This window comes from Phyllobacterium zundukense (assembly GCF_025452195.1).
GTDB lineage: Bacteria > Pseudomonadota > Alphaproteobacteria > Rhizobiales > Rhizobiaceae > Phyllobacterium > Phyllobacterium zundukense_A.
The window spans coordinates 115,142-571,755 of the sequence record NZ_CP104971.1; the positions used below are offsets into that span (position 1 = coordinate 115,142).

Sequence of the window (456,614 nt, forward strand, 5' to 3'; positions counted from 1 at the left end):
TCCGGGTCAACTGTAAGCACTGAACATACAATGGTTGGAACCAGATTCTCGATCCTGCGACACAGCAAATCGGCAATGTCGCGCAGTGGATCACCAGAGGTCACAGCTTCCAGAATTTCATTCTGGATATGGAGCAGGAGATCACTGACGCCAGGCTTCATACAGATTTCCACATTGAAGGGATTTTCGCACCGGTCGTGCAATACTACTTGTCATCCGTAAAGATAACATGAGCAGACGATTGTTGTTCACTTAACTTCAGTCCTCCATCAAGTGTGGTCTGCAATGGAGAAGCGCCCGCGGACAAGCATTGTTCGAAAGGCATGGTCACTTTATATTTGCGGCAAATGGGTATGTATCTGGTGACGACTCATGATCTTTCACGTTCCAGCACGGGGAATTTACTCGGTACCCTGACGTCCCGATTGGCCACGGATTCCGAAACGCTCATGGTTTCAATCGCAACAACAGCAGGCATCTGCGTGCGGAGCGGCTCTCGCGTTCGGGTGCTACTTTAACGACGACACGTATCGAATTCGTCGAAATCACCCGGTGCCAGTTTCGTCCTCAAGAAGGTTCCCTGGTTCGACCGTTTGTCAGCCCGAAGCCATGGAAGTCTAGATCAGGCCGTCCGGCTGCGGCGTTCGGTCGTCATCTTGGATCCGCGTGAACTTCGTTCCATCCAGCGCCGTCACCTCGGAACCTGACGTCCTCTGGCTTCGGCGCCTTCTATTTCCTCGTATCGGCGGTATGCTAAGCGTCAGCCACATGCCCACGAGCCCCAATCTGACCCCTGGATTGTACGCAGCGCCCACACCCCAGCAAACGGCTCATCTAACTATTTGATCTCAACGCAAGGACCGCAACGCTGCCCGAAGCTCTGCCGCGATCTGCCAGGGAACCGACGTGCGGCTGACCAAATAGACTGACAGCCGCGAGTTCGTCTAAGAGCGGGGGAACTGGTTCCGCCGCCTGGCACGGTTGGGAATTAGACATCCGCAGCGGCGCCTTCCTGGTCGATCCGGAAAGTACGGGCAAGAACTTTCCGGTTCCGGTTGCGGTTGAGGATGAGAAGATTTTTGTGCATCTTTGAGGCTGTCGTTTACCTGGTCCCCACATAGCAAGGACACTGCATGCCGCTTCGCTCGAAACTTCTTCTCATTGTCCTCGACGGCCTGCCATGGCGCAACTGGCGCAAATATATGGGCAACCTCGAAGGCTGGGTGCAGTCGGGCGAGGCGCGCGTTTGGAAGATGCGCTCCGTCCTGCCGTCGACGTCCGCCTCCTGTTACGCCTCGATCCACACTGGCGTGTCGCCGCAGGTCCACTATGTCGTTTCCAACGAAACGCTGTTTCGGGTAGAACAGCCCGACATATTTTCCGAGGTTGTGAAAGCGGGGGGCAAGACAGGGGCGGTCACGCATTCGTTCTGGTCGATGTTCTTCAACCGCGTGCCCTTTGATCTCGTCCGCGACATCGAGTATGACGAACCTGGCGGACCGATCACCCATGGTCGTTTTCACACGATGACCGGTTACAATCACCAGAACCAGATGACGCCCAGCGATACGGATTTGTTTGCCACGCTGACCATGCTGGCAGAGCGTCGCGGCATCGACTACGGCATTCTCCACACCTGCACGCTGGACTCGATGGGACACCGCTTCGGTCATGATTGTGGCGAGATGGACCATGCGCTGTTTGCGATGGACGCAATGCTGGCCACTTTTCTGCCGCGCTGGCGCAAAGCAGGCTATGAGGTTATGGTGACGGCCGATCACGGCCAGACGGACCGCGGTCATCATGGCGGCCGCAGCGACGATATGCAGGATTTCGCGCTTTATTATTTCGGCGCCGGCGAAGGACCTGAAGACGATGTCCTGCTAGACCAATTGCAACTTGCGCCAACCGTCCTCGAACGGCTGGGCGTACCGGTGCCGGCAACGATGAAAGCCGAATCTTTTCTGAGATAGGTTACTCTGCAGTACTGGTCGCTCCGGGAGCGCAAACAGGCGTTTTCCCGGACAATGGCGGAACTCGACCGGCGGCTGAAGATTTTTATCAATCTGCCGCTTGCCTCGCTGGATCGGCTCAGTATCCAGAGCCATGTCGATGAAATCGGCCAGTCAAAGGGCGAAAATTAATCCTGGGGAAGGACTATAGATTATGGAGAAGTTGATTTCCCGCGGCGAGACTGAAATATGGCTGTTGCAACACCGTTCGAACAACCGCCTTTGCCGCGAAGGACGAGCATGCCTTTTCCATCCGTGACGATCCGATCCGACCACGCCGGCCAACGTCGCACCATTGCATCGGTCCCGGAAGCGGCCGAGGGCTGCTGATGAGCTGGCCAACCCATGACGGGGCGAAACTGAAAATCGCGCGGCAGAAATGCCTGGATGCCCTGGGTGGTTGCGGTCGTGGGCGGCCGCGCTCGTTCAACCGAGAAGCAGCCTTGGCGCAGGCAACGCGTCTGTTCTGGATGAAGGGGTTCGAGGCGACTTCAATCGCCGACCTTACTGAGGTGATGGGCATCGGTGCGCCCAGCCTATACGCAGCATTCGGCTCGAAGGAGGCGCTCTATGTCGAGGCGTTGCATTACTATGTAGCGAGTTACGAACGCTTCTCTTGGGCTCGTTTCGAGGCTGCGGCGACAGTGCGCGAAGCGGTCGAGATCCTATTTGATGGATTCAGCCGCCGCACTGACCGGATCTTTTGATGGTATGCCCCAAGGCTGCATGGTGACACTCTCGTCAGTCGGCAGCGAAGGTCATTCGGAACTCTGTGAACTTGTGCGCTCAGAGCGTGCCGCCCCGCTCGAGCGCCTGAAGGCACGCTTGGCCCGAGCCGTGGTGGAGGGTGAGCTTCATGCCTCAGTCGATGTCCATGCACTGGCCCGTTTTGTCCAAACCGTTCAGAGCGGGATGTCGATCTTGGCACGCGATGGAACGAGCCGCGCCGAACTGGAGGCCGTGGCTCAGACCGCGATGCTGGGTTGGGATGCTCGTACCGGCGGTCGCGCTAACGCTCGCCCCTGATGCCGGTCTGTCAAAATTCAGTCGATGCCTTCGACATTACGCAATTTCGGAACCACAAAGTCGGCAGAGGCTCGCACAACAGGGCGCATGAATCTCGTCGATGGATAGGTCAAGTATGCGTCCGTCGGCCTGACCTCGTATTCCGGCAATATGCGCACCAGACGTCCATCGGCCAGCTCTTTCGAGACGAGGATTACCTGGACAGGACCTGCACCGTGCCCTGACTTCAGGCTGTTTATTATCACCTGCGCGTTGTTGGTTCTGAGCGATGGGCGAATGGCAATCTCGGTCATGGCCCCCTCTTTGCATAGTGTGAGCGTATCTCGCGGCGACAGGATTGTCGTGTTGGTGACCATGTCCACCTGCGACAAGCGATCAAAACTGTCGATCGGCCCGACACGTTTCAGAAAGTCCGGCGACGCGACGAGAATGCGCCGGATCGATCCGAACCGGCGGATGATCAGCTCCTGCTGTTCCGGCTTGTCGTATTGAACGGCGAGATCGAAATTCTCATAGATCAAATCGACTTGGCGGTTGTCGAGCACGAGATCGACCGTGACCGCCGATGCTCGTTCTGGAACTCCATCACCATGCCATGAAGATGTTGTGCACCAATGCAGGATGGGGCATGGATGCGAAGAGCACCTTCGATCTCACCCATGTCGTGGCGGACACCTTCCATCGCTGCCTCGATCGAAGCAAGCGCATTACGGCTCACCTCGTAAAGCCTCATTCCATGCGCGGTCGGCCGGACTGCGCGCGTCGTGCGCTCCAGCAACCGCGCGTTGACGTGGCGTTCGAGGTTGCGGAGATGCTTCGTCACCGCCGGCTGCGAAATACCGAGATCGCGTGCTGCACCTGTCACCGACCCCTTTTCAACGGTCCTGACGAAGGCTCGAAGGGCGAGATTGACGTCCATTTATATCCTCTGGTTATAGTATCTATCACACCATAACGGGTAGACGCGACCCGCGCCACAGGCTTTATGCCTCCCACATGTATCTGTCGTGGGACTGAAGTAAAAATGTCGATAAGCAGGCGCTCGTTTGTTGTTGGATTGCCAATGGTACTGGGAGGCTGCGCGACGCAACAGCCTCAGGAAATGACGCCGAAGTCACCTGCCAACGATCCGTACTATCTGACGATGTATGCGGCCATCGACACTGAGCCATTTCCAGTTCCTCCTGTCGACCTGAAGAAGGTGAAGCCACGTTTCTACCGGCAACAGGTCGCCTACCCGACGAACGAGAAGCCCGGCACGATCGTCGTCGATCCGAACGAAAGGTTTTGCTACCTCGTCCTGGAGAACGGCAAGGCGATACGGTACGGCGTTGGCGTCGGCAAGATCGAGGCCTTCAACTTCCAGGGCGAAGCTACGATCGCACGTAAGGCTAAATGGCCAGGTTGGCGACCCACGCCTGACATGATCGCTCGCGATCCGGAACGATATGGACCGCTGAAGGAGGGCCTTCCGGGCGGTACGGCAAACCCTCTCGGACCACGCGCGCTCTATCTCTACCGGGATAACCAGGACACCTACTACCGTCTTCACGGCACGGTCGAGCCGTGGACCATCGGAACCAAGGTGTCGTCCGGCTGTATCCGCCTCCTGAATCAGGACATCATGGACCTCTACAACCGAGTTCCCGTCGGTACGAAAGCGGTGGTCTTGCCGTCAATGGCCGTTGCGACCAGTTGAACCCGCGGATCGTACTCGACGCTGCTAAAGATATGCTCAGGATCAATTGGAGAATGAACAATGCAATGGGAATATCTAGTGATCGAAAGAACCTTGGATTCCGGCGATCTTGGGAAGCTGGGGGCTGAAGGACAGAGCTCGTCGCGGTCGTCTCTCCAGCGCACTTCGTGCTGCATTACTTCTTCAAGCGAGAGGCGCGCGTCTGACGGATAGTGCGCCGCACCAAGAGATTACGCGACGGACATTGATTCGTCGGCACCCTTTCCAGCAACCCACAACAGGAGAATTCCATATGGCCCAGCGTGACGCCGTTTTCCCCGCCGGTCGGCATGACCTCTACACCTCACAGACCTATTCCGCGGCGATCAGATCAGGTGATCTCCTGTTCGTGTCCGGTCAGGTCGGCAGTCGCAGCGACGGCTCGCCCGAGCCGGACTTCGAGGCTCAGGTCCGTCTGGCATTCGCTAATCTCGAGGCCACCCTGCAAGCGGGTGGATGCGGGCTTGACGACATCGTCGACGTGACGACCTTTCATACCGATCCCGAAAATCAGTTCGGCACAATCATGACCGTTAAAAGCGAAGTCTTCCCGGCAGCGCCTTATCCGAATTGGACCGCGATTGGCGTCAACTGGCTCGCGGGGTTCGACTTCGAGATCAAGGTGATCGCCCGTATTCCCGGCTGATGTCATCAGGTTAGAGTTTGAAACAGTCAGCCGATACCGTTGGTAGCTTGGGCACGCAATTTCTGCTCGAAAGGATTTCCGCAAGGCCAGCGGCGCAGTCGGCGCATGCTGCATACGGATCTTGTCGTGCGGAGGTCGTGTAGCTCGAAAAGGTACTTCGTTAGGGTGTGATGAAAAGTCCGGCTGAGCCATTTCAGATTATGATCTCAATTCTGGCCCAGGGTGCCTACGTCACTGTGCGGCCGCCCGAGGTAGGCCAGGGGGCGAGCTTCTTCGCGAAGTCTGCGCAAGCTGTCCTCTCTTGAATCTATGCTGCCGATTCCTCTGCAATGCGATGTCCGCTTTTGGTCAATCGGCGTGATTTTAGGAATGACTGACATGCGGGCGCAAAGCAGCCATCGCATCGACGCGCGTGCTTAAATTCCTGAACCGTCAAGGTGCTTGGTGTCCTCGCCTTCCCAAGGTGGGGGCATAGAAGTACGATCCAGATTGGCAGAGGGCATCGGCATCCAGCATTTTAATTCCGGCTCGGCATATTCGACGATACGGCCGGGTGACGAATCAGAGGCGCGCCAACCTTCGGCGCCGAACTGGTCGCCATTAGACCAATAAGCGAGATCAACTTCGGCCGGCCCCTGTTCGGATGGGCGGATTGTTACAAGGATTCTGACTGCCATCTTTCGGCGCTCGCCATTTGGCGCCAGCGGTTTGGGTCGTCCATCGTTTTCCTTTTGAATTGCTATGGCTTGCAAGTGTCGCCTCACCATTGAATGCCGTCAACTCAAACTTTTTCACAGCCATCCTGCGAATTCGCCACATACTGCAGCTTCACATCCATACAACTTTTGCCGCTGGTGGTTGGTCTGCTCGCTTGCATCTGCGCTACAATCGAAATCGGTGAAAATTGACCAGGTGTGCCAACACTCGGCGTCGCTTCATATTCCACAGCACAATTCCTGGACGTTCAGAAGCCGCCAGTGTTGTAGCCTGAAGGTTAGCGGGCACTACATTTTCGGCGGCTCGTTTAGGTTTAGCGCCGGCGGCGCGGGTACCGAGGGATCGGATGGACGCTTGCCGAAGGGTGGTGAACTCAAATCGTTACCAGCTCCGCCACCAAGGCCTCTTCCCAATCCGCCACCCAGACCATCGCCTGGGTCGAAACCTGGTATTTCGATCTTCATTGTTGCCGGATCGACCACGGGACCCGAGCCTTTGTAGTGCATTACCATTTGCGGAAATGCGATCGTCAATCCTATCATTATCACCTGGATGCAGACGAAGGGTACAGCGCCCCAATAAATTTGGCCGGTGGTGACGGGCTGAATTTTCTTTCCAGTTATTTTGTCGAGATAAGGCACCTTTGCTGCGACGGACCGCAGATAGAACAGGGCGAAACCGAACGGCGGGTGCATGAAGCTCGTTTGCATGTTGATGCCAAGCAGAATGCCGAACCAGATCAAATCGATCCCAAGTTTGTCGGCAGCAGGCGCGAGCAGAGGCACGATTATAAAGGCGAGCTCGAAGAAATCGAGGAAGAAGGCCAGGAAAAATACCAGCACATTGACGACGACAAGAAACCCGACCTCACCACCGGGTAGCCCGATAAGCAGATGCTCAACCCACACGTGACCGTTTACGCCATAAAAGGTCAACGAGAAGACGCGCGCTCCTAGCAGGATAAACATCACAAATGACGACAGCCGTGTTGTGGAGGCTAACGCTTGACTTATGACGCTCAAGCTGAGCCGCCCTTTTGAGGCGGCCATGATCAAAGCACCCACCGCACCCATTGCACCACCTTCGGTCGGTGTTGCAATGCCGAGGAAAATTGTCCCGAGAACGAGAAAGATCAAGGCAAGGGGCGGTATCATGACGATGATGACTTGCTGGGCCAAGCGGGACATCAGGTTAAGTCCGAAAGACCGGTCAGCAAGAGCAAACCCATAGATGAGGACAGTTGCAAGCGTTGCGCCCCAAATATCGGCGTTTGATCCGGCGAAAGTCGCAAGCAGAAGACTGGCTCCATAGGCACCAGCACCGGCGATGACGAGTGTGACGATGAGTGAGGCAATGCCAGAGCCCAAAGTGCGGGCTTCGATAGGAAGGGCGGGCATGGAATCCCGCTTCCAGAACGTCATTAGGAAGATATAGCCAACATAGAGGCCGGTCAGAACAAGACCGGGAATAAGTGCACCGTGATACATATCTCCGACCGAACGGCCCAGCTGGTCGGCGAGAACGATCAGAACCAGAGACGGCGGGATGATCTGGGCCAAAGTTCCAGAGGCCGCAATAACCCCGGATGCAACGCGGCGGTCATACCCGTAACGCAACATGATAGGTAGCGATATCAGGCCCATTGCGATCACGGACGCAGCGACCACGCCAGTGGTCGCCGCAAGAAGCGCCCCAACGAAAACAACGGCATAGGCCAAGCCACCCCGGACCGGTCCAAACAGTTGGCCAATCGTATCGAGCAGGTCTTCTGCCATGCCGGAGCGCTCGAGGACTATACCCATGAAAGTGAAGAAAGGAATGGCAAGAAGAGTTTCATTGGACATTGTGCCCCAGAAGCGTTCGGGCAACGCATAAAGCAAGGGCCAGGAGAGCGTGATGCTCCCGTTAGAATACGGTGCCAGTTGGACGCCCGCGAAAAAGAACAGCAAGCCGTTGGCCGCAAGGGCAAAGGCCACCGGGTAACCGATCAACATGAAGATGATCAGGGAAGCGAACATAATTGGCGCCATGTTTTGCGCAATAAACTCAATCATTGCGCGCCTCCGCAAAAGCCACTTCCTGTTCCGCAATTTCCTCAAGGGACATCGGGGGGTTAGGGTCCGGTATATCTCCGCGGATCACGGCAACTTTCTTAATAATCTCTGAAATCCCTTGTATGCCGAGGAGGAGAAAGCCAATCAGTAGGACGAGTTTGGCCGGCCACAGGATCAAGCCACCTGCGCTGGAAGAAACCTCGCCACTATCATAGGAAAGCCTGACGTAAGGGATGAAGTAGGAAATCATCAGAATGACGAATGGCATGAGAAATGCCACATGTCCGAACAGATCGATCCAGTGCTGAACGCGACGGGAAAAAGCTCCATAGACAATGTCAATACGAATATGTTCGTTCTGGTGTAGCGTATATGCGGCTGCGAGCATAAAGGCGCCCCCGAAAAGGTACCACTGCAGTTCCAGCCAGGAATTCGAGGACATATTGAACGTCTTGCGAATGACCGCATTGCCGGCGCTGACGATGACCGCCAAAAAAATAAGCCAAGCTACATAACGTCCGATGAATTCGTTGATACGATCAATTGTTCTCGATAGCGCGAGTAAAGCCGACACAGATTCCCTCCCCATGGATTATGCGGCTGAACACAAAGACCGCCGCTTCTCCGTCCCGCGGTATGGTGGTCGGTCTCTTTCAGCCTCGACTTAATAGATATATCGGCTTGTCACGTTATCGGCGATTGGTCAAATGAAGCTCTCTGCCAGGATTTCAGTCGAGCTGCCGATCGTGGCACGGCCTTTCGTAGTCGTCACTTTCCGAAACAGATGCCGCCGACCGAAGTCGAAATCCAGCGTCATGTGGGAAGAGGCGGTCGCGTGGCAGGACCCAGCTGTTTCGGCGACAATTGGTTGCCGAAGATGGTGACGCTTATCGATCTCCCACTTGCCCAAGCAGCAAGATCGAGCTTAGCGTGGACGGAGGTCGTCAGTTCAACGTTCCAGCAGCGACCTGGATTGGCGATTACCAGACTCGATTAAGTAAGCGGTGACTATATTACGCAGCCATGCGAACACACCGCGCTCTGGCCTGCCAACTGCCTTGCGAATGTAGTGGGCTGCGATCGCCGCACTGACGGTCGCGCCGAAATGACAGTAGCACGTGATCTTGTGCAATTGTCTGTCGGACAGTTCGAAAAATCGCTTCGCTTCACCGTAACTGTCGTCTTTCAATCCACCTGCTCGGAAGACTGAATCCTCGAAGGCCACTGAGATCGGCGAACCCTCGCTGCGCATGGCCGTACGCTCTCTGGCTGGCTGATACTCGGTCTCGGGCAGTGTCGCGAGGCGCCGTTCGGGTTTCTGTTCGAGGAGCTGTGCCCAGCGTTCAAGGCGTCCGTTGCGCGACATGGCTTGGTGCGGATAGTCTTGATCGACCTCGGCGACGCTCTGCAGTTGCTCGAGTACATGGTGCTTCATTTTCGCCTCCTCTAACGATAGTTGGTCCGCCCATTCCCGATTTATATCCTTGGCAAATGTGGCTCCCACGAATTTGGAAGTCCAATCACGATAATGCCGTCCACTCGCCGGAAGAAGAATTCGCCGTCAAGCAGCGAAGGCACTGCTCCCATCTAGGCGCCGCCCGTTGTTCTCGATAGCGCGAGTAAAGCCGACACAGATTCCCTTCCCATGGATTGTGCGGCTGAACACAAAGACCGCCGCTTCTCAGTCCCGCGTCATGTTGGTCGGTCTCTTTCAGCCTCGCCTCAATAGGTATATCGGCTTGTCACGGTTATCGGCGATTGGTCAAATGAAGCTCTCTGCTAGGTTTTCAATCGACTGCCGTTATGTCTTTCACTTCGCCATGCCGTGCAGTCGGCAAATATGAATAGCAAAGGTTGGACGTTTGGTATGTGGTGGGTGCCAGTCGCGCGGTAGAGATCAACGCTTTCTCGCGCCGTGAGGTTGACAATCCCTTTCATGGTTACGATCCTTGCCTCCTTAATAAGGGATAAGGGGAACACAATGAAATTCTTCAAAAACTTTCGATTTGTAGCCGCAATGCTCATTGTTGGCGCGGCAGTTGGATCAGGCCTCGCCATCGCGCAGACACCGGCGTTTTTCCGTATCGGAACTGGAGGGACTGCTGGAACCTACTATCCCATCGGAGGTCTAATCGCGAATGCCATTTCCGGCAGCGGTGACAAAGGAGTTTCTGGCCTTGTGGCAACGGCAGTCTCGTCGAACGGTTCCGTCGCCAATATCAACGCGATTCAGGGCGGCGCACTGGAGTCGGGGTTCTCTCAATCCGACGTTGCCTATTGGGCGCATAGCGGTACAGGGCTCTATGAAGGCAAAGGTAAGGTCGAAGATTTGCGGCTGATCGCAACACTTTATCCCGAAACGATCCATCTGGTTGCCCGTAAGGGCGCAGAAATAAAATCTGTGGCGGACCTCAAAGGCAAGCGAGTTTCGCTCGATGAACCTGGCTCTGGCACAATCGTCGATGCGCGCATCGTGCTAGGTGCCTATGGCCTTACCGAAAAGGATATCAAAGCCGAGTACCTCAAACCGGGACCCGCAGGGGACCGCTTGCGCGATGGCGCGCTCGATGCTTATTTCTTCGTCGGCGGCTATCCGACAGGGGCAATTTCGGAACTTGCGACCTCAAGCGGCATTTCGCTTGTGCCGCTAACTGGACCCGAAGCCGATAAACTCCTTGCCGACAACAGCTTTTTTGCCAAGGATACCGTTCCTGCAGGGACGTACAAGGATGTCGGCGAAACGCCGACGATATCAGTAGCCGCGCAATGGGTAACGAGCGCCAAGCAGCCAGACGATCTTGTCTACAATATTACGAAGGTCATGTGGAACGATGCCACGCGTGCGGCCCTGGATGCGGGGCATGCCAAAGGCAAGCTTATCACCCTTAAGAATGCCACGACTGGCCTCGGCATCCCCCTGCATCCGGGGGCCGAACGCTTCTACAAAGAAGCCGGAGTGTTAAAATAGGCAAATAGGCAAAATTTCCGGACGGTACAGGGCGCGCCATCTTAGGCGCGCCTGCGCTTTCAGAGCCATCGCACCAAGCAACGGAGCCAGCATGAACCCTGAATCTGTAAAGAATGCGCCTTCGTCGCCGATGGAGCTTGACGAGGCGAAGGCGAGGGAACTCGAGGAACGGTTCGATTCGGAAATCCGGTTCAGGCCCCTTTCACAGGTAGCGGGCAGGCTGGTCGGTGCCCTGCTGATCGCCCTGTCGATCTTTCACTATTACACGGCTGGTTTCGGGCTGCTGCCCGAGATGGTTCATCGTGGCATTCATCTATCATTTGTGCTCGGTCTGGTATTCCTCGTATTCCCATTTTCACGCAAGGGCTATGATCAACCAGCCATTTCGAGCCTGCTGAGACCCTTGGGGATTTCGATCATTGACTGGCTTCTCGCCACTATCGCCGTGGTTGCCGTCCTTCACGTCCCTCTCATTCCTTTAGACGATCTTGCCTTCCGCGTCGGCAATCCAACGCAAACCGACGTGATCCTTGGCGGATTGCTTATCCTCATTCTTCTCGAAGCGACACGCCGTTCCGTTGGGTGGCCGCTGCCCATAATCGCGGTTCTTTTTATGACCTATGCGATTTTTGGTCCGTCCATGCCAGGCATTCTCGTTCACCCCGGCGCCACCGTTCCGCAGCTTGTCAATCACTTGTATCTTACGACCCAAGGCATCTACGGCATCGCCCTTGGCGTCGTCGCGACCTATGTCTTCCATTTTGTGCTTTTCGGCGTCTTCGCCACGCGCATAGGCCTCGGACAACTTTTCCTCGACTGCGCTGCCTGGATAGCCGGGCGCTATGCAGGCGGGCCCGCCAAAGTCTCGATCTTCGGCTCTGCGCTTTTTGGTATGATTTCCGGCTCGTCCGTTGCCAACACGGTGACGGTCGGCTCGCTGACCATTCCGGCAATGATCCGACTGGGCTATCAACGCCATTTTGCGGCTGCGGTCGAATCCGCCTCATCCACCGGTGGCCAGATCACCCCGCCGATCATGGGGGCCGCGGCATTTCTGATGATCGAATTTCTCAACCTACCCTACACGACAATCATCCTTGCGGCGATCGTCCCGGCATTCATGCACTTTTTCGGGGTGCTCGTGCAGGTCCATTTCGAGGCCAAGCGCACGGGGCTTCGCGGTTTAAGGCCAGAGGAGATGCCGGACCTCAAGGAGGCATTCAAACGCGACTGGCCCACCGTCATTCCGCTGATCGTGTTGGTCGGTATTCTGCTTGCTGGCTATACTCCTTATCTTGCCGCCTTTTGGGGCATCACCCTTTGTGCGCTTGTAGGGTTGCTCAACCCGCGCAAACGAATGTCCATATTGGAAGTTTTCGAAGGTCTGCGCGACGGCGCAAAGTACGCGCTTGCGGTCGGCGCAGCCGCAGCGACTGTCGGCATCGTCGTCGGCGTCGTGACCCTGACCGGCGTCGGGTTCAAGATTTCTTTCATTGTAACATCGACCGCCGCGGAGATGGCGACATGGGTCGGCGCGATCTTGCCGGTCGCACTGTTTGCCCCACAAACCTTGACACTGCTTTTCACGCTGATCATGACCGGTGTGGTCTGCATACTCATGGGATGTGGCATTCCGACGACTGCGAACTACATTATCATGGCGACGATCGCCGCGCCGGCGCTCGGTGTTCTCGGCGTAGAGCCGATTGTCGCGCACTTCTTTGTCTTCTACTACGGGGTTCTTGCTGACATTACCCCGCCGGTGGCGCTGGCCGCCTACGCTGCAGCGGGCATGGCAGGTGCAGATCCGTTTCGAACGGGAAATACGGCATTCCGGCTTGGGCTTGGCAAGGTTCTTGTGCCTTTTGTTTTTGTTTTTTCGCCTTCATTGCTTCTTGTAACAGCAAACTTCACATGGTTCGCGTTCTTCGTTGCCTTCATCGGCTGCACCGTCGGGATTGGCTGCCTTGGTGCCGCTTTGTCAGGTTTCATGCTGGTCAGGACAAGGATTTGGGAACAGGCATTGCTCATCATTGCAGCGATCCTTCTTGTTGTACCAGAAATCTATTCATCACTCATTGGCGGTCTGCTCATTATGCCTGTGCTGATTCGTCAATTCACTCGTTTGAAGAACTCTGCATCGGCTCAATGAAGATTGTTGTGATGCCGGCTTATCGGATTAAACCCACGATGGAAAATCTCGAAGAGAGTCGTGTAAAAAGGCGAGGATGAAGTGGATCAGAGCATGTTTGGCCCCCACGCGACGACGTTTTCCGGCCACAATACAAATTTTGGGCGAGGCCGTAATCAATGCAGCGTGCATTGGGCAATCTTGCCAAAGGCGAGGGGTTTGTCCTACTGATCGCGCATGGGCTCTCTTTTCCACTGGTGGATCTATGTGCTGGTCATCATCGGCGTATCGGCAGTGTTTGGTCTTTTCGGTCCGCCCTGTCGCCCGAGGGATGACGAGGAGTGAACGTAACCCCGCGTCAGTATACGCGATCTACAGGTTGTAGCATGCCTGCAGTAGAGTTTGTTGTCCGACCAGGAATGCTCCTGGGTGTGGCTTTACCAGTCGAACCTGCTGGTGATGGCAGAAGAAACCGACCAGTCGAGCACCCGCGGCGTGCAAGTCAAATTGTCGTTTGAATCCCCAGTTCGACCACGCGCCCGGTTGGCAGACGGAAATAGTCTGTCGCACTGCTGGCATTTTGGGCGAGCGCTACAAAAATGCGATCTTGCCAGAATGGCATTCCCCCTTTTGCGGCCGGTATCAGCGTGCGTCGCGACAAAAAGAACGACGTCGACATAATGTCGAATTTCCAGCCAAGCTTCTTTGCAAGGACAAGGGCGCGCGGAACGTTTGGCGTCTCCATATAGCCGAACGTGATGATCACCCGGCTGAAATGCGGCGTGAAACTTTCATAAAATATCTTGTCGTTGTCTGCGACGAATGGCGAAGAGGATGTAACCACGCTCAATATCACGTTTTTCTCGTGCAACACCTTGTAGTGCTTGAGGCTGTGGAGGAGGGCGGTTGGTGCCCCCTCGACGTCGCTTGTGAGGAAGACTGCCGTTCCTGGAACCGTCAGCGGCTGCTTTTTCGTCAGGCTTTCGATCACAGTTCTCAAAGGAATTTCATCCGCCCGTGTTTTCGATATGAGTAATCGGCGTCCCGCCATCCAGGTTTGCATCAAGAAAGCGGCGCTGAGTGCGATCACAACAGGCACCCAACCGCCGTGGGCAAATTTCGCAACGTTGGCCACGAAAAAGCCGACGTCGATGATCGCAAGCGGAATGATGACAAGCAGAGCGAACAGCAGAGACCACTGCCAGATCCTACGCATCACCACGAACAGCAGGGCGGCGGTGATGAGCATCTCTCCGGTAACCGCGATACCGTATGCTGCAGAGAGCGCACTGGAGCTTCTGAAACTGATGATGAGGACGACGACGCAGATCAAAAGCAGCGTGTTGATCTGCGGCATATAGATCTGACCAGACTGCGTTTCAGACGTATGACGCACATGAAAGCGCGGCAGCAGATTGAGATGCATGGCCTGGCGGATGAGGGAGTAGGCCCCCGATATCACGGCCTGGCTGGCAATAACGGTGGCGGCCGTTGCGAGAATGACCATGGGTAATTGTGTCCAATCAGCCTGCATTTCAAAGAAGGGGTGCTCGGAAACAGGATTTGTCAGCACGTATGCTCCTTGCCCGAAATAATTCAACAGCAGACAGGGGAAAACTATAGCGAACCAGGCGACGACGATCGGTTTGCGGCCGAAGTGTCCAAGATCGACATAGAGCGCTTCGGCACCAGTGACGGCCAGAAAAACAGCGCCCAGAACAGGAATCGCTATTTCCGCGTGCACGACAAGAAATCTGACGCCGTAGTAAGGATTAACCGCCGCCAGAACGGACGGCTGCTCGACGATATGAACCAGTCCTGAAACACCGAGGGCCAGGAACCAAAGCGCCGTTATCGGGCCAAATATGGATGCAACGCGCTCGGTTCCAAATCTCTGCACGAGAAAAAGCGCAAGGATGATGGCGACTGTGATGGTGACGACCCATTCAGCCAAAGTGGGTGCTACAACTTCAAGACCTTCAACGGCCGAGAGGACGGAAATCGCGGGTGTTATAATTGCGTCGCCAATAAACAGCGACGCTCCTATGACGCCAAGCACAAGTATCCACACAGGTCTGCCTCTGAAACTCTCCCGGGCCAGCGCCGTCAGTGACAGTGTTCCACCTTCGCCCTTGTTGTCAGCCTTAAGCACGAAGCTCACATATTTTATCGTCACCACCATGGTGAGCGCCCATACAATCAACGAGAGCAAACCCAAGACCTCGAGGCGGGCGAATGAAACAGATGGGGAACCGGCAGCGTGCAGGGCCTCGCGAAAGGCGTAGAGCGGGCTGGTGCCAATATCGCCATACACAACGCCCAAAGCTCCGAGCACCAGAAGCGGAAGGCCCTGCGAACCATCGGCGGAACTTGGAATTTGCGGGTCGTTGGCGCGCAGCTGGGTCGAACTCAATGACACGTCCTCGTTTGATTGGGCAGTAAGTTCATTAGCCATCATGGTGTAGGTGACGAGGCCGCGAATGAAAAGCCACAAAGGACTTGTCACGCTCAAACGGCAGACCGTTTTTCCGCGTTATCGTCGTTTGCACCGAATCCTATGAAAGAATTGCTATCGGCCAATCGTGTATCCCTTTTTCACAGTCGCGAAGCTCGTGAAGGTCAACAACAGCCATTCAGCCTGATAGATATCCGTTACTGGGCGGAAAGCCCTGACTGGTGCGCGGTAGTCCTCGGGGCGGTTCGTGAAGGGTGATTGGCAGGATCGCGACTGGCAGTGGCGGGGATGCGTGATTTCATGTCAATATTGATGCGGTTGGTCGCCACAGTGTCGTGAACTCGGTGGCACAGGCTACGGAACATCGCCTACGGCCCTATTTCGTCGCCCATTTCGGCACATGTTTCGAAAATCGTCTGCGTGTATTCCTCGGGACTGCTGGCGCTGAGCTTCAGCACATCATCGACGGCTTGTTGTTGGTTGCTCCAGCCGATAATCCAGTTTCCTCCGAAGTTTCCGTCCGCGACATAAGCTCTTCGCGCACGCTCCTTGTACGCGTCGATCCGTCCCTGGTCGATCTGGCAGATATCGGCTGCGATCCGCGCCATACCGCCCGACAACTGCGCACCTGTCACGGCCATCGTCTTCATTTGTTCCGCTGGTTGCGTATAGGCCGAGATCGGATCGGCGCAAAACACTCCGAGAGCGAGAAACTTGGCGATTTTCACGCGCATTTCCTCCTTGCAATCGAACGCCGCAGTATAATACGAATTGCTTGCGATGGCATCTACTAACGCGCCATGTCTGATTTGTGCGAGACGGATTATAGGTGTGATCTGATGTGCGAACGTGATGACAAGGGCAGTCCATGCCGGCGTCAGGGCAAAGCGGCATTACAACGCGATGTCGTCCGTGGATCCCACGGACTCTGCCGCCGATCATTGCGACCATCAGCTAAATCTTGTTTGCGGACATAAGAGTTGAGGCCCGGCGGTATGGATCCGTGATGACAATCGCATAACACCGAGCCTCTGTCCTCTGGGGGAGAGGTAAACTGTAGCGTGATCCCCCCGATGCAGACTGTCAAATCAAAAACATTTGGCGCGACAACCCTTTTGCATACCAGGGCTTTGGGTCTACTGGGAGAAGAGCGTAGCCAAAACTATCCCCAGTCTTGCCAGTTTCCCTCTCAGGAATTCCGACATTAAACGCGCTCTCGCCAACAGCTAAGAGCGGTCGTCGGTGCAACTCGTCTTTGGAAGACCGCTAGCATTTTGCATTTCAGGATTCTATCAAGACCCATGGATATAAAACCCGCCCGTCGAATCCGGCTGTCATCGTCTTTTCGTTCGTTCATTGAGAGTGAGGCTGCCGGCGGCATCATTCTGATGGCCGTTGCTGCTCTGGCGCTGATTGTTGCCAACTCTTCGTTGAGGGAAGGTTATTTCGCTCTTCTCAAAACCGATCTCGGCAGCCTGAGCATTCTTCACTGGGTCAACGATGCGTTGATGGCCGTATTCTTTCTTCTGGTCGGCCTTGAGATCAAGCGGGAGATGGTCAATGGTCAGTTGTCGAACTGGTCGCGCCGCGCATTGCCGGGATTTGCGGCGCTTGGCGGCATGGTCGTACCAGCTTTGATCTTCCTTGCCCTCAATGAAGGGGAAACCCTGCGCGGCTGGGCGATCCCGTCGGCCACGGATATTGCCTTTTCGCTCGGCGTCCTGTCGCTGCTCGGATCGCGCGTTCCGCTGTCACTGAAGATTTTTTTGACGGCGCTCGCCATCATTGATGATCTGGGCGCGGTCATCATTATCGCCTTTTTCTACTCAGACGGCCTGAACATTCCCGCTGTTGCCGGTGCCGCTGCTGTCTTCGCCATTCTTATCGCGATGAACCTTTTGGGTGTGGTGCGGCTTTGGGCCTTTCTCATTCTCGGTTTGATCCTGTGGATACTGGTGTTCAAGTCCGGAATCCACGCGACCATCGCCGGTGTGCTGCTTGCCCTTGCTATTCCGATGCGTGGCGACAAGGGGCGATCGGATGCACCGCTGCTTACGCTTGAACACGCCATTCAGCCCTGGGTCGTTTTTCTCATCGTCCCGATCTTCGGTTTTGCCAATGCCGGCGTGTCGTTCGGCAACGTGTCATTGTCTAATCTCGCCGACCCGGTTCCGCTCGGTGTGGCGGCCGGCCTTTTCATAGGCAAGCAGATCGGTGTGTTCTCCTTTGCATGGCTTGCAATCAAGCTGCGCCTGGCCGAACGTCCGGCCGGAGCAACCTGGCTACAGTTATACGGTGTGGCGATCCTTTGCGGCATCGGCTTCACCATGAGCCTTTTCATCGGCTTGCTTGCCTATGCCAATTCACCCATGCTGCAGGACGAAACCAAGCTTGGCGTGCTGCTGGGTTCGCTGCTGTCGGCCGTGTTTGGCGCAATCTTGCTGCGCTTGTCGCCGTCACCGGCAAGGGCGTGACACGCGGCACTTGCCGATCAGAGCGTCAGCAGGAGAATAAGCCAGTCGAGCCCGAGCTGGAAATTGAAATTTAGGACATAAATTCAAATTTGGCGCATAATTATGAAGTTATGGCATCTCGCGATTAATTGTCGCGACGATGGTCCTGTCCGAGGAGTTCTTGTCGTAGAAGTTAAGTTTCTGTCGGCTCTCGTTTGCTGTTTCAGGGGAAAGTCCCACGGAAGCTTTGCTTCCAACGTTGCTGCAAAAGAACACCATGATAAATTTCTCATTAGCCGTGCATTCGCATGTGCGACAGGGAGCGATGCTAGGTTGGACCGTCCGGCGCAGCTGCAGCCGCGAAGATGCAAGCGCGTGTCAGCCTCACCAGGAAACAGTAGGAGGGAATGTGGCAGACAGCACAATAAATGGCAGCTTTGAATGCCCTGCCTGTAGAGGCGTAGTTGGGGCCTAATCGGATGCCGACGACGCCATGGCCGTTTGCCGCGATTGCGGACACGTGTTCGGCACATGGGCGAGCGCTCAAGCAATGGCCCAGGCCTCGATCAAGAAGCAACTTCTGGCTATAGTGAAAGCGAATATCAGCAAATCGATCAAAGCAGCAAATCGCAAGATGAGGCGCTAAATCCGTCACGCCCTTGCCGACCCTGTGGTGCTATTTGTTCAACGGAGCGAGGAAGCTGCCGAGGGTCCAGTCACGGCCGAGCATTAATACAGCCATTACAACAAATTGTTTGAAGTCGATTAAACCGTCAGGTTCCACATGCTTTTCCCCTATGGGTGGAGATATGCCAACGGCGACTGAGAGCTAACATGGAAGGGTGGCATCAACATTTCATAACATAGCGATTTCTGTGGGGCAAAAGCTATAATCTAATCAATACTGTTTAAGCCTGCTTATCAATCCAGCCGCCTCCGGCAGTTGCAACAGCGTGCCGGATTATTCTATGGCTCTCTATAATCGGTGCACATGCTTCGGATTTCGCAGCGCAGGAACGCATTCGCAACTACGCTATCCCAAGCTTCCGCCCACAGGCATGTTGCGGTCGGCAAACTTAAAATGGTCACTCGTATCGCCTCCGCCAGAAAACTCCTGACGATCCTCGATGCCATCTTGCGATGCGAGATACCATGACCGCTCGACAAACGAATACAGTCGTTCGCTTTGGCCCGCTTCACTTTGTGAAACACCGCTATCTGGATTTGGTTGCTGCCCCTTGAACAATGATCTGTTCAAGCGTGTGACGATGACCTTGGGGCTATATGGAAAGGCCGAATATTCCGCGTTCACTGGCCATTTACCGGAAACTAGGCTGGAAATTCGACATCATGACCACCTCTTTCTTCCTTTCGCGCCGTTCGCTCAAAGCCGCAGCACAGTCAGGCATGCCGTTTTGGCAGGACAAATTGTTCATCGCCTTGGCTAATAGCGCGAGCGATGCAACAGAATATTTCCAGATTCCGACTGGGCGCGTTGTGGAAATCGGAACACAGGTCAACGTCTGATGGCGCTTTCCAAATGATTATTCAGTTTGATCGATGCTGATGAATGGGCAGCAGGGGCCTGCTTGCCACATTGCGTCCAATTGATGAAATCGGCCGATGGACACTTCACGGCGAGCGGGGTTTTCGCTCAGCTTGATTCCACCGAGATCAAGGCACGCGCGAAGCCTTTTTCCGCCATCTCGATCGTCCCGTCGGGCAGTTTGAGAACCCTGTCGATGGCGAGGCCATAAAGGCGCAGCCGTTCCTCCAGTGCTTCTGCCGCCGCATCGACATTGCCGGCTTTTGCCTGTTGCAGGGCATCGTTCATCACTGCGCCGAGGCTCAAACGGAACTGCAGCAGCATCTCAGCGAAGGCGAGGGGATCCGGTGCATCGAAAACGCCCTGCGCGTTGCCTTGTCTTAGAATCTCCGCGAGCGCGGGGGTGACGACGGCCGTTACCGCTTGGTCCATGCGGTGGAAAAGGACAATGTTTTCAGGACGAAAGATAACCTCGAACGTATTGCGAATATGCGGGGCATACTCGATCTTCAACCGTCGCGATCCGGCAAAGAGGCCGTTGAGGCGGCTGATCGGATCAAGTGTGGGATCATCCAGAACGGGTTGGAGATCGGTCATGCTGTCGCGCGCCATCCGCACCGCGAGCGCCTCCAGCAATGCCGCCTTCGAATCGAAATAATGATAGAAAGCGCCCTTGGAGAGGCCGGCCTCGCGGATGATGTCGTTGACGGTCGTGTTATCGTAGCCGCGACTGAAGAACAAACGTTGCGCGCAATCCAAAAGTTCAGCGAACCTGATCTTCGGCGCTTTGATGGTTCGAACCACGAATAGGCTCCTCAATAAACTTGATTGAAATCTTTATCTTCCCAAGCGGACGACGGAAACGGTCTTTCGCTCTAGCTCGCATTTCTATGATAGACCGACGGTCGGTCGATTGCTATAGTCAGTTGTAAACACCATCCGCGCCGGAGATTCAATCATGCGATTATCGCGTTTATCGATTGCCATTGCTGTTGCTTTGGCGATTGCCGCTCCTGGCATCTGGTACATGCAGCGGCCACAGACCGTCACGACAGTCATGCCGAAGCGCGGAAATGTAGCAGAAATTGTCTATGCCAATGGGGTGGTCGAGCCGCGCACCTGGGCTAAGGTGACGGCGCTTGTGCGCGAACGTATTGTCGAGCAATGCGAGTGTGAGGGCCAAGCCGTGGAGCAGGGCGCTATATTGGCCCGTCTCGACACCAGTGAGGCGCAGGCGGCGCTTGTAGAGCTCGATGCACGTCTGCGCCTCGCCCGCGACGATCATCAGCGCCTGGCCGTACTGGTCGAACGCAACGCCACCAGTCAACAGTCTGTCGACCGGGCCAGCAGCGAGGTGGCGCAGCTTGAAGCGCTGGTCGCCGGACAGAAGGCAAAGCTGGAAAGCTACATTTTGAGAGCTCCGGCCACCGGAACAGTGTTGCGGCACGATGGAGAGGTTGGTGAGATCACCGAACCTGGAACCATATTGTTCTGGGTCGGCCAGCCATCGCCGCTTATTGTCGTTGCCGACGTCAACGAGGAAGACATTCCGCGCGTAAAGGTTGGCCAGCGCGCGCTCTTGCGTTCCGACGCGTTTGCGAACCGCAACCTGGAGGCGACCGTCGATAGCATAACGCCGAAGGGCGATCCGGTGACCAAGACCTACCGGGTCCGTTTCAAGCTGCCCGACGACACGCCGCTGATGATCGGCATGTCGACGGACGTCAATATTGTCATTCGCGTTGCTGAAAATGCGCTGACTGTCCCGTCACTCGCGCTTCGGGGCAATGCGATTTATACCGTTGATGGTGGCAAGGCCTTCCGGCACGAACTCGTCACCGGGATTCGTGGCATGAAGGACGTCGAAGTCCAATCAGGCCTGACTGCCGATGCACGCGTCATCTCGCCATTTCCGGAAGATATTGCCGATGGTGCCCGCGTGACGTCTGCAAAGGAGTGAGAGACGTGCGGCTTATTCTCGATCTCGCTGTTACGCACATTGCCGGCCGCGGCCGGCAAACTCTGGTCGCAATCATTGGCGTTGCCGTGGGTGTTGGCTTTTCCGTTGCCATGGCTGCGCTGATGCAGGGCGGTCAGGACGATTTTGTCGAGCTGCTGATCAACACTATGCCGCATGTCCAGATCACCGATGAGCATCGGACACCGCCGCGTCAGCCGGCGGAAGAGGTTTTCGATACCGCTGCCATTTCCGGGCTCCGTCCCCGGGATGATCGCCGAGGCATCATCAATCCGACGGCCGCCCTGACGTGGCTCAACGGTTGGGTTCCCGGGCGGCTGGCACAAAGCCTCAAGACACAAGGTGTCATTCGTTATTCAAGCCGTGATGTCGGCGCTTCGATCATCGGGATCGATCCCGAAATCGAGCAGGGTGTATCCCCGATCGTCGATGATTTCAAGGCGGGCAGCTTCGCCGGCCTCAGGGCCGGCGGCAACAATATCATCATCGGTGACACGATGGCGGGGCGTCTCGGGGCAGGGCTTGGCGATACGATCACGGCGGTGTCATCGACCGGGCAGTCGCGCAACTTCAAGATCGTCGGGCTCTTCCATACCGGCACCACTGCACGCGACGAAGGCGAAGCCTATGTTCTTCTCAAGAACGCACAGATCCTGAGCGAGCGGGCAAATGCCATCAATGAAATTTGGATCAAGCTTGATGATCCGAACACGGCTCCTTCGGTTGCACACCGAGCGGAAGCCGAACTCGGATACAAGGCCGTCGCCTGGCAGGAAGCAAACGAGGCGATCCTCGAGGCGCTCGTTGTGCGCAATATCATTATGTACACTGTGGTCGCCGCCATCATGCTGGTTGCCGGCTTTGGCATTTTCAACATCATCTCCACGATAACCCATGAAAAGGCACGTGACATCGCCATTCTGAAGTCGCTGGGGTTTCGGGAACATGACATGCGGCGGCTGTTCCTGATCGAGGGTGTGGCTATAGGCGCTGCCGGTTCTGCCATTGGATGGCTCTTGGGGTTCTTGCTCGTCTACGCGCTGGCGCAGGTGCGCTTCGAACTCGCCGCCACCGGTCAGGAGATGACCAGGCTGCCGATTGCCTGGAGTATTCTCCACTATCTTCTAACTGCGGGCTTCGCCCTCGCTTCCGCCGCAGTTGCGGGTTATCTGCCGGCGCGCCGCGCCGCCAAGCTCAATCCTGTCGACATTATCCGGGGGGCGACATGACAGTGCTGATTGAAGCGGAAAACCTCACGCGGATCCTGCCGGAGACCGTGCCGGTGACCCTGGTCAAGGATGTATCCCTGTCCGTCATGGAGAAGGAATTCGTTGCAGTCACGGGTCAGTCCGGCTCGGGCAAATCTTCGCTGCTCTATTTGCTTGGCCTTCTCGACCATCCAACGAGCGGTACCTTGAAAATTGGTGGAAATGATACCGGACCGATGAATGAGACAGAGCGGGCCGGCACGCGCCTTGCCACGCTTGGATTTGTCTTCCAGTTTCACTTTCTCCTGCCTGAGTTTACGGTCCGCGAGAATGTCGAAATACCAATGCGCAAGCTGGGGAGACTATCGCGACCGCAGATGCGAGAGCGTGCCACGGAACTGCTTGAATCCCTGGGGCTGGAAGGCCATCTCGACAAGCTGCCGGAGCAGCTGTCCGGCGGGCAGCGGCAGCGCGTTGCCGTGGCGCGATCCCTTGCCAATGATCCGCCGATTGTTCTGGCCGACGAACCGACCGGCAATCTTGACACGAAAAATTCTGATCAGGTCTTTCAAATCCTTGAAGCGCTTGTACGCGAGCGCGGCAAGACCGTCATCGCCGTGACCCATGACGTCGACATGGCCGCACGCATGGACCGGCAAATCCATTTGGTGGATGGAAAGATCGCGAAGCCCTGAAACGGCGCAGGTCCGATCAACATCGTTCAAACATGTCGCAGACCGCTATAGGTTGCGAATGCTTCGTCAAAACCATCCGGGCAAGTTCGCTCTCCGCAATACGTAAATCATCGAACCCAATACACACATCATGATCGCGGCGCCTGCCATTTCTGGCAGGGCGAGCCACTGATGATGCAGTCTCGTCGTCAGGTTTTCGCAAAAAATTCACTTAACGTCACCACAGTTGGTAAACATCGCCGAAATCATTTGTCATCTCGTTCCATTTTTTTCAGCAACAGTACGAGCACGCCAGTCAAAATCAGCGCCACTGCCACCACCAGAAGAAGTAAAGTGTGATCGTTCATTTTGCTTAATCTCCCTTCCAGAGGAGCGCGCGGCGCGTTCCTCATGAATGCCCCGCTATTCGAATCTGCACGAGACTTGTCCGAGATATCCGAAATCCGCGATCATGTGCTGACCGGGCAAAACCTGAACGATCGGCGTGCACGAACCGGACGTCACAATATCTCCTGTACTGAGCTGGTTGCCGTGCCGGGAAAGCTCTTGCGCCAACCAGACAACTGCTTCGAGCGGATGTCCCATGATTGAGCTTCCGGTAGCGCTCGCCACAACGTTCCCATCCAATCGAGCGGATACCTCGACCGCGTCCAATTCATTTAGATTGGCGTTTTGGTCAAGCGTTCCGCAAATGGTTGCAACATGCAGGCCAAAGTCCGCAACGGCAGCAAAGTGATTGAGGCCGCCGTGGTGAGACCGCCTGCCGAGGATGCCGATGGCAGACTGACAGCCAAGAATGCATTCAGCCGCTGTGGCTCGCGTAATTGGTTCATGATGAGCCGGATAGGGGCGAGCGATAATAAAGGCGAATTCACATTGTGCTCCGAGGACGCCTTGCGCCAGAGATAGTCGGTGACCGTCTCCAAAATGGGCATTACTTGCAATTGGTGCAAAGATCGGTTGGGCAAGTGCGAGGCTGACCTGGGAGCTTTCGCTTGTACCAGCCAAAGCGAAACCATCCAGATCGCTGGAATAAGTTTCGATTGCTATAGACTGAATTTCGAAAGCTTCGGTCAAAGAAAGAATCTGTGTCAATGGCAGTTCGGAAACCCTGCCTCTGGCACGGTTATCTGCCAAAAGACTCCCCAGATCCGCGATTAGTTCCGGTTGCATATGAGACCTCACCTTTGATCGCGAGCAGAGCAAAGTTACCGGCTAAGTCAAATAAATATTCATTTATAGGCGCGGGCTCATATACATATAACTTTTTGATATCTTTCCTTTTTATACGAGGCCGAATACCTGATGTCGCAGGCAATGGCCCGGGTTCGCAAATTCAGAATCTTTATAGGAATCCTATATCTTTCCTATTTGGGCCGTCTCGAATTTTTATGCCGTTTTGAGTCATACTTCGCGCGATCTTGGAAGCTGGTCAGCGTGAGCGATCACGGTATCTCATTAGTTTCACTTGCGTTCGCGTCTGCATGGTCAATTGCGCACTATGCAGGGATTAAAAAAGGAGTTTTCTCCATGGACATTGTTGTTCTCGGGATAGGCATTTTATTCTTCGTCCTGGCGCTGGCCTACACCAAAGCCTGCGACAATCTTTGACCGGAAGGAGTGCCAGATGACTATCGATTACCTTCTCGGCGGCGCTGTGACCCTGTTCCTCCTCGCCTATCTCACCTATGCCCTCGTGCGCCCGGAGCGCTTCTGATCGCATCTGACGCCAGGCGCGGAAAGCTATACCCATGACTCTCAACGGTTGGATACAGATCCTCGTATATTGCGGGATCATCATTTTGCTCGTGAAGCCTGTTGGCGGCTACATGACGCGTGTCTTTAACGGCGATCGCACGTTGCTTTCGCCTTTGCTCGTTCCTGTCGAGCGATGTCTCTATCGCATCTCCGGAACGAATGAGCGCGAGGAGCAGCATTGGACCACCTATACGGCCGCGCTGTTGTTCTTCAATCTCGCCGGGTTTCTCCTGCTCTATTTTCTGCAGCGCTTCCAGGGGGCGCTCCCCTACAATCCCGCGGGAATGACGGCGGTCGGCCCCGAACTGGCGTTCAACACCGCCGCCAGCTTCATGACCAACACCAACTGGCAGAACTATGGCGGTGAAAGCACGATGTCCTATCTCGTGCAGATGGCTGGCCTGACGGTGCAGAACTTTCTTTCGGCGGCGACGGGTATTGCCATCGGGATCGCGCTCATCCGTGGTTTTGCCCGAGCGTCGGGCCGCTGGATCGGCAACTTCTGGGTCGATATGACCAGATGTACCCTCTATATCCTGCTGCCACTCTGCATTGTTCTCACACTTGTCTATGTCTATCTTGGCGTTCCACAAACGCTTGGTGCCTATGTCGATGCCACGACGCTGGAAGGAGCCAAACAGACGATTGCTGTCGGCCCGGTTGCCTCGCAGCTCGCCATCAAGATGCTCGGCACCAATGGTGGCGGCTTCTTCAACGCCAATTCGGCGCATCCGTTCGAAAATCCCGACGCTATCTCCAACCTCATCCAGATGGTTACGATCTTCGTCCTCGGTGCCGGACTGACCAATGTCTTTGGTCGGATGGTCGGAAATGAGCGTCAGGGTTGGGCCATCTTTGCCACCATGGGCATTTTTTTTCTTGCTGGCGTTATCGTTTGTTATTGGGCTGAAGCAGCCGGCAATCCGCTGATCCATGCTCTCGGAATCGACGGCGGCAATATGGAAGGCAAGGAGACGCGCTTCGGTATCGCCCTGTCGGCATTGTTCGCCGTGATCACGACGGCCGCGTCCTGCGGTGCCGTTAATTCAATGCATGACAGTTTCACGGCACTCGGCGGCATGATCCCGCTGATCAACATGATGCTGGGCGAAGTGATTGTCGGCGGCGTTGGTGCAGGCTTCTACGGCATTCTTCTTTTTGTTGTCATTACGGTCTTTGTGGCAGGCCTGATGGTTGGCCGCACACCCGAATATCTCGGCAAGAAGATCGAGGCCAAGGAAGTCAAGATGGCCATGCTGGCGGTACTGTGTCTGCCTTTGGCCATGCTCGGCTTTACTGCCGTCAGTTCAGTTCTCCCTTCCGCGACGGCCTCGATTGCCAATGCCGGCCCTCACGGCTTCTCCGAAATACTCTACGCCTACACCTCGGCTGCGGCCAACAACGGTTCGGCGTTCGGCGGCCTCTCCGGCAATACGCCCTGGTACAACATCACAATCGGCATTGCGGTTCTGTTGGGCCGGTTCTTTGTCATCATCCCAGCCCTGGCGATCGCCGGTTCTCTTGTAGCAAAGAAGACCGTTCCGGAATCCGCAGGCACGTTCCCAACGCATGGCCCTCTGTTTGTTGGTCTGCTCGTCGGTGTCATCCTGATCGTCGGCGGTCTCACCTTCTTCCCGGCGCTGGCCGTCGGACCGATTGTCGAGCATCTCGCGATGACGCTCGGTCAGACATTCTAAGGAATATGCGATGCGTAACGGATACCTGCAATTCGACATTCACTCCCGCGCCGGCAAGCTGGCACAGGGAGCAGAAAAACGCATGCGCGCGTCCGACATCATCCTCGGCATGACGGTAATCATGTTGCTTGTGTGGCTCGCCGCGTACGCGTTCCTCCATCTGTTTGCAGCGGCCTGAACGATCGCCGTGCAAGCATAAGCCTTTCAAAACTGGAGTCTCACATGAGCCATTCCAAATCCGCGAGTCTGATGGACCCATCGATATTGTTCCCCGCGATCGGGGGCGCTTTCAAAAAGCTCAATCCGCGCAGCCTCGCCAGAAATCCGGTGATGTTCGTTGTCGCAGTGGTCTCCACGCTGACCACAGTGCTTTTCTTGAAAGACATCGTGATCGGCGGACACAGCCTTGGTTTCACCTTCCAGATCATCCTGTGGCTGTGGTTTACGGTGCTCTTTGCAAATTTTGCCGAAGCCGTGGCCGAGGGACGTGGCAAGGCACAGGCGGATTCGCTGCGCAAGGCCCGGACCGAGACACAGGCAAAGCTGCTTACCAGTGAGAAAGACACCAGATTCAAGCTTGTGCCAGGCACCAGCTTGAAGGTTGGCGACCTCGTCCTCGTGGAAGCCGGTGACATCATCCCGTCTGATGGTGAAGTTGTGGAAGGTGTCGCTTCGGTTAATGAATCGGCGATCACCGGTGAATCTGCTCCGGTCATTCGGGAATCCGGTGGTGACCGCTCTGCCGTTACCGGTGGCACGCAAGTTCTGTCCGACTGGCTGCGTGTCCGCATCACGGCGGCGGCGGGTTCGACCTTTATCGACCGGATGATTGCGCTTGTCGAAGGTGCGCAGCGTCAAAAGACACCAAACGAGATTGCCCTCAACATTCTCTTGGCAGGCATGACGCTGATCTTCGTCCTTGCCACGGCAACCATTCCGAGCTTTGCCAGCTATGCGGGGGGCGCTATTCCCGTGGTGGTGCTTGTCGCGCTGTTCGTGACATTGATCCCGACGACGATCGGCGCGCTTTTGTCGGCCATCGGCATCGCCGGCATGGACCGGCTTATCCAGTTCAATGTACTTGCCATGTCAGGACGCGCCGTGGAAGCAGCCGGTGACGTTGATACGCTGCTCCTCGACAAGACCGGCACGATCACCTTTGGCAACCGTCAGGCTACGGAGCTCCTTCCGGTCAAAGGCGTGAGCGAACAGGAACTGGCCGATGCCGCCCAGCTTGCCTCACTTGCCGACGAGACGCCGGAAGGCCGTTCAATCGTCGTCTTGGCAAAAGAGAAATACGGCATCCGCGCCCGCGACATGCAAACCCTGCATGCCCACTTCGTGCCGTTCACTGCACAAAGCCGCATGAGCGGTGTCGACATCGATGGCTCATCGATCCGCAAGGGCGCGGTCGATGCGGTTCTCGCCTATGTCAAACAGCCGACGCTTGCGGCCGTTGCAACGGGTGGAACAGCCGTTGCGGGCGCGCCGCGCGCGAGCGGCGAGACCGTGCGCGATCTGCAGGCTATTGCCGACCAGATCGCCAAAGCAGGCGGTACACCGCTTGCGGTCGTGCGTGACGGCAAGCTACTTGGGGTGGTTCACCTCAAGGACATCGTCAAGGGCGGTATTCGTGAGCGTTTTGCCGAGCTGCGCCGCATGGGTATCCGCACGGTGATGATCACCGGCGACAATCCGCTGACGGCGGCAGCCATCGCGGCGGAAGCCGGCGTCGATGATTTCCTCGCGCAGGCGACACCCGAGAACAAGCTGACCCTCATTCGCGACGAACAGGCGAAAGGCAAGCTTGTTGCCATGTGCGGTGACGGTACCAACGACGCGCCAGCGCTGGCGCAGGCGGATGTCGGCGTAGCGATGAACACCGGTACGGTGGCTGCACGCGAAGCCGGCAACATGGTCGATCTGGACAGTGATCCGACCAAGCTGATCGAGATCGTCGAGATCGGCAAGCAGTTGCTGATGACTCGCGGTGCGTTGACGACGTTCTCCATCGCCAATGACATCGCCAAATACTTTGCCATTATCCCGGCAATGTTCCTGGCGTTCTACCCGCAGCTCGGCGCGCTGAACATCATGGGACTGCAGACGCCGCAGAGCGCCATCCTGTCGGCGATCATCTTCAACGCGCTGATCATTATCGCGCTGATCCCGCTGTCGCTGAAGGGCGTCAAATACCGAGCCGTCGGTGCCGGCGCGCTTCTGAGCCGCAATCTCCTCATCTACGGCCTCGGCGGCATCATTGTCCCCTTCGCCGGTATCAAGGCCATCGATGTGGTCATCACCAGTCTTGGCCTCGCTTAAAGGATCATTCCCATGCTGAAACAACTCAAACCTGCGATCATCATGACCATCGCCTTTACGGCTATCACGGGCCTGATCTATCCTTTGGGCATGACCGGGATCGCGCAAGTGCTGTTCCCGCGCCAGGCCAATGGCAGCCTTATCGAGAAGAACGGCACCGTCATCGGTTCGGAGCTGATCGGTCAGGCCTTCTCAAGCGACAAATACTTCCACGGCCGTCCGTCAGCGGCGGGCGACGGTTACAATGCTGCCAGCTCCGGTGGCACCAATCTCGGGCCGACAAATGCCAAATTGATTGAGCGTATTAAGAATGACGAGGCAGCATTGAAGGCGACCCATCCGAACGCTCCGGTACCCATGGATCTGGTCACCACGTCGGGCAGCGGTCTCGATCCGCATATCTCACCGGAAGGGGCCTATTTCCAGGTGCCAGGGGTCGCCAAGGCGCGCGGTCTTGATGAAAAACATGTCCGCGAACTCGTCGATCAGAATGTCAAGGGCCGTAAACTGGGCTTCATCGGTGAACCCGTCGTCAACGTCCTGGCACTGAACCAGGCACTTGATGGCCTGAAGGCACAGTAGTTGAATGGGTGCCGGGGATCTGCAGCTGGAGTTCCCCGGCCCCTGGAGGTGGCTTTACCAATGCCTGATGACAGCCGCGATACCGAAAGAAGGCCATCGCCCGATGCGCTCCTCGAAAATGCGGAGCGCGAGACCCGCGGGCGGTTGAAGGTTTTTCTTGGAGCTGCGCCCGGTGTCGGTAAGACCTACGAAATGCTTATGGCGGGCCGCGCGGCACTCGCTGACGGCAAGGATGTGGTGATCGGTGTCGTCGAGACCCATGGCCGCAAAGAAACACAGGCCCTGGTCGACGGATTTGAAGTCATCGCCCGCAGACAGGCCACTTACAAGGATCATCACCTCCAGGAGATGGACCTCGATGCAATCCTCGCGCGCCGGCCAGAGCTCGTTCTGGTTGACGAACTTGCACATACGAATGCCCCAGGCACGCGCCATCCGAAGCGATACATGGATGTGCAGGAGATACTGGCACACGACATCGATGTCTATTCGACGATGAACATCCAGCACGTCGAAAGCCTGAATGATGTCGTGGCACAGATCACCAAGGTGCGGGTTCGGGAAACGGTGCCGGATTCTGTCATCGATCAGGCGGACGAGGTCGAGATCATCGATCTGACGCCGGCCGATCTGATCAAGCGCCTGCAGGAAGGCAAGGTCTACGTTCCGGCCAACGCCAAGCGCGCCATCGAAAACTATTTTTCGCCGGGCAATCTGACTGCTCTGCGCGAGCTTGCCCTGCGCCGCACGGCGCAGCGCGTGGACGATCAGCTTCTGACCCATATGCAAGCCAACGCCATATCCGGCCCTTGGGCAGCAGGTGACCGCGTACTGGTCTGCATCGATGAGCAGCCGGGAGCAGCTTCGCTTGTCCGCTATGCAAGGCGACTGGCTGATAGACTGCGCGCGCCCTGGACGGCCGCATATATTGAAACACATCGCTCGACCCGGCTGTCGGAAGCGGACAGGGACCAAATAGCGTCGACCTTGCGGCTTGCGACCCAGTTGGGAGGCGAGGCCATAACCTTGCCGGGACGGGATGTAGCCGAGGAAATTGCGCGTCGTGCGCGGGAGAATAACGTTACTCATATCGTCACCGGCAAACCGCACAAGCCACACTGGCGCGAACTGATCGAAGGTTCAGTAGCGCATGATCTGATCCGCCGCGCCGGAGACATCAGCGTCCATGTCATTTCGGGAAGCGAACGCGACGCTGTTTCACCGCAACGCGGCGTTGTGAACGCCCCAATACAGACTTTCCAGATCAAGCCCTATTTGCTCAGCACCGCATACGTCGTCAGTGCACTGGCGTTCGGCTTGCTGCTGTCACGGGTGCTCGATGTGCGCAACATCGCCCTCGTTTTTCTCATGGCCGTGCTTGCTTCCGCTGTTTCAGTCGGTCTCTGGCCCGCCTTGTTTGCTTCTGTTTTAAGCGCCACTGTGTTCAATTTTTTCTTCCTGGACCCGTTGTATACCTTCGTCATCAGCGATCCGGAAAGCGTGGTCGCCCTCGGGTTCTTTTTCGGTGTCGCGGTGATTGCCAGCAATCTGACTGCACGGGTGCAGCGTCAGGCCGCGGCGGCACGTCAGCGCGCAAGAACGACCGAAGATCTTTATCTCTTCAGCAAGAAGCTGGCTGGAACCGGCACGCTCGACGATGTGTTGTGGGCGACGGCGTTCCAGATCGCATCCATGTTGAAGGTGCGTGTGGTCTTGCTCCTGCCGGATCATGGCACGATCGAGGTGAAGGCCGGCTATCCGCCAGACGATACGCTGGACGATGCAGATATCGCCGCTGCGCGCTGGGCCTGGGAGAACAACCGTGCTGCAGGGCGGGGAGCCGATACGCTGCCGGGTGCAAAGCGGCTCTATCTGCCGTTGCGAACGGGACGCATGGCCGTCGGCGTCATCGGCCTGGACAGCGACAGGCAAGGCCCGCTGTTGACGCCGGAACAGCAACGCCTCCTGGATGCACTGGCTGATCAGGCAGCGGTCGCCATTGAACGGACACAGCTTGCCGCAGACGTCGACCGGGCCAAGCTAGCGGCGGAAGCTGACCGGCTTCGCTCGGCGCTCCTGACCTCGATCTCCCACGATCTGAAGACGCCGCTTGCCGCGATTTTGGGGGCCGCGGGCACCTTGAAGGAGTTTGCGCCCGCGCTTCCCGATGCGGCGAGGGCTGAACTGCTCTCGACGGTAATTGATGAGTCCGAAAGGCTCAATCGGTTTATCGCCAATCTGCTCGATATGACCAGGATAGAGTCCGGTGCGATGGAACCCAACTTCGGCTTGCACTATACCGGCGACATCGTGGGAACGGCATTGAGCCGGGCCAAGAAAATTATTGGCCTGCGCAAGACGGAGGTCGCCATTCCAACCGACTTGCCGATGCTCAGAGTGGATCCGGTTCTGTTCGAACAAGTGCTGTTCAATCTGCTGGACAACGCCTCGAAATATGCACCGGAAGGGTCTTTGGTGCGAATTCAGGCCTGGGCGGATGACGGCTGGGTGAGCCTTCAGGTCATGGACGAGGGGCCGGGCGTGCCCGCCGAGGATCTGGAACGGGTATTTGATACGTTTTATCGCGTAAGCAAGGGCGATCAGGTCACCGCCGGTACGGGGCTTGGCCTGTCGATATCACGCGGCTTCATCGAAGCCATGGGCGGCACCATCACGGCACAGCGTCGGGCGGATCGTTCGGGAGCAATTTTCACGATCAGAATGCCCATACCGAAAGAAACGCCTGAACTGGAAGAACATCCATGACGAACTCGAGTGTCAAAATACTGGTGGTCGATGACGAGACCCCAATCCGCAAATTGCTGCGGGTTGGCCTCAGCACGCAAGGCTATGCCATCTTTGAGGCCGAGAGTGCCCGTTCAGCGATCGAACAGGTGCGGAGCGTACAACCCGACCTCATTCTGCTCGATCTCGGACTTCCCGACATGTCAGGCCACGACCTGCTGCGCCGGTGGCGCGATGAAGGATCGGAGCTTCCGGTTGTCATCCTCTCCAGCCGGACGGATGAAAAGGGTATCGTCGAGGCGCTCGAGCTTGGTGCAGACGACTATGTAACAAAGCCTTTCGGCATGAATGAACTTGTCGCCCGGATTCGGGTTGCCTTGCGTCACCGGCTGCAGCAACAGGGCGAGAGGCCGATCTTCGAGACGGGTGGTCTTTCGGTCGATCTGGTCAAGCGCATCGTCAAGATCGACGGGAAGGAAGTCAAACTGTCGCCGAAGGAGTATGAAATCCTGCGCGTTCTTGTACAGCACGCGGGCAAGGCCCTGACGCACCGGTTTCTGCTGGACCGGGTGTGGGGCGATACGACAGACGTGCAATATTTGCGTGTTTATGTGCGCCAGCTGCGGCAGAAAATTGAGCGTTTACCCGATCAGCCGCAATACATTACAACTGAGACGGGCGTCGGCTACCGTCTGCGTGAAATGGAATGATCGTGATGCGCAATGCACACGGCCACTCACAGATGCTGCAGTTTAAGTTTGAATGAGCAATAGAATGAACTTGGCCGAATACATTGATCTTCAGAATGTGATTATCGATCCAGATGTCTCCACCAAAGCGCGAGCATTGCAGCTTGCGGCCGCCACCGCGGGCAAATTCCTGGCAGTTCCGGCCGACGCGATCTTTGATGCGCTCTATAAGAGGGAGAAACTCGGTTCAACGGGGATGGGCGAAGGCGTTGCGATCCCGCATACGCGTATTCCGGGGATAACCAAGACCACAGGCCTCCTTCTCCGATTGAAAACGCCTATCGACTTTGAATCCATAGACAATCTTCCGGTTGATATCATTTTTGTGCTGCTCACCTCGGAACAGGAGCAGAGCCAGAATCTGAATATCCTTGCATGTGTAGCCAGACGACTCCGGTCTCCAAAGGTTCTGGAACGAATGCGGGCGGCTGACGGAGCGCAGGCGCTATATGACTGTTTTATCGCCGACACATGAGGACGTACCGGCCAACACCATACTGACTTACCCATCACACTAGAATCTGGATCCGAAATGATCGTGCCGTTATCTTGTCTACGTCTCACTTGGCTCCTGTGATCGTCGGAGGCAACTAATGATCCGCGGCGAACTAGTTCGAACGTCTTCCCACAATTGAGGGAGGTCTGAATTGCCAGGCAAGGGGCAGGATGACTAAAGTTGAGACGACGTGTTTGAATGTTTTGGACAAGAGACCGGTGATCGGGGGGAAAGAACGTGAAGGCTCCACTACAACAAAAAACAATTGGCGAAACCACGCAAAAATTCGGGCTTCCTGAACTGATTGGTGCGGCCGTCTTGGCGCTTATTCTTGCGTCAATCTTTTATGCGCTGATCAAGTCCAAATGCACTTGCTTCTCTGAAGCACAATCGGAGTTCTTTGACGTTAGGACCGGTCGCAGCTACAATTTACTCGAGGTCAAAGATATGCGCGATCTTAACTTATTATTGGCAGTAATTGCGATCGTTTTGGTTTTGTTCCAGACGGTACCGACCAATCGGCCGCCTGTTTCAAATAGACATTGGATAGGGCTGAAGGATGCGGATTTGGCAGTATTTGTCTTCACAGCGGCGCTAGCCGCAATAGTGGCAGCAATGGCTGTGTCGCTATAATACTTTACGCCAGTTGCGGTTGCGGTTGCGCGCCTTTCTCGGGTCCGACGCATTGGTCGTCTGGAAGGCAGGCCGAGCCGCGTGCTCAAACCGTTGAAATACTTGTGCTCCCCGCCGCCTCAGAGACCAAGTTCTTGACTTCAAACAAAATTTTGCTTTGAGCGCCTCCCAATTTTCTACCTGTCCTGCGCAAGAATATTTGCAAACTTTGCGAATATGTATGAAAATGCTTCGTTGAGGCCAATGAAAACAGAAAATTCGCCTCAAGGAATCGCGATACTATGGACGCTGTACGGCCTGCTGAGCCTAAGCAGTCGAATTCCGACCGGATGATGAACCGCGCCGGGCACAATCTAACCGGTCGCCACCTTTGGTCTCGCCTGGAATTCACGACCGGTCGAATTTGGCACGCTCGTCCCCAATGCAATAAACAATGTCGCTACATCACCTCGCGTCGTGGCGCGTTGCCACTCGATACAAACTTCGCCAAGGCCTGCGGTTCGTGCCTCGTGGTCGATACCTGCCGCTTGATCCGTTCCATCTCGAGCCGCCGGGTGGCAAAATCGCGGTTATTCACGGCAGTGCTGCGAGAAACTGGTCTTGGCATATCAGTGTCAACCGTGACGAAGATCAGGAGTTCGCTGCTGCCCCGCTGCCCGGCATCTGTCAACGAACCCTGTTCGCCAGCCGGCCGTACCATTTCATTCTGGCCATTGAATACCGACTCAATAGCCAAGCTTTGAGAGAGGGAAAAAACCATGTCAAACGAAGCCAAGAAGCATGAAGGAGGGGTCTCCTATCACATACCGGGCTCGGACTACTTCGAAAAACGCGAACTGAGTCGCCACGCCGGTGTCTTCTCATTGTGGGCCCTCGGCGTCGGCGCCGTTATCTCCGGTGACTTTTCAGGATGGAACCTCGGGTTCGCCGTCGGTGGCTGGGGCGGCATGTTCGTCGCGACCCTCCTGATCACTATCATGTATTTAGGCCTTACCTATTCCATTGCTGAAATGAGCCCGGCCCTGCCGCATACCGGCGGCGCCTATTCCTTCGCCCGTACGGCTTTCGGTCCCTGGGGCGGGTTCGTCACCGGCCTCGCCGAAAACATCGAATATGTGCTGACACCAGCCGTGGTTGTGTTCTTCATCGGCACTTACCTCACATCGATCTTCGGCACACCCACCGCGTTTCAACCGCTGTGGTGGATCGTCGGCTATCTGGTCTTCGTCGGGCTGAATGTCCGCGGTGTTGCACTGTCGTTCCAGGTCACCGTGTTCGTGACGCTGCTGGCTCTCGCTATCCTTGTCTTCTTCTTCATCAGTGCGGCACCCTTCATGGAGTTCAGCAAATACGCGATGAATATCGGCGTCGGCCCGGATGGTACTGCTGTCGAACTTCCCGACGGTGGCGGACCGTTCCTGCCTTTCGGCACGTATGGTGTCCTCGCAGCGATGCCATTTGCCGTTTGGCTGTTCCTGGCGATCGAGCAACTGCCGCTCGCTGCGGAAGAATCCGTCGATCCCAAGCGTGACATGCCGAAGGGCATCATGCTCGGCATGTTCACGTTGATCGCAACGGGCTTCCTGATCCTGATCACCAATCCGGCCATTCCGGAGGGTGCGTTCAAGCTCGGGTCGTCCGGCGAGCCGATTCTTGATGGCTTCCGCGCCATTTACGGATCGGGTGCCGCCAAGCTGCTCGCGCTCGCCGCCGTTGCCGGTCTGGTCGCCAGCTTCCACGCGATCATTTTCGCTTTCGGGCGGCAAATCTACTCGCTGTCGCGCGCCGGTTATTTTCCGCATTTCCTGTCGGTCACGCATGGCGACCACAAGACGCCGAACGTCGCGCTGATCGCAGGTTCGTTGCTCGGCCTGGGGGTGATGCTGGTGGTGTGGCTCACGCAGGGCGGCCAGGCGGCCGGTTCATTCATCGGCGGCGTGCTGCTCAACATGGCCGTGTTCGGGGCGATGATTTCCTATCTGTTTCAAGCGCTGTCTTTCATTCGCCTGCGGCGACGCTTCCCGGATATCGAGCGGCCTTACCGCAGTCCGCTCGGCGTTCCGGGAGCTGCAGCGACCGTCGTGATCGCTTTGATCACGATCTACTTCCAGCTGACCGACCCGGTCTACCAGACCGGCGTAATTGGCGTGGCGATCTGGTACGCCCTCGGCATTATTTATTTCGGCGCCTATGGACGCAGAACGCTCGTCTATTCGCCGGAGGAGGAGTTCGCCGTCAAGCAGCGCGAAGGGGCAGGTTCGATCTAAACTTCTCGCTGCAAGTGAAGTTACTGTCCGGCGCTTCGACGGCTGGACAGACTACAGTTCGCTCGCTGGCCGCGATAAGTGCCATGAGGGACTGCAGGTAGAACTGAGCGCCGTGAAGCAACGAGGTGAACGATCCGGAAAAAAGATCACCAATGGACGTGATCATCGCCGTCAATTCCTCCTGAAGAACACATCGACGAAGGCCCAAGCGAATAGGCATGAAGCGATAATGACAACAGCGTTTTCCCAACTCATGTCAAGCTCCCGTGCGGGTGCCCGCGTTCGACTACAACTTGTCGGCCAGGTTAGTTCCGACGCTCAAAACAATTCCCACTGCCACAACGAACATTCCGATCCGGAATGTTCTTGTATCCCGCCTTACAAGCTCTGCACGTGCCTTGAGGGCGTAGGGGCAATCGTCGCGAGTGGCAATTTCGATTATTCGCCTTTTGGAAGCTCGCGTAACGTGGCTTCCATCTCCATTGAGTTACCGTTCATCTTTCCTCCAAAAAGGGAGGACAAAGGCTCGGGAATGGCTTAGCCGTCCTCCCCAAGAGGCTGAGGGAAGGAGCACGGGGAAGTGGAGAGCCTTCGCATTCAGCCACGGGAATATAATACACCAAGGCGGGCGGTCTGACCAATTGTTCTCGGATTTGTTTGGTTTACCAGGTTCGTCGAGGAGTTTGGGATGAGACCGGTAATTTCTCCGGGTTATGCAGGTCGGAGTAGTGGCGGTTTGGGCTTGAACAGCGACGGCACTTGAGGCTCCGGGTCCCGAAATCTTGCACGGGGCCGATCGCCGACTTCGCAGCTATTGCGATCATCGGTCTATGGATTTGCGCATCGCTCCCTGAGGTCTTTGGGAGCTTACGGGGAATAGAAAATCGCATAACCGCGAACTGACTCGGCTTATTGCTTTTCGAGGCTTATTGATCAGATTGCCCGCACTGATGCGCTCGAGTCCGCGATCTTAGAAATCTACACGTCGGACGAGCCTGCTTACGCGCAAGAGCGTAGGGGAACCATGGTGCGCATGCAACGTTAATATATATGGCGGCTCCGCCTTTGGCCGCCGTTATTCGGCTAATGACCCTACGCAGCGGCGGCGTGTACGCTTTGGAAGGGTTCTTCGCGCGCGCTTATTAGCGGAGGAAACTATGTCGTACAAAGATATCATCGTCTATCTGGACGCTAGTGACCTAAACGAGCCCAGGGTCGAGACTGCGATCAAAATAGCCGCGCAACACAAGGCGAAGTTGACCGGCGTTGACATCAGCACAGCCGCAGCTTTCGAAGGCGAAAGGCGCGAACAGGTACAAGCTATCCAGCGCATGTTTGAGAACATGGTTCGGAGAGCGGGACTGGAGGCGGAGTACCGTCTTGCGGGTCCTTCAGCCAAGACTGCTCAGGAACTCTTCTCGCATTGCGCCGATCTCATCGTCGCGAGCCAGCCCGGTCCGGACAGCGCTCATCTTGCGTCCGCGGCAGTCCCCAAAAACGTGCTGCTCGCGTCGGGCGTCCCGATGCTCATCCTGCCGGCCGCTTGGGAAGCCAGGCAGCCTATCGGGCGAAGCATCCTCCTGGCGTGGAATTTCAGCCGGGAATCGACACGCGCTCTCCATGACTCAATGCCGATACTCATCAAGGCCGAGAATATCGCGCTGTTCGTCTTCGACGCCAGCTTCCATCCACACCGTTCCGACGTGCTGGACGTTGTGGCTCACCTCGAACGACATGGGGTCAAAGTGAAGGTCGATGGTTGGCGGGGCACCGGAGAGGTCGACGTGATCAGCGCGATGTTCGCATGCCTGGATCGCGAGGAAGCCGACTTGATCGTCGCCGGAGCCTACGGGCATTCGCCTCTATTGGAATCCCTGTTTGGAGGTGTCTCCGAACAGCTACTCAACAACGTCTCGATGCCGGTCGTGATGTCCCATTGATCCAGCAACGTCGATCTGAATTGTGAATAAGCACCCAAGGATGACCCTATCGGAAAATTCTCTATACTATTGAAATTGCAATGGTTATTAACGATGCAGCAGGGCACATCGGCGCGGATCGTGCCCCTCTGATTCTTCAAAAAACGAATCGAAATCAACTCATTATACAATTGTTGGGTAGGGTCATCCTTGGGTGCTTATTTACAAATAGATGGAGATCTTGATGATAGGGGCATCTCGCCCCCACTGGCTCGGCGGCTTAATTGAAAGGGGGCGTAGAGGCCTGACACACGACCCCTATTGGGGCATCATTGTCTTAATACAGCGTCCGAATGACCGGATCGCTTCATCTGATCTTTGGCGCTGGCCAGAATCTGAAACGGATTTGACGTCGAGTTCTAAAGGAAGTCGGATGTCCTTGTCTCCCCCATCGCGGTTAAATGCGATGGTGATTTTACCCCTTCTTATTCCATTCATGAGGATCCCGAACGATGGATGAAATTGAAACAGCGATACCAGGGCACCGGGTGTGTCAGAAGGCACAGTCGCAATGAGACTGGATAAATTTGTTTGAAAGTCCTGACCGACGAGATAAGCCCGGGATGGCGCAGACGGTTTGAGCACGAAAGACGACTTTGATGAGTCTATGTCAAAGATGACGACCTTGAGGTCGATGCCGAAGTTGTTATTTGCTTTCCTTACGCCAACATTGCCAGAGACCCCGATGTAGGCTCCTTGGCGATAGATCAAATCCTGAGCAACAGCAGTAAACATAAAATGACAACCGGACAGGCTACCGCTGCTCATCTCCGTTTCGGCATCAACACTCATAGTGCCAACCATGGCTGAAAGCGATTGCATTGCACGCTCGGAATTTTGGGCATTCGAACCAGTGATCGATAGCCAGAGCAGAATTGGTCCTGCGGCAGCCGCGCGTTTCAAGTTCGACGACAACATGTTTTCCCGATGCCCATGTTAGGCAGCCCGCCGACGTCGTCGGCGCAAATCACCATCAACCTGGTCCATATTTATTTTGCCTATGGAACCGCCGCAAATTTACGACGATTTGAAGCATCGTGCAAAAAGAGCATTGTAGGTTACAAAGCTCGCGCGCATGTCCCATTCCTCGGGGTTATTACTGCTAGTTAGACGGCTTGAATGATGCTGCTGGCAGAACGCTGCCTAGTTACTGAAAGGGCATTGCAGGGCCCCAATCAAAATGCGCGTTTATCGGCATTTGCTCCAAGGGCGAGGGGTCCTTTGCGCGCCGCCAGGTCTGGATCGAGTATCCGGCTATGTCTTCGACACCGGGCTTTTCCGTGGCTACAGTGATACGCACGATAGCGAACGATTCTTTCTGATTGAGCGCCGATAGTTTCACTACTTCCTCCTCGAGCCCAATAGGGTACCTGGGACCGATTATTACTAGCCCTGAAGATTCCAGTGTCCGGCCGACATCGGGTGTAGGAGTAAACGTGAGCTTACGCGCAATGCCTTCGAAGAGGGCAAGTTTAGTCCTAATGAGGCAAACAGCCATTTCGATTGAAGGATTATGACCATGGCAATCAGCTCTGGTCCCCGGCGGCGTCCCGTTTTTTCCTTTCATGGAAGAATTTCGCACCGCTACAACGCGGGCAAGGGCGCGGTGCAGTGTCATCGGCATTGTCGGTCATGACCATTCCCGTGCCTTCGCACGACGGACAAGCCGTCACGCTCTTTCTTGCCAGCCGCCGCTCGCTTACCCAAAGCTCCAGTTCGTACAGCTGCTTGGCGCTTAGATCGGTCATTGCAAACTAAACACCCCCCGATCTCTAACCAGTCAAACAATACTCGGATGCCAACGGCTTGGCAAAGTGCGCTTTTTGGGGCAGGCTTTGCCTATGCGTCATTCGCGCTCGAGGGCGGCAGCGGTCGGACCGGGAACATCGTTGCCGCGAACAACCTGGTTGTTCACGTGCTCCCGCAGCCCCATTGGTGTGCCAACGAGGCAAAAACGTCAAGGCTGCCAACGGAATGGCGGATCAGGGTCGGTGACAAACGGCAGGGCACGCCGGAAGTGCTCATGCGGGCACCATGCCAAGCTTGCAGCACATTGTGAGTCTGGAAACGACCAGCTATTGTCGGCTTCGCGTCACGCAGACGACCACAGCATCGATCTGGTTGCACGCCCTATCCATTTTCGAAAGGGACCGTGGCCAAAATGCGCGTTGTCTGTTAACTGTGGCCAAGTCCTGAGATTGCCCCTCACGCAAAGCCTGGTTAAGTTCAATGTTCGTTCGATCTTGGCGTTGTTCAGCGGGAAATTAACGCTATGTCCTCATGCAGACGTTTGACGCATCGGCCACCAAGCACCGCGCTCGGCGCCGCCAAAGCGAACATTCAAACAGTAATTCCTTGCCCTCAGGCGCGCCGCCAGTAACCCTTGAAGCTCAGGAAGGCGCCCAGAGTACCGGTTATCAGCGCCGCCACGATGGTAGAGGCGCGGCCGCTATAAATGGTCGAACCTACCGCAATTGCGATCTGTGGCAAGACGATGCGGATGATTCCACCGATTGTCATGAGCCAGCCCAGCACTGTGATGATCACGCGCCAGTCCGTCTGCCATCTATTGTGCAGGTTGACGATTGCAAGGCCAGCAATCAGCGACAGTAAACCGGACAGATAGAACAGGATGCCAAGGTGCAGCGCCTCAGCGATCATGCTCTCATACATGCCAAGATTGATCAGCATGCCAAGCGCGACCGCGACGAATGTCGGCCCTAGGAGTCTGGCGAGAAATAATGATCGATCCAAGAGCCACCTCCGCCCCCGCGCCGACCAATCATTATATAGGTTTAGGAGCCAGCGCGTCAAATGTAGTGAGCGGCGAACCCTAGAGACCAACAAACGGGTTAGCGAGCGAAGTCGGCCAACGTCGGCACTTGGGGTGCCGGCGATGGAGATCACGACTTCATCCAGATGCCAAATATCGTTGGGCGAAGAAGGGAAGCGACAGGCTGCGAACCTGGAGGATGATGACGATCAACATCGCTGCAATCATGGCCGGGAATATCTTGACGAGTGCGACATTGGCCTTGAGGGATTCCTCGATGTTGCCGCCCATTTCGATGCGGTACCCGACGGGAAGCGATGCGATCAGTGGCTGAAGCGCCTTCATGACCTGCTGGGAGACCTCCGGAGGTTGTGTCGCCTCGTTGATGTCAGAGCGTATCGTGATCACAGGGGTGCGGTCGCGGCGTTTCAGGATCGGCTCCTCAAACCGGATCTCGGAATGGCCGATCTGATCGAGGGGGACCTGTCGGCCATCCCTGCTCATTAGCGAGAAATCGCCCAGCCTTGAAGGATCAAGCCGGTTGTCACCTGCGCTACGTGCGACAACGGGGACGTTGCGGATGTTGTCGCGCACCTGGGTGACAGGGATGCCGCTAAGCAGCAACTGCATCTGCTGAGCTGCCTCAGAGGGTGAGAGACCGATCAGATTGAGCCGATCCTGGTCGGGGACAAACCGCAGCACCGGTGTGCGGTTACCCCAATCCCGGTTGGCCTGTCGGACATCTGGAACACTTTTCATGATAGCAAGAGCCTGCTCGGAGATTTTGTAAAGTTCATCCGGATCCGGTCCCATGACCCGAAACTCGACCGGAAACGGCGTGTAGGGCCCAAAGACAAGCTGCGTTACGCGCACGGATGCCTCAGGAACAAGCCCGCCCGAAACGGCGGCTCGTAGGCGAGTTGTCATTAATGTTTCAAGAAACGGAGATACTGAAAAAGTCAGAATAGTTTTTAAGCAAAGTCAGATGTTCCAAACTCTTTGAAGCGAAAGCGCTGAACCTTCGTCCACCTTTAATTGATCATGTGTGAGGTACAAATGATGAAACGTTCCGTGCTGCTTATGCGCCAAAAAATATCGTGCGTTTCAGGTATTTTTGTTTCCGCGATCATGATCTTCATCGTTCTGATGTGCCCTGCTGCCAGAGCTGAACCAATTCGCGGCGCAGGCTCGACATTTGCAGCGCCTATCATTGCGAAATGGGCTGAAAACTACAGGGTATCGCGCACGGATGGCGGCGACTTCACCTCGCCGGACTGGACGGTGGACTATGAGGTGGTGGGATCGCTTGCAGGCGTCATGCGCCTTGGCCAGCCGGAGATGGATTTCGCGGCAACGGACGTTCCTTTATCGCATACGGAACTTGTCAAACATGGGCGCCAGCAATTTCCGATTGTTTTGGGCAGCGTTGCCATCGCAATTAATCTGCAAGGCATTGGCCAGTTGAATTTATCGGGTCCGCTCCTCGCAGATATCTACCTCGGCAAAATACAATCATGGTCTGACCCGGCGATAAAGCAGTTAAACCCGGAATTGAACCTCCCGGACGTCAAGATCACTCCCATTCATCGTAAAGATGGATCCGGCACCACCTACATGTTTACCGACTATCTTTCGTCCACCAATGATGAGTGGAAAACAAAATATGGGGCGGACACCCTGATAACTTGGCCGTGGGGGACCAGCGTCGAAGGAACGCAAGACCTTATCCTTGCCGTGAAAGCCACAAAAGGCGCAATTGCCTATGCGGAATACGGGCAGGTCGAACGGGCCAATCTAACGGTTGCCTCTATTCAGAACAAATCAGGCAAATTTGTTTTGCCCGGTCCAGAGGGTGTCAGGGCCGCTCAAGCGGCGGTCGACTGGACGAAAGTGGAAGATTTTGCCCTATCGCTAACTAACCAACCCGGCGACGATACATACCCCATCTGTGGAGCCACTTATGCCGTCGTGCCAATGGCAGGTCAGTCGTCTGGCCGCTATCGCCGGGTTCATGACTATTTTCGCTTGGCATTCGAGACCGGTGGCAAGGATGCCGAAGCACTTCGTTATGTTCCGATTACGGAGCCTCTGTTGAGCCAGATCAAGCAATATTGGCTGAGAACCCCTTAGAGGCAGGCTCAATTCAACGTGCAGGACTCAAAGCAAGGCCTGCAATGGAATGCAGTAATTATGTATCGCGCCTTGGCGCTGTGCGGATAAGGCACAATGAACATAGATATTTTCAAGGATATTCTCGTACCGGTCATCGGCGGACTCGGGATATTCATGCTTGGTCTGGAATTCATGTCGAACGGCATCCAGGCGCTTTCCGTCAACAAGATGCGCGCTTTTCTCACCAAAGCTGCCGGAACTCCGATAAAGGGCGTCGTTGCAGGCACGCTGATCACCGGCGTCATCCAGTCGTCGACAGCAATGACCGTCATGGTCGTGGGCCTTGTAAATCAACTTAACGTTCCGAAGACAGGATTTGGGATTATGCCTTTGGATCAGGCGGCATGAAGGCGTGCGATCTGGCGCCATGTTTCCAAGGCCGTTGCTTGCAGCTCGCGATGATGGGCGGACGGGATGTCATGGCGGGGAATGTGAAAGAGGTTTGCGATCGGATCGTGGATGGAAACAAAGCGTTGAAGCTGCCTCGCTGACTTGAAGCGTTTCATGATCTTCTCACGCCGTCGGATAGGCTGATGGGAGTTTTCCGCCCGATTGTTCAAGCCTTTGTGCGAGCGATGCTCGACGCCGGGCATGATATCGCGTTTTGCGGCGCCATAGGACCGGAGCTTGTCGGTGATCATCACACGCGGCGAACGGCCTTGTCCTCTCAGGAGCTTCCTCATCAAACGCTTGGCAGCCTTTCCATTGCGGCGGCTCTGGACCAGGACGTCAAGGACAAAACCATACTGATCGACGGCACGCCATAACCAGTGTTTCTTGCCGGCGATGGTGATGACAACCTCGTCGAGGTGCCATTTGTCACCAAGCTTGCCGGCTGACCGCTTGCGGATATCATTGGCGAAATGCCGACCGAACTTCTCGACCCAAAGCCTCACGGTCTGGTGAGAGACAATGATACCACGGGCTGCCAGCATATCCTCGACCATGCGCAGACTGAGCGGAAACCGGAAATAGAGCCAAACGGCGTGGGCAATCACGTCCGCGGGAAATCGGTGGCGACGATAAAGTGGATCACGGGCAAGTCTGGTCATACGGCCAGATCCCACATTTTTATCGATGCTCGGTTAACGTTACGATGCCGGCCGACGAGCGCCACATAGGCGAAGGCCGCCATCAGTGGCACGATCAGCAGGAGTTTTGTGGCGCTCACAACAGCATGTCCACCCGCAGGTTCGTCAAAGTCCAGAACTACAGGTCTTGGGTGGAGACAACAATGGATCATTGCTCGGTGCCAGCCAACTTTATTCGTTACGTCATTGCCGAAAGTTCGCAAAGCGGACACCACGACCCAACGATCTTGTTGCAGACTTGGGTCGTTCCGGCGCCGCCATTCATCGATGGTTCAGGATCGACAGCTTAATTTAGTAGCCAGCAAAGGAGAGAGGCCATGCGGATCAAGATGGTTCTGTTAGCTGTCGCGGCTGCCTTGGTCACCGGCACGGCTCATGCGGGAAGCCAATCGTCGAATACAAGCTCGAATAACTCATCCAACAACGGCGTGGTACGCGAGCGTGTTGTCAAAACGTATTGCGAAGACGGCTATTGCGAGCGCTACGTTAAGCGTCGGGTATATATTGAGGATTGGAGCCGTGATCGCCAACGCGAACGCAAGCGGAGCCGCCACCGGGACCGCTACGACGATGACGATGACGACGATTGATGACATTGCTCAACTGTGTCGGGGATACAACAGACCTGGGTGCTGATCGATCCAGCCCGTCAGGGGAGGGCGGCAACCATCCCATCTCGACTGGAACCTTTCCCCTATCCAGGCGTTCATTCGAAATCGCTCAATCCGATATACTCTAAGAATAATTGTAGAATTCTAGGACCAATCGAAAATCCGCTATTAATCGGCTCGGTCATATGGCGATTAACAAGGATTGAATTTCTGCCTCGCGACGATCGAAGTCGGCAATCGCATGCCCGGGCCATAGCCCTTGCCGCCCCTGACGAACGTGACGCCCATTTCTTCGAGCGCACCCTGCACTTGCTCCATGGTGCTCCTGGCGACTGGATGTCCGTTTTCTATTTGACGGACGGCTCGGGTACTGACGCCGGCCCGTTCCGACAATTCGTCTTGTCTGAGATCGAGTGCAACCCTGGCTGCGCGGATAAGTTGATATGGTGCGAACATGCCAATATCCTCTCACAGGTTCCCGATTGCGGAAAGAAATAAGACGTTTAGTCACCGAACAATGAACAGAAATCGACGTCGACAAAGACGCACTCGGCGCTAGCAAAATATCGGCGAAATTATTCGTGGCATCGGGTAATGTGCGCTGAGGGTCGTTCCAGGGAGGAAGCATGCCCGCAAATAAGCTCCGTTACAAACGGACTGGCCTCATTGCGAGGCGGTCGATAATTTTGGGTGGTCTCAGCGGAATTGCCGCCTTGGTTTCTCCCGCGGTGCTACGCGCCCAAACGGATACGTTCCGTTTCGGCTTGACCCCGGTTTTCCTCTCGAATGACCTGGAACTTCTGCGAAGCCTCCAGCTGTATCTCTCGGCGAAACTCAAGGCCCCGGTCGAGTTGGTCGCGCGGAGGACCTACCAAGAGATTACCGCACTCTTGGTCTCCAGCCAGATCCATTCCGCCTGGATATGCGGCTATCCGTTTGTTCAGTTCCGTTCCGCGCTCGATCTTGTCGCGACACCGATTTGGCGAGGCAAACCGTTGTACCAATCGTACATCATTGCAGGGCACGATCGGAAGGTGGACGACTGGCAACAATTGCGCGGCGACATCCATGCCTACTCCGATCCGGATTCGAACTCAGGGTACTTGGTCACGCAAGCGCTGTTGACGGAAAATGGATTGGGAAAAGGCAACTTCTTTTCACGTTATTTCTTCACTTACGGCCACAGGAACGTCATTCGCGCAGTTGCGCGCGGTCTCGCACAATCGGGCAGCGTTGACGGTTACGTGTGGGAGGTCATGCGCCAGCTTGAACCGGAATTGGTCGACCAAACCAAGATTGTGCGTCGTTCCGAATGGCTGGGCTTTCCTCCCATCGCGTCGCCGAAGCTGCTGGCTTCAGACGCCCGAATTGCAAAGCTGAGGGCTGCCTTGATCGACATGAAGACCGATGAACAGGGCAGGATGATCTTAAGTATGCTGAAGTTGGATGGGTTTGCCGTTGAGGACGAAGCGCTGTTCGATAAAATCGCTGCGAAGATGGCGATCGTGAGAGCCGCAACGTGATGACGTGGCTCCATCGGGTGAAATCGAGCCGGGTCGCCCTGAGAGTGCCGCTGCTGGTCGCCCTGTTGATGATCATTATAAGTGCTGTGATCTCCGACCAGGTGCTGAGGCGATTGTCGGAAATGCAGGAAAGAAACCTTCAAGGGCTGGTCGAGAGCTACCTCGACGGGGTGAGCGCCTCGATCCTGCCATCAATCATGCGCGGCGACGTCTGGGAAGTCTTCGACGTTCTCGACAGATCCGCTTCCAGTTACGCCTCGCTCGATTTGAAGGAAACCATAGTCACGGGATCCGACGGTAGCGTCATCGCATCCAACCACCCCGGGAACCGCCCGTCGTTTTCGCAATTGCCGCAGGAGTTCTTGGACCAGTTCCGCTCCCGCATGGTCGAGGTGAACCAAAAAACGATGGAAGGGTTCGTGCGGCGCGACCTGCTTTATCAGGGACAGAACGTCGGGACGATCTTCACAATTCTTGACGTATCCCATTTGATGGGCGAGCGGCGGAATGTCCTCGTCACGCTGCTCATCACCAACGGTATTCTGGCGTGCCTTTTCGCAGCGGGCGGCTTCTGGCTCGTGAGCTATATGATCCGGCCCATGCGGACGCTCGAGAACCACATGCGAAACTCCTCCGGAGGCATGATCAGTTTGATCGACAGCAGCGAGATTCCCAAAGGCGATCCTGAAGTGTCGCGGCTGTTCCATCGTTTCAATGAACTGGTCAAGTCAGAGCACGAGCAGCGCGAGTTCGCACGCCGGCTGGCGGAAGAGGAAAAGCTGGCGAGCCTCGGCAGGCTGTCCTCCTCGATGGCGCATGAGATCAATAACCCGCTGGGTGGACTGTTCAATGCGATCGACACGCTGAAGACCCATGGCTCGAAACCGGGCGTGAGGGAAACTTCGCTTGTGCTGATAGAGCGAGGTCTAATCGGGATCCGGGACGTGGTGAAGGCGATGCTGGCCACCTACAAATACGAACGGTCCCAGACCAAACTCAGCCGCGACGACCTCAACGACATCCAAATATTGGCTTTGCCGGAGCTACGGCGCAAACAACAGGAGTTGGTTTGGGAGGTCGACTTTGACGGGACTTTTTCTGTGCCGGCAGGTCCCATCCGACAGGCTGCGCTCAACCTCATGCTGAATGCGATTGCAGCAACGCCGGAAAAGGGCTGCGTGTCTTTTGGGGCTACGTCAAACTCGGAATTCCTGAAGATCGAGGTGACGGACGAGGGGCCCGGTATCAGCGATGCTCTTGCGCCGATGTTGACCAACCTCGATCTTCGGAATCAAATGAATCCGGGCCATGGATTAGGTCTTTGGGTCATTCGGCAGATATTAATCGAACTCGGAGGATCGGCCACTATCGAACGCCTTTCGGCTGGGACCAAAGTTTGCCTTATTTTCCACCAACAGGGAACCTTTGCGCATGCAAATGCTGCCTGATTTAGCCCGAATTGGGCTTGTCGAAGACGATCCGATCATGGGCGAGTCCATTGTCCAGCGACTGGAGCTTGAAGGCTGGTGTGTAACTTGGTGGAAGTCGGGCAATGAAGCCATTGCCGCCATCGAGACACAGCCTCTGACATTGGATCTGGTCATCTGTGACATCCAGTTACCCGATGTTTCCGGAGAAGCCGTATTCCAGAGCTTGTCCAAACTATCCGGCACTCCGCCTTTCATGTTTATCACGGGTTATGGCGAGATTGATCAGGCAGTGCGGCTCATGCGCTACGGCGCTGTCGATTTCATGACTAAGCCATTCGCGATGGACGATTTTCTCAGACGCATCAGTAGCGGATGCCGTCCACATCATTCGTCGGCGGCGGACCCAACCGCGCTCGGCATCAGCTCAGCCATGCAAGCTGTAGCCAGTATTTTAAGCCGCTACGCCAACAACGATCTTCCTGTGCTCATCACTGGTGAAACAGGTGTCGGCAAGGAGGTGGCCGCGAGATTTCTCCACGATGTCTCTCACCGAGCAAACGAACCGTTCGTCGCGGTCAACTGCGCTGCCATTCCCGCCGAACTGATGGAAAGCGAACTCTTCGGTCACGAGAAAGGTGCCTTTACCGGAGCGACCCAGCGACACCTGGGTTACGCTGAGCGCGCAGGCAAGGGGACATTGTTCCTCGACGAAATTGGCGACATGTCGGCGGGGCTGCAGGCCAAGCTGCTGCGTTTGATCGAACAGAGGACCTTCACGCGTGTCGGCGGCGAGGCGACGGTGCACTTTAACGCCCGAATTGTGTCTGCGACCCACCGAATCTTGAACGTCAAATCACCGAGCAACCATTTCCGCGACGATCTCTATTTCAGGATTTCCGTCCTTCCGGTGGAGATCTCGCCCATTGCGGGAACGCGTGGACGACATCATCGGATTGATGGATCATTTCCTTGATGAGGCAACCCAACGAACCGATACCGACATCCGCGGCTTCAGCTCCTTGGCCGAAGACGCAGCCATCTCTCACCCGTGGCCTGGAAACGTGCGTGAACTCCGCAATAGGGTCGAGCGCGCTGCTGCTTTGGCCCGCGGTGAATGGATCATGCCGGCCGATCTATTCCCGGAGGGCGGTGACGTAAAGGCATCATCGGGCTTCACTCCCTTGTCTGACGTCCGTGATGCGGCGGAAAAGCGGCAGATCGAGCGGGCGCTCGACCAAACGGGCGGTCAGATTTCGAAAGCCGCAAGCCTGTTGGCCATTTCGAGAACCACATTGTGGGAAAAGATGGCCCGCTTTGGAATGGTTCCGAAGGAGCGCTAGCAAACGATCAAACTCATTGTCAAAAGCGGCGGGGATTGGCATTGCACCAGCACCTGACTCTTTGGCCGAACTGTCTGGGCGTCAAACGTGGCGTAGGTCAGCCGCGACGGGCCTCCGACCGTGTAAACGGTTCGTTACGGCAGCAGCAGCCATATTGCTGCGAAGGCATATCCGATCGCTAACGAACCGAGCACGGCAAGCGTTGCGAAAAGAGCGACAGTTGGCGCCCGGAGGACCGGCAATACCGCCAGAATTCCCCAAATGCTGACCGCACTGCCAGAAACAAGGAACGCCATCGCCGCACCCGGCGACATGCCGAGGTCGAGCAATCCCCTGACCAACGGCAGCGCGGCATAACCGTCTAGATACATCGGCGCGCCGACCATGACCGCGAGTGGAATCGCATAAAGGGAATCCTCACCGACATAAGTCGCCAGAAGATGCGGCGGCAGAAGATCACGCAGGAGGAACTCTGCCGCAAACGCAAAGGTCAGACACAATACGACAAGCTTGGTCATGGAAAAAAGATCGGCACGGAAGGCCCGCATACGAACCCGGTTCTGCCAGATGCTGAATGAGAATTCTGTTGGTGTGCCGGTGCCACATTGCCCCGGATTCCGTCTTCGCAACGCGCGAAGCGGATTTCGAACCATGCTGGTCCCGGTCAGGAGCGCCGTTCCCGCACCAGCAAAAATTCCGAGCGCGAACGCCGCTACGGTCTTACCGATAGCGAAAGCAGGGCCAAGCACTGCCCATGTCACAGCAAACATTGCCGGATCAGTGACGGGGGACGAAAGCCAGAATGCCATAATGGGAGCGAGCGGTACGCCGGAGGCAAGCAATCCGGTCATCAACGGAAGCACGGTCACGCCGCAAACTGGCGTCACGGCACCAACCGCCGACGCGATCACGATTGTCGAGACCGGACGGCCCCTGAACCATTGCGCGGTAACAGTTCCGGCTCCGCTTGCCGCGACCCATGCCGACAGGATAAGCCCGATGGCTATCGTCGGGGCCACATCGATTAAGCTCTCTATAACAAAACGCAAGGTTTCCTGCGCCTTTTGCGGCCACGCCATCGAGACGGTCGCGAAGAGGACGGCAACCGCCGTCCAGATGACTGGCCTTCGAAGTCTAGGAAGCGCAACGAACATCGGCATAATCCTTTAACGGCATCATACTGGGTGCACTTCCATGAATGAAACGAATAGTGTAAATATGAGGTATGAGTTTACACGATATCCTACCCCAACTCGACAGTGATCTGCTGCGCAGTTTCCTTGCCGTTGCCAAGGCTGGAAGCGTCAGCCGGGGTGCGAGCCGCCTACTTCGAACGCAATCCGCGGTTAGCCTTCAGGTACAGAAATTGGAGGGTATAGTCGGACAGCAGCTGTTCGAACGCCATGGGCGCGGTGTTTCACTGACCGCGCGCGGCGAGCAGCTGCTGCCTACCGCCCGCCAGGTCGTTGAAACGCTCGATCAGGCGGTAATTGCCATGCGCGAAGCTCAGACAAGGGGAGAAATCCGTCTTGGCATTCCGGAGGAATATGGTGACACCCTCCTGCCCTCAATCCTGTCCGGGTTTTCGGAAGTGCAACCGGGGGCACGTATCCTGTTGCGATGCGGCTCAAGTGTGGAGTTCCCGGCCGCGCTCGCCGCCGGCGAACTAGACCTCGCCCTCCATACGCCAGAGAATGTCATGGCGCAGGACGTTGTTGTCCATCGCGAAGCGGCCGTTTGGGCTGGCTCCGCCTTTCATGACGTCGAGAAACGCAGGCCGCTACCTGTGGCCCTGTTCGACAAGGCGTGCTGGTGGCGGGAACGCTGTCTCAATCTCCTTCAAAAAACCGGGCTGAACTATGAGATCATCTGCACTAGCGAGAGTGTGGCCGGTGTTCGCGCTGCCATATCGGCCGGGATCGCCGTCGGAGTCCTGCCGCAATGCTCTTTAACCGATCGCCTTAGGCGCTTGTCGGGTGCTGAACTGCCGCACCTCGGTGAAACCGCCCTGGTGCTAAGCCGATCGTCTGGCGCGGTGGCGAAGCTTGCGGATAGCTTGATCGCGATAATAACAACAACGCTTCGTGCAGCTTCAAAAACCTAATACACCAACCGCGCCAATACTTTGCCAGCGTTTTCTACAGAACGGCGAATGGTTCGGAAAACCGAACCCCAAATCTCGTTATGTTCGACTTTCCGGACACGCTCGGCTTTCGAGATCGGGGACTGGCCGTGTTTCTGCTGATTTCCGTTACAATTGTAATGTTGGCACGGGTCTTGCTCCTTAATTGTCAGTTCAACGGTTTGGGAGGTACAGATGTCTCGTTGCAGCAAACTGGTCGACATGGGTCGACGTCAATTTCTCAGAGGCAGCACATTCGCGGTGGCGGGTGCGGCTGTCGCGGTTTCAATGCCCGGCGAAGCCACTGCCGCCGCTCCGGCCAACAGTGGGTCAGCTAGGGTCGAATATCCGTCAAACAAGCTAGGGAACGTGAAAGACCTGAAGGTCAACGAGCCGTTGGACGTCACTTACCCTGACGCTGACGCGCCTGGCGTTCTTTTGAAACTCGGTAAGAAGGTTCCAGGGGGCATGGGCCCGGACGGGGATATCGTAGGGTATTCCGTCACATGCCCGCATAAAGGATTTCCCCTCAATTACTCGCCCGACAAGCGCACTTTCAACTGCCCCGGACATTATTCGGTCTTTGATCCGGAGGTGGGGGGACAGCAAATCTGGGGCCAGGCCACTTCCAACTTACCGCAGTATTCGCTTCGCATCGACGACAAGGGCGACATCTACGCCGAAGGTCTTGACGAGCTATTGTATGGCCGTTTGAGCAACGTTCTTTAGGGAGGATATAATCATGGCATTCAAGAGCCAAATTGACCGTTTGCCGATTATTCCGGCCGATGCAAAGAAGCACAACGTGACCTGCCACTACTGCATCGTAGGATGCGGTTATCACGCCTATTCGTGGCCGGTAAACAAACAGGGGGGTACCGATCCGGCAAATAATGTGTTCGGCGTTGACCTCGCAAAACAGCAAGCCGCCGAAACCGATGCATGGTATGCGCCCGCGATGTACAACATCGTCCAGCAGAACGGCGAAGACGTACACATCGTCATCAAGCCAGACCACGAGTGCGAAGTGAACTCCGGACTTGGGTCTGTGCGCGGTGCGCGGATGGGCGAAACCCGGTTCAGCCGCGCTAGAGGAACCCAACAGCAGCGGCTAACCACACCGATGGTATGGCGTTATGGCCAGATGCAGCCGACCACATGGGAAGATCTCGCTCGATCTCGTCGCGCGGGTCACCGCCGCGGTCATCAAGAAACAGGGAGAGGACGGCCTTTTCGTCTCGGTCTTCGATCATGGCGGCTCGGCCGGCGGTTATGAAAACACTTGGGGTACGGGCAAACTCTATTTCGAATCCATGAAGATCAAGAATATCCGGATTCACAACCGCCCCGCCTACAATTCCGAGGTTCATGCGACGCGCGATATGGGGGTCGGTGAGCTTAACAATTGTTACGAGGACGCCGAACTGGCCGACACGCTCGTCTCGGTCGGCAACAATCCGCTGGAAACACAGACCAACTATTTTCTGAATCACTGGATCCCCAATCTGCGCGGGACCTCGATGGATAAAAAGAAGGCCCAGTTGCCCGACGAGCCCCACGACAGTGCCCGGATCATTTTCGTCGACCCGCGGCGCACGGTCTCCGTAAACGCAGCCGAAGCGGAAGCCGGTTCGGACAAGGTCATGCACCTGGCGATCAACTCCGGAACGGACATGGTCCTGTTCAATGCATGGCTGACTTATATTGCCGAGCAGGGCTGGACGGACAAGGACTTCATCGCCAAATCGACGAGCGGCTTCGACGATGCCGTAACGAAGAACAAGACGACGCTCGAAGAAGCGGCCTCCATAACGGGTCTGACGGTCGACCAGATCAAACAGTCCGCGTCCTGGATCGCCGAACCCAAGGAAGGTGGTAAGCGTAAGCGCACTATGTTCGCCTACGAGAAGGGTCTGATCTGGGGCAATGACAACTACCGCACCAACGCCTCTCTCGTGAATGTTGCGTTGGCGACCGGCAATGTCGGCCGTGAAGGCGGCGGTTGCGTGCGTATGGGTGGCCATCAGGAGGGCTATGTCCGTCCGTCAGATGCGCATGTCGGGAAGCCCGCCGCCTACGTCGACAAGCTGCTGATCGAAGGCAAGGGCGGCGTCCATCACATTTGGGCTTGCGATCACTACAAGACAACGCTCAACGCCCATGAGTTCAACCGCGTTTACAAAAAACGCACCGATCTCGTGAAGGATGCCATGAACAGTGTTCCTTACGGCGGCAAAGAGGCTCTGGTGAACGCGATCGTCGCGGCTATCGATGCAGGCGGCCTGTTCTCGGTCGACGTCGACATCATTCCCACGAAGATCGGCGCTGCAAGTCATGTATGGCTCCCTGCCGCTGAATCGGGGGAGATGAACCTGACGTCGATGAACGGCGAACGGCGCATGCGTCTCGTCGAGCGGTACATGGACCCTCCCGGCGTTGCCAAACCCGACTGCATGATCGCTGCCGGAATCGCCCAAAACTTGGAGAGGGTCCTTCGCGAGATGGGGGATGCCAAGTACGCCGACCAGTTCAAGGGCTACGACTGGAAGACGGAAGAAGATGCGTTCATGGACGGCTACAATAAGAACGCCAAGGGCGGTGAGTTCGTCACCTACGACCGTCTTCGCGCCATGGGCAACAACGGCTTCCAGGAACCGGCGACGGCGTTCGAAGGGGACAAGATCGTCGGTACGAAACGTCTGTACACCGACGGGAAGTTTGGGACGAAGGACGGCAAGGCAACTTTCCTCGAAACCAAGTGGAGAGGCCTGCAGGCTCCGGGAAAGGAAGAGCAGAAAAAGAACAACAAGTACCTCATCAATAACGGACGAGCGAACTTGATCTGGCAGAGTGCGTTTCTCGACCAGGAAAACGACTTCGTGATGGATCGATGGCCGTATCCGTTCATCGAAATGAGTCCCGACGACATGAAGGAGCTCAGCCTCGGCAACGGTGACCTCGTCGAAATCTACAACGAGAGCGGCTCGACCCAGGCCATCGTCTATCCGACACCGACGGCCCGGAAGGGAGAGACGTTCATGTTGTTCGGCTTCCCGACAGGGGCGGTAGGCAATGTGATCAATGGTGGAACGAACGAGTTGATCCTTCCCAACTACAAGCAGACCTGGGCAAACATCCGGAAGATTTCGGACGCGCCCGAAAATGTGAAGCATATGACATACAAGTCGAAGGAGTATTCGGCGACTTGATCAGGAGATATGTCCGCGCGCCCGCCAACTAGCAGGGCGCGCGGACGCTACCACGTCCATTTTATTCAACCGGAGCTCCTTTATGGTAAATGCACGGTTGGCCTTGGCCATCGTTTCCCTCCTTACGATCAACAGCACCTCTCACGCACAAGACATCACGGCCGGGGCCACGGTCTTTAAGAAATGCACGGCATGCCATTCCGTCGAGGAAGGGCAGAACAAAGTTGGCCATTCGTTGCACAAGGTGATTGGCAGGACTGCCGGAACCCTTGCGGGCTACCAATATTCGCAGGCCATGAAGGCAGCCGGTGCTGGCGGATTGGTCTGGGACGAGGCGACAATCGAAGACTATCTTGTTGCACCCAAAGACAAGGTCAAAGGCACAAAGATGGCGTTTGCCGGATTGAAAAATCTAAAGGACATCAAGGACTTGTACGCCTATCTTCAAAGCGTTTCCCAGTAGGAGCAAAATGGATCACACGCCAGAAGCGCTCAAGGTCAGATGGCAGGTAGACGACGGTTGTCAGGCTGGCTCCTTCGAGAAGCCTGTCAGCATCGAAACGGCGGTCACCATCGCGGTGGCTATGTCGCAGCCGCTTCACCGCTTTGAGGTCGTTCCGCTCCTCCAGGCCCGATCGCGTGTCTGCTCGAGCGACATTCGCGCACCGATTTCGATTCCCCCGTTCGACAATTCGGCGATGGATGGTTTCGCAATCCATTCCTCGATGATCGCCACCGGGACGGGGCCTTGGATGTTCGACATCGCTGGCACCGTTGCCGCGGGTGATCGAGCTCCCGACGACGTCGACATATCTCTCGCTTTGCGCATCTTCACGGGCGCATCCATGCCGAAGGGATTTGACACCGTCATAAGGCAGGAAGACTGCGACGTCGCCGGCGACAGGCTGACGGTACTTTCCCGACCCCGTGGAAGCGCAAACGTGCGGCATTCAGGCGAGGACGTCGCTTCAGGCAAGCTCGTTTTGCGCAAGCGAGAGTTCATAACACCGAACAAGATTGCACTGCTGGCGGCGCTCGGGATTTGCGAGGTTGAAGTCTATGCGCCCGTCCGCGTTGGTTTCTTCACGACGGGCAGTGAGCTCGTCGAGCCGGGGCAACATCTATTCAATGCGCAGATATTCAACTCGAACAAGTATTTTTTGGCGGCGTCCCTGGCTGAACCGTGGGTGGAACTGATTGATTTTGGACAGGTCCGGGACGACAGGAAATTGATCAGCGCCATGATCGCCGCTGCAGTGGCTCGATGTGACGTTTTGCTTACGACCGGAGGCGCGTCTGCCGGAAGGGAGGACCATCTTTCAGCCGCTTTTCGGGAGAACGGCGGGCAGTTTGAGGTTACGAAGGTGGCTATGCGGCCGGGAAAGCCGCTCAAGATGGGCCGACTTGGAAACGTCATCTTTGGGGCACTTCCCGGAAACCCGTATGCCGCTGCCATTACGTTCAGCCAAATCGTCATGCCGGCGATTAAGCGCACGGCGGGCTTGTCTACTGTGCGTTCCGACCCGCAGGTCGGCGTCGCAGCGTTCACATATCGCAAGACCTCAGGACGTTCGGAATTCATCCCGGTAAGCATTGCAGGGTCAGATTCTTTGGGGAGACCCAGCCTCCAAATGCTCGATAAAGGGTCCGCCGGGCGACTTTTCCCGCTTTCCGTCGCGGACGGGGTCGCGCATCTTCCGGAGGATGTAATTGAAATCGTTGAAGGTTTGCCGATGCCCTTTTTTCCGTTGAGCTGATTTCGCCCGGCAGTAATCCATTTTATTTAATGATTTCAATTTGATGCGGTCGTCAAGGCCCCGCACGGCATCTGTGATCAAACCGTAATATAAGTGTCACACGACTGTTATAAAAGCTCTGTAGATAGCGGTTACTTTAACAGTTTCCACAGGGAGTATTACCATGAAAAAGCTTCTATCTACCGTAGCAGTGACGGCAATTGCCGTTGCCGCATCCCTCGGCGCGGCTTCAGCCCGCGACCAGATCCGCATCGTCGGATCATCCACCGTTTACCCGTTCACAACGGCAGTTGCTGAAAACTTCGGCAAGACCTCGGGTATGAAAACCCCGGTCGTCGAATCGACGGGCACCGGCGGCGGCATGAAGCTGTTCTGCGAAGGCGTCGGCGAGAAGTTCCCGGACGCAACGAATGCTTCGCGCCGCATGAAAAAAGGCGAGTGGGCCGATTGCAACAAGAACGGTGTCAAGGACATCGTCGAGATCCTGATCGGCTTCGATGGCTTGACTTTTGCTCAGGCAAAGTCCGGCATACCGATGAAGATTTCGCGTAAAAACTTCTTCCTCGCGCTTGCCAAGGAAGTGCCGGGTGCCGATGGCAAGCTGGTTCCAAACCCATACAAGAACTGGTCCGAAATCGACCCTTCACTGCCGAATGAGAAGATCGAAGTCCTCGGCCCGCCTCCAACATCCGGTACACGCGATTCCATGCATGAACTTTTCATGGAGCCAGGTGCCGCCGAGATTCCAGCGCTGAAGGAACTGAAGGGTAAAGACGCCAAGGCGTTTGAAGCTGTCTGGAAGAGCGTTCGCGAAGACGGTGCATACGTCGAGGCTGGTGAAAACGACAACGTGATCGTTCAGAAGCTGGAAGCCAATCCAAAGGCATTCGGCGTGTTCGGCTACTCCTTCCTTGAAGAAAACGCATCGAAGCTTGAAGGGGTGCCGGTCGATGGCGTCGTACCGTCATTTGAGACCATTGCCGATGGCACATACAAGCCTTCGCGTGAAATGTTCGTTTATGTGAAGAAGGCGCATGTCGGCGTCGTTCCGGGTCTGGACAAGTTCGCAGCCGAGTACGTCTCAGACACCGCTACGGGCGAAGACGGCTATCTGTCCGAGAAGGGCCTGGTTCCCCTTCCGGCCGAACGTCATGCGGAAGTCTCCAAGGCTGTTGTTGCGCTTGAGCCAATGAAGGGTGACGAGCTGAAATAAGCTCCATCCGTGGGTTTGGGGCGATCGGAGATTTCATTTCCGGCCGCCCCTTCTTCGCACGAGGCAAAAGCTTCTGACCGGGATTGGTGGGCCGATGACCACAGCATATTTTCTGATTCTTGCTCTTCTGACTGTCTCTTGGTTCCTCGTGGGACGACAAAGGGCGTCATCCCTCGCCGGGGCTGATCCAGCTTCTCTCCACTCCCTCCCTTCGTATCATGGGATGTTTCTGGCGGCTCTGATCTTCCTGCCCATGATCCTCATTTTCATTGTAGGAGCGCCTCTGGCTGAAAGGTACATTGAGGCCAGGGCCTTTTCGGGCCTGGATCCTTCGACAATCTCCGATGAACTCGGCCGCAGCGCTGTCCTGCGGGATATCCACTCGGTCATTGCAGGTACCTACGCAGGCACCGCATCTCCGGAACTGACCACAGCCGCCTCCGCCTATTCAAGCGCTGCAAGCACCACCAGTTGGCTCTTGCTGATAGCTGGAATAGCTGCTGCCCTCGTTGCCGCCATGTTCGGCTTCCGCCTGATCGGGCCGGAATTCCGTGCGCGAAACAGCGTCGAGCGCCTGGTGAAGTACATCCTTCTTGCCTGCTCGGCGATTGCCGTTTTGACGACGCTCGGCATCGTGTTCTCGGTTGTGTTTGAGACCATCCAGTTCTTCAGCAAAGTAAATCCGATCGATTTTCTGTTTGGTCTTCAGTGGTCGCCACAAACGGCGATCCGCGCTGATCAGGTGGGATCCTCGGGCGCATTTGGCATCGTTCCTCTCGTGACCGGGACGCTGTTGATTACCGTTATCGCCATTGCTGTTGCCGGACCGCTCGGGCTGTTCGCCGCAATTTATATGGCTGAGTATGCGAGCCCCAGAACGCGCAGCATCGTTAAGCCAATTCTCGAAATTCTCGCCGGCATACCCACCGTGGTTCTCGGCTTCTTCGCTGCGCTGACTGTAGCCCCGTTCATTCGAGGCTCCGGCGAGTCAATAGGTTTGTCCGTGTCGTCCGAGTCGGCGCTCGCCGCCGGCGTGGTCATGGGCATGATGATCATTCCATTCGTCTCGTCTCTTTCAGACGACGTCATCAATGCAGTCCCGCAAAGCTTGCGCGACGGTTCCTTTGCAATGGGGGCCACCAAGTCCGAGACCATCAAGAAGGTCGTCCTGCCGGCCGCTCTGCCGGGCATCGTTTCCGCCTTCATGCTCGCCATCTCGCGAGCGGTCGGGGAGACCATGATCGTCGTCATGGCTGCGGGACTGGCTGCGAACCTCACGTTCAACCCGCTTGAAGCCGTCACCACCTTCACCGTCCAGATCAAGACCATCCTCGTGGGTGACCAGGAATTCGACAGCGCCAAGACGCTTTCTGCCTTTGCCCTCGGCTTCGTCCTCTTCTTCTTCACACTCGTGCTCAATTTCATCGCGCTTCAGATCGTCAAGAGATATCGGGAACAATATGACTGACATCGCCTCAACCAATGACATCCCCGTCACCGACACACCGCGCGATGCGTTGGTCAAGAAGCGTTACCGCGCAGAGCGTCGCTTCAAATTCTATGGCATCGCGGCGATCATTCTCACCGCAATATTCCTTTCCATTGTCCTTCTCGATGTCTTGTTCAAGGGAATTCCTGCGTTCTCCGAATACCGTCTTGATTTGAAAGTAGTCGCCGATCAGGCGCTTCTGGATCCTCAGAAGACCGGCGATCGGACCACCTTGTTGGCCGGCAACTACGACAAGATAATTCGCGATGCATTGGCAGCCAAGTTTCCGGACGTAACCACTCGTGCCGACCGCAGGGCCCTCAACGGACTGTTGAGCTCAGGTGCTGCGGATGATTTCAGGCGCATGGTTTCAAACAACCCATCGCTGGTAGGCCAGGAACTCACAGTTCCCGTTTTGCTTTCGGACGATGCAGACCAATTCTTGAAGGGCTATCAGACGGACGAGATTGTTCTGAAAGGGACAGGCACACTCACCGAGACACTGAATGGTGACGCCTACTCGCTTCGTTCGTCCGGGGATGACTTCGCGAAGGCATTCCAGGAGATACAAGCCTTCTTGTTCCAGCGTCTCGATCGACTGCACACTGAAATTGCCCGCCTCGAGAATTCGTTGCAGGGGATGGAGGGCGACGCCGCGGCATCGCTGCGCGGTCAGGTCGATATTTATAAGGCTGAAGCCGAGACACTTAACGCCCGCATCAGCGACGCCAATACGGCGATCGAGTTGGACGACAAACTGCCGAGCCTTCTGGTCAATGTGAACGGTGGGACCATCAAGGCCACACAGATCAGTCCCGCAGGTATCGATGGAACAAGACTGATCACGCCAAAGAGCGCCGAACCTGCGAACGCTGGCTCGTGGTCGATCTTGACTCTGGTCACCCCTGAATCCAATCGCCGTGTTCAGGATCAGGCAGCGACGTGGCTCGAACAGCTGAAGGCCTCAGGAACAGTTGAGCGAGCCTTCGCTACACGTTTCTTTACCTCTGGAGATTCCCGCGAACCGGAATTGGCGGGTATTCGCGGAGCTCTCGTCGGGACCCTCTGGACGCTGGCCGTAACGCTGATTTTATGTCTGCCGCTTGGGGTTGGCGCAGCCATCTACCTTGAAGAATTTGCTCCGAAGAACCGTCTGACAGAGGTCATCGAAATCAACATCAACAATCTTGCCGCTGTGCCGTCTATCGTGTTCGGCCTGCTTGGCTTGGCGATGTTCCTCAACTTCTTCGACCTTCCGCGGTCAGCACCATTGGTGGGTGGTCTCGTGCTTGCCCTTTTGGTAATGCCGACGATCATCATCGCGTCACGAGCGGCGTTGCGGTCGGTGCCGCCATCGATCAAGGAGGCAGCGCTTGGTGTCGGCGCTTCGCACCAGCAAGCGATCTTCCATCACGTGCTTCCCTTGGCCATGCCGGGTATCATGACCGGCACCATCATCGGCATGGCGCACGCACTGGGCGAGACAGCACCCTTGCTGATGATCGGCATGGTTGCCTTCATCGTCGATATTCCTGGAGGAATCACGGATGCATCGACGGTTCTACCGGTGCAGATCTATCTTTGGTCCGATCTTCCCGAGGTTGCCTTCCAGGCCAAAACAGCGGCCGCCATTCTGGTGTTGCTGGTGTTCCTTTTTGTCATGAATGCTGCGGCGATTATGCTGCGTCGACGCTTCGAACGTCGCTGGTAAATGAGGTATAAGGAATATGAATATGCTCTCTGAAGTCGATGTGGAAAAGAAATTGCACGGCGCTCCTGATCAAACCAAGGCAAAAATGAAGGGCGACAACGTCTCGGTCTTCTACGGTGCGAAGCAGGCGCTGTTCGGGGTCAGCCTCGATGTGCCCGAGAAGATGGTAACTGCGTTGATCGGTCCGTCCGGTTGCGGCAAGTCCACCTTCCTGCGTTGCCTCAACCGGATGAACGACACCATTTCCATATGCCGTGTCACCGGCAACATCACGCTCGACAACCGTGACATCTACGATCCCAAGATCGACGTCGTCCAACTGCGCGCGCGTATCGGGATGGTGTTCCAGAAGCCCAATCCCTTCCCGAAGTCGATTTTCGAGAACGTGGCTTATGGCCCGCGTATTCATGGTTTGGTGAAGGACAAACACCATCTGGATGAGATCGTGGAAAAAAGCCTCCAGAGAGCAGGGCTCTTCTCCGAGGTGAAAGACCGTTTGCATGAGTCCGGTACGGGTCTTTCCGGCGGCCAGCAGCAACGGCTGTGCATTGCGCGCGCCATTGCCGTCAGCCCGGAAGTCATCCTGATGGATGAGCCGTGCTCGGCGCTCGATCCCATTGCCACCGCCAAGGTGGAGGAGCTGATCGACGAATTGCGCGAGAACTATACGATCGTCATCGTGACGCACTCGATGCAGCAGGCGGCACGCGTATCGCAGCGCACAGCCATGTTCCATCTTGGCAACATTGTTGAAGTAGGTGATACGGAAATGATGTTCACCAGCCCGACGGAAAAGCGCACGCAAGACTACATCACCGGACGCTTCGGTTGATCGTAGGGAACGAGGAACAGAACATGCCCGACCAGACAGCACAGCACACCGTCCGTTCCTACGACGATGAATTGAAATTCCTGACGCATAAGATTGCCGAGATGGGCGGACACGCGGAACGTATGGTCGAGCAGGCCGTCGCTGCGATGGTCAATTCGGATAATGCCTTGGCACAGCGGGTGATCTCGGACGACTTGATCCTCGATGCCGGTCAACGCGAGATCGACGAAAAGGCGATAACCATCATCGGCAAGCGCCAGCCCATGGCGATCGACCTGCGTGAAGTCATCGGCACGATCCGCATATCATCGGATCTGGAACGCATCGGCGACCTCGGCAAGAACATTGCCAAGCGGGTGGTTGCGGTCACCGACACAAGGCAGACGCTTTCGGTCTATCGCGGATTGCAGACGATTGCCGAACTGGCCTTGACGCAGCTCAAGGACGTTCTCGACGCCTACGCCACACGTTCGGTCGCGCAGGTCAATATCGTCCGCGAGCGCGACGATGAGATCGATGCACTCTATACGTCATTGTTCCGCGAACTCCTGACCTACATGATGGAAGATCCGCGCAATATCTCGGCCTGCACGCATTTACTTTTCTGTGCAAAGAATATCGAACGTATCGGCGACCATGCGACGAACATAGCAGAGACAGTTTATTATATTGTGACGGGAACGCAGCTTCCGGCAGAACGCCCGAAGGAAGACCAATCCCATACGATCGTGGTGGATGAACCTCTCGCATCCTAGTTTTCAAAGGTAGAAAATGGCTATAGCTCCCAAAATCACCGTTGTGGAAGACGAGGAAGCCCTAAGCGTCCTCCTCAGGTACAATCTTGAAGCTGAAGGCTATGCAGTCGAGACTATCGCACGCGGCGACGAAGCAGAGATAGCTTTGCGGGAGAAGGTGCCGGATCTGTTGATCCTGGACTGGATGCTGCCAGGCCTTTCCGGTATCGAATTGTGCCGGCGGCTTAGAGCCAGACGCGAAACCGAAATCCTGCCGATCATCATGCTGACGGCACGCGGCGAGGAAAGCGAACGGGTGCGTGGCCTTGCGACCGGCGCGGACGATTACATGGTCAAGCCGTTCTCTACGCCGGAGCTGCTTGCACGCATCAAATCCATGCTGCGCCGGGTCAATCCGAGCCTTCTGGCTCATGTGCTGAGCTTTGGCGACCTCAAGCTCGACCGCGAACAACACCGCGTCTACCGCAAGGAACGCGAACTTAAACTTGGTCCGACGGAATTCCGCCTCCTGGAATTCCTGATGCAGTCTCCCGGTCGTGTCTTTTCGCGCGGTCAACTGCTCGACAATGTCTGGGGCGCCGACATCTATGTGGATGACCGCACCGTCGACGTACATGTCGGGCGCTTGCGCAAGGCCATCAATATTGGCCGCTCCATTGATCCCATCCGTACAGTGCGCGGCGCAGGATACTCATTCGGCTAGGACCAATCCAAAGACCGCGTCCGCCAGGCCGTCGCGCAATACAGCAGACGGGCTATGCAGTCGTCACCGAACGAACCGATCGTTTTTGCGAAGCACGCTGCCGGGGGAGGGACGATCGAATAGCTCGGTCGGAGGGCTATGATGGTTCGCGTACCAAAACTCGCTGCATAGGGCGGCCGATCAACGCAAAGGATACCAGCCCAACAAAGCCGAGAGCGGCAAAGATCACCAATGTGGCGACCGTGCCAACGTGTTGCATCATGAATGCAAAGGCAAACGGAGCGGCAGCAGACGACACCAACCGCGCCGAGGTGACCTTACCCATGCGCCTTCCGTAACCGTTGCTGCCAAACAGGGCAAGGGGCAACGTGCCTTGCACGATGCTTGAAAGTCCAACGCCCAAGCCGAACAGGATCGCAAATCCCACCGCCCCGACCATCCATGTGCCGTTCCAAAGCAACACGGCGATCGACACCGGAACCAACAAGCTCGAAATCAGTGCCAGGCCAAGCGGTTGGATCCGGTTCCCGGTCAACATGCTGAGCAGTCGGCTTGTGACCTGAGCGGGCCCGAAGAGAGTTCCGACAAGAACGCTCACGCTTCCAAGTCCAAGAGCGCCAAGCATCGGCAGCATGTGGATCAGGATGGCAGCGTCGATGAAACTGATCAGTGCAATACCGGACACCATCAAGACGAAGGCCGATCGAGTTCGCCCGGCAGGAACACTTCCAACGACGAAATGGCTTGCAGCGGTTGCTTGTTCTGCCGAGGAACTCGAATTTCCAGACATTCGTGACAGCCAAAAATGTACCGGCAAGCAGACAAACAGATGGGCAGTGGCGAAGACAAAGTAGACTTCCTGCCAGGTCATGTTTTGATGGAGCGCCGACGTCAGCGGCCAGAAAATGGTTGAAGCGAACCCCGCGATCAGCGTCAGGTGGGTTATGCTTCGCTGTGCCGTCTTTGGATTGATCTGTACAAGCAGGGCGAAAGCAGCGTTATAGAGGACGAACGTCGATGCCAGTTCGACGGCCATCAGCCCTATCCCAAACGTGAATGGGGTAGGAGCGAGCGCACATGCTGCGAGAGTTACGGCGGCGGCGATTGAGCCGAGGGCCATCACCCTACCGGCTCCATACCTGTCGATCCAGCCTCCTGCGATCGGAGCAGCCAGCCCTCCAGCAAGGAGCGAGATCGAGAATGCTGCGAATACCCATTCTGACGACCACCCCACATCTTTTGCCATGGAGTCGGCAAGAGCGCTGAAGCTATAGTACAGCGTGCCATAGCCGATTATTTGGGTCAGGCCGAGCGCGGCGACGGCGAGGCGACTGTCGGTGGCAGAGATTGTTGATGTCGTCACTTGTTCTACGCCTCGCAGGTTTCGGCGCAGGTATCGACCGTTGGATCGCAGCGTCCCTGACAGCAGTCCTTCATAAGGAACTCGATCAAGCCGGAGAGGGCGGGATAGACGGCGCTGTAAATGATCGAACGTGCTTCACGACGGGACTGGATCAATCCGGCGCGTTCGAGATGGCTGAGGTGGAAGGAAATCTTCGACGACGAGGCTCCCATCGCTTCGCCGACTGCACCGGCTGGCATGCCGTCAGGTCCGGCCATGACAAGCAGACGGACGATGCGGAGCCGGGTTTCCTGGGAGAGCGACGCAAATGCATCGAGGGCTTGCAATTCGTTCATAATTACCTCAATATCTCAAAAGATGTTGAAATGAGGATAGACCACCATGGACGCCATGACCAGCCCATCTGTTGCTAATTTTTACGACGACGGTTCTCTTGGAGTTGTGCTTGCCGAACTGGAGCCGCACGCTGACAAATCCCTTGTCATCGAATACGGCGGGCGCTCCATCCAATCCGGCTACCACGTCACGGAAGTCAAGGCAGGGTCCTTTGTCACGCTCGACTGCGGCGGCAATCCCGACCAATGGCACGAAACGATTCTCCAGGTTGAAGACATTCCCTCGCAGGACGGTCGTGATTTCATGAAGGTTGAAAAATTTCGCAAGATTCTCGCCCAAGTAGCAACCAAGATCGAGCTTGAAGCTGAGGCCCGGTTAACCTTTGAGGTCGGCGTGCCGGGTACCCCGATGCAGGTGTTCGACGTACACGCGCTCGAGATCGACGGGGAACGTGCTCTCTTGCGCCTTGCTCCACGTCCTGCCATCTGCAAGCCGAGGCATCGGGCAGCGCAGGTTGCCAACGCGGTCTCCTATTGTGCCTCACCGGCAAAACCTGGATGTTGTGCTTGAGGAACATGCTGTCCACCAAGGACGGTCCGACAAGATCGTTAGGCATGCTGCCAAACCTTGTAGGCTGAGATGACCAAAATTACCGCAAGCGCAGGAAGTAGGAGAGCCTCCGGAACGACGCCGAGCAATTGACCGCCAATAAACGTTCCGACAATGGATCCTGCGGCCATGATAAGGACGAACGTTTTGTTTTTGCCTAAGACGGTGAAACTCTGGTCTCGACTGTACCGGGTGAATCCCACAAGCATGGTCGGCAAGCTCACGGCGAGGGATAGGCTTCCAGCCAGTTTTATGTCCGCGCCAAATAGCAGTACCAAAGTTGGGATGAGAAGCTCGCCACCTGCTACCCCCAATAGTGCCGCTACTATGCCGATGATGAAGCCACCTATGATCCCTGCGACAAGGAGGTACCCATCAGTCAACGCTGGACCATCTGAGACTGCACCATGACCAAGCACCAACACGGCCGCAATTGCGACGAGCATTAAGGCAATTACACGGTAGCCCGCGCCGAACCAGGCTCCGAGCAGGCTTCCCGCGAGGAGATTGAAGACAATCGGCCATTGTGCGGCGACATCTGTTATAGGGACGGACGTGGCCCGGAACGGCAGCGCCGTCGCAACGACGACCAAGCTCATCGCCTTGTTGAGGATCACCGCTTCCAGAGCGCTAAACCGAAACATTCCGATCAGTAGCGGCAAGCGGAACTCCGCTCCACCAAGGCCGATAAGGCCCCCAAGCGCACCAATCAAGGCCCCTCCACCCGAGGCAGCACTCTTACTCTGTTCCATTTTCGCACCCTCGATTGGATCTCGAAATCTGCTCCAGCCAAAATGTTGCAAACTTTCAGGAGGGCACTACTCCGGGTCACCCAAGGCAGGTTACTGACGTGCAGGGGGTCAGCGCTGAAATAATGCGCACATCTGGGTCGAAGACAAGAGGTGAATTCTTCGAGGACTGAGAGAATTTAGTTGGTGCCGCACTCCTACGGATCCCTCAGCGGTTCGGGCTCTCCGTTCCGCCTGAACATGCGGCATCCGTCGCCCACTGCAGCTTCGTAAAGCGAATCACCGGGTTTGATGTTTGCCCACGTCGAGTAGACTTTGCCCACGGTGATATAGATCTCGCGACGTGCATCGGCGTGGGCAAACCGATCTACATAACGATCCGCCAAAGCCATGCAGTTGCGGAAATACGAGGGAGTGCCCATGACGCGGTTTTCAGACAGATGCGGATCCAGTACGCCGAGGATAAGTTCGGCGCAAACCTCGATCAGTGCTCCGGCGTAGGGGAGTTCCGGTATGAAGATTTCATGCTTGGCCGTAGCAAATCCCCGGGCATGGTTATTCGCCGGAATACATTTGACGAAGGGCCTGGGAACGCCGGCGTCGTCGAATATTCGGTGCGCGAGATCCTTGGCTCTCGTAAACGACATTTGGTTGTGAACAAGGCCGCGTCGGCTGCGCCATACCTCTTCGAGGCGCGCAGCGGGATCTTCCATCTCCTGCGGAGTTGCCACCAGCGATGCTGACTCCCGGAGTGTCTGCTCGTTGCAACCTTCATCTGAAGTGAAACCTCTTCCCATATATCGAGATTTACCGATGGAAATGCTTGGTGTCAATGCCCACGCAGTCAGCGGCAGTTGTTGATGCGCCAATCAGACAACGGATGCTGCGACTGTTCACAGTGATCAACCGGAATTGTCCGGTGTAGTTTCAAGACCGCCGAGCCTTATTCCTACAAATTGATCGGATCGAAGAGAGAACCGTTGACAGAATTCCGAAACATCGATAAATCCCGATATATGGACAAAAACGAGACAATAGAAGCCTTTTCGGCACTTGCGCAACCGACGCGAATGGACGCGTTCAAACTCATCGTCATGCACGAACCCGACGGTATCGCCGCAGGTGAGGTGTCCCGGATACTCGACGTTCCGCAGAACACGATGTCAACCCATCTCGCGATCATGACAAGGGCCGGGCTGATCTCTTCTGAGCGACAAAGCCGTTCCATCATCTATCGCGCCAATTTCGAAAACCTGCGCGAGGCGATCAATTTCCTCCTGAAGGATTGCTGCGCTGGCCATCCCGACATCTGTGCACCTCTCATTGCCGACATCGTCCCTTGCTGTCCTCCCAAGGAGAATTTCAATGTCTGACCGCGTCTACAACGTCCTCTTTCTTTGCACCGGGAATTCAGCCCGGTCTATTCTGGCTGAATCCATCCTCAATGCCGAAGGTAAGGGTCGCTTCCAGGCATTTTCCGCAGGAAGTCAGCCGAAAGGTGAGGTTAATCCTCTCGCGCTTAAAGTCCTTGCGGCGCTGGGATACCCCACGGAAGGATTCCGCTCCAAGAGCTGGGACGAGTTTGCGGTTGAAGGCGCACCCCAGATGGATTTCATCTTTACCGTCTGTGACAGCGCGGCAGGAGAAGCGTGCCCGATTTGGCCTGGCCATCCCATGACGGCTCATTGGGGTATCGAAGACCCCGCAGCCGTCGAGGGCGCGGACATCGAAAAGGAAAGGGCGTTCTCGCTGGCCGCCCGCTACATGAAGAACAGGATCATGGCATTCCTCAACCTTCGCCATGATGCCGTGGACCAACTGTGGTTGACCACAAAGCTCCAGGCGATCGGCCGACGTGAGGGACTGGAACCCGAGGAAATCGACAATGTCGATAGCGGACTTGAATCGGCTTTGCGGTCTGCCGATCTTCCAACGGAGGATCTCGGTCAGTCGAGCGGCAAGTTCTTCCGTTTTTCAGACCGCGAAGGCAAACCCGTCGGATACGGCGGCGTCGAGTTCTACGGAAAGGATGCGCTCCTGCGCTCGATCGCAGTGCCGGCCGAGGCGCAAAAGCACGGACACGGCAGCGCCATCACACGGCTGTTGCTCCGCTATGCCGACATTCAGGGTGCGGAGGCAGGATATCTTCTGACGACCGACGCTGCCCCGTTCTTCGGCAAGCTGGGCTTTCGCCCGGTCGAGCGGACGGCCGTACCGGATGCGATCCTGTCTACACCACAAGCATCGGGCCTTTGCCCGTCGACGGCGTCAATCTTGACGCGTTCGGTTTCCATCTAAGGAAAAACCATGTCCGTTTTGGAACATTATCTCGGGCTCGGCGGAGCCAGCGTCGTCGGTATCGCACTCGGCTCCGCCGAAATTAGCTGCAATCTACCGAAGGTGGGTCAATGGCCGTGACACCGGATCTGGCCCGTCGCCTCGCGGCAGAAGCGCTCGGCACGGCGATGCTCGTGGCCACCGTCGTCGGTTCCGGGATCATGGCCGACCGACTGACCAACGATGTGGCGCTTGCCCTGCTCGGGAATACCATCCCCACTGGCGCGATCCTGGTGGTACTGATCACCATTCTGGGACCAATTTCAGGCGCACACTTCAATCCGGCAGTGACGATGGTCTTCGCACTTCGCAGGGAGATCGAGGCGAATGCAGCGCTCTTCTACATCGTGGCGCAGATCGCGGGCGGCATAGCCGGATCGCTCATAGCCCACGCGATGTTCGAGCTTCCAATCATCGAACTTTCGGCGACAGTTCGCACCGGGACGGGACAGTGGATTGCGGAAGCGGTAGCGGCCTTCGGTCTCGTCTTTACTATCCTGGCCGGCCTTCGCTTTCGGCCGGATGCAATTCCCTGGCTGGTCGGGCTCTACATTACCGCCGCCTACTGGTTCACCGCCTCGACATCGTTTGCCAATCCAGCCGTCGCGATCGCGCGAGCGTTGTCGAACACCTTCGCAGGCATCCGTCCCGCCGACTTACCCGGCTTTATCATCGCCGAGGTCCTCGGCGCATTGCTGGCAATGGCGCTGGCCAGTTGGATGCTGTCGGAACAGAATCCCGCGCCCCAAGCACTTAGCAAACTGAAAGGTGCTGAATGACCATGAACGTTACCATCTACCACAATCCGTCGTGCGGCACGTCACGCAACACGCTGGCGCTGATCCGCAATGCCGGCATCGAGCCGACAATCATCGAATACCTGAAAACGCCCCCGAGCCGTCAGGAGCTGAAGGACCTGATCCAGAAAGCCGGGCTGACAGTTCGCGAAGCCATTCGCGAAAAAGGCACGCCTTACGCCGAACTCGGCCTGGATAACCCGTCATTGACCGACGAAGAGTTGCTGGACGCCATGGAGACACATCCAATCCTCATCAACCGTCCCTTTGTCGTCACCGAAAAAGGCGTCCGTTTAAGCCGGCCTTCGGAGCTGGTTCTCGATATTCTGCCTGCACCGCAACAAGGAGCGTTCGCCAAGGAAGACGGTGAGCTCGTCATCGACGCCAAAGGAAAGCGTGTTGTCTGATCTGCCCAATGCAATCCCCGATGCGCTGGAGGTGCCGGAACATTCGAAGCTTTCCGGACCACGTTCCACGCATCGTCCGCGTATCCTTCTGCTCTACGGCTCGTTGCGGAAAGTCTCCTATAGCCGGCTGCTGACCCTAGAGGCGGCGCGGCTGCTGGAGCATTTCGGGGCGGAGGCTCGCATCTACGATCCATCCGGGTTGCCGCTTCCGGACGACGCACCGATTGACCATTCCAAGGTGCAGGAACTGCGCGAGCTTTCTCTGTGGTCAGAGGGCCAAGTCTGGACCAGTCCCGAACGCCATGGGGCGATGACTGGCGTCATGAAGTCCCAAATCGATTGGATACCGCTCGCGATGGGTTCGATCCGGCCCACACAGGGGCGTACGCTTGCCGTCATGCAGGTGTCTGGCGGTTCGCAATCCTTCAACGCGGTGAACCAGATGCGGGTGCTCGGGCGCTGGATGCGTATGATCACCATCCCGAACCAGTCCTCGGTGGCGAAAGCCTATCAGGAATTCGACGAGCACGGACGTATGAGACCTTCGGCTTATTACGACCGGGTCGTTGACGTGATGGAGGAGTTGGTCAAGTTCACCTTGCTGACGCGGGATGTCTCCGGTTATCTCACCGACAGGTACAGTGAACGCAAAGAGAGTGCAGCGGAACTGGAGAAACGCGTCAATCTCAAAAGTGCCGTTTAAGCAAGAAGTTCAACGTCTTAGACGCGATCATTTGAAACTGTTTAACCGCCTGTGACGCTCATGTGGCGGGAGACGGCAGGGCGATTGTGACGGCGGTCGATGATGAAATCATGACCCTTCGGCTTGCGGCCAATTGCTTCGTCAATGGCATTATTCAGAAGTTCGTTCCCTTCTGACGCGCGCAATGGTTCACGCAGGTCAGCCGCGTCTTCCTGACCGAGGCACATATAAAGCGTACCGGTGCAAGTCAGACGTACCCGGTTGCAACTCTCGCAGAAGTTATGCGTCATCGGTGTGATGAAGCCGACACGCCCGCCGGTTTCCTCGATCTCGACATAGCGGGCAGGACCGCCGGTCTTGTAAGCGATGTCGATCAAGGTGAACTCTTCGCTGAGTTTGGCCCGCAGCAGCGACAGCGGCAGGTACTGGTCTGTACGATCGAGATCAATCTCACCCATTGGCATGGTTTCGATCAGCGTCAGATCCATACCGCGTCTATGAGCCCAGCGAATCATCTCTGGAATCTCCTGATCGTTGAAGCCCTTAAGGGCGACTGCGTTCAGCTTGACCTTGATGCCGGCATCTTGCGCAGCATCGATGCCTTCCATAACCCGGTTGAAGTCACCCCAGCGGGTAATGGCGCGGAATTTATCAGGATCAAGCGTATCGAGCGATACGTTGATACGCTTGACGCCATGACCGGCCAATTCAGGCGCAAAGCGTGCGAGCTGCGAGCCATTCGTGGTGAGTGTCAACTCTTCGAGCGCACCGGACTGCAGATGACGCGAAAGCTCGCCGATCAAATGTATGATATTCTTGCGGACCAGCGGCTCGCCGCCGGTAAGACGCAGTTTTTTCACGCCCTTCTCGATGAATGCAGTGCAAAGCCGATCCAACTCCTCAAGCGTGAGCAGATCCTTCTTCGGCAGGAATGTCATATGTTCCGACATGCAATAGGTGCAGCGGAAGTCGCAACGATCCGTCACCGATACGCGCAAATAGCTGATCGTTCGCCCGTAAGGGTCGATCATGGGGGCCTGATGGATCAAGCCGCCAACCAGTATCGTGGGGACCAAGATTTTCCTCCGTGGCAATGAGAATGCGCCACACAGATTGACGCGTCAATGGCTGTGCCAGCAGTGTTTTGGCGAGAATTTAATGAGAAGCGCGTCCTTAAATCAGCCTGCATGGCGCTGGAGAATGTCAGCCGTTTGGACCACCAATAAACCGGTACCGCACGAACTTCGAGACGTAGTCGATGATGCTCACGGTGACGATGATGAGCACGACAATGTATGCGACCTCGTCATAGCGGAGAACATTCCACCGTGAAATCAACTCAAAACCGATACCTCCGGCACCGACCAGCCCAAGGATGGCAGCAGAACGGGTGTTCGACTCGAAGAAGTAGAGCGCCTGGGAAATGAGCACTGGAAGGACTTGAGGCAGCATTCCCCACCGCTGAACCAGGAGCGGCCCCGCGCCCGTTGACCGCACGCCTTCGATTGGCTGTCGTTCGGCGTTTTCCAAGGCTTCGGAGAAAAGCTTTGCGAGTGTTCCGGTGTCGCTGATGAAGATCGCCAGAATCCCGGCCATCGGCCCAAGCCCCACGGCGGAAATGAAGATGAGTGCCCAAATGACTTGGTCGACGCCGCGCGCGACGTCGAACAGACGCTTGCCGGCAAACCGCACCAGAAAGACGGGCATAACGTTGCGTGCGGTCATGAAGGCGAGGGGAACCGCGACAAGCGTTGCCAGCGTCGTGCCCAACAACGCCATGGCAACCGTTTCCAATATCGAAGACAGGATTGCCGTGTGATCCCACTCCGCAAACTTGGACCAGTCGAAAAAATGGGAAATAAGTGCGCCGGCCCGCGGATCGGGTTGGGCAAGCCGGAGCGGGGTCAGGTCAAAATGCACGTGCAACCAGATGATGATGCCGACGAACAGTGCCCAAGCGCAGTAAATTCCCACTCGTTCGGGCATCGTTTTGGCGAAGGCGCGAGGATATTGCTGCCGCATCGAGTTGACGTCTTCGCTTGTCATGGCTTGGAGTCGGATCGTGGGATTTGAGACCATGGAATGCGACCCTAGTGCTGCATTTGCGTGGTGATGAAACGGTGCCGGATTTGTCCTGAGATCACATCGATGAGCATCACGAGGGCAACGACAAGGATGATGACTGCACTAACGTCCTCGTACTGGTTGAAATTGATGACCTTCTTTATCTCCGCCCCGATACCACCTGCGCCAACGACGCCGATGATGGCCGAGGATCGTATATTGATCTCGAAACGGAGCAGCGCATAACTGATGAAACCGGGAAGAACCTGTGGCACGACGGCGTAGCGGAGCATTTTGGGCCAATCAGCGCCAACAGCTCGCATGCCCTCGACGGGACGCATGCTGATGTTCTCGTTGAGTTCGGAAAAGAGCTTACCGAGTGCCCCTGCCGTATGAAGCCCCATGGCGAGGATGCCGGCGATGGGCCCGATGCCGTAGCAAAAGACAAAGAACAGCGCGAATACGAGATCGGGTATCGAGCGCAGCACCTCCATGAGACGACGCGCGATCCATACAATGAAGGGATTGTCGACCAGATTGCGGGATGCAAAAAAGCTGAACGCGAAGGCAATGGTGAAGCCCATCAGGGTCGCCAGAACCGCCATCAGCAGCGTTTCCACAATCAGTGAAACGAACGTTTTTATGTTAAAAAACCAGTAGGCGAGGGACTGTTTGGTATCGGCGTCTCCGAAGAAGTGGGACAACGATACGATCGGAATGCGTTCTGAAGATCCGCTGGCCGCTGCAGTCGTGAACAGCTTCGTTATGTATAAACCCAATGCAGGAAATCCAGCAACCAGGTCCGGGAGGCTGAAGTCTGTCAACCAGACTGAGCAGACAAAAAGAAACGCGAAAATGGCGATGTAGACGGTGGTGATCCGTCGCTTGGCCCGCCGATGTTCTTCAATCCTCGCCATCAACAACGGGAGGGGATCTGCTTCTCTGCCTGCTCCGGTGTGCGGCAATGTCATAGCCATGAAAATTTCCTTGGGAATTGGCTCTGCCCGGGCGGCGCGTGGCCGCCCAGGCAGAGCCCGTGCTTAGGACTTGCGTCCGCCGGTTGCTTCGGCTTCACGGAGTTTGATAATGTCTGAGAACAGGTCCATGCTGCCACGGACGTAACCTTTGCCAGTGCCACGTTCGACTTGCTTGTAGATGTCGGGATGTTCAGTCGGCAACGCCATCATGATTTCCAGAAGCTTCGCCTTCAGATCGTCGGGAAGGTTCGTGCGGATTGCGGTCGGACCGTTGGGGATCTTGCCCGACTGCCAAATAATATTGATGTCGGACATCTTGAGCAGGCCCTTATCGACCATGCTTCGTAGATTTCCTCGCGTATAACCTTCTGATTTCTCGCCTTGGCCGGAGACCCAAGTGACGGCACCATCATATTGCTTCTGCAAGACCGCTATCACGCCCTGTTCGTGGCCGCCGGAGAAACCCGTCCGCGAGAAATAGGTCTGAGGATCGATTCCCTCGGCCTTGAGCGAGGCGTTGGGAATGAGATATCCCGAAGCCGAGTTGGGATCGGCGAAGGCAAGAGATTTGCCCTTCATCTTCTCGACGCTGTCTATGCCGGAACCGGCTCCCGTCACCATGACGGAGTAATAATAGGTTGAGCCGTCCGCCTCTTGGGGTACGACAAGAGGTTCGATGCATTTGCAATCGAGCCATGCGCCGGCGAAAGCCGAAGGTCCAAGGCCGGCCATTTCCACCTGATTGGCACCCATTGCCTGCATGATGCCACCGTAGTCGGTTGCCGGATAAAGCTTGACAGGAATGCCCAGCTCGGCTTCCAGCAGCGATCTGAATTTCTCGTTCCGGGTCATCAGATCCTGAGCGTTTTCACCGCCGATGAGACCGACGCGGAATTCTTTGACCGTGTCCTTGTAGTCTGCCCAGGCAGCGCCACCCGATGCCACCGCGCCCAAAATTATGGCTGCAGTCGTTAGAAATAGTTTCCTGATCATTGGTTCTCTCCTGTTGTGTTCTGATGGAATTCTCTGTTCTGGGCCGTGAGACTCCAGACGTTTTCAAACGGTCGCTGGATAGGTGCTTTTTTGCGGAACACGAATGATATCGGGGGCGGTCGGATCGTCCGTCTCCACGCCCTCGGAACCGTATATCCGCTGGACCATCACGTCGGTGAGTTCGTCGGGACAGCCGTCGAACACAACCTTGCCCTTGGCCATTCCGACGATCCGGTCGCAATAGTTCTTTGCTGTCGCGAGGGTGTGCAGATTGCAAAACACCGTGATCCCGTCCTGACGATTGATTTGGCGCAGCGCATCCATGACGACCTTTGCGTTATGCGGGTCGAGGGAGGCGATCGGTTCGTCGGCCAGCATGATTTCAGGCTCTTGCATCAGAGCGCGAGCAATCGCGACGCGTTGTTGTTGGCCGCCCGAAAGAGTGGCGGCTTTCTGCGAGGCGGCTTTCGTCATTCCCAAACGGTCAAGGGCGCGGATAGCCAGAGCTCGCTCTGGAGGACTGAAGGCCTTGAAAATCGCGCGGCCCAGAGAAACGTCATTCAGTCGGCCGGTCAGAACATTGGTGATGACATCCAGGCGGTCGATGAGATTGAACTGTTGGAAGATCATGGCACAGCGCCCGCGCCAGGCCCGCAGTTCCGCACCCTTCAATCCGGTGACATCCTGGCCTTCGAAAACAATGCGTCCACTCGTTGGATCAACCATGCGGTTAATCATCCGCAACAAGGTGGATTTGCCTGCCCCGGATCGCCCGATCACGCCAACCATCTGACCTGGAGGGACCTCTAAGGACACGGTCCCTATCGAGACGTCTTGGCTGAATTTCCGGATGACGTCCTCAAGTATAAGCACCGCTCGTCCCATATATCGAGAATTACAGATGCTTAAGTAAGATGGGGATGTGACAGGGGGATGACGGAGATGTTGCGCGGACCGTGAAACTGCGGGCTATGGCACGCTTGATGATCAAACGTACTCCCGAAGTGATCGGCAAGCCGCTGCGCGACCGCGCTCTATTCGCTGCGCTCACGGAGCCCGAAGAAGTCTCCGCCCATCCGGGTTTCGATCACTCTTGCAGGGCCGGGTTTGGTCTTGAGCATCGCCGTCATAACCACTGTCCTCTCGATCCTGAGTATCATATGGCGCGGCTGCGCCGCCCTTTGCTTACATCAGAAGAGGGGCCGAGAAGGCCAGCCTTCTACTCCCCCACAAGCACATTCCCGGCGGCCGTGGCTCGCTCGCTGTGCTCTCTGCGCCCGCACCACCCGCGCGAGAATCTGCTTGTCCCCCTCTACTTCCGGTCTGGCTTGCGACGCCGCAGGAGCAGGAGCAGGGCTCCTGCCCGATCGGGCAAGAGCAGACCGCTTCGCGGAAAACATGGAGAGATTGTTATGACCGTCTACACCCACACAGCGCGCTTTGACACAGGCCGCGCCCTGACAGAAGATGAGATGCGCAGGGCCGCGCCGTCGATCTTTGCAAAGGCTGCGCATGTAAGCCGTTCCGAACGTTTCCAGCCCATCCCGACAATCGAAGTCCTGCGGGGCCTGATGGCCGAGGGTTTTATGCCGGTCGGGGCAAAACAGTCCGGCACCCGCGATGCTGGCAAGGCCGATTTCACCAAGCACCTTATCCGCCTGCGCCGTGTTGATGATGGCAAGGTTTACAATGTTGGCGATACCGTCTGCGAAATCCTCCTGAAGAACGCCAATGACGGCACCTCAGCCTATGACCTGATGGCGGGTCTGTTCCGCATCCGCTGTCTGAATTCATTGGTGGCGCAGACCGGCACGATTGACAGCGTCAAGGTCCGTGTCGCTTTGCTCTTAAAGGCGAGATGAGGAATTCAACAAAATCAAAGGCGTTCCTTTGTCTCTGAATCTGATATTTTGCCTCTAAATTCGAGATTTTTGCCCCTAATTGAGACAGGGTTCACAGGGGCGTGCAGCTGGCTGCTATGGATAGGGAAGGGGACCAGGCCGGGGGGCGATTGGCCCAGAAGCGTCAGCTGCTCAAAGCGGCGTTGTTTGCCACTGGTATCGGTGACTTCGCCAGAGTCGCCTTGCTCCGGACTTATCAAAAGGACGACCGCTTGCTTGTAACCGTCGACCGGATCGGTCGCCAGATTGAGAACCGACGCCATGCCTCGACATCAAATACCATCGAACGAACCTGGTTGTCATCTCGCATTCAAGGGCAAAGAATGGAGTTTGTCGACGCCAAACGCGACAAATCTCGGAATTAAAGGCAAAGCGACAGCCGGGATATGATCTGCGGCCACGCTCTGGTGGAGGCTATGATTACGGAATGCTGCCGCCGCGTCTATTCGAGCAGCTACGCCGCGGAATTCTCCAATTGCAACACAGCCGCAAGGGTCAAATCATATCGCGCGACGACTAAAACGCATGGATTAGCAAAGTCTTTTGACAATTGCTCTTTTAAAATCAATAGTTTAGTTCCATAACGTGCAGTATGCCGCAATCGGGCCCGTCGAAAAGTGGGCCCCCGCTATACCTACTTGGTTCCCTGGAGATGGTGGGTTTCGGTGGCGCCTGTAGCCGTCAGACAGCACTCAATTGATCAGCTGACGATTTGCCAGATCTTTTGTCTTGTACCAGTTCGTATTTGATCTTCTGACCGTCATTTAGGCTTCGCATGCCGGCGCGTTCAACGGCCGAGATGTGGACGAATACATCGCCACTTCCATCATCCGGTTGAATGAAACCAAAACCTTTGGTTGCGTTGAACCATTTTACTGTACCTGTGGCCATTGTCTGCCCTCCCCCGGTTTGAAAATCGTATGGTTATCTGTCAGAGCGTTCGATATCAAGTGATGAGGTAACCAGCTTCAACCAGATTTCATGGGCTGTTGCGAATGTATACCGGGTCTTCGTCTTCGCCAGGATCAGCCGTATTTCCAGTCGCCATCAAGATAGATGTCCACGCCGTCTCAGCTTGAGCAATCCCGAAATCTTCCAGCAGCCACTCGATGAAGGTCTGAGTGCCCATCATATTAATGTCAGCGCGGACAGCTCGAATGGCATCCCGGGCATCTCTGTCGTCAACAAGCACCACGATTGCTTCACCACTTTGAAGAGCTGCTTTGATGGTCTGCACGCCTTGCAGAAGACTTGCTTCGCCTCTGTCTTTCCAGGTTGGGCGAAGTCTCTCTGGGCTGCCAGCGAGTTCCCAAAGTTCCATTTCTTGGCGATATCGTTCGCCCTCTGCGGTCGCAAGAACGGTCAGGCGATTGCGATTAGATTCTATCCAGCTCGCAATATAATTTCTTGTCGCGCGTCTCTGATCGCGGCCTTCGCCAGGCTCACGCGTGGCCTCTTCTAAAACCAGATCGGTAATCCATACATCGCAGCCTGGCTCAAAAAACCAGTCGAGAGCCTCGATAGCTCCAAGAAGCGACAGCGGTGTGTTGTCCATGATCAGGAATTTTGGGGACCTAGTATCTTCAGGATCCGGCTTATCGATCATTTCGCTCTCAACTTAGGAAAGCGTGCCCGCACAGCCGCCAACTCCTGATTTACGGCCTCCTTGGTTTTCCCAGACAAAGCGTCTTCAGCCATCTTTCGGGCGACCGCTTTAAAATCAGACACGTCATAGCCAAGGGGGTCTGCTAAATGACGAACGGTCACAGCGCGTTTAATATTTAAATCGTTGGGAACCTTTTCGCCCGCCGCTTCTTTGAGGCGACGAAATTCCTCGACGGATAGTAGGATATTCCGGGGTTTTCCGTGGGATGTGATAACGACAGCGTCTCTCGCCGCTGCCCGTTGGACATCGCCAATTTGCTTTTGAAGCTCTATCGAGGAGAATGTGAGCATAATCGCCTCCTTTTAAAAATATATATTATATGTATTTTTACGAGCTTGTAAACGACCAGTTGTCACCCGGTCTTGAAGCCTCTACCGATACCTTTTGGATGCAGCACGATCGCCCGTTTCAGTACGAAAACACACGCTTGATCGCTCCGTGAATTCGAGATCGTCAGTTGCGATCAATTTCTTGCGGTGCAGATGACAAAGCACCATCCTCATTGCGCGATCGGATGCGCGTAGATTTTCCGCCAATTCGGCGATAGCGACGGAATTGCCCGAGTTGGCGGACGGTATGTTTCGCAGGACTTGCAGTTCCTGTGGTGTTGCTGTTTTTGTCATCGTGGATCTGTCTTTGGTCAAACGGTTTCTGGCCCCTAAGATCAGGGAACTTCAAGGTTTTCTGTAGCCTTATGAGTGAGAAGTGCCTGGAAAAGCAAGCACATGAGTCGCGAGTCAGCGAAAAGTCTGAAAACGAAACAGCTGGTTCTTGTTGTAGATTGTTTTTGCCGTTCAAGCAGTGAGCCGGAGGCATGGAGAATCTACTCATTAGCTTCTGTCGCTTTGCTCTTAAAGGCGAGATGAGGAATTCAACAAAATCAAAGGCGTTCCTTTGTCTCTAAATCTGATATTTTGCCTTTAAATTCGAGATTTTGCCCCTAAACTTGAGACAGGGTTCACAGGGACGTGCGGCTGGCTGCTATGGATGGGGAAGGGGACCACGCCGGGGCGATTGGTCCAGAAGTGTCCGCTGCTCAAAGCGGCGTTGTTTGCCACTGGTATAGATGACTTCGCCAGAGTCGCCTTGCTCCGGACTTATCAAAAGGACGACCGCTTGCTTGAACCGTCGACCGGATCGGTCGCCAGATCGAGAACTGACGTCACGCCTCGACATCAAATACCATCGAACGAACCTGGTCGTCATCTCGCATTTAAGAGCAAAGAATGGCGTTTTGTCGACGCCAAACGCGACAAATCTCGGAATTAAAGGCAAAGCGACAACAGGAAAACGGTAACCATGGACCGGTTTGATGAGGAGACAGCCTATCCGTGGTCTAGCCGCGGCTCGGAAGCCTTACAAGGCTTCTAGGTTCGTGGATATGGATCCTAAAGACCTGCCAGCGCCACCCAGACGTGTTTCCGCAAGGCGAGGTTCTAACTGCCAATAGACAGCGATTTCACCTGCCAGGTTCCCTCGAGTGGATGAAATTCGATCGTGCCGGACCAAGGCGTCCTGATCATTGCGCCAAAGCCATTCTGGCTATCCACAACAGCTTTGATGCGATACAAACAATCACCTATCGGCTGTGTTCGGGATTCCAGAACAGGATAAGTAGCGCTCGATGGCGAGGCAAGACGCTTTGTCACCTCACTCTGTGCCATCACGAATGCCATACCAGAGTTATCCTTGGCGCAAGCTGTCTTTCTCGCTTGGGCAGCCTGGGCTACAACTCTGGCTGCATCTGACCGAGCAATCTCGGAGAGCTGTTCGGGTGTCTTATTCATGCGGTCGATCAAGCCTATGGCAATCACTGTGATGACACCAACGTAGCCAACACCGCAAATAGTTCGCACAACTGACCAACTCTTCTTCTTATCGTCCGGCCACGAATGCTTCTTTTTGCGCACCGTGTCGCCAGGCTGAGTCTCGCTGATAGCCGGGAATGGTCTCGAAAATGCGTCGGTTCTGGTTCTTTTGCCGAATGAAGTTTCTGGTCCTGCCATAGTAATTCTCCACCTTCGGGGATGACTATAGCTGGTGTGCCTAAATCTTCAGATAAACTAGCCAATACAAATTTAGCGATATAGCCAAGAGTCTAAGGCAAGGCTAAAACGGCACATGTAGCAAAAAAATTCGTTGCTTTGGCAGGGACCCGAAGTGCGAGGATCGCCGCCGTGCTATCATCTATCGATCTCGCCATCAATGATCTCTTGTGATCTCGTAAACGACATGCCGGGACAAGGGATGAGAGGTTGGCAGATTAGGGTGATCGAATTCCCCGATGCGTTTCATACCCAGCCGTTCCATGAGGCCCCATGAGGCTTTGTTAGCAGGCGTTGTGAAGCTGACCACGCGCGATAAACCGACCGAGCCGAATGCGAAATCCAGTGCGCGTTCCGCTGCCTCCAGAGCTAGTCCTTTACCCTGCCACGGAGTGGAAAGCCGCCATCCAATCTCAACCGCTGGCGTGAAAAACGCGTCCCATGTTATATGGGCAAGGCCGCATAAACCGATCAACTTCCCGCTTTCCCGTTCCTCTAGCGCCCAGAACCCCCAACCGTGCTCGGCGAATTGGGTGTCAATTTTGTCAAGCATCCGATCCGAACCTTGGCGGTCCAACGGAACCAGGTGGCGCTGCACATCGGGTTCGCAGTTGATCGCATAGAAAGATTCGCGATCTTTCTGATGCCACTGACGCAAGCGGAGACGTGGTGTTATGAGTTCCATGCCTAATATTGGAAAAGTATGCAGTCATGGTCAAGCGCAGGCATTGACGACCGCGACGAAGCAACAACTCCGGCTGAAGCCGCCCGACAGCTTGGGCTTGGGCGCTCCACCGTCTATCGGGAAATGCGCCGGCTGGGCATCAGCCGCCCAACTTGAGCGTCCTGCAAATCCAGCAAGACGTCGTTGGCAACTCAGTACAGACTGAAACAGGTAAGATGCGGTTTTCGGAGGAATTGATGCACTACACACTTCATGCTGCGCCAGGCTCTTGCTCTTTTGCACCTCACATCGTCATGGAGGAGATTGGAAGGCCCTATTCGCTGGCGTTGATGTCGCCAGGCCATCCCGAAGCCAAGACCGATGAATTTCACCGCTTAAACCCGAAAGGGCGAATCCCTGTTCTCATTGCTGAAAATTTCACTCTCACTGAAGCGCCGGCAATCTTATTTCACCTGGGCCTGACGAATCCAGACGCGCGGCTCCTGGGAGCGGATGCAGAAAACATCATCCGTTCCATCGAATGGTTTAACTGGCTATCGAGTGCGGTTCACGCGGTCGCCGTCCGAATGATCTGGCGCGCCGACTTTTTCTTACCGGATCAATCGATGTACGAGCCTTTGGTTCATAAAGGAAAGGAGCACTTGGCTTCCGCGTTTGCACTTATAGAATCCAAGTTGACGGAGCGAGATTGGGCCGTAGGAGAGTCATATTCAATCGTTGATCCGTATTTGCTCGTATTCTACAGGTGGGGAAATCGTATGGCCGTTGACATGCGAAATACCTATCCCGCTTGGACCTCTCATGCACGTCGGTTGGAGGAGCGGGGGGCTGTGCAACGAGCCTTAACGCAAGAGGGAATATCCCTCTGGGAGTAGCTGTCGCGTTGCCGAATCCAAAAATTCGCAAGACTATCGATCCTACACGGTCGTGCTTGAATGTCTGGTAGCGTTGTTTAGCGGGAAACCAACGCTACGGCCTCTACTTCACCAAGCTGACGGGCATCACCGAGGGCAACATAGATGCGAGGGCGTAGCGCTGCAGGATGGCCTCGCCGCATTGGACAGCTTCTCGGATGGTGCGCGGTTTTGGTCTTGGGGCAAGGACGAACTAAACATGATCGCTATCAGTTGCTATGTAGCAGGACTACAGCCGCCAATTCCCGCCCAGCGGTTTGACAACGCTGTCAAGCTTCTTGTCGCAGCGGGGATCCCAATAGAAGATTTAGCGAAGACGCCTAGCAACAAGCTGGCCGACTACTACGGTGTCGAACATCCTCCATTGCAGGGGCATGATGCTCTCGATGACGCGCTATCAATATCGTACACGTTGCGACATCTAATGAAGGCGGGGAAACTTCGGCCCGAAGTTTTCGATCTACCGCAAATGGCGCCAATTGCGGACATTGCACGCTAGCCCGTGACCTGTCCCGCCACGAGAACAGCCTGATCCCAGATGATCGTGCCGCCGACAGCGCGATGTTCATCCTCGATCCGTTGTGCGAGAGTATCGGGTTGAATCTCTTCCGCCGAGGCAACACGATGTTCGATTAAGCGTGGCAGCATGATGCGCATGAGGGTCGGGAGGAAGGAAGGTTCACCGGGTTGGATCAGAACGCCTTCGTTGCTTGCCTGAGCGATCGAAAGCCCCTGTGAGCGCATCTGTTCAACGAGGCGCAGACCAAGTGTCACATCGCCGCCCTCGGCCGCAACCGTGTCCCACATCCAGTCGTAAAGACGTTGATGCAGAGGAAGGGCTGCAAGACCGAAGGGAAGACTGGCGCGCGCGTGTTCCTGAAAGGCCAGTATCGCCCCAGGCTTCGCAAGTCCTACCAGCCGAGCGAGCGTGGCGGAAGCGTCTGGGAGATACATCAGAACACGGCGTCCGACGATCACATCGAAGCGACCGAGATCGCGCAGATCAGCCGCCAGATCGCCCACGTGATAAGTGATCGGCGCCGCATCCGGTTCACAGCCTACGGCACGTGCCAGTGCCAGCGCCGCTTCGCTACTGTCAACTGCAACAACTTCGCCCTGCGGCCCGGCCAGCCTCGCGACGAACCGGCTAAGGTCACCGTTCCCACAGCCGATATCGAGAACGCGCGATCCCGTTCGGATGCCAACGCTCTCAAAAAATCGAGGGCTTGCTGAATTGGCCGGATTGGCCGGCGCTCGACCGACTGATTGTAACATTGTTACATCGTAAGGGAGGAGTGCTCTTCCGACAAGAGGTACAGGCAGCCAATCCGCACGATCGTCTCATGGCCCACCAAGGGCCATCGTACCGTGCGCAAGGCTTCTGAGTTAACGATTAGCTTAGTCTGCTTGGGGCGGCACAGTAGACTAAATACGGCGGCTTTTGAACGTCACCTCTGTCAAATCTATCACGTGCTCTCCGCGCGCGGTCACTAAGTGGGGTTTGATCCCTGACCCGCCGGCTTCGCTCGGGCCGCCGATTGCGCGTGCGTTTCTCGATACAGCCTTGGGGACACGCCGAAGCGGCGTTCGAAGGCCTTTGCGAACCTAGAACTGGGAAGTCCGACGCGCAACGCGGTCAGCTTGATCGCCAGACCCTGCGAGAGCAGCAAGCGTGCGGCGTCCAGCCGAATGGACTCGATCAGGCGCGCCGGTGTCTCGTCCATCACCTCGGTGAATTTTCTGAAGAAGCTACGTTCGCTGAGACCCGTCCTCGCCGCTAGGGTGGGTACGTCCAGCTTCTGCTCCAGGTTCAGGTGCACCCAGTCCATCATGTCGCCAAAAGGATGCTCTGCGGTTCGCTGGGCTCGCAGCAGTGGACTGAATTGTGATTGGTTGCCCGGTCGGCGGACATACAGCACGAGCCGCTTCGCCACGTCATTGGCGATAGCTTTGCATGTGTCGTTGGCAACCATGGCAAGCGCCATGTCGATCCCTGTCGATACGCCGGCAGAGGTCCATACGTTGCCGTCCTCGACGAAGATCGCGTTCTCGTCGACCTCGACCTTTGGATATGCTGCAGCCAGTGGTCGACATGCACTCCAATGCGACGCGACGCGGCGACCGTCGATCAACTGAAGCTCGGCAAGCACGAAGGTTCCTGCGCAAATGGAACCGTATCGGTTCGATTTCTCGGCCCAGCGCGGTGCTCGTTCGCGGACGATAGGGTCTTTGAGGACTTCTCGCAGTGGCTCTTCTTCTGCCCCCGCAACAAGGAAGGTGTGCAGCTTTCGGGGAGGAACCTTTGAAAGCGGTTTCGTATCCACACTGACGCCGCTGCTGCTGCGAACCGCGCCTCCTGTCGACGACACTACCGAAATCTCGTAAGCAGGATCCTTTTGCCTCTGCACAAGCACGAAATTTGCCGTGCCGAACACAGACGCAGGTCCGCTGGCGTCCAATAGCTCGAATCCCGGATAAACCAGTATGGCAACCTCAATCAGCATTGGCAGAAAATCGCACGATTTTGGCATTTACGCCATAGCGATTACTCCATAGTATAGCTGAGACGGTGCGACCTCGTGAGTCCGGCGCAGAACGGACGAAAAGCAGAGGTGCCCTTTCACGCCTTCCTAGCCGCTGACAGTGACCTCGGGAGCGGCATTTGTTTACAGGTGCATCGGAACGACCTCGGCGTTACGGAGAGCTTGATGAGCAAGAGCCAAATCGATGAACCTGAAATCCCGCAGACTGTCGATCGCGCTGAGTTTCACGCAGAGCTCGGTACGCTCCGGGTCCGGGAGAAAGCCCACACACAGGAAAGCGATGCCATCGCGGCTGCCGATGGTCGAGGTAAATTGCGCCACGCCGCTTGTCGGCGAGCATGGGGCTGTGACGCTGCTAAACGCGTTCGAGGGACTGGCCGGAAGGGTGGGGAGAAGGCAAGTATCGCATGCGCGCCGATGGGCGTCCCATCTCACAATGGCCTCGCCTGAACGCCGGGAGTCCGACGATTTGAGCACGCGCGGCGGGTGTTCCTGCACCAGGAACAGCAGCGAAATGGTCACCCCGAACCGCACCTGAAATGCATCCAACTTCGGAGGCCTAAGAAGCATGACCACATCATCTGATAACAACCAAATGAGCGAGCTGCTCGGAATGCAGACGCCGCCGATTGTGTCGGCTGAGGAGTGGAAGGCTGCGTCCGAGCAGCTGCTCGTGAAAGAGAAGGCCCACAGCAAAGCCCGCGACGCTCTGGCCGCGGAACGCCGGCGGATGCCTTGGTTGGCCGTGGATAAAGCATATGCCTTCGTGGGTCCCAACGGCAATTTGAGCCTACTCGACCTGTTCCAGGGCCGCCGGCAACTGATCCTGTACCGTGCCTTCTTCGAGCCCGGCGTAGGCCGCTGGCCGGAACAAGCCTGCATCGGCTGCTCCTTGATCGCCGATCAGGTTGCGCATCCCGCCCATCTGAACGCCCGTGACACAAGTCTCGCGTTCGTCTCGCGCGCACCGCAGCCGGACATTGAGCGGCTGAAAGCGCGGATGGGTTGGGAGCACATCCCCTGGTACACGCTGGCCGACGATTTCGACGCCGACTTCGGCGTGGACGAATGGCACGCCACGCTCGCATTTATTCGCGACGGCAACCGCGTGTTCCTAAACTACTCCACCAACGGTGGCCGTGGCGACGAGCAAATGGGGAACACCTGGAACTACCTCGACCTCACTGCGCTCGGTCGCCAAGAGTCGTGGGAGGACTCACCCAAGGGCTATCGTCAGACCCCGCCATACGATTGGTGGGTCTGGCATGACACCGGGGAGACGGAGCCTGATCGAGACTAAGAGGGTCAAGGTGTCGAATGCCGGAGTGGAGACGTTCCGGAACCGCGTCGACGCTTAGGTGGAGGAGAAAGCATGAGCGAGGTTCATATCGGCGGATACGCCTCGGGCGCGATCAGTCGCGAAAGCGGTGACGCTGCCCCTATGGGCGCCGCCGACTGGCTGAGCCTGGCGGCAGCACCCGTCTTCGCGATCATGGCGCTGCTGACGGCGACGCAGCACGGCAGCACGGCCGACATCCTGTGCTCGGCCGGGCATGGTTCGTCACCGCCGAGCGGCATGACTCTGATGTACGCGCTGATGAGCGTCTTTCATGCCGCGCCATGGGTCAGGCGGGTCTGCAGGCGCTGGAGCTAGAGGAGGAAACGATGCAAAACGCAGTCGCGGATGAACTTGCGGTTCCCAATGTCGTCGACCGGGCCATTTTTCAGGCCGAACTGGACGCATTGCGGGTTCGGGAGAAGGCCCACACACACGAAGGCGACGCGATTGCCGCTGCCCGCCGACGACTTCCTATGGTGGCGGTGGATAGCGCCACGCCGCTCATCGGCGAACGCGGGGCGGTGACGCTGCTGGACGCGTTCGAGGGCCGCCGCCTGCTGATCGCTTATTATTTCATGTGGTACCCCGGCAAGCCGGCACCGGAGCAGTGCGAGGGTTGCACCTTCTTCACGACGCAGGTCCGCGAGCTGGCCCATATCCATTCTCGCGACGTCGCCTACGCCACGTTCTGCCAGGGCCCCTACGAAGAGAGCGTCAGGTATCGCGACTTCATGGGTTGGGAGATGCCCTGGTACTCGGCAGAGGACTCGCTCGACACTCTTCTAGTCGGACGGCGGGCGGGCAGGATGCACATCGTCTGCTACCTGCGACAAGGATCTGACGTCTTCGAGACGTACTGGACGACGATGCGCGGCGTCGAGGCGATGGACAACAGTTACCGGCTGCTCGACCTGACCGTTTACGGCCGACAGGAGGAATGGGAGGACTCGCCCACCGGCTGGCCCCAAGGGTGGGGAGAAGGAAAGCAGCGTGTGCGTACCGATGGACGCCCCATCTCGCATTGGTCTCGCTTGCGGGCGGGCCATTCCGATGATCTCGGCAGCAACCGTGTCTAGTTCGCAGCGGGCTCGCACAGCTATATCTGATCGCGGGCGCTTGGATTGCTGCCATTCGCTTCACGGTACGCCTCGCTCCGAGGCCATTCAATAAGGAGGCTCACGATGAGAAGTACTCAAGCGATTGTCCTAACGATGGGATTGTTATTCTCGGTCGCAGCGAGCGCGCAGAACAAACAGCCCGCCGGCAACACGCATAGGGTCGATTCTCTGCCGCGAGATTTGGAAGTTCAGCTGGCGCTCAGCGCGCTCCCGCCGCACCTCAGAGATGGCGCCACAGTGTACGTTCTAACCCCCGATAAAGGCTTTGAGGTCGCGCGTAAGGGTACGAATGGATTCCACACTCTGGTTGCACGAACCGGCGACGACACCTTCAGGGGTAAGTGGCCATTCAGCAAGTATCGAGACGATATTCTCTACCCGGTCTCGTTCGATCAAGCCGGTGCCGAGGCCAATATGAAGGTCTTTCTCGATGCCGCGGAGATGCAGGCCAAGGGAACGCCACCTCAGGAACTCAAGAGGCTCATCCAGGAAAGATTTAAGACCAATTATTACAAGGCACCTGCGCGGCCGGGGATTTCATACATGCTGGCACCGATTCAGAGGACGTACGCGGATCCGGACAATAGCGGAGACGTCGAGACCATCAACTTTCCGCACGTGATGACTTACGCCTCGAATGTTTCTGCCGAAGACGTTGGCGCGGCAACTGTAACGCCAGAAGAAGGGCAACATCTCATGCAGCATGGGCGTTGGCGCGAGACGCCGTATCCTCAGCTTCACACCCCAGGCCCTCACGGCTACATGATCCATGCTCGAGGCAAAGCTGAGACCGAAACGATAACGAAGGAATATCAACCGATGCTTGCGAGGCTTTGCAAACTCAAGGAAGAATGGTGTCTGCCCTTGAAGTGACTAGGGTTCACCGCTGCGCGGCTGGGTGAAAGTCAATGGCATGTCCAATGAGTCGAATGCGGACGGCAGGATTGGGTGGAAAGCCGACACTAGGCAACCTTTCTCGAATGGACCCCATCCGTGTCGTTCACCTTTCCCAATGAGGCACGACGAATACTAGGAGAGCGCGATGAAAGTACTAGCCATTGTCTATCCGGGCATGACTCTGTTGGATTTAGTGGGTCCAATTCAAGCGTGGAGTTTCTTGCCAGGCTACGAAGTGCAATATGTTTGGCATCGCCCCGGTACGGTGCTTACGGACTGCGGCCTTGGCGTACAGGCCACGCATGGTTTTGAGGAGGCTTGGACGGAACCAGACGTCCTCTTTATTGGCGGCGGCGCGAAACCCACGATGGATCTTATGAGCGATTCTGCCGCAATCACTTTCTTGGCTGATCGCGGGGCGCGCGCGCGCTGGGTGTGCAGTGTTTGCACTGGTTCGCTGCTATTAGGGGCCGCCGGACTGTTGCGAGGCTACCGCGCCGCAGGGCATTGGGGAGCGCGAGAAATTCTAAGCCAATTTGGCGCGGAGCCTAGCAGCGAACGGGTTTGCATTGACCGCAATCGGCTCACTGGTGGCGGCGTGACGGCGGGAGTTGACTTCGGTATCGCACTGGCGGGACGTTGGGCCGGAGACGAGGTAGCCCGAGTGATCGAACTACTTATGGAGTATGCACCGCAGCCCCCGTACGGATCGGGTCGTCCTGAACTGGCAGATCCGCAGACTCTTGCGGCGGCGCGGGCGAAACTGCAGCAGGCCATGACCGGGGCAGGCGCATAGGCGAGCGCGACCACAGTCGGTTCCTCGATGCTGGTGGTGGACCATCAGTGAGCGCGCCGCTGCCTTCTATGAAGGAAACGGTTTCGTGCGCCTTCCGGATTCGCTTCGGTTGGTGTTGCCGATGCACGCGATCCAGCGATTGGTGGAACCATGATCGACGCAGCACCTGCATCGCCTGACGTGGCGGTCGCAAGTGCAGTCGCCAAGGTGGCGCTCTATCTGCGCGTCTCGACGGGACGCCAAGCGGATAGCGATCTGTCTATTCCCGATCAGCGGCGACAGAGCACCGCCTATTGCGTCGCCAAGGGCTGGGACGTGGCGGCTGAGTTCGTTGAGCCGGGCAACACCGCGACCGACGACCGCCGGCCGGCGTTCCAAGCGATGATCGACGCGGCGCTAGTGAAACCGCCAACCTTCACCACCCGACACGATTCGAACCTGTGACCTCTGCCTTCGGAGCAGCCGTTCGGCTCAGTCGATGATAAAGTGGTGCGGGTGCAAGAACTGGATGTTCGCCGGATCAAACAAGGGCGGCGACCGCGCCGCCAGCATTCTGTCGCTTATCGAAACAGCCAAGCTCATCTCGTCACTGCTCCCATTTGAAGGTTGCTAACGGGCGCTTTCCATGGCGAGCAAAATCACTGCATTTTCCGAGAGGGCTTCATAGGAATGCGAGCGATCACCCGGATAGCGATAGTAGTCGCCGGGACCAATGTCTGCAGTACCTGCTGCCGGTCCAAGGCGAACCGATCCGCTTATGACAATTATGTGCTCAACGGTCCCTCTGGGATGCGGCTCGGCGTTGCGTATCGATCCGCGCCGAAGGGTAAGACGATAGAGATCGCGTCGGCAGGCCGGAGGGCATTTACTTAAAAGCACCGTAGAGAAATCCGAACTGTCAGAGTTGAGTTTCACCCCCTCGTCCGCCCGGATCAATTGGCTATGCGAAGACGCGCTTTCAAACAGAAAGCTGAACGGAATTTCGAGTGCCGAGGCAATCGCCCATAAGGTCTCAATGCTCGGATTCCCCTTGCCTGCCTCAAGCTGTGACAGGGTTGATTTCGCCAAATTGGCCTTGGCCGCGAGAGCGGAAAGGCTGATGCCCGATTGTTCCCGCTCCCGGCGGATGGCGTTTGCTATGAGGTCTGTCGGATTCATGGCTACCGTTCGATATAATGCTATGTCGTTCGACTTGACGAACGAATACTGAGTGTTCATTATATCGAACGGTATTCGACAATCAAGCCATCGCGGTTTTAGACGGGCATGAAAAGCGTTGATCATGGCAACACCCTCACGGCCGATGTCGGCAAGCGATTGGGGTCAGCTCCTACTCCTGGGCTTTCTTTGGGGCGGTTCCTTCTTCTTTGCTCGCATTGCCGTGGCGGAGATTCTGCCGTTGGCTCTTGTCCTCTACCGCGTATCGATCGCCGCGATGGTCCTTCATCTCTGGTTGAGGTTACGCGGCATTTCCTTCGCGCCTGTTCTCGCTAAGCCCGGCTCCTTCTTGTGGCTCGCCCTGCTCAATAATGTCATTCCCTTTTCCCTGATCTTCACCGGACAAACGGAGATCGGCGCTGGCCTTGCATCCGTGTTCTACGCAACAACGCCCCTTTGGACGATCCTCGTTGCAAACCTGCTGACGGTCGACGAAAAGCTTTCGGCCACCAAGCTCGCCGGCGTGGGACTCGGAATCGCCGGGGCGGCTGTCATGATCGGCCCCGGCCTCCTGTCCAATCTCGGCGGCCCCGTATGGGCAAAGTTCGCCATCATCGGGGCGGCGATCTCCTATGCCTTTGCCGTTGTCTACGCGAAGCGGTTCAAAGGCGTTAGTCCAACAGTCATCGCAACCGGACAGCTTACCGTCGCAACGATCCTTATGGTGCCGATCGTCTTTCTTCTCCACGGTCCCACGGAAATTATCACGTCGAGCGTTCCGATATGGATGGCAGTGCTTGCTCTCGCTGTCTTCACCACGGCCTTCGCTTTCATTCTGTATTTTAATCTTATTGCCTCGGCGGGAGCAACGAACGCCTCCCTGGTGACACTGCTGGTGCCCGTCAGTGCGATCATACTCAGTGCAGTGTTTCTCGGCGAACGATTGGAGCCGTTCGAGTTCGCCGGGATGGCATTGATCATGGCCAGCCTGATCGTCATAGACGGTCGGATTTTCCGCCGCTGGCTTGTCAATAGATAGAACTTGTCGCTGATTATCAGCGTTGTTGTCACTGTCCCTAAGAGGATCCTTAAACCTACAGCAAAGTGTCAGTTGGCAAGCCACTTGGCAATGGCCGCTGCAGCGGCTTCCGCTGAAAGCTGGCTTACGTCGAGATGAAGCAGGCAGTCACCGCCACGGTCGATCAAAGGCCGACCGTCGGGATTACTGTTGACCAACGTCACATCGCGGGGCTTCCGCATCGCATCTCGGCCGGCGCTATGAATTCGCCGCGCATTCTCATCGGGTGAACAACTCAAAGTCACGACAGCCAGCGTGGACGGGCGGCTGCGCGCCAGAGAGATTACCTCGTCCCAGTTTTCCTCTCCCCCAAGGCGAACCCTTCGAATACCAATTGGTGAGAATGACAGGGGTCGTCGCAGGCAAGGCCCAGCACACGTTGATGGGCAAGGTCTCTGCAAGCACGGACCGTGTCGTAGAAGCTGGGCGACCTAAATTCCGTCAAGGCAAACGCAATATTGTAGATCGAATGATTATCGAGGCTTACCGCCTATTTGATCAGCCAAGGCACGGCCGATCGTGAGTTTGCCAACTCCGGGATAGCTATTGATGTGAACAAGCATGATTTCCTCTAGAAAAAGAAGGCAAATCATCAATATCATGGACGTCCTCTTCGGCGAAAGATAATCATCCGTAGCTACCTCAGCACACAGAAGCTTTTCATCCAATTATGCCGTTCGAAAGTGCAGATAGTCGGTGCATCTCAAGCAAGCTTTGGCCGAGGTGTGGCTGCCCTGACAAGTCAACACAACCGCCAAGGTCACGGGTTTTCACCCTCGCCATCATGAAGGTCGTATGGGATCGAACGTTGTAGTCTTCTTACTCTCGCTCAATATTCTACCCCTCTATGCCACGACACAGTCCGCAGAAAGAATTTGAGGAAAGGTTTGTCCGAGCGGCAAAAACGTTATAGTCGGTGCATCCCCATCGTCTCCAAGCAAAAGTCCATGAAACTTACCAAGTCCTTCACTGTCGAAACCAAACGAAATGGGCGCCGCACCGTCAAAACGGTGAATGTCCCGATCTGGGAACCACACGTTCTCCAAAGTGCGACGAAGGCGGTCCAGAAAGATTCCGAATCTGCGGTAGAGGATACGGAGACCGTGGAAGCGGAGAACGATCCCAAAACGTAGCTGCATCAAAGGCCGGTGTCGTACTGCATTTAATCAGGGTCTTCCTCAATTTGTGTGGTGCTTGGCTTGATCGATCGCCTGAAATACATTTCTCGCTACGCGTGCCGGACGCGTCAGGTAGTTGATATTGTTCACCTTCCTGGTTACAGCATCGACAGCCTGCCCGCAGCGCGCGTGATGAAGCGCCTTGGCACTCCAATCAGCAACGACACCGGTTTGCAGCAGTCTAAGCGCAATATCTCCGCTCTAGGCACCCAGGAACTCCATTCGTAGGTGACTGGAGCTGGCACAAAACCGCAACTATGGGGCCATCCCAGTAGATTTGGAACGCCAGGGGCCGTCGATATCCCGTCAGATCGCCCGGGTTCAGGGCAGCCAGCCAGTTAGTAGGACAAATCACCACACAAATTGAGGAAGACCCCTTAAAGGCGAGATGAGGAATTCAACAAAATCAAAGGCGTTCCTTTGTCTCTAAATCTGATATTTTGCCTTTAAATTCGAGATTTTGCCCCTAAACTTGAGACAGGGTTCACAGGGACGTGCGGCTGGCTGCTATGGATGGGGAAGGGGACCACGCCGGGGCGATTGGTCCAGAAGCGTCCGCGGCTCAAAGCGGCGTTGTTTGCCAGGGTATCGATGACTTCGCCAGAGTCGCCTTGCTCCGGACTTATCAAAAGGACGACCGCTTGCTTGAACCATCGACCGGATCGGTCGCCAGATCGAGAACTGACGTCACGTCTCGACATCAAATACCATCGAACGAACCTGGTCGTCATCTCGCATTTAAGAGCAAAGAATGTTTGTCGACGCCAAACGCGACAAATCTCGGAATTAAAGGCAAAGCGACAGTAGTACTAGCAGCGAAAGATGGGGCACTAACCGCTACCAAAGACGAAAAGGCGATAGCAGAAGCAAGAATGATATTCTTCATGTTTATTCCTCTGACAGTGACACCTTTAGAACCTGCCTCGCTGGGGTACGTTCCTACATTACGGAAATTTTAGAATTAGTAGTCAACGCAGGTTGGCGCGCAGTTCGAGAGAAGCAGCAGGCGCGGCAGATCAGGACCGCGCTTGCTCTTACCTCAGTTAGCTTTTGCAGTCCTTATCGGAAGCGTCCGCTCCAGCCGACGCCGCGGTCTTGTCTCCCTTCTGCTGTGCTTGAGCGTCCTGCTGTGATGTTGCCTGGTTCTTGTCAGTAGCCATGGGCATCGTATCTCCAGACTTCTGAACGGTCTTACCCGCCGTACTGGAAGTCGTTGTCGTACCGACACTGGCCCCTGTCGTTTGAGTGGTGCTGTTCGCGCCATCTTGCAGTGGTGCCTTGGTGCCGTCTTTAGCGACGCCCTTTTGAGCGTCGTTCGTCGCTGCGCCGGTGACCTCGGGACAGGCCGCCATCGCCGCCGTTGACGCCATAGCGGAAATAGCCAGGGCGGCAATAATTGAAGCAATAGGTTTCATTTCATTCTCCTCCATAGGTGCCATAGGGCTAGAACCGCTTCGTGAGGGGAAGGTTCCTGCTGCACGCGCATCGTCGCTATCAAGGATGTTAGTAGGAAACCTGGATGGAACGTTCTCGTCCAAGAGCTCGTGCATCACGTCCTGCGCGACAACGGCGTCGAGATCAACGGGAACGTCTTTTACCCGTATGACAAGACCGAGGAGGAAGCGATCACCGTGCGTCTGCATGAGATGGAACAAGGGCGAGCTTGAACCTGAGTGACGGATGCCATCCTTGACACGCACTCAGACCAATACGCTCGCCGAACCATTGGGCAGGGAACACTCGCCGAGTGCATGGGAAGAGCTTCACGGCTTCCCACCATGCAAAGCTATTCTCAAAATCTGGAACTGATTGCTGTTTAAACTGTTGCTTTGAAAAGGAGCAATGTAGTGACAGACAAATCAAAAAAGCCTGATCCCAAGAACGACGCCAAAGGACAGTTTGCCAAGACCCAACATGGCGGCGAGAATGACGGTGTTTCCAGTGCCAATCCGCGAGTTCTATCAGGTAAAGAAGATGGTGATGCCACCTTCAAATCGGATGCGAAGGAAAACATGCGCGATCGCCAGGCGCCAAACAAGTAGCTTCAGATTGGGCAGCGCGCCGGGAAGCGATGTAAAGCGGGATACTGCCACCAATCGTCGGGATGTCGATTCATTTTCTTCGCGGGAACCATCTAGCATGTTGGCTGTTCAACCTTTTAGTGAAAAGGAAGAACACTATGGAAAAGCATGATTCACAGACTCCGGTGCGAGAGACAGCTACGGAGACGCGGCAGGGTCCATTGGGCAAGCCAGTTTTAATGGTTCTCTTAGGCGGATTGGTTCTCGCCGTAATTGCGTGGGGCGCGGCTGAACTCTTTGGCGAGAGCACTGACAATAACGCTACCATATCCGGGCAAGAGACCCCCGCTGCTGGTCAGAATAAACCCTCGGATCAGGCGACACCACCGTCCGGAGACCAGCCCACGACCAATGCCCCTGCTACAAGTCCGACGCCGCAGAGCGGAACCGGCGGAGACACACAAGCGAAGCCGCCGAGCAATACGTCACAGTAAATTGTGCGGGAGCATCACGGAACAGGGCGACTATAGTCGCTGCTTTGTTCCTGCGCTCTTTCCATCGGAGCTTTTAGAACGTTCCTCAAAACGCTCCGGACCCTTTGCCAGGTCTGAACCTTTCTGCGCTTCCACCTTCTTTTCGTCTTTCGCAGCACTCTTTCTCAAGCCCCGCGCGGCTTGCCTACCTTTTCTGTAGGAGCTTGCTCAATACCCATTGCATTTCCTCCGCGGTATGATGCCGCGAGCTTAACGGTTAAGTTCTCAGTTCGTTCCGCCGTGCTTTCATTCGTCAAAATTCAATTCGGAGAAGTGGTCATCCCGGAGTAGCGGAGCCAATTTGCCTCACGCTTTGCGCGCTCCTGCCGCCCTTTCCCGAATACCCTCTGGGAAGGCGAATGCCACACAGACCGCATAACGCAGAGCAGCGAGCTCTAGAAACGCCGTGAACTTCCTCGCAAGTGACGAAGATCTTATATGGTTTCAATTGCCTTCACTGCCAGACTGATCCAGTGGCTGAGTTTGTCCGGGTTGGTTCTGCGTAGGTTCGTCCCGCGATAAAAAGGCCAGTGCTGCCACCAGTGCGAAAATCGCGACTAGCGTGGAGAGCATAACGGATTGCTGTGTCATCGAGCACCTCCGGGTGTTTGAGATAAGAACCGGCATTACGGCGGATTGTTCCGCATAGGGCAGAGGCTATTTATCGAGTCCATGCTCGACACAATAGGCGATGAATTCGTCGCGCGTCATCGTGCGATGGCCGTCGATTTCGACTTTAATGATGTTGTGCTCGTGGATCGCGGCATATGCCTTTTGGATGCCGTCAAACAGCAGGACGTTGGTAATCAATATTTCGTCTGGAACGAAGAGACGGACTTGCGATATGGGTTCGATCATTTTGGCCTCACTGTCAGTTTGAAGCCCAATTCTAACACCGAACCACAAATATCAAATCAATGGCGACCTTGGGGTGCTGTTTTCCTTATGGGCCGTTCCAATGCGCTGCACCCACTTCATCGGCTTCAAGGGTGAGGAATATCACTCAGCGGTAAAGGCGTTCGGTCCACCGCATTTCATCCATCGCGGATGGGACTTGAGAGCGCAGCGCGAAATTGCCGATGGTGATCTAATCATCTTCGCCACTGGCCCGCACGACCAAGAGCCGCGCCGCAAGAGCTTCAACGATATCAACGAATAGGTGCGCAATGCGTTGGACCAAAGGCGAGCCGGAACCGGCGATGACAGATCCCATCCTTGTCACCCACAAGGAACACGGTCTGATGCTGGCGACCTGGCAGAAGCACCGCGGCAGCTATATCGGCGTGACAGCGACCGGTGACACGCATGGCCCGTTCTTCCATGCCCTCATCGAGCTGGGATCGGCGACTAAGTGGGCGAAGATTGTCTGACGGGCAAAAAACAGCCGGACTTGCGCCCGGCCGAATTGGGGGGAGCTAAGCGCGCCTCAATGGGAGGAGGAGAGTGCGCCTAGCTCTTTCGATGTATGCTTGTAAAACACGTTTTGCAATATCTAGTGACCTTATAATTAGTCTCCTCCTTCGGGAGTGAGCCGTAGGCGCTCTTTTCGAGAGAATTCTGCAGCTTCGGCTTCGGTCCTGAATTGTTTCACGACTGGGCGGCGATCTTCATCGAGGATTAGGACCCAACTGCGGACATCTGTGTTAATGTTGGGTTTTCGCTGAGTGCTCATTTCGTCTCATCTTCACTTCGTTCCACTATCGTTCCTCCCAGAGTTACGAGGCCAACCAGTCAATAACCTCCGAAATTAGATGGCAAGGGTTCAGTCTTGTTCATGTCTCGCCCATTACCACCCGAAACCATCACCGCTGTTGATGCCAGGATAACTTTTGCTCCCGCTCCTGAATTGGTTGAGTGGGCAATGGCTACGTTCATTGAGGATGATGGCAAGTTGCACAACCCGGATCACTTCCATCTTCAATCGGCTTTCATCGGCATGCTCTGGACCAATGTTAGCAACAGCCGTAAAGGCCGTCGCATCGTTGGACAGTGTGAAGAGGGTCAGCCATCCGGCATGATGGGCAAGTGGGGCAAGGCTCGGGCAGAAGAGCAGATCATCGGCTGGTTCGGCCACGTGCCGGACTTCATTCTGACCTTTGAGGCTGAGCACGCCATGTCGTGTAGCGATGCTGAATTCTGCGCATTGGTGGAACATGAGCTCTATCACGCTGCACAAGAGCGCGATCCTTTCGGTGCTCCAAAGTTCCGTAAGTCGACAGGTCTGCCAGCATTCAGTCTAAGGGGACATGACATCGAAGAGTTCATCGGTGTTGTCCGTCGCTATGGGGCAGATGCTTCACATGTTCGCGCACTCGTTGATGCTGCCAACGCAGGGCCAGAGATCGCGAATGTCCGTATCGCTCATGCATGCGGGACATGTCAGCTGCGCGCGGCCTAGAGTGCGTTCCAGCCGACGATATCGATAAAGGTCGCAATACCTTGGAAGGCCGCTGCCGCAGATGCTGCCATGGCGCCGCGTGCGCTCCAGATGGACGACGAAGACGGCCGATGAGATCCTCGCCGACGTTAACAGCGTTCTCAGTGTTATCTTTACCGCCTCGAACGGGATTGAGCAGGCGAACACAGTCCTCCTTGATCAGGATCGCTATGCCCTGATCGCGACGAAGCGCCTCGATGCAACGATGACGACGACCGTGCTCGAACATATTCAGCGTGCGAACATCTACACGCAACGCACTGGATTGCCTTTGACAATCCACGCGGTGTTCGGACTGGAAACTGCCGGGGGAGGAACGCATCGCTTGGCTGCCTATCGCCGCTCGCCAGACGTTGTGAAAATCCACATTCCGATGCCACTGCGCTGGCTCCAGGCTGAGCAGCGGCTGCTGAAATTCGAAGTTCCAGGCATTTTCTGCCTCGGCAGCGTCGAAATTCGTCGCCCGGGTGCCGTCAGATATCTTGACGGGATATGAGAAGAAACAATCATGTCCAAGATCACGATCACGAACAACCGTCCTGGAGGCTTCGGCATTCCGGGAGGCCCGGTCATCGCTGGCAACGGTGGCAGCCTCGAAGTCGAGCAGAAGGATTGGGATGGCGTCAAAGACAGCCCGGTCGTTAAGGCTTCGCTTAATGCCAATCATCTGACTGTTTCAGGTGCCAAGGCAGAGAAGAAGCAGGAACCAACCGGCGGAGGCGACGAACCCAAGACTGTGCTCGAAGTTCTTGCCATGCAAACGCGCAACCGATGTGCCATTCATGGCCTTCAAGTCTGCTGCCACGAAGCTGCTGGGCGATAACACCCCCGCCAAGAAGGACGAGATCATCGCGGCCTTGGAAGAGCTCGCGACTCAGCCTTGATAATCTGCCCGGCGGGAAACTGCCGGGCATTCCCCATTTGACCGGAGATGACCATGGCCGCTTACGGTACCCAAGAAGCGTTTGAGCACTATGCTACGGACCATGGCTATGTCATTCCCGAAGGAACGACCGATGCGCAGATCGCAGCCGCCATGTTGCGCGGCTCACTCGTTATCGATCGATACGAACCAAAGTTTTCAGGCACCCGGAGGGGTGGATATGATCAGTCGCGTGAATGGCCGCGCACCGGAGTTGTGACCTACTACGGTCAGGCGATCCCATCTGAGGCCATTCCTCAACCGATTATCGATGCATCCTGCGAAGCTTCGTTCCTCGAACTGAGCACGCCAGGCAGTCTTTCACCCGTCGTCACCGGTAACTCTGTTACCAAGCGAGAGAAGGTAGGCGAGCTTGAAGTTGAGTATGCGGTATCAAGCGGCAGTTCATCTGCTGATGTGGTGGCAGCCGCCACTCCGGTCGTAACGATTATCGAGGGCCTGCTTTGGCGGTTCATGCGCATGTGCGTTCCCGGCATTCTGGCGGTCTAGCCAATGTTTGACTTACGGAACATCATCGCTCCCGACAATTCCACCTTCACCTTCGAGTGTCGCGATGTGTTTGGTTTGCGACCTGTTGAACTTCAGGCGGACCCCAATTCCACCCGTATCACCATCTGGAATGAAAATTGCGCCGCCTTTCTCGAGTGCAGACTGAAGCGAGGCGATATCCTCGGGCTCTGCGTTTTCAAGCCTCCGCTCAAACATTTCGATGATTTCGCGGCTCACACCAGAAGCAACAGAAAGCCGATCTATGCTGTACCCTACCAGTGCCCGCGCCGCACGACATTGAGAACTAGTGATCATCGTTGGTCTCCATTTGAAGGTAGATTCGTTCAATGAGTGTGCAGGGTCAATCGTTCAATTATTTTCGAGTCCAAGAAGCTGCGCTGCGCCTGCTCGACAAGTTCGGCTCCGCCGGCGAGATATGGCGCGACGAGGCCGGCAGCGGTCCTGTCTATGATCCAGGTGAACCGACGATCCAGAAGACGCCTTGCACGTTGGCAGTCCTCAAGTTCGACAACGCGGATATCGACGGCACGCTGATCAAGGCCAGCGACAAGAAAGTCTATATTGCTGCCAAAGGCTTGGCGATCGTTCCTGTCACCACTGATAAACTGATGATCGGCGGTCTGTCGCATACAATTGTTCGTGTCATGCCGCTCAATCCGGCCGGAACCAATGTCTATTTCGAAGTGCAGGCCCGAAACTAAAGTTCTGTTCATGCCCTGTTAACAGTCAAAGGCGCACCACTCAGCGCATTGTTAACAGGAGCTACTATGAAAAGAATCGTCTCGCTATTTATCGCAGGAATCATGGCCGTCTTCATGGGCCTGACATCGCTGGGTACGGCATCCGCATCGCCGGTTGCCATACAGGTTCCTGCCGCTTCGAACGTTGTGCAGGTACAGCACAATGATCAACGCCGCTACGAACATCGGAACGAAAAGAAGCGTTGGGAGCGGCATGATCGTCGCCACGATCGGTATGAGAACCGTCGTGATCGTCGTGGCTACTGGAACGGCCACCGTGGCTATCGCGAACATCGCCGGGGCTACCGGCGTCACAACGACGGATATTGGTACCCATTGGCGATCTTCCGCCTCTAAAACCAGTCCTCTGGTTAAATATTCGCTTTACAGCGAGGTCTCCATCAACACCAGCCTGTCCAATTTCGCCGACAGCTATAGTCTGAATGGCACAGCGGGGCGCAAAAGACCTGTGCTGAAAAGGTGAGGCCCGCCGCAGGGGGTGTCCAGGGCGGGCGATTGCGACGAGCCTCTGTCAGGAGCGTCTACGTCCCCGACAAGCGTTGAACCGGCCCCGGGCTCAATTGTTCCGGCACTGTGCGTTACTGCACGAAGTTCCACGCAGAAGGGCGAGGCTCGGGTCTCAGGTGCACAGCAACCCGTCCGAGCCTCTATCGGAGCAACGTCCCCCTTCGCTCCGATGGAGTGAAACTGTTCGTGGAGTGTGGAAGTTCCCGTAAAGAAAGGCTTGGCCTCATTGCGTCCTTGTGGAACTCATCCTTTCGAAATTCACAAACAAGAATTGATAAGGCGCGAAATCGGCGGACTAGGCGCTTCGCCGGGGCTTGGCTGCCGACCCTCAGGTTAGCGTCTCTAGGATTTGGATTCAGCATCAAGACGAGCTTTGCGAAGGCGCTCCGTCTTCTCTTTTACTCGCTTCCGCTCTTCTTCCGCAGCTCTTTTAGCAATGTCGGTGGCGTTGTCGAGCTTAACTTCAGATGATGACCGCTTGAAATTTGGCGTTTCACCTAACCGGAGAGGCCTTTTTGCACTGCCTACTTTGGGCATGATTTGATCTCCGTAAGTGAGGACCAGCGCTCCGCTCAGTGTTCCCGCGGCGGCCGCTCTATGCCCTCTTGCATCATTTTGCAACCACCGGCAGCGCAGATAGTTCCCCGCAGTAATCGCGTTGGCCAGGTTGCCACGACCTGCGCCGCGGCTTGCTGTTATGTGCCCACGCGCATCCTTCCAGGTTGGCTGGTCATGATGCGTACTTCTTTGAAGTTTTTTCGTCCATCAGCGCGAAACGGGTTCTTTCGGATTCGGTTCCTCGTGGTGAGGTAACCCATTTTTATTAGCCTCCTTTTTCAAGGCTGCCCTCTGTCGGCGCGTTTTGTTGTAAATGCTATGCCAAGTAGCGAGTCGTTCGCGGTTAGCGTCGCGCCAAGCTTTTATATATGCGCTGTAACGCTCCTTGTTCGCCTGTCGCCACTTACGAGATTTCTCTGCTGCCTTGGCCTTCTGTTCGGGACTCAGCGGATTGGCGGCGCGCCATTTGCGCATCCTTGCGGCGGCCTTGGCATTGCGCTCACCTGCACTGGTATCATCGCCCGTTGTCATGTGTTTTCTTCAACTCGGTGCATCCCCGGAATTTAGCGACTAGATGGAGCCGAGGCGAGTCAAAAAAGGCAAGTCGCGCTAACGACTGCCTTTTGATACCGACGATCGGTACGTGCCGTGTATCGATTATGATACCATGCTGTCACGGTAGCTAGCGATGTTGGTCGCCGCCATTTCTTGCTCCGCGGCCTTGGCGGCAATGAGCATTTCATCGCGTAGGCCCTGATCGAAAAGCTTCATAACGGTGCGGGCAAGGCGGTTGGCATTCTCATGCGACTTGGGGCAGCGGTGAAGCACTTCGGATGCCTGTCCAAGCGCCCGCTGCATAATGCGCCAATCTTCCGTTGAATAACAGGGATTAACTAAATAGAGCATGATGTCCTCCCAGAAGTTGGGCGGGAGCTCAATGATCTCTCAAGCGTCAGTTGCCATGAAGTGCCTGACGACCCAAGTATTGTCTTCCGCAGGACCAAAAGAGTCAATTGAGCGCGAATAAAGTAATAAAACCCACTGGTTGTGGCCGGCGGTGGAACCATTTGACTGCGGAGTGGTTCAGCCGCTTAGGGACGAAGCAATGAATGACGACGAAAAGACACCGGAGGATGCCAAACGGCTCCGCCAGCAGATCAAAAATGGTGCTTACCGCGACGCGCTTCGGACGAGATACAAGCCTGTGCCCAATGACAAGCAGTTTGAAGAGTTGCTTCGGAGGTTAGATGATGCTGAGCGCAAGAAGTAGCTTGTGTTAAGCGGAAGCCTTCGAAGTCGAGCGTTTCAACTGATCCGCCTTCTTTGCGGCTGCTTCGCATTTAGTTCGAAATTCTTCGACCTCTTTTTCGGTGAGCCTCTCGATGCCGACGAATTCATTCAATCCAACGCCAGACAGGATCAGTTCATCTAATTTGGCTTGGATGGCCGCGCCGTCACGGTTCTGGGTGTTTTGGATAAGAAAGACCATCAGAAACGTAATAATCGTAGTGGACGTATTGATAATCAGTTGCCATGTCTCAGAGAAGCCAAAGAAAGGGCCACTAATCGCCCAGATCACGACCACGCTCACACAAGCTAGGAAACTTATAGGTTTGCCGGTTGCGGTTGCGACCGCCGTTGCCCCTTTATTGAACCACTTTTCCATTCAGACCCTCCATACCCATGGCTATCCAGCTGACATGGCTTAACGGTCCGCTAGAGTCGTTGGTTCCAGAGATAAGGCCTTAGGCACGCATGACGGAGTTCCTGTCTACGGTTTGCCAATGTCACCGGAATCTCTCGCCTTTGCCTTCTGCTCGGGACTCTGCGGATTGGCAGCCCGCCACTTACGCATTCTTGCAGCCGCCTTGGCATTACTGTCAGCCCCAATCGTGAGCGATCGATGAGCGATTGGCGGCACGCCAAATGGTGGGGTGAATGCGTCTACTACTGAAGCGGAGAGTCGTTGACTGCAATCCCAATGCAGCAGAGGGCAAGTGCGCAAAGCACCGCCATGCCGACCCCGCAATCTTCACGGATATCGTAAAAACCTAATATTGTCGTTCGGGAGACCGATAATGCGGCGAGGTAAAGGAGCACGCTTACAAGAACCAACAAGACAAGCGGAGAAAGCAATATTAGCACTGCGCAGACGTGAAGATTCCGTAAAAAGCCCATCTTTCCCTCCGGTCCTTAAAAAGGAGGCTCGGTGGAATACATTTGCAATAGTGTGTTTTCAACACGCAGTGTCATGCTGTAACGGGGTCTTGGCGCAATTTTACAATAGTTTCAGGAAGATACAATCAATCTGAGATCAATAAATGGAGTTATGACCAATGGTCCGTGAAGTAACAGACCTTGGGATGGGGGATTTTAGCGAGCGTCTGGTGCCGAGGTTTAGGACTCAGTACAATACTCTCCCTTCAACTATGTGCCCTTGGTCAAGTCACATAATGAGTATCACGTCTCCTAAATAGTCATACGAAAACTCTACATTAAACGAAAACTAAATCTCTATCTTAAAGTGGCATTTCACGCTCCAACTAAACCCAAAGTTGTGGCAGTAACAAAGTTGAATTTAATGAAGCAACAGATGATATCACAGGCTGAGCTGGAGCCATCGTTGTTGACACCTCCTCTATTCGCCGCACTGGATCATCGATGGGCACCCAGCCGGTGGATTGAAGTTTGGCCGAACTCGCAACAAGGTCCTGGTACAGCCTTTGCTTGCGACCGGTTTGAGCGGTCAATTTCGCGGCGAGATCCAAAAGCGTTTCCGGGACGAAAAACAACCGAGGACGGCGTCCCATCCCGCGGCGCATGGCCGCCACCAATTCGCCTATGGTCAGAGGTACGTTGTCCGAAACGATGAACACCTCGCCGTCGGTCTTCGGCTCTTGCAGACTGTGGATGATTGCCGCGCAAAGAGCGCCACGGTCAAGAAGCGATCGTTTGCCCGGCAGCCCGTTCAGGGGCAAGGGTATAGGCCACGCCGCAAGCCGCGTAAGTTTGGCAAGGTTGCCGGTCGCAGCCGGGCCGTAAACCAGAACCGGCCGCATGATCGTATAATTCCGGCAAGGCAGAGCAGCGGCGATCTCGGTCTCTGCAGCGAGTTTTGTCCGACCATAGTCATCGGTTGGCTGCGGCACATCGCTTTCCCGCATGACGCCGTCGAATACGCTGCCGCACTGCGCCCGGATCGATGATGTGAAGACGAATTTGCCGGTAATCTTTTTATGCGCAGCCTTGGCCAATTTAGCCGTCAGGAGGCAATTGGCCGCATAATACTCTTCGGCCGATACTGCTCGCTTGGCATGGTGAATCGCTGCCAGATGCACGACATGGTCGACATTCTCAAGTAAGTCTTCGAAGACAGTTGACGGCTCCTCCGGAAAAGGCAGGCGAACGCACGGCGAACCGTCACCGACGGGTTCTCGCGCCGTGCAAATTACCCGGTTGCCTGCCGTCTCAAGTTGTTTGACCAGTTCACTGCCGATAAACCCCGATGCTCCCGTAACGAGAACAACGTTTTGGCGTTTCCGGCTCCAGACGTCGCCGAACTCTTTACCCACCGAATTGTCCAACACGGGAAACCTCTTATCCTGAACCGTTCCTCAATTTTGTAGTTGCAATCATGGTAGCCCGGTGGGGCAAAAAACATAGGGACGATAGTCCCTTGAGGCAGCAGGTTTCGATCAACTTTTAGAAATAGATCTGCGACGATTGCGCGGAGCGATAGGGACCTTCTAGGTATCCTTGGCGGGGGCGGCGGCGTAGCTCTAGCAATAGTGCCGCGAGCCTCTGTTGCTAGGTGTGTTTCAAACATATTTTTTGTTCATCAATTTCATAATAGCAGTGGCTGTTCTTCCTCAGCCTTCGGTTGTGGCAGAACAATCAGTTCATCATCGGGCAGGGGTCTTTGCAACTGCAGCGCTTCCTCGGCCGGCGCATTCATCCAGATGTCGATTTCTTCGGACGTCCGCAAGATGACCGGCATCGCCTGTTCATGAACCGGTTTGACGACTGCATTGGGGAAGGTAGTCAGAAACGCGAAGACGTCGGCTTGAATGGGACCTTCCTTTTTCTTCCTGATGCCGTACCAGGATGTCCAAATCCCTGCGAAGCAGAACAGCGAGGGCAAACCAGTAAAGCGGTTTCTTCTTTGGGATCTGGGTGTGGTCCGTATTCCGAAAAGATTGTCGCAGGAACAACGCATCGGTTTGCAGGGCCAAGCCAACTGTCGCTTTGCCCTTAAAGGTGAGATGAGCAACTCAACACAATCAATGGCAATGCTTTGCCATTAAACATGATATTTTGCCTTTAAAATCGAGATTCTTGCCTGTAAAAGTGAGACAGCGTTCACAAGCATTCGATGGGTTGGGGATGGTGAGGGAAGAGGACCAAGCGGGTGCAACTGGCGCTGAAGCCACGCGTAGGGCCGCAATTCTTCGTCTACTCGTTCAAGCATACCTCACTGGCTCAGGCAGTCTGGAAAGCGGCATTCGCGACGTGGTTTGGGAACTCGGCGTCAGCAGGGCGACGGTCTGGCGTTGGATTCGGCGCCCTTGCCGAGGACGGCGGGCGGACCAGTGCGTTGGTACCGCAGAAGCGCGGTCGCCGTGCAGGCATAACGGTCATATCCAGCGAGGTCGAGGCCGTCATCGATGAGCACCTTCACCGCTATTACTTGCGGCGGGAACGTCCGAGCTTGTCGCGGGTAGTGACGGAGATCCGCATTGCCTGTGGTGAACGTGGTTTGCAAACGCCGACACGGCGGACCGTTCAGAGACGGCTTGATGCGATGGATGAGCGCGAGATCATGAAGGCGAGAGAGGGCGCAAGGGCGGCGCGCCAGAGGTTTGGGGCTGTGCCGGGCAGGAACCGGGCCGACCTTCCCCTTGATGTCGTGCAGATCGACCACACACCTGCGGACATCATCCTTGTCGACAGTTTCGAGCGTAAGCCCATCGGCCGACCCTGGGTGACACTTGCGATCGACATCGCCACACGCATGGTGACCGGTTACTACGTGAGCTTCGAGGCGCCCTCTCGCCTGTCGGTGGCGCTCTGTTTGACGCGGGTGGTCGCACCGAAGGCAGAACTGCTGGCCCAGCTGGACAGCAATGTCCCTTGGCCCGCACAGGGCAAACCGCGCAGTATCCATGTCGACAACGGTCGCGATTTTCGATCCCGGGCGTTCCAGGCGGCTTGCGCTGAATGGGGGATCGATCTTGTGTACAGGCCGCCGGGGAGCCCGCATTTCGGGGGGCATATCGAGCGGCTGATCGGCACCATGATGGGGGCGGTGCATTTGTTGCCGGGAACAACCCAATCCTCCGTCGCCGCCAAAGGCAGCTATAAGGCCGAAGCCATGGCCACGATGACCTTAAGCGAGTTCGACAGCTGGTTCGCCTTGGAAATCTGCCGCTATAACAACACCATTCACTCGAGCCTTGCCTGCACGCCCGTTGCCAAGTGGGAGACACTGTCCGGGGAGATGTCCGGTGACATTCCCTTCGACATGGATGCGTTTCGGGTGAGCTTCTTACCAAGCGAGCAGCGACAGGTTCGCCGTGACGGCATCCATCTGTTCGACATTCGCTATTGGTCGGATGCCCTGGCAGGGCGCGTCGGTCGCAAGAATGGGAAGGTGGCCGTCCGGTACGATCCCCGTGACCTCTCTGCGATCTGGGTCGAGTTGGAAGGCGGACGTTGTGTTGAAGCGCGATACCGCAACCTCGAAATCCCACATGTGTCGCTGTGGGAGTATCGCGAGGCCATGCAGAAGGGTCGTGCCTTGGGCAAGAAAGGGTCCAGTGAGGTGGTGCTTGCCGAATTGATCAATCAGCAACGCCAGATCGCAGATGAAAGCCGGGTACTGACCAAGGCCGAACGTCGAACCCGCGAAAGACGAAACACGTTGAAGGGCTCAGTCCAGGCCGATCCACCAGCCAAGGGGCTGCGCCCTGTAGACACTGCTGATACATCGCGGCCGCTGTTCAAGGTGGAGAGATGGTAACGTGAGGGCAGAGGGAACTGGGGAAGACGGTCGCATCGCCCTCATTCAGTCGGACATCTGGATGGGCTTTCCCCGCGCAGAGCAGGTTCTGGACAGGTTGCAGAGCCTGATCGAAGCGCCACGGCAAACCCGGATGCCTGGCCTTCTAGTTCATGGTGCCTCCGGCATCGGCAAGACGATGATCGCCCGCAACCTGTCTCGCAGGTACGCGCCGGAATATGACCCAGTGGCAGGCATAACTCACACACCGCTCCTATTGTTGCAAGCGCCTCCTGCCCCTGATGAACGACGGTTCTATCTGCACGTCCTTGGGGCCGTCGGGGCGCCGGCGACGTCGCTAGGTATACGCGCACAAAGTGTCGCCTCCCTCGAGGTCCGTGTCATTGCCCTCCTGCGCGATCTCGGCTTGCGGATGATCATGATCGATGAAGTCCACAACCTGTTGGCCGGGACCCATCGCGAGCAGCGACGCTTCCTCAATGTCTTGCGGTATCTCAGCAACGAACTCGAGGCGTCTCTGGTCTGCTTCGGGGTCAGCGAAGCCGTTGATGCCATTCGCGGCGATATCCAGCTTGCCCGACGACTCGACGAGCATCACCTGCCGAACTGGCGCGACGACGCCGAATTCTCGGATATGATCCAGACCCTCATCGCAGCCATGCCGTTGGAAAAGAAGTCCAATCTGAAGGTAAAATCGCTAAAGCAGATGCTGGCGCTGACCGGTGGGATCACATCGCGCATCTTCGCCTTGGTCAAGGATCTTTCCATCGATGCCATCCGCTCGGGCGAGGAATGCATCACCGATGGCGCGATCGCCAGATGGTCTCCCGTCTGGTCGCGCCATGGGCCCGTGCAACGGCGTCTGGAGCAGGCGGGCCCCTGAACTGCGCCCGCTGCCAAAGACTGTCATGCCTATCCAAGATGAGTTGCTTTCTGGCTTGCTCACATGGCTTGCGATTGCCAATTACTGCGATTTCGTCGATCTTCTGGCGCACGTCGGCGTGGATTATCGATATTCGGTTTCCCTCGATTTCGAGCTCGAAGCAGGCGCAGCCGAAAAGATCGCCATGGCCGCGCGCGTTACTCCCGAACTTATCCAGTCGCTGACCTTTCCCGCATTGAATGATACCGAAGCTGCGTTGACCGCGCTTTTTCCATTCCAAGCCTGTCCGAACTGTACGCTGCGCAGCCTCGCACTCAAGCATTGGCGACGAGCTTGGGCATTCGACTGTCAAATCTGTGGGGTGATGCTCACATCGACACTGCCCAAGTTGGGTAAGGGCGTCTTGCCTCAAAAATTGCTTCAGCACGCACGGACTGGGTCGGTTCTGCTTGAGCAAGCGGTAATGCAGAACAGCATCCGCCAAATTCGACGGGCAATGCGGGGCGTTACCTTTGCGATGGCGCTAAAGAACGTCAGCGGAGATCCAGCTTCGGCACTGCAGAGCTTCAATCCGGACATCCGCCTCTTCTGTCTCGCCGCGATTGCAGTGGTCCAGAAGCGTCCACTGCTCAAAGCGGCGTTGTTTGCCACTGGTATCGATGACTCCGCCAGGGTCGCGTTGCTCCGGACTTATCAAAAGGAGGACCGCTTGCACGTAACCGTCAACCGGATCGGTCGCCAGATTGAGAACCGACGTCACGCCTCGACATCAATTACCATCGAATGAACCTGATCGTCATCTCGCATTTAAGGGCAAAGAATGGCGTTTATAGACGCCAAACGCGGCAAATCTCGGAATTAAAGACAAAGTGACAGCGACCTTCTCAGATGGAGGTTCCACGAACTTGGAAGGATCCAAAAGCAGCTTGTATTCGCGCGCAGCGAGCTCGTGTCGCATGATTCCCTCCCCTCGGAACCTGCAAGAAACACAAAGAATGACTTGAAAAATGCTTGTCTAGAATTCGATGAACTTGACCAAGAGAACACAACCGCTGGTCGAGTACAATAAATCACAAAGGATTAGGTTGCTTCAAACACGGGCCCCGAGCCAGAGTTCGAACGCATCAACCTTTCGCATGTGAAATTAGACCAAACGCACTTATTTGCTTTTCGTATCAGTGGCGCGTTGTTCAACGTCAGCGCAAGCGGTTTCGGCACGCGAGCGCAAAATGTGACCACGGACCGGTCTCGGTGATGCGAAAGTCCCCGACAATCGCACTTACCTTACGTCTGCAGGGTCGCCGATGGATTTCGGTGTCTCGAAGCGTATAAGCCGGCCGAGATCATCGGATACGTCACGCCAGCGTTTGACATCGAAGTCGATTACAACAAGGCCCGCGGTCGGGTATTTTTGGTGCAGTCGGGACAGATCGGATTGACTTCCCTTGCCAATCAGCCTGAGAGCAAGGTCCTGAAGTCCGGGATTATGTCCGACGAGCAACAGCGCCTTAACATCGGGTGCTGTTTCCTTGATGATATCAAGGATGGCCTTCGCCGAAGCATTGTAAATACGCGGTTCTTTTCGCCGGGAAATGTTGTGCTTAAAGGCGGAGCGTGCGCGTTTCCAGGTTTCTTTGGCGCGCCGAGCCGTTGAAACTATGGCGAGGTCGGGCATAAGTCCCTTCTCTGCCATGTATGTGCCCATCAAAGGGCTCGTTCGTCGACCGCGTTTTGCGAGCGGCCGCTGATGGTCGTCAGTGCCCTCGGGCCGATCCGATTTGGCATGACGAAGAAGCATCAGCCGGCGCATCAACAGGTTCCTCTTGCTCGTATATCTTGGTGCCGCAGAGGATAGCGCCGAAGTACAATCCGCTCAAGCGCCGGAACGAAACGATTGTTGGCGAGATTGACGGGCCGTCAATATAAGGTTTGGCCCCAAGTCGCCATGCATGAAGCTTTCGGTAAAGAGATCCCGCTTCGCGGCGGTACCGGACGTGTCATTACGACTTACCCAATGAGGATCAGAAGCGTAATATCCGACTATATCGGGGGCGATGTGAAGGGATTCTACAATGGCGGCGTCGGATCGCAGCACGGAGAAACAGGCGCACACGGACAATGGTTCGCCTCAGTCTGCCCCCGTTGAAACCGAAACGAAGTTGCGTACCAATCCTGGTGCTCTCGATCAGGTTCGAACCTCGCCCACCATTTTGCAGTCAGCACGCAACAAGGGAACAATCCGCCGCCTGGAAGCGACCTATTACGATACGACGGATCATCGGCTGTTTGATGCCGGCCTGTCGTTGCGGGTTCGGCGCAGTGGAAAACGGTTTACCCAAACAATCAAACGTTTGTCGGTCAATGATCCGCTGACACGTGACGAATGGGAGGCGCCCGTCGCGACACTTGCTCCTGATCTCGCCGTGATGCAGACCGCCGAAATTGACGGGATTTTCAACCAGATCGCTGTCGATGAACTCGTGCCGATCTTTGTCACCAACGTGCGCCGGCAGGCCATTGCTCTCGATGTGCCGGATGGGCAGATCGAAGTCGCTTTCGACGACGGGGTGATTGAGGCCGAAACCAAGCAGGAGCGGCTGTCCGAGATCGAACTCGAACTGAAACAGGGCAGGGCCGCTGCACTCTATCAATTCGGCCTCGGCTTGTTGGACGTCTCGCCGCTGTGCCTTGAAACCCAGAGCAAATCTGCCCGCGGCTATGCGCTGGCACTGACGATCGGCCCAACAGCGGTGAAGGCTGGATCCTCAAATCTTAGCGGTGAAGACAGCGTCGATGACGGGATTGCCAAGCTGTTGTCCGACTGTCAGCAGCAGATACTGGCAAACCTTTGCCCAGCCGAAACCGGCCGTGAACCAGAAGGTGTGCACCAGCTGCGCGTGGCCTTGCGGCGACTGCGCGCGGCCTTGTACTTGTTGCGGCGCGAATTTAGTGCGCCCTCGTTGCAGTCGCTTGACGCCGAAGCACAGCGGTTCGCGCGAACATTGGGACCGGCGCGCAATTGGGACGTCTTTATCCGTTCAACGGTCGCCGATCTCGAGAAGGCCAATCTCCCGGATATTGAATTCTCTGCCTTGCGCGAAGCGAGCGCTCCTTTCCGGGAAAAAAGTTATCATGCGGTGCGCGACAGTATTGCCGACCCGCAAACCAACCGCTTTTTGCTGTCGCTTGGGCTCGCCATTGAGCAGAGAAGCTGGCGCAACGATGTCGCCAGCGAGCACCTTGGCATATTGGCCGGGCCATTGCCGGAGTTTGCGGCACGCGTCCTTGACCGCCTCGAACGCAAGGCAATCAAGCGCGGGCGGCATTTTCGTCATCTTCGCCCCGAAGCACGCCACAAGCTGCGGCTCACCTTGAAGAAATTGCGGTACGCCACAGCGTTCTTCCTGCCGCTTTATTCCGGCCAGGCGTCGTCCAAGAAATATCTTAAGCAATTGTCGCGGCTACAGGAAGTATTGGGCGAAGCCAACGACATCATCACCACGCGAACACTATTGTCGGATGTCCGGGAACGTGTGGGTAGTTCCGATGTCCATCGCGCCATCGGCGCGGTAACCGGTTGGCAGAAACATCTCGAGCTTGCCGGAGCCGGCCGGCTGCACGACAGATGGCGCAAATTCAAGCGTACTGCGCCGTTCTGGCTTTGCTGAGGCTTGCCCGGTATGCAATTTCCGATTCGGCATCGCGCAGCGGCCGCGGTTCGCCATAGCGTTGTAAAGTCTCAGCCGGTGCCAATGGTCGTTTCGCCAAACTGAAGCTTGCGCTGCGTGCTTCAAGTCATCGGTGGACTTGGCGTCATAGCGCGGTCGAGGCTCGAGGTTGATATAAAATGAATGCATCGAAACACGTAGGTACATGTCGGTGCGGTCAGGTCGGGATCCGCAGTTCCCGGCGCCGAAATTTTCCGTCTATGAACATCGGAAGCACAGTTGGACAGCCGTGTTAGGCAACGACGTAGAACACTCGTCAACACCGAGCGCCACGCGCGCGCCTGGATCAAGCTTGCGCAAGCCGGCTGAATGACGCCCGAACATGAACAAGGCTGGAGGATGGAACGCCAGCGGGCTCTGTAGCCTTGCGGCTCGGCTCTTGAAACTGCCGATGCGGGCAAGTGTCTCGCACGCATGCCGTTGATCCATCGCATCTTATGGAGAGCCTGCTCCGCTGCGGCGGAGAAGATGCGGAACGGGGCAGGGCCGCGCCAATCAATCCAAAAACTTAACCGCAGTTGTTCGGTAACGTCCGTTACTCGGGGGATGTAGAGCCCATGGACTGGATTCGACGGGCTTGATCACGAGGATATATCAGGACAAACTATATCTTCGCCATAGTCCTGAATTCGAGAAGGATGCAGAGGAACGCGGCCCAGCATAGTTACCACGTTGGTGAATATCCTGTTCTGGGGAACCTTTGCATTCGACAAACTGAAGACCGGATCGCATGATGACTCCTCTGAGCAGAATGGACGCACAGATTCTGAGATTGGCCGCGCGACCGACGGCCTATATTCCATTTTCGCAGTTCGATCACGACCTCGAACCCATATGGAGGTGGTTGCCATGCGGAAACGGCCTCCTGCGCTATCGAATGAAATGGCTCTTGCGCAAAAAATTGCTATCGATCGACCGCACGTCGAAACGTTACGGCGTCAGGACAAGATCTTTTCATACCACGGCGAAGGGGCTTGACCATCTTGCCAAAGCTCTGGGCTCGCGCCATTCGGTCGGAACGCTGGCCCGGCATCGCCACTAGGCTGTCGCCTCGAGTAGATTATCAGCCTGACCAGCGAAAAGACAACGCGACATTTTCCCAACCACCCCGCAGATTGAGGAAGGCCCGAATTAAATGTCTCGCGATACCGGGCTCAGGCTTGTCTAGAGTTTTCGTTACGAAACAAGGATTTCTGCAATAGCAGTGCTGCACCGAAGCACACCGTACCAGTAGAGCCATTGAGTGCTGGCCTGGATTGGGGCTCTATTTGCAAAACTGGAGGCTCGGACTCAACAAATGCGCAATTTGCAGCCTCTCTGGTGTACATTTGTATTTTCCAATCGCCGGTATCTTCCTGGGACACTGAACGAATGGTGAGTGCGGATTCACCCGCCGCGTTTAAACTGGATGCAAAATCATTCGAAATACAAATCCCCACACCAAAAATTTTGTGCCCGGGAGTCTGCGATTCAAAAACAGCAGTACGTACAATCGATGCTATTTCCGCTTTAAGTCCGTTCTCGCAACGCACTGGTCGAATAGTATGACTAATCTGATTCATTTTAAGGTCAATTAACCCGCACGAGATAAATTTCGCGTCCACATGAACTCCCATGAAATATAATCCGGCGGGGTTGATGAAGAAGGTCGTGACTGGGCGCCCACGGACTTTGCCAGTATGAATGAACCGGCCCACAGCCAGTTCGGCGTCGACCAATCTGCGAACGAGCAAACTGATGGTGACCGGTTGCAAAGACAATTGATCGGCCAATTGGTTACGCGTGAGCCCATCGCTATTTTTTAGTGCTTCCAGACATTCGAGCAAGCGATTACGATGTAAGATACGAACTGTTCTCAATAATCTTCTCGTTTCAAAAGATTGAATCAGGACGGGACGACGTGGCAAAGGTGCTTATCCCACCACCTTGGCGTATCTTGCGGCAGCCCCCTTCGGTGACATCATTTCGTTACTAGAGATGTATATTCAGCCGTAGTCTCCAATTGCTGCAGAGGTGTGACAATTGCACTTGCTAATACGGTTGAGACACGATGTCGGTGGCGGGCCAACGCAGGATTCGTTGTCTCTTGTGGAACGGTCTTGTCTAAGGGTTTAGGGTCGATCGAAACCATGCCCAGCTCAACGTCGCAGACAGTCAGGCACGAATAGTCTGTCGCAAACTTCCGGCTACGAGTTGCGTGGCATTAGGCTTCGAGGGTTGTCGGAGGTTTACGAGTCCTAGTCACATTACTTAGCTCAGCGACAAGAAGGCGCGTCCGATGTCGGTCCAGATAAGAGGGGACGCGTCGCCCCCTCTTTCTCGGGTAGTGAACAGACCTCATTTATCGCCTTACGACGCGATGCCGCTGTCGCTATCGGGCCAGGCGTCATCCGGAACATCGGAGAGGTCGCCGTTCGGTACACCGTCGATCTCGTATTTCGTCAGATAGCCGCCGAGCAGTTCGCCGAAATTGTCGGCCCTTGTCTGCTGTTTGCCCTCTTCGATCAGGCCCGGCAGCAGCATGGCTATAGCACCGACACCGGCGGCGGCCAGTCCAAGGACACCCGCCGCTCCGGCGATCGGAAGCGTTCTCAAGATGCTAGGAGCGAATGCGCCCAAGCCACCTTCCACAGCAGAGGCGAGGCCAGAAAGTGCTCCCAAGGAGCCTGCGGTGATGCTGATGCCGCCGCCAACCGTATCGCCCTTGCGGATCGACTGGACGCCGTCGAATATACCATAGGCCCCAGCAACGATACCGGCGAGACCGCCAATGCCCTTGGCCGCATTTTCCGCACGGGTCCAGTTGTCCGTTAGACTCTTAAAACTCTCGTCGGACATCTTGCCGATTTTCTTACCGATGGCGGTGTCGGGATGTTTGTCTGCCACATCATTCAGATATTGTTTCCAGGCCTTGATGCCCCCTTCAGTCAGCAGTGTCGCCGTCTGGATCGACCCGGTCGTTATGTCGACTTTCTGCCTCTCTGTCGGATTTCCGCCACTCTGAATACCCTTGGAGATCGTGACGCCGGCCATGAAGAGACCGCTGACGCCATGCAGAACGCCCTTGTCGGCGGCTGCCTTGGCCGACGGATCCAGCCAGGTTGGGCCAAGCTCGGCGAGCGATTTCGTTCCCTGACGCAACACGTCCCAGCTCCCCCTGAAACCAGCCAGTATCTGGTCAGGTTTTGCGACCGTCCCGTCCTCATTGACCAATAGCTCGGGATTGTCCTTGTTGATCTGCTCGAGGTAGGACTTTACCTTCTCCTCGTCCAGCTGATCACCACCATTTACGCCGAACGCCTGCTTCAGGTTGTCGAAAGAGGCATCCTTGAATGCATTTTCCTGCGCAATATTGGAGAAGTTTTCGTTCAGCTTGTCGTCGAACTTTCCAGTAAATTCAGGATCGAGCGCGGCATTGTAAAGTGCAACCTCGGTGCTGAATGCACTGGCAGCCTCCTCGAACGTATTGTCCTTCAGCAGTTCGTTCAGGCGATTACCGGACACAAGCGATTTCTCGTAGAAATCCTGGAAATCGACCTTGTGTTTGGAGCTGTTGACGGCGCCTTGAATCTCGCCCGGCTTCTCGATCCCCAACGTTTCCTGGAACATCTTTGCTGATCCGTAGAACTCGGCGAGAGCGCCCTGCTGGTCGGTTTTGCCGTCCTTCGTCTTCGTTTCCCACAGGCTGTCGAGAGCCTTGCCGGACTTGATCTCGTCGTCATAGGTTTTCTGCAGGGCGTCCTTCAAACCCTTGTTCCTGTCCAGGAGCTCGGTCATTTGCTTGGAGCTGTTTTCGTTCAGGTATTTCACCACCTCGGGATCCTTCTCAAGGATGCTAATGTGCTCGTTGAGATCCTTGAGCACTTCCTGCGGATCCGGATGGGTGCGGGCGCGGTTGGCGATGCTGACTTTGGAGTAGTCATCCTTCCACATGCCCGACTCGGCACCCTTGATGATCAGTTGCTGCGCGGACAGCAGTTCCTGAAGCGCCGCGGCTTTTTCTTCCGTCGAGTATTTGTCGGGGTGCTCGAATAGGTCCTTGGTCAATTTGCTGGTGTCGGTGCCGTCCACGACACTTGCGTTGGTGACGCCAGACAGGAACGTGATGGCCGAACTGGCATCCTTTGGAGCCTGCTTTTCAATCCAGCCTTTCAGGTCGTTCTTGCTGAGATTGCCGTCAGGCTTGAGCTTCAGCGGATCTTGCGCCGTTTCGAGCTTGGTGAATGCGCCGGGCTGCGACCAGAAATTGAGCGCTTCCTTGAAGTCGTCGCTGATCTGCGGGTTCTCTTCCTTGTACCTTTTCAGATCGTCGGCCGTCAGGTTGTCTTCTGCACCGGTCTTGCCTTTGATCCCATCATAGTTTTCGCCGATGATCGCGGCGTATTTCGCCATCGTCTTCGACGTTTCGTCAGCGCCCGGATTTGCCTTCACAAAATCCTTATAACTGCCGATGTCCTCGGGCTTCTTCACGTCTTTTATGACGTCAAAACCATACTTGCCGAAATCCTGGAGACGACCCGCCTCTGTGCCATGCCGTGCTTCGCCGCTCTTGGTGAAGCCATCAATACTGCTATTGGATACGTCATCTCCCGACAGCGCGTTTCCCTTCTCGTCATACATCGTGATGCGATCGAGGATCTGGCTCGCTCTGTATGCGGCGTCGGCGTCCTTTTCAAAATCGCCAACCCGTTCCTTCAGCATGTCCTTGACGCCGCTCTGGTTGCCCAGATTCTTAAGCAGCGGAGAGTCGTCAATGATGTCCCGTGCCGAGCGATCGTCGTCTTCCGGCTGTTCCCATTTTATGCCCACCTTCTCGGCCTGTTCGCGGGCTTCCTTGTTATCGCCGGCAGATGCCGTATTCTCGAGCTTGCCCTTGAGCTTGGAGAAGCCATATTTGCCGAAATCCTGCAGGCGACCGGCCTCCGTGCCGTTTTTCGCCTCGCCGCCTTTGGTGAAGCCGTCGACGCGGCCGTTGCCGACATCTCCGCCGACGATCTTGTTCCCGTCTCCGTCTAAACGCTCGATATGTTCGACGACCTGCGCCGCCCGGAACGCGGCATCGGAGTCCTTTTCAAAATCGCCGACCCTTTCCTCCAGCATGTCTTTGACATGGCTCTGGTTGCCGAGGTTCTTGAGCAGAAGACTGTCGTCGATGATGTCCTGCGCCGAACGATCGTCACCTTCCGGTCGTTCCCACCCTATGCCCAGTTCCTCGGCTTGGTCGCGGGCTTCCTGATCGTCGCCGGCAGACGATACGTCATTGAGTTCACCCTTGAGGTTGGAGAAGCCATATTTACCGAAGTCTTGCAGGCGGCCCGCTTCGGTGCCATGCCTTGCATCGCCACCCTTGGTGAAGCCGTCGACGCGGCCGTTATCGATGTCGTCGCCGACGACCCTTTCTCCGTTCTCGTCAAACTTCTCGACATGTTCGAGAACCTGCGCCGCCCTGAACGCCGCATCGGCATCCGTTTCTATATCACCGCCGACCCGGTCCTCCAGCATGAACCTGACGCCGCTCTGGTTGCCGAGATCACGCAACAGAGGCGTATCGTTGATGATGTCCTGCGCCGAGCGATTGTCACCTTTCGGTCGCTCCCAGAATATACCCGCCTCCTTGGCTGTTTTCTGGGCCTGCTCCCATGCATTGACGGTCTCAGGATCTGCTGTGGCTGAGTTAGAACGGTTGGTCGGTGCGCTGACTTTCGACATGTGACACGCCTTTCATGTCTCTGTGACGTTTCAGTCCTGCGTTAAGCTTAAACGCGCGTCTGTGAACTGCATGTGACATGGCGTCCACAGGCGATGTCAGGTTAAGTTTACAAAGGCGAGGAGGATTGTCGCACTGTTGGTTCAGGCGAGCGTTTCCGCTGCAGGATTCCACTCTGCCATGATGTTCAGACGGTGGAAACCATCCGAATTTTCCGCAAAACGAGCACAGCAAGCTGTTCTTGGGCCAGATACTGCGCTGAGCACGGCCGCAACTTCAATCCTTGGGACTCGGCCATCACGATCAGATAAAATATGGGTAGCCGATCACCACGATAAGTATGACAAGACACAAGCCGCCCGCAAGATAGTGCCTTGTGGCTCTATTGCTTGCCTTGACGTTAGCTGCCTGCCCAGTTTGCGCATCCTTATCGCGTTTGTTTGCAACCGAAGCCTCGAAAGAAGCGCGCGAGGCATCCTGATCGCCGGGTGCATTTTTTTGTTCGACCGATTTGGAACTTGCCCGCAGCTCAACCGAGGTCGGTCTTTGTTTGTTGGCTTGAATTTCGTCCTTGCGCTGGCGGGATGCCCCCTCCGTCGCCCGTTCGAACTTTCGCATGGCATTCTCATCGTTCCAATTGTTCTCGAGCGCCTGCTGCGATCCCACATTGTTGATGGGCTGGAACAAAGTACTGTCCTTTCTGATGAGGTTAGCGTGCCTTGAACGTCTGATGCAAAGTCTTGGGATGATGATCCCGTCGGGCGCAATTGGCAATTGCATTTCTTTCGGTCGCCGTTGGCGAGATAGTGGTTCCGAAGGTCGCCAGTGTCATAAAACTGTTAGGCCTATATTCCATGTTTCTTCCTGCCGTTGCCGGTGAACTCTATAGGGCGGCTCACGCTACAGGCAGGAGAACGCGATGTCCTTTCGTATCGATATAGACGGCAAAAGCCGCTATGATGCCAATGGCAACAAGATACCGCTCACTTCGCAGCAGCAACAGCAGCTTTTCGTCGAGCAGATCAGACAGGCGGTGCGTGAGCGCGCCGAAGCTGGCGGACCGAAATCCTTCGATGCGGACAATGAAAAGCTTGTGGTCGTCCAGCCCAACGATAATCTTTGGAAAATCGCCGACGAAAACAATGTCAGGTTCAGTGACGTGATGGAGGCGAATAAAGGCCTTTACGACAATCATGGCGATCTGATCAAAACCGATGATGTCCTCATCCTACCCCATATTGCACCCGAGCTCGCGGCGAACAGCACGCAGAACAACAAGGGTGTGCCGGGTGGCGAGGCAGCCTTCAAAAACGAGATATATGAGCGCGGCAATAATCTGCAATATGTCGACGATCCGTCAAAAACTGACTTTGCCACCGAAACCCAGAAGATACAGCGCGATGTAGGTGCCTATCTGGATAGTCTTCCCAAGGAAGGGCGTCAGGCTGCCGTATCGCGCCTCGTGGGAAACAAGGATGATTGGCAGGATGCCAGCCCGGCCCTCAGTGCAATCGAAACCGCCGCCAGGGAACGGCAGCTCCAGCCGGATCCGCAGGAAACCTTTGCCAGCGAGATCTACGCAATCGGCAACAAGCTCCAATATTCGGATGACAGAAACATTGATTATGATGGCGGCACCGCCAAGATTGCCACCGACGTCAAACAATACCTTGAGGGCCTTCCAGAGAGGGAGCAGCCAACATCCCTGCAGGCGCTTTATGATCATGAATGGACCGATGCGGCGCCATCACGGACGGCCATTGAAAATACGGCAAAAGACTTCGGTATCCCGCTTCGTGCCACGACGCATCGCGGTCCTGATATCGAATCTCAAGCCCGTCAGATCATCGATAATGCCAATGCCACCGGAAAACCGGGCGAGGCATATGACAAACTGAACAGTTCATACCGGGATGCGCCCCCAGAGCTTCAGGCGGCAATCCGCGAGAATGCCGATGCCAGAGATCTTATAGGCAAGGCGGCCGACTGGGCGACAGGGAGTCTCAAGGATTACGATCCGGAAAAGGCCGTCAGCGATCAGGGCGACAGCGCGGACTCGATGCGCAAGCTCGAGGCTTTGACCAAGGACGCGGATCCTCAACTGGCCTCGCAATTGATGCTGGATGCGCTGCCAACGATAGAGGCGGCAAATGCACGCCGTCAGGAGAAGATCGGCGGCGACCTGATTGGCCGTGAAGGGCAGCAGAACCTCACCTTAATTCTTGGCCGTATCGGCGAAACTTCATCGGGCAAAACGGTCATCGACCGCTTTATAAAGATGGATACGGGAAATTCTGAATCGATGCGCATGGCGATAATTTCAGGAGCCAGTCTTGATTTTCCGTTGAAGCGGGCAGCGGATATTGCGCCTTCGGACGCCTATCTTAAGAGCACGATCCTCCCGAGCGTCGGTGAATTCGCGACGGGCTCGGTCAATGGCAGCGTTGATAAGTACTCGGCCCATATGCAGGAACTGCAGTGGTTGATTACAAACCATGGCCCCACCATGACGCCGGAGCAGCTTGAAAAGGCGATATCAGATTATGAGATCGAAAAGGGTCAGGGCTGGAAAGACGAAAAGCTGAAGCTGGAAAATGAAGTTGCCGATAAGGGCGACCAGCTTCTCAAGCAGGTCAGCCAGCTTGCAAATCTGCCTCCGGAACTTGCCTCGCAGCAGGGCGCAGCAGATGAGACGATCAAGACCATCCTTTCGGATGACCGCTCGGTCATGGCCATGCAGATAGCTCTCAAGAACGACCCGGCCCTTCTCGACAAGCCTGCCGTTGTTTCGCTGCTGACCCATCAGGCACGCCTGACAGATCGCGGCCGCAAGCTGGCGGAAGAAGGCATGACACAGATCGTGCGCCGGAACGTGCTGCCTTCGTTCGGCAACCTCAATCCCAATGATCCGGCAAGTATCGAGCGGGCCAAGGCGGGGATCCATTCACTTCAGGATGGAAGGGCAGCCAAGCTGCTTGGCATACCGGATGACGAGTTCAACAAGGCACTGAAAGCGGTTGAAGAGGCTTTACCGGCTGCGGGCGATACCGAAGCCCAGATGGCGCAGAAGTTGAGAGACCTCGATGCCAAGCTTACCGATACCAATGATGGAATGAAGTCGTTCAAAAGCAACACCGTCCCAGGACAGATGTTGCGGCTGATAGGTCTGGCGGCCGTGGGGGTTGGGCTCGCTTCGACACTGAGCCGAACCGGCCAGGATCCTTTGATGAAGTACAAGGTTTTCATCGATGCCGCCGGAGTGGGGCAGCGCGGTATCGAACTGCTCAACGGATTCAAGCAAATCGACCCCGACTCTTTCGCCGTCAAACATTTCGGCAGCAGCAGCACGACAGCCGCCAAATGGCTGGGTTCAGTTGGTGCCAGCTTTGATCTTGTCCTCGCCACGCGCTCCTATATGGGCGGCGATTGGCAAATGGGCACGCTGCAGGCAGCTGCTGGAGCAGGCGGTATCGTGGCCGCGTTCGGCACAGGGTCCATGGCAGGCCCGGTCGGCCTCGTCATCGTCGGAGCAGCCGTCATCGGGCAAATGCTTCTCACCAATACACGGCAATCGAATCTCTATATGACCGATACGTCCATGCGCTTCCTGCAACATTCCAAACTCTCGCCGGAAGCTTCGAAAGCATTGGTCGATCAAAGCGGGGAAGGGTTCAGTCCGGTCCCCCTGTTGTTAAAGTATGCGGAGATGAAGGGCTACAAGCTCGATCAGGAAGCCGATCTTCAGAAGTTTGTTAGCTGGCTCAACGCCATACCGCAAGACAAGCTTGCCACGCTGCGGGATAACCTTCACCACACGCTCGATGCCCAGAACGGCGATGTATCGAAAATTACCACCACAGCCGGAGATGACACACGCTATACAGACCCGCAGCAACTCAACCACCGCACGCAGAGTGTTTCGGGTAAAGCAGCGATTACTCTGCCCAGCGTGGCCGACAAGATCAAAAGCGGCGACGCAAGTCCGCAGTCGGCTGCACAGATCGACGTTGCGCTACACCAGCTCGGCATAGCTGTGGCCTGACAAAAGACAGATCAGGGTGTTTTGTCCGGGTTGCCGATGACGAGCGTGCGCAGGATATCGGACGTGCCGCGAAGGTCTTTCAATTCCGACATCATAGAGGGCACGAGATAGGCTATGTAGAGAACTATCAGCACCGCAAACAGCATGTTTTTGATCGCCAGCGACAGGTCGAAAATATGCAGCTGCGGCGACATGCGCGACAGATATGCCAGCATCAGATCTGTCAGCAGCAATGCAAGCACAACGGGTGCGATCAGCAACACACCAATCTGCATGATCCGGTCGAGAACGCCGAGCAGGGCCGGAACGGCATTGACATTCACCACTGGCATGAACTTGGCGGCCGGCCATATTTCGTAGCTTCTATAAAATCCATCGACGAGCAGCAGGAAGCCGCCCGACATGAAGAACAGCGCAAGCAGGGCAAAGACGAACAAGGTTCCGGCGATGCTGGTCTCACTGACCTGCAACGGGTCGATCAGCTGAGCCGAGGTGGAACCACGTTGCAGGTCGACCAAATCCCCGGCAACTTCGGCGCCCCAAAACGGAATGCCGAATGCTATGCCGATAATCGTGCCGACAACCAGTTCCTTGATGAGCAGCCCGGTAATGACCAAGCTGCTCATCTGGCCCTCTGCCAGCAGCGAATTCAGGACGCCGGGTATGGCGGGAATGCAGATGGCGACCGCGACACCGGACCGTATCAGCCCGGTCAAACCGAGGCGGATGAAAGCGGGTGTCACGATGATCATGCCAAGCGCGCGCGCTACCGCTATGGCCGTGGCCATAAGGAGCGGATAGGCGAGGGCAAGCAGGGATGAGGTGGTCGAGACAGCATCCATGGCCCGCTATCGCGTCATTGCGGGAAAAGTATCGAGGACATGGCTTGCCAGATTTGCAACCTGAAAAGCCAGTGTTGGTCCGAGAACGATGAGCGCGAGCATGACGGCCACAAGCTTTACCGCCTGCGGCAGCGTCTGATCCTGGATCTGCGTCAATGCCTGGATCAACCCAACGCCGATGCCGATCACAATGGCTATGCCCAAAATTGGTGCGGACGCCAACAGGACGGTCAGCAAAGCGCTTTGCATTTGAGCAAGGAAAGCTGTCTGACCCACTGCTACGTGCCCCCATAACTTAGGATAAGGCCGTGCATCAGCCGCGACCAGCCATCAACGGCAACGAACAGGAAGATTTTCAAGGGTATCGAAATGAGCGTCGGAGAGACCATCATCATGCCCATCGCCATCAGAACATTGGAGACGATCAGATCGATCACAAGAAAGGGCAGATAGAGGAGAAAGCCGATTTCGAACGCGCGCGTCAGTTCGGAACTGACGAATGCCGGAATGAGGACAAGCAGACTGTCTGGCTTCAGATCGGCGCGGGCTTCGGGTGACCAGACATTTTCGGTCGCCCGCATGAAGAACTGCCGTTCGTTTTCGTTGGTGAACTTTGAGAGGTGGGCCTGTAGCGGCGGCCGCAATGCTTCGGCAGCGGATTTCATGCTGTCCATGGACTGCAAATCGACTTGTTGTGCCTCAAGGATGCGGTACATTTCGCCCACCAGCGGCGTCGTCACATAAACCGTCAATATGAGCGCGATACCATAAAGAACCAGATTTGGCGGGGACTGCTGGATACCCAAAGCATTCCGGATCAGAAACAGCACGATCGAAATCTTGAGAAATCCCGTCATCGTCACAACCGCAAGCGGAATGAGCCCGATGACCGAGACGATAACGATGATTGGAATAAGGTTGGTTTGATACTCACCCATTCTTAGACAGCCGAAGCACCCTTACGCCAAGTCCTGCGCCAATCTTGACCAATTCTCCATTACCGACCAAACGTCCGTTTGCCAGGATGTTCACAGCGCTTGTCGTGCTTGCCGCAACAGGCAGGACGCTACCCTCGCCGAGCTTGCGGATTTCGCTGAGGGGCAGTTCGCAGCGGCCGATCTCAAACACCAGATCGACCGGCAGATCTTCAATTTGTTCGAACCCGGCCGCGCCGGAGGCGTTGGAGGTGGATTCAGACATCGTCGAATGCTCCCAATTCTTGGCAAGGGGTTTCCACCCGCTGGTAAGTCTGTGCTCTTGTCTATCGGCCCTGATGAACGCGAAGAAGCGCCGGGACAGAATGGCGAAAGGATTAGCTTCGGATGACTCCCTGCGCAGGATCACGTCACCGGATCGCAGCTCCTGCAATTCCGAAACCGTCACCACCTGTGTTCCGGCGCAAAGCTGGATGGGAAAAGCAAGAACGGCGACCAGCTCGGCCCCGTGGCCGGGCCTGGCTTGTCTCAGGGCCTGTCCGAGCGCGCGTGCCGCTTCACGGCCGAGATGCAACTCTGCGTTTCGTGGAAAGTCATCGAAATCTATCACCCATGGCAGAACGACGTCGGAGTCTGCGAGCTCTTTCTGTTCGCCAAAGCGGATGGGGTGCCCGAGGATTGCTTCGAGTTGGGCCAATTGTTCGCTCAGCATATGCTCCACCAGAATGCTTCGCTGACGCGGCGCAAAGTTTGCGATCATTTTGGTGATGCCCAGCCCTTGCAGCAGGCGTTCCAAAGTCCCGGCGGACAGAACCAGTTTGCAGGCCCACGGCCCGATCGCGACGGGAATGGCAACAGGATTGACAAGGGGTAAAACGCGGCTGGCGAGCCGCACACCCGCTTCAACCCCGGCGCCGATCAGCCGAACCGGCGCTGCGTCCCGCGGAAACATATTCAAGATCTCAATATGAGCCGGGTCGACCCAAGGGAGCCACTCCAGATTGTCTTTCAACCCGGTTTGCCACTGCTCTTGCGGAAATGTCTGCGCCTCTGCCAGCCTCTTCATGCTCAAAGCCCCCTTTGAAGGGGCGGAGCGGGCCGCTGCTGGTCCTCATCCTCCAATTCCGCCAGCAAGTCCGTGCGCTTGTCCTTTTGCGCCCCTTGTTTTTCTAGAAGGATTCCCAGTTTGTCGTGCTGCCGAAGTTTGGCGAGATGCTCGGCCGCTTTGTCGCGCGCCTTTTCTGCCTCCTGCGCCAATTGCGCCTTTGCCTGTTCTTCCATCTGCTGCAGTCGGGATGCCTGATAGTTCAGTGCAGAAAGGGCGTGCTGACAGTCGTCGAGTGCATGACGCCCGACGGGCCCGCTGGACATCTGTTCATAGATGGCGGTTTCGCGGCTGAGCCGGTTCTCATCATTCTGGATGATATGGTTTGCGGCCGCATCAACGGCCATGGCGGCGGCTTTTTCCGCATGTTGCTGCCGGATCGACGCCTCCTCGGCAGTCCGCATGCGGACTTTCCGCAGCTCCATCAGCTTGTGCAGGCTCTTCTCCTGGCTCATGCGAGAAGTCCTTGTAACTGCAGTTCGGTCTCGGCAAAGCCGAAATGCTCATCACTATTTTGCCGGAGGAACTGTTCGATCCGCTCATGCCTATCCAGCGCTTCATCCGACCGCGGATCGGCGCCGCGCTTATATTCCCCGACACGCAGCAGCAATTCGATATCCTCGTAACGTGCCATGAGATCGCGAACCTTTGCGGCATTGGTACGGTGGGATCTGCTTGCCACCGCGTCCATCAGGCGGCTGCGGCTGCGCAAGACATCGATCGCGGGAAAATGGTTGCGCTGTGCCAGGTCGCTGCTCAGGACAATGTGCCCGTCGAGAATAGCCTTGGTTTCTTCCGCAACAGGATCGAGTGTTCCGTCACCTTCGGTGAGCACGGTGTAAAGTCCGGTGATCGAACCGCCCAAACCCGGTCCCGCCCGTTCAAGCAGGCGCGGCAGTGCCGCAAACAGGGAAGGCGGGAACCCCCGCCGCGTCGGCGGCTCGCCCGCCGCAAGACCGATCTCGCGCTGGGCGCGGGCAAAGCGGGTGACGCTGTCCATCAGGAGCAGGACATGCTGCCCCTGATCGCGGAAATATTCGGCGATGGCGGTTGCACCATAGGCCGCTTTCACGCGCTCGATGGCAGGACGGTCGGAGGTTGCCACCACGACAACGGATCGCCGGCGGCCCTCCTCGCCGAGCTGGATGTCGATGAATTCCCGCACTTCGCGGCCACGTTCGCCGATCAGTGCGATGACGATGACGTCCGCCTGAGTGCCGCGCACAATGCTCGAAAGCAGCGAGGATTTCCCCACCCCAGCCTCACCGAAAATGCCGATGCGCTGACCCCGGGCAACGGTCAGGAGACCATCGATGGCCTTTACCCCGAGCTGCAGCGGATATTGGATTAGATCGCGTTGCAGCGGTTGCAGCGGAACATTATGCGTGGGGTAATAGCTGCTCGTCTGCAGGGGTGTCGGCAGACCCGTGCGGTTCATCACCTCGCCCAGCGGATTGAGCACGCATCCCAGCAATTGCGGGCCGACGGGAATCTGCAGCGTGTGGCCGGTCGGGATAACCTCCGCGCGCGTGGACATGCCGTCGAGATCGCCGATCGGCGTCAGCACGGCCTCTTCGTCGTGAAACCCCACAACTTCAGCAGGCACGATACGCCCCGATACGGGATCGCGCAGATGGCAGTATTCGCCAATTCGCACCATCGATACGGTGGCGTGCACGATAATGCCTGTGATCTTGCGGATACGGCCGCGAACCGGACGGGTCTCGGCTTTCGATGCGGTATCCTGCAGCCGCCCCATGAGCTGGCTGAGGTCAGGCGGGTTGAATTCTCGCTTCATTCAACCGCTCCATCATGGCGCCGGGTTGCCAATAGCGCTTCCCTTATTGCCGCGAGCTGTGTTTCGAGACCGGCATCGACAACGGCGATCGCATTGGAAAGCACACATTTGGTTCCGCTCAGGCGAGGGTCGGGAACAACTGTGATATTGAGCGATGGATTGGCGTATTCGGATTTGATGCGCCGCGATACGTCTTCTGCAATATCTGGCGCAACAGCAATGGTGATATCGCGCTCGCGTTGAAACCCCTGCAACGCATGCTGCGCCAGTTTCGCCACTAGTTCCGCATCGTCGAATTTGCCGAAAATCCGGGTGATGATGGACAGGCTGAGATCGACCAGTTGCTGGTCGAGGGCGGCGACATACTCATTGACGCGGGCTGTGGTTGTGGTCAACAGGGCAGCGGCTTCGAGCGCTCCTTGCTCGAAACCGGCTTCAAAGCCTTCCTTTTTGCTCGCTTCGCGAATCCCGTGGATCTGGTCCATTTGCGCTTGGGCCTCTGCCTTGGTGGCGGCCATGAAGGCAAAGCCATCGGCCCAGTGCTGGACGTCCCGTTCGCGGATAATCTTCGATCCTGGCATTGTCGGAAGCTCGGTCATTGCGCCTCGCCGGGTGCGGGCTGCAGAGTAAGGCTCAATGCCAGCCTGCGCATGATCGATGCACCAAGCACACGCTCCCTTGGCTCCGGAAACGGCACAAAAAACTTGTCATTGGCATGCTTTAGCCGCGCCCAGGCGCCGGCCCCGGACGGCAGTGCGTGATGCCAGCTGGTCAGGCAGCGATAGCCGTCTCCGTCAACTGCCGCTTGAAGTGTGTCGAGATTGTCCGGACCGGGAAGATTGCTGGAAAGATCGCGGTTGGCAAGCGCCGTCTGGAAGGCGCCATCTCCGATCCGGCGCTTTATCTCCGCCACTTCGCTGGCCCGGATTTCCGAAGCAAGGACATGCGCCCAGAAAACAGCACCGGCAAGAGGAACGAGAGCTGAGATTTGTTCAGCCGGTGCTGCCACCAAGCTGAGATCTGCCTGATCCAGATCGGCAGGATCGGGAAGATTGGGCAGTCCAAAATGATCCATCAGCAATATTGCCAATTGCCGCTGCACCCGGTCCGATGATTGCAGCTGGACGGCGACGTCAAGTGAGATTGCGTCATCGTAACAGGCAATAAGGCGCTCGGGATGCACCAGCCGGGCTGGCATTGCCATGGCGCCCGACCAGTCCTGCGCAACAGGTGAAGGACCTGACTTCGCCTGCATGCTGCTCGTATCCGGGGTCTCGCTCACTTGGCCGGTCCAACGGGTACGAGCGGATAGACCCGCCTGCGTTTCCTCTGCAAGAAGAGGTAGCCAAGGGCACCGCCGAGGCCGAGCACTGCGACAAGGAGCGTCCCGAAGAGCCATTTTGCCTTTGCTGCGCTGGCGGGATGCATCCATATGCCGAGGAATGATGTCAGCTCGATATTTGCAATGGCCGGGTTCGTGCCTGTCGCAACGACCGGGATCACGGAAACCTTCTCATAGGTCAAGCCTGCGATACCATTGGCAACGAGGGTCTTGATCTGCGGGATCAGCGTGTTGATGTCAAGGTTGGGCTCATGCCTGATAAAGACCGAGGCGGATGCCGGAACAGCATTGCGCTGCAGCGGATCATTGTCGGGCAGGACGACATGGACGCGAGCAGACACGACGCCATCGATCTCGGAAACGGTCCGGGACAGCTCTTCGCTCAGAGCATAGATCATCTGGGCCCGCTCCTGCACGGGAGAGGCGACAAGCCCCTCCTGTTTGAAGACGCTTCCCATGGTCGCAAATTGTGCTTTTGGCAAACCGGCCTCGTTCAGGACCGTTACAGCCTGGGCAAACTGGTCTTCATCGACGGTAACCGAGAGTTTGCCGTTCTTCTGGACAATCCGGCTGGCGGGGATGCCTCTTTGCAGCAGAGCGGCAACCATGGCATTGGCTTCCCGCTCCTCGAGATTGGTATAAAGGTCCTCTTTACAGGCTGCAAGAACGAGACAGAGTGCCGCCACGGCCAGGCATCGCGGCAGCAATCGTTGCATGGGACCCCCCTCCATGTGGCGATTACTGTCCCTTGACAAGCGTATTCACAGCGCCGGAAATCTGTGTCGTTCCACGGACCACCATCTGTGTCTCGATCGAATGATCGAACATCGTGCCGAGCGACTCGACCACCCGGGTGATCTGTTTGTCCTCGACCTCTGCAGGCGTTTGTTTACCCGGCGAAGCGTTGGTAAAGGAGGGTTGTGAGGTTGCCTTTGCCGCTTCATTGGTCCGGTTGGTAAAATTGCCGGTCCGCTCGACAAAACCCTTCAAATCATCGATCAGCGTACGCCCGAGATCGGCCGGGCTGGCACCGTGCGGCAATGCCTGGATATTGCCGGACATGTGTTCGAAAAGATTTTGCGAGGCAATCGATTGCGTTGCTGTCGCATTTGCCGGCGTTGAGGTGGCCACTGCTGCCGAAACTACTGTCATGACAAACTCTCCGTCTGGTCTGGGCTCTTCGAAGAACCGGCGTTACTCGTCTTCAGACATTGCTTCGTTTAACATCTCGTTGGCGATCTTCATCATCTCCTGCGCGATCAGCGAACTGCCGCCGCTGAGCACAGCCTGATCGAGGGCCGCGTCAAACTGTTGCTGCGCTTCGGAAGGCGATGGCACTGCGTTGGCGGGCTGCTGCATAACATTCTGGATTGTAACCATGTCATTAATCTCCTGGCTGTGTTCCGGCGCGCGTCGGCAATCGTTTCCCGTTGCCGGTCTTGCCGGTATTTCGTTCACTGGCCGTGCTATCGGATTGTGCGATTTCTTCGACGACTTCGTTATTCTGGCCCCCGCGAAAAACCCGCACACGCGGATCGTCCGCCGTGGCCTGGGGCGGCGGTTGCACAGTTGAGACAACCTGCTGGACCATAGCGATGAAGGCGGGAGGGCCGGACACGCGCAAGGCGGGGGCGTTCGGGGTGGACTTGATGGAAAACCGGTCATCCATCAGATCAAGCCGCGCAACCTCATCAACGACAACTTCTCCGTTCGCACGGCCAAGGTCGATAATCTGCGTCGCAAATTCTTCGCTGGAGTTGATATGCAGAATGGTGCCGTCATAGTACCAGATCAACCCATTGGCTTCCGCCAATCTTGTCAGGAAAGCACCGGCCGTGTCGGCTCGCACTTCGCCTCTGACCTGCCCGCGGATCTTGTCGGAGAGCGTAACAGGAATATTCAAATTGCGGCCGAACTCCCTAAGGGCATCGCGGACATCCTGATTGATCAGCACATAGGAATAGGGTTTGCCCGACCAGTCGGGGGCACGCGCAAAGGACGCAAAAGGGGCGCCCAAAAAGCATGCAGCGGTGGCTACCGAAAAAACGAGCGCTCGCGAATGTCCAACGGTCATCGGAAAAGTCATGCGAAGCACCTTTGAAAGAAGTGTTGTGCTTATCTCTATAACAGCAACGAAACATATGCAACGCAACTAAATATGAAATGGATAACGACCATACTGACATTTTTTGTCAGTATGAACATCATTTATTTTGAATAGTTCAAATTTTGAAATACTTTTGACCTTGTGTCGCGCAATATTGTACTGATACGATTCCAGCATCAACTATAGTTACAGTTCGTAATATGAACTGAACCTTGGAAAATTGCCTTCTCTATTTTTTCATACTATCAGGAATTGCCAGGCAGTTCGCGAAGTCCAAGGACGAGGTTGGCGCCCAAGACAGTGCAAAAATTTCATTCGATAGATGAGTGTTACTCTGAAGGAGAAATAGCATGGCTGGTGTTCCAGGTGTTGGCGGCGGGTCGCAAAGCTCGGACAGTTCGATCAATAAGATGACCGAAGCTTTTGACAAGGCGATTGAGAAGTCGGCTAAGATTACTGAAATCACGACCGAAAAGAAGGTTGCGCTCGATGCTGCCAAGCAGCGTCCGAACAACTGATTGTCAAGTTTCCGCAGATGGCGTTCGCGCCATCTGCACCTAAATTTTATTGCGAGCCGGGCGCCTTTTGCCAAGTTTGAGCCCGGTATGAAGATGCATGACAATATGTCGAATATTTTGCAAACGAGGCAACTGCTATGGGCTCCGTCGTAAGGTTTCAGGAACTAAAGACAGCGTTATTGCTTCGGGTTACTGCCGGTGTTCATGACGGTGTTCGACTTCCGCTGGAAGGTTCGGCTTATCGTGTCGGCTCGGCGGCAGATTGTGATCTGACCCTCAGCGATGGGGATGTCACTGCACATCATATGACACTTCAGTTCCAGGGCTCGGATGTGTTGATCGAGGCCATTGGCGGCGATGTCCTTATCGACGGGCATACGCTTGTGCCGGTCGGCCATGGGCTGCGCGCCTCGGTGCCTTTCGAGTTCCAGATTGGCGGGGCCAGCATCGAATTGTCTACGCCGGTTCCTGAAGGCGATGGTCCGTTCAAAATGCCGCGCGCCAGCTGGATTGCAATCGGCGGCGGAGCGCTGACCCTTTTGACCATGGCGGCCGTGCAGGCTGGGGTTGGCGATTTTCTCGATTCAAACAATCCGTCCCTTGTCACGCATTCCGCGAAGCACAGCATTGACGAAGGCATGCCGGCTTTGGCCGCCGCAGCTGCGCCGGTCGTAGCAACGTTGAAAAGCAAGCTCACCGAGATTGGATTGGCGGCTCTCAAGGTCGAGGCTGACGGAACCCGGCTTACCGTATCGGGAAATCTCGGTGCCGAGGACCAAAAAGCCTGGGCCAATGTCCAGAACTGGTTTGATCGCACCTATGGCGGAACATATGTGCTGACGAGTCTCGTGGGCACTATGGCACCAAAAGTATATCCAAAGTTCAATCTGCAGGCTGTCTGGTTCGGGGATGCACCCTATGCGATCAGCTCCGATGGGACACGGCTGTATAAGGGTGCCGCATTGGAAGATGGTTGGATTATCAAGGACATTCGTGACGGACGCCTCATCGCTGGCCGCCAGGATGAAGAGTTTGTTCTGACGTTCTAGTTGGAACATGCATCACCCCAGGAATTGTCTTCGATTTTTGGAAAGGCTTATGCGCTGAAACAAGAGTTACTGCGTCTTGTCCGAGGGATGCACAGCGCAGTAATGGGGGATGGGAATGGCACTTGACGTTCGTCGGCAAGATGATCGGATCCGGGCGCAGACCGGATCTGTTTCGGCACGTCCCGATGCTACAAAGGTCGAGCAGGCTCAATCGAAGGCTTTTGATGCTTCTCTGGCACGCTCTGAACAGGCGGCCAGACGCGCAAAGGAACCTTTCATCGGCCAGATAGGGCGGCTGAGAAAACCCAAGCTTGCCAATCCGGGTCTATTCGACCTGTCCCGTTCGCAGGAAATTCTCAATTATCTCATCAGTGATCTGCTGCCCCAACTGGACATTGATGAAGAAATTGCGGCGATCACGGCCTCGATGCTGACGGAAGAAATCGACAGCAGACGCGAATTGCAGGATCGGCTGAGCCAGGCCCAAAGTCAGGCAATGGGCCAGTGACTCAGCGGCGCCGGGACAGTGTCGAATTTCTGCATGGGCTTGGCTATCTCTACTGTCGTGCGGGTCAGCCCGAGCGCGGTCTGGTGTTTCTGTTGCTCGCCGCCAAGATCGCGCCGCACGAGACGGCGGTTCTTCGCTCGCTGGCTGCGGTTTTTGTTGAAACCGAATCGGCCAACCGCGCCCTGACAGCCATCGACAGGATCGAGGATATCGAAGGAACGAGTTCGTCCAACCTCGCTTTGCTCAAGAGCCGGGCGCAGTGGTTGCGAGGTGAGCATGACCAGGCACGAAAGACCTTCCGCGACTATATAGAAGGGAGGGCGCCCGCATGATGGTGCTCGCCTCATTGAACCGGTTTGCCCGGGCCGCATCGAAGCGCTCCGACATTGTCATCGCAGCCTTCATGCTGCTTGCCATCGTGATGATGTTCATCCCCTTGCCGACATTTCTTGTCGACATGCTGATCGGGATGAACATTGCATTCAGCCTGTTGATCTTCGTTGTCGCGTTCTACATTTCGCAACCGGTGCAATTTTCGGCGCTGCCGTCGATCATCCTGCTTGGAACGCTCTTCCGGCTGTCGCTTTCCATCACAACGACTCGGCTTATTCTCCTGCAGGCAGATGCGGGGCAGATCGTTTCGGCCTTTGGCGATTTTGTCGTCGGCGGGGAAGTGGTCGTCGGCCTGGTGGTCTTCCTGATCATTACCATCGCGCAGTTTGTCGTCATTACCAAAGGCGCCGAGCGCGTGGCCGAAGTCGGCGCACGATTTGCACTGGATGCTATGCCCGGCAAGCAGATGAGTATCGATAGCGAAGCGCGCAGCGGCGACATCGACCAGGCCGAGGCGAAACGCCGGCGGCAAAATCTGGAGCGCGAGAGCCAGTTCTACGGGGCCATGGATGGCGCCATGAAATTCGTCAAAGGCGATGCCGTGGCCGGGCTGATCATCATCGCCATCAACCTGATCGGCGGCCTTGCAATAGGATCGCTGCAGCATGGCATGCCATTTGGCGAGGCGGCACACACCTATTCGCTGCTGACTGTCGGCGATGGCCTGATCTCGCAGATACCGGCGCTTATGATGGCGGTTGCGGCCGGCACCGTTGTCACGCGGGTGACATCGGATCGGAACGAAGATCTCGGAACGGAGATTGTCGGTCAGCTCGGCGCCAATCATCGGGCTTTGGCTTTGGCTGCCGTCATCCTGTTTGGTTTTGGTCTCGTTCCCGGCTTTCCGACATTCGTGTTCTGGACACTGGCGGCGCTGGCAGGCGGTCTCGCCTATGTCGTGCACAAGAGGGTGGCGACGTCGCAGAGCGAACACCCGGATGATGATGCCGATGGCGTTATGCAGATAGGAAACATCACCAAGCCGCAACAGACGCTGGCGAATGGTCAGGCTGGATATTTGCCGGGGTCGCAGCGGCTGGTTTTGTGCCTCGGACCGCACCTTGCCGAAACGGTTGCTCTGGCTTCCCTGCAGGAAAGTATCGAGCAGGTCCGCAGCAATGTTTTTACCGATATCGGTGTTCGCGTACCGCAAATCGGCGTTCGGCCGGATGCGGTCCTTGAACCCGACCAATTCCGCATTGATCTTGAAGATGTGCCGGTCACCGATGGCGTCATCTTCATCGACCAGCTTCTGGTGACGGACGAAAAGGTTCATCTCGATCTCATGTCGATTCCCTATCAGGTCCGCCCTGTCCTGATCGGGCGCCATGATTCCGTATGGGTCGCCAACAGTCATAAACAGACATTGGAAAAGGCCGGAATAACCTTTCACGAGCCGGTTGCCGTGTTGATGGAAGTTCTTTTGCGTGTCGTACGCCGCTATGCATCCGACTTCATCGATGTGCAGGAGATAAGGTTTCTTCTGTCGCAGGTCGAAGATGATTACGGCGATCTCGTCAAAGAGGCCATCAGCTTATCGTCCTTGCAGAAGATCTCCGAGGTTTTGCGCCGGCTGGTTGAAGAGGATATTCCGATCACCAATCTACGCGTCATCCTTCAAGCCATCGTCGAGTGGGGAGCGCAGATACAAAATCCCTATGTGCTGGCCGAATATGCCCGCATCGGACTGGCAAGGCAGATCTGCCACCGGCATTCGGAAATGAACCGGATTGTTTCCGCCTATCTGCTGACGCGCGAGACCGAGGATGCGGTGCGCGCCAGCGTCCAGCAGGGAACGGGAAGCCCCTCGATCAATATTCCGGAAGTAATTTCAAGGCCGATCATCGAGCAGTTGAAGAGCAAGTTCAACGGCACTGATGCGGACATTGTCAGAACGGTTCTGACGACAATGGATATCCGCCGGCCCATCAGGAACCTCCTGATCAGAAACGATATCAATCTGCCGGTCCTGTCTTATCAAGAGATTTCTCCAGAGTTCAGCGTGCAGTCCCTCGGCTATATCTCGCTTCCGGCGTCGAACCAGATACGGCAGATCGGTGTTGGGGCAAATGAGTAGGCGTTCGATCGATTTCAGCAACCGGCAACATCAAAATGTGGCGGACAATTACCCTATGCTCATGCTTGGTTTCCTCCCATGGGGGGACATACTAAAAATACAAAACAAGACAGGATTGATAGCGGCGCTCCTGGTCGCTTTCATCGCTTGCTTGACGCCGGTTTCCGCTCAGGTAAAAGTCGATGCAACGGCCGGACAGGTGCTGAAACTCACCATGGGGCAAGGGCAAATCCTGCGCTTTGACCAGCCTGTCGAATCGGTTTTTCTGGCCGATACCTCCATTGCCGATGTACGTGTGGTATCGCCCGGAGCCGTCTACATATACGCCACCAAGATCGGCAATACCAATCTGATTGCGCTCAGTCCCGATCAGGGCATGCGCGGTACGGTGCAAATTCGCGTCGTGGGCAATCCCAGGGAAGCGCAGCAATCGGCCAAGGTTTTGCAGCCGACATCGACGGTTGATATCACTCTGTTCGGCGAGCAATTCGTCGGCAAGGGCCAGACCAAGAATGTCGGCGAAGCCCTCGATACCGACAATGTGCTCCAAAGCTATTCGAAACCCGACAAGCCTGCACTGAACAACACCACCATATCCGGCCCGAACCAGGTCAATATCCGGGTACGCTTCGCGGAAGTCGCGCGCAATGAATTGTCGCGCTACGGCGTTGATTGGAGCGCTGTCGTCAATAGCGGGTCCTTCTCCTTTGGGCTTGTGCGGACAGGCAACACAAGCGGTGAGGGCGGCGCAACCGGTATCGGCATCAGCAGCAAGCATGTGAATGTCGGCGTTCTCCTGGATGCCTTGCAGGCCAATGGGGTCCTGACAATTCTGGCCGAGCCGAATATCACTGCGGTGACCGGCCAAACGGCGAGCTTTCTCGCCGGCGGCGAGATTCCCGTTCCCGTGCCGGTCGGTAACGAACAAATCGGCATCGAATACAAGCAGTTCGGCGTGTCGCTGCAGTTCACGCCAACGCTTTTGCCCAATGATCGCATTGCCCTGCAGGTAAGGCCGGAGGTCAGCAGCGTTTCGCAGGACAGTGTTGTTTCGATCGGCGGGCTGGTCGTCCCCTCGCTGCGCATCAGACGCGCAGATACAACGGTCGAGGTTGGCAGCGGGCAGACATTCGCCATTGCCGGTCTTTTCCAAAGGCAGGAAACACAATCGATCAACAAGACGCCGGTCGTTGGCGACGTGCCAATTCTTGGCGAGCTTTTCAAATCCAAGCGCTTTCAGCGCAACGAGACCGAGCTGGTCATCCTGATCACGCCTTATCTGGTGACGCCGACATCGTCGCGCAATCTGAAAACGCCTTTGGACAGTCCTTCCGGCACGCTTTCGTCCCCGCGCAAGAAGAGCAAGCAGATCGTCAACAAGGGGTATGGTTTCTATGTTGAATAACCGCCCTTGCATTTCCGCTCGCTCGCTGCTGCGCCTGGGGGTTCTGGCTGGTTCCCTCGCCATTCTTGGCGGTTGCATGGGCAGCAAGCCACAGCCCTATTCGCCCAATTACGCCTATGTCAGCCTGAAGGGTGCCCCGAGGCCTGGCGTCGTCAGGAAAGGGTACGACAGGGAAGAGGCCGCCATGCTCGTCCCCGATGCGTGCATCACCCCAGATACGGCCGCCGACCCGTTCTATTTGCCTTCCGGCTGTTCGAACAATCTCAATCTGCAGCATATGGCCGGCCGAAAACAGGATTTGATGCACGGGCGGGAAATGGGTCCGGCAATGGCAGCACCGGTTGCCCGGGCAGCACAGAATTACATCGACGGAACGGTACCGGAAGAGCGCCGGCAACGTCGCAGCGTGGATGAGTCGACGCTGTCGACACAATGAGGACCATTGGCATGATCAAAAGGTATTCGCGTGGATTGTCTGTCGTGCCACTTATGGTTGCCGTGGCGATGCTTTCCGGTTGTGTCTCTGCCACGAACGAGCAGAGTGCCGCCGTCGAGAGGCCTGCGAGCGAGCAATCCAAGCTCATGAAGATTGCCAAGGACATCGATGCGAAAGGCGAAAGCGGCACGGCGCTGGCGCTTTATGAACGTGCAGCCGAAATGTCGGCTAACGATTCCACCGTCCATGTCAAACTCGGCGATGCCCGGCTAAAGGACGGCGATCCGGATGGGGCGGAACAGGCCTATCGCGCCGCATTGCAGATCAATCCGCAGGACGCCAAAGCGCTGCTCGGTCTGGGAACGGTGCAGTTGCAGCGCGGCGATGCCAATGCGGCAGCCAGAACACTCGCGCCCGCTGCGCAGGCCGTGAATTCCGTCTCCGCCTATAACAAACTCGGTACCGCTCTGGTTCTGAGCGGCGACGGTGCTGCAGCCGAAGGCGCCTTCGCCAAAGCGCTCGCTCTGCAACCAGCCAACCTGGATACCAAGACCAATATCGCGCTCGCGCAGGCATTGTCCAACAAGCTTCCGGATGCTTCGACCAGCATGAACAGCGTCGTGACATCGCCGCTCGCCGAGAAGCGCCACTTCGTCAATTACATGATCATTTTGAGCCTGTCGGGAGATGCTGCAGGCGCGCGCGCCATCGACGTGCCGGACATGCCGGCAAATCAGAAGAACCAGATTCTGGTGAAAGCCGCAAAGCTACGTTCGATTCAAGATCCAGCGAAGCGGGCGCAGGCAATCGGCTTGCTCGCGTCCGCATAATCAAGGGTAGAAGAGGTGAGCCAGACCAGCGAAGAAAAAACCCTTCCCGCGTCAGACAAGAAGATCGAAGATGCGCGCAAGAAAGGCCAGGTGCTCCACAGCCCGGATATGGTGTCGGGCGTGATCATCCTGTCCTGCACGATTTTCCTGGTCTATATTGCTCCCACCCTGCGTGCAAAGATCGGCGCACTACTCGAAGAAGCCTCACATATCTACGATCGGCCTTTCGACGAGGTCTGGCACCGGTTGAGCACGATTGCGGTTCAGGCCTTGCTGACCGCTACCTTGCCAATTCTGATCATCACCATGTTTGCGATCCTGATTACCAATGTGGCGGTTACCCGCGGTTTTGTTTTCTCGGTCAAGCCGATCGAGCCGGACGTTGACCGGATCAATCCCGCCAGCGGTTTGAAACGTATATTCTCGCTGAAAAGCGTCGTTGAATTCGCCAAGGCGCTTTTCAAGATCATCGCTGTGACGACGGCCTTCGTCCTGGTGTTTCAGGCGGGACTGAAAGCCTTGTTTGAGTCGCCTTCCTGCGGCGGCCTGTGCCTGCAGGCAACGTTTTTTGCCATGTTGAGGCCACTGGCGGCAATTGCCGTCGGAGCGTTTCTGGTCATCGGCTTCTGCGACATCTTTCTTCAGCGATGGCTGTTCTTGCGCGAAATGCGCATGACCAAAACCGAAAGCAAGCGTGAACAGAAGGATATGGAAGGCGATCCGCAGATCCGCCAGGAGCGCCAGCGCCAGCGCCGCAACGTCGCGAACGGAAAGACCGGTCTGAAAAATGCCGTGCTCCTTATTGGCGACCCGGGAACCATCCTTGTTGGCATCCGGTATATCCGCGGCGAGACCCCCGTACCCGTCGTGGTTTGCCGGGCGTCGGGACCGGATGCGATCGAGATGAGCCGGCAGGCAGGCGCCATGGGCATCCCTTTATCGGTCGACGGAGACCTTGCACGGCAAATCGCCAATACGGCCAGCATAGGTAACCCGGTTCCGGAACGCGCCTTCCAACCAGTTGCCAATGCCCTTGTTGCAGCGGGGTTGATCTAGATCGTGTTCTCCAATCGTTTCGCCGGGCCGAAGCTCAAAATGCCCAAAGGTCAAATGGAGGTTTCGTTTCCATGGTCGTGCTGAAATCAGGCATCGGATCGTTTGCCATTATGCTTGTATGTCTTGGTTACGCATCGGCGGGCGACCATGCGCAATCCAGAGAGCCGTCCCCGCCTGTGCTCGACAAGAAGAACCACAAAATCGAGCATGGCTATCTCGAATTTCTGATGGGACCGGAAAGCTATCCCCCGCGCCATGCGCGTCAGGACAGTGTGGCCATCGATACGCTCCAGCCATCCATGCCGCGCGGGGTCGTTGCCTACGACACCCACGAAAAGCCGGGAACGATTGTCATCGAGACGGAAAACCGGGCGCTTTATCTGGTGCAGCCGGATGGGCGTGCGCTGCGCTATTCGGTCGGTGTCGGACGGGAAGGCTATGGCTGGCGCGGTACGGAGCGCGTTTCCAGCAAGCGCGAATGGCCGGACTGGCGTCCACCGTCGGACATGCTTTCCCGGCGCCCGGACCTGCCGCACCGGATGGCTGGCGGACCGGACAATCCTCTTGGGGCTCGCGCCCTTTATCTGGGTGATACGCTCTATCGCATTCACGGCTCGAACGAGCCGGAAAGCGTTGGCCAATCATCATCATCGGGATGTTTTCGCCTGACGAACGAAGACGTCGTTGATCTTTATCGCCGTGTAAAAATCGGAACAAAAGTCGTGGTTTTGTAAGGAGAAACACAATGGCATTGGTTCTTAAATACGATGAAAAAGGCTTCAGCCTGAAGAGCGCCGATGGTTTGGCGACATATAATGTCAACCCGGCACAAACCAAGTCCTGGCAAGTGGCGCTTGAACAGCAAGCCAAGCAGCTCGGCTTCACAGATGCGAAACAGATGCTGTCAATAACAACCGTTACCGTCCCGACGGCGGGGGATTCCCAATACAAGATCGCCGAGCAGTTCGGTTTGGATATGCCTACGGCCTACGAAATGGTCAGAGACAATGTACAGTTTACCAATCCGGACTTAATTCATGCGTATCACGAAGGTGATCTGAGGGCTGATTTTGTCGTTGTTCCCAAGACGCCAGCTGAGCCGATCCCCGGGTCCGATGCACCGGCCGGCACCCCCGAAGGGATGAAAGAAAAAAGTGACGCGACGGTTCTCGGATCGGATGCACCAGCGGGTGCAACAGATGCGATGAAAAAGCAAAGTGCCATTGAAACAATAAAGAATTCCAAGTCTCCAGACGAGCGCAAGGCTGCAATCGCAGCTTATCTCGACGAACACAATGGTAGCATCGAAGACAGGACAAAGGCGGCAATAGCCCTTCTCGATCCCAATCAAAACTATGGCGACGACGTTAATGTCCGGTCAAACAAACGGAGGGAAATTCTCGATGAGCTGATCCCGCCCTATACCGACCCTGGAAAGACCAAAGCCATTTTCGACAGTCTTCTAGAGCACACCTGGACGTCGACGACAGGCGTCACAGACAAAAGCATGGACCAGCTGATCGGCCAGCATGCGAAAGACAAGTATGGGATCGAGTGCGATCCAGTGAAATGGAACGACTAGCAATCTGCAGCAGACGCAACGCGTGGTGAACACTTTATTTGGGAGATTGTCCTATGTCTTTTGGGTTCAATAATATTTTTCAACGCATGCGCAGTTCGACTGCCGACGTCGCTAACAAGTTTGACGGGGCTCTGGACCAGAGCGTGAAAACAAAGCCGGCTGCTCCAAAACCGCCGGCCGTTGCGGCACCGCATGGCTGGAACGAAAATCCGGCCGGAATTTCTCAGTACCGGACCGAACCGGGCGTATGGCCCTTCCGTATCTATGACAAGGCGGGTATCGATCCGACGGACAACAAGGCCTTGCATGACCAGCTGGTGGCAACGCCTGAACTCGATCCGAAGGCCTTCGGCAACCGGCCAGCAGCGCCGGCGGACGCAGACAAAACATTGCAGAATTGCGACCAGATCAATGTTCTCAGTCCCGAACGGCTTGCCTCTTTGGAATCGCAACGCAGCGCCTTGAAGATTGCCAGCGACAATTCAAAGACCCAGACCGAGAGAGACACGGCAAAGGATGACCTTGTCGTGGCGATAGCGCAGGAAATTGATCTGGCGACTGTCGGGCAGGGTGCACCAAAACTGGGTAATGACAAGAACAATGACAAGAAAGTTGATGTCAGTGAGGCAAGCGATCTGACAAAGCCGATCCTGGAGCGCGCACCCAATGATCCCGTCTTCGTCGAGGCGTTCAACCAGGCGCGCGAACTGAAAGAGAGCAAGTGGAAAGCCGAAGGCCGTACGGATGACCAGCTCGGCATTATTGCCACGGCAGGCGACGCCAGGGACTATGACAAGGTCACCAGCGAAACGAAGAAACAGCTGGTCGACCTGGCACTTGCCGCCGGGCCGTCAGAATCGGAGCAGATAACGGCACTCTCGAACCGCGCCAATATTTACATGAACTTCAGCGCGGGCGAACCGGGCGAATATGCAAAAGCACTCCAGACCGGCGCAGAACAGGCAATCAAGGAAATCCGCGTTGACCGGAAGGTTGACGAACTGACGAGCGCATTCGGTAAGGGCGATCTAGCGGGGGCCCAGGCCTTCATGGCCAAGCTTCGCGAAAAGACGGGCACGGAAAATACGCTTCCCGGTAGCGGTTCCTTGCTCGCATCCGACCCCAAGGTTATCAAAATGATCGATCAGTCGATCGATGCGATTTCCGGGGCCGGCCTTCGCGACGGCGACATGAAGGAAAAAATGCAGGCTGTCATAGACTTGAGTGTGGCCAGCCAGAACATCCTCTACAATGACGGCGACAAGCCCGGCAAAGGCAAGCAAGTCCTTGACCATATTGCCGAACATATCGTCAAAAAGATGCGATCAGACCTGCCGGGAGACCAGGGCAATATCTTCAACCAGCAAATGTTCTTCAAGGTCGTCAGCCGGGAAGACGTGAAGGGTGGCGGCACATCGCTGCTCGCCGCAATATCGGCCCATACTGCTGTCGAAACCGACAAGCGAAAAGGCGAGATCGATACGGATAGCGACAGCTATCAGGCGCTGAACTCCAATGCGCAATGGGCGACGCGCCGCAGCATTGAGAACTTCGGCGCCGCGGCCAAAACCCTCAATGATGACATAGGCACCAAGTATAACGAACTCTACCACGGTCTTGAGGGATGGAACGGCAATGTGAAGGCCGATACCGGCATCCCGGCGGCGGGCCAGCTCGCCCGCGACATGGAGGCGATCGATAGTATGTCGCCGGAGAACAAGGAGAAATCCGCAAAGCTGGTAGAGGCCGGCAATACCAAGCAAAAGCAGTGGGAATTGCAGGAAAGTATCGAGCTTGGCGTGAAGATCTACAGCAATGACAACAAGAAAGTGGATGGCCAGGACAATGACGCGCCAATCCCGATGTTGTTCGGCACCGGCATCATGATGACCAAATCCAAATCGGTTAAGGAGGCAATGGCAGATCTGCCCGAGCGTCCGAAACAGACGGACGATCCTTATCAGAATGCCGAGACAAGTGACCCGAAAACACCAGGGACAATCTGGGTCCAAAGAGCAACGCGGGCGCTTGCCACCCAGGCGGTAACCGAGTCGCTGAAAGGCGGCGTCAAGAATATCAATGTCGCCCTTGGCGAAAACCGCTACCAGTCGATTCTTGCCGACGGCAGTCTTGCGACAAATGCCGAGCGCAAGGCCATGAAGGATGCCAAGACACTCAGTCCTACGGCAGATGCCTATGTTCGCAATGCCAAGGCAGCCCTTGGCGAAGCCCGGTTCAACGATCTTGTCGACGGCAAGGCAACAGCGACCGATGCCGAGAAAAGACAGATCGCCACTCTGGGACGGTTGAACTTCGGATTGAATGCGGCCACGCGCCTGTCATCGGGTGGCAGTGCAGTTCTGTTCGGCCGCAACATCGACGCTCTCGACGGTTCACCTGCGGATCTCGTCTATTATGTCCCGCACACGCTCATGATGCTTACCGCGGCGCAGACATCGTTGTTGCCGAAATCGGGACAGATTTTCCTGGACAAGGGTTCCACTGCCAATACGCCGGCAAAAGTGAAGATCGATGAAGTGAAGGCGCGGATCGATGCGAGCACAACATTGACCGATGTGGAAAAGAAGAGGTGGACAGGCAAGCTCAATATGCTCGATGGCGTCCGCGGCGGTGGTGTGGATACGCTCTACGTCGCTGCTGATTTGACCAATGCGGTTTTGAACGGTTTTGGTTGGGCTGGAACCAAACAGGATGGCGTCAAGTCGTTTGGTTACGGTACCGCGACGATCAGCGATGCGATGTTCGCCACGGTTGCGGCGAGGGGCACCGACGCGGCGCTCCTGCAGCAAAGCCAAAGCGGGCTGTCGAGACTTCTGACACGGCTTGGTCCCCTGAAGGTTTCGGGCGTTGCCGCCGTGTTGCAGGTGGCGGGCGCCGGCATCGTTGGCGGTCGCGGTGCATATAATGCCGCCCACACTTATGACAAGGCGGATGCGGACGCCATTCAGGTTCTGTACGGCGTCAAGGACCGGAAGACAGCGGAAATGCTTGCAGAACACAACGACCTTCTGGATGAAGGTCTTATGGGGATCCTGCAAACCGTGTTCCCCGGCGACGAACACCTCATGGGCGGTGATCCTGCGACACGCAGCGCCAACAATGTTCTGACAGAGACATACGCAGATCTGGACTATAACCGTGCCCGCCTCGGCCAGCTGTTCAACAGCTGGTCGCCGGATCAGGCTAAGGAAGTGTCCGAGACTATACGAAACATGACGGCTAAAGACGGAAAACTCGCTGACAGTCAGGATGATCTCAAATATCTTCAACTGCCCTTCAATCCTGACAAGGCCGATCTGTCGAAATATCCCAACATCAAATATAACAGCGCCGAGAAGCGCTTCGAGGACCAGACGACGCAGATGTACTGGGAAGCCGGTAAGTGGTGGGTGCCGCAGAAAAAGGTTGAGCCCGGCATGCTGCCAAGTCAGGATCCGCTCTGGTACGATCCTGCCGAAGGCTCGCTCATGCACACAAATGCATTTGCCAAAGAGGTCACGCCGGACAGCAAGGAAGGCTTGAAGGCCTGGCTGAAAAACAAGGGCTATATCGATTGAGGTTACGACCAAAGCGAACCGGCGTTGCGCCGGTTCGCTTTTCGCATCTGTTGTTCAGATGGAGGCCCTGCGAGGGCGTTGGTGCATGAATGGTTTTTAACGGTTCGGCGATAAGCAGATTGGATCGTTTTCACTTTGATTATGTTGTCATGCCCCACAAACACAATGCTGCTCGCCGTCATCACATCGCGAAGATGAAATTACGGGTAACGAATTGGCCGGAATATGAAGCAGGCCTGCGTCGCCGTGGCAGCCTGACACTGTGGGTTACGCCGGAGGCATTGGCAGGATGGCGCGCCCCTCTTCGAAAGACATGAGGTGGCCAGCCCCGGTATTCCGATCTTGCCATCGAGACGACATTGATGCTTGGCTGTGCCTTCGGAATGCGCCTGCGCCAGACCGAGGGGCTGATGAACTCGGTGCTTGGCCTCATGGGACTGGAAGTGCCTGTTCCCGATCACACGACGCTGAGCCGCCGGGCGCAGAAGTGGCTGCCATCAAAAAGACGACAGCGAGCCTTTCCAGATGGCCCGCTGCATGTGCTGGTCGACAGCACGGGATTGAAAATCTATGGCGCCGGGCAGTGGCTGGAGGAGAAACATGGCGCCAGATCACGCCGCCACTGGCGCAAACTGCATCTGGCAGTGGATGCCGACAGCGGGCAGATCATTGCCCATAGGCTGACGGACCAGGACACGGACGATTACTCTCAAGTGTCGCCGTTGCTCGATCAGATTGATGGCGAGATCGCTCGGTTCACTGCGGACGGCGTCAATCAGCACTGAACTTTTTGCATGCCTAAACACAGGTTGGCCAACGACCGCCGCTAGATAAACGAACCGACTGCGCCTATCAGGCGACATCTTCACCGCTTGCAATGCGCCTGACTTCGCCGGCGGCTGCGTCCAGAACCGCTCGCGATAAATTCTCTTCCTTAAGGAGGCGCGATAGCGTGACGGCACCGACCATCAGGGACAGTATCGCCATTGCCTTGCCGCTGGGACTGGAGCTCGAGCTCTTGGCGTCGTCCATCAGCTCATCCAGGACCTCAAAGTGAGCTCGGATCCCATCCTCAAATGGCCGCCTCACCTCTTCACTTTGCCGCGCAGCGTCCGATCCCAACGCCGCCAAAGGGCAACCGTCGGCCCTTTCTCTAAGATGTCCCGGTGAGAGGTAGAACTCCATGACTGCTTCGAGAGGATTGGAGCTTGTCGCGGCCGCTATCGACCATCTGCGTGTGGCGCTTTCCATCGCGCGCCTGGATGCTTGGGCAGCAAGGTCGTCCTTGGACGAGAACTGCTTGTAGAACCCGCCTTGCGTAAGGCCGGCACCCTTCATCAGATCCTTCAGGCCGATCCCATCAAAGCCGTGCTCTCGAAAGAGACGGCTTGCAACGTTGATCACCGTCTCGCGATTTTCCTCGGCCTGTGCGCGGCTCACTCTCATTTTGACCTCCTATTAGATTTCATTTGACATCTATATCGTAAATAGAGTTAGATCGCAATCTAATTTGTGCAGATCGCTCGTCAAGCAGAGAATGTAAAATGAAACGCAAATACGTCCTGACTTTTGTGGGTTTTTTGGGAGTGGCGGCGGCCGCTGCCTTTTTCCTGTCCGGAACCACTGAACGGAAAGCCGAAGCCGCGGATCCGAGGACAGTTGCACCACTGGTAAGCGTGGCAGAGGCGGGGAAGACTGCAACGGCAGAGCGGTCATTTACCGGCACGGTCGCGTCGCGGGTGCAGAGCAACCTCGGTTTCCGGGTGCCCGGCAAGATCGTCCAGCGGATGGTCGATGTGGGTCAGCAGGTGAGACAAGGCCAGGCCCTGATGCGCATCGATGAAACAGATCTTCAACTCGCGCTTACGGCAAAACGCAATACGGTCATCGCAGCGCGTGCCGTCTTCATCCAGGTGGAAGCAGATGAGAAACGCTATGCGGCGCTGGTAAAAAGTGGATTGGCTGCCACCCCGCAGCGTTATGAACAGGCGAAAGCGGCGCTCGACACAGCCACCGCACAACTGGCCGCGGCCGAAGCTGACGCCAAGGTCGCAGAAAATGCAGCCACCTATAGCGTTCTTCTTGCTGATTCGGATGGAACTGTCATCGAGACGCTTGGAGACCCCGGACAGGTCGTGGCGGCGGGCCAGACGGTCGTTCAACTCGCGCAAGCTGGCCCGCGGGAAGCTCTTGTCTGGCTGCCTGAGACTTTGCGGCCCGATATCGGATCCGAAGCCAAGACCAATGTCTATGGTGGTGGCGGTCTCAGCGGAAAGGCCCGCTTGCGACAGATCTCTGATGCCGCCGATCCGCAAACCCGTACCTACGAGGCGCGCTATGTTCTCGATGGCGCCGCCGCCTCTGCCCCGCTCGGTTCGACGGTGACGATTAAAATCCTGGACGCGCACAGGCAGTCGGAGGTCGCTGTTCCGGTAGGTGCCATCCTGGACGACGGTAGCCGGACAGGTGTTTGGGTTGTCAACGGTGCCACTTCCACCGTGAAGTTCACGCCAGTCGAAATTAAACGGATCGGTGAGGAGACGGCATTTGTCACCGGAATCGGAATCGGTGAGCAGGTTGTCGCACTGGGCGCACATCTGCTGGAAAATGGCGCAGCTGTCAGAATTGCCTCGCAGCAAGAGGTGACAAAATAATGAGCTTCAATCTCTCAGCCCTCGCCGTTCGCGAACGCGCCGTTACCTTATTCTTTATCGTTCTGTTGGCGGCTGCAGGCGTCTACGCCTTCGTCAAGCTGGGACGCGCCGAGGATCCCTCCTTCACCATCAAGACCCTGACGGTCACTTCAGTCTGGCCAGGCGCCACTGCGCGTGAAATGCAGGATCTTGTCGCTGAGCCACTTGAGAAGCGCATCCAGGAACTCACCTGGTATGATCGTGTCGAAACGATAACGCGGCCCGGCTACGCCTTCCTCACCGTAACTTTGAAGGATAGCATGCCGCCGGCCGCCGTCGAAGAGGAGTTCTATCAGGCTCGCAAGAAGCTTAGCGACGAAGCCCGAAATCTCCCTCCAGGCGTCATTGGTCCCTTCGTCAACGATGAATACTCCGATGTGAGCTTCGGTCTTTATGCACTGAAGGCAAAGGGGATGCCAATGCGCGATCTGGTGCGACAAGCGGAGGTCATCCGTCAGGATCTCCTGCATGTTCCGGGTGTCAAGAAAATCAACATTCTGGGAGAGCGCCCCGAACAGATCTTCGTCGAGTTTTCCTATGCCAAGCTCGCGACACTTGGAATATCGGCAACCGATATCGCCGCAGCTTTGCAGAGACAGAATACAGTCACGCCCGCCGGCTCCATCGATACGCGTGGGCCACAGATCTTCATCCGTTTCGACGGGGCTTATAACAGTGTGCAGGCGATCGCCGATACGCCGATCGTTGCGGCTGGACGCACTCTAAAACTTTCCGACTTGGCGGATATTCGGCGCGGGTATGAAGATCCGGCAACCTACATCATCCGCCATGAGGGCGAGCCCACAATCATGCTGGGTGCCGTGATGCAACAGGGCTGGAATGGTCTTGATCTCGGCAAGGCGCTGGAAGCGCGATCCGCCGCGATCGCGCAGACACTGCCGCTGGGCATGACGTTCACCAAAGTCAGCGATCAGGCCGTTAACATCGACGAGGCGGTCGGCGAATTCATGCTCAAGTTCGCAATGGCGCTTGGCGTCGTGCTGTTCGTGAGCCTGGTTGCCCTCGGCTGGCGCGTCGGCATCGTTGTCGCGCTTGCTGTACCGCTGACGCTCGCCGTCGTCTTCCTCATCATGCTGGAAACCGGCCGGTTCTTCGACCGTATCACGCTCGGCGCGTTGATCCTTGCGCTGGGCCTCCTCGTGGACGATGCCATCATTGCCATTGAGGTGATGGTAGTGAAGATGGAGGAGGGCATGGACCGCATGAAAGCCGCCGCTTATGCCTGGAGCCATACGGCGGCGCCGATGCTGTCCGGCACCCTCGTCACAATCATTGGTCTGATGCCAGTGGGCTTTGCAAGATCGACTGCAGGTGAATATGCCGGCAACATTTTCTGGGTCGTGGGCTTCGCGCTGATCGTTTCGTGGTTTGTTGCAGTGATCTTTACCCCGTACCTCGGCGTCAAGTTGCTGCCTGACATCAAGCCGGTCAAAGGTGGACATCAAGCCATCTACGATACGCCGAACTACCGTCGCCTGCGCTCCCTCATCGAGTTCGCGGTTCGCCATAAATTCATGGTATGTGCCGTGGTCGGCATCACGATGGCTGTCTCGGTCATGGGGATGGGAGGTGTAAAACAGCAGTTCTTCCCGACATCGGATCGGCCTGAAGTGCTGGTCGAAGTTCGCATGCCCGAAGGCACAAGTATCGAGACCACAACCGCCGCAGTGGAGAAAGTCGAGGGCTGGCTGCAAACTCAGCCGGAAGCAAAAATCGTCACCAGCTATGTAGGGCAGGGTGCGCCCCGCTTCTTCTTTGCCATGGCACCTGAATTGCCCGACCCTGCCTTCGCCAAGGTCGTCGTGCTCACCCCCGATGCTCACGCACGCGAGGCTTTGAAGCATCGTCTGCGAGCCGCCGTTTCGGACGGGCTTGTTCCTGAGGCATCCGTGCGCGTAACGCAGCTTGTCTTTGGGCCCTACACGCCGTTTCCGGTCGAGTTTCGGGTCATGGGACCGGATCCGGATGAACTTTACAAAATCTCCGAGCAGGCTCTTGCTATCATGAAAAGTGTTCCAGATGTCCGACAGGCCAACCGGGATTGGGGTAACCGAACTCCGGTGCTGCGGTTTGTCCCCGACCAGGATCGGCTAAATCTGATCGGTCTCTCGCCCTCTGAGGCAGCTCAGCAGATGCAGTTGCTGCTTAGCGGCATCCCTGTCACCCAGGTGCGCGACAACATCCGCAACGTCCCCGTTGTCGCACGTAGCGCAGGTGACAACCGGCTTGATCCTTCAAGGCTGGGCGATTTTTCGCTCATGAGCAGGGATGGCCGACAGGTCCCCCTTGATCAGATCGGCCATTCCGAGATCCAATTTGAGGAGCCGATCCTGAAACGCCGCGACCGCACCCCTGTGATCACGATACGCTCTGACATCAACGAGGCGACACAACCCCCGGAGGTCTCACAGCAGGTCATGAAGGCCCTTCAGCCACTGATCGCATCGCTTCCCGTCGGGTACCGCATCGAGATGGGTGGCAATATCGAGGAATCCCTCAAGGCCAATGTCGCACTCGTCAAGATATTCCCGGCCATGATTGCAGCGATGTTGATCGTCATCATCCTCCAGGTTCGCAGCCTGTCAACGATGACGATGGTCATGTTGACTGCGCCACTCGGACTTGCCGGGGTGGTCCCGACGTTGCTTCTCTTCAATCAGCCTTTCGGCTTCAACGCCATTCTCGGATTGATAGGATTGGCAGGTATCCTCATGCGCAACACGTTGATCTTGACAGAACAAATCAAGGAAAATCAAGCTGCCGGTCTCGATGACTATCACGCCGTTATTGAAGCCACGGTGCAACGGACACGGCCTGTTATTCTGACCGCGCTTGCTGCCATCCTTGCCTTCATACCTTTGACCCATTCGGTGTTCTGGGGATCGATGGCCTATACGTTGATTGGCGGAACGGCTGCAGGCACAGTAATGATTCTCCTCTTCCTTCCAGCTCTGTACGCGGTGTGGTTCCGGATCAAGCCAACGAAAGATGACCACCACGGAGAGGCGATCGAAGAACTGGCACCACAGAGGGCAATGGCCGCGGAGTAGGGTACTTTGCGCGCAAAAGATCTTTGAGTGGCTTTCTCATGCCTACCGGTATGTGTAAGGGAAGCGGAGCTTCGACAAAATAGGAGGCGTCTAGGAAAATGCCAGTTGGTCAGAACCTTCATGCTGGAGACCTCATGAGCCGCTCGATTCCTACAGAGACTGACGTCGACCTCTCGCGGAAGCGCATTGGCACCAGATGAGATGGGATAAGCATATGGTCAACGCATGGTAGACGAGCGCAAGACTGCCGATGGCATAAAGCCGGCCACCCATCATAAAGACTGGCGGCGGTACGTCTCACATGGTCATCGCGACTTACCGAACGGAGAGCAATTTGACGACTTGCTGAAATGACTGGACGATGCCGAGATTGCACAGGCGGCCGTAACCAGCGCGTCCACCATCTTTGGTGAAAGGTCGCGCGACCGCGGCCAGAGAGCGGAGATCGGCATGTCCTCTGCGGGCGCTGAGATTGCGAGAGCTTCAAGCTTCCGTTCTTACGTGTGCGGCCGCCAGCCATGTAGAAAGGGAGGCAATGCCCAAGCCATTCAAGGCCGCAGGGCTTCCTCTTGGGTGATCGTATGGCGCGGCTGAATGTCCAAGGATGTCGACACACCATCGCTGGCCTCGATCAACCATGGCAAGGGGCGTCCGTCCTTGGAAAAGGCAAGGCAGTCATGTTCCTTCTGTTCTTCAACCGAAGCCGGACGCCCGCGACGATCCAGATAATCCGAAGAGGCGCAGATGAGTGAGTGTTGCGTGCCATGCGTCGTCCGACAAGGCTTGCCTGATTGCCGGGATCGCTCAGACGGACAACAAGATCGATTCCTTCTTCCATCAGATCGACGCCGCGATCCGCAAAGGAAATATCGAGTTGCAGATTTGGGTTCTTGACTGCCACATCCATCAGCACCGGCATGACACACAGGCGACCGAACGAAATCGGCAGATTGATCCGCAGTAAGCCAGACACCTCGCGCTTTCGAGAGGCGAGCATCGCCTCCGCTGTCATGAGCTCGTCCAGCACTTTGAAGCAGCTTCCGTAATAGTCTTAGCCTTCCGCTGTCAGACTGAGGCTGCGTGTCGTGCGATTGAGCAGCCGGACACCAAGACGCTCTTCCAGCCGTGCGACCATTTCCCGGGGGCCGATTTGGAAAGACCCATGCGGCTGGCGGCAGCAGCGAAGCTGCCTGTCTCCTCGGAATGTACAAAAGCTGAAATGCCCTGGAGGTGGGAGTGCGGGTCCTGGCTCATGAGATGGCGACCAAATGGAGGAAGTGTTCGTCATTCATATCGCAATACAATCCGAATGATTGTCAATAATATCCGGTTCATCTGAAAGGATGCACAATGAACAAGACAATGAAGGTTTGGCAACTGCTATCGTTCGGACGGAAGAACCTTGCCTTGGCGGAGCGTCCAGTACCAACACCTGGATGACAAGAGGTGCTGACCCACCATCTCGATCAACCTGGTCAATTGAAGATGGAAAAGTGGGTCAATTGGTGGCGCAACTCAACACTTCGCTCCCGAAAAAGGCGGCTCGCTACATTGATCGCGGTTTTCCGCGGCCTGCGACTTACGCGCATCGTCATCTCCTTTTTGATTGCATTCGTAATCTATACCCTATATAGAGGGCGAACGAAATCTAAAAAAGGAGATATGAGATGATCCGCAAAACCCTGAGCGCATCGCTCCTGGCCGTGCTTTTTCTTGCGACCCCGGCTTTTGCCGAAGAAGCAACTATCGGACGCCCGATCGAAGGCGGCAGCCTGCACGAGGGACACCTCGACATGGCGGTCTACTACGTCCCGGTCGACGGCGAACTGCTGGAGGTCACCGCCACCTTCGCGCCGAAGACCGGGGGCGATCCGCTGCGGGTTGTCATGGGCCTCGCCGACGGCGACTCCGTGGCATTTTCCATGCCAGGACATCAGGACTCGCTTTACGCGTTCTCAAGGTCCGGCAAGGAGGTGACGGTCTCGACCGAGACTAACACGCATCTGCGGGCCGACGTGACAATGCGTTGAGCCGACGTGCAGACCGCAGCCTGCCTGCTGCCGGCCGCGGGCTCTTGCGTCCGCGTGGCTCGCCACACGATGCCCTCGATCACGCCATCAAATAAGTCTAAAGGAGAGGTCAAATGATATACAGTTATTTTGTCGAGAAATCGATCCGGCAGAGCTTCGACCACGTCAACAACCATCGCTGGGATGCGGCGGTGAAAGCACTCGCGCCGCATGTCCATCACCGCGTTTCTGGCGCCCACGCGCTTGGTGGTGAGCGCCACGATAAAGTAGCCGTGCGCCACTGGTTTGAGCGCCTCGGCCGTGTCCTGCCCACTCTCCATCTCACGGTCAACCACATCTGGGTGAACGGCTGGCCTTGGCATACCACCGTGTTTGCCCAGTGGGACGGCACCGCAACGCTGCTCAACGGCGACGCGTCGTACGTCAACCGTGGTCTCCACGTGTTCATCCTGCGGTGGGGTAGAGTCTATGCGCTTGAGGAATTTTACGATTCACAAGCAGCGGCCGGCGGTCTTGCCGCCCAAGCGGCAGCTGGCCTCGAAGAAGCTGTCGCCGAACAGATTGTAAGCTAGCAGAAGCGCAGCCCACCGCGTTGCGTGACTGCGGGTGCGCTATGCTCCTGTGTGTTGGGGAGGAGGACAGGTACCGCAGCCCCCGTTTGCGCAGGCGCAAAGGGCCTTTCACGAATGGAACGCCTCGCTGACGGTACTTTTTTGATAATGAATCGCTCTGGTGGGTGTGGCAATGTGTTGAAAATGCCGAACTATTTTGATTTCGTTCAGATGAGCGTTTAACGGCATGATTAGCGCGCCGACTTCGGAAATTATCAACTGAAGGTTTGTATATCGTCACACGATCAGCGATTGTAGAATTCCAGGAACCAATCGGATTGGCAGAAAATCCACACTTATCGGCATTTTCAAAGGAAGGTTTACTGGCAGGTCCTGAATTTGAGCAGGTGCTTAATCCCGAGTTCCAACTTACGACAGAACAGGCGTTCGCAAGAGGATCCCTTACGTAGGGCAAAGTGTGACCCTTGCGGCCTTTCAAGTAACTATCCTCCCTCCCGCTCTTAGCCGCCTTTGCAAATCCTCGGTGTCGTGATGATCTGGCAACGGTATCAATTCGACCATTCCTACACCCCGGTCCAATGTTTCACGCAGATGCTAAGGGCGCCGGAGCTGGCTGCCGTGCCGGAGAAAGGCCGTTGTCCTAGGTCTCGATGGCGATTTCTCGAATCGCATCGAGAAAGTCTAATGGAGCCGATCCCAGCTCAAAACAGATCGACGCATGGCCATCAGGCAGGTCGATCACGAGTTGGAGGAAGTTGCCATAGCCGACAAGGACGAAATTGGCGCCCCCGCAGTCTAGATTCCCGCGCTGGCGTGCAAGGGCCAGCAGGGTGGGATTGACAAAGAGCTCCTCGTACCGATCCGACTCGGCCGCCGAAGCATCCGCTACTTCCGACCGCTGCCGTGCTGCCAGTGCACCCTTTCTGTAGAGCGCGACATAGCGGATCGCTGCGGACACGCTGAAAATCCGGTCAATCAACAAAGCCTCTTGAGTACCATGCATCATTTGTCACTCCAAAGGAGACGAGGTTACCTCTTACCGCCCGCCACCGACGGGCGGAAACCGCTGCTGGCTTCGATGGCGGCGCTGTTATTGGTGCTCGGCGGCATGCTCGAGATCATCGGTCCTGTTTGCATCCTGCTTGGGTTTTATCCTCCAGGCCGCCCTGCTGTTCATATTCTGTCGTGGGCACCGTGTGACTGATGTCGAGAGCGGTTTGGAGGTTGAGTGCGAGCAGGAGGGTTACCGCAATCCCGCCGGCGATAGCGAACACCGCCGTTCTGATCCCTTCGGCTGTGGCAACGCGCAGTCCCTCGCCGACGAGTCCTTCGGTGCCAGAGTTAGCCAGTAGGACCAGGATGGCGAGACCGACCACCGCACCGATTCCGGAACCGGTGGAGACCACGCCCGAGGCGACTCCGTGCTCGCGGTCTGCCACCCCTGTGGCAGCGGCGATGAACATGGCCGTGAACACAACACCGTCGCCGATGCTGACGGCGACGAGGCCGGGCATGAGGGAGGCATACGAGCCGTCTGGCGACATCGCCAGTCCCAAGGTGGCTGCGCCTGCCGCGCCAATGGCGAGGGCGACGATGAGCGTGCGCCGCAGACCCAGACGCGTAACCACCTTCCCGGCGAACGTCGAGCCCGCGACGACCACGGTGGTGGGAAGCAGGAATCCGACGCCGGTCTCCAGTCGTAGCCCAAGACCTCCTGGAAGTAGAGGGACAGAAAGTAAAGCAGGGAGCCGAACGTCGCCATGAACATGAAAGCGATCATCACGGCCCTGATTAGGACGCGGTTGGCCAGCAGGTGGGGTGGCACCAGCGGATCACGGCTGCGGAGCTCGATGACGGCGAAGGCGCCCAGCAGCACAAGCCCCGCGACTGCGGCCGCGAGGATCCATGGTGAGGTCCAACCAACGTCCGGGCCCCGCACGAGGGCGAAGACGAGCAAGGTGATTCCACCGGTGGCGGTCAGCGCACCCGGCAGATCGAACCTGCGGTCCTTATCCCGGGCCTGGTCGGCCTCGATCAGCACGAATGCCCCGATGAGCGCCGCACCCGCGAGCGGAACATTGACGAAGAACACCGCTTCCCAGCCGAGGAAGCGGGTGAGCACGCCACCGAGCAAGACACCGATTACGAGCCCGGCCGCGCCGCAACCGCCCCAGATGCCAAGGGCGCGGTTGCGGTCCCGTCCCTCAGCGAACGTTGTGTTGATCAGCGCGAGGGTGCCGGGGAAGACCAAGGCGCCACCGAGGCCCGTCAGTCCAGACGTCACCTCCGCCTGCCATCTCAACAGGTTCCGTATAAGGGCTTCTGCGCGCACAACGCATTTGCCGAAAGTCCCATCCACTGCATTGAGAAAATGTGGCTTCAACGGAAAAGGCGAGGCCCAGCGCAGTCTGAGGGGGTGCCGTACGCCGGGCCCCTATCGAAGAGGTTATGCTCCCGACGCACAATGAAACCAATTGAAGGGAGTATTTGTTCCGACCATGTCCGTTCGGGAAGATGCGATGTTTAACCGTTTTCTATGATAACGGCAGGCCAGCCCTGGGGTTTCGGTCAAGTCAGCTCACGCGTTGATTGAGCTCAGGTGGGTCCATGTTTTGGTGGGTCTGATATGCGACGCATTCTAAAAGTGCACGTGAAACAGACGGCATCTTCAGGTGCCTCATTGGGGTAGCAGGAAGTATTGATAGCACCGAAACGCCACCGAAACACCTGCAGCCCAAGAGCTGGCCGTGCACGAGGTGAACACACCAACCGCGCCACTGCCGAGGGACTGATGCCGATGATCTGCCGCCGCTTGGTCTGACCCTCTGACCATCGCCGTCAACGATGGTTGCCGAACAAGCAACGGAGGAAGGTGCCCATGACTTATTCGAGCAGCCGCCGGTGGGGCGGGGCGAGATTCAATCGACGAAGTCGAGCGATTGGCCGGCATCCGCGACAATTTGTGATCGGCCGTCCTCAGGAACCTTATCGGTCGACAACGGGTTGTCCTTGCAATGGATTTACCTGCCCATCGAACGGATTTCGCTCGATTTGAAAATTCAGACGTCACGGAGGAGATAACAAGAATGCAAGATACAACCCTGGGTGAACTAGCTGACAAGGTTGACCGGTTTGAAAAGAACCTAAAGCGCCGGATGGCCAGCGTCAGGGCTCGCACTCTGCTGGCGCCGGACCAAACAAGGCGATCCGAAAGGTTTGATGAAAAACTGAAGCAAATTCAGGGGAAACTAAAGGCAAAATGTGTGGCGTCGCAAATTGTTGATAAGGAACTCCGCGAACTCGAAATTCAAAATGCTATGCTGCTGCTGACCAGCAGTTTTGATCATTGGGCACGTCGACTGAATTCCGGGATGATCAAAAAGCAATGACTGTGCCTGTTCATCTGAATGCTAAGATTGCAGCAGTTTTCGGTTTCGGATTGGACACCTGGGGCAATCACCGGTCGAATCTCACTACCGTCGTTAGGCGGGACAGGAAGGTAAAAACGCCGACCATACCGCTTTCAGCTGCATCATCTCCGATCGGCAGTTTTATCGTGCCTGAGCCTCAATTAGCATGTGAACTTCTCGCGCCGCAGCAATGAAGGCAGCGCGTGCGTCATCAGCAGTCGCCTTACCTTCCATCGCCTCGATGCAAGCTCGCCGCGCGGCGAAATACGCTTTACCGCGGTCCTTCGGCCAAACCTGAAACAACAGCACCGCAGCTTCCATGACCGAGGTGACATTTCGGCGCTGTCCGGCCTGGGCTATGACGACCCGCTCAAATTGAATATTTTTCATGGACCAGAACCCGCGGATCGCCGCGTTCGTTCCCAGGATGGGTGGCGGAATCACTGACTTTCGTTTGCGCGCTAACTACCGGGCTAAACGCAAACCGTGGTTGGGAGACGCGGGTTTCCACCTTCCGGTCCAGCGAGGAATTCCGTTTGACAGGTTCTAGCGAGTGGAGGAGGGTTGCTTGTCGGGCACCAAGGTCCCGGCGTGGGGACTCGGCATATTCCAGGTCCACAGTGCAGGGGCCCACTTTCGCTTTGTTGCGCAAGCTCACAATTTCCCCGGGTTTGCACCCCGTAACGCGCTCTGAACGCGCTGTGGCTGCATGAGATGCGGTAATTTTCGACGGGAGTCGGAAGGCAGCCAGCGTTGGCACAATCAGGTTTACCCACGCATGTCATAGTTCATTCGGTATAGCTTGAATGGTTAATCGATATTAGGTTCAAGTCTAAGCAGAATTGTTATGTATTAAAATCATAGAATTGTTGGTATGTAAGTTACAAGCAATAAAGCCATCAATGGCTAAGTGAAAACACAAAACATTTTCCGAGTATGGTGAGTTGCGCAACGAAGCAAACTCGTGAGGAAATGTGTCATGTGTAAAATAACAAGCACAATGAATTGGGGAAGGCGCAATGGTTTATTCGCCATATTGGCGGTTTCTACCTTGGGCTTGGTTTCAACGGCCATCCAAATCGAGCCAGCACACGCTCAAACCAAACGTGCATTGTTTGCCAGTGCGGCGCAATGCCGGCAGCTGACTGAAGATAACACGGCACTATGCTGCTATGCGTTGAACAGAAGGTTCGTGCTCACGCGGAAACAGCTTCAAATGTGCCCACCGCGAACAACGGCCGCGATCAGTGCGGCGTCCAATATCGATCACGAAGGCGGCAGTGATCGCCCTGGTCGCAGCAGTGGCCGTTCCAGCAACGGAAATGCGGGTAGCAGCACCGCTGGTAGCAACGCCGGGGGCACCCCCAGCGGCTCTGGTAACACAGGCGGCAACCCGGGCGGTGACCCTGGTGGCGGCGGTGGCACTGGCGGTGGTACTGGGGGCACCCCCGGCGGCGGTGGTGACACTGGCGGCAACCCGGGCGGCGGTGGTAACCCTGGCGGTGGCGATCCAGGCAATTACGGACCCGGTGATGGAGGTCATAAAGGTGGCGGGCACCATGGCGACAATCACGGCAAGGGCGATCACGCCAGAGGTAATCATGGCAAGGGCAACCACAACGGAGGCGGCCATGGAAACAACGGTCACGGCAATGACCCTGACGGAAATGACAGTTCCAATCCCGGTAGCAGCAACAATGGGGATGGCAGCGATGCCGACGGGGCCAATAACGGAAGCGGCAATCATGGAGGCAAAGGACACGGCCGCGACAAATAAGCGGATCGCCTGATCGTTGCACTCAAGCCCAACAATCGACGCAACAGGCTTTCGCTGTAACGGCGGAGTCTGTTGCGTTTGCACAGTGCCCGGTGTTGCTCATCGGTAAATTGAACGCTATCGTCATCGACGCCAACGGCAGGATCGAAGCTGCCGTGATCGGCGTTGGCGGTTTCCTCGGCATAGGTGGAAAGGACGTTTGCAATTGGGTTTAACAAGCTGAACCTCGCCAAGAAGGACAATGGTGAAAACTGGCTGGTCATCAATGCCACGATGGCAAGTGCGGGCCGAACCCGCTGCGGAGAATTGAATCGATGATGGCGTTCGCTATCATTTTCTAACCAAACCGTGCGTGAGAGCGCCCGGGTCGCCGCAACCCCAGATCCTCGACGGGCAAAGCCTAACGTTTGAGTAGGCTCAGCAGCTTCCATCCAATTTCTCCAACGCTGAACACAGACGGCGCATTTTGTTCCATTGAACCTGACCGCTCGCCGTATTTTCACAGCCAACGTGGAACAGAGAGCTAGTCTCTGCGTTTGTGCTTGGCTGCACGCATTGTGCCGCCTTTCAGGAGCAATCAATTTTGAAAACCTTATTCACGACGACTTTTCTCATAACATTGATGACAACAGGGGCATTCGCACAAGACGGAAGGACGTCTCAAGACGTTTTTGGTCATCCATCGGTGGCGGCACGAGATCACGATCGCTATCTCGTCGCTTCCAAAGGGCTCGTCCTCACATCGGGCCTAGTCGGACAAACAGTTTATAATGGTCCGGCAGACGACGCTGCCATGATCGGCGAAGTGACCGATATTGTCCTCAGCCCAGACGGAAATGCGGTGGCGGCGCTTATTGGCGTCGGCGGCTTCCTTGGCGTCGGCCAGAAGGATATTGCCGTAAGTCTCGATCAATTGGCATGGGTAACACGCGAGGACAACAAGCGCTGGCTGGTTGTTGCGAGCAGCAAAGAGGAACTCAGCGGCGCTCCCACGTTCGATCGCAAAAGTTTGCTGACAGAAGGGGCGTCCAATCCCGCCAAGGGACAGGCTACGGGAGTCGCAACGAATACGAAACCGGAGGGCGCGGTTAACAAATCAGCTTCGGACATCAGAAGAGCGCTCAAGGCTGTTCCGACTGCGTCGATAAGCTCCGAAAAGTTGATAGGTTCAGCGGTCTATGGCCCCGATGACAAGCAGCTTGGCAGCGTGGCAGATACATTGATGGCAGGTGACGGGCAGGTCGACGCTTTTGTCGTGGACGTTGGTGGCTTTCTTGGACTAGGCAAAAAGCCGATCGCAATCTCGATTGAAAACCTCGATCTGCTCGCCGATGACAATGGAAAAATTTCCGTTTTTACGCCGTTTACCAAGGACGAGCTTGAGAAGCACCCGGCCTATTCGGCAGAGGCATATAAGGCCGACAGCGAGAAGATTCTGCTTCGCGGTGCGGCCGAATAGAGTCAGATGCCGACTGCCTGTGTTTAGGCCTTTCGTAAACATCCTTGCCGCGGTCATGGTCCTTTTCGAGGTCTTTGCCTCATGATGATGTTCGGGGCGGGGATATCAGAGGTTCCGCTAGGCGGGCTTGCAAACTGGCAGGATTTATGCGGTCGTTCCATCTACCCAGATGCAATGAAGCAGGATTGAGAGTTTTCGGCTACCGCGACTTTGGCTTTTTTATTCCGAGTGCGTCTGGCCGGGCGCAGTCACCACGCCCTTTCCCAGTTGACGACTTTCTTGACGCCTCGGTGGTCGTGCGGAATTCATCCGCTGGGCCGCCTTCATATCGTAAAGCCAACTCGCGTTGGCGTTTCGGCGATAGCAACGCAGTGTCGGACAATTCGCGGTGCGGCCGAAGCAACGACCGCATCGAGAATGCAGGCGATACGTTTGCAACCAACCAACCTCCCTCGTCCAAGTTCTCCAAGACAGACAGCCGAGCCCATCGAACCCGGCTGTGTGTGGGTCAACAAGAATTATGGCATTTGCTGGCGGTAATTGCGCAGGCGCTCGCGTTCACGTGCAACTTCTTCGTCGGTGAGCGCAGGGCTCGCTTCATCAAAGCGGCTCCAGCCGTCGTCCCGATAGACGGCGCGTCGGGCATCGATATCAACGGGCGAGCTGTCGCGGATGATTGATTGGGCCGTGACAGCTTGATCAACCTCCACTCTGACCGACACCAACGTGCTTCCGCGTCGTATGCCTTCCGCGTAGACGTGAGCCTCGTCCTCATCGACACCTGCATCAGTAAGCGAACCGATGATTCCGCCTGCGGCACCGCCCGCCACCGCCCCCGCCGCAGCGCCGGCGGCGGTTGCTGCGAGCCAGCCTGCCGCAACCACCGGCCCGACGCCCGGGATCGCGAGCATGCCGAGTCCCGCCAAAAGACCGCCCGCTCCGCCAACGACAGCTCCTACCCCAGCGCCGGCAGCTGCCCCTTCCCCAGCGTGTGTTTCTTTTACCGCACCGCGCCCGACGATGGTGATGTCGGATGAATCTATGCCCGCATCTTCAAGTTCACTCACCACCGCCCGGGCGTCGTCATAGTTGTCATAAAGTGCTGTTACCGTTTGCATTTTGGATCTCCCTTGTTTGAGCTTATTTGGCGGGTTCGCTAATGTTGCCCTGGTAGTCGAGTTGCACTGCAACGGCCTTGCCGTCTTTCTTGGCCGAGGCATTCCAAATACCGTCAGCCCCTTTTGTCAGCGCGGTAACTTCGGAATAGCCCTTACTTTCGATGCGGTCCTTTGCCTGCCCTTCCGTGAAGCTGTTTGCGCCCGGAACAGGTGCAGCGGGGTTGGTCGTATCCGGGCGTCGCCACCGCCGGCGTTCCGGCGTCGGTCCCCGGCTTCGGCGTCTCCTGCGCTTGAGCCACAGACAGAAGTGCGAGTGATCCAAGGGCGAGTGCAATGCGTTCCATGGGAACCTCCATGGTTCGTAGCCATCGAGCAACGTTTGCTGCGGAATTAACAGATGGCTTGGCATAAGGTTCCGCCGGGCGTTTGGCGAACGCCTTATTTGCCCCGGTCTGCTGCATACCGGATGAGCGGGACCTATCCTGAATTCGCAGGCTTCCTCTTCCTGTCGGCTTGAAAATTCCGCCGTGGGTGCCGTCCTCTTTCTCTCAGGGCGTTGGGGCCACACCATGGTGACGCCTGCAGGTGAACCATCCCGTCGCCACTCCGTCTCCGACGGTACAGGTCAGGAACAATTTAACCCGCCAAAGGTTGATGTCACACATTCAAAGGAGGCGAAAATGAAACACGTTGCACTCGAACAGTTGCAAACAGTCGCCGACGTCGAATGGGAGCAACAGCCCCAACCGATGTCCCGCAATCAACGCATTGAACGTTGGGCCGAACTTCTCGAACTCAACCCTAGTCGGCGTCTCGCGACGCTGCACCAGACAGAAAATCGACTGGCCAAGGAACGCGACGCCATGCGCATCGACGGATCGCCGATCTCGGCAGCTTTCGGAGATCCGGTGCTGCGTGCGGCCGGGTTGCAAGGAGATAGTTACGGCGAGGCGAAACGGTTCTTTGAACTGACCGACTATCAACTGCACCGGGCACTTTGCTATTGTCATTTCGGTGCGACGGTCAGTGCCGCAACGGCTGCTCACTACATTCGTAAGGCGGCCGGCAGCGGACGTCGCAGTCTAGTCGCGCGGTTGTGGGAGAGACTGGCAGAGTAGCATAGGGCCGTAGCGCTGCAGACTCTCGTTGCAGCTCTTAAATCTGATCGTGCCCCAGGTTCATAAGACTTAGCAGGATGCGGTCGGCGCTGCGGCTGGCGAAAGGCATGAAGAACCCGAGACTAAGAACTTTCGTATCCTGCGCTGCAAGAGCCTCAAGGGATCGGATCAGCGGCACTGTGGAGTGCGAACAACGGCATCAAGGCCATATTCGAAGCCTTAAACGTTGCCTATTGCGAGAAGGAAACCCGCAGCTTCGCGCGCGTTAATCTGGTTTCATTTGTTTTCACGTTCGGCAGCATGTTTTTTGGAATTATCCTGACCACTGCGCTGGGTATTATCCTACACGTGTTGACGCTGCGTGGCCTGGACGGTTGGAATGCGGTGCTGATTAGCTTGGCCCGCTGGCCCTTAATTGCCTTGGCGGTCGCGCCCTTTTTCCTACACGGGGCGGTGCCCGATCAAAATTACTGCATCGAAAAGACCCCTACCGCGTTGTCCTCTCTAGGGCTGGCAATTCTGCCATCCCCCTTGGTTTGCCCGATCGGAAGATATGGGGCGGGAATGACGCGGAGAAAATCAAATATGCAGATTCCAAAAGGCGCAACAATTGCGGTAGCTGACGGCGAGAAATTCAATCTTTTCCAGAATGTCAGTGATGATGCAGATCCAAAGCTGACGGCTCTTCCTGACGCTGATGTTGATACTGAAAGCAACAACGCCAGCGGTGGCCGGAAAAGCAGTTCTGCAAATCCCGACCAAGGCCAAGCTGACGAAGATAATTTCGCAGGCGGAATAGCAGACATTCTTAATCAACGCGTGCTGAAGGGGAAAATCACGGGTCTGGTGGTAATTGCCGCCCCCAAAGCTCTGGGAGAATTGCGCAAGCACTATCATAAAGAACTCGAAGCGGTTTTGATCGGCGAAATTTCCAAAGATCTGACGGGACATTCCATTCAGGACATTGAAAAATCTATCGCTTCCGCTTGACGGTGCGGACACTGCCGGAGCGGAAGCTCCGGCAACATTCTTTCTGTCTCCAAAGCCGGTTATGCCCTGACATCCAATGCAGCCAAGTGGATTTCGACAACGCCGCCGATCCATTATAGCAGGTAATGGCCTTGTTCCAAAATTACGCTAATTCGCCCCTGCGCTGTCGACAGCGCGCCATACTTGATGGCGTTGGTGACAAGTTCATGCAGGCAAAGAGCCATAGTGGTTCCCGCGTCGCGGGTGAGCATGAGATCAGGACCTTCGACATGAAGTCTGTCCGTCGCTTTGGCGTTATAAGGCTTCAGTGTGAGTTCGACTATCCCTCTCAGCGCAACGCTATCACCCCCTTGCTCGAAGACGGCAGAGTGGACGTTGGCCAGTGCTCCTAGACGACCTTCGAAATCGGCGGCAAGAGCGTCGATTGAATCCGCATCGCGACGGGTCATGCGAAAAATCGATGTCACGCTTGCCAGAATATTCTTGACGCGGTGGTTCAACTCAAAACGAAGCTCCCTCTCCCGCTCAATGGAATCTCGGACTTCCTGCTGGCGCAACCGAACAAGGAGGGCCGATTGGATACCGCTCACAAGCTCCAATGACGCAACTGGCCTCTGGAAAAATATATGTCTGGCTTCTCTAATCGGGCATTTGGGTCAAGCTCTTTTCTAATTTTCCGGCAGCCTGGTCGTTCACGCGGGTCACGCTTCTCTTCGCAGTCGATTGGCTCCCTTGCGTTCGGAGCCGCTGCATGCATGCATGGGATCAGGGTCTGGAGAGCCTCGCTTTGGGACGCGCTCGAAGCGCAGCAGACATTAACGGCTTCATCCATCCCGTCGTCCGCGTGGGACGATCCGGCCAGGATCGAGTTCGAAGGCTCTGTCAAATCATGCAGATGCCTCCGATCCGAACCGGAACTCTGTGCCGTCGATCCACATCCGATGAAGCACCACGGCAATCTTGCGGGCGACAGCGACGATGGCTCGCCGCCGTCCCTTGGTCTTCATCAACCGCACGCCCCAGGCCTTCAGGCTGCTCCAGGCAATCGACCGCATCAGCATCGCGTTGGCGGCTGCATAGAGCGTCGCCCGCACGTCGGCGTCGCCGGCATGGGAGATTCGGCCGGGATTGTCCTTCTCGCCGGACTGGAAGCGTCGCGGCGTCAGCCCGAAGTGAGCGCCGACAGTGCGCGAGCTTTTAAAGCGGATGGGATCGTCAACTGCGGCCTTGAAGCTCAAGGCCGTCACGTATCCGACACCTGGAACACTCATGAACCGCGTAGTGACGGAGTCTTGGTGCGCCGCCCGTCGGACACGTCGATCGAGTTCAAGTAAGGTTTCCAGGAGCATCTGCCTGGCCTGCAACATCGGTAGGAGCGCATGGCTTAGTGCAGGATCGCTTTCGATCGTGTCTCGGATGGCCGCATCGAAAGCACCACCCCGCAAACGCATCGGCAGCTTGACGCCGAAGACCTTCAGAAGCCCGCGGATTTCGTTTTCAAGGTCGATGCATTTGCGCTGCATGACCTTGCGGCTGGTGAGCAGCGCACGGATGTAATGGCTTTCGACGCTCTTCACATGCACCCGACTATACCAACCCGATCGCAGCAGTTGGGCGATGCCGCGAGCGTCGTTTTTGTCGGTCTTGTTGCGCATGGCCGAAAGAGCGGCATTGACCTGCCGAGCCTCCATACACACGACGTCGAACCCCGCTTCTTTCAGTCCGTAGGTCAGATGTTGAGTGAGCGTGCCAGCTTCCAGCCCAACCTGATGGATCGGTTCGCCAAACTCGCGCAGGCAGCGAACCAGGTCCGACACGTCGGATGGGACGGATCGCTCGAGCCGAACCTTCCCATCCTGGTCAATAATGCAGATCGCCACTGAGCGCAGCGACACGTCCAAAGAGCATAAAACATCGTCATCTCCCTTCATCTCGGTCAAGCCGAGATAGTAGTGGGAGCTCGCCCCTGCTGGGACCGCCCGATTACACATGCTTTCGGCCATCGCCCGTCGAGTTCGGCACGGATACGAGACTGCTGGGCCGATCGATCTAAAAGGACGAAGATTGGCAAGTCAGACCAGTTGGGCTGTGTGGCCAAATGGCTTGCTATGGCTTCGATTGTCGGAGGGTTCAGGGATTCGTGAGTGACAATTATCACGCCGGGGGATTCGGACAGCATCTGGTCGAGCCCGTGCTTGTTAGGTTCTTAATCGAGGAACGGTATGAGTGACGATAAAAAGCCAAAGCGACAGAATGTCGTGCACTGGCAACCTAGGCGGCCCGAATACCAGGATGCGCTGTGTTCAGGCCACCTACCTCCACCCAACGACGAGACTTTCGAGGAGTTGCTGCGGCGCTTGGATGAGGCCGAGGAAAAGCAGCAAAAATAGGCCTTGCCCGGCTATCCTAGAAGTCGTCTGCGGTTAGCGCCCTCAGCGGCGACTTGTCATTCACCCAACAGTGATAGTTCCGGTCAACCCTGCCGACGCGAATGATCAATCGATTCTCCGGACAGGGGCTGCGCGACGTACACGCGCTCGTCAACGAGAGCCGTCAGTCGGTGCAGCGCATCGAACGGCAATTACCGATCTTGAAAAGAACCCGCAGCGCGTGATTTTCGGTGGAGGTGGCAACGTTCCCGAGTACGACGGACGCACACGCCGTTGACTTTGGCCAATTCGCATCGCATGAGAGTCAACGGGTTGTCACGCTTCGCGGGGACGGGGGCATTGGTGAGTTCAAGAACGACTATTGCCGCTCTGCTGATGGCTTTGTCCGTTTCAGCCTGCGCCAGTTCCAAAAAGCTTGATACGTTCGATCTTTCCGGTGCTTCGCCATCTGTGTCTTCACCAAAGAAGCAGGGGCGTCAGATTCTGATTGCGGCGCCCTCCGCGCTCAAGGCGCTCGACGGCGAAAATGTCGTTGTCCGCTCCGGTCCGAATTCGATTGCCTTTCTTAAGGGCGCGCAGTGGGCCGATCGTCTGCCGAACATCGTACAATCGCGCTTCGTGCAGGCTTTCGAGAGCACCGGGCGTCTTGGCGGCGTCGGCCGTCCTGGTGAAGGCCTCGCCATCGACTATCAGGTGATCAGTGATATCCGTTCCTTCAATATCAACGTTTCCGGCGGTAATGCCGCTGTCGTCGAAATCGCCGTCAAGATACTGAACGACAAGAATGGAACCGTACGTTCGTCGCGCATCTTCCGCTCAACATCTCCGGTGGGCGGGCCAGCAAACGGGCAGGGCAATGCCTCCTATATCGCCGCGCTTGACAGGGCTTTTGATAGCGTTACGAGCGATATTGTCAAATGGACGCTTTCGGTGATTTGAGCGGGTCGCGATGCGACGCCAGAACGCTTCAGGATCGCGCTTTTAAGCCGCGAAGGATATCAGAGGATGCGTCTAGCGGCATCTCCTCTGGCTCGTAGCCCATGCCACCACCTTGATCTGCGGGTTGGCAATTGTACCTCTCAAAGCGCTTCCTTACGTAGTCTGCTGCTTCCTGCTATCGATGTGGCGCTGCCGCCGCTGCCTTTGAGAAATTCCCCTGACCCGAAGAAACAAGACCAGTTCCAGGTTCCCTTGCTCGGCCCATGCTCGACGGCGATTCACGAATGCTGTGAAATCATGGTGCCCGATCTCGCCGCCAATCTCGGTAGGTTTCCATCTGACTTGGTTCATCTAAAAGTGTTCCAAGTTTCATCGTTTGTCCCGTGCACTATATGCCCGTTAAAAAGTTGGAACAGTTTGATGTGGATAACTTTCCGCTCGGCCTGTCCAGCGGCGGATCCCTTCCTAGCGTGTGGGTTAGGAACCACGCGCTGATGCCATCATTCCCATATTTGATCGCTCAAAGTAGGAACGGCTAGTCAACGGAAATCACATCCCCTGTCCGACGGTCAACGCTAACCCTGATGTCATTGCCCCTTCGATCTGTACCTTCAACGACGTATCGCGATCTTGTTCTTCTGACGTCGTCTACATTTCTGAGGCCCTCGGATCGGGCGATCCGAACAGCCTGTCGCTCATCGATTTCCATAACTCGGCGGTCTGGTCTCTCGCGCTCAGGCTCCCGCAGCCGCAATCCATTGGGACCGAGCTCAATGGATTGCGCAAAAGTTTGCGGCGCAACGGTGGGCGTCACCAAGGTGGCCGCTCCAATGATGACCAATATCTTGAACATGATGTTCTCCCGGTAATTGTCCCGCCTGAAGATCTAAACGTCCAATTCGTAGTAGCGTTCCGTTTTCGAGCACGCTCCTTTAGAAGACCGCTGCGCACCTTACCCAGGAGATGGTCCCATTCGGCTATCGCGGATGAATCGGCGTATTTGCGGAAAAGCCGCGCACGACGAACTAGCGGGCGGTCCGGAGCGAGAATCCGCCTTTGTTCCAGAAACGGGGCGGATCGGCCAGTCAGTAACCCTTCCTTTGAAATGCCGATCAGGGCCGTCGCGCGGTTTTATGCACAAAGCTGCGGCCACTACAGACGAGATCACATGGCCGGTATCAGGATCGCGGACAGGTTCTGAAACATGCACATCTGGAGGCGGATCGTCGGGTTGGATGTTCGGCTTCACGCCACACCTTCAACAGGCGCTCCAGATTGGAACGACTGCCCGTGTAGCCGCGGTTCTTGATATCGTGAAATAGATGGCGCCCAATGCGGTTTCCATTCTTCCAGCATTCAGCCAGAAAAGTTTCAAAATACAACGGCGATGTCGGATTCAATGCTGCCCGGTTTCTGTCTCGAGGTGCGTTAGAAGTGAGCCAATTCGCGATGCTGCGGCGCTCGTATCCGGTCCGCCTTGCAATCTCGCTGTAGGTGAGGCCCTGCTGGCGCAAAGCTTGAAGCGTGGCAAATATTTCCTGACGGGATTGTCTGTGCTGCAAGCGGGCTCGGCGATGTTGTGCCGTAGCGCTGGCGATCGCATCTTCGGAGAGAATGGGTCTAACATGGGCGTGGCCATAAACGCTCATCTGTTCCTTGATCGCCGCCCGGAGATTTTGGACCAGATGAAAACGGTCAGCCACCTGGCGGGCCTGCGGTGCGCCCTCCCGGGCTGCCTGGGCATACAGGCCACAGCGATCTCGGCTAACAACTTCGATCGTCGGACGTTCTTGCAACCATGCTTTTGCGCTCTCAACGCTGCGGTCGTCCAGAACATCGACGACCGATTGACGCTCAAGATCGACCATGATCGTGCCGTACCGCGAGGAATGCCGCCAGCTCCAATCATCAATGCCTACAACCCGAATATTGTCTTTTTGCAGGGACGCCGGACTATTGCGCTTCAATTGCCGCAAGATCGTGTCGTCACTGACCAGCATGCCGAGCCGATGCAACAAGTATTCACCCGGCCGACCGCCGATCTTGTGGCCAATCAAGCGTACAATCTCGGCCATCCGTTCAGTTCGTCGCGTGTAGGGTGAAGCAATCTCGGGCAGATCTTGTGCCAGCTCCAGTCACCTACGAATGGAGTTCCTGGGTGCCTAGAGCGAGATATTGCGCTTAGGCTGCTGCAAAACGGTGTCGTAGCTTTGCTACTCCATAGGAGCGGAGCTTGTCGGTGATCATTCACTTGGCACGAGCCTCTGCTTTCTCAGGAGCCTTGTTAGCAATCGCTTTGCTGCCTTGGTGTTGCGGCAGCTTTGCTGCCTTGGTGTTGCGGCGGTTCTGGACGATTTCATCGAGCACATATCCGTCCTGGTCGACGGCCCGCCACAACCAGTGTTTTCTGCCAGCGATACTGATGACGACTTCATCCAGGTGCCAGATATCAACGCGGCTTGGCTGCTTGCGGAGCAGACGCCGGGCATACTTCGGACCGAACTTCCATGCCCAACGGCGGATGGTCTCATAGGAAACCACAATGCCACGCTCAAGCAACCTTTCTTCGACCAGCCGCAAACTCAGTGGAAACCGGAAATAAAGCCAAACCGCGTGCGCGATGGTCTGGGGTGGAAAACGATGGCGCTTGTAGCGGATAACAGGCATGTTCATGTCGTCACATCTATGTCCAAACTCGCTCACCGACAGTTAATGTGACAAGCCCGCTTGCGGTGCTGCCCGCAAAAAGCCGGGATGTTGTTTCTTAGCTTTTGGGCTCGCACCCGCATGCAATCTTGCTATCCCCCGAAAGGTGCCCGTAACGATGCGTCTGTTGCTGATCGAAGATGACGTGATCCTTGGATCGTCGTTAAAGAAAGCGCTTGAGAAACATGCCTATGGAGTGGATTGGATCCAGGACGGCGAATCCGGGCTCGCTGCGCTGGAGGATTTGAACTTCAGCGTTGTGGTACTCGACGTCAACTTGCCGAAACTCACGGGAATCGAAGTGCTGAGAGCAGTGCGGCAAAAGAAGAATATGGTTCCGATCTTGCTGCTGACCGCGCGGGATACTCCGCTACAGAAGGTTGAGGGCCTTGACAGCGGCGCTGACGATTATCTCGTCAAGCCTTTTGATCTCGATGAGCTGTTAGCACGGCTTAGAGCACTGATAAGGAGGCGGGACGGACGTTCCGATGTGGTCCTGAGGTGCGGAGATGTTGAAGTCGACCCCGCCGCCATGGTGGTGCGTAGCACATCGGGACAAGTCGCGATGACGGCCAAGGAGTTTCAGATGCTGAAGCTCCTCATGGAACGCGCCGGCAAGTACGTTACAAAAAGCGACATTGAATACGCGCTTTACAGTGCGGAAAGTGCTGTGGAGAGCAATACGACGGAAGTGGTCATCTACAATCTCCGAAAGAAACTTGGCAGCGACTTCATCAAGTCTATCCGCGGCGTCGGATACATGGTCGAGCAATGATCAGATCAACGCTGACGCGCAAACTGTTTTTCAGAATTGCTCCAACAATTCTGATCACCATAGCCGTCATCGGCGCGTTTGCCTTCCGCAGCGCCACGCGCGAAATCAACAACATCTACGACGCACAGTTGATCAACGACGCGAATGTCCTTTGGACGCTGCTGGAACGCGAGGTCCAAAAACCGGGCATCCATAAATTCAAGCAGGTCAACGATATCGATCTGGCGATGGGCAACCAGCTGGCAATTAACGAAGATGCGGACGACTATGCGGACGCACACATGTTTCGTGCCTGGAAAGACGGGGAGATCCGCGTGTTCTCCAGTACCGCGTTCCCCAAGACCATTCCGGAGCAGCCGGCCGGCTTTACGGATTTGACGTATAAGGGTGAAGCCTGGCGGGTCTACTCGCTGCCAATTCCGCAAACGACAATCGTTGTGGAGATTGGAGAAAAACAGGCTTTGCGCAGGACACTTGTTTCGAACATTCTGCTGAACCTGTCTTTTCCATTGTTGGTGCTCTTTCCGCTCATCGCAGTTTTGATCTGGTTCGGTATCAAGAACGGCCTCAGCACAATTCATGGATTGGTCCGCCAGATTCGCAGCCGTTCGCCTGACGATCTTTCGGTGATTCCCCTCGATACATTGCCGAGAGACCTTTCCCCGCTCGGCAGATCGATCAATCAGCTTCTTGACAAGCTTGACCGCTCTCTGACGGCCGAAAGGCGCTTTGCCGACCATGCAGCCCATCAGCTGCGAACCCCTCAAGCATCTTTGAAGTTATTGCTGCAAATGCTGGCGAACGCGGAAAGCGAGCAAGAGCGCAAAATCATCGTCGGCGACCTCGTCGCCAGCAATGAAAAAGCAATGCACCTGATCGAGCAACTGCTCCGTGCCGCGCGCGTGAGCCACCAGCCAATGCAGTTGAAAAGCGTATCTCTGTACAACGCCGTGGCTTCTGTGATCGCTGAGTTCGGCAGTATCATCCATCAGAAGAAACTCGATGTCTCCCTGCACGGCGATGAAAGCGCGCAGGTCAATGCCGATGAATCGCTTCTTCGGCTGATGGTCGCCAATCTCGTCGACAACGCGATCAAGTACACCCCGAGCGACGGTGCCATCGAAGTATCGATCACGGCCAGGCAGGATTGCTGGCTATTGTCGATCAGCGATAGTGGGCCTGGAATCGCGGCGCAACATCGCGAAGCTGTGTTTCAACGCTTCTACCGGGTCGATACGCCGCATGCTGAGGGGGCGGGGCTGGGCTTGGCGATCGTTGCCGATATTATTGACCGTTTCTCCGCCACCATCGCATTGAATGCTGCGGGATCAGGCAGAGGATTGAGCGTCGACGTGCTGATGCCGAGAGCATAGCGCGCGTCTTCAGGCGATTTCAGTTTCGTTTCATTTTGGCATAATTCTGCACTCAGGCACGGCTGATAGAACCCCCGCACGATTGTGCAAGGAGTTTTTAAATGCACGTGTACTGCGATTTCGATGGAACGATTTCGGTCGAGGATGCGACGGATTTTGTTCTTTCAAACTTGGCTAATCCCGCATGGGAAGCCATCGAACAACAATGGCAAGAGGGCGAGATCGGTTCGGCAGAATGCATGCGCCGCCAGATCGGCTTGATCCACGCCAAGCAACATGAACTCGATGATGTGCTTGAAGATGTCGTTATCGACCCGACCTTTGCTGCATTCGCAAATTTCTGCAGCTGCCGCGCCGTGCCGCTCACCATCGTCAGCGATGGCGTCGATTACTTCATCAAGCAAATTCTCGTGCGCAACAACCTCAGCCATATTCCCGTCGTCGCCAACAAGTTGACGATCGTCAATCCGGACGGGAAACCATCTTACCATCTGACCTCTCCGCACGCCGATCAAGATTGTTTGTCAGCCGCCGGGGTTTGCAAGTGCAGATCGCTGACGCCGCGTGATTTGCGGGTCTATGTCGGCGACGGCCGTTCGGACTTCTGCGTTTCCCATCAACCGGAACTGGTCTTCGCCAAGGGGAAACTGGCTGATTACTGTTTTGCCGAGGACATCCCTTTCATTGCGTATGAGACCTTTGCCGATCTCACCCATAGCCTCAAGAGCGCGATACCGAGCCTGAAGGGCGACGCCTTGATATCTCCCCGCCACGTCGCCGCATAATCACAAGCGAGAACCTTTAATGAACACAAAATTTGTCATCAAGCAGCCTGAGCTCGTATCTCCGCTGCCGAACTCGGAACTCGAATTGCGCCTGCTTGAGGAGACCTATTGTTCTCACGGCGATACTGTCCACTACGCCCAGCAGCCGAGCTTTTTCGAAACTTGCGAAGGCTCCTACCTTTACGACAGCAAGGGTACGCCGTTCCTCGATCTGCAGATGTGGTATTCGGCGGTCAATTTTGGCTACCGCAACCCGCGCCTGAACGCCGCCGCACATCGGCAGCTGGACACCCTGCCTCAGGTGGCGTCGCAATATCTGCACCGGGAAAAGGTCGAACTCGCGGCCATGATTGCCCAAGACGCAGAACGGAAATTCGGCTCGAAAGGACGTGTTCATTTCAATGTCGGCGGCTCGCAGGCCATCGAGGATTCGCTGAAGCTTGTGCGCAACTATTCGGGCGGAAAGAGCCTGATGTTCGCCTTCGAGGGTGGCTATCACGGGCGCACGCTTGGTGCCTCGGCGATCACGTCGAGCTATCGCTATCGCCGGCGCTACGGGCACTTCGGCGAGCGCGCACAGTTCATCGAGTTTCCCTATCATTTTCGCGGTCCGAAAGGCATGAGCAAAGAGGAATACGGCCACCAGTGCGTGCAGAAATTCGCGCGGCTGTTCGAGAGTGAATACAACGGCGTGTGGGATCCCAAAGCGGGCAAGGCGGAGTTTGCCGCGTTCTACGTGGAGCCCATTCAGGGAACCGGGGGCTATGTCATCCCTCCCATGAACTTCTTCAAGGAGTTGAAGCAGGTCCTTGACCAGCATGGGATCCTGCTCGTGGTCGATGAAATCCAGATGGGCGTCTACCGGACAGGCAAGATGTGGTCGATCGAACATTTCGGTGTCAGCCCGGACATCCTCGTCTTCGGCAAGGCAATCACCAACGGTCTCAATCCACTTTCGGGCGTCTGGGCGAAAGAGGAAATCATCCACCCGGGCATTTTCCCTCCAGGTTCAACGCATTCCACCTTCGCCAGCAATCCGATGGGAACCGCCGTGGCACTGGAAACCATGAAAATGCTTGAGGAGGAGGATTTCGGTGCCGCGATCGTCGAGAAAGGCGCTTACTTTCTCGACGGGCTAAAAGAACTGCAAAAACGCCACCGGATCATCGGCGATGTGGATGGGCTGGGTTTGGCCTTGCGCGTCGAAATATGCACCGAAGATGGTTTTACGCCGGACAAGGCGGCGATGGACTGGCTCTGCGGTGAGGGGATGAAGGGTGATCTCAGTGTCGGCACGAACATGTACGGGCTCGTCCTGGATGTTGGCGGTTACCACAAGAATGTCATCACCCTCGCGCCCAACCTTTTGATCAGCCGCGACGAGATAGATCTTGCCCTGATGCTGCTGGATCAGCTTTTTACCCGGGCTTCGAAGCGATAGGCCGATGCAACTCCTGCTCCTCCACCTTGACGATGCGCTCGAGTTGCAGCCCGATTTCATCCGCGCCTGCCTGAATACAGGCGCTGGTGAGATACAGGCCGAGAATGAAGGACAGGCCATCAGGCTTTGGGGCAAGAACCCCGATCTGTCTGCCGTCCGGACCAAGCTTGCGCGCAGGATGCTGCGCGGGAGAAAGGATGCACATTTGTGTTTCATGGGCTCAGGTGATTTTCATCACGTCACCGCGCTGTTGCTCGACGTCGCCCTCGAAAAGGACGGAAAGCCGGCCACGGTGATCCATTTCGACAACCATCCCGATTGGGTTCATTTCAAAGGTGGCATCCATTGCGGCTCATGGGTCAATAGGGCGCTGGAACACTCCCAGGTTCGCAAGGTCATCACTGTCGGCGTCTGCAGCGACGATCTGAAGAAGCCTGAGTGGAAGGGAGCAAATCTTTCGCTGCTGAAGAAAGGCAAGCTTGAGCTCTATCCCTACGACCATCCACCGAGCCGGGTCAAAAAGGAATATGGGTCTGGGTCGAGCTACCGGCAGGATTCCGGCTCGCTCTGCTGGAACACGATTGCCGCTATCGGTGAGCAGAATTTCATTGATCGTCTCTTGTCGCGGATAGAAACGGAAGCAGTCTATCTGACGATCGACAAGGACGTGTTGTCCCGGGACGATGCTGTCACGAATTGGGATCAGGGTAGCATGAGGCTGCCCTATCTCCTGACGCTGATAAGCGAAATCGGCTGTCGCCACCGCATCGTCGGCGCAGACGTCACCGGCGACTATTCGATCCCGGCCTATGCGGGCGGGTTATGGACGATGTTTTTGAAACACGCCGAGATTCTGCTGGATCAGCCCCGGCGGCCTCGGGATCCGCACCTCGCAACCAACATTAACACCGCAGCCAATCACGCCCTTCTCGAAGTTATTGCGCAGGCCATGCCATGAGCGGCACCCTGACCCTGCCAATGCTGGCGCTGATCAGTTTTTGCATTCTTGCGGAAATGGCGCGTGAGGTCTGCTTCAAACAGGCCGCGCACGCTTCGACGCTTCGTCAGGCATTGGTGAAACCCGCCACCTGGGTGGGCATCGTCTTTTGGGCGGTGGAACTGTTCGCGTGGATGATGGTGCTCGAACACGTGCCGCTATCCATCGCCTTTCCAATGATGGCGCTGAGCTATGTTGTCATCGTTGTCGCCGGAGCCTGCTTTTTCAAGGAACACGTCAATCTGCGTCACGCGGCTGGAGTTCTTCTCATCACGGCCGGCGTGACGTGCGTTGGAGCAACAGGACTATGAAACTCTTCACTCACACCAAATGGGATGCCGCGCCCGTGATCGCGGCAATCGCTCACCTATTCTTCAATATTTACCTCATCGCCGGATTTCACAGCCGCCCGCTATGGCTGTCCGTTGTTCTGGGTTGCGTTTACGCCGTCTCGATCTCGTGGAATATCAACAGCATCTCCCACAATTTCATTCACACCCCCTATTTTGCCGCGCGCCCGCTGAACTATGTCTTCAGCCTGCTGGAATCCATCACCATCGGCTTTTCGCAGGCCTACTATCACTGGATCCATATGCGCCACCATTCGGGCAACAGCGACAAGCCGAATGAAAAGGGTGAAACAATCGATTGGTTGTCTATTTACAGACACGGCAAAAACGGCGAACCGGAAAACGTCTGGAGCTACACGTTCCTCAGCTTTTTTCGCGACGATATCGGCGATATTCATAAAGGCGTTGCCCGCACCCGGCCGTTCGACGCGAAATGGGGCCGCTTCGAGCTCTACGCGTTCTTTGGCGCGGTCGGTCTCGCGCTGATCTATGACTGGCGCGCTGTCCTGTTTTTCGTGCCGTTCTATTATTTCGGCAATTGCCTGTCATCGCTCAACGGCTATTACGAGCACCTTCACGGCGATCCGGAGGAACCGATAGCCTGGGGCGTCAGCAGCCACAATCGTTTCTACAATTGGCTGTGGTTCGGCAACGGCTATCACGCCGAGCATCATTATCGTCCGCGCACACATTGGACGAAACTCCGCTCCTTCCACGAACAGATCGCGGACCAGCAGGAAGAAGCCGGTGTTCACGTCATCAGCACCTGTCACGCGCTCGGGTTCATGGCGAAGGAAAACCGCGAGTTGGAAATCTCGAATGCAGATCGCTGACCCGTTTGGATATTTCATGGAGGGCACCAACGGCAAAGGCGTCCTTCTTGTGCACGGTCTGACCGGCGCACCCGCGGAAATGCGGCTTGTGGCGCGGCAACTGAACCGCCGGGGCTATACGGTCTATGTACCGCTTCTCGCCGGTCATGGTGGCGATGTGCGAAAGCTGCGAGGCACGCGCTGGCAGGATTGGCTGGAGAGTGTCGAGCAGGCAGTGGAGCAGTTGACCGCCTATACCAGTGAGATGTTCGCTGCCGGCATCTGCGTCGGCGGCAAGCTGGCGCTTCTGGCTGCGCACGAGCAGCCCGGAATGCTCAAGGCTGTGGCGATTTACTCTCCGTGCTTTCTCTATGATGGCTGGAACGTGCCGTTCTATTACCCGTTGCTGTCGCGCAACATCACCTGGTTGGCGCATGTCCCTTTTCTGGATCGCCTGAATTTCAGTGAAACTTCGGCGCTTGGCGTCAAGGACCAGCGTATGCGCCGGATGATGGAGAGCATGTCGCGAGAGGGCATCCTCGAGAAATTCCCCGGCAAGGGGCTGGTAGAGATGTACCGCCTGGGGAGGGCACTCAAACACGAGCTGCCGCATATGCTGACGCCCACGTTGATCCTGCATTCAAGGGAGGACGACCTCAGCAGTCCCGTCCATGCTCGTTATATCAGCGACCATATCGGGGCGCCAAACGAGTTGCGCTGGATCGATGACAGCTACCACATGATCCATCTCGACCGGCAGCACAGGCAGGTCGCAGATCTCACCGCCGATTATTTTGGAGTGGGCCATGCTTCAGACCATCTCTGAATCAACGCTTACCAGGATACGGTTACCGGCGAAAGACAATCCGCTCATACAAACGCGCGTTGTGAATTCGATCCGGGAAGTCGGTAAGCAAGCGTGGAACGCCTGTTTCGAAGATGAGGTCGAAGATTTCGATTGCCTTCTCGCGATCGAAGAGGCCGGGATCGAAGGTTTCGCCTGGCGCTACGTAACGGTAGTTGAAAACGGGACCGTAATCGCCGCCCTGCCGGCATTCATTACCGGTTACCAGCTTGAGACGACGTTGGAAGAAGGACCTGTGCGCCGTTTCATTCGTCGGATGCGAGGCTTCTTTCCTGGTTTCCTCACGTTGAAACTCGCGTGTCTCGGCTCCCCGTGCACGGAAACGGGCAAGCCCGGCTTTTGTGCCAACGTCCCTTCAGAACGCCAGCCTGAGTTGCTGGCGCGACTTATTGCCGGGCTCGAGAAGCACGCGGACAATAACGGTTGTTCCCTGCGGGGCGTAAAGGATATTCCTGAGCCTTGTGCGTCGGCGTTCGCGCCGGTATTTACGCAATCAGGATTTGCTTCCATTCCCGGGCTTCCGACAGCTTGTCTCGATATCGATTTCGACTCGATCGAAAGCTATCTGGGCTGCTTGTCCTCAGGAACCCGCAAGGACATGCGCCGGAAACTGAAATCTTTTGATCGCATCAGGATCGAGACACGAACCGACCTTGCAGACCTCATGCCGCGCGTCATGGCTCTTTATAATGAGACACGAAGCCGGAGCGAATGGCAGTTCGAAGCTCTTACCGCTGGATATTTTGCCGGCATTCTCGACCGTATGTCCGGGAAGTCATTCTGCACCTTGTATTTTGCAAATGAGAAGCTGCTGGCAGCCAATATTCTCGTCCACAACGAAACGACAGTCATCGACAAGTTCTTCTGCATGGACGGAGAGGAGGGCCGCGCCTACGATCTTTATTATCTAAGCTGGTTCGCCAATCTGCGTTATTGCATCGACCACCGCGTCGCCCGCTATCAGAGCGGCCAGGCTTATTATGAAAACAAACTACGGCTCGGCAGCAGGCTCACTGCAAACACAATGTATTTCAAGCATCGGAACAAGGGCGTCCAATGGCTGCTAAGGCTTGTATCGCCCCTGTTTGGCGTGGATGAGCCTCCTGGAGGCGCTTCATGAACGGCCTGCGTCTTTCCTGGTTCGCCATTCCGGTGCTGAACACGTTGTTTCAGATTTTCATCAAGCTTGCTGCCGATGCGGGGGGTGATCATGCCAGTGGCTGGCTTTCCGGATCACTCGCATCGCCCTGGTTGCTTGCGGCCGTTGCAGTCGAAATCGTCTGCTTCCTGATCTGGATGCAGGTCCTGTCTGAGCTCGATCTGAGCAAGGCGTTTCCCCTTTCTGCTTTAAGTTACGTGCTGGTTCTCCTGTCGAGCTGGCTTTATTTCCGGGAGCAGATCACCACGCTCCAGTTGCTTGGAAGCGCGCTCATACTTGGCGGAGTTTGGCTGATCGGGACGGCTTCCGGACATGGCAGCCCTCAACAAAGCACGCAGGAGATCAAGTTTCCGCCAGTTACGACAATGCGAGCCAGACGATGAAATGACCAGACACTTCCAATTTCCAGATGATGGTTCCCACAAACGCCCCAAGACGCTTGCCGATCGTGCGCTGCATGCCGCGCTCCTTCGCATCGTTGGCAAAGGTCGCCTGACTGTCACGACCGCGAAGGGCAAAAGATTGTCTTTCGGAGATGGCAGCGGACCCGCGGTATCGGTGAGGTTTACCGACAGTCGGGCACAGTTGGCTTTTCTGGCCGACGCAGATATGCGGCTTGGCGAGCTTTTCATGGAGGGCCGCTTTGTCGTCGAGGAGGGCTCTATCTATGACTTCATCGCGCTGCTGTTGCGAGAAGCCCAGAACAGCAGCCATCCTTGGCCAGCGCGCTTCATAGACTCTCTGCGCGCCAGATTCCGCAAGCTGAAATGGCCTAATTTGCCCGGCCGATCGAAGCGAAACGTTGCACACCATTACGATCTCGACGGACGGCTCTACGAGTTGTTCCTCGATACGGATCGTCAATATTCCTGCGCTTATTTCGAACATCCCGATCAGTCGCTCGAAGAAGCACAATTGGCGAAGAAGCGACACTTGGCGGCCAAACTCCTGCTCGAACCGCATCAGCGCGTTCTGGATATCGGCTGCGGTTGGGGCGGTCTTGCGCGGCATATCGGTGCAAGGCTGACAAAGGGTGAAGTACTGGGCATAACCCTGTCCGAAGAACAGCTGGCATATGCACGGTCATCACTTGGCCAGGGAGACAGCCGCGTCTCATTCGAGCTGCAGGATTACCGCCACCTGAAAGGCCGATTCGACAGAATCGTATCGGTCGGCATGTTCGAACATGTTGGCGCCGCGTCGTACGGTACGTTTTTCAAAACATGCGCAAGATTGCTTGATGACGATGGCGTCATGGTTCTCCACACGATCGGCTGCTCGTCTACTCCGGGCTTCACCACACCGTGGCTGAACAGGTACATTTTCCCGGGCGGTTACATTCCTTCATTGTCCGAAATTGTTCCCCACATCGAGAAGGCGGGAATGATGGCAACCGACGTGGAGGTGCTGAGGCTCCATTATGCCTCAACGCTCGAAATTTGGCGCGAGCGTTTTATGGCGAAGCGGGAGGCGGCGAAAGCGCTTTATGACGAACGATTCTGCCGGATGTGGGAGTTTTATCTGGCGGCGGCGGAGGCAGCGTTCCGATACGAGGACCTGGTTGTGTTCCAGATTCAGATGGCCAAGCGCAACGGAGCTGTTCCCCTCACCAGGAACTACATTCGCGATGACGAACTGCACGCAACGAGAAATCTCGGGCCCCTCTTCCCGGCACCGTAACGCAGAATCAAAATCCGATGTGGAAGGACCGGCTCAGCACAATGCCGATTGTATTCTGGTTCGGCGATCCAATCTCGGTCACGATCGGGCTGTCGGCAGCATCCCCGACCAGCCTGTCAAATTTGTTATAGACCAGCACGCTCGTTTTGGCATTGATCTGATAGGTAGCGCCAACGACGAAGCCGACTGATTTGAAGCCGGCATCCGGTGAGAATGCGCTCAGCCTGCCGTTGTCGAATGCTTCGGCAGCACTTACGCCGAAACTGTTTTCCATATATGTCGAATCGGCGAACGAGGCCCGGGGACCTGCCGAGAACACGAGATTCTCGCCAAAAGGCTGGAACCAATCAACCGCAAAGTCCGCGACAAAACCGTCATCGCTCTGAACGCCCTGGCGGGCTTCGGCTCGTACCCTCAGCCGGTTGTCGATCAGCCAGTATTGGGCAAAAGCGCCGACATCGACACTCCAGTTGATATCGTGCACGCCAGGTACGTCAGACTTCGAACGGTTGCCTCTGATATTGGCAGCAGGTCCGAGCTCAAGCCCGCCGAGCTCGATTAGGGAAAAATCGATACTATCGTCTGGAGCGCTCAAACCCGCTGGTTCGTTGGCCCGGCGGATATCGAAATTGGGTACAAAGGTAAAGTCATCGTCTCCCGAGCCCTCAAACGTCGGCCCGTATTCGGTTCCGGCGCCCAAGGTCACAATCCAGCCCGGACTGTTTTCGCCGGATGGGGCCGCTGGCTTGTCCGCAGCGATGGACGCCGTGGCGGACGAGATGGTCACCATCACGGCGACCAATTGCATCGCTCGGCATCTCACGCTCACTCGATCAACGAACAGTGCCATCTAGTCCCACCCATCACGCTGCAGTCTGCTAATTTGGATCGCCAAGATAATAGTCTCTTCTACAGGAATCATGAAAGCCCGGCCAGCGTTCTAATACCTCAAAGATACGGTCCATGGTATAGAAGATCAGGGATTTAAATATTGACGATTATGTCAAGTTTAATAACTCGTGTCTGTTCACGCGTTGCAGATGGATTCATGACGGGCTTTCCAAATTCGACTCTGGCACTGAGCGGCAACACAACGGCTCACGATATTACGTCTGATCGGAATGGGAATATCTATCGGGTCTTCGTCTATCGCCCAGACGGCGAAGCGCTGAGCAAGGTTGGCCGGTGCGTTATATGACCGATGTCAAGGTTCCGTCGCAAATTTCCCATATGACTGAAGTGAACAGAGCGGTAACGGATTGTTATGTTGGACGATTACGGTCGGGCTAATCGTATTTTAGCGTCGCAGGGGGCTGCGATGCCTTTGGTGACATCAGCGTCCGCAATCGCAACAATTCAAATATCTATCTGCTGTCCTGTGCCCGCGCCGCGTAATATCATTTTGCAGCCAGACCCCGCAGTTCACAGCATCTAGCGGAATGGAACCTGGTCGCGTCAATACTGATGGTAGGATCGCGAAATATTGAATATTTAGGCTTCAAGAAGATGCTATAATATGAACTCCTTTTAATGGAGGCACTTATGCTGAACTTTGGTAAAGGTCCTCATCACAACCACATGCCGCACTTGGATCAGGCGGAGTTCATCCTACTAGTCTTTTTGGTTGCTTCAGTTGCTCTTGCGATGGGCTCCGACTGGCTTTCCGGCGCGCTAATGAGCTGATTTAAAACTTCGCCGGACTGGCCATCTCTTCCACCAAAGCATCGACCGCCCGCTGAACCTTCGGCCTGAGCCGGAAGACTTGCCTGAACTGGCTCCGGCGCCACGATTATCCAATTTCCAGAAAGGCTCCTACATCGGCGGCCCGTTCCACAGCGATGCCGGATGGCGGCGGATACGGGACGACGATCCTGGAGCCTCGGCCGATGTCGTCGCCCGTTTTGCGGTTGAGAGATGATTCCGTTGCGTTTGCGCCGCGTTCGGCCAATGACGGCCTGACGCAGAAAAAGGACCGCTGCAGGGGGGAGGAGAGCAGCGGTCCTGATTGTAAATACGCCGCGGGAGGAGGTGCAGCGCATTTGATGTTGGGGCTTCCGGGAGGAGAGAACCCGACATTCCCTAAGATAGCACCGCTTAAATTCGTGGCAACAACGACCCTGCATATTTGGTGTGCAAATTGTCGCATTGCGCAATAGCTGTGGGTCAATCGCTCCATTCCACCTTTTTTCGCACCTGCGGCCCATTTCAGAAAACAAGGGCTTGGGGCTCTGCCCCTTGGCACGCTCCGCGCTCCGCTGTTCCGCACGAGCTCGGGGCAAGAGCAGACCACTTCGCGGGAAGGAGAGGATACCCCATGGAACGATCATCATCGTCCCCTCAACGAACTGAGCGTATCGGTATTGAACGGGCGCCAATGGCATGGACCCCGCCCTCGCGGTGACGTGGTATCCTGAACGTCAATTGTAATGACAGAGATGAAGGAGGTGTCATAAAGTTGTTCGGATTGGCGCTGGTGCACGGATCTGGACTTGAACGGATGGCGATCTTTGAAACGGCTGATTATGCCGTGGCTGTCCTACGGCGGACGGATTTCGGGCGTGCGCAGTCAAGCATGCGGTTGAGAACGGCGCAGCCGATAGCGACTTCGGTCTGCTGACCAGACAGCGATCGGGCTCGCAGACGCCGGCCAATGATGGACTTGTATCGCCCTATGGCGGTCTCGATCAACGAGCGTTTGCCGTAGCCGTTGGAGACCTGCCATTTCATCCGGCCGGCTCTGCTGATTGCGGCGATATGCTGGTCCCTTTGGCCGGGAGGTCTATCGTCGATTGCTTCAACTGCGTTGGTACGCGGCGGAATGACGATGGCAGCAGCCGCGCTATGATCGATGACTGCGTCGTAGATTGGCTTTCCATCATAGGCACCGTCGGCAGTAAACTGTCCGATCGGATCGCCAATCTGGTCGAGTAGTGGCTCGACTTGAGAGACATCGCCAGTGCCCTGATCCGTCAGGGTATGTGCAATGATCTCGCCGCTATCGGCATCCAGTGCCATATGCAGCTTTCGCCAACCACGGCGGGATCTGACGCCATGCTTCTCCTCCAGCCACCGCCCCGCGCCGTAAACCTGCAGGCCAGTACTGTCCACCAGAACATGCAACGGTCCGTCCGTTGAAATCTGACGATCTGGCCGTTTTCTGGGCGATTGCCATGTTCGTGCCCGACGGCTCAGGGTGGTATGATCGGGGACAGCGAGCCCCAGCCCCATCAATTGCAGCACAGATGCCAACAAACCCTCTGCATGTCGCAGCCGTAGGCCAAACACGAAGCCCAGCGTCAAGGCGGTCTCAATTGCCAGATCGGAATAGCGGTGCTGGCCGCCCCGGGTCTTGCGTCGTGGCGCTTGCCACCCGGACAGAGCATCTGGTGTCAGCCACAAAGTCAAGCTGCCGCGTCGACGGAGTCCCGCTTCATACTCCGGCCAATTCGTCACCCCGAAGGTCATCTTCTCAATATGATGACGGCGGGCGCTATGGTGTTTGAAAGGCATGACTACACGACTAAGGCTATTGCGGTTGCCTCTGCCTAACTCAAACCGCTGAACGATCCGTGCACCAACGCCTTCGGTTTGCGCTTAACGCCCTGCTTCTCGGTATCCAGCACCAGCGGCTCGACACATCCAGACGGCGTCGGCGGCAGAGGACGCTGCTCGACAGGCTTTCCGAACTCCTTCCGGATCCAATGTCCGGACGACGGAGTTGGGATATCGGCGTGGCGCAGCAACGTGCTGAGTATTCCTGTGGTAGTCCCGAGCTCGGCAACCAAGTGCGACATCGGCTTCGACCAGACGCGGTCATAGAGCTCTTGGCGGGTGAAGCGGTGTTCCATGGCAATTCAACAAAGCAGTGATTGTGGGTTGTCGACGAAAGGATGTGAGCAATATCAGATAGAATGTAATAAGAACATGCATTGGCCTTACGCAGGACCGTTCTGTGCCTCGAAAACCGCATAAGTTACGTCATTCCTGATTGCGGGCAGCCGCAGGGTTTGAACCAGATTTGTTTGGCGTGATAAACACTCTGCGGTTAGGGTCGATCGGATGGAAGTTACGCCAACGGCAGGGATGTATCATCAGTGAGTGACGCACGTTGGGACGGGGATATTTCGGTATTTCGGAGCTGGAGGAACAGCTTCTGGATTCCAGCATCCGTCGTTCTCCCAAAATTGTGGCCAATTTGCTCGCAGATGAATTTATCGAATTTGGCAGTTCTGGTGCCGTTTATAACAAACGAACGGTGATTGACGCTCTTGCAAAAGAACATCTCGACGAAAATCAGCCCTTGCGTTCGGCCCATGATTTTTGGGTGCAGAAGCTGTCTGATAGTGTCGTACATGTCACTTATCGTACGGTCAGGAAATTCCCCGAGACGGGTTCTGAACACAGCTCCTTACGCAGTTCCATCTGGAAATTTATCGACGGGCGCTGGCAAATGCTGTTTCATCAAGGTACGCCGACTCAAAGCACGAGGTAGATTGAAGTCAGGAAACGCATGGCCGACATCTCTATCAACGCAGCCAAAATTCAATACTCGACACCACACGTGGAAACGATAAAGGCGCTCCTTCAAGACCGCTACGACCTGTCAGCACCACTCGACGTTACTTTTTTGCGCCGAGGCTTCAACGACTCTTTCGAAGTCCGTTCAGGCAAGGAAAAATTGGCTGTCCTGCGATTGTCCGGCTCGCGGGCACGGGGGCAGGAACACGTGGAGACGGAGACCCGTTTGCTCGCCTTTTTGGAAGGAGCGGGTGTCCCGGTAGCAGCCAATACAGACGCGGGACGGAAGGTTGTTTTCCCGGCTTGAATTACTACAGGGCGAGCGATCCGCTGTTTTGTTTCGGTATGCCGAAGGCGAAGAGCCAGGTTATTACTCGGCAGCAGACGCGAAGGCACAAGGCGTGACGATGGCGCGTATCCATGATGCCGCTGACGGTTTTCCCCGATGGAATTCCGGAGCGAACCGCCTTGACCTTGATCATCTGCTCCACTGTCCTCTTGCCACGTATTGGCTTTAGGACTTCTCGACATTGACGCTGCCAAATCTCTCACCGATCTGGCGTCAAGGCTCTCATCTTCTGTGACTGCCATTGACGCCCTGACATGGGTAAGCTGCCATGGCGATTGTCATGGGGGCAATGCCAGGATTGCAAAGGATGGCCCGTTGAAAGGCCAGGCGATATTCTTCGATTTCGATGATGGCGGCCCCGGATATCTCGCCTATGATCTCGCCGTCTTTCTGTGGTCTTTAACTCTTCACGGGAGTGGCTTTGCACTTTGGCACGCCTTCATCGAAGGGTATCGGAGCGTGCGGTCGATAAACCCGATAGATTTTGAGGCGACACACCTGTTTGTGCCGATAAGGCATTTCTGGCTCATGGGAAATTATGCCAACAAGACGAGTGAATGGGGTTCCGAACTTGTTACAACCAGGCAGTTGGAATACATGCTGAAATGGGAGCGGGAAAAACTGGTGCCCAGCTTTCTCTAAATTTCCAGGCTGAACACGTTGAATTCCTACAGTTGATGAGGCGCTGATGCGAATGTCCGTTTGCCCACTCGGGTGTTTGACCCACGCGCCGCAACGAAGCTATCGTTAAGTCCATGTATGTTTTAAAGCACGGCATCAAGAAAAATCCAGAAAAACGATGGATGCTGCCAGATCGCATCTTCTTCGGTTACGGCGCATGTCACATCCTTGCGGGTGCCTTCCTTGAGCGCCCCCCTCTTCAAGGATTTTATGGGGAGCGGATTATTCCAGACGAAGGTTTCTGGGGGAACCACATCTACGTGACGGATGGCGTCATCGCTTTCGATCATCACGGCTACTCTGCTCGTGAACGTCTTTTGGGACATCACAGGAAAGGATGGTCGAAGCAGAGCGCGGGTTGGGACTGCACAATCGAGAAAGTTGACTTTGATCTGCTCGATACAGCCGAGTTAAACCAGCGAAAGATGTTGGGTCCGGATCAATATTTGCAGGACCCCATCTCTCGCGCTCACCGGTTTATCAAGCGCATAGACCATGCCGAAGATGCGAAGAGGGCTCTCAGAACTACCTTGATCCAAGCCCCAATTTGCGTATCAATCTAACAGAATTTAACAGTTGCCGGAGACTTTTAGAGGTTCATCTCGCCGCGGATGCGTGCGCATGTTTCGGATTTCTGAAGCGCGTATTCGTCGGGGCTGTTGACCTTAAGCTTAGAAATACCGTCGACGGCATTTTGCTGGTTATTCCAGCCGAGGATCCAGTCTCCTTCAAAGTTTTCGTCCGCGGCAAAGGCATGTCGCGCCCGCTCCTTGTAGGCATCAATTTGTTTCGGGTCGAGTTGGCAAATATCGGCAGCGATGCGCGCCGTACCGCCTGCCATCTGCGCCCCCAGTACCGCCGTCTGCCTTGACTGATCGGATTGTGCGTGAGCTGAGATCGTCGAGATGCAAAGCATGCCAAGAGTGAGAAGCCTGGCGAATGTCATACGTGCCGTTCCCTTCAAGTCATCGTGACATAGCGCATGTCGGAGGCCGTGTCGATTTAGGCGGCGCTATCGTTGCGATTACCCAAGGCGAACAGCGTTTTTCGGTCGCTCGGTCAGAATGGTGCGCCGTAGCATGCATGATTGTCCCTATTGAGTATCGCCTGTTCTGGACAACACTCGCACGATGAGCCTAACATACTTGATCGTCAGTACATACGAAGCCGTGTGCCTGGGCAAAAAGACGATGTCACCTGCTGGTAGGAAGGCATTGTAGACCTTCGGGCACCAATCAAAGTTGGCCAAAATCCCCTATTATCGGCATTTTCAAAGGAAGGGTTTCCCGCGCAGTTCCTGATTGAACAGGACTTGCAAATGCCCGTATAGCTTCGAGGATCGCAGCAATGAGCTACAGAGGCCGCTGCCGCCTTACACATACGTGTTCACTGTTAAGGCACTCGACGCCAGCGGCAAAAACGCTTGCGACCGCTAAGGCGAAGAAGAAGTTTCCCGAATAATCCGGACCCTTAACTGGTGTTCAGGCAAAAAAGAGCCGGACTGAAAAGCCCGGCTTTAATTGTGAAGGTTGAAAACCTCCAGAGGGGAACAGCCGAAGCAGAAAAATTGGAGGAGAACCGCTCCGGCTGTTTTTTGAACTAGGCTCGACGCGGGCCAAACTCAATGCGAGTTATTGCATAGCAGCTATGCAGCGTGATGAATTGGCGGGCATATTCGAAGCATTCAGCCCGGAAGTATGAGATACACGGCTGCAAGTAGCACAACCATAATCACTGCAAACGCTGCGATTTGAAGGAACCAGGCCCTATTATTGCTCAAATCTTACTTTCACTCACTCGACGGCAACGACGTATTAGTCGATGTTCCTAATAAACGGCAGACCCTCACCACCCTGGACATCACGCTTGGCTTCGCTCAGAAGAGCCTCTCTCTCGCGACGAGACATTGCTTGAATCTGTTCCAAATGTCTGAGATACGAAAGCGGCCACAACTCGGGCAGTCAAACTCATGATAGCCTCCCGTTTGGGGCAGCGCCTCAGCCGGCTCATCTGAGATTGGGCAAGTATTGGTCTTCTCCATTAATCCTCCACGTTAATTGGAAGACTATACGGAAGACTCCCATGCCAAGGCCATCTAATTGCATTTATTTTGACAACGTGTGCCCCGCCGCAGCACCGAGCGCGATGCCGACAGCGATACCAATCCACACGCTGTCGAACAACATATTTCCGAGCATTGCGCCAATTCCAATACCTAGTCCAATTCCCATCGCCATAGCCGAGTTTGGCTCGGCGCTGTGACAATAATTGGGCGGTATGCAAAGCGTACTGAGGTGGCGCATCGGTCAGCGCGACCCATAGATAAAGGATAGGTAGATGGTTCGACTCCATCCCCCAGTTGCTCATGACCCACCATCGCAGTGAAGAGGCAGCCAAGTACCGGAGATGGTACAGCACTGCGCTGGAAGCGCATAGCGCCGACATCAAAGCCGCAATTGGCGCAGGCGGATAGTAGGCTGACCAAGGATTGCGAACCTCCCGTTACAATACCCAAGGGCGGAAACGTTGAGAAACTATGGATCCAAGACCGCATTGCGCTGGTTGAGTGCGGCTTGGGCAAGAAGGCGCTAGTAGGATTTTATAAGGACCGCGATGCACGGCTGACGGGAATCAAGAAATGACCGGGATTGAATTGATGACCGTGATCGCTTCTTTCTCATGCTGATGGGGACCATTGCCGGCGTATGGCGCCGCGTGGAAAACAAAGTGGATAAGGCCAAGAAGGAAGCTATGGATATCGCAGATTCAGCAGTGATTAAGGCTGACTTGTTGTCAGCGCAACTTCAGGACCATCGCCTTCACGTTGCACAGGAATACATATCTCGGTCTGGCCAGCGTGAAATGATGGATGGCGTTATGGAGGCTATTGCCGCAGTCGTGCGATTCCGTCGATGGTCTCTCGGGACGCGTCGCGCATCCTGGAGAACCAAGCTAAAGCTAGTGCGAGGACGCGGGCGTAAAAGGGAATTACAAGCGTGTACGCGCTGTAACTTCTTCTCGGATTCGGCTTATGATCCGTCAATGGTTCCAGCGATTGGCACCGATTGCCTTTCGGCCTCCGCCACAACCATTTCAAATATTTCTTTTGGCAGAACGCCACTGAAGCGAGGTGCGTAAACGTTCGTCACAGCCAGCGGATCTATCCTGCGAACGCCCTTCGGTAGCGCCTTCATGTCTTCGCGAATCTGCCACTCGAGCTCTTCAATCTCTGTCATGCTCTTCTCCCGTGGTGGGATGCTGATCGACGCGTGCCTGCATCCATGGCAAGGGCCAAAAAAGTGGCTCGGCGGGTGCCGATATCCTAGAGGGATAAATCCCGCCGAGCCCTGTTGCCGCTTCTAGTCGAACAACATCGGTGAGTGTAGACGGACTTCCAACTCAGTCAAATCGCATCAGAAAAAAGAGGCTCGACGCAGAAAATTACGTGGTTACGTACCTCGACGCCGAGCCCGTGCCACCGGGGTATGTGGCATTCGCAGCAGACAGGACCTCACCTTCTTCAACCGGCCAATCTGTCAGGATTTGTTCTGCGGCCTGAAGGGCCGATGTGACCACTTGCATCCTGCCGGGGTGGCTGATCATGATCCGGTTCACCTGCCGGGTGTGCAAGAAGCTGGAGACAGTTACCTCTCAGCTTGTTTGCGATCACGTCGAACAGCACCAGGGTGACGAGGTAACGTTCTGGTCTGGCCCATTCCAAACACTGTGCAGGCCTTGCCATGATAGCCTAAAGCAGAGACCGGAGAAGCGCTTGGTTCTGATTTTACTTCTTCTTCAACCCACTTGCCGCCTTGTTAGCCGCATCTCTATCACTGCCATACCTTTCAATGATCTTGAGGGCCTGTCCCTTCGTTAGGCCATGCTTGGTCTTGAAGTAATACAGTTCATAGGGCTGGTTTGCCGCAACCCTGTTTCGGTCTCGTTCGCCTCGTGTGATCTTATCGTCAGCCAATTATACCTCCCATGATGGCATGAGGAGCAAGTGAACACTGGAAATTATCCGATGGCAAGGACGCGGGGTGAGTGAAAGTTTCCATCCCCTTGGCCCGCTAAACCCGCCGGGGAAGGGCTAATCAAGGCCCGATGGGGGGACGTCTCTATATGTAGGTGACGCCGCCTTATTCATTGTGAAATCGTAGACAAAAATACCATTGAAAGCGCCATGACAAACAAAAGGGCGATCAACCTTATAATGGCAATTGTCCGGACCCTTTTCCTCTGACGAGCTCTACGCCCATTCCGGTCATACCTCAAGCCAACCAAAGCCTGTAGTGACTAAACAGCTTCGCCTGCGTCTGTCAGTGGTCATTCGGCAACCGTCCACCAATAATGAAATCCATTCTTACTGTCGTTTCATGCAGGTTCATCCCACAGGATGTCCCCAAGTCGTTTGAACTCCGTGCTTAAACCAGAGCATCGTCGGAAGACTGCCGTGTTTATGGAAATGAGGCTCGACGGTGCCGATACCTAGGGGAGGTATTTCCGTCGAGCCTCCGTCCGGTGGGCACCAGACTTGGGCATTTAAATCCAAATCTGGGAAAATGGGCAAGGACTTTGCGTCCGGTCGAACCGAATTCTTGCTGATATTTGTAAACGCGCGCGTCCTTCGGGATGGGAACCGTTTTTTGCGTTTAAACCCTGCTCCGAGCTCGGGCACACTAACGTAGAAAAGCAAATTCAGCCAATCGTTTGCTTGGCCCAAAAATCAATCGAGTCCGGATAGTGCCGATTTCTCGAACTGTCAGTCATCGCCATTTTGGGACCGCCGCGGTATCGGCCGGGCAGTGGTGTGCTCGTCTCGTAATCCAGATAATATGCATGTTGCCCCACGTCATCCTGGCCAACGCTTTCTTGCCCTCGGCTACGGAGACTGACCTGCCTTTTGTGTTGCGGGTGGATTGCCCGAAGCCGCGGTCAATACCATCTGTGTCGCGTCTTTTCGGTCAGGGCTCGTCCAACCAGCACGCCGAAGAGGAATCCGAGGACGCCGACGACGCCAAGAACCGACGTTGTCGTCCCGGGGTTGTCGCGCGCCACCTCGGAAACGGTGTGCGACCGCGCGCGCAGGCCTCGTGTCGGCCTTGACACCATCGTCACCGCTTGGTCGGAGAGGTCAGAGGATTTCTGGCGCGGGTGGCCGACAGCCTTGGCCCCCTGATTTCGGATGGGTTTTTCACTTTTTCTGATCGTTTTCCGGGGAGATGCGATTGGATTTTCCGGCTTTTTTCGAAGGTCCTCGGTAGCTGCAAGTTCAGGCTTGGAAGGAGGAATTTCGACCATTGGATTTGTCCTTGATGCATGACTGTTAAGCAACGATCCGGAGGCAGGTTGGTTCCGAAGGAAGCCGCAAGCGTCGGGGATCGTTGGCGAGCGCGGCACCGCGCCTTACCGAATACTGCCGGTCGATTCCATCACTGCCACGACTTCGTCATCCCGGTGCCGACGTCAACTCGGCTGAAGCGTAAAGTGACGGACATTTCGCCAGCAGCATGGTCTCTCACAGCGAGGGCGCTTCTTTGTTCGACTTCTTGGAACGGTTCTTTGTAAAGCCCGTTAAACACCTATGACAGCGTTGGTTGTGTTAACCAGACGGGATGGCACGGCGGACAGGAGAGTTTTTCTGGTTTCCGATCCTGGCCAACGAAATGGCAGGCGAGCGCATACCCCATCCGACCGACGCTGTCACACCAATTCGAGAGGAACTGCCATGCCTAAGAAGATAGATGCCCAAGACGCCAGACAGGGCAGACAAGGATTTGCGGTTCTCTATGTTTTGTCCGCAAACTTTGCTATTTAACGGCAAATCGGACATTGTCCGCATTGAACCAGAAAACGGACAAGTCGCACCTCATGACTGCGATCGGCTATGCACGGGTCTCGACGGGAGAACAGGACACGGCGCTGCAGCTCGATGCCTTACGGAAGGCAGGCTGCGAGAAACTGTTCGAGGACAAAGCGTCAGGTGTGAAGACAGATCGCCCCGGTTTGACCGATGCTATCCGTTATGTGCGTGACGGCGATACGCTGACAGTCTGGAAGCTCGACCGTCTCGGCCGATCGATGAAGCACCTGATCGAGATCGTCACTGAGCTGGAAGCAAAAGGGGTCGGCTTCCGCTCCCTCACCGAGAACATCGACACCACGACATCGGGCGGTCGGCTGGTGTTCCACCTGTTCGGGGCGCTGGCGCAATTCGAACGTGATCTGATCCGGGAAAGGACCAGAGCAGGGCTTCAGGCCGCGGAGGAGCGTAGCCGGCACGGTGGCCGCCAGGCGGTCGTAACCCCCGAAAAGCTGGCAAAGGCTCGTCACCATCTCGCCGCCGGGCTCAATGTTCGCGAAGCTGCCGCACGGGTCAAAATTGGGAAAACTGCACTCTACCAAGCTCTCAAAGTTGAAAAATAGCGCTGTCGTCGAAGCTAAAAGCTGGTTTGCCGGATGGCGAAATTGATAGGTTGCCAATGACGATCCGAACAAATCGCAGAGAGATCCTCAAGTACATGGGAGCAACGATAATGGTCAGTACGACCCCAGCCATAGCGGACGGAAAGCATACCGATTGGCAGATTGCCGCTTCGGGTGAGACAGAATTCAAATCCGATCCCGTAACGCGTTTCGATGATCTGGCGAAAAGTGGAAAGTTATCGGGTGTGCACGGAGTTGTCGCCTTGCGCGGCGGTCGTATCGTCTTTGAACGCTATATCGACGGCAACGACATGAAGTGGGGGCAGCCGCTAGAAAATGTGAAGTTCGGGCCAGAAACTCTTCACGACATCAGATCCGTTACTAAAAGCATCGTCGGTCTGCTCTACGGTATAGCGCTTGCTAAGGGGCGAGTGCCGGCGCTTGACATGCCGATCGTCGCGCAGTTTCCCGAATATGCTGATCTTGGCCGTGATCCTGAACGCGAGCGTATCACCATTCGCCATGCGCTGACCATGACGCTGGCCATGGAATGGAACGAAGATGCCCCCTATACCGATCCTGCCAATAGCGAAATTGCCATGGAGCAAGCGCCGGATCGCTATCGCTTCATCCTGGATCGGCCGATCCTTGCCAAACCGGGAAGAGGCTGGATTTACAGCGGCGGAGCGGTTGCGCTGATTGGCAAGATCATTGAGCGAGGCACCGGGCAGAGTTTACCGGACTTCGCGAAAGAAGTGCTGTTTGATCCCCTCGGCATCGACGCCATGGAATGGATCCGAGGCCAGGATGGTGAGCCATCGGCTGCATCGGGGCTACGGCTGTCGCCTCGCTCACTGGCCCGCATCGGGCAGGTGATCTTGCAGGGCGGTGAATGGCAAGGCCGCAGTGTCATTCCAAAATCCTGGCTCGATGAAAGTTTCCAGCCAGCCGCCATCGTCGATATCGGCTGGCCGGGAATGCATTACGGTTATCTCTGGTATCTGGGCGAGGAGGCCGTAACAGACAAAACAGGAACCCATGGCGAGCGTTTCATCGCTGCGTTCGGCAATGGAGGGCAGCGGCTGTTCGTCTTCCCCGGCTTTGACTTTGTCCTTGCCATCACCACCGGCAATTACAATTCCCCGGATCAGTGGAGGGCACCCGCCGCGCTGTTGTACAACGTGTTCCTGCCAAGCCTCACTAAGACGTGAAAGCGGGCGTCTTTCCGTTCCTCTGACGGCTAAACACCATTAACATTTGGGATTGGAGTCGTCTTGCTGCTTCAGGCTGAATGCCGTCGGGCGCTTCCAGTTCTTTATTCGTTCTCAAATGTCGGACAGATCGATCACTTTCGTGTCGTGACGCCTTCATGGGAATTCTCATGAAATCAAACGTCGTTCCGCCGCCGATGCAGCGATTGTATACTTTCAGGCAACAATCAGAACCGACAAAAATCAGCTATTATCGGCATTTTCAAACGAACGATTGTCCACACGTTATGTCTTTGTACCGGCACCCATTTGAAGGCGGCGTTGCTGGTGACAAGCAGCCGCGTGCATTCGATGCAAAACCATCGCTTTTCAGCAGATCTTCTGAAGCAGCTCCATGAGCATCATGCGTTCCGCGGCAGTCAATGGGTTCAATGTTTCCTGCGACACATCAAGAGCGGCGGAGAGATTGCGATCGATTGTTTCTTTCCCTGCCTCGGTAAGGGTCAATACCAGCCGGCGGGCATCTGACGGATCCGGCGCGGTATTAACCAGTCCGCGTTTGACGAGCCGATCGACCACACCCTTGATTGTCGCCATGTCCATCGCCGTCTCACGGCCGAGCTTACCTTGCGAACAGGGCTGCAGATCCTTCAGTTTCACCAAGGCAGCCCATTGCGTGGTCGTGAGCTTTTCCGCAATCAGCTCAGAGAAGATCGCAACGTGACGCTGGTTGGCCTGTCGGAGGTAAAAACCTATCTGCTCGCCGAGCGCGTATTGCGTTGCCTTGCCCCTGCTATCGGCAGGTCCTCTGCTGTTCCCAAAAGGCGGTGCGATTTGCTCTTCCAGCGGGCTGTTCATCATTTCTCTCGTTTGTTGGCGTCGCGCTCGTGGATTGAAATTGAAAAACGCGTAACGATTAATCTCCAGGCATCCAGGCGTCCACAATGGCCTGCGTTGTGCCAACTTCCAATTGTTCGCTGAGACGTGGAGCAAGGTGCGTCATGACTGCCTGGTGGGCCACTTCATCGGCGCTGCCGATGGCATCCGAGGCCATGATGACGCGCAATCCAAGATCTATCGCGTCGAGAACACTTGCATACACGCAGACAACTGTCTCAACGCCACTGAATACAACCGTATCAATTTTATTTTCCTCGAGTCGATCCAAAAGTCCGGACGAGCCAAATACCGAATAGGTATCCTTTTCCACCACATCGTTCTCGTGCGCAAGAGCGCTGAGCGGCTCCATGAGATCGAGCATACCGGGCGCGAGGACCTCACCAGTCATCGTCGACCAACGGTTGTAGTAGTCTCTCCAACACCCCCGAGCGTCCTCGGCGCGTGGCGGTACGGTGAATTTCGCAAAAAGTGTTCTATGGCGGAAGACTTCGCAGAGCTTGATCACGTTCGGGAGAATGGTTTTGGTCGCCGGCGTATGCCAAGCGGTATCTTCCGCAAACAGCCGTTGCATGTCGATGACGACGTGCAAGGTGTTAGTAGAAAGGCGAGGCAAGGACATCGTGTCAGTTCGCCACTGCAACCGTGTGCTCGCGTGACCAGTTGAGCGTAACAGCGTCACCCTCGCGAAGCACGTGTCCGTCTCGGTTCTGCGAGAAAAGCTTGAGCGGCAAGCCATCAGCGGTTTCCAGGATGTAGGAAAGGACGGGTCCGGCGTAGATGACTGTATTGATGCGCGCGGTAATTCGATTGTCCGTGGTTTCCCCTGTCGAGACGGACATTTTCTCCGGGCGAACCGCAAGCGTCACGTCGACACCGTTGCCGGGCAGCCTTTCGGAAGCATGGATCACGGTGCCATCGGCAAGCCTCACTGCTCCATCTTCCACTTTGCCGGTCAGAAAGTTCAGAATCCCCGAGGAACTCGGCAGCAAAACGTGTCAGTGGCTTTTCGTAGACAGTTTCCGGTTCGCCGATCTGAACAATCCGACCTCTGTCGAGAATGGCGACCTTGTCGGAAAGCGTCAGCGCCTCTTCCTGATCATGCGTGACGAAAATCGTCGTCAGACCGCTTTCGCGCTGTATGCGCAACAGTTCCACCTGCATCTCCTGACGTAGGCGCCGGTCAAGCGCAGAAAGCGGCTCGTCGAGCAACAGCACGCTCGGCTTGATGACGATCGCGCGGGCGAGTGCGACGCGCTGCTGCTGACCACCCGAGAGCTGCTTCGGCGTACGGTCGCCAAAGCCGGGAAGGCGCACCATCTCCAATGCCCGCTCGACTTCCTTTCGGGCCGCTTCGCCTTTGATGCCGCGGCGTTCGAGACCAAAGGCGACATTCTGGGCAATCGTCATATGGGGAAAAAGTGCGTAGGACTGGAACATCATGCCGATATTGCGGCCCCACACTGGCACATGCGTCACATCATTGTTGCCGATCAACACGGCGCCCTGATCAGGATTTATGAAGCCGGCGATGATGCGCAGCAGAGTGGTCTTCCCGGAGCCGGACGGACCAAGAAGGCTCGTGAAGGAGCCTTCGGTGAATTCGGTTGAAATGTCGGTCAGGACAGATACCGCGCCATAGGTTTTTGCGACGGATTTGACTTTAACGTTTGTCACTGGTGTCTCCGGGTTTGGCGAAGCGCGCAAAGATCAGGATGGCGGCCATCGAACCCAGCAAAAGCAGGGTCGAGATCGCATTGATTTCAGGAGTGAAACCTTTGCGGATTGCGGAGTAAATTTGAACCGGCAGTGTCGTATAGCCGGGCGTTGCGAGAAAATATGAAATGACGAACTGATCAAGGGACACAGCAAAGGCGAACAGTGCTGCACCGAGTATGCTGGGGTAAAGGAGTGGTAGCGTTACCGAGAAGAATGCATGGATCGGCGTGGATCCGAGGCTCATTGCGGCTTCCTCGAGGTCTGCGCGGATGGTGCGAAATCCCGTGCCGACGACAAGCACCACATAGGGAATGGCCAGCGCGACATGCCCGATCAAAAGCGCGTGCATGCCGCGGCCGATGCCACTCCAATAGAAGAAGATCAGCATTGCCGTCCCGGTGATGAGCCAAGGTATGGCGATCGGGGGCAGGAGCAGGACCTGCAGCAGGCTCTTGCCTCGGAAGGTGCGACGTGACAGAGCGACTGAAGCCATTGTTCCCAAGGTTGTGGCGACCACCGAAGTAATGACGGCAATGATAATGCTGTTCATGCCAGCGGTGAGCAGTTGCCGGTTGCCGAGAAGCGCCTCGTACCAACGGGTCGAGAAGGTGAATGGTAGCTCGTAGAGTGGGGACGCATTGAAGCCCATCGCCATCATCACGAGGATGGGCGTGTATAGGAACATCAGCACGGCAATGAGGTAGAAGTGGCCAATCTGTTTCATGGTCTCTCCTATGCCGTGGTGCCGCGGCGCAGCACGCTGGAGAAAGTGGCAAATATGGCAAGCACAACGGCAAGCAGCGTAAACGAAAGGGACGCGCCAAGTGGCCAGTTGAATGCCTGGGTAAATTGGTCCTCGATTACGGTACCCATCGTAACGCCGACGCGGCCTCCGAGGATGCGAGGCTCCATGAATGACCCGATAACCGGAATGAAGATCAGCACTGCCCCGGAAATCAAACCAGGGGCAGCCATCGGCACGAGGATGCGGAACAGGATCGTCCACCAGCGGGCACCAAGGCTTGCCGCCGCCTCTATGATCGCGTCATCTATGGTGACAAGGGCGATGTAGCAGGTCAAAATCATGTATGGCAAGTAGCCGTGAACCAGGCCCATGACGATGGCGTAGCGGGTGTAGAGGAAGCCGATCGATCCGGCATCGGGCGCTATCATGTGGAGCACGCTGTCGAGAAAACCGTTCTCGCGAAGCACCATCGTCCACGAGAAGACGCGGACGAGACCGTTTGTCCAAAATGGCAGCAGGATGAGGATGAGCAGCGCCTCGCGCGCCTTGCCGAACGTCGAGCGCGCGAGTGCGACGGCGGCAAGAAAACCGAGCACGGCGCAAAGCAGCGTTGTCCAGAAACCGATCATCAGCGACGTCAAACCGATTCTCAGCAGGTACGGCTGATCAATAAAGGCCCGATATTGTTTCAGTGTGAAAACGATTGGGGCATTGCCCATCGGCGTTGCCGACATGAAGCTGAACACGAGCATGGTGAGCAGCGGCAGGAAAACGGCAAGCGTCAGCCAGCCATAGGTCGGCATCAACAGCGCTGTTGTTGCGACCCATGATGGGAGTTGGCGCCGGCTGCGCGGACCTTCCAATCCGCGCACTGACGCTACAGTCAGCTCATTATTCTGCATAGAAGGCTTTCACTTCCTGCCAGAGGTTGTTGAAGGCTTCGCGACGGTCGTCCGGAAGCGCCGACATAATATTTGTGGGCGTCAGATATTCCGGCTTGTGGATCTGGCGGCTGAGGTCGTCTTCCGGAAGGCCCTTGAGAGCGGCGGCATTTGACGATGCCGGGGCGCCTGCCTTGGTTGCCCACTCAACGTAAAAGGCCGGATCGATCAACCAGTTCGCGAAGGCCAACGCACCTTCTGCGTTAGGGGCTGATGCTGGAATGCCGAGTCCGTCGACCCAGCCGATGCCACCTTCCTTCGGAATAACGAACTCGACCGGTAGTTTCGAATTGCGCTTGGACCGCACCGAACCGCCCGACCAGAATACCGACAGGTCAAATTCCTTGGCGGCGAAAGACTTGTTCCACTGGTCTTCGGTGGACCACAGTAGCTTCACATTTGGTTTGATCGACTTCAAAGCCTTGGTGACTGCCTCAAGGTCCTTCGGGTTATTCATGTCCTGGCCAGTCATCAGCGCCCCGAGCGCCACGTTGATGACCGCATCATCATCCATGGCCACGCGGCCTTTGAAAGCTGGATCAGCAAGCGCGGCGTAGCTATCAGGCTTCGGAAGCCCCTCTCGAACGGCCAGTGAAGTCATGCCCCAGACCCAGGGAACAGCGTAACCCTTGCCATCTTTGCTAAAATTCGGGTTGTTGCGCAGATTTTCGTCCACGGTCGCGGCATTCGGCACCTTGGAGAAATCGATGGGCTGCAACAGGTCCTCGGCAACCGCCTGAGCGCAACGGGCGGCGTTGAGCACAACGAGGTCATACGTGCCGGGATTGGTTCGAAGCTTGGTCAGCATCTCCGATTCCGAGCTGTAATAGTCATGAACGACTTCAATACCGGTCTTTTCGGAAAAGGCCTTCACGGACCAGGCTTCGTCAGTGCCATAACCTTGCCAGTTCAGTACCGTGATCGTACCGGCGGCAAAAGCTCTCAGCGGGAGGACTGAAAAGCTCGCACCGGCAAGTAGTGCGGCAGACATCAGTTTGAGCGTATTGCGTCTTGTTATATCGGTCATTTTTATTACCCCTCATTTTACGTGTTGGCGGTTATCGACGTTTATGATCGCAGCCAACAGGGCTCCCGATAAGCGTCGCACATAGTCTGATTTTTACAACAAAAAGCTTGTCGTATCATTTGCATACAAACTAATAGCAGTTCCAGTTGCGATAACGATTGCCGAAGAGCGCCCCGCGAAGAGAACCAGCTTGTCCTATAGTCGAAACAAGCCCACTATCATTGCCATCTGGGCTAATGACGGTGCATTTAATCGTCTGGAAAACTCAAATGCCTTGCATTGGCTCCTGTTCAATCCCTCTGGTTTTCAGCATTTTTCTTTATTTTTTTATTTGTATGCAAATTATTAATACGGATTTTTATTCTGTCAAGTTTTTCCTTGCGCAGACACCGTGCCGATACTCGATAAATAAACATCAAGTTGGCTTGGTTGATTGCCTTGCGGAATCTCGAAACGTATTCCTTCCGCACACGCGCTCCAGATAATCGCTTCGCCATTGAGCCGCGCGGTCACAATATCAGTGGCGTTGACGCCTGCGAGCGTGATGGAACCCTTCACGTCCAGCGGATCGATCAAACAACTGAACTGCCCATTCTGGATGACGATCTTTGAAAGCGTGCCGCGAATATCGGTTGAAATCCGCAATCTTCCGTTCACGGAAGCTTTCAGAACCGCATCTTCGATAGTCACATGCAAACGACCAGCGGCGGAAAGCATGGGTCCGACCGACACGTCGCCGCCTACATTGGTCAGGGTCCATCCTCCCCACGGATCAAAATCGACGATCTCGCTCACAGCCATCAGCGGCAAGAGCGCCGCCCAGATGTAGAACGGATCGGTGTCGCCCTGGTCCATGGCTTCGCCGGTGACAGCGCTATAGTTCTCGGCGGCGATCCGCTCCTCACGCCACGACTTCATGAAAAGGTCGTAGCTCTGGTCCGCAAGACGGCTCGCCTCGGTGGTAAAGCCATAGCGCCTGAGGCCAAGCCAGACCATGTAGTTGACGTTCGGCCAGATGCGGCCGCGCCAGTAGACATTTTCCGCGAAGGCCGGATCGTTGCGTGTTGCGTTTGGTAGCACGAAGGCCCCTGCAAAGCTGTTTTCATCCTTCAGGTGTTCGAGAAGCCGCACCGCCTGCTCGTGCGTGGCCGCGCCGCACAAGAGCGGATAAAAACTCGTCGGCGACAACGAGCGGACGAAGCCGCCCTTGCGCTGGCGGTTGGCGAATATGCCGCGGTGTTCATCCCACAATTCCTCGGAAATCAGATTGCGGCTGCGGTTAGCGATCGCGTCGAACTCGCGGGCGTCCTCGTGACGTCCCAGTACCCCGGCCATCTTCGCCAGCATTTCCGCATCGAGCGCGGCGGCACAATTGAGCCCGAGATCGAAGGTGGACAACGTCCGCGTCTCGGGATCGTAAACCGCCTCGTCATGGGTTGCGGAATTGTCCATTCCTGTTTCGTTGCGCGCGCCGAAGGCGGTGCCCTTGTAGAGGCCTTCGCCGACATCCGACGTTCCGCAGGAGAGAAAGCCCGCGCCATCAGGATCGCGATTGTCGCGCCACCAGCGCTGGTTACGGGCGAGCGTTTCGTAGGAGGCCTCGACGATGGAGCGTTCGCCTGTGCGCTGGTAGAGCTGCCAGACGATCAGCGCTCCATATGGTGGCTGGCTACGGTCGACCCATGCGTCGTTGGAGGTGACTATGCAGGCGATATTGCCCTGAGGCGTGGCTCCGGCCAGCGCTGTCATCATGTTCTCGCGTGCAAGGTCGGCGTCGAAGACGCCTCCCAGAAGCGCAGCGAAGGTCTGGTCGTTGTACCAGACGGCGAATTTGCCAAGGTTCCAGATGCGCGTGACGGCTGTGTAGGGCCGTGCATTTGTTTCGTCCCACACCGTATTCCAGGCGACGACATCACGGATCGCGTCAAGCGCGCCCCCATATGTGCCTACGTGCGAACCGAGTATTTCGGCCGAAACATCTTTGATCAATGAGGCGCGCGCCTTTTCAATAGCAAGTGCCGCGCTGTCAGCAACAGCCGCCGCATAGGCGCCCTGGCGCATCATCTCGAGATTGAAGCGGAGCGCGATGACCGGTGCGTGATCGCTGCGGCTGGCGAGATGGAAATAGCCGTTGTTCTCGAAATCCGTGCGCAGTGCTTCAATGGTCTCGTGCCCGGTCACCTGAACGGGGGCTTCGGCGCTTGCCACGGCGACGAAACGGGTGCCGATCTGGACGAGGGCGATCCCCTTTTCCACATCGTAGCGGACGGTTTCACCACTCTCGGCCGAAATCGCGATGGTCACCCAGAAACGCAGGCCCCATTCCCCCGACACTTTGCCTTCCCAGCTTCCGCGGATAGCGAAGGGATCGGACTTTACGGTCGAGAAGGCGACGGTCGTACCGCTATGGTCGGTTTCGAGTCCGATGCGCGAGCCGTCGATTGCATGGTGGCCGAGGCGCACTTTGTTGCGCCGAGGCTCGATGGCTGATGTTGTTCTGCTGCGGGTTGAATAGAGGATCGGCGTGATGCGCACACCGAGTGGCAGGAACACCATCTCGGCCGGTCGGTCGGACCATGTGTTCCAGGCGCGTTTCAGGGAGAGGGTGGTGTGTTGCAGCATGGTGGTGTCAGCTCTCTCGCGTGAGTGGGACAAGGCGCGCGCGGCGCAGCCGTCAGACCGCTTGTCCAGCGTGCCGCCCAGATAGGGCGTGTGGTCATAATATAGGTTCGCCGCCGTGTTGGAGACGGCGCTCCCAAGTTCGTACGTGCCTTTCGTAAGGTCGTCGAGCACAAACGATAGGGCCGCCATGCGCGCCGTCCGGCCTCGCGCCCATCGATGCGGACGGTTACGGCCGTATGCGCTTCCGGAATTGTCAGGATCCAGTTGTCCTCGGCAGCAATCCTCGTATCTAGGCGATAAATACCCGTTCCGGAAAAGGCGGCAAAGCCCTGTTCTTCCCAGCCCTTGAGGACGGAAATAGGCGTGCGGGTAGCATCTGCATCCGGCGCGAATGTCCACCAGTAGGCGGACAGGCAGAGACATATGGGTCCGGTCAAAAAAAAGGGCCCTTCCTTCCGCATTCGCCGTGATCTTGAATTGATCCACGCTATCGTTCCTACTCAATGTGCGGCCGAGGTCACGCGCTGCGTCGCGCTGCCGATATCGCCCCATGCGGGCTTGTCCGGCGCGAAGCGCGCGCGCAGATAGGCCGCTAGATCCTCGATCTGCCTTTCGTCCAGCACGTCGCGAAAGGCAGGCATGGACATCACTTCCGGGCCTTCTCGCCCAGTCGTATCCGCCAGGATCGCGGGGGCCGCAACCCCGTTCAGTATCGCCTGCAGGATGTTATCGGGCGTGTCGCTGTGCAAGTTGGTATTGAACGACAGCGATGACAGGATCGACGAGCCGGTGTGGCAGGAGGCACATGCGCCGCTGAAGATACGTGCTCCCCTGGGAGAGATCATCGCGGCCTTCGCCGAAGCCGCCTCGCTTGCCGCGAGGGCGGACTGTGCTTGCATCGTCGTCTCAGCGCTGCGATCGGCCGTGTCGTTCAAGCTTGCGAGATAGGACGCCATGGCGCGGATATCAGTGTCGGGGAGCGGCGCCAGCGCGGAGACGACATCGGCCATGGGCCCGGCGGCGCTGCCGTGGTCGCGTGAATGGCCAGTGCGCAGATAGTCGTAGAAAGCAGTCTTGGTCCAATCGACTGGCCCCTTGCTAAGAGCGGTCAACGCGGGTGCATCCCAACCGTCGGCGAAGCCGCCGGACAAATGCGCCCTGCCGGCCTTCTCCGCCCCGAGCACGTTGCGCTCCGTATGGCACGCCGAGCAATGGCCGAGCGTCTCGACCAGATAGGCGCCGCGGTTCCATTCCGCGTCGCGCGTTTGGTCGTATTTGAATGGCTCCGCCTTTAGGAACATAGCGTTCCAGGGCGCCATCATGGCGCGGACATTGTAGGGGAATTTAAGCTTCGTCTCCGGCGCTTTTTCAGCCACCGGCGCCTGCGTCATCAGATAGGCATAAAGCGCTTGCAGGTCGGCTTCCTCGGCGCCAGCAAAGGACGTATAGGGGTGGGCCGGATAGAGATGATGTCCGTCGCGGCTAATACCCTCGCGCATGGAGCGCTGGAAAGCGGTGTAGGACCAGTTGCCTATGCCAGTGTCAGGGTCCGGTGTGATGTTGGTGGCATAGACCGCGCCGAACGGCGTATCGAACTTGCGGCCGCCTGCGAAAGCCTGGCCATCGTTGCTGCTGTGGCAGACATTGCAGGCGCCTATGGCAGCAGCCATACGGCCGCGCTCAATCGTGGCGGTGCTATATACGTTGGTATTCGGGCGTTCGATCGGGCTGATGGCGGGACGCCACGGCGACGCCATGGTGACGAGCCCCGAAAGGGCGGCAATCGCTCCGGCGGCCGAAAGGCAGATGTTCCGCCATTTTCTCCTCCGAGGTGAGGGGGCTGCTTTTTCAGGAGTGGTGCCGTTCAGGGCAGCGAGAACGATATCTGGCGTCAGCGGCAGCTCGCGGAAGCGGATGCCGGTGGCATCGTATACGGCGTTGGCTATGGCGGCAGCGCTGGGCACCGACGCGGACTCGCCGACACCGAGCGGTGGCTCGTCCGGGCGCGGGATCATCAGGACGTCGATTTCGGGTACTTCCGGGAAAGTGATGAGCGGATAGCCGCCCCATTCCTTCGAAGCGACGGCGGTGGACGAGAAATCCACACGCTCTTTGAGTACACGGCTAGTTGATTGGATGATGTTGCCGTGGATTTGGTGGCGGACCCCGTCGGGGTTGATCATCAGGCCGGAATCCTGGCCACAGGTCACTTTCGTGACGGCGATCTCGCCGGTCTTCCTGTTGACCGCAACATCGGCCACCCAGGCTGCCCAAGCGGCCGCCGTACCCGGGAACTTACCATGCACGTAGACGGCATAGGCGAAGCCGCGCCCGTAGAGCAGATCGCCTTCACCGCCAAGCGTGCCGAATTTGGTCCGGGGTACCCATTTGGTACGCTCGGCAACGGCGCGAACAAGGTCAACCGCCCGCGGATCATGCAAATAGCGCAAGCGGTACTCGATAGGATCAACCGCGGCAGCCGAGGCCAGCTCGTCTATATAGCATTCATGCGCAAAGGTGTTGGGCATGGCTGAGACGCCGCGAAACCATGAGGCGCGAGCTATCGGCGGCATATCGTGCACTGTCACCCGTAGATTGCCATAGGCATAGGGCGGGACGGCGGTGCGGTCACCCATGTGAACAACATCGGCGACAGGTGGAATCTTGCCGGTCAGGATGAGGGGCAGTGTAGGGGCGAGATTGGAGGGATAGCGCGTCTCGAAGTCATAGGCGGCCGGGCCGCCCTCAAGGTCAAGACCGCCGCGCACGTCCATAACTTGCGCTGCGCCCTTCGGTTCCCATGCATGTTCCTGCTCGCGCGTCAACTGTACGCGTACCGGCTTGCCGGTTGCGCGCGACAGCAGAGCGGCATCGGCCGTCACGTCGTCCGCACAGTTGCGCCCGTAGCATCCAGCTGCTTCTAGCCGCTCTACAACGATTGCTTCCTCCGGCATGTCGAGGAGGATCGCAAGATCGTGGCGCATGGGGAAAGGATTTTGCGTGCCCGACCAGACAGTCAGGCCCGCGTCGTTATAATGCGCGACTGCGCAGGAGGGGCCAATAGATGCATGCATCTGGTACGGCCAAATGTAAGTGCGTTCCATTGGATTGGCGCTGTTGGCCAACGCCAGATCGACATTGCCACGGTCCGCCAGCTTGCGCGGCGTTGAGGGATTGGCCCGCAGCGCCTTCTCCGGCGAATTGAGGTCGGGTAACTCGGGCGGCGTTCGCCAGACGACTTTGAGGCGCCGTGCTGCTTCGGCGGCGTTTTCCTCACGCGTTGAAACGACACCAACGAAATCGCCGATAGTCACGACTGCCACTAGGCCGGGAATGTCGGCGATTGAGCTCTCATCTATCGATATGAGGCTCTTGCCGACATGGTCGCCATGGTCGAAGCCGGCGTAGGGCGGGCGGACGACTCTCCCGTGCAGCATGCCGGGCACGCGCACGTCATGCACATAGGTCCACTTGCCCGTCGCCTTTGCCGGGATATCGACGCGCGCCGGGGACGAACCAACGAGACGGTAGGCCGAGACCGGCTTCAGCGGCGCCTGCGGGTCGATAGTCAGGTGCGTCTGCCTGCCGGCCACGAGGTCCCCGAAGGTGAAGCTCCGGTTATCGCCCGTACTAACGCGGATGATGCCGCCGTCGATAACGAAGCTGTCTGCTGACAGCCCGAGGCGTGCGGCCGCCTGTGCCAGGAGATAGTGACGCGCCGTCGCGGCCGCCTGACGCAGCGGGAGTGCCGTCACCTGGATGGTCTCGCTGGCGATGGTGGCACCCTGGTTCGGCGTCGCGGAGGTGGTGCCAAGCACCATCTCCACCTGTTCGAAGGGCGTGTCGAGTTCCTCCGCGACGATCTGGGCGAGGGCGGTCCTGATACCGGTGCCGAGATCGACATGACCGTTGAAGGCTATGACCTTTCCGTCACGGAGGATGGCAATGTAGATTTCTGCTGCCGCGGATGACGGCGCCTGCGATAGCACCGTCAAGATTTCCGGGGCCGCAAGATACGCGGATTTCGGGGTTTCGCGCGCATCGCTCATTGCGGCGCCTCCGACAGTTCGCTTGATGAAGGTTCGCTGCCGGATTCGGCCCTTTGAAAATCCGCCGCTTTCACGCCGGCGCCACACCCGGCATTCGCGGACCGGGAGAGGGCGACGGCCTTGCGGGCGGCTGCAAGGATCTCGACATGCGTACCGCAACGGCAGAGGTGATGGCGCAGGGCGTCACGGATATCATCGTCGTGCGGTTCCGGATTGCGGCCTATTAGCGCCACCACCGCAATGATCATACCGTTCAGGCAGTAACCGCATTGTGCCGCCGCTTCTTCGATGAAGGCGCGCTGGACCGGGTGCAGTTGCTCCTCGCTGCCGAGACCCTCGAGTGTGGTGGCGCTCCGTCTGCCGACTGCACCGAGGGCAATGGTGCAGGAACGGACCGCGCGGCCGTCAATCAATATAGCGCAGGCGCCACATTCACCAAGGCCGCAGCCAAACTTCGGGCCGTTAAGCTTGAGATCGTTGCGCAGGATATAGAGCAGCGGAGTTTTCGCATCGGCTTCTACGATGTGCGTGCCGCCGTTGACGTTGAGACTGAAAGATGCGGTCATGGCCAAGTCTATCACCTGCCACGCTGAAAGAAATAACAGCCGATATAGCGCCATGCATGCGAACGGCGACAATCTGCGCTCGTCCCATTTCGCATTATGGTTTTCTCGCCTTGTCCGCTTGTCATGCGGTGTTCCCTTCGGCGTTTTCGTATAACAAGCGTATACACTTTATATTGGACGTGGGCAAGAGCAATAAGATGGGCACAAATTTGGCGAAATCTGCAACGTTTGATGGAATTTTAGGCGTATTTTCCCGCATTAGTCTATTTTTTAGCCTTGCATTTTATAGTGTACACGCTTAATAATATCACCACTCGGATGCTGGATTGAAACATTTCCTCACCTCGCCGCGAAGGACTGCCCATGACGAACGACAGACAGACGATTGCAATCATCGGCGCAGGTCTCGGAGGGGCGGCAGCCGGCGCTCTGCTGCAGCGCGCGGGTTTCGATGTCCATGTTTACGAACAGGCCCCCAGTTTCTCCCGGCTGGGTGCGGGCATTCACATGGGCCCCAACGTTCTCAAGATTTTTGAGCGTATCGGTATCGACAAAAAGCTGCTCGAGATCAGCAGCAAGCCGACGCATTGGTTCAGCCGCGACGGCATCACCGGAGAATACCTCTCGCGCATCCCGCTCGATGGCTACGGGACGCCATACTGCACCGTCCATCGCGGTGATCTCCACGGGCTGCAGATAACGGCGCTCAACGAGGGAACACTGCATTTCGACATGAAGCTGAAAGAGATCGAGGATAGCGGGTCCGACGTTTATCTTGAGTTCGAGGGCGGCACTTCGACCCGCGCTGACATTGTCATCGGTGCCGACGGTATCAATTCAAGGGTTCGCGAGACGCTGCTCGGCTTCGAGAAGCCGAACTATAGTGGCTGGGTCGGCCATCGCGCATTGATATCAGCCGACAAGCTGAAAAAGCACGATCTCGAATTCGAGGATTGTGTGAAGTGGTGGGGGCCGGACCGCCACATGATGGTCTATTACACCACCAGCAATCGCGACGAATATTACTACGTGACCGGCGTGCCGCATCCGGCATGGGAATTCGACACTGCCTTCGTGGAAAGCAGCCGTGAGGAGATGGCGGAAGCATTCTCTGGCTATCATCCGGTGATAGGTGCGCTCATTGAGAGCACCGACGAAGTCACGAAATGGCCGCTGTTCAATCGCAACCCCTTGCCGTTGTGGAGCAAGGGCCGGCTCGTCCTCCTTGGTGACGCCTGCCATCCCATGAAACCGCACATGGCACAGGGCGCAGCCATGGCCATCGAAGATGCGGCCATGCTCACCCGTTGCCTGCAGGAAAACGGCGTGAGCGACTTCAAAACCTCCTTCGCGCTCTATGAGGCGAACCGCCGCGATCGCGCGACACGTGTCCAGAGTGTCTCGAATGCCAACACCTTTCTGCTCACGCAGGAAGATCCCTCCTGGGTATATGGCTATGATATCTACGCGCAGCCGTTGAAGAGCGAGAGCGCCGCATGACCGGGAAACTTCTCTACGGCGCGAACCTATTTGCAAACGATATCCGCCAGCATTACTTGCGCTATGGCGGAAAGGGCCACCCCGTCATCCTGATCCCGGGCATCACCAGCCCTGCGGTCACGTGGGGCTTTGTCGCAGAGCGCCTCGCTGAACGCTACGACGTCTACGTGACTGACGTGCGCGGCCGGGGCCTCTCCTCGACTGGTCCAGACCTCGACTACGGTCTTAATTCTATGGCCGAAGACGTTATCGCCTTCGCGCAAGCTCTAAATCTTGATAGTCCCGCACTTCTGGGTCATTCGATGGGCGCACGCATTGCCATTCGCGCCTCCGCCTCCGGAAGGGCCTCGTTTTCTCGTATAGCGCTCATTGACCCCCCTGTCTCCGGACCCGGCCGCAGGCCATATCCGAGCAAGCTGCCATGGTACGTTGATTCTATCCGGCTTTCGGTGAAAGGCATCGATGCTGAAGGAATGAGGACCTTCTGCCCGACCTGGACTGATGAGCAATTGAAGCTGCGCGCGGAGTGGCTGCACACTTGCTATGAACCAGCCATTGTCACGGCTTTCGAGGATTTCCACAAGGACGACATTTTCGCTGATCTGCCCAAGCTCGCCCGGCCCGCGATGCTGATGGTCGCCGGCCGCGGCGGTGTTATCGAACCGGTAGACGAGGATGAAGTCCGCTCGCTCTGCCCAACGATAGAGATCGTGCGGGTCCCCAATGCGGGACATATGATTCCATGGGACGATTTCGAGGGCTTCTTTGGGGCTCTCGGAGACTTCTTATCCCGTTAACAGAGATAGCGGACCTCTGATCCGCGGTCTCTGTTTTATGCTGCCCTTACAGATGGAGGGGCCAACCAGTTTCAAGCAGTAGAGGATTGCGCTCGTGCAAAAGAACTATCGTATCGGTCAGATTGTTCCCAGTTCGAACACCACCATGGAAACGGAGATACCGGCGATGCTTATGGCACGCCAGTCGATACGACCGGAGCGCTTCACCTTCCATTCCAGCCGCATGCGCATGAAAACTGTGAAAAAGGAAGAGCTCGCGGCGATGGATTCGGAATCCGACCGCTGCGCCATTGAGCTTTCCGACGCCCGCGTCGACGTACTCGGCTATGCTTGCCTGGTTGCAATTATGGCGATGGGCCTTGGCTACCACCGTGAATCGGAAAAGCGCCTGACTGGACGCACGACCGAAAATGGCGTCAACATTCCCGTCGTGACCAGTGCCGGCGCCCTCATTGAGGGCCTGAAGGTGATGAAGGCGAAGCGGGTGGCTATCGTTGCGCCATACATGAAGCCGCTTACGGAACTCGTGGTCAACTACATCCGCGAAGAAGGTTTCGAAGTAAAGGACTGGCGCGCCCTCGAAATTCCGGACAATCTAGAAGTCGGCCGCCACGATCCGGAGAATCTCCCAGCCATCGTAAAGACGCTCGACCTTACGGACGTGGACGTCATCGTGCTTTCGGCCTGCGTTCAGATGCCGTCGCTGCCCGTGATTGCCAAGGTTGAGGCGATGACAGGCAAGTCGGTGGTCACGGCCGCCGTCGCCACCACCTATTGCATGCTGAAATCGCTTGGGCTGGAAGCCGTTGTCCCCGGTGCGGGCGCGCTTCTTTCCGGCGCCTATTAAGGATCGCACGATATGGAGAGCGTCGAAGCCAATTATCAGGGTGTCTGGGGTAACCGCATTGGCTTTGGACAGCGGCCAGTCCTTCTCGTCATCGATTTTCTGAAAGCATATACAATCGAGGGTGCGCCGCTCTATGCGCCCGGCGTCGTCAAGGCGGTGGCAGAGACGCCGTCGCTGCTCGCGGCAGCCCGAATGGCGGGCATTCCTGTCATCCACACCCGCATTCTCTACCTTGCGGAAAACTGCGCCGATGGCGGCATGTGGGTGAAGAAATCGCCCGTGATGAAATCGATGGTGATTGGCAATGAGCTCGCGGAATTCTGCGAAGAAGTTGCGCCTGCCGATGGCGAACTCGTTATAGTGAAACAGTATGCCAGCGCCTTCTTCGGCACCAGCCTTGCCTCGCTCCTAAACACGCAAGGGATCGATACCGTCGTCATGGCCGGATGTTCGACCAGCGGCTGTATCCGGGCAAGCGCCGTCGATGCCGTCCAGAACGGCTTCCGCACTATCGTGGTACGCGATTGCGTCGGGGACAGGCATCCCGCTCCGCACAATGCCAATCTCTTCGATATCGACAGCAAGTATGGCGACGTGGTCTCGAAGGAGGAAGCGATCGCCGCGATTGCGTCGGCACAACAGCGTGGAACAACAACAGTCGCATAGGTGGACATGACCAAGGTGGCATTTCCGTAGACTTTTAGAGGAGATAACGAAATGGATCGCAATGTCTTGACTGAAATGTGCCTTGAGCAGTTGAAGCTCAGCGGCGTTCACGAGGGTGAGAAGGTTATCGTCCTGTCGCAGGGCGACGAGCGTCTCGACTACGCCGACGCGTTCCTTGCCGCCGGCCAGCGGCTTGGCGCCCGTATGTACCACATGCGTCTTCCGGCACCGCTGCCTACCACCGGTGCATGGGCTGTCGGCGAAACCGGCCTCGCCGCAAATCCAAACGCCGTCAACGCGCTAAAACAGGCCGACATGGTCGTCGATCTAATTTTCCTTCTGTTCAGCGAGGAGCAGATGGCAATCCAGGCTGCCGGCACCCGTATCCTCACGGCGGTGGAACCGGCTCCGCTGCTGGCGCGGCTCATGCCGACCAGGCAATTGCGCGAGCGCGTCGAGATTGGCGCTGAATTTCTGAAAAAAGCCAAAACCATGCGCATAACCAGCAAACATGGCACCGACGTTGTCTACAAGCTCGGCGTCTACCCGACGATGAGCGAATATGGCTACACCGATGAGCCCGGCCGCTGGGACCACTGGCCTGCTGCGTTTGTCTTTTCGGGCGGCGCGGATGACGGTGTCGACGGTCAGATCGTGCTGGCACCAGGCGATGTGCTCTTGCCGTTCAATATGTATGTGCGCGAACCGGTGATCTACACCATCGAGAAGGGCTTCATCCGGGACATTAGGGGCGGCCTCGAGGCCGAGCTTATCAAATCCTACATGGCGACCTTCAACGATCCACGCGGCTTCGGCATGTCGCATGTGGGCTGGGGACTAGACCACCGCGCCAACTGGCACGGCCTGACCGATTTTGGCGGCGGCATGGGCATGGAACTGCGCTCGTTCTACGGCAACGTCATGTTTTCGACCGGCCCGAACAACGAGCTCGGCGGCCCGAACGACACGGCTTGCCATCTCGATATTCCAATGCGCAACTGCAGCCTTTTCCTCGATGACGAGCCGATGGTTCTCGACGGCAACATCGCTGTCAAGGAAATGCAGCACACATTCAAGTGATGGCTCCTTACAGTTAGCACCGCCGGGCAGCCGGCGGTGCCTTGCGCATTGACGTATCAACTTAGTAAAACGTTGGGATGGCGAATCCTGTTTGGTGGAGCATTCGGGGGTGGACCGTTCGGCAGGTCCGGCACTAAAATTGAGCGGATTTGTCGCGACAGGGGTTTATTGCTGATATGTCCAAGAACGACCTGGTTGAGGGCGATTACCGGTTTACAGAACAGGTGGGGCACTTGCTTCGTAAGGCGTACCAGCGCCACCTATCTATTTTTCAGGACAACGCAAGCGACCCTAATTTGACCGCCGTGCAATTCGTCACTCTCTGTACACTGCACGATAGAGGACCGAGCTCCCAAGCTGAGCTTGTAAAGGCCACCGCCGTCGATCAGGCGACAATTCGAGGCATTGTCGACCGATTGAGGTTACGGGGCCTCATTGAAGTTTCCAAGGATGCCTCAGACGGTCGCAAGATCATTATGTCCTTGCTGCCTGAGGGTGAGGCGGTGCTAAAGCAGATGTATCCGAGAGCGCATCTGATTACAGCGAAAACCATGGATCGACTCAATTCGGCGGAACAAGTTGCACTCCTGTTTCTCCTGCGCAAAATCGCGGCGGATGATCTCTCGAACGATGAACCTCTGTGATGGCTCGCACGCGACCGACGGCCTCTGCTACCAGTGGATCAAGCCGCGCACCAGGCGCCTGAACCGCGATAGTTAATTACGGTCATGTGCCTACTGCAGGGACTACCAAGGCCGTATTGGACTCATTAAGCATAGAGAACCGGTGCCGATCGTCCGGATCAAGGTCGACCGAATATTACCGGCCCAAATTCGTACCGTTCGGTCTCAAAAATGAGAAACCGTCATCGGCCTGCGTTCATGAACAGGGCAACCGGCTAAGGCTTGTTTATGGCTATTCAGCACGGTTTTGATGCTAATTTGAGCAGCGTTAACGGTTATTGTAGTGGCTCGCATTCTGCTCGGATCGTAGCTGCGAGCACACACATTGCGTTTCGTCTATTGGAAAATTTGCGACCGATTGCAGCGCGATTCTCGATGCGATCGGAGCAAGTGACACCTGCACACCTTCGCCGAGTACGTTAACCTGCGGTGGGCTGAAATAGCTCGAGTAAGCCGCCGTTACAAAGGCGCAATTCACGAAGCAGGCACCAATCTCGCGCGCAAGGGTCGCCTCCGGTGCTAGGCTATGATTGATGAAATCCCCGCCCATTGTGCGATACGCTGTCACTTCGGCTGGGGTGGTCAAACGCGGACCCCAAGCGTGCGCCGCCACGAGACCGGCACTCGTGCCGTAAACCCTGTTCTCGATGGGCCAGAGACGCCGCGCAGTCCTTTCGACGATAGCGGCACAGGCGGGGCATACAAGTTGCTTGCCGCTGCAATCGTAGCGTACCCTGCCGGGCAAGAGCGAATATTGTGTCTGGGTCAGTTCGAGAATGTCGCTGGCGATAACAAAATCGCGCTCCAGGATAGCACGGCTGAGCGAACCGACCGTGGAACTGGCCACCACCTTTTTGACACCGGCCTCGCGAAGCACCCAGAAGACGCGCCGCTGTGCGCTATGGTCGATCTCGTCCAACGGCCAGCCATGCGAGAATACACAAAGTGCCCGTCGCAGTTTGCCGTCAACAGTGATCGATGCATCGAATTCCAGCAATTTCCATTCGCTGGTTTTGCCCCATGGTGTTTGGAATTCCATGTCACCTTGGATTACGCTGATACCCGGCTCCTGAATGTCTTCAGGAAAGCGCAGGCCCCAGTTCGCGCTGCCGCAGATGAGGGCGTAATCGACGCTCGGAACTTTTTGCTCGCTCATATTTTAAACTCCCGGATTAAAAAGCAGCGATGTCAAAGAGAATCATCGCCGGTTGACTGTGGCCTTAAAGGGAGATCGCTTCTGATCGTGAGGACCAGCAGCGCTGGATAAAGATAGGCACCAAAGAGAATCAAAAGCGCGGGCAGGAATACAGGCCAGCACCGTGAGGAGTCCAAGCTTTTGGCTCTTTATTTCCACCATCTCTGTCCACATAATTTATTTGTATACAAATAAATTATGTGGAGGAAAGTTTGAAGTCAACCGAAAAGTGAGCCGTTGCACCCCGTATTAACTCGATGCATCAGCATTTGTATACAAATAAATAATGTGACCTTTGCGGTACATTGGATATATGCGGTTGTCTGGGACGCGAACATCTTGCAAGCTTGTGCTCACGTTCACGCTGTGTGGATTAGAGCAAGACAGCCTTGTACGCGGAGAATCTTTATGAATCCTTGAGTGAAACTAGTACGCCCCACTGTGAGACCAGTAATTTCTTTGGAGTTATGCGGCTTGGGGCAAACGCGGTTTGGGCTTGAACAACGAGGGCACCTGAGGTTCCGGCTGGGATCGACGAACGGCGCTTGACGGGTGGCGATCTCAGGGATCAGGGCCCCGCACCCGGGCCGGTTCCGAAAACCATGGCCGCTGAATCCGGCGGCCAGGATCAAACCTGGAACGCTGCGACTTCGCCGATAGGCTCGGGAGCGGCGCAATTTACGCCTCTCCCGAAGACAGCGGGACGATATCCGCGGAGTGAAAAAATGCGCTTCATTAATTGTGGGGGCTTCGATGCTCAAGGGGCGCTGGGCGTGGCCGCTACGGCCTATGTTCGCGTTCTGTGCTTTTAAAGTTGCATAACGTCTCGTGTGGAACGATGGGTGGCACCCCCTTTTTGAGCGGCTGCGCTTCGATATCTGCTGCGCAGGTCACCGTGCAATAAATTGTCCGGTGATTGCCTTCTCCAGTCTTCAAGTTCCTCTCAGCCCCGCGGGCAGAGTTGTTTCAAGAGGACGACATTTTGTTTAGATCGCCCGCGCGCGTATCAAATCGCGCCTCGCGGCCGGTGCCCGATAAACGCCTTTCTTTAAGCGTCAGTTAAGAAGGCACAAGGAGGATCGCCATGCGGACGCTACTGGCAGCCGTGGTTCTGGTGTCGGGGTCTGCCGCATCCCACGCCCAGGACGACGTATGGAAGGCATCCAGCAACACGGCGACTGCTGTTACCGGAGATATCACTCTTGGAACCGATCGGATCGTTTTTGCCAATGGAGAGAGCATCAGGCTCGTTCCCGTCGAAGGCCGGCTTGGCGTGTTCAAGGTCGACCCTCCGGCCAATCCTGTGCTTATGAACGGCAATCGCCTGTGCGGCGAGAAGGATGGGACGTATGTCGTTCTTGCCCAAGGAAGCGTTGTCTCCCTCTTCATGAAGGTATTCGAGGGGCCTGACGTGCCTCAGGAAGCTATGGCCGATCCGCATCCGCAGAAGGGAACCTGCGCGACATACAATTTCTCCCGCTAAGGTTGCTCAACCAGCGTCAGCCCGTTTCGGGGTGGAACATTTTGGGGCAGTGTTGCAAACTCACATGGGATCACAAGGTCAAGTTGCTTTGGGTTAGCGTGCCATCCTGCTGAACATGTTGGCGAGGGCCCATCGACTGAACTCAGTGATAATGACGAAGAATGGGTCGACACGGACCAGAAATAGTAGATTTGGGAAAATGTGCTTTTGGCAAGGCGTGAACAGCGGATGCCGACCATCCGACTTTCCTGCCATTTAGGGTTCGTCGGTCCCAAGCTCGTGCTTCCTACAAACTCGAACATTACAGAAATCCTTAGAAGGTTAATCCCCAATTGCGTGGAGCAATGCCAGCACTCCGTCATACTCCTGATATCATACTTGAACATAAGATCGGCTGCCCTAAATGGGAGATTGAATTGACCTGAACAGTGGGCGTATTTTGCCAATATGAGCCATCCATTCCCGCCAGTAACGATCGAATCCCGCCGCTTGGGCAAGCCCGAGAACATTTGCTCGGTCACAGAAGCCGCCGAATTTTTGTTGATGAAGTGGCCTGTGCACCAAGGCCCAAAACTAAAAGCAGCCCGTCAGCGTTGCTTTGACGCTCTGGACGGAAACGCATCGGCTGCCGATGCGCGCTCTGCATTCATTGAAGCCGCCAAGGAAGCCGATATTTTCGTCGACTATATCAATCAGGGCAAATAGCCCCGCTGGTTTTCACATTTGTGTTTTCAGTGCAATTGGTGTTCACGGACCCGCCGAGATTTGAGAAATCCGAAACTTTAGATGGGAACTGGCTGAATGAATGCTCCGGACGCTGGCATTGAGATAAACACCAATTGGTTGAACTGACAGCCGGATTGGTGGCTGCTTACGTCAGCAAGAATGCAGTGCCATTGGCGGATACAGCTTAATCGACGATGTGCATGCGGCATTCGCCGGCGTTGCCCAAGCCGTTGAAGAAACTGCGGTTGGCGCGCCGAGACCAGAGCCAGCAGTAAATCCGAAGAAGTCAGTTACCCCGATTACATCATCTGCCTGGAAGAGGGGAAAAAGTTCAAATCGTTGAAACGCCATCTGATGAAATCGTTTGGGCGTTCGCCTGAGCAATACGGGGGGTTAAAAAAACTGTTCCAAATCATATCAACTGGAAAGGATCATGAATCGGGCAAGCGTATGATTTGGAACAAATCTTGTCGCCCCAAGATAGGTCTGAATGCCGGTGCGAGCGATCCGAGCATCGGCAACAAAGCTTGCCGTCATCACGCGCGTTCCCGCGACGGTGACAGCGTCTGTGAATTGCATGGGAACGTCCCTATTTATAGGTTCAGTGAGACGGATCGGAGGACAGCCATGGAAGCCAGAACCGCCACGCGACAAGACCTCAGTCATGTCTTCGCGCATCTCGCCGCCAGAATTAGCCAAGAATTTTCAGCAGCCGGAGAGACTGAAGGAGGCGCCAAAGAGCATCTTTTGATGGACCTAAGAGAAGGTCGAGGACACGCTTTGCGAGAAGGAGACCAAATCCTGGCCGTTATCACGTGGCATGAAGATGATGGAAATGCGTACACTTCTTTCGCAGCTAATGAAGCGTTTTTCGCAGCGAAAACCGTTCGCTTCTGCAAACGACATATTCAGCAAATCCAACAACTTTGCGGCAACATTCCTGTCCGGTCGGTGATCTGGAGTAATCATCCCGAGGTCGATCGCCGGTTTGCTGCGATTGGGTTCAACAAGGACGAAACGAACGAGAAAAGCACCACCTATGAATTGCCTCCTCGTGAAGATAAGTCAACCTAGATTTTCGGAGGCGTTGCCGAGACTAGGAGCTCCGCTTCGCCCGGCTCTTGTTCGGATAGCTTTCCGTATTCGTCGATGAAACCATCCAGCCCGCGCAAGCTGCCATCCCTGGTGAAGGTGTTCATCCGCGCATCTGACAACGCCTCCCGCGTGATGATCGTCCTGTCCGGATGTGCAACCGATGAGTGCGCGGGCAGCATCCGATTGGTCTTGAAGTGGTCGGCTTTCTCGTTTTCGGACATCTGCTCGAGCGGTCCCATTCAGCTAGCGTGCTTGCCCCAGAACTCTGTGAACCACCAGGCGACCCACGGCCTTGTGTCTTCTACTTTGCTCATTTCGGATTCTCCGCAATTTGATCCTGTGAGGATCACCGACGTCGGTCGATGACCTGCGCAAGGGATAGCCCCGCCGGGCTCAAAAATCCGGTTCTTACCCCCCGCAATCGAAACTGTCCATCTGCGATCCCCTCATTTCATCTGCGCCGTCCGTCAGATCCACGGCAGGAATCAGAGTGCAGTTTCGTCCGCCATGGAGGAAACGGTTTGATGACACTCGGTCCTTCGAACAATATCTTACGGCAAAGTCGTTGCGGCTGAATCAATCAGTAACCGGTCATTTCGAGGTATCCTCGCCCTGTATGGGAGCCTTTGAAGCTTATTGGACCTTCCCAATAGGGCGTACGCGTCGCCATCCAAGCCTCGCGGTTGAGCGCGGTCGCGGTAATATTGAGATTGCGAGATGGCAATTCGATGCGCCATGCAACCGGGATATCGCGGCCGGCCACACGCGCGGTGTCGAGCGGCGTCAACTTCAGTGTCCCTGGAGGTAACGGCGTCGGCTTTCCTTCTGCGGAAATCCATGTTGTGGATGTAAATCCGCTACCGCCATCCCGCAGGCGAAAGCCCATCAGCTTTTCACCGCTGTCGAGATGCAAAGAGAACCAGTCCCATCCGGTCTGGTCTGCTGCCAACGGCTGTGACGACCATTCCCGGTCTAGCCACGCTTGCCCTGTGACGGCAACCTCGCCTTCCGGCAGATCAAGCTTGCCCTCGACGGAGTAAAAAGGCTGCGAGTAATAATAGCTTGCCTGCCCTTTTGCGGATTTCACGGAGTAGCCGTTCTGGCCCTGCAGAACGAGAGGACCGGTTGCGTGAAGCCTTAGATTGTAGCGAAACTTCGCACCAGCAGCCTTGAGGTCGATATCGGACAGCCCGTCTTGTTGGCTGCCGCCAACCAAGCTTTGCATCTGCCAATCGTCGATCCAGGCCGCAAAGGGGGAGGCGGTCACGCCGGCCTGGCCGACTCCACCACGGGCAAGGCGCTCGGCGACATATTGCTGCGATTGCGTCGTCAACGCCGCGTGGCCCATCCAGACCTGCGGGCTCGACCAGCCGGTCTTCTCGCCCGGTGCAAGTGCTGAGCGAAAGAGCGTCCATTGTACGCCATACTCCGTGCCGTCGGCGGATTTCAGGTTTGCCGTCAGATACCACCACTCGATCCGATAATTCGGATGCGACCCATGATCGACCGAAAAGTTCAACGCGATCCCGGGCTGAGGAACCGCAAATCCCTCCGCGGTCGTACCAAGGCCGGCAAAGCCCTGGGCACTAGCCGTGCCGCCGAAAGCGTTGCAGAGCATAATCACGGCAGAGAATGTCGACAGCAAAGATCTAGCGTTCATTGGCGAAGACCTTCAGAAGATCGGTGGGCGTGACCCGCGCGAGACGCTTCAGGGGGAACAGCGCCGACAGCAGCGCGGCGGCAAGCTCGATCGCCCCAAGCCGCAGCCAGTCGGCCGGGAACAGATGCATCGGCAGCCGCCATCCGAATGCCTCGACATTGACGATCGCGAGCAGTACCCAAGCAAGCCCGATGCCGACCGGTAGCGCAGCAAGCAGGGTAATGACGACGAGCACCATGGCTCGTGCCAATTCAAGAAGAACCAATTGCCGCCGCGTCAATCCCATCGCCCAAGCTGGTGCCAATTGCGGCAGCCGCATCCCCGACAGGGTCATCAGGCTTGCAAACATCGCCAGGCCCGCAACCGCAAGGGTCAGTACATTCAGCGCCGCCGTCACAGCAAACGTCTGTTCGAAAATTTGAATCGACCGGCGTTTGAGACTCGCTTGATCAACCACGTTCTGCTCAGGAAGATCGAACTGCTTGCGCAGTTCGCTGCCCACTCCGGCGACGTTTGCTTGGGCCAAGCGCAGACCGTAGCGAAGCCGGGAGACGTCCGGATAGTGCGATGTCAAGGCAACTATGCCGACGATGACCTGTCCCGTCGGATTGCCATAGTCCGAATAAACTCCCGCGATCACCGTCGTCCAGCCGCCGGGCAGGATGAGAGGATCGCCGATGTTCAGATGATGGCGGCGCGACAGCTGCTCATTGACCAAAGCAGCCTTGCCGCTGGCCACACGATCCCAAACGTCGGACGTCGCCTGCAACAGGGGCCAGTTGTCGCGATAGGTCGCATCATCCGCTACGCCGAAGATCTGCACTGGCTGTCCTTGGAAGTCGCCTTCGACATTCCAGACCGGGAGGATGGCGTCTACCCGAGGTGTGAGCCATTCGCGAAGGGCGGTAGCCTCAGTCTCGGTTCGTGCCGTGACGTAGAGTTCGGCAGCCAGTCGCTGATCGAGCCAGCCGGTAAACGTCAAGCGGAAGCTTGACACCATCGTTCCCACGCCGACATTTGCGGACAATGCCAGCAAGAGTGCCATCAGCGCCATCGAAAGGCCGGGCAATTGCTGGCGTGTGTCCGCCCAGAACCACGCCGTCACGGGTCTCGCCGACCAGCGCTGCATGACGAGCAGGAACAGCGCGAGGAGGACCGGCAATATTAGCGCCGCTCCCAGAAGCAGGCCGCCGAGGATGGAAAATCCGGCGATCAGCCCCGTACCCCAACGAGCGAGCGCAAGCGTCAAAGCAAAAAGCGCAATCGCGGCTATCGCCTGGATGCGAAACGCACCTTCCGACGCCCGCGCCCATGCACGCGGTTGTGCCGGTGCCAGCAGAGGCATGCGCCAAATGCGCCAGAGACTTTGCGCGGCCGACAAAAGTGTTCCGAAAACCGCAATGCCCAGTCCCGTCGCCCACCATGTCGGGCGCAACGTCAGCGCGCCCGGAATACTGGCGCCATAGAGACCTTGCAGGGTTGCGGCGACTCCCGGCAGAAGAAGCGATGCGATGAGATAGCCAAGCGCCACCCCGGCACCGCCTGCCACCAGCGCCAGCATGATCAGTTCGGTCAGCAAAAGTCCCGTCAGCGATCGCGCCGACAAACCGAGCGAACGCAGCGTCCGGAAGGTTGAGCGGCGCTGTTCGAAGGCTAGCCCGATTGCGGAATAGACCATGAACAACCCGACCGCGAAGGCCAGAAACCCGAACGCGGTCAGGTTCAAGTGGAAGCTGTCGGTCATTCTCGCCAAATCGCCCCGGGGGTCCGGTTTCTTCAGCGTCAGTTGCGGCGCAGTCGTCGCAAGCGTGGCACGATCGACGGTCTGATCCGGCGAGACGACCAGGCGGCTGATCTGGCCGGGCTTGCCGAGCAGGGACTGGGCTATCCCGATATCGGTGATTGCCATGCCCGGCAGCAGGTCTTTTGCGATCCGCAATGGCGGCGTTTGCTGGCCTGCCAGCTGTTCTACCGTGGCTGGCGAAACGTAGAGCAGCCCCGGTGGGGTGATGAACGGCAGAAGACTATCGCCTCCTGCCAGATCCACTTGCTGCGCTTCGCGCGGCAAGCTCACAGGATCGATGCCGAGGACGTGCAGCCGCGCGGCGCCGAGACGCAGCTGACCCTCCAGGACTGGAGACACCAGCCAGCCTGCCCGGCTGAGATCGACAAAGACCTGCTGCGGGATTGTTTCCCCGTCCGCCGATACCAATTGTTCGAGGCGATCCTGTCCCAGCATCGACGCCGCACGATCGTAGCTGGCACGCGCCTCAGCATTGATCGCCTGAACACCCGACCAGAGGGCGGTCGCCAGTGAGAGACCCATGAGCAGCATCGCCAGTTGCATCGGCTGCCGGCTCCAATGGGAAAGCAAGGCGGACATGCTCGCATAAAACATCAGGCGATCCGCCCGGCCTGAAGGTGCACCCGTGCATCGAGCCGTTCGGCAAGCCGCGTCGAATGCGTCACCATTAATAGAGCTGCCCCGGTCTGCACCACCAGTTCCAGCATCAGCGCCAGCACCGCATCACCGGTTGCCTCGTCCAGATTGCCCGTCGGCTCGTCGGCGAGCACCAGCTTTGGACGCGCAGCCAGCGTCCGCCCGATCGCCACCCTTTGCTGCTGGCCGACGGAGAGCTGTTCGGGGTAGCGCTTCAACAGGGCTTCAAGCCCAAGCTTCTCGACCAATTCCGATTGCCAAGTCGAATTGTAGCGTCCAGCAAGGCGCGCGTGGAAGGAAAGATTGGCTGCTACATCAAGCGAAGGGATGAGGTTGAACTGTTGAAACACCAGTCCGACCACACCGCGCCGCAATGCGGCGCGGCCGACGTCGTTCAGCTGCGAGATATCCTGACCGGCGATTTCGATGCGGCCGGAGTCCGGATGATCCAGCCCTGCCGCCAAGTGCAAAAGTGTGCTTTTGCCGCTGCCTGACTCTCCGGTCAAAGCAAGGCTTCGGCCGACATCCAGCCCGAGGTCAACCTCGCGCAGGACCTCCAACGGCCCTTCTGCTGTTCGATAGGATTTACTCACTTTTTGAAGCGCGACGAGCATTGGCTCCTTCGTGGTCAGGCCACCACGCAGATTTCTTAACGACTGATCTAATCGTCCCTAGAACGAATAAAAGGCGATACCGGAAATTCGGCGCAAATGACGATCGCTCTCACTGCGGTGGCACTGGTGTCGGCGTCCCGCCAAACCAACCAGCCGCATAGGCAATCACGATCAATACCACGATCACGGCTACGCCGTACCAGAGGCGCCTGTCCTTGAGATCCATCGTTACCTCCTGTTATCCTGCTAAGTGTTGGCCAATGGCGAATTCTTTGAGTCTTTGGCCGACATGTCCCAGATCGGCGACCCATTTGCCCACTGGTCGGCACAGAGTAGGCTGGATCAGGGTCTTTGAGAAGCGCGCGGACATTGCCGGGCGGAAGCGACACGCATGACCGAGCCGCTTCCGCCTCAGGCGGGCGTGTTCTTCCCACAATAGGACTGCAATTCGAAAAATTCGCTGGAAGCCGCTCTCCTGGGGCAGATTTCCTGTGGCTTCTGACTTAGCATTTCAATTTGAAGCGGTAAGGCAGAGATGGGTGCTGAATTTCTGCTTTCGCATTTCAGTTATAGGCCTTGATGCGCTAACGGCATCCGGAGCTTGCTGATGAGACCGATTCTCCCAGCGGACGATTTCCAGCATCGTTGCGAAACGGAAGACCAAGCGCTGATATCGGTAAAGGCCCCTCCCGGACTCGCTGTTTATGGTGCGTTGGTTTCGACCACGACTACGACTACCCATCAGTCTGGCTTTCAACATTTGCATCATTTGATGCGGGACAAGGCGACTTAGGTGCGGCCTTTAGGTTTTCTTGTTCCTTGAAATTCCGGACGATTGTAGTATGTTAACAAAATTCGTTTTTGTTAAACACAGGAAGTGCCCTCATGACTGCTAAGCTCGCCTTCCGCACCCGCCAAGGACGGACAAGTGGAACTACCAAACGCGTGCGTCGTGCGAGCAAAGAGCAGCTGCAGCGCATTGAAGTGCTGAAACGGCAGCGGGAACGCATCCAAGCTGTCATTGCGAGCGCCAAGCGATCCGGATTGCTGGAAGAGAAAACTGGGCGCATCGCCGGGCGTGTGAGCGCAGAGCTGATTGCCCAGGCGAAGGCCAGGACCGGTTTGACTTCCGACACGGAGCTCGTGGAATTTGCTCTTGCAAGTTTGGCGCTCGAGGACAATTTTGCGGAGACATTCCGCAAAACACAGGCAACAGTGGATCCATCTCTGAAGCTCGGATTCTGATTTGGCTGAATTTGATTTTGATACAGCCGTTCGCTGGGCACGGTTCGATCCTAAAAAGACTCTGAGTCGTCGCAAGGATGGCGATCTGCCCTTTCTTGCTGACGCAGCCGAGGCGGGCCCCGACCTCCTGCTCGACACAAGCGTATACATTGATGGTTTGCAGGGCCGCGCCCCCCGCTTAATCGCCGATATGCTTGCGCTCAGGCAGGTCAATCACTCGACGATTGCAATTCAGGAACTCATGCACACCGTTGGCGTACTGGATCCCAATCATCCAGGTACACAGACAGCGGTTAGCCAGATCGCTACAACTGTGAAGGATATGCCTTCCCATCGGACTTTCGCACCCGATCCAGATGTTTTGGGCAGAGCCGCCCTGCTTTCTGGCATGTTGTGTCGCCTGCAAGGCTACAAAGCCGATGCGCGTCTTCGCGCTCTTCATGACTGCGTGTTGTTTCTACAGGCTCAAAAGCTTGGCTTTACGGTTCTCACCGGGAATGTCAGTGACTTCGATTATATTCTGCAGCTCATACCAACCGGTCGCGTCATTCTGTATCGACAGATCTGACTGGGTTATCTTGCGAAAGTTCCTAAGGAGACATTGGATTGAAATCGGGACAATCAAGGATCGAATTAGCTCAAGAACTCAAAGACGAACTTTCCCAAATGGGCGCCCGGAGGCGCGGCTGCATTTGGCGCTCTTATCTCTGGTGCCTACAAGCCCAGCAAGGGTGAACGCATCGGTGTTCTTCTGTGCGGCGCAAACAGCCACGCAGTTCGATTTGGGGCCAATTGAGATGGGGCAAAACAAAAACCGTCTTACCAACGATCTTGTGCGCTGGGCTGATGGGGAAGGGGACGTCCAGGTCCGAAAGCCGCGGATGTAACGCAAGCCATATCAACAGGATGGCGCGACCGCGCGAACCGGCCGCGCCAAAACCTTGGAAACCTTTTCGCCCTTCGCCTGCTGTCAGGGAACGATGCCCCGGCAGGCCCAGGCTACGTTTGCAAAAGACCTCGGACCGTCGGGTCGGCCCGCCTCGTAAGCGTCGCGAACGGCGGCGGCGGTGCGTGCCCGTTCCGCGGCGTCTAGTGTGGCCACATATTTACCGAGTGGCCCTTCGCCCGCGGCAATCGGTGCCCAGTAGTCGTCGAAGCTTTCGTAGTCCATGCGGATCATCATCTGGGTTTCCGCAACGTCCACGAGACCCATCCACATCGCGGTAGCGACCGTCGGCCATGTTGCTGTTCGTTTGTTGGCGCCATTCGTCCCTATCACTAGCCGAAATCCGATTCCCGGGGTCAATCCACCTAAGCTGTTGAAACTTTGCTATTTGAAAGATGGTAGCGGAGGTTCGGTTCGAACTTTCGCCCCAAGAATTGGCGGTAAGTCGGAAATTATAAGCATCGGAAAATTTCGGGCCTAATCGATTGCTAGGCGGTCGTGGAAAGCAGGCATCGGCCATAGCGGACACGCTCGCTGCACTGCTTCGACTGCGGCGGATCAACGGCGCTGAAGGAAAGCAACTCTCGCGCGTGCGCGTGTGTTCACACTCCAAGGCGACTAAACGGCTGCGAGCGTTGGTTCAGCTCTCACCGTCCGTCTTGTGCTCGCCGCAATACCATTCCTGGCCGTAGCGCTTGTCAAACCCGAACGATCCCAGACGAATAACTAGCCACCGATTGACAAAGATTTAACCTGCCATGTTCCATTGACTGGATGATATTCGACCGTTCCGCTCCATGGCGTTCTTATCATAGCGCCGAACCCGTTTGGACTATCCACCACGGCTCTGATCCGATAGAGGCAGTCGCCCATCGGCTGTGTCTTGGATTCAAGCGCCGGATAGGAGGCACTCGATGGTGAGCCCAAGCGCTTGGTTACTTCGCTCTGTGCCATCACGAACGCCATAGCGGACTCGTCTTTGGCGCAAGCTGCCTTTCTAGCATCGGCGGCCTGTGCTACCACCTTGGCTGCATTTGATCGTGCGGTCTCGACGAGCTGGCCGGGCATCTTGTCTGCTCGCTCAAATAAGCCTACTACGATTAGTGTCACGGCGAGAACGTATAACGCGCCGCTAATCCTTCTCAAGACCGTCCAATTGGTCTTCTTATCATCCGGCCCTGAGCGCTTGTGAGTACCTGCCTCATCGCTGATCCGAACTTCGCGTGGAATGGCTGGCAACGGACTCGACATTGCTTCCGTCCGGACTCGTTTGCCGAATGATGTTCCTGCTCCAGCCATCACAGTTCTCCACTTTTTGAGAAGCATAACTGCCGTCCCTGAATCTTCAGCTACGCGAGCCAGTACAAATTTAATGATTCCTGATTGACTGTGCCGAAGAGTTTGCCTGTGGTGTTGCTGCCGCGTATTCTGGTTCGGTCGATACAATCGGCTTATCGGACACTATTTTTGTTTCTTATTTTTGAGTTCTGTTTCAACCGACATTTGCAACATTTCATCGGTCGCGGAAGACCTCCGTGGAAAAATCGGTTCCCCACAACTCGGGCATACCGTTTGTTGGCGCGTGAATGTATGGGACTTTGCCGTTGGTCAGGACAAGCCAGGGTAGATATTTTTGGATACCCGTAGTGAGCCGTTTGCCGCATCGCCTCATCGGTGGTTGCGGCGTTATAAAGGTTGTACACTTTTCGTGCTCCAGATCCTCTCGCTGCAATATATCGTTACAAAATAGAAGACGTAGGCGGATACGGCACCCCACACAGCCAAGAATATGTTGAGCGGAACCGACACTCCAAAAAACATGAGGGAGCCCACGAAGCCTGTAAGCGAGCCCAGTATCCGCCACCACCCTCGCCGAGTCGGCGGTGAATTCACTCGTCGCCAAGCGGATGGTCAAGAAGCAGCAGATGCGCTGGTCCCTCCATGGCGCTCACATGCTCATGCAGGTTCGGACGGCTGAACTGAACGGCGAGCTTCGCGATCGACTGCGGACACCATTCCGACAACTGGAGCCAAACGTACCTTCGCTGTTCAAACCTAAACCACCCCTCCTGCGTGCCGCATGAACCCCAGAGAAGTTACCGGCCTCTAACTATTTGAAATCATTGGCTCGGCATTCTCATGATTAAAGGGTCTTCCTCAATCTGTGTGATGCTTGGCGTGATCAACTGCCCGAAATCATTCTCCCTATGCAAGCCGAACACATGTCGGCGTTGCTGAATTCATTGAGCTTTTTGCTCAACCGCAGCGGAAGAACGCTTGATGAAGCGTCCTAACATTCCAGTCAGCGACCACACAATTCCGCACAGCTGAAGCGCCGTATCACCACGATAGGCAACAGGATGACTACTCGGGTTGGGGGCGTAGATGACCGAAACTGGCCCAATGGCTCTACCTAAGGGCAATCGTAGCGGATTTGGAACGACCCAAGGTTGTCAATGGGCTGCCAGATCCTGGCTGAGCCAGCTGGTTCACAAACACCACACAGATTGAGGAAGACCCGTTTCAAGTGTAAATCGACATGTGAGAAACGACAATGCCGGCCGGATGGGATAGACGCTCGCCTGCCGTTTCGTTGGCCAGTGTCGGAAATCGGATAAACTCTCCTGTCCGTCATGCCATCATGTCCGGTCGACACGGCCCAAATTGTCTCATCCGCAACGCGTGTGCGGGGAAGGGGGTTCCATCTCAATTTCCTGCGAAACCTGCACACGAGATCTTTATTGATAATGATTTGTGCTACGAAAGAGACAAGAGCTGTGCGGGCGTGCGCAGCGATCGTCCTTTTAGTTTTTACTCCTATCAGCGGTATCGAATTTCTGATCTTTATGGACTTTATAGCGCGCTGACATCATGGGCTCCGCGAAATGAGAGGCATGCCAATCGACACATATGTCATCCTTCTTGCATTGTTTGGCCTGGTGGTATTGCTCACAGCATGGCTACCGATGGTGCTGAAGGAGTTTCCGCTGTCGTTGCCTATCGTCTGCATCGCCTTCGGAACCTTATTTGTCTGGACGCCTCTGTCAACGATCGTCGGCTCCAATCCCCTTGATAGCCGTTACATTACCGAGAAGGTGACGGAGTTTGTCGTCATCATCTCGCTGATGGGGGCGGGACTTAAAATCGACAGGCCGTTAGGTTGGCAGAACTGGATGACGACATGGCGTCTGCTTGCCATCTCGATGCCCCTGACGATTATTGCAATTGCCTTGCTCGGCTGGAGTTTCCTTGATCTCGGACTGGCATCTGCGCTTTTGCTTGGCTCTGCACTGGCACCGACGGACCCCGTTCTCGCCAGTGATATTCAAGTTGGCCCGCCCCAATCGGGGGAAGAAGGAGAAGTGCGGTTCTCCCTGACTTCGGAAGCGGGTCTCAACGACGGGTTGAGTTTCCCTTTCGTGCATCTGGCTATCGCTGTTGCGCTCGCAAGCCAGACGGGCGAACCTTGGTTCCGCCACTGGCTGCTCGTCGATGTGTTATGGAGGCTCGCCGCAGGTGTCGGGTTGGGATGGCTGACGGGAAAGGTCCTGGGTATCTTCACGTTTCATCTGCCAAGACGAGCAAAACTCGCGCGGACTGGCGACGGATTCGTCGTGCTGGGTATCACATGCCTGAGTTACGGTCTGATAGAGATGGCTCATGGTTATGGCTTTGTCGGGGTGTTCGTAACCGCCCTGACGCTCCGAGCCGCTGAACGGGAAAGCGGCTATCACGCAAACCTTCACGATTTCGCCGAACAGATTGAGCGGCTCTTGATGATGGTCGTGCTCGTGTGTTTTGGAGCGGCCATCGCAGAAGGGTCTGTTTTCCGCGCGTTCGACTGGAGAGTAGGCGCGGTGGCACTGCTGATCATCTTTCTCGTTCGTCCGCTGGCGGGCTGGCTTGGCTTGGCGGCAAGCCAGATCCCAGGAAAGGAAAAAGCCGTCATAGCGGTTTTCGGCATCCGGGGTTTGGGATCGTTTTACTACGTTGCCTATGCAACCGGCCATGCCGCATTCGACAAACCCGATGTCTTGTGGGTGACCGTTTCGCTCGTCGTTTTAATATCCGTAATACTCCACGGCATCGCCGTGACACCAGTCATGCGCCATCTTGAACGGAGTCAGGGTTGAAGTAAGCACGACAGCAGACTACAGCTCCCGCTTTTGTCCAAGCCGGGATAAACTTGTATTTCGGAAAAACTCTTCAGAAAGCTGCAAAAGGATGTTCGAGGGCTTTGATTTGGAGACCATAGAGTTACCTGAAGCGAACCTGCGCGTCCGCCATGGCGGCTCCGGACCTCCTGTCCTGCTGTTGCATGGCCACCCCCGCACCCATGTCACCTGGCACCGTGTAGCACCGCTGTTGGCGAAGACCCACACAGTGGTTTGTCCTGATTTGCGCGGCTTCGGCCAATCCTCCAAACCCGCAGATACGCCTGACCATTCGGGTTCATCCAAGCGCGCCAAGGCACGGGACTGCGTGGCACTGATGCGCAAATTGGGTTTCGACCGTTTTGCCGTCGCGGGCCATGACCGCGGGAGCTACACCGCTTTTCGCACCGCCATGGATCATCCGAATTCAGTCTCCCATCTTGCCATACTGGACGGTGTGCCGATCATCGAGGCACTGGAGCGTTGCGACAGCCGCTTTGCCACAGCTTGGTGGCATTGGTTTTTCTTCGCCCAGCCCGAAAAGCCCGAGCGCGCTATCCTTGCTGATCCGGAGGCGTGGTATGGAGGCTCGGCGGAACAAATGGGGGCGGAAGCCTATGCCGATTATCGGGCGGCTATCCACGACCCTGCCACGGTTCATACAATGATCGAGGATTATCGGGCTGGCCTCGGCATCGACCGAGAGCATGATGAAGCGGACCGACTGGCGGGGCGTCGTATCGCGTGTCCAACGCTTGTCTTGTGGTCGCTGCAAGATGACCTTGAACAGCTCTATGGCAATGTTCTTGATGTCTGGCGGCCATGGACGACTACCTTGCGTGGACGTGGGATTGATTGCGGACACCACATGGCGGAGGAAGCTCCAGAAGAACTCGCGCGTGAACTCCTGGGATTTCTGGCAAAGACGTAGGTCTCTGCAACATATGCTTATCGATATCCTGCTGACTTCTCGCTCAGCAGCCACTGAGTTAGATGACATTGCGCGGCTCCGTCGCAATCACACGCAAGGATGACCAATATATCCGGGAGTCGTCAGGAAATACCCGAAATGGCAACGCCATTCGGAGAGAGAAGACGTGTAAGCATAGCGACGAGGTCGTCATTGCTGAACGGTTTTCTAAGAACAGCTTGGCCGTTGTAGCCGTCCCAAACATCGTGAATGCTGTTGCCGGTGGAAAAGACAAACGGAACGTCACGCGCGGCGAGTGCGTCGGCGACAGCGCGGCTGTTCTTGCCATTGAGGTTCATATCCAGCATGGCGGCGTCGAATACCTGCCCATTAATCAGGGCAATGGCCTGATTAATGGTGGCGGCCGAGGTCACGGACTCGCATCCGAGGTCGGCCAGCATGTCTTCAATCATCATAAGGATCAGCATCTCATCCTCGATCACGAGGACGCGGCGGCCAGAAAGCAATTTATCCTCCACGAGTAACCTGGGGCGCGGGAATGTTGATCGTGCAGACCACGCCGTCTGGCCGATAGTCGAGGTGAACCGTGCCTTCCAGCTCCTGGGCTAGGCCGTTCTTGATCATGCGCGAGCCGAAGCCTTTATGTGACGGTGTTACGACAGGCGGACCGTCCTTCTCCTGCCAGATCAGGATCAGCCGGCCGCCCTGCGGAGCCGGCTCGATCTTCCAATCGATCAGCACTGAACCAGTGCTATTTGAAAACGCACCATACTTCACCGCATTAGTCGCAAGCTCGTTGAACGCAATACCAAGGGCCAAGGCTGCTTTTGGCGGGAAAAGGATGTTCTCGCCGCTAATGACGATGCGCTGTGCCCGACCGCCCGTGACCGCGAATGGTTCCAAGGCATCGTTGACCACATCGAGCAAGCCCGCATTTTCCCAATTCTTGCGAGTCAACAAGTCATGCGACCGGGATAGCGCCGATAGACGCGACTCGATAGCGTCTCTAATTGCCTTGGGATCAGACGTTGCCCGCAATACCTGCCAGACAATCGATTGCACCGTCGACAGGGTGTTCTTGACGCGATGGTTGAGTTCATCGATGAGCCTCCTGGAGTGAGCTTCCTCCTTCCTGTGTTTGGTGAGATCAGCGAAGGAGGCAAAATGCTGAACAATGTCCCCGCGTTCATCCCTAACCGGGCTAATGAAAATTGCTGCCCAGAACTCGCTGCCGTCCTTGCGGCGGTAGCGAATTTCCGATCCGCCTGCCGAATTGCCCTCAAATTCGGATGCAATCGTTGCCAGCGATCTCGCATCGGAGGCGTGTGCCGTCAGAAAGTTGAAACTTTGACCGAGCACTTCGTCGCGATCGTACTCAGTCAGAGAAAGAAAGCTGTCATTGGCAAAAATTATCGGATTGCCGGGTTCCTTCGCGTTCGTAAACACCATCGCCATTCGCGTCGTCTCGGCGGCAACGACGAATGGACCAAGGTCGTCATGAACACGCTCAACCTCGGCTTCAGCGTCCTTCTGTTCTTCGGACTTGATTGTTATTGACGGCATGTCAAAGCTCGATCTTGTTGGCCAACCCACGCCGGGATGTGATGTATAGCGAGACACCTTCTTTGCAGGAAACCAAACACGTTTCGGTGGGCAAGATCACTCTCTGATACTAATAGAAACGGAAATATCATTGCCCATCCTAGCATTAAAATTAGCTTGTCATGCATTTGTTCACTCATACGATGTCCTTTTTTGGCCAAAGGCAGAGTCCCGAAGGCAATGTCTACTGCTCGTCCGCGGAGTCGTAGAATGTGGGTGACCGAGGAAGCTGAATCACTTGGTCTTGCGCGCGCCAATGGAACTTAAATCGGTTTAGCGCGTTGTGCAGTACCGTCCGAAAGATTTTTTGGCGGTCGAGAAGATCACAAGAGGATGATATGGATATCACCACAATTCTCATAGTCGTTTTGATAGTTCTTTTATTGGGTGGAGGCGGCTTCTACGGTCGCGGGCGTTGGTACTAAGAAACACCATAGCGCTTCAGTGTTAAAACTGATCCAAATCTTGGATCGGGCGTTGCAATTTAGATGGCCTTCATCAGTCGCAGAAGTGCTATCATTTGAGGGAGAGTTCGCCATTTGAATGCTATGTAAGATGCCGTCTCGTTGCCGTGGAACCTGCCTTTGAATGCGGCCTGTCCTTCAAGATTACAAAACCTCGCATTTATTCGTTTCGAAGAGAAGGATCCGCGGAAGAGGTTCTTCCAAATTTTGCGCTCCGCAAAGCCGCTTTCGGTAATGTTCGCAAAGGGGGAAAGTCCGAATGTCATTACCGAATGACCTTCTTCCCTAAATCGATCCGCAGCAAACTTCGTCAGTCCAATTTCTGCGTGCGGTGTAGGTCAACCTTTGCTCCGATAATCCGGCCTTCGGCGATCATGGTTATGAGGACCGGATACGCGCGCGAATTTAATCCAAAGCGGAATCAGGCCGCATCAGCAATTTGGCTTGAACGCCTTGTATCCGAATTAGTCCCGTTGGTCTCCTGGTAGCGAGAGCCTGCCTCGTCAACCATCCCACGATTCTTTATGGTTCACCGCGCCACTTCTCTAAATCAAGAGCTCAGGCAGGATCCGTCGGAGGCGACGTGGGATGTCGTCGTTCCTCTACCTCGGCGGCCGTCCACTCAAGGAAGAGGCTGTAGGCGACCGCAAGCAGTGCCGGGCCGAGGAATATGCCGATGAGGCCAAAGGCGAGAACCCCACCAAGCAACCCGAACAGACCGAGCAACACGGGCAGATTGTTGGCCTTACCGAGGACATAAGGCCTGAGGACATTGTCGATGCTACTGACAAGCAGCAAACCCCATGCCGCAACGAATGCGCCCCACCAAACCATTCCCTGCATAATGAGCCATAGCGCCACCGCGCCCCACACAAGCGGGGGGCCGACCGGGACAAATGACATAACGAACGTGAGGAAACCAAGCACTAGCGCCTGAGGAACACCGGCGATCCAGAAACCGATACCAGCCAAGAGGGCTTGCGCGAGTGCCGTGCCGATCAAGCCGTAAACGACACCTTTCACGGTCGCTCCCACCACCATGAGCAACTGCTGGCCGCGTGAGCCCGCAAATCGTTCGCTGATTTCGCGCATATAGGCCGTCATCCGTCGGCCGTGGAGATAGAAGAAAAAGGCGGTGAATACACTTAACACGAGTTCAAGAAGGCCAACCCCGAATACCGTGCCGCCAGTTACGGCGATATCGGTGACGGGGCCGACCAACTTCTTGAGCTCAACGATGAAGGCGGGAGCGTCGTGAGCCAGGCTCTGCCAATAGACAGCCAAGCTCTCCCCAACCACCGGCACCCCCTCGACCCAACCCGGTGGCGCCGGAGGACCTTGCTCTAGAATGCGGATCGTCCCCGTGATCAGGTTACCTACGCTGTCTGCCAGAGCCGCTACCATTACGGCAAACGGTGCGACCAGAACGAGGACCACCAGCAATGTCATCATAGCGGCCGCCAGTGCTTTGTAGCCGCCGACCGCCCGCTCGCACTTCCTGTAGATGGGCCATGTTGAGAAACATATGACCGCTGCCCACAGGATGGCCGACAGGAAGGGCCAAAGCACAACAGCGCAGCCGATCGCCAGCAAAAGAAGCGCACCGACCCCCAAAACCTGTTCGAGGGGCTTGCCGAGAGGTATCACGACCCAACACTCCTCTTCTCGTCCGGCATTTTTCGGCCACCGAGCTTGAACCTACCAGCGGCCTTAGTAGGGGTATTGTAGACAAATAGGCATCAAACAAAATGGGTTATTATCGGCATTTTCAAACGAAGGTTTGTTGGAAGCTTTCGATTTGAACAATCGCTTGGGGAAGCCGCCGCCATCAGGTTCGCATTAGACTGATAGGAGCACTATTGCCAGGAATTCAGAAGCGGTAGCGAATCCCGAACACATTGGCGCTGGAACCTTCACTCATATCGCCAAATATGCCGTTTACGCCTTCAAGAACGGACTTTTGACCGTGATATTGCCGAAAACCGAAAAAGCGCAGGCGAATGCCAAGCGCATCGCGATCCGCAGCGATAAGTGAATCTCAATTGTCGGCCTGGGGTGCATCCCTCGGGGTGCACACGGCAGGCACGCTCACCGGGGATGCCAATAACGTAGGAAAACATTGTGAACGCATGCCGACGGGTCCGCGGTGGGGCATGACATCGGCGTGCATGTTGCGGGTATGGGATCGTCACGCCCCTGACAGCGCTCAGCGGTAGCCTCTCGCGGGATACGTCATCGCGCCGCGAAGTCGAAATGTGCGAACGCTTATGCCAATGATTTGCGCTCGAGACCATGTCGAGCCTCGCCTGGCCGCTTCCCATAACGAAGCTGAAACGCGCGGCTGAAGGCGCTCTCGGATAGGTAGCCGACCTCAGCCGCAATGTCGGCCAGAGGGCGGTCTGAACCTGCCAGCTTGCGTCTGGCAAGCTCGAGCCGGACCTCGGAGAAAAATGCCAGCGGCGCCACCTTCGCGGACTTTCGGAAGATACGAACGAGAGTGGCGCGGGAGGACTGTGCGACACTTGCCAGTTCGTCGAGCGTCCAGGCTCGGCCTGGCGCCTCCAGCATGGCGACGACTGCCCGGCCGGCCTGCGGGTGACCGAGCAGGGCAAGCAGGCTGTCCGAAGCGCGCTCCGCCTCAATATGCGCCCGGACCACCATGACGAGAAGCGCACTCGCAAGATCCGAGGCAATGGCAGCCGCACCGGGACGGGCAGCGTCGAGCTCCTCCTTCACAAGCGCGATGATGCGTCGGATATGGAATGCGTCCTCCCGCTCGGCGGCAGCCACGACAACCGCTTCCGGAAGCGCCGAGAGGATGAGATTCTGGCCCGCATGATCGAATTTGAGACGGCCGCAAACGAGCTGCGCAGTCGTCTCGCCCTCAGTATTCGACTTCACAAGTATCGCGCCGTTCTCACGACCCTTGATGCCGAAGGGTCCGGACGCTGCCGGCGAGGTGGTGACGCCATGCATGACATGAGCGCTGCCGCGCGGCAGCAGCGCGACGTCTCCGGTTCGGAGTTGGATCGAGCGCCCGGCCGTCGTGAGATGCATTACGCACGCCCCGTCGGTCACTATGTGAAACGGAGCCCAGGCGTCGCGCTCCGGCGGATGGGGCGATGCCCACTGGGCGCCAAAGTGGCAAACATACTGGAGTTCCGGCCGCACCCGCAGCAATGGTGCCAAGCCGCTCAGAGCGTCCGATGAAGTGTTCTGACTCATTTATGGGCTCCAAGCAGGTACAAAATGATCCGTCGTGACATGAAGCTGATCCTCCCGGGCATTCGCAAGAAGATCGACCAGTAATACCTTGTGACCGTGCAATCATGCACTGCAGCGACCGGATAACAAAGGGGAATGACATGCCGATGATCAAGGTTCAGGACGGTACCGAGATTTTCTACAAGGATTGGGGTTCGAAGGACGCGCAGCCGATCGTCTTCCACCACGGCTGGCCGCTCAGCGCAGACGACTGGGACAATCAGATGCTGTTCTTCTTCGAGAAGGGCTATCGCGTCATCGCCCACGACCGCCGCGGCCATGGCCGCTCGACCCAAACGGCCTATGGCAATGAGATGGACACCTACGCGGCCGACGTCGTCGATCTGGCGAAGGCGTTGAACCTGAAGAACGCCATCCATGTCGGCCATTCGACTGGTGGCGGCGAGGTCGTGCATTACATCGCCCGCGCCGAACCTGGTCGCGTCGCCAAGGCGGTGATCGCCGCCGCCGTGCCGCCGGTGATGCTAAAATCGGACAAGAACCCGGGCGGCCTGCCGATCGAGGTATTCGACGGCCTGCGCGCAGCGCTCGCCGCCAACCGCGCCCAGTTCTACATCGACGTACCAAGTGGCCCGTTCTACGGCTTCAACCGCCCGGGCGCGAAGATCTCGCAGGGCCTCATCGACAACTGGTGGCGGCAGGGCATGATCGGCGGCGCCAAGGCGCATTACGACTGCATCAAGGCCTTCTCGGAAACAGACTTCACCGAAGACCTCAAGAAGATCGAGGTGCCGGTTCTCGTCATGCACGGCACCGACGATCAGATCGTGCCCTATGCCGATGCCGGCCCGCTCTCGACCAAGCTGCTCAAGAACGGCACGCTCAAGACCTATGAGGGCTATCCGCACGGGATGTTGACGACCCATCCCGAGGTCCTGAACGCCGACATTCTTGCTTTTATTCAGAGCTGATCACCGTTGCTGGGGGATGTCCGAACGGGGGCGTCTTCGAGATCGATTCCATCATCAGGAGACCGTCATGAACCGGACCCCCCATCATATGCTGACACGGCGTGGCTTCTGCCTGTGCTGCATCGCCGCCACCACGTTCGGAGTTTCAGGAGGATGGCTCACGCCGCGAGAAGCCTATGCCCAGGCGAAGAACATCGTCGACATGATCCGTGACCACGCGGCAACCGACCCGGTCAAGGTGACGAGGCTGCGCCAGACCGTCAGCGTGCTTGAGGGCTCGGGCGGCAACATCGCCGTCCTCACAGGCTCCGACGGCAAGGTCATGATCGATGCCGGCATCACGGCATCGAAGCCACGCGTTCTGGAGGCGCTCGCCAGTCTGGGCAAGGAGCCGATCACCCGGCTCATCAACACCCACTGGCACTTTGATCATACCGACGGCAATGAGTGGCTCCACGGCGAAGGAGCCGCGATCCTGGCCCACGCGAACACCCGGAAACACCTGCAATCGGCTCAGCGGGTCGAGGCCTGGGATTTCAACTTCCCGGCCGCTCCCTCCGGTGCGATCCCTAATGAGGTGTTTTCCGCGGACAGGACGCTGCAGGTCAACGGCTCGACACTTGAGCTGAAATGCTATACGCCCGCCCATACCGATAGCGACATCGCGGTCCGGTTCACCGAGGCGGACGTGCTGCATACCGGCGACACCTTTTGGAACGGGATCTATCCCTTCATCGACTATTCGACCGGAGGCAGCATCGGCGGAATGATCGCTGCGGCGGAAGCGAATGTCGCAATGGCGGGTCGCGAGACGATCGTGATCCCCGGACACGGCCCGATCGGTGATCGGGCGGGGTTGCTGGCCTATCGCGACATGCTCGTCGCCACTCACGCGAACGTGTCGTCGTTGAAGGCGAAGGCCATGTCCCTGGAACAGGTGATCGCCGCCGGTCCGACCGCCGCCTTCGACGACAAATGGGGCAAGTTCGTCATCGACCCGGCCTTCTTCACGCGTCTTGTCTACGAAGGGGCCTGACGGACCCAATGTTCGCTCCGAGCTGCCAGATGCAGCTCAAGGATGGTTGGCCAGCCTTTGAGCGGCGCATTCAGCGGACTGAACCTCATTCTTGACGCAGCCGACGGCCTCAAGGCAGCGTGACACTTCAAGATCTACGCGACCGACTTACCCCTATTTGGCCTTCCTTGCGTGTTCGCAGCGTCTTTGGCCAATCGCAACGCGCGCAGACGCTCGCTCTTTGCATCGACAGCGCGTCTGCGTGCTTCGTATTCGCGCACTGCTTCAACGGCCTCGCTTGCGCGTTGCTCTTGCAGGATCCGCATCGGCGGGCGTTGAGCGGGACTTCTGGAATCCATGTGAGCTTTGGTTCTCTCGGCGGCGCCGGACCGCCTTTGGCTGATGGCCCATTTCACAGGTACAATATTTGGAATTTGCTCCTTGTAGATGACATTTCAGTGCGCCCGCTCCAGCTAGGAACTTGGTCCACGAAACGGCATCACCGCAATGACGGGTGAATTCGCTTGCCGCCGCCGATGCATTTCGTCCAAAACTATTTGGTTGAGCGAAAATAATGTTCGGCATGCTGGTAATAGTTTTCCGCCTCTATCATGTTTCCGGCACGTTCTTCGTCGCGCGCACGGGAAAGATAGCGCTCGCGGCTCTGCTCCGTGTGTTGATCGCCGGGAGATCGCATGGCAGGAGACCGTATGGTTTTTGTTGATCTATTTTCTTGTCTGTTCATGTCATTTCCTTGAGCCGCGAACGACTTGCTCCATGGTTGCTGTGTTGAGCGCTGTCGCTCGGTATCGGGAATTTTGAACGGCGATCAGTCAATCTGTTCGGCGACGATCCGGCGCATTTCTTCCCGGGTAAATCCTGAGCCTGGCAATTTAAGGGGGCGTTGGATTTGCCTCGGCAACGTGTTCAAATCCTTAGGGTCGGCTGCACGCGGGTTGGCCGCGCTGTTCGTTATTTCAATGATGTTTTGCATAGGTAATCCTTTGGCTGCCGCAGCAAAGCCGCGCAGCCTGTGAAACTATGTCGAATGCAAGCAAACGACTGTGACGCTGCGGCGATGGCAGCGATCAAACGTTGAGTGGTGCGGAAAAATATCTGCGCTCTTTCAGAGCCTGCAGGATGGCCGGACTATTCTTGTCGACATCACATATATGGGAACGAGCGGGTATCATTTCAAGGCATCACTCCATGTATGCGATTGAACCTTTTCGCTCCTTCAAACGTTGCGACTTGCAGTTCAAAGAAATTTTCGAGCGCGAGCTTGGAAAATGTTATAAAGTATGGAGCTCCAAAGTGGAGAGGAATTTATAGACTTAAACAAAATTCTAACGAATGCGCGAGTATGCGTAATATGCGTTATCATCTGGCGTCATCTGACAGAAGGTGATATAAGTATTTATTGCGGTTTTTTTACTACAATAAGCTTCAACAATAATTACATAGATTTAGACGATTGTACCTCGTACTTGCTATCTCCATTTCAGTGATGTATACTGCCCCTAATTCGAGCTGTAATTGTATTTACACTGGCGTCCTAGAAGGTAGGGAGAACAGAATGGCTACACTCGTAAAGAAACTTACTGTGTTACTGTCTTGCTCGGTCATCGTAGCAGCACTTGCTGGTCCGTCGTTTGCCGAGGGCGCCATTTCCATCGGCGGCTCGCGCAATGGCGGCCTTGGTCTCGGGGTCGGCGCAGACCTCGGCGGCGTCAAGGCTGGTGCTGATGCCTCGATCGGCGGATCCCAAGGGACGGCGGTCGGCGCTGGAGCGAATGTCGGCGGGAGGAGTGGTGTTTCCGCTGGTTTGGGCGCTGGCGTCAATGACGGCGTTAGGGCGGGTGGAGGCTTAAATGTTGGCGGTGTAAGCGGTGTAAGCGCTGGAGCGGGCGCCGCAATTGGCGGTAGCCGGAACGGCATTGGGGCCGGGGCGGGGGTTGGCGTCGGTAATACGTTGGGTGCAGGCGCTGGCGTCGGCATCGGCAATGCCGTCATCAATCCTGGGAGTGGCACTATTCCCGGCAGCGGAACCAGCCCCGGCATTTCGGGGGTGACCAATCCGGGTACGGCTGTCAATCCTGCGACCCCTGGGTTGAATCCCGGTGTGATATCGGCCCGACTGGCCAGCTTGAGTGCACCCGAGCGCGCGAAGTTGAAAGTGCGCTGCCGCGATGTGTCGGCAAATGCGATGAGCTATGACAGCGGGCTTGTATCGCTTTGCAAGATGTTGCGCGGTATCTGATCACTCAGGGCCAATCAACGGATTCAGGGTGGCCTCTTTGGAGTGAGATGGCGGATCAGGTTCGGTGTATGCTGATCGCCCAGATTGATGGAAGAGCAGAGAAACCCAAGATAGTGCGCGGGTCGATGGGCGTTTCTCGAGTAAGATGAGCTAGGATTAAGTTGCTTGCAATCGATTACTGTAAAGCAGTTCGATCCTGGTCTTCTGTGCCATTTAGATTGCCCTAGTTCATCGTCGCGCAATCAAAGGAAGCGAAGATGCGACAGAAAACCGGCCACAGAAACCAGCGACGGAACAGGTCATCAAGGACAATCTTCGGGCAACGCGCAAGCATCACTCTGCCGAAGGCAAGATCCGCATCGTGCTGGAAGGCTTGCGCGGTGAGGAAAGCATTGCAGCGTTTTGCCGCCGCGAAGGCACTGCCGAGAGCCTTTATTACCGCTGGTCAAGGGAGCTCCTCGAGTTCGGTCCCAACTTCAAGTATAGTGGTTTCGAGGCTTATCGCGGTGCGATAACTCATTCCGTTCTTGCTGCAGATCGGCGACTGTCGACTTTTCGGCACCAATCGGTTTCGACTGGAAATCCGCTATTATCAGCATTTTCAGACGAAGGGTTTCTCGGCAAGTTTCTGATTGAACAAGACGTGCGGGTACCGTTCGATCCTGATCAACCGTCCTTTGTTGAGGAGTTCCCCACTATAGTGCGCTACATTTCCTAATTATTGACGATCGGTTCGCCGCCTGCTGCTCAGGACTTGGCGTCATAGCGCGGTTGAGGATCGAGGGTTGATATAAAATGAATGCATCAAAGCATGTAGGTACTTGTCGGTGCGGTCGGCTTCGGGCCGAATGCGAGGGCGAGCCGGTGCGCGTTTCGGTCTGCCATTGCCTCGACTGTCAGAAGCGGAGCGGGAGCGCCTTCGCGGCGCAGGCGCGTTGGCCCGATCAAAAGGTTCGGGTGATCGGCGAAGCACAGACCTGGACGCGCGTGGCCGACAGCGGACATCGGGCAACTTATCGCTTCTGTCCGAATTGCGGTTCGACAGTCGCTTATGTGATTGAAGGCTGGCCTGGTGTCACGGCGGTGCCGCTCGGTGCGTTCGCCGATCCGCAGTTCCCGGCGCCGAAATTCTCCGTCTACGAACATCGGAAGCACAGTTGGACAGCCGTGTTAGGCGACGACGTAGAACACTCCTCAACACCGACCACCAAGCGTGCGCCTGGAAGCAAGCTGAGTGAATGAAGCCTGAACATGAACAAGGCTGGAGGATATAAGCGGCGTGTTGCGAAGGATCGAAGCAACGAGGGTTCAGTACTCTGATATTTCAGCCGTCGTTTCGCATCCAGCTTCCGAGAGTATCCGGAGCCTGCCAAAACCTCTACGATCGTTCGCTCAATTGCACTGTGGCGGCCCTGCAAAAAACCGCGCCTCTGTATTTGCCGCTCCGGCCTCAATACATTGAAACGGCGATATAAATCCGCTTCGCTTCATCCGTGGAGCAGAAGTTTCATCCACATCCGGCGCTACCCTCGCGCCGCGCCTTCCGCCGCGGTTCGGGGCGCCGCCCGAGCCGCTCCGGCCTTCGTCTCTTCCGTCCGCTCCTGGTGTTTTTTGCCCCAGTCCGCCAGCGGGGCGAGGGCCAGGTCGAGCTCGGCGCCTTCCGGCGTAACCGAATATTCGACGCGCGGCGGCACCTGGTGAAACACCTCGCGGTGGATGATGCCGTCCGCCTCCATCTCGCGCAGGTGCTGGATCAGCATCTTTTCGCTGATCTCCGGTTGCAGCCTTTTCAGTTCGCCGAAGCGGCAGGGCTGCGCCTGGTGGATCTGCCAGAGCAAAAGTGCCTTCCACTTGCCGCCGATCACCGCGAGCGCGGGACCTAATCCGCAACTGTCTGGCAGTTTTCTTTGGTTTTTTTCCAAGGAACTCTCCAATTCTGAGGATTTGGTAGGTACCTTACTTTTTTGTCTGTACTTGTGCAATCGAAAGTATCTGCCTAGCTTCGGGCAAGGACGCCGGAGCATGCGGGCAGAAGGCCAGCGGCAAGGCTTCCACCGGGACAGTTTTTCGCGGCAAAAAAAGCGGACGCTCCCGGCAGTTTCAAACCGACAGGCCGCGGCGCCCTTGGCGCCGGGATAAGGAAGAATCATGAGCAGATTTCAGGGCAAGAAGGCCGTTGTCATCGGCGGCACGCATGGAATGGGACTGGCGGTGGCGCAGGCGTTGATCGACGGCGACGCCGGGGTCCTGATCACGGGGCGCAATGAAAAGAACCTTGCGGACGCCCGTCAGGCGCTTGGCGGCAGCGTCCATGCGGTCCGGTCCGATATCGCCAGCATGGGCGACATCGCCGTGCTCAGCGTGGAAGTGGGGCAGAAGCTCGGCGAGATCGATTTCCTGCACGTGAACGCCGGCGTGTCGGAGCTGGAACCGTTCGACCAGGTCACTGAAGCGTCCTACGACCGCCAGTTCGACATCAACACCAGGGGCGCCTTTTTCACCACCCAGCGCCTCATTCCGCTGATCAAGGAGGGCGGTGCGATCGTCTTCACCTCGTCGATCGCCGAGGATTCCGGCATCGTGGGCATGGCGGTGTATTCCGCCAGCAAGGCGGCGCTGCGCGCCTTCGGCAAGGTGCTGGCATCGGAACTCCTGCCGCGAAAAATCCGCGTCAACGTGGTGAGCCCCGGCTTCATCGACACGCCGACCATGGGCGTGGCCGGCGCCTCGGCGGAAGAGCGCGCCGCCTTCATGAGGGTCGGCGACGAGGTGACGCCGATGAAGCGCCACGGCACGCCGGAGGAGGTGGCGCGCGCCGTTTTGTTCCTCGCCTTCGACGCCACCTTCACCACCGGCGAGCGGATCAAGGTCGACGGCGGTCTCGGCCAGGACCTGTCGCCGGCCATGGGGTGAATAGGGACGCCGCACGCATAGCTCGCGCGTAACTTCACAATCGAACCGAAAAGAAAGGAAAACAAATGTCCGACATATCCGTCATCGGTCTTGGCGCCATGGGCTCGGCCCTAGCCGGGGCGCTCCTGAAAAGCGGCCTCAGCGTCACGCTGTGGAACCGTTCGCCGGCCAAGGCTGAGGCGCTCGTAGCCAAGGGCGCAGTCGCCGCGGCGAGCGTCAAGGATGCCGTCGAGGCGAGCAAACTGGTGGTCGCCTGCCTGCTGGTCTACGATACCGTGTATGAGGCGTTCGAGCCGGCAAAGGATGCGCTTGCCGGCCGCACGCTGGTCAACCTCACCAACGGCACGCCGGCGCAGGCGCGCGAGATGGCACAATGGGCAGCCATCCGGGGCGCCGACTACCTCGACGGCGGCATCATGGCGGTTCCGCCGATGATCGGCCAAGCCGAGGCGCTGATCTTCTACAGCGGTGCGCAGACAGCGTTCGAGGCGCACGAGAAAACGCTCGGCGCGCTGGGGGCGGCCAGATATCTCGGCGACGACGCCGGGCTGGCACCGTTGCACGACATTGCGCTGCTCACCGCCATGTACGGCCTGTTCTCGGGTGTCACGCATGCCTTCGCGCTGACCGGATCGGAAAAGGTGCCGGCGGAAAAATTCCTGCCGATGCTGACCAACTGGCTCGGGGCGGTCATGACATGGCTGCCCGACATGGCACGGCGCATCGACAGCAGCGACTACCGCAGTGATGTCGTCTCGAACCTCGAGATGCAGGCGGCGGCCTTCGACAACTTTATCGCGGCCAGCGAGGGCCAGAGTGTCAGCCCCGAACTGATTGCGCCGATGTTCCAGCTCATAAAAAAAGCCGTCGCATCGGGCTATGGCGATGCCGACCAGGCGAGCCTGGTCGAGATGCTCAGGACTAGGCCGCAGGCCGAGAGGCAGCGGGCGGCGGGCTGAGGGCGCGCGATCCAGCGCTCTCACGCAGCAGTTCGGGCGTAGCCCTAGCAACATACACAAGCGAGCATCCGGAGACCATTCGCGCCACGATTGGCAAACGGATAAGAAGCAACATATTACATTCGACAGCCTGCTGCGAACGCTTGGGCTCTCTTGAGCTGCGTTGGAAACCAGAACGCCCTAAACCGGACCGCATTTGCACGCGAAGGAGCGGCATTTTGTTTTGGGCCAACTCAGTCAGTCACCGTCGCGAAAAGTTCGAGTACCAATTCCATTCCCACGTTCTGCCTGCATCCGCGGAGAACGCACGGCTGTAAATCGGGGTTTTCGGGTTGCGCTTATCCCAGTGGAATTTCACGATAACGTCCTTGCCGGCCACAACCTCACGGCCAAAGAATTCGCCTTCGTCGCCATCGAACGAGCCCACCTTTCCGTCGTCGAGTTTGCCCGCGTTGCTGTCGGCCCAGTAGATGGTCCAGAGACGCGTCCTTGGATCGAACAATCGCACGGTGAGGCCCTCGAACGGCTTTCCTCCCAACTCCGTATGAAAAATGTCGAAGTTGCCCAAACCCACTAGGATTTGGCGGAACTCCTGGGTCGCGTCGAATTCCTCCCACTCGTCGCTGCCGGCCAGCGGTTCCTTCAACGTACGATTCCTGATGTTCCAGTTGCCTACCAAATAGTCAAAATCATTTTTGGACGACGTCTCGCTCGCCGTTATCGCAAGTTTCCCGTCCGATGAAAGAGAGAACGCACTCATCTACTTTCCTTTGGATCGACGTCGTGCCAGCACTCCCATCGCCGCGGACATGACGAATGTATGGGCGTTTCTTCGATGACTGCGGCGCTTCGCATGTCCGATCGCACGGAACGATCTCAATCAAAGCACGCGAACGTTTTCAGCTTTCGATTTCCCGGTCTTGCGATCCTGACCGATGTCGTAGCTCACTTTCTGTCCTTCACTCAACGAGCTGCCGCCCTCCAGAGCAGACACGTGTACAAACACGTCAGCGCCTCCATTTTCGGGTGTAATGAAGCCAAAACCTTTGTCTCCATTGAAAAACTTAACCGTGCCAGTGGGCATAAACAACTCCTCGACGCTTTCACGGCTGTATTGCCGCTTCCAAACCTTTAAGGCGGCGAAGTGTCATCCGCAATCTAATCATTTGGTTTGGATCTGAGTTCTGCAGATGGCGGCAAAGTCGAACGCCTGCTGCGGAATTGTCCGTGCAGCTCACGGATTGGGCCTGTGAGCTATATCCCGCCCTAAGGCATCGGCCGCGGCGCGCGTCAGCCTGCCAGCCCCGCCTTGCGGAGGCCCTCTACGCGCCGCTGAAAGTCATCCGGGTTCTGGAACGGAAGGACGCGGCGGCGGCGTTCAATGGAAAATGCAGGATTGAGCTGGAGTGCTTGCTCCCAGGCTCGTCGACTTTCCTCAGATAGTCCAAGGTGGCCATAGCAGGAAGCGAGCAGGGCGTGGGCAATGTCCGACTGAGGGTTTCGCGCGAGCCGTTTCTTGAGCGCGGTAACCGCTTGCTCATAATCGGCGAGGGAAAAATGCGCGTCGGCGAGAAACTGCAGCAGCACTTCCGGGTAGTGCGGGTCCAATAGCATCGAAGCATCAAGCGTCTCGAGCGCTGCTGTTGGATCGCCAGAAAATATCTGGATATGGGCCATCAACATGAGAAGGTCGATTGAGTTGGGCGAGAGTGCAAGGCCCTGTTGCACCTCCGCCCGAGCACGGTCAAGATCCCGGCTCCACATGCAGGCCATGCCCAACGCGAAGTGACCGTTGGGTTGTTGCTCGTCCATTTCCACGGCTTGCTGCGCTAACTCCAGCCCCGTCCGGAGTGAGTTCTCAGGACTGGTGCTCCAGGCGTTGATGTAGTCAAGCACATGGGTAAAGGCGATGAGGGCGTGGGCCGCCGCATATGCCGGATCGATAGCGATGGCAGCCCCTGCCAAGTTGCGCGCCGCGATGTTTCCGGGCCTGGTGCAAGCCAAGCTGTGCTCGCGGCCGCGCAACAGGAATTCGTACGCCTCGACGTTCACCGCGCGCTCACGGGCTAGCTGATCTCGTTCGCTTGCAGTGAGCTTGAGCTTGAGGGCAGACACGATTTCCTGGGTGAGTTCATCCTGAACTGCGAAAATGTCAGTGAGGTCGCGATCGAAACGGCTGGCCCAAACATGTCCGCCGCTCCTTGAATCGATCAGTTGCGCTGTAACACGAACCCTATTGCCCGCTTTGCGAACGCTGCCTTCCAGAAGGTAGCGGACGCCGAGCGCCTTGGCCATGTCCGGGACGGAGACCGACGCTTTCTTGTATACGAACGATGAGTTGCGGGCGATCACGTGCAACTCAGACAGCTTCGAGAGGTCCGTAATGATGTCTTCGCTTATACCGTCAGAGAAATATTCCTGCTCTGCGTCGCCGCTCATGTTGTTGAACGCAAGCACGGCGATAGAGGGTTTGTCAGGAATGGGCAGCGACCCCGAAGATCCTCCTGACGCATGGGTCTGTGCTGATGCCGCGGATTTCGGCTGGGCGGGAAGGCCAACGTGCAGCGAATAAACCCGGACCGGGTCGGCGATGTTCTTGAGCTGCACTGCACCGCGGTCGTCGATAACAAGATCGAGCCTTGCCTTGACCTGCCAGTACGCTTGTTCGGAGAGACAGATACTGCCTGGCTCGCAAATGCCTTCAAGGCGCGCGGCGATATTGACGCCGTCACCCATCAGATCCCCGTCGCTCTCCTCCACGACATCGCCCAGATGGATACCGATCCGGAATTCAATACGGCGTTCGGGCGGCAGGCCTGCATTGCGCTCGACCATAGCATTCTGCACTTCAATGGCGCAGCGCACGGCGTCCACGACGCTGCGGAACTCGACGAGGCTTCCATCGCCGGTGCGCTTGACCACGCGGCCATGATGCACGGCGATTGTCGGATCGATCAAATCGCTGCGCAGGGCTCGCAACCTTGCCAGGATGCGATCCTCGTCGGCACCGGCGAGCCGACTGTAGCCGACCACGTCGGAAACCAGGATTGCTGCTATCTTCCGCATCTCGCCCATGGAGCGTCTCCCTTGGTCCAGACTAGCATAAAGTCCCAGCCAACGCTCCCCACGCTCGATTTGATTGCTAAGGTAGCCCCTTCAACAAGCCATCGGCAGCGGAGATCTTTTTAAAAGGTAGGGATCTGCGAGAGAGTTGTTTAATCAAATCACGAGATGGAAGGATCGACACTATTTAAAGTTTAAACGCCAGGTTTCGCAGAAAGCTTCGCATTCTCAACATACCGAGGAAATCGATGGCACGCTGAACAGATAGCTCTGAGTGATATCGAGTGTGTTCGCCAGGCAATATGCAGGCCCTGTTCACGGCGTCTTGTACGCTACCTCATCGCGTGATGCATTAGCAGTTTCGGCATTACTACTTATGAGTGTAGAGCATTGCCACCAAAATGGGAGTATTTGTCTCGGGAGGAAAAATTGCCGAGCGGAGCGTTTGAATCCGCTGATCTTCCGACTGCAGTGAGCCGATGCATTGCTTGGGCCGGTTAACGCGAATGCAAGGACGACCTACGATTGTTGGAGCATGGACGATGACCAATGCCACGCGAGACGGATCAGGTAGAGAGTATGATTTTGTTCTGCTTTTGGTGTTAGTTCTAATCGCTACCGTGGGGCGGGAGTACTTCTGTTCCATCCGAATGTGAAGTCAATATTCAATGATGCAAAATCGCACGAGTTGGCGACCCAGTTTTTCATGGTAGCTATGCTAGGCGGCGCAGTTGGCCTTGCCTACCGGTTTTGGGAAATGAGGCGTGCCGATGAAACGAAGCGCTTAGACAAGGAACGCGAAAGACGGGCGGTTCAGCGCGCCGCGCTACAGGAATTCTATCGCTCTGCTTTTACCCTACACCACGACTACAAGAAAATCAGGCGCACCCTCCGTTCTTTATCTTTTTGCGAGGGACAAGATCGGAAAATCGAACGTCTGGCCTTCGAAAAGTTAATGGAAGCGTTGGAAGACTGCCAACTGCAGGCTGAAAGCTTGCATAGGTCGGTTGAGGCTCAGGCAGACCTTTTCGGCAATGAGCAAAAAAATCTCTCCAGCTACCTTAGTTTGGTAGACAGGTACCTACGAAATTTGGTGCGACAATACGAGGAGGGTTACCAAGAACGTCGCCAGTTGGATCCTAAGGACTTGATGAGCCTTAATGCGGAAGTAAGAAGCTTTATTGATCGCAGCGAGAAGGGCGATCCAATTTGGACAGATCTGTTCCTTCCTGCTGACAAGGTGCGAGATTCGTTGCTCGAACTAATTGCAAAAACGACGCCGGACATAACTGTATAACTTGTTGTGGCACTGTACTTGGTCGGGGTCTTCTCTATTCGGCGTGTTGAAGTCAAGCGCTGTCACGCTTCCGGCTTCTTCTTTTGCGGCTGACGTCGTTCACGGGGCCTCGCTTCTCTTCGGGATCGGCTCTTGGCCCTCCCAGCACGGGATCAGAAGAACGAAGCGGCTCAATCTTCCTCGCGTCCTGATCGCAATGCGCGATCGGCACAAGACTCCAAAGCGAGATGAGGAATTCAACAAAATCAAAGGCGTTCCTTTTGTCTCTAAATTTGCTATTTTGCCTTATTCGAGATTCGATGCACCAAAGCCGCGAGGACCTCTTCCTTGGTCCATCCGGCAACTTGGGCATCGCCCAGGAACTCGCAGCTCATCTCAAATCACAAGAGCGAGACATTGCCGACACTCTGCTGCGTCACGTTTGGCCGCTGGCTTGGAAACATATCAATCTGAGATGTTCTTGTCGTGGCCCCTATCAATGAACAATTCTGTCCAGGAACGCTTTGGTACGTTCACTTTTAGGATTTCTGAAAAACTCATCGGGCGCGTTGCTCTCGATAATGCTGCCGTCGGCCATAAATACAACCCGATCAGCAACCCGCTTGGCAAAACCCATCTCGTGGGTGACGACCAGCATCGTCATGCCCTCGTCAGCTAAAGAGACCATGGTGTTCAAGACTTCAACCGGACAATCCATGACAACATCGTTCTCGCCAATCCTGCGATGTCACGTGAAGCGGCCATCCGGATGGCGAAACTCTCGGGGGCTGACGAGTTTAAACCAACCGCATAAGCCGATGATGGTTTCATCCACAAGTTACAGGCCAGGCATCGTTTCAAGGTGTTGGCGTGGAAGGTGGCTAGTGGCGCTCGGCAGAAAGCATGGCGATGAACGGCAGCTCGATCAGTAATGTGTGAAGAGCCCCGCCGCGCTCACAGCTGCGACAGCAGCAGCCCAAAAACCAAGGATTAGAGACACTGGAAGGTCTGCACCGTGGGTAAAGGTCAAAAGACCCCGGCCTAGCAATGACAGCACAAGGACGTGCGACAGATAAACCGCGTACGATAAACAGGAGGTGCTTATCCGACTGTTGAACCCGAAACTGCAAGGCTGAACGTTGTGTGGAGGCAACCATAACGTCGATATGTTCGGGCACGTTGCTTTTCTCCGAGCACAACCTCCACCACCCGGAGAGATTTTGCCGGTTGTCCGCATCGATGAGGAGAACGCGCTCACCGCGCAGCGCGTATTCTCACGCCATTAGCGTGACAAGCTCCCGCTCCGCCTTTGTTGCTCACCGCCGCGTAGGTTCTTGCCATGGTCGCGTCTATATTCGTGCTGGCGATAAACCCATCATGCATCGAAATGACCGATCGGCGCAAGTCAAATCTGAATATAGTATATTCCTCCTTAAGGGTGAGCGTTTTCGGCATTCATTCGCGGAATACAGTGTGGAATATATTCCACACCGCATAAATACACGGGTCAAATGCATGGAGTTGACATACAGAGTGGATGTATTTTCACTCTATATAGAGAGATAAAGCAATTGCTTAGCGCGAGTTGGTCTAGCGGTAAGGCATTTGGCGTAAGATGCTGCTTGCGCAATCCGCTTCGGTCAGACCGGACGGATGGAAGGTCTCGATTAGCAAGCCACAGCGACGAACCTAAGGCGATGACTTGAAAAAATGTTACCAAATCGGTACAGTTGGTTTTGGCAGGATACGCAAATTTGTGATACAAATTTGCTGAACGATCGACGGACAGGCCGTCGATATCGCCTGCGGCGAGATTTTGAGGAAGGTCAGGTGAACGGGTCCGCATCGGATAAGAATGACAAAGTCCCGAGGGCGGATCGCAAGACCAAGGTCGTCCACGCCCGATTCAGCGCCATGGAAATGGTAAAGATCGAGGACGCCGCACAGGCTACGGAGCTGACGGTCTCCGCCTTCATGCGGTCGCTGACCCTTGAGGGCGCCGGCGTTCGCCCCTTTTTCACGGAGGAGGATCGCGTCATTCTCAGCGCGCTTCTCGCCGAGCTGAGGGCAGTTGGCGTCAATCTCAACCAGCTCGCCCGCGCCGCAAACCGAAGGAAGCCACGCACGGATGAGGAGCGCGCGGTGACCGATGGTGTTCAGCGGGCCATTGCGGCGCTGTTGTATGAGATCAGCTTCTTCGCCGATCGTGGCGCCAGGATGCGGAAAGGGAAGGCGTAGTGGAGTTCTTTCTCGGAGCTTTCACCGCTGAATGGGAGCGGCGACGGGCGGCCTTGCTCCATGACCTCTCGCTCGGGCGAATTGGGCCGGATGATGATGAGGAGCGCCGCCGGGCAAGTGCCCCGGTGAGGGCAGGTCCCGCCGGAACGAAGACCGGCAGCCGGTTGCGAGCAGGCGGCTCCTGGCGACCGGGAACAGGTCGCGCCCGTCCCTTTGGCGAAAGGCCGATGCGCGCGCGCTTTGAAGGCCTTGCCGCCGGTAGTCAGTCGGCCGTGGTGAAAATGGCTTCGTTCGGCGGTGGTTCGCGACTGGGCGCCATGATCAATTACGTTTCCCGCAATGGCGAAGTCGTGGTCGAGAACGAGCGTGGCGATCACCTCCGCGGACGCGATCAACTGTCTGCTGTGGGAAGCGAGTGGGATCACCTTCTAAAGAACCGTGCCGCGAGCCGTGACATCGGGTTGTTCGAGATTTCCGTCACGGAAGGGCGCCGTGACGGTGAGGAGGGTATCGAACGGGCGCGCGCGATCGTGAGACAGGGCCTGGGCGACCGCGCTTTCGCTTTGGCAGTGACCATACGGCCCGATGGCAGCGGGTTCGATATTGAAGGTATCGCCGTGCTTCGAAGTGCCCGGGGCGAGCGATTGAGTGCCGACGAGAAGGCAACGGCGATCGTTCAACGACGCCTTGACGACGCTCGTAGCGGAGTGGCCGGCAGCGCAAGCTTCCGGTTCACCGGTTATGGTAATGGAACGGATTACGGCAGCGGTCGCTTGCGTTCGCTGGTGGAAGCACACAAGGGCAAGGTGTGCGATGAGCACGGGCGCGAGATCGGTGACCGCAAGCGGGCGGGAGACCTTGTTCAACTTGAATGGCGCGGCCAGCTCCATAGCCGCAAACCGCGCGATGTCATGCATCTTGTCCTGTCGGCGCGCGCCGGAACCGATGCGCCGGCCTTTAGGGAAGCAGCGCGGGATTTCCTGGGGACGCAGTTTGCCGGGCACCGTTATGTGTTCTCACTTCACGATGCTGCAAGTGACCCGAAGGCGGAGGAAACAGGCGGCAAGCGGCCGCACGTTCACGTCCACGCCATCATCGCCATGCGATCGGACGCAGGTGACAGGATCGAGACGACAATCCCGGCCTTTCGGGAGTGGCGGCTGACAATGGCCGAAAAGGCGCGCACGCACGGCATCAACATGGAGATGACCGATCGCCGTGATCGTGCGAGCCCCCCTGCTTACTCGAAAAACCAGGTCCGGCCGATGAACATGATCGGTCGCACGCAACACGAAGGTACAAGCGCCTCCGCGCAACGCCGATACGACACAAAGCGCTCGGATAAGGATAGCTTCCCGCGCACGCCTCGCAGCAAGGCCTATGCCCGAACGGCGCAACAGGAGTGGCATTCTATCGGTAGTTCCGCGCTATTGCCTACGCAGAAAGACTTTGCCGGGGCTCAGGTAATCCGGTTTGAAGCCCACCCCCGCGCGAGCCGAAAGAAAGGCGGTCCGGCAAGGCCAGCCGTCAAATTCTGGCTCGCAATTTCGAACATATATGGTGAAGTTGGCGGCGCTTGTTTCGGAGAACGACGATATGCGGCACATGACCCGGCCTGAATTCGAAGCCTACGAAAGACGCGTGGAGACTGCACTCTTCCAGGCGGCGCGCTCTTTGCCACCGCATGAACAGGATGGGTTTGAGGAAATTGCCAAGGCGGCGAGGGAACACGTCAATGTGCGCCGCGAACTTGTCGACATACTGGAAGAGCGCGGTCGCAATGCTGGCGACGCGCTGGCTCGCAGCTCAAGCGTCAATGGGCCGGAAGACGAGATGCCGCGATGGAATAATGCTGTCGAGCGCCATGGGTTTGCGGCCACCGAGGCGGCGAACAGACACCTGGTTGAGATCGAGCAATCCCGGGGAGCCATCGACAGAGCCGAGGCAGATAACCAGGATCCGGACAAAGTCAGGGCGATGAAACAGGAACTCGAAAATCAACTGATCAAAACCGCTGAGCTTGGCGCGAGCGGAAACGCCCTGATCCGGGAAGTGGCCGAAATTGATGAGGATCTGAAAAACGCGCTCCAGGCTGTGGGACGTGAGCGGCTGAAGGCTGAGCGTGAGCGATCCCCGTCGGGCTCTGAGGCAAACGAAGTGACCGGATTGTTGGTCGGGGGCGCTCCCAACACGGCGTTAACGCGGGTAGGTGACGACCAAAACCGCGATGCAGACGGTCAGAATACCGGGCAGATGGCAGGTTCCAGTGGCGATACAACAAAGAGCGACCCCGCTAAGCAGCATGTGCCGCGCCTGGAAGAGCTGCAACGGGAAGCTGATGAACAAAGAGCGGGCGATCACGATGATCGAGACCGGTAACAAGAGGGCAATGCCATGCGTGACGAGAGGCGGATCATCGTCGTAGAGGAGGATACCAAAAGCAACGAGGGATTGGCGACGGCATTCGGCATCGTGTTTGTCGTTGTCATGGGGATCGCATTGTTCGACCGTGGGCTGACAATGGCCTGGGCGGCAGTCGTTGGCTGGTTCAACTAAGACCTTTTGGGGAGCGGCCGCGCATTGCGACGACGTCCGGTGGCACCAAGAACCCATTTCAGGACATCTCATTCGCTTCTATAATTGACACAAAGCCCAGTTTTGTGGGGCTTTTGCCATTCATGAGCTTCCAGATAGTACCAAGACATCCCAGATTTTTGTTGATATATTTTCTGGTATTCTTCAACACACCCACAAATGTGACGCCGAACGGCTCGAAACTCTGGCGGCTTTCTTACCGACATAACAATAAGCAAAAGCTGCTCTCGTTGCACCAACAGTCTGGTTGCGGGCGAGCGGTTCGAGGACGTTCGCGTCCCGCACAAAGGCAGTATCCAGCATGACATCATCGAAGGCGTTTATACCGTCGCGGAGGATTTCCCGCACCTGTTCGACGCCAGTGAGACCATGAAAGAAATCACCCTGTCGGCGGACGAGCGCCGCGTGCTGGCCGAGGCGAGCCTTGTCGCCCGCTATGGTGAGGAGGAAAGCCCCATCCGCCCCGAGCAGATCATCGAGCCGCGTCGTCGCGAGGACGCCGCGCAAAGCCTCTGGATGTCCTACAATGTCATTCAGGAGAATATGATTAGGGCGGATTGAACGGGCAGCGGCGCAACGCCGAGGGCCGCATTCGCCGCAGTCAGACTCGCGCCATTAGGCATCGACCAGAATGTGACCCTCAACCGCGCGCTCTGGACGCTGGCCGAGGGTATGCGGCGCCTCAAGACGCGATGACCCGGAAAGCCATAGAGTCGGGTTTCCGGCTCTACGGCTTTCCGCCTTTTAGGCAGTTTTACCACCTATCCCGTGGCCCGGATCGAAATTCATGAGTACGAGGGGTCGATTTTCACGAAGATTTTTGGCGCAACAACTCGCACGGATCAACGCCCAGCGCATCGGCTATTTGGCCAAGTACGGTCACGCTGGCCGAGACTTTGCCGCGTTCGATCGCGCCGACATAGCGCATACTCAAATCGGCCCGCGCTGCCAAATCCTCTTGCGTCAGGTTCTTTTCATGGCGAATGCGACGCAGGTTGACCGCCATGGATTCCTTCAAGTCCATGGCAGATGGGAAGCAGAACCGGAACCATCGTTCTAGGAACGATAGTTCCTATTCGTCTCCGATGTGCTATATAGGCCGAGTATTGTAGCGGCAGACCAACGGGTAGGTGCGTTTGGTGATCAAGTTCAGTCGATCATTGCTTGCTGTTAATGGCTCTCGCGGGATGTACCGCGACATACTCGCTCCACGGGGATTGACAGATGCTCCGCCGAAATGTCCAGCTGCCAGAAACGCCATCGCGGTCGCGTTACCCGCAAGCACCTATGTGCGAATGCCCACATGCTGCTGATCTGTATGTCGGGCGTCAGGTTGTTGTCGTCCGCCTTCAATACGACGTGACGCAGGCCGAGCTTGCCCGCGCTGTCCAGGTAAGCCCGCAGCAACTCCAAAAATATGAGAACGGCAAGAACCGCATCAGTGCGTCCATGCTGTTTGAAATCGCGACATTCCTCGGCGTGCCCGTCGGGCGTTTCTTTGAAGGGCTGCCGGGCAATGCAAGGCCGGAGGGCGAGGTGGCCTCGCTCCCGGTCGACGAGCGGATCACATTCATAGCAAGCAGTGAGGGGCGGCGGCTGATTGAAGGGGTGATGCGGCTGCCTCCCCGCACGCGCCGCCGCGTATCCTCGCTCATTGCTGCCCTTGGCGAAGAATTTTCTGCTTTGGAAGGGGACAAGAGGGGCCATGCGCCGAAGACTGAGAATGGGCACAGCGGGGTACCGGACACATATGGGGCAGGGCGGACGGGTTTTGCATCCGATGAGGATCGGGGATGAACATGACGATCTCCGGGCCACAACCTGCCTTCAAGGTCGGTGACTGCCGGACAACCTCCCGTGAGCAGAGCACCTGGCACCGCGTGGAGGCCGACCTTGTCCGGCGCAGCGGGCTTGCCAAGGAGGAGACGGCGATCACCTCCAGCCGGCACGTTGTCCTTCTCAATGTGCAGGGCAACTGCGAGCGCGGTGAATACTTCATAGATGGCAGGAACGCCGGGTTTGTGCCCCGAAAGCCCGGCGCAATCCTGTTTGTTCCCGCCGGATGCAGCTGGCGGGGTTGGGAAGCCGGCGCCTCGACAGCGGCTTATCTGTCAATCCAGGTCAAACCGGCGCATGTGCCAGAGCTTCTTGCCGGGGTGCCGCTCGACGCGCTACCGTCGCTTTCGCCGGATCTCGGCTTCGAGGATCCCATCATCCTCAACGCAGCGCGCGGGATAGGCGCAGAGATGCGTGACCGCAATCCTCTCAGCGCCATGCTTGTGGAGAGCTATACGGCCACAATCTTCGCCCAGCTGATGCGCAGGCAAAGATATCGGCCCTCTGTGCGCAAAGGCGGGCTCGCCCCGATGAACCTTAACCGGGTGATTCAGAAAATTGATGACGACCTCACGGCTGACTTGTCGCTTTTACAACTGGCCGATCTTGCCGGTTTGAGCGTTCCGCACTTTTGCCGGGCGTTCAGGCAAACGCTTGGCTGTCCGCCCTATGCCTTCATCATCCGGCGCAGGATCGAGCGGGCAAAGGACTTTCTGCGCCATTCCTCGATGCCGGTCACCGATATCGCCCTGTCCTGTGGCTTCTCCAGTTCAAGCCATTTTTCCAACGCCTTTCGGCGGGAAGTGGGTACGACCCCCGTGGCCTATCGCGGCAGCTGGCCGTGCAAGGCATCGCAATGATTTACTGATCAGATCGCGCACCTGCATCAATTTACTGCAAGCACCCTCGCGTTTGCTGTCGCATCTTGGCGAAAAACAAACGAGGGTCTCCAGTGCATACTCAATCTGATAACGGCCAATTTCAACCTATCATTTCTGACAGCAACGCCCCGCTGCGCGTCAAAAATCTGAAGAAGCGCTTTGGTACGCTCGAGGTCCTCAAAGGAATTTCCATGACCGCGCAGCGCGGCGATGTAATCTCCATCTTGGGAAGCAGCGGGTCGGGAAAAAGCACGTTTCTGCGCTGTGGACTGGTGGATTACTCTGTCTGGAAGGCATTTCTGGAGTCCAAGATGGTGCGATGCGATGGCTGTGCTCTACGGCCCCAGAATTTCGGGCGGGCTTTTCGGTCCGGGTGTGGGCATCGGTTTGCGGAAGCAGGACAAGCAACTTGCTGAGCTCTTCAATAGCGCGATCGAAGCAATCGAGGCGCCCGGATCGTTGAAAGCGATACGCCTTAAATGATCTGGAGCGGATTTGGTGTCGAACTGAACCAATTTCGGAGAGACGGATTTGGCAAGCGCTTTTGACTTCCTCCGAAGTATCATTCTTGACTTCACCGAAAATGAGTAACTCCGCACGAAACATGGTCTGCGCAATTGGAATCCAAGTGAGCGATTGACGACTTCGGGGCTTGCCATCGCTCGATCTTGCAACGTTCGGGGTCTGGGAAGGGGCGGAGCGGTCGATTCATGGGCAATTCCTTTGCTCCAATAAGCCATTGCTATCGCTACGAAGTCGCGCTTCGAATTCGAATCCACCGCTCCATATGTCGGCTATCGTCTTAGCCGCCTCGGTGACGTCGTTGTCAATGTCGTGCTGTCCCATTTCTTTGGTGATGCGATCAAAGATCTGGGCGCCGTGCTTGACAACGCGGTGAAGCCTGGCTGCCTGAGCCGGGCTTGAATCAGGCATATCCAGAGTTTTAGAGACGCATCTGGCGATCTGCCTCATGAACCTCATCAGCGAAACCATCCCGTCACCCGATTCAAAAAATAGTTGATTATTTTAGTCATAAATACTAAGCCGCTACCAACCGAAGATTGCGTCGCTCGACGGAGGCCAGGTTGATCGACGAGCCGGGGCCGTTTGCAGCGAATGTAGTGAAGGATTGCGGAGCGATGCGACCAACCCCCAAAAAGCATTCAACAGTCGGCAATTTTGCTGCGGTATTGAGAATAGGGGCTTTGGGATGTGCGCTGGTTGTTGTCGGTCCGACTGCATTAATCGCCTATGCACAAAACAATATGGCTCCAGCGCCTCAGAACGAGGTTGCAGCACAGCCCGTGCAGCAACCGGAGATAACCCAGCCGCCAATCATGCAGCCTACTGCACCAGTGGAGGGGAGCCAACCTGGTCAGACGAATGGAACGCTGCCACATAATCTTTCGCCCTGGGGTATGTTCATGGCCGCGGACTGGGTGGTCAAGACGGTGATGATCGGTCTCGCTTTTGCCTCGCTGATTACTTGGACAGTCTGGCTGGCGAAGACGCTTGAGCTTGCTGGAGCAAGAGTGCGCGCCTATCGCGCGCTCAACGCCATCGGCAATGCTCGCACGCTGCACGATGCCGAACGGGCGCTCGAAGGCCGAGGCGGCCCGGGCGCAGCGCTTGTCAACGCGGCACGCGAGGAAGTGCGTCTCTCCGGTGAGGTTCAACGATACACAAGCGCCGATGGTTTGAAGGAGCGCGTAGCTTCGCGTCTGTCGCGCATCGAGGCTCAAGCAGGACGCCGCATGAGCCGCGGCACGGGAGTACTCGCAACCATCGGTTCAACGGCGCCCTTCGTCGGGCTTTTCGGCACGGTTTGGGGCATTATGAATTCGTTCATCGGCATTTCAGAGTCCCAAACGACCAATTTGGCGGTCGTTGCGCCGGGCATCGCAGAAGCGCTCCTCGCCACAGCGATTGGACTCGTCGCCGCTATTCCGGCGGTTGTGATCTACAATGTCTTCGCCCGGTCTATCACCGGTTACCGGCAGTTGCTCGCCGATGCGTCGGCGGGGGTCGAGCGTCTTGTCAGCCGCGATGTGGATTTTGCCACGCTACCTGCGGCCGCCCACACCTCGCGCGCTGCTGCAGAGTAGGGGAGCGATCATGGCTGGTGGCGTCAGGCATAGCGCGTCGGACGACGAGCTCCAGGAAAATCATGAAATCAACGTGACGCCGTTCATTGATGTCATGCTGGTCCTGCTCATTATTTTCATGGTGGCAGCGCCCCTGGCGACTGTCGATATCAATGTCGACCTGCCAGCCTCGACGGCAACGCCCGCGACGCGTCCCGAGCAACCGCTCTACCTGACGCTCAAGGAAGACAAGTCCATCGCAGTCGGCAACGAAACGATTTCGCGTGAAACACTTGGCAGTTTTCTCGATCAACGCACGCAGGGCGACAAGGAAACCCGGGTCTTTCTTCGCGCCGACCGGGCAGTCGACTATGGTGCCTTGATGGATCTGATGAACGGCCTACGCGACACAGGCTATCTCAAGATAGCGCTTGTCGGTCTGGAAAGTGTTCCTCCCCGACCCGCACCGGCCGGTGAGGGCGCCGAATAGTGCATCATCCAACTGCGATCAGAAGAGGTTTCCTGCGTCCAGACTGGCGCGAGGTTGGTCTTTGGTCGGTTGCAGGATTGGCGGTGATCGGTATTCATGCAGGCGCCGCATGGTATATCCAGAACTATCAACCGGCGATGCCAGCAAGCGATATTGCCACCGCAGTGATGATCGACATGGAGCCATTGCCGGCGCCGCCCGCGCCGGAACCGGTGAAGGAAGAGCCCCCGGCCGAAGCTGAGCCAATCAAGCCGGATGTGATCGAACAGGAAGCTGCAGCGCCCGAGCCTATCCCGGACGTGCAGCCCGAACCCGAGCCAATTGATCCGGTGGAAGAACTGGGTCCGGATCAGCCAGAACCTGAGGTGGCGGAAGAGCCCCTACCGGAATCAGAGGTGACCGAGCCGCCCGAAGAACAGATCGAAGAGGTCGTGGAACTGCCAAAGGCAGAAGTGCCGCTTCCGGTGGTTCGTCCAACACCGAAAAAGCCAGATGTCCCGAAGAAGCAGGTTACCGAGAAGGTCGTGCGCAAACCAGCGAAGAAAGTCAGCACAGCGACCGTCCAGGACGCCACGCCGCGGGAAGCAAAACAGCAACCAAGTGTTTCGAGAGCAGCGTCAGCGCGGCAATCGGAGACCTGGCGTTCAAGGGTGCAGTCTTATCTGGCGCGCAGAGCAAACCGCGCGCGTGCGGAAGGGCAGGGTACCGTCAGGATACGCTTTGTGGTTACCAATGATGGCGCGATCGTTGCGGCTAGTGTCGTCGGAAGCTCCGGAGTGCCCCAGTTAGACCAGAGTGTGCTTGAAACCATTCGGCGGGCGTCCCCAGTACCGTCAGCGCCAGATGGTGTTGATGTATCGCGGCAAAGTTTTACCGTGCCGTTTCAGATAAGGTAGTTACGAACCCCTTGCGATCATCTCCGCGGCTTTTTCAGCGATCATGATCGTTGGTGAGTTGGTATTTCCCGAGGTAATCGACGGCATGATCGAGGCATCGGCCACACGCAGACCTCGAATGCCACGCACGCGCAATTGCGGATCGACGACCGAATCCGGGTCAGAACCCATGCGGCAGGTCCCGACGGGGTGAAAGATGGTCGTGCCAACGGCACCGGCGGCTTCGACCAGTTCATCCTCGTTCTGGTAGTGCGGGCCCGGCTTGAATTCCTCTGGTTTGAAGCGCTGTAGCGGTTGTTGCGCGACAATGTTGCGCGTGATGCGGATCGAATCCGCCGCGACACGGCGGTCGCTCTCTGTTGTCAGATAATTCGGCTGGATCGCGGGATGCGAGTTATAATCCGGCGATTTGACGTGTACGGACCCCCGGCTTTCAGGACGCAGATTGCAAACGCTCGCGGTAAAAGCCGGGAAGGGGTGGACGTTTTCGCCAAACTTTTCCAAGGAAAGAGGTTGCACATGATATTGCAGATTGGCTGTCTCAAAAGAGGGATCGGACCGGGTGAAGACACCAAGCTGGCTCGGCGCCATCGACATGGGTCCGGATCTGCTGATGAGATATTGGAGCGCGATCGCTGCCTTGCCGAGAAGGCGGTTGGCCTTCTCATTGAGTGTCGGAATACCCGTAACCTTATAAGCACAACGCAGCTGCAGATGGTCCTGCAGGTTCTCGCCGACGCCGCGCCGTTCCAGGACCGTTTCAATACCTGCACTCTGCAGTACATCGCCGCGGCCGATGCCCGAAAATTCGAGAATATGTGGTGAGCCGATTGAACCGGCGGCCAGAACGACCTCGCGCCTGCATTGAACGGAACGGGTCGTACCGGCCTGTTCGAATTCAACGCCTTTAACGGCCAAATCCTGCAGGATCAGCTTTTGCACATGCGCTCCGGTTTCAACCTTGAGATTGGGACGTCCTAGGGCAGGTCGCAGAAATGCCTTTGCCGTGTTCCAGCGGATGCCGCGCTTCTGGTTGACCTTGAAATAGGAGGAGCCTTCATTGTCGCCGCGATTGAAATCGTCAGTGCGAGGGATGCCGGCAGCTTCGGCGGCATCGCGGAAGGCATCGAGAATATCCCAATGCAGCCGCGCCTCCTCCACGCGCCATTCGCCGCCAGAACCATGAAAATCGTCGGCGCCGAGATAGTAATCTTCCGACTTCCTGAAGTAGGGGAGGACATCATCCCAGCCCCAGCCGGTACATCCGTCCTGTCGCCACAGGTCATAGTCGCGCGCTTGGCCGCGCATATAGATCATGCCGTTGATCGAAGAGCAGCCGCCCAACACCTTGCCACGCGGGTAGCTGAGGGCGCGACCATTCAACCCCGGTTCTGGTTCGGTTGTGAAGCACCAGTCCGTACGCGGATTCGAGATGCAATACAGGTAGCCGACAGGAATATGGATCCAGTGATAGTTGTCCTTGCCGCCAGCCTCAAGCAGCAGCACCGAAACGTCCCTGTTTTCAGAGAGACGGTTGGCGAGCGTGCAGCCAGCGGTGCCGGCGCCGACGACGATGTAGTCATAGGTTGACATTTCAGTTGTCCGGCTTGCTCTCGAGTCTTTTGCCGAAGCGCGAAGCATAAAGCTCACCGATGATGCCACGCCGGAACACAAGCACGCACACCATGAAGATAATGCCGGTGATCACGGTGACCGGAAACTCCGAGGTCGCGAGATAGTTTTCCAGAGCGGCCACAAGTCCTGCACCGAAGATCGGTCCAACCAGCGTGCCAATGCCGCCAAGCAAAGTCATCAACACGACTTCGCCAGACATTTGCCAGCTGACATCTGTGAGCGTGGCAAACTGGAAGACGATCGCTTTCAAACCACCTGCGAGACCGGTCAAGGCGGCAGACATGACGAAGGCGGCGAGCTTGTAACGCGCAACCGAATAGCCAAGGGAAATCGCGCGCGGTTCGTTTTCGCGGACGGATTTGAGGATCATGCCGAACGGCGAATTGATGATGCGCCAGATGATGAACATGCCAAGGAGAAATACGGCAAGCACGAAGAAGTACATATTCAACGGCTGATTGAGATCAATGAACCCGAGCAGATAACCGCGCGGGACCCCCTGAATGCCGTCTTCACCATGGGTGAAAGATGCCTGCAGACAGAAAAAGGCAAACATCTGTGCGAGTGCCAGCGTGATCATCGTCGAATAGATGCCCTGACGCCTTATGGCGAAGAAGCCGATGATCAACCCGAGGATCGTTGCACCCAGAACACCGACAAGAATGCCGAGTTCGGTTGGAAGACCCCATTCCTTGACCGCATGTGCTGTGAAGTACGCAGCGCCGCCAAAGAAGGCGGCGTGACCGAAGGAAAGAATGCCGGTGTAGCCGAGGAGAAGATTGAAGGCGCAAGCGAAGAGTGCGAAACAAAGCACCTTCATGAGGAATACCGGATAAAAATAGAAAGGTGCGAGAACAAGCCCGATGATTCCGATCAGGATCAGCGTCGTTTCGAGCGTTAAAAGGCGTTGCTTTGGTGCAGATGTAACGGTCGCTTGCGTCATATCATACATCCTTTCCGAACAGGCCCGCGGGTCGGACAAGCAGGACGATCGCCATGATAACGAAGATGACGATGCTGGACGCTTCCGGATAGAACACTTTGGTCAGACCTTCGAAAATACCGAGCATATAGCCGGTGATGATGGCGCCAAGGATTGATCCCATACCGCCAACAACAACTACTGCAAAGACGACGATGATCATGTTGGATCCCATGAGCGGACTGACCTGATAAATCGGCGCCGCCATGATACCCGCAAGCCCTGCGAGACCTGCGCCGAGACCGTAGGTGAACGTCAACAACAAGGGCACGTTGATGCCGAAAGCGCGCACCAAAGTCGGGTTCTCGGTCGCCGCGCGCAGATAAGAGCCAAGCCGGGTCTTTTCGATCAGCAGCCAGGTTCCGAGGCAGACGGCAAGCGAAGCAATGACAACCCAGGCGCGGTATTTCGGCAGGAACATGAAGCCAAGATTATAGCCGCCCGCCAAGGCGGAGGGCACAGCGTAGGGTTGACCTGCCGCACCGTAGTAATAACGGAACGTGCCTTCGAGCACGAGTGCCAGACCAAAAGTGAACAACAGACCATAGAGGTGGTCGAGATTGTAGAGCCGTGAGAGTGCTACGCGCTCGATGAAAGCACCGGCAAGGCCCACAACCAGGGGCGCCAGGATGAGGGCCGGCCAATAGCCGATGCCGAGCTCCGCCAGAAGAAGGTAACCGACGAAAGCGCCGACCATGTATTGTGCACCGTGTGCGAAATTGATGACGCGCAACAGCCCGAAGATGATGGCGAGGCCGAGGCTGAGCATGGCATAGAATGAGCCATTGATCAGGCCGATCAGCAGCTGACCGAGGAAAGCCTGGACCGGGACGCCGAAGATCATTGTCATGGTCAGACTCCCAACGCTTCGTTGAGCATTGTCATGCGATCAGGCAGCTCCCTGACGTGGAAATTGTCGATCACCTTACCGTGGTCGACCACATAAAAACGATCGGCAACTTTGCTGGCAAACCGGAAATTCTGTTCGACGAGAAGGATGGTCATGCCCCGTTGCTTCAGCGTCACCAGTACCTCGCCGATGCGCTGAACGATGACCGGGGCAAGGCCCTCGGTGGGTTCGTCTAGAAGAAGAAGCTTGACGCCGGTGCGCAGAATCCGGGCAATCGCCAGCATCTGCTGTTCACCGCCGGAAAGTTTGGTGCCGGGACTGTTGCGCCGCTCCTTGAGGTTCGGGAAAAGTTCGTAAATTTCGGCAATCGACATGCCGCCCTTGGCCACGATAGGCGGAAGATTGAGATTTTCATCAACCGACAGGGTAGCGAAGATGCCGCGTTCTTCCGGCACGAAACCGATGCCGGTATGAGCGGTGCGATGCAGCGGCACGCGCATCATGTCTTTGCCGTCAAATGTGATAGTGCCTGTGCGTTTGCGGATAATGCCCATGATGGAGCGCAGGGTTGTGGTCTTGCCAACACCATTGCGACCGAGCAAGGTCACCGTCTCGCCCTGGTGGATGTCGAGGTTGACGCCGTGCAAGGCGTGGCCTTCGCCATACCAGGCATGGAGGTCACGGACGGAAAGCAGGGGCTTACTCATGTTCTGTCCCCATATAGGCTACGCGCACGCGCTCGTCCTGGCTGACCGTCAGGTAATCGCCGGAGGTAAGAATTTCGCCGCGCTGAAGCACGGTAACCTGATCACAGAGATCGGCGACAACCTTCAGATTGTGCTCCACCATGAGGATGGCACGGTCCTTTGCGACCTCGCGGATGATATCGGAAACGATGTGCACGTCTTCGTGACCCATGCCGGCCATCGGCTCATCAAGCAGCAGCACTTTTGGATCGAGCGCAAGCGTAGTGGCGATCTCCAGTACGCGCTTACGGCCATAGGACAGGTCGGCGGCAAGTTTATTGCGCGCGTCCTGCAGCCCGACCGCTTCGATCAATTCCATCGCCCGTTGGTTCAACCGGTCCAGCGCCTGCATAGGCAGCCAGAACTGGGTGGATAGACCGCCGGGACGCTGCAGGGCTACGCGGACATTGTCGAGGACGGTAAGATGCGGAAATACCGCGGAAATCTGGAATGAACGGACCAGACCCATGCGCGCTACCTTAGCAGGATCGGTTCTGGTTATGTCATGATCGAGCAGCGTGATCGTCCCGCTCGTTGGCTGTAGAAATTTGGTGAGAAGGTTGAAGACCGTGGTTTTGCCCGCACCATTCGGCCCGATCAGCGCGTGCACCCTGGCGTGATGCACGTCAAGATCGACATTGTTGACGGCAACGAAACCGCCAAAATCACGACGCAGGCCACGGGCCGACAACACCACCCGCGAATCTTGACCTCCGGAGGCGCCGGGAGAGGATTGTCCTCCCCCGAACGCTGTGTCGTTCAGCGAAGCAGTCATTATTTAACCAGTGGGCAGCCGCTTTCGGCCGGCTTGATATAAGCTTCGTCACCCGGAACCGTGGCGAGAACCTTGTAGTAGTCCCAAGGTGCTTTGCTTTCATCCGGCTTCTTGACTTCCATCAGATAGACGTCGCTGATCAGACGGCCATTGGGGCCGACCTTTGCACCGCGTCCAAAAACGTCGTCGACCGGCATTTCGTGCATCGCTGCCGCGACTTTTTCGGTGTCGTCCGTTCCAGCCTTTTGGATGGCCTTCAGATACTGCGTAACGCCGGAATATGTCGCCGCCTGAATCATGTTCGGCATGCGGCCGGTGCGCTTGAAGTACTTCTGGCCGAACTCACGCGATTGATCGTCGCGATCCCAATAGAAGCTTTCGGTGAGGGTCAGCCCTTGCGCCGCCTCAAGGCCGAGACCATTCACCTCGGAAAGGGTGAACAGTAGCGCTGCGAGGCGCTGACCGCCTGAGACGATACCGAATTCAGCGGCCTGCTTGATGGCGTTGGCGGTATCGAGCCCGGCGTTGGCGAGACCAATGACCTTGGCACCGGATGACTGAGCCTGCAGCAGGAATGAGGAATAATCCGTCGTCGCGAGTGGATGACGTACGGAGCCGACGACCTTACCACCCTTGGAGGTGACGAATTTGGCAGTTTGCTCCTCCAGTGAATAGCCGAACGCATAATCCGCAGTAAGGAAGAACCAGCTGTCGCCACCCTGCGAGACTAAAGCGCCGCCGGTACCGACGGCAAGCGCATGGGTGTCATACGCCCAATGGAAACCATAAGGCGAGCATTGCTTGCCTGTCAGCTCCGTCGTGGCCGCGCCAGTCACGAGGTCGATCTTCTTTTTCTCTTTGGAAATGCCCTGAACGGCAAGCGCCACCGAGGAAGTCGTCAGTTCCATGATGGAGTCGACCTGTTCCGTGTCGTACCACTGGCGGGCGATATTGGAGGCGATGTCCGGTTTGTTCTGGTGATCGGCTGTGATGATTTCAATGGGCGCATCAAGCACCTTGCCGCCGAAATCTTCGGCCGCCATCTTTGCCGCTTCGTAAGACCACTTGCCGCCAAAGTCCGCATATACACCAGACTGATCGTTCAGGATGCCGATCTTGACCTTGCCATCGGAAATCTCGGCGCTTGCTGCAGGAATGACCGTGGCTGCCATGAGGGCAGCAGTTGCAATTGCTAGTAACTTCATTCGTATCTCCTCCCAAAGAACGACCGCTCACAGGATCATCGTATGATGGCTGTCGCGGACGGAACGGTTCAAATTGAAATCGTCAACAGAGATGCCGCGGATCCCGCCCGCATCCCGCTAGTTGTCTATCCTCCTCAATCCAGCTTTTGGTTTTCCAAGCCGGACAATATTCACCCCTATGATTGCGCTGTTTCTTCCGACCGGCAACCATGATGTCCAAAAAACTCTAACATTGACAAATAGGTACACAAACACCTATTTTTGCACACAATAAGTACAAAAATGTACAAAGCTGAAAGAGGGCGATGCGGCAGTTTACCTGGGACGATCTGCAATATTTTCTCGCGGTTGCGCGTACCGGACAATTGACCACTGCAGCGCGAAGGCTGCGCACCAATCATGTCACTGTTTCAAGGCGGATCGACCGGCTGGAAGAAGCATTGTCGGCACGGCTGTTCGAGCGCAATCCGCGTGGTTATATCCTGACGGCACTCGGCGAAAAGCTGATCGAGTCTGCCGAAATAGTGGAGCGCGAGGCCGACCGATTCCAGAACGAGGCTTCCGGGGGAACGATTTCTCTCAGTGGCGTCGTCCGCCTCAGCATCTTGGAAGGTTTTGCCAATTTCTTTTTGGCTGACCGGCTGCCGCTGATGGCGCAGTCTTATCCAAGTCTCTCCATTGAAATGGTGACGATCCAGCAGATCGTGTCGCTATCGCGGCGCGAGGCGGATTTGTCGATAACGCTGCACGCAACACGGACGGGCCCGTACCATCAGGAAAAGCTGATGCCCTACCGCCTGTTCATCTATGGATCGAAGGACTACCTCTCCCGTCATCCGGAGATCAAGCAGCAGTCAGACCTCTCCAATCACCAGTTCATTGGCTATATCGAAGACATGATCTTCACGCCGGGCCTCGATTACATGCGCGAGATCTTGCCGGGGTTGCGCCCGTCATACCAGAGTTCCAGCATCTTTGCGCAGCTCAGCGCGACACGATCAGGTTTCGGACTGTGCATCCTGCCCTACTACATCGCCTGCAAATATCCCGAGTTAGTGCCGGTCATGCCGAGGCAGCTGCATCTCAACCGGGATTATTGGCTGATTTGCCACGAGGATATCGTCAGCACGCCGCGCATCCGGGTCTTGAGTAACTTCATCAGATCAGAACTCGAGAACCAGGCTGCGATCTTTGGCGGCCAGCCGCTTCTTGCCTGATCAGTCGAAACGGGCGGGCGATAGTTTTGCGAGGAGCGGCTCGACGGCTCTTTCGGGATCTTGTCTCCCGATGAGTGCTGCGGAAAGTGCCGAAAGGGCAGGGGAGGTCTGAATCCCGTAGCCGCCTTGACCCGCCAGCCAGAAGAAACCATCCACCTTGCTGTCGAATCCCGCTACCGGTGTCCGGTCGGGGGCAAACGTGCGCAAACCCGCCCAGCTGCTCTCGACACGGGTGACTGGTATGGTAACGGCTTGTTCGAAACGATAGAGGCCTTCGGCGAGTATCACGTCATCGACGAAGGCGTCATGTGGCTCGACAGGTGTCTCGTCGCAGGGTGAAACGAACATTCGTCCCCCATCCGGCTTCATATACCACGCTTCATTGACGTCATCGACGAGCGGCCAGCCTCTGGTGTCCTGTCCATCCGGAGCTGGCAAGACTGCAATGGACCGTCGCATCGGCGTGAGGCCAAGCGGACGAGCGCCGAAAAGTCCAGCAGTGACATCTGCCCAGGCACCCGACGCATTGACCACGGTTTTGGCCCGGAACGTGCGGTCGCCCGTATCAACCTGCCATTCACCTGCAATACGCTTAGCGCCAACAACTTCGCATTTTGTATAAAGTTCAACCCCGAGCGCCGTTGCCTTCCGCAGCCAGCCCTGGTGCAAAGCATTGACATCGATGTCCCAGGCGTCCGCTTGGTAGCATGCTGCGTTGATATGATCGCGATTAAGAATCGGAACCATGGCAATCGCACGATCGATATCAATTGTCTCTACTCCAACGCTATTGCGGACAAAGTCTTCGCAAGCCTCAACGCCATCTTCGCCTGCGACCGTCAGCGAACCCCGCGGGTTCAGCAGCGGATCAGGAAAGAGGCCGACGTCGCGCTGTTGGAAAAGCGGCGCGCTGGCCTGGTTCAATCCACGAACAACATCGTTGCCGTAATTGGGAAGGAAGATGGCGGCAGAGCGTCCCGTCGAGTGATATCCAGGCTGGGTTTCACGTTCGAGAATCACCACTCTATGTCTGTCGCCCAATGCGGCTGCGACGCCTACGCCGGCGATACCCGCGCCAATCACAAGGACATCAGTTTCGATTATTTCGGTCATACTGAACCCCGGTCCTTGAGGTAAGGATTGCCGGCGATGGACGCGGCGAAGGCGCCAGGATCGATCTCCGCAAAGATCAACTGTTCCGTGTCATCGGTGCAGGCTGCGATCAGACTGCCATCGGGCGCGGCAATTCGTGAGTTGCCGGCAAAGGTAAACCGTTCATCAGCACCGGCATGGTTGATGTAGGCGACAAAAATCTGGTTCTCGAACGCGCGAGTCTGAATCATGTGGTTGGCGATAAACGTTCCGGATGGGCCGGCAGGGAGAGCTGTCGGCACCAGCACGCCCTCAACTCCGGCAAGGGCGAGCCGGCGGACGTTCTCGGGGAATTCCACATCGTAACAGATCAGCATGCCGAGCCTCAGACCGCCCAGTTCGACAATACAATTAACGGGCGTTTCCGGCTTGAAGAACGATCGCTCATAATCGCCGTAAAGATGCGATTTGCGATAGATCGCAGGTGTGGCGTGGCCATTTACAAATGCGGCGCTGTTGTAAATATCCGCTCCATCGCGCTCCGCAAACCCCGCAACAATGGCGATACTATTCGCCGACGAAATGGCCTGCAACGCCTTGATCTGATCGCCATTCGCCGTTTCCGCCAATGCGGTGATTGCCTCTCCCGCGCCATAACCCGTGATGCAAAGTTCTGGCGCAATCAAAAGCTCAGCGGCGCCTCCAGCTGCTTCAACAGCCGCTCGTTCGATGCGCCCAAGATTGGCTTGCACGTCACCGGAGACCGAATGCATTTGCAGAGCTGCCACACGCATCATGGTTCATCCGATGCCATTGCGCCGAGCAGCTTGGGCAGGTCGCCGAACTTCGCGACCAAAGAGAAGATGACGGCAGCGGTGAAAACGAAAAGAATGGTCACTGAAGCCATTGTCGGGGTGTAGCCATAACGCAAAGCGTTGAAAATCTTGATCGGCAGCGTTTCCAGCGTGAAGCCAACGGTCATGTACGCAACGATATATTCGTTGAGCGACAACACGAAAGCGAATGCATAGCCTGATACGAGATAGGGCAGGATCAGTGGTAGTACGACAGTGCGGAAGATGGTTCTGTCGTTGGCGCCCATCGTGGCCGCGGCCTCGACAAACGAACGGTCGATGGCGGAGAAGCCGAGGGACAAGGTGACCAATGGCAAGGTAACGAAAAAGATCGCGTGTCCGATGACCGCGGTCCACGGCTGGCCGTAGAAACCGGTCGTTGCCCAGAAGGTCAGCAGCCCGAGCGCGGTAATGACTGGCGGCAGAGTAAACGGAGCTATCCCAAGTACCTGAAAGATATTCGCCCACGGCGCGATACGCCGCCAGAGGAACCACGACAGTGGAAGGGCAATCAGGACGGCGAGCGCGGCCGAGGTTGTTGCCAGAACGACCGAGGCGATAAGCGCGCTGCGCCACTCAGTGTTGGAGAAGATTTCGCCATACCAGCTGAGGGAAAAGCCCTGCGGCGGGAAGGCCAATGTCTGCTTTGCATTGACGGAGACACCAGCCACGACGATCAGCGGCAAGCTGAGGAAAAGGCCAATGACCAGGAAGTAAAATCGCTTGAGCCAGCGGATCATGCTTTTTCTCCCTTGCGGCCAATCAGCAATGTCAGTGCTACAAGACCGAGCGTCACAAGTACGAGAAATACCGCCATCGCCGCTGCAAACGGCATATTGGATTGATAGATCGCCTGATCGGTGATGAGCACTGAAAGCGTCCAATGTTGCGGCCGGCCGAGGATTTGCGGCAACAGGTATGAGCCGAGCGCGAAGATGAAAACCATGATGAGCGTCGCCATGATCGTATTGCGCAGTGCGGGCACCAGGACATTGAAAAAGGCACGGATGGGCGAGGAACCAAGTGTTCGCGCCGCCTCCATCAAAGTTGGATCGAGGCGGACAATGGCGGGGTACAGAACCAGGATCGTGTAGGGCAGGGCCTGATAGACCATCCCCGTCAGCACAGCGCCGAAGCTCGGGAACAGCGCGACTGGCTGGTCAAGAAGGCCGATCTTCACAAATAGGTTGCTGAGGCCCGCCGTGCGCGAGAGCAGCGTCGACCAGGCAAACCCAATGATCACCTCGGACAGGGAAAGCACAGAGAGCAGTCCCACAAGCCAGATCACCTGCAGGCGCCGTGAAAGCCGTGAAAGCAGGTACGTGAAGGGCAGTGCCAGTACGACGCAGCAGATGGCAACGGTCACCGCAAGCATAAGTGAAAAGCCCAGTACGCCCCCGAAGAATGCGCTGAGGAAGCGCTCATAGTTGGAGAAGACGAATGCGGGAGTATAGAAGCCGCCCTCCTGCCTCTTAAAGAAGCTGACGGCAATCATCGTGCCAAAAGGCACAACGAAGAAAATGAGCAGCATGCCGGCAGGAAAGAACAGGGGCCCATAATCGGCGATCGATTGCGGCGGCTCGCGCTTCATTGTTTCAGCACCACGCAGACATCAGGGGACAGAACGATGCCGACGGCTTGGCCCGCAGTGACCTCGGGCCGTTCGCGCGGGGTCGATACAGCAACGATTTGCTGGCCGCCCGCTTCGACAAAGGTTTCAATGGTGCCGCCGAGATCGCGGACGAAAGTAACAGTTCCGTCGATGGCGCCGTTGCCAGGTGCTGTCAGGTGGACGTCTTCGGGGCGCACCGAAATCGTGGCTTTCTGTGCGCCGGCGGGGAGCGCAAGACCGGTTACCCGCTGCCCGAATATTGTTGCAGCTCCTGAACTGTCTGCTTTGGTTTCGATCAGGTTGGTCGAGCCGATGAAATCCGCAACGAAGGTGTCGGCCGGCTTTCGATAGATTTCAATTGGCGGGGCCGCTTGCCTGATATGTCCGCCATTCATGACCACGACCGTATCGGCCATGGTCATCGCCTCGCGCTGGTCGTGGGTGACGACGATGGTTGTGATCCCGAGCTTTTGCTGGAGCTGGCGTAGTTCCACTTGCATGGCTTCGCGCAGTTTCGCATCAAGGGCCGACAGTGGCTCGTCGAGCAGGAATATCTTTGGCGACAGCGCCAGAGCCCGGGCGATAGCTACGCGTTGACGCTGACCACCGGATAGCTTCGACACCGGCCGGTCACCATAGCCGGGCAAATGGATGAGGGTGAGCAATTCATCGACGCGTTTTTTTTGCTCTTCGCGAGCTGCGCCGCGAATGCGCAGCGGATAAGCGATGTTCTCGCCGACACTCAGATGCGGAAATAGCGCCAGCGATTGAAACACCATCCCAAGGTTCCGCCTGTGCGTCGGGACGTCCGTAATGTCGGCTCCGTCAAGGAGAATGGTACCGTTCGTGGGGTCTTCAAGTCCGGCAATTATGCGCAACAGCGTGGTCTTGCCGCAACCGGATGGACCAAGCAGGCAGACAAAGGTGCCGTGCGGCACCGACAGATGCACATTGTCGACCGCGGTAAATGTCCCAAATTGCTTGCTGACGTTGTTCAAAACCAGTCCGGACATACGTCCCCCGTATCTTAGGTGCTTTGTGCCCCACCCTTCGCGGCAAAGCAAAGGGTGGGCTTGCGCCGAATGTTAACCGACGATCAGCTCAGTCCATTTCTGGTTGAGCCAGTCGGACTTGGTTGTATAGAGGTCATAGCGCGGAATGATCGGCTCGATATCGGAAGATACCGCCGCGAATTCCTTGTCGTTCAGATCGAGCAATTCGCGTTTCACTGTCGGCGAAGTACCAACCTTGCGCGATAGCGTCGCCTGAATGGCAGGCTGGCTCATGTAGTCGATGAAAATATGTGCTTCGTCGGCTTTCTTCGATGCACGCGACAGAGCCCAGCAGCCGGAGTCCTGAACGCCGCCTTCCTTGGGGAAGGTGGAACGAACCGGATGCCCTTCGGAAGCAGCGAGGCCGGTCACGTCGTGGTAATACTGCCCCATCGGAATTTCGCCCGACTTCAGCGATTGTTCGAACTGGGCCTCGTCACGGTACCACAGGCGGACATTCGGCTTGACCTCTGCAAGCTTGTCGAAGGCCTTCAGCAGTCCTTCTTCCGTATCGAGAGCGTTGGTGCCTCCGAAGAATGTTTTTGCAGTCACTTCCAGCAGGAATGAGTTCGAAACAAGAGCGAGCAGTCCGAGCTTGTCGGCGTTGGCCTTGTCCCAGAACGCTGCCCACGACGTCGGCGCTTCCTTGTAGACATCGGTGTTGGTAACGAGCGTGATGTACCATGAGACCGCGCCGATACCCGCGACGGAACCATCAGGGTACTTGTTGACGAAGCGGTCAATGAGGTTCTTTGAATTCGGAATCTTTGCCAAATCGAGCGGCGTCCACAGTTTGGTCGTCTGACCCTTCAGCATTGCCACTTGCGACATCATCGAAACATCTGCGGGGGCGGCGCCAGCTTTTGCGGCCTGCTCAAGCTGGACCAGCCAGGCTTCGCCCGTTGGTTCGGCCACGGATTCGATAGCGATGCCGGTTGCTTTGGTGAATTCCGGAAAGATGTTCTTGTCGAACGAGTCTTTGAAATAGCCGCCATAGACGCCGACCTTCAACGACTTGTCCTGCGCACGCAGGATGTTTGGCATTGCCAGAACGGCGGCACCCATCACGCCCGCACCAAGTACCGCGCGGCGGCTGGCGCCCGTCTTCAGAAAAGTGTCCATTGTTGTATCTCCTTTTTGGAAGCCAGTTTGCTGGCCGAATCCCACTTCTGTTTTGTCTAATATCGAGCTGTTGTTCAATGCTGACGAGCGGTTCGGAGCTCCAATATCTTTGTATAGCGCGTCAGCGGGTAGCACAGAACAAAATAGATCAGCGCTACCAATCCATAGACCGTAAAAGGTTCAAAAGTTGCGTTGTTGATGGCATTCGAGGTTCGGACCAGTTCTTCGAAACCGATGATCGAGGTCAGTGCAGTGCTCTTGATCAGCTGCACCAGAAAGCCGACGGTCGGTGCCCGCGTAATCGCGAAGGCCTGCGGCAGGATGATAAGGCGCAGCTGCGCTATGTAGTGCAGGCCGAGACTGCTTCCCGCATCCCACTGGCCGTTTGGCAATGCTTGCACGCCGCCACGCCAGATTTCGGCGAGGTAGGCACTCGCACAGAGCGTCAGCCCGAGGACTGCGGCCGTCCATGCCTCGATACGGAAGCCTAGCAGTGGCAAGCCGAAGAACAGCAGGAAGAGCTGCATCAGCAGCGGCGTTCCCTGGAAGAGGCCGATGTAATATTCAGCCGCACGGCGCAGCCAGCGCCGCTTGGAGATGCGGAGCAGGAGGATCGTCAATCCGGCAATCGCGCCTCCGGCAAAAGCCACGATGGACAGCAGGACCGTCCAGCGGGCTGCCAGCAGGAGATTGCGCACGATGTCCCAGAAAGTGAATTCGATCATGCCATGCCTCCGGCAATCGCGCGCCGTCCCGTTGCGAACAAGAGCCTGCGCAAGCCGATGCTCATACCGAGGTAGACAATAGTCACGACAAAGTACGTCTCGAAGGCCCGGAACGTTCGCGCCTGCAACATGTCCGCCTCGTAGGTGAGTTCGCGCACCGCAATCTGCGAAACAACCGAAGACTCCAGCATCATGATGATGATTTGGCTGGTCAGCGCCGGGAAAATGACTTTCAGCGCCTGCGGCAGCACGATCTTGATGAAGACGAGCCACGCCGGCAGACCCAATGCCGCCGCAGCTTCCCTCTGACCGTTGGGTACGGCATCGAGCCCGGCGCCAACGATCTCGGTGGTATAGGCGGTCATATTCAGCGTCATCGCCAGCATGGCAGCGATGACAGGATCAAGGCGAATGCCAAACCGCGGGAGCCCAAAGAAGATGAAGAAGAGCTGCACCAGAAATGGCGTGTTGCGGATGAGCTCGACATAAACCCCGATGGCCTTGCGCAAGATGGGATAGCGGCTGCGTTTGGCTGCAGCCCCGAATATGCTCAGGATGACGCCAGCGACGGTGGTGACAGCGATCAGGAAGATCGTCATCGCCGCGCCGCTGGCAATCATGCCGATCGCGCCATTCAGCCAGCCGAAGTCGAGCGCATAGCCCACAGATCAATCCTTGAGGTTTTCAGGATTGAGCGGTGTCTTCAGCCAGGCTTCCGAGCTCTTGTTAAGACTGCCATCGCTCAGCATCTTGGTCACTGTATCGTTGATGGCCTGCTTGAGGCGATCCTCTTTCTTGTTGAGGGCAATGTGCGACGGCGATGTCAGAAGCTGGAATTTCTGCTCGGGAGCCAGGGCTTCCTGACGTGCAAGAACCTGTGCACCGACGTCATTGCCGACCACCATGAGCTGAGTCTGCCCGGAAATGAAAGCCTGGATCACTGAGTTGTAGTTGTCGAAGCGCTTGACGTCGGCCGAAGCCGGAACCACCTCTGTCAGTGATGTATCTTCCAAGGTACCACGATTGACGGCAATGCTCTTGCCGGCAAGATCATCTTTACTCTTCACTTCAAGGGCCTTCGGCCCGATGACGGCGATGTAGTAGGGCGCATAGGCGGCAGCGAAGTCGATCACCTGCTCACGTTCCTTGCTGTGGCCGACGCTCATCAGAAGGTCGACGCGACGTTCCGTAAGATAAGGAATGCGGTTCTGACCGGTTACCGGAACCGGATTGAGCTTTACCTTCAACGCATCGGCCAGTGCCTGGGCCACATCCATATCATAGCCTTTAAGCGTCATGTCGGCGCTGGCGGAAGAGAAGGGCGGGAAGTCGGCAAAGACGCCGACATTGAGGACGCCCGCCTTGGTGATGTCATCGATCGCATCGGCATTGGCCACACCTATACTCGCGCCGCTGATCAACAGAAGTGCGGTAAAGGATGCTCGCAGTGTCTTGTAGATTGTCATTTTTATTCCCCTTCGTTGTTATTGTGATTGACGAGAACAATCCGGCTTTATGCCATTTACCGCCTCATCATTCGTTGGTTGCGTAATTCCGGATGCATCAGCGCTGGCCCTGAACGAACGGGCTGAATACCATCAGGCTGAGGATTTCGAACAGGACCTGGGCGCCCGCATGGGCGGTGTTCGTCGTGGCGTCATACTGCGGTGCAACTTCCACGACGTCACCGCCAACAAGATTGATGCCCTTGAGACCGCGGATAAGCTCAAGGACTTCACGTGTCGTCAGCCCGCCGACTTCAGGGGTGCCAGTTCCAGGAGCAAAACTTGGATCGAGGCTGTCAATATCAAAAGAAAGGTAGGTAGGACCGTCGCCGACGATTTTTCTCGCCTTTTCGATAATAGCGGGGATGCCGAGACCGGTTACTTCTTCCGCATGAATGACGGTCATGCCGGATTCGTAGGAGAATTCCCAGAGATACTCCGCCGAGCCGCGAATGCCGATCTGGATAGTACGGTTCGGATCGAGCACGCCGTCGAGGACCGCATTGCGGAAGGGACCGCCATGATGGAATTTGGTCTGGTCGAAGGCGCCTCCTGTATCGCAGTGCGCGTCAATATGGATCATGCCCACCGGGCGCTTCTTGCCGACAGCTTTCATGATCGGATGGGTAATAGAATGATCGCCGCCTACGGAAAGTGGTACAACACCGGCATCCACGATCTGGTTGATGCGACGTTCGATGTCATCATGGCTCTGCTCGAGCCTGTAACGGCTGGCAAAAGGCACGTCGCCAATATCTGCAACGCGCAGGTCAAACACTGGTGCGCATTCGAGAACATGATTGTATGGACCGATGCGCTCGATGGTCCGCAGCGCCCGCGGACCGAAACGCGAGCCGGTGCGATTAGTTACGCCGAGGTCCATCGGCACGCCAACCATGGCGACCTGGAGATTGCCGAAATCGGGATTGCTGGAATCGACCGGCATGTGAGGGGCGGTCAAAAAGGTCGGCATGCCCGAATACGGTGCAAGGCGCGTACCGCTTTTTGAAAAGATCTTGTCTGCGACCTTGCGGAATGTCGGGTCAAACAACTCACCGCCATGGCTTTCCCCATATTTCGCGCGCAGTTCGTTCAGCTTTTTCTCATCCCAAGATGCCATGACAAGTATCCCAATGTCCTAAGTGCGCGGGGATAAACGGATTCGGCGTGTGTTGCTGGTGGATATCCGTCGTTGTCTGTTCCCCGGGCATTTTTGCCTCGTTAAGCGTATTATCGGTGCAAAAGGCACAGAAAAGCAATTGACATTGTTATAGCTTATTGTGTGAATAAATCTCACATGACTTTCCGACAATTGGCAGCTAATGGAATTCTATGACGCAAGGTCGCTTGCCCCCGCTGAACCCGTTGCGCGCCTTCGAGGCGACAGCACGACATGGCTCCGTGACTGCCGCAGCGCGTGAACTTAACGTTACACATGGCGCCATCAGCCATCAGATAAAAGCGCTGGAGGCCACTCTTGATGTCCAGCTGTTCGAACGTGGCGCTCAACGTCTCAAGCTTACGCCGCAAGGGGCGCTCCTCTTGCCGACGGTATCAAAAGCATTCGAGGATATTGCTGCGACGACTGCGCTGATCAAACGTCCCACGACAAGCGGCGAACTCACGGTGACTTGCGTGCCGGCGCTGCTTTCGCTTTGGCTCATCCCGCGCATGAACCAGTTCACCGAGCAGTATCCGGATATCAGGCTGACGCTGATTGCGTCGAACGAGTCGGATCATCTCCACTCCTCGGATGTCGATGTCTGCGTGCTCTATGGCCATGGCAATTGGGCCGACTGTTGGATAAGGCTCTGGACGACGCTGAAGCTGTTTCCTGTCGCAAGTCCGACGCTGCTCAACATGCGGCCTCTTCGCTCCGTACGCGATCTGCGCAATCACGTGCTCCTCCATGGCGACGATGGCCGTGAATGGAACACTTGGCTGGCTGCAGCCGACGCAACCGAGCACGCCCGAGGCGCGCAGCACTTCATGAGCGACGCTCGGCTCTCGACGGAAGCGGCAGTTTACGGCCAGGGCGTTGCACTGGGCGATACCATCACCGCAAGCCATCTCATTGCCAAGGGCGAGCTGATTGTCCCGTTCGACCTCACTGTGCCGGCAAACAATGCTTTCTACGTTGCCTGCCGCAATGAGGTGCGCAACGCGCCGATAGTCAAGGTTTTTATCGACTGGCTGTTTGCCTCGCTGGAGACAGATACAATCACCGAACCGCAAACCTCGGCTCGGCGTATCATCCGTCCGCGCAATGGCAAGGTCAGTGCTCAAGAGCGTCTGGCGACCCCTCCATCCATTCCAACGACTCGCCCGAAACGACTCGACCGCGCCGCTCTGAAGCGCCGGGCAAAAACCGACATCCGATAGGACATTTTCATGACTGTTGCCCGACTGAACCCGCTTGTGACGCGCTTGTCGCCTCCGCCGATCCCAGCTGTACAGGCATGGGGCAACTCTTATGACGGCAGCCTTGGCCCACTGATCGATCTATCCCAGGCTGTTCCCGGTTACCCGCCGCATCCGGATATGCTGCGTTGGCTGGGCGAAGCTGCGTCATCGCTTGCCTACACCAATTATGGTGCAATCGAGGGTGAAACTTCGCTGCGCGAAGCCTATGCGGCACACGTGTCCGAGGTCTACGGTGCAGAAATTGCCGGCGGCAACATCCACATCACATCAGGCTGCAACCAGGCGTTTATCTGCGCAGTGATGGCTGTTGCTGCGGCGGGTGATACGGTGCTGATGAGCGATCCGTTCTATTTCAACCATGAAACGACTTTGTCGATGCTCGGCATCAAGACGGGTTTCGTCGCCTGCGACTCCGCCAATGGGTTCGTGCCGACAGTGGAAGCCGTCGAACGCGCGCTGACACCGGACGTGCGTGCTCTTACCCTCGTTACTCCCAACAATCCCACTGGCGCTATTTATCCTCCCGAAAGACTGAAGGCGATCTTCGACATCTGCCAAAAAAACGGCATCTGGCTGATCCTCGATGAGACCTACCGCGATTTTCTGCCCGAGGGCGCGGGTGCGCCGCATTTCCTTCTCGGCGAAAAGAACTGGCAGAACAATCTGATCCAGCTCTATAGCTTTTCCAAATCGTTCTGCATTCCGGGACACCGGCTCGGGGCGCTCACAGCAGGCGAGAACGTCGTCGACGAGGTCGCCAAGATCATGGACAATCTGCAGATCTGTGCGCCGCGAGCGGCTCAGGGCGCAGTTGCGCGGGCCCTGCCGGCACTCATCGAATGGCGCGCCGGAAACCGGCACGAAATCGACCTGCGAGCAAAGGCATTGCGGGAGGTCATGAAGGATCTCGGTGGTTGGAAACTAGAGGCCATCGGCGCTTATTTTGCCTTTATCCGCCATCCCTTCGAAAGCCGCTCATCGACCAAGGTGGCCGAGCACCTCGCCAAAAAAGCCGGGATTTTGAGCATTCCCGGCGAGTATTTTGGTGCAAAACACACCCAATTCCTGCGTTTTGCATTTGCCAATGCCGATGCCGAAACCATCCAGCAGCTGCGCAGCCGGATGGTTGACTTCAGTCTGTGAGGCAGAAAGTTGTGCTGCACGGCTATCGTGCGTGGTTCGACAAGCTCACCATGAGGGAGAATGGGGTTTTGCAGTGCGCGACCCTGCTCGGATAGCTCGCTTTGCAATCAAATCACGTCCCTCATGGCGAGCTTGTCGAACCACGCACAGAGCGCTTTGCCGATCAATAACCCAACGCCTCTCCAGACCCTGACCGGCTGTCCATTGCGCCGTTGTAGCGAGCGCCGCCGCCCTTCTCAATGTCGGCTAAGCTTTCACCGCCGACAAGAATACCGGCTGCCTGTCCCCAGATCGTCCAGCTCTTGTCTATCTCGACATCGTGGCCCATCTCGGTGAGGATTTTGCGTGTGTCAGATGAGAGGGCATAGGGCTCCATATAGACCTTGTCCGGCAGCCATTGGTGATGGATGCGCGGCGCGTCGATTGCTTCCTGGATGTTCATGCCATGGTCGATGACGTTGATGATCGCTTCTAGCGTGATCGTGATAATGCGCGCCCCGCCCGGGCTGCCAATGACCATGAAAGGCTTGCCGTCTTTCGAGATAATGGTTGGGCTCATCGAGGACAGGGGTGTCTTCTTCGGCTGGATAGCATTGGCTTCTCCTTGCACCAGCCCATAGAGATTGGCCGCACCAGGCTTGGCCGTGAAATCGTCCATCTCATTATTGAGTAATATACCTGTTCCAGGAGCAACGACACCCGCGCCGAAGGAGCCGTTGAGCGTATACGTTACAGCCACTGCGTTTCCTTCGTCATCAACAATGGAATAATGCGTGGTCTCTTTACTTTCGCCAAACCCCTTCGGCATGAGTTCTTGTGAAACGCCGGCCTTGAATGGACTGATCTTCTCGCGGATTTCCTTGGCGTACTGCTTGTCGAGCAGCTTCTCGACGGGATTGTCGACGAAATCCGGATCTCCAAGAGAGACGTTCCGATCGACGTAGGCATGCCGCATGGCCTCTACCATAGCGTGCACGGTCTCTGCTGAACCGTATCCCAGGTAGCCGAGCGGATAACCTTCGAGAACATTCAGGATCTCACAGATAATGACGCCACCAGAACTCGGTGGAGGCGATGAGACAATGTCATAACCGCGATAGTTGCATTTGACCGGCTCAAGTTCCCGCACGGAATATTGTTCGAAATCGGCCTTTGCCAAAATGCCGCCGGTCGACGCGCTGGCTTTCACGATGGCATCCGCTGTTGCACCTCTGTAAAAAGCATCCGGTCCCTTCTCCGAAATGCCCGAAAGCGTTGCGGCGAGATCAGACTGAACCAGTGTTTCGCCGATCGCATAAGTCTTGCCATCCGGCTTCAGGAAGATTTCGGCGGCAGTCTTGTCCTTGGCAAGTTTCTTGGCGCCATTTTGCAGCGACGCAACATCACCCTGATCGAGCACAAAGCCGTCACGGGCGAACCGGATCGCCGGGCCCATCAGTTCTTCGCGCGATTTGGTGCCATATTTGGTCCGGGCGGTCTCAAAGCCGAGGACGGAGCCAGGCACGCCCACAGCGAGATAACCATCGGTGCTCAGGCCCTTGACCATGTTGCCCTTGTCGTCGAGATACATGGTCTTGGTCGAGGCAAGCGGAGCGCGTTCGCGGAAGTCGAGAAAGGTCGTCTTGCCGTCCTTGAGACGGATGGTCATGAAGCCCCCGCCGCCGATGTTACCCGCCGTCGGATAGACGACAGCCAGCGCATAGCCGACAGCAACAGCAGCATCCACTGCATTGCCACCACCTTTGAGCACATCCACCCCAATTTGCGACGCCAAATGTTGCGCCGTAACGACCATTCCATGCTCGGCTTTTACCGGATCGGGGGAAGCCGCGAACACGGTGGCGACCGGTACAAAGCCAAAGCTCAGTGCGACAGCAAAGACGCCAGCTTTCGTAGAGCGATAGTCCATGGTCTTTCCTCCGGAATATTGACTGGGGGACAATGGAACCTGTTCGGCGTGGCATGTCCAGAGAAAGTGAGAAGGCGGCGGAAAAAGTGATTGCCGCCGCGTCACGCGTCCTGATCGAGCTCGGGATAGTGGCGGAAAACACCGGACTCATTGAAGTCGAGCCGCCGGTCGGAGGCAAGATATTTCTTGATATTGGCCCGGTTCTCAACGGCATCATGCAAGGCCGTCAGCGCCGGATAACGTTCACCGAAGCGTTTGGTGGCGCGCGGAAAGGCGTAATGGAGCCCTTCAATGATCTGGAACAGCGACAGGTCTACGTAGCTTAGCCGGTTTCCGACAGCATGCTTTTTTCCATCCGGATTTTGCTCGAGCACACGCTCGAAATAACCCATGAATTTGGGGATCCGATGCTCAATGAAATCGGCCGAGCGCTGCTTGGCTGCCTCCTTCTGATCTTCGAAATACAGATCTCGTCGAGAGCGGGTGGTGGGTGTCGTGCACCTCGGCCACAAAGTCAGTGATTGTCAACTGCAAGCCGTTTGCGATGAAGCGCAATGGTTCATCCTCCGGTGCAAGGTCTAACTTCGGTCCGAGATAAAACAGTATATTCGCGACATGCGATACGATCAGATCACCGTCCTTCAAGAACGGCGGCGCAAAGGGAATATATGGTGCGGATTTGCTCTTTAGAAGCTTCATCATTGCTGCAGTTCCATCCGATTGGCGCGCAACGTCCATGTATTCGGCTCCAGCCTCTTCCAGGGCCAATCGCACGAATTCGCCGCGCCCCTGCAATCCGTCCCAGTAATAAAGTTCATAGGGCATTAGGGTCTCCTTGTGTCTGGTCAGAGTTTATCGCAGGGAAGCAGGAGAATGTGGCAGCAATTGCCTTATAGATGAGGACATGCCGGCATTTCGAGTGTCCTCTTACGAGCACCAGCTGCACTGACAGCCGGCTTATTCAGCTGTTTTACGCAGCTGTGCATTGTCACAATACTTTCGCATCAATTCGATCAAAGGTTCACATAACCGCCCTAGACATAGTCCCGGTCGAGGCGGACCGGCTCTCCTGGTACTGCCCAAAAATCATTGTCACTCATTGGATCGGGGCTTCAGATGAAAACACTTGGTGTCAAATTGAGCATGGCTGTAGCTGCCTTGGCCGTTGGTCTTGGCGCGACGCCGGCGCTTGCGGAAAAGGTCAAGTTCGAGTTCTGGTACGGGCTGAGCGGCGATCTCGGCGAGCGTGTTCAGGACGCGTGCAAGAAATTCAACGAGTCCCAGGCGGACTACGAAATCGTCTGCACCAGCCAGAATGGCTATCCCGAAACTGTGCAAAACGCGATCGCGGCCTATCGCGCCAAGAAGCATCCGGCCATCGTCCAGGTTTTCGACGGCGGCACGCTCGACCTGATGCTGTCAGGCGCTTTCGTTCCGGCGAAGAAACTTATGGAAGACAACGGTTACAAGATCGATTGGGCCAATTATTTCGGCGGCATCGCCAACTACTATGCGACGTCCAAAGGTGAGCTCTACTCGTTCCCGTTCAACTCATCGACAGCCATGTTCTACTACAATGTCGATGCCTTCACCAAGGCCGGCATTGAAGGCGCTCCGCAAACCTGGGAAGACGTGGAGGCCGCTGCACGTAAATTGAAGGCCGCCGGTTATGCCTGCCCGTTCGGATTCAGCTTCGACACCTGGGCGACGGTCGAACAGTTCTCAGCCATTCACAACCAGCCGATCGCTACCAAGAACAATGGCTATGACGGCCTCGATACGGAACTTGTGATCAACAAGACCAAACTTGTCGATCACCTGACCTTCTTCAAGAAGATGACCGATGAAGGCCTGTTTGTTGTGAAGACCAAGCAGCTCGGCATGGATGTTGTGCCGGCATTCACCTCCGAGACCTGCCAGATGATCCAGTCGTCGATTGCCGATCATGGCACCGTCGGCAAGACTATCAAGCCTGGTACCAAGTGGGATGTCACCATGCTCCCCGTCTGGAAAGGTACCGAGCGTCAGAATTCACTCGTCGGCGGTGCATCACTCTGGGTCCTGAACAACCGTCCGGAAGCGGAATATAAAGGCGCAGCCGCCTTCCTCAACTTCATTGCCCAGCCGGATATGGTTGAGTGGTGGTCGACTGTCACCGGATACATTCCGGTCACGAAGACCGGTTTCGACGCCATGAAGGCCAACGGTTTTTACGACAAGCCAGCCTATAAAGGTCGCGACAAGGCCATTGCCAGTCTGACATTCACCCCGACATCGGCCAATACTCGCGGCATTCGCCTTGGCGGCTTCCCTCAAATCCGCAAGGAAATCTCGGATGCTATGGAAGGCATTTTCTTCGGCAAGTTGACGGTGCAGGCGGGCCTCGATCAGGCTGTTGAACGTGGCAACGCCATCTTACGCCGCTTCGAAAAGACCTATGCCGGCCGTGCATTGAACTAATCCTGTCGTCGCGATGGCCCGGAGCGCATCCGGGCCATCGCTTTCTTGCATCAGAAGAACAGGCTGGCAGGTCGATCTCATGAACAAGCGCACTGTTTTCAAAAGCTGGTGGTTGCCGATCGCGTTTGCGCTGCCGCAATTGCTGCTGATTTTCTTTTTCTTCTATTGGCCGGCAACGTCGGTTCTGACCTGGGCTTTTTCGCTGGAGCCGGCATTTGGCGGGGTGGGCGAGAGACTGTTCGTCGGCTGGGATAATTTTCGGGAAGTTTTTGCAGATACGGAATATTGGCGGTCGGTTTCGCTTAGCCTTTTCTTCGCCTTCAGCGCCACCGCGCTTTCCATGTTCATCGCCTTCGTGCTTGCGATTTGCGTCGATCGCCAGCTCAAGGGATCGGGCCTGTTCCGATTCTTCTATATCTGGCCCTATGCCATCGCCGCCCCGGCGGTTGGCCTTGCCTTCCGCTTCATCTTCGCGCCTGAGAGTGGCCTGATTGCCGTCGTCAATACCTGGTCGCCGGATCTGTGGAATCCGGCGAAGTTCGGCAGCCACGCCATGATCCTCGTCATCGTGTGTTTTGCCTGGAAATGGATCGGCTACAATTTCATCTTCATGACGGCAGGTCTCCAGTCGATCCCGCGCAGCCTGGTTGAAGCTTCGGCGATGGACGGATCCGGCCCGGTACGCCGGGCATTCGATCTGCAAATCCCGCTGCTTGCGCCAACCCTGTTCTTCCTGCTGGTCCTCAATCTGACCGAGAGCTTCGTCGGTCCCGACACCTATGGCATCGTCGACCTGACGACCGAAGGCGGGCCGAACAAATCAACCGATGTCATGGTCTACCGCATTGTCAGCGAGGCATTCCGCGGCCTGAATTATTCGGGCGCGGCCGCGCAGAGCCTCGTTCTCATCGCCCTGATCATGCTCTTCACCTTCATCCAGTTCCGCTACGTCGAGCGGCGCGTGCACTATAAATAGGATCCGGCGATGATCGAACGCACCCCCATTCTCAACGCCGTCACCTATTTCATCATGTTTCTCGGCCTGCTGCTTATCCTAGGCCCGTTCTGGATGATATTCGCGGCTTCGACGCAATCCTTGGCACAGGTCAATACCGTCCCCTTCAATTTCGTGCCGGGAGCGGATTTTCTGCATAACCTGCAAGCCGCATGGCAACGGGCCAATCTTGGCCCGGCCCTCTTCAACAGCCTTGTCACGTCGTTGCTGGTCATGTCGGGCAAGGTGATCGTTGCGGCGCTCAGCGCCTTCGCCATCGTCTATTTTCGCAGCCCGCTACGCCATGTCTTCTTCTGGATGGTGTTCCTCACCCTGATGCTGCCGCTCGAGGTGCGTGTGATCCCGACCTATAATATCGCCGCCGATGTTTTCGCGCCGGTGCGCTGGCTCATCCAGACCTTGACCGGAATCGAACTGTCGTTGCAGTGGAACCTTTTGAATTCCTATTCCGGTCTAGTCCTGCCGCTTATCGCGACAGCAACCGGTACGTTCCTGTACAGGCAGTTCTACATGACGCTACCGGATGAACTGGCAGAGGCGGCAAAGATGGATGGGGCGCGCCCCTTGCGCTTTTTTATCGATATCCTGCTGCCGCTGTCGCGCACCAACATGCTGGCGCTGGCCACGATCATGTTCGTTTATGCGTGGAACCAATATCTCTGGCCAAAGCTGATGACAACAGAAGCCGACTACCAGACAGCGATGGTCGCGATGCGCACGCTCGTTCCGAATGTCAATAGCCTGCCGGAATGGAATATCTCCATGGCCGGTGCACTCATCATCATGCTGCCGCCCCTGATCGTTGTCGCTGTTCTGCAGCGCTGGTTCGTCCGTGGTCTGGTCTCGACAGAGAAATAAAGGAAAACTCATGGCCGAAATCAACATCCGGAACGTCCGCAAGTCTTATGGCCGCACACAGATCCTCCATGGTGTCGATCTCGACTTCAAGTCTGGCGAATTCGTCGTGATCCTTGGCCCGTCCGGCTGCGGCAAGTCCACGCTGCTGCGCATGATTGCCGGGCTCGAGGAGATTTCTGCAGGCGAGATTTCGATTGACGGCACGGTCGTAAATGACCTCGAACCCCGCGATCGCGGCTGTTCGATGGTATTTCAAAACTACGCGCTCTATCCGCATATGAACGTGGCCGCCAATATCGGCTATGCGCTGAAGGTTGCCGGTGTTCCGCGTGCCGAGCGGGATCGCCGCATTGCTGAAACCGCCCGGATCGTCGGGCTCGAAGAACTACTGGACCGTAAGCCGGCACAGCTTTCCGGTGGTCAACGGCAGCGTGTGGCCATGGGGAGGGCAATCATCCGCGAACCGAAGGTTTTTCTGTTCGACGAGCCCCTTTCCAATCTCGACGCCAAGCTGCGGGTGCAGATGCGGGTAGAAATCCGCCGCCTGCACAAGCGACTTTCAGCAACGTCGGTATTCGTGACTCACGATCAGGTCGAGGCGATGACACTTGCCGACAAGCTGATCGTTATGAACAAGGGCCATGTCGAACAAGTGGGCACGCCGCTGGAGATTTATCACCGGCCACGAACGCGTTTTGTCGGGACATTCATCGGTTCGCCAGCCATGAACTTCTTTGACAGCACCATAGCGCCAAGCGGCAACTTTGTTTTGCTCGACGGCATCCAAATGGCGATTGACCTGGCACTTGGCCGCGACAATGCAAATAGCGCCGTATCCGTCGGAATTCGTCCGGAGCATTGCCGTTTGGTAAAGGCAGGAACGGCAAACAGTGTGCCTGCGACCGTCGATTTTGTGGAAGAGCTTGGCTCCGGGCGCAATGTGCACGTCGACATCGATGGAACGATCTTTGCTGTCGGTGGCGATGAGGCTCAGTTCTTCGACACTGGTGCGACGGTCGGCCTGCAATTGCCATCGGAACACATTCATTTGTTCTCCAGGGATACCGGTTTGCGTCTCGACGACGCGCCTGCGTTGAAACACAATAGCAACCAATCGACCGTGGCAGCTTAGCTGTCCTGAAAGGATCAATCATGAATACGGAGTCCATCATTTCAGCCGTCGGCTTCTGCACCTATACGGGCGACGGCAATTTCAGCGTGCTTGAAGATTCTTTGCGGACGATCAGTGACCTTGGCGCAAGTGCTGCTGAACTGTCGCTCTATGGCGAAGAGCTCATTTCCGGTGGCCGCATCATTCCAAGCCGGTTGGAACGCCTGCTGGAAATTACCCGCCAATTCGACCTGCGCTATAGCGTACATGGCCAGATCATTTCGAACTTCATGGACAAGGAACATCTGGCGCTGCAGAAATCGGTCGTTCGCGCCATGCTTGAATTGTGCAATCGTGTGGAGGCTGGCATTCTCGTCCATCATAGCGGACAGGCCAAGATGCCAGCGTTGACGCGTATTGGCGATCTCGACCAGATGGAGCGCGATGCTTTGGCAGAGCTGGCCGAAGTCGCCAAGGGTTATGGTGTACGTATTGCACTGGAAAATATCTTCGCGCTCAGCGAAGCAGAATATCGCCAGACGCCGGCAAAGGTCGGTGAAACCGTCCGAGCCGTCAACAGTCCGAATGTCTGTGGGTTAATCGACTTCAGTCATGCCTATATCGAATGCACACGGCTCGGCCTCGATTGGCGCGAACAGATCAAAGCAATGGCTCCGGTCACCGGGCACCTGCATGTTCATGACAGCTTTGGCCGTCCATACAGCATGACGAAGTTCTATCATCCGGCGGAGGCGACTGCACTTGGCATCGGCGATCTGCATTTGCCGATTGGCTGGGGCGACATTCCATGGGAAGAGATTTTCTCGGAACTTACATTTCTGCCGGATACGACGCTGATCATGGAAATAACCGGGAACCGTTTCGCCACCGAGCAGGCGGACAGTCTTGCGCGGGCGCTAAAGCTTATGGATTTGGTCAATAGCCGCCGTATAGCAGCGTAAATTCGTCAATTGTGGCGGTTGTAACCGCCACAATTGACCTTCATCGGATGGTGAACGGTTCGACCGCGGCATAGACCGCGTCCGGTACATTTACCTTCAGCAGTTCCGTGTTTCGGGTGAGGCTCAAGGGCTTGGCCGTGCCGATCAGAACGTTGGCGACGACCGGCTCCCGCAACGGGAATTGCATGGCGGCGGCGGCAAGTGGGATGGAGTTGGCTTCTGCGATCTTCTGCATGGCGCGAACGCGACCGAGAATATCGTCCGAGGCAGGACCGTAATCGAAATTTGCGCCCGGAACCGGCCCGGTTGCGAGAATGCCTGAATTGAAGACGCCGCCGATCACCAGCGAAACCTGTTGTCTGCGGCAGACTTCGAGCAAACCGCGCTCTGCGGAGCGATCCAATAGTGAATAGCGGCCTGCCAGCAGGATGCAGTCTATGGGGTGCCTGGCAATCACGTCGAGACAGACGTCAACCTCATTGACGCCGAGACCGTAGGCCGAGATCGCGCCCGATGATTTCAGTTCGTCCAGTGCGCGCACGCCACTATCCAGCAATTGCGCCTGATAGACCGCGTTCTTTTCTGCGCCATGGGTGTAGGCGCCAATATCGTGAACGTAGAGTATGTCGATCTTGTTCAGGCCCAGCCGGGCATAGCTGAATTCGAACGAACGCATGATCCCATCATAGCTATAATCGTAGTCAACTGTGAAGGGTAACGGATTGACGTAGGAGTAGTCCGGTACCTGATCTTCAGCAACGGGCCGCAACAAGCGGCCGACCTTCGTCGAAAGCACATATGTCTCGCGCGGTTTGCTGCGCAGAAAATCGCCGGTCCGCCGTTCGGATAGACCGAAGCCGTAAAAGGGCGCGGTGTCGAAATAGCGCATTCCCGCATCCCATGCAGCCTGCAACGTTTCCATCGCTGCTTCCCGCGTACATTCCCGGTAGAGACCGCCGATCGCTGCGCCACCAAATCCGAATTGCGTTACGGCGAGCGGTGTCTTGCCTATTGTGCGGATATCCACGGTTGTTCTCCCATAATTGTTCCAGCTATTTCTTGCGCAGTGCATCTGCCAGAGCTGCGCCGAAAGCGCCTTGTGTCGAAGGTTGCGGCTTCTGGCCGCCCGAAGCGGGAACAGCGGCGCGCGACGGCTTGTCAACGGCACGGGGACTGCGTGACGACTCGCTTCCCCCACCATCCTTGCGCATTGTCAGGCTGATCCGGTTACGTTTGGGATCGACATCGACAACGCGCACTTTGACGACATCCCCAGTCTTGACCACCTCATGCGCGTCTTTGACAAAGCGATCCGCCAATTGCGAAAGGTGAACAAGGCCGTCCTGGTGCACGCCGATATCGACGAACGCACCGAAGGCGGCAACATTGGTAACCGTTCCCTCCAAGAGCATTCCGGGCTTCAGATCCTTGATGTTGTCGATGCCGTCGGCAAACGACGCTGTTTTGAATTCCGGCCGGGGATCTCGGCCAGGCTTTTCCAGTTCTGCAATGATATCCCGCACTGTCGGCAATCCGAAGCGCTCGTCGACGAAGACGCGGGGATCAAGCGCTTTCAATGCGCTGCTGTCGTTCATCAGTGACCTCACGTCGCGACCGCAAGCGCTTACGATTTTCTTGGCAACACCATAGGCTTCGGGATGAACGGCCGAGGCATCGAGTGGTTCGGTACCGTCTGTAATGCGCAGGAATCCGGCGCATTGCTCATAAGCGCGCGGCCCGAGGCGTGCGACTTTCAGGAGGTCGCGACGGGTTTTGAATGGACCAACGTCGTCGCGATAGGCGATAATCGCTTCAGCAAGTGAAGCACCGACGCCGGAAATTCGCGCAAGCAAAGAAGCCGAAGCGGTGTTGAGATCGACGCCCACGGCATTCACCGCATCTTCGACCACGCCTTCGAGCGAACGTGCAAGACGGTATTGGTCGACATCATGCTGGTACTGGCCGACGCCGATGGATTTTGGCTCAATCTTGACCAGTTCCGCCAGCGGATCCTGCAAGCGACGGGCAATGGAGACGGCGCCGCGAAGCGACACGTCAAGCCCGGGGAATTCCGCAGCGGCAGTTGCCGATGCGGAATACACCGAAGCGCCGGCTTCGCTGACGATCACCTTCAGCGGCTTGGGCGCTGGCATCTCCGCCAACATATCGGCGACGAGACGTTCGGTCTCGCGGCTACCTGTGCCGTTGCCAATCGCTATAAGTTCGATCTTGTGCCTGACAACGAGCTTTGCCAGCTCGGCCTGTGTTCCGCGCACATCATTACGCGGCGGGAAGGGGTACACGGTCGAGGTGTCGAGAAGCTTGCCTGTGCCGTCGATGACAGCAACCTTCACACCTGTGCGGATGCCTGGATCAAGGCCCATCGTTGCGCGCGAACCTGCAGGTGCCGCCAACAGCAAATCCTTCAGATTGCGGGCGAAGACGCGGATTGCTTCTTCCTCGGCGCGTTCACGCAATGCGGTCATGAGATCGACGGAGAGATTGAGCGACAGGCGGATGCGCCATGTCCAGCGCACCACTTCCATCAACCAGCTATCGGCTGCACCACCGTTGGTCTGGATCGAATAGGCGTCGGCGATCATTCGCTCGACTGGTCTGATAGCGGAGGTATGTTCGGCATCGACCTCGATTTCGAGCGATAGCACTTCCTCGTTGCGGCCGCGCAGCATGGCAAGTGCACGATGACTGGGAATGGTTGCCCAGCGCTCAAAATGATTGAAGTAGTCCGAAAACTTCGCTCCGATTTCCTGCTTGCCGTCTACTACTTTGGCGCGGAGAAACGCACGATCTTGCATGTACTTGCGCAAACGACCGACGAGGTCGGCGTTCTCCGAAAAGGTCTCGACAAGAATATCCCGGGCACCGTCGAGCGCAGCCTTCACATCCGGAACATCGTCAGTGAGAAAACTCTTGGCCAGCTCGGAAGGAACAGTGCGCCGGTCTGAAAGAATTGTTTGTGCCAGGGGTCCCAACCCACGCTTCCGAGCGATTTCCGCCTTGGTGCGTCGCTTAGGCTTGTAGGGAAGGTATATATCCTCAAGCTCCGCCTTTGTGACGGCGCCGGCAATCTTGCCTTCAAGGTCGTCCGTTAGTTTGCCCTGGCTGCGAGATCGAGTCGATGATTGTATTCCGGCGGGCATCGAGTTCGCGCAGATAGACGAGCCGTTCGTCGAGCGTGCGCAGCTGCGTATCGTCGAGCCCGCCCGTAACTTCCTTACGATACCGGGCAATGAAGGGGACGGTTGCTCCGCCGTCGAGAAGTTCGATCGCCGCATTGGCCTGTTCGGGCCGTGCGTGTATCTCGGCGGCGATAAGGCGCGCAATATGGGCGGTATTTTCGACGGTCACTTGTATTTCCATAAATCATGATCGGGCGGCCAACATAGTGGCGCCCGATCATGACCGCAATCGCTTGGGAGCGATGCTTCAAGGCTTTTTCAACAGCGATTTGGCTTCCTTGATACCCAGAGCCTCCGGTCGGGAACAGCTTGTCTTGATATCGATGAACCTCTTTTCTTCGCCGGAACGAAGGATGGACGTCATAACGTCGACGCCGTGCAATGCCCGCTCCAGTGAGCAGCGTATGTCGCGACCCGCAAGAAGAGCGGCGGCCATATCGGCAAGTCCGGCAGTGCGGTAATTAGCCATCATGCCCGCGGGGTGCTTCTGATTGGGTGTACCAAAAGGATGCGCCCAGGCCTTGACCGGTTTCGCCTTCTTTCCCGGTTTTGCCAGTTTGACCTCTCCGCCAAAGAAGTTCGGATCGGGTAGGAAAATCGAGCCGTCAGTACCGTAGAGTTCCATATTGGGATGGTGATGAGCCCACACGTCCCAACTGGCAGACAGGGTGACCGAAGCGCCACTTTCAAACTCCAATAGGGCTTGAACAGTTGTCGGCGTTGTTACCTTGATCGTCTCGCCCCGACGTGGCTCGCTCGATATGGTGCGCGTTGGCGTGGCCATCGATGTCAGCGCCGCAACACGCCTGACCGGACCGATGAGGTTGATCAGATTGGCAATATAGTAAGGGCCAAGATCGAGAATCGGCCCACCGCCTGGACGAAAGAAGAAATCCGGATTGGGATGCCAGTGTTCCATGCCATGGCTGAGAACGTGGGCCGTGCCGGAGGTAATCGTTCCGAGCTGTCCATCGTCGACGAGCTTGCGGGCAAGCTGGTGCGCGCCGCCGAGATAAGTGTCCGGAGCGCATCCGGCTTTCAGGCTTTTCTTTGTGGCGAGCTTTTGAAGCTCAAGTCCGTCTTTTAAGGAGAGCGTCAGCGGCTTTTCCGAATAAAGATGTTTGCCGGCCGACAGGATCTGCTTCGATACGTCGAAATGCGCGTCCGGGACCGTCAGGTTGACGACCAGATCGATGTCGTCGCTGGCAAGCAGACCATCAATAGTACGCGCCTCGGTTCCGTATTCGGAAGCGCGAGCAGTGGCTGCGGTGTAGTTGATGTCGGCGATGGCGCGGATTTCAATGCCCTTGAAGAGTGGGGCTAGTCGCAAATAGGTCGCTGAGATATTGCCGGCACCAATGATGCCGATGCCTAGTGTCTTGGCCATGTTGCTGTCTTTCTTCAGAATGCTTTCACGGTTGCGATCGAACGGCGGGCAAACCGTTCATCGTCCGACGGGTTGTCATGTTCCATGATGAAGTACTTCACCGGCGTATCTCTGAGCGCCGACGTCAGGGCCTTCCAGTCGACAGTTCCGTACCCAACGTCAGCCCAACCATCCTCATTGGTATTCTGGCCTTGAGCAGCGATGTCCTTGACATGCACGGCAGTAATCCGTGAGGCGTGGTCCTCGATCCACTGGAATGGGTCCGCTCCGCCCCGGATGATCCAGGCAATGTCGGCTTCCCAGGAGATGCTCGGAGCTGCGTCGAAGATGAGCCGCTGCGGAATCGAACCATCGGCGAGTGCCTTGAACTCAAAATCGTGATTATGCCAGCCGAACACATATCCAGCCTTGCTGTACGTGGCATGGGCAGCTTCAAGCCGCTCTCCGAAGGCGGACCAGCCCGCCGCATCGGTAGGCCGCAGGTCCACAGCGAGATGTGGGCAATAGATTGCCTTCATGCCGAGCGTTCCAGCAATGTCGAGAACCTTTTGCTCTTCCTGTTCAAGAAGATCGATACTGAAATGACCCGAAGGCATGGTCAGGTTGTGGGCGTCAAGGGCAGCCTTGGTGGCTGCGGCGTCTCCGTAGACAGCGCCATAGCCTTCGACCTGCACATAACCATTACGCTGCAACATTTCGAGCGTCTGGTCGAGCGGCGGAAAATTGCGGGAGCTGTAGAGCTGATAGGAAAAGTCGGTCACTGCATTTCTCCATGATGCTTGGGAAGGTTAAAGGCGATTTTCGGTCCCGGCGTCGAAGAGTGAGGCCATGGCGGGATTGAATGTCAGGAATACCTTTTCACCGGGCTGGTAGCGCCTGCCGGAATCGACGCGAACCGAGATGGCTTTTCCTGCAGCCTTCAACCAGACGAGACTGTCGGCGCCCATTGGCTCGTCGAGATCCACGACTGCTTCGCACGACCGACCGGCTGGACCGGGCTGGTCACTGATAGCGATGTGTTCCGGTCGAAAGCCGAAAATGACGGAATGCCCGGGCGCCAAAATTTGTTGCGCTTCATACCCTGCAAGCGAAATATCAAGATCGCTCGCCTTGAACGCCGGCGAACCTTCCGGCCCGGTGATCTCACCTTTAAGGAAATTCATGGCGGGTGAGCCGATGAAGCTTGCGACAAAGAGGTTGCGCGGCTTGTTATAGATCGTCAGCGGATCATCAAGCTGCTGAATCAGACCGCCTTTCATGACGGCAATGCGATCCGCCAAGGTCAAGGCCTCGATCTGGTCATGGGTGACGTAGATCATTGTATTGGCAAGCTTGTGGTGCAGCCGCTTAATCTCGACGCGTAATTCTGAGCGCAACTTGGCATCGAGGTTGGAAAGTGGTTCGTCGAACAGAAAAACGTCGACGTCGCGAACGAGCGCGCGGCCGATGGCAACGCGCTGCCGCTGACCACCGGAAAGCTCGGCGGGCTTACGTCGCAGCAGCGGGCCGATCTGCAGGATTTCGGCCGCATGGGCGATGCGTTTCTGGATTTCCGCAGCAGGCAGACCAGCCACGCGCAGCCCGAATGAAAGGTTCTTCTCGACAGTCATTTGCGGGTAGAGCGCATAGGACTGGAACACCATGCCAATGCCGCGATCCTTGGGCTCTTCCCAGGTCACATTCTTGCCCTTGATGAAAATTTGTCCGTCGGAGATTTCGAGAAGGCCGGCGATGCAATTGAGCAGAGTGGATTTTCCGCAACCAGACGGCCCGAGAAGCACGAGGAACTCGCCATCCGCGACCTCAATATTGAGGTTTTGCAAAACGCTGATCGAGCCGAAATTGAGCGAAAGATCCTTGATTGAAACACTGTGCACTGAGGTCACCCTTTTACGGCGCCAGCGGCGATGCCTCTGACGAAATACTTGCCTGAAAAGAAATAGACGAGGAGCGGCACCGCACCGGTGAGAATGGTCGCGGCCATGTTGACGTTGTATTCCTTCACCCCTTGAGTGGAATTGACGATGTTGTTGAGCTGCACTGTCATCGGGAAATTCTTGGTGCCAGCGAAGATCACGCCGAACAGGAAGTCATTCCAGATGCCGGTCACCTGCAGGATGACAGCCACCACGAATATGGGTAGAGACATCGGCAGCATGATCTGCAGAAAGATGCGCCAGAAGCCCGCGCCATCCACGCGCGCAGCCTTGAAGAGTTCCGGTGGCAGCGAAACGAAATAATTGCGGAAAAGCAGGGTAAGGATAGGCATTCCGAAGATTGTGTGAATGACGATGACGCCGGTCAGCGTACCGAAGATACCGAGGTTTCGTGTAATGATCACCAGGGGGTAGAGCATCACCTGATAGGGAATGAAGGCACCGAAAATGAGGGTTGTGAAGAACAGCTCAGAGCCTTTGAAGCGCCAGTTGGACAACGCGTAGCCATTTACCGATGCAATGATGATCGAGAAGATCACACTTGGGACCAGAATCTTCATCGAGTTGAAGAAGCCGACCTTGATCCCTTCGCAGTAAAGGCCCGTGCACGCACTGTTCCAGGCCGTCGCCCAAGGTTGGAAGGTGACCTCGACGGGCGGAGAGAAAATGTTGCCCAGTCGTATCTCGGGCATACCCTTCAGTGAAGTCATGACCATCACATAGAGGGGAATGAGGTAGTAGATGGCGGCAACAAGGAGCACTGAATAAATCATGATCGATGCGGGCGACAGGAAGCGCTTGGGCCGACCTCCGCGTGGTTCGGCATTAGGGAGGTTTGAGCTCATTTCGAGGTCTCTCCTTTGCGATGCCGGGGCCGGAATTCCAGTAGCGCCCAGGGCACGAGGATGATCAGCACTGTGGTGAGCATTATCGTCGAGGCGGCAAGACCCTGACCCAGATTGCCGCGCGAGAACATCAGGTCGTAGACGTATTTCGCGGGAACCTCCGAGGAAATGCCCGGCCCGCCATTTGTCAGGGCGACGACGAGATCATAGACCTTGACGATAGTGGCGGAAATGATGACGAGCGTGGTGATGAAGACCGGTCGCATCATCGGAATGATGATAAAAAGATAAGTTTTCCACGCCGGTATTCCGTCAACCCGTGCTGCTTTCCAGATTTCATCGTCAATGTTGCGCAGACCTGCGAGCATCAGTGCCATGACAAGGCCCGTGCCTTGCCACAGACCCGCAATCACAATGGCATAGATGGTAAAACGGCCATCGGTCAGGATAGGGAAATTGAAGGTTTCAAAACCGAGGTCCCGAACGACCTTCTGCACGCCATAGGCCGGGGTAAGTATCCATTGCCAGACCAGGCCGGTGACGATGAATGACAGTGCGTGCGGGTAGAGGAATATCGTGCGGAAGGTATTTTCGAAACGGATTTTCTGATCCATCAGTGCGGCGAGGATAAATCCGAGCACCAGCGAAAAACTCAAGGACAAAACCCCGAAGATGGCGAGGTTCTTCAGGGAAACGGTCCAGCGCGACGTCCGGAAAAGCCGCACATACTGATCCATCCCGACGAAATCCAGCGTTGGCAGAGACCGCGAGGATGTGAAGGAATAAACGACGGTCCATACCGTGCAGCCAATAAAGACAACAAGCACCGTCAGGATCATTGGCACCGCCGCGATCTTCGCGTTCAGATTACGTAGGGGGGCAAACGGGCGCTGGCTCCCAGCCATCGAAGTCTCCATTCCTGTCACTGGATGCCGGACCCAACAGGTCGGCATCGCTGCTACGGTGGTTGTTCGAGTTATTTGGCTTCGCCGATGATCTCGACGTAGCGCGCCTGCGCGTCCTCGACGGTCATGTTCTTGTCGGCGAAGAACTCCGTCATCAGATCTTCGATCTGGCCTTGCGAATCGGAGGAGAACGCTTGCTCATATGAAGGCAGCACATTGTTGCTGTCCGCCAATATCTTGATGCCCTTTTGCATGCATGCATTGGCCGTCTGCATGTCGACGTCCCCACGGATCGGCAGCGAGCCCTTGGCGAGATTGAATGCAACCTGCGTCTCCTTGGAGACAAGCATGCTCGCAAGCTTCAGCTGGGCCTTGGTAACTTCCGGATTCTGGTTCTTCGGAAAATAGAAGGCGTCACCTCCTGTATCGAGGGCCGGATGAACACCGAGGCCCGGAAGACAGTCATAATCAGTGCCCGCAACCTTTCCAGCCACGCCAAATTCACCCTGTGCCCAGTCGCCCATGATCTGGCCGCCGGCTTTGCCGGTAAGAACAAGTGATGTCGCTTCATTCCACTGCCGTCCGACGTAGCCGGGGTCGGCAAGGTCTCGTGCATTGGCGAAAGCTTGCCAAACCGCTTTCATCTCGGGGCTGCCAGCGGCTTCGGTACTCTTTTCATCCACTATCTTGAGATAGAGCTCCTTGCCGCCAAGGTTGGCCAGCATCACGCGGAATACGCCGTCGATCTGCCAAGCATCGCCGGTCGCAAGCGGGATGATGCCTTTTTCCTTTAGCTTGGGTGCTGCAGCGACAAATTCGTTCCAGTTTGTAGGAACTGCAGCGCCGACTTCCTTGAACGTGTTGGGATTGATCCACATCCATTGCCAGGAGTGAATATTGACCGGAACGCAATAAATCTTGCCCTCATATTTGCAGGCATCGAGCAGCTTGGCGGGGCGAATAAAATCGGCCCAGCCTTCCTTGGTGGCAAGCTCGGTCAGGTCGGTCATCAAACCGGCCTTGACCAGATCTTCGGCATCGCGACCGGTATTCAACTGGGTGGCACCCATTGGATTTCCGCCAAGAATACGGCTGACGATGATTGGGCGGGCTGTGCTGCCGCTGCCGGCGATCGCGCCGTCCACCCATTTGTCGCCACCTAACTTGTCGTAAGATTCGGCGAGAACCTTGGCGGCTGCCGCTTCACCACCAGAAGTCCACCAGTGGGTTACTTCAAGGTCAGCGGCACTGGCCGGGTTGGCGGCGAAAAGAAATGTAGACGTAGCAAGCGCGGTCAAGACAGAACGGTAACGCATCGTAATCCTCCCAAATCTGAAACGTTACAGGTAGGCTAGTGTAAAGCGCCATCAAGTGCAATCACCGAAACCCAATTTTTTCGAAATTGATGTGACGGGTTTTGTCAATCTGCCAGATAATCTTGCAAATTCAGGGAAATAGACAATTGTGACTACTGGGTGTGATTGCCAAGTAGCGCCAATATCGTCTAGGATCACGTTGTGACAGCAGTTAGAAAGTTTCGAGTTGCGGTATTTTTGTAAAACGATACAGGTTTCATCGAAGAAAGGCTTGAAGGCCAATTGAATATGAAGACGACAGAACGCGATCAGAAGGCGGTAATCGATGCAGCCGGGCCCGTTGAAGGCGAGCGGCCGACGTTGAAGACGATTGCCTTCATGGCGGGGCTTGGTGTCACCACTGTTTCGCGCGCGCTCAAGGATGCACCCGAAATTGGCCAGGCGACCAAGAATCGTGTTCAGCTGATCGCCAAGCAGATTGGATACAGGCCGAACCGTGCCGGTGTGCGTCTTCGTACCGGCAAGACCAATGTCATCAGCCTCGTGCTCAATGCCCAGTCAGAGATCATGGGGCTCACCTCCAACATGGTTTATGGAATTTCCGAAGTGCTTTCGGAGACGCCCTACCATCTGACAGTCACGCCTTATTCGGTGAAAAATGACCCGATGCAGCCTATACGCTACATTGTCGAAACGGGCTCTGCGGACGGGATCATCATGTCGCGTACGGAGCCGAATGATGCGCGCGTCCGCTACCTCACCGAACATGGCATTCCGTTCGCGACGCACGGCCGGACAGAAATGGGGATCGAGCATCCGTTCCATGATTTTGACAACGAGGCCTTCGCCTATCTTTCGGTGAAAAGTTTGCTGGCAAAGGGGCGTCGCAGGATCGCCATGCTTGCGGGCCCGTCACCTTCGGTCACCTATTACCGGCACCTCGATCGGGGTTTCTCGCGTGCTGTGGAGGAGGGAGGCGCGAGTACGATTGCTGTGTCCGATATTGATGTCGATACCTCGCTCGGCCGTATCCGGAACCGGATGGAGGAGATCATGTCGACCCCAAACCGCCCCGACGGCATTGTCTGCTGCAGTGGCAGCGCGGCCATTGCGCTGGTTGCTGGTATTGAAGCTGCCGGACTGAAGATTGGCGAGGATGTTGACCTTGTCTCGAAGCAGTCGACCGATGTGCTGCAATGGTTCCGTCCGCAGATCATCGTGTTCAATGAGGATGTTCGCCATGCCGGACGTGAACTGGCGCGAGCAGTGTTGCGAAGGATAGCCGGGGTCGATGCGCGAGAATTGCAGAGTCTCAGCTACCCTGATGAACACGAACCGCGCTCGTGAAGTGGTCAGGGATCGTTAGGCCTCTTCGAGGCACAGCTCAAATGTTATGCACACGGGGTTTTCACCGCGAAGGAGTTCCCCGCGTGTGATATTGCCCTGGGTGTCGACCATAACGATATCGACACGTGTTCCGGCTGACTGGCGTGTGACGAAGCCTTGGGTGACGAAGACTTCGGTTGCGATATCGTCTACTTTTGAACCGTCCGCATAGCGTGCGCCGATCAGGCTGCCTATGCCGCCGCGCAATTTTGCTGCGGCGAAGTCATGTTTCCGGCAGATATCCTCCAGGGCAATGATGAGGTCCTCATTTGGACCAACACGCGCGATCACAGTGCGCGGACCATTGTTGGCGGTGATCGCCGCTTTTGAAGGTACCGGATGAAAGAGCGTGAAGGCGGTCTCTTCATCGGGCTCCGATACCATTCGCACGTCCTCGACACCCCAGGCAATTGCATGAATGGGCCGGCTGATGATCGCTTCATGCGGCAGGACATGGCCGGCACCACGCTTGCCGTCGTGCTCGGTCCAGATGGCATGGCAATGGATAAAAGGAGCGCCGTCACGCTCGCCAAAGGTAACATTACCGTTCTCAAGCCGCGTTTCGCCGGCCGGTGAGAATATGTCGCTGTACCAGGCAGCATGATGCCCGTCCGTCGCAAGAGCCGGCATAAGATAGTGGAATGGATTGAAAGCTCCGCCATCAAGAACAAGTGAAGCCGCTGTGACGCCGGACGCCTGAAGCGGCCGGGCAATGGCATCATTTATGCTTTGGCCAGGTTCAAGAGTGAATTCCAGCCTTCGGCCGACGCCCTCAAAACTCTCGAAGCGTTTTAAGCGCGGAGGTCCAGGTTGCCGCAGAAATCGTTCCGACACCAGTCACCGCCAAAGCCGTCGCAGGATGAGCAGCATATTATGAACTCCAAATTCGGTTTACCGGCCGTTGAGTTGTGGCATAGTTCCACAAATGAACGAAATGATCCACGATGTGGATCAATAAGAGGAAATGGGATGGAGCAAGAGGTCAGGCCGACTACGGTTCTCAATGGTTCGCAAAGCGTTGACAGGGCGCTTGGACTGTTGAGCCTTGTCAGCTACTCCGGCGACGACGGCAGCACGTTGACTGATATCGTGGAACAAAGCGGTCTCAACAAACCCACGGCGCGCCGTTTGCTTCTGGCGCTCATACGCTCTGGCCTCCTGGAACAGGACCCTGTGACCCGACGATACTATCTCGGTCAGGAAGCTTACGTACTTGGCACTCTCGCAACACGGCGCTATGGCCTTCTACAAATCTCCCGCGACAGCCTTGGTTTTCTGTCGGCCAAAACACAGGACACCAGCTTCCTTTCTATCCAGCGCGATAGCTACGCCGTTTGTCTGCATCGCGAGGAAGGCACCTATCCGATTCGCACCCATGCATTACAGGCTGGCTATCGCCATCCCTTGGGTGTGGGCGCCGGGTCACTGGCGATTCTGGCCGCGATGCCGGATGACGAGATTGAAGCTATTTTAGCGACGAATGAAGCCGCGCTCCTGGCCGAGTATCCGAACCTTTATCCCGACCGCATTCGCGCTGACATTGTGACAGCCCGCGAAAACGGCTTCGCCCTTAATCCCGGGCTTATCCTTACAAATTCATGGGGCATTGGTCTCGCTATTCGCTATCCGGATGGACGACCAGCCGGCGCCCTCAGCATTGCAGCCATTGACAGCCGCATGCAGCCTTCACGTCAAACGGAACTCGCTGCTTTGATGCAAGGTGAGACGAGAAAAATCGAAGCGCGGCTGGCCCATCTTCAACCCAATGAGCGGTCAAGACGGGCGCCGGCTCCAAAGGTGGTGACATGACTGCGAAACATGGACTGATAATCGAACCCATGTCCAAGCGGGTGATGAACCTATATGGGTTTCTCGCTCAATCGGCACGCCGCTTCCCGAAGGAGATTGCACTTGTCTGGGGCGGAAAAACATGGACATGGGCGCAACTGCAGCGCCGTGTCAACGCCATGGCCGCAGCGTTGCACAAGGAATTCGGTGTGGTCAAAGGCGACCGGATCCTCGTTCAATCACAGAATTGCAACCAGATGTTCGAATCAATGTTCGCGTGCTTTCAACTTGGAGCGGTGTGGGTGCCCACTAACTTCAGGCAGACATCAGACGAAGTGGCGTATCTGGCAGCAACGAGCGGTGCAAAAGGCTTGATCTGCGGGAATTCATTTCCAGAGCACGTCGAAGCTTGCCGGCAAACGAGTGCAGCGATGGAATTCGTCATCGCGATCGGAAAAGCCGATTTTGCCGAGGATTACGACCATTTTGTAGATCGTTTCGATACTGAAACGGTGTTTACTGCCCCTGTGGATCATGATGATCCGTGCTGGTTCTTTTTCACCTCTGGCACGACCGGGCGGCCCAAGGCTGCTGTACTGACCCACGGTCAGATGGGATTCTGTAGTAACCAATCATCTGTGCGACTTGATGCCCAGTACGACGCATCTCGATGCGTCGCTCGTGGTCGCGCCCTTATCTCACGGCGCCGGGATCCATCAGCTGACGCAGGTGGCCAGAGGTGCAAAAACCGTCCTGCTGCCAACAGAAAAGCTCGATATTGCCGAAGCCTGGCGTCTTGTCGAAAAATGGCGTGTGAGCAACATGTTTACCGTGCCCACGATCCTGAAAATGCTGACCGAGCATCCAGCGGTACAGGAGCGGGATCATTCGTCATTGCGTTATGTGGTCTATGCGGGCGCACCCATGTACCGGACCGATCAGATCAATGCCTTAGAGACGCTGGGCCGGGTAATCGTGCAATATTTCGGACTGGGTGAGGTGACCGGCAATATTACTGTGTTACCGCCGGCCGAACACTATCTGGAACACAGCGAGGATACGCGGCCGGGCACCTGCGGCTATGCGCGTACCGCAATGCAAATATCGATCCAGGATGACAACGGAACTGAAGTTTCGCCCGGCATAACCGGCGAGATTTGCGTGATCGGCCCTGCCGTTTTTGCTGGCTATTACAACAATCCGGAAGCCAATGCGAAAGCCTTTCGCAATGGCTGGTTCCGTACCGGCGATCTCGGACACATGGATGAAGCGGGGTTTCTCTTCATCACCGGAAGGGCCTCGGACATGTATATTTCCGGCGGCTCCAACATCTATCCGCGCGAGATCGAGGAGAAGATATTAACCCATCCGGACATCAGCGAAGTGGCGGTAGTGGGTATTCCGGACCCGGTATGGGGCGAGGTGGGTCTTGCGGTCTGCGTTGCCCGCCCCGGTACTGCGCTGGCAGCCGAGGAGATCATTGCCTGGCTTGACGGCAAGATGGCTCGCTACAAAATGCCGAAGCGCCTTGTGTTCTGGCCAGAGATGCCGAAATCCGCCTATGGCAAGGTCGCGAAGAAACTGATCCGGGAAGAGCTCATCAAGCGTCACCAACTCGACGATCACATGGAACAGTAAGGCTCAGGAACCAAGCGCATTTCTCATTTGGGAACGACCATTTCTATTGCGGTGCAGCAAAATGGTTGCATTGCAGCAAAACTTCCGTACTCTGCAAGAATCGGGAGGAGCAACTGTTGCAAAAGGATGCCAGCATGCTCCAGGTTGTAATACTCATTTGCTCAACAAGTCTGTCGCCGATGGATTGCCAATCCAACACGGCGCTGGATGTGATTTACGGGCCTCAAACCAGCAACGCCATGATGTGCGGGATGCAGGGACAGGCTTTCGTAGCACGCACCGCCATTGTCGGACGTTCGCCCAACGAGTTCATCAAAATCAGATGCTCGCCGTTGAAGCCCATCAAGGCTGCTCTGCGACAATAGCAACCTTCCGTGTTGATTAAGCTGTGTCCCTGTTGACGTTGAGAATCTCGCGCTTGCCGACATGATTGGCGGGGCCAACCAGCCCTTCCTTTTCCATTCGCTCCACCAGCGAAGCGGCGCGATTGTAGCCGATCTGCAGCCGTCGCTGGATGTATGACGTCGAGCATTTTTTGTCACGCAGCATGACTTTGACTGCCTGATCGTAGAGCTCGTTTCCATCTTCTGCAGCCATGGCGCCCTTGTCGAAGACTGCACTATCGTCACTGTCCGCAGCTTCTTCATCGCTTTCGTCGGCCGTGACAGTATCGAGATAGTCCGGCTGCCCTTGAGTCTTCAGATGCGCAACGACCTTTTCGACTTCTTCGTCTGAAACGAAAGGTCCATGGACGCGCGAAATACGGCCGCCACCGACCATATGCAGCATGTCGCCCTGGCCAAGCAGCTGCTCCGCACCTTGTTCGCCGAGAATGGTGCGGCTGTCGATCTTGGATGTGACCTGAAACGAGATGCGAGTGGGAAAATTCGCCTTGATGGTACCGGTGATCACATCGACCGATGGACGTTGAGTCGCCATGATCAAATGAATGCCGGCGGCACGCGCCATCTGGGCGAGGCGCTGGATCGCCCCTTCGATATCCTTGCCCGCCACCATCATCAGGTCGGCCATTTCATCGACAATGATGACGATATAGGGCATCGGCGTGAGGTCCATGGCCTCCTGCTGATATTGAGCTTCGCCGGTTCCCTTGTCGAAGCCGGTTTGCACGGTGCACATCACCGTTTCGCCCTTCTCCTTCGCGCTGATAACGCGGGCGTTGAAACCATCGATATTGCGCACGCCGAGCTTCGACATTTTTCTATAGCGGTCTTCCATCTCGCGCACGGCCCATTTGAGAGCCATCACTGCCTTCTTTGGATCGGTGACGACCGGGGTAAGAAGATGCGGAATCCCGTCATAGATGGACAATTCAAGCATTTTCGGATCGACCATGATCAGACGGCATTCTTCCGGTGTGAGCCGGTAGAGCAGCGACAGAATCATCGTGTTGATGGCGACCGATTTTCCGGAACCGGTCGTACCGGCTACGAGCAGATGCGGCATCTTGGCGAGTTCGGCGATTACAGGCTCACCGCCGATGGTCTTGCCAAGGCAAAGTGCGAGTTTAAATCTGGTCTTGTCAAAATTCTCGGATGCGACCATTTCGCGAAGATAGACTGTCTCTCGCGTCGTATTGGGCAATTCAATACCAATGACGTTGCGTCCGGGAACAACAGCGACACGAGCGGACAGCGCAGACATGGAGCGGGCGATGTCGTCGGCAAGGCCGATAACGCGCGAGGATTTCACGCCTGGCGCAGGTTCGAACTCATAGAGTGTGACGACGGGACCGGGGCGCACATGGATGATCTCGCCGCGGATGCCGAAATCTTCCAGCACGCTTTCAAGTAACCCGGCGTTCTGCTCTAGCGTTTCCTGCGAGATGGTGACGGCATCATGCGTGACCGCTTGTTGTAGCAGGGTTACCGGAGGCTTTTCGTAAGAACTGCGCGGGGCAGCGAAAATGCGTGGTTTGACGGTATCCGCGACAACCTGCCGTGGTGGGAGCGGGGGTTGCACGGGCGCTATGTCGCGACGCCGGCTGATGGTGCCCTGGGGAGGGACAGCGGGAACAATTTCGGGAATTGCGGTCAAACCCGCATCAACGGTGTCAACCTTTTCCGGGCGCTCTTCCGACGATGGCTCCACTTGTTGCTTTAATTCCGTGCGCACCGGGGCGAGCGACGGCGACACGAGCGGTGACTTGAGCGTTGCCGCAATGGGCTCAACCACGCGGAAGCGAGCGGTGACTTCGTCGGGGCTGTATCTCGGCATTGGCTTGACGGGGATAGCCGCCGCAACTGATGCAATCCCTCCGATAAAGTCAGCGGATTCGAAGTACGCATAATCCGATACGTAAGCCAACGGCGAGCATTCGGACGGCGAAGATTTTATTTTCGTGATGGCTTCGGCAGGCGCAGGGGCCGACGGGACGACTGCTGGGAGAGGTTGCGCTGGTACCGCCACTTGGCCGAAGAGGAGGGACCCACCGGACTCCAGGTCGCGAACGCGACGGGGTATGACGATTGCCTCCGGGTTTCTCGTCGGTTTTCCAGAAGCCGGGCGTTTCTCATCCGCCTTTGGCGTTACGGCGACTTCTGCCGGCGCCGGGCCCTTGTTTTTCATGAGTTCGCTGTCGGGTGTGCGGGTGAAACGGACATTCTCGGATAGCGAAAACATACGCTTCGAAATTGGCGTGGACGACGCACCCACATCAAATCTGCCTGCCGGTACCGGTACCGGCGCTGCCGCGGACGCTGGCCTGGGCGACGTGGGAGCGATCGTCCGTTTGACCACGACGCTCTCATAAAGTGCGCCCGAATTTGCGTTGGTGAGATCTATCGGACGCAACGGCGGAACCGGCACACGGACCAACTCTTCACCGGCGCTGCTTTCAAACTCATATTCATCTGCTTTTACTGGAAAATTTGTTCTGGGGATACGCATGATGCCTGCAGCGGAACGATGTGAGATTACCGAAGGGGTACCTCATCTGAATAGAAAACCAAGGTTAACAACTCACTACTTTTGACGGGGGCACCTCGATTTCATGCGCAAATTGTCTAGCTTCCATGCTAAGGACAGCATTCTGTCGTTCCCGCAATTTTCACATCAGAAAGCAGTTTGTAATGGCGATCAAATTCGCACTGAAAGACACCACTTCGAAGTCCCCTGCCGAGACGAAATCAACAGCAGCAAAATCAACTGAAATGCAGGCTCCGGATACCAAGGACGCACCTGATAGCGACCTGTTCGAGCCCAAGCCAGCCGACCAAAAACGCAAGAAGAAGAAGTGGTAAAATAGTGCGGTTTGCCGAATGAATTGGTTAAATTGCGTTAACTATAAAGTTCTTGACGCGACTCGGTACTTCCCTCAGGTTGGTTACGGTTTTTGAGGGTAACAGGCTAAATAGGCGTTACACAGATTTCGCGGTGTTAGTATCGAGCTGCAGCGTTAAATTGTTGTCCAGCGTTACCCTTTTGGTTTTTCTGTCAGAATCGGCGCATCATTCCGGAGCGCTGGTAGGCAGTCTGTTAATAGGCGCACAGGATCAAGCGTGACTTTAATGAATACAGCACAGACACATCGGACCGTTGACGCCCAGTTGCAAGGCGATCCTTCCCTGTCTGTTGCCTTGCCGGCCGACCGCGCGATAGCGGCGGATGCCGAAATGCTGTCAGCGCAGTTGCAGGCGATGCGCAATCGGCTATTTCCGCCGACTGCCCAGAAGACTTTGCGCAAATTCACCAGTGGCGAGGCTGCAAAGCTGATTGGCGTATCGGATGGTTATCTGCGGCAGCTTTCGATCGCCGGCGAGGGGCCGCAGCCGGAAACTGGAAGTGGCGGTCGCCGGCTTTATACGCTTGCCGAAATCAATGCGCTGCGCCGGCATCTTGCCGAGGCTGGCGGCGCCAAGGCGAAAACGTACCTTCCGCATCGCGACCCCGGCGCCAACGAGCATATGCAGGTTATCGCGGTCACCAATTTCAAGGGTGGCTCCGGCAAGACAACGACGAGTGCACACCTTGCGCAACATCTGGCCATGGCCGGGTTTCGGGTGCTGGCTGTTGATCTTGATCCACAGGCATCGATGTCAGCGCTCTTTGGTTACCAACCGGAACTCGACCTCACCGGCAATGACACGCTCTATGGCGCAATTCGTTACGATGGCGAACGCAGGCTATTGCGCGATATCATCTGCAAGACCTATTTCGATGGTCTCGATCTCATCCCGGGTAATCTCGAACTACAGGAGTTCGAACACACGACACCCCAAATGCTGGCGGACCGGCAGCATGGCACACAGAGTGTCGAGCAGCAATTGTTCTTCGCGCGTGTTCAGGCCGCTTTGGATACGGTTTCGGATGACTATGATGTCGTCGTCATCGACTGTCCCCCCCAGCTTGGGTTCCTGACGCTTTCGGCGCTTTGCGCGGCCACATCGGTGCTGGTGACTGTTCACCCGCAGATGCTTGATGTTGCCTCCATGAGCCAATTCCTGTTCATGACTGCGGATCTTCTCGCCGTCGTGCGTGAAGCGGGCGGTGAACTCAATTTTGACTTCATGCGCTATCTCATTACGCGCTTCGAACCCAATGATGCACCTCAGCAACAAATCGCAGGTTTTCTGCGCTCCTTGTTTGGCGAGCGCGTGCTGACGAACTCAGTGGTCAAGTCGACGGCTTTTTCCGATGCAGGGTTGACCAAACAGACGCTTTATGAGGTTTCCCGCGACAGCTTCACCCGCGCTACCTATGACCGCGCGTTTGAATCGCTGACTTCCGTCAACTCTGAGATTCAGGGCCTGATCTTCAAGGCATGGAACAGGCCGGGGTGAGGGCGCGATGATGGTCGACAAGAATCGTAGGGATCAACTCAAGGCACTGTTTGAGACAGTAGAGACTAATTCGGCGCCCGAGCAGAAGCCAGCCGAGTTGACCCCAATGCGGCAGAGCGCTTCGGTAGAGCCGTTGAAGCCGCGGGCAGCTTCTGGTGCGATCAAGGCGATGGGCCTGTCGCTTGGCGGAATATCGAAGGAGATCGAGGATGCACGGCGGCTGAAGGAGACTTTCGAAGGCAGCGAGCGGGTCATCGAGCTCGATCCGGCGCTTGTCGATAGCTCATTCATCGAAGACCGGCTCAGCCACGATTCCGGATCAGATGACAGCTTCGAGGAACTGGTCGAAAGTATCCGGCAGAATGGACAGCAGGTTCCTATCCTTGTTCGTCCGCATCCGGAGAAACAGGGCCACTACCAGACGGCTTATGGCCATCGCCGCCTGCGCGCCGCTCGGCGTATCGCCAGGCCGGTGCAGGCTATCGTCCGCAATCTCACCGATGTGCAGCTTGTTCTGGCGCAGGGCAAGGAAAACACAGAGCGCCGTGATCTATCCTTCATCGAGCGCGCTTTCTTTGCCCGCAATCTTGTCGAGCGGGGCTTCGAGCGCGGGCTTGTTCAGGATGCGCTATCCCTCGATAAGGCAGAGATGACACGGTTTCTGCAGGTCGCGGCAGCCGTACCGGCGGCGGTTGTTCGCGCTATTGGTCCCGCGCCAAAGATCGGCCGGCCGCGCTGGGTCCGGTTTGCTGAGTTGCTCAAATCGATCGACGCGCAGGCTGCTGCACTGAACGAGATCACGCTGGAGCCATTCAGCGCTGCTGACAGCAATGCGCGCTTCAACCGCATCTTCGAGCGGCTCCTGAAAAGCGTCGAGCCTGTCGCACTGGCGCCGCGCAATCCGCCGTCGGTCGTTGGCAACAAATACTCAGGCACCGGTCCAATCGCGCAGTTGAATTCAGACAAGGGAAGACAGGTTCTGACCTTTGCCGAGCATATTCCGCAAGAGTTTGCGGTCTTCGTAACGGGGGAGCTCGAGACATTGCTTGCCCGCTACAATAGTCGGTCAAGTGACAAATAGCATTGCGACTTCAGTCGTTGCAAACCGGTTGGTTGCGTAAGCGTTAAGCCCCAAAACCGCAATTCGGTTCTGGACAGTTCAAAAGGACGAAAGCGAAGGAAATAACGGCAAGAAAAAAGGCCCCCAGAACGTTACCGCCCCGGAAGCCCTCTTCAATGTAGCAATTTTAGAGAATCACTTCCACCCAGACTTGTCAAGAGTCGGACGCGTTTCGGCATGCCTTTTCATTGCCTCAACTTGAGGTAAAGGACCATGACCGATCGTTTTGCAACGACGCCGTTTGGCGGCCGTTCGTTGTCGCACGCCATGTTTGCCGTGCAAGAAAAGACAGCACGGGCCCGCGAAAAACTGGCGGGTACTGACCGACAACACCCGGAGAAATGGGCGCTGCTGCGTTCATTGACCGAGGCTCGTACAGCGTTTTTTCTCTCGGACCGCACAATTGCCGTTCTGGAAGCACTGTTAAGCTTCTATCCCGAGACGATGCTGGACGGCAGTGCACCACTGATTGTCTTTCCATCCAATGCGGAGCTTTCCCTGCGTACCCGCGGCATGTCCCCTGCGACAATTCGCAGGCACCTTTCGGCGCTCGTCGAAACGGGCCTGATCATTCGCCGGGACAGTCCCAATGGCAAACGTTATGCGCGGCGCGGCGAAACCGGCGAGATCGAACATGCTTTTGGCTTCGACCTTTCGCCGCTGGCGCTACGGGCAGGCGAAATCGAGGCCCATGCGGTTCAAGCTAGGGATCTCGCGCGAGCCATTCATCGCGTCCGCAGCGAAATCACCATCCATCTGCGGGACGTATCCAAGACCATAGACGCCGGGCTTGGCGAGGAACGTGCGGGTGATTGGGAAACATACGCAGATGAGCTGGCGGCGCTTTCGGGACGAGTGAGCAGGCACCTGCCTCTGGAGATACTGCGGGTGCGGTGTGATGCCCTTGCGAGATTGAGAGAGAGAGTTGAGAAAACCTACCTGGAATCTCTTTCAGATAAAGAAATGAGCGCCAGTGACTCTTCTTTTGAGCACCATATTCAGAATTCAAATATAGATCACCCATTTGAAAGGGCCAAAGAAACCGGCCAGAAGCGATCCGCTGAGCTGCAATCTGAAAACAACGAGCCCAGGCGAATAGTTGCGCTGAACAAGATGAGAAATCGCTTGGAAGCGGTCCGGCGAAATAAAAACCGTGGTGAGGGCGGTGCGGCCGGTGATTGGCTTGATCTTGAAACGAAATCGGTTCCGATGCCGCTGGAGGCCGTGTTAAGCGTTTGCCCGCAAATCATCGATTATTCCCGAGACGGTATTGAGGACTGGCGTGATCTGATGCAGACGGCGGGACTAGTCCGATCAATGCTGGGTGTATCGCCTGATGCCTGGGAGAGGGCGCGCAAAACCATGGGCGATATCAATGCATCGATCACGATTGCTGCCATTCTTGAGCGTATCGATGATATCCGTTCACCGGGAGGCTATCTCAGGGCGCTGACCGATCGCGCCGAAATCGGTCAATATTCGGTGCTTCCGGTGATCAAGGCACTGGGTGGGGAGAAACACGTGTGAGTGCCTTCTCCATCCTGCCAGCCGTTTCGGATTTTACGAGATCGGTTATGGTCTGCTCAAGACGACGATATCGGCAGCGATCCTGACAGTCCTTCTTCGGGAGATTTCCTGATGAGACATTGGCTGCGCAGCTGGCGAAGACGTTGCAATTCAACGTTGTAACGGGTAGTTGTTGGGAACGGGAATGTCGGTTGTGCCGCTTCAGATGTCTTTATTCTGAGGTGAATGTGCTGGCTGGAAGTGGTAGCCTTACCATTTGATGCCGTCATATCCTTGAATATCCTCAATTGAGGATGTGGTTGCAACGCGCTGCCTTCGTTTTTGTACTTATAATTACTACCAATTGTCTGCTCTTTTCTTGATTTCGACGTCGATACTTTATGCCTTTTCAGGAACCGTTCCATGGATGTTGTGGGCCCCAAAATATCTGCGAAGCTTGGTTCGGGTGGTGACAAACGTGGCATTCCAGTTGTTGCCATCATCGGTCTCCCGCTCTTAGCTCTACTGAGCGTGCTGTTTTTGGGATTTGGCTTTGCGTTAAAGCGCCAGCAGGCGGACTTGACCAAGACCTATTTCGAACGCACAGCCGAGTTTCTCGCCCGCGATCTGGCCGATCAATTGGGACAATTGTTCACGCCTGCGGCCGAATATGCTGACAAGCTCGCAGCAACGCTTGCAGAAGCGAAATGCGCCACGGACGAATGCGTATTTGCCATATTAAGGATGCAAAGGGCGATTGCCGACCGCATCCCGCAGCAGGTCGCCTATGTCCTTTTCGGAGACCGTACCGGGCGGCGCTCCTGCGCGGAACGGCCAAAAGCCCTTAATCGACGCGGCCCCGTGCAGCGACAGGCTCAATCTCGACCACTTCGTTGCCTGAAATCAGCACGACCTCATCGAACAGATTGGAGACGACACAGGCGTGATTGGGAATGATACGCAGCCGATCTCCGATCTGGGGCTTATCCTCACAGGCTGAAAAATCGATCGTGCCGTGTTCCTCGCTGAGCGAGGTGACCACTGCATCCGGGTAGCCAACAATATACCCGAATCCATCCATGCCAAATGTATCGCTGGTAAGAGCCTTAGAACCGGCATCGACGATCGCTCGATTCTCTGTCGGTCGGCTGACCACCGTTGTCAGGACTGTGAGCGCACAATCGTCCCATGTGCCGACCCCTTTCGCGGCTTGAAAGCGGTCCATGTAGATATACGTGCCAGGTCGATGTTCCGTGGCGCTCTTGACTTCATGTGCCCGCCACATATCCGGAGAACCGCCATTGGAAATGATGCGCGGATCGAGTCCAGCAGCGATGGCCTTTTCTTTGGCAGCAGACAGAAAAGCCTCATTTTCGACAATCGCACCGGTCTTCGGATAAGTCATGAAGCCTGCAAAACGCAGGCCACCGGCAGCATCGATCAGTTTTGCCAGCGCAACAGCTTCATCGGGCGATTGTACGCCGCAACGTCCCATTCCGGTGTCGCACTCTACCAGTACGGTGAGCGGCTTTGGCGCATCGTTGAACGTTTCGGAAAGACCGCGGACGGTAACGTCACTGTCCGCGGTGACAGCAAGCGTGACGCGTTCATTCAACGCCAACAGACGACCGAGTTTCGCTTTGCCGATAATGTTGTAGGGCAGAAAGATATCCGTCAGTCCTGCGTCGGCCATGACTTCTGCCTCGCCAAGTTTCTGGCAGGTTATGCCGACTGCGCCCAACTCGACCTGCCGCTTGGCAAAACGCGGCAGTTTGTGTGTCTTGATGTGCGGACGCACCGCCAGTTCGTGTTTGTCGGCATAGGCCTGGAAGCGCTGCATGTTCGCCTCGGCGCGATCGATATCAATGAGGACGGCCGGCGTATCGATTTCGGACAGTTTCAATTTCAATCTCCAAGAGGCAGGTTGGGAGCATCGGTCTTGTGCAGACCCTGTAGGTTCTTGATGCGGCGCATCCGCTCCACTGCAGGGGCGCCGATTTTTTCGGCGATAGTCATTGCCAGCATATCGGTCAATGCAAGCAGAGCATATCGTGCAGGCGAGGGACGATAGACATTTTTCCCTTCATCTATGTGGAACGGCAAGATCAGCTGGGCAGCCGATGCCAGGGAAGAACCGGGTGCGGTGAAGGCGATCGTCTTTGCACCATACCGCCCGGCAATTGTCACCGCCTCTATCAAGGGCTTGACCTCGCCGGAAAGCGAATAAGCGACAATCACCGTGTCCTTACTGCTGATTGCTGCTGTCATCTGCTGCATCTCGCCATCGATATGCGATGAGGCATGGATGCCGAGGCGGAACAGCCGGTTTTCCAATTCGGTTGCCGCCATGGAGGAAGCGCCGCCCGAACCGTAGGCACGGACCATTCTCGCTCCGACGACAATTTCCGCCGCCCGGTCAAGATCGTCGCGATTGATGAGTTTGGTGACCATTTGGATGGCGTCGGCAGCGCTCTTGGCGATGATTGAAGGAACACTGTTTCCTGTCACGTCTTCTACGGGACTAGGAATGATGAACCGCCCGGCAATCGCCAGTGATTGCGCCAGCTTTACCTTGAACTCGCGCGTGCCTTCAAACCCAAGCATTCGGCAGAAGCGGGTGATCGTCGGCTCGCTTACACCGGCCCTTTGCGCAAGCTTGTCGATCGAAGCATGAGTAGCGAATTCCGCATCGGAAAGTATTGCCGCGGCAACCTGGCTGTCGGAATTCTTGCCCGTCTCGGCAATTTCACGCAAGCGGGCGACAATGTCGAAATGGGGTGGCGCCATGAGGGTCAGATCCGGTCTCCTGTTTTGCGGTCGAAGACATGTACTTTCGCGGGATCGATCGTCAGCATCATCTGACTTCCGGGTTCCGGGGCAATTCGATCGCGGAAGACGCAACGCGCATCAATGCCTGCAATTGTACCGAAAAGATGCGTTTCCGAGCCTGTTGGTTCGACAACGGCGACTTGGTAAGGAAATCCTTCATCGTTGTCAGCGAGCCGGTAATGTTCCGGCCGGATGCCAATTTCGATTTCCTGGCCCGACTTGGCGGCTGTGTCTCCGACAGGAATGGTGAACCCTTCTTGCGTGCGCATTCGGGGCTGGCCGTCGCCACGCTCCAAAGTTCCTGGGATGAAATTCATAGCTGGTGATCCTAGGAACCCTGCGACAAATTTGTTGACTGGTCTGTCATAGAGTTCGAGCGGCGTGCCGGATTGTTCGATGCGGCCGCCGTTCATGACGACAATACGATCCGCCATCGTCATCGCTTCGATCTGGTCATGCGTCACGTAAACCATCGTCGTCTTCAATTGTTGATGGAGCGCCTTGAGTTCAGTCCGCATCTGCACGCGCAACTTGGCATCAAGGTTGGAAAGCGGCTCGTCGAAGAGAAACAGATCCGGTTCGCGCACAATTGTCCGGCCCATCGCGACACGCTGGCGTTGACCGCCGGATAGCTGGCGCGGAAGACGATCAAGATAGGCATGGAGATTGAGCGTCTCCGCTGCCTTGTTGACCTTCGCGTCGATCGCTCCGGAAGCTTCCCGGCGTATTTTCGGGCCAAAGCCGATATTTTTGCGTGTGGTCATATGGGGAAACAGCGCGTAGCTCTGGAACACCATGGAGATATTGCGCTGCTGTGGCGCAAGTCCATTTGACAGCCGGTCTCCAATCCACAATTCGCCGGACGAGATGTCGTCGAGCCCCGCAATCATTCGCAACAGCGTGGACTTGCCGCAGCCGGACGGGCCGATCAGCACCAGAAACTCGCCATCCCGGACGTCAAGGTCGACGCCGTGCAGCACGTTCATCGGGCCGTAGGATTTGACGAGCTCTTTGATCCGCAATCCGGCCATCTCAATTTTCCCCTGCAAGAACATCGTTGATAAAGCGCAGATTTCCGGCGGTCAGCCCGGCGTCTACGGCAAGCGCAGTACCGGTGATTCCGGATGCCGCAGACGACGCCAGGAACAGGGTAGCCTGCGCCACTTCTTCCGGTGTCACCATGCGCCCCAGCGGATAATGCGGCAACACTCTTGCCAAAAGGTCCGGCTGGTTCTGCAGCCGGTGGTCCCAGGCCGGCGTCCGGACCGAGCCGGGACAAATCGCATTGGCCCGGATTCCGTATCGTCCGCGTTCAACCGCAAGCGCTTTCACGTAAGATATCAATCCGGCCTTGGCGGCTGAGTAGGCAGGATTGCCAAAATGGCTGAGGGCATTGACCGAGGAGATGAAAACGATACTGCCGCTGCCACGCTTGCTCATAGCATCGACAATCGGTGTTGTTACATGAAACGCGCCGTTGAGGTTGATCGAAACTTCGCGCTCCCACACATCGCCATCGACCTGATCCAGGGTCTCCCCACGCGTAAAGCCGGCATTGTTGATCAACACATCCGGCGTGCCCTGATCGTTGATGAAACTATTGACGGCTTCATGGACCTGTGTCCGGCTGGTCAGGTCGAAAACCAGCCGATATGCTAGCGAAAGTTCCGACATGGATTGCAGTTCCCGATCGGCCCCGGACACAACCGCACCGGCTGCCGTAAACGCAGCGACCAGCGCCCGGCCGATCCCGCCGCCAGCGCCAGTAATGAGAACGTGCCGGTCTTTCAATCCAAGAAACTCGTGCAGATTTGATAAGGTCATAACCAACCACATCCCCTTGCGGTCGATGCCGCCTTGATGTCAGCTAACGGCTATCGATGAAAAAAAGCAACACCAAAAACTTCCTGTTAGACTAAATACTGACTTGCATGAAATTAAATTACATTTGAATATGGCGATGCTGGTTGAGTATCGCGTTTGGAGATTTTGGAGCACTTCCCCGAGCGCGGTGAGGAGAAACAAGACCGATTGGCGTGTGGGCCAAAATAAGGGGAATCAAGATGACGATCAAACAGAAACTATGCCTTCTTGCGGGAGCAAGTCTCATTGCCTTCACTACGAGCGCCTTCGCCGATAGCACGGTGCGCGTCACCATAGCGGAGTACAGCAAGGGCACAGGTCCCTACTTCGAAGAGGCTGCCAAGGCTTTTGAAACGGCCAATCCCGACACCAAGATTCAGATCGAGGTCGTGCCGTGGGATAATTTGCAACAGAAGTTGACCACCGACATTTCCGCCGGTGCCAATGCAGATCTCTCAATCATCGGCACGCGCTGGCTGCTCGATTATGTCAAGGAGGGCATCGTCGCCCCGCTCGATGAGCACATCACGCCCGACTTCAGGGCTCGTTTCATTGATACGTTCCTGTCGCCGTCAGTGATGAACGGCAAGGTCTACGGCCTGCCAATCGCCGCTTCGGCCCGCGCCATGTATTACAACAAGGACATTTTCGCCAAGGCAGGCATCGACACGCCGCCGGCAACCTGGACGGACCTCAAGACCGCCGCGGAGAAGATCAAGGCGCTTGGCGGCGAGACCTACGGTTTCGGGCTCCAGGGCAAGGAAATCGAAACCGACGTCTATTTCTACTATGGCATGTGGTCGAACGGCGGCGAGATCGTCAAGGATGGCAAGTCGGGTCTCGATTCACAGGCGGCGATCGATACGGCAAAGCTCTACAAGAGCTTCATTGACGAGGGTCTGACCCAGCCTGGTGTCACCTCCTATGCGCGCGAGGATGTCCAAAATCTGTTCAAGCAGGGCAAGGTTGCGACCGTCATCACCGCCCCCTTCCTGTCGAACCAGATCAAGGCCGAGGCGCCCGATCTCAAATACGGTGTGGCACCGATCCCTGCCGGCCCGACCGGCGACAAGGGCACCTATGGTGTGACGGACTCGATCGTCTTGTTCGAAAACTCCAAGAATAAGGAGGCTGCCTGGAAATTCCTTGATTTCCTGTTCACGACGGAGCAACGCACCAAGTTCGACAAGGTCGAGGGTTTCCTGCCAGTCAATGCGGAGGAATCCAAGGATCCGTTCTTTGCCGATAATGCCGATCTGAAGGTCTTCACGTCCCTCTTGCCGAATGCCCGCTTCGCGCCAGTCATTCCGGGCTGGGAGGACATTGCCCAGACGACATCCAACGCCATCCAGAAGATCTATCTGGGTGAGGGCGAGCCCGAGGCCACGTTGAAAGAGGCGGCTGCCAAGATCAACGAGACGCTGAAATAACCCGCAGCAGGAGGGCGGCTTTCGGCCGCCCTCCTGCTTTAGTTATACCTTCGCTATTACCAAGCCAAATATCGAGAAGCCGATGCAAAGGGCTACAGCCCCCTACATTCTGATTCTGCCGAGTTTCGTCCTGGCGGCGGCCATCATTCTCTGGCCACTCAAGGAAATCGTTTCGCTGTCGTTGCATGACGTCAATCGCTTTGGCATGTTGCGCGACTTCATCGGGCTCGAGCATTTCCGCGTCCTGTTTGCCGATCCGGACTTCATTGCCGCAACCTGGAGGACGCTTGTCTGGACGGCGGCGGTGGTGCTTGGCACACTGATCGTCTCCGTTCCGATTGCGCTGATCCTCAATGAAGATTTTTACGGGCGGGGCATCGCCCGTATCCTCATCATGCTGCCCTGGGCGATATCGCTGACCATGACCGCTATCGTGTGGCGCTGGGCTCTCAACGGCGAGAGCGGCATGCTCAATTCTGCTTTGCGTGGACTTGGTCTTATCAACACCAATATCCAGTGGCTGGCCGAGGCGTCTACCGCATTTCCCATGCAGATCCTCATCGGCATCCTGGTCTCGGTTCCGTTTACGGTCACGATCTTCTTAGGCGGGCTTTCCTCCGTTCCGGACGATCTCTATGAGGCGGCGGCGACGGAGGGAGCGGGGAGTTGGGATCAGTTCCGGCTGATCACGTTGCCCTTGCTCCGACCCTTCATCAACATCGCCTTCGTTTTGAACACTATTTACGTTTTCAATTCCTTTCCGATCATCTGGGCGACGACGCAAGGCGGCCCCGCCAACTCGACCGATATTCTGGTCACATATCTTTACAAAGTCGGCTTCCGGATCGGCAGGCTCGGCGAAGCCGCAGCTGTTTCACTGATCATGTTCGCCATTCTTCTGGTCTTCACCATCATCTATGTGCGGCTAGCGATGCGCGAGGCGAAGGCATGAGCAGGAAACTCAAACGTTCGATCTTGTTCTGGCTGCTGCTGTCGCCAATCGTGGTGGTGATCCTGTTTCCCTACGCGGTGATGACCATCTCGGCGCTCAAATCTGCGACGGAAGTGCTCAATCCAAACTGGTGGCCGTCGGAATTGCGCTGGCAGAATTTCCCTGAGATGTGGCAGACATCAGGGATTGCCGAGGCGCTGGCCAATTCGCTCTACGTGTCGGCGCTCTCGACTGTGCTGACCATCCTCGTGTCGATCCCGGCCGCCTATGCCCTTAGCCGTTACCAGTTCGCCGGGCGTGATCTGTTTCGCCAATTTCTCCTCGTCTCGCAGATGCTGTCGCCGATAGTCCTTGTCATCGGCCTGTTCCGGCTGGTTGCTGGTGCCGGCATGATCGACAGCCTCAATGTGCTGGTCGTCATCTACACCGCCTTCAACATAGCCTTCTGCGTGTGGATGCTGCAGAGCTATTTTTCGACGATTCCGCGCGATCTTGAGGAAGCCGCGTGGATGGAAGGCGCGAGCCGCTGGCGCACGCTGATCGCCGTGTTCCTGCCCTTGGCTGTTCCGGCCATGGTCGTCACGGCGATCTTCACCTTCATCAACGCCTGGAACGAGTTCGTCATCGCATTGACGATGTTGCGTACCGAGGGCACGTACACGCTGCCGATCCGCGTCTTTTCGCTCGTAGCCGGACGCTATACGGTCGACTGGCACTATGTCATGGCCGCGGCCTTCGTCGCCTCCGTGCCCGTCGCCATTCTTTTTGCCTGGTTGCAGCGTTATCTTGTACGCGGGCTTTCCATTGGCGCCGTCAAATGACCAACACAAGGACTAGAGATCATGACCAAACAACATTTCGGCCAAGCACATGTGCCGTTGTCGCCTGCAGTGCGCGCCGGGGATTTCATCTATGTTTCAGGGCAGGTTCCGGTGGGTGCTGATGGCACGGTCATTGTTGGCGGGATCGAAGCCCAGACAAAAAAGGTGATGGAGAACGTCCAGTCCGCCCTGGCACTGGCGGGTGCAGACCTTTCCGACGTGGTCAAGACCTTCGTCATTCTCGAAGACGCCCGCGAATTCGGGGCATTCAACAAGGTCTATGCCACCTATTTCCCGAAGGATCCGCCCGCGCGCACGACGATTGAATCGCGGCTGATGATCGACATCAAGATCGAAATCGAAGCCATCGCCTACAAGCCACTCTGAGATCACATTCATGCGCATATTTGCTGCGTCGTTCGCGACGGAAACCAACACTTTCTCCCCTGTGCCAACAGACCGTGCCAGCTTTGAAACGGCGTTCTATGCGGGGCCGGGCGAACATCCGGAAACACCGACCTTGTGCTCGGCGCCCATGGTGGTTCTACGGCGCAGGGCCCGCGCGGAAGGATTCACGCTGATCGAAGGAACCGCGACCTGGGCCGAACCTGGGGGATTGCTGCAGCGGCAAGCCTATGAGGGTCTGCGCGACGAGATCCTTGACCAGCTCAAGGCAGCGCTGCCCGTCGATGGTGTGATTCTCGGCCTGCATGGCGCTATGGTCGCGCAAGGATACGATGACTGCGAGGGCGATCTTCTCGAGCGGATCCGCAATCTCGTCGGGCCTGATGTACTTATCGCATCTGAACTCGATCCACACAGCCACCTGACGAAGAAGCGCGTCATCAATGCGAATATACTTGCGGCCTTTCTGGAATTTCCGCACACGGATTTCTACGAACGCGGCGAGCATGTAGTGGAACTCGCCTTGCGTACACTCAGAGGTGAGATCACACCGGTCATTTCAACCTTCGATTGCCGCATGATCGGCGTCTATCCGACCAGCCGTGAGCCGATGCGTTCTTACGTGGATCGTCTGAAAGCCCTGCAGGGCAACGATGGCATCCTTTCTGTCTCGCTCATTCATGGCTTCATGGCTGGAGATGTCCCGGAACTCGGCACCCAACTCATGGTCGTCACTGATAATGAGCCGGCAAAGGGTTTAGCGCTCGCGAAGAAATTGGGCATGGAGTTGTTCGCGATGCGTGGAACGACGGCGATGCCGATGCTCGACACGGAAGCCGGGTTGAACAGGGCCGTTGCGCTCGTTGCGCAGAAGCCGGGTAAGCCGGTCGTTGTTGCAGACGTCTGGGACAATCCGGGCGGAGGTGTTGCCGGAGATGGCACGCTAATCCTGCGAAGGATCATCGAGCGCGGTATCGACAATGTCGCCGTGGCGACGATCTGGGATCCGATCGCGGTGACCTTCTGTCTGGCAGCAGGTGAGGGCGCACATATCCAGTTGCGCTTTGGCGGCAAGGCAGGCCCGGATGGCGGCGCACCGATCGATGCGCGTGTCGAAGTGCTCAAGGCCGTGCATGAAGGATGGCAGAGTTTCGGCAAGAGCCGGGTTACGCTTGGACCTGCAGCGGTCATCCGCCTTGAGGGCACAGATATCGAGATCATCCTCAACACCAACCGGACGCAAACCTTTGAGCCAGACATTTTCTCCAATCTCGGCATCGATCCCGGGTCTAAGGACATGCTGCTTGTCAAGTCGACGAACCATTTCCATGCGGGTTTCGAGCCAGTGGCGGCGGACATCATTTATATTGACGCTGGTGCGCCCTATCCCTCCAATCCGAAAAAGACGGACTATCGCAAACTTTCGCGCGAAATCTGGCCTCGGGTCGAGATGCCGTTCTGATTTGTCAAAGAGCGGGCGTACCTTCCCCTTGCCACGCCCGCTTTCGCGTCTGGCCATTGCTTGCATGCCGGGAAGACGGGCGGTCGTCGAAGCGCGTCTTTGTAGATAAATAATGCGATCCGAAGACCGCCCGCTAACGTTGTCCCCCTGCCGGCCAGCTTCTGCTTGTTCCGAAGGGCGAGTGGATGAACGCCTGACGAACAGGTCGGCCAGCGCCTGGGTCCGTTGCCCGCTCGCTGACACGCCGTCCTTCCCCACTTTCGAACGGCTCCGGAAGCAGCTCCCCATGGAAAGGACGGGGATAGGATAACCCGGGTTCGGAGGGTGTTGGATAAGTTTGTGGGTTTTTTTGGAGTGGTCGTTCGTAAGCCGTCGCCAGATGGTTCGCCAGCCGGTACAACACCACTTTCTCATGCTGACGGAGTTAGCTTGCATTTACTAGACGACTGGTCTATTATTGACCTCATGAGCAAGACGGACACACGAGCAATTTTGATCGACGAGGGCCTGAAGGCACTTCTGTCCCACGGTTATGAAGGTGCGGGGATCGGCCCGATCCTCAAATCGGCCGGCGTGCCGAAGGGTTCGTTCTATCACTTCTTCGCAAGCAAGGAAGAGTTCGCTTCTGCGGTACTCGCCTCCTATTGTAACAACAACCAGAAGGTACGAACGCAACTTCTGCTGGAAGACAAGACAAGATCGCCGCTGCGGCGTCTGCGCGACTATTTCGAATATTATGAAAAGGAATACGGGTCGGGCGATCCAACCTGTGGTTGCCTTTTGGGCAATCTATCCCAATCCATTGCGGCACATAGCGAAGTGCTCCAGCGTGAGTTACATCGCTCGTTCACCGCTTGGCAGGGTGATTTCAGGGCCGTGTTGCGCGAAGCGCGTGATGCCGGGGAATTGCCGGAATATCTTGATCCGGATGAAACTGCCGCCTTTTTGATAGACGCCTATGAGGGCGCCTTGGTCAGGATGAAGGCAGAGGGAAGCATCAAACCCCTTCAACGATTCAGCACCATGACACTTGATGGCCTGCTGGCACAGAAATCATAGGAGCTTATATTATGGCGTATTCAGAGACGACTGGTCTACTAGAAATCAATCGCTACCGTCAAGGCCGGAGCTTTTCTGGCGGGGATGTTGGCACGCCACCTGATCTTCTAGAGCGTCTGTTGGGCCGTATTCGCAAGGTCTTTGCTTTTGGCCTACACGCCGAACCGACGGGTGATCCGCTGACAAAGCTGAGCGATCGCCTGCTTCAGGATATCGGGCTGACACGAGCCGAGGCAATTGAACTTGATAAGAGGCGGCATGCGTGACGTCCGTGCCGAATGGCGTGAGACCATTTTACGGCGATAAGGATCCCGGCAATGCGGGGAAGAAATTGCCGGACGGATCTCTGGGGTGCTGCAATCAGAGTGATTTTGGAAAAGACGCCTGGTAGCATTTGACTCGCGACTTCATCCATGCTGAATTGGCACAATGGTCCAACCAATTCAGGTGGTGCTTCGTTGATCAGTCCGATCCTTTCCCCGGTTCACACCGCATCCCGCGATGACGCGGTGTTGCACGCGCTGGTGGATTTCGTGACGGGAGAGGGCTTGAAGCCGGGAGACCGATTACCAACCGAGCGTGTGCTTGCAGAACACCTGAGAGTCAGCCGTACGACCGTGCGTGAGGCGCTGACCCGCTGGCAGGAACTCGGCCTTGTCGAGAGACGCCAGGGCAGCGGCACCTATCTGAAGGCTGCCGTTACCCGCAACATGCTGCATATGCCGCTGACGCTGCCCTCGGGCAACGATTTCAACAGTCTCATGCACACACTGGAAATTCGCCGCGGTCTCGAGGCGGAAGCCGCCGTTCTGTGTGCGGAGCGCGCTACCGATGCCGATATTGCCCTGATCGAGCAGAAGCTGATCGTCATGGAAGAGGCGTTCCATGCACGCCATGGCATGTCTGCTGATGAAGATTGGGACTTTCATCTTGCTGTGTTTCGCACCTCGGGCAATCCGCTGTTCGAACAGATCATCGCGGCAATGTACGAGATGTTCCACCGGTTCTGGGAGCATCCGCTGGGGGTGCGGGATTTTGGCCACGCCAGCTTTCCGTACCATCGGACCCTTTTCAATGCGATCGCGGCGCGCGACCCGATTGCCGCACGCGGCGAGGCATTGAAGCTGATTGCCACCGTCGAGGATGACCTCAAGCGCGGGGCGGCAAACCTGAAAAAGCAGAACAAGAAGAGCCAAGCATGAGCGACAACCCGTATTTTCACGATCAGGACATGATGGCGCAAGCTGCAACATTGCTTGCTCATGACGAGCCTTTCCCGGGAGGTTCCGTCGTCCCCCCGATCTATCAGACGTCGCTTTTCACCTTCGACAATTATGCAGCGATGGCGGATGCATTCGCGGGACGCAAGCGCCAGCCGATGTATTCACGCGGCGATAATCCGACGGTCATGGAGTTCGAGGCCAAGATTGCTGCGCTTGAAGGGGCGGAAGCCGCTCGTGCCTTTTCGAGCGGCATGGGTGCGATTAGCGCCATGGTGCTGGCCTTTGTCGGCGCGGGCGATCGCATTGTTGCGGTGCGCAATTGCTATGGCGATGCTTATCGTTTGTTCGAACGGCTTCTGCCGCATCTTGGCATCAAAGTGGACTATGTGGACGGATCCGATCCCGATGCAGTGGCTGCGGCATTGCCGGGCGCAAAAATGCTCTATCTCGAAAGCCCGAGCTCGATGATGTTCGAGCTGCAGGACATCGCACATTATGCGAAGCTCGCCAAGCAGCATGGCATTGTAACCACGATTGACAATTCCTGGGCGACGCCGCTGTTCCAGCAGCCGATTGCCCACGGCATCGATCTGGTCATGCATTCTGCTTCGAAATATCTTGGTGGGCACAGTGACACTGTTGCCGGTGTGGTGGCCGGATCGCGCGAAATGATCGAACGGATCAATGGCCGCACATATTCTTATCTCGGCGCCAAGCTATCCCCGTTCGAGGCATGGCTGCTGCTGCGCGGTCTGCGCACGCTGACCCTCCGGTTGCCGCATCACATGAAGAGCGGCCTCACCATAGCCGAACGCCTCAAGGCGCATGGCGATGTCGAGCGCGTGATGCATCCGGTCTATTCCAATCATCCGGGCAAGGCGACGCTCACGGGCTACTCCGGCCTGTTTTCCTTCGAGGTTACGGAGGACATCGACGTGCCGACCTTTGTCGATGCGCTGAAGCTGTTCCGCATCGGCGTCAGCTGGGGCGGCCACGAAAGTCTCGTCGTTCCGGCGCTTGCCTCGCTGCAGCAAACGCCGGATGCAAATTCGATCGGGCGCTTCGGTGTCAGCCCCCGGACGATCCGCCTTCACGTGGGACTCGAAAGTGTAGAGGAGCTTTGGGCGGACCTCGTGAACGCACTGACAAAAGCCAAACGCTGAACTTAAAAATGGGAGCTTTATAATGCAAAAACGAATGGGAACATTTCTGGCGGGCGCTATTGCAGCCCTGTCGATGACCGTTTCGGCGGCTTTCGCCGATACGACGATCAAGATGGTGGAGGTGATCACCAGCCCGCCGCGCACGGAACTGCTCAAGAAACAGATCGCCAGTTTCGAACAGGCTAATCCCGGTACCAAGGTCGAGCTTGTCTCGCTGCCTTGGGGGCAGGCCTTCGAAAAATTCCTGACGATGGTTCAGGCGGGCGATACGCCGGACATCGTCGAGATGCCGGAGCGCTGGATGGGTCTTTATGCGACCAATGGCCAGCTCGAAGATCTCGGGCCATACATGGCCAAGTGGAAGGATGCAGGCACGCTCGGCGACCGGGCCAAGCAGTTCGGCTCCGTGGTCGACAACAAGCAATACATGATCCCGTATGGCTACTACATCCGTGCCATGTTCTGGAACAAGAAGCTCTTCGCCGAAGCCGGCCTGAAAGAAGCGCCAAAGACGCTCGACGAGTTCATGGAAGCCAACAAGAAGATTTCGGCGATCCAGGGCAAGTATGGTTATTGCCTGCGCGGCGGTCCTGGCGGCTTTAACGGCGTGCAGATGTTCATGAACATTGCCAATGGCAAGGGCGGCTACTTCAATGCAGACGGCACCGCTACCTTGAACGAGCCAGGTGCCATCAAGGGCCTAGAGATGCTGGCCGATATCTACAAGAACGGTTATGCACCGAAGGACAGCGTCAGCTGGGGTTTCAACGAGGTCGTGACCGGCTTCTATTCCGGGACCTGCGCCATGCTCGATCAGGATCCGGATGCGCTGATTGGCATCGCCGAGAAAATGAAAGCGGAAGATTTCGGGGTCGCGCCGCTGCCGACCGGGCCGAACGGCAAGTCCTATCCGACGCTGGGCTATGCCGGCTGGGCGATGTTTGCCAATTCGAAGGTCAAGGACGATGCCTTCAAGCTAATGGGCACATTGTTGTCACCGGAGGACAATCTCGAATTCGCCAAGAATGTCGGTGTCATCCCTATCCACAACGGCGCTGACAAGGATCCATATTTTGGCGCTGACAGCTTCAAGGGCTGGTTCGAGGAAATGAATGACCCGAAGACATTCGAGTTCGTCACGCCTCCGACTTATCTCGAAAACCTCGGCAACTTCTACGACTCCGTTTCAGTCAAGAATTTCCAGGAAGTGCTGCTCGGCCAGAAGACGCCGAAGGCCGTCGCCGACGAGTGGGCTGCGTTCCTCACCGAACAGCAGCAGGCCTGGATGGCCAAGAACAAGAAATAACAAACATTGCAAGGATGCTCCGGTGCTTACGTGCCGGAGCATATTCTTTTTGCGCACGGCGTAAGAGGAGCCGACTAATGAGGGGCCGATAGACATGGTGATGCAATCGACGACGGCGGGCCTGCCGCACGACAGGGAGAAGACTGGCAAGCGCAGCTTTGCCACGGCCTTCGAACCATGGCTTTATTTGAGTCCTGCCATGGTTTTGCTCATGCTGGTGCTGGTGGTGCCGCTGATCTTCGGCATCAGCTATTCCTTCCGCAAATTTTCGGCCTTCAAATCCGAATATGTCGGCCTCGCGCAATATCAGGCCTTGCTGCACGATCCCAATCTCGGGCAGGCGCTGATGAATACCCTGTGGTGGACGGTCGCCAGCCTTTTTTTTCAGTTCTTTCTTGGTCTCGGACTTGCCCTGCTTCTCGACAGGAACTTCGCAGGCAAGAAAATCGTGCAGGCAATCGTCTTTCTCCCTTGGGCCGTGCCGTCCTTTCTTTCGGGCCTGACATGGGCATGGCTGTTCAACCCGATCGTCGGACCCTTGCCGCACTGGCTCTATGCGCTTGGTATCCAGTCTGCCCCAACCAACATTCTCTCCAATCCCGCCACCGCCATGTGGGGACCGATCATCGCCAACGTCTGGTTCGGCGTGCCATTCTTCGCGATCACGCTTCTGGCTGCATTGAAATCCATCCCGGGAGAACTGCATGAGGCAGCGGCGATCGACGGCGCCAATCCCTGGCAACGCTTCACCAAGGTGACGCTGCCATTCCTCGCGCCGACCATCGCGATCACCGTGATGCTTCGGACGATCTGGATCGCGACCTTCGCCGATCTGATCTACGTGATGACCGAGGGCGGTCCCGCCGGCGCGACCAACACAGTCGCCACCTATATCTATGTCAGCGCATTCAAGACGCTCGACAAGGGCTATGCCTCCGCCGTTGCGGTGCTGTTGCTGGCGCTCCTCATATTATATGCCATTGTTTTGATCCGCATCCGCAAGTCACTTGTGAGGGCGTCATGATCGCAGGACGCTCACGCAACGCCCGTATTCTCGGTGGCATCGGACTCTACACCGCGGTTGGTGCCTATGTCATTTTCGCACTGTTTCCACTGTTCTGGACGCTGAAGATTTCGGTGACGCCGCAGTCATTGCTCTATTCGGAGGGCATCACCTTGTGGCCTTCCATCTCGACGTGGGAGAACTACAAGACGGTGCTGCGCGCCACGGATTTCCCGCGTTATTTCATGAACAGCGTGATCGTTTCGGTGATTACGGCTGTCCTTGTCACAGTGGTCGCTTCGGCCGCCGGCTATGCCATGTCCCGTTTTTCCTTTCGGGGCAAAACCACCGTTGCGGTAACGCTGCTTCTGACCCAGACCTTTCCGTTGGTCATGGTGATCCCGCCAATCTATCGCATCATGGGTCAGCTTGGGCTTACCAACAGCCTGACGGGCCTCATCATCATCTACGTCGCCTTCAACATCGCCTTTGCGACCTTCCTGATGCAGTCATTCTTCGACGGCATTCCAAAGGATCTGGAGGAAGCGGCGATGATCGATGGCTGCAGCCGTTCACAGGCGCTGCGCAAGGTCATCATCCCGCTGACATTGCCGGGTATGGGCGCGACGCTCGGTTTCGTCTTCACTGCCGCGTGGAGTGAGCTTTTGTTCGCATTGATGCTTATCAGCAGCGACAGCCAGAAAACCTTCGCCGTCGGGCTTTTGACCTTCATCGGCAAATTTGCAGTCGACTGGGGTCAGATGATGGCGGCTTCAGTGCTGGCACTCATCCCCGCATGCCTGTTCTTCGCCTTCCTGCAACGATATCTCGTCACCGGTCTGACCGCTGGCGCAGTCAAGGGATAACAAATCGATGGCTTCCGTCACAATCTCCAATGTCCAGAAAAACTATGGCGCCATGAATGTGCTGTCGGCAGTGGATCTCTCGATCGCCGACGGCGAGTTCGTTGTTCTCGTCGGACCTTCCGGTTGTGGCAAGTCCACGCTTTTGCGGATGATCGCCGGGCTTGAGGAAATTTCGGCTGGTGAGATCAAAATTGGCGAACGTATCGTCAATGACGTGGCGCCGAAGGATCGTGATATCGCCATGGTGTTCCAGTCCTATGCGCTTTACCCGCATATGGATGTGGCGTCGAACATGGGCTTCAGCCTGCTGCTGCGCAAGACGGCAAAGGAACTCGTTATGAACCGCGTCGGCAGTGCAGCCAAGCGCCTCGGACTTGACGTATTGCTGCAGCGTCTTCCGCGTCAGCTTTCCGGCGGCCAACGTCAGCGCGTCGCCATGGGCCGTGCCATCGTACGCGATCCGAAGGTGTTCCTGTTCGACGAGCCCCTGTCAAACCTCGATGCCAAGCTCCGCGTCCATATGCGGACAGAAATAAAGGCTTTGCATCAGCAATTGAAGACTACATCGGTCTACGTCACGCACGATCAGGTGGAGGCCATGACGATGGCCGATCGCATCGTTGTCATGCATGACGGCGTCATCCAGCAGGTTGGAACGCCACTCGAACTGTATGATCATCCGGCTAACCTGTTTGTGGCAGGGTTCATCGGTTCGCCGGGTATGAACTTCCTTCCGGCCGTTGTCAGCCGTGAGGGAAAGAGGGTTGCTGCAGAACTCACCGACGGCCAGATGATTGCCTTGCGCCCTGAACTCAAGGTGGAGGATGGCGACCGGGTGACCGTTGGTATACGCCCGGAAAATATCGAGGTCGGCGGCGAGGGGCTGAAGGCAAAGATCGGTGTGATAGAGCCGCTAGGGCTCTCGACGCAGTTTTATACCAAACTCGCCGACCAGCAGGTCTGCATCTTCGCCATGGGTCGCACGGATCGTGGCCCTGGGGACGCGATTGGGCTTGGTATCAAGGCGGCAGACGTGCATCTCTTCCAGGGCGTGACCGGCTTGCGGATCGCATAGACCAATCCGGATAATTATTAGCAGCCTGGGATGGAACAGAATTCCCACATTATAGCGAAATCTGGTATTAATTTTGCCGGTCTGCGCCTGGCGGCGGCGTCGAATGCCTATACAGCGCCAGGGCAAAGTGACACTTTTCGGTCACGCCCAAAGCAAATTACAAACGGATGGAAACATAATGAACTGGTTGAAATCACTTCTCGTCGTTAGTGCCCTCGCAATCGTGCCTGCCCAGGCACAAGCCGCGTCCAATCTTGAGGAGATCAAGGCGGCGGGCGTTCTCAAGATCGGCACGGAAGGCACCTATGCGCCGTTCACCTATCATAATGCCTCGGGCAAACTCGTCGGCTTCGACGTGGAGATCGGCGAGGCGATTGCCAAGAATCTTGGCGTTAAACCCGAGTTTCTCGAGGGCAAGTGGGATGGCCTGATCGCCGGTCTCGACGCCAACCGCTATGACACGGTCATCAATCAGGTCGGCATTACCGAGGCGCGGAAGGCAAAGTATGATTTCTCCGAGCCTTATATCGCTTCAAAGGCCGTTTTGATCGTCAGGAGCGACAATGAGGAGATCAAGGGTTTTGCTGATCTCAAGGGCAAGAAGTCTGCGCAATCGCTCTCCAGCAATTTCGGCAAGATCGCCCAGGAAGCCGGTGCAGAGCTGGTTGGAACAGACGGTTTCGACCAGTCGATCCAGTTGGTCCTCAATGGCCGTGCCGACTCGACGATCAATGACAGCCTGTCGTTCCTCGATTTCAAGAAACATAAGCCTGACGCCAAGGTGAAGATTGCCGCCGAGCAGGAGAATGCGGATTATTCTGGCGTCATCATCCGCAAGGGTGAGCCGGATCTGCTCGCTGCCATCAACAAGGCACTCGAGACCATCAAGGCGGACGGCACGTATCAGAAGATTGCCGACAAGTATTTCGGACAGGACGTTTCGAAGTAACAACCGTTTACGATCCTGAATATTTGCGCTCTAAGAGGGCAGGGGGCTCGCTCCCTGCCTTTGTTTGGGGAGAACGATTTTGACACATTGGTTGTCACTGATGCTTGAATCGCTTCCGTCGCTGTTGTGGGCGGGGTTGATCTTCACCATTCCCTTGACACTTTTGTCTTTCGCCTTAGGCCTGACTGTCGGTCTTATAGCTGCGCTTGTTCGGCTCTTCGCGCCAACGCCGTTTGCGGCGATCGTCAAGTTCTACGTGTGGATCATTCGCGGCACGCCGCTGCTGGTGCAACTGTTCCTGATATTCTATGGCCTCCCGAGTGTTGGCATCGTGCTCGACGCTTTCACGGCCGCGCTCATCGGGTTCACATTGAACATCGGTGCCTATACGTCCGAAATTCTCCGTGCCGTCATATCTTCGGTTCCAAAGGGCCAGTGGGAGGCCGCTTACTCGATCGGCATGAATTGGCGCCAGGCAATGCAGCGGACTATTTTGCCACAGGCGGCCAGAGTGGCTGTTCCACCGCTATCGAACACCTTTATTTCCCTTGTCAAAGACACTTCACTTGCGGCGGCCATAACCGTGCCGGAATTGTTTCAGGCGGCGCAACGCATCGTCGCTACGACCTATGAACCGCTCATTCTCTATGTGGAGGCGGCACTGATTTATCTCGCTTTGAGTTCCATTCTGTCGTCGCTGCAAGCGCGGCTTGAAATACGCCTCAATCGCTATGGCGGCTTCCTGGAGGCAGGGTCATAGAGCCTCGGGTGACAATATTGACGCGTTCTGCCGGAGGGAATTCGTGGACAAGGTCACGGGGTTTGGCGAGACCGATGTCTTTCCACCGGACGATGTCGAAGCCCGAAGGATTTGGCCTGAATTCACCCGGCCCTTCGGGTTTCCGGCTGGCGGCCAACCACTTTGTCAGGTAGCTTCATCCGATGGATGAACATCGGCCTCGCCACCTTTCGCGTGGATTGTCTCGCCATCCGTGAAACAGAACTGCGCCAATATTATCAACCGAGGCTCTAATGGTCGAACTAGAAAATATCGAGAAGCGGTTTGGCGACCACACAGTGCTTGATAATGTTTCCCTGAGCGTGGCCGAAGGCTCGGTCATGGCGCTTGTCGGCCCTTCCGGCGGTGGCAAGAGCACGCTTCTGCGCTGCATAAACCTTCTGGAGATACCGACATCTGGATCGGTTGAAATCGCTGGCGACCGGCTGGAGTTTCGGCCCGGTGTCCGAATGGGTATCAAGCAGATTCAACTGCTGCGCCGTCATACCGGCATGGTATTTCAGAACTTCCAGCTGTTTCCGCATCGTACGGTTATCGAAAACGTTACGGAAGGGCTGACGACAGTCCTCAAATGGCCAAAAGACAGAGCGAGGGAACGTGCAATGACACTTCTTGAGAAGGTTGGGCTTGCGCACAAGGCAGAGGTCTGGCCATCCACGCTCTCCGGCGGACAGCAACAACGCGTGGCAATCGCCCGGGCGTTGGCCCCTTCTCCCAAAGTTCTTCTATGCGATGAGCCGACGTCAGCACTCGATCCTGAGCTTTCCGGCGAGGTGGTCGATGTGCTTGCCCAACTTGCGCGTGAAGGTACGACGATGGTCATGGCGACGCACGATCTTCGACTGGCGTCCAGGATTGCCAATGAGGTGATCGTGCTGGATGCGGGAGTGGTCGTTGAAACGGGTTCCTCGCGGGATATCTTCACCAACCCGAAACGGGAGCGCACCAAGCGCTTCATCGCTACCCTGACACATGAAGGCCATACCCACGGCGAGGGCATTTAACAGCCATATACATTAGGGTCCTAACGCTAGTGTGCGTCAACGCCTCGTTGGTCAACCCTCACGGAAGGCACGCTTTGCCTGATCTATTATTGGCTTGATGAAATAGGATGCGACGCTCCTGTCGCCAGTCTTGATGAAGGTTTCGACGGGCATCCCCGGTACAAGTTTGATTGCGCCAAGCCGTGCGACCTCGTCGGGTGTGATCGCTACGCGTACGGTGTAGTGGCTGAGGCCAGTGCGGGTATCGGTTGTAACATCTGCGGAGATTTGTTGCACGGTGCCGTTGGGATGAACGTTTTCAAAAAACAACGGGAGAATATTATACCACTGGTGGTAGTGGCCAGATGTTCCTTAGTCTAGGGAATATTCACGTTTCGCGTGCATCGCGCGAAGCTCATCGTTCTCGAACAAAGATAATAGCATTCTCATCAGAATACGCACGTCGCCAACCGATTAGTTCGTCGAGGAAAGGGATGCGACTATCGTCAGTTGTCAACAAAGCCCAGCCGATTGCATAGGTCTTCATCTGTTCTTCCAGAACCGGCCTACCACCGCTGTTGCCCGCGGACATGGTTTTCTTCATGAAGCCATTCAGAAAGAGCTGGTCGGTTCGGCCATCGATGAACGTTTTGATTCCATGAAAAATCAGCGTGCCGCCAAAATTGTAGGAATTGAAGACGTTCCCGGACAGATTGTGCTGCTGCGCAAATGCGAGGGCACCTTTCGCAGATGTCTTCGGGCTTGGCTCTACCCCTGAAACCGAGGAGAAAATTGCAGCCGCACACACGATCAATACACTGATAGCCGCTGAAATCGAGTGAAAGTGACCGGCAAGGAACTGCTCCAGGCGGTCAAGGTGTCCTCTGGCCCATTTCCGGGCTGAGACCGAAGAGAACTGTTCGCCGATTTCCGCTGCGAGAACGAGCGGGATCAGTAGCACAAACAGATAAGCAAAGCGCTGATGCGTGAGGAGGAGATGCAAATTGAACAGGAGGAACAGCGCCTTCGCCCATCCAATTTGGAGTCTTGATACGAGTAATCCAAAAACGGAGGCAAGCAGGAAGCCTTCCATAAGGTAAGAATCCGAGGCGTTGAAGGGCTGCCATTCGTCGATATAAGCCACCGCCTCGTTGCCGTATGCAACCGTCAAGGTCGCGAGGATGGCCTTGAAACCGTAAGGATTGAGCAACGTCACGAGAGGGCAAAGCATTCCAAAGGCAACCCATCTGCCAAGGAGACCCGGCTTCGCCAGATGCGTCCGCGCCAGAAAATCAAGACCCGCGAAGGCCGCAATAATGAATCCGAACGTAAATGTAGCGTGAAGATTCGCCCAAAGGCATACGAGCGGTAGCAACCATAGCGGTGGTGCTTGCTCCCTGCGCGCAGCACGGAAAAGCTCTGCGGTCCAGATGATGATGATGGGAAACGTGAAGACGAGCGGACGCGCGGTCAGGATGGGATCGATGAGAAACGACAGGACGAACGTCAGGCCGAACGCTATCGTCGGTTTCAGCGAGGCGCTGAGATACCACGCTAGCAGGAAGACCGTTAGCGTGATCATGGCAATGGTCAATAGTGTGACCCCATTCCAGCCATTCAGCGAATAGGCAAGCGCAAACAATATCTGTCCAAGCCATTCCTTTGCTATCCAGGGACTGCCTGCAAACGTATAGGAATAGGTGTCGACAGTAGGAAACGTGCCGCTTGACAGCATGTCCAAACCGACCCGGACGTGCCACCAATTATCAGGATCCTGTAAAAGCCCGCCCGCGGCGCAAATCAGCGCTGCCGCTTTGAAAATTGCGACAGCCAAACAGAACAGCAGTCTGACGCGCTGGTCGTCTGCGATCGAGAAGCCTGAAGCGGCTGGCGCTGGCGTGCTGTAGGTATCGTCAACCATTCTATCAGGGCTCACTTCGTCGGTTGATTTGCATGCCGATTCTTAATCGAAACTGGTGTGTTTTCTGCAAACACGAAATAGACCGATCCCAGGTAGAAAAGGATTGTATAGGCACAAATGCCCAGTAGATGGATCATCGGTCCATCCATCAGTCCCGTTGAACGCGCCGCGAGGACAATTCCAAGATTGACCGCATAAGCCACCAGAAACGTTCCGACATACCTTGCGACGACGTTTGACGGCACATCTTTTGTTGCGCCGAACGTCCACTGGCGGTTGAGGACGAAGCTCAAGGCAAGACCTGCTGTATAGCCGATCAGGTTTGAAAGGATGTCGCCAGTTCCAAGCCAAAGGACGAACAGAATTACGGTATACCCGAACGCTGTATTCAGAACGCCGACGGACGCGAAACGCACGATTTGCAAATAGTCAAATGGACGATTTGACCGCGTGGACATAATACTGCGCTCCGATCGGGATTTTGGCGAGATGACGCTCGAGCGACCGCAGCCTCGCCAATAAACGCGGAAAAAAGATGCGATAAACGATACGGGATCTGGACAGGCCAGCGTCAGCAATCTCGGCGCGTATATTCTTGGCCTTGATAAGAACTGCGTTTTCATCGAACGGACAATTGCGCACTGCATGCAAGGTGAGCGGGTTCCACGGATTGTGCTCGAACAGAAAAAAGTGTCCGCCCCTTGTCAGAACCCTGCTGATCTCCCGAAGGAGACCCGCGTGGAGACCGCCGGGGATATGGTGAAAGACGCAGGCAACAAATACGAGGTCGAACTGCCCGTTGTCATAGGGGATCGTTCTACCATCGAAATGCTGGAAGTGTGCTTGCCCGGGAAACCGCTTCTCGGCGATATCCAGGGATTGCGAGGAAGGATCGAGCAAGACGATTTCGCTCTCAGGAAACGCAGCCCTGAGATAGCTGAGCGAATTGCCCACACCGCCACCGAAATCGAGTATGCGTCGCGGCTTCACGCCCGCAGATGCGAGTACGGCAGCAACATCGTCAATCTTGTACTTGGCAAAGAAATCCGGTGTTTCACCGCTCAGACGTATGCTGTTCGCATGTTGCCGGTGGTATTCGGACGCGAACTGGTCAAACTCAGCCTCGAGCATGGACGACCTCCTTCACCCGTTCCTGCAGCCGGTGAATGGGTAAATCCTGGCGCGCGCTAATTGCGTCGTAGGAGACGATCTCATTGACAAGGTAAAGCGGACGCCGCTTCGTCTCCATGTACATCCGACCGAGATACTCACCAAAGATCCCAAGTACCAGGAGCTGGACGCTGCCAAGTATGAGGACGATGGCTGCCAGGCTGGTCCAGCCAGGCAAAACGTTCCCGGCAATCCAGGAACAGAAAGTGTAGCCGAGGGCGAAAAGTCCAAAAACCCCGAAGATCAAACCAAGGTGAGACGCGAAGCGAAGCGGAGCGATGGAGAAGCTCGTCATAGCGTCCATCGCCAGCAAGAGCATTTTCTTGAACGGGTAGTGCGTGGTGCCCGCAAAGCGCCGCGACCTTTCGTAGGGGAGCGCGACTTGCCTCAAGCCAATCCAGCTGACCATTCCGCGAATAAAGCGGTAGCGTTCCGGCATTGAATTCAGATGGTCGAGGGTTCGGCGGCTCATAAGGCGAAAATCGCCAGTGTCGGGAGCAATATCCACGTCGACCATCTTGCGCAGCAACCGATAGAACATGGCTGCCGAGGCCAGTTTGAACCAGCTCTCTCCGTCGCGTTTCAATCGCTGGCCATAGACGACATCATAGCCCTCATCCATCTTCGCCATCATTTGGCCGACGAGTTCCGGGGGGTCCTGCAGATCGGCATCGAGAATGAGAATTCTTTGTCCACGGCAAATATCCAGGCCTGCGCTGAGCGCAATTTGATGGCCATAATTGCGGGCAAGATCGACGGCGACGAGGTGAGGGTCTCTTGCTGCCAAATCGAAGATCGCATGGCGGGTGCCGTCTGTGGCACCATCGATGACGAGGACAATCTCGTAGGATTGGCCAACCTGTTGCTGACACGCCGCGGTTACGCGTCGATAAAGCTCGTCGACACTATCCACCTCATTGTAGCAAGGGATAACGGCAGACAGCGCGATACTTTCGTGGATTTGGTTTTGTTTCGTGTTTGGCAACGCTCGCACCCCAAGTTTCTGATTATTCGCCCGATCTTACGGCACGGTGGGAATGTTATTGAGTACTGCCGATCGCGGCGCAGACGTCGGGTGATCCAAGGGTACGCAGAGGCGATATCGCCTGAGTTTGGCTGCAGCACTAAGCTCTGTCGCCAGCAAAAGCCAAATTCGATACCAGATTCTAGAATGAGTTGGGGCTGCCGGTTAAGACAGCCCCAGAATGCATTATTACTCAGCAGCCGGAGCAGCGCCGTCCATCTTCACGCCAAGCTTGTTGAACGTGGAGTTGATGCTGCCACCAAGCGAAGTTGCACCGGCAATAATGCCGACGGAGATAAGGGCGGCAATCAGGCCATATTCGATGGCAGTTGCGCCGGATTCGTCTTTAAGGAAACGTGCGAAGAGAGTGTTCATTTGATTGCCTATCCTGTTGTTGTGCATGGTTTCGTTGAACCGTCATCAACATAGATTTTCAGCAATTTCAGTTTCCCTAATTTAGATGGTTACTGAAAAGTGACTGAATTTGTTGCTTAAATTAGCTTTACACAAGTTGATTAAATTCGGTTAAATTATTAGGTACTTGTACTTGCACCTATATTTGACTGTTGGCCGCTCGGTAATACCCGCAGAGTTTGAAATCGCATCTGATCGGGTCGATATATCGTTATTGATGCAAGGTTTAGTTAAATTAACCCATTTATCGAAAGTAAAAATTAACCAATAACAACAGTCTCTTTTGCTAATTTACCCAATGAGGAGGACGATTCAGCCAGACTTAGGACAGGAGAGGCGAACAATGACAAAGCTCTTCGCGCGCTTCCTCAAGGATGAAACCGGCGCAAGCGCCGTTGAATACGCACTGATTGTTGCTCTGATAGCGGTTGCCATCATCGGCGCTAGCAGCAAGCTTGGTACGAACATCAAAGATATGTTCGAGAAGCCCGGCCCGTAGATTAGGCAGAGCGTAATTTGCCTGCGTGATAGTCCCAGACCTTTTGCAACAGGTTGGGCTTCCAGAGATTGCCTGCGATCGTGGCAATCTGCTCCGGCGTCAGAATGGTTGGTGCGCCGAGACTTTTGGCGAGATACTGCCTTTGTGCATTTTCCTCGAGATACACTGCAAGGACGAATGCTTCGAGAATGCTGGTAGCAGCAATCACTGATCCATGCGATTTCAACATTACGATGCGATGTGGGCCCAGCGTTGTGGCAAGCGCTTCACCGAGTTTCTTGGTGTTGATCGATGCGATCTCGCCAAACTGTTTGATCTCGCCGATCACAGCTGCCTGCATGATCACCGGTTCAACGGAATTGCCCGTCATGCTGAAGAGCGTTGACCACAGCGGGTGTGCGTGGATGACCGAACCCACGTCCGCGCGGCGACGGTATATTTCCGAGTGTATATGAAACTCCATAGGCGGGACTGCGCCGCCATCGACCGGCTTGCCGTCGAAATCGGTCATGACGATATCGTCGATAGTGAGGGCCGAGCGGACCGATGCACCGGAATTGATCAGCATTCGATCTTCGCCAGGAACACGCCAACTGGCATGGCCGTTGAAATCGATGATTGCCGCGCGTTCGAGCATAAGGATCGCATCGACCAGCATGCGCTTCTGTTGGGTGTAGCTATCCATATCCTGCCAGTTCCATACCAGATTGCGTCTGAGCTACCCGCACTATTTTTTTGCTTGATACGGACCCAGTTCCTTGACGGCTGCGTCGGCGAACGACGCGTCGAGGATTTGGGCGACAGTTGCGCTTGCCGGTACGAGACCTTCGCTCTGGAAGTATTTGAGATCGTTTTCAAGGCTGGCGGTGTTGAGCTTGCCGTCTGGATCAATGCCTTGCGGGACAATGGCGCGATAGACGGAAGCATCCTTGATCGGCGTATATTCGGTCAGTATCGAGATCACTTCGTCCGCGGCCGGGCCGGCCAGCTTGCCGTTGGCAAGCGCATCATTGTAGTCGCGAAGCGCACGGATATAGGCGCGCATGAATGCTTTTGCGGCATCGGACTGTTCCCCGATGAACTCTGCCGAGTAAAGAACGACCGCGAGCTGGTGATTGGGGTAAATCTCGTCATCGCCCATGATACGAACGGCGACACCACGGCGCACAGCTTCTGTTGCGGAAGGTTCTGTTGTGAGAGCGGCATCTACAGCCTTGTTCTCCAGCGCTATGATGTGCTGCGGAAATGAGAGGAATACACGCTCGACATCGCTGGGTTTAAGCCCGGCCTTCTTCAACGCCTCATTCATGGTCGATGTCGATGCGCTGCCAGTGGCACTGCCCGCGACCTTCATGCCCTTGAGATCGGCGAGAGACTTGTACTTGCCGCTCTCCACAAGATCCTTGCGGACGAGAAGTGGCTGATAGCCGTAACCCGGAGGCGTCGAACCCTTATCGGCCACCACCTTGATTCCGATCCCTCGTGCCACGGCATTATACAATCCTGCCGATACCGAGCCGCCGGCAACGTCGAGTTGGCCAGCTCCCAGCGGAGCAACCATCTTCGCCCCGGAATCGAAGGGTACGAATTCCACCTCGATACCTTCCTCGCGGAAGTAACCCTTCTTGTCGGCGATGAAGAAAGCGATATCGCTGCTGGCGCTGACGATACCGATTTTCACCTTGGTGAGTTCCGCCGCTATCGCACTTGCCGCATTCAACGAGAAGCAGGCAATGAGCGCTGCTCCCAGCAAAAGTTTCTTCATGATGCCACTCCCGACGCTGCCTTGTTGTTCTTCTATAAAGAACAACGTTCTTCTTAAGAGGAGCTTAGCATCGCGAAGGATGATGTCAACCTGACGCGCGTGCGTGCACTTAACAACCCGGCGGAAAGCGCTGACTGGTCGCTCCAAGGCAAGCTGTTTTTGGTTATCCTGCCGGCACCACGTGCAGATGTCCGTACCTCACTGCACGCTCTGAAATGACGTGTTCGGCGAAATGCTGAACCTCGTCCGGCGGTCCTTTGAGGACACCGATTTCGAGGCAGTTGTCATGATCGAGATGGACATGCATGCTCGATACCGCAAGAGAATGATGATCATGGAAGGTATTGGTCAACCGGCGGGCAAGATCGCGTGCCCCATGGTCGAAGACATAACTTAGAACACCGATCACCTGCGTCGCCGCACCTGTTTCAATTGATGTCAGCTTCATCCCGGCCCTGGCAAGATCGCGGATAGCCTCGGAGCGGTTTTGATAGCCCTTTGCGGCGATCACCCTGTCGAGTTCCTCCATCAGTTCGTCATCGAGGGTAATCGTTATTCTTTGCATCTTCGGCTCCAAGTTTTTTTAAACGGGCGAGTAAGATTTTTTCGCGTAGACATCATACTTTGCGATTTTCTATGGTTGCTTCCGACACGACGGCCCGCTGCGCATGTTTACCAGCACACGCGATACCTGGCCAGCAGAGGAGGCTTATGTGATCCCCAATCCTTTCGACGATCAGCCGGCGCAACTGAAGGCCAAGGTCATCGTGACCTATGTGGTCCTGATTGCGGCCAATGTCGGCGCCTGGGCATGGGCGTGGATTGCCTTTTCAGATCGCCCTTCATTGCTGGGGACTGCTCTTCTCGCTTACATGTTCGGTCTGCGCCATGCTTTCGACGCCGATCATATAGCCGCGATCGATAATGTCGTCCGCAAGTTGATGCAGGAGGGCAAGACGCCCTATTCCGTCGGTTTCTTTTTTTCCCTTGGGCACTCCAGCATCGTCGTCATCGCTTCCCTGATCATCGCCGCGACGGCCGCTGCGATGCAGAGCAATCTTGAATCGTTCCATGATGTCGGTGGTGTCATCGGCACATCCGTGTCGGCCATTTTCCTCCTCATTATCGGCCTGGCCAATCTTTTTATCCTGCGGGGTATCTGGTCAGCTTTCAGCCGCGCGCGTCGCGGCGAGAAAATTGTCGACGAGGACCTCGACGCACTGCTGTCAGGACGAGGACTTATCGCTCGCATCTTCCGGCCGATTTTCCGCGTGGTTTCGCGGTCCTGGCATATGTATCCGATCGGCTTCCTGTTCGGATTGGGATTCGACACCGCAACGGAAATCGGCCTGCTCGGAATTTCGGCAGCGCAAGCGACGCAGGGGATGTCATTCTGGACGATCCTCGTGTTTCCTGCGCTCTTCACAGCGGGCATGTCGCTCATGGACACGACAGACAGCGTGCTGATGACTGGTGCCTATGGTTGGGCGTCGATCAATCCCATGCGCAAGCTTTGGTACAATCTGACAATCACCGGAGCGTCCGTCATCGTCGCTGTCTTTATCGGCGGGGTGGAAGCGCTTGGTCTGATCAGCGACAAGCTCGGACTTCAGGGATCGTTCTGGCAGTTCGTTGGAGGGCTGAACGATAATTTGGCTAACTTCGGTTATGCAGTGGTCGGAATATTCGTCCTGAGCTGGATCGTTTCCGTTATCGTCTATCGCGCCAAAGGCTATGACAATCTGCACGCCGAAGTATCGGCGTGAACCTTTTCTCACGCCTGTTCGACTGGTTCGAGACCCTTCTGGCCAAGACCCATATTGGGAAATACCAGTGACTTTATGACGACGGGCACGGCGCCGGAGGTTTCAAGCATAGCGCCGATATCGATGAAATCGAACTCGTCGAGCTTGATGCCGTCGATCGAGATGATCGAATTGACGCCTTCCGCACTGACGAAATGCATCCCGACCAGTCCCCCGACATCGCTGTCGCCAACGAGGATCAGGGGGTGACCTTTGGCAAGGATCCGCGACAAGCCCTCTCGTATCCCCAGACAGAAATCATCGAGGCGCCGGTAGCTCGCCGATCCCTGCCATTCATAGCAAATGGCCACGGGGCTGTCGCCACGGGTCAAATCGAGCCGTGCCAGTGCTTCCTTGATCATGGCGCCAATACGCTCGGCGTCGATATCATCATCGAATGCGAATGCGGGCTTTATGACGGGAACATTGCGAACGGGCAGGGCATCGAGAGGCCTGACGAAGATCGTACTGCCGCTTACCTGTACAGTATACTGTGAAGCGCCGACGACGGTCGCCCGGATACCCTGTTCGGGACGTTCGAGCCGCGGCCTCCAGTCGTCGAGCCGCTTGCGCAATTGCCGGGCCAACAAGGGGCCGAGATCGCTGAACTCTGCGTTTGTGTCGGTGTAGAGAAATTCCGCAACGCCGCCGGAAATCGTGACAATGTCCGGTGGCGGTCCCTCGGGCAGGGCAGGCAGGCGATGGAGACCAGCGGTTTCGCTGCGCATTGCGCCACCTTTCATAGCCTCGAACAGGTGGTCGACCATGGACGCGGCAAGTTTTTCGGCATCACCGGGGGTGATAACCACGCCGAGTACCAACGGCACGCCCGCTCGTTTCGCAAAATATTTGCCGGCTTCTTCCAACCGCGTGACCCGCCGGTCGGAATCGAATGCGACGACGCGCGCGCCGATATCGATGGCGCTGATATGGCGAATGGCGCCGTTTTCGCACAGTGCGAGTTTTGACGTGCCTCCACCGATATCGACGTTGAGCACGCGCTGGCGTGTGCGGCCGGAAAGAGCGACCGCGCCAGACCCGAACGCAGCCAGAGTGGTTTCCAGGCCGTCTCCTGCACTGACGACCACAAATTTGCCGGTCTGCGCCGAAAAGATCTCGCCGATGGCGCGCGCATTGCTGCGCCTGACCGCAACGCCGGTGAGGATGAGCGCGCCCGTGTCGATATCCTCGGGCTTCAGGCCGGCGGCTTCATATTGGGCTTCGAAAAACGATGCCAGGGCCTCGGCGTCGATAGCATCATCGCTGCGGTAGGGCGTGAGCAAAACATCGGATTGATGCAGCAGCGTTCGCTCTACAACCATGTAGCGTGTGTCGAGCCGCTCCAGCACGATGCGTGAGAAGGCGAGGTGAGACGTCGATGATCCAATGTCGATACCGACACTGGTCAACTGTATCTCATCCTCGAGTTCCATACTGCGGCCGATATTGGAGAAGAATATCCGGCCGCCTTCCTCTGGTTCCTCTGACATTGAATTAGCTGGTCAGACGACGGTGGACATTTTTTTCGTCGTGTCATCCGGCTTGACGTACCACTCCGGCTTCATGCGGATTTCGACGCCATTGCGGTTCAGCTTCTCCTCGTATTCCTCGCGGATATAGGGGTCTTCCATCCAGTAGGGGATAGCCGTCCCGCCTTCATTGACGTCGATGGCGGTATAGTCGGTGTGCTTTTCACCAGGAGCGCCGGGATCGCGGCCAGGATTATGCGGGCCAAACCAGGCCATCAGGCGGAAAGGTTCCTTGGATACGCTGAAGTGCTGATGATACCAGCGCGCACCGCCCGGGGCGGCAGAAACCATCCCGAAGGGGCCGTAGTCGAGGCGCTTGATCTTGTCGGCATGGCCATCCTTCCACGGATTGACGCCGTATTCCTCGGGCCAGGTATAGGTGTAGCCTTCGCCTTTCAGGCAGATCAGAATGGCGGCCGATGTATGCGCGTGGGCTTTGGAATAGCGGCCATTCTCGTGCTGGCCAATCCAGTAGTAGAAGGTATTATTGGTCATGAACGGCTCAACGCGGCGGTAACCCGGCGAGCGTCTGTTGTCGAGCGGCAGTTCGCAATTGACGGCGTCGGGCATGAAGTTGGTCCGGCGCATGGCGAGGCCCCGAACGGGATCCGGCTCGATTTCCTCGCGATACTTGTAAAAGTCATCGGCTCCTGAAAAGCGATCGCGGAAGACATATGGGTTGTTGAAGACCGCATCGGCATTCTGGATCTGGTTGAGAACATTCGGCGCGGTCGTGCCGCCAAGCAGAAGTGCCGGACTGTTGGTTGCGTTGACGATCCGGTGCATGGCGTTCATCGGTATCGAGAACATCGACCCTTCCTGCCATTCGAAGACGTGCTTGCGACCCTCGCCCTCGAGCCACACCTCGGTGGAGCCGCGTCCTTCGACGACGATGTAAATTTCCTCATACATATGCTTTTCGGGATGTAGCGCGCCCGCCGCTGGCACCTCTACCAGATGGCAACCCCATTTGGTTTCTGTCCCGAGCAGCTGGATATAGGTGCCGCGCCCGCCGGTGCGCTTCCACGGTTTCAGGGGAAGGTTCTTGACACTCGATACGCCAAGGTCGCGAAAGACAGGGATGGCTTCTTCCACCATGAACTGGTCATAGGGGGTTGGCTGCTTCTTGAACTCACCGAAGCCGGCTTTCTTCGTGCCAGCGGGTTCGTGCCAGTGAGTTCCGGTGCCGCCGCCTAATGGATCCTGGTGCATTGATTCCTCCTGTCGATGCATTCCGCCGCGACCTGAAAGCGCTTGCGGGACGTAATACTTTGTGTATGAGCCTACCAGCCGTTCGCAGCGGCGGTAGCCTGATTTCGGAAAGACCATCTTTCCGGTTTTGTCCGGGCCGTTAGTTCCGCCGGCTTTTTCTACTTCTGTTCGCTCCAGCTCTCGGGGAACAATCCCTCACGCAACGCGCCGCGAACGTAGTAGCTCCAGAGCTTGCGAATGTGATGATCGCGGCGAAAACTGTGTGCAAATGAATCAAGCTCGGCCTCCGTCAACGGCTTCACTTTGCCGATGGCGGCAGCGCGGTAGGCCGCTTCCGCGTTCTCCACGAGATGGAGCGAATCGATGAATGCCGCGCGCACCGTTTCTGCGGTCACGATCTGGCCATGGGCACGTATCTGCATCGCATGGTGGGCGCCGAGCGTGGCGGCGACACTGCGGCCCTGTTCACTATTGCTGACGTGGGCCGGGTCTGCGTGAACGGGAATGCCGCTCCGCCAGCGTATTGCGTGATTCTTGAAGGGCAGGAGCTGCATATCTTCGACAAGCGTGAAGACATTGGTTGCATCATTGTGGAAATGCGCGATCGATTTCACATCCGGTCGTGCACGATAAATCTCACAATGGAGGAAAACTTCTGAAGGAGGTTTGACGCCTTTCGGACCCGCTACAACCTTGCCGTCCATATCGCAGACCAGAAGATCTTCGGGTGATACTTCGGCGCGGCTTTTCTCCTGGGGCTGCACAAGCAAGGTCTCGTTTCCGGGCAGGAGGGCGCTGACATGGCCGCTGTATTCAAGTATTTTCAGGCTGTTCAGGAGCCGCGTGGCCATTGCGATTTCCGCTCGCAAGGATGTTTCCGATGGAAGCGCCGTCCCGGCCTTCCGGGGGTCCTCATCTGTCGTCCGCGCCTGAGTATCCATCATTCCTCCCGTCATTGTGCTAATAAAAATCCCACATTATACGAATTTTGTGCGCCCGCAACATCACATCTGGCTTACACCTCGATCATCACGTCGTCGTTCTCCACGACCACTTTGTAGGTTCGCACGGGTACCATGCAGGGCGGAGCGACGACCTCTCCGGTGCGAAGATCGAATGCACCATTGTGGAAATCGCATTCGATCGTATGGCCGTCGATATATCCTTCCGACAGCGAGCCCGGGCCGTGGGTGCAGGCATCGTCTGTCACGTAGAACGTCCCATTGACGTTGAAAACGGCCAGCACGAGATCGCCGGATTCGACCCTGATGGCGCTGTCGAAATCAACATCGTCCGCAGAGCAAAGCCTTATCCTCGAACGCGTTTGCGTCATCTGGTTCATATCCTTTCTCCCTGCTGCCGCCGCGCGCTTGACTAGCCCGCCAACAGCCTGTAGCTTTCTAAAAACGAAACAGCGTTCTGTATAAAGGAACGCAGCGTTAGGATAACCGATCAGAGCCAGACGTCAACTCGAAACTGACGAATAACGTTCTGGCTCGGGCAAACAGCCGGATTTCGTCGCGACTGGACGATTCGAGGAGGATTGAATGCTTAGAAAAGAACAAAACGACCTTCTGACGCAGACTGGTCCGGCCACACCTATGGGCGACATGTTTCGCTGCTACTGGATACCGGCGCTGCTTGCGGAAGAACTGCCGGCCAATGATTGTCCGCCGGTTCGCATAAAGCTGCTCAGCGAACGTTTGCTGGCATTCCGGGATAGCGAAGGCCGCTACGGATTGATCGACGAGTTTTGCGCCCACCGGGGTGTTTCATTGTGGTTTGGCCGTAATGAGAAGGGTGGATTGAGGTGCCCCTATCATGGCTGGAAATACGATCACACGGGACAATGTATCGAGGTGCCGTCGGAACCTAAGGAAAGCGGCTTCTGCAACAAGATCAAGCTGAAGTCCTATCCACTCATCAAGATCGGCGATATTCTCTGGACCTATATGGGACCAGCCGACAAAGAGCCGCCCCATCCGGAATGGGAATTTGCGCTTGTGCCGCCTGAGCAGACGTTCACGTCGAAGCGCTGGCAGGAGTCGAACTGGTTGCAGGCCATGGAAGGCGGCATCGACTCGAGCCACGTTTCCTTCCTTCATAGCGGAAGCTTGAATAGCGACCCGTTGTTCAAGGGTGCTCGCGGCAACAAATACAACATGGCCGACTCCAAGCCATTTTTCGAAGTCACCGACAATGAAGGCGGACTATTCATCGGCGCCCGCAGGAATGCCGAGGAAGGCCGCTACTACTGGCGTGTAACGCCATGGGTCATGCCGTCTTTCACCATGGTACCGCCGCGTGGCAACCATCCTGTCCACGGCCATTTCTGGATCCCGATCGACGACGAGAATTGCTGGGCATGGAGCTTCGACTATCATCCCGTCCGGGCGCTGACGCCCGAAGAGCGCCAGGCAATGCTCGATGGCAAGGGCATTCATGTCACATACGTTCCGGGAACCTTCCGTCCCGCCGCCAACAAGGACAATGACTATCTAATGGATCGCGAGGCTCAGCGTCTTGGCGTAACCTATTCCGGCGTCGAAGGTATCGCCATGCAGGATGCATCCTTGCAGGAAAGCATGGGACCCATCGTCGACCGGACAAAGGAAAATCTGGTGTCGACGGACAACGGCATCATCATGGCGCGCCACCGTTTGCTGAAAGCCGTCCGGGCATTCAAGGACAAGGGCATCACGCCTCCGGGTGTCGATCCCGCTCACCACCGCGTTCGATCGGCGGCTGTCGTTTTGCCTGTCGATCAATCTTACATCGATGCAGCCGCCGAAGCGTTGACAGTGATCGAGGGAAAAGCGCCGGCCTCTGTCTGAGCCATGGTGACGGTCCGTTTCCAAAGGAAAACGATATGCAGCTTGGTCTCAGTGAAAGTGCGCGCGCTACGACGGCGGAGGAAGCCCGGTTCAGAATAGGGTACCCCAATTCGCGGCCGAGGAAGTCGCGCATCATAGCGCTCGATTCCGATAGCGTGGCGGCGCTGAAATCACTGGCGGATCAAGCTTCAGACGGCGCTCACTTTCTGCGGTACATCGAACCAAAGGCCGCTGCGAATTCGCTGAAGATGTTGTCCATCGATGCGGTACTCGAGGATATTGATGGCAACCGGACCAGTCTCGTGGATGAGATTGCCGACGCGGATGTTATCGTCATGGTCACTTCCGCCGGAGCGTCGGCGGAAGCCGCCGAGGTGATCGGCAACGCCTGTTTCGTGCGCAACAAGATGACCACAGGTCTTGTCCTCAACTCGGCCAGCGTTCCGTCCGAGCAGTTGAAGCGGACATTGACCACAATGCGTCCCTTCGCGGCCATGCTCGTTGTATCGACAGGCGCGGAATATGTCAGCGAAATGCTGAGCGCGTTGCGAGTTTGAGATGCGATTGCCAGAGGGCGGCAATATCGTAAACGCAGGGCCGGGATTGCAGCATTCCAGAGCAACTCCAGCCGCCGGAATGTCTTTCAAATGGGTGGTCTGGGAAATCGTGAGGGCTGTGTTATGAACGACGCTGTTGTCCACGCGATCAAACGGAATGTTGAACCCATGAACCCGCCTACCAAAGACACGTCCAGTTCAAAGAAAACGCCAGCCTCCAAGCGCAATCGGCTGTCATCCGTCACGACGGCAATACGGCTGCTGAAGGCCTTTTCAGAAGACGAGGTGGAGATCGGTGTCAGCGCACTTGCATTGAAGCTGAAGGTGGCAAAGAGCACGGTTCATCGCCTTGCCGTGACATTGGTTTCGGAAGGGTTGCTGGAGCAAAACCCGGAAACCGAGCGTTATAAGCTCGGTGTCGGACTGTTCGGTCTCGGGACACTCGTACGCCGGCGTATGAATGTCTCCAATGAAGCGCGCCCGTTTCTTTTCGACCTGCGCAAACACACCGGCGAAACCATCATCCTTGGCATCCCGACAGATACCGAAATCATGCACGTTTATGATTTGGAAAGCCCGCAGGCATTGTCGATCAAATCGGAACTCGGCGTCCGCCGGCCGGCACATTGCACGGCAGTCGGTCGCGCGATCTTTGCATTCGCTCCGGAAGAAACGATCGAACACGTGCTGGCAGGACCGCTCGCCCGCCGTACGCCGCGCACTCCGGTCGATCCCAAGCAGATACGGAAGATATTCGCCGAAGTCCGTGAGCGCGGTTACGCCATTGAAGACGAGGAGAGTGAACCGGGGATTCGGGTCATCGCCGCACCGGTCCGGGATTCAAACGGTGTTGTCGTCGCTGCTGTCGGTATTGGCGGACCTTTGCAGAGATTGTCGATCGAAGCGCTCGAGGGTTTTGCGCCGCCGCTTTTGGAAACAGTGGCAGCGATATCTGCCCGTCTCGGATACTCGGCAAGGCATCGATAGGCAGAAATGGGAAGCCCACGCATGGCAGTCATCACGCTGAATGGAAGAGACCTCCACTGGGAGTGTGACGAAGGCGACACGATCATGCGATCGGCACTACGGGCGGGATTGGGCTTTCCCTATGAGTGCAATGTCGGTTCATGCGGCAATTGCCGCTTCGATCTCCTTGAAGGAGAAATCGAAGAGCTGCGTACTGATCCGCCGGGCTTGAGCGAACGGGATCGCGCGCGCGGCCGCCGCCTGGGCTGCCAGGCGAGCCCTTTGTCCGATTGCGCCGTCAAGCTGCGACTGATGCCGCAGTATGAGAGCCTTTTCAGGCCGCAACGCCAGGCTGCGACCTTGGTTGCGACGTCCGACATCACGCATGACATCCGGGAGTTTCGCTTCCGCTCAGAGGCAACGAGCCGTTTCCTTTCGGGTCAATATGCTTTGCTGCACCTGCCCGGAATACCGGGTGGTCGCGCCTATTCCATGGCGAATATCAGCAATGATGATGGGGAATGGCACTTTCAGATACGCCGCGTGCCAGGCGGCGAGGCGACGGGATATTTGTTTTCGCAACTGCGCCTGGGGGATAGGATCGAGCTCGATGGCCCCTATGGCATGGCATATCTTCGCGAGAACTCGCCGAGAGATATCGTTTGTATTGCCGGTGGTTCGGGCCTGTCGCCGATGGTGTCGATCACGCGCGCGGCGGCTGTTGCGCCAAGCCTTGCCGGAAGACGTATAGACTTCGTCTTCGGCGGGCGCACGGCGCAGGATATTTGCGGCAAGGAAATGCTGCAAATGCTTCCGGGATTTGGTACAAATATTCACTACCATCCAGTTGTTTCCGGCATGCCTGAAGCCGATGATGGCTGGGATGGTTACAGAGGCTATGTGCATGAAGTGGCGCACAGTCTTTTCGCCGCACGGCTTCCTTCGTGCGAGATCTATTTTGCAGGTCCCCCCGCAATGGGACAAGCAATACAGAAAATGTTGGTCGACCTCGGCGTCGACTCAACCCAAGTGCATTTTGACCAGTTCTATTGATCATTTGGCTGCAACCGACAGCCGCTGAAAGCCGCAATGAAACCTCGTCAGCTGATATATTTCATAAAGGTCGTTGACGTAGGCAACATTACGAAAGCGGCGGAACAGTTGAATCTGGCGCAGACCGCTCTCGGGATACAGATACGCAATCTCGAGGAATCGCTTCATGTTCAATTGCTCGACCGCCATTCGCGGGGTGTCAGCGCGACACCCGCGGGACTTTTGCTTTACGAACGTGCGCATGAGATTCTGCAGCGGATCGAGGACACGCGCCGCGACCTGATTTCGCTGGCGGGCGAGCGCGCACGCATCCGGCTTGGCGCTACGCCGAGCATCCTGAAGTTGATCGGAACCGAACTGGTGGTCGCCGCAAAACAGCAACTGCCTGGAATCGCATTGCATGTGGTGGAGGAGTTGAGTTTCGTCCTGACCGATGCGCTGGAGCGCGGCGAACTCGACTACGTCCTCGCCTATGACATCGACGAGAACCCCGGTCTCAGGCGCCTTGCCCTGATGAAGGAAGACTTGCTCCATATTGCGGCACCGGGGGGAGATACTCCCGAGGGTGGAATATCGTTCAAACAGGCGGTCGCGGGCGATCTGGCCCTCGTGTCCAGCCGGGATATTATCTGGCGCCGCATCCACAAGACGGCCTCTCGCTTGTCGCTGGATGTCAACGTGACGTATCAGGTCCAATCGATGGAAGCGATCAAGGCGCTGATCCTTCATGGTCTAGCAGAAAGCATCATGCCGTTCGGTATCGTGTCGGAAGAAATTCAATCGGGCGCACTGATTGCCCGGCGTATCGAGCGCCCGTCGGTGAGACTGACACTTTATCTGGCTCACGCAGCCCACAAGGGATTGAGCGACGACACGGCATTCATCGCATTCGTCGATGGAATGATCGACAGGCTCGCCGCTACAATCGGGCCGTACGCGCACCCGATTGACCGCTCCCAACCGCCCCAAATAGAAACAGACCATTGAAGTCGATCGCATAGGCAATCTCCGCCGTTCATCTGCCATGCAAAATCGATATACCAGCTTTGCCGAAGCGTTGTTTCCGCCGTCGTCCACCTGATTTATATTGCGGTGCACAATACCAGGAAGGACGTGTCGTGACTATACTTACCGAAGACCGCAATGCTGGACCAAGTTGGTTCCGCACTGTTCTTTCAAGCATCGCCGAAATGGTGAATTGCCTCCGTGCCGCAAAAGAGTGTGCATTCGCCGTTGAACACAGGCGCACGCCGCCGGCCTCGGCACTGCGAACCTTGGGCATTGACCCGGCGTCGCTCAAGGATGTTTTCAAGCGTAGCTAGAAGCCGATTTAGTACCGGCTTTTCCGGCCTTGACCGTCAAATCCCTTTACTCCGCCATTGAGTTTTTTTATTGTGGCTGAATGAAAAACGTCACCTTTCGAAAGCTCCAGTCGCTGCTGGCGATCGAGACTCATCGAAAGATTGTAGATGCGGCGAAGGCCTTGGGGCTGACTGCACCGGCCATCACATTACAACTGAAACAGCTGGAAGAAGATGCAGGCGTGACGCTTTTCGAGCGCACGCCGCACGGCATGTTTCCGACGGAAGCCGGAAAAGTTTTTCTCGAAGCCGCGAAAGAGATCGATGAGCGTTTGCAGCGACTCGATGACGATATCAACGCCTTCCGCCGCGTGAAACGCGGGCATATCACGGTCGGGGCCGTGTCCACGGTCAAGTATTTTGCGGCGCCATTGTTTGCAGCCTTCTCGAAAGAATATCCCGATGTACATCTCGAACTGATTATCGATCGCCGGGATGAGACAATTGCCCGGCTGAAGGATCGCGCCGTCGACATCGCGCTGCTCGGCCGTCCGCCGCGGGATATATCGGTTCGTGCCGCGGTGTTCGGCGAGCACTCACTGGTCATCGTCAGCGCGCCCGGTCACGCCTTGGCAGGCAAGCGCGATATCACCAAAGCAGAGATTGCCAACGAACATTTCCTGCACCGGGGGAAGGGGTCCGGCACCAGAACGTTTTTCGAGCGGTTCCTGAAGGATATTCCCGGCCGGCTGGATGGCCCAAGCACGGAGATGGAAACTGTCGAGGCTATCAAACAGGCTGTGATGGCCGATCTCGGCATCGCCTTTCTGTCGATGCAGAGCGTTGCCGCCGAGGTTCAGGCGGGCCAGCTCGCCGTTCTCGACGTCATGGGATTGCCGATTCGCCGCCAGTGGTTTGCCATCAGCCGCAGCGATCGCGCGGTCACGCCTGTCATGGCTGCGTTTCAGGCGTTTCTTGCCACGCGCGGTGAAACGTTCCTGCCGAGTTTCAGCGACCCGGCGAAGGTGCCCGCCTGAACGGCATCCAATTTTACCTCGGAACCGCCAGCAGAAAATCGAGCACCTTGGCATTGCAGTTTGCCGCACTCTGCTCCGGGACCGGCATATCCCAATAGTCCGAGTTTGGGATACATTCCTGCAGATAGCGCGCAGCAGACGTCGCATGCGAAGCGTCGGCGCCGGGAATGATCAACGTCGGGATGTCGAGGCACAGCAGGTCTTCCGGTTCGGCGCCGGGTGATGTATCGCGATCGAGCAAGGTTCGCACCATACCGGCCACGATGGCCTTGTAATGATCGAGGTTGAGCCGAGCATACTTGTCCGCAAAATCGGGGAAATTGCGGATGACCGATACCCACGGGCCGCCTCTCGGGTCTGCACCAAAAGCCTTGTTGCTTTCCTTCGCCAGGCTTACGACAGCCTCGAGCCCGTTCTGGCTGACGAAGGCCAGGTGTTCGGCAAACCGCTGGTGACCGGTCATGCGATATCTCGCCCCCCCAACCGGCCAGAACAGGATCATGCTCAGCGTCTTTTCGGGATAGGTCGCACCGAAGGCGGAAACTGCGCTGCAGCCCATGCACCCGCCCATCAGATGGGCCTTGTCGATGCCGAGATGGTCGAGCAAGCGCTTGCCCTGTTCGACATAGTGGGCCCAGGTGACCCGCTCGACGCACCCGCCCGATTGCCCTGTTTCGCGCCGGTCGAAAACAATACAGCTGTATTTTTTGGAAAGTTGATCCAGAAACTTGATCTGCGCATAAATACCCTGGGTGGACCACTTTTCGATCGTCGCGTCGAAGCCGCCCGGCGAATACATGAGCAAGGGCTCGCCCGAGCCGACAACCTCATAGCGTGTCGATATTCCGTCGATTGTGGCCGTCGCCATTTTCAAACTCCTTCGCAACCGAGGCGCTTTAGGCTTTCGTCGACCCAAAGTTTGGGATCGAGCTTGCCCGCAAGCGTAGTGGCCACTGTTTTCAATTCCGCTTCATGCTTGGCTTTTGCCAGCGGATAGATTTCGCCAGTCAGTTCGTATGGAACACAAAGCAGTCCGTCATCATCGCCCATGATCAGATCGCCCGGATTGATGACCATACCGTCGAGCGAGATCGGAGCGTTGATTTCGCCCGGACCGTCCTTGTAGGGGCCGCGATGCGTGATGCCTGCGGCAAACACCGGAAAGCTGTTGTTCCTGATCCAGCCATAGTCGCGAACGGCGCCATTTATCACAACGCCGGCAACGCCGATCTGCCTGGCGTGCGAAAGCATCATCTCGCCGACAAGTGCATTCGACAATTCTCCGCCGGCATCGACGACGATCACGTCGCCCCGCTTTGCCATCAGCAGCGCCTTGTGAATCATCAGATTGTCGCCGGGCCGGGTCTTGACCGTGAAAGCCGGTCCCGCCAAAGGCCCGCCTGCGTGCAACGGGCGGAGATTCGGTCCGCCCGCGGTCAGCCGTGACATGACATCGCTGACATTGGCCACGGGCAGCTCGCGAAACTGCCTGACTGTCTCGTCGTCAACCCTGCGCGTTCGTTCGAGAATTCGAAATCCATGTGCCATGGCGTTGTTCCTTTTCAGATTCTGCTGAAATATCGAGACTATTCCCAGGGTAGCAATGAGGCATGGATCACATCGGGCACGCCTTGTCCGCCGACGGACTGGATGGCAACGGCCGCGTCCTTCAACCCGAAACGGTGGGTCGTGATTTTTTCGAGATCGAAGCGTTTGGAGGCGATCTGTTCGAGCGCAAGTTCACAGGCCTCATAGCTGTGGCCCCGGGCACTCTTGAGCGTGATCGCCTTGACAGTCATCTTCTCAAGGGGAAAGTTCGGAAATTCCTTCAGTTCGCCCTGAACGAGAATGGTGCCGGCTTTACGAACCAGAGCCTCGACGCCGAGCAGGATCGGGATCGTACCAGCCCCGGCTGTACAATCGAGAGAGACATCGACACCTTTTCCGCCGGTAATCTCCATGATGCGGGCAAGCGGGTCTTCTTTCTGCACATCGATGACGTAGTCGGCTCCGAGCGATTTTGCCACCTCGAGGCGCGCGGTATCCTTGGTGGTTCCGGTGACGATGATCAGCGAAGCGCCCGCCTGCTTGCAGATGACCGTCTGCGATAATCCTTGTTGGCCCGGACCCTGAATCAATACGGTGGAATTGTAGCCGACATTGGAATCGAAGAGCGACCACTCGACACCGTTGGCCATAGGCGTCACCAGGCCTGCAAGTTCCGGGGTCACGCCGGCCGGAACGCGGTGCACCACGGCATTCCACGGCAGATAGACGTATTGTGCAAAGCCGCCCCAGAGATGCGGGGCACGTTCTGCACTGGTATAGCCATAGCGGATACCGTCCGGATTATTGCGCCAGTCGGTATTTTCGCAATGCCGGTACTGACCCTGATGGCACCATTTGCATTTACCGCACATGACATAGTGCTCGACGAATACCAGATCGCCTTCCTTGAAGCCCTTGCGCCGGGTGAATTCACGGCCAGCCTTGGCGATATAGCCAATGTTTTCATGGCCCATGATGGTCGGGGCGTTTGAGGGCGGCGTTTTGAACAGCTTGACGTCGGTCCCGCAAATACCTGCCACTTCCATCTTCAGCAGCGCCGCGTCTTCGGGAATATCGGGCATTGGATATTCCCGAATCTCCATCTGGCTTGGCCCGGTGCGGACGGCAGCTAAGACTCGTTCTGTCATTTCAAACTCCCTGGAAGTTCTCGTCGCTGGCTGTCGAACATGCAATTTCTGTCAGCGTTGCGGTTTTGCGTTCAGTTTTGACAAATTCGCGTTTGTCATCCTATTTAGATGTCCGGTACCGGCGGCATTTGCGCCGGCCCTCAGGTTGAAACCATGCTCAAATCCGCTATTCCCGACCGTGAACGACTTGCCGCTATCAGGCGCGTAAAGACCTGGACGGTGGAACGTTTCAGTCTTTCGGACGACATGACAGTCTCGGTGATGGAGGTCGCTTGTGGATTGCCCGGATGCCCGCCGCTCGAAACCATCGTGACATTCTGGACCACGAGCGATAGCCGGCACGCGTTCAAGGTGTTCAAACCTATCAGCGAGGTCACGCCGGAAGACCTGCCGCCGTCGTGGATGAAGCGGGCCATCGTCTCGAATGACGATGACCTGTCGTGCTGCTGAGTGCAGTAACGTCATCTCAGTTTGCCGGGCTTGGCGGGATGCCCGCGTTTCGTCAGCTGTGCGTCAAGGCGCGGATAGACCCGGCGCGCATTGCCTTCGAAAATCTTGTGGCGGCTTGGCTCGTCCAATGTCGCAAGCTGGTCGATATAGCGCTTGGTGTCGTCATAGTAATGACCGGTTTCCGGGTCGATGCCTTTAACCGCGCCCAGCATCTCCGAGGCGAATAATATGTTGTCGACCGGGATGACCTTGGCCATCAGTTCGATGCCCGGATAATGGTAGACACATGTGTCGAAGAAGACGTTCTTCAAAAGATGGTCGGCAAGCAGCGGTTTCTTCATCTCCTGCGCAAGACCGCGATATCGGCCCCAATGGAAGGGTACTGCGCCGCCTCCATGGGGTATGACGAATTTCAGCGTCGGAAAATCTTTGAAAAGATCGCCCTGAATGAGCTGCATGAAGGCTGTCGTATCGCCGTTGATGTAGTGCGCGCCCGTGTGGTGGAAGTTCGGGTTGCACGATGAAGTCACGTGGATCATCGCTGGTACGTCGAGTTCGCACAGCTTTTCGTAGAGCGGATACCATTGAGGATCGGTCAGCGGCGGATCCGTCCAGTAACCGCCGGACGGGTCGGGATTGAGATTAACGCCGATGAATCCGAGCTCGCTAACGAGACGCTCAAGTTCCGGAATGCAATTCTTCGGAGGAGATCCGGGATGCTGCGGCAATTGACCGACAGCAGCAAAATTATCGGGGAGCAGTTGGCAGATCCGGTAGATCAAATCATTGGAAAGTGTTGTCCACTGCATGCTTACAGCTTCGGTTCCCACATGGTGTGCCATGCCCGCGGCGCGCGGCGAAAAGATCGTGAGGTCACTGCCACGTTCGCGTTGCAACTTGAGTTGCGGCTCGACGGACTGGCGCAGCATGTCATCGGTGATCCCGAGATCCGTGCTCGTCGGGCGCCGCATGGGATCAGCGAGGCCAGCCAGCTGCTTGTCCCGGAACTGATGCAGTGCCTGGGGTTCCGTGGTGTAGTGGCCGTGAATATCGATGATCATGAAAATTACCCAAGAATGAAGTTGTGTTGGATTCAGATTTTCCAGAAAAGCTCATCGACTTCGTAGGGTCGTGAACTGAGCCTTTGGTCGAAAGCATAGTCGAGCAGCGTCTGCATTGGCTTGCGAGTCGCTTCCAGTCCGTAGGGCAAAGCAGCTGTCCCCTTTGCACCGGATTTCACCCGCGCCTCTTCAAAGAGCGCCATCAGTTCACCGCCAAGCCAGGGATGCCGTTCGAGAAGTTCTTTCCTGACGGAAACGATGTGGTTCACCGGGAGTATTCCCGTCTTCTCGGACCACTTCAGCGCTGCATCTTCTGCATTCCGTATGACAGGGCGCACGTCGGCGGGATCGACGTTGCGTTCACCCATGATTGCCGCAAGTTCACCCGACAGCAGGAGTTCGCGCAGACCCTTGCCGCTGTTGCGGACCGCATTTTCCGGATCCTTGTATTCGGCAACATGGGCATCTTCCATGGTCACCCACGTGATGCGATTGAGGTCCACACCATATTCCGATTTGAGAATCCCGCGAATCCAGACGCCCGTGGTCTGCGTATAGGCGCGCACGCCAACCTTCTTGCCTTGAAGTTCGGCCGGATCGCCGAGGTCAGATCCTGCCGCGCAAACCAGATTGTCGTGATGCAACCTGCGCCAAAGTGGAATGGGAAGCGCTGTAATGGGTTTGCCCAAGTCGACGGCAACCAGATGCGTGGTCAGAGCCATTTCGCTCACATCGAGATCCCCGCCCCGAACCATGGTTCGAAATGCCTTCGGCAGGGGATCAAACTCCTGAAACACCAGTTTGAGACGGGGTGACGTTACGCTGCCATCCTTGAGCGGCCGCACGTGATCGTGCTTGCCGAGGGCTGTGCGTAACACCAGTGGTTCGACCATTTCTGCCTCCTCCCACAGCTTCAACGAAGATGGTATGTTCTTCTATAAGGAACTGCGTTCTATTTTACGCATAATACCGCGAATTGCGCGCCGGTCAATTGCCGAGAAGGGCGTAACTAGATTTTGCCGGCGGCACTCAGGCAGAAATAGAGCGCTCCAACGGTGCCAAGCACCGGATACGGACCGACCCTCGTGAGCGTGAGAAAGGCCGCCGCCGCCAGGGTTGTAGCGATTTCGAACAGGCTCAGCCCCGCAGACTGCGAAACCGCCAACCCGCCTGCGACGATCAATCCAACTGCAATCGGTGTTAGCCCTCGTTCGACGGCGCGTCCCCAGGGGGAAAGGCGATGTTGCTGCCACCAGCGTCCAAAAATGCAGATCAATGCCGAGGACGGAATGAAGATCGCCAGCGTAGCGATGACTGCTCCCCAAAAACCACTGATCCCCCATCCGATCAGCGCGACAATGAGCGTGCTAGGACCCGGAGACGCGCGCGAGATGGCGTAGAGATCAGTGAACTGGCGGCTTGTCAGAAGGTGCTGCACATCGACGGTCTGGTGCTGCAAGCTGGCAACGATCGTCTGCCCCCCGCCAAAGGAGACGAGAGAGAGCGGAATACACAAAAGGACGAGGCCGAGTAGCTTGTCGTCATCCATGCTTTTTGTCCCTGCTCGACAGGTAGGACACCAGTACGCTGGGCGGAATGCTTGCGAAGACGACGGGAACGAGCGGCCAGCGCAACACGCCAACCATGATAAACACGGCTAGCGCGATGAGAATGGGTAACGTCTGTCCATGCAGTCGCCGCGCCGTCTTCATCCCCATCGTCAGCGTCGATGCTATGCCGACGCAGGCAAGTCCCCGCAGAACCGAATGCGTCTCGGGATACGCACTCAATTGCCGGTAAACCGTGCTCAACAGGATGATGACGGCGAAAGCCGGCGCCACCATTGCGAATGTGGCAATGATGGCGCCTGGGAGGCCGCGCAGTTTGAGCCCAATATAGACGGCGAGATTTACCGGGTTGGCTCCCGGCAGTATCTGGGCGATGGTTTGTGTCTGCAGGAAATTCTCATCGGTCATCCAGCCGCGCCGCTCGACAATCTCGCGATACGTCCAGGCTGCCATGCCTCCGCCAAAGGAGGAAGCACCGAGTTTGAGAAAGGACATGAGCAAGGATCCGAGCGATGCACGCGGCTCCTCTGGTGGGTTCGATGCGTCGACGCGTTGTTCCAAAAAATCTTCTCCCCGCAGCAAGGCCAGTTGCCACTCGATCTCGCCTGATAAGCTGAAGTGGCGAGGGCGCCGATGACAATGATTGGAATTTTTGTAGCCGTGATGCCGGGGCACACAGACCTATAAAATCACATAAAAACGTTGCCGTTAATGCAGAGGAAGTCCACGCTATTTCGCCTTAACGGCAAACTAAGAAAAACTTAGTGCGATGTGATTTCCCGTTATCTTCCGCGCGGGCGGCGACAAACTCGCCAGCTAAGCCGCTGTGCCAGCCCACACAAAAACAACTGGTCTGAGCGTAATATTTTGCTTTGGACAAAATGCATCGGATTGACCCTAATTGGAGGGCCGCTGCCGTTTTAGCCAGCGCAATAACTGTGCATGCGCCGTGCTCGTGGAGGAGCTTAGCAGCAATTGCATGACGGATCGCAATCCGGGATTGCCGTTCGTTGGATGGGAGGATTGATACTGTAATGATCGACACTATGTTTGCCGCGCTCTACGGCCTAGTGAGCTCGCCCCACATAATGGGCCTCATGCTGATAGCCGTCATTTTCGGATTGCTGGTCGGTGTCACGCCCGGTATCGGCGGGAAGCTTTCCATCGCAATGGCCATTCCATTCGTCTACGGCATGGACAAGGTGTCAGGAGCGGTATTCCTGCTGACGATGCACGCCGTCAACGGCACCAGCGGCCAGATATCCAGTATCATGTTCGGTATACCCGGTGACGGTGACGATGCCGCGACGACCCTCGACGGATATCCTCTGGCCAAGCAGGGGCAGGCGGCGCGGGCACTTGGTGCCAGCATCACCGCATCCGGCGTCGGAGGTATCATCGGAGCGATCGTATTCGCCATCATGATACCTGTTCTAGAGCCGGTCATTCTCATGTTCAGTCCTGCTGAGTTCTTCTTGATTGCCCTACTGGGCATCAGCTTCATTGCGTTTCTCTCCAGCGGCAAGAAGATCGTCAAAGGCCTGATCGTCGGCTTTTACGGCTTGATGCTGGCTACGATTGGCATGGACCCGATCACAGGTACACCGCGCTATGCCGGCGACATGCTATTCCTTTGGGACGGTGTCAGTCTCGTCACCGCCGTACTCGCTCTTTTTGCAGTGCCGGAAATGATCGCGCTCAGCACCAAGGGCGGAGCCATCTCGGCGGTGCCCATGGATAAGGGTTTCAACTATCAGCAATTGCTTTCGGGTGTCATGGAAGTGCCGCGCCATTGGTGGCTCGTCCTGCGCACCTCGGTGATCGGCGCTGTGATCGGCATGATTCCGGGCCTTGGGGGTTCGACTGCTGCCTGGCTCTGCTATGGCCATGCGGTACAGAGCTCGAAGACACCCGAGCGCTTCGGCAAGGGAGCTATTGAAGGTGTTATCGCGCCTGAGACCGCAAGTAACGGCAAGGAAGGCGGCTCGCTGCTGCCGACCCTCTTCTTCGGTATTCCCGGAAGTTCCGGAATGGCCGTGCTGCTCGGCGCGTTCCTCATTCTCGGCATTCAGCCGGGCGCGACGATGGTCACCCAACACCTTGAGCTTGTCTGGACGCTGATATGGGCATTGGTCGTCGGCAATCTGATTGCGGTTGGCATCCTGCTCGTCGTCTGCCGCTGGGTTGCGGTGCTCACCTTCGTCAATGGCCGCTATCTGGTGCCGTTCATTCTGGTCTTCGTGTCGCTCGGCTGCTTCGTTAGTGACTATCAGTGGCAAAATCTCATCATCCTCGTGCTGTTCAGCGCGATTGGTTATGGCTTCCTTCGGGCAGGCTGGCCACGCTCGCCTTTCGTGATCGGTCTCGTTCTCGGGGGAAAAGCCGAAGCGTCACTCAATCAGGCACTGCAGCTCTGGGGCTACAGTTTCTTCCTGCGTCCCATCTCGCTTGTCCTGATCGCCATGATCGTTGGACTGATGGTCTATGCGTTCTACCGCAATTTCAGGCCGCATCGTGCCAATTCAAGCGTTGGAGTGAACCTATGAAACAGCTCAGCTTCAGCACGTGGCTTACCTTCGTCATGCTCGCGATCTTCGGCACGATGGTTGCAATGGCCACCCAGTTTCCGCCGAACGCACGGTTCATGCCATTCGTGGTTGGCATACCGGGAATCGCGTTGTGCCTGCTGCAACTCGGCATGGATCTGTTGCGCACACCTGGCAATCAGCTGGTCGAAAGCTTCCAGCCGGCATCGAAGGCGGGCGTGCCGGCCAATCTCGTCCCCGAGGAAGAGCCGGAATTCGGTCCGCACACCGTGTCACGCGAATTGACGATGTGGGCCTACTTTGTCGGTTTCATCGCGGCAGTCCTCGTCTTCGGCTTCTATATCAGCGTGCCGGTGATGTTGTTGTCGTTCCTCCGCAGGCAGGCGGAGGCGAGCTGGAAGTTCGCGCTCTTTCTCGCGGTAGCGGCGACGGTCGTTCTCTATCTGATGTTCGGCGTCTTGCTGCGCGTGCAGCTCTTTCATGGCTTCCTGACGCCCATCGTTCTGCGAGCCTTCGGGTTCGAAGTGAGTTAACCGACAAATTACCTATCAACAAAAGGCAGTAAAAAGGGAGGGAATGGAATGATGAAACAATCAATTCGCACGGCAGTTTTTGGTGCCGTCCTGATCGCCGGGCTCGGGTCCGCGCTAGCGCGGGCGGACGAGGCCGCCGACTTCTACAAGGGTAAAACTGTGACCTATATCGTCGCGACGGCCCCCGGCGGCGGTTACGATACGAACGGCCGTCTTGTCACGGAGTTCATGCAGAAACACCTGCCGGGATCGACGTTCGTCGTACAGAACATGCCGGGCGCCGGCCACCTGATCGGCACAAACTATATCTATGCTTCCGACCCGGACGGTCTGACCTTCGGTACTTTCAACACCGGCCTTATCTACGGTCAGCTGGCGGGCGATCCTGGCATCAAGTTCGACCTGACCAAAATGTCCTGGATCGGCAAGGTATCCTCCGATCCGCGCGTCATCGTGGTTTCGAAGGATTCCGGCATCACGAGTTTCGATCAGCTGAAAAACCTGAAGGAGCCGATAAAGTTTGCGGCCGCCGGTGTCGGCAGCGCGTCGACGATCGAAACGACGATGCTGGTCAAGTCGATCGGCCTGCCGATCCAGGTCATCACCGGCTACAATGGCAATGAAGATCAGCTGGCGATGCGCCGCGGCGAAGTCCAGGGCATCGTTGGCTCGCGCTCGACGTTCCAGCAGTTCGTCGATGACGGAAATGGCAAGTTCATCGCGCAGATCGGCGGTTCCGAGACCGATGTTCCACAGCTTGCCTCGATGGTTACGAGCGAGGAGGGCAAGAAGGCCATCGCGCTGGTTGAATCCCAGAGCGATATTTCGCGATTGACGGCGGGACCTGCAGGCATTCCAGCCGATCGGCTGAAGGTGCTGCGCGACGCCTATGCGGCCGCAACGTCCGATCCCGAGTTTATCGCCAAAGCCAAGACGCTCGGCCTGCCGCTTGATCCGCTTATCGGCGACGCCGTGGGCGACTCCGTGAAAACGGCCATGGATCAGACGCCGGAGATCGTGCAGTTCCTCAAGGATTCGCTCAAGCCGGAATAGCAGAGCTTTCTGCCTGCTTGGGGCGACCGGACCACCCTGGTCGCCCTGAATTTTGCTCAACTGTACAAGGACTGAAGATGGATAGCTCGGCGCCGACAGCATCAGTGACACAGAATGACGGACTCGGGTGGCAATCCGATATTATCGCTGACCTGATCAAGCAATACGGGTTTCCCTTCATAACGCTCAATCCTGGTGCCAGCTATCGCGGGCTGCATGACTCACTCGTCAATCACAATGGCGATGAGCCGCCAATGCTGCTTTGCCAGCACGAAAAGATCGCCGTCCAGATTGCGCATGGCTATGCGAAAGCGTCGGGCCAGCCTTTGGCTGTCATTGTACACAATGTCGTCGGTCTCCTGCACGCCACCATGGGCATCTACTACGCCTACACGGATCGTGCTCCGGTCTTTGTTATCGGCGCAACCGGACCGATGGACGAGGGCAAGCGGCGGCCCCGGGTCGATTGGGCCCATACGGCGAACGTTCAGGGAACGCAGATCCGCGACTACGTGAAATGGGATTATCAGCCGGGCGGCATGGGCGGCGTTGTGGACAGTTTTGCCCGTGCTTACTCGATCATGATGACAGAGCCGCAAGGCCCGATCTACATGTGCTATGACGCCGCCTTGCAGGAGGCGCCGCTATCCGAACCGATTGCGCTGTCATCGCTGACATCCACAAAAACGCCGAGCCGGATCGCCCCCGATCCTGCCGCACTTGAAGAGGCTGCAGACCGCTTGATCGCAGCGGATTGGCCTGTGCTGGTGCCGCAATTCGTCGGTCGCGACAAGAACGGCTATTCGGACATGGTTGCTCTTGCGGAAACGTTGGGCGCCCCCGTCGCCGACACACAATGGCGGCTTAATTTTCCAACCGGGCATCCACTCGACATGCGGATGAACCGGGACGTATTCAAACAAGCCGATTTGATAACGCTGCTCGACTGCCGGGATTGGGAGCGGCCGACGCACGAAAACGATCGTATAAATCGCACGTTGAAGCCGCTTTTTCCGGAGCATTGCGAATGGCTGGATATCGGTTTTGCCGATATCGAGATTTCGAAATGGGCGACCGACTATCAGCGGTTTCCCGAATGCGCGCAACGCGTGCTCGCCGATACGGCGCTCGCCCTGCCTGCACTGACATCGATCATTGGCAAGCGTGCCAAGGACGACGCGAAACTTGCCCGGAAGATTACGGAGCGCGGGCAGGCCGTTGCTGAAATGCATGACGCGCAGCGTGCAAAATGGCGCGAACAGGCAAAGGTCGATTGGGATGCAAGCCCGATCACTTTGCCCCGGCTCGCCACCGAAGTATGGAACAAGATCCAGCATGAGGATTGGGTTTTAACGACCAACGCATTCGAGGACTGGGCGTTGAAGCTCTGGGATTTCGACCGGCCCTACCGTTGGCCCGGCAAGGCGCTCGGGACGGGAACACAGATCGGCATGGCGACAGGCGTGGCGCTTGCCCATCGCGGCACCGGACGTCTCGTTGTCGATTGCCAGACCGATGGCGATTTGCTGTTTGACGTCGGCGCTCTTTGGTTTGCGGCAAAACACAAAGTGCCGTTCCTCTGTGTCATGCACAATAACCGCGCCTATTACAACGATTGGGAGCACCAGATCACCGTGGCGCGCCAGCGCGGAACGCCCGTCGAACGCGCCTATATCGGCATGGATATCATGGATCCGGCCCCGGACTTTTCCACTATCGCGCGTGGGTTTGGCTGGTACGCCGAAGGTCCGATCGAAGATGCCAAGGATATCGCCAGCGCGCTCGACCGGGCGATAGCGCAGGTCAAGAGGGGCGTTCCAGCGCTCATCGACATCATCACTCAACATGCCGGGTGAACCGATGAAATATCGACTTATGTGGAGGCAGACATGAAGGTTGGAGTCGTGGGAGTTGGAGAGATGGGGCTGGCTATGGCGGGCCACATACTCGACCATGACATCGAAGTCGCTGTCTTCGACGTCGACCAGGAAAAGCTCGGACAGGCTCGCGAGCGCGGCCTCGCAACGAAGGAAAGCCTCGCTCAACTGGCCGAAGTGGCGGATGTGTTTGTTCTCGTTGTGGCGACGGACCAGCAGGTGATCGATGTTTCGCTGGAGCTGGCCGAAAAGGCCGCCGACGGAGCCAACATCGTCGTTGCCGCCACCATAAGCCCCGAGACGATGCTCGAGCTCGGACCTCAGGTCGAAGCCAGGGGCAAGCGGCTCGTTGACGCGCCAGTCGTCTACGGCGCTTCAGGTGCGCGTGAGGGTACGCTGCTTTCGCTGTGCGGCGGTTCGGAAGAAGATATCGAGCGCATCCGGCCGGTCTTGATGAGCTACAGCCGCGACCTTATTCACGTCGGGCCACGCGGAGCCGGGCAGATCGCCAAATCCTGCAACAATCTGTTGCATTGGGTTCATTGCGTGGCCAACTTCGAGACGCTGTTGATCGCCAAGCGTTACGGGATCGATGCACAGCGAATGCGCGAAGTCCTCCTGCAATGCCCGGGAACCAACGGTACCCTCAGCCGGTGGGACAGCACGCGCTTCACCTGGCAGGAAAAGGATATGGATGTGACGCTGGACCTTGCCCAGAAGGGTGGCCTGATGCTGCCGCTTTCCGGACAAGTCGACCAGATCATCAAGACGTTGCATGCCGATGACGTCAAGGCTCTGCTGTATGGGCCGGAGGCAAGCTATCTCGGCAGGGTGGTTCGACCGTTGTCCTCGTCTGAAGGCGGGGTTGGTTGACGGGAAGACGGTTTTTCCGAAATGGCGATACCGAAGGCCCGGCCAGAAACGGATACTTCCCAATCAGGAATAGAAACGTAAATCGAGAGTGAGTTCTATGGCGACCAGTGCTGAAAAAGCGACGACATTTGGTTCCGAACCCGTTGCGGTTCAGGATCCGGACAATTCGAAATTTCTGGTAGACCCTTACAAGGATTGGTCGACGGGAGAAGGCATCCCTATCCATTTCGATTTTGGTCACGACCTGCTCGAGCTCGAGACAGGGCCTTGGGATCGATACGACGCTCGCGGTTGTTTTGCACACACTGTGGGTATGGGCGATTTCATGGCCAATTATGTCATCGAGGTCTTGCCTGGCCGCAAGACCAGCCCCGTCAAGCACCTCTATGAAGCATTCTTCTTCGTGCTCGCCGGATATGGTTCGACGACCGTCTGGCTGCCGAATGGCGAAGTCCGCACCTTCGAATGGGGACCGAAGGCGCTGTTTGCCATACCGCTGAACTGCACCTACCAGATACACAATGGATCGGGGCGCGAACCGGTGCGGCTGTCCTGCACCAATGATGCTCCGCTGAGCATCAATCTTTATCACAATCTGGATTTCATCTTCAAAAACGATTTCGCGTTTCCGGAAAGAAGCGGGCAGTCGAAGCACTTCGAAGGTGAGGGCGTGCTCTATTCCTACGGGACCGAGTCAGCCCGCAAGATCCAGAACGTCTGGGAAACCAATTTCGTCCATGACCTCACCAGCTTCAAGCTTTACGAGTTCGAAGGACGAGGCAAGGGATCGCTCAACGTCAACTTCGTGCTTGCCGATGGCACCATGCATGCCCACGTGTCGCAGATGCCCGTGGGCCGCTACAAGAAGGCACACCGGCATGCCGCCGGTACGCACGTTCATGCGGTCGATGGCACGGGCTATTCGCTGCTCTGGTACGAGGGCGAGTCGGAGTTCAAGGAATTCCCGTGGAAGCACGGGTTCATGTATACGCCACCATTCTGGATGTATCATCAGCACTTCAACACGGGACCTGAACCAGCGCGCTATGTTGCGTGCAGCCTGGGGAGCCGGCGTTATCCGTTCATATCCCTGCGGCGGAAAAGTGCTGAGGGCAAGGGCGCAACATCTGTGAAGGACGGCGGACGCCAGATCGAGTACGAGGATCAGGATCCACGCGTACATCGCAAATTCCTGGAGGCGCTCAAGGAGACGGGCGTGCCTTCTGCCATGGGCGACACTTTCGATGAAGCCGCAGTATTGGCGCTGCCCAAGGAATCGCTGACAGGCGTCATCCAGACCCCCGTTCTGGTGGGACCGGCCATCTAGTTCTTCGTTGAGGAAGTCGCGCTGCCCGGCGCGACTTCCATTGTAATTCGTATAGCAGGAGAAATGCGTGCACGATTTTGATCTGGACCATGAGCACGAGGATTTATCGGAATCCGATCAGCTGGCGATTTCGCGGGCGATCTGGGAACAGGAAAACCTCGAGCTTCTCACCGTCGGTATCGATATCGGCAGCTCCACCTCGCACCTGCTGTTTGCCCGTATCGTTCTGCAGCGGGAGAAGGATGATCTGTCGAGCCGGTTTGTGGTTGTCGAACGCACTGTTCTTTGGCGCTCGCCCATTCTCCTCACGCCCTTCCTGCCGGACGGCACGATCGATGCCCATGAGCTTCGCCATTTCTTCCACCATTGCTATCACGATGCCGGCTACAAGCGAGCCGATGTCGATTCAGGCGCTGTTATTCTCACAGGCGAGGCCATAAAACGAACGAACGCCCGCGCGATCGACGAAATATTCGCAAATGAATCAGGCAAATTCGTCTGCGCGACTGCCGGCCACAAACTTGAATCCATCCTGGCGGCACATGGGTCGGGCGCGACAGCCCTTTCGAGAAAACGGGATGCTTGCGGCCTTCACGTCGATATTGGAGGCGGCACGACCAAACTTGCGCTCATCGACAAGGGGGAAATTCTCGGCGTTGCCGCTTTCGCCGTCGGCGGACGTTTGCTGGCAAAAGACCAGCATGGAAAATGGTCTCGCATCGACGAGTCGGCAAGGATCGTCGCGCAATCGCTCGGTATAGAGATTTCCGGTGATGAATTGCCCGATGAAGCGGCTCGCCAAGGCATCACGAAGCGGCTCGCAGCGCTTGCGGTCGATCAGATTTTGGGAGAGCCGCTTGACGATCTCGGCGAGAAATTGCTGCTGACCGATGCGCTGGAGAGGCATGTCGCCCCGACTTACATCACCTTCTCGGGCGGCGTCTCCGAATATATTTTTGGCCATGAGACCGAGGATCACGGAGACATCGCGCAAACACTCGCACAGGAGATCGTGGCGCAGCTTGGCCCGCGCATCGACGTGCCGGTTATCGATGCAGGGCAACGCATCAGAGCAACGGTCATTGGAGCATCGCAGTTCACCGTTCAGGTCAGCGGCAAGACGCTCTATATGAGCGGCATCAAGGCACTGCCTGCTCATAACATTCCCGTCGTTCACCTCGGGACCAGCTTGCCCGAAGTCATCGACGCCGATGAGATCGCAAGCATTTTCAAGGCAAGTGCTGAACGTCAGGATCGGGATCTGTTACTACCCCTGGCACTGGCATTCTCGTGGAGCGGATTGCCGGACTATCCGCGGCTATTGGCCATGGCCACCGCCATCAAGTCGGTAGCGGCACCGGCAGGTCAGCGCGAGGAACTGCTTGTGCTGGTGATCGACGGCGATATCGGGCAGACGATCGGCCGCATTCTCGAGAAAGAACTCGATCTTGGATCAAACCTGGTTTCCATCGACGGGGTGCAGCTCAAGGATCTGGATTTTGTCGATCTCGGCGAATTCATCGACCCGCCCGGTGTGATTCCGGTCGTCATCAAGTCGTTGCTCTTCTCATGATCTGCAGCGGTTGACAGGTAATGGCAAAGGTCCAGGAACCGAACCAGTCTGCTGGTGCCGCCCGGTCAAGTTTCGATGGGCTGGACCTCAATGACATCGTCATATTCACACGCGTCGTTCAGTATGGCAGCTTCACCGAAGCGGCAAAGATATTCGCAAAGTCGCCGTCCTATATGAGCAAACACGTTACCCAGCTCGAAAATTCTCTGGCCCTGACACTGCTGCACCGCTCGACGCACAAGGTGTTTCTCACCGATGCTGGCAGTGTGCTGTTCGACCATTGCGTCCGGATACTCGCCGAACTCGATGCAGCCAAGGCAGATGCCAGCGGGCTCAGCAGTGAACTGATCGGAAATCTCAGGATACACACGACACCGGGGGTAGGGCAGGGGCTGGTCGTCCCGGCCATCATCGATTTCAATACTGAATTCCCGGCCGTGAAAGTGGAACTTACCGTCAGTGTCAATTCGGTGAGCCTCATGGAGCGAGGCGTGGACGTCGTCGTCGGCAGCCGTCATTTCGAAGATGATGTGTCTTTTCACAGTGGCCTTTTCGAACGCAAACTCGGTCCTGCTCCCTATGCCATTTGTGCGGCGCCGGGTTATTTTGCGCGCCATGGAATGCCGAATCACCCGCACGATCTTCAAAACCACAATTGCCTTGTCCATATGACGCAGAAACGAGATCCCAAGATCTGGCAAATCAGATCAGATGGCGAGGATGTCGCCGTTCCCGTCGATGGAACGTTTCATTCCAACCTGGAGGGCGCGATTTTGCTCGCAGCGGTTGAAGGGGCCGGCATCGTGCGCCTGCCACTTTATAGCGTTGCTGCTGAAATCCAGTCGGGGCAACTGGTTCCGATCTTCGACGGAGATGTCGCTTCTGATCGGGTGATCAAGGCATTCTATCCGAAAAGCCGGTTCGTGCCAAAGAAGGTACGCGCATTCCTGGCCATTCTGGAAACCAAGTTGAACACGCGCATGCAGGATTGTGAGAAATCGAGCGTCGCCATTTAGACGCCTGTATCGAGCGTACAATTTGCCGAACTGTACCGCGATTCATCTATAACCAAGCGAGACCACCCCACTATGCCGTTCAATTTAGATCAAGCCACCATTGCTGCTTATTTCGAGGTGATCATGATCAACGTGCTCCTGTCGGGAGACAATGTGATCGTCATCGCCATGGCGGCGGCAGGTCTCGCCAACGATCTGCGTGGCAAGGCCATTGCCGCCGGCATTGCGGCGGCTGCGGTCATCCGGATCGTTTTCGCGGTGACGGCGGTCAAGCTTCTCGCAATCACCGGCATCACGTTTGCCGGCGGCCTGCTGCTCCTGTGGATATGCTGGACAATGCTGCAGGAACTGCGTGCTTCCGGCGAGGATGATGAGGATCATCTCGCGGGAGTCGATGGCGGCGGCGGGCTCGCCATAAAACCCAAGATGTTCCGCCAGGCCATCTTCCAGATCATTCTTGCCGATGTTTCCATGTCCCTCGACAATGTGCTGGCTGTCGCCGGCGCGGCCAAGGAAAATATGCACGCGCTGATATTCGGATTGATCCTGTCCGTTTTGCTGATGGGACTGGCATCGTCGTTCGTTGCGAAACTCCTCAACAGATACAGGTGGATTGGCTGGATAGGCTTGGCGATCATCGTCTACGTCGCCCTCGACATGGTCTGGCAAGGTGGCAATGAGCTCGCGACACTCTACGGAGTTCACATCGCCTGATCCCTTTGCTTAACAAACCAACCGAAGCTTGCCAGCTAATTTCCATGGGGCAGAGAGCTAAAATTTGTTCTTGTCACCGCTAGGTCACGATGTGACGGTCCCTCGCGGAGGACATGGAGGAGAGATTATGAACAAGTTGCTCGCAGCATTTATCACCTGCGTTGGCATGGTGACTGCCCCTGTGGCAATGGCTGCGGATTTTCCGGCCAAGAACATCCAATTCATCATACCCGTCAGCCCTGGCGGTGGTTTCGACACCTATGTGCGGGCGGTCGCGCCAATCCTTGAGCGTCACCTGCCGCAGTCCGTCAACATCGTCCCGACAAACATTCCGGCCGCGGGCGGTGCGCGAGGTGCCGCGCAGGTCTATCGCGCAAAACCCGATGGCTACACGATCGGCATCTTCAACATACCGGGCATGCTGGTTCCACAGATCAGAGGCGACAGCGATCTGCAGTACGATCTGAAAAAGATGACATGGCTCGGCAGTTTCGGACAGGATGGTTACGGCGTCGGCGTGCCCACAGCGTCGCCCTATAAAACGGTCGCGGATTTGAAGGCGCTCGGACGTCCGGTGAAATTCACCGCTTCAGGACCCTCGTCGACCGCCTATTCGGCGACGATGATCGCCACCGACATGCTTGGTATCAAGCGTGAAATCATCTCGGGCTACAAGGGCAGCAATGATTACGTGCTTGCGGTCATTCGCGGCGATGGGGATGCGGTGATCGGTCCGCTTCCGGTCATGGAGAAATTCGTCGAATCCGGCGAATTGCGGATCATCGGAACCTTCGAGGAAAAATCGTCTGTGCCAGGCGCTCAAAACGCCATCGAGATGGGCCAGCCTGATCTGTCGAAACTGTCGGTCGGACGTCTTGTGGCCGGTCCTCCCGATCTTCCGCCAGAGGTGGCCAAGACTCTGTCCGAAAGCCTTATGGCGGCCATGCAGGACCCGGCGATGGCGACATGGTCGAAGGAAAGCGGCATTGCGGTCGAACCTGGCGATGCAGCCGCCGCCAAGGGAATTCTCGAAGGACAATTCAACTTCTACGAGCGCTACAGCAAGTATCTCGGCCCCGCTAACTAGGCTGTTCGAGGAGTATCCATGCTTGATATCGCGCTAACCGCTGCTGGCAACGTATTTACACTCCAGTCGCTGCTTTTCCTGACCATCGGAATGTTGATCGGCCTTGTCGTCGGTGTCGTTCCGGGTATGGGCGGTACAACCGCGCTTGCCGTGTTCGGACCGATGACGGTCGGTCTCGATCCGTACTCGGCACTTTCGCTCGCCGGCGGGCTCATGGGTGCCGTATCCTTCGGTGGATCCGTCACGTCCATTCTCATCAACCTGCCGGGCGGCGCTCCGAACGCGGCAACCTGTCTCGATGGCTATCCGCTCGCTCAGCAAGGCAAGGCAGGGCTGGCGCTTGGTGCTTCCGCCAGTGCCTCGTCGGTGGGCGGGGTCATCGGCGTATTCACGCTGTTGCTGGTTATTCCGATCTCCAAGAAGATCGTGCTTGCCTTTGGTCCATCGGAATTCTTCCTGCTGGCGACCCTCGGCCTTGTGACGATCGCAGCCTGCGCGCCAGGGCGCATGCTTCGCGCCATGATCGTCGGTGGCATCGGGCTGCTGTTCGCGTTTATCGGCTTCGACAATGTCAATGGCGGGACGCGGTTCACATTTGGCATCGAGCATTTGTGGGAAGGCATCCCGCTCGCACCGGCAATGATCGGTCTGTTCGCCTTTCCGGAAATGATCGAGCTTTCAGCCAAGGGCGGCTCGATCGCCAAGGACAAAGGGCAGGTCGGCCTGACGGGAACGCTCGACGGCGTCTGGGCTTCGTTCAAATATTGGAAGACACTCCTGCGCGGTTCGTTGATCGGAACGCTGGTGGGCGCCATCCCCGGTGTCGGCGGCACCGTCGCTGCGTTCCTCGCTTATTTCAGTACGGTCCAGGCATCCAAGAACCCGGAAAGCTTCGGCAAGGGTAATATCGAAGGCGTGATCGCGCCGGAGGCTGCCAATAACGCCAAGGATGGCGGCAATCTCATCCCCACGCTCGCATTCGGCATTCCGGGTACAGCCGAGATGGCGGTGCTGCTCGGTGTGCTTGTGCTGCACGGAATGGAGCCCGGACCGACGATGATCCTGCATCATGAGGCGGAGATCTACGGTCTTATCCTGACGCTTACGCTGTCATCCATTCTTGCATCGGTGATCGGATTGATGATGGTACGGCCGCTCGCCATGATTACGCGGCTCGATGCGCATATCCTGGTTCCGTCAGTCATTGCGATCTCATTCGTCGGCGCCTACGCCAATGACTCATTGCCCGGTGACATCGTGCTGGCCTTCGTCTTCGGCGTTATCGGTTATCTGCTGATCCGTTTCGATTATCCGCGCTTGCCGCTGGTCATCGCATTGGTGCTCGGCGAGCTTGCCGAACGCAGTTTCGCGCAGGCTATGATGATCTCGGGCGGCAGCTGGTCGATCTTCGTGACACGGCCGATTTCAGCACTGCTGTTTGCATTGATCGTCATGGCTCTGACCTATCCAATGATACGCACGCTCTTGCAGCGGCGCCATTCAGTCGAGGAAGCATCATGAGCGCTCCCCGAAAGAGCCTTTCGGCATTTGCCGAGAATTTTGGCCCGCCGCTGGTGTTTCTTGCCGTCACGCTGGTATTCATCATCGCGGCCTATGGCTATCCTCCGGCCTCGCGTGAAGTTCCGCTTCTCATCGGCTATGCCCTGATCGTGCTCATCGCGCTGGACATACTTTCGCGGACCTCGACCTCGACCGGAGAATTGGTCCGGCGCTATCTCAACCCCGCAAGTGGGTTGCCGGGCGTTCCGAAGTCGCCGGGCGACGAAGGCGAAGAACATCCTTCAGGGCAAAAGGAACTATTGGCCGTCGGTTGGGTCGCCGCATTTACAGCCGCCGTCATGATAGTCGGCATTCTCCCTGCAGTGCCGGCCTATGTCGCATCCTACATGATCGTCGAGGGCCGCAAGAGCGTGAAGTTCAGCGTCCTGATTGCAGCTTCGATCGCACTGTTCCTTTGGCTCAGCTTCGAGATGGTCCTTTCCATCCCCCTTTACCGCGGCATGCTCTTCGAATGATGCGCATGAAATCTATGCCAGGAGCCATGAATGACCATTAATCAGCGATCCCCATCCGGAAGCGTTGAGCAGAAATTGCGCGAAGAGGTCGCTGCCTGCACGCTTATCCTCAATAGTCTCGGCATTCTTGGCTATAGCGGCCATGTCAGCGCGCGGCTGCCGGATGGTCAGCATCTGTTGATCCAGTCGTTCGATCAGAGCCGCGCTTCGTTGCGGCCTGACGACCTGTTGATCTGTGATCTCGATGGTGTCGTGGTGGCTGGTCCGGAAGGTATTCGCGCCCCGGCTGAAGTCTACCTGCACACGGAGATACTTCGCGCCCGGCAGGATGTTCAGGCTGTCGCGCATTTCCACGATGATCTCGCCACGACATTCACCATCGTCAAGAACAGGCCGCTTTTGCCTGTCAAAAACCACGCAATCCGCTGGGCGAGCGGCATTCCCGTTCACCCCGATCCAAGTCACGTGAGTGACGCCATTCTTGGCCGGGCGCTCGCGGAGACGCTGGGACAAAAGCAGGCGCTGCAGATCAGGGCACATGGTCAGGTGATTGTCGCCGAATCGGTCAAACATCTGCTGATCGATCTGATCCATTTCGTTGAGAACGCCAAAGCATTGTACGACGCCCACATGTTGGGAGAGGTTGAACCCCTTACGGCCGGCGAACTGGAAGACTTTGGCCGGACATTCAATAGGGACAGACACGTCCACAAGCTCTGGAAATATTACGCGGGAAGAGCGATCGATTCAGGTATTGTTCCCGCGGATTGGTCCTACGCGGCACCCTGAATGAGAAGGCCGCCAGCGATGCGCAGGGGCCTCCTCGTCTGGTCGTTATTTGGCAGGCTCCGTTGCAGGTGGATTCGAACCGGTTTTCATCGGATCAGCTATACCGTCGGTGAAATTGGCCGATCTGTCGAACGCCGGAGCGGCGTTCAGCTGATCCTTTGTCGCGTTCATTACGAGCCACGTTTTCCCGTCACTGCGCTTTGAAAGTTTCAGCTGGGCCGGCGCTACGGCTACATCCTTGTCGCCGACGCCGAGGAAGCCCCCTACACCGATCACTGCGGCCTGAACCAAACCATCAGGTCCAATGACAAGGTCATTGAGCTTTCCTATTGTTTCTGCCTTGTCATCATCGCCGTTGTACACGGCTGTACCGATGAATTCAGAGGCCAGGATTTGTCCTTCCGAAGCTTTGGTGAGACTTGCTGCATCCGGCGCAGGCGGACTGCCGGGCGCTGGCTTGAACACGTCCTTGTTCGTCACGGTCAGCGGAGCAGGATTCTCGGCAGGTGCCGGCGAGACGCCCTGGCTCAACGCTGTCCCGGACATGAAAGCCACACATGCTATGGCCGCGATGAGGTTCCTGATCATGATGTTTACTCCATATTTACGCGAGAACATCCAGGTTTCAGCCTGGAAATTCCCATCCTTGAGTAAAACACCAAAAGTCGCCAGAGGTTCCGTAATGAAGCGTGTGCAGGATCGTTTGAAGGGAGGAGAGCTAACCGACGATGTTAAAACCGTTAGCCGGCTGGTCGCCATCGACGGCTTCGCTGGTGACGCTTGAAACCGCCGCAGCTGCCGGTCCCTCACTGAAGCGTTGTAGCATCGTGGATACAGCTTGTTCCGATCCAGCGATGCGGGCGGTAACCGACCCGTCGCTGCCATTGCGCACCCAACCGCTCAGGCCGAGCCTTCGTGCCTCCGCTTGCGTCCAGAGGCGAAAACCTACGCCCTGCACCCTTCCGCGGACGTGAACCATAAATGCTCTGCGGTCGGTCGTCATCGCCGCCTCCATGCTATGACGGGTCATCGTGGACCGATCGATCAACGTTCCACGCTATTATCTTTCAACGCATCATCGTCAGAGCGGTTGCAAAAAAGTCCTTGCCCCCGAAGTTTCCCGACTTGAGCGCCATGAGCATATCTCCCTGCGCGCTCCCGACTGTGCGCAAGATTGGCACGCCCGGTGCGATTTCAGGCCCGATCAGGAATGCCGGAATGGCAAGGCGGTCCACCACCGCGCCGGAGGTCTCGCCGCCTGCGACCACCAGGCGACGTACGCCCCTTGCCACGAGTTCGGCGGCGATGGTCGACGTTGCAGCCTCGATCGCATGGCCTGATGCCTCACGTCCGTATCGCGATTGCAGCATGGATACCGTTTCGGGTGACGCACTTGCCGCGATGGCGACAGGACCAGACGAAATGTGCTCGCCAGCCCAGCTAAGGGCCGCGGCTATTTCGTCTGAAGCTGCAATCAGCTTTTCGCTATCAAGCCTCAACACGGGCATGGACCGCTCGGCAATCTCCAGCTGTTCCAGCGTCGCCCTGGAGCAACTGCCGGCAACAATGGCGGCCAGTCCGCCGACGGGACGCATGGCACCATCCGTCGTTCCCGCATGCAATGGTACCTGGCCCGATTCTACCAGAGCGCGGGCAAGTCCAAGACCCAGTCCGGATGCTCCGGTTGAGATTTCCATTTCAACCGCGACAGCACCAAGTGTTCCGAGATCGCGTTCTGTGACTGCATCGACGATTGCCGTGGTGCAGCCCTGAACCCGTAAGCTGTCGAGTCGTGCCTTCACGGCCGCTGGTCCAGCTGCGACTGTCGTCAGATCCACGAGGCCCACGGTTCCCTGCGACTGCCTTGCCATGACGCGTACCAGATTGGCATCGTGCATTGGATTGAGAGGGTGGTCTTTCAGCGGGCTTTCGTTCAGCGGTTGTCCGTTAACGAAGAGGTGGCCGAAATAGACCGTGCGCCCCGTCTCCGGGAAAGCCGGTGTCACGAGGACGGTCCCGCCGCCTGTAAGGTCGGTGAGAGCTTCAGTGACCGGACCGATATTGCCGGCGTCGGTGGAATCGAATGTCGAGCAGATTTTGTACAGCACGTGCTTGGCGCCGTGTCCGTGCAGCCATTGATGCGCCTGCGCCGCAGCGGACACAGCGTCCGCTGCAGGGACAGAGCGGATCTTCAGTGCAACGACGACAGCATCGACATCGGGCAGCGCTAACGCAGCGTCGGGTATGCCTACGGTCTGGATGGTACGCAGGCCATTCTTTGTCAGTGTATTGGCGAGATCGGACGCTCCTGTGTAATCATCCGCGATTGATCCAAGCAAAATAGCCACTGTCTAGCTCCGTCTAAAGGGTTCGAACCATTTCAAACCGTCCAGGGTTCCGGCTCTGGGGATGTATTCGCAACCGACGAAGCCATCATAGGCAAGCCGGTCGATTTCATCGAAGAGATAAGTAAAGTTCAGCTCTTCCCCGTCCGGCTCGTGGCGCGAGGGAATGCTGGCGATCTGGATATGACCGGTAACGGGCATGAGACGGCGCAAGGCCATGGCCACATCGCCGTGCATGACCTGACGATGATAGATATCGAACTGCAGTTTCAGGTTAGGCAGCTCGAGTTCTGTAATGAGCTGTTCGGCCGCGCCGAAATCATTAAGATAATATCCCGGCATGTTTCGCGCGTTGATCGGCTCGAGCACCAGGTCGATGCCAGCTTCGGCAAGCCGGCCGGCAGTGTAAGTGACCGAGCGTCGGTAACACGCCGCCGCGGCTTCGTCGTGGGGATCCGCAATGCCGGCCATCAGATGCAACCGCTTTACGCCAGTCGCCGATGCATATTCGAGTGCCCGTCCCACATCCGACTTCAAGGCATCGAACCGCCCGGGCAGGGCAGCGATGCCGCGCTCACCCGCCGCCCAGTCCCCTGGAGGGAGGTTGAACAGGGCTTGCTCAAGATTATTGCGGACGAGCCTCTCGGAGATCGCTTCGGGCGGAAACTCATAGGGAAACAGATATTCGACCGCAGTGAAACCAGCATCGGCAGCAGCGGCGAAGCGATCAAGGAACGGCCACTCGTTAAACATCATCGACAGGTTGGCGGCAAAAACCGGCATCAACGCGTTCCTTCTCAACCCTTGGGTTTCGCATCCGGCAACCTTGCACCGGACAGGCTGGCATATATCCGTGCAAGAGATGCGTCATCATCGTGACCCATGCCGGCACCGGAGGCTGCCAGATACATCTGCAAAGCCGCGGCGACGAGCGGTACAGGATAGCGCTCTGCCCGCGCCATATCCTGGACGATGCCAAGATCCTTGACGAAAATCTCGACCGTGCTGAGCGGTGTATAGTCTCCCGCCAGCACGTGGGGCACGCGATTTTCGAACATCCATGAGTTGCCGGCGGAGGCGGTGATCACTTCGTATACCTTGTCGAGATCGAGCCCCTGTTTGGCAGCGAAGGCTATAGCCTCGCAGGCAGCGGCGATGTGCACACCGGCAAGAAGCTGGTTGACCATCTTGAAGGCTGCACCGGCTCCAGCCGCATCGCCGAGTTCGTAGACTTTGCCGGCCATGGCATCAAGAGCCGGACGGGCAAGCTCGAAAGCTTGCCTGGAGCCTGAGGCCATGATCGTGAGTTCGCCGCTCGCCGCTTTTGCTGCGCCGCCGGATATCGGGGCATCCAGATAATGAAGGCCGAGAGCTTCGACACGTTGCGCAAGATCCCATGCGACAGCGGGATCCATCGTTGCGGACGAGATGAACACGGCGCCGGGTTGCATTGTATCGGCGATGCCATTTGGCCCGAACAATATGGCCTCGGTCTGCGCGCCATTGACGACCACGGACACGACGATGTCCGCACCTTTTGCAGCATCGGCGGCTGTGGTTGCGCCGCGTCCGCCATCCGCTATGAAGCGATCGACGGCCGCGGGGGCAATGTCACAGCCGATCACGTCGATTCCGGCGCGGTGCATGGATTTCGCCATTCCCATTCCCATGGAACCAAGCCCGACTACCGCCGCCACAATGGCATTTTGGCGGCCCGCATTGGTCTTTGACATAAAATATCCTCCGGTCTTGCAGGCATCCACTCGCCCAGCATGGGATCCAACAAGCGCTCTCCAGATGTGATAAACCACGAATGGCAGCGCTGCCAACCATAAAATGGTAGCGCTGCCAAAAAAACTTTACTAGGGAATTGGGAGAGCAATGCTGTCTGTCGACCGCGCGTTGGAAAGAATAGAAGAGGGATGGGTACCTCCAGATATCAGGCGGCAGTGACACTTGCGCAGGTTGCCGAGGCGGCCGGCGTTGGCGAAAGCACGGTCTCTCGTGTCTTAAGAAACCATGGCTCTTATTCCGGAAAGACAAGGGATCGTGTCATGACAGCCGTTGAGCGGCTGGGTTATGTGCCAAACCGCATCGCCGGTACGCTGGCCTCGACAGGGTCCCGCCTGGTCGCCTTTGTCATACCGTCGCTGTCCAATATCGTTTTCGCCGATGTTTTAAGAGGCGCGGGCGCGACGCTGGAGGAAAATCAATATCAGGCGGTTTTTGCGGTCACTGATTATGATCCCGCAAGGGAGGAGGCGCTGGTCGGCTCGATGCTCGCCTGGCGGCCTGCGGCGGTGATGCTGGCAGGCTATGAACATACCGGGCGCACGATCACGATGCTGCGCACCGCCAATTGCCGGGTCGTGGAAATGCTCGATGTGGATGGTACTGCGCTGGATCTTGCGGTTGGCTTCTCCAACCGCGCCGCCGGCCGTGCAAGCGCCGAGTTTCTGTTGAAGCGCGGTTATCGCCGGATTGGTTATGTCGGCCATGACCTCGAGCGCGATACACGTGCCGGCAAACGTTATTCGAGCTTCTGCGAGACATTGAGTGTCAATGGCGTGCCGCTTGCAGGCCAGCAAATTTATCGGGAAGCTTCGTCTGTCGAAAGAGGCCGTTTGGGTCTCGATCTCCTGCTGGCCAGAACTCCCGACCTGGACGCCGTCTACTTTTCCAACGATGACATGGCGCTCGGTGGCTATTTTCACTGTTTGGCGCGAGGAATTGTCATCCCCTCCCAATTGGCGATTTTCGGCTATAATGGCCTTGATCTCGGCCGGGTTATGCCGCAAGCCCTGTCGACGATACGCACGCCGCGCGTCGCGACCGGACAGTTGGCGGCAAAGCTCATCGTGGACAATGCGCCATCACAGGTTATCGATCTTGGTTTTGAGTTGATCGAAGGCGCAACTGCCTGACACCGGAGGATTCGAATGTCTGATGCACGCCTGCGTGAGGAAATCTGCCGATACGGACGCTCGCTGTTCGAGCGGGGGCTGACACCCGGATCGTCGGGCAATATTTCATTGCGGCTCGATGATGGCGGCTGGCTGGTGACACCGACGAATGCCTCGCTCGGCTTTCTTGACCCGGCTCGGCTTTCTCGTCTCGATGCGGCAGGGGCGCTGGTTTCAGGCCATACACCCACCAAGGAAATTCCGCTTCACAGCGCCATTTACGAGACTCGCGCAAGCGCCCGCGCGGTCGTCCATCTTCATTCAACGCACGCCGTTGCCCTGACAATGCTGCCGGAGATCGATCCGCGCGCCGCGCTGCCGCCGATGACGCCCTATTATCTCATGCGGTCCGGTCAGACCGCCCTCGTGCCCTATTACCGTCCCGGCGATCCGGCGGTTGCCGATGCGATCCGCGGCCTTGCGGGCAAATATTCCTCCGTGCTTCTGGCGAATCATGGGCCCGTCGTGGCCGGCGACAGTCTTGAGGCCGCGGTTTTTGCCACCGAGGAGCTGGAGGAGACGGCGAAGCTTTATCTCCTCCTGCGAAACCTCAACCCCCGCTACCTCAGCCCTGCGCAGGTCGCCGATCTTGTTACGACTTTCGGCCTCGATCTACCCTTTCATGAGGATCACGATCACAAGTGAGTGCAAGTTCCGGCTGGAACTTCGTCCGAGCCGCAGCGTTCCTGTCACGATGATCGTAACTTTGTGCAAGGGGCAGGCATGTCGCAACGCCAGGATAATTTGAAACAGGATAATCCTGTGCCAGTTGCGCATGGCGCCGTTTCATTGCCGTCAGTCACGGTCGACGGCTACAATTTGAAGCTGCGCGACAAGGATGGCTTCATTGGCGACAAGGCCAGTAAATCGGCATTCCAGCAGAAACTCGACGATTGGCGCAAACGCATCCAGAATGGCGGCGACGATCCGCTTGGAGACACTCCGACAAAGGATCTGTCGAAGAAAGAGATCGATGCGCTGGTGCAGGGAAAGGACAAGGAGGCCGCGGCCCTTGTTCTCGGCGCTGTCGATGATTTCGCCGAAGAACTCGCCCAGGTGCTTGCCCGTTTCCTGAAGGAAAAGAGCTGGAAGGGCACCGAACGCGTCGTCGTCGGCGGCGGCTTGAAAGAAAGCGCTTTCGGGGAACTCGCTATAGCCCGGGCGATGGTGCTGCTGAAATCGGATGGCTTGAAAATCGAGCTTTTGCCGATCGCGCATCATCCGGATGAAGCCGGACTTACCGGTGCAGTATATCTCATGCCTGCCTGGATGCTTGAGGGGCACGATTCGTTGCTGGCGGTTGATATTGGTGGAACGAATATTCGTGCAGGGATTGTCGAAACGCGGATCAAAGACAAAGCGGATCTGTCGAAAGCCAGGGTCTGGAAATCGGAACTTTGGCGCCACGCCGATGACGAGCCCAATCGCACGGCAACCGTAGAGCATATCGTGGGCGTGTTGGAACGTCTCATCGCAAAAGCGCAAAAGGCCGATCTTATGCCGGCTCCGGTAATCGGAATTGCATGCCCAGGTACGATCATGCCGGACGGTTCCATCGCGAATGGCGGCCAAAATCTTCCCGGCGGGAATTGGGAGAGCAAGAGTTTCAATCTTCCGGAAGCTCTCGCTGAAGCCATCCCGAAAATCGGTGATCATCCCACCTTTGTAATCATGCACAACGATGCGGTGGTGCAGGGGCTCTCACAGGTTCCGTTCATGCGGGACGTCAAGCGTTGGGGCGTTGTGACTATCGGCACGGGCCTCGGAAATGCCCGTTTTACCAACAGGACCGTTTGACCAGATGTCTGCACAGGAGGGAATTGTGGAACAGCAAATCCAATCAGCACGATGCCTTCAAAATGTCCCAATGGCGCTGAACTGTGCGGCTGTCTGCTACTGCGCCCTCACACATCCGTTGACCTGTACAGCTTGCTGAGTTTGTCGGCTGAACGACCGATTGCGTTGCACCGGTCATACCAAAAAGGAGAAAATGATGAAGAAGACTCTTGCGATGGCACTTACGGCAGCGTCGCTGACTCTCGCTGGCACGATGGCTGCCAAGGCGGCGGACACCATCCGGACCTATGAAGAACCGGATCTGCGCAGCGGCGTGAAGATCGGTTATCTCGATTGCACGATCGGCGGCGGTATTGGTTATGTGCTTGGCTCGGCCAAGGAGATCGAGTGCGACTTCCGCTCCAGCCTCAGCGGCGAACGTTCAGATCACTACAGCGGCGCAATCAAGAAGCTCGGTGTTGACGTTGGCTTCACTACACGCAGCCGGCTCATCTGGGCCGTGTTCGCACCGACAGCCGGCTACCATCATGGCTCGCTCGGCGGCATCTATCGTGGCGCTACCGCGGAAGCGACTGTCGGCGCCGGTATCGGTACCAATGTGCTTTTTGGAGGCACGGCCGGCTCTATTCATCTTCAGGCAATCAGTGTAACGGGCCAGATCGGTCTTAATCTTGCTGCCACCGGCACGTCGATGACACTCGCCTCGGTGAATTGACGGTATTGTCAATATCTCCCTTTCGCCCCGGCGGAAGGGAGCAAGTTCCTAAGCGCGCCGAACTCGATTGCTGAGGCGTCATTTTCACGATTTTGATAATCCGGGGGGATTCTGGTGAAAACAGTCGTCCGAATTTCGTTGCTGGCTGCCTGTTGCGCCTTGTTACCTGAAATTGCACATGCCGAGTGGCAAGCAGTCGAAAAAATAGAGAGCTATGCGGTTTCAGGAAAATCCGGTGCTGAACTCTACGCGTCTATCGGGGAGAGGGGGCCAAGAGCCGGTGACAACGGGAGCGCCATCGCGCATACGAATTTCCGCCTGACATGGTCGAGGAAATACGAGAACCAGCGCAATGCCTGCACGCTCGTCTCCGCAAAGCCGAAACTTGTAATCACCTACACTGTACCGAAGCCTGCTGGAAAGCTGCCGGACGCCGTCGCCAGAAACTGGGAGACGTTTATCACCGGGATCCGCCGTCATGAAGCGGTGCACGGCGAAATGATCCGCGAGATGGTAAAATCAATCGAGACTGCAACAGTCGGCTTGTCTGTGCCCGATGATCCCAAATGCACCAAGATCAGAGCGGAGATGACGAAGCGTCTTTCGGAACTCTCTCAAACCCAGCGACAGCGCAGCCGTGATTTTGATCGAACTGAACTCAGTGAAGGCGGAAATATCCACCAGCTCATCCTCGCATTGGTCAACGGGGCGTAGGCCTGCGGCGTGAGGATACTTTGGCACTGGATTGATATTCTCGAAGGATGAAAACTGATGAATCTGAAACTTCTGGCTCCGATCCTGACTGCGTTCGTTTTCGCCACAACGGCGAGCCCTGTTGGCGCAGCGGAAAGTCAACGGGATGAGGTCGAAGTCTGGGTAAATGATGCCGTGCGGCCGGTCATGAGCCAGTACGATATTCCGGGCATGGCTGTCGGGGTAATTCTTGATGGGAAATCCTATATTTTCAACTATGGCAGAATGACGAAGGAGGGCAGCAAGCCGGTAACGGACAAAACGCTGTTCGAGATCGGCTCGATCAGCAAGACGTTCACCGCCACGCTGGCCACCTACGCACAAGCCAACGGAAATCTCGCCTTGACGGAGCCGGCGGGCAAGTACGTTCCAGCCCTGCAAGGCCGTCCCTTTGGCGATGTGGAAATTCTGCATCTCGCGACGCACACTCCGGGAGGCTTTCCGCTGCAAGTGCCGGACAACGTCAAGAACGAACAGCAGATGCTGAAATATTTCAAGGAATGGCAGCCAGCTTATCTGCCCGGCACGCATCGGACCTATGCCAACCCCAGCATCGGCATGCTCGGCTACATAACGGCGCACAGCATGAAAGGGGATTTCCCTACGTTGGTCGAACAGAAGCTGTTTCGACCGATGGGCATGGCCGACAGCTATATTAACGTCCCGCGCGACAGGATGGCGGATTATGCGCAAGGTTACACGAAAGCGGGCAAGCCCGTGCGCATGAGCAATGCGGTCCTGTCAGCGGAGGCTTATGGTGTGCGAACGACGGCCGCTGACCTGGTCCAGTTCCTCAAGGCAAATATGAACCTGCTGTCCCTGGATGAGACGCTTGCGCGCGCAATAAGGGATACGCATGCGGGTTATTTCAGGGTCGGCGAGATGACCCAGGACCTCGTATGGGAACAATATGACTATCCGGTCGCGCTTCCCACACTGCTTGAGGGCAATTCCCAGAGAACGTCAAGGCCGGCGCTTCCCGTCAAGCGGATAAGTCCTCCAATGTCACCTCGTCAGGACGTCCTCATCAACAAGACCGGATCGACGAACGGGTTCGGCGCCTATGTCGCTTTCGTACCAGAGAAGCGGATGGGTATCGTGATCCTGGCCAACAGGTACTACCCCAATGAAGATCGGGTGAAGATCGTGCACCAGCTTTTCTCCCGCTTCGACAGCGGCGGTGCGGGTCATGAGCCAGCTCCCGTCGAATAAGACGTCCTCTCTGCGCATCAATTTGGGGCGGCTAACGCGGTCCACAGCGGTGCATCGAACCAAACAGCAACGCCCCCGGGGCGCTCCCGGAGGCGTTGTCCAGCTGGGAGGAAGCCGGTGTATCTAGTTTAGATGGTCCCACCGATAATACGGTTCGCCGAACAACTGACCATTCACCTTCTCGATTTTCCCCATCAATGGCCGATACTCTCCCATCGGGATCACACCATCCCTGTTGACGACAATTGCGTCTTTACGGATCGAAGACAGTTCGGCCTTGAGACCATGGGCCTCGGTGGGTGTCATCAACCTTTGATTGCGTTCCTGAGAAATCCGCCTGTCCGCATTGTTAAGGTCGGTAAGAATGGAATCGAGCTGGCCACTTGGCACATACCGGGTAGGGCCGGGCGCCGCGAAGGCCATTGTAAGGGGAGCGGAGGTGAGAAGTGCGGCAAGCGCCGCTTTCAGAATAGTTGAGCGCATTTTGCGTCTCCGGTTTTCATGGAGCGACAGGTCGCTCCATGGTCAGCCGCCCGTCTCGTTCCGTCGCGTCGCGATGGGATCATCGCCGGCGGTTCCCGGGTAGCAGGCCAAGGGTAGATCTTGCAGGGGCCGGAGAAAACCAGCCATGTGTATGATGGCGGCAAACCTGAGTATGACAGCGTTGAACAGCGGATACTACCCGACTTGGTAGAGGTGTACGCCCTGCTGGATTTTCGGCATATGAATGCTTTGAAAACACACGAATCTCACACAAACATTGCGCATTCTTGCACACGAGTCCTCGAATCCGGGGCAAGAATTTCAACCCCAGAGGGAAATTAGTTGCGCGAAGTTGATGTTTCTTTCCACCAGTGTGGCTTATTGTAGCATTGCACAATATTCATGCATGCGCAAAAATAAGGCATGAATGCTGCCTTGTCGATCATGATTTTCGATGAAAACCGTATCCGCGCCGCCATTATCGAAGAGGGCTTGCGGGAGGCGGGGCACACGCACGTGGTGGTGCTGCACGATATCGTCGGACTGGCGCGGCAGATAGAGCTTATCGGTCCGGATGTCATTGTTATCGATATCGAAACGCCCAACCGCGATATGCTTGAGCATTTGTTTCAGCTGACGCGCTCGGTTCGCAAGCCTATCGCGATGTTTGTGGATCGCTCGGATACTTTATCCATTGAAGCGGCTGTTGAAGCTGGCGTTTCGGCCTATGTGGTCGATGGCCTGAGAAAAGAACGCGTGAAGCCTATCCTTGATATGGCTGTGAGCCGTTTCAAGGCGTTCAGCCGGTTGCAGCAGGAACTGGCCGACGCCAAGAGCGCCCTTGAGGAGCGCAAGATCATCGACCGGGCCAAGGGAATCCTGATGAAATCGCGCAAATTAACCGAAGACGAGGCTTATGCGCTCTTGCGTCAGACAGCCATGAACGAAAAGAAGAAACTTGCCGATATTGCCCAAAGCGTCGTCATGGCGGCGGCAATTCTGGGAAGTTAGGAAAAGGCAGAATGAGTTTCATCCCGACCGGAATTGATCAGTACAAGAGCGGCCTAACAGCTCCTGCCACGATCCGCACGGAAAGCGCCAAGCTGGTTCGCGCCGGGTTCATCCCGCTCGTCGATGCCGCTGTTCTCATTGCCGCTTCGGAGTTCGGATTTGCCGCTCGCGAAGGTATCCAGATCGATCTGGTCAAAGATGTCTCATGGGCCAATATCCGCGACCGGCTGGCGTTCCGCCAGTTCGATATCGCCCATATGCTGGCTCCGATGCCGGTTGCCTCAGCGCTGGGTCTTGGGTCCAATCCTTCTCCGACGATTGCTCCTTTCATGCTCGGGCGTGGCGGTAACGCCATTACGCTTTCCGTAGAGCTCTATCGTCGTATGCAGGAAAAGGCAGGTCTTGCCGGACATGAAGATGCCCTGACCAATGCCAAAGCCCTCAAGCTGGTAATCGAGGAGATGCGGGCAAAAAGCGAGGCTTTGCCGGTCTTGGGGATGACCTATCCGTTCTCCTCGCATAATTATGAACTGCGCTATTGGCTCGCTGCTGGCGGTATTCATCCGGAAGAGGATGTAAAACTGGTCGTGGTACCACCGCCGATGACATCCGATGCCCTATCCGCGGGAGCGATCGACGGGTTCTGTGTAGGGGCACCGTGGAATATGGTGGCAGTGTCGCGCGAAGTTGGACGCATCGTTGCCGTCAAGGAAGACATCTGGCCTTCAAGTCCGGAAAAGGTGATCGGTACACGGCCGGAATGGGCAGCGCAGAATCCCGAGACATTATCCCGGCTGATTGTGGCGCTTGATCGCGCGGCGGCATGGTGCGATGTCCCGGACAATCGGCGTGAGCTGGCGCAAATCTTGGCGGAACCCCGTTATCTCGACGTGCCGTTCGACATTCTCCATCGAGTGCTCACCGGACGATTCACTACTGATCCGAACGGGACCGAGCGGACTGTTCCAGAATATTTTACCTTTCATCGCCAAGGCGCAAATTTCCCTTGGATCAGTCAGGCCCAATGGATATTCAGCCAGATGGTGCGATGGGGCCAGGTCGCCTATGCGCCGGAAGCCTATCGGCAGGTTACTTCAGCCTTCCGGCCGGATCTCTATCGCAACGCGCTTGGAAGCCGCGCCGATATTTCCGTGACGGATGCGCGCATAGAGGGAAACGCTGAGGGTGATGTGTTCATCGATGGCGCCACGTTCGATCCAGAAGATATTCGTGGCTATGTTGCACGTTTCCCAATTCGGAATACCGGCTCCGGAACCACGGACCAGAGTGACGTTTAGGGCCGCACATGTTTTGTGCTGTGCACAATAAATTCGCACTCGACTGACGACATCTGCACAAATCTATTGCTTTAAATATTCGTAGGCCCTTCGCGCCTTGCAAGGCTAAACAAAAAAATATGTAACTTTTTCAGCTAGTTGCTGTTTTTATTAAGAGTTGGCACGCGGTTTGCATTGATAATTCTGTTCCGTCAATGACGACAGGAACCGCAGGCACCGGCATCGGGTGCTTTCAAAGACACAGACGTCGCTCGGGCGAGTTCATTCTGCAGGTATGCCTGTAATGCACTCCATCCAGCGGCGTTTTTTTATGATTCAACCGGCTGCAAAGGCTGACGCGTTTCAGGGGAAATACTATGAAAGACATTCTGTCGACTGGCATGCACAGACGAAAACTTCTGAAAGCGGGCGGAACGCTGGCACTGTTTGCTGCCGCCAAATCTGCTTTTCCTGGCGGCGCTTTTGCGGCAGCTGCCGGTCCCGAGACCACAAAGGCAACGCTTGGCTTCATTGCGCTCACCGATTCTGCGCCACTAATCGTCGCCAAAGAAAAAGGCCTCTTCGCAAAATATGGCATGCCGGATGTCGAGGTAGTCAAGCAGGCCTCCTGGGGCACTACACGTGACAATCTCGTATTGGGTTCGGCCGGTAACGGTATTGACGGCGCCCATATCCTCACCCCGATGCCGTACCTTATCAGTACCGGCAAGGTCACCCAGAACAATCAGCCTTTACCCATGGTTATCCTTGCGCGCCTCAATCTCGACGCGCAGGCAATTTCCATTGGGTCTGCCTATGCGGATCTGAAAGTCGGTGCCAACTCCGGTGCACTGAAAGAGGCTTTTGCCAAGAAGAAGGCAGAAGGCAGCCCAGCCAAGGCCGCAATGACATTCCCGGGCGGTACACATGATCTCTGGATTCGTTACTGGCTCGCAGCCGGGGGTATCGACCCCGACAAGGATGTCGAAACCATCGTGGTTCCACCGCCGCAAATGGTCGCCAATATGAAAGTCGGCACGATGGATTGTTTCTGTGTTGGCGAGCCGTGGAATGCCCAGCTCGTCAACCAGGGCATCGGTTACACAGCAATCAATACGGCGGAAATCTGGGCCAAGCATCCGGAAAAATCTTTCGCCATGCGTGCCGATTGGGTCGAGAAAAATCCCATTGCGACCAAGGCGCTGCTGATGGCCGTCCTCGAAGCCCAGCAATGGGCTGACGACATGGCGAACAAGGACGAACTGGCTGCAATCGTCGGCAAGCGTGCCTGGTTCAATGTTCCCGCCACCGATATCGCCGGGCGGTTGAAGGGTGAGTATGACTATGGCTCCGGACGTATCGAGACAACCAGCCCGCATTTGATGAAATTCTGGCGCGATCACGCATCTTATCCGTTTCAGAGCCATGAAAAATGGTTCCTGACCGAGAATATCCGCTGGGGCAAATTTGCGCCGGATACGGATATCAACGCATTGGTTGGCAAGGTCAACCGGGAGGATCTCTGGCGCGAGGCGGCATCAGCCCTTGGCGTTGCTGCAACGGATATCCCAGCTTCGACATCGCGAGGTGCTGAGACCTTTTTCGATGGCAAGGTCTTCGATCCGGACAACCCGCAGACCTATCTCGCCAGCCTCGACATCAAACGTTTTGCCTAAAGGAACCGGTATGACTGCCAGCCCCGTACGGATGAATCCACAAAAACAGCCACACACCCAAGCAAAGGTCGTCACTTTGAGCACTCCGAGATCATCTGTTGCTCGGCGGCGCTTTCCGCAGTGGCTCTCCGCCCTTGCAGGACATATCTTGCCGCCGCTGGTAACGCTGGCGTTTCTGCTGGTTCTTTGGGAAGTCATCTGCTCCTCGCCAACGGCGAGTGTTCCCCCGCCGTCGCGCGTTGTATCCGAAACCTGGGAATTGATTGTCCATCCATTCTATGTTGGGCAAGGCGTTGACCAGGGTCTGTTCTGGCACATCTTCGCCAGTCTCAAGCGCGTGGCCCTCGGTTATTGCCTTGCGGCAATCGCAGGGATCGCTCTTGGTGCGCTGGTGGGCCAGAGCGACTGGGCGATGCGCGGTCTTGATCCGATCTTCCAGGTTTTGCGCACCGTTCCACCACTTGCTTGGCTGCCGCTATCATTGGCAGCCTTCAAGGACGGTAGTCCCTCCGCAATTTTCGTGATTTTCATCACGGCCATCTGGCCGATCATCATCAATACGGCGGTTGGTATCCGCAATATTCCGCAGGATTACCGGAACGTTGCAAGGGTGCTGCGTCTCAATCAGTTCGAGTACTTCACCAAGATCATGATCCCGGCGGCCGCACCATACATCTTCACGGGTTTGCGTATCGGTATCGGTCTGTCCTGGCTCGCCATTGTCGCTGCCGAAATGCTCATTGGTGGTGTCGGCATCGGCTTCTTCATCTGGGACGCGTGGAACTCCTCGCGCATAAGCGACATCATTCTCGCGCTCATCTATGTCGGCATCGTTGGCTATCTGCTTGATCGCGCAATTGCGTCCATTGCCAAAGTCGTCACCCGCAACACGCTCAGCGCCTGAAGGAAATAATCATGTCAAAACCCTATCTCTCGCTCGAACAGATCGACATGGTGTTCAGTCGCGGTGGTGCGAGCACACAAGTTCTGAACCAGGTCTCTCTCGACGTCGACAAAGGTGAGTTCATATCGATTATCGGCCATTCCGGTTGCGGGAAATCGACGCTGCTCAACATCGTGGCGGGCTTGACAGAGGCAACACGCGGCGTGGTGCTTCTTGAGGGGGCTGTCGTCGATGCACCGGGACCGGACCGGGCGGTGGTGTTTCAGAACCATTCTCTGCTTCCCTGGCTGACAGTTTATGAGAACGTCAAACTGGCTGTGGACAAGGTTTTCTCAGGTATGAAAAGCCGGGCCGAGCGGCATGAGTGGACCATGCGCAACCTCGAACTGGTTCAAATGGTTCATGCCAAGGACAAGCGCCCGTCGGAAATATCGGGCGGCATGAAGCAGCGTGTCGGCATTGCTCGGGCATTGGCGATGGAGCCGAAAGTCTTGCTGCTCGACGAGCCGTTCGGAGCCCTCGACGCACTGACGCGGGCCCATCTGCAGGATCAGGTCATGCAGATTCACGCCGAACTTGCCAATACCGTACTGATGATCACCCACGACGTAGATGAAGCGGTGCTTCTCTCTGATCGCATTGTCATGATGACCAACGGACCATCGGCCAAGATCGGAGAAGTCCTGGACGTACCGCTTGTTCGTCCGCGCCGCCGCATCGAACTTGCGTCGGACGCTACCTATATTCGCTGCCGCTCGGCAGTGCTGAAGTTCCTCTACGAACGTCATCGCCTCGTGGAGGCTGCGTGAGATGGAAGCATACGGGAAAAAGCAGAAGCTGGTTATCATCGGCAACGGCATGGCACCGGGTCGTGCGCTGGAACATTTGTTCGAACTGGCGCCCGACACTTATGACGTGACGATTTTCAACGCCGAACCACGTGTCAATTATGATCGGATCATGCTCTCGCCGGTGCTTTCCGGCGAAAAGGAATTCGAGGAAATCATCATCCATGGCGACGGCTGGTACATCAAGCATGGAATCATGCTGTACAAAGGCCACAAGGTGGTCAATATCGACCGCGTTGCCAAAACGGTTACCTCCGATGCGGGAACGACCGAACCTTACGACAAGTTGCTGATTGCCACCGGCTCTTTGCCATTCATATTGCCCCTGCCCGGCAAGGATCTTCCCGGCGTACTGACCTATCGCGACCTTGACGACGTCAACGCTATGTTGCTTGCGGCGCAATCGCGGGCGAGGGCCATCGTCATCGGTGGCGGATTGCTCGGTCTCGAAGCGGCGGCCGGACTCAAATCGCGCGATATGGATGTGACAGTCCTGCATGTCATGCCGACATTGATGGAACGGCAGCTCGATCCGGCGGCAGGCTATCTCCTCGAAAAGGCGGTTGAAGCGCGGGGTATCAAGGTCCTCACCAAGGCCAGCACCAAGGAGATTGTTGGCGAGAAGAAGGTCGAGGGCGTGTTGCTTGCCGATGGCACCATACTCCCCGCCGATCTTGTGGTGATGGCTGTCGGCATCCGGCCAAGCGGTTCGCTCGCCAAGGAGGCGGGACTTGAATGCAATCGCGGCATTGTCACGGATTCCGGCATGCGCACGTCCGATCCGGACATCTTTGCTATTGGCGAATGCGCGGAAGTCGGCGGCCAATGCTACGGGCTCGTCGCGCCGCTCTATGAAATGGCGCGGGTGGTTGCTTCGCAGCTTGCGGGCAACAGCGAAGCCGCCTTTGTTCATAGCGAAACGCCGACCAAACTGAAGGTCACCGGCATCAACGTCTTTTCGGTCGGCGATCTCGGGGAAGGCGATGATCGCCAGGAAATTGTGTTGCGGGATGCTTCTGCCGGCGTTTACAAGCGCCTTGTCCTCAAGGATGACCGGATCATCGGGACAGTCCTGTACGGCGAAACGTCCGATGGTGCCTGGTTCCACGATCTCACCAAAAAGCGCACCGACATTTCGGAGATGCGCGACACCCTGATTTTCGGCCAGTCCTATCAAGGAGGATCCCCGCTGGACCCTATGGCGGCCGTTGCAGCCTTGCCAGATGATGCGGAAATCTGCGGTTGCAACGGCATTTGTAAGGGAAAGATCACCGGCGCCATCACAGGCAAAGCCCTGACATCGCTTGACGATGTGCGTGCTCATACCAAGGCTTCCGCCTCTTGCGGGAGTTGTACCGGACTTGTCGAGCAGCTTTTGTCGCTAACATTGGGCGATAGTTATAACCCTTCCGCAGTCACGCCGATGTGCAGCTGCACCGATCTCGGCCATGACGATGTGCGTCGCCTGATCAAGGCGAAGGGTCTGAAATCGATTCCCGCTGTCATGCAGGAGCTTGAGTGGAAGACGTCCTGCGGCTGCGCCAAGTGCCGCCCGGCATTGAACTACTATCTCGTCTCCGATTGGCCGGATGAATATGCCGACGATTACCAGTCGCGTTTCATCAATGAGCGTGTTCACGCCAATATCCAGAAAGACGGAACCTATTCTGTCGTGCCGCGCATGTGGGGCGGCATGACCAGCTCGAAGGAATTGCGTGCCATTGCCGATGTCGTCGACAAGTTCGAGATACCGGCTGTGAAAGTCACCGGCGGTCAGCGTATAGACATGCTCGGCATCAAGAAAGAAGACCTGCCCGCTGTCTGGGCCGATCTCGGCAAGGCCGGTTTCGTCTCGGGCCAGGCCTATGCCAAGGGCCTGCGCACCGTGAAGACCTGTGTCGGGACGGATTGGTGCCGGTTCGGTACGCAGGATTCGACCGGACTGGGCATCCGCATCGAGAAGTTCATGTGGGGATCGTGGACGCCAGCCAAACTGAAAATGGCGGTATCCGGCTGTCCGCGCAATTGTGCCGAGGCGACCTGCAAGGACATCGGCATCATCTGCGTCGATTCCGGTTTCGAGATCCATTTTGCCGGGGCGGCCGGGCTCGATATCAAAGGGACGGAAGTCCTGGGGCTGGTCCATACGGAAGATGAGGCGCTGGAGCATGTGGTGGCATTGGCCCAGATGTACCGCGAGCAGGGCCGTTATCTGGAGCGCATCTACAAATGGGCCAAGCGTGTCGGCCTCGATGAAATCCGCCGGCAGATCATGGGCGATGCGGATAAGCGCAAGGGGTATTTCGATCGCTTCGTCTTCAGCCAGAAATTTGCCCAGGTCGATCCCTGGTCCGAGCGTGTGTCAGGCGTGGACAAACACGAGTTCCAACCCATGGCGACCATTGCCTACCAGCAAGCAGCGGAGTGAGTGCCATGAACGACTGGATCGAGATCGGTGTGCTCAACGATATCCCCCGCCGGGGCGCGCGCTGTGTAAAGACGCCGCAAGGCAAGATCGCCGTATTCCGCACGATGGAGGATCAGGTCTTCGCCATCGACGACCATTGCCCGCACAAAGGCGGGCCGCTGAGCCAAGGGATCGTCCATGGTGCTTCGGTGACTTGCCCGCTGCACAATTGGGTGATCTCGCTGGAAACCGGCAGGGCGCTTGGAGCCGATGAGGGTAGCGTTAAAACCATTGCGATAAAGCGCGATGGCGAGCGCATATTTGCCCTTCTTGAACGCGCTGCCATGGCGGCGGAATAGAATGCTTGAATCTCCCAACACCGTTCGCACCACCTGCGCCTATTGCGGAGTGGGTTGCGGCGTTCTCGCCACAAGGGAGGAGAGCGGAGCCATCGGCATCAGGGGTGATCCCCAGCACCCTGCCAATTTCGGGCGTCTTTGCTCGAAAGGCTCCGCTCTTGGCGAGACCGTCGATCTGGAAGGGCGGCTGCTCGAACCGCAAATCCGGGGCAACTCCGCGAACTGGGATACCGCGCTCGATCTCGTGGCAAAGCGCTTTGCCGATACGATCGCCGAACATGGCCCAGACAGCGTCGCCTTCTATGTCTCCGGCCAACTTCTGACCGAAGATTATTACGTTGCTAACAAGCTCATGAAGGGCTTTATCGGCTCGGCTAATATCGACACCAATTCACGGCTGTGCATGTCGTCATCGGTGGCGGGCCACAGGCGCGCTTTCGGGTCGGACACGGTTCCCGGCACCTATGAGGATCTGGAGCTCGCCGATCTCATCGTCCTGACAGGTTCGAGATCTTGCCTGGTGCCATCCTGTGCTTTATCAGCGCATCGCTGCGGCAAAGATTAAGCGCCCAGACATGCGCGTTGTGCTTATCGATCCGCGCCGTACCATGACCGCCGATATCGCTGACATGCATCTCAAAATAAAACCGGATGGCGATACGGCGCTGTTCGTCGGTCTACTTGGGTTTTTGGCGGCACAAGGCGCGGTGGACCGGAACTATGTCGAGCGGTACACGTCGGGGTTCGATGCGGGATTGGCTATCGCCAACAGTCACGATCTGCGCAGCATTGCCGCACGGACCGGGATCTCTCCCGAAGAACTTCGTGCGTTTTTTGAACTGTTCACGCGAACCGAGCGAAGCGTGACGGTTTATAGCCAGGGTGTGAACCAATCCGCCAGCGGCACCGACAAGGTCAATGCCATCATCAACTGCCATTTGGCGACAGGCCGTATCGGTCGTCCGGGCATGGGTCCGTTTTCGATAACCGGCCAGCCCAATGCCATGGGCGGCCGTGAAGTTGGCGGATTGGCGAACATGCTGGCGGGCCATATGCATCTGGAAGATGCCGGGCACCGCCAGCTCGTGCAGGAATTCTGGGACGCGCCGACCATCGCGTCGAAGCCGGGACTGAAGGCTGTCGATCTTTTCGATGCAGCGCGGGCTGGGAAGATCAAGGCGTTGTGGATCATGGCGACCAATCCGGTGGATTCGATGCCGGAGGCGGATCTTGTCATCGAAGCCTTGAAGACTTGTCCTTTCGTCGTCGTTTCCGACATCAATGCGATGACGGATACGACATGCTATGCCGATGTGCTTTTGCCGGCGGCGGGATGGGGCGAGAAAGATGGCACCGTCACAAACTCCGAACGCCGCATCAGCAGGCAGCGTGCGTTCCTGCAGCTGCCGGGCGAGGCGAAGCCGGACTGGTGGATCGTGAACCAAGTGGCCCGGCGCATGGGTTTTGCCGATGGCTTCTCCTTCGAAACTCCGGCGCAAATCTTTGCCGAACATGCAGCGCTTTCGGGCCACGGAAATCACGGCACACGCGACTTCGATATCAGCGCCCATTCTACCATAACAGGCGCGGACTACGATGCACTTTCACCATTTCAATGGCCGCAGGGCAGCGGTGAGTCGACGACCGAAAAGCGGTTCTTCGGGCAAGGCGAATTTTACACCGAAGACCGCCGCGCCCGCTTCGTGGCGGTGCGACCGGCGAATGAGGAAGCACTCGATCCGCGCTTTGCGTTTACACTGAATACGGGCCGTGTTCGCGATCATTGGCATACAATGACCCGCACTGGAAAAAGCGCGCGTCTTTCCGCCCACTTCGCCGAACCTTTTGCCGAGATCAATCCGATCAATGCCGCAGAGCAGGGCATTGCCGACGCCAGTCTGGTGAACCTCAGTAACGATCATGGCACGATCATCGTCCGGGCTTTGCTGACGGAACGGCAGGCGAGGGGCAATATCTTCGTGCCCATGCACTGGAACGGACAATTTGCCGGCAATGCGCGGGTGGACAGGCTGGTTACCGCCAATGTCGATCCGGTTTCCGGACAACCGGCTCTGAAGATGGCACGCGTCGCAGTCAAACCGTTCGCCGCTCGCTGGTATGGCTTTGCCGTATTGCATCGGAAGCCTCTGCCAGATGCGGAATATTGGGCGTTGGCCAGGGCGGATGGAGGTTACCGGCTCGAACTGGCCGGTCATAGCGAGCCTGGGGACTGGAGCGCCTTCGCGCGAAACCTGTTCCAGGCAGAGAGGAATATCGAATTGCTTGCCTATCACGATGCACATCAGGATCAGCATCGCATCGCGGCATTCGATGGTGACAGACTGTTAGGTGCGCTTTACGTGGCGCGCGAACCGGCGACTGTTTCGCGCAGCTGGGCCAGCGAACAATTGACGCGGAAATTCGCAGATGCACGGCAACGCTTCCAGCTTCTGGCCGGGCGACCGGGCAGAGACATGACGGACAAGGGTGCGATTGTCTGCGCCTGTTTCTCGGTAGGACGTAACGAGATTGCCACTGCCGCCAATGAGGGTTGCGATACTGTGGAAGCAATCGGCGAACGCCTTAAGGCCGGAACCAATTGCGGCTCCTGCCGTGCCGAAATCCGGGGAATCATCGACGCATGCCAAGTCGTTGCAGCCGAATGAAATTCTGCCGGGAGAGTAACTGGATCAGCTGTGTCGCCCGGCTCTTCGCGGCAACGCTCTGCCGTTATCCGCAAGCAAAGAAAGTCGAGTAACCGCCGACCACTGAAACTCCGGCGTATCGCATGTTTGGTCGAAGCAGGTTGGTGTTGTGACCTGCAGAACTCCTCCATCCCGAAAAAAGAGCCTGTGCACTCCTATATCTGACTCCGACGTTTTCCGTACACACTCCGCTCAGTCCGGCTGCTTTTGCTTGAGCTGATCTCTGGCGGAAGCCATCATGACCGATAGTTCCCCGGGCGGCTTGTTCCCGGCTATGCTGCCGTGCCAGGGCTTTCAACGTGCCGTTGGCGGCCAGCGGAGACAGGCCATGGCTCGTCCTATAGGAATTGATGAGCGTAAGCGTCGGGGGGCCAAAATCGCCTGTCATTGCGATGGGCTGTGCCGTCCCTGCACACCCAGAAACCAGAACCGCAACTGCCATTGCGTGTAGAATTTTCATTGTCGGATTTCCCCACTGTTTCCGTTACTACGGCATAAGACTTTGTACGGCTGGGCCGTACTTCATACCTGGAACCCACCCCTTCTACATGCTTCTGAGGCATAACAATGGTTATGGAACCAGGTTTTGCACATTTTGCGTAGACCGGCAATTTGGGCTCTGCAGTCATTGAGTAAGATATTCAAGCACGGTTGATTGTCACACAAAAGAGTGGATAGTCACCAGGATGGAGAGCGGAAATGAATCTCAACGATGACGACGAACACCTGATAGAAACGCTTTTCCGCAATGGCACGATTACCGTCGTGGGTGTGGTGCTTTCATTTTCCCTGGGCTTCCTTACGCAGTGGGCAAGCAATCCAATACCGTGGAGACTTACCGACCTGCCGACGCTGGTCGTCATAGCTATAGGCATCGTCTTTCAACTGCGCTCCCTGGCTTTACTTTTGCAAACGTCGTCATTGAAAAAAGTCGTCTACGACAAGGCAAGCCGGCTATTTCTCAATGGCGTAATCATCACCGGGTCGGGTGTTTTTCTGGCGATCCTCATTGACACGTTCCGGTTGCTGATGGAACGTTAACCGACACTTGCGATTGAGCGGTTCCGCCTCTTGATTTGCAACCAGCTGCCTGTTGTGTTGCCGGTCACCAAGGAGATCCTTCAATGCGATTAGAGACTGATTTTCCCGATCATCGAAATGGCCGATTTTCACGCGAACCAGTGCCATCTCATTGGCCTCGGAACGTAAGGCAACTATCGCTGAAAGGCAGTGCCCTTTTCGGCATCCATGAAGAAACCGGCAATCTTTATTGGGATGGCAAGTTGATCCAGACCTCCAATCGGCTTGGCAATTTCGAGCGGGGCCTCGGTATTGTCCTGACCACAGCGATTGTTGTGATGGCTATACTTGAGGCAGTCGGGTTCTTCTTCGGTCGGTGATTGCCTTTGGCCAAGGACGGGACCCTGTTTTCATTCTTTGTTTCGAATAGAACGGTCGCTCTCGGTGTTATTGGCACACACCACTCGTGAAGTTTTATTAGCGGAGGATGGTATGGAAGGGTTTCAGGCGCCTGTCGCGTTACTTGCCAGGCTGTTTCTTGCTTATATCTTTGTCATGGAAGGCTGGGGCAAGATTGCCGACTATGCCGGTACTGCCGCCTATATGGAGACCAACGGTGTTTCAGCCAAGCTGTTGCCGCTCGTCATCCTGACCGAACTCGGTGCCGGGGTTCTCGTCGCTGCCGGCTTCATGACTCGCTACGCTGCTCTCGCGCTTGCCGGGTTCTGTTTGCTAACGGCTCTTTTGTTCCATACCGACTTCGGAAATCTCGAACAATTGATCAACTTTAACAAGAACATCGCCATTGCCGGTGGGTTCCTGGCTTTGTTGGCTTTTGGTCCGGGTGCGTGGTCCGTCGATGCATGGATGAAGCGACGTTAGCGCTCACCGAAGCTCGATGTCTTTAGAAATTCAGAAAGCCGTTCGCTCTTCGGCTTGTGGAACATTTCGCGCGGATTGCCCTCTTCACCAATGCGCCCCTGATTCATAAAGATGACGCGGTTCGAGACCTCGTAAGCAAAGCGCATCTCGTGGGTGACGAGCAGCATGCTCATTCCGTCTTGAGCCAGCGACTTGATGACCTGCAAAACCTCGTTCACAAGCTCGGGATCGAGCGCTGACGTTACCTCGTCGAAGAGCATCAGTCTCGGGTTCATGGCGATGGCCCGCGCGATCGCCACGCGTTGCTGCTGACCGCCAGAAAGCTGGCCGGGGAAATGATCGGCGCGGGCCAGGAGACCCACGCGATCGAGCCATTTCTCGGCAATAGATCGCGCTTCGTCCTTGCTCAGCTTCTTCACCTTCATCAGCCCGAGCATAACGTTGCGGGCGGCGCTCATATGCGGAAAAAGGTTGAACTGCTGAAAGGCCATGCCGGTCAATGCCCGCTGGCGTGCTATCTCCTTTTCGCTCTTGCGACGGCGCTGTCCACCCACCGTCTCATAGCCGATCTCCTCGCCATCGATACTGATCGAGCCGCCCTGGAATTCCTCCAGCATGTTGATACAACGCAGCATGGTTGTCTTGCCGGAGCCACTCGATCCGATGATACTGATGACGTCGCCCTGCGCCATAGTGCAATCAACGCCTTTCAGGACTTCGACATCGCCGTAGCTTTTGTGCAGATCGCGGATTTCTAGAAGATGGTTTGGCATTTGTTATCGCCTCAGGACGGAATAGCGGTCTTGCGTTCGACATACCGGCCGAAACGCTCGATGGCATAATTGATGATGAAATAGAGAAAGCCGGCGAAGAAATAGAACTCGAGGCTGAGAAACGATCGCGAGATAATTTCCTGCGTACGCAGAAGCAACTCGGCAACGCCGATGATGGAGAGCAATGTCGATGCCTTGACCATTTCTGCGGCCGTATTCACCCAGGCCGGCAGAACCTGGCGCAGCGCTTGCGGCCCGAGCACGTAAGCAAAGGTTTGCGGGAACGTCAGGCCGATCGCCTTGGCGGCTTCCGTCTGGCCCTTCGGGATGGCTTGAAGCGCTCCTCGGACGATCTCGCCGACATGGGAACTGCAGAACACAGCGAGGGCCAATACGCCGGCCTGAAACGGGCTGAGATCAAGGCCTATAGTGCTGAGTACATAGTAGCTTGCCAGCACGAGGACGAGGACCGGGGTACCGCGAATGAAATCCGTATAGCCACGCACGATCCAGCGCAGCGGCCGGACGCCATAGGTCAGAGCAAGGCCCACGAATATTCCAAGCAACGTGCCGAAGCAAATTGCCAACAGGGAAATCGAAATGGTGAAACCGAGGCCCTTGAGGATCGGTATGCGGGCCAGCCAGAGAATATCGAGGAAATGAGCAATATCCATCACATCACCTCGGCACTGACAGGCGACGCTCGAGGGCACGCATCAGCGCGGCGAGGATCGAGCACGTTATGACGTAGAGGCAGCTGGCGACGATCCAGGTCTCAATGACACGGAATGTCTCGACATTGATCTTGCGTGCCTCGAACGTCAGCTCCGGTACGGCGATCGCCGCCGCCAGCGAAGTGTCCTTGAACAGCGAGATGATTGTACTGCTCAGCGACGGCAAGACGTTACGGAACATCAGCGGCGCAATGATCGAGGTGCGAGATCTGCATTTCAGTAAGGCCGATGGCGAGACCTGCTTCGCGCAATCCGACAGGAATCGACAGCAGACCCGCGCGGAAAACCTCTGCAAGATACGCGCCGGAATAAAGCGCGAGCGTGAAGATGAAGCTTTCGATCTTGCCCAGCCGGAACCCCAGTTGCGGCAACGCGAAATAGGTGAAGAGAACAAGGACTAGGATCGGCGTGTTGCGGATAATCGTCACGTAGATTCCGGCGGGACGCCGCGCAAAGCCATTCTTCGAGATGAGGCAGAACGCGGTGAACAGGCCAATCACTGCGCCGATCAGGATTGCCCCAAAGGCCAGGGCAAGGCTGAGTGCCAGCCCTTCGAGCAGAAGATCGAAGCTTCGCCACACTGCAGCAAAATTCAACGTATAACCCATGATGTTCCTGTTATCCGGAACGAGAAGGAAACGGCTCCGGAAATTTCCGAAGCCGCAGCGTGATCAACTTACTTGTATTCGACCGGGAAGCCGATTTGCGGAGGCGTCAGATCCTTGCCGAACCAGGTTTTGAACGATTTCGCATAGAAGTCGAACTCGACACCGGTCATTGCTTCGTGCAGTGCAGTGTTGACGAAGTTCAACCAATCCTGGTCGCCACGCTTGACGCCGCAGGCATAGGTCTGCGGATTCCAGCCATAGCCGGCATCCTTGTAACGGCCCTGGTTCTGGGTCATGTACCACGCGAGCGACGACTGATCTGTCGCCGCTGCGTCTGCCCGACCGGACTCGAGGGCCTGATAGATAAGGTCAACGGATTCGTACTGGTCGACCTTGGCTTCCGGCAAAGCCGCATGAACCATGCCTTCAGCGTAGACATTTTGCAGAACGGAGATTGTGACCGCTGAGCCGGCGGCTTTCAGCGCTGCATAATCGGCATATTTGCTGTCGGCCTTGAGCATGAGACCAACACCCTCCCGATAGTAAGGAATGGTGAAAGCGATCTGCTGTGCCCGCTCGCCGGTCACTGTCATGAACTGACATGTGATGTCGACCTTGTCCGTTGTAATATTCGGAATGCGCGCGTCGGAAGATTGATTGACGAATTCGATCTTCTCCGGGTCATTAAACAGAGCCTTGGCGATGATGTGACCCATGTCGACGTCAAAACCCTGAAGCTTGTCGTCGACGCTCTTGAAATGCCATGGCGCATTGGTGCTGCCGGTGCCGAGAACCAGATGACCCCGGGCCAGAACCTCGTCCAGTTTGCTTTTGGTTTCCTGTGCGAACGCCGTAAGTGAAGGCAGCATCGCGAATGCGGCTACAGCGGCCGCTACACGCAGTCGGTTGGTCATCTTCGTTCCCCTATTCGTCTAGCGAATGTTTTCGTTGTAATCCATTATTATGGAATATAGTACCTAATAATGGATAGCCAATAGAATGACAGTGGCTTCGACTTGTCAAGGGGTCCTTGAACGATGGGAACTCGACTGTTTTTATTTACAGGCCGTGGGCGACGAATTCAGATAACCAAACAAAAACCCGCATCAGTGGTTGATGCGGGTTTTGCAGGATAGCCGGGGTGCTAGGCCGCTGCGGCATTGACCCGGCTTTCCGCCATCGCGGTCAATGCCTTGTCGGTATTCATTTCTTCCTGGAGGTTCTGCTGGAGCAGCGTCGCACAATCGTTACGGCCGAGCTGTTTCGCCCAAGCAACAAGAGTACCATAGCGCGTGATCTCGTAGTGCTCGACCGCCTGTCCAGCGGCGATGAGCGCAGCGTCCAGAACCTGATCGTCATCGACCTCGCCCGAGACATCGTCAGCTTCCTCAAGAATGCCATCGATCGCCGGGCAATTGACGCCGGCAACATCCACGCCATGCAGTTTGAACACCTGCTCCAGACGCTCGATCTGCATCTCCGTCTCTTGAAGATGTTTCTCAAAACCGTTCTTCAATTCCTGATCAGAGGCCTTGTCGATCATTTCGGGCAGAGCCTTTGCGATCTGGTTTTCAGCATAGTAGATGTCGCGGAGAGTATGGACGAAGAGATCGTCCATCGTCTTGATATCTTTAGAAAAAAATCCCATGTCGTCCTCCTGATTTGCAGACACGATCAATCACCCGGCAGCTTGATAACTCCCGTAGCGCATTGCTCTCTCGATTGGTTGCAAGGGAAATAACGAGGACCCGTGGGAATGGTTCCTTGCTTTTTTGGACTACAGAAACACTGGCGGATCGAACCGGCCTTTGCCCGCAACTTCTACCAGGTAGGTCTTTCCGGCGCCGGGATCACTCTTGTGCATGGCGTCATTCATTTCGTGGTAAGCCGTTGTCACAATGAGGTTGGCGCTGTCTTCACTGATGAACGCCGGGCAGGATGGTTGGCGGACTGGCATTTCAATCGAGCGGATGCGCATTCCGGTTGGTGAAAAGACATTGATGCAGGAGCCTCCCCAGCAAGCGTTCCACAAATTTCCTTCCGCATCGACCACGGACCCATCGACGCCGCCCGGCTCACTATGCTGGTAGAACAACACGGGTTCCCCGACAGGAAGGCCTGTCTCGGGATCGGTATCGACGCGCCAAATGATGTTCTTGCCGGTATCCGCAAAATAAGAAATACGACCATCCGGGGAAAAGCAGATCGAGTTGGGAATCGATATGCCGCTGAATAGCTTGCGCAATTCGCCGTGACGATACCAATAGATCGAGCCCGCACCCTTCTGCGTCTTTCCCATCGTGCTGACCCAAAAGGCTCCAGCGGGATGAACGCGCGCGTCGTTGGATCGGGTGGCGGGATTGTCGGCCTCGATCGGTTGATGCATGGTCGAGTGCCCGGTTTGCCGGTCACGGATGAAGAGCCCGGTTTCGGTAGCAATCAGCTGCCGCTTCTCATCGATGACAGCAAGGGCGCTCGCCATTTGCCCAAGAGTATGAACTTTGGCCGTATCGCCGGCCAAAGGCTTCTCGAACAGACGGCCGGTGACGATGTCGAACCACCAAACGGTCTTTGTCAGCGGATCGTAGCCCGGCCCTTCGCCAAGCTGGACAGGCTCCTCGTGGAATAGACGGATCTTCGGCTCCTGCACAATCATCACCCGGCAAAGACGCGATCATAGGCCTCGACCGTCGCCTTCGCGCGGTCCCGGACGAACGAAGACGTGGCACCGACCTTGTAAAGACTCGAGCCCAAACCAAACGTGCGAACACCGACCGCCTTATAGGCCGCAAACGTTGTCTCATCGACACCGCCGACGGCACCAATCACCGTACCCCTCGGCAAAATGGCGCTGATCGCCTTGATCCCGTCAGGGCCCAGTGCGCTCGCAGGGAAGAACTTGAGGCCGGAAGCGCCGGCCTTCAGGGCGACCAGCGCTTCAGTCGGTGTGAAGACACCGGGCATCGTCACCATACCTGCTTTGCCTGCCGCGGCGAGCACTTCCGGGTCGACATTCGGACTTATCATCAGCCGCCCGCCAGCCGCATCGAGCCGCGCGACATCGGCAGGGTCAAGCACGGTACCCGCACCGATCAATACATGCATTGGCAATTTTTTTGCAAGCAATTCAATGGATTGGAACGGCTCCGGCGAGTTCAGTGGTACTTCGAGAACGTCGATGCCGGCCTCGACCAGTTCCTCGCCAATGGCCAGAACCTCGTCCGGCCTGACGCCGCGCAGGATGGCGATGAGATCGCGCTTCAGCTTCGGCCACGGAGCGGAGACTTGAGACATATGAACTATCCTTTGGCCGGCCAAATGCTGGAGGCGGCTACGAAAAGGCCCTTCCTCACGGCTTCGTCGGCGTCGACGAGATCGAAATCGTGATCGGCAATATGAAGCGCCTTGCCGTAAAGCGCCGCCATCGCACCGGAGGCGACAAGTATCACCTTGTTTTTGCCACCAGATTTCGCCTTTGCGCCGGCAATTTCCGCGCCGATGAGCAGACCAGACAGACGCGACGCAGCGCCCTCCGGGGATAAATTATCGAGAAGCATGGCGGCGCGAATACCGAAGAGCTCACCAAGCATACGCTCACCGGATAGCATGAGTTCGACGGCGGCCTTGAATTGTGGATGGTCCGGCGAAGCGGATGTCGCGGCATCGCCAACAGAATGGCGCAAGATCGATTGCGAGGCGAGCAGCGCGTAAAGTTCGCCCGTAAGGTAAGTGGAGAAGCTCTTCGCCCTCCCCTCTTTCAACGTGACCCACTTGGAGTGCGTTCCCGGCATCGCAATGATTCCATTGGATAAATCGCGATCTAGGATCGCGCCGAGCAGTTGGGTTTCCTCGCCTCGCATAACATTGGGCGAAGTTCCGGACTGCGATAGTCCGGGAATGATGCGCACATCACGGGCGATACCTTCGATCTTCACCGCACCGGAAAGGATGGCCTTCAGATCGGCCGGAACCGGAACGTAATTGGCCTCGACCCAGCCCTGCCGCGATCCGGCCATTCCGCAGATGATAACCGGCAGGTCGGCAGGCGCTCCGAGCGCTGACAAATGGCCTTCCAGCGTCTGCGTAAAACCGCGATTACGCGATGTATCGAGGCCGTCATCGGAGCGTTTCTCGGCTAGAACATGCCCCTTGCCGTCGACAAGCCAAAGGCGAAAACGACTTGTTCCCCAATCACTTAGCGCATAACAGGCCGCGTTTCTCACAGGTAACCGCCGTCGACAATCAGTGTCTGGGCGCTGAGCATGCGGGCAGCATCGGAGGCGAGAAACAGGCACGGTCCGACCATGTCGCCGGGCAGGATTTCCTCGCGCAGAACCTGCTTGTTGAGGTGGACCCGCAGGCCTTCTTCCGTGACCCAGTGAGAGCGCTGGCGGTCAGTCATCACCCAGCCCGGTGCGATGGCATTGACGCGAATTTTTTCCGGTCCGAGCCGCCCCGCCAACCCCTTGGTAAGACCGATGATTCCAGCCTTTGCCGCTGTGTAGGCCGGCAGATTGCCCTGGTTGATCATGAAGGAAGTCGAGGTGAAATTGATGATCGAACCGCCACCCGATTGCCGCATACCGGGTACGACAGCCTGCGCCGCAAAGAACTGCGGGCGCAGATTGATCGACTGGTTCTTGTCCCAATATTCGACGGTTACATCGTCGATATCGTGCCGGTCATCCCAAGCCGCGTTATTGACGAGAACTGTAATTGGTCCATTGTTATCAATGGCTTGCGCAATCGCGTTCCGCAGGGCTTCGATGTTGGAAAGGTCCGCTTTGAGGTAAAGAGGGCGGTTGCCGTACTGCTTGTCCAGGGAATCTACGAGGGCCCGCGAGGCCTCCTCGGCAATGTCGATGAAGGCAACACGCGAGCCTTGGGCGATGAAGCCTTCGGTGAGCGCGGCACCGATGCCCGACCCTCCCCCGGTGATGAGCACGGAACGGTCTTTCAGATCCGGAAATATGGCAGAGGGCATCATGGCAGGAAACTCGCGAAACAAAGCTGTATCTGGAACGGTATTTGGCGGAGCAGGATTGTCATCTTGCAAGGGTGAAAGTCAAGGGGCTGAAAATGCTACCAGGTACAATCAAATTTCCCGTTTTGGTGGAAAATTCGGCGCCTGAATCGCACATTCTTGCACTGGTTTCGGAACTTCTTGCATGAGAATCGTCAAAGTTCGTGCGGAAAATGTGTGGGTTTTCGCTCTCTATCTTAAAAATCAGTTCCTGACCGTATAATCCGCCGCTCTCGAGTCCCCCAGCACCAGTTCGGCATTGGGCATGTCGTTCGCGAGCGCGCGCGCCTGTGCCGAGCCGACATTGTGGCCGTGGGCGAGCCAGCGCTGCACCAGCCGGTTTTCGAGCTCGAGCCGGTCGACGTCGAGGAAGATTGTCACGTCGAAAAGCGGTGCCAAGCGGTTCCATGGCGGCCGGTCGAGCAACAGGTAGTTGCCTTCGACGAGGAGGATGCGCTGATCCGCCTTGACGATACCCGCCCCTGCCCGCGCGAGATCGAGCTTTCGGTCGAACAGCGGAATGACGACGTCTTCGCGTGTCGCGCGCAGGCGGCGCAACAGCACCTCGAAACCGGCAACGTCGAAGGTCGGCGGTGAACCCTTGCGCTTGCGCAGGTCCATCGCGTCGAGAATGGCATTGTCGAGATGAAATCCGTCCATTGGCACGACAACCGCTGCGTCCGCTTCCCGCATGTTGATGGCCGCACAAAGCGCGGCGGACGCGGTGGATTTGCCGGATCCGGGAGGACCGGCAATCGCTGCGATCAAGCGAGGAGTACCTGCCGCCCGGGCAAGTATCTCCGGAACCAGATCTTCGAGGGTGGTCAGCATAGTTGTGTGCTCATTGGGATATTCGACACCGCAGTTGTATCTCCCCCCTTGCCCCGGGACAATCGCATTTCAGAGATTGCATATGCATTGTGCGTGGTTCGACAAGCTCACCATGAGGGAGGTAGTGAGCTGCAGGGAGTCAAGAGTAGCAACGTCGGCGACTATCCGTGCAACCCACAATCTCCCCTCATGGTGAGCTTGTCGAACCACGCACATGGATTTTGCCGGCAAGATATTCGAAACAGGCGACTGCGACATGCTGGAATTGCAAACCCCTCCCCGGCGCGACGGGAAGGAGGCTTTTCGTCAAAGCGCTGCTGTCACGCCAGCCATTTGTCGTAGTCGGAGACAAGCAAATGCAGCGGTGCCTCATCCTCGTCGATGGAGGAGAAACGGCCGATCGGTTCGCGGAAGATATTGTCGGTGAGATCGTCATTGACGGTGGAGACTTCGCCAATCAGCACGTCGCCGCCCTCGCCCCAGAATGCATGCCAGTTGCCCGGCAGAAGCGTAACGCTCTCGCCCGGCGCCAGCTTCAAAAGGTCGCCGGCTTTCTGCCGCACTATGCGCCCGTCGGTGGCAACTTCGACATCGGTCTTCTCGTCGACGCTGCCGTCCGGATTGGAGTTGAAAAGCTCGAGCACCAGAGTGCCGCCACCGCGGTTGATGATGTCCTCCGCCTTGACGATATGGCGATGCATCGGCGACAGCTGCTTCTCTCTGGAGATCATGATTTTTTCGGCGTACAGCATGCCGCCGCCCTTTTTCAGGTCTTCCTGATTGCCATTGCGCGTGGTGAAGAGGAAGAGCCCAAGTTCATCGAATTTGCCCTGGCCGTAATCGGTGATGTCCCAGCCGAGGCGCGCCTCGCGGATGGCCTTCGAATCGGTTGCGGTGCGAGCCTTCAATTCTTCCGGAGACCAGTAGGCGAAGGGTGGCATGACATAGCCGAACGAACGGATGAACTTGTCGCTTTCGCGGATGATCTCATTGACTTCAGAACGCTTCATTTCCTGGAAATTTCCTCGTTAGTATTGGTTTGATGGGTGCCAGCGTTTTCACAGCCCCCTCATCCGGCCCTACGGGCCACCTTCTCCCCGAGGGGAGAAGAATAGCGATCCACCGTTGCCACCTCTTTCTTCTCCCCCCACGGGGAGAAGGTGGCCCGAAGGGCCGGATGAGGGGGCAACCAGATCAGACCGGACTGGTCGGCGGTGCCTTGGCGCCGGTCATGAAGGCCACGGCATCCGACATCGTATATTCCTTCGGGTCGATCACGGTAAGACGCTTTCCGAGACGATGAATGTGTATGCGGTCGGCCACTTCGAAAACGTGAGGCATATTGTGCGAGATGAGCACAATCGGCAATCCGCGTTTTTTCACGTCCTGGATGAGTTCGAGGACGCGGCGGGACTCTTTGACGCCGAGCGCCGCCGTCGGCTCGTCCATGATCACCACCTTGGAGCCGAAGGCAGCCGCACGCGCCACCGCGACACCCTGCCGCTGACCGCCGGAGAGCGTCTCCACTGCCTGGCTGATGTTCTGGATGGTCATCAGGCCGAGCTCGGTGAGCTTGTCACGTGCCTTCGTTTCCATCGCCTTGCGGTCGAGCATGCGGAACCAGCTGCCCATGACGCCCGGCTTGCGGATTTCGCGGCCGAGAAACATGTTGTCGGCAATCGACAGCGCCGGCGAAAGCGCGAGATTCTGATAGACGGTTTCGATCCCGGCATCGCGCGCTTCCATGGGCGAGCGAAAATGGATCGTCTTGCCTTCCAGCGTCATCTCGCCCTCATCCGGACGTACTGCGCCGGAAATCGCCTTGATCAGCGATGATTTGCCGGCGCCGTTATCGCCGATCACCGCCAGCACTTCGCCCGGGTAGAGGTCGAAATCGGCGTGGTCGAGTGCTGTGACGCGGCCGTAGCGCTTGACCAGTCCGCGGGCGGTAAGGATGGGTTCTCTTGACATCAGCCTGCTACCTTTCTGATCCACTGGTCGATAGCGACGGCCAGGATGATCAATACACCGATGATGAGATACGTCCATTGAACGTCGGTACCGTACATGCGCATCCCGAAGGAGAAGACGCCGACGATCAATGCGCCGAAGAGCATGCCCATGATGGAGCCGCGCCCGCCGAAGAGCGACATGCCGCCGATCACCACAGCGGTGATGGATTCGATATTGGCGAACTGGCCGATCTGCGGTGAAACCGAGCCATTGCGTCCGATCGAAACCCAGCCTGCGAGCGCGCAGATGAGACCGGCAAGCACATAGACAGCAATAAGCACGCGCTTTGTGCTGACGCCGGAGAGCTTTGCCGCCTCCGGATCATCGCCGATGGCGTAGACATGGCGGCCCCAGGCGGTGTGGTTGAGCACGTACCAGAGTATTGCAATCAGCAGTATCATGATGAAGACGCCATAGGTGAAGGTGGCGCCGCCTATGGGAACCTTCTCGCCAAAGAATTGCAGGAGCTTGGCGTTCGCCTCGATATCCTGGGCACGGATGGTCTCATTTGCGGAGTAAATGTAAGTTGTTGCCAGATAGATCTGCCAGGTGCCGAGCGTGACAATGAAAGGTGGCAGCTTCAGATAAGCGATGAGGACACCGTTGATAAAGCCGCACAGCGCGCCAAGCGCGACCCCGCACGCGATGGCCAATTCGACAGGCATGCCATAGCGGAAGGTGAACTGGCCCATGACGACCGACGTCAATACCATGATGGCGCCAACCGAAAGGTCGATGCCGGCTGTCAGCACAACGAGGGTTTGCGCAGCGCCGACAATGCCGACGATCGCGACCTGCTGCAGGATGAGCGACAGCGCAAACGGAGTGAAAAAGCGCGAGCCGACAATGACCGCAAAGATCACCAGCGACAGCACCAGAACGATAAGGGGAACGGAAGCCGGGCTGGAATGGAGGAAATGCCTTATCCTTTCTAGAGGGCTTTTGTCATGGGTGTCAAAACTGGCAACGGCAGTTTCCCGTGCCACCGCGCTTTCGAAGTCTTGAGGTGCTCGCGGTGTTTGCTGTGTGTCTGTCATAATGTGACCTCCGGGGAAAATTTGTATCATGAGACGAGGGAAATGGACACGGCCGCTCACCCCCTCTGTCCTGCCGGACATCTCCCCCACAAGGGGGGAGATCAGCTTTCAATACAGTTTTTGCTCAATTCCACCGCTGCAAGAATAGCACAGATCGTCCTGACGGTTCGATCTCCCCCCTTTCGGGGGAGATGCCCGGCAGGGCAGAGGGGGGTGACTTAATTGAATTAGCCCCAGCACTTGCTCGTGCCGGTCTTGACGTCGATAGACTCAAGACCTTGAACAGGCTTGTCGGTAACGAGCGAAACGCCCGTGTCGAAGAAGTTCTTGCCTTCGGTCGGCTTCGGCTTCTCGCCGGTGTCGGCGAACTTCTTGATCGCTTCGATGCCGAGCGACGCCATCAGCAGAGGGTACTGCTGCGAGGTTGCACCGATCACGCCGGCCTCGACGTTCTTCACGCCTGGGCAACCGCCATCGACGGAAACGATGAGGACGTCCTTTTCCTTGCCGAAGGCCTTCAGAGCTTCATAGGCACCGGCAGCAGCCGGTTCGTTGATCGTGTGAACGACATTGATGCTCGGGTCCTTCTGCAGAAGGTTTTCCATCGCCTTGCGGCCACCTTCTTCATTGCCGTTTGTCACGTCGTGGCCGACAATGCGCGGGTCCTTCTCGTCGCCGATCTTGTTGATGTCGACGACGTCGATGCCGAAGCCCTTCATGAAGCCCTGGTCGCGCAGAACGTCGACGGTCGGCTGTGACGGCGTCAGATCGAGGAAGGCGATCTTGGCGTCCTTTGCCTTGTCGCCAAGCGTCCCGGCAGCCCATTTGCCGATCAGTTCGCCGGCGAGAAGGTTGTCCGTGGCGAAGGTGGCATCGGCTGCGTCGGCAGGATCAAGCGGCGTGTCGAGAGCGATGACAAGGAGGCCTGCATCGCGTGCCTGCTTGACCGAAGAAACGATGCCGGCCGTATCGGATGCAGTGATGAGAATACCCTTGGCGCCATCGGCAATGCAGGTCTCGATCGCGGCAACCTGGCTTTCGCTGTCGCCGTCGATCTTGCCGGCATAGGTCTTCAGGTCAACGCCGAGTTCCTTCGACTTGGCGAGGGCGCCCTCTTTCATCTTGACGAAGAACGGGTTGGTATCGGTCTTGGTGATTAGGCATGCGCCCACACCGGCAGCCTGTGCCGGTGCAGCAAAAGCAGCGATGGCCACAGCGGCCGCGCCGAAAACAGTCGATTTCAGATAAATGCTTCTACGCATGTCACTTCCTCCCAAAAAATCGTGCCAATTCGCGACGGGCCAGGCGTCGTGCCGGTCCCTTGTTCCGCGTTAAACAGCTCGGACAGTTGTCCTCCCGGCCAAGTGTTGATCCCTAGCAAATACCACTCGTCGCGGCCTGTCAACATTAATAAATCACTCTGATTTAATATTGACAGCATTCCCCAATATCTCCATTGTCCGCCATATTCATGGGAGGACCAGGTCCTTGAGTATTCGAGTATCGGAGCGTTCCGGCACGGGAGGATCCAGGCTGACGCTTCATCACGGTACCAATCAAAGTGGCATGCGCGATCACAATGAGCGTGTGGTGCTTTCGCTTCTGCGCCAGCACGGCAGCCTCGCCAAGACCGCTATCGCCCGCATGACCGGGCTTTCGGCGCAGACAAGCTCGATCATAATGCGCATGCTGGAGGCTGACGAACTTCTGTCGCGAGAGGAGCCGCTGCGCGGACGCATCGGCCAGCCATTGATCCCCATGTCGCTCAATCCGGAAGGCGCATTTTTCTTTGGGCTGAAGATCGGACGCCGCAGCGCCGACCTGGTGCTGATAGACTTTATCGGCCGTATTCGTTCCATGCTGCATATGCCTTACGATTATCCAACGCCGGAACCGATCTTCAGCTTCGCTGCCACGGGCATGGCGCAGATGATGGAGGCGCTGACGCCAAAGCAGCGCGAACGGGTGGCGGGAATTGGCATTGCAGCCCCCTTCGAATTGTGGAAATGGGCCGATACGGTGGGTGCACCGCAGACGGTCATGGACGAATGGCGCGACTGCGATATTCGCGAAAAGGTCGCGGCGCTTTGTTCGTTTCCGGTTTATCTGCAGAACGACATGACCGCCGCCTGCGGCGCTGAACTTGTGTTCGGCCAGACCAAGGACGTCAATGATTTCGTCTATTTCTATATCGGTTCCTTTATCGGTGGCGGCATCGTCATCAGTGGTGGTCTCTACGCGGGACGGAGCGGCAATGCCGGTGCGCTGGGCTCGATGCCGGTGCCGGGACCGGACGGTAGCGCGCGGCAGCTGATCGACATCGCGTCGATCACCGCGCTGGAGCGGGATGTCACCGAGCTTGGCCGGGACCCCTCGCCGCTCTGGGCTTCGCCCGAAGACTGGGGCGAGATGGGCGCAGAGCTTGACGCATGGATCGAGCGTGCCGGCAGGGCGATCGCACAGGCCGTTATCGCGTCGTCCTCGGTAGTGGACTTCGAGGCGGCCATCATCGATGGCTGGATGCCGGCAAACGTACGGGCGCGCATTGTCGACGCGGTGCGCAGACATGTCGAGACATTCGATCTCGAAGGCATTCAATTGCCGGCGATCTTCGAAGGAACTGTCGGCATTCATGCACGAGCGCTCGGCGCTGCCAGCCTGCCGCTGTCGGACCGGTATCTTCTCGGACAGAAGCTTTTCAGGAAGGGCAATTAAGTGTTGATCGGTATTCCGCCCATGCTCGGCCCTGAGCTCTTGGCGACATTGCGCGCCATGGGGCATGGCGACGAGATCGCGCTTGTCGACGGAAATTATCCGGCGCTCGAGCACGCGCGGCGGCTGATCCGCGCCGACGGCCTGCCGCTGATCCCGTTGCTCGACGCCATATTGCAGGTGCTGCCGGTCGATGACTTCGTGCCGCAAGCGCTGTTTCGCGCCTCGGTGAAGGGCAATGCTCCGCTGGCCGATCCAGTCCACGTTGAAATGGAAGCGGTGTGCGCACAACGCGTGCCGGGCTTTGCGCTGGTTGCGCTCGATGGCGATAAGTTTTATGCGCGTGTGAAAAACGCCCACACCATCATTGCGACGGGCGAGCCACGGCTTTATGCCAATATCATCATCCGCAAGGGTGTCATTTATCCAGGAAAAGAGATTTTGAAATGATTTTATGTTGCGGAGAAGCCCTGATCGACATGCTGCAGCGGAAGAGCGATGCCGGAGAACCGGCCTTTGCACCCTATGTCGGCGGCGCCGTGTTCAATACTGCAATCGCGCTGGGACGGCTTGGCGTTCCGACTGAATTCTTCTCGGGGATTTCCTCTGACTTCTTCGGCCAGATGCTGCTGGACAGCCTGACCGCCAATCATGTCGGTACACATTATGCGCATATTTCGCAGCTGCCCACTACGCTTGCCTTCGTGCGCCTGACCGATGGCCAGGCGAGCTATATGTTCTATGACGAGAACAGCGCGGGGCGCTCGCTGGCGATCGAACACCTGCCAGCGCTCGATGACAATGTGACTGCCCTGCAGTTCGGCGCGATCAGCCTGATCCCGGAGCCATGCGGCTCGACCTACGAGGCGCTGATGGCGCGCGAGCATGAAAAGCGCGTGATCATTCTCGATCCGAATATCCGGCCTGGGTTCATTCCCGACAAGGAGAAACATCTTGCGCGCATGCGCCGCATGATCGCCATGACCGATATCGTCAAGATTTCCGACGAGGACATGCGCTGGTTCGGCGAGAGCGGCACCATGGACGAGATTGCCCGGCGCTGGATCGTCCCGGCCGATCAGCAGGGACCGAAGTTGATCCTCGTCACCCATGGTGCTGACGGCGTGACTGGCTATACCGCCGATCTTACGGTGCATGTCGCGGCGCAGCGCGTACCGGTCGTCGATACGGTTGGCGCCGGGGATACATTTACCGCGGGCGTTTTGACCTCGCTGCAAGAAGCAGGGGTGCTGGTGAAATCCGCCCTGACTACCCTGACCGAAGCCCAGATCCGCGATGCATTGACCTTGGGTGTCAAGGCGGCGGCGGTGACAGTTTCGCGCGCTGGGGCCAATCCGCCGTGGCGGGAGGAACTTCAATAAGCTCAGGCGATCTTTATATCGGTAAAGGGAAAATCGTTGCCCTTGCACAATAGCTGCAGGTCATGCGCCTTGGCGCAGGCATAGGCGAAGCAATCACCCATGTTGAGAGCGGCCTTGTGCCGCCCGCGACCAAAGGTATTGAAGGCCTGGACGGCATTCCTGCCGATGTCGGCGGTGATGTCCAGGACTCGTGCCTGAGTGGCGCTCATGAAGTCATCGACCATCTCCTGTGCCTCATCGATGGGACACACCCGTTTTCGGGCGAGGCCCGTCACGGCTTCATAGAGCGCCATAGGTGAGACAAATACTGTCGAGGCTCCTGCCAGGCGAACCGCCAGCGACGAGGCATCAGCTTCTTCATCAAGGATGGAAATTATTGCGGATGCGTCGACGAATATCATTCGTCACCGGAAAGCTCATCGAAAAACGCTTTATCCGCTTCAAGGCCAGTCTTCGGATAGGACCTGTAACGAGCGGATATCTCAGCCAATTTTTCTATGAGCGGCGTCTTGTCCGCAATGCGATCATACTCATGTACGACGGCTTCGCGGATGGCCTCCGTCAGGCTGGTATTCTTCAGTTTTGCCAAGCGCCTGACGGCTTCGTCGGTCGCCTTGTCTTTTATGGAAAAGGCCATTCTATATCTCCGCGTCTATACGTATAGACGAAACTGTCTATAAAATGAGCGTTTCCCCTATCAAATGCAAGACCCTATCACTCGAGATCGAACGCAGCTGCCATAAGCGTCTTGGTATAGGTGTCGTGCGGCGTATCGAAGATATCCTCCGTTTCGCCTTCCTCGACGATCTTGCCGTTCTTCATCACGATCACATAATCCGACATCGCTTTGATGACCGCGAGATCGTGGCTGATGAAGATGTAGGAGAGGCCATGTTTTTCCTGCAAATCGCGCAGGAGCTCGATCACCTGTCCTTGCACCGATCTGTCCAGCGCTGACGTTGGCTCATCGAGGATGACGACTTTCGGCTTCAGGATCATGGCGCGGGCGATGGCGATGCGCTGACGCTGACCGCCGGAAAACTCATGCGGATAGCGGTTGCGCGCGGCCGGATCGAGCCCGACCTCCTTGAGCGCCGCGATGGCGCGCTTGTCCCGTTCGGCACGTGACAATTGCGGCTCGTGGATACGCAGACCTTCGGTGATGATCTCACCGACAGTCTGCCGCGGCGACAAGGATCCATAGGGGTCCTGGAACACCAGCTGCAATTCCTTGCGCAGTGGCCGCATGGCCGAGCGGTCGAAATTCGAGATGTTCTTGTCGCCGAAATGATAGTGGCCGCTGCTTGGCAGAAGCCGCAACAGCGCCCGCCCGAGTGTCGATTTGCCGGAACCGGATTCGCCGACGATGCCGATGGTCTGTCCGCGTTTCAGCCGGACCGTAACGCCATCGACGGCCCGAAAAAGCTTGGTAGCCCTGGTGAAGAACCCGCCGCCAATGGCGAAGTCCACCGCCACATTGCGGCCCTCGAGGATGATGGGCGCGCTGTCCTCCGGCGGCTCCTTGGTACCGCTCGGCACGGCATCGATCAGCATCCTGGTATAGTCTTCCTTTGGATGCTCGAATATTTGCTCGATATTGCCACGCTCCACGACTTCGCCGCGACGCATGACGATGACGCGATCGGCGAAATGTTTTACAATGCCGAGATCGTGGGTGATGAGCACGATCGCCATGCCAAAACGCTTCTGCAGTTCTCGCAGCAGATCGAGGATCTGCGCCTGGATGGTCACATCGAGAGCCGTGGTGGGCTCATCGGCGATGAGAAGATCCGGCTCATTGGCGAGCGCCATGGCGATCATGACACGCTGGCGCTGGCCGCCGGACATTTCGTGCGGATAGGAATTGATGCGGCGCTCGGGATCAGGAATCCCGACGAGCTTGAGCAATTCAAGCACGCGCACCTTCGCCTGTTTGAAGCTCACCCCCTTGTGATGGACGATGGGCTCGGCGATCTGCCGCCCGATCGTATAGAGCGGATCGAGCGAGGTCATCGGCTCCTGGAAGATCATTGTGATCTTGGCGCCGCGCACCTCGTTCAAGCCCTTGAGCGGCAGACCGATCAGCTCCCGGCCGCGATATTTGGCCGAGCCGGTAACGCGCCCATTGTTGGCCAGGAGGCCCATGATACCCATCATGGTCTGGCTCTTGCCGGAGCCGGATTCGCCCACGACTGCAAGCGTCTCGCCCGGCTTTACATCGAGATCGATGCCTTTGACGGCCTTGACGTCGCCGTCCGGCGTGGTGAAGTCGACCTTGAGGCCGCGTACGGACAATACATTGGCTTGCATATCCATCTCAGCGGTCCTTCGGGTCGAGTGCATCGCGCAAGCCATCGCCGATGAAATTCAGCGAGAACAGCGTAACGACGAAGAAGATGGCGGGGAAAATCAGATACCATGGCGACGACTGCATCTTGTCGGCACCTGCCGAGATCAGTGCGCCCCAACTGGTGAGCGGCTCCTGGACGCCGAGCCCGAGGAAGGAGAGGAAGCTTTCGAGCAGGATCACTTTCGGTACCACTACCGTGACGAAGATAACCACAGGTCCAATCGTATTCGGAATGATGTGACGGCGGATGATCTGCCAGTCCGTCAAACCGAGGGCCTGCGCCGCGCCGATGAATTCACGCCGTTTCAGGGCTAGCGTCTGGCCACGCACGATACGGGCCATGTCCAGCCATTCGACAGCGCCGATCACGAGAAAGATCAGAATGAAACTCCGGCCGAAAAACACCACCAGAACCACAACAAGAAAGACGAATGGCAGCGAATAGAGGATTTCTATGAGACGCATCATGACATTGTCGACCCGGCCGCCCAGATAGCCGGATATGGCGCCATAGATGACGCCGATGAACAGCGATACGAGGCTGGCGAGACAGCCGATCGTCAGCGAGATTTGCCCGCCGAGCATGACACGGGCCATCAGGTCGCGGCCATTTTGGTCGGTGCCAAAAAGGAAATATTCGCGCTTGACGTCGCCCGTCAATTTGAGTGTCTTGCCGTCCTCTTCGGTGGCGGTGACCTGTGTATTGTCGAACTCGTTGGCGCGGTCGAAATAGCGGGTCGAGCGCGGATCGATGGCCTTGTCCGCGTGGATCGTCGCGGTAAACGTATTGCCATCCACCGCAAACTCACGGAGTTCAACGCGGGCCCGATCGGCAACACCCTTGATCACGTCGCCGAGAGTGTCGGCCCTGGGCAAGGGCTCCAGGCTTGGCGGGACGTTGACGTAGGACGGGAAAACCTCGTCATATTTATGACTGATGACGTAGGGTCCGAAGAAGGAGAACAGGGTGATCAGCAACAGCACCACGCAGCCGGCCATGGCTGCATAGTTGCGGCGGAAGCGGATAACTGCGAGCTGGAACAGGCTGCGCCCTTTGGATTCTTCAGGCGGGATGATTGTGGTGGGGATACCGCTCAGATCAGTCATGGCGAACCCTCGGGTCAAGAAGGCCGTAGAGAATATCGACCAGAAGATTGAAGACGATGACGAAGATCGCGACGAGAACGACAGTTCCCATGACCAGCGTATAATCGCGATTGATAGCGCCCAGGACGAAATATCGACCAACGCCGGGAATGGTGAAAATCGATTCAACGACGGCAGAACCCGTCAACAGCGCCGCGGCGCACGGCGCAAGATACGACACCACCGGAAGCAGCGCACCCCGCATGGCGTGGGTGATGACGACCACGCGTGGCGGCAGTCCATAGGCGCGTGCGGTGCGGATGTGATCCGTGTGCAGCCCCTCGATCATCGAGCCGCGCGTCAGCCTTGCAAAGACGGCGAGCTGCGGCAGGGCAAGGGCAATCATCGGCAGGATGAGAAAGCGCCAGGAGCCGTCACCCCAGCCACCTGCGGGCAGCAACGACAGCAGCACGGCGAAAACCAGCGTGAGGACCGGACCGACAACGAAGTTCGGCACCGTAACGCCGACTGTTGCGATGGACATGATGAGGAAATCGAGAAAACTGTTTTGCCGGAGGGCGGCAATCGTGCCGATAAACACGCCGCCAAAAAGCGCCAGCAACAGCGCGTAGGAACCGAGCGTGATCGAGTATGGCAAACCCTTGCCGATCAGTTCAGCGATCGTGTTGTCCTTGTAGATGTAGCTCGGGCCAAAATCGCCGGTGACCGCATTCTTCAGATATTGCAGATACTGGTTCCACAGCGGCTGATCGAGATGGTAGGCCTTCATCAGGTTTTCCATCGTCGCCGGCGGCAGCGGCCGTTCCAGATTGAAGGGGCCTCCTGGCGCAAAACGCATGAGGAAGAAGGATAGCGTGACGACAATGAACAGCGTCGGCACTGCACTCGCCAAGCGGCGAAGGACAAAATGGAACATCGAGTTTAACTCTTCCTGTTGACGTGCCCGTCAGGGTCCTGACCCTAGGCGCGCTCACACGATAATCCCCAGAGAACTGCGTTCCGTTGCAAACTTCAAGAACTTCCATTCGCCCGTCTCATGACGAGAGGGGGCGGGAGAATATTCTTGATCTGATTTGTCTGGCGGAAAGCGAAAACATGGGGCCTGAGCATGTGAAATGCGCAACCCGGATAATCCGGATTGCGCATGTTCGTTCTTATTCCTTGATGCTCAGATACTTGCTCAGATGTTCGTTGTTACCGTTGTCGCCCCAGCCTTGAACCTTGTCGGCGACGAGCCAGAAATTGGCGTCGTTGACCAGCGGAGCAATCGGCTGGTCGCGCATTAGCAGAGCTTCGGCTTCGTGCAGGATCTTCGAGCGGGCTGCCGGGTCGCGTTCCTCGTAGGATTTCTTCATCAGCGCATCGAATTCCGGATTTTCATAGTGTCCGTAATTGAAGGTCTTGTTGCTGCTGACATTAAGGTTGAGGAAGTTTTCGGCATCAGCATAGTCGGCAGTCCAGCCGGCGCGCGCGACATTGAATTTTCCGCCTTCCTGCAGGTAGGCGTAATGGGCGCTGATGTCGAGATTCGTCAACGTTACATTGGCACCGAACGTCTTCTTCCACATGTCGGCAACGGCGGTTGCTGCCTTCTGGTGGTTCGGATTGGTGTTGTAGCGGATTTCGATATTCAAAGGCTTGCCGCCTTCGCCATATCCGGCTTCCTTCATCAGCTCCACTGCTTTGTCTTCACGATCAAGCTGGGACATGCTGGCAAAATCGGCCTTCGAGGGTTCACCATAGTTTTCGAGACCCGGAGGAACGAGCGAGTAGATCGGCATTTTCGAGTCGTTGAAAATATCGTGCGAGAGGAATTCGCGATCGACCGACATGGAAAGTGCGCGACGAACACGGACATCGTTGAAAGGCTCGGTGCGTGTATCGAAAGGATAGTAGTATGTGGCGAAGGCAGGTGTCACATGAACCTGTTTTGCATTCGCCTTGCGCAAGCGGTCGATCTGATCGGTGGAGAAGTTATAGACGAGGTCGAGTTCACCGGCTTCATAACGGCGGACAGCGGCAGCCTGGTCTTCCTGCGGGTAGAAGATGACCTTGTCGAGCTTGACGTTGGCGGCGTCCCAGTAGTTTTCGTTCTTGAGCACGGTCAGGTGATCGTTCGGCACGTGTTCGGTAAGCTTGAACGCGCCATTGCCAACGAGCTTGCCCGGCTTGACGAAATCAGCGCCGTTCTTTTCGAAGCTTGCCTTGTTGATCGGGAGCGCTGTCTGGTGCGACAGAAGTTCGATGAAGAAGGGGGTCGGGCGCTCCAGCGTGATCTCGAGCGTCTTGTCGTTGATTGCCTTCATGCCAAGCTGATCGACGGGAACTGTCCCCTTGTTGATCGCTTCGGCATTCTTGATGGGATAGAGAATGTTCGCATAGCCGGCTGCGGTCTTCGGATCTTCGACGCGGCGCATTGAGAAGATGAAGTCTTCGGCAACCACTGGCGATCCATCGGACCACTTGGCATTATCGCGGATCTTGAAGGTGTAGACGGTGCCGTCATCGGACACGGTCCAGCTTTCGGCTGCGCCCGGCACGATCTTGCCGTTCGCATCGTAGACGGTCAGGCCCTCATAGAGGTCCTTAACGATGAAAGCTTCGATATCGATGGAAGTCTGCGACTGGTCGAGGGTCTGCGGCTCGCCGCTATTGCCACGATGGAGCACCATTTCGGCCAAGGCGGGGCTTGCGCCCAACATCAGCGATCCGAGCAGCAATGCCGCACGGAGATTGAGTTTCATTAAGGTCATTTTTCTGTTCCTTCCCCTCTAAGAGAATTGCGAAGGCATGAACAAAGGCCAAAAAATGGCCAAACGCAAGCAGGGGCTAATGCTTTCGTAGTAATATTTTTTCGAAGAGGGGATTACGGTAACGTCAACGAATTGTTGCACTATATGGACCAAAGCGAGATTTAGCGCCGTTTTTGGCTTGAAATGCGGCATTCTCGACTCGTATGACAGTCATATCGGAATTTGTGGAAAACCCGGCTGGAACACCTAATGACTGGACGCAGGGGCCGACGAGGGCATTCTCGGTGGCGCCGTGCACCGGAGCGTCTTGGGGGCTGGCGAGCAGCCACTGAAAATCAAGATTCCAGTAAAAATTATTGTATGGAGAACTATTACAATATTGCTTTTCGTTGCCGGAAACAGTTTTCTGTCGTCTGCCTCGGATCGATGCGTCTGTTTAATTCATATTGAAAGCGATTTACATGCTCAAGGCGGAATGGGAAGATAGAAACGGTGGCAGGTTGCCCCCATCAAACATCTGGAAAGAATACTTAGCCATCATCTTTGTTGTTATTGTTGTCGCGGAGCTGGCGCAGCAGTCTATCTGGGTTCCGATACTATCCTGGATAAGTTCGGACAGCTTGCTGGAACTAACCCTGACCCGGTATCCGAGACCTTTTATTCCCGTCTGGAGATCGAGCCGTTGCCCAGTGCAGTTGTTAACCGCAATCCGATGGCCGGGCATATTGCGGTCCTGCTTCGTGAACCTTGTGACTGGAACGCAACGTACGAATTTGCAGGCGCCTTGCAGCAAGCGGGCTACCAACGCGAGGCTGCGAAGGTATTCCAGGCCTATTCGGCTAAATGTCGGCCATCTGATGTTGCACTCTACCGTGCGGCCGACATTCTCTATGGATTGAGTGACTTTCCAGCGGCCATCAAGGTAACGGACGATTTGCTCGCTATGTCCCCGGACCTGCCGCAATTCCACTACCTGCGGGCGCAGATACTCCAGGGCACCAAGCGCTACAAGGAAGCGATTGACGCTTACGACTCTACGATTGGTTTGGCGGAAGATATCAACTCGATCAACAGCGAGGTCTTTCGCCAGCTTTCAGCCAGTTATGCGGCTTTGGGCGACTATTGCGAAGCAATTACCCCTATCCAGACCTGGATGGGGCTAGATCCCGCGGCGAACGATACACAACGCACGCGGAAAATTCTCAAGGATTACAGCGCGAAAGGCAAATGCGAATTGTCTCACGCAACGGGAAGCGATCGCTTTCCAACGCAAGGGCAGAATGTGATCACGGCCAAGGTGATGATCAACGGCGTGCCGGGAATCTTCATTGTCGATACCGGCGCGAGCTTTGTCTCGTTGTCGAAGAAGTTCGCCGAGCGCGCGAAACTGCCCCTGTCCGGAAATTACTCTATCCGCATGCAGACAGCCAACGGCATAGCGATGGCGCAGCGAAGCTCGATTTCCAAGGTTCAGATCGGCCGGATTTCGGCGGAAGGTGTAGCTGCGGTGGTCATGGCCGCAGGGGAAGATGCCGGCGACGGCATTGACGGATTATTGGGACGTTCGTTCTTATCCCGTTTCGATGTGAGCTTTGGCGAGAAAGAATGGCGCATCGAAAGCAAGAAACAATAGGAATCATTCCGCTGTTTCTGAATCACGCAGCAGGGCTTCAAGCGTTTCCAGCCGGTCGGCTTCGATGGGCGGCTTGTCCCAGCGCAGGCGCGAAATGCGCGGGAACCGCATGGCAACGCCGGATTTGTGCCGCTTGGAGCGGTTGAGGCCTTCGAACGCCACCTCAAGCACGAGGCCATGTTCGGGTTCGGCCCGCACGGAGCGCACGGGGCCGAAACGCTCGGTCGTGTTGTTGCGCACGAAAGCGTCAAGCTGCTTCAACTCTTCATCGGTGAAGCCGAAATAGGCCTTGCCAACGGGAACCAGTTGCGGCTCGCTTTCCGGTCCTGTCCAGACGGCGAAGGTATAATCGGAATAGTAGCTCGAACGCTTGCCATGGCCGCGCTGCGCATAAACAAGCACGGCATCGATGATGAAGGGATCGCGCTTCCACTTGAACCACGGACCTTTTGGCCGACCCGGGACATAGGCCGACGAGCGCTGCTTCAGCATCAGCCCTTCGATGATCGGATGCGGCGGGTTCTTGCGCAGTTCGACGAGGTCCTCGAAGTTTTCGAAAGGAACCAGCGGCGAAAGGTCGAAGCGCGTCGGCTCCAGCTGTTTGACGAAGAATTCGAGGCGGGTGCGCCGTTCCGCAAACGAAAATGCGCGGATATCCTCCTTGCCGTCAAAAAGCAGATCGTAGAGCCGGACAAAGGCGGGATGGCTTTCAAGCTGCTTGGCCGAGACGGTCTTGCGGTTGAGGCGTTGCTGCAGGTCGCCGAAAGCGCCGATCTCGATCGCGGCATCGACGCTGCGCGCGACGAGCAATTCGCCGTCGAGCGTGCCTTCGAAACTCATGAAATCCGCAATGTCGGGAAAGGCATGGGAGATATCGTCGCCGGTGCGCGAATAGATACGGCATTTTCCGCCCTCAGCCGTCAGTTGCACGCGAATGCCGTCCCACTTCCACTCGGCGGCGTAATCCTCCGCATTGATTCTGGCATAGTCCGGTTCTTCGAGCGGTGTCGACAGCATCACCGGGCGGAACGGCGCCGCGGCCAGGCTTTCCGGCTTGTCGGCAGTCTTTTCAAGCCAGGCGAATAACGGCTGGTAGGGCGGCTTCAGGCCATGCCATAGCTCTTCGATCTCGGTGACATCGACTTCGCCGAATTGTGCCAGCGCCTGTTTGGCAAGCCGGGCCGAAACCCCGATGCGCATGCCGCCGGTGACGAGCTTCAGCAGCGCGTAGCGGGCGGAGGCGTCGAGCTGGTCCAGCCATTTTTCAACGAGGCGCACGGCGTCGCTGCGCGAAGCATGTTCCAGAGAAGTGACGATATCGCCGAGCGTCGGCACGGCATTGGCACGCAGCGGTTCGTCGGTTGACCAGACCAGCGAGATGGTTTCTGCAAGATCGCCGACATAGTCGTAGGAATAAGCAAAAAGCTGCGCGTCCATGCGCTCGGCAATCAAGGCGCGGATCATCGCAGGCTTGACGTTGGCTATGTTGAGATCGCCGGTGATGGCGGCAAGCGCAAGGCCCCGGTCCGGATCAGGCGTATCGCGGAAATAGTCAACGAGGAGCGTCAACTTCCCGTTGCGCGCAGGCGTCAAAACAAGGCGATCAAGGAGTTGGGCAAATTCCTCCATCAATCGCCCTCGTCTTCGTAGCCAACGAGGTGCAAGGGCCGTGCGGCGAAATCGTTCAGCTCGCACCAGCGCACCAAAGCTTCCTCGCGTCCGTGGGTGACCCAAACTTGGGCAGGTCCAAGCTCGGTGATCGTGCCGGTCAACTCGTCCCAGTCGCAATGGTCGGAAAGAATGATCGGCAGCTCGACACCGCCCTGGCGCGCCCGCTGGCGAATGCGCATCCAGCCCGAGGCAAAGCATGAGACCGGATCGGGAAAACGCCTCGCCCAGCGATCGAGAAAGGCCGAGGGAGGCCCGATGACGATAGCGCCGGCGAAATCCTGCACGCTACCTGTCTCGGTCGTCGCCGGTGCCAGAGATCCGAGATCGATGCCTTGCGATTGATAGTAGTCGCAGAGCTTCTCGAGTGCGCCGTGGATATAGATCGTCCGGTCGTAGCCGGCATCGCGCAGCATACGGATGACGCGCTGAGCCTTCCCCAGCGCATAGGCGCCGACGAGATGCGAGCGCTCGGGAAACTGTTCGACCGATTTGAGCAGCTTGGCGATCTCGTCGCGGCTGTCGGGATGGCGGAATACGGGGAGCGCGAAGGTTGCTTCGGTGATGAAGACGTCGCAAGCGACGGGTTCAAAACCGAGGCATGTCGGATCGGCGCGGCGCTTGTAGTCTCCGGAGGCGACGATACGCATGCCATCCTTCTCCACAGCGATCTGCGCCGATCCGAGCACATGGCCAGCCGGGTGAAAACTGACGCTGACGCCATTGACTTCGATGGATTTGCCAAGCTCTGCAGCCTGTGTTTCGCCGGCGAAATTCGCGCCGTAGCGCAAGCCCATGATGTCGAGTGTCTGCTGCGTTGCCATCACACTGCGGTGACCGGAGCGGGCATGATCGGAATGGCCATGGGTGATCAATGCACGCTCGACGGGACGAACCGGATCGATATGGAAATCACCGGCCGGGGAGTAAAGGCCGGCGGGCGTCGAACATAGCAGAGCTTCGGGACGTTTCAGCAAGACATTCCTCGGGTTTACCACCTAACGAACATAGGCCGCATTTGGCTCCGCGCAATCCTGACAAACAATGTCTTGGCGCTTTGAGGCCGCACAACTACATTCGCCCCAGTGAGCACCATTAAACCACTCGCCGAGATCGGCACCCCTCTTCTGCCGCCATCCTTCCTGAACTGGTTTCAGGCGAAGGGCTGGTCGCCCCGCGCGCATCAACTGGCGCTGGTGCAGGAATCGCAACAGGGAAACTCGACCCTTCTCATAGCGCCGACAGGCGCGGGCAAGACGCTGGCTGGATTTCTGCCGGCGCTGGTCGATCTGGCGCAGCGCGGCAAGAGCAATGCTTCGAGCCGCGGCATCCATACGCTGTATATCTCGCCGCTGAAGGCGCTGGCTGTCGATATTCATCGCAACCTGGAAAAGCCCATCTCGGAGATGGGCCTGGATATCTCGCTCGAGACGCGCACCGGCGACACGCCCGCCTATAAACGGCAGCGGCAGAAACTGGCGCCGCCGGATATATTGTTGACAACGCCGGAGCAGCTGGCGCTTCTGATCGCGGCCAGGGATGCCGGGCGGTTCTTCGAGGATCTGCGCTACGTGATCTTCGATGAATTGCATTCCCTCGTTACGTCCAAGCGGGGCCACCTGTTGTCACTCGGATTGGCAAGGCTGCGGCGCCTGCAGCCGGGCGTGCAGACGATCGGACTTTCCGCTACGGTCGCCGACCCGGATGGGTTGCGGCGCTGGCTTCTGCCACAGACCAGCGATGCGCCAATGGCCAGTCTTGTCACCGTGGAAGGCGGCGCAAAACCGCACATCACCATTCTCGAATCGGACGATCATGTGCCATGGGCCGGTCATTCGGCGGTCTATGCGCTGCCTGGCATCTACGACGCGATCAAGCGGCACGGCACGACGCTGATCTTCGTCAATACGCGCAGCCAGGCGGAGCGGCTGTTTCATGATCTGTGGATGGCGAATGACGACAATATGCCGATCGCGCTGCATCACGGCTCGCTCGATGTCGGCAAGCGCCGCAAGGTGGAGCAGGCCATGGCGGCCAATGCCTTGCGGGCGGTGGTCGCGACATCGACGCTCGATCTCGGCATCGACTGGGGCGATGTCGATCTCGTCATTCATGTCGGGGCACCCAAGGGCGCGAGCCGCCTCGCGCAGCGCATCGGCCGCTCCAACCACCGCATGGACGAACCCTCGCGCGCGATCCTCGTTCCGGCCAACCGCTTCGAGGTGATGGAATGCCAGGCGGCGCTGGACGCCAATTATACCGGTGCGCAGGATACACCGCCACTGGCTGACGGTTCGCTCGACGTGCTGGCGCAGCATGTGCTCGGCATGGCCTGCGCCGAGCCGTTCCGGGCAGACGATCTCTACGCAGAAGTGACCACCGCCCTGCCCTATGCGGCGCTGCCACGCGAGACTTTCGATCGCATCGTCGATTTCGTCGCGACCGGCGGGTATGCGTTGAAAAGCTATGAACGCTTCGCCAAGATCAAGCAGACCGCGGATGGCACCTGGCGTGTGACCCACCCGCGCTTTGCCCAACAATACCGGTTGAATGTCGGTACCATTATAGAGGCGCCGAGCCTTAACGTGCGGCTCACCCGCCAGCGCGGCAAAGGCGGCAATGTTCGAGGTGGTCCGGTGCTCGGCAAGGTGGAGGAGTATTTCGTCGAGTCGCTCAGTCCAGGCGAGACCTTCTTCTTTTCCGGCCGTGTGCTGCGCTTCGAGGGTATTCGCGAGAACGAATGCATTGTCACGAACGCTGAAGGGTTCGACGCCAAGATACCATCCTATGAAGGAGGTAAATTTCCTTTGTCTACCTATCTTGCAAGCCAGGTTCGGGCCATGCTGGCAGACCCCGCGCGCTGGGGAGCATTGCCTGATCAGGTCAGTGACTGGCTGCGTATCCAGAAGGAGAAATCCGTGCTGCCGCAGCCGGGCAGCCTGCTTGTCGAAACGTTCCCGCGCGGCGAGCGATCCTACATGGTGATCTATCCGTTCGAGGGCAGGCTGGCACACCAGACGCTGGGCATGCTGCTCACCCGTCGGCTGGAACGCGCCAAGGCGCGGCCGCTCGGCTTTATCGCCACCGACTACGCCGTATCGATCTGGGGGCTGCGCGACATGGGGCGGATGTTCCAAAATGGTGAACTGCCGCTGTCAGAGCTCTTCGACGAGGATATGCTGGGGGACGATCTCGAAACCTGGCTGTCGGAGAGTTTCATGTTGAAGCGCACCTTCCGCAATTGTGCGCTTATCTCTGGCCTGGTTGAAAAACGTCATCCCGGACAGGAAAAATCCGGACGGCAAGTGACGGTTTCGACCGACCTGATCTACGACGTGCTGCGCGAGCACGAGCCCGATCACATCCTGATCCAGGCGACGCGCGCCGATGCCGCAACGGGTCTTCTCGACATTCGGCGTTTGAGCGATATGCTAAGCCGAATCAAGGGTCATATCGTTCACAAGAACCTCGACCAGATCTCGCCTTTTGCCGTTCCCGTGATGATGGAGATAGGCAAGGAACGTGTTCCCGGTGAAGCGCATGAGACGCTCCTGGAAGAGATCGCCGACGAACTGACCCGGGAAATGATGGATCATAAATGACGCCGGTGTTTCAGACGATCAAGACAGCCTTACATGGCGCAGCCGAAGTGATGGTTGCCGGGCACAGCGGCGTTTGCGATCCGTCAGGCGCACTTTATCTCGAAAGCGACCGGATTCTCGTCGTGTCGGATCTGCATTTCGAAAAGGGCTCGTCATTTGCCCGGCGCGGCATGATGCTGCCGCCATACGACACGGCAACGACGCTTGCCGCGCTTGCGAAGATCGTCGCGCGCTACAACCCCCTCTGCGTGATAAGCCTCGGCGACAGTTTTCACGATGGTCAAGCGGCAGCGCGGCTGCCCGCGGTATACGCGGCGGAACTCGCCATATTGATGGCGGGGCGCGAGTGGATCTGGATCACCGGCAATCATGACCCGGAACATCCGGCGGATTTGCCGGGCGAGACATTCACGGAGCTGGCGCTCGGCAATCTGGTCTTCCGGCACGAGCCGTCGAGATCTCCTTTCTCGGGTGAGATAGCAGGGCATTTGCACCCGGCAGCCAAGGTGGTTCGGCGCGGGCAATCGGTGCAGCGGCGCTGCTTCGTCAGCGACCGCTCGCGTCTGATCATGCCGGCGTTCGGCGCTTATGCGGGCGGAATGAATATTCTCGGCCGGGCTTTTCACGGATTGTTCGACGCACAAACAATTACCGCCTATATGCTCGGTCATGCCCGGGTCTATCCGATGGTCAGGAAGGCCCTGTTTCTTTAACGGTTCTCGTCCATCTAGCACCGTTTATATTGGCAATCGCCCGTCTTCCTTCAGCGTATCAAGTACGATAGCGGTTTTGACATGCTGGACGGATTGATGCGGCAGCAGAACCTCATTGACGAATGTCGAAAGTCCGCGCAGGTCCGGTGTCACCACCTTGATGAAATAATCCATCTCTCCAGTCAGAGCATGGGCTTCCATGACCTGAGGCAGTTTCGAGATGAGTTCTGAAAAGCGTTGCGCGTTGTCCCGGTTGTGCGTTGCCAGTGTCACAGAGATAATGTTGACGATACCGAGGCCAAGCTTTTCCCGGTCGATCTCCGCCCGGTAGCCGCGAATATATCCCTCTTCCTCCAGCCGTGAGCGGCGGCGTGAACATTGCGACGGCGAGAGGTTGATCCGCTCGGAAAGCTCATTGTTAGTCAGCCGCCCGTCTTCCTGCAGGCAAATGAGAATTTTGCGGTCAGATGGATCAAGTTGCGGCATATGTGCATCCTATATCGTTTCTATGCATGAAACATGCAAAGTATGTGGTTATGAAGCGTTGAAATGCAAGCACATTGCGGGCGGTTTGCGCGATAATATCAACCACCGCATGGAGGATGATATGGGCCCGTTTCCGCACGACGCACCGAAAGCCACGATCAGCAAGGATAACCCCGCCGGAACGGACGGTTTTGAATTCGTTGAATTCTCCCATCCGCAGCCGGAGCAGCTTGAAGAGCTTTTTGCGTGCATGGGTTATGTGCCTGTGGCCCGCCACAAGACCAAAAACATCACGGTCTGGCGCCAGGGCGACATCAACTACATCATCAATGCCGAGCCGGGTTCGCACGCGACGAAGTTCGTCGACAAGCATGGCCCCTGCGCCCCTTCCATGGCCTGGCGGGTGGTGGATGCCAAGCACGCCTACAACCATGCGGTTGCCAACGGCGCGACGCCCTATGAGGGCGACGACAAGACACTCGATGTTCCGGCGATTGTCGGCATTGGCGGATCAATGCTGTATTTCATCGAAACCTACGGCGATAAGGGCTCGGTGTACGATGCGGAGTTCGAGTGGCTGGGAGAGCGCGATCCGAAGCCGGAAGGTGTCGGTTTCTATTATCTCGATCACCTCACCCATAATGTCTATCGCGGCAATATGGATAAATGGTGGGCGTTCTATCGCGAACTCTTCGGCTTCAAGCAAATTCATTTCTTCGATATTGCCGGCAAGTTTACGGGTCTGGTTTCCCGCGCGATTACCTCGCCTTGCGGCAAGATCCGGATCCCGCTGAATGAATCGACAGATGACAAGAGTCAGATCGAGGAGTATTTGCGCAGGTACAAGGGCGAAGGCATCCAGCACATCGCTGTCGGGACGGAGGCGATCTATGACGCGACCGACAAGCTCGCCGATAACGGGCTCAAATTCATGCCCGGACCGCCCGAGACCTATTACGAAAAATCGCAGACCCGTGTAAACGGCCATGACGAGCCGATCGAGCGTATGAAGAAGCACGGCATTCTCATCGATGGCGAAGGCGTCGTCGATGGCGGCATGACGAAGATTTTGCTGCAGATTTTCTCAAAGACCGTAATCGGCCCGATTTTCTTCGAGTTCATCCAGCGCAAGGGTGACGAAGGATTTGGTGAAGGCAATTTCCGCGCTTTGTTCGAATCGATCGAGGAAGACCAAATCCGGCGCGGTGTGATAAAAATCGCAGCAGCGGAGTAGGAGGCTGTAAACTGCATGAATAGTGCATTATATATGGCACATGACCGCGACCTATGGAACCACGATTGTACCGGCAGATTTCCCCGAGCTGACTTTGCTCGCGTGGAACCGTGACGTTGCGCGCCCCATCCCCGCAGAAGAAGCATTTGAGCTCTATGAACGGAACTGGCGATTTGTCGATGCAGAGCATCTGACGCCGTGTGAAGCCAAGCTCATCAAAGAACTGACGAATGCTTTCGGGAATGGTGTACTTCTAATTTCCTGACTTTTCGTTTCGCAAGTGCTCCTGCATAGTGTGGGATATGCAGTCGAGACGGAAAATTGTGATCAAAATCAAACGCAATGAACATCGCGTCATCCTTGAGGCTCTAAGGCTCATGGATCATGAATTTCTTGTCGCCAACGGCTGCTGGTTTGGTGGGGGGACAGCAATCGTCCTTAAGCTAGGCGAATATCGCCAGTCGCTTGATGTTGATTTTCTTTGCTCCAGTGTGGACGGATACCGGGCACTTCGCAGTGCAGCGGTGGAACGTGGCGTCCGGGGTTTTTTTCCGGAACCCGTGGAAACGGTGCGGGGTTTCAAGTCTGATCAATACGGCTTGCGGACAGCGCTTGGCCTGCATGGCCAGATAATTAAGTTTGAAATTATTCGCGAAGCCAGAATTCAGTTGAGAGGACACATGGACGAACAACTGGGGTTGCCCACGCTGGTCGTGCAGGATCTCTTTGCGGAAAAGCTGCTTGCCAATGCTGACCGGTGCCATGACCGTTCTGTTGCCTACCGCGATGCGATTGATCTTGGCATGCTTGTGATCGGGTTTGGCAATATTCCAGACGAGGCGATTGCCAATGGATTGAACGCCTACGGTGAGGACGTTCCGCGCAAGCTCGCATGGGCAGCTTACAAACTTCATGGCGTAGACGAATTGCGACACGCAAGTGACGTTCTGCAAATGGAGAGAAACGATACGGTACGAGCTGTCAAAGCGATAACCGCGGAAGTAAAGCGTATTTGGCCACAAGAGATGCGCAGCCTGATCGGCACAATGAAGGGCGCGGTAAGGATATCGGAAGATTTCGATGACCTCGGCCCCGAGTGGGATCAATACATCGAGTGAACCGTGCCGCGGCGCTTGCTCCCGGGATCAGACCTTCACCTTGTCCGGATGCGCCGCTGCGAAGGCGTCGATAGCCCTGCACCGTTTGACGATTGCACTTATGCGTTTGAAGCCGCTCGTCTTAACACCCCATCGCTTGGCATTGTAAACTTGGGGAACAAGGCAGAAATCTGCCATGCCAGGCGCGTTGCCCTGGCAGAATTTCCCCGTATCCGGATGGTCCAGCATGGCCTCGAATGCGGAAAGGCCCTCGGCGATGAACTTGCGCATCCAGGCGATGCGGATCTTGTCGCCACCTTCGGTCAAATACAGGATGTGGGCCATCACACCCATGTTGCAGACAGGATGTGTGTCCATGGCTATGGCATAGGAAAGCGCCCTCACCCGCTGCCTTCCGGCCGGTTCCTGCGGCAGGAAGCCTGCGTCCAGATAGATCTCGTCAAGATATTCGATGATTGCCAATGACTGGGTCATCATCCGCCCATCCATGGCAAGCGTTGGAACGAGACCTTGCGGGTTACGGCTGAGATTGTCGTCGCCTTTGTGTTCGTCCTTGAGAAGATTGACCGGCACGGTTTCATATTCGAGACCGAGACGGTTGAGCGCTATGCGCACCCGATAGCTGGCGGATGAGCGCCAGTAGTCGTAAAGGATGATACCGTTCATGCTTCACGCCCGTAATTGATGACCTGCTGCTCGATGGCGCCGAAGATCGAATGACCATAGGGGTCCTTCATCTCGATCCGCACAAGATCGCCGAAACGCAGGAACGGCGTCTGGGGAGCGCCTTCCCGGATGGTCTCGATCATGCGGATCTCCGCTATACAGGAATAGCCCGCCCCATCCTCCTCGACTGGTTTGCCGGGCCCGCCGTCGAGCTTGTTGGAGACCGTGCCGGAGCCGACGATCGTACCGGCACCAAGCGGCCGCGTCCTGGCGGCATGGGCGATCAGCGTCGGGAAATCGAAGGTCATGTCGATACCGGCATTGGCGCGGCCGAACGGCCTCCCATTCAGGTTGACATGTAACGGCAGGTGCACCTTACTTCCGTCCCAGGCATCGCCGAGTTCATCGGGGGTCACGGCAACGGGCGAAAACGCCGATGATGGTTTGGACTGGAAGAAGCCGAAACCTTTCGCGAGTTCCGCCGGGATCAGACCACGCAGACTGACATCATTGACCAGCATGACAAGACGGATTGTATCACGTGCCTCGTCGACACTTGCACCCATTAGCACGTCATCGACAACAACGGCGACCTCCCCTTCCATGTCGATCCCATAGGCCTCGTCCGCCATGCGGATCGGTTCGCGTGGCCCGAGGAAACCGTCGGAACCACCCTGGTAGATCAGAGGATCGGTCCAGAAGCTCTGTGGCATCTCGGCGCCACGTGCCCTGCGAACCAGTTCGACATGATTGACATAGGCGGAGCCGTCCGCCCACTGATAGGCGCGTGGCAATGGCGCCATTGCCTCATGTTCGTGGAAGCGGCCGGTGGGGACCGCACCAAGCTCGAGACTTTTGCCAAGCGCTTCCAGATGCGGTGCTATACGCGCCCAATCGTCGAGCGCCGATTGCAGGGTCGGCGCGAGAAACGAAGCGTCGGTAAAGCGGGTCAGATCCTTGGAGACAAGAACGAGCTTGCCGTCGCGGGTACCGTTGTCCAGGGAGGCTAGCTTCATTTGTTTTTGTTCTCCTCTGACCAGTCGCCCTCGGGCGTTCCGTTGAACCGCTTCTTCAGGTCTTTCCAGCAATCCGCGTAATTGTCCTGCAGCGATACGAGTTCTGCGGCAAAACGGGTCAGATGTTGCGGGAAACGCGTCTCGAACATGAACGCCAGAGTGTTCTCAAGGCGTTGCGGCTTGAGTTCCACCGTCGAGGCCTTGTTGAAACCCATCGCGTCGGGACCATGTGCCAGCATCATATTGTGCAGGCTCATGCCGCCCGGCACGAACCCCTCCTCCTTGGCGTCGTACTGACCATATACCAGACCCATGAATTCGGACATGATGTTGCGATGGTACCAGGGCGGGCGGAAACTGTGTTCTGCCACCAGCCAGCGCGGCGGGAAAATCACGAAATCGACGTTGGCCGTGCCCTCTTCGCCGGAGGGAGCGGTCAGCACGGTGAAGATCGACGGGTCCGGGTGATCGAACAGGATAGCGCCGACAGGTGAGAAGGTGCGCAGATCGTATTTGTAAGGCGCATAATTGCCGTGCCACGCAACGACGTCGAGAGGCGAATGATCGAGCGTCGTTTGATAGAACTTGCCGCACCATTTCACATGCAGCCGGCAAGGAATTTCCTTTTCTTCGAAGGCCGCAACAGGTGTTTTGAAATCGCGCGGATTGGCCAGGCAGTTGGCGCCGATCGGGCCGCGATCCGGCAACGAGAATTTCGCGCCGTAATTCTCGCAGATATAGCCTCGCGCCTCACCATCAAGGGCCGCAATCTTGAACATCATGCCGCGCGGGATGACGCAGATCTCCGAAGGTTCGATCTCGATGATGCCCATTTCGGTGAAGATACGGAGCCTTCCCTTTTCCGGTACCAAAAGCATTTCGCCATCGGCATCGAAGAAATAGTCGTCTTCCATATCGCGGTTGAATGCATAGACATGCGCCGCCATGCCTGCCTGGCCATGGACATCGCCGGCCGTGGTCATGGTGCGGATGCCATCGATGAAACTCGTTGGTTGCTGCGGCATCGGTGTCGGATTCCAGCGCAGCTGGCCGATTGGCAATTCATGATCATCAAGGTTAGGCGCGGTCTTCCAATGTTCGCGCTTCGATGGTGTGAACCGGCCGCTGTGCTTGACCGAAGGCCGGATACGATAGAGCCAGGAACGTTCATTGATGCCGCGCGGCGCGGTAAAGGGAGAGCCGGACAGTTGCTCGGCATAGAGCCCATAGGCGCAACGCTGCGGTGAGTTCTGCCCCTGCGGCAGAGCGCCAGGCAGGGACTCTGTCTCGAAATCATTGCCGAAGCCGGGCATGTAGTTGACAGCCGCCATGACGATACCTCCTCTGAATTTAGTTGCAATTGTGACGATCTATTTTGTAACTATCAACTTGAAACAGGATTCTTTTACGCCGATGACAGCCGAGACAACACAGCCGCTGATATTGGAAAATTTCCTTCCCTACCGGCTGAACAAGGCGGCGGAGGCCGTCAGCCAGCGCTTTGCCAGCATCTATCGCGAGCGATACGGGTTGACGCGGCCTGAATGGCGCACCTTGGCGACGCTTGGCCAGTTCGGTATTTTGACGGCCACTGCAATCGGTGCGCATTCCTCCATGCACAAGACGAAGGTCTCGAGGGCGGTGTTCGCGCTGGAAAAGCGCCGATGGCTAAGTCGCAAGCGTGATGACATCGACCGGCGCATCGAGAACCTGGAACTCACGCCCGCAGGGCACAAGGCCTATAATGAACTTGCCAAGGTCGCGCATCAGTTTGAGACCGACCTGCTTTCGGCTCTCGGGAAACTGGGCGAGAATGAGTTGAAAGCCGGACTGGCTGCGCTGGAGAAGTACTATAATCAGGCGTGACCTTGTGGGTTGACTATTTCTGACAGAATATATATCTTGGTATATATCAAGGGAGGGATCCTGTTCATGACCCAGACGGCAAAGATTTTTACGAATGGGCGCAGTCAAGCAGTGCGCCTTCCTGCAGCCTATCGGTTCGACAGCAGCGAGGTATTTATTCGCCGTGATGAAGTTACGGGTGATGTCATCCTGTCGAGCAAACCTGATAACTGGGATGGATTTCTCGCAGCACTTAGAGAAGGAGATGTACCTGCCGATTTCCTTAGCAGGGAAGAGCGCAATCTTTCCGGCAGCGATACAGATCCATTTGAGGGTTGGGAGGAGTGAGCTCACTTTTCATGCTCGATACCAACGCTGTCAGCCTAGCAATCAAGGGAAATGCCGCCACTGTCAAACGCATGGTCGATATCCCAATGGCATCAATATGCATCTCTGTTGTCACCGAGGCAGAGCTGCTTTTCGGGCTTGCGAAGCGACCTGCAGCTACAAAGCTCTCCAGTCGAATTCACGAGTTTCTAAAGCGTGTGAATAGCCTGCCGCTCGACAGCACCGTAGCTGCCCGCTATGGACCATTGCGCGCACAGCTGGAGCAGCGCGGAAGGGCGATCATAGGGCTAGACTTGTTGATTGCTGCTCACGCAATCGCTGCAAATGCGATTTTGGTGTCAAATGATGCAGCGTTCCGCCATGTCGAAGGTCTCCAAGTGGAGGACTGGTCGAAAGATCCCTAACTCTTCAATCTGTATCCCGTCGTGAAGATCCAGCGCAGGATCAGAATGCAGGCGATGAGGAACAGCGCTGTCATGGCAAGGCTGGTGCCGATGTGCACGTCCGACAGGCCAAAGAAGCTCCAGCGGAAACCGCTGATCAGGTACACAACCGGGTTGAACAGCGTCACTTTCTGCCAGAAAGGCGGCAGCATGTCGATGGAGTAAAAACTGCCTCCGAGGAAGGTTAGCGGCGTGATGATCATCAGCGGGACGAGCTGCAGCTTTTCGAAGCCGTCGGCCCAGATGCCGATGATGAAGCCGAACATGCTGAATGTAACTGCAGTCAGCACCAGGAATAGCAGCATGACGAAGGGATGTTCAATCCGCAACGGTACGAACAAGGCGGCCGTGGCCAGAATGATGACCCCGAGAATGATGGATTTGGTCGCTGCGGCGCCGACATAGGCGATGACGATCTCCAGATAGGACACGGGTGCCGACAAGAGCTCGTAGATCGTTCCGACGAACTTCGGAAAATAGATGCCGAAGGAAGCGTTCGAGATGCTCTGCGTCAACAGCGACAGCATGATCAGACCGGGCACGATGAACGCGCCATAGCTGACCCCGCTGATTTCAGGAATACGTCCGCCGATGGCCGAACCAAAGACGACGAAATACAGGCTCGTCGAAACGACAGGCGAGATGACGCTCTGCATGATCGTGCGCCATGTGCGGTGCATCTCGAACAGGTAGATCGCCTTGATGGCATAGAGGTTCATTTGCGTTCCCTCACGAGATTCACGAAGATTTCTTCCAATGAACTTTCGCGCGTCTGGATATCCTTGAAACGGACGCCGGCCTTGTCGAGGTCTTTCAGCAAAGCCGTAATCCCGGTGCGGTCCTTCTGCGTGTCATAGTGATAAATGAGTTCGCAGCCGTCGGACGAAAGCTCAAGCTCGTATTGGGCCAACGCCTCCGGTACCTTGTCACGTTTTTCCTGAAGAAACAGCCGCAATTGCTTCCTGCCGAGCGAGCGCATCAGTTCAGCCTTCTCCTCGACCAAAATGATTTCGCCATGGCTGATGACGCCGATGCGATCGGCCATCTGCTGGGCTTCCTCGATATAATGCGTCGTCAGGATGATGGTGACGCCGGATTCGCGCAGTGCCCGGACGACATTCCACATGTCGCGCCGGAGCTCTACGTCGACCCCGGCCGTAGGCTCATCGAGAAACAGGATCTCCGGTTCGTGCGACAAAGCTTTCGCGATCATCACCCGGCGTTTCATGCCGCCGGAAAGCGTCATGAGCTTTGAATCCTTCTTGTCCCACAGCGACAGTTCTTTCAGGATCTTTTCGATATGCGCCGGCTTGGCCGGCTTGCCGAAGAGACCGCGACTGAAACTGACTGTATTCCAGACCGTCTCGAAGGCATCTGTCGTCAGTTCCTGGGGCACAAGGCCGATCTTGCTACGGGCAGCGCGATATTCCTTGATGATATCGTGGCCGTCGGCGAGGATCGTTCCCGATGTCGGATTGACGATGCCGCAAATTGTCGAGATCAGTGTGGTCTTGCCCGCGCCGTTTGGACCGAGCAGCGCGAATATCTCGCCATGTCGAATGTCGAGATTGATGTTCTTCAGCGCTTCGAAACCGGTTGAGTAGGTTTTGTAAAGGCTGGAGACAGAGATAGCTGAGGACATGAATTTACCTGGAAAGGAATTTCGGTCTGGACGTATCTGGCGGAACAAATCTGAGGCGCAGGCGCGCCCGTGAGAATGGTGTTCCTTATATGGGGTTGGATATCGTTTTACAAACCGGCATTCCTGACAATTTACGTCAGCAGCGTTGCCGAAGGAGAACTGGCAAAAAAGCCCGGCCATTGCCGGGCTTTTGTTGTTCAGGCCGTGGCCGGTTCGCCCCGTACTTCCCGCATACTTGGCAGGAAGACCGTCAGCAATCCAAGGAATGGCAGGTAGGAACAGATCATATAGACATAGTCGATGCCCTTGGCATCGGCGACGAAGCCGAGCACCGCAGCGGCAATACCGGCCATGCCAAAGGCGAAGCCGAAGAAGATACCGGCTATCATGCCGACCCGGCCGGGTACCAGCTCCTGGGCAAAAACCACAATCGCAGGAAAGGCGGACGAGAGGATGAAGCCGATGAAGACCGTGAGCACACCTGTCCAGAGCAGATTGGCGTAGGGCATCATTAACGTGAATGGCAGGACGCCAAGGATCGAGAACCAGATGACGGCCTTGGTGCCGATCTTGTCGCCGATCGGGCCGCCGAGAATAGTCCCGACAGCAGCGGCACCGAGGAACAGGAACAGCATCATCTGCGATTGCTGCACGGAAATACCGAACTTGTGGATGACGTAGAACGTGTAATAGCTGGAAATACTGGCAAGGTAGATGTTCTTCGTGAAGACAAGCAGCGTCAGGATCAGCAGCGATGTAATGACCTTTTTGCGCGGCAGCTTCAGGACCCTGCTGGCGGCCGGTTTGTTCGCATTGGCGATGCGATAGCGCTGGTACCAGCTGCCGACCTGATAAAGGATGATCATGCCGATCAGAGCGGCAGCGGAGAACCAGGCAATGCTTTGCTGGCCGCGCGGCAGCACGATGAAGGCCGCGAGCAAAGGCCCGAGCGCCGTGCCGAAATTGCCGCCGACCTGAAAGAACGACTGCGCCAGACCATGGCGCCCGCCCGAGGCGAGACGGGCCACACGCGAGGCTTCCGGGTGGAAGATCGACGAACCGATACCGATGAAAGCGGCGCCGGCGAGCAACATGACATAATGCGTGGCGATGGAAAGCAAGCCGAGCCCGACCAGCGAAAAAGCCATGCCGACGGGCAGCGAATAGGGCATCGGGCGCTTGTCGGTATAAGTGCCGACGACCGGCTGCAGCAACGAGGCCGTGACCTGGAATGTCAGCGTCAAGAAACCGATCTGCTTGAAATTGAGGCCATAGTTCTCCTTGAGCATCGGATAGATAGCTGCAAGCAGCGACTGCATCATGTCATTGAGAAAATGGCAGAAGCTGACTGCGAAAATGATGGCGAAGACAGTTGTTTCAGCAGAAGTCCGCTGAGCAGGCAAGGCAGTATCGGTCATGGTATGCGTCCATCGTAGAAAGAGGGTGTCCCGCCCCAAGCGGTCACCCCTCTTTCGCATCTGATATACCTGTTGCACGCATCCTGCTTTCGTGGTTTGGTCCAGTTCTTTCGAGTGTGGGCCAAAACAATGCGCTATCAGACATTTGCTGCCCGGAACGCTGCGGGCCTGCGGCTTGAGGAGCTGCATAAGGTGCGGCTCAACTGGCTTGAGCAAGCCGAAGGCGACGTTTTTGCGTTGGCGACGGTTTATCCGTCGGGATTCCACATTCCCGACCATCATCACAGCCAATCGCAACTCCTGCACGCCATCAGCGGCGTTGCCATGGTCACGACCAAGTTTGGCCGCTGGATGGTTCCGCCACATCATGCCCTATGGCTGCCTGCAGGGACGGAACATGCGGTGGATATGCTGGGCGATGTCTCGATGCATTCAATCTATGTGCGGCCGGACGCGGTGGCGGGCTTGAAACGGCATTTGCACGTGGTGGGGCTGACGCCCCTGATGGACAATCTGATCCGCGAGGCGGTGGCGGCGCCTGCCGACGTGCACGCCGATCCACGGACGACATTTGTCATGGGATTGCTGCTGCATGAAATCCCCAACCTTCCGGAACGGCCACTCGGCCTGCCATTCCCGGAGGACCGGCGGCTGGCGGCACTGTGCCGCGGGTTCCTCGAGAACCCCTCGCCTCACACAGATATCGACGATTGGGCGGATCGGCTCGGAATGAGCCGGCGTACTTTCACGCGGACATTTCGGCGCGAAACCGGACTCAGCCTTTCAACGTGGCGCCAGCAGGCGTGCCTGTTGTCAGCGCTGCCCCGCCTGACAAAGGGTGAGCCGGTGACCAGTGTCGCACTCGACCTCGGCTATAACAGCGTGCCGGCTTTCACTACCATGTTCAAACGCATGCTCGGCGCCCCGCCCCGGCATTACCTTCATTCGGCCGCCTGAACCCTTGGCCCCGGGACATAGTTGAGGATCGGCCCAAGCCAGCGCTCGACCTCACCGACCGGCATCTGCTTGCGGTTCGCATAGTCCTCCACCTGGTCACGCTCGACCTTGGCGACGCCGAAATAATAGCTTTCCGGATGGCCGATATAGATGCCGGATACCGACGAGCCCGGCCACATGGCATAGCTTTCGGTCAGGCGGACATCGATCCGGGTTTCCGCGTCAAGGATGCGGAACAGCGTCTCTTTTTCGGTATGATCGGGCTGCGCCGGATAGCCTGGCGCCGGTCGGATACCGCGATAGGGTTCACCGATGAGTTCCTCCGGCGCAAGATCTTCGTCGGGCGCATAACCCCAGAATTCCTTGCGCACGCGCTCATGCATCAATTCGGCAAAGGCTTCGGCAAAGCGGTCCGCCAGTGCCTTGACGAGGATGGAGGAATAATCGTCGTTGGCACGTTCGAAGCGCTCGGCGATGGCGATTTCCTCGATGCCAGCGGTGACGACGAAAGCGCCCATGTAATCCTGAACGCCGCTGTCGACGGGCGCTACGAAATCGCCGAGTGCCACATTCGGTCGTCCATCGCGTTTCGACAGTTGCTGGCGCAGGGTGTAGAAGGTCGCGAGCTCGTCCTTGCGCTCCTCATCGGCGAAGACGCGAATGTCGTCGCCCGTCGCTCCCGCTGGCCAAAGACCGATGACGGCTTTCGGATTGAACCACTTCTCCACGATGATTTTCTTCAGCATAGCCTGCGCATCATCGAACAATTGACGCGCGGCTTCGCCCTGTTTCTCGTCCTCAAGGATGGCAGGATAGCGGCCCTTCAATTCCCACGTCTGAAAGAAGGGGGTCCAGTCGATATAGCGGGCGATCCCCGCGAGATCGTAGTTCTCGAAGACGCGCGTCCCGATGAAACCTGGCTTGGTCGGTTTGTACGAGGTCCAGTCGATCTTGTGCGCATTGGCGCGCGCCTTGGCCAATGGCAGGCGCTGCTTGTCGGCCTCGTTGCGCGCATGCGCATCCGCGACCTTGATATACTCGGCCTCGATGGCTTCGACGTAACCCGGCTTGGTTTCCTTCGACAGAAGATTGGATACAACACCAACCGCACGGCTCGCATCGGTGACATAGATCGTCTGCCCCTTGTTGTAGCGCGGGTTGATCTTGACAGCTGTATGCACGCGGCTGGTCGTTGCGCCGCCGATCAGCAGCGGAATGTCGAAACCCTCGCGCTCCATCTCCGAGGCCACATGCACCATCTCGTCGAGCGACGGCGTTATCAGTCCGGAGAGCCCGATAATATCGACATTCTGTTCGCGGGCCGTCTGCAGGATCTTGGTTGCAGGCACCATGACGCCGAGATCGATGATCTCGTAATTGTTGCAAGCCAGGACCACGCCGACGATGTTCTTGCCGATATCGTGGACGTCGCCCTTGACCGTCGCCATCAGCACCTTGCCGGCGCTCTCACGTTCGCCTGTGCCGCCATTGGCAAGCTTCTCCGCCTCCATGTAGGGCAACAGCAGGGCCACAGCCTGTTTCATGACGCGGGCGGACTTCACCACCTGCGGCAGGAACATCTTGCCGGCGCCGAACAGATCACCGACGACGTTCATGCCTGCCATCAACGGGCCTTCGATGACGTGCAACGGGCGCTCGGCCTCCTTGCGCGCCTCTTCGGTGTCGACGTCGATGAATTCGGTGATGCCGTTGACCAATGCATGCTCGATGCGTTTGGCGACACTCCACTCGCGCCAGGCAAGATCGCGTTCGCGCGCTTCCTTGCCGGCGGAACCCTTGTAGCGCTCGGCAAGATCAAGCAACCGCTCCGTCGCATCATCACGGCGGTTGAGCACGACGTCTTCGCAGGCCTCACGCAGTTCAGGATCGATCGATTCATAGACAGCGAGCTGGCCCGCATTGACGATGCCCATGTCCATGCCGACCTGGATGGCATGATAGAGGAACACTGCATGCATCGCCTCGCGCACCGGTTCATTGCCGCGGAACGAGAAGGAGAGATTTGAGATGCCGCCGGAAATATGCACGTGCGGCAGGGTGTCGACGATCTGTTTCGTCGCTTCGATGAAGGCGACGCCATAACCATTGTGTTCCTCGATACCGGTAGCGACAGCAAAGACGTTTGGATCGAAGATGATATCTTCCGGAGGAAAACCCGCTTCCTTGGTCAGGAGTTCATAGGCACGTGTACAGATCGCGACTTTCCGCTCCAGAGTGTCGGCTTGGCCGTCCGTATCGAATGCCATAACAACGACTGCAGCACCATAGGCGCGAACTTTCTTGGCGTGATCGAGAAAGGCCTGTTCGCCTTCCTTCATTGAGATCGAGTTGACCAGTGGCTTGCCTTGCACGCACTTGAGGCCTGCCTCAATGACGTCCCACTTCGAGCTGTCGATCATCACCGGCACCCGGGCGATATCCGGCTCTGCCGCGATCAGGTTCAGGAATTCGACCATGGCCTTTTCGCTGTCGATCAGGCCCTCGTCCATGTTGATGTCGATGATCTGTGCGCCATTCGCTACCTGATCGCGCGCTACATCCAATGCCGTGGCGAAATCGCCCGAAGTGATGAGTTTGCGGAACTTCGCAGAGCCGGTGATGTTGGTGCGCTCGCCGACGTTGACGAAGGGAATATCCTTGGTCAGCGTGAAAGGTTCGAGGCCCGACAAGCGCATATGCGTTTCCGTCTCGGGGATCTCGCGCGGCTTGTATTTGCCGACTGCCTCGGCAATTGCCTTGATGTGCTCGGGTGTCGAACCGCAGCAGCCGCCGACGATATTGAGCAGGCCTTCGCTGGCGAAACCCTCAAGCTGCGCTGCCATCGCTTCCGGGCTCTCGTCGTATTGGCCGAATTCGTTGGGCAGGCCCGCATTGGGATAGGCGCAGACGAACGTATCCGCGACGCTGGAAATCTCGGCGAGATGCGCGCGCATGGCATTGGCGCCAAGGGCACAATTCAAACCGATGGTGAATGGCTTGGCGTGACGGACCGAATGCCAGAAAGCGGTCGGTGTCTGGCCGGAAAGCGTGCGACCGGAGAGATCGGTGATCGTGCCGGAGATCATCACCGGAAGCGTAATGCCCTTCTCTTCGAACACTTCGTTCGTGGCGAAGATTGCTGCCTTGGCGTTGAGCGTATCAAAGATGGTCTCTATGAGGATGATATCCGCGCCGCCATCGATGAGGCCGCGCACTTGGGTCCCATAGGCGGTGCGCAGGTCGTCGAAAGTGACAGCGCGATAGCCGGGATTGTTGACGTCAGGCGAAATCGATGCCGTGCGGTTTGTCGGGCCGAGCGCTCCGGCGACGAACCTGCGGCGGCCATCCTTCTGCTCGGCTTTCAACGCAGCACGGCGGGCAAGCCGCGCACCATCGCGGTTAAGCTCGTACACGACCTCTTCCATGCTGTAGTCAGCCTGGGCGATCGTAGTGGAGGAAAATGTGTTGGTCTCAAGGATATCGGCGCCCGCCATGGCATAGGCGTAGTGAATATCTTCGATGGCTTGCGGCTGCGTCAGGATCAGGAGATCATTGTTGCCTTGCAGGTGGCAGGAACAATCCGCAAAGCGATCACCACGAAAGTCATCTTCGTTAAGGCTAAGGCCTTGAATCTGCGTGCCCATGGCGCCGTCGAGGATCAGTATCCGTTCTTTCGCCGCCTTAGTCAAAGCTGCAAAAACTTCGGAGCCGTCGCGAGGAGAACCCATGGGACCGAACAGACTATCAACCGCAATATTCATAACTTGGCACGCCTCATGATCCACGATCCGGATGAGGTGTATTGATATTCACGCTATGACGTCCTGCAAACGGCGGTTTTCTGCGCTCCGGTGCTCACGTACCAAAATGTACGCTGCGCTCCGGTGCTCGAAAACCACCATTTTCGGAGCGTCATAGCAAAAATCTCAAATACACCCGAGGTGTGAGGGTCACATAAAGATATCTTTATGTCAACAAGTCAATTCTGTTGGCGGCATGATATGTCGCAGTTGTGGTGGTTCGTCGGCCTTGTAAAACGGCAATATGCCGTCTATATTCGAGCAAGTTGCCGCAAAGGCCTGGAGCACGTAGATGTCAAAAGTCATTGTCGAGGAAGTTGCCCGAAAGCTCGGTGGGACGCCGGTGCTCGGATCTGAAGTTCGCTCGCAGGCGGATCTCGCCATGGTTGTCCGTGGTCGCTTGCCTTTGAGTGCTCTCAAGGGCTTGACCCTTGCTGGACTGACCAATCAGGAGATCGAGCAATTCGTTATTCCTCAGCGCACAAGGCGGCACCGCGCCGACAAGAAGCAACCGTTGACTGTTGACGAGTCCGACAGGACAGTCCGTTTGATGCGTATCCAGACACTGGCTGAAGAAACGTTTGGCGACAAGGAAAAAGCCAATCGCTGGCTGCGTCGAACGCTGGCCGAACTCGGGGGCGAAACGCCGCTTGTGATTGCGCAGACGGAAGCTGGCGTCCGCGTCATCGAAACCATTCTTGGCAAGATCGCCTGGGGTGCAGCCGCCTAGAGGCTCTGATGCGGCTTTGGCGATTATCCGGCAAGCAGCATGCGGAGACTTTTGACGGCGGCTATGGACTGCTGTTCGATGGCCGCTGGAACAGCGTTGGGCATGCGGTGACCTATTGCGCGACGTCACCCGCCCTTTGTGTCCTTGAAAAGCTGGTACACGTCGAAGATCCGACACTTTTGCCGAAACTCGTCATGGTGACCTATGAGGTGCCGGACAATGTTCCGGTCGAGAACATCGCAGTTCAATCTTTGCCGTCAGACTGGCGACGGCAGGAGGGCTTGACGCAAGGCATGGGCGATGATTGGCACAAGGCCAAAACAGCGCCGCTGTTGATGGTGCCGTCAGCGATCGTTCCTATTGCCGGTTCGCCCGATATCAACGTGCTGATCAATCATTCACACCGGCTGGCGGCGGAGGTCAAGGTGCTCACATTGGAGCCGTTCACGCTCGACCCGCGACTTTTATAGACGGACAGCTGGAGTTTCACAGCGCCGCCGACTGCGGCAGGACAAAGGGCACATGCTTGTCGGGCAAGGCGCCGACTTTCAACGCACATTCATAGACACGCAGGATACGGTCGTCGGTAAGGACCTCCGCGGGTGTACCCACGCTATCAATAGTGCCCTCGTGCATGACCACGACGCGGTCCGCATACATAGAGGTCAGATTGAGATCGTGCAGAATCGCGATTACCCCGCCGCCACGCGTGGCAAATGCGCGGGCGATCTGCATGATGATGAGCTGATGCTTGATATCAAGACTGGAGACGGGCTCATCGAGGAAGAGAAAGCGCGGCTGACCATCGAGAACGGGCTGCCAGACCTGGCAGAGAACCCGCGCGAGTTGTACGCGCTGCTGTTCGCCTCCGGAAAGCTCCTGGTAGAAACGGCCGCCAAAGCCGGCGAGATCGACGAGTGCCAGTGCCTCGTCCGGGAGGTTTTCGGCGACATGATGTGTCGCGCCGGAACGACCGCTGGTAAGACCGAGCTTGACGATTTCGCGAACGGTGAACGGAAAGGACAGCGAGGTCGATTGTGGCAGGATCGCCCGCATGGCGGCCAACTGCCACGGTTTCAGATGGCCGAGCGAGTGCCCGTTGATCGTTATGCGACCGGTGAAAGGCAGATCGCCGGAAAGCGCCCGCATCAGCGTCGTCTTGCCAGAACCGTTCGGACCGACAATGACAGTCAGTTCCCCCGCCTGAGCATCGAAACTCGCATCTTTGACGATGGCCTTGCGTCCAAGCATGACGTTGACGTTGGAAAGGCTGATCATGATCAAAGATCCACAATGCCGCGGCGGCGCAGCAGTATCCACAGGAAGAAGGGCGCGCCGACAGCTGCCGTAACGATGCCGATCGGCAATTCCGCAGGGGCGACGATGGTGCGGCTGACGGCGTCCGCGACCAGCAGCAGGCTCGCACCCAGGAGTGCGGATGCCGGGAGCAGATAGCGATGGTCCGGTCCTATGACCAGCCGAAGCAGATGCGGCACCACAACGCCGACGAAGCCGATGCCACCGCTGACGGCAACGGACGCACCAGTTGCGGCAGCGACCACAATGATGGCCACGCGCTTGAAACGCTGGACCGGAATGCCGAGGTGGCTTGCCGAGGCTTCACCAAGTGCGAGAGCATTGAGGCCGCGCCCAAGAAAGGGAGAAACCAGCAGCGCCGATACGATAAAGGGACCAGCCGCAGACATCTTGGCCCAATTGGAACCGGCGAGTGATCCCAGTGTCCAGAACGTCAGATCGCGGAGCTGCCTGTCATCGGCGAGAAATGTCAGGAGGCCTATGTACGCCATGGCCATCGCGCCAAGTGCAATACCGGCCAGGAGCATTGTCGCGATGGAGGTTTGACCGCGCCGCGTGGCGACGCCATAGAGAATGAGCGTGAAAACCAGGGCGCCGATAAAGGCGGCAATCGGCAGGGCAAATATACCGAAGGTCGAAATGAACGGTGTGAGAACCGTCGTGCCAAGGACAATAACGCTGACGGCTCCAAGACCTGCACCCGCGGAGACGCCGACAATACCGGGATCCGCGAGCGGATTGCGAAACAAGCCCTGCATCACCGCACCGGAGACAGCAAGCGACGCTCCGATCATCGCGCCGAGAATAATGCGCGGCAACCTTATATCCCAGATGATGATGCTGTCGCGCAGGGAAAGGACATTATCGTCACTGCTTGCGCCTCGAACCAAAGCGCTGACAACAGATATGACCGAAGCGTCGGATGCGCCAGCCGTAAGGCTGAACAGCATCGTCGCCAGCAGAGCAAAGCCCAGCACTACGATGACGCCCCTGGCCAGGAATGAACGGTCGCCTTCCGCACGGGTTTTGCTTTGCCCAGACCGAAGAGCGGCAGGTCTCACTGGAGCAATTCCGTTTTTCCTAGTATCACGGGATTGCTCCAGCTTTTTGTTTTTACGCAATTCCGAACGGAAAACCGTTTCACACTTTTCCTGGAATTGCTCTAGAACAGACTCGCTCATTGGCTCGTTTCAGTGCCGTAGAACGCCTTGGCCAGATCGTGCACCGCTTCCGCCGTCCGTGGCCCGAAGCCGAGCAGATACTGCCCGCCCATGCGCACGATGTTCTTTCTCTGGCCGGCAGGCGTCGCTGCAATCGCCTTGTTGGCGAGAAGATCCGCGTCGGTTGTAGCGCGCGGCCCGTGAATATCCATCACGAGAATGACATCCGGCTGCGCCGTGAGGATCGCTTCGTCGGTCATTGTCTTGTAGCCGGAATATCCGGTAACGACATTGTCGGCGCCTGCAAGTTGGATGATGCCGTCGGCAGCCGTCTTGGTGCCTGCTGCCATGATTTTTCCGCCTGTTGTACTGAGGACGAAGAGCACACGTTTGCGGGTCTTGATAGCTTTGGTTTCGGCTTTCGCCGCCGCCAATTTCTGCTCGACTTTGGCAGATAGCTTCTCGGCCTTGTCATCGACGCCGAGTGCCTTGCCGACGATCCGGATTTTTTCCGACACGTTTTCGGCCGTGTAGTTTTCCGGAACGAACACGAAAGGTACGCTGGCTTTTTTCAATACGTCGATGGCTTCACGCGGGCCTGAACCCTCAACGGCAATGATCGCAGTCGGGTTGATCGACAGGACGCCTTCCGGCGACAACGCACGCATGTATCCGACATCGGGAATCTTGTGCGCAGCTTCGGGGAAAACGCTGGTGGTATCGCGGCCGACCAACCGCCCCTCCTCACCCAGATCGTAGATGATTTCGGTGATCGACCCCCCAATGGACACCACGCGGCTTGCATCGGGAATGGGGCCGGAAATCTCTTCTGCCATCGCAACGGCTGGCAGCGCCAGAATGCCGAGCGCTGCCACCATGAGGGGGAATCTGTTCATTGTCATTTCCTATGCCGCAGCACGCATGAGGCGTGGCAGCGCTTCGACGAGCTGACGCCAATCGCCACGTTCGCCGGAGCCTTCATGGCGCTTGCCGAAAAACTGGATGATCATGTCGCCCTCTGCGCCATAGGCTTCGAGCGAGGTAACATGCCCGTCCTTGGTAGGCTTGCGCACAGCCCACAACTCCGCGATGTGATCAGTACGCAGATGCATATGAAAGGTTTCGTCGAGGATATTGATCCATGATCCCATCGGCTTCACGTTGTGAATTGGTCCCGAATGAATCTGGATGCAGCCGCGATTGCCGATGAAGCACATGATCGGCAATTGCTCCTGCGCTGCATCGTGCATCATTGCGGTCAATGCGGCCGTGTCGAGTTGCCAGGCATAGTCTTGTCCGATCACCTGCACCGCCTGATGGCGGGTCATATTGAAGGAGCGCAGGATGCCGAAGAATTCGTGGACATCCTTCATCTGGGTCCAGCGGTCGCGTAAGCCGGCCGCATCCAGTTCGTCAAGCTCTGCGGTTTTTTCCTCCGGCTTCGGCAGGGCTGTCAGTTGCAGTGACTGTGACTGATCATCGAGACGAAGTTTGGCAACGAGAGTCTGGTAGGCTTCCAGATTGGAGGCTGGGCGAAGATGGATCTTGTGGATGGCCTCGCCGGCTGCATCGAAGAATTGCAGACTGCGGCGGACGTCTTCGCCGTCCTGCTTTTCGACGGCAAAGCCATGTGCCCAGGCATTGGGAAAAAGCCGCATATCGATCTGCTCGCCGAGCAGCATGGAGGCGTGCTTGCCGACGATCGGCTTGTCATAAACACCGATCTTCTCATGGACGGCGCTCTCGTTGCGGGTGAGCGCCATCACTTCGCCAAGCGATTCGATTTCAGTCAGGAAGGTTTCGATGTGCGGGTTGATACGAACGACATTGATCCCGCAATAGGCGGCCACCAGCTCGGCTTCCGAGATCTGCAGCTGCTGCGCAAGGTCGCGCTCGCGCATTTTCGGGTTCTCAGCCCTCGCCTGCCGAATTGCCTCGGGTGTTGGTTTTACTGCGTTAGTCATGTTTCAGCCTGTTGATGGGAACTATTTATTCAGGATCAGTTTGCCCTGCCGGGTAATTTTGAGACGGTAGAGGGAGCCAGCGTGTTCAATGCCAACCTCGTTGGTGCCGTCGAAAAGGATGTCGCTACCGTAGACGCGGATGTCCTTTTGTATCGGCGCGGAAAAATTGGCGCGCACCGGCGTAGTGTTGGGGAGACGCACCTGCATATCGATGATCTGACGTGGAGACATGGCAGTGGGCCTTTTCTGTTCCTTTTGTCCGGGACAGCGCTGCTCGCATTATCCCACTTATTTAAACTTGACTATGTTATTCATCTTTATTACTCAATCGAAACAAGAGTCAACAACTCAAGTTAAAAAGACCTGTCAATTTGCAGCAAGCCCTGGCCATAGCATGACCGCTGTTACAGCCATATTCCTGCTTGCCGCAACAGGGTGGCGTCGGGGTTAGAGTCCCCCCGGCGCCAACCCTGGCCAAACAAAAAAGGGCCCTTGCAGGCCCTTTCTTTTTCAATGGATATGCGTCTCAGATCAGAAGGGCGAATCCGGGAAGTAGAATTCCTTGGCGTTGTCCTTGGTGACCAGTGTCGCATCGAGGATGTATTTGCCGCGCACAGGGACCTGGTCATAGAAGTTTGCGACCGTGAGTTCCATTGCCGTGGCGATCATTGAAGGCGGATAGAGCACGTTGATCGGTGTCATCGCATCACCATCGGCAACGCGCTTGATCATGTCCTTCATACCGGCGCCACCGATGACTAACTTGATGTCGGTGCGCTTGGCCTGATCGATGGCCTCGAGTACACCAACAGCCATATCGTCATCCTGGCACCATACGGCGTCGATCTTCGGAAACTTGGTCAGGTAGTCCTGCATGATCTTGAAGGCATCATCGCGTGACCAGTTACCGAACTGCTTGTCGAGAACCTTGATGCCGCTGCCGGCGATTGCATCGTCAAAACCCTTCTGGCGCTCTTCGTCGATGACGATCGGCAGACCACGGATGACAACAACGTCACCGGTCTTCAGTGTGTCCTTGAGATATTCGCCAGCGACGCGGCCGAGCTCCGGATTGTTACCGGCAACGTAAAGATCCTGAATCGTCGGATCGGACAGAGCGCGGTCAACCACGGTAACGAAAACGCCCTTTTCCTTGACCTGACGCAGAGGATCGGTCAGTTCGTCGGAATTGTGCGGCAGGGTAACGAGTGCGTCGATGCCCTGCGTCGTCAGATCTTCGAGTGCATTCGCTTGCGATGCTCCATCAGGCGAAGTCTTGATGGTGATCTTGAGGCCCGGATGAGCAGCCTCGAGCAGCTTGGCAGCCCGTTCTGCGTGGTAGACAACGCCGCCCGTCCAGCCGTGATCTGCCGCAGGTATCGACACGGCAATGTTGACCTCTTTGTCCTGAGCGTAGGCCAAGGTCATGCTCGAAGCGAGCGCCGCCCCGGCAAGACCGATCAAAAGTTTACGCATTTGGTTTCTCCCAATTTAGCTCGGGCCTTGATTGCGGCTCGGTGGGTGGCCCTTTTCCCCCCGTTCCCTTAGAAGGGGCAGCCTCCCGCCCCCTTACGCGTATAGTCTGCCGACTATTTTTTCTTTTGCAGGGTGCGCTGCACCAGCATGGCGATAATGATGATCGTGCCCTGTACCGCGCCGATCAGATATTCACTGACGATGTTCGAAAGCACCATGATGTTGCCGACGATCTCCAGCATGAACGCACCGCAGATCGTACCCCAGATGCGGCCGACACCGCCGCGCAGTGCAGTGCCGCCGATGACCACAGCGGTGATCGCCTGGAGTTCCCACAGCATGCCTGTCGTCGTCGTCGCGGCGCCGAGGCGCGGGACGTAGACGACGACGGCGATGGCGACGCAGATGCCTTGAATGATGTAGGTCATGGCGCGGACGCGATTGACGTGGATTCCCGAATATTTTGCCACATCCTCGTTCGAGCCAACGGCGATCACGTGCCGTCCGAACGATGTCTTGTAAAGGATGAACGCGCCGAGCAGGCCCGCGGCGATAATGACCCAGACCGGTATCGGCAGGCCGAGAAACACCCCGGTGTAGACCGGGCGGAACATATTGCGCATCGCGATGGATTTCATCGCGATCGAACCGCCATCCGCCAGCCAGACCGTGACCGACCGGAAGATCGCCATGGTGCCCAGCGTGACGATGAAGGGCTCTATCTTGCCGATGGTGATAACCGCGCCGTTGAGCAGTCCCGCAAGAGCGCCGACACCGATGGCAACCACGATACCCGTGGCCAGCATGGCTACATCACCGTCTATGGAAGCCGAGTTCAGGAACAGGATCATGATACCGGCGACAAGCGCGGCCATGGAGCCAACCGACAGATCGAGACCGCCTGCGGAGATGACGAATGTCGCGCCAATCGCAATGATGGCAATGAAGGACGACCGGGTCAGAACGTTGAGCAGATTGTCGATCGACAGGAAATTTGGGTTGACGAGAGCCCCGAGAACGAACAATGCGGCAAGCGCCAGGAATGGCGCAACGGCCGTCTTGTCGAGATCCGCCAGCTTGCGGCCGAAACCGCGTGTGTCGGTGATTGTTTTCGTGTCGGTCATGCGTTCCCCGCCGAGTAAAGCTCTGCTTCGTTGATTTTGACGCCAGTGGCGTAGACGACGATCTCGTCTTCGGTCATTGCCTCGCCCGTAACCTCGCCGACAATGCGTGACGAACGCATGACGAGGATGCGGTGGCATATGCCGATGAGTTCCTGCATTTCCGAGGAAATGACGATGACTGATTTGCCAGTTTTGGCGAGATCGGAAATGAATTTATAGATCTGTTCCTTGGTGCCGATGTCGATGCCGCGTGTCGGCTCGTCGATGATGACGATGCTGGGCTCCAGCAGCATCATCTTGGCGAGCAGCAGCTTCTGCTGGTTGCCGCCGGAGAGCTGTCCGGCGAGAAGGTCGCGGCGACGCGCACGGATATCGAAGTCGGTAATCGCCTTGTCGAGGCTGTTATCTTCGCGCTTGCGCTCGATGAGCGGACCCCTGGTGAACTTCTCCAGCGTCGCCAACGTAAGATTGGTGCGCAGATCCTGGGCGAGGAGCAGCCCTTTGCCCTTGCGATCTTCGCTCAGGTACACGATGCCCGCAGCCATACTGTCGCGCACCGTTTTGAACTTGACCGGATTGCCGTTGAGCTTGACTTCGCCGTGGCCAGTGCGCAACCCGACGATGCCTTCGAGAAGCTCGGTCCTGCCAGCGCCGATCAGTCCCGCAAAGCCCAAAATCTCGCCTTTGCGCAAGGTGAATGATGCATCGCGCGCATAGCCGGGAACATCGAAGTTCTGGACCTCGAGCACGTTCTGACGGCTCGCCGTATCTTCGCGCTCCGGATAGAGCTTCGACATGTCGCGCCCGACCATCAGCCGCGCCATATCCACCGGCTGCAGTTCCGAGGCTTCGCGTGTGGCGATGAGCTTGCCGTCGCGCAGCACCGTGATGCGGTCGGCGATGGCGCCCACTTCCGGCAGGCGATGCGAGATATAAAGGATGGCTACGCCCCTGTCCCGAAGGTCGCGGATGACTTTCAATAGCGCTTCTGTTTCGAACGGTGTCAGCGACGCGGTTGGCTCATCGAAGATCACGACGCGATGCGGCACCTGAAGCGCGCGAGCGATCTGGACCAGTTGGCGCCGGGCGATGGAAAGCCGCGAAATCTGCGTCGTAGGATCGATATCGGCTCCGAGACTTTGCACAGCCTCGGCGGACTGGCGGTTCATCTCGCGGTCATTGACCATGAGCCCGCGCTTCAACTCGCGACCCATGAAGATGTTTTGCGCCACGGTCAGGTCCGGCGCGAGCAATATCTCCTGATGCACCAGCACCAGACCACGATGCTCCGCGTCGACGGGTCCGGCAAAGTGCACCGGTTCCCCATCCATCGCGACGGTACCGCGCGTCGGCTTCAGGTGTCCGCTCATAAGCTTCATCAGCGTCGACTTGCCGGCACCGTTTTCACCGATGATGGCATGCACTTCGCCGGGCATCACGCGCAGGCTGATGTCCGTCAGCACTTCGACCGGGCCGAACGCCTTGGCTATACCTCGTGCTTCAAGCACTGGCACTGTCGCAGCCTTGGTTGGGTTGTCGCTCATCACACCTTCGTCCAAACGCCGCCCGCCTTGGATGACTTCACCGCAGCCTCGATGAATTCCATCCCCGCAAGCCCATCGTCCACAGTCGGAAAAATCACATCCTTCGGGGGGTTTTTTCCGCTACGCGCTGCGATGATCGCTTGCGCAGCCTCGGCGTAGATATTCGCGAAGCCTTCGAGATAGCCTTCCGGATGACCGGATGGAACGCGGGTCAAACGCGCCGCCTCCGGCGATGCGCCAGCACCGCCGCGCGTGAGCAATTGCTTCGGTTTGCCGAAAGGCGTGTACCAGAGATAGTTTGGATCCGCCTGCGTCCATTCGATCCCACCCTTGGTGCCGTAGATGCGCAGCTTGAGGCCGTTCTCATTGCCTGGAGCCACCTGGCTCGCCCAGATCATGCCCTTGGCACCGCCTTCGAAGCGCATAAGAATTTGCACATCGTCGTCGAGCACCCTGCCCTCGCCAAAACTGGTGAGCTCGGCGCAGAGTTGCTTGAGCTTGAGTCCTGAAACGAAACAGGCAAGGTTATAGGCATGTGTGCCGATATCGCCGATGGCACCACCTGCACCCGAACGCTTCGGATCAATGCGCCATTCGGCCTGCTTGTTGCCCGTGGCTTCGGTTTTCTCCGTCATCCAGTCTTGCGGGTATTCAGCCTGCACGACACGAATGTCGCCGAGCACGCCCTTGGTAACCATGGCGCGTGCCTGACGCATCATCGGATAGCCGGTGTAATTATGCGTGACGACGAAGAGCTTGCCGGTCTTGTTGACCAGCGACACGAGTTCCTTTGCTTCTTTGACAGTCGTGGTCAGCGGCTTGTCGCAGATGACGTGGATCCCCGCTTTCAGGAATGCCTTTGCCGCTGGAGCGTGCATGTGGTTCGGCGTGACGATGGAAACCGCTTCGATGCCGTCGGGACGCTTGGCTTCGGTCTTGGCCATCTCCTCGAACGAAGTGTAGGCGCGGTCTTCGGCGATGCCGATTTCCTTCGCGGAAGCTTTGGCGCGCGCCGGATCGGAAGAGAGCGCGCCTGCAACGAGCTCATACTGATCGTCCATGCGCAGCGCAATTCGGTGCACTGCGCCGATGAAAGCGCCCTGCCCGCCTCCGACCATACCGATACGGATACGGCGGCTTGCGGGTTTCGCCCTGGATGCTCCAATAGCCATTATTCGATCCTCTATTTCAGGCCAAGAATACGGCGATTGGCCGCGTCATCGGTGCCAGAGCCGGCAAAATCATCAAACGCGCGCTCGGTGACACGGATGAGATGTGCGTCGATGAACTGCGCTCCCTCGCGGGCGCCGTCCTCGGGATGTTTCAACGCGCATTCCCATTCGAGTACCGCCCAGCCATCGAAATCATAGGCGGTCAATTTCGAGAAGACCGCACCGAAATCGACTTGCCCGTCGCCGAGCGAGCGGAAGCGGCCCGCGCGGTTGATCCAGGATTGGTAGCCCCCATAGACGCCCTGCCGGCCGGTCGGATTGAACTCGGCGTCCTTGACGTGGAAGGCTTTGATCTTCTCGTGGTAGATGTCGATATAATCAAGATAATCGAGTTGCTGCAGGACGAAATGAGACGGATCATAGAGTAGATTGGCGCGGGAATGGTTTTTTACCCGCTCCAGGAACATCTCGTAAGTGATGCCGTCGTGCAGATCTTCACCTGGATGGATCTCATAGGCGGCATCGACACCCTGCTCGTCGAAATAGTTGAGGATCGGCGTCCAGCGTTTCGCCAGCTCATCGAATGCCGCCTCGACGAGACCCGCCGGACGCTGCGGAAACGGATAAAGGAATGGCCATGCCAGAGCCCCTGAGAACGTCGGTATTGCCTTGAGGCCGAGGTGTTTTGAAGCGCGGGCGGCGCGCCTGAGCTGATCCACCGCCCACTCTTGCCGTGCTTTCGGATTGCCATGCACTTCCGGTGCGGCAAAACCGTCCATCAACTCGTCATAGACCGGATGAACCGCCACGAGCTGGCCCTGAAGGTGGGTTGCGAGCTCCGTGATGGTCAAGCCATGCGAAGCGGCAACACCGGCGATCTCGTCGCAATAATCCTTCGAATCGGAAGCCTTCTTCAGATCGATGAGGCGTCCATCCCAAGCCGGTATCTGGATACCCTTGTAGCCCATCCCCGCTGCCCATCCGCACATGGCATCGAGCGAATTGAACGGCGCCTCGTCGCCCGCGAACTGCGCTAGGAAAATGGCCGGTCCCTTGATCGTCTTCATGTCAATCCTCCAATTCCAGATTTTGCCGTCAAGGCATGTTGTCCCTGAGAAATATATCGATGCGAATGTGTTCCTGACCTGGAACGATCGGGCGTCCCTCACGTAATGCGGTCAGGATACGGGCAGCGCTGCGCGCCATGTGACCTGCATCCTGATTGATGAGCGCGTCCACCGTGCCACGCACGAGATGGCGGCGCGTCGAGGTTGTCAGTTCGTGCGCGACGAAGATCACGTCGGAAACGTGGTTTGTCGCTTCGAGCGCAGCGATGACGCCCGCCTGCCCGCCGCCGGCATTGTAGATGGCGACGAGGTCGGGATGATCCCGCAGCAGCGAGCGGGTGACGGCCTCGACGCGTGCGTTCTCGTCGCGCGCTTCGCGCACGGGCAGCACTTCGAGGTTTGGATATTCGCGGGAGAGTATCTGTTCGAAACCGAACTGGCGCTCGACGTGATCGCGCAATGCCAGCGACCCGGCGATCATGCCGACCTTGCCCTTGCGCGGCCCGACGAAGCGGCCGATCAGCGAGGCAGCTGTTCGCCCGGCAGCAAAGTTGTCTATGCCGACATAATGCGCCCGCCGAGAATTCGGCACGTCCGACACGAGAGTAAGCACGACCACACCGGCGTCTGCCAAGGCGTTGATCGCCTCGGTGACAGCGGGATGATCGAGTGCGACTACGGCGACACCGTCGATACCGGACGGGAGCTTTTCGAGGGCTGCCGCAAGGGCTTCACCGTCGAACGTATCGACGTGCTGGATCGACAGGCGGACACGTTCCTGCAATTGGCGCTCGCGCGTGGCCCGGAATTCGGCGCCGAGGGCCATCATGAATTCGTTTTCGCCGGTCGGCAGGATGATGCGGAAATCATAGTCGCGTCCGCGAGCGAGCCGGGATGCATGTGGATCCGGCAAAAAGCCAAGCTGTTTGATGGCCGCATTGACGCGTTCGATGGTGCGCGCGTGCACACCAATCCTTCCGTTCACGACACGATCAACCGTTGCTAAACTGACACCGGCTTCTCGGGCGACGTCTTCGAGCGTCATCTTCCCCACGAGAATTCTCCTCCGCCTAAAGTCTTAGATCAGCGAAATGAGGTGTGCAACTCTTTTTGAGTGGTTTTGATGGGAAAATTTCACGTCATTTCTCGCGCGGACACAGCGACGATGACGACCGAATGGTTCAAACGCGAACCCGCGGTGGAACGCTGCGTCTTTGAATTGCTGAGGAACCGCGCGCGAAATTCAGCTTCGTCAACTTTCGAGCGACGGCGTTTTCTGCTGCGGTGCTTGGGATACCGCGATCAGTTGTCTTTCCGCGAGACGAATTTGTTGAATCGGCTCGGTTTTCCGTCCTCGGTCTCTTCCTGATAGAGAAAGGCGAGCTGGCGATCATCGAAAACTTCGAAAAAATCGTCCCATGATATCTTCTCGAGGTTTTCTTCCCGTTCGCCGAAATCGATCCGCAAGATACCGCCCTCATCGCGTCCTGTAACCTTGGATGGCCGGCCATCCCGCGCCTCCACCCATTTACGAATGAGCTTGTGGTCTGTCGTTGATTGCGTCGAAGACATTTTTCCACTCCCTCTCTGGGGTTGATCGATGCTATCGAACGCATCGCCCATCAGAGGAGTTCCCGTTCCGGTCAAGAAAATGCAGCTTGATCGCTAGAAATTGAGGAACGCTGCTGTATCGCTATCGAGCGGTATGCCGTCCCGCAGACGCTGCTGTTCCACGGCCCATTCGCGATCGCCCGGCGCCATGACCTTGCCGCCGTCGATGGCGGGAACTGCCCGGAGCTGATCGAGGTAAGCGCGCATACCTGCGGCAAAGATGTTCGCACCTGCAAAGCGTGCAGGATCGATAGCCAGAAAGAAATGTCCCATATTGCGCGGCGTCGATATGTCGTCGCTGTTGACCATGGGGATAAAATCAGGATCGAGCGTCGTGCCTGTGAGGACAGCGGAAAGGAGAGTCGCCACACCGGCAAGTCCGGCGCCCTTGAAACCGAAGCCTGCGCCACCTAGTGGCAACAGCATCTGCGCTACATTCGGATCCCGCGTAGGTGCGCCTGCAGCGTCCGCTGCTACACCGTCAGGCAACTCTTTGTGCAAGGAACGATAGAGCAGGACACGGTTGAGCGGGATGGACGACGTCGCCATGTCCAGCAGCCATGGCTTTTCGCCCGTTACCGGTGCGGCAAAGGCGAGCGGGTTGGTTCCGTGAAATGGTTCGGCACCATCGAAAAGCCCCACGATCGAGTCGGTATTGGTGGTGGCAAAGCCGATCATGCCCGCTTCCACAATGGCGAGGGCATAGGCGCCTGCAGCCCCTAAATGTGAGGAACGGGTCGCGCCAACGGCACCTATGCCACTTTCCCGGGCGATCTCGATGGCGACAGCCACAGCGCGATATGCGGTTAGATGACCGAGCCCGTTATCGCCGTCGACCATGGCTGTGGCAGGGCCAGTGCGGTGACATGAAACAGCAGCTCGCGGATTGACGCGACCGCCGCGCAGGACCTTGCAGTAATGCGTGATCAAGCGCGCGCCATGACTGTCGATGCCAAGAAGGGATGCGTGCATCAGGGCTTTTGTCGTTGCGGCTGCCGCCTCATCAGGGACGCCTTCGGCCACAAGCGCAGCCAGAAGGCGTTTTGCAAGCTCATCCACCTTAACGAGAATTTCCGCCATCTGTTCATCCCCACAAGTATCTAGATGTCTGTGCCGCTAATATATGATATCTCAGATATAAGCACGACAGGAGATGTCTTTGTGACCCTAACGCTTGCGAGAGGTCCTTCATTGACGGAACAGGCGGCCGCGCATATCCGCAGCCGCATTGTACACGGTACGCTGCAGTGCGGCGAACCCTTGTCCGAACTGGCGCTGGCTCAGGAGCTTGGGGTAAGCAAGACTCCGGTACGCGAGGCGCTTCTGGAATTGAAGCGCCAGGGCCTTGTCGAAATACACCCTCAACGCGGCACCTTCGTCTTCGAAATGAGTTCAACCCAGGTCGTGCAGCTCGCCGAGATGCGTTCCATACTCGAACTCGCCGCCCTTCGTCTGGCCATGGAACGCAATCGGGATGCCCTGCGCCGCCGTTGGGCCGAACTTGTCGCCGACATGGATGTGGCGATGGCAAATGGAAACACGCAGGATTATCGCGTTCTCGACGGGATGTTCCATCAAGCAATGTTCGATCTCGCAGAAAATCAGTTTCTGTCCGAGACGTTCACCGTTATCGCGTTCCGCATCCAGGCCTTGCGCAACCGGCTGTCACTCGATCCTGCGCTCAATGAAAAGTCGCATGGAGAGCACAAGCGCCTGCTGGAGCTCGTTACGAAGAACGACAATGAGAAGGTTGTGGAATTGCTAGCCTGGCATATTGAATGGACACGTTCTTCTTACATTGAATTGCTGGGGGTGCCTGCAGCCGACAACAGACCAACGCGCAATAGTGAGCGGCGGCTGAAAGCCGTGAAACGATAGTAGCCGTATTCGGCGGCGTGAAAAAGCATGACGGATAGATATGGGGAGGGCCAATCATTGGGAACGGAAGAGGATTTTCTTTCATCGGACGATGAACAGTTCGCGTCTTTTTTTCCGAACGGCGCCAGGCTGGAGCGGATCGCGACCGGCTTTATCTGGGCCGAAGGGCCGGTCTGGATCAACGAAACGCATGAACTGCGCTTTTCCGACATTCCCAATAACCGGATGATGTCCTGGTCACAGGATAAAGGCTTGCAGGTGTTCCGGCAGCCGTCACAACGAACCAATGGCAATACACTGGACCGGACCGGCGCGATGATTTCCTGCGAACATGGCGGACGCTGTGTCAGCCGCACCGGCAAGGATGGCAGTTATGAGGTTCTTGCGACGCACTGGAAGGGCAAACGCCTGAATTCTCCCAATGATGTGGTGGTCAAATCCGATGGTTCCATCTGGTTTACCGATCCGCCCTACGGCATCATTTCCGATCATGAAGGCATTCGCGCGCCGAGCGAGATCGGCAGCAATCAGGTTTACCGGATCGATCCGGAGACGCACCTCGTCGAGGTGGTGGCGGATGATTTCGACCGGCCGAACGGTCTCGCCTTCTCCCCTAACGAAACCGTGCTCTACATCGCCGATTCCGGTCGTGCTCGCGGCCATGGCTTCGGTTTTGACGATGCGCGTCCGCATAACGTGCGCGCTCTCGAGGTGATCGACGGAAGAAAACTTGGGAACAGCCGCGTGGTCGCGGAGATCGACATGGTGCCGGACGGACTGCGCGTCGACACCGAGGGGCTGTTGTGGATATCCGCCGAGGACGGCGTTCACTGTTACACGCCTGATGGAAAAAGGCTTGGCCAGGTTCTCGTACCCGAGGTCGTCGCCAATCTCACCTTTGGCGGGCCCGAAAAATCGCGGCTGTTCATTGCGGCTACGAGTTCGATCTATGCACTGGAGACGACACGGCGAGGTGTGCAAACCCCGTAACTGGCAAGCAAGAAGATAATTAACAAGGAGGAGGAACCGAAATGAAAACGACACTTAAATATCTGGCGGCTGCTACTGCTGCCACTCTGGCAATGACGGTATCTGCCTATGCGGCGGGGCCTGAAATCGTCAAAGGTCCGAGCAAGGACGCGGAATGCTTCAAGCCGCTGACGGCGGAAACGAAGTTTTTCCAATGGCCCAAGAAGGAAGGTCCGTACCGCATAGCGCTTGCCAACGGTTTCATCGGCAACACCTGGCGTATCCAGATGATTCAGACAGCAAAGGCTTATGCTGCCTTGCCGGAGGTGAAGGCCAAACTCAAGGAATTCAAGGTGGTCTCGACTGGCGACGATGTCGCTGCCCAGATCGCGGCGGTGGATAATTTCATCAACTCCGGCTATGACGCAATCGTTGTCAACGCGCAGAATCCGACGGCATTCAAGCCGGTCATCAAGCGTGCCAATGCCGCTGGCGTGGTCCTCATCGCTTTCGACAACACACTTGATACTGATGAGGCCGTCAATGTGAATGTCGACCAGAAGGGGCTTGGCGAATTGTGGGGCAACTGGCTTGTCAAGAATGTGCCTGGCAACAAAGGCAAGCTGCTCGAAGTACGCGGCGTTACCGGCACGTCCGTCGATCGCGATCGTCATGAGGGCATTCAGGAAGTCCTGAAAAAGTCTGGCGGACAGTGGGAATCCGTAGAGGTCGTCGGCCGCTGGGATGACGGCACTGCGCAGAAGGTCGTGGCTGATGCCATTGCCGTGCACAAGCATTTCGATGGCGTTTCCGTTCAGGGCGGCTCGACGGGAACAGTGCGTGCCATGATCGACGCGAAACATCCTTTCGTTCCGGTGGGCGGTGAAACGGAGAATGGTTTCCGCAAGCTCTGCGCCCAATATTCCAAGGATGGATTGAAATGCACCTCCGCAGGTACCGGCCCTGCGCAGGTTGCCGTTGCCATCAAGACTGCGATTGCCGCACTTGAAGGAGAGGTCGTCCCGCAATCGATTTCGCTGCCGCTGTCCATTGTCGAAGATCCGAATTTCAAGGACGGCGACAGCTTCTATTCAAAAGAAACCGACAACTTCTTCGTTGGTAATTCCTTCCCGACCTGCGGCATCAATTTCAGTGCACAGGAAATCATGGGTCAGACCAAAGCCGATCAGTAAATCTGCAATGTCGGGGCGCAGAATGTGCGCCCCGGTTCTCTTTGGGAGGGGTTTCGTGTCGGACGCTGCACCAATTCTGGAAATGAAACATGTCGCGAAGCGCTATGGCGGTATCACTGCGCTGAACGAGGTGGATTTCGTCGCCTACCCAGGCGAGATTCATGCGATTCTTGGCGAGAACGGCGCCGGCAAATCGACACTGATCAAGATTGCCGCCGGAGTGACCGATCCGAGCGATGGCGAGGTCTTCGTTGACGGTCGGCGCGTAAATTTTCGCAATCCAACGGAGGCGATGGCCGCAGGCGTGGTCTGTGTTTTCCAGGAGCTCTCGTTACTGCCTGATCTGACGGTTGCGGATAATCTCTCGATCGTCTCCCCTCCTCTTCGCGGCGGGTTGATTGATAGTGCCGCACAGCGTCAACGCGCGCGGGAGCTGCTTGCGTCGATCGGCTGCGAGGATGTGCATCCGCTCGAACTCGTGCGCGACCTGCCGCTGTCACGGCGTCAGATGGTAGAAATCGCCAAGGCGCTGGGCAAAAAGCCGAAGCTGCTCATTCTGGACGAGGCGACTTCAGCGTTGACAGCTGCCGATGTTGAACGTGTCTACGCGATCATCCGCAAGCTTCGATCTGAAGGCGTCGGTATTCTCTATGTGTCGCACCGGATGCATGAGATCGAGGCTCTTGCCGATGTTGCAACCGTTTTCCGCAATGGAAGGAGGATCGAAACGTTCCGGAAGGGCGAGCGATCGGTCAGCGCCATCGTCCAGATGATGATTGGGCGTGAATTAACGCATCACTATCCTGACAAGCCAGCGCCGAAGCCGGCGGAACCGGTAGCACTGTCCGCCAAAAACCTTTCTTGGGGTACCCAGTTGCGCGATATCTCACTTGATATTCGCAAGGGCGAAATCGTCGGACTGGGAGGATTGGACGGTCAGGGACAGCGGTCCCTGCTGTTGGCGCTTTTTGGTGTGCTCAAGGGTGTTTCCGGCACGGTCGAAATAATGGGCAAACCGCACCGTCTTTCGGGACCGCGTTCGGCAATGCGGGCTTCCTTGCCAATGGCGCTCATTCCCGAGGATCGAAAGACGGAGGGTCTGATGTTGCCGATGAATATTCGCGACAATATCAGTCTGGCTTCGTTGTCCCGGTTCCAGAAGGGATTGAGATTGGATGGCGGTAAAGAGCATTCCGCTGTCGAAAGGATGATCGACAGCCTGAAGATCAAGATTTCCGATCTTGCCGCCGCAGTTTCCACTCTGTCGGGTGGCAACCAGCAAAAGGTCGTGCTGGCGAAATGGTTGATGACCGATCCCGGCATCATCCTTCTCAACGACCCCACGCGCGGTATCGACGTAGGCACCAAACAGGAGGTGTATCAGCTGCTTCGTGACCTTGCGGACAAGGGAGTGGCGGTGCTCTTCTATTCCACAGACTATGCCGAGCTGATCGGCTGCTGCGACCGCGTTCTCGTCATGTATAACGGCGGCATCGCGCGGGAACTGAAGGGCCAGCACCTCAACGAGCGCACGATCATCGAGACGGCACTCAATGTCGACGACAAGGAACAGGCGGCATGAACGATCTTCGCCATCGCATCCATCACAATGGCGGGTTGCTCGCAGCTATCGGTCTCTTCATCGTGATGTTCATTATCTACGTCAGCAATCATCCGGTCGGGCTGACTGCGGCCGTGGCGACCACGGCGTCCAACAAGGCGGTTCTGCTCGCGCTGGTCGCCATGGCGCAGACATTGCCGGTGTTGACGCGCGGTCTCGACCTTTCGGTGGGAATGGTCTTCATCCTTGCCAATTGTCTGGCGTCGGTCATTGTGGTCGGCACGATCGGCGAAGGGTTTCTTGGCATTGCCATTGTCCTTGGCGCGGGTGCGCTGGCCGGGTTCGTCAACGGGGCAATCATTGTCTGGGGCCGGCTGCAACCGATCATCACGACGCTTGCGACGGGTGCTGTGTACTACGGCATCGCGCTCTATGTTCGTCCGGGACCCGGAGGCGACGTACAATCTGATATCGCCGACTTTGCGACCGGACAGCTCTTCGGCATCATGCCGACAGCGCTTGTCGTACTCTTTGCGATTGTGCTGATCGTCTGGGTACCCTACCGGAACTCGGTGCTTGGCCGTGCAGCCTATGCCGTGGGCTCGAACGAGCAGGCCGCCTATATGTCCGGCGTGCCGGTACAGCGGGCGAAGCTATTGGCCTATACACTTGCAGGCTTCCTTGCTGCCATCGGCGGACTGATGCTCACCTTCAACACCTATTCAGGCGAGGCCTCCGCTCCGATTGCCAGTACCTATACACTCAATTCCATCGCGGCCGTGGTGATTGGCGGGACGTCGCTGTTTGGTGGCTGGGGGTCGGCTATCGGATCCATCTTTGGCGCGTTCGTGCTTCGCACCATCGAGGATCTGCTTTTTGTGTTTGATCTCGATCCGTTGTGGCAGCCGCTGTTCCAGGGTGTCGTCCTGCTCGCGGCGGTAAGTCTCGGCGCATTGCGCGTCCTGCGTATCCGCAACCGCCTGGAGCTCTTCGCATGAGCGACTCGAAACTTCCGGTCAGCACCATCCCTGTCCTGCGGTTTGCCTTCGACCGTTCGCTTGTCATTGCTTTTGCTTGCATAATCCTGATGCTCCTTGGCGGAGCGCTCTATTCCCGCGAATTCCTCTCACCGGAATATCTCCTGCAGCAACTTCAAATCAGCGCGTTTCTCGGCATCATTGCCTCGGGCGCAATGATGGTCATCCTGATCGGTCACATCGACCTTTCGATCCCGTGGACGGTGACACTTGGCGCGATGATGGCGACGGCCGTTGCCGGCTGGTTCGGCGAGACCGGCAATCTTATCGCCATTCCGGTCGGGGTGTTCTGCGGCGCGATGGTCGGATTGCTGAATGGCCTCGGGGTGGCCTATTTGCGGCTGCCATCGATGATTTTTACGCTTGGCATGAACGCCGTGGTGCAAGGGCTGATGGTGTTGCATACGGGTGGCTTTGCGCCGCAGGACCATGCCACCGATGCGATGCATTTCCTGGCTGTCGGTCGGCCGGTCTTCGGTATCCCCAATGCCCTGCTCATATGGGTCGTCGTTGGCGCGTTCACTATCTTTCTTCTGACCCGTACGGCATTCGGCAGGCGCGTCTATGCGGTGGGCAACCGCGAGGCTGCAGCTTATCTCTCGGGTGTCAATACGAATGCGGTGATCATCTGGTGTTTTGTCTTGTCAGGGGCAGCAGCCGCCTTCGCCGGCGTGCTGCTTGCGGGTTATTCTACCAAGGCTTATCAGGCCATGGGCGACCCGTATTTGCTGCCGGCCATCGCTGCCGTTGTGCTCGGTGGTACCAATATTCTCGGCGGACGCGGCAACTACCTCGGTACGATTGCAGGCGTTATCCTGATCACCCTGCTGCAATCGATCCTCGCGGTTATGCAGATGCCGGAAGCTGGCCGGCAGATCATCTACGGCGTGGTTATTCTTGTTATGCTGCTCGCCTATGGGCGCGGCGAGATCGATCGAAAGTAGCGCCAGGAGCTGGACAAGCTTTCCCCAAGAGTCAATGCTAGTGAGCAATGGGGAAGGCTATGCCCAAATCAGACATTTCAACGGCACCTGCCGTAATCTACCGGGACTACACGCTGGCTGAGTTGCGGGCCGACGGTGCTGTTCATGTCATTGGCGTTATTCTGGCGATGGGAGGGTCGGTCGCGCTGCTGTCATTCATGGTTGATCGGACAGCGCCAGGTCCTTATGTGGCAACGACGATCTATCTTGCTACGCTCGTTCTGTCGATGTCACTTTCGGCTGTGTACAATATCTGGCCGCTTTCGCCGATAAAGCGGTTTCTGCGGCGTTTCGACCATTCGGCGATCTACCTCCTGATTGCCGGAACCTATACGCCTTTCATGGCCAAGAGCGGAACGTGGTGGCTGCTGGCAGGCGTATGGGCCATTGCCATCGTTGGCGTACTTCTAAAATTCCTGAAGCCAGACCGCTTCGACAGGCTGTCGATCGGACTCTATCTTGCGCTTGGCTGGAGCGGCGCCGCGGCCTATCAGGAATTTTCCAGTGCGCTCTCCGCCACGATCGTCTGGCTCATTCTCGCCGGTGGGGTGGTCTATTCGCTCGGGGTTATTTTCCATATTCTGGAAAGGTTGCCATTTCACAACGCAATATGGCACGGGTTCGTACTGATCGCTGCCAGTATTCACTTTGCAGCGGTGTGTTCGGCCGTCGCCTGAATTATTCAGCCGGCGCCGGCGCGTGCGTGCCGCGCAGCCTGCGGCCGATCTTGCTCAAGGCGCGAGACAAATCCTCCATGTAGAGGAAAATAACCGGTGTGATGAACAGCGTGAGGATCTGGGAGACGACGAGACCACCGACGACCGCCACACCGAGCGGCTGACGAAGCTCCGAGCTTGCTCCTGCACCAATGGCGATGGGAATCGTGCCCATGAGAGCAGCGAGGGTCGTCATCATGATTGGCCGGAAACGCACGAGACAGGCTTCGCGAATGGCATCGAACGAGGTTTCACCGGCGCGTTGTCGAACAAGCGCGAAATCGACCATCATGATGGCATTCTTCTTGACGATGCCGATCAGCATGAGAATGCCGATAATCGCAATGACGCTAAGATCGTAGCCGAACAGCTCCAGCGTCGCGAGTGCGCCTGCAGCCGCGGCCGGCAGTCCGGTCAGGATGGTAAGCGGATGGACGAAGCTTTCATAAAGGATGCCGAGTACAATGTAGATCGTCAGTATCGCCGCGCCGACAAGCAAACCCTGATTGGCGAGGGATTGCTGGAACACCTGGGCGGTGCCGGTAAAACTCGACGTGATGGTGTCAGGAACACCTAGCTGCGTTTTGAGAGCAGCAAGCTCCTGTACCGCCTGACCAAGTGAGACACCTTGCGGCAGATTGAAGGAGATCGTGACGGCGGGGAGCTGTCCGAGCTGGCTGACTGCCAGCAGCCCGGTCTTGCGCTCGACGTGGGCGAAGGCTGAAAGCGGTATCAGCTTGCCGGTGGTTGGCGAGCGGATCTGCATCTGGTCAAGCTTGTCGGTCGTCCAGGGAATGTCCGGATCGAGTTCGAGAATGACCTGATAGCTATCGGCCGTCGAGAATATAGTCGATGCCTGATTGGTACCGAAAGCGTAGTAGAACGTATTGCGCAACTGATCGGCATTGATGCCGAGCATTTGCGCCTTGTCCTGATCGATCACCAGATTTGCCTGAAGTGCATTGTCCTGCAAATTGCTCGACACGTCGACGAAGGTCTGACGTTCCTGCTGCATTGCCAGCAGGATTTTCTGCGACCACGGATAGAGATCGGTCGAAGAGACACTTTGAAGATTGTATTGATACTGCGCATTGGAGGAGACGCCACCGATACGCAGATTCTGTACGGCGACAGGGTAGCTGGTAATCCCGGGAATCTTCGACAAGGTCTGGCGCAGATCACGCAGAAGCGGTTCAAGCGCCAGTCGTTCCGACTTTGGTTTCAACTCAACGAACATTCGCCCCTGATTGAGACTGGCGGAGTTGAAACCGCCACCAACCGTGGATACGACATGCGAAACATATGGCTTGCTTGAAATTGCATCCGCCACCTTTTTCTGCAGCACCACCATGGCATCGAACGAGATGTCCTGCCGGGCCTCGGTCGAGATCGACAACTGCCCGATATCCTCAGTCGGCAGGAAGCCCTTGTTAATCGTTGAAAAGAGATAACCGGTCGCAACGACGGTCAGCAGGAATACGCCAAGGACGACGGGGCGTGCGCGCAGGCAAAGATCAAGAACACGGCCGTAATCCGACTGCACCGCATCGAACATGCGTTCGGTAAGCGGTTTCTTCTTTTCGCCGTCGGTATGTTTTTCGGGAGGCAAATGGCTGCATAGCATCGGCGTCAGCGTGAGGGATATCAGCGCCGAGGCAACGATAGCGACTGTCACGACGACGGCGAATTCGTTGAAGATACGCCCGACGACGCCACCCATCAGCAGGATCGGGATGAACACCGCAACCAGCGACGTGGTGATCGAGATGATCGTAAAGCCGATCTCCTCGCTACCCTTTAGCGCCGCCTCAAGCGGAGCCATGCCATCTTCTATATGACGGGCTATGTTTTCCAGCATGACGATCGCATCATCGACGACCAGTCCGACAGACAAGGTCAAGCCGAGCAGAGAGATGTTGTCGATCGAAAACCCGAGCACATACATCGCGCCAAGTGTGGCGATCAACGAAAGCGGGACAGCCACGATCGGGACCATCGTTGCGCTCACACGGCGCAAGAAGATGAAGATCACCAGGATAACGAGGCCAATCGTCAAGAGCAGTGTGAATTGCACGTCTGACACCGCCTGCCGGATAGAGGCCGAGCGGTCGTTCAGGATGTGGATGCTTGCCGAAGGTCCAAGGTCCTGCTCGAATTGCGGGAGGATCGCCTTGACGCGATCCACGACGTCGACGGTGTTGGCGCCCGGCTGGCGAAAAACGCCCAGAACAAGCGATGGCTTGCCATCATATCGGCTCTCGGTCTGCGTGGTGGCAACGGAATCGATAACACGGGCTACATCACCGAGGCGAACAAGCTTGCCATTCGCTGATTTGACGATGATCTGCCGGAACGTGTCGGCGTTTTGCGCCTGCGTATCGGCTTCGATCGCCATCTGCTGCGTCGGGCTGGAAATCGTTCCCACGGGGGCGATCGAATTTTTGCTGGCGACAGCAGCCGTCAGTTCGTCTAGGCCAATGCCGCGTGCGGTCACCGCCTCCGGATCGACCTCGACGCGCACTGCATATTGTTTGGTCCCGAAGACCTGGACTTCTCCAACGCCATTGATCGTCGAAAACGCGGGAGACATCACGTTTTCGGCGTAGTCGTCGAGTTTCGACAACTGCATTGTGTCGCTCTGTAGCGCCACGAGGACGACGGGCGCATCGGCAGGATTGCTCTTTCGATAGCTCGGGGGAGTCGTCATGTTGGCGGGCAGCTGGCGCAGAGTGCTTGCAATGGCTGCCTGAACGTCGGCCGCAGCCTGATCGATATCACGGTTCAAATCGAATTCGAGCGTAATATGCGTTGCGCCCTCGGTACTCGTCGAACTGATCGTCGAAATGGCTTGGATAGTTGAGAACTGCTTGATCAGCGGCGTCGCAACGGCACTCGCCATCGTATCGGGCGCTGCGCCGGGGAGCTGGGCGGAAACCGTTATGATCGGAAAATCGACTTCAGGCAGCGCAGCGACCGGAATGAAATTATAAGCAAAAAGGCCCGACGCCGCGAGCGCGATGGAAAGCAGAATGGTTGCAATCGGCCGGCGGATGAAGACCGATGAAATATTCATTTAGCGGCCTCTAAGGCTCCGGAAACCGGGCTGTCGATCGACGATGCTATATCTGCCGCCTGCGTGCTCGTCTGGACAGGTGAGCCGTCTTGCAAGTGAAGCTGGCCGTCGACCACCACCTGATCGCCAGGCGCTACGCCGGAAGCGACAACTGCGGTGTCGCCTACCGTGTCGGTCAGTGTGATGTTCTGCTTTGCAACCGTTTTGTTGGAATGAACGAGGAAGACGAACGAGCCGTCATTTCCCTGCTGAATGGCGACAAGCGGCACAGTCGTGGCATTCTTGTGAACCGTGAGCTCCACTACAGCCCTAACATACTGTCCGGGCCAAAGCGCACCGTCCGTATTGGCGATATCTGCCTTCAAAACCACCGTGCCGGAAGACGTGTCTACATTCGAATCGATGAAATTCAATGTGCCCGTCGCGATCGTATCGTTGCTGCCTGGAAGTTTGACCTGGACCGGCGTCGGGTGATCCGCCACGGCTGATCGCAGTGCGGGCAGGTCACGTTCGGCAATGACAAAGGCAACACGCAGCGGCGCCATTTTGGTTATGGTGAGAAGGTCACTCGTATCCGCAGTGCGAACAAGGTTGCCGACAGACGTATTGACGACACCGACGCGACCGTCGATTGGCGCCGTGATCGCCATATAAGATAGTTGTACCTGATCAGCAGCAATCTGAGCCTTGTCCATATTGATCGTCGCTTCGAGCACCTTAACGGCTGCTTCGAACTGATAGACCTGCTGATTGGTATCGACGTTGCGTTTTTGCAGGTCCCTGGCACTTGTCAGATCGAGATTTGCAGCAACCAGACTTGCCTGGTCCTTGGCGAGCAATGCTTGATCCTTATCGATCATGGCGCGGATTGCACGATCGTCGAGCTGAAAAAGCACGTCTCCGGCCTTGACCATTTGACCGTCGGTGACTTCGGTTGCGACGACAACGCCGTCGATCTGTGGCTTGACGGCGACCGTGTCGCTCGGCTCCATCGTGGCAACGACTGTCTTGGTGACAGGCACATCCTCCGATTTGGCAGATGCAACGACGACGGAGGCCGTTCCTCCCCCTTTATGAGCCTTGCCGCCAACGGGCGACGTATCGACTGATGCTGCGCTTTGTGAGGGGAAAGATGCGTGCGGGTATAATTGGGGATAGACGACAAAATAGCCAATACCGGCAATGAGTGCTGCACCTATCAGAAGGCCGATACGCTTCATGACAAATATCTCTTTCGTGGCGGATGCCGTGGGAGCCCGCCATCCCCTAATGCGCAAGCACTAACGACTCCGAAGGCCATTTCAAATTATAGTTTCGTAATGATTTGAACCTTGTGGCGGCGCTTGCGGCGTCAATCACAGGCGCTGTCTGGGTTTTTTGTAGGTCGCACGCTCGACATCAACTGCTCGTCACACAATTGTTACGCAAACGCAGCATAGCCGGTGTCAAATTGCAGAAAGAATTGTAAAACCTGCGCATGACCGAAATCCGCATCCAGAACCTGACAAAACGCTTTGGTGACGTCACCGCGCTCGACGACATCTCGATTGATTTTCCAGCCGGATCGTTCACTTCATTACTCGGCCCTTCTGGTTGCGGCAAGACCACCTTGCTGCGGCTGATCGCTGGATTTGAGGCCCCGGATGGCGGGCAGCTGTCGTTTGGTGATGAG

Annotated in this window: 437 protein-coding genes, 1 tRNA gene and 33 pseudogenes (2 of these 471 running past the window's edge); 252 read left to right on the plus strand and 219 right to left on the minus strand. The window is 56.7% G+C overall.

From position 1 onward, the window contains the following. On the minus strand, positions 1–161 hold the 5' end (the start) of the coding sequence (locus N8E88_RS05005) for a putative bifunctional diguanylate cyclase/phosphodiesterase (protein ID WP_262291419.1). Its footprint begins 1,687 nt before the window's first position; 161 of the gene's 1,848 nt are visible here — the first part of the coding sequence; its start codon is at positions 159–161; its stop codon lies off the left edge, out of view. Positions 162–1,133: 972 nt separating this feature from the next. On the opposite strand from N8E88_RS05005, the gene N8E88_RS05010 reads away from it, so the two are divergent. Further along, complete coding sequence (locus N8E88_RS05010) at positions 1,134–1,973, plus strand: alkaline phosphatase family protein (protein ID WP_262291420.1); 840 nt, start codon at positions 1,134–1,136, stop codon at positions 1,971–1,973. 368 nt (positions 1,974–2,341) lie between these two features. After that, positions 2,342–3,038, plus strand: a pseudogene (locus tag N8E88_RS05015) (TetR/AcrR family transcriptional regulator). A gap of 17 nt (positions 3,039–3,055) precedes the next feature. Here the strand turns inward: N8E88_RS05015 and N8E88_RS31480 are convergent. Continuing rightward, positions 3,056–3,583: a substrate binding domain-containing protein gene (locus tag N8E88_RS31480; RefSeq protein WP_315975209.1), complete on the minus strand. Its 528-nt coding sequence runs from the start codon at positions 3,581–3,583 to the stop codon at positions 3,056–3,058. After that, a complete protein-coding gene (locus N8E88_RS31485) occupies positions 3,556–3,957 on the minus strand; it encodes a LysR family transcriptional regulator (RefSeq protein WP_315975210.1) in 402 nt (133 codons plus the stop codon). The genes N8E88_RS31480 and N8E88_RS31485 overlap by 28 nt, the downstream gene beginning before the upstream one ends. A gap of 105 nt (positions 3,958–4,062) precedes the next feature. On the opposite strand from N8E88_RS31485, the gene N8E88_RS05025 reads away from it, so the two are divergent. Together N8E88_RS05025 and N8E88_RS05030 are read left to right on the plus strand one after the other, a co-directional pair. After that, positions 4,063–4,737, plus strand: coding sequence for a L,D-transpeptidase (locus tag N8E88_RS05025; RefSeq protein WP_262291421.1), 675 nt, complete (start codon positions 4,063–4,065; stop codon positions 4,735–4,737). A gap of 292 nt (positions 4,738–5,029) precedes the next feature. Then, positions 5,030–5,422: a RidA family protein gene (locus N8E88_RS05030; protein ID WP_262291422.1), complete on the plus strand. Its 393-nt coding sequence runs from the start codon at positions 5,030–5,032 to the stop codon at positions 5,420–5,422. 416 nt (positions 5,423–5,838) lie between these two features. On the opposite strand, the pseudogene N8E88_RS05035 reads toward N8E88_RS05030, so the two are convergent. The 4 genes and pseudogenes from N8E88_RS05035 to N8E88_RS05050 form a co-directional block, all read right to left on the minus strand. Next, a pseudogene (locus N8E88_RS05035) lies at positions 5,839–6,143 on the minus strand (hypothetical protein). Between the two features lie 283 nt (positions 6,144–6,426). After that, the gene (locus N8E88_RS05040; RefSeq protein ID WP_262291423.1) at positions 6,427–8,193 is read right to left on the minus strand and encodes a TRAP transporter large permease; all 1,767 of its coding nucleotides are present in this window, start codon (positions 8,191–8,193) and stop codon (positions 6,427–6,429) included. Next, on the minus strand, positions 8,186–8,767 hold the full coding sequence (locus tag N8E88_RS05045; protein ID WP_262291424.1) for a TRAP transporter small permease subunit: 582 nt from the start codon (positions 8,765–8,767) through the stop codon (positions 8,186–8,188). Before N8E88_RS05045 ends, N8E88_RS05040 begins: the two co-directional genes overlap by 8 nt. 375 nt (positions 8,768–9,142) lie before the next feature. After that, complete coding sequence (locus N8E88_RS05050) at positions 9,143–9,628, minus strand: hypothetical protein (RefSeq protein WP_262291425.1); 486 nt, start codon at positions 9,626–9,628, stop codon at positions 9,143–9,145. Between the two features lie 546 nt (positions 9,629–10,174). On the opposite strand from N8E88_RS05050, the gene N8E88_RS05055 reads away from it, so the two are divergent. Continuing rightward, positions 10,175–11,161, plus strand: coding sequence for a TAXI family TRAP transporter solute-binding subunit (locus N8E88_RS05055; RefSeq protein WP_262291426.1), 987 nt, complete (start codon positions 10,175–10,177; stop codon positions 11,159–11,161). Between the two features lie 91 nt (positions 11,162–11,252). After that, on the plus strand, positions 11,253–13,313 hold the full coding sequence (locus N8E88_RS05060; RefSeq protein WP_262291427.1) for a TRAP transporter permease: 2,061 nt from the start codon (positions 11,253–11,255) through the stop codon (positions 13,311–13,313). A gap of 481 nt (positions 13,314–13,794) precedes the next feature. Here N8E88_RS05060 and N8E88_RS05065 read toward each other — a convergent pair whose 3' ends face one another. Next, positions 13,795–15,705 (minus strand): potassium transporter Kup, encoded by a 1,911-nt coding sequence (locus N8E88_RS05065; RefSeq protein ID WP_262291428.1) that lies wholly within the window; start codon positions 15,703–15,705, stop codon positions 13,795–13,797. 410 nt (positions 15,706–16,115) lie between these two features. Further along, positions 16,116–16,475, minus strand: a complete 360-nt coding sequence (locus tag N8E88_RS05070; RefSeq protein WP_262291429.1) for a hypothetical protein — start codon at positions 16,473–16,475, stop codon at positions 16,116–16,118. 573 nt (positions 16,476–17,048) lie between these two features. Here N8E88_RS05070 and nhaA point away from each other — a divergent pair. Next, positions 17,049–18,221, plus strand: a complete 1,173-nt coding sequence (nhaA, locus tag N8E88_RS05075) for a Na+/H+ antiporter NhaA (RefSeq protein WP_262291430.1) — start codon at positions 17,049–17,051, stop codon at positions 18,219–18,221. 1,223 nt (positions 18,222–19,444) lie between these two features. After that, positions 19,445–19,727, plus strand: a pseudogene (locus tag N8E88_RS05080) (KUP/HAK/KT family potassium transporter); the annotation flags it as partial. Between the two features lie 127 nt (positions 19,728–19,854). On the opposite strand, the gene N8E88_RS05085 reads toward N8E88_RS05080, so the two are convergent. Next, positions 19,855–20,550: a TetR/AcrR family transcriptional regulator gene (locus N8E88_RS05085; RefSeq protein WP_262291431.1), complete on the minus strand. Its 696-nt coding sequence runs from the start codon at positions 20,548–20,550 to the stop codon at positions 19,855–19,857. 154 nt (positions 20,551–20,704) lie between these two features. Here N8E88_RS05085 and N8E88_RS05090 point away from each other — a divergent pair, with 154 nt between their 5' ends. The 3 genes from N8E88_RS05090 to N8E88_RS05100 are packed head-to-tail and all read left to right on the plus strand — an operon-like array spanning position 20,705 to position 23,627. Next, entirely contained in the window at positions 20,705–21,706 is a 1,002-nt protein-coding gene (locus N8E88_RS05090; RefSeq protein ID WP_262291432.1) for an efflux RND transporter periplasmic adaptor subunit, read from the plus strand. Between the two features lie 5 nt (positions 21,707–21,711). Continuing rightward, positions 21,712–22,953, plus strand: a complete 1,242-nt coding sequence (locus N8E88_RS05095) for an ABC transporter permease (protein ID WP_262291433.1) — start codon at positions 21,712–21,714, stop codon at positions 22,951–22,953. Beyond that, the gene (locus tag N8E88_RS05100) at positions 22,950–23,627 is read left to right on the plus strand and encodes an ABC transporter ATP-binding protein (RefSeq protein WP_262291434.1); all 678 of its coding nucleotides are present in this window, start codon (positions 22,950–22,952) and stop codon (positions 23,625–23,627) included. Before N8E88_RS05095 ends, N8E88_RS05100 begins: the two co-directional genes overlap by 4 nt. A 402-nt stretch (positions 23,628–24,029) precedes the next feature. Here the strand turns inward: N8E88_RS05100 and N8E88_RS05105 are convergent, their stop codons facing one another. Continuing rightward, complete coding sequence (locus N8E88_RS05105; RefSeq protein WP_262291435.1) at positions 24,030–24,764, minus strand: 2-keto-4-pentenoate hydratase; 735 nt, start codon at positions 24,762–24,764, stop codon at positions 24,030–24,032. A 300-nt stretch (positions 24,765–25,064) separates the two neighbouring features. Between N8E88_RS05105 and N8E88_RS05110 the strand changes: the two genes are divergently transcribed. From N8E88_RS05110 to N8E88_RS05170, 13 genes are all read left to right on the plus strand, one after another. Next, entirely contained in the window at positions 25,065–25,238 is a 174-nt protein-coding gene (locus N8E88_RS05110) for a hypothetical protein (protein WP_262291436.1), read from the plus strand. A 16-nt stretch (positions 25,239–25,254) separates the two neighbouring features. Further along, positions 25,255–25,344, plus strand: a complete 90-nt coding sequence (locus N8E88_RS05115) for a K(+)-transporting ATPase subunit F (protein WP_262291437.1) — start codon at positions 25,255–25,257, stop codon at positions 25,342–25,344. A gap of 34 nt (positions 25,345–25,378) precedes the next feature. Beyond that, entirely contained in the window at positions 25,379–27,082 is a 1,704-nt protein-coding gene (gene kdpA / locus N8E88_RS05120) for a potassium-transporting ATPase subunit KdpA (RefSeq protein ID WP_262291438.1), read from the plus strand. Positions 27,083–27,092: 10 nt separating this feature from the next. Then, on the plus strand, positions 27,093–27,260 hold the full coding sequence (locus tag N8E88_RS05125; protein WP_262291439.1) for a hypothetical protein: 168 nt from the start codon (positions 27,093–27,095) through the stop codon (positions 27,258–27,260). Between the two features lie 44 nt (positions 27,261–27,304). Beyond that, positions 27,305–29,404 carry a potassium-transporting ATPase subunit KdpB gene (gene kdpB / locus N8E88_RS05130; RefSeq protein ID WP_262291440.1) on the plus strand — a complete coding sequence of 700 codons (2,100 nt, stop codon included), beginning with the start codon at positions 27,305–27,307 and terminating at the stop codon, positions 29,402–29,404. 12 nt (positions 29,405–29,416) lie between these two features. Then, positions 29,417–29,986 carry a potassium-transporting ATPase subunit KdpC gene (kdpC, locus tag N8E88_RS05135; RefSeq protein WP_262291441.1) on the plus strand — a complete coding sequence of 190 codons (570 nt, stop codon included), beginning with the start codon at positions 29,417–29,419 and terminating at the stop codon, positions 29,984–29,986. A 60-nt stretch (positions 29,987–30,046) separates the two neighbouring features. Then, positions 30,047–32,752, plus strand: coding sequence for a DUF4118 domain-containing protein (locus tag N8E88_RS05140; protein WP_262291442.1), 2,706 nt, complete (start codon positions 30,047–30,049; stop codon positions 32,750–32,752). Further along, complete coding sequence (locus N8E88_RS05145; protein ID WP_262291443.1) at positions 32,749–33,441, plus strand: response regulator transcription factor; 693 nt, start codon at positions 32,749–32,751, stop codon at positions 33,439–33,441. The genes N8E88_RS05140 and N8E88_RS05145 overlap by 4 nt, the downstream gene beginning before the upstream one ends. A 64-nt stretch (positions 33,442–33,505) precedes the next feature. Beyond that, positions 33,506–33,955 (plus strand): PTS sugar transporter subunit IIA, encoded by a 450-nt coding sequence (locus tag N8E88_RS05150; RefSeq protein WP_262291444.1) that lies wholly within the window; start codon positions 33,506–33,508, stop codon positions 33,953–33,955. A gap of 258 nt (positions 33,956–34,213) precedes the next feature. Continuing rightward, positions 34,214–34,609, plus strand: a complete 396-nt coding sequence (locus tag N8E88_RS05155) for a hypothetical protein (protein ID WP_262291445.1) — start codon at positions 34,214–34,216, stop codon at positions 34,607–34,609. Positions 34,610–35,042: 433 nt separating this feature from the next. Beyond that, the gene (locus tag N8E88_RS05160; RefSeq protein WP_262291446.1) at positions 35,043–35,393 is read left to right on the plus strand and encodes a hypothetical protein; all 351 of its coding nucleotides are present in this window, start codon (positions 35,043–35,045) and stop codon (positions 35,391–35,393) included. Beyond that, the gene (locus N8E88_RS05165; protein ID WP_262291447.1) at positions 35,368–36,876 is read left to right on the plus strand and encodes an amino acid permease; all 1,509 of its coding nucleotides are present in this window, start codon (positions 35,368–35,370) and stop codon (positions 36,874–36,876) included. Before N8E88_RS05160 ends, N8E88_RS05165 begins: the two co-directional genes overlap by 26 nt. Before the next feature lie 1,157 nt (positions 36,877–38,033). Beyond that, complete coding sequence (locus N8E88_RS05170; protein ID WP_262291448.1) at positions 38,034–38,816, plus strand: universal stress protein; 783 nt, start codon at positions 38,034–38,036, stop codon at positions 38,814–38,816. A gap of 297 nt (positions 38,817–39,113) precedes the next feature. Here N8E88_RS05170 and N8E88_RS05175 read toward each other — a convergent pair whose 3' ends face one another. The 5 genes and pseudogenes from N8E88_RS05175 to N8E88_RS05195 all read right to left on the minus strand — a co-directional run. Further along, entirely contained in the window at positions 39,114–39,773 is a 660-nt protein-coding gene (locus N8E88_RS05175) for a hypothetical protein (RefSeq protein ID WP_262291449.1), read from the minus strand. Between the two features lie 229 nt (positions 39,774–40,002). Then, complete coding sequence (locus tag N8E88_RS05180; RefSeq protein ID WP_262291450.1) at positions 40,003–40,197, minus strand: hypothetical protein; 195 nt, start codon at positions 40,195–40,197, stop codon at positions 40,003–40,005. A 184-nt stretch (positions 40,198–40,381) separates the two neighbouring features. After that, positions 40,382–40,603 (minus strand): hypothetical protein, encoded by a 222-nt coding sequence (locus tag N8E88_RS05185; RefSeq protein WP_262291451.1) that lies wholly within the window; start codon positions 40,601–40,603, stop codon positions 40,382–40,384. A gap of 613 nt (positions 40,604–41,216) precedes the next feature. After that, on the minus strand, positions 41,217–41,609 hold the full coding sequence (locus N8E88_RS05190) for a hypothetical protein (protein WP_262291452.1): 393 nt from the start codon (positions 41,607–41,609) through the stop codon (positions 41,217–41,219). Between the two features lie 196 nt (positions 41,610–41,805). Continuing rightward, a pseudogene (locus tag N8E88_RS05195) lies at positions 41,806–42,546 on the minus strand (efflux RND transporter permease subunit); the annotation flags it as partial. Positions 42,547–42,684: 138 nt separating this feature from the next. Between N8E88_RS05195 and pstS the strand changes: the two are divergent. Both pstS and N8E88_RS05205 read left to right on the plus strand, forming a co-directional pair. Continuing rightward, entirely contained in the window at positions 42,685–43,758 is a 1,074-nt protein-coding gene (pstS, locus tag N8E88_RS05200; RefSeq protein WP_262291453.1) for a phosphate ABC transporter substrate-binding protein PstS, read from the plus strand. Between the two features lie 96 nt (positions 43,759–43,854). Next, positions 43,855–44,148, plus strand: coding sequence for a Na/Pi symporter (locus N8E88_RS05205; protein ID WP_262291454.1), 294 nt, complete (start codon positions 43,855–43,857; stop codon positions 44,146–44,148). Here N8E88_RS05205 and N8E88_RS05210 read toward each other — a convergent pair. Next, a complete protein-coding gene (locus tag N8E88_RS05210) occupies positions 44,136–44,852 on the minus strand; it encodes an IS6 family transposase (RefSeq protein ID WP_262291455.1) in 717 nt (238 codons plus the stop codon). The two genes, N8E88_RS05205 and N8E88_RS05210, sit on opposite strands and share 13 nt — an antisense overlap. Further along, positions 44,849–44,971 (minus strand): hypothetical protein, encoded by a 123-nt coding sequence (locus N8E88_RS05215; RefSeq protein WP_262291456.1) that lies wholly within the window; start codon positions 44,969–44,971, stop codon positions 44,849–44,851. The genes N8E88_RS05210 and N8E88_RS05215 overlap by 4 nt, the downstream gene beginning before the upstream one ends. A gap of 237 nt (positions 44,972–45,208) precedes the next feature. On the opposite strand from N8E88_RS05215, the gene N8E88_RS05220 reads away from it, so the two are divergent. After that, the gene (locus tag N8E88_RS05220; RefSeq protein ID WP_262291457.1) at positions 45,209–45,481 is read left to right on the plus strand and encodes a hypothetical protein; all 273 of its coding nucleotides are present in this window, start codon (positions 45,209–45,211) and stop codon (positions 45,479–45,481) included. 213 nt (positions 45,482–45,694) lie between these two features. On the opposite strand, the gene N8E88_RS05225 is transcribed toward N8E88_RS05220, so the two are convergent. Then, on the minus strand, positions 45,695–45,958 hold the full coding sequence (locus tag N8E88_RS05225; RefSeq protein ID WP_262291458.1) for a helix-turn-helix domain-containing protein: 264 nt from the start codon (positions 45,956–45,958) through the stop codon (positions 45,695–45,697). 170 nt (positions 45,959–46,128) lie between these two features. Here N8E88_RS05225 and N8E88_RS05230 point away from each other — a divergent pair, with 170 nt between their 5' ends. Genes N8E88_RS05230 through N8E88_RS31490 form a run of 4 tightly spaced genes read left to right on the plus strand, consistent with a single transcriptional unit; the run spans position 46,129 to position 49,795 of the window. Then, positions 46,129–47,025, plus strand: a complete 897-nt coding sequence (locus N8E88_RS05230) for a substrate-binding domain-containing protein (RefSeq protein ID WP_262291459.1) — start codon at positions 46,129–46,131, stop codon at positions 47,023–47,025. Further along, positions 47,025–48,473: a sensor histidine kinase gene (locus tag N8E88_RS05235; RefSeq protein WP_262291580.1), complete on the plus strand. Its 1,449-nt coding sequence runs from the start codon at positions 47,025–47,027 to the stop codon at positions 48,471–48,473. Before N8E88_RS05230 ends, N8E88_RS05235 begins: the two co-directional genes overlap by 1 nt. After that, positions 48,457–49,428 (plus strand): sigma-54-dependent transcriptional regulator, encoded by a 972-nt coding sequence (locus tag N8E88_RS05240; RefSeq protein ID WP_315975211.1) that lies wholly within the window; start codon positions 48,457–48,459, stop codon positions 49,426–49,428. The genes N8E88_RS05235 and N8E88_RS05240 overlap by 17 nt, the downstream gene beginning before the upstream one ends. Then, positions 49,391–49,795: an AAA-type ATPase lid domain-containing protein gene (locus tag N8E88_RS31490; protein ID WP_315975212.1), complete on the plus strand. Its 405-nt coding sequence runs from the start codon at positions 49,391–49,393 to the stop codon at positions 49,793–49,795. The genes N8E88_RS05240 and N8E88_RS31490 overlap by 38 nt, the downstream gene beginning before the upstream one ends. Before the next feature lie 134 nt (positions 49,796–49,929). Here the strand turns inward: N8E88_RS31490 and N8E88_RS05245 are convergent, their stop codons facing one another. After that, positions 49,930–50,949, minus strand: a complete 1,020-nt coding sequence (locus N8E88_RS05245) for a permease (RefSeq protein ID WP_262291460.1) — start codon at positions 50,947–50,949, stop codon at positions 49,930–49,932. A 71-nt stretch (positions 50,950–51,020) separates the two neighbouring features. Here N8E88_RS05245 and N8E88_RS05250 point away from each other — a divergent pair, with 71 nt between their 5' ends. The 11 genes and pseudogenes from N8E88_RS05250 (at position 51,021) to phoB (ending at position 63,586) form a co-directional block, all read left to right on the plus strand. Next, positions 51,021–51,899 carry a LysR substrate-binding domain-containing protein gene (locus N8E88_RS05250; protein ID WP_262291461.1) on the plus strand — a complete coding sequence of 293 codons (879 nt, stop codon included), beginning with the start codon at positions 51,021–51,023 and terminating at the stop codon, positions 51,897–51,899. 213 nt (positions 51,900–52,112) lie between these two features. Next, positions 52,113–52,646, plus strand: coding sequence for an arsenate reductase (azurin) small subunit (locus N8E88_RS05255; RefSeq protein WP_262291462.1), 534 nt, complete (start codon positions 52,113–52,115; stop codon positions 52,644–52,646). Positions 52,647–52,659: 13 nt separating this feature from the next. Then, a pseudogene (locus N8E88_RS05260) lies at positions 52,660–55,126 on the plus strand (arsenate reductase (azurin) large subunit). Between the two features lie 82 nt (positions 55,127–55,208). Further along, positions 55,209–55,589, plus strand: coding sequence for a c-type cytochrome (locus N8E88_RS05265; RefSeq protein WP_262291463.1), 381 nt, complete (start codon positions 55,209–55,211; stop codon positions 55,587–55,589). Between the two features lie 7 nt (positions 55,590–55,596). Then, entirely contained in the window at positions 55,597–56,883 is a 1,287-nt protein-coding gene (glp, locus tag N8E88_RS05270) for a molybdopterin molybdotransferase MoeA (protein WP_262291464.1), read from the plus strand. Between the two features lie 163 nt (positions 56,884–57,046). Then, positions 57,047–58,096, plus strand: coding sequence for a substrate-binding domain-containing protein (locus N8E88_RS05275; RefSeq protein ID WP_262291465.1), 1,050 nt, complete (start codon positions 57,047–57,049; stop codon positions 58,094–58,096). 94 nt (positions 58,097–58,190) lie between these two features. Beyond that, positions 58,191–59,564, plus strand: a complete 1,374-nt coding sequence (pstC, locus tag N8E88_RS05280; protein WP_262291466.1) for a phosphate ABC transporter permease subunit PstC — start codon at positions 58,191–58,193, stop codon at positions 59,562–59,564. Next, complete coding sequence (gene pstA / locus N8E88_RS05285) at positions 59,557–61,296, plus strand: phosphate ABC transporter permease PstA (RefSeq protein WP_262291467.1); 1,740 nt, start codon at positions 59,557–59,559, stop codon at positions 61,294–61,296. The genes pstC and pstA overlap by 8 nt, the downstream gene beginning before the upstream one ends. A gap of 22 nt (positions 61,297–61,318) precedes the next feature. Further along, positions 61,319–62,128 carry a phosphate ABC transporter ATP-binding protein PstB gene (gene pstB / locus N8E88_RS05290; RefSeq protein ID WP_410010543.1) on the plus strand — a complete coding sequence of 270 codons (810 nt, stop codon included), beginning with the start codon at positions 61,319–61,321 and terminating at the stop codon, positions 62,126–62,128. Positions 62,129–62,151: 23 nt separating this feature from the next. Further along, a complete protein-coding gene (phoU, locus tag N8E88_RS05295; RefSeq protein WP_262291469.1) occupies positions 62,152–62,883 on the plus strand; it encodes a phosphate signaling complex protein PhoU in 732 nt (243 codons plus the stop codon). 16 nt (positions 62,884–62,899) lie between these two features. Beyond that, on the plus strand, positions 62,900–63,586 hold the full coding sequence (phoB, locus tag N8E88_RS05300) for a phosphate regulon transcriptional regulator PhoB (RefSeq protein WP_262291470.1): 687 nt from the start codon (positions 62,900–62,902) through the stop codon (positions 63,584–63,586). Between the two features lie 136 nt (positions 63,587–63,722). Here the strand turns inward: phoB and arsK are convergent, their stop codons facing one another. Next, positions 63,723–64,949 carry an arsenite efflux MFS transporter ArsK gene (arsK, locus tag N8E88_RS05305; protein WP_262291471.1) on the minus strand — a complete coding sequence of 409 codons (1,227 nt, stop codon included), beginning with the start codon at positions 64,947–64,949 and terminating at the stop codon, positions 63,723–63,725. A 5-nt stretch (positions 64,950–64,954) separates the two neighbouring features. Further along, the gene (locus tag N8E88_RS05310; RefSeq protein WP_262291472.1) at positions 64,955–65,284 is read right to left on the minus strand and encodes an ArsR/SmtB family transcription factor; all 330 of its coding nucleotides are present in this window, start codon (positions 65,282–65,284) and stop codon (positions 64,955–64,957) included. A 46-nt stretch (positions 65,285–65,330) separates the two neighbouring features. On the opposite strand from N8E88_RS05310, the gene N8E88_RS05315 reads away from it, so the two are divergent. Beyond that, positions 65,331–65,855: a DUF6428 family protein gene (locus N8E88_RS05315; protein ID WP_262291473.1), complete on the plus strand. Its 525-nt coding sequence runs from the start codon at positions 65,331–65,333 to the stop codon at positions 65,853–65,855. 38 nt (positions 65,856–65,893) lie between these two features. Here N8E88_RS05315 and N8E88_RS05320 read toward each other — a convergent pair whose 3' ends face one another. After that, positions 65,894–66,646 (minus strand): sulfite exporter TauE/SafE family protein, encoded by a 753-nt coding sequence (locus N8E88_RS05320; RefSeq protein WP_262291474.1) that lies wholly within the window; start codon positions 66,644–66,646, stop codon positions 65,894–65,896. Positions 66,647–66,840: 194 nt separating this feature from the next. Then, positions 66,841–67,374, minus strand: a complete 534-nt coding sequence (locus N8E88_RS05325) for a hypothetical protein (protein ID WP_262291475.1) — start codon at positions 67,372–67,374, stop codon at positions 66,841–66,843. Between the two features lie 285 nt (positions 67,375–67,659). Between N8E88_RS05325 and N8E88_RS05330 the strand changes: the two genes are divergently transcribed. From N8E88_RS05330 to arsH, 6 genes and pseudogenes are all read left to right on the plus strand, one after another. Continuing rightward, complete coding sequence (locus N8E88_RS05330; RefSeq protein WP_262291581.1) at positions 67,660–68,016, plus strand: ArsR/SmtB family transcription factor; 357 nt, start codon at positions 67,660–67,662, stop codon at positions 68,014–68,016. Next, positions 68,009–68,506 (plus strand): annotated as a pseudogene (locus tag N8E88_RS05335) (arsenate reductase ArsC); the annotation flags it as partial. The gene N8E88_RS05330 and the pseudogene N8E88_RS05335, both read left to right, overlap by 8 nt. A gap of 45 nt (positions 68,507–68,551) precedes the next feature. Beyond that, a pseudogene (gene arsN2, locus N8E88_RS05340) lies at positions 68,552–68,941 on the plus strand (arsenic resistance N-acetyltransferase ArsN2); the annotation flags it as partial. A gap of 116 nt (positions 68,942–69,057) precedes the next feature. Further along, positions 69,058–69,759, plus strand: a complete 702-nt coding sequence (locus tag N8E88_RS05345) for an aquaporin (protein ID WP_315975213.1) — start codon at positions 69,058–69,060, stop codon at positions 69,757–69,759. Continuing rightward, positions 69,756–70,184: an arsenate reductase (glutaredoxin) gene (arsC, locus tag N8E88_RS05350; RefSeq protein ID WP_262291477.1), complete on the plus strand. Its 429-nt coding sequence runs from the start codon at positions 69,756–69,758 to the stop codon at positions 70,182–70,184. Before N8E88_RS05345 ends, arsC begins: the two co-directional genes overlap by 4 nt. Position 70,185: 1 nt before the next feature. Next, positions 70,186–70,887, plus strand: a complete 702-nt coding sequence (arsH, locus tag N8E88_RS05355; protein ID WP_410010551.1) for an arsenical resistance protein ArsH — start codon at positions 70,186–70,188, stop codon at positions 70,885–70,887. Between the two features lie 41 nt (positions 70,888–70,928). Here the strand turns inward: arsH and moaA are convergent, their stop codons facing one another. From moaA to phnC, 5 genes are all read right to left on the minus strand, one after another. Beyond that, positions 70,929–71,918 carry a GTP 3',8-cyclase MoaA gene (gene moaA, locus N8E88_RS05360; RefSeq protein ID WP_262291584.1) on the minus strand — a complete coding sequence of 330 codons (990 nt, stop codon included), beginning with the start codon at positions 71,916–71,918 and terminating at the stop codon, positions 70,929–70,931. Between the two features lie 172 nt (positions 71,919–72,090). After that, positions 72,091–72,933: a phosphonate ABC transporter, permease protein PhnE gene (phnE, locus tag N8E88_RS05365; RefSeq protein ID WP_262291478.1), complete on the minus strand. Its 843-nt coding sequence runs from the start codon at positions 72,931–72,933 to the stop codon at positions 72,091–72,093. A 44-nt stretch (positions 72,934–72,977) separates the two neighbouring features. Further along, entirely contained in the window at positions 72,978–73,928 is a 951-nt protein-coding gene (phnE, locus tag N8E88_RS05370; RefSeq protein ID WP_262291479.1) for a phosphonate ABC transporter, permease protein PhnE, read from the minus strand. Positions 73,929–73,991: 63 nt separating this feature from the next. Further along, complete coding sequence (phnD, locus tag N8E88_RS05375; RefSeq protein ID WP_262291480.1) at positions 73,992–74,921, minus strand: phosphonate ABC transporter substrate-binding protein; 930 nt, start codon at positions 74,919–74,921, stop codon at positions 73,992–73,994. Between the two features lie 63 nt (positions 74,922–74,984). Then, the gene (gene phnC, locus N8E88_RS05380; RefSeq protein ID WP_262291481.1) at positions 74,985–75,794 is read right to left on the minus strand and encodes a phosphonate ABC transporter ATP-binding protein; all 810 of its coding nucleotides are present in this window, start codon (positions 75,792–75,794) and stop codon (positions 74,985–74,987) included. A 539-nt stretch (positions 75,795–76,333) separates the two neighbouring features. Here phnC and N8E88_RS05385 point away from each other — a divergent pair. Beyond that, a complete protein-coding gene (locus N8E88_RS05385; RefSeq protein WP_262291482.1) occupies positions 76,334–76,783 on the plus strand; it encodes a DUF932 domain-containing protein in 450 nt (149 codons plus the stop codon). 149 nt (positions 76,784–76,932) lie between these two features. Continuing rightward, on the plus strand, positions 76,933–77,187 hold the full coding sequence (locus N8E88_RS05390; protein ID WP_262291483.1) for a hypothetical protein: 255 nt from the start codon (positions 76,933–76,935) through the stop codon (positions 77,185–77,187). 316 nt (positions 77,188–77,503) lie between these two features. Here N8E88_RS05390 and N8E88_RS05395 read toward each other — a convergent pair whose 3' ends face one another. The 5 genes from N8E88_RS05395 to N8E88_RS05415 form a co-directional block, all read right to left on the minus strand. Then, complete coding sequence (locus N8E88_RS05395; protein WP_262291484.1) at positions 77,504–77,713, minus strand: cold-shock protein; 210 nt, start codon at positions 77,711–77,713, stop codon at positions 77,504–77,506. Positions 77,714–77,801: 88 nt separating this feature from the next. Continuing rightward, a complete protein-coding gene (locus N8E88_RS05400) occupies positions 77,802–78,428 on the minus strand; it encodes a hypothetical protein (protein ID WP_262291485.1) in 627 nt (208 codons plus the stop codon). Beyond that, positions 78,425–78,778, minus strand: a complete 354-nt coding sequence (locus N8E88_RS05405) for a type II toxin-antitoxin system prevent-host-death family antitoxin (protein ID WP_262291486.1) — start codon at positions 78,776–78,778, stop codon at positions 78,425–78,427. The genes N8E88_RS05400 and N8E88_RS05405 overlap by 4 nt, the downstream gene beginning before the upstream one ends. A gap of 1,146 nt (positions 78,779–79,924) precedes the next feature. Next, complete coding sequence (locus N8E88_RS05410; RefSeq protein ID WP_262291487.1) at positions 79,925–80,494, minus strand: hypothetical protein; 570 nt, start codon at positions 80,492–80,494, stop codon at positions 79,925–79,927. A gap of 196 nt (positions 80,495–80,690) precedes the next feature. Then, positions 80,691–81,218, minus strand: a complete 528-nt coding sequence (locus tag N8E88_RS05415) for a GNAT family N-acetyltransferase (protein WP_262291488.1) — start codon at positions 81,216–81,218, stop codon at positions 80,691–80,693. 66 nt (positions 81,219–81,284) lie between these two features. Here N8E88_RS05415 and N8E88_RS05420 point away from each other — a divergent pair. The 3 genes and pseudogenes from N8E88_RS05420 to N8E88_RS05430 all read left to right on the plus strand — a co-directional run. Further along, positions 81,285–81,374 (plus strand): annotated as a pseudogene (locus tag N8E88_RS05420) (helix-turn-helix domain-containing protein); the annotation flags it as partial. After that, positions 81,371–82,093 (plus strand): glutathione S-transferase family protein, encoded by a 723-nt coding sequence (locus N8E88_RS05425; RefSeq protein ID WP_262291489.1) that lies wholly within the window; start codon positions 81,371–81,373, stop codon positions 82,091–82,093. The pseudogene N8E88_RS05420 and the gene N8E88_RS05425, both read left to right, overlap by 4 nt. A 92-nt stretch (positions 82,094–82,185) precedes the next feature. Then, a pseudogene (locus N8E88_RS05430) lies at positions 82,186–82,631 on the plus strand (exonuclease); the annotation flags it as partial. Here N8E88_RS05430 and N8E88_RS05435 read toward each other — a convergent pair. Together N8E88_RS05435 and N8E88_RS05440 are read right to left on the minus strand one after the other, a co-directional pair. Further along, positions 82,628–83,407, minus strand: coding sequence for a class I SAM-dependent methyltransferase (locus tag N8E88_RS05435; RefSeq protein WP_262291490.1), 780 nt, complete (start codon positions 83,405–83,407; stop codon positions 82,628–82,630). The pseudogene N8E88_RS05430 and the gene N8E88_RS05435 overlap by 4 nt on opposite strands. A 215-nt stretch (positions 83,408–83,622) precedes the next feature. Beyond that, positions 83,623–84,636: a GlxA family transcriptional regulator gene (locus tag N8E88_RS05440; protein WP_262291491.1), complete on the minus strand. Its 1,014-nt coding sequence runs from the start codon at positions 84,634–84,636 to the stop codon at positions 83,623–83,625. 204 nt (positions 84,637–84,840) lie between these two features. Here N8E88_RS05440 and N8E88_RS05445 point away from each other — a divergent pair, with 204 nt between their 5' ends. The 7 genes and pseudogenes from N8E88_RS05445 to N8E88_RS05475 form a co-directional block, all read left to right on the plus strand. Further along, complete coding sequence (locus tag N8E88_RS05445; RefSeq protein ID WP_410010544.1) at positions 84,841–85,125, plus strand: hypothetical protein; 285 nt, start codon at positions 84,841–84,843, stop codon at positions 85,123–85,125. Between the two features lie 118 nt (positions 85,126–85,243). Continuing rightward, positions 85,244–86,033, plus strand: a pseudogene (locus N8E88_RS05450) (DUF899 domain-containing protein). A 14-nt stretch (positions 86,034–86,047) separates the two neighbouring features. Next, positions 86,048–86,329, plus strand: coding sequence for a hypothetical protein (locus tag N8E88_RS05455; RefSeq protein WP_262291492.1), 282 nt, complete (start codon positions 86,048–86,050; stop codon positions 86,327–86,329). Positions 86,330–86,340: 11 nt separating this feature from the next. Next, complete coding sequence (locus tag N8E88_RS05460; RefSeq protein ID WP_262291493.1) at positions 86,341–87,090, plus strand: DUF899 family protein; 750 nt, start codon at positions 86,341–86,343, stop codon at positions 87,088–87,090. A gap of 105 nt (positions 87,091–87,195) precedes the next feature. Beyond that, positions 87,196–88,005: a hypothetical protein gene (locus N8E88_RS05465; RefSeq protein ID WP_262291494.1), complete on the plus strand. Its 810-nt coding sequence runs from the start codon at positions 87,196–87,198 to the stop codon at positions 88,003–88,005. A 169-nt stretch (positions 88,006–88,174) separates the two neighbouring features. Continuing rightward, entirely contained in the window at positions 88,175–88,825 is a 651-nt protein-coding gene (locus N8E88_RS05470) for a DJ-1/PfpI family protein (RefSeq protein ID WP_262291495.1), read from the plus strand. 150 nt (positions 88,826–88,975) lie between these two features. Next, positions 88,976–89,242 (plus strand): annotated as a pseudogene (locus tag N8E88_RS05475) (recombinase family protein); the annotation flags it as partial. Between the two features lie 192 nt (positions 89,243–89,434). Here N8E88_RS05475 and N8E88_RS05480 read toward each other — a convergent pair. Continuing rightward, the gene (locus N8E88_RS05480; protein WP_262291496.1) at positions 89,435–89,983 is read right to left on the minus strand and encodes a helix-turn-helix domain-containing protein; all 549 of its coding nucleotides are present in this window, start codon (positions 89,981–89,983) and stop codon (positions 89,435–89,437) included. A gap of 124 nt (positions 89,984–90,107) precedes the next feature. On the opposite strand from N8E88_RS05480, the gene N8E88_RS05485 reads away from it, so the two are divergent. Further along, positions 90,108–91,022: a DMT family transporter gene (locus N8E88_RS05485; RefSeq protein ID WP_262291497.1), complete on the plus strand. Its 915-nt coding sequence runs from the start codon at positions 90,108–90,110 to the stop codon at positions 91,020–91,022. 68 nt (positions 91,023–91,090) lie between these two features. On the opposite strand, the gene N8E88_RS05490 is transcribed toward N8E88_RS05485, so the two are convergent. Continuing rightward, positions 91,091–91,243: a hypothetical protein gene (locus N8E88_RS05490; RefSeq protein WP_262291498.1), complete on the minus strand. Its 153-nt coding sequence runs from the start codon at positions 91,241–91,243 to the stop codon at positions 91,091–91,093. A 765-nt stretch (positions 91,244–92,008) separates the two neighbouring features. Between N8E88_RS05490 and N8E88_RS05495 the strand changes: the two genes are divergently transcribed. Both N8E88_RS05495 and N8E88_RS05500 read left to right on the plus strand, forming a co-directional pair. After that, positions 92,009–92,194 carry a hypothetical protein gene (locus N8E88_RS05495; protein WP_262291499.1) on the plus strand — a complete coding sequence of 62 codons (186 nt, stop codon included), beginning with the start codon at positions 92,009–92,011 and terminating at the stop codon, positions 92,192–92,194. Positions 92,195–92,260: 66 nt separating this feature from the next. Further along, the gene (locus N8E88_RS05500; RefSeq protein ID WP_262291500.1) at positions 92,261–92,467 is read left to right on the plus strand and encodes a hypothetical protein; all 207 of its coding nucleotides are present in this window, start codon (positions 92,261–92,263) and stop codon (positions 92,465–92,467) included. Between the two features lie 815 nt (positions 92,468–93,282). Here N8E88_RS05500 and N8E88_RS05505 read toward each other — a convergent pair. Further along, on the minus strand, positions 93,283–93,882 hold the full coding sequence (locus N8E88_RS05505; protein ID WP_262291501.1) for a hypothetical protein: 600 nt from the start codon (positions 93,880–93,882) through the stop codon (positions 93,283–93,285). A 204-nt stretch (positions 93,883–94,086) separates the two neighbouring features. Here N8E88_RS05505 and N8E88_RS05510 point away from each other — a divergent pair, with 204 nt between their 5' ends. Then, entirely contained in the window at positions 94,087–94,281 is a 195-nt protein-coding gene (locus tag N8E88_RS05510) for a hypothetical protein (RefSeq protein ID WP_262291502.1), read from the plus strand. Between the two features lie 503 nt (positions 94,282–94,784). On the opposite strand, the pseudogene N8E88_RS05515 reads toward N8E88_RS05510, so the two are convergent. Then, positions 94,785–94,972, minus strand: a pseudogene (locus N8E88_RS05515) (hypothetical protein). A gap of 478 nt (positions 94,973–95,450) precedes the next feature. After that, entirely contained in the window at positions 95,451–95,651 is a 201-nt protein-coding gene (locus N8E88_RS05520) for a hypothetical protein (RefSeq protein ID WP_262291503.1), read from the minus strand. Positions 95,652–95,751: 100 nt separating this feature from the next. Here N8E88_RS05520 and N8E88_RS05525 point away from each other — a divergent pair, with 100 nt between their 5' ends. From N8E88_RS05525 to N8E88_RS05550, 6 genes are all read left to right on the plus strand, one after another. Continuing rightward, entirely contained in the window at positions 95,752–95,952 is a 201-nt protein-coding gene (locus tag N8E88_RS05525; protein ID WP_262291504.1) for a hypothetical protein, read from the plus strand. 40 nt (positions 95,953–95,992) lie between these two features. After that, positions 95,993–96,163: a hypothetical protein gene (locus N8E88_RS05530; RefSeq protein WP_262291505.1), complete on the plus strand. Its 171-nt coding sequence runs from the start codon at positions 95,993–95,995 to the stop codon at positions 96,161–96,163. A 404-nt stretch (positions 96,164–96,567) separates the two neighbouring features. Next, positions 96,568–97,191: a putative metallopeptidase gene (locus N8E88_RS05535; protein WP_410010545.1), complete on the plus strand. Its 624-nt coding sequence runs from the start codon at positions 96,568–96,570 to the stop codon at positions 97,189–97,191. 61 nt (positions 97,192–97,252) lie between these two features. Next, positions 97,253–97,726: a major capsid family protein gene (locus N8E88_RS05540; protein WP_262291507.1), complete on the plus strand. Its 474-nt coding sequence runs from the start codon at positions 97,253–97,255 to the stop codon at positions 97,724–97,726. Between the two features lie 12 nt (positions 97,727–97,738). After that, entirely contained in the window at positions 97,739–98,053 is a 315-nt protein-coding gene (locus tag N8E88_RS05545; protein ID WP_262291508.1) for a hypothetical protein, read from the plus strand. 114 nt (positions 98,054–98,167) lie between these two features. Beyond that, positions 98,168–98,662, plus strand: a complete 495-nt coding sequence (locus tag N8E88_RS05550) for a DnaT-like ssDNA-binding protein (RefSeq protein ID WP_262291509.1) — start codon at positions 98,168–98,170, stop codon at positions 98,660–98,662. Between the two features lie 12 nt (positions 98,663–98,674). Here N8E88_RS05550 and N8E88_RS05555 read toward each other — a convergent pair whose 3' ends face one another. Then, the gene (locus N8E88_RS05555) at positions 98,675–98,977 is read right to left on the minus strand and encodes an XRE family transcriptional regulator (RefSeq protein WP_262291510.1); all 303 of its coding nucleotides are present in this window, start codon (positions 98,975–98,977) and stop codon (positions 98,675–98,677) included. A gap of 32 nt (positions 98,978–99,009) precedes the next feature. Here N8E88_RS05555 and N8E88_RS05560 point away from each other — a divergent pair, with 32 nt between their 5' ends. Continuing rightward, positions 99,010–99,384 carry a hypothetical protein gene (locus N8E88_RS05560; protein ID WP_262291511.1) on the plus strand — a complete coding sequence of 125 codons (375 nt, stop codon included), beginning with the start codon at positions 99,010–99,012 and terminating at the stop codon, positions 99,382–99,384. A 66-nt stretch (positions 99,385–99,450) separates the two neighbouring features. Next, positions 99,451–99,780, plus strand: a complete 330-nt coding sequence (locus N8E88_RS05565) for a hypothetical protein (RefSeq protein WP_262291512.1) — start codon at positions 99,451–99,453, stop codon at positions 99,778–99,780. Positions 99,781–100,293: 513 nt separating this feature from the next. Here the strand turns inward: N8E88_RS05565 and N8E88_RS05570 are convergent. The 3 genes from N8E88_RS05570 to N8E88_RS05580 all read right to left on the minus strand — a co-directional run bounded on the left by N8E88_RS05570 (position 100,294) and on the right by N8E88_RS05580 (position 101,415). Then, positions 100,294–100,488 (minus strand): hypothetical protein, encoded by a 195-nt coding sequence (locus tag N8E88_RS05570; protein ID WP_262291513.1) that lies wholly within the window; start codon positions 100,486–100,488, stop codon positions 100,294–100,296. A gap of 228 nt (positions 100,489–100,716) precedes the next feature. Continuing rightward, positions 100,717–101,040 carry a hypothetical protein gene (locus N8E88_RS05575; RefSeq protein ID WP_262291514.1) on the minus strand — a complete coding sequence of 108 codons (324 nt, stop codon included), beginning with the start codon at positions 101,038–101,040 and terminating at the stop codon, positions 100,717–100,719. Positions 101,041–101,166: 126 nt separating this feature from the next. Then, entirely contained in the window at positions 101,167–101,415 is a 249-nt protein-coding gene (locus N8E88_RS05580) for a hypothetical protein (RefSeq protein WP_262291515.1), read from the minus strand. A 199-nt stretch (positions 101,416–101,614) separates the two neighbouring features. Between N8E88_RS05580 and N8E88_RS05585 the strand changes: the two genes are divergently transcribed. After that, entirely contained in the window at positions 101,615–101,779 is a 165-nt protein-coding gene (locus N8E88_RS05585) for a hypothetical protein (protein WP_262291516.1), read from the plus strand. Positions 101,780–101,785: 6 nt separating this feature from the next. Here the strand turns inward: N8E88_RS05585 and N8E88_RS05590 are convergent, their stop codons facing one another. The 3 genes from N8E88_RS05590 to N8E88_RS05600 all read right to left on the minus strand — a co-directional run bounded on the left by N8E88_RS05590 (position 101,786) and on the right by N8E88_RS05600 (position 104,725). After that, entirely contained in the window at positions 101,786–102,175 is a 390-nt protein-coding gene (locus N8E88_RS05590; protein WP_262291517.1) for a low affinity iron permease family protein, read from the minus strand. An 877-nt stretch (positions 102,176–103,052) separates the two neighbouring features. After that, positions 103,053–104,096 (minus strand): NAD-dependent epimerase/dehydratase family protein, encoded by a 1,044-nt coding sequence (locus N8E88_RS05595; RefSeq protein ID WP_262291518.1) that lies wholly within the window; start codon positions 104,094–104,096, stop codon positions 103,053–103,055. Positions 104,097–104,353: 257 nt separating this feature from the next. After that, positions 104,354–104,725 carry an SOS response-associated peptidase family protein gene (locus N8E88_RS05600; RefSeq protein ID WP_315975214.1) on the minus strand — a complete coding sequence of 124 codons (372 nt, stop codon included), beginning with the start codon at positions 104,723–104,725 and terminating at the stop codon, positions 104,354–104,356. A gap of 192 nt (positions 104,726–104,917) precedes the next feature. Here N8E88_RS05600 and N8E88_RS05605 point away from each other — a divergent pair, with 192 nt between their 5' ends. From N8E88_RS05605 to N8E88_RS05615, 3 genes are read left to right on the plus strand one after another with little or no spacing between them, the layout of a single operon-like run. After that, complete coding sequence (locus N8E88_RS05605) at positions 104,918–106,528, plus strand: TnsB C-terminal domain-containing protein (protein WP_262291519.1); 1,611 nt, start codon at positions 104,918–104,920, stop codon at positions 106,526–106,528. 1 nt (position 106,529) lies between these two features. After that, positions 106,530–107,411, plus strand: a complete 882-nt coding sequence (locus tag N8E88_RS05610) for a TniB family NTP-binding protein (RefSeq protein WP_262291520.1) — start codon at positions 106,530–106,532, stop codon at positions 107,409–107,411. Between the two features lie 25 nt (positions 107,412–107,436). Beyond that, on the plus strand, positions 107,437–108,198 hold the full coding sequence (locus tag N8E88_RS05615; protein ID WP_262291521.1) for a TniQ family protein: 762 nt from the start codon (positions 107,437–107,439) through the stop codon (positions 108,196–108,198). 492 nt (positions 108,199–108,690) lie between these two features. Here N8E88_RS05615 and N8E88_RS05620 read toward each other — a convergent pair whose 3' ends face one another. Then, complete coding sequence (locus tag N8E88_RS05620) at positions 108,691–109,221, minus strand: SixA phosphatase family protein (protein ID WP_262291522.1); 531 nt, start codon at positions 109,219–109,221, stop codon at positions 108,691–108,693. 262 nt (positions 109,222–109,483) lie between these two features. Between N8E88_RS05620 and N8E88_RS05625 the strand changes: the two genes are divergently transcribed. Beyond that, entirely contained in the window at positions 109,484–111,079 is a 1,596-nt protein-coding gene (locus N8E88_RS05625; protein ID WP_262291523.1) for a CYTH and CHAD domain-containing protein, read from the plus strand. A gap of 1,214 nt (positions 111,080–112,293) precedes the next feature. On the opposite strand, the gene N8E88_RS05630 is transcribed toward N8E88_RS05625, so the two are convergent. The 3 genes from N8E88_RS05630 to N8E88_RS05640 all read right to left on the minus strand — a co-directional run bounded on the left by N8E88_RS05630 (position 112,294) and on the right by N8E88_RS05640 (position 117,533). After that, positions 112,294–113,046, minus strand: coding sequence for a hypothetical protein (locus N8E88_RS05630; RefSeq protein ID WP_262291524.1), 753 nt, complete (start codon positions 113,044–113,046; stop codon positions 112,294–112,296). Between the two features lie 442 nt (positions 113,047–113,488). After that, complete coding sequence (locus N8E88_RS05635) at positions 113,489–116,848, minus strand: type III effector HrpK domain-containing protein (RefSeq protein WP_262291525.1); 3,360 nt, start codon at positions 116,846–116,848, stop codon at positions 113,489–113,491. Positions 116,849–117,149: 301 nt separating this feature from the next. Then, positions 117,150–117,533: a hypothetical protein gene (locus tag N8E88_RS05640; protein WP_262291526.1), complete on the minus strand. Its 384-nt coding sequence runs from the start codon at positions 117,531–117,533 to the stop codon at positions 117,150–117,152. 232 nt (positions 117,534–117,765) lie between these two features. Between N8E88_RS05640 and N8E88_RS05645 the strand changes: the two genes are divergently transcribed. Beyond that, the gene (locus tag N8E88_RS05645) at positions 117,766–120,888 is read left to right on the plus strand and encodes a LysM peptidoglycan-binding domain-containing protein (protein WP_262291527.1); all 3,123 of its coding nucleotides are present in this window, start codon (positions 117,766–117,768) and stop codon (positions 120,886–120,888) included. A gap of 11 nt (positions 120,889–120,899) precedes the next feature. Here N8E88_RS05645 and sctT read toward each other — a convergent pair whose 3' ends face one another. Genes sctT through N8E88_RS05705 form a run of 12 tightly spaced genes read right to left on the minus strand, consistent with a single transcriptional unit; the run spans position 120,900 to position 128,996 of the window. Beyond that, complete coding sequence (gene sctT / locus N8E88_RS05650; RefSeq protein ID WP_262291528.1) at positions 120,900–121,730, minus strand: type III secretion system export apparatus subunit SctT; 831 nt, start codon at positions 121,728–121,730, stop codon at positions 120,900–120,902. Between the two features lie 6 nt (positions 121,731–121,736). Then, positions 121,737–122,006, minus strand: coding sequence for an EscS/YscS/HrcS family type III secretion system export apparatus protein (locus N8E88_RS05655; protein ID WP_262291529.1), 270 nt, complete (start codon positions 122,004–122,006; stop codon positions 121,737–121,739). Positions 122,007–122,008: 2 nt separating this feature from the next. Then, positions 122,009–122,668, minus strand: coding sequence for a type III secretion system export apparatus subunit SctR (gene sctR / locus N8E88_RS05660; protein ID WP_262291530.1), 660 nt, complete (start codon positions 122,666–122,668; stop codon positions 122,009–122,011). Beyond that, positions 122,661–123,731 carry a type III secretion system cytoplasmic ring protein SctQ gene (gene sctQ, locus N8E88_RS05665; RefSeq protein ID WP_262291531.1) on the minus strand — a complete coding sequence of 357 codons (1,071 nt, stop codon included), beginning with the start codon at positions 123,729–123,731 and terminating at the stop codon, positions 122,661–122,663. Before sctQ ends, sctR begins: the two co-directional genes overlap by 8 nt. Before the next feature lie 2 nt (positions 123,732–123,733). Continuing rightward, entirely contained in the window at positions 123,734–124,225 is a 492-nt protein-coding gene (sctO, locus tag N8E88_RS05670) for a type III secretion system stalk subunit SctO (RefSeq protein ID WP_262291532.1), read from the minus strand. Further along, complete coding sequence (locus tag N8E88_RS05675; RefSeq protein ID WP_262291533.1) at positions 124,222–125,568, minus strand: FliI/YscN family ATPase; 1,347 nt, start codon at positions 125,566–125,568, stop codon at positions 124,222–124,224. Before N8E88_RS05675 ends, sctO begins: the two co-directional genes overlap by 4 nt. Beyond that, a complete protein-coding gene (locus tag N8E88_RS05680) occupies positions 125,565–126,167 on the minus strand; it encodes a FliH/SctL family protein (RefSeq protein ID WP_262291534.1) in 603 nt (200 codons plus the stop codon). The genes N8E88_RS05675 and N8E88_RS05680 overlap by 4 nt, the downstream gene beginning before the upstream one ends. Next, entirely contained in the window at positions 126,164–126,850 is a 687-nt protein-coding gene (locus N8E88_RS05685; protein ID WP_262291535.1) for a type III secretion protein, read from the minus strand. Before N8E88_RS05685 ends, N8E88_RS05680 begins: the two co-directional genes overlap by 4 nt. After that, entirely contained in the window at positions 126,847–127,626 is a 780-nt protein-coding gene (sctJ, locus tag N8E88_RS05690; protein WP_262291536.1) for a type III secretion system inner membrane ring lipoprotein SctJ, read from the minus strand. Before sctJ ends, N8E88_RS05685 begins: the two co-directional genes overlap by 4 nt. 22 nt (positions 127,627–127,648) lie before the next feature. Further along, entirely contained in the window at positions 127,649–128,062 is a 414-nt protein-coding gene (locus N8E88_RS05695; RefSeq protein WP_262291537.1) for a hypothetical protein, read from the minus strand. Positions 128,063–128,104: 42 nt separating this feature from the next. Beyond that, a complete protein-coding gene (locus N8E88_RS05700; RefSeq protein WP_262291538.1) occupies positions 128,105–128,290 on the minus strand; it encodes a hypothetical protein in 186 nt (61 codons plus the stop codon). Between the two features lie 4 nt (positions 128,291–128,294). Continuing rightward, positions 128,295–128,996: an EscC/YscC/HrcC family type III secretion system outer membrane ring protein gene (locus N8E88_RS05705; protein WP_262291539.1), complete on the minus strand. Its 702-nt coding sequence runs from the start codon at positions 128,994–128,996 to the stop codon at positions 128,295–128,297. Positions 128,997–129,367: 371 nt separating this feature from the next. Between N8E88_RS05705 and N8E88_RS05710 the strand changes: the two genes are divergently transcribed. The 3 genes from N8E88_RS05710 (at position 129,368) to N8E88_RS05720 (ending at position 131,092) form a co-directional block, all read left to right on the plus strand. Then, entirely contained in the window at positions 129,368–129,535 is a 168-nt protein-coding gene (locus N8E88_RS05710; protein ID WP_262291540.1) for a hypothetical protein, read from the plus strand. A gap of 137 nt (positions 129,536–129,672) precedes the next feature. Beyond that, on the plus strand, positions 129,673–130,584 hold the full coding sequence (locus tag N8E88_RS05715) for a SctD/MshK family protein (RefSeq protein ID WP_262291541.1): 912 nt from the start codon (positions 129,673–129,675) through the stop codon (positions 130,582–130,584). A gap of 115 nt (positions 130,585–130,699) precedes the next feature. After that, positions 130,700–131,092: a hypothetical protein gene (locus N8E88_RS05720; protein WP_262291542.1), complete on the plus strand. Its 393-nt coding sequence runs from the start codon at positions 130,700–130,702 to the stop codon at positions 131,090–131,092. 64 nt (positions 131,093–131,156) lie between these two features. Here the strand turns inward: N8E88_RS05720 and N8E88_RS31720 are convergent, their stop codons facing one another. Then, entirely contained in the window at positions 131,157–131,285 is a 129-nt protein-coding gene (locus tag N8E88_RS31720) for a hypothetical protein (RefSeq protein ID WP_410010552.1), read from the minus strand. Positions 131,286–131,420: 135 nt separating this feature from the next. On the opposite strand from N8E88_RS31720, the gene sctV reads away from it, so the two are divergent. The 9 genes and pseudogenes from sctV to N8E88_RS05770 all read left to right on the plus strand — a co-directional run. Beyond that, positions 131,421–133,562, plus strand: coding sequence for a type III secretion system export apparatus subunit SctV (sctV, locus tag N8E88_RS05730; RefSeq protein WP_262291544.1), 2,142 nt, complete (start codon positions 131,421–131,423; stop codon positions 133,560–133,562). Positions 133,563–133,623: 61 nt separating this feature from the next. After that, positions 133,624–134,967, plus strand: coding sequence for a type II and III secretion system protein family protein (locus tag N8E88_RS05735; RefSeq protein WP_410010553.1), 1,344 nt, complete (start codon positions 133,624–133,626; stop codon positions 134,965–134,967). Continuing rightward, positions 134,957–135,403: a hypothetical protein gene (locus N8E88_RS05740; RefSeq protein WP_262291546.1), complete on the plus strand. Its 447-nt coding sequence runs from the start codon at positions 134,957–134,959 to the stop codon at positions 135,401–135,403. The genes N8E88_RS05735 and N8E88_RS05740 overlap by 11 nt, the downstream gene beginning before the upstream one ends. Before the next feature lie 11 nt (positions 135,404–135,414). After that, positions 135,415–136,233 carry a tetratricopeptide repeat protein gene (locus N8E88_RS05745; protein WP_262291547.1) on the plus strand — a complete coding sequence of 273 codons (819 nt, stop codon included), beginning with the start codon at positions 135,415–135,417 and terminating at the stop codon, positions 136,231–136,233. A 15-nt stretch (positions 136,234–136,248) separates the two neighbouring features. Continuing rightward, entirely contained in the window at positions 136,249–137,289 is a 1,041-nt protein-coding gene (locus N8E88_RS05750; RefSeq protein ID WP_262291548.1) for an EscU/YscU/HrcU family type III secretion system export apparatus switch protein, read from the plus strand. Between the two features lie 71 nt (positions 137,290–137,360). After that, positions 137,361–138,023 carry a L,D-transpeptidase gene (locus N8E88_RS05755; protein ID WP_410010546.1) on the plus strand — a complete coding sequence of 221 codons (663 nt, stop codon included), beginning with the start codon at positions 137,361–137,363 and terminating at the stop codon, positions 138,021–138,023. Positions 138,024–138,034: 11 nt separating this feature from the next. After that, the gene (locus tag N8E88_RS05760) at positions 138,035–138,871 is read left to right on the plus strand and encodes a hypothetical protein (protein ID WP_262291549.1); all 837 of its coding nucleotides are present in this window, start codon (positions 138,035–138,037) and stop codon (positions 138,869–138,871) included. 53 nt (positions 138,872–138,924) lie between these two features. Then, entirely contained in the window at positions 138,925–142,449 is a 3,525-nt protein-coding gene (locus tag N8E88_RS05765; RefSeq protein ID WP_262291550.1) for a hypothetical protein, read from the plus strand. Between the two features lie 149 nt (positions 142,450–142,598). Then, positions 142,599–143,219: pseudogene (locus N8E88_RS05770) on the plus strand (IS5 family transposase); the annotation flags it as partial. An 82-nt stretch (positions 143,220–143,301) separates the two neighbouring features. On the opposite strand, the gene N8E88_RS05775 reads toward N8E88_RS05770, so the two are convergent. After that, entirely contained in the window at positions 143,302–143,895 is a 594-nt protein-coding gene (locus tag N8E88_RS05775; RefSeq protein WP_262291551.1) for a TetR/AcrR family transcriptional regulator, read from the minus strand. Positions 143,896–143,993: 98 nt separating this feature from the next. Between N8E88_RS05775 and N8E88_RS05780 the strand changes: the two genes are divergently transcribed. Then, complete coding sequence (locus N8E88_RS05780; protein WP_262291552.1) at positions 143,994–145,103, plus strand: efflux RND transporter periplasmic adaptor subunit; 1,110 nt, start codon at positions 143,994–143,996, stop codon at positions 145,101–145,103. Then, positions 145,103–148,213 (plus strand): efflux RND transporter permease subunit, encoded by a 3,111-nt coding sequence (locus N8E88_RS05785; RefSeq protein ID WP_262291553.1) that lies wholly within the window; start codon positions 145,103–145,105, stop codon positions 148,211–148,213. The genes N8E88_RS05780 and N8E88_RS05785 overlap by 1 nt, the downstream gene beginning before the upstream one ends. Positions 148,214–148,844: 631 nt before the next feature. On the opposite strand, the gene N8E88_RS05790 is transcribed toward N8E88_RS05785, so the two are convergent. After that, positions 148,845–149,225, minus strand: coding sequence for a LysR substrate-binding domain-containing protein (locus N8E88_RS05790; protein ID WP_262291554.1), 381 nt, complete (start codon positions 149,223–149,225; stop codon positions 148,845–148,847). Between the two features lie 39 nt (positions 149,226–149,264). Continuing rightward, the gene (locus tag N8E88_RS31725) at positions 149,265–149,501 is read right to left on the minus strand and encodes a helix-turn-helix domain-containing protein (protein WP_410010547.1); all 237 of its coding nucleotides are present in this window, start codon (positions 149,499–149,501) and stop codon (positions 149,265–149,267) included. A gap of 379 nt (positions 149,502–149,880) precedes the next feature. Here N8E88_RS31725 and N8E88_RS05795 point away from each other — a divergent pair, with 379 nt between their 5' ends. Continuing rightward, positions 149,881–150,243 (plus strand): hypothetical protein, encoded by a 363-nt coding sequence (locus N8E88_RS05795; protein ID WP_262291555.1) that lies wholly within the window; start codon positions 149,881–149,883, stop codon positions 150,241–150,243. A 113-nt stretch (positions 150,244–150,356) separates the two neighbouring features. Continuing rightward, positions 150,357–150,815, plus strand: a complete 459-nt coding sequence (locus tag N8E88_RS05800) for a nuclear transport factor 2 family protein (RefSeq protein ID WP_262291556.1) — start codon at positions 150,357–150,359, stop codon at positions 150,813–150,815. A gap of 640 nt (positions 150,816–151,455) precedes the next feature. Here the strand turns inward: N8E88_RS05800 and N8E88_RS05805 are convergent. The 3 genes and pseudogenes from N8E88_RS05805 to N8E88_RS05815 form a co-directional block, all read right to left on the minus strand. Continuing rightward, positions 151,456–151,821 (minus strand): hypothetical protein, encoded by a 366-nt coding sequence (locus N8E88_RS05805; protein WP_262291557.1) that lies wholly within the window; start codon positions 151,819–151,821, stop codon positions 151,456–151,458. A 112-nt stretch (positions 151,822–151,933) separates the two neighbouring features. Beyond that, on the minus strand, positions 151,934–152,476 hold the full coding sequence (locus N8E88_RS05810) for an MFS transporter (RefSeq protein ID WP_262291558.1): 543 nt from the start codon (positions 152,474–152,476) through the stop codon (positions 151,934–151,936). 95 nt (positions 152,477–152,571) lie between these two features. Next, a pseudogene (locus N8E88_RS05815) lies at positions 152,572–153,174 on the minus strand (MFS transporter); the annotation flags it as partial. A 727-nt stretch (positions 153,175–153,901) separates the two neighbouring features. On the opposite strand from N8E88_RS05815, the gene N8E88_RS05820 reads away from it, so the two are divergent. Then, positions 153,902–154,204 (plus strand): hypothetical protein, encoded by a 303-nt coding sequence (locus tag N8E88_RS05820; protein WP_262291559.1) that lies wholly within the window; start codon positions 153,902–153,904, stop codon positions 154,202–154,204. 162 nt (positions 154,205–154,366) lie between these two features. Here N8E88_RS05820 and N8E88_RS05825 read toward each other — a convergent pair whose 3' ends face one another. Continuing rightward, entirely contained in the window at positions 154,367–154,615 is a 249-nt protein-coding gene (locus N8E88_RS05825) for a DUF982 domain-containing protein (protein ID WP_262291560.1), read from the minus strand. 890 nt (positions 154,616–155,505) lie between these two features. Here N8E88_RS05825 and N8E88_RS05830 point away from each other — a divergent pair. From N8E88_RS05830 to N8E88_RS05840, 3 genes are all read left to right on the plus strand, one after another. Further along, positions 155,506–156,015, plus strand: coding sequence for a hypothetical protein (locus tag N8E88_RS05830; protein WP_262291561.1), 510 nt, complete (start codon positions 155,506–155,508; stop codon positions 156,013–156,015). A 79-nt stretch (positions 156,016–156,094) separates the two neighbouring features. Next, complete coding sequence (locus N8E88_RS31730) at positions 156,095–156,217, plus strand: PRC-barrel domain-containing protein (RefSeq protein WP_410010548.1); 123 nt, start codon at positions 156,095–156,097, stop codon at positions 156,215–156,217. A 368-nt stretch (positions 156,218–156,585) separates the two neighbouring features. After that, on the plus strand, positions 156,586–157,461 hold the full coding sequence (locus tag N8E88_RS05840) for a PRC-barrel domain-containing protein (protein ID WP_262291563.1): 876 nt from the start codon (positions 156,586–156,588) through the stop codon (positions 157,459–157,461). 518 nt (positions 157,462–157,979) lie between these two features. Here the strand turns inward: N8E88_RS05840 and N8E88_RS05845 are convergent. Next, positions 157,980–158,579 carry a general stress protein gene (locus N8E88_RS05845; RefSeq protein WP_262291564.1) on the minus strand — a complete coding sequence of 200 codons (600 nt, stop codon included), beginning with the start codon at positions 158,577–158,579 and terminating at the stop codon, positions 157,980–157,982. Between the two features lie 22 nt (positions 158,580–158,601). Next, positions 158,602–158,923 (minus strand): annotated as a pseudogene (locus N8E88_RS05850) (PepSY domain-containing protein). 336 nt (positions 158,924–159,259) lie between these two features. Here N8E88_RS05850 and N8E88_RS05855 point away from each other — a divergent pair. Next, positions 159,260–159,697: a hypothetical protein gene (locus N8E88_RS05855; RefSeq protein WP_262291565.1), complete on the plus strand. Its 438-nt coding sequence runs from the start codon at positions 159,260–159,262 to the stop codon at positions 159,695–159,697. 177 nt (positions 159,698–159,874) lie between these two features. Next, positions 159,875–160,687, plus strand: coding sequence for a baeRF12 domain-containing protein (locus tag N8E88_RS31495; RefSeq protein WP_315975215.1), 813 nt, complete (start codon positions 159,875–159,877; stop codon positions 160,685–160,687). A gap of 143 nt (positions 160,688–160,830) precedes the next feature. Here N8E88_RS31495 and N8E88_RS05870 read toward each other — a convergent pair. Beyond that, a pseudogene (locus tag N8E88_RS05870) lies at positions 160,831–161,322 on the minus strand (sensor histidine kinase); the annotation flags it as partial. Positions 161,323–161,574: 252 nt separating this feature from the next. After that, positions 161,575–162,678 (minus strand): IS110 family RNA-guided transposase, encoded by a 1,104-nt coding sequence (locus tag N8E88_RS05875; RefSeq protein WP_410010549.1) that lies wholly within the window; start codon positions 162,676–162,678, stop codon positions 161,575–161,577. 503 nt (positions 162,679–163,181) lie between these two features. On the opposite strand from N8E88_RS05875, the pseudogene N8E88_RS05880 reads away from it, so the two are divergent. Continuing rightward, a pseudogene (locus N8E88_RS05880) lies at positions 163,182–163,354 on the plus strand (MCE family protein); the annotation flags it as partial. Positions 163,355–163,452: 98 nt separating this feature from the next. Further along, the gene (locus tag N8E88_RS05885; protein ID WP_410010554.1) at positions 163,453–164,016 is read left to right on the plus strand and encodes an ABC-type transport auxiliary lipoprotein family protein; all 564 of its coding nucleotides are present in this window, start codon (positions 163,453–163,455) and stop codon (positions 164,014–164,016) included. A gap of 1,039 nt (positions 164,017–165,055) precedes the next feature. Here N8E88_RS05885 and N8E88_RS05890 read toward each other — a convergent pair. After that, positions 165,056–166,133 (minus strand): annotated as a pseudogene (locus N8E88_RS05890) (transposase); the annotation flags it as partial. A 91-nt stretch (positions 166,134–166,224) separates the two neighbouring features. Further along, positions 166,225–166,689, minus strand: a pseudogene (locus N8E88_RS05895) (IS6 family transposase); the annotation flags it as partial. 151 nt (positions 166,690–166,840) lie between these two features. On the opposite strand from N8E88_RS05895, the gene N8E88_RS05900 reads away from it, so the two are divergent. The 11 genes from N8E88_RS05900 (at position 166,841) to N8E88_RS05950 (ending at position 176,959) form a co-directional block, all read left to right on the plus strand. Further along, on the plus strand, positions 166,841–167,497 hold the full coding sequence (locus N8E88_RS05900; protein WP_262291567.1) for a response regulator transcription factor: 657 nt from the start codon (positions 166,841–166,843) through the stop codon (positions 167,495–167,497). Beyond that, positions 167,494–168,870, plus strand: a complete 1,377-nt coding sequence (locus N8E88_RS05905; RefSeq protein ID WP_262291568.1) for an ATP-binding protein — start codon at positions 167,494–167,496, stop codon at positions 168,868–168,870. The genes N8E88_RS05900 and N8E88_RS05905 overlap by 4 nt, the downstream gene beginning before the upstream one ends. Before the next feature lie 101 nt (positions 168,871–168,971). After that, entirely contained in the window at positions 168,972–169,655 is a 684-nt protein-coding gene (locus N8E88_RS05910) for an MtnX-like HAD-IB family phosphatase (RefSeq protein ID WP_262291569.1), read from the plus strand. Positions 169,656–169,674: 19 nt separating this feature from the next. Further along, the gene (locus tag N8E88_RS05915) at positions 169,675–171,096 is read left to right on the plus strand and encodes an aspartate aminotransferase family protein (RefSeq protein ID WP_262291570.1); all 1,422 of its coding nucleotides are present in this window, start codon (positions 169,675–169,677) and stop codon (positions 171,094–171,096) included. 4 nt (positions 171,097–171,100) lie between these two features. After that, positions 171,101–172,054, plus strand: coding sequence for an arginase family protein (locus tag N8E88_RS05920; protein ID WP_262291571.1), 954 nt, complete (start codon positions 171,101–171,103; stop codon positions 172,052–172,054). Then, positions 172,051–172,404 carry a DMT family transporter gene (locus tag N8E88_RS05925; RefSeq protein WP_262291572.1) on the plus strand — a complete coding sequence of 118 codons (354 nt, stop codon included), beginning with the start codon at positions 172,051–172,053 and terminating at the stop codon, positions 172,402–172,404. The genes N8E88_RS05920 and N8E88_RS05925 overlap by 4 nt, the downstream gene beginning before the upstream one ends. Next, positions 172,401–173,276 (plus strand): fatty acid desaturase family protein, encoded by an 876-nt coding sequence (locus N8E88_RS05930; RefSeq protein ID WP_262291573.1) that lies wholly within the window; start codon positions 172,401–172,403, stop codon positions 173,274–173,276. Before N8E88_RS05925 ends, N8E88_RS05930 begins: the two co-directional genes overlap by 4 nt. Then, entirely contained in the window at positions 173,263–174,081 is an 819-nt protein-coding gene (locus tag N8E88_RS05935; RefSeq protein ID WP_262291574.1) for an alpha/beta hydrolase, read from the plus strand. Before N8E88_RS05930 ends, N8E88_RS05935 begins: the two co-directional genes overlap by 14 nt. Then, the gene (locus N8E88_RS05940) at positions 174,062–175,240 is read left to right on the plus strand and encodes a GNAT family N-acetyltransferase (RefSeq protein WP_262291575.1); all 1,179 of its coding nucleotides are present in this window, start codon (positions 174,062–174,064) and stop codon (positions 175,238–175,240) included. Before N8E88_RS05935 ends, N8E88_RS05940 begins: the two co-directional genes overlap by 20 nt. Beyond that, on the plus strand, positions 175,237–175,662 hold the full coding sequence (locus tag N8E88_RS05945; protein WP_262291576.1) for an EamA family transporter: 426 nt from the start codon (positions 175,237–175,239) through the stop codon (positions 175,660–175,662). The genes N8E88_RS05940 and N8E88_RS05945 overlap by 4 nt, the downstream gene beginning before the upstream one ends. A 1-nt stretch (position 175,663) precedes the next feature. Next, positions 175,664–176,959, plus strand: coding sequence for an SAM-dependent methyltransferase (locus N8E88_RS05950; RefSeq protein WP_262291577.1), 1,296 nt, complete (start codon positions 175,664–175,666; stop codon positions 176,957–176,959). A 7-nt stretch (positions 176,960–176,966) separates the two neighbouring features. Here the strand turns inward: N8E88_RS05950 and N8E88_RS05955 are convergent, their stop codons facing one another. Then, positions 176,967–177,767, minus strand: coding sequence for a MipA/OmpV family protein (locus N8E88_RS05955; protein ID WP_262291578.1), 801 nt, complete (start codon positions 177,765–177,767; stop codon positions 176,967–176,969). Positions 177,768–178,501: 734 nt separating this feature from the next. On the opposite strand from N8E88_RS05955, the gene N8E88_RS05960 reads away from it, so the two are divergent. Beyond that, a complete protein-coding gene (locus tag N8E88_RS05960) occupies positions 178,502–178,642 on the plus strand; it encodes a hypothetical protein (RefSeq protein WP_262291097.1) in 141 nt (46 codons plus the stop codon). A gap of 837 nt (positions 178,643–179,479) precedes the next feature. On the opposite strand, the gene N8E88_RS05965 is transcribed toward N8E88_RS05960, so the two are convergent. Together N8E88_RS05965 and N8E88_RS05970 are read right to left on the minus strand one after the other, a co-directional pair. Further along, on the minus strand, positions 179,480–180,469 hold the full coding sequence (locus N8E88_RS05965; RefSeq protein WP_262291098.1) for an IS5 family transposase: 990 nt from the start codon (positions 180,467–180,469) through the stop codon (positions 179,480–179,482). A 35-nt stretch (positions 180,470–180,504) separates the two neighbouring features. Beyond that, a complete protein-coding gene (locus tag N8E88_RS05970) occupies positions 180,505–180,807 on the minus strand; it encodes a hypothetical protein (RefSeq protein WP_262291099.1) in 303 nt (100 codons plus the stop codon). A 260-nt stretch (positions 180,808–181,067) separates the two neighbouring features. Here N8E88_RS05970 and N8E88_RS05975 point away from each other — a divergent pair, with 260 nt between their 5' ends. The 4 genes from N8E88_RS05975 (at position 181,068) to N8E88_RS05990 (ending at position 183,070) form a co-directional block, all read left to right on the plus strand. Continuing rightward, on the plus strand, positions 181,068–181,451 hold the full coding sequence (locus N8E88_RS05975; RefSeq protein ID WP_262291100.1) for a nuclear transport factor 2 family protein: 384 nt from the start codon (positions 181,068–181,070) through the stop codon (positions 181,449–181,451). A gap of 18 nt (positions 181,452–181,469) precedes the next feature. Next, complete coding sequence (locus N8E88_RS05980) at positions 181,470–181,784, plus strand: aminoglycoside phosphotransferase/kinase family protein (RefSeq protein ID WP_262291101.1); 315 nt, start codon at positions 181,470–181,472, stop codon at positions 181,782–181,784. Positions 181,785–181,985: 201 nt separating this feature from the next. Beyond that, complete coding sequence (locus tag N8E88_RS05985; RefSeq protein WP_262291102.1) at positions 181,986–182,468, plus strand: phosphotransferase enzyme family protein; 483 nt, start codon at positions 181,986–181,988, stop codon at positions 182,466–182,468. Positions 182,469–182,581: 113 nt separating this feature from the next. Beyond that, positions 182,582–183,070, plus strand: coding sequence for a hypothetical protein (locus N8E88_RS05990; protein WP_262291103.1), 489 nt, complete (start codon positions 182,582–182,584; stop codon positions 183,068–183,070). A gap of 26 nt (positions 183,071–183,096) precedes the next feature. On the opposite strand, the gene N8E88_RS05995 is transcribed toward N8E88_RS05990, so the two are convergent. Further along, positions 183,097–183,453, minus strand: a complete 357-nt coding sequence (locus N8E88_RS05995) for a hypothetical protein (protein ID WP_262291104.1) — start codon at positions 183,451–183,453, stop codon at positions 183,097–183,099. A 1,342-nt stretch (positions 183,454–184,795) separates the two neighbouring features. On the opposite strand from N8E88_RS05995, the gene N8E88_RS06000 reads away from it, so the two are divergent. Next, a tRNA-Ser gene (locus N8E88_RS06000) sits at positions 184,796–184,868 on the plus strand. A 668-nt stretch (positions 184,869–185,536) separates the two neighbouring features. On the opposite strand, the gene N8E88_RS06005 is transcribed toward N8E88_RS06000, so the two are convergent. From N8E88_RS06005 to N8E88_RS06015, 3 genes are all read right to left on the minus strand, one after another. Further along, entirely contained in the window at positions 185,537–185,743 is a 207-nt protein-coding gene (locus tag N8E88_RS06005; RefSeq protein ID WP_262291105.1) for a hypothetical protein, read from the minus strand. A 548-nt stretch (positions 185,744–186,291) separates the two neighbouring features. Further along, positions 186,292–186,480 carry a DUF3606 domain-containing protein gene (locus N8E88_RS06010; protein WP_262291106.1) on the minus strand — a complete coding sequence of 63 codons (189 nt, stop codon included), beginning with the start codon at positions 186,478–186,480 and terminating at the stop codon, positions 186,292–186,294. Between the two features lie 962 nt (positions 186,481–187,442). After that, positions 187,443–187,808: a hypothetical protein gene (locus tag N8E88_RS06015; RefSeq protein WP_262291107.1), complete on the minus strand. Its 366-nt coding sequence runs from the start codon at positions 187,806–187,808 to the stop codon at positions 187,443–187,445. A 570-nt stretch (positions 187,809–188,378) separates the two neighbouring features. Here N8E88_RS06015 and N8E88_RS06020 point away from each other — a divergent pair. Further along, complete coding sequence (locus N8E88_RS06020) at positions 188,379–188,933, plus strand: recombinase family protein (RefSeq protein ID WP_262291588.1); 555 nt, start codon at positions 188,379–188,381, stop codon at positions 188,931–188,933. Positions 188,934–189,043: 110 nt separating this feature from the next. Continuing rightward, complete coding sequence (locus tag N8E88_RS06025) at positions 189,044–190,144, plus strand: serine hydrolase domain-containing protein (RefSeq protein WP_262291108.1); 1,101 nt, start codon at positions 189,044–189,046, stop codon at positions 190,142–190,144. Between the two features lie 369 nt (positions 190,145–190,513). On the opposite strand, the gene N8E88_RS06030 is transcribed toward N8E88_RS06025, so the two are convergent. From N8E88_RS06030 to N8E88_RS06070, 9 genes and pseudogenes are all read right to left on the minus strand, one after another. Further along, a complete protein-coding gene (locus N8E88_RS06030) occupies positions 190,514–191,005 on the minus strand; it encodes a MarR family winged helix-turn-helix transcriptional regulator (protein ID WP_262291109.1) in 492 nt (163 codons plus the stop codon). A gap of 55 nt (positions 191,006–191,060) precedes the next feature. Next, positions 191,061–191,663: a cysteine hydrolase family protein gene (locus tag N8E88_RS06035; protein WP_262291110.1), complete on the minus strand. Its 603-nt coding sequence runs from the start codon at positions 191,661–191,663 to the stop codon at positions 191,061–191,063. Between the two features lie 4 nt (positions 191,664–191,667). Beyond that, positions 191,668–192,718, minus strand: a pseudogene (locus N8E88_RS06040) (ABC transporter ATP-binding protein). Continuing rightward, complete coding sequence (locus N8E88_RS06045) at positions 192,705–193,484, minus strand: ABC transporter permease (RefSeq protein ID WP_262291111.1); 780 nt, start codon at positions 193,482–193,484, stop codon at positions 192,705–192,707. Before N8E88_RS06045 ends, N8E88_RS06040 begins: the two are co-directional and overlap by 14 nt. A gap of 8 nt (positions 193,485–193,492) precedes the next feature. Next, the gene (locus tag N8E88_RS06050) at positions 193,493–194,407 is read right to left on the minus strand and encodes an ABC transporter permease (RefSeq protein WP_262291112.1); all 915 of its coding nucleotides are present in this window, start codon (positions 194,405–194,407) and stop codon (positions 193,493–193,495) included. Then, on the minus strand, positions 194,397–195,473 hold the full coding sequence (locus N8E88_RS06055) for an ABC transporter substrate-binding protein (RefSeq protein WP_262291113.1): 1,077 nt from the start codon (positions 195,471–195,473) through the stop codon (positions 194,397–194,399). Before N8E88_RS06055 ends, N8E88_RS06050 begins: the two co-directional genes overlap by 11 nt. Before the next feature lie 366 nt (positions 195,474–195,839). Continuing rightward, complete coding sequence (locus tag N8E88_RS06060; RefSeq protein ID WP_262291589.1) at positions 195,840–198,095, minus strand: MGH1-like glycoside hydrolase domain-containing protein; 2,256 nt, start codon at positions 198,093–198,095, stop codon at positions 195,840–195,842. Positions 198,096–198,595: 500 nt separating this feature from the next. Next, entirely contained in the window at positions 198,596–202,144 is a 3,549-nt protein-coding gene (locus N8E88_RS06065; protein WP_262291114.1) for a molybdopterin cofactor-binding domain-containing protein, read from the minus strand. Then, the gene (locus N8E88_RS06070; protein WP_262291115.1) at positions 202,141–202,710 is read right to left on the minus strand and encodes a (2Fe-2S)-binding protein; all 570 of its coding nucleotides are present in this window, start codon (positions 202,708–202,710) and stop codon (positions 202,141–202,143) included. Before N8E88_RS06070 ends, N8E88_RS06065 begins: the two co-directional genes overlap by 4 nt. A gap of 363 nt (positions 202,711–203,073) precedes the next feature. Here N8E88_RS06070 and N8E88_RS06075 point away from each other — a divergent pair, with 363 nt between their 5' ends. The 6 genes from N8E88_RS06075 to N8E88_RS06100 all read left to right on the plus strand — a co-directional run bounded on the left by N8E88_RS06075 (position 203,074) and on the right by N8E88_RS06100 (position 208,244). After that, a complete protein-coding gene (locus N8E88_RS06075; protein WP_262291116.1) occupies positions 203,074–204,210 on the plus strand; it encodes an FAD-dependent monooxygenase in 1,137 nt (378 codons plus the stop codon). After that, positions 204,207–205,007 (plus strand): alpha/beta fold hydrolase, encoded by an 801-nt coding sequence (locus tag N8E88_RS06080; RefSeq protein WP_262291117.1) that lies wholly within the window; start codon positions 204,207–204,209, stop codon positions 205,005–205,007. Before N8E88_RS06075 ends, N8E88_RS06080 begins: the two co-directional genes overlap by 4 nt. A 94-nt stretch (positions 205,008–205,101) precedes the next feature. Then, a complete protein-coding gene (locus N8E88_RS06085) occupies positions 205,102–205,854 on the plus strand; it encodes a maleate cis-trans isomerase family protein (RefSeq protein ID WP_315975203.1) in 753 nt (250 codons plus the stop codon). A 12-nt stretch (positions 205,855–205,866) separates the two neighbouring features. Next, a complete protein-coding gene (locus N8E88_RS06090; RefSeq protein WP_262291118.1) occupies positions 205,867–206,520 on the plus strand; it encodes an N-carbamoylsarcosine amidohydrolase in 654 nt (217 codons plus the stop codon). Between the two features lie 51 nt (positions 206,521–206,571). Then, entirely contained in the window at positions 206,572–207,600 is a 1,029-nt protein-coding gene (locus N8E88_RS06095) for a 2,5-dihydroxypyridine 5,6-dioxygenase NicX family protein (RefSeq protein WP_262291119.1), read from the plus strand. A gap of 176 nt (positions 207,601–207,776) precedes the next feature. Beyond that, a complete protein-coding gene (locus tag N8E88_RS06100) occupies positions 207,777–208,244 on the plus strand; it encodes a MarR family winged helix-turn-helix transcriptional regulator (RefSeq protein WP_262291120.1) in 468 nt (155 codons plus the stop codon). A gap of 307 nt (positions 208,245–208,551) precedes the next feature. Here the strand turns inward: N8E88_RS06100 and N8E88_RS06105 are convergent, their stop codons facing one another. After that, on the minus strand, positions 208,552–209,439 hold the full coding sequence (locus N8E88_RS06105) for a phosphorylase family protein (RefSeq protein WP_262291121.1): 888 nt from the start codon (positions 209,437–209,439) through the stop codon (positions 208,552–208,554). 1,123 nt (positions 209,440–210,562) lie between these two features. Between N8E88_RS06105 and N8E88_RS06110 the strand changes: the two genes are divergently transcribed. Beyond that, entirely contained in the window at positions 210,563–210,961 is a 399-nt protein-coding gene (locus N8E88_RS06110) for a hypothetical protein (RefSeq protein WP_262291122.1), read from the plus strand. 447 nt (positions 210,962–211,408) lie between these two features. Then, complete coding sequence (locus N8E88_RS06115; RefSeq protein WP_262291123.1) at positions 211,409–211,666, plus strand: DUF982 domain-containing protein; 258 nt, start codon at positions 211,409–211,411, stop codon at positions 211,664–211,666. 438 nt (positions 211,667–212,104) lie between these two features. On the opposite strand, the gene N8E88_RS06125 is transcribed toward N8E88_RS06115, so the two are convergent. Then, positions 212,105–212,266 (minus strand): hypothetical protein, encoded by a 162-nt coding sequence (locus N8E88_RS06125; RefSeq protein ID WP_262291608.1) that lies wholly within the window; start codon positions 212,264–212,266, stop codon positions 212,105–212,107. 48 nt (positions 212,267–212,314) lie between these two features. Here N8E88_RS06125 and N8E88_RS06130 point away from each other — a divergent pair, with 48 nt between their 5' ends. Beyond that, positions 212,315–212,761, plus strand: a complete 447-nt coding sequence (locus tag N8E88_RS06130; protein WP_262291591.1) for a hypothetical protein — start codon at positions 212,315–212,317, stop codon at positions 212,759–212,761. On the opposite strand, the gene N8E88_RS06135 is transcribed toward N8E88_RS06130, so the two are convergent. The 4 genes from N8E88_RS06135 to N8E88_RS06150 all read right to left on the minus strand — a co-directional run bounded on the left by N8E88_RS06135 (position 212,758) and on the right by N8E88_RS06150 (position 217,496). Further along, positions 212,758–213,021: a hypothetical protein gene (locus tag N8E88_RS06135; protein ID WP_262291124.1), complete on the minus strand. Its 264-nt coding sequence runs from the start codon at positions 213,019–213,021 to the stop codon at positions 212,758–212,760. The two genes, N8E88_RS06130 and N8E88_RS06135, sit on opposite strands and share 4 nt — an antisense overlap. Positions 213,022–213,362: 341 nt before the next feature. Beyond that, on the minus strand, positions 213,363–214,442 hold the full coding sequence (locus tag N8E88_RS06140; protein ID WP_410010535.1) for a lipocalin-like domain-containing protein: 1,080 nt from the start codon (positions 214,440–214,442) through the stop codon (positions 213,363–213,365). Beyond that, positions 214,432–216,840 (minus strand): ABC transporter permease, encoded by a 2,409-nt coding sequence (locus tag N8E88_RS06145; protein ID WP_262291125.1) that lies wholly within the window; start codon positions 216,838–216,840, stop codon positions 214,432–214,434. The genes N8E88_RS06140 and N8E88_RS06145 overlap by 11 nt, the downstream gene beginning before the upstream one ends. Next, the gene (locus tag N8E88_RS06150; RefSeq protein WP_262291126.1) at positions 216,840–217,496 is read right to left on the minus strand and encodes an ABC transporter ATP-binding protein; all 657 of its coding nucleotides are present in this window, start codon (positions 217,494–217,496) and stop codon (positions 216,840–216,842) included. The genes N8E88_RS06145 and N8E88_RS06150 overlap by 1 nt, the downstream gene beginning before the upstream one ends. A gap of 885 nt (positions 217,497–218,381) precedes the next feature. On the opposite strand from N8E88_RS06150, the gene N8E88_RS06155 reads away from it, so the two are divergent. Then, complete coding sequence (locus tag N8E88_RS06155) at positions 218,382–218,741, plus strand: hypothetical protein (protein ID WP_262291127.1); 360 nt, start codon at positions 218,382–218,384, stop codon at positions 218,739–218,741. Position 218,742: 1 nt separating this feature from the next. After that, a complete protein-coding gene (locus N8E88_RS06160) occupies positions 218,743–219,309 on the plus strand; it encodes a type II toxin-antitoxin system VapC family toxin (protein ID WP_262291128.1) in 567 nt (188 codons plus the stop codon). Positions 219,310–219,711: 402 nt separating this feature from the next. On the opposite strand, the pseudogene N8E88_RS31735 reads toward N8E88_RS06160, so the two are convergent. Next, positions 219,712–219,927 (minus strand): annotated as a pseudogene (locus tag N8E88_RS31735) (SAM-dependent methyltransferase); the annotation flags it as partial. 486 nt (positions 219,928–220,413) lie between these two features. After that, a complete protein-coding gene (locus tag N8E88_RS06175; RefSeq protein WP_262291129.1) occupies positions 220,414–220,755 on the minus strand; it encodes a hypothetical protein in 342 nt (113 codons plus the stop codon). Between the two features lie 791 nt (positions 220,756–221,546). Between N8E88_RS06175 and N8E88_RS06180 the strand changes: the two are divergent. From N8E88_RS06180 to N8E88_RS06190, 3 genes and pseudogenes are all read left to right on the plus strand, one after another. Then, positions 221,547–221,771, plus strand: a pseudogene (locus N8E88_RS06180) (hypothetical protein); the annotation flags it as partial. An 816-nt stretch (positions 221,772–222,587) separates the two neighbouring features. Continuing rightward, on the plus strand, positions 222,588–223,820 hold the full coding sequence (locus N8E88_RS06185; protein WP_262291593.1) for a cation:proton antiporter: 1,233 nt from the start codon (positions 222,588–222,590) through the stop codon (positions 223,818–223,820). A gap of 91 nt (positions 223,821–223,911) precedes the next feature. After that, on the plus strand, positions 223,912–224,772 hold the full coding sequence (locus tag N8E88_RS06190; protein WP_262291130.1) for an alpha/beta fold hydrolase: 861 nt from the start codon (positions 223,912–223,914) through the stop codon (positions 224,770–224,772). A 122-nt stretch (positions 224,773–224,894) separates the two neighbouring features. Here N8E88_RS06190 and N8E88_RS06195 read toward each other — a convergent pair whose 3' ends face one another. From N8E88_RS06195 to N8E88_RS06205, 3 genes are all read right to left on the minus strand, one after another. Further along, the gene (locus tag N8E88_RS06195; RefSeq protein WP_262291131.1) at positions 224,895–225,278 is read right to left on the minus strand and encodes a response regulator; all 384 of its coding nucleotides are present in this window, start codon (positions 225,276–225,278) and stop codon (positions 224,895–224,897) included. 1 nt (position 225,279) lies between these two features. Then, entirely contained in the window at positions 225,280–226,335 is a 1,056-nt protein-coding gene (locus N8E88_RS06200; RefSeq protein WP_262291132.1) for an HWE histidine kinase domain-containing protein, read from the minus strand. Between the two features lie 1,061 nt (positions 226,336–227,396). Then, positions 227,397–228,485, minus strand: a complete 1,089-nt coding sequence (locus tag N8E88_RS06205) for an AI-2E family transporter (protein WP_262291133.1) — start codon at positions 228,483–228,485, stop codon at positions 227,397–227,399. 298 nt (positions 228,486–228,783) lie between these two features. On the opposite strand from N8E88_RS06205, the pseudogene N8E88_RS06210 reads away from it, so the two are divergent. Continuing rightward, positions 228,784–228,873, plus strand: a pseudogene (locus tag N8E88_RS06210) (Hsp20/alpha crystallin family protein); the annotation flags it as partial. 230 nt (positions 228,874–229,103) lie between these two features. On the opposite strand, the gene N8E88_RS06215 reads toward N8E88_RS06210, so the two are convergent. Continuing rightward, positions 229,104–230,063 carry an AraC family transcriptional regulator gene (locus tag N8E88_RS06215; RefSeq protein WP_262291134.1) on the minus strand — a complete coding sequence of 320 codons (960 nt, stop codon included), beginning with the start codon at positions 230,061–230,063 and terminating at the stop codon, positions 229,104–229,106. 140 nt (positions 230,064–230,203) lie between these two features. Between N8E88_RS06215 and N8E88_RS06220 the strand changes: the two genes are divergently transcribed. Then, positions 230,204–231,034, plus strand: a complete 831-nt coding sequence (locus N8E88_RS06220; RefSeq protein WP_262291135.1) for an alpha/beta fold hydrolase — start codon at positions 230,204–230,206, stop codon at positions 231,032–231,034. A gap of 67 nt (positions 231,035–231,101) precedes the next feature. Further along, entirely contained in the window at positions 231,102–232,070 is a 969-nt protein-coding gene (locus N8E88_RS06225) for an MBL fold metallo-hydrolase (RefSeq protein ID WP_262291136.1), read from the plus strand. Between the two features lie 532 nt (positions 232,071–232,602). On the opposite strand, the gene N8E88_RS06230 is transcribed toward N8E88_RS06225, so the two are convergent. Beyond that, a complete protein-coding gene (locus N8E88_RS06230) occupies positions 232,603–232,794 on the minus strand; it encodes a DUF4167 domain-containing protein (RefSeq protein ID WP_410010536.1) in 192 nt (63 codons plus the stop codon). Between the two features lie 84 nt (positions 232,795–232,878). Then, positions 232,879–233,043, minus strand: coding sequence for a hypothetical protein (locus N8E88_RS06235; RefSeq protein WP_262291137.1), 165 nt, complete (start codon positions 233,041–233,043; stop codon positions 232,879–232,881). Positions 233,044–233,625: 582 nt separating this feature from the next. Between N8E88_RS06235 and N8E88_RS06240 the strand changes: the two genes are divergently transcribed. The 3 genes and pseudogenes from N8E88_RS06240 (at position 233,626) to N8E88_RS06250 (ending at position 235,551) form a co-directional block, all read left to right on the plus strand. Further along, positions 233,626–234,309 (plus strand): hypothetical protein, encoded by a 684-nt coding sequence (locus tag N8E88_RS06240; protein WP_262291138.1) that lies wholly within the window; start codon positions 233,626–233,628, stop codon positions 234,307–234,309. 257 nt (positions 234,310–234,566) lie between these two features. Further along, positions 234,567–234,778: pseudogene (locus N8E88_RS06245) on the plus strand (transposase); the annotation flags it as partial. A 326-nt stretch (positions 234,779–235,104) separates the two neighbouring features. Then, positions 235,105–235,551 (plus strand): GFA family protein, encoded by a 447-nt coding sequence (locus N8E88_RS06250; protein WP_114432518.1) that lies wholly within the window; start codon positions 235,105–235,107, stop codon positions 235,549–235,551. A 281-nt stretch (positions 235,552–235,832) separates the two neighbouring features. Here the strand turns inward: N8E88_RS06250 and N8E88_RS06255 are convergent, their stop codons facing one another. After that, positions 235,833–236,231, minus strand: a complete 399-nt coding sequence (locus tag N8E88_RS06255) for a winged helix-turn-helix transcriptional regulator (protein ID WP_262291139.1) — start codon at positions 236,229–236,231, stop codon at positions 235,833–235,835. Between the two features lie 226 nt (positions 236,232–236,457). Here N8E88_RS06255 and N8E88_RS06260 point away from each other — a divergent pair, with 226 nt between their 5' ends. Further along, a complete protein-coding gene (locus tag N8E88_RS06260) occupies positions 236,458–237,222 on the plus strand; it encodes an SDR family oxidoreductase (protein WP_262291140.1) in 765 nt (254 codons plus the stop codon). Between the two features lie 65 nt (positions 237,223–237,287). Then, complete coding sequence (locus N8E88_RS06265; protein ID WP_262291141.1) at positions 237,288–238,181, plus strand: NAD(P)-dependent oxidoreductase; 894 nt, start codon at positions 237,288–237,290, stop codon at positions 238,179–238,181. 241 nt (positions 238,182–238,422) lie between these two features. On the opposite strand, the gene N8E88_RS06270 is transcribed toward N8E88_RS06265, so the two are convergent. The 3 genes from N8E88_RS06270 to N8E88_RS06280 all read right to left on the minus strand — a co-directional run bounded on the left by N8E88_RS06270 (position 238,423) and on the right by N8E88_RS06280 (position 241,256). Then, positions 238,423–238,827 (minus strand): macro domain-containing protein, encoded by a 405-nt coding sequence (locus tag N8E88_RS06270; RefSeq protein ID WP_262291142.1) that lies wholly within the window; start codon positions 238,825–238,827, stop codon positions 238,423–238,425. A gap of 234 nt (positions 238,828–239,061) precedes the next feature. Beyond that, complete coding sequence (locus tag N8E88_RS06275) at positions 239,062–239,265, minus strand: cold-shock protein (protein WP_262291143.1); 204 nt, start codon at positions 239,263–239,265, stop codon at positions 239,062–239,064. Between the two features lie 206 nt (positions 239,266–239,471). Further along, the gene (locus tag N8E88_RS06280) at positions 239,472–241,256 is read right to left on the minus strand and encodes an adenylate/guanylate cyclase domain-containing protein (protein WP_262291144.1); all 1,785 of its coding nucleotides are present in this window, start codon (positions 241,254–241,256) and stop codon (positions 239,472–239,474) included. 694 nt (positions 241,257–241,950) lie between these two features. Between N8E88_RS06280 and N8E88_RS06285 the strand changes: the two genes are divergently transcribed. Continuing rightward, positions 241,951–242,541: a hypothetical protein gene (locus tag N8E88_RS06285; protein WP_262291145.1), complete on the plus strand. Its 591-nt coding sequence runs from the start codon at positions 241,951–241,953 to the stop codon at positions 242,539–242,541. 475 nt (positions 242,542–243,016) lie between these two features. Here N8E88_RS06285 and N8E88_RS06290 read toward each other — a convergent pair. Continuing rightward, positions 243,017–243,223: pseudogene (locus tag N8E88_RS06290) on the minus strand (amino acid ABC transporter ATP-binding protein); the annotation flags it as partial. A gap of 1,127 nt (positions 243,224–244,350) precedes the next feature. Here N8E88_RS06290 and N8E88_RS06295 point away from each other — a divergent pair. The 5 genes and pseudogenes from N8E88_RS06295 to N8E88_RS06315 all read left to right on the plus strand — a co-directional run. Then, the gene (locus N8E88_RS06295) at positions 244,351–244,758 is read left to right on the plus strand and encodes a plasmid mobilization protein (protein WP_262291146.1); all 408 of its coding nucleotides are present in this window, start codon (positions 244,351–244,353) and stop codon (positions 244,756–244,758) included. Further along, entirely contained in the window at positions 244,758–246,377 is a 1,620-nt protein-coding gene (locus N8E88_RS06300) for a hypothetical protein (RefSeq protein WP_262291147.1), read from the plus strand. Before N8E88_RS06295 ends, N8E88_RS06300 begins: the two co-directional genes overlap by 1 nt. Then, positions 246,355–247,137 carry a hypothetical protein gene (locus N8E88_RS06305; protein WP_262291148.1) on the plus strand — a complete coding sequence of 261 codons (783 nt, stop codon included), beginning with the start codon at positions 246,355–246,357 and terminating at the stop codon, positions 247,135–247,137. Before N8E88_RS06300 ends, N8E88_RS06305 begins: the two co-directional genes overlap by 23 nt. A gap of 15 nt (positions 247,138–247,152) precedes the next feature. Further along, on the plus strand, positions 247,153–247,314 hold the full coding sequence (locus N8E88_RS06310; protein ID WP_262291149.1) for a hypothetical protein: 162 nt from the start codon (positions 247,153–247,155) through the stop codon (positions 247,312–247,314). A gap of 270 nt (positions 247,315–247,584) precedes the next feature. Beyond that, positions 247,585–248,049: pseudogene (locus N8E88_RS06315) on the plus strand (DUF932 domain-containing protein); the annotation flags it as partial. A 112-nt stretch (positions 248,050–248,161) separates the two neighbouring features. Here N8E88_RS06315 and N8E88_RS06320 read toward each other — a convergent pair. Continuing rightward, positions 248,162–248,377 (minus strand): helix-turn-helix domain-containing protein, encoded by a 216-nt coding sequence (locus tag N8E88_RS06320; RefSeq protein WP_112532534.1) that lies wholly within the window; start codon positions 248,375–248,377, stop codon positions 248,162–248,164. A gap of 200 nt (positions 248,378–248,577) precedes the next feature. Here N8E88_RS06320 and N8E88_RS06325 point away from each other — a divergent pair, with 200 nt between their 5' ends. The 7 genes and pseudogenes from N8E88_RS06325 to N8E88_RS06355 all read left to right on the plus strand — a co-directional run bounded on the left by N8E88_RS06325 (position 248,578) and on the right by N8E88_RS06355 (position 253,540). Continuing rightward, positions 248,578–249,150 (plus strand): helix-turn-helix domain-containing protein, encoded by a 573-nt coding sequence (locus N8E88_RS06325; protein WP_262291150.1) that lies wholly within the window; start codon positions 248,578–248,580, stop codon positions 249,148–249,150. Next, entirely contained in the window at positions 249,147–250,049 is a 903-nt protein-coding gene (locus N8E88_RS06330) for a helix-turn-helix domain-containing protein (protein ID WP_262291151.1), read from the plus strand. Before N8E88_RS06325 ends, N8E88_RS06330 begins: the two co-directional genes overlap by 4 nt. 131 nt (positions 250,050–250,180) lie before the next feature. Further along, positions 250,181–250,336 (plus strand): annotated as a pseudogene (locus N8E88_RS06335) (ATP-binding cassette domain-containing protein); the annotation flags it as partial. Positions 250,337–250,394: 58 nt separating this feature from the next. Next, positions 250,395–250,553, plus strand: a complete 159-nt coding sequence (locus N8E88_RS06340; RefSeq protein ID WP_262291609.1) for a type 2 periplasmic-binding domain-containing protein — start codon at positions 250,395–250,397, stop codon at positions 250,551–250,553. A gap of 656 nt (positions 250,554–251,209) precedes the next feature. Further along, positions 251,210–252,175, plus strand: a complete 966-nt coding sequence (gene exbB, locus N8E88_RS06345) for a tonB-system energizer ExbB (protein ID WP_262291152.1) — start codon at positions 251,210–251,212, stop codon at positions 252,173–252,175. Between the two features lie 10 nt (positions 252,176–252,185). After that, a complete protein-coding gene (gene exbD, locus N8E88_RS06350; RefSeq protein ID WP_262291153.1) occupies positions 252,186–252,644 on the plus strand; it encodes a TonB system transport protein ExbD in 459 nt (152 codons plus the stop codon). Next, positions 252,644–253,540, plus strand: coding sequence for an energy transducer TonB family protein (locus tag N8E88_RS06355; protein ID WP_262291154.1), 897 nt, complete (start codon positions 252,644–252,646; stop codon positions 253,538–253,540). The genes exbD and N8E88_RS06355 overlap by 1 nt, the downstream gene beginning before the upstream one ends. Here the strand turns inward: N8E88_RS06355 and N8E88_RS06360 are convergent, their stop codons facing one another. The 6 genes from N8E88_RS06360 to N8E88_RS06385 are packed head-to-tail and all read right to left on the minus strand — an operon-like array spanning position 253,541 to position 259,733. Beyond that, entirely contained in the window at positions 253,541–255,133 is a 1,593-nt protein-coding gene (locus N8E88_RS06360; RefSeq protein WP_262291155.1) for a GMC family oxidoreductase, read from the minus strand. Position 255,134: 1 nt separating this feature from the next. Then, positions 255,135–256,127, minus strand: coding sequence for a branched-chain amino acid ABC transporter permease (locus N8E88_RS06365; RefSeq protein WP_410010537.1), 993 nt, complete (start codon positions 256,125–256,127; stop codon positions 255,135–255,137). Beyond that, on the minus strand, positions 256,120–257,007 hold the full coding sequence (locus tag N8E88_RS06370; protein ID WP_114432296.1) for a branched-chain amino acid ABC transporter permease: 888 nt from the start codon (positions 257,005–257,007) through the stop codon (positions 256,120–256,122). The genes N8E88_RS06365 and N8E88_RS06370 overlap by 8 nt, the downstream gene beginning before the upstream one ends. Positions 257,008–257,009: 2 nt before the next feature. Beyond that, positions 257,010–257,714 (minus strand): ABC transporter ATP-binding protein, encoded by a 705-nt coding sequence (locus tag N8E88_RS06375; RefSeq protein WP_262291157.1) that lies wholly within the window; start codon positions 257,712–257,714, stop codon positions 257,010–257,012. Beyond that, positions 257,707–258,528, minus strand: coding sequence for an ABC transporter ATP-binding protein (locus tag N8E88_RS06380; RefSeq protein ID WP_410010538.1), 822 nt, complete (start codon positions 258,526–258,528; stop codon positions 257,707–257,709). Before N8E88_RS06380 ends, N8E88_RS06375 begins: the two co-directional genes overlap by 8 nt. Next, on the minus strand, positions 258,528–259,733 hold the full coding sequence (locus N8E88_RS06385; RefSeq protein ID WP_262291158.1) for an ABC transporter substrate-binding protein: 1,206 nt from the start codon (positions 259,731–259,733) through the stop codon (positions 258,528–258,530). The genes N8E88_RS06380 and N8E88_RS06385 overlap by 1 nt, the downstream gene beginning before the upstream one ends. A 42-nt stretch (positions 259,734–259,775) precedes the next feature. Here N8E88_RS06385 and N8E88_RS06390 point away from each other — a divergent pair, with 42 nt between their 5' ends. Beyond that, positions 259,776–259,946, plus strand: coding sequence for a hypothetical protein (locus tag N8E88_RS06390; RefSeq protein ID WP_262291159.1), 171 nt, complete (start codon positions 259,776–259,778; stop codon positions 259,944–259,946). Positions 259,947–260,038: 92 nt separating this feature from the next. Next, positions 260,039–260,950: a LysR family transcriptional regulator gene (locus tag N8E88_RS06395; protein WP_114432291.1), complete on the plus strand. Its 912-nt coding sequence runs from the start codon at positions 260,039–260,041 to the stop codon at positions 260,948–260,950. On the opposite strand, the gene N8E88_RS06400 is transcribed toward N8E88_RS06395, so the two are convergent. The 10 genes from N8E88_RS06400 to speB all read right to left on the minus strand — a co-directional run bounded on the left by N8E88_RS06400 (position 260,951) and on the right by speB (position 270,032). Further along, the gene (locus tag N8E88_RS06400; protein WP_262291160.1) at positions 260,951–262,063 is read right to left on the minus strand and encodes an NAD(P)/FAD-dependent oxidoreductase; all 1,113 of its coding nucleotides are present in this window, start codon (positions 262,061–262,063) and stop codon (positions 260,951–260,953) included. Then, positions 262,060–262,839 carry a carbon-nitrogen hydrolase family protein gene (locus N8E88_RS06405; protein ID WP_262291161.1) on the minus strand — a complete coding sequence of 260 codons (780 nt, stop codon included), beginning with the start codon at positions 262,837–262,839 and terminating at the stop codon, positions 262,060–262,062. Before N8E88_RS06405 ends, N8E88_RS06400 begins: the two co-directional genes overlap by 4 nt. After that, on the minus strand, positions 262,836–263,636 hold the full coding sequence (locus N8E88_RS06410; RefSeq protein WP_262291162.1) for an ABC transporter permease: 801 nt from the start codon (positions 263,634–263,636) through the stop codon (positions 262,836–262,838). The genes N8E88_RS06405 and N8E88_RS06410 overlap by 4 nt, the downstream gene beginning before the upstream one ends. Further along, a complete protein-coding gene (locus N8E88_RS06415) occupies positions 263,633–264,487 on the minus strand; it encodes an ABC transporter permease (RefSeq protein ID WP_262291163.1) in 855 nt (284 codons plus the stop codon). The genes N8E88_RS06410 and N8E88_RS06415 overlap by 4 nt, the downstream gene beginning before the upstream one ends. Continuing rightward, positions 264,484–265,521, minus strand: coding sequence for an ABC transporter ATP-binding protein (locus N8E88_RS06420; protein ID WP_114432282.1), 1,038 nt, complete (start codon positions 265,519–265,521; stop codon positions 264,484–264,486). Before N8E88_RS06420 ends, N8E88_RS06415 begins: the two co-directional genes overlap by 4 nt. Before the next feature lie 72 nt (positions 265,522–265,593). Further along, positions 265,594–266,682 carry an ABC transporter substrate-binding protein gene (locus N8E88_RS06425; protein ID WP_262291164.1) on the minus strand — a complete coding sequence of 363 codons (1,089 nt, stop codon included), beginning with the start codon at positions 266,680–266,682 and terminating at the stop codon, positions 265,594–265,596. A 74-nt stretch (positions 266,683–266,756) separates the two neighbouring features. Then, the gene (locus tag N8E88_RS06430) at positions 266,757–267,407 is read right to left on the minus strand and encodes an amino acid ABC transporter permease (RefSeq protein ID WP_262291165.1); all 651 of its coding nucleotides are present in this window, start codon (positions 267,405–267,407) and stop codon (positions 266,757–266,759) included. Beyond that, on the minus strand, positions 267,404–268,072 hold the full coding sequence (locus tag N8E88_RS06435; protein WP_262291166.1) for an amino acid ABC transporter permease: 669 nt from the start codon (positions 268,070–268,072) through the stop codon (positions 267,404–267,406). The genes N8E88_RS06430 and N8E88_RS06435 overlap by 4 nt, the downstream gene beginning before the upstream one ends. A 3-nt stretch (positions 268,073–268,075) precedes the next feature. Next, positions 268,076–268,873, minus strand: a complete 798-nt coding sequence (locus tag N8E88_RS06440; protein WP_262291167.1) for a transporter substrate-binding domain-containing protein — start codon at positions 268,871–268,873, stop codon at positions 268,076–268,078. A gap of 97 nt (positions 268,874–268,970) precedes the next feature. Further along, positions 268,971–270,032, minus strand: coding sequence for an agmatinase (gene speB / locus N8E88_RS06445; RefSeq protein WP_262291168.1), 1,062 nt, complete (start codon positions 270,030–270,032; stop codon positions 268,971–268,973). Between the two features lie 212 nt (positions 270,033–270,244). Between speB and gcvA the strand changes: the two genes are divergently transcribed. Continuing rightward, a complete protein-coding gene (gene gcvA / locus N8E88_RS06450) occupies positions 270,245–271,294 on the plus strand; it encodes a transcriptional regulator GcvA (RefSeq protein ID WP_262291169.1) in 1,050 nt (349 codons plus the stop codon). Positions 271,295–271,303: 9 nt separating this feature from the next. After that, positions 271,304–272,479, plus strand: coding sequence for an aminotransferase (locus N8E88_RS06455; RefSeq protein ID WP_262291170.1), 1,176 nt, complete (start codon positions 271,304–271,306; stop codon positions 272,477–272,479). Between the two features lie 163 nt (positions 272,480–272,642). Here the strand turns inward: N8E88_RS06455 and ggt are convergent, their stop codons facing one another. Both ggt and N8E88_RS06465 read right to left on the minus strand, forming a co-directional pair. Further along, on the minus strand, positions 272,643–274,388 hold the full coding sequence (ggt, locus tag N8E88_RS06460) for a gamma-glutamyltransferase (protein WP_262291171.1): 1,746 nt from the start codon (positions 274,386–274,388) through the stop codon (positions 272,643–272,645). 101 nt (positions 274,389–274,489) lie between these two features. After that, positions 274,490–275,213, minus strand: a pseudogene (locus N8E88_RS06465) (glutathione S-transferase). 291 nt (positions 275,214–275,504) lie between these two features. Here N8E88_RS06465 and N8E88_RS06470 point away from each other — a divergent pair. From N8E88_RS06470 to N8E88_RS06490, 5 genes are all read left to right on the plus strand, one after another. Next, positions 275,505–276,848: an extracellular solute-binding protein gene (locus N8E88_RS06470; RefSeq protein ID WP_262291172.1), complete on the plus strand. Its 1,344-nt coding sequence runs from the start codon at positions 275,505–275,507 to the stop codon at positions 276,846–276,848. 79 nt (positions 276,849–276,927) lie between these two features. Then, positions 276,928–277,824 carry a carbohydrate ABC transporter permease gene (locus N8E88_RS06475; protein ID WP_262291173.1) on the plus strand — a complete coding sequence of 299 codons (897 nt, stop codon included), beginning with the start codon at positions 276,928–276,930 and terminating at the stop codon, positions 277,822–277,824. A 9-nt stretch (positions 277,825–277,833) separates the two neighbouring features. Next, positions 277,834–278,721: an ABC transporter permease subunit gene (locus N8E88_RS06480; protein WP_262291174.1), complete on the plus strand. Its 888-nt coding sequence runs from the start codon at positions 277,834–277,836 to the stop codon at positions 278,719–278,721. A 10-nt stretch (positions 278,722–278,731) separates the two neighbouring features. Next, positions 278,732–279,853, plus strand: a complete 1,122-nt coding sequence (locus tag N8E88_RS06485; RefSeq protein ID WP_262291175.1) for a sn-glycerol-3-phosphate import ATP-binding protein UgpC — start codon at positions 278,732–278,734, stop codon at positions 279,851–279,853. 20 nt (positions 279,854–279,873) lie between these two features. After that, positions 279,874–280,794 (plus strand): sugar phosphate isomerase/epimerase family protein, encoded by a 921-nt coding sequence (locus N8E88_RS06490; RefSeq protein WP_262291176.1) that lies wholly within the window; start codon positions 279,874–279,876, stop codon positions 280,792–280,794. A 40-nt stretch (positions 280,795–280,834) separates the two neighbouring features. Here the strand turns inward: N8E88_RS06490 and N8E88_RS06495 are convergent, their stop codons facing one another. From N8E88_RS06495 to N8E88_RS06530, 8 genes and pseudogenes are all read right to left on the minus strand, one after another. Continuing rightward, positions 280,835–281,821 carry an aldo/keto reductase gene (locus N8E88_RS06495; RefSeq protein ID WP_262291177.1) on the minus strand — a complete coding sequence of 329 codons (987 nt, stop codon included), beginning with the start codon at positions 281,819–281,821 and terminating at the stop codon, positions 280,835–280,837. Positions 281,822–281,846: 25 nt separating this feature from the next. Then, positions 281,847–284,175 (minus strand): annotated as a pseudogene (locus N8E88_RS06500) (Tex family protein). A 66-nt stretch (positions 284,176–284,241) separates the two neighbouring features. Next, on the minus strand, positions 284,242–285,381 hold the full coding sequence (locus N8E88_RS06505; RefSeq protein ID WP_262291178.1) for a Gfo/Idh/MocA family protein: 1,140 nt from the start codon (positions 285,379–285,381) through the stop codon (positions 284,242–284,244). Between the two features lie 14 nt (positions 285,382–285,395). Beyond that, on the minus strand, positions 285,396–286,142 hold the full coding sequence (locus N8E88_RS06510) for a sugar phosphate isomerase/epimerase family protein (protein ID WP_262291179.1): 747 nt from the start codon (positions 286,140–286,142) through the stop codon (positions 285,396–285,398). A gap of 27 nt (positions 286,143–286,169) precedes the next feature. Further along, on the minus strand, positions 286,170–287,267 hold the full coding sequence (locus N8E88_RS06515; protein WP_315975204.1) for an ABC transporter ATP-binding protein: 1,098 nt from the start codon (positions 287,265–287,267) through the stop codon (positions 286,170–286,172). Continuing rightward, positions 287,264–288,163: a carbohydrate ABC transporter permease gene (locus N8E88_RS06520; RefSeq protein ID WP_262291181.1), complete on the minus strand. Its 900-nt coding sequence runs from the start codon at positions 288,161–288,163 to the stop codon at positions 287,264–287,266. The genes N8E88_RS06515 and N8E88_RS06520 overlap by 4 nt, the downstream gene beginning before the upstream one ends. After that, complete coding sequence (locus N8E88_RS06525; RefSeq protein WP_262291182.1) at positions 288,160–289,068, minus strand: carbohydrate ABC transporter permease; 909 nt, start codon at positions 289,066–289,068, stop codon at positions 288,160–288,162. The genes N8E88_RS06520 and N8E88_RS06525 overlap by 4 nt, the downstream gene beginning before the upstream one ends. A 71-nt stretch (positions 289,069–289,139) precedes the next feature. Further along, positions 289,140–290,384: an ABC transporter substrate-binding protein gene (locus N8E88_RS06530; RefSeq protein WP_262291183.1), complete on the minus strand. Its 1,245-nt coding sequence runs from the start codon at positions 290,382–290,384 to the stop codon at positions 289,140–289,142. Positions 290,385–290,672: 288 nt separating this feature from the next. Between N8E88_RS06530 and N8E88_RS06535 the strand changes: the two genes are divergently transcribed. After that, positions 290,673–291,731, plus strand: a complete 1,059-nt coding sequence (locus tag N8E88_RS06535) for a LacI family transcriptional regulator (protein ID WP_262291184.1) — start codon at positions 290,673–290,675, stop codon at positions 291,729–291,731. 15 nt (positions 291,732–291,746) lie between these two features. On the opposite strand, the gene N8E88_RS06540 is transcribed toward N8E88_RS06535, so the two are convergent. Next, a complete protein-coding gene (locus N8E88_RS06540) occupies positions 291,747–292,604 on the minus strand; it encodes a PCC domain-containing protein (protein WP_262291185.1) in 858 nt (285 codons plus the stop codon). A gap of 135 nt (positions 292,605–292,739) precedes the next feature. On the opposite strand from N8E88_RS06540, the gene N8E88_RS06545 reads away from it, so the two are divergent. From N8E88_RS06545 to N8E88_RS06555, 3 genes and pseudogenes are all read left to right on the plus strand, one after another. Beyond that, positions 292,740–293,579 (plus strand): IclR family transcriptional regulator, encoded by an 840-nt coding sequence (locus N8E88_RS06545; RefSeq protein WP_262291186.1) that lies wholly within the window; start codon positions 292,740–292,742, stop codon positions 293,577–293,579. Next, positions 293,576–295,196 (plus strand): annotated as a pseudogene (locus N8E88_RS06550) (acyl-CoA synthetase). The gene N8E88_RS06545 and the pseudogene N8E88_RS06550 overlap by 4 nt, the downstream one beginning before the upstream one ends. A gap of 134 nt (positions 295,197–295,330) precedes the next feature. Beyond that, positions 295,331–295,561, plus strand: a complete 231-nt coding sequence (locus tag N8E88_RS06555) for a hypothetical protein (protein WP_114432309.1) — start codon at positions 295,331–295,333, stop codon at positions 295,559–295,561. A gap of 16 nt (positions 295,562–295,577) precedes the next feature. On the opposite strand, the gene N8E88_RS06560 is transcribed toward N8E88_RS06555, so the two are convergent. After that, positions 295,578–298,106: a DNA translocase FtsK gene (locus N8E88_RS06560; protein ID WP_262291187.1), complete on the minus strand. Its 2,529-nt coding sequence runs from the start codon at positions 298,104–298,106 to the stop codon at positions 295,578–295,580. Positions 298,107–298,288: 182 nt separating this feature from the next. Between N8E88_RS06560 and N8E88_RS06565 the strand changes: the two genes are divergently transcribed. From N8E88_RS06565 to repC, 4 genes are all read left to right on the plus strand, one after another. Further along, positions 298,289–298,459 (plus strand): hypothetical protein, encoded by a 171-nt coding sequence (locus N8E88_RS06565; RefSeq protein ID WP_262291188.1) that lies wholly within the window; start codon positions 298,289–298,291, stop codon positions 298,457–298,459. Positions 298,460–298,726: 267 nt separating this feature from the next. Further along, complete coding sequence (repA, locus tag N8E88_RS06570; RefSeq protein WP_262291595.1) at positions 298,727–299,998, plus strand: plasmid partitioning protein RepA; 1,272 nt, start codon at positions 298,727–298,729, stop codon at positions 299,996–299,998. 7 nt (positions 299,999–300,005) lie between these two features. After that, entirely contained in the window at positions 300,006–301,079 is a 1,074-nt protein-coding gene (repB, locus tag N8E88_RS06575) for a plasmid partitioning protein RepB (RefSeq protein WP_262291189.1), read from the plus strand. A 252-nt stretch (positions 301,080–301,331) separates the two neighbouring features. Next, complete coding sequence (repC, locus tag N8E88_RS06580) at positions 301,332–302,645, plus strand: plasmid replication protein RepC (RefSeq protein WP_262291190.1); 1,314 nt, start codon at positions 301,332–301,334, stop codon at positions 302,643–302,645. A gap of 56 nt (positions 302,646–302,701) precedes the next feature. Here the strand turns inward: repC and N8E88_RS06585 are convergent, their stop codons facing one another. The 5 genes from N8E88_RS06585 to N8E88_RS06605 form a co-directional block, all read right to left on the minus strand. Then, positions 302,702–303,127: a hypothetical protein gene (locus N8E88_RS06585; protein ID WP_262291191.1), complete on the minus strand. Its 426-nt coding sequence runs from the start codon at positions 303,125–303,127 to the stop codon at positions 302,702–302,704. Positions 303,128–303,468: 341 nt separating this feature from the next. Further along, positions 303,469–304,527, minus strand: coding sequence for a D-TA family PLP-dependent enzyme (locus N8E88_RS06590; RefSeq protein WP_262291192.1), 1,059 nt, complete (start codon positions 304,525–304,527; stop codon positions 303,469–303,471). A gap of 2 nt (positions 304,528–304,529) precedes the next feature. Beyond that, positions 304,530–305,411: a MurR/RpiR family transcriptional regulator gene (locus tag N8E88_RS06595; RefSeq protein ID WP_262291193.1), complete on the minus strand. Its 882-nt coding sequence runs from the start codon at positions 305,409–305,411 to the stop codon at positions 304,530–304,532. A 5-nt stretch (positions 305,412–305,416) separates the two neighbouring features. Beyond that, positions 305,417–306,484, minus strand: coding sequence for an ABC transporter ATP-binding protein (locus N8E88_RS06600; RefSeq protein WP_262291194.1), 1,068 nt, complete (start codon positions 306,482–306,484; stop codon positions 305,417–305,419). A gap of 1 nt (position 306,485) precedes the next feature. Then, positions 306,486–307,277 carry an SDR family oxidoreductase gene (locus tag N8E88_RS06605; protein ID WP_262291195.1) on the minus strand — a complete coding sequence of 264 codons (792 nt, stop codon included), beginning with the start codon at positions 307,275–307,277 and terminating at the stop codon, positions 306,486–306,488. A 239-nt stretch (positions 307,278–307,516) separates the two neighbouring features. Here N8E88_RS06605 and N8E88_RS06610 point away from each other — a divergent pair, with 239 nt between their 5' ends. The 16 genes from N8E88_RS06610 to N8E88_RS06685 all read left to right on the plus strand — a co-directional run bounded on the left by N8E88_RS06610 (position 307,517) and on the right by N8E88_RS06685 (position 322,833). Further along, a complete protein-coding gene (locus N8E88_RS06610; RefSeq protein ID WP_262291196.1) occupies positions 307,517–308,746 on the plus strand; it encodes an ABC transporter substrate-binding protein in 1,230 nt (409 codons plus the stop codon). Between the two features lie 82 nt (positions 308,747–308,828). Further along, positions 308,829–309,698, plus strand: coding sequence for a carbohydrate ABC transporter permease (locus tag N8E88_RS06615; RefSeq protein ID WP_262291197.1), 870 nt, complete (start codon positions 308,829–308,831; stop codon positions 309,696–309,698). Then, the gene (locus tag N8E88_RS06620; protein WP_262291198.1) at positions 309,695–310,519 is read left to right on the plus strand and encodes a carbohydrate ABC transporter permease; all 825 of its coding nucleotides are present in this window, start codon (positions 309,695–309,697) and stop codon (positions 310,517–310,519) included. The genes N8E88_RS06615 and N8E88_RS06620 overlap by 4 nt, the downstream gene beginning before the upstream one ends. A gap of 18 nt (positions 310,520–310,537) precedes the next feature. Continuing rightward, complete coding sequence (locus tag N8E88_RS06625; protein ID WP_262291596.1) at positions 310,538–310,906, plus strand: RidA family protein; 369 nt, start codon at positions 310,538–310,540, stop codon at positions 310,904–310,906. 10 nt (positions 310,907–310,916) lie between these two features. After that, the gene (locus N8E88_RS06630; RefSeq protein ID WP_262291199.1) at positions 310,917–312,386 is read left to right on the plus strand and encodes a M81 family metallopeptidase; all 1,470 of its coding nucleotides are present in this window, start codon (positions 310,917–310,919) and stop codon (positions 312,384–312,386) included. A 327-nt stretch (positions 312,387–312,713) separates the two neighbouring features. Further along, positions 312,714–313,445, plus strand: a complete 732-nt coding sequence (locus N8E88_RS06635) for a TetR/AcrR family transcriptional regulator (protein WP_262291200.1) — start codon at positions 312,714–312,716, stop codon at positions 313,443–313,445. A gap of 11 nt (positions 313,446–313,456) precedes the next feature. Continuing rightward, positions 313,457–313,711, plus strand: coding sequence for a YjiS-like domain-containing protein (locus N8E88_RS06640; protein ID WP_262291201.1), 255 nt, complete (start codon positions 313,457–313,459; stop codon positions 313,709–313,711). Between the two features lie 147 nt (positions 313,712–313,858). Next, entirely contained in the window at positions 313,859–314,647 is a 789-nt protein-coding gene (locus tag N8E88_RS06645; protein ID WP_262291202.1) for a FadR/GntR family transcriptional regulator, read from the plus strand. Then, positions 314,644–315,831, plus strand: a complete 1,188-nt coding sequence (locus N8E88_RS06650) for a PLP-dependent transferase (RefSeq protein WP_262291203.1) — start codon at positions 314,644–314,646, stop codon at positions 315,829–315,831. Before N8E88_RS06645 ends, N8E88_RS06650 begins: the two co-directional genes overlap by 4 nt. Positions 315,832–315,865: 34 nt before the next feature. After that, on the plus strand, positions 315,866–317,137 hold the full coding sequence (locus N8E88_RS06655; protein ID WP_262291597.1) for an ABC transporter substrate-binding protein: 1,272 nt from the start codon (positions 315,866–315,868) through the stop codon (positions 317,135–317,137). Positions 317,138–317,336: 199 nt separating this feature from the next. Continuing rightward, positions 317,337–318,161 (plus strand): carbohydrate ABC transporter permease, encoded by an 825-nt coding sequence (locus N8E88_RS06660; protein ID WP_262291598.1) that lies wholly within the window; start codon positions 317,337–317,339, stop codon positions 318,159–318,161. Then, entirely contained in the window at positions 318,158–319,006 is an 849-nt protein-coding gene (locus N8E88_RS06665) for a carbohydrate ABC transporter permease (protein WP_262291204.1), read from the plus strand. Before N8E88_RS06660 ends, N8E88_RS06665 begins: the two co-directional genes overlap by 4 nt. 7 nt (positions 319,007–319,013) lie before the next feature. Beyond that, entirely contained in the window at positions 319,014–320,081 is a 1,068-nt protein-coding gene (locus N8E88_RS06670) for an ABC transporter ATP-binding protein (protein ID WP_262291205.1), read from the plus strand. A 178-nt stretch (positions 320,082–320,259) separates the two neighbouring features. Further along, on the plus strand, positions 320,260–321,030 hold the full coding sequence (locus N8E88_RS06675) for an amino acid ABC transporter substrate-binding protein (protein ID WP_262291206.1): 771 nt from the start codon (positions 320,260–320,262) through the stop codon (positions 321,028–321,030). A 79-nt stretch (positions 321,031–321,109) separates the two neighbouring features. Further along, on the plus strand, positions 321,110–321,790 hold the full coding sequence (locus N8E88_RS06680; RefSeq protein ID WP_262291207.1) for an amino acid ABC transporter permease: 681 nt from the start codon (positions 321,110–321,112) through the stop codon (positions 321,788–321,790). A gap of 272 nt (positions 321,791–322,062) precedes the next feature. Further along, positions 322,063–322,833 carry an amino acid ABC transporter ATP-binding protein gene (locus N8E88_RS06685; protein ID WP_262291208.1) on the plus strand — a complete coding sequence of 257 codons (771 nt, stop codon included), beginning with the start codon at positions 322,063–322,065 and terminating at the stop codon, positions 322,831–322,833. A 51-nt stretch (positions 322,834–322,884) separates the two neighbouring features. Here N8E88_RS06685 and N8E88_RS06690 read toward each other — a convergent pair. The 6 genes and pseudogenes from N8E88_RS06690 to N8E88_RS06715 form a co-directional block, all read right to left on the minus strand. Continuing rightward, a pseudogene (locus tag N8E88_RS06690) lies at positions 322,885–323,118 on the minus strand (HlyD family type I secretion periplasmic adaptor subunit); the annotation flags it as partial. A 109-nt stretch (positions 323,119–323,227) separates the two neighbouring features. Beyond that, positions 323,228–324,733, minus strand: a complete 1,506-nt coding sequence (locus N8E88_RS06695; RefSeq protein WP_262291209.1) for a hypothetical protein — start codon at positions 324,731–324,733, stop codon at positions 323,228–323,230. A gap of 11 nt (positions 324,734–324,744) precedes the next feature. After that, on the minus strand, positions 324,745–325,191 hold the full coding sequence (locus tag N8E88_RS06700) for a GtrA family protein (protein ID WP_262291210.1): 447 nt from the start codon (positions 325,189–325,191) through the stop codon (positions 324,745–324,747). Continuing rightward, complete coding sequence (locus tag N8E88_RS06705) at positions 325,163–325,864, minus strand: class I SAM-dependent methyltransferase (RefSeq protein ID WP_262291211.1); 702 nt, start codon at positions 325,862–325,864, stop codon at positions 325,163–325,165. Before N8E88_RS06705 ends, N8E88_RS06700 begins: the two co-directional genes overlap by 29 nt. Beyond that, entirely contained in the window at positions 325,851–326,888 is a 1,038-nt protein-coding gene (locus tag N8E88_RS06710; RefSeq protein ID WP_262291212.1) for a glycosyltransferase family 2 protein, read from the minus strand. Before N8E88_RS06710 ends, N8E88_RS06705 begins: the two co-directional genes overlap by 14 nt. Positions 326,889–327,116: 228 nt before the next feature. Further along, entirely contained in the window at positions 327,117–327,302 is a 186-nt protein-coding gene (locus N8E88_RS06715) for a Flp family type IVb pilin (RefSeq protein ID WP_262291213.1), read from the minus strand. Between the two features lie 382 nt (positions 327,303–327,684). Between N8E88_RS06715 and N8E88_RS06720 the strand changes: the two genes are divergently transcribed. Next, positions 327,685–327,840 carry a Flp family type IVb pilin gene (locus N8E88_RS06720; RefSeq protein WP_262291214.1) on the plus strand — a complete coding sequence of 52 codons (156 nt, stop codon included), beginning with the start codon at positions 327,685–327,687 and terminating at the stop codon, positions 327,838–327,840. Between the two features lies 1 nt (position 327,841). Here the strand turns inward: N8E88_RS06720 and N8E88_RS06725 are convergent, their stop codons facing one another. The 3 genes from N8E88_RS06725 to nikR form a co-directional block, all read right to left on the minus strand. Then, the gene (locus tag N8E88_RS06725) at positions 327,842–328,525 is read right to left on the minus strand and encodes a class II aldolase/adducin family protein (protein WP_262291215.1); all 684 of its coding nucleotides are present in this window, start codon (positions 328,523–328,525) and stop codon (positions 327,842–327,844) included. A 42-nt stretch (positions 328,526–328,567) separates the two neighbouring features. Next, positions 328,568–329,605, minus strand: coding sequence for an ABC transporter substrate-binding protein (locus N8E88_RS06730; RefSeq protein WP_262291216.1), 1,038 nt, complete (start codon positions 329,603–329,605; stop codon positions 328,568–328,570). Between the two features lie 163 nt (positions 329,606–329,768). Beyond that, positions 329,769–330,170: a nickel-responsive transcriptional regulator NikR gene (gene nikR, locus N8E88_RS06735; protein WP_262291217.1), complete on the minus strand. Its 402-nt coding sequence runs from the start codon at positions 330,168–330,170 to the stop codon at positions 329,769–329,771. A 148-nt stretch (positions 330,171–330,318) separates the two neighbouring features. On the opposite strand from nikR, the gene N8E88_RS06740 reads away from it, so the two are divergent. Further along, positions 330,319–331,371 carry a HoxN/HupN/NixA family nickel/cobalt transporter gene (locus N8E88_RS06740; protein ID WP_262291218.1) on the plus strand — a complete coding sequence of 351 codons (1,053 nt, stop codon included), beginning with the start codon at positions 330,319–330,321 and terminating at the stop codon, positions 331,369–331,371. Positions 331,372–331,379: 8 nt separating this feature from the next. Here N8E88_RS06740 and N8E88_RS06745 read toward each other — a convergent pair whose 3' ends face one another. The 4 genes from N8E88_RS06745 to N8E88_RS06760 all read right to left on the minus strand — a co-directional run bounded on the left by N8E88_RS06745 (position 331,380) and on the right by N8E88_RS06760 (position 335,493). Then, positions 331,380–332,900, minus strand: coding sequence for an ethanolamine ammonia-lyase reactivating factor EutA (locus N8E88_RS06745; protein ID WP_262291219.1), 1,521 nt, complete (start codon positions 332,898–332,900; stop codon positions 331,380–331,382). A 12-nt stretch (positions 332,901–332,912) separates the two neighbouring features. Further along, on the minus strand, positions 332,913–334,151 hold the full coding sequence (locus N8E88_RS06750; RefSeq protein WP_262291220.1) for a cupin domain-containing protein: 1,239 nt from the start codon (positions 334,149–334,151) through the stop codon (positions 332,913–332,915). Between the two features lie 158 nt (positions 334,152–334,309). Further along, entirely contained in the window at positions 334,310–335,002 is a 693-nt protein-coding gene (locus N8E88_RS06755) for a class II aldolase/adducin family protein (protein WP_262291221.1), read from the minus strand. Positions 335,003–335,166: 164 nt separating this feature from the next. Next, positions 335,167–335,493, minus strand: a complete 327-nt coding sequence (locus N8E88_RS06760; protein ID WP_210283544.1) for a non-heme iron oxygenase ferredoxin subunit — start codon at positions 335,491–335,493, stop codon at positions 335,167–335,169. A 205-nt stretch (positions 335,494–335,698) separates the two neighbouring features. On the opposite strand from N8E88_RS06760, the gene N8E88_RS06765 reads away from it, so the two are divergent. The 6 genes from N8E88_RS06765 (at position 335,699) to N8E88_RS06790 (ending at position 341,899) form a co-directional block, all read left to right on the plus strand. Further along, a complete protein-coding gene (locus N8E88_RS06765) occupies positions 335,699–336,985 on the plus strand; it encodes an aromatic ring-hydroxylating dioxygenase subunit alpha (protein WP_262291222.1) in 1,287 nt (428 codons plus the stop codon). A gap of 35 nt (positions 336,986–337,020) precedes the next feature. Next, positions 337,021–337,542 (plus strand): hypothetical protein, encoded by a 522-nt coding sequence (locus tag N8E88_RS06770; protein ID WP_262291223.1) that lies wholly within the window; start codon positions 337,021–337,023, stop codon positions 337,540–337,542. A 168-nt stretch (positions 337,543–337,710) separates the two neighbouring features. Continuing rightward, positions 337,711–338,529, plus strand: coding sequence for an IclR family transcriptional regulator (locus N8E88_RS06775; RefSeq protein ID WP_262291224.1), 819 nt, complete (start codon positions 337,711–337,713; stop codon positions 338,527–338,529). Between the two features lie 21 nt (positions 338,530–338,550). Next, the gene (locus N8E88_RS06780) at positions 338,551–339,561 is read left to right on the plus strand and encodes a 2Fe-2S iron-sulfur cluster-binding protein (protein WP_262291225.1); all 1,011 of its coding nucleotides are present in this window, start codon (positions 338,551–338,553) and stop codon (positions 339,559–339,561) included. 36 nt (positions 339,562–339,597) lie between these two features. Continuing rightward, entirely contained in the window at positions 339,598–340,548 is a 951-nt protein-coding gene (locus N8E88_RS06785; protein WP_262291226.1) for a LysR family transcriptional regulator, read from the plus strand. 415 nt (positions 340,549–340,963) lie between these two features. Further along, a complete protein-coding gene (locus N8E88_RS06790; RefSeq protein WP_262291227.1) occupies positions 340,964–341,899 on the plus strand; it encodes a LysR family transcriptional regulator in 936 nt (311 codons plus the stop codon). Between the two features lie 13 nt (positions 341,900–341,912). Here the strand turns inward: N8E88_RS06790 and N8E88_RS06795 are convergent, their stop codons facing one another. Genes N8E88_RS06795 through N8E88_RS06805 form a run of 3 tightly spaced genes read right to left on the minus strand, consistent with a single transcriptional unit; the run spans position 341,913 to position 344,595 of the window. Beyond that, the gene (locus N8E88_RS06795; RefSeq protein ID WP_262291228.1) at positions 341,913–342,767 is read right to left on the minus strand and encodes an alpha/beta fold hydrolase; all 855 of its coding nucleotides are present in this window, start codon (positions 342,765–342,767) and stop codon (positions 341,913–341,915) included. Between the two features lie 2 nt (positions 342,768–342,769). Next, positions 342,770–343,447, minus strand: coding sequence for an RraA family protein (locus N8E88_RS06800; RefSeq protein ID WP_262291229.1), 678 nt, complete (start codon positions 343,445–343,447; stop codon positions 342,770–342,772). Between the two features lie 38 nt (positions 343,448–343,485). Further along, a complete protein-coding gene (locus tag N8E88_RS06805) occupies positions 343,486–344,595 on the minus strand; it encodes a zinc-dependent alcohol dehydrogenase (protein ID WP_262291230.1) in 1,110 nt (369 codons plus the stop codon). Positions 344,596–344,748: 153 nt separating this feature from the next. On the opposite strand from N8E88_RS06805, the gene N8E88_RS06810 reads away from it, so the two are divergent. Beyond that, positions 344,749–345,045 (plus strand): hypothetical protein, encoded by a 297-nt coding sequence (locus tag N8E88_RS06810; RefSeq protein WP_262291231.1) that lies wholly within the window; start codon positions 344,749–344,751, stop codon positions 345,043–345,045. Between the two features lie 11 nt (positions 345,046–345,056). Here N8E88_RS06810 and N8E88_RS06815 read toward each other — a convergent pair whose 3' ends face one another. From N8E88_RS06815 to N8E88_RS06830, 4 genes are all read right to left on the minus strand, one after another. Continuing rightward, the gene (locus N8E88_RS06815) at positions 345,057–346,106 is read right to left on the minus strand and encodes an amidohydrolase family protein (RefSeq protein ID WP_262291232.1); all 1,050 of its coding nucleotides are present in this window, start codon (positions 346,104–346,106) and stop codon (positions 345,057–345,059) included. Positions 346,107–346,138: 32 nt separating this feature from the next. Continuing rightward, a complete protein-coding gene (locus N8E88_RS06820; RefSeq protein WP_262291233.1) occupies positions 346,139–346,999 on the minus strand; it encodes a substrate-binding domain-containing protein in 861 nt (286 codons plus the stop codon). Between the two features lie 116 nt (positions 347,000–347,115). Next, positions 347,116–347,655 carry a chromate transporter gene (locus N8E88_RS06825; protein ID WP_262291234.1) on the minus strand — a complete coding sequence of 180 codons (540 nt, stop codon included), beginning with the start codon at positions 347,653–347,655 and terminating at the stop codon, positions 347,116–347,118. After that, positions 347,648–348,169: a chromate transporter gene (locus N8E88_RS06830; protein WP_262291235.1), complete on the minus strand. Its 522-nt coding sequence runs from the start codon at positions 348,167–348,169 to the stop codon at positions 347,648–347,650. Before N8E88_RS06830 ends, N8E88_RS06825 begins: the two co-directional genes overlap by 8 nt. Before the next feature lie 539 nt (positions 348,170–348,708). Between N8E88_RS06830 and N8E88_RS06835 the strand changes: the two genes are divergently transcribed. From N8E88_RS06835 to N8E88_RS06895, 13 genes are all read left to right on the plus strand, one after another. Beyond that, positions 348,709–350,220 carry a tripartite tricarboxylate transporter permease gene (locus N8E88_RS06835; protein WP_262291236.1) on the plus strand — a complete coding sequence of 504 codons (1,512 nt, stop codon included), beginning with the start codon at positions 348,709–348,711 and terminating at the stop codon, positions 350,218–350,220. After that, positions 350,217–350,753, plus strand: a complete 537-nt coding sequence (locus tag N8E88_RS06840) for a tripartite tricarboxylate transporter TctB family protein (protein ID WP_262291237.1) — start codon at positions 350,217–350,219, stop codon at positions 350,751–350,753. The genes N8E88_RS06835 and N8E88_RS06840 overlap by 4 nt, the downstream gene beginning before the upstream one ends. A 48-nt stretch (positions 350,754–350,801) precedes the next feature. Then, on the plus strand, positions 350,802–351,806 hold the full coding sequence (locus N8E88_RS06845; protein ID WP_262291238.1) for a Bug family tripartite tricarboxylate transporter substrate binding protein: 1,005 nt from the start codon (positions 350,802–350,804) through the stop codon (positions 351,804–351,806). 77 nt (positions 351,807–351,883) lie between these two features. Next, positions 351,884–353,662: a thiamine pyrophosphate-binding protein gene (locus tag N8E88_RS06850; RefSeq protein ID WP_262291239.1), complete on the plus strand. Its 1,779-nt coding sequence runs from the start codon at positions 351,884–351,886 to the stop codon at positions 353,660–353,662. A 33-nt stretch (positions 353,663–353,695) separates the two neighbouring features. Next, on the plus strand, positions 353,696–354,556 hold the full coding sequence (locus N8E88_RS06855; RefSeq protein WP_262291240.1) for an NAD(P)-dependent oxidoreductase: 861 nt from the start codon (positions 353,696–353,698) through the stop codon (positions 354,554–354,556). Positions 354,557–354,653: 97 nt separating this feature from the next. Next, a complete protein-coding gene (locus N8E88_RS06860) occupies positions 354,654–355,883 on the plus strand; it encodes a cupin domain-containing protein (protein WP_262291241.1) in 1,230 nt (409 codons plus the stop codon). Between the two features lie 67 nt (positions 355,884–355,950). After that, complete coding sequence (locus N8E88_RS06865) at positions 355,951–357,456, plus strand: ethanolamine ammonia-lyase reactivating factor EutA (protein ID WP_262291242.1); 1,506 nt, start codon at positions 355,951–355,953, stop codon at positions 357,454–357,456. 20 nt (positions 357,457–357,476) lie between these two features. After that, the gene (locus N8E88_RS06870) at positions 357,477–358,472 is read left to right on the plus strand and encodes a LysR family transcriptional regulator (protein ID WP_262291243.1); all 996 of its coding nucleotides are present in this window, start codon (positions 357,477–357,479) and stop codon (positions 358,470–358,472) included. A 72-nt stretch (positions 358,473–358,544) separates the two neighbouring features. Beyond that, positions 358,545–359,186: a YjbE family putative metal transport protein gene (locus N8E88_RS06875; protein WP_262291244.1), complete on the plus strand. Its 642-nt coding sequence runs from the start codon at positions 358,545–358,547 to the stop codon at positions 359,184–359,186. A gap of 127 nt (positions 359,187–359,313) precedes the next feature. Continuing rightward, on the plus strand, positions 359,314–360,273 hold the full coding sequence (locus N8E88_RS06880) for a Bug family tripartite tricarboxylate transporter substrate binding protein (protein WP_262291245.1): 960 nt from the start codon (positions 359,314–359,316) through the stop codon (positions 360,271–360,273). Positions 360,274–360,291: 18 nt separating this feature from the next. Beyond that, positions 360,292–361,794 carry a tripartite tricarboxylate transporter permease gene (locus N8E88_RS06885; protein WP_262291246.1) on the plus strand — a complete coding sequence of 501 codons (1,503 nt, stop codon included), beginning with the start codon at positions 360,292–360,294 and terminating at the stop codon, positions 361,792–361,794. Then, the gene (locus N8E88_RS06890; RefSeq protein WP_262291247.1) at positions 361,791–362,309 is read left to right on the plus strand and encodes a tripartite tricarboxylate transporter TctB family protein; all 519 of its coding nucleotides are present in this window, start codon (positions 361,791–361,793) and stop codon (positions 362,307–362,309) included. The genes N8E88_RS06885 and N8E88_RS06890 overlap by 4 nt, the downstream gene beginning before the upstream one ends. Positions 362,310–362,339: 30 nt before the next feature. Then, the gene (locus N8E88_RS06895; protein ID WP_262291248.1) at positions 362,340–363,098 is read left to right on the plus strand and encodes a class II aldolase/adducin family protein; all 759 of its coding nucleotides are present in this window, start codon (positions 362,340–362,342) and stop codon (positions 363,096–363,098) included. A gap of 45 nt (positions 363,099–363,143) precedes the next feature. Here N8E88_RS06895 and N8E88_RS06900 read toward each other — a convergent pair whose 3' ends face one another. The 5 genes from N8E88_RS06900 to ltnD form a co-directional block, all read right to left on the minus strand. Beyond that, positions 363,144–363,686, minus strand: coding sequence for a PRC-barrel domain-containing protein (locus N8E88_RS06900; protein WP_262291249.1), 543 nt, complete (start codon positions 363,684–363,686; stop codon positions 363,144–363,146). A gap of 130 nt (positions 363,687–363,816) precedes the next feature. Beyond that, positions 363,817–364,101, minus strand: coding sequence for an acylphosphatase (locus tag N8E88_RS06905; protein ID WP_262291250.1), 285 nt, complete (start codon positions 364,099–364,101; stop codon positions 363,817–363,819). A 64-nt stretch (positions 364,102–364,165) separates the two neighbouring features. Next, a complete protein-coding gene (gene otnK / locus N8E88_RS06910; protein ID WP_262291251.1) occupies positions 364,166–365,446 on the minus strand; it encodes a 3-oxo-tetronate kinase in 1,281 nt (426 codons plus the stop codon). A gap of 3 nt (positions 365,447–365,449) precedes the next feature. Next, on the minus strand, positions 365,450–366,226 hold the full coding sequence (gene otnI / locus N8E88_RS06915; protein WP_262291252.1) for a 2-oxo-tetronate isomerase: 777 nt from the start codon (positions 366,224–366,226) through the stop codon (positions 365,450–365,452). A 14-nt stretch (positions 366,227–366,240) separates the two neighbouring features. Further along, entirely contained in the window at positions 366,241–367,176 is a 936-nt protein-coding gene (ltnD, locus tag N8E88_RS06920; protein WP_262291253.1) for an L-threonate dehydrogenase, read from the minus strand. Between the two features lie 189 nt (positions 367,177–367,365). Here ltnD and N8E88_RS06925 point away from each other — a divergent pair, with 189 nt between their 5' ends. The 6 genes from N8E88_RS06925 to ampC all read left to right on the plus strand — a co-directional run bounded on the left by N8E88_RS06925 (position 367,366) and on the right by ampC (position 372,883). Next, positions 367,366–368,367, plus strand: a complete 1,002-nt coding sequence (locus N8E88_RS06925) for a LacI family DNA-binding transcriptional regulator (protein WP_262291254.1) — start codon at positions 367,366–367,368, stop codon at positions 368,365–368,367. 15 nt (positions 368,368–368,382) lie between these two features. Then, positions 368,383–369,051, plus strand: a complete 669-nt coding sequence (locus N8E88_RS06930; RefSeq protein ID WP_114432218.1) for a 3-oxo-tetronate 4-phosphate decarboxylase — start codon at positions 368,383–368,385, stop codon at positions 369,049–369,051. Between the two features lie 78 nt (positions 369,052–369,129). Continuing rightward, the gene (locus tag N8E88_RS06935) at positions 369,130–370,203 is read left to right on the plus strand and encodes an ROK family protein (protein ID WP_262291255.1); all 1,074 of its coding nucleotides are present in this window, start codon (positions 369,130–369,132) and stop codon (positions 370,201–370,203) included. Between the two features lie 196 nt (positions 370,204–370,399). Next, a complete protein-coding gene (locus tag N8E88_RS06940; protein ID WP_262291599.1) occupies positions 370,400–370,918 on the plus strand; it encodes a DUF992 domain-containing protein in 519 nt (172 codons plus the stop codon). Between the two features lie 114 nt (positions 370,919–371,032). Further along, on the plus strand, positions 371,033–371,632 hold the full coding sequence (locus N8E88_RS06945; RefSeq protein WP_262291256.1) for a DUF922 domain-containing Zn-dependent protease: 600 nt from the start codon (positions 371,033–371,035) through the stop codon (positions 371,630–371,632). A 57-nt stretch (positions 371,633–371,689) separates the two neighbouring features. Beyond that, positions 371,690–372,883, plus strand: coding sequence for a class C beta-lactamase (gene ampC / locus N8E88_RS06950; RefSeq protein WP_262291257.1), 1,194 nt, complete (start codon positions 371,690–371,692; stop codon positions 372,881–372,883). A 123-nt stretch (positions 372,884–373,006) separates the two neighbouring features. Here ampC and N8E88_RS06955 read toward each other — a convergent pair whose 3' ends face one another. Then, positions 373,007–373,366, minus strand: a complete 360-nt coding sequence (locus N8E88_RS06955; protein ID WP_262291258.1) for a hypothetical protein — start codon at positions 373,364–373,366, stop codon at positions 373,007–373,009. A 423-nt stretch (positions 373,367–373,789) separates the two neighbouring features. On the opposite strand from N8E88_RS06955, the gene N8E88_RS06960 reads away from it, so the two are divergent. From N8E88_RS06960 to N8E88_RS06995, 8 genes and pseudogenes are all read left to right on the plus strand, one after another. Further along, entirely contained in the window at positions 373,790–374,377 is a 588-nt protein-coding gene (locus N8E88_RS06960) for an ANTAR domain-containing response regulator (RefSeq protein WP_262291259.1), read from the plus strand. 11 nt (positions 374,378–374,388) lie between these two features. After that, a complete protein-coding gene (locus tag N8E88_RS06965) occupies positions 374,389–375,675 on the plus strand; it encodes a CmpA/NrtA family ABC transporter substrate-binding protein (RefSeq protein WP_262291260.1) in 1,287 nt (428 codons plus the stop codon). A 356-nt stretch (positions 375,676–376,031) separates the two neighbouring features. Continuing rightward, a complete protein-coding gene (locus N8E88_RS06970; RefSeq protein WP_262291261.1) occupies positions 376,032–377,330 on the plus strand; it encodes a CmpA/NrtA family ABC transporter substrate-binding protein in 1,299 nt (432 codons plus the stop codon). Between the two features lie 31 nt (positions 377,331–377,361). Then, the gene (gene ntrB / locus N8E88_RS06975; RefSeq protein WP_410010555.1) at positions 377,362–378,234 is read left to right on the plus strand and encodes a nitrate ABC transporter permease; all 873 of its coding nucleotides are present in this window, start codon (positions 377,362–377,364) and stop codon (positions 378,232–378,234) included. Between the two features lie 11 nt (positions 378,235–378,245). Next, positions 378,246–379,043 carry an ABC transporter ATP-binding protein gene (locus tag N8E88_RS06980; RefSeq protein ID WP_262291263.1) on the plus strand — a complete coding sequence of 266 codons (798 nt, stop codon included), beginning with the start codon at positions 378,246–378,248 and terminating at the stop codon, positions 379,041–379,043. Between the two features lies 1 nt (position 379,044). Beyond that, the gene (nirB, locus tag N8E88_RS06985) at positions 379,045–381,510 is read left to right on the plus strand and encodes a nitrite reductase large subunit NirB (protein WP_262291264.1); all 2,466 of its coding nucleotides are present in this window, start codon (positions 379,045–379,047) and stop codon (positions 381,508–381,510) included. A gap of 5 nt (positions 381,511–381,515) precedes the next feature. Next, complete coding sequence (nirD, locus tag N8E88_RS06990; protein WP_262291265.1) at positions 381,516–381,848, plus strand: nitrite reductase small subunit NirD; 333 nt, start codon at positions 381,516–381,518, stop codon at positions 381,846–381,848. Between the two features lies 1 nt (position 381,849). Continuing rightward, a pseudogene (locus tag N8E88_RS06995) lies at positions 381,850–384,514 on the plus strand (molybdopterin-dependent oxidoreductase). A gap of 64 nt (positions 384,515–384,578) precedes the next feature. Here N8E88_RS06995 and N8E88_RS07000 read toward each other — a convergent pair. Continuing rightward, a complete protein-coding gene (locus N8E88_RS07000) occupies positions 384,579–385,013 on the minus strand; it encodes a CAP domain-containing protein (RefSeq protein WP_315975205.1) in 435 nt (144 codons plus the stop codon). 239 nt (positions 385,014–385,252) lie between these two features. Between N8E88_RS07000 and N8E88_RS07005 the strand changes: the two genes are divergently transcribed. From N8E88_RS07005 to N8E88_RS07015, 3 genes are all read left to right on the plus strand, one after another. Continuing rightward, positions 385,253–385,594 (plus strand): hypothetical protein, encoded by a 342-nt coding sequence (locus tag N8E88_RS07005; protein ID WP_262291266.1) that lies wholly within the window; start codon positions 385,253–385,255, stop codon positions 385,592–385,594. An 83-nt stretch (positions 385,595–385,677) separates the two neighbouring features. Further along, positions 385,678–385,953, plus strand: coding sequence for a hypothetical protein (locus N8E88_RS07010; protein WP_262291267.1), 276 nt, complete (start codon positions 385,678–385,680; stop codon positions 385,951–385,953). Between the two features lie 112 nt (positions 385,954–386,065). Continuing rightward, the gene (locus tag N8E88_RS07015; RefSeq protein WP_114431055.1) at positions 386,066–386,455 is read left to right on the plus strand and encodes a DoxX family protein; all 390 of its coding nucleotides are present in this window, start codon (positions 386,066–386,068) and stop codon (positions 386,453–386,455) included. Here the strand turns inward: N8E88_RS07015 and N8E88_RS07020 are convergent. The 14 genes and pseudogenes from N8E88_RS07020 to N8E88_RS07085 all read right to left on the minus strand — a co-directional run bounded on the left by N8E88_RS07020 (position 386,452) and on the right by N8E88_RS07085 (position 398,736). Beyond that, positions 386,452–387,228 carry an amino acid ABC transporter ATP-binding protein gene (locus N8E88_RS07020; RefSeq protein ID WP_262291268.1) on the minus strand — a complete coding sequence of 259 codons (777 nt, stop codon included), beginning with the start codon at positions 387,226–387,228 and terminating at the stop codon, positions 386,452–386,454. The two genes, N8E88_RS07015 and N8E88_RS07020, sit on opposite strands and share 4 nt — an antisense overlap. Positions 387,229–387,239: 11 nt before the next feature. Beyond that, positions 387,240–387,902, minus strand: coding sequence for an amino acid ABC transporter permease (locus N8E88_RS07025; protein WP_112531493.1), 663 nt, complete (start codon positions 387,900–387,902; stop codon positions 387,240–387,242). 4 nt (positions 387,903–387,906) lie between these two features. Next, positions 387,907–388,570: pseudogene (locus N8E88_RS07030) on the minus strand (amino acid ABC transporter permease). A 68-nt stretch (positions 388,571–388,638) separates the two neighbouring features. Next, positions 388,639–389,484, minus strand: coding sequence for a transporter substrate-binding protein (locus tag N8E88_RS07035; RefSeq protein ID WP_262291269.1), 846 nt, complete (start codon positions 389,482–389,484; stop codon positions 388,639–388,641). 230 nt (positions 389,485–389,714) lie between these two features. Then, positions 389,715–390,218, minus strand: coding sequence for a YciE/YciF ferroxidase family protein (locus N8E88_RS07040; protein WP_114431051.1), 504 nt, complete (start codon positions 390,216–390,218; stop codon positions 389,715–389,717). 129 nt (positions 390,219–390,347) lie between these two features. Continuing rightward, entirely contained in the window at positions 390,348–391,220 is an 873-nt protein-coding gene (locus N8E88_RS07045; RefSeq protein WP_262291270.1) for an SMP-30/gluconolactonase/LRE family protein, read from the minus strand. A 5-nt stretch (positions 391,221–391,225) separates the two neighbouring features. Beyond that, positions 391,226–391,864, minus strand: a complete 639-nt coding sequence (locus N8E88_RS07050) for a 2-dehydro-3-deoxy-6-phosphogalactonate aldolase (RefSeq protein ID WP_262291271.1) — start codon at positions 391,862–391,864, stop codon at positions 391,226–391,228. A gap of 5 nt (positions 391,865–391,869) precedes the next feature. Next, entirely contained in the window at positions 391,870–392,793 is a 924-nt protein-coding gene (locus N8E88_RS07055; RefSeq protein ID WP_262291272.1) for a 2-dehydro-3-deoxygalactonokinase, read from the minus strand. Next, complete coding sequence (locus N8E88_RS07060) at positions 392,790–393,557, minus strand: SDR family NAD(P)-dependent oxidoreductase (protein ID WP_262291273.1); 768 nt, start codon at positions 393,555–393,557, stop codon at positions 392,790–392,792. Before N8E88_RS07060 ends, N8E88_RS07055 begins: the two co-directional genes overlap by 4 nt. A gap of 240 nt (positions 393,558–393,797) precedes the next feature. Beyond that, positions 393,798–394,424 (minus strand): nucleoside triphosphate hydrolase, encoded by a 627-nt coding sequence (locus N8E88_RS07065; protein WP_262291274.1) that lies wholly within the window; start codon positions 394,422–394,424, stop codon positions 393,798–393,800. A gap of 320 nt (positions 394,425–394,744) precedes the next feature. After that, on the minus strand, positions 394,745–395,434 hold the full coding sequence (locus tag N8E88_RS07070) for a D-lyxose/D-mannose family sugar isomerase (protein WP_262291275.1): 690 nt from the start codon (positions 395,432–395,434) through the stop codon (positions 394,745–394,747). A gap of 184 nt (positions 395,435–395,618) precedes the next feature. Further along, a complete protein-coding gene (locus tag N8E88_RS07075; protein WP_262291276.1) occupies positions 395,619–396,395 on the minus strand; it encodes an ATP-binding cassette domain-containing protein in 777 nt (258 codons plus the stop codon). Next, positions 396,395–397,474: an ABC transporter permease gene (locus N8E88_RS07080; protein ID WP_262291277.1), complete on the minus strand. Its 1,080-nt coding sequence runs from the start codon at positions 397,472–397,474 to the stop codon at positions 396,395–396,397. The genes N8E88_RS07075 and N8E88_RS07080 overlap by 1 nt, the downstream gene beginning before the upstream one ends. Before the next feature lie 227 nt (positions 397,475–397,701). Then, entirely contained in the window at positions 397,702–398,736 is a 1,035-nt protein-coding gene (locus N8E88_RS07085) for a sugar ABC transporter substrate-binding protein (protein WP_410010539.1), read from the minus strand. Positions 398,737–399,040: 304 nt separating this feature from the next. On the opposite strand from N8E88_RS07085, the gene N8E88_RS07090 reads away from it, so the two are divergent. Genes N8E88_RS07090 through N8E88_RS07100 form a run of 3 tightly spaced genes read left to right on the plus strand, consistent with a single transcriptional unit; the run spans position 399,041 to position 401,568 of the window. Further along, on the plus strand, positions 399,041–400,189 hold the full coding sequence (locus tag N8E88_RS07090; protein ID WP_262291602.1) for an ROK family transcriptional regulator: 1,149 nt from the start codon (positions 399,041–399,043) through the stop codon (positions 400,187–400,189). After that, on the plus strand, positions 400,190–400,636 hold the full coding sequence (locus N8E88_RS07095; protein WP_262291278.1) for an RbsD/FucU family protein: 447 nt from the start codon (positions 400,190–400,192) through the stop codon (positions 400,634–400,636). Continuing rightward, on the plus strand, positions 400,633–401,568 hold the full coding sequence (locus N8E88_RS07100) for a carbohydrate kinase family protein (protein WP_262291279.1): 936 nt from the start codon (positions 400,633–400,635) through the stop codon (positions 401,566–401,568). Before N8E88_RS07095 ends, N8E88_RS07100 begins: the two co-directional genes overlap by 4 nt. Positions 401,569–401,570: 2 nt before the next feature. Here N8E88_RS07100 and N8E88_RS07105 read toward each other — a convergent pair whose 3' ends face one another. The 6 genes from N8E88_RS07105 to N8E88_RS07130 form a co-directional block, all read right to left on the minus strand. Next, the gene (locus tag N8E88_RS07105) at positions 401,571–401,969 is read right to left on the minus strand and encodes a type II toxin-antitoxin system VapC family toxin (protein WP_262291280.1); all 399 of its coding nucleotides are present in this window, start codon (positions 401,967–401,969) and stop codon (positions 401,571–401,573) included. Then, on the minus strand, positions 401,966–402,205 hold the full coding sequence (locus N8E88_RS07110) for a type II toxin-antitoxin system VapB family antitoxin (protein WP_262291281.1): 240 nt from the start codon (positions 402,203–402,205) through the stop codon (positions 401,966–401,968). The genes N8E88_RS07105 and N8E88_RS07110 overlap by 4 nt, the downstream gene beginning before the upstream one ends. A 77-nt stretch (positions 402,206–402,282) precedes the next feature. Further along, entirely contained in the window at positions 402,283–403,911 is a 1,629-nt protein-coding gene (locus tag N8E88_RS07115; protein ID WP_262291282.1) for an ABC transporter ATP-binding protein, read from the minus strand. Next, positions 403,886–405,025, minus strand: a complete 1,140-nt coding sequence (locus N8E88_RS07120; RefSeq protein ID WP_262291283.1) for an ABC transporter permease subunit — start codon at positions 405,023–405,025, stop codon at positions 403,886–403,888. The genes N8E88_RS07115 and N8E88_RS07120 overlap by 26 nt, the downstream gene beginning before the upstream one ends. Beyond that, the gene (gene oppB / locus N8E88_RS07125; protein ID WP_114431018.1) at positions 405,018–405,941 is read right to left on the minus strand and encodes an oligopeptide ABC transporter permease OppB; all 924 of its coding nucleotides are present in this window, start codon (positions 405,939–405,941) and stop codon (positions 405,018–405,020) included. The genes N8E88_RS07120 and oppB overlap by 8 nt, the downstream gene beginning before the upstream one ends. Positions 405,942–406,179: 238 nt before the next feature. After that, on the minus strand, positions 406,180–407,778 hold the full coding sequence (locus N8E88_RS07130) for a peptide ABC transporter substrate-binding protein (protein ID WP_262291284.1): 1,599 nt from the start codon (positions 407,776–407,778) through the stop codon (positions 406,180–406,182). Between the two features lie 682 nt (positions 407,779–408,460). On the opposite strand from N8E88_RS07130, the gene N8E88_RS07135 reads away from it, so the two are divergent. Beyond that, the gene (locus tag N8E88_RS07135) at positions 408,461–409,411 is read left to right on the plus strand and encodes a TIGR02281 family clan AA aspartic protease (protein ID WP_262291285.1); all 951 of its coding nucleotides are present in this window, start codon (positions 408,461–408,463) and stop codon (positions 409,409–409,411) included. Between the two features lie 3 nt (positions 409,412–409,414). Here the strand turns inward: N8E88_RS07135 and N8E88_RS07140 are convergent, their stop codons facing one another. Both N8E88_RS07140 and N8E88_RS07145 read right to left on the minus strand, forming a co-directional pair. Further along, a complete protein-coding gene (locus N8E88_RS07140) occupies positions 409,415–411,040 on the minus strand; it encodes a cisplatin damage response ATP-dependent DNA ligase (protein ID WP_262291286.1) in 1,626 nt (541 codons plus the stop codon). Then, positions 411,040–412,056, minus strand: coding sequence for a ligase-associated DNA damage response exonuclease (locus N8E88_RS07145; RefSeq protein WP_262291287.1), 1,017 nt, complete (start codon positions 412,054–412,056; stop codon positions 411,040–411,042). Before N8E88_RS07145 ends, N8E88_RS07140 begins: the two co-directional genes overlap by 1 nt. Before the next feature lie 108 nt (positions 412,057–412,164). Here N8E88_RS07145 and N8E88_RS07150 point away from each other — a divergent pair, with 108 nt between their 5' ends. Further along, positions 412,165–414,681 carry a ligase-associated DNA damage response DEXH box helicase gene (locus tag N8E88_RS07150; protein ID WP_262291288.1) on the plus strand — a complete coding sequence of 839 codons (2,517 nt, stop codon included), beginning with the start codon at positions 412,165–412,167 and terminating at the stop codon, positions 414,679–414,681. Positions 414,682–414,698: 17 nt separating this feature from the next. Continuing rightward, positions 414,699–415,394, plus strand: a complete 696-nt coding sequence (pdeM, locus tag N8E88_RS07155; RefSeq protein ID WP_410010556.1) for a ligase-associated DNA damage response endonuclease PdeM — start codon at positions 414,699–414,701, stop codon at positions 415,392–415,394. A 24-nt stretch (positions 415,395–415,418) separates the two neighbouring features. Here the strand turns inward: pdeM and N8E88_RS07160 are convergent, their stop codons facing one another. Continuing rightward, the gene (locus N8E88_RS07160) at positions 415,419–415,880 is read right to left on the minus strand and encodes an Lrp/AsnC family transcriptional regulator (RefSeq protein ID WP_262291289.1); all 462 of its coding nucleotides are present in this window, start codon (positions 415,878–415,880) and stop codon (positions 415,419–415,421) included. Between the two features lie 121 nt (positions 415,881–416,001). Here N8E88_RS07160 and hppD point away from each other — a divergent pair, with 121 nt between their 5' ends. From hppD to N8E88_RS07175, 3 genes are all read left to right on the plus strand, one after another. Beyond that, positions 416,002–417,114: a 4-hydroxyphenylpyruvate dioxygenase gene (gene hppD / locus N8E88_RS07165; protein WP_262291290.1), complete on the plus strand. Its 1,113-nt coding sequence runs from the start codon at positions 416,002–416,004 to the stop codon at positions 417,112–417,114. Positions 417,115–417,154: 40 nt separating this feature from the next. Further along, positions 417,155–417,379, plus strand: a complete 225-nt coding sequence (locus N8E88_RS07170) for a hypothetical protein (RefSeq protein ID WP_114431013.1) — start codon at positions 417,155–417,157, stop codon at positions 417,377–417,379. A gap of 61 nt (positions 417,380–417,440) precedes the next feature. Continuing rightward, complete coding sequence (locus N8E88_RS07175) at positions 417,441–418,232, plus strand: nucleotidyl transferase AbiEii/AbiGii toxin family protein (RefSeq protein ID WP_410010557.1); 792 nt, start codon at positions 417,441–417,443, stop codon at positions 418,230–418,232. Positions 418,233–418,259: 27 nt separating this feature from the next. Here the strand turns inward: N8E88_RS07175 and maiA are convergent, their stop codons facing one another. From maiA to hmgA, 3 genes are read right to left on the minus strand one after another with little or no spacing between them, the layout of a single operon-like run. After that, positions 418,260–418,898, minus strand: a complete 639-nt coding sequence (gene maiA / locus N8E88_RS07180; protein WP_262291292.1) for a maleylacetoacetate isomerase — start codon at positions 418,896–418,898, stop codon at positions 418,260–418,262. Next, positions 418,895–419,914, minus strand: a complete 1,020-nt coding sequence (locus tag N8E88_RS07185) for a fumarylacetoacetate hydrolase family protein (protein ID WP_262291293.1) — start codon at positions 419,912–419,914, stop codon at positions 418,895–418,897. The genes maiA and N8E88_RS07185 overlap by 4 nt, the downstream gene beginning before the upstream one ends. Further along, positions 419,911–421,245: a homogentisate 1,2-dioxygenase gene (gene hmgA / locus N8E88_RS07190; RefSeq protein WP_262291294.1), complete on the minus strand. Its 1,335-nt coding sequence runs from the start codon at positions 421,243–421,245 to the stop codon at positions 419,911–419,913. Before hmgA ends, N8E88_RS07185 begins: the two co-directional genes overlap by 4 nt. 82 nt (positions 421,246–421,327) lie before the next feature. Here hmgA and N8E88_RS07195 point away from each other — a divergent pair, with 82 nt between their 5' ends. The 3 genes from N8E88_RS07195 (at position 421,328) to N8E88_RS07205 (ending at position 422,511) form a co-directional block, all read left to right on the plus strand. After that, positions 421,328–421,780 (plus strand): MarR family winged helix-turn-helix transcriptional regulator, encoded by a 453-nt coding sequence (locus tag N8E88_RS07195; protein WP_262291295.1) that lies wholly within the window; start codon positions 421,328–421,330, stop codon positions 421,778–421,780. Between the two features lie 66 nt (positions 421,781–421,846). Then, positions 421,847–422,107 carry an antitoxin gene (locus N8E88_RS07200; RefSeq protein WP_262291296.1) on the plus strand — a complete coding sequence of 87 codons (261 nt, stop codon included), beginning with the start codon at positions 421,847–421,849 and terminating at the stop codon, positions 422,105–422,107. Positions 422,108–422,118: 11 nt separating this feature from the next. Beyond that, positions 422,119–422,511 (plus strand): type II toxin-antitoxin system VapC family toxin, encoded by a 393-nt coding sequence (locus N8E88_RS07205; protein WP_262291297.1) that lies wholly within the window; start codon positions 422,119–422,121, stop codon positions 422,509–422,511. Here the strand turns inward: N8E88_RS07205 and N8E88_RS07210 are convergent. The 3 genes from N8E88_RS07210 to N8E88_RS07220 all read right to left on the minus strand — a co-directional run bounded on the left by N8E88_RS07210 (position 422,508) and on the right by N8E88_RS07220 (position 425,610). Further along, positions 422,508–423,269, minus strand: coding sequence for an ABC transporter permease (locus N8E88_RS07210; RefSeq protein ID WP_114431006.1), 762 nt, complete (start codon positions 423,267–423,269; stop codon positions 422,508–422,510). The genes N8E88_RS07205 and N8E88_RS07210 overlap by 4 nt on opposite strands. Then, a complete protein-coding gene (locus N8E88_RS07215; RefSeq protein WP_262291298.1) occupies positions 423,266–424,192 on the minus strand; it encodes an ABC transporter ATP-binding protein in 927 nt (308 codons plus the stop codon). The genes N8E88_RS07210 and N8E88_RS07215 overlap by 4 nt, the downstream gene beginning before the upstream one ends. 197 nt (positions 424,193–424,389) lie before the next feature. After that, complete coding sequence (locus N8E88_RS07220; RefSeq protein WP_262291299.1) at positions 424,390–425,610, minus strand: MFS transporter; 1,221 nt, start codon at positions 425,608–425,610, stop codon at positions 424,390–424,392. Positions 425,611–425,739: 129 nt separating this feature from the next. Between N8E88_RS07220 and N8E88_RS07225 the strand changes: the two genes are divergently transcribed. Further along, positions 425,740–426,567, plus strand: a complete 828-nt coding sequence (locus tag N8E88_RS07225; RefSeq protein WP_262291300.1) for an AraC family transcriptional regulator — start codon at positions 425,740–425,742, stop codon at positions 426,565–426,567. Here the strand turns inward: N8E88_RS07225 and metH are convergent. Further along, on the minus strand, positions 426,552–430,328 hold the full coding sequence (gene metH, locus N8E88_RS07230) for a methionine synthase (RefSeq protein ID WP_262291301.1): 3,777 nt from the start codon (positions 430,326–430,328) through the stop codon (positions 426,552–426,554). The genes N8E88_RS07225 and metH overlap by 16 nt on opposite strands. Positions 430,329–430,659: 331 nt before the next feature. Between metH and N8E88_RS07235 the strand changes: the two genes are divergently transcribed. Further along, a complete protein-coding gene (locus N8E88_RS07235) occupies positions 430,660–431,097 on the plus strand; it encodes an Xre family toxin-antitoxin system antitoxin (RefSeq protein WP_262291302.1) in 438 nt (145 codons plus the stop codon). Between the two features lie 8 nt (positions 431,098–431,105). Continuing rightward, complete coding sequence (locus N8E88_RS07240; RefSeq protein WP_262291303.1) at positions 431,106–431,567, plus strand: RES family NAD+ phosphorylase; 462 nt, start codon at positions 431,106–431,108, stop codon at positions 431,565–431,567. Between the two features lie 16 nt (positions 431,568–431,583). Here the strand turns inward: N8E88_RS07240 and N8E88_RS07245 are convergent, their stop codons facing one another. From N8E88_RS07245 to N8E88_RS07305, 13 genes are all read right to left on the minus strand, one after another. After that, a complete protein-coding gene (locus tag N8E88_RS07245) occupies positions 431,584–432,375 on the minus strand; it encodes a heme ABC transporter ATP-binding protein (protein WP_262291304.1) in 792 nt (263 codons plus the stop codon). 2 nt (positions 432,376–432,377) lie between these two features. After that, positions 432,378–433,475, minus strand: a complete 1,098-nt coding sequence (locus tag N8E88_RS07250) for a FecCD family ABC transporter permease (RefSeq protein WP_262291305.1) — start codon at positions 433,473–433,475, stop codon at positions 432,378–432,380. A gap of 116 nt (positions 433,476–433,591) precedes the next feature. After that, positions 433,592–434,470 carry a heme/hemin ABC transporter substrate-binding protein gene (locus N8E88_RS07255; RefSeq protein ID WP_262291306.1) on the minus strand — a complete coding sequence of 293 codons (879 nt, stop codon included), beginning with the start codon at positions 434,468–434,470 and terminating at the stop codon, positions 433,592–433,594. Between the two features lie 9 nt (positions 434,471–434,479). Further along, on the minus strand, positions 434,480–435,538 hold the full coding sequence (locus N8E88_RS07260) for a hemin-degrading factor (protein ID WP_262291307.1): 1,059 nt from the start codon (positions 435,536–435,538) through the stop codon (positions 434,480–434,482). Between the two features lie 21 nt (positions 435,539–435,559). Next, the gene (hemP, locus tag N8E88_RS07265) at positions 435,560–435,769 is read right to left on the minus strand and encodes a hemin uptake protein HemP (protein WP_112531533.1); all 210 of its coding nucleotides are present in this window, start codon (positions 435,767–435,769) and stop codon (positions 435,560–435,562) included. 300 nt (positions 435,770–436,069) lie between these two features. Further along, positions 436,070–437,014, minus strand: coding sequence for a substrate-binding domain-containing protein (locus tag N8E88_RS07270; protein WP_262291308.1), 945 nt, complete (start codon positions 437,012–437,014; stop codon positions 436,070–436,072). Between the two features lie 113 nt (positions 437,015–437,127). Then, positions 437,128–438,138 (minus strand): ABC transporter permease, encoded by a 1,011-nt coding sequence (locus N8E88_RS07275; RefSeq protein WP_262291309.1) that lies wholly within the window; start codon positions 438,136–438,138, stop codon positions 437,128–437,130. Then, positions 438,135–439,682: a sugar ABC transporter ATP-binding protein gene (locus N8E88_RS07280; RefSeq protein WP_262291310.1), complete on the minus strand. Its 1,548-nt coding sequence runs from the start codon at positions 439,680–439,682 to the stop codon at positions 438,135–438,137. Before N8E88_RS07280 ends, N8E88_RS07275 begins: the two co-directional genes overlap by 4 nt. Beyond that, positions 439,682–440,854 (minus strand): Gfo/Idh/MocA family protein, encoded by a 1,173-nt coding sequence (locus N8E88_RS07285; protein ID WP_262291311.1) that lies wholly within the window; start codon positions 440,852–440,854, stop codon positions 439,682–439,684. Before N8E88_RS07285 ends, N8E88_RS07280 begins: the two co-directional genes overlap by 1 nt. 11 nt (positions 440,855–440,865) lie before the next feature. Next, positions 440,866–441,921 (minus strand): sugar phosphate isomerase/epimerase family protein, encoded by a 1,056-nt coding sequence (locus N8E88_RS07290; protein ID WP_262291312.1) that lies wholly within the window; start codon positions 441,919–441,921, stop codon positions 440,866–440,868. A gap of 28 nt (positions 441,922–441,949) precedes the next feature. Beyond that, positions 441,950–442,966 carry a LacI family DNA-binding transcriptional regulator gene (locus N8E88_RS07295; RefSeq protein WP_262291604.1) on the minus strand — a complete coding sequence of 339 codons (1,017 nt, stop codon included), beginning with the start codon at positions 442,964–442,966 and terminating at the stop codon, positions 441,950–441,952. Between the two features lie 257 nt (positions 442,967–443,223). Then, positions 443,224–443,493 (minus strand): hypothetical protein, encoded by a 270-nt coding sequence (locus tag N8E88_RS07300; protein WP_262291313.1) that lies wholly within the window; start codon positions 443,491–443,493, stop codon positions 443,224–443,226. Positions 443,494–443,586: 93 nt separating this feature from the next. After that, positions 443,587–444,612: an Ldh family oxidoreductase gene (locus N8E88_RS07305; protein WP_262291314.1), complete on the minus strand. Its 1,026-nt coding sequence runs from the start codon at positions 444,610–444,612 to the stop codon at positions 443,587–443,589. 81 nt (positions 444,613–444,693) lie between these two features. On the opposite strand from N8E88_RS07305, the gene N8E88_RS07310 reads away from it, so the two are divergent. The 7 genes from N8E88_RS07310 (at position 444,694) to trhA (ending at position 451,830) form a co-directional block, all read left to right on the plus strand. Next, positions 444,694–445,410, plus strand: coding sequence for a GntR family transcriptional regulator (locus N8E88_RS07310; RefSeq protein WP_262291315.1), 717 nt, complete (start codon positions 444,694–444,696; stop codon positions 445,408–445,410). Between the two features lie 27 nt (positions 445,411–445,437). Continuing rightward, complete coding sequence (locus N8E88_RS07315; RefSeq protein WP_262291316.1) at positions 445,438–446,400, plus strand: SMP-30/gluconolactonase/LRE family protein; 963 nt, start codon at positions 445,438–445,440, stop codon at positions 446,398–446,400. 41 nt (positions 446,401–446,441) lie between these two features. Further along, entirely contained in the window at positions 446,442–447,572 is a 1,131-nt protein-coding gene (locus N8E88_RS07320) for a sugar ABC transporter substrate-binding protein (RefSeq protein WP_262291317.1), read from the plus strand. 82 nt (positions 447,573–447,654) lie between these two features. Next, positions 447,655–449,154 carry a sugar ABC transporter ATP-binding protein gene (locus N8E88_RS07325; RefSeq protein ID WP_262291605.1) on the plus strand — a complete coding sequence of 500 codons (1,500 nt, stop codon included), beginning with the start codon at positions 447,655–447,657 and terminating at the stop codon, positions 449,152–449,154. Next, complete coding sequence (locus N8E88_RS07330; protein WP_262291318.1) at positions 449,151–450,131, plus strand: ABC transporter permease; 981 nt, start codon at positions 449,151–449,153, stop codon at positions 450,129–450,131. The genes N8E88_RS07325 and N8E88_RS07330 overlap by 4 nt, the downstream gene beginning before the upstream one ends. Then, complete coding sequence (locus N8E88_RS07335) at positions 450,128–451,114, plus strand: ABC transporter permease (protein WP_262291319.1); 987 nt, start codon at positions 450,128–450,130, stop codon at positions 451,112–451,114. Before N8E88_RS07330 ends, N8E88_RS07335 begins: the two co-directional genes overlap by 4 nt. A gap of 59 nt (positions 451,115–451,173) precedes the next feature. Then, complete coding sequence (gene trhA, locus N8E88_RS07340; protein ID WP_262291320.1) at positions 451,174–451,830, plus strand: PAQR family membrane homeostasis protein TrhA; 657 nt, start codon at positions 451,174–451,176, stop codon at positions 451,828–451,830. 1 nt (position 451,831) lies between these two features. On the opposite strand, the gene N8E88_RS07345 is transcribed toward trhA, so the two are convergent. Both N8E88_RS07345 and N8E88_RS07350 read right to left on the minus strand, forming a co-directional pair. Further along, positions 451,832–454,942: an efflux RND transporter permease subunit gene (locus N8E88_RS07345; RefSeq protein WP_262291321.1), complete on the minus strand. Its 3,111-nt coding sequence runs from the start codon at positions 454,940–454,942 to the stop codon at positions 451,832–451,834. Next, positions 454,939–456,162 carry an efflux RND transporter periplasmic adaptor subunit gene (locus N8E88_RS07350; RefSeq protein ID WP_262291322.1) on the minus strand — a complete coding sequence of 408 codons (1,224 nt, stop codon included), beginning with the start codon at positions 456,160–456,162 and terminating at the stop codon, positions 454,939–454,941. Before N8E88_RS07350 ends, N8E88_RS07345 begins: the two co-directional genes overlap by 4 nt. 257 nt (positions 456,163–456,419) lie before the next feature. On the opposite strand from N8E88_RS07350, the gene N8E88_RS07355 reads away from it, so the two are divergent. Next, positions 456,420–456,614: the start of an ABC transporter ATP-binding protein gene (locus N8E88_RS07355; protein WP_262291323.1), read on the plus strand. Its footprint extends 840 nt past the window's final position; only the first 195 of its 1,035 coding nucleotides appear in the window; its start codon is at positions 456,420–456,422; the stop codon falls past the right edge of the window.

Coding starts and splice junctions, on each gene's coding strand:
- N8E88_RS06565 (WP_262291188.1), top strand. CDS start 298,289: ATGGCGATCAAATTCGCACTGAAAGACACCACTTCGAAGTCCCCTGCC.
- repB (WP_262291189.1), top strand. CDS start 300,006: ATGATGGTCGACAAGAATCGTAGGGATCAACTCAAGGCACTGTTTGAG.
- N8E88_RS06455 (WP_262291170.1), top strand. CDS start 271,304: ATGACTGTTGCCCGACTGAACCCGCTTGTGACGCGCTTGTCGCCTCCG.
- N8E88_RS05615 (WP_262291521.1), top strand. CDS start 107,437: ATGCCTATCCAAGATGAGTTGCTTTCTGGCTTGCTCACATGGCTTGCG.
- N8E88_RS06600 (WP_262291194.1), bottom strand. CDS start 306,484: ATGGCCGGATTGCGGATCAAAGAGCTCGTCAAATCCTACGGCCCGATG.
- N8E88_RS05265 (WP_262291463.1), top strand. CDS start 55,209: ATGGTAAATGCACGGTTGGCCTTGGCCATCGTTTCCCTCCTTACGATC.
- N8E88_RS06415 (WP_262291163.1), bottom strand. CDS start 264,487: ATGAAGCGCGAGCCGCCGCAATCGATCGCCGATTATGGGCCCCTGTTC.
- N8E88_RS05040 (WP_262291423.1), bottom strand. CDS start 8,193: ATGATTGAGTTTATTGCGCAAAACATGGCGCCAATTATGTTCGCTTCC.
- N8E88_RS05030 (WP_262291422.1), top strand. CDS start 5,030: ATGGCCCAGCGTGACGCCGTTTTCCCCGCCGGTCGGCATGACCTCTAC.
- N8E88_RS06275 (WP_262291143.1), bottom strand. CDS start 239,265: ATGCCCACTGGCACGGTTAAGTTTTTCAATGGAGACAAAGGTTTTGGC.
- N8E88_RS05490 (WP_262291498.1), bottom strand. CDS start 91,243: ATGCGGAAGCCCCGCGATGTGACGTTGGTCAACAGTAATCCCGACGGT.
- N8E88_RS05820 (WP_262291559.1), top strand. CDS start 153,902: ATGCAAGATACAACCCTGGGTGAACTAGCTGACAAGGTTGACCGGTTT.
- N8E88_RS06655 (WP_262291597.1), top strand. CDS start 315,866: ATGGGAACATTTCTGGCGGGCGCTATTGCAGCCCTGTCGATGACCGTT.
- exbD (WP_262291153.1), top strand. CDS start 252,186: ATGGCTGGTGGCGTCAGGCATAGCGCGTCGGACGACGAGCTCCAGGAA.
- N8E88_RS06765 (WP_262291222.1), top strand. CDS start 335,699: ATGCTTAGAAAAGAACAAAACGACCTTCTGACGCAGACTGGTCCGGCC.
- N8E88_RS05150 (WP_262291444.1), top strand. CDS start 33,506: ATGAACTTGGCCGAATACATTGATCTTCAGAATGTGATTATCGATCCA.
- N8E88_RS06045 (WP_262291111.1), bottom strand. CDS start 193,484: ATGAAACAGATTGGCCACTTCTACCTCATTGCCGTGCTGATGTTCCTA.
- N8E88_RS05680 (WP_262291534.1), bottom strand. CDS start 126,167: ATGACCGAGCTTCCGACAATGCCAGGATCGAAGATTATCCGCGAACGG.
- N8E88_RS06145 (WP_262291125.1), bottom strand. CDS start 216,840: ATGTTTTATGCGAGCATGTCCGCCTTGCTTTCCCATTGGAGCCGGCAG.
- N8E88_RS06925 (WP_262291254.1), top strand. CDS start 367,366: ATGGGTACCTCCAGATATCAGGCGGCAGTGACACTTGCGCAGGTTGCC.
- N8E88_RS06845 (WP_262291238.1), top strand. CDS start 350,802: ATGATGAAACAATCAATTCGCACGGCAGTTTTTGGTGCCGTCCTGATC.
- N8E88_RS05590 (WP_262291517.1), bottom strand. CDS start 102,175: ATGGAAAAGTGGTTCAATAAAGGGGCAACGGCGGTCGCAACCGCAACC.
- N8E88_RS06555 (WP_114432309.1), top strand. CDS start 295,331: ATGCTCCAGGTTGTAATACTCATTTGCTCAACAAGTCTGTCGCCGATG.
- kdpA (WP_262291438.1), top strand. CDS start 25,379: ATGACTCTCAACGGTTGGATACAGATCCTCGTATATTGCGGGATCATC.
- N8E88_RS06125 (WP_262291608.1), bottom strand. CDS start 212,266: ATGCAATTCACAGACGCTGTCACCGTCGCGGGAACGCGCGTGATGACG.
- N8E88_RS06850 (WP_262291239.1), top strand. CDS start 351,884: ATGGATAGCTCGGCGCCGACAGCATCAGTGACACAGAATGACGGACTC.
- N8E88_RS06755 (WP_262291221.1), bottom strand. CDS start 335,002: ATGGCCACGCGGCTCCTGAACAGCCTGAAAATACTTGAATACAGCGGC.
- sctJ (WP_262291536.1), bottom strand. CDS start 127,626: ATGCAACGATTGCTGCCGCGATGCCTGGCCGTGGCGGCACTCTGTCTC.
- sctQ (WP_262291531.1), bottom strand. CDS start 123,731: ATGAAGAGGCTGGCAGAGGCGCAGACATTTCCGCAAGAGCAGTGGCAA.
- N8E88_RS06820 (WP_262291233.1), bottom strand. CDS start 346,999: ATGGTCGAACCACTGGTGTTACGCACAGCCCTCGGCAAGCACGATCAC.
- N8E88_RS07000 (WP_315975205.1), bottom strand. CDS start 385,013: ATGAAAATTCTACACGCAATGGCAGTTGCGGTTCTGGTTTCTGGGTGT.
- N8E88_RS07160 (WP_262291289.1), bottom strand. CDS start 415,880: ATGCCGCAACTTGATCCATCTGACCGCAAAATTCTCATTTGCCTGCAG.
- N8E88_RS05055 (WP_262291426.1), top strand. CDS start 10,175: ATGAAATTCTTCAAAAACTTTCGATTTGTAGCCGCAATGCTCATTGTT.
- N8E88_RS06670 (WP_262291205.1), top strand. CDS start 319,014: ATGGCTTCCGTCACAATCTCCAATGTCCAGAAAAACTATGGCGCCATG.
- N8E88_RS05050 (WP_262291425.1), bottom strand. CDS start 9,628: ATGAAGCACCATGTACTCGAGCAACTGCAGAGCGTCGCCGAGGTCGAT.
- N8E88_RS06305 (WP_262291148.1), top strand. CDS start 246,355: ATGCGGCACATGACCCGGCCTGAATTCGAAGCCTACGAAAGACGCGTG.
- N8E88_RS05780 (WP_262291552.1), top strand. CDS start 143,994: ATGAAACGCAAATACGTCCTGACTTTTGTGGGTTTTTTGGGAGTGGCG.
- N8E88_RS06285 (WP_262291145.1), top strand. CDS start 241,951: ATGGTAGCTATGCTAGGCGGCGCAGTTGGCCTTGCCTACCGGTTTTGG.
- N8E88_RS07225 (WP_262291300.1), top strand. CDS start 425,740: ATGCGCTATCAGACATTTGCTGCCCGGAACGCTGCGGGCCTGCGGCTT.
- N8E88_RS06585 (WP_262291191.1), bottom strand. CDS start 303,127: ATGATGGCAACAACTGGAATGCCACGTTTGTCACCACCCGAACCAAGC.
- N8E88_RS06440 (WP_262291167.1), bottom strand. CDS start 268,873: ATGACAATCTACAAGACACTGCGAGCATCCTTTACCGCACTTCTGTTG.
- N8E88_RS05310 (WP_262291472.1), bottom strand. CDS start 65,284: ATGAACGAATTGCAAGCCCTCGATGCATTTGCGTCGCTCTCCCAGGAA.
- N8E88_RS05470 (WP_262291495.1), top strand. CDS start 88,175: ATGAAAGTACTAGCCATTGTCTATCCGGGCATGACTCTGTTGGATTTA.
- N8E88_RS05145 (WP_262291443.1), top strand. CDS start 32,749: ATGACGAACTCGAGTGTCAAAATACTGGTGGTCGATGACGAGACCCCA.
- N8E88_RS05160 (WP_262291446.1), top strand. CDS start 35,043: ATGTCGCTACATCACCTCGCGTCGTGGCGCGTTGCCACTCGATACAAA.
- N8E88_RS05315 (WP_262291473.1), top strand. CDS start 65,331: ATGGACGCCATGACCAGCCCATCTGTTGCTAATTTTTACGACGACGGT.
- N8E88_RS05525 (WP_262291504.1), top strand. CDS start 95,752: ATGCGCTGCACCCACTTCATCGGCTTCAAGGGTGAGGAATATCACTCA.
- N8E88_RS05995 (WP_262291104.1), bottom strand. CDS start 183,453: ATGACATTCGCCAGGCTTCTCACTCTTGGCATGCTTTGCATCTCGACG.
- N8E88_RS05990 (WP_262291103.1), top strand. CDS start 182,582: ATGTATGTTTTAAAGCACGGCATCAAGAAAAATCCAGAAAAACGATGG.
- N8E88_RS06530 (WP_262291183.1), bottom strand. CDS start 290,384: ATGCGTTACCGTTCTGTCTTGACCGCGCTTGCTACGTCTACATTTCTT.
- N8E88_RS05915 (WP_262291570.1), top strand. CDS start 169,675: ATGAACACAAAATTTGTCATCAAGCAGCCTGAGCTCGTATCTCCGCTG.
- N8E88_RS05550 (WP_262291509.1), top strand. CDS start 98,168: ATGGCCGCTTACGGTACCCAAGAAGCGTTTGAGCACTATGCTACGGAC.
- N8E88_RS05900 (WP_262291567.1), top strand. CDS start 166,841: ATGCGTCTGTTGCTGATCGAAGATGACGTGATCCTTGGATCGTCGTTA.
- N8E88_RS05565 (WP_262291512.1), top strand. CDS start 99,451: ATGAAAAGAATCGTCTCGCTATTTATCGCAGGAATCATGGCCGTCTTC.
- N8E88_RS06380 (WP_410010538.1), bottom strand. CDS start 258,528: ATGACTGCTTCGCTGAACGACACAGCGTTCGGGGGAGGACAATCCTCT.
- repC (WP_262291190.1), top strand. CDS start 301,332: ATGACCGATCGTTTTGCAACGACGCCGTTTGGCGGCCGTTCGTTGTCG.
- N8E88_RS06065 (WP_262291114.1), bottom strand. CDS start 202,144: ATGAGCGATGCGCGCGAAACCCCGAAATCCGCGTATCTTGCGGCCCCG.
- N8E88_RS06525 (WP_262291182.1), bottom strand. CDS start 289,068: ATGGCTGGGAGCCAGCGCCCGTTTGCCCCCCTACGTAATCTGAACGCG.
- N8E88_RS06265 (WP_262291141.1), top strand. CDS start 237,288: ATGTCCGACATATCCGTCATCGGTCTTGGCGCCATGGGCTCGGCCCTA.
- N8E88_RS07305 (WP_262291314.1), bottom strand. CDS start 444,612: ATGGCGGAAATTCTCGTTAAGGTGGATGAGCTTGCAAAACGCCTTCTG.
- N8E88_RS06615 (WP_262291197.1), top strand. CDS start 308,829: ATGCAAAGGGCTACAGCCCCCTACATTCTGATTCTGCCGAGTTTCGTC.
- N8E88_RS06870 (WP_262291243.1), top strand. CDS start 357,477: ATGGCAAAGGTCCAGGAACCGAACCAGTCTGCTGGTGCCGCCCGGTCA.
- N8E88_RS06605 (WP_262291195.1), bottom strand. CDS start 307,277: ATGACCTTATCAAATCTGCACGAGTTTCTTGGATTGAAAGACCGGCAC.
- N8E88_RS05675 (WP_262291533.1), bottom strand. CDS start 125,568: ATGAAGCGAGAATTCAACCCGCCTGACCTCAGCCAGCTCATGGGGCGG.
- N8E88_RS06835 (WP_262291236.1), top strand. CDS start 348,709: ATGATCGACACTATGTTTGCCGCGCTCTACGGCCTAGTGAGCTCGCCC.
- N8E88_RS06100 (WP_262291120.1), top strand. CDS start 207,777: ATGTCCAAGAACGACCTGGTTGAGGGCGATTACCGGTTTACAGAACAG.
- N8E88_RS06240 (WP_262291138.1), top strand. CDS start 233,626: ATGGCTACACTCGTAAAGAAACTTACTGTGTTACTGTCTTGCTCGGTC.
- N8E88_RS06150 (WP_262291126.1), bottom strand. CDS start 217,496: ATGCTCGTCGCGCTTCAAAAAGTGAGTAAATCCTATCGAACAGCAGAA.
- otnI (WP_262291252.1), bottom strand. CDS start 366,226: ATGCCGGTTTTTGCCGCCAACCTGTCGATGATGTTTAACGAGTGGCCG.
- N8E88_RS06025 (WP_262291108.1), top strand. CDS start 189,044: ATGGTCAGTACGACCCCAGCCATAGCGGACGGAAAGCATACCGATTGG.
- N8E88_RS31485 (WP_315975210.1), bottom strand. CDS start 3,957: ATGGACGTCAATCTCGCCCTTCGAGCCTTCGTCAGGACCGTTGAAAAG.
- N8E88_RS05905 (WP_262291568.1), top strand. CDS start 167,494: ATGATCAGATCAACGCTGACGCGCAAACTGTTTTTCAGAATTGCTCCA.
- N8E88_RS06505 (WP_262291178.1), bottom strand. CDS start 285,381: ATGGCCAAGACACTAGGCATCGGCATCATTGGTGCCGGCAATATCTCA.
- N8E88_RS05235 (WP_262291580.1), top strand. CDS start 47,025: ATGACGTGGCTCCATCGGGTGAAATCGAGCCGGGTCGCCCTGAGAGTG.
- N8E88_RS05700 (WP_262291538.1), bottom strand. CDS start 128,290: ATGGTTACAATCCAGAATGTTATGCAGCAGCCCGCCAACGCAGTGCCA.
- N8E88_RS06280 (WP_262291144.1), bottom strand. CDS start 241,256: ATGGGCGAGATGCGGAAGATAGCAGCAATCCTGGTTTCCGACGTGGTC.
- N8E88_RS07220 (WP_262291299.1), bottom strand. CDS start 425,610: ATGACCGATACTGCCTTGCCTGCTCAGCGGACTTCTGCTGAAACAACT.
- N8E88_RS07170 (WP_114431013.1), top strand. CDS start 417,155: ATGACCGCGACCTATGGAACCACGATTGTACCGGCAGATTTCCCCGAG.
- N8E88_RS05495 (WP_262291499.1), top strand. CDS start 92,009: ATGAAACTTACCAAGTCCTTCACTGTCGAAACCAAACGAAATGGGCGC.
- repA (WP_262291595.1), top strand. CDS start 298,727: ATGAATACAGCACAGACACATCGGACCGTTGACGCCCAGTTGCAAGGC.
- ntrB (WP_410010555.1), top strand. CDS start 377,362: ATGAATCCACAAAAACAGCCACACACCCAAGCAAAGGTCGTCACTTTG.
- N8E88_RS05775 (WP_262291551.1), bottom strand. CDS start 143,895: ATGAGAGTGAGCCGCGCACAGGCCGAGGAAAATCGCGAGACGGTGATC.
- N8E88_RS07235 (WP_262291302.1), top strand. CDS start 430,660: ATGTCAAAAGTCATTGTCGAGGAAGTTGCCCGAAAGCTCGGTGGGACG.
- N8E88_RS07200 (WP_262291296.1), top strand. CDS start 421,847: ATGACCCAGACGGCAAAGATTTTTACGAATGGGCGCAGTCAAGCAGTG.
- moaA (WP_262291584.1), bottom strand. CDS start 71,918: ATGATCGACCCTTACGGGCGAACGATCAGCTATTTGCGCGTATCGGTG.
- N8E88_RS05415 (WP_262291488.1), bottom strand. CDS start 81,218: ATGGAACTCATAACACCACGTCTCCGCTTGCGTCAGTGGCATCAGAAA.
- N8E88_RS05695 (WP_262291537.1), bottom strand. CDS start 128,062: ATGACAGTAGTTTCGGCAGCAGTGGCCACCTCAACGCCGGCAAATGCG.
- nikR (WP_262291217.1), bottom strand. CDS start 330,170: ATGCAAAGAATAACGATTACCCTCGATGACGAACTGATGGAGGAACTC.
- N8E88_RS07085 (WP_410010539.1), bottom strand. CDS start 398,736: ATGCGTAGAAGCATTTATCTGAAATCGACTGTTTTCGGCGCGGCCGCT.
- N8E88_RS06480 (WP_262291174.1), top strand. CDS start 277,834: ATGATCGAACGCACCCCCATTCTCAACGCCGTCACCTATTTCATCATG.
- N8E88_RS06715 (WP_262291213.1), bottom strand. CDS start 327,302: ATGAACACTCTCTTCGCACGTTTCCTTAAAGACGAATCCGGCGCAACT.
- N8E88_RS07285 (WP_262291311.1), bottom strand. CDS start 440,854: ATGGCTATTGGAGCATCCAGGGCGAAACCCGCAAGCCGCCGTATCCGT.
- pstB (WP_410010543.1), top strand. CDS start 61,319: ATGCTCTCTGAAGTCGATGTGGAAAAGAAATTGCACGGCGCTCCTGAT.
- hmgA (WP_262291294.1), bottom strand. CDS start 421,245: ATGGCGGCTGTCAACTACATGCCCGGCTTCGGCAATGATTTCGAGACA.
- N8E88_RS06055 (WP_262291113.1), bottom strand. CDS start 195,473: ATGACCGATATAACAAGACGCAATACGCTCAAACTGATGTCTGCCGCA.
- N8E88_RS06520 (WP_262291181.1), bottom strand. CDS start 288,163: ATGAGCTCAAACCTCCCTAATGCCGAACCACGCGGAGGTCGGCCCAAG.
- N8E88_RS05465 (WP_262291494.1), top strand. CDS start 87,196: ATGAGAAGTACTCAAGCGATTGTCCTAACGATGGGATTGTTATTCTCG.
- N8E88_RS06190 (WP_262291130.1), top strand. CDS start 223,912: ATGTTCGAGGGCTTTGATTTGGAGACCATAGAGTTACCTGAAGCGAAC.
- N8E88_RS06095 (WP_262291119.1), top strand. CDS start 206,572: ATGGATCGCAATGTCTTGACTGAAATGTGCCTTGAGCAGTTGAAGCTC.
- N8E88_RS05460 (WP_262291493.1), top strand. CDS start 86,341: ATGCAAAACGCAGTCGCGGATGAACTTGCGGTTCCCAATGTCGTCGAC.
- N8E88_RS06385 (WP_262291158.1), bottom strand. CDS start 259,733: ATGAAGTTACTAGCAATTGCAACTGCTGCCCTCATGGCAGCCACGGTC.
- N8E88_RS06770 (WP_262291223.1), top strand. CDS start 337,021: ATGCAGCTTGGTCTCAGTGAAAGTGCGCGCGCTACGACGGCGGAGGAA.
- N8E88_RS06115 (WP_262291123.1), top strand. CDS start 211,409: ATGAGCCATCCATTCCCGCCAGTAACGATCGAATCCCGCCGCTTGGGC.
- N8E88_RS05220 (WP_262291457.1), top strand. CDS start 45,209: ATGCGGATCAAGATGGTTCTGTTAGCTGTCGCGGCTGCCTTGGTCACC.
- N8E88_RS05330 (WP_262291581.1), top strand. CDS start 67,660: ATGGACAAAAACGAGACAATAGAAGCCTTTTCGGCACTTGCGCAACCG.
- N8E88_RS06645 (WP_262291202.1), top strand. CDS start 313,859: ATGCTGAATTGGCACAATGGTCCAACCAATTCAGGTGGTGCTTCGTTG.
- N8E88_RS05735 (WP_410010553.1), top strand. CDS start 133,624: ATGCTTGGTTTCCTCCCATGGGGGGACATACTAAAAATACAAAACAAG.
- N8E88_RS06760 (WP_210283544.1), bottom strand. CDS start 335,493: ATGAACCAGATGACGCAAACGCGTTCGAGGATAAGGCTTTGCTCTGCG.
- N8E88_RS06700 (WP_262291210.1), bottom strand. CDS start 325,191: ATGTCCACGCGGTCAAATCGTCCATTTGACTATTTGCAAATCGTGCGT.
- hemP (WP_112531533.1), bottom strand. CDS start 435,769: ATGTCTCCACGTCAGATCATCGATATGCAGGTGCGTCTCCCCAACACT.
- metH (WP_262291301.1), bottom strand. CDS start 430,328: ATGAATATTGCGGTTGATAGTCTGTTCGGTCCCATGGGTTCTCCTCGC.
- N8E88_RS05645 (WP_262291527.1), top strand. CDS start 117,766: ATGTCCTTTCGTATCGATATAGACGGCAAAAGCCGCTATGATGCCAAT.
- N8E88_RS05445 (WP_410010544.1), top strand. CDS start 84,841: ATGAGCAAGAGCCAAATCGATGAACCTGAAATCCCGCAGACTGTCGAT.
- ltnD (WP_262291253.1), bottom strand. CDS start 367,176: ATGTCAAAGACCAATGCGGGCCGCCAAAATGCCATTGTGGCGGCGGTA.
- N8E88_RS05545 (WP_262291508.1), top strand. CDS start 97,739: ATGTCCAAGATCACGATCACGAACAACCGTCCTGGAGGCTTCGGCATT.
- N8E88_RS06650 (WP_262291203.1), top strand. CDS start 314,644: ATGAGCGACAACCCGTATTTTCACGATCAGGACATGATGGCGCAAGCT.
- N8E88_RS05205 (WP_262291454.1), top strand. CDS start 43,855: ATGAACATAGATATTTTCAAGGATATTCTCGTACCGGTCATCGGCGGA.
- N8E88_RS06705 (WP_262291211.1), bottom strand. CDS start 325,864: ATGCTCGAGGCTGAGTTTGACCAGTTCGCGTCCGAATACCACCGGCAA.
- N8E88_RS06405 (WP_262291161.1), bottom strand. CDS start 262,839: ATGATGCGTGTGGCAGCTCTGCAAATGCATTCGGTCTCCGGTGACGTG.
- N8E88_RS06375 (WP_262291157.1), bottom strand. CDS start 257,714: ATGAGTAAGCCCCTGCTTTCCGTCCGTGACCTCCATGCCTGGTATGGC.
- N8E88_RS05520 (WP_262291503.1), bottom strand. CDS start 95,651: ATGATCGAACCCATATCGCAAGTCCGTCTCTTCGTTCCAGACGAAATA.
- N8E88_RS06960 (WP_262291259.1), top strand. CDS start 373,790: ATGAATGCTGCCTTGTCGATCATGATTTTCGATGAAAACCGTATCCGC.
- N8E88_RS05540 (WP_262291507.1), top strand. CDS start 97,253: ATGCTGCCATGGCGCCGCGTGCGCTCCAGATGGACGACGAAGACGGCC.
- N8E88_RS05100 (WP_262291434.1), top strand. CDS start 22,950: ATGACAGTGCTGATTGAAGCGGAAAACCTCACGCGGATCCTGCCGGAG.
- N8E88_RS06780 (WP_262291225.1), top strand. CDS start 338,551: ATGGCAGTCATCACGCTGAATGGAAGAGACCTCCACTGGGAGTGTGAC.
- N8E88_RS07320 (WP_262291317.1), top strand. CDS start 446,442: ATGAAAACGACACTTAAATATCTGGCGGCTGCTACTGCTGCCACTCTG.
- N8E88_RS31725 (WP_410010547.1), bottom strand. CDS start 149,501: ATGACGAACACTTCCTCCATTTGGTCGCCATCTCATGAGCCAGGACCC.
- N8E88_RS06640 (WP_262291201.1), top strand. CDS start 313,457: ATGGCGTATTCAGAGACGACTGGTCTACTAGAAATCAATCGCTACCGT.
- N8E88_RS07010 (WP_262291267.1), top strand. CDS start 385,678: ATGCGATTAGAGACTGATTTTCCCGATCATCGAAATGGCCGATTTTCA.
- N8E88_RS07215 (WP_262291298.1), bottom strand. CDS start 424,192: ATGTCCTCAGCTATCTCTGTCTCCAGCCTTTACAAAACCTACTCAACC.
- N8E88_RS07275 (WP_262291309.1), bottom strand. CDS start 438,138: ATGACCGACACGAAAACAATCACCGACACACGCGGTTTCGGCCGCAAG.
- oppB (WP_114431018.1), bottom strand. CDS start 405,941: ATGTTCCATTTTGTCCTTCGCCGCTTGGCGAGTGCAGTGCCGACGCTG.
- N8E88_RS07020 (WP_262291268.1), bottom strand. CDS start 387,228: ATGCCAAACCATCTTCTAGAAATCCGCGATCTGCACAAAAGCTACGGC.
- N8E88_RS05125 (WP_262291439.1), top strand. CDS start 27,093: ATGCGTAACGGATACCTGCAATTCGACATTCACTCCCGCGCCGGCAAG.
- N8E88_RS07075 (WP_262291276.1), bottom strand. CDS start 396,395: ATGTCAAGAGAACCCATCCTTACCGCCCGCGGACTGGTCAAGCGCTAC.
- N8E88_RS05405 (WP_262291486.1), bottom strand. CDS start 78,778: ATGCTCACATTCTCCTCGATAGAGCTTCAAAAGCAAATTGGCGATGTC.
- N8E88_RS06360 (WP_262291155.1), bottom strand. CDS start 255,133: ATGTCAACCTATGACTACATCGTCGTCGGCGCCGGCACCGCTGGCTGC.
- N8E88_RS06395 (WP_114432291.1), top strand. CDS start 260,039: ATGCGGCAGTTTACCTGGGACGATCTGCAATATTTTCTCGCGGTTGCG.
- N8E88_RS05320 (WP_262291474.1), bottom strand. CDS start 66,646: ATGGAACAGAGTAAGAGTGCTGCCTCGGGTGGAGGGGCCTTGATTGGT.
- N8E88_RS05010 (WP_262291420.1), top strand. CDS start 1,134: ATGCCGCTTCGCTCGAAACTTCTTCTCATTGTCCTCGACGGCCTGCCA.
- N8E88_RS05175 (WP_262291449.1), bottom strand. CDS start 39,773: ATGTTGTCGTCGAACTTGAAACGCGCGGCTGCCGCAGGACCAATTCTG.
- N8E88_RS05970 (WP_262291099.1), bottom strand. CDS start 180,807: ATGGAACACCGCTTCACCCGCCAAGAGCTCTATGACCGCGTCTGGTCG.
- N8E88_RS05170 (WP_262291448.1), top strand. CDS start 38,034: ATGTCGTACAAAGATATCATCGTCTATCTGGACGCTAGTGACCTAAAC.
- N8E88_RS07195 (WP_262291295.1), top strand. CDS start 421,328: ATGACAGCCGAGACAACACAGCCGCTGATATTGGAAAATTTCCTTCCC.
- N8E88_RS06545 (WP_262291186.1), top strand. CDS start 292,740: ATGGAGCAAGAGGTCAGGCCGACTACGGTTCTCAATGGTTCGCAAAGC.
- N8E88_RS07335 (WP_262291319.1), top strand. CDS start 450,128: ATGAGCGACTCGAAACTTCCGGTCAGCACCATCCCTGTCCTGCGGTTT.
- ggt (WP_262291171.1), bottom strand. CDS start 274,388: ATGGACTATCGCTCTACGAAAGCTGGCGTCTTTGCTGTCGCACTGAGC.
- N8E88_RS05755 (WP_410010546.1), top strand. CDS start 137,361: ATGGTCGTGCTGAAATCAGGCATCGGATCGTTTGCCATTATGCTTGTA.
- N8E88_RS06930 (WP_114432218.1), top strand. CDS start 368,383: ATGTCTGATGCACGCCTGCGTGAGGAAATCTGCCGATACGGACGCTCG.
- N8E88_RS06860 (WP_262291241.1), top strand. CDS start 354,654: ATGGCGACCAGTGCTGAAAAAGCGACGACATTTGGTTCCGAACCCGTT.
- N8E88_RS06955 (WP_262291258.1), bottom strand. CDS start 373,366: ATGCGCTCAACTATTCTGAAAGCGGCGCTTGCCGCACTTCTCACCTCC.
- N8E88_RS06855 (WP_262291240.1), top strand. CDS start 353,696: ATGAAGGTTGGAGTCGTGGGAGTTGGAGAGATGGGGCTGGCTATGGCG.
- phnE (WP_262291478.1), bottom strand. CDS start 72,933: ATGACAAGCGAAGACGTCAACTCGATGCGGCAGCAATATCCTCGCGCC.
- N8E88_RS06365 (WP_410010537.1), bottom strand. CDS start 256,127: ATGTATGATATGACGCAAGCGACCGTTACATCTGCACCAAAGCAACGC.
- N8E88_RS06135 (WP_262291124.1), bottom strand. CDS start 213,021: ATGGGACCGCTCGAGCAGATGTCCGAAAACGAGAAAGCCGACCACTTC.
- N8E88_RS06805 (WP_262291230.1), bottom strand. CDS start 344,595: ATGACAGAACGAGTCTTAGCTGCCGTCCGCACCGGGCCAAGCCAGATG.
- N8E88_RS07115 (WP_262291282.1), bottom strand. CDS start 403,911: ATGCACTCGACCCGAAGGACCGCTGAGATGGATATGCAAGCCAATGTA.
- N8E88_RS06810 (WP_262291231.1), top strand. CDS start 344,749: ATGCTCAAATCCGCTATTCCCGACCGTGAACGACTTGCCGCTATCAGG.
- N8E88_RS05435 (WP_262291490.1), bottom strand. CDS start 83,407: ATGTTACAATCAGTCGGTCGAGCGCCGGCCAATCCGGCCAATTCAGCA.
- N8E88_RS07015 (WP_114431055.1), top strand. CDS start 386,066: ATGGAAGGGTTTCAGGCGCCTGTCGCGTTACTTGCCAGGCTGTTTCTT.
- N8E88_RS05980 (WP_262291101.1), top strand. CDS start 181,470: ATGGCCGACATCTCTATCAACGCAGCCAAAATTCAATACTCGACACCA.
- sctO (WP_262291532.1), bottom strand. CDS start 124,225: ATGAGCCAGGAGAAGAGCCTGCACAAGCTGATGGAGCTGCGGAAAGTC.
- N8E88_RS06250 (WP_114432518.1), top strand. CDS start 235,105: ATGAATGCATCAAAGCATGTAGGTACTTGTCGGTGCGGTCGGCTTCGG.
- N8E88_RS06745 (WP_262291219.1), bottom strand. CDS start 332,900: ATGTCAGAGGAACCAGAGGAAGGCGGCCGGATATTCTTCTCCAATATC.
- N8E88_RS05140 (WP_262291442.1), top strand. CDS start 30,047: ATGCCTGATGACAGCCGCGATACCGAAAGAAGGCCATCGCCCGATGCG.
- N8E88_RS07050 (WP_262291271.1), bottom strand. CDS start 391,864: ATGTCTCAAGTCTCCGCTCCGTGGCCGAAGCTGAAGCGCGATCTCATC.
- N8E88_RS05230 (WP_262291459.1), top strand. CDS start 46,129: ATGCCCGCAAATAAGCTCCGTTACAAACGGACTGGCCTCATTGCGAGG.
- N8E88_RS05940 (WP_262291575.1), top strand. CDS start 174,062: ATGCTTCAGACCATCTCTGAATCAACGCTTACCAGGATACGGTTACCG.
- N8E88_RS05560 (WP_262291511.1), top strand. CDS start 99,010: ATGAGTGTGCAGGGTCAATCGTTCAATTATTTTCGAGTCCAAGAAGCT.
- N8E88_RS05210 (WP_262291455.1), bottom strand. CDS start 44,852: ATGACCAGACTTGCCCGTGATCCACTTTATCGTCGCCACCGATTTCCC.
- N8E88_RS06695 (WP_262291209.1), bottom strand. CDS start 324,733: ATGGTTGACGATACCTACAGCACGCCAGCGCCAGCCGCTTCAGGCTTC.
- N8E88_RS05800 (WP_262291556.1), top strand. CDS start 150,357: ATGATATACAGTTATTTTGTCGAGAAATCGATCCGGCAGAGCTTCGAC.
- N8E88_RS05600 (WP_315975214.1), bottom strand. CDS start 104,725: ATGCGTTGTTCCTGCGACAATCTTTTCGGAATACGGACCACACCCAGA.
- N8E88_RS06630 (WP_262291199.1), top strand. CDS start 310,917: ATGCGCATATTTGCTGCGTCGTTCGCGACGGAAACCAACACTTTCTCC.
- N8E88_RS05620 (WP_262291522.1), bottom strand. CDS start 109,221: ATGCGCCGGCTGATGCTTCTTCGTCATGCCAAATCGGATCGGCCCGAG.
- N8E88_RS06730 (WP_262291216.1), bottom strand. CDS start 329,605: ATGAAGAAACTTTTGCTGGGAGCAGCGCTCATTGCCTGCTTCTCGTTG.
- N8E88_RS06140 (WP_410010535.1), bottom strand. CDS start 214,442: ATGAACGCTAGATCTTTGCTGTCGACATTCTCTGCCGTGATTATGCTC.
- N8E88_RS07300 (WP_262291313.1), bottom strand. CDS start 443,493: ATGTCTTCGACGCAATCAACGACAGACCACAAGCTCATTCGTAAATGG.
- N8E88_RS06425 (WP_262291164.1), bottom strand. CDS start 266,682: ATGGACACTTTTCTGAAGACGGGCGCCAGCCGCCGCGCGGTACTTGGT.
- N8E88_RS06965 (WP_262291260.1), top strand. CDS start 374,389: ATGAGTTTCATCCCGACCGGAATTGATCAGTACAAGAGCGGCCTAACA.
- N8E88_RS07330 (WP_262291318.1), top strand. CDS start 449,151: ATGAACGATCTTCGCCATCGCATCCATCACAATGGCGGGTTGCTCGCA.
- N8E88_RS07005 (WP_262291266.1), top strand. CDS start 385,253: ATGAATCTCAACGATGACGACGAACACCTGATAGAAACGCTTTTCCGC.
- N8E88_RS06620 (WP_262291198.1), top strand. CDS start 309,695: ATGAGCAGGAAACTCAAACGTTCGATCTTGTTCTGGCTGCTGCTGTCG.
- N8E88_RS05855 (WP_262291565.1), top strand. CDS start 159,260: ATGAAACACGTTGCACTCGAACAGTTGCAAACAGTCGCCGACGTCGAA.
- N8E88_RS06390 (WP_262291159.1), top strand. CDS start 259,776: ATGATGGCTGTCGCGGACGGAACGGTTCAAATTGAAATCGTCAACAGA.
- speB (WP_262291168.1), bottom strand. CDS start 270,032: ATGGCATCTTGGGATGAGAAAAAGCTGAACGAACTGCGCGCGAAATAT.
- nirB (WP_262291264.1), top strand. CDS start 379,045: ATGGAAGCATACGGGAAAAAGCAGAAGCTGGTTATCATCGGCAACGGC.
- N8E88_RS07090 (WP_262291602.1), top strand. CDS start 399,041: ATGCGCGATCACAATGAGCGTGTGGTGCTTTCGCTTCTGCGCCAGCAC.
- N8E88_RS05745 (WP_262291547.1), top strand. CDS start 135,415: ATGATCAAAAGGTATTCGCGTGGATTGTCTGTCGTGCCACTTATGGTT.
- N8E88_RS06330 (WP_262291151.1), top strand. CDS start 249,147: ATGAACATGACGATCTCCGGGCCACAACCTGCCTTCAAGGTCGGTGAC.
- N8E88_RS05805 (WP_262291557.1), bottom strand. CDS start 151,821: ATGATGCATGGTACTCAAGAGGCTTTGTTGATTGACCGGATTTTCAGC.
- N8E88_RS05785 (WP_262291553.1), top strand. CDS start 145,103: ATGAGCTTCAATCTCTCAGCCCTCGCCGTTCGCGAACGCGCCGTTACC.
- gcvA (WP_262291169.1), top strand. CDS start 270,245: ATGACGCAAGGTCGCTTGCCCCCGCTGAACCCGTTGCGCGCCTTCGAG.
- N8E88_RS06325 (WP_262291150.1), top strand. CDS start 248,578: ATGCTCCGCCGAAATGTCCAGCTGCCAGAAACGCCATCGCGGTCGCGT.
- N8E88_RS05505 (WP_262291501.1), bottom strand. CDS start 93,882: ATGCAGACGCACGGTGATCGCTTCCTCCTCGGTCTTGTCATACGGGTA.
- N8E88_RS05710 (WP_262291540.1), top strand. CDS start 129,368: ATGGCTGGTGTTCCAGGTGTTGGCGGCGGGTCGCAAAGCTCGGACAGT.
- N8E88_RS06875 (WP_262291244.1), top strand. CDS start 358,545: ATGCCGTTCAATTTAGATCAAGCCACCATTGCTGCTTATTTCGAGGTG.
- N8E88_RS05185 (WP_262291451.1), bottom strand. CDS start 40,603: ATGACCGATCTAAGCGCCAAGCAGCTGTACGAACTGGAGCTTTGGGTA.
- N8E88_RS05250 (WP_262291461.1), top strand. CDS start 51,021: ATGAGTTTACACGATATCCTACCCCAACTCGACAGTGATCTGCTGCGC.
- N8E88_RS06795 (WP_262291228.1), bottom strand. CDS start 342,767: ATGGCGACGGCCACAATCGACGGAATATCGACACGCTATGAGGTTGTC.
- N8E88_RS07065 (WP_262291274.1), bottom strand. CDS start 394,424: ATGCTGACCACCCTCGAAGATCTGGTTCCGGAGATACTTGCCCGGGCG.
- N8E88_RS05790 (WP_262291554.1), bottom strand. CDS start 149,225: ATGACAGCGGAGGCGATGCTCGCCTCTCGAAAGCGCGAGGTGTCTGGC.
- N8E88_RS05480 (WP_262291496.1), bottom strand. CDS start 89,983: ATGAATCCGACAGACCTCATAGCAAACGCCATCCGCCGGGAGCGGGAA.
- sctT (WP_262291528.1), bottom strand. CDS start 121,730: ATGGATGCTGTCTCGACCACCTCATCCCTGCTTGCCCTCGCCTATCCG.
- N8E88_RS05090 (WP_262291432.1), top strand. CDS start 20,705: ATGCGATTATCGCGTTTATCGATTGCCATTGCTGTTGCTTTGGCGATT.
- N8E88_RS07345 (WP_262291321.1), bottom strand. CDS start 454,942: ATGAATATTTCATCGGTCTTCATCCGCCGGCCGATTGCAACCATTCTG.
- N8E88_RS06720 (WP_262291214.1), top strand. CDS start 327,685: ATGACAAAGCTCTTCGCGCGCTTCCTCAAGGATGAAACCGGCGCAAGC.
- glp (WP_262291464.1), top strand. CDS start 55,597: ATGGATCACACGCCAGAAGCGCTCAAGGTCAGATGGCAGGTAGACGAC.
- N8E88_RS05225 (WP_262291458.1), bottom strand. CDS start 45,958: ATGTTCGCACCATATCAACTTATCCGCGCAGCCAGGGTTGCACTCGAT.
- N8E88_RS05555 (WP_262291510.1), bottom strand. CDS start 98,977: ATGATCACTAGTTCTCAATGTCGTGCGGCGCGGGCACTGGTAGGGTAC.
- N8E88_RS05395 (WP_262291484.1), bottom strand. CDS start 77,713: ATGGCCACAGGTACAGTAAAATGGTTCAACGCAACCAAAGGTTTTGGT.
- N8E88_RS05165 (WP_262291447.1), top strand. CDS start 35,368: ATGTCAAACGAAGCCAAGAAGCATGAAGGAGGGGTCTCCTATCACATA.
- N8E88_RS07290 (WP_262291312.1), bottom strand. CDS start 441,921: ATGAAGACGATCAAGGGACCGGCCATTTTCCTAGCGCAGTTCGCGGGC.
- N8E88_RS06050 (WP_262291112.1), bottom strand. CDS start 194,407: ATGCAGAATAATGAGCTGACTGTAGCGTCAGTGCGCGGATTGGAAGGT.
- kdpB (WP_262291440.1), top strand. CDS start 27,305: ATGAGCCATTCCAAATCCGCGAGTCTGATGGACCCATCGATATTGTTC.
- N8E88_RS05950 (WP_262291577.1), top strand. CDS start 175,664: ATGACCAGACACTTCCAATTTCCAGATGATGGTTCCCACAAACGCCCC.
- N8E88_RS05275 (WP_262291465.1), top strand. CDS start 57,047: ATGAAAAAGCTTCTATCTACCGTAGCAGTGACGGCAATTGCCGTTGCC.
- N8E88_RS06775 (WP_262291224.1), top strand. CDS start 337,711: ATGAACCCGCCTACCAAAGACACGTCCAGTTCAAAGAAAACGCCAGCC.
- N8E88_RS06075 (WP_262291116.1), top strand. CDS start 203,074: ATGACGAACGACAGACAGACGATTGCAATCATCGGCGCAGGTCTCGGA.
- N8E88_RS06020 (WP_262291588.1), top strand. CDS start 188,379: ATGACTGCGATCGGCTATGCACGGGTCTCGACGGGAGAACAGGACACG.
- N8E88_RS06890 (WP_262291247.1), top strand. CDS start 361,791: ATGAGCGCTCCCCGAAAGAGCCTTTCGGCATTTGCCGAGAATTTTGGC.
- N8E88_RS06725 (WP_262291215.1), bottom strand. CDS start 328,525: ATGGATAGCTACACCCAACAGAAGCGCATGCTGGTCGATGCGATCCTT.
- N8E88_RS06110 (WP_262291122.1), top strand. CDS start 210,563: ATGCGGACGCTACTGGCAGCCGTGGTTCTGGTGTCGGGGTCTGCCGCA.
- N8E88_RS05930 (WP_262291573.1), top strand. CDS start 172,401: ATGAAACTCTTCACTCACACCAAATGGGATGCCGCGCCCGTGATCGCG.
- N8E88_RS07035 (WP_262291269.1), bottom strand. CDS start 389,484: ATGACCAACCGACTGCGTGTAGCGGCCGCTGTAGCCGCATTCGCGATG.
- N8E88_RS06225 (WP_262291136.1), top strand. CDS start 231,102: ATGAACCGGACCCCCCATCATATGCTGACACGGCGTGGCTTCTGCCTG.
- N8E88_RS07295 (WP_262291604.1), bottom strand. CDS start 442,966: ATGACGCTCGAAGACGTCGCCCGAGAAGCCGGTGTCAGTTTAGCAACG.
- nirD (WP_262291265.1), top strand. CDS start 381,516: ATGAACGACTGGATCGAGATCGGTGTGCTCAACGATATCCCCCGCCGG.
- N8E88_RS07070 (WP_262291275.1), bottom strand. CDS start 395,434: ATGAAGCGTTCTGAAGTCAATGAGATCATCCGCGAAAGCGACAAGTTC.
- N8E88_RS05825 (WP_262291560.1), bottom strand. CDS start 154,615: ATGAAAAATATTCAATTTGAGCGGGTCGTCATAGCCCAGGCCGGACAG.
- N8E88_RS07120 (WP_262291283.1), bottom strand. CDS start 405,025: ATGACTGATCTGAGCGGTATCCCCACCACAATCATCCCGCCTGAAGAA.
- N8E88_RS07245 (WP_262291304.1), bottom strand. CDS start 432,375: ATGATCAGCCTTTCCAACGTCAACGTCATGCTTGGACGCAAGGCCATC.
- N8E88_RS07040 (WP_114431051.1), bottom strand. CDS start 390,218: ATGGGATTTTTTTCTAAAGATATCAAGACGATGGACGATCTCTTCGTC.
- N8E88_RS07080 (WP_262291277.1), bottom strand. CDS start 397,474: ATGACAGACACACAGCAAACACCGCGAGCACCTCAAGACTTCGAAAGC.
- N8E88_RS06235 (WP_262291137.1), bottom strand. CDS start 233,043: ATGCAAAACATCATTGAAATAACGAACAGCGCGGCCAACCCGCGTGCA.
- N8E88_RS05925 (WP_262291572.1), top strand. CDS start 172,051: ATGAGCGGCACCCTGACCCTGCCAATGCTGGCGCTGATCAGTTTTTGC.
- N8E88_RS07205 (WP_262291297.1), top strand. CDS start 422,119: ATGCTCGATACCAACGCTGTCAGCCTAGCAATCAAGGGAAATGCCGCC.
- N8E88_RS06560 (WP_262291187.1), bottom strand. CDS start 298,106: ATGCGTATCCCCAGAACAAATTTTCCAGTAAAAGCAGATGAATATGAG.
- N8E88_RS07210 (WP_114431006.1), bottom strand. CDS start 423,269: ATGAACCTCTATGCCATCAAGGCGATCTACCTGTTCGAGATGCACCGC.
- N8E88_RS06230 (WP_410010536.1), bottom strand. CDS start 232,794: ATGAACAGACAAGAAAATAGATCAACAAAAACCATACGGTCTCCTGCC.
- hppD (WP_262291290.1), top strand. CDS start 416,002: ATGGGCCCGTTTCCGCACGACGCACCGAAAGCCACGATCAGCAAGGAT.
- N8E88_RS05585 (WP_262291516.1), top strand. CDS start 101,615: ATGAATGACGACGAAAAGACACCGGAGGATGCCAAACGGCTCCGCCAG.
- N8E88_RS06070 (WP_262291115.1), bottom strand. CDS start 202,710: ATGACCGCATCTTTCAGTCTCAACGTCAACGGCGGCACGCACATCGTA.
- N8E88_RS06420 (WP_114432282.1), bottom strand. CDS start 265,521: ATGTCCGGACTGGTTTTGAACAACGTCAGCAAGCAATTTGGGACATTT.
- N8E88_RS06675 (WP_262291206.1), top strand. CDS start 320,260: ATGAACTGGTTGAAATCACTTCTCGTCGTTAGTGCCCTCGCAATCGTG.
- N8E88_RS06905 (WP_262291250.1), bottom strand. CDS start 364,101: ATGACGACCGACCGCAGAGCATTTATGGTTCACGTCCGCGGAAGGGTG.
- N8E88_RS06410 (WP_262291162.1), bottom strand. CDS start 263,636: ATGATCCGCTGGCTCAAGCGATTTTACTTCCTGGTCATTGGCCTTTTC.
- N8E88_RS06485 (WP_262291175.1), top strand. CDS start 278,732: ATGGCCGAAATCAACATCCGGAACGTCCGCAAGTCTTATGGCCGCACA.
- N8E88_RS05885 (WP_410010554.1), top strand. CDS start 163,453: ATGGCTTTGTCCGTTTCAGCCTGCGCCAGTTCCAAAAAGCTTGATACG.
- N8E88_RS06535 (WP_262291184.1), top strand. CDS start 290,673: ATGAAGACGACAGAACGCGATCAGAAGGCGGTAATCGATGCAGCCGGG.
- N8E88_RS07025 (WP_112531493.1), bottom strand. CDS start 387,902: ATGGATATTGCTCATTTCCTCGATATTCTCTGGCTGGCCCGCATACCG.
- N8E88_RS07110 (WP_262291281.1), bottom strand. CDS start 402,205: ATGGCCTTTTCCATAAAAGACAAGGCGACCGACGAAGCCGTCAGGCGC.
- N8E88_RS05400 (WP_262291485.1), bottom strand. CDS start 78,428: ATGATCGATAAGCCGGATCCTGAAGATACTAGGTCCCCAAAATTCCTG.
- N8E88_RS06970 (WP_262291261.1), top strand. CDS start 376,032: ATGAAAGACATTCTGTCGACTGGCATGCACAGACGAAAACTTCTGAAA.
- N8E88_RS06935 (WP_262291255.1), top strand. CDS start 369,130: ATGTCGCAACGCCAGGATAATTTGAAACAGGATAATCCTGTGCCAGTT.
- N8E88_RS07100 (WP_262291279.1), top strand. CDS start 400,633: ATGATTTTATGTTGCGGAGAAGCCCTGATCGACATGCTGCAGCGGAAG.
- N8E88_RS06340 (WP_262291609.1), top strand. CDS start 250,395: ATGGCTGTGCTCTACGGCCCCAGAATTTCGGGCGGGCTTTTCGGTCCG.
- N8E88_RS07105 (WP_262291280.1), bottom strand. CDS start 401,969: ATGATATTCGTCGACGCATCCGCAATAATTTCCATCCTTGATGAAGAA.
- N8E88_RS05575 (WP_262291514.1), bottom strand. CDS start 101,040: ATGACAACGGGCGATGATACCAGTGCAGGTGAGCGCAATGCCAAGGCC.
- N8E88_RS07060 (WP_262291273.1), bottom strand. CDS start 393,557: ATGATGCCCTCTGCCATATTTCCGGATCTGAAAGACCGTTCCGTGCTC.
- maiA (WP_262291292.1), bottom strand. CDS start 418,898: ATGAACGGTATCATCCTTTACGACTACTGGCGCTCATCCGCCAGCTAT.
- N8E88_RS05760 (WP_262291549.1), top strand. CDS start 138,035: ATGGCATTGGTTCTTAAATACGATGAAAAAGGCTTCAGCCTGAAGAGC.
- N8E88_RS06400 (WP_262291160.1), bottom strand. CDS start 262,063: ATGACCGAAATAATCGAAACTGATGTCCTTGTGATTGGCGCGGGTATC.
- sctR (WP_262291530.1), bottom strand. CDS start 122,668: ATGGGTGAGTATCAAACCAACCTTATTCCAATCATCGTTATCGTCTCG.
- N8E88_RS05705 (WP_262291539.1), bottom strand. CDS start 128,996: ATGACTTTTCCGATGACCGTTGGACATTCGCGAGCGCTCGTTTTTTCG.
- N8E88_RS06430 (WP_262291165.1), bottom strand. CDS start 267,407: ATGATCGAATTCACTTTCTGGGACATCGTGCGCAATCTCCTGCTGGCA.
- N8E88_RS05115 (WP_262291437.1), top strand. CDS start 25,255: ATGACTATCGATTACCTTCTCGGCGGCGCTGTGACCCTGTTCCTCCTC.
- N8E88_RS06130 (WP_262291591.1), top strand. CDS start 212,315: ATGGAAGCCAGAACCGCCACGCGACAAGACCTCAGTCATGTCTTCGCG.
- N8E88_RS06815 (WP_262291232.1), bottom strand. CDS start 346,106: ATGATCATCGATATTCACGGCCACTACACCACGGAACCCCAGGCACTG.
- N8E88_RS05455 (WP_262291492.1), top strand. CDS start 86,048: ATGAGCGAGGTTCATATCGGCGGATACGCCTCGGGCGCGATCAGTCGC.
- N8E88_RS07270 (WP_262291308.1), bottom strand. CDS start 437,014: ATGCGTAAACTTTTGATCGGTCTTGCCGGGGCGGCGCTCGCTTCGAGC.
- N8E88_RS06090 (WP_262291118.1), top strand. CDS start 205,867: ATGGAGAGCGTCGAAGCCAATTATCAGGGTGTCTGGGGTAACCGCATT.
- N8E88_RS05875 (WP_410010549.1), bottom strand. CDS start 162,678: ATGTGTAATCGGGCGGTCCCAGCAGGGGCGAGCTCCCACTACTATCTC.
- N8E88_RS05570 (WP_262291513.1), bottom strand. CDS start 100,488: ATGCCCAAAGTAGGCAGTGCAAAAAGGCCTCTCCGGTTAGGTGAAACG.
- N8E88_RS05715 (WP_262291541.1), top strand. CDS start 129,673: ATGGGCTCCGTCGTAAGGTTTCAGGAACTAAAGACAGCGTTATTGCTT.
- exbB (WP_262291152.1), top strand. CDS start 251,210: ATGCGACCAACCCCCAAAAAGCATTCAACAGTCGGCAATTTTGCTGCG.
- N8E88_RS05720 (WP_262291542.1), top strand. CDS start 130,700: ATGGCACTTGACGTTCGTCGGCAAGATGATCGGATCCGGGCGCAGACC.
- N8E88_RS05965 (WP_262291098.1), bottom strand. CDS start 180,469: ATGCCTTTCAAACACCATAGCGCCCGCCGTCATCATATTGAGAAGATG.
- pstA (WP_262291467.1), top strand. CDS start 59,557: ATGACTGACATCGCCTCAACCAATGACATCCCCGTCACCGACACACCG.
- N8E88_RS05245 (WP_262291460.1), bottom strand. CDS start 50,949: ATGTTCGTTGCGCTTCCTAGACTTCGAAGGCCAGTCATCTGGACGGCG.
- N8E88_RS05910 (WP_262291569.1), top strand. CDS start 168,972: ATGCACGTGTACTGCGATTTCGATGGAACGATTTCGGTCGAGGATGCG.
- N8E88_RS05410 (WP_262291487.1), bottom strand. CDS start 80,494: ATGGCAGGACCAGAAACTTCATTCGGCAAAAGAACCAGAACCGACGCA.
- N8E88_RS06035 (WP_262291110.1), bottom strand. CDS start 191,663: ATGTCCTTGCCTCGCCTTTCTACTAACACCTTGCACGTCGTCATCGAC.
- N8E88_RS06660 (WP_262291598.1), top strand. CDS start 317,337: ATGGTTTTGCTCATGCTGGTGCTGGTGGTGCCGCTGATCTTCGGCATC.
- N8E88_RS05740 (WP_262291546.1), top strand. CDS start 134,957: ATGTTGAATAACCGCCCTTGCATTTCCGCTCGCTCGCTGCTGCGCCTG.
- trhA (WP_262291320.1), top strand. CDS start 451,174: ATGCCCAAATCAGACATTTCAACGGCACCTGCCGTAATCTACCGGGAC.
- N8E88_RS05920 (WP_262291571.1), top strand. CDS start 171,101: ATGCAACTCCTGCTCCTCCACCTTGACGATGCGCTCGAGTTGCAGCCC.
- N8E88_RS06370 (WP_114432296.1), bottom strand. CDS start 257,007: ATGACAATGATCTTCGGCGTCCCGGTCCAGGCTTTCCTCGGTCAGCTG.
- N8E88_RS06940 (WP_262291599.1), top strand. CDS start 370,400: ATGAAGAAGACTCTTGCGATGGCACTTACGGCAGCGTCGCTGACTCTC.
- N8E88_RS07255 (WP_262291306.1), bottom strand. CDS start 434,470: ATGAACAGATTCCCCCTCATGGTGGCAGCGCTCGGCATTCTGGCGCTG.
- N8E88_RS06790 (WP_262291227.1), top strand. CDS start 340,964: ATGAAAAACGTCACCTTTCGAAAGCTCCAGTCGCTGCTGGCGATCGAG.
- arsC (WP_262291477.1), top strand. CDS start 69,756: ATGACCATGAACGTTACCATCTACCACAATCCGTCGTGCGGCACGTCA.
- N8E88_RS07140 (WP_262291286.1), bottom strand. CDS start 411,040: ATGGAGGAATTTGCCCAACTCCTTGATCGCCTTGTTTTGACGCCTGCG.
- N8E88_RS07185 (WP_262291293.1), bottom strand. CDS start 419,914: ATGAAGCTAGCCTCCCTGGACAACGGTACCCGCGACGGCAAGCTCGTT.
- N8E88_RS06470 (WP_262291172.1), top strand. CDS start 275,505: ATGAAAACACTTGGTGTCAAATTGAGCATGGCTGTAGCTGCCTTGGCC.
- N8E88_RS06320 (WP_112532534.1), bottom strand. CDS start 248,377: ATGGACTTGAAGGAATCCATGGCGGTCAACCTGCGTCGCATTCGCCAT.
- N8E88_RS05635 (WP_262291525.1), bottom strand. CDS start 116,848: ATGTCGAAAGTCAGCGCACCGACCAACCGTTCTAACTCAGCCACAGCA.
- N8E88_RS05385 (WP_262291482.1), top strand. CDS start 76,334: ATGACCGTCTACACCCACACAGCGCGCTTTGACACAGGCCGCGCCCTG.
- N8E88_RS06215 (WP_262291134.1), bottom strand. CDS start 230,063: ATGAGTCAGAACACTTCATCGGACGCTCTGAGCGGCTTGGCACCATTG.
- N8E88_RS05765 (WP_262291550.1), top strand. CDS start 138,925: ATGTCTTTTGGGTTCAATAATATTTTTCAACGCATGCGCAGTTCGACT.
- N8E88_RS06080 (WP_262291117.1), top strand. CDS start 204,207: ATGACCGGGAAACTTCTCTACGGCGCGAACCTATTTGCAAACGATATC.
- N8E88_RS06220 (WP_262291135.1), top strand. CDS start 230,204: ATGCCGATGATCAAGGTTCAGGACGGTACCGAGATTTTCTACAAGGAT.
- N8E88_RS06595 (WP_262291193.1), bottom strand. CDS start 305,411: ATGGCGCCACCCCATTTCGACATTGTCGCCCGCTTGCGTGAAATTGCC.
- N8E88_RS07240 (WP_262291303.1), top strand. CDS start 431,106: ATGCGGCTTTGGCGATTATCCGGCAAGCAGCATGCGGAGACTTTTGAC.
- N8E88_RS06830 (WP_262291235.1), bottom strand. CDS start 348,169: ATGTCCTTTCTCAAACTCGGTGCTTCCTCCTTTGGCGGAGGCATGGCA.
- pstS (WP_262291453.1), top strand. CDS start 42,685: ATGATGAAACGTTCCGTGCTGCTTATGCGCCAAAAAATATCGTGCGTT.
- N8E88_RS06260 (WP_262291140.1), top strand. CDS start 236,458: ATGAGCAGATTTCAGGGCAAGAAGGCCGTTGTCATCGGCGGCACGCAT.
- N8E88_RS05955 (WP_262291578.1), bottom strand. CDS start 177,767: ATGCAATTGGTCGCCGTGATGGTGACCATCTCGTCCGCCACGGCGTCC.
- N8E88_RS07130 (WP_262291284.1), bottom strand. CDS start 407,778: ATGACCTTAATGAAACTCAATCTCCGTGCGGCATTGCTGCTCGGATCG.
- N8E88_RS07315 (WP_262291316.1), top strand. CDS start 445,438: ATGACGGATAGATATGGGGAGGGCCAATCATTGGGAACGGAAGAGGAT.
- N8E88_RS05625 (WP_262291523.1), top strand. CDS start 109,484: ATGGCGGCGTCGGATCGCAGCACGGAGAAACAGGCGCACACGGACAAT.
- N8E88_RS06005 (WP_262291105.1), bottom strand. CDS start 185,743: ATGACAGAGATTGAAGAGCTCGAGTGGCAGATTCGCGAAGACATGAAG.
- N8E88_RS05530 (WP_262291505.1), top strand. CDS start 95,993: ATGACAGATCCCATCCTTGTCACCCACAAGGAACACGGTCTGATGCTG.
- N8E88_RS05795 (WP_262291555.1), top strand. CDS start 149,881: ATGATCCGCAAAACCCTGAGCGCATCGCTCCTGGCCGTGCTTTTTCTT.
- N8E88_RS06980 (WP_262291263.1), top strand. CDS start 378,246: ATGTCAAAACCCTATCTCTCGCTCGAACAGATCGACATGGTGTTCAGT.
- N8E88_RS05240 (WP_315975211.1), top strand. CDS start 48,457: ATGCAAATGCTGCCTGATTTAGCCCGAATTGGGCTTGTCGAAGACGAT.
- N8E88_RS06685 (WP_262291208.1), top strand. CDS start 322,063: ATGGTCGAACTAGAAAATATCGAGAAGCGGTTTGGCGACCACACAGTG.
- N8E88_RS06885 (WP_262291246.1), top strand. CDS start 360,292: ATGCTTGATATCGCGCTAACCGCTGCTGGCAACGTATTTACACTCCAG.
- N8E88_RS07280 (WP_262291310.1), bottom strand. CDS start 439,682: ATGAGCGACAACCCAACCAAGGCTGCGACAGTGCCAGTGCTTGAAGCA.
- N8E88_RS06825 (WP_262291234.1), bottom strand. CDS start 347,655: ATGGATGACGACAAGCTACTCGGCCTCGTCCTTTTGTGTATTCCGCTC.
- N8E88_RS06895 (WP_262291248.1), top strand. CDS start 362,340: ATGACCATTAATCAGCGATCCCCATCCGGAAGCGTTGAGCAGAAATTG.
- N8E88_RS06785 (WP_262291226.1), top strand. CDS start 339,598: ATGAAACCTCGTCAGCTGATATATTTCATAAAGGTCGTTGACGTAGGC.
- N8E88_RS06175 (WP_262291129.1), bottom strand. CDS start 220,755: ATGCCCGGCCAGCTCGTCGAGACCGCACGATCAAATGCAGCCAAGGTG.
- N8E88_RS05025 (WP_262291421.1), top strand. CDS start 4,063: ATGTCGATAAGCAGGCGCTCGTTTGTTGTTGGATTGCCAATGGTACTG.
- N8E88_RS05255 (WP_262291462.1), top strand. CDS start 52,113: ATGTCTCGTTGCAGCAAACTGGTCGACATGGGTCGACGTCAATTTCTC.
- N8E88_RS06880 (WP_262291245.1), top strand. CDS start 359,314: ATGAACAAGTTGCTCGCAGCATTTATCACCTGCGTTGGCATGGTGACT.
- N8E88_RS06475 (WP_262291173.1), top strand. CDS start 276,928: ATGAACAAGCGCACTGTTTTCAAAAGCTGGTGGTTGCCGATCGCGTTT.
- N8E88_RS06155 (WP_262291127.1), top strand. CDS start 218,382: ATGACTGCTAAGCTCGCCTTCCGCACCCGCCAAGGACGGACAAGTGGA.
- ampC (WP_262291257.1), top strand. CDS start 371,690: ATGAATCTGAAACTTCTGGCTCCGATCCTGACTGCGTTCGTTTTCGCC.
- N8E88_RS06665 (WP_262291204.1), top strand. CDS start 318,158: ATGATCGCAGGACGCTCACGCAACGCCCGTATTCTCGGTGGCATCGGA.
- N8E88_RS06200 (WP_262291132.1), bottom strand. CDS start 226,335: ATGCCGTCAATAACAATCAAGTCCGAAGAACAGAAGGACGCTGAAGCC.
- N8E88_RS05945 (WP_262291576.1), top strand. CDS start 175,237: ATGAACGGCCTGCGTCTTTCCTGGTTCGCCATTCCGGTGCTGAACACG.
- N8E88_RS05845 (WP_262291564.1), bottom strand. CDS start 158,579: ATGCAAACGGTAACAGCACTTTATGACAACTATGACGACGCCCGGGCG.
- sctV (WP_262291544.1), top strand. CDS start 131,421: ATGATGGTGCTCGCCTCATTGAACCGGTTTGCCCGGGCCGCATCGAAG.
- N8E88_RS06900 (WP_262291249.1), bottom strand. CDS start 363,686: ATGATCAGGAACCTCATCGCGGCCATAGCATGTGTGGCTTTCATGTCC.
- N8E88_RS05535 (WP_410010545.1), top strand. CDS start 96,568: ATGTCTCGCCCATTACCACCCGAAACCATCACCGCTGTTGATGCCAGG.
- N8E88_RS06840 (WP_262291237.1), top strand. CDS start 350,217: ATGAAACAGCTCAGCTTCAGCACGTGGCTTACCTTCGTCATGCTCGCG.
- pstC (WP_262291466.1), top strand. CDS start 58,191: ATGACCACAGCATATTTTCTGATTCTTGCTCTTCTGACTGTCTCTTGG.
- N8E88_RS06610 (WP_262291196.1), top strand. CDS start 307,517: ATGACGATCAAACAGAAACTATGCCTTCTTGCGGGAGCAAGTCTCATT.
- phoB (WP_262291470.1), top strand. CDS start 62,900: ATGGCTATAGCTCCCAAAATCACCGTTGTGGAAGACGAGGAAGCCCTA.
- phnD (WP_262291480.1), bottom strand. CDS start 74,921: ATGATCAGGAAACTATTTCTAACGACTGCAGCCATAATTTTGGGCGCG.
- N8E88_RS05580 (WP_262291515.1), bottom strand. CDS start 101,415: ATGCTCTATTTAGTTAATCCCTGTTATTCAACGGAAGATTGGCGCATT.
- N8E88_RS05960 (WP_262291097.1), top strand. CDS start 178,502: ATGCTGAACTTTGGTAAAGGTCCTCATCACAACCACATGCCGCACTTG.
- phoU (WP_262291469.1), top strand. CDS start 62,152: ATGCCCGACCAGACAGCACAGCACACCGTCCGTTCCTACGACGATGAA.
- N8E88_RS05060 (WP_262291427.1), top strand. CDS start 11,253: ATGAACCCTGAATCTGTAAAGAATGCGCCTTCGTCGCCGATGGAGCTT.
- N8E88_RS31720 (WP_410010552.1), bottom strand. CDS start 131,285: ATGGCTGTCAGGGCGCGGTTGGCCGATTCGGTTTCAACAAAAACCGCA.
- N8E88_RS06750 (WP_262291220.1), bottom strand. CDS start 334,151: ATGCACCAGGATCCATTAGGCGGCGGCACCGGAACTCACTGGCACGAA.
- nhaA (WP_262291430.1), top strand. CDS start 17,049: ATGGATATAAAACCCGCCCGTCGAATCCGGCTGTCATCGTCTTTTCGT.
- N8E88_RS06490 (WP_262291176.1), top strand. CDS start 279,874: ATGAATACGGAGTCCATCATTTCAGCCGTCGGCTTCTGCACCTATACG.
- phnE (WP_262291479.1), bottom strand. CDS start 73,928: ATGGCTATGACATTGCCGCACACCGGAGCAGGCAGAGAAGCAGATCCC.
- N8E88_RS06060 (WP_262291589.1), bottom strand. CDS start 198,095: ATGCTGCAACACACCACCCTCTCCCTGAAACGCGCCTGGAACACATGG.
- N8E88_RS07260 (WP_262291307.1), bottom strand. CDS start 435,538: ATGACTAACGCAGTAAAACCAACACCCGAGGCAATTCGGCAGGCGAGG.
- N8E88_RS06105 (WP_262291121.1), bottom strand. CDS start 209,439: ATGAGCGAGCAAAAAGTTCCGAGCGTCGATTACGCCCTCATCTGCGGC.
- N8E88_RS06800 (WP_262291229.1), bottom strand. CDS start 343,447: ATGGCACATGGATTTCGAATTCTCGAACGAACGCGCAGGGTTGACGAC.
- N8E88_RS06310 (WP_262291149.1), top strand. CDS start 247,153: ATGCGTGACGAGAGGCGGATCATCGTCGTAGAGGAGGATACCAAAAGC.
- kdpC (WP_262291441.1), top strand. CDS start 29,417: ATGCTGAAACAACTCAAACCTGCGATCATCATGACCATCGCCTTTACG.
- N8E88_RS07350 (WP_262291322.1), bottom strand. CDS start 456,162: ATGAAGCGTATCGGCCTTCTGATAGGTGCAGCACTCATTGCCGGTATT.
- N8E88_RS05485 (WP_262291497.1), top strand. CDS start 90,108: ATGGCAACACCCTCACGGCCGATGTCGGCAAGCGATTGGGGTCAGCTC.
- N8E88_RS05935 (WP_262291574.1), top strand. CDS start 173,263: ATGCAGATCGCTGACCCGTTTGGATATTTCATGGAGGGCACCAACGGC.
- N8E88_RS05440 (WP_262291491.1), bottom strand. CDS start 84,636: ATGCTGATTGAGGTTGCCATACTGGTTTATCCGGGATTCGAGCTATTG.
- N8E88_RS06015 (WP_262291107.1), bottom strand. CDS start 187,808: ATGGTCGAAATTCCTCCTTCCAAGCCTGAACTTGCAGCTACCGAGGAC.
- N8E88_RS06030 (WP_262291109.1), bottom strand. CDS start 191,005: ATGATGAACAGCCCGCTGGAAGAGCAAATCGCACCGCCTTTTGGGAAC.
- N8E88_RS07325 (WP_262291605.1), top strand. CDS start 447,655: ATGAAACATGTCGCGAAGCGCTATGGCGGTATCACTGCGCTGAACGAG.